384 protein-coding genes, 11 tRNA genes, 2 other RNA genes and 1 other annotated feature (2 of these 398 running past the window's edge) are annotated in these 461,373 nt (G+C 44.6%); of the genes, 250 read left to right on the forward strand and 147 right to left on the reverse strand.

Going from position 1 to position 461,373, the window contains the following annotated elements:
* The 20 genes from alaS to luxS all read left to right on the forward strand — a co-directional run.
* A protein-coding gene (gene alaS / locus L4D05_RS00405; protein WP_428750312.1) for an alanine--tRNA ligase crosses the window boundary here: on the forward strand, nucleotides 1-117 show its final stretch. Its footprint begins 2,469 nt before the window's first position; only the last 117 of its 2,586 coding nucleotides appear in the window; its start codon lies beyond the left edge, outside the window; the stop codon is at nucleotides 115-117.
* A 257-nt stretch (nucleotides 118-374) separates the two neighbouring features.
* Nucleotides 375-1,562, forward strand: a complete 1,188-nt coding sequence (locus tag L4D05_RS00410) for an aspartate kinase (protein ID WP_428750313.1) — start codon at nucleotides 375-377, stop codon at nucleotides 1,560-1,562.
* 92 nt (nucleotides 1,563-1,654) lie between these two features.
* Entirely contained in the window at nucleotides 1,655-1,852 is a 198-nt protein-coding gene (gene csrA, locus L4D05_RS00415) for a carbon storage regulator CsrA (RefSeq protein ID WP_099611788.1), read from the forward strand.
* Between the two features lie 210 nt (nucleotides 1,853-2,062).
* Nucleotides 2,063-2,155, forward strand: a tRNA-Ser gene (locus tag L4D05_RS00420).
* Nucleotides 2,156-2,206: 51 nt separating this feature from the next.
* A tRNA-Arg gene (locus L4D05_RS00425) sits at nucleotides 2,207-2,283 on the forward strand.
* Nucleotides 2,284-2,318: 35 nt separating this feature from the next.
* Nucleotides 2,319-2,411 (forward strand) — tRNA-Ser (locus L4D05_RS00430).
* Between the two features lie 65 nt (nucleotides 2,412-2,476).
* Nucleotides 2,477-2,553: transfer RNA gene (locus L4D05_RS00435), tRNA-Arg, on the forward strand.
* 39 nt (nucleotides 2,554-2,592) lie between these two features.
* Nucleotides 2,593-2,669: transfer RNA gene (locus L4D05_RS00440), tRNA-Arg, on the forward strand.
* Between the two features lie 63 nt (nucleotides 2,670-2,732).
* A tRNA-Arg gene (locus tag L4D05_RS00445) sits at nucleotides 2,733-2,809 on the forward strand.
* 40 nt (nucleotides 2,810-2,849) lie between these two features.
* Nucleotides 2,850-2,926, forward strand: a tRNA-Arg gene (locus tag L4D05_RS00450).
* Between the two features lie 62 nt (nucleotides 2,927-2,988).
* Nucleotides 2,989-3,065 (forward strand) — tRNA-Arg (locus L4D05_RS00455).
* A gap of 38 nt (nucleotides 3,066-3,103) precedes the next feature.
* Nucleotides 3,104-3,180, forward strand: a tRNA-Arg gene (locus tag L4D05_RS00460).
* A 400-nt stretch (nucleotides 3,181-3,580) separates the two neighbouring features.
* On the forward strand, nucleotides 3,581-3,838 hold the full coding sequence (locus L4D05_RS00465; RefSeq protein WP_265676312.1) for an oxaloacetate decarboxylase subunit gamma: 258 nt from the start codon (nucleotides 3,581-3,583) through the stop codon (nucleotides 3,836-3,838).
* Between the two features lie 31 nt (nucleotides 3,839-3,869).
* The gene (gene oadA, locus L4D05_RS00470) at nucleotides 3,870-5,657 is read left to right on the forward strand and encodes a sodium-extruding oxaloacetate decarboxylase subunit alpha (RefSeq protein ID WP_428792731.1); all 1,788 of its coding nucleotides are present in this window, start codon (nucleotides 3,870-3,872) and stop codon (nucleotides 5,655-5,657) included.
* Nucleotides 5,658-5,666: 9 nt separating this feature from the next.
* Nucleotides 5,667-6,797 carry a sodium ion-translocating decarboxylase subunit beta gene (locus L4D05_RS00475; protein WP_250615855.1) on the forward strand — a complete coding sequence of 377 codons (1,131 nt, stop codon included), beginning with the start codon at nucleotides 5,667-5,669 and terminating at the stop codon, nucleotides 6,795-6,797.
* 183 nt (nucleotides 6,798-6,980) lie between these two features.
* Nucleotides 6,981-7,931: an NADP-dependent oxidoreductase gene (locus L4D05_RS00480; RefSeq protein ID WP_428792732.1), complete on the forward strand. Its 951-nt coding sequence runs from the start codon at nucleotides 6,981-6,983 to the stop codon at nucleotides 7,929-7,931.
* The gene (locus L4D05_RS00485) at nucleotides 7,925-8,380 is read left to right on the forward strand and encodes a YqaA family protein (protein ID WP_265676308.1); all 456 of its coding nucleotides are present in this window, start codon (nucleotides 7,925-7,927) and stop codon (nucleotides 8,378-8,380) included. Before L4D05_RS00480 ends, L4D05_RS00485 begins: the two co-directional genes overlap by 7 nt.
* Before the next feature lie 9 nt (nucleotides 8,381-8,389).
* A complete protein-coding gene (locus tag L4D05_RS00490; protein WP_428792733.1) occupies nucleotides 8,390-11,245 on the forward strand; it encodes a M16 family metallopeptidase in 2,856 nt (951 codons plus the stop codon).
* An 87-nt stretch (nucleotides 11,246-11,332) separates the two neighbouring features.
* Nucleotides 11,333-12,910: a glutamate--cysteine ligase gene (gshA, locus tag L4D05_RS00495; RefSeq protein ID WP_428792734.1), complete on the forward strand. Its 1,578-nt coding sequence runs from the start codon at nucleotides 11,333-11,335 to the stop codon at nucleotides 12,908-12,910.
* A 136-nt stretch (nucleotides 12,911-13,046) separates the two neighbouring features.
* Nucleotides 13,047-13,565 (forward strand): S-ribosylhomocysteine lyase, encoded by a 519-nt coding sequence (luxS, locus tag L4D05_RS00500; RefSeq protein WP_428750318.1) that lies wholly within the window; start codon nucleotides 13,047-13,049, stop codon nucleotides 13,563-13,565.
* Nucleotides 13,566-13,670: 105 nt separating this feature from the next.
* On the opposite strand, the gene ruvX is transcribed toward luxS, so the two are convergent.
* From ruvX to metK, 8 genes are all read right to left on the reverse strand, one after another.
* Nucleotides 13,671-14,096, reverse strand: a complete 426-nt coding sequence (gene ruvX / locus L4D05_RS00505; RefSeq protein WP_428750319.1) for a Holliday junction resolvase RuvX — start codon at nucleotides 14,094-14,096, stop codon at nucleotides 13,671-13,673.
* Between the two features lie 2 nt (nucleotides 14,097-14,098).
* Complete coding sequence (locus tag L4D05_RS00510; protein ID WP_428750320.1) at nucleotides 14,099-14,668, reverse strand: YqgE/AlgH family protein; 570 nt, start codon at nucleotides 14,666-14,668, stop codon at nucleotides 14,099-14,101.
* A gap of 100 nt (nucleotides 14,669-14,768) precedes the next feature.
* Nucleotides 14,769-15,716, reverse strand: a complete 948-nt coding sequence (gene gshB / locus L4D05_RS00515) for a glutathione synthase (protein ID WP_250615845.1) — start codon at nucleotides 15,714-15,716, stop codon at nucleotides 14,769-14,771.
* Between the two features lie 13 nt (nucleotides 15,717-15,729).
* A complete protein-coding gene (rsmE, locus tag L4D05_RS00520) occupies nucleotides 15,730-16,461 on the reverse strand; it encodes a 16S rRNA (uracil(1498)-N(3))-methyltransferase (RefSeq protein ID WP_428750321.1) in 732 nt (243 codons plus the stop codon).
* Between the two features lie 98 nt (nucleotides 16,462-16,559).
* Nucleotides 16,560-17,270, reverse strand: a complete 711-nt coding sequence (locus L4D05_RS00525) for an endonuclease (protein ID WP_428792735.1) — start codon at nucleotides 17,268-17,270, stop codon at nucleotides 16,560-16,562.
* Between the two features lie 93 nt (nucleotides 17,271-17,363).
* Nucleotides 17,364-17,870, reverse strand: coding sequence for a SprT family zinc-dependent metalloprotease (locus tag L4D05_RS00530; RefSeq protein WP_428750323.1), 507 nt, complete (start codon nucleotides 17,868-17,870; stop codon nucleotides 17,364-17,366).
* 64 nt (nucleotides 17,871-17,934) lie between these two features.
* On the reverse strand, nucleotides 17,935-18,729 hold the full coding sequence (locus L4D05_RS00535) for a DUF2189 domain-containing protein (protein WP_428792736.1): 795 nt from the start codon (nucleotides 18,727-18,729) through the stop codon (nucleotides 17,935-17,937).
* 354 nt (nucleotides 18,730-19,083) lie between these two features.
* Nucleotides 19,084-20,238 carry a methionine adenosyltransferase gene (gene metK / locus L4D05_RS00540; RefSeq protein WP_428792737.1) on the reverse strand — a complete coding sequence of 385 codons (1,155 nt, stop codon included), beginning with the start codon at nucleotides 20,236-20,238 and terminating at the stop codon, nucleotides 19,084-19,086.
* Nucleotides 20,239-20,565: 327 nt separating this feature from the next.
* On the opposite strand from metK, the gene tkt reads away from it, so the two are divergent.
* Nucleotides 20,566-22,560: a transketolase gene (gene tkt, locus L4D05_RS00545; protein ID WP_428792738.1), complete on the forward strand. Its 1,995-nt coding sequence runs from the start codon at nucleotides 20,566-20,568 to the stop codon at nucleotides 22,558-22,560.
* Between the two features lie 52 nt (nucleotides 22,561-22,612).
* Here tkt and L4D05_RS00550 read toward each other — a convergent pair whose 3' ends face one another.
* On the reverse strand, nucleotides 22,613-22,843 hold the full coding sequence (locus L4D05_RS00550; RefSeq protein WP_428750326.1) for a hypothetical protein: 231 nt from the start codon (nucleotides 22,841-22,843) through the stop codon (nucleotides 22,613-22,615).
* Between the two features lie 282 nt (nucleotides 22,844-23,125).
* Between L4D05_RS00550 and epd the strand changes: the two genes are divergently transcribed.
* The 4 genes from epd to L4D05_RS00570 all read left to right on the forward strand — a co-directional run bounded on the left by epd (nucleotide 23,126) and on the right by L4D05_RS00570 (nucleotide 27,805).
* Nucleotides 23,126-24,151 carry an erythrose-4-phosphate dehydrogenase gene (gene epd / locus L4D05_RS00555; RefSeq protein ID WP_428750327.1) on the forward strand — a complete coding sequence of 342 codons (1,026 nt, stop codon included), beginning with the start codon at nucleotides 23,126-23,128 and terminating at the stop codon, nucleotides 24,149-24,151.
* Nucleotides 24,152-24,301: 150 nt separating this feature from the next.
* Nucleotides 24,302-25,465 carry a phosphoglycerate kinase gene (locus L4D05_RS00560; RefSeq protein WP_428750328.1) on the forward strand — a complete coding sequence of 388 codons (1,164 nt, stop codon included), beginning with the start codon at nucleotides 24,302-24,304 and terminating at the stop codon, nucleotides 25,463-25,465.
* Between the two features lie 137 nt (nucleotides 25,466-25,602).
* The gene (fbaA, locus tag L4D05_RS00565) at nucleotides 25,603-26,679 is read left to right on the forward strand and encodes a class II fructose-bisphosphate aldolase (protein WP_265673590.1); all 1,077 of its coding nucleotides are present in this window, start codon (nucleotides 25,603-25,605) and stop codon (nucleotides 26,677-26,679) included.
* Nucleotides 26,680-26,941: 262 nt separating this feature from the next.
* Nucleotides 26,942-27,805: a mechanosensitive ion channel domain-containing protein gene (locus tag L4D05_RS00570; RefSeq protein ID WP_265673591.1), complete on the forward strand. Its 864-nt coding sequence runs from the start codon at nucleotides 26,942-26,944 to the stop codon at nucleotides 27,803-27,805.
* Between the two features lie 32 nt (nucleotides 27,806-27,837).
* On the opposite strand, the gene L4D05_RS00575 is transcribed toward L4D05_RS00570, so the two are convergent.
* Both L4D05_RS00575 and L4D05_RS00580 read right to left on the reverse strand, forming a co-directional pair.
* A complete protein-coding gene (locus tag L4D05_RS00575) occupies nucleotides 27,838-28,338 on the reverse strand; it encodes a YbaK/EbsC family protein (protein ID WP_428792739.1) in 501 nt (166 codons plus the stop codon).
* Nucleotides 28,339-28,341: 3 nt separating this feature from the next.
* Nucleotides 28,342-28,962, reverse strand: a complete 621-nt coding sequence (locus L4D05_RS00580; RefSeq protein ID WP_428792740.1) for a LysE/ArgO family amino acid transporter — start codon at nucleotides 28,960-28,962, stop codon at nucleotides 28,342-28,344.
* Between the two features lie 108 nt (nucleotides 28,963-29,070).
* Here L4D05_RS00580 and L4D05_RS00585 point away from each other — a divergent pair, with 108 nt between their 5' ends.
* Nucleotides 29,071-29,967 carry a LysR family transcriptional regulator ArgP gene (locus L4D05_RS00585; protein WP_428792741.1) on the forward strand — a complete coding sequence of 299 codons (897 nt, stop codon included), beginning with the start codon at nucleotides 29,071-29,073 and terminating at the stop codon, nucleotides 29,965-29,967.
* Between the two features lie 154 nt (nucleotides 29,968-30,121).
* Complete coding sequence (locus L4D05_RS00590) at nucleotides 30,122-30,817, forward strand: oxidative stress defense protein (RefSeq protein ID WP_428792742.1); 696 nt, start codon at nucleotides 30,122-30,124, stop codon at nucleotides 30,815-30,817.
* A 74-nt stretch (nucleotides 30,818-30,891) separates the two neighbouring features.
* Here L4D05_RS00590 and serA read toward each other — a convergent pair whose 3' ends face one another.
* The 5 genes from serA to L4D05_RS00615 all read right to left on the reverse strand — a co-directional run bounded on the left by serA (nucleotide 30,892) and on the right by L4D05_RS00615 (nucleotide 34,294).
* Nucleotides 30,892-32,121, reverse strand: a complete 1,230-nt coding sequence (serA, locus tag L4D05_RS00595) for a phosphoglycerate dehydrogenase (RefSeq protein WP_428792743.1) — start codon at nucleotides 32,119-32,121, stop codon at nucleotides 30,892-30,894.
* Nucleotides 32,122-32,361: 240 nt separating this feature from the next.
* Nucleotides 32,362-33,018, reverse strand: a complete 657-nt coding sequence (gene rpiA / locus L4D05_RS00600; RefSeq protein WP_428792744.1) for a ribose-5-phosphate isomerase RpiA — start codon at nucleotides 33,016-33,018, stop codon at nucleotides 32,362-32,364.
* A 189-nt stretch (nucleotides 33,019-33,207) separates the two neighbouring features.
* Entirely contained in the window at nucleotides 33,208-33,795 is a 588-nt protein-coding gene (locus L4D05_RS00605; protein ID WP_428792745.1) for a 5-formyltetrahydrofolate cyclo-ligase, read from the reverse strand.
* A gap of 3 nt (nucleotides 33,796-33,798) precedes the next feature.
* Nucleotides 33,799-33,982: non-coding RNA, 6S RNA (gene ssrS, locus L4D05_RS00610), on the reverse strand.
* Nucleotides 33,983-34,294: a cell division protein ZapA gene (locus L4D05_RS00615; RefSeq protein WP_265673599.1), complete on the reverse strand. Its 312-nt coding sequence runs from the start codon at nucleotides 34,292-34,294 to the stop codon at nucleotides 33,983-33,985.
* Nucleotides 34,295-34,584: 290 nt separating this feature from the next.
* Here L4D05_RS00615 and L4D05_RS00620 point away from each other — a divergent pair, with 290 nt between their 5' ends.
* From L4D05_RS00620 to L4D05_RS00630, 3 genes are all read left to right on the forward strand, one after another.
* The gene (locus L4D05_RS00620) at nucleotides 34,585-35,166 is read left to right on the forward strand and encodes a YecA/YgfB family protein (RefSeq protein ID WP_428750335.1); all 582 of its coding nucleotides are present in this window, start codon (nucleotides 34,585-34,587) and stop codon (nucleotides 35,164-35,166) included.
* 83 nt (nucleotides 35,167-35,249) lie between these two features.
* Entirely contained in the window at nucleotides 35,250-36,404 is a 1,155-nt protein-coding gene (ubiH, locus tag L4D05_RS00625; RefSeq protein WP_428793112.1) for a 2-octaprenyl-6-methoxyphenyl hydroxylase, read from the forward strand.
* Between the two features lie 6 nt (nucleotides 36,405-36,410).
* A complete protein-coding gene (locus L4D05_RS00630) occupies nucleotides 36,411-37,637 on the forward strand; it encodes an FAD-dependent 2-octaprenylphenol hydroxylase (protein ID WP_428793113.1) in 1,227 nt (408 codons plus the stop codon).
* 112 nt (nucleotides 37,638-37,749) lie between these two features.
* Here L4D05_RS00630 and L4D05_RS00635 read toward each other — a convergent pair whose 3' ends face one another.
* From L4D05_RS00635 to ygfZ, 3 genes are all read right to left on the reverse strand, one after another.
* On the reverse strand, nucleotides 37,750-37,956 hold the full coding sequence (locus tag L4D05_RS00635; RefSeq protein WP_250615826.1) for a DUF1107 domain-containing protein: 207 nt from the start codon (nucleotides 37,954-37,956) through the stop codon (nucleotides 37,750-37,752).
* A gap of 683 nt (nucleotides 37,957-38,639) precedes the next feature.
* Nucleotides 38,640-39,146, reverse strand: coding sequence for an aminoacyl-tRNA deacylase (locus L4D05_RS00640; RefSeq protein WP_428792746.1), 507 nt, complete (start codon nucleotides 39,144-39,146; stop codon nucleotides 38,640-38,642).
* A 2-nt stretch (nucleotides 39,147-39,148) separates the two neighbouring features.
* Complete coding sequence (gene ygfZ, locus L4D05_RS00645; RefSeq protein WP_428792747.1) at nucleotides 39,149-40,120, reverse strand: tRNA-modifying protein YgfZ; 972 nt, start codon at nucleotides 40,118-40,120, stop codon at nucleotides 39,149-39,151.
* A gap of 179 nt (nucleotides 40,121-40,299) precedes the next feature.
* Between ygfZ and L4D05_RS00650 the strand changes: the two genes are divergently transcribed.
* Nucleotides 40,300-40,560, forward strand: a complete 261-nt coding sequence (locus tag L4D05_RS00650; RefSeq protein WP_428750338.1) for an FAD assembly factor SdhE — start codon at nucleotides 40,300-40,302, stop codon at nucleotides 40,558-40,560.
* Nucleotides 40,561-40,583: 23 nt separating this feature from the next.
* Nucleotides 40,584-40,997, forward strand: a complete 414-nt coding sequence (locus L4D05_RS00655; RefSeq protein ID WP_428750666.1) for a protein YgfX — start codon at nucleotides 40,584-40,586, stop codon at nucleotides 40,995-40,997.
* An 84-nt stretch (nucleotides 40,998-41,081) separates the two neighbouring features.
* On the opposite strand, the gene nadB is transcribed toward L4D05_RS00655, so the two are convergent.
* Entirely contained in the window at nucleotides 41,082-42,701 is a 1,620-nt protein-coding gene (gene nadB, locus L4D05_RS00660; protein WP_428792748.1) for an L-aspartate oxidase, read from the reverse strand.
* Between the two features lie 371 nt (nucleotides 42,702-43,072).
* On the opposite strand from nadB, the gene rpoE reads away from it, so the two are divergent.
* The 11 genes from rpoE (at nucleotide 43,073) to acpS (ending at nucleotide 52,248) form a co-directional block, all read left to right on the forward strand.
* On the forward strand, nucleotides 43,073-43,651 hold the full coding sequence (gene rpoE / locus L4D05_RS00665; protein ID WP_250615821.1) for an RNA polymerase sigma factor RpoE: 579 nt from the start codon (nucleotides 43,073-43,075) through the stop codon (nucleotides 43,649-43,651).
* 27 nt (nucleotides 43,652-43,678) lie between these two features.
* A complete protein-coding gene (locus L4D05_RS00670) occupies nucleotides 43,679-44,311 on the forward strand; it encodes an RseA family anti-sigma factor (RefSeq protein WP_428750340.1) in 633 nt (210 codons plus the stop codon).
* Nucleotides 44,308-45,300 (forward strand): sigma-E factor regulatory protein RseB, encoded by a 993-nt coding sequence (gene rseB, locus L4D05_RS00675; RefSeq protein WP_428750341.1) that lies wholly within the window; start codon nucleotides 44,308-44,310, stop codon nucleotides 45,298-45,300. Before L4D05_RS00670 ends, rseB begins: the two co-directional genes overlap by 4 nt.
* Entirely contained in the window at nucleotides 45,297-45,767 is a 471-nt protein-coding gene (locus tag L4D05_RS00680) for a SoxR reducing system RseC family protein (protein ID WP_428750342.1), read from the forward strand. The genes rseB and L4D05_RS00680 overlap by 4 nt, the downstream gene beginning before the upstream one ends.
* Nucleotides 45,768-45,879: 112 nt before the next feature.
* Nucleotides 45,880-47,673 (forward strand): translation elongation factor 4, encoded by a 1,794-nt coding sequence (gene lepA, locus L4D05_RS00685; RefSeq protein ID WP_265673610.1) that lies wholly within the window; start codon nucleotides 45,880-45,882, stop codon nucleotides 47,671-47,673.
* A 93-nt stretch (nucleotides 47,674-47,766) separates the two neighbouring features.
* Nucleotides 47,767-48,663, forward strand: coding sequence for a signal peptidase I (lepB, locus tag L4D05_RS00690; protein ID WP_428750343.1), 897 nt, complete (start codon nucleotides 47,767-47,769; stop codon nucleotides 48,661-48,663).
* A 10-nt stretch (nucleotides 48,664-48,673) separates the two neighbouring features.
* The gene (gene rnc / locus L4D05_RS00695; RefSeq protein ID WP_265673612.1) at nucleotides 48,674-49,351 is read left to right on the forward strand and encodes a ribonuclease III; all 678 of its coding nucleotides are present in this window, start codon (nucleotides 48,674-48,676) and stop codon (nucleotides 49,349-49,351) included.
* Nucleotides 49,344-50,318, forward strand: a complete 975-nt coding sequence (gene era, locus L4D05_RS00700) for a GTPase Era (RefSeq protein WP_428792749.1) — start codon at nucleotides 49,344-49,346, stop codon at nucleotides 50,316-50,318. The genes rnc and era overlap by 8 nt, the downstream gene beginning before the upstream one ends.
* A gap of 40 nt (nucleotides 50,319-50,358) precedes the next feature.
* Entirely contained in the window at nucleotides 50,359-51,063 is a 705-nt protein-coding gene (recO, locus tag L4D05_RS00705; protein ID WP_428750345.1) for a DNA repair protein RecO, read from the forward strand.
* Nucleotides 51,064-51,080: 17 nt separating this feature from the next.
* On the forward strand, nucleotides 51,081-51,815 hold the full coding sequence (pdxJ, locus tag L4D05_RS00710) for a pyridoxine 5'-phosphate synthase (protein ID WP_428792750.1): 735 nt from the start codon (nucleotides 51,081-51,083) through the stop codon (nucleotides 51,813-51,815).
* A gap of 52 nt (nucleotides 51,816-51,867) precedes the next feature.
* Complete coding sequence (gene acpS, locus L4D05_RS00715; RefSeq protein WP_428792751.1) at nucleotides 51,868-52,248, forward strand: holo-ACP synthase; 381 nt, start codon at nucleotides 51,868-51,870, stop codon at nucleotides 52,246-52,248.
* 188 nt (nucleotides 52,249-52,436) lie between these two features.
* Here acpS and barA read toward each other — a convergent pair whose 3' ends face one another.
* Entirely contained in the window at nucleotides 52,437-55,253 is a 2,817-nt protein-coding gene (barA, locus tag L4D05_RS00720; RefSeq protein WP_428792752.1) for a two-component sensor histidine kinase BarA, read from the reverse strand.
* Nucleotides 55,254-55,455: 202 nt separating this feature from the next.
* On the opposite strand from barA, the gene rlmD reads away from it, so the two are divergent.
* From rlmD to eno, 5 genes are all read left to right on the forward strand, one after another.
* Entirely contained in the window at nucleotides 55,456-56,772 is a 1,317-nt protein-coding gene (rlmD, locus tag L4D05_RS00725; protein ID WP_428792753.1) for a 23S rRNA (uracil(1939)-C(5))-methyltransferase RlmD, read from the forward strand.
* Nucleotides 56,773-56,854: 82 nt separating this feature from the next.
* Entirely contained in the window at nucleotides 56,855-59,077 is a 2,223-nt protein-coding gene (relA, locus tag L4D05_RS00730; protein ID WP_428792754.1) for a GTP diphosphokinase, read from the forward strand.
* Nucleotides 59,078-59,288: 211 nt separating this feature from the next.
* Nucleotides 59,289-60,095 carry a nucleoside triphosphate pyrophosphohydrolase gene (mazG, locus tag L4D05_RS00735; protein WP_428792755.1) on the forward strand — a complete coding sequence of 269 codons (807 nt, stop codon included), beginning with the start codon at nucleotides 59,289-59,291 and terminating at the stop codon, nucleotides 60,093-60,095.
* 161 nt (nucleotides 60,096-60,256) lie between these two features.
* On the forward strand, nucleotides 60,257-61,897 hold the full coding sequence (gene pyrG, locus L4D05_RS00740; RefSeq protein ID WP_265673621.1) for a CTP synthase: 1,641 nt from the start codon (nucleotides 60,257-60,259) through the stop codon (nucleotides 61,895-61,897).
* An 82-nt stretch (nucleotides 61,898-61,979) separates the two neighbouring features.
* Nucleotides 61,980-63,281 (forward strand): phosphopyruvate hydratase, encoded by a 1,302-nt coding sequence (gene eno / locus L4D05_RS00745; RefSeq protein ID WP_250615805.1) that lies wholly within the window; start codon nucleotides 61,980-61,982, stop codon nucleotides 63,279-63,281.
* 53 nt (nucleotides 63,282-63,334) lie between these two features.
* Here the strand turns inward: eno and L4D05_RS00750 are convergent, their stop codons facing one another.
* Nucleotides 63,335-63,775: a hypothetical protein gene (locus L4D05_RS00750; RefSeq protein ID WP_428750351.1), complete on the reverse strand. Its 441-nt coding sequence runs from the start codon at nucleotides 63,773-63,775 to the stop codon at nucleotides 63,335-63,337.
* A gap of 413 nt (nucleotides 63,776-64,188) precedes the next feature.
* Between L4D05_RS00750 and L4D05_RS00755 the strand changes: the two genes are divergently transcribed.
* Nucleotides 64,189-65,364, forward strand: coding sequence for an Ldh family oxidoreductase (locus tag L4D05_RS00755; protein WP_428750352.1), 1,176 nt, complete (start codon nucleotides 64,189-64,191; stop codon nucleotides 65,362-65,364).
* 89 nt (nucleotides 65,365-65,453) lie between these two features.
* On the opposite strand, the gene L4D05_RS00760 is transcribed toward L4D05_RS00755, so the two are convergent.
* Entirely contained in the window at nucleotides 65,454-66,485 is a 1,032-nt protein-coding gene (locus L4D05_RS00760; RefSeq protein WP_428750353.1) for an AraC family transcriptional regulator, read from the reverse strand.
* Nucleotides 66,486-66,612: 127 nt separating this feature from the next.
* Between L4D05_RS00760 and L4D05_RS00765 the strand changes: the two genes are divergently transcribed.
* Nucleotides 66,613-67,752, forward strand: a complete 1,140-nt coding sequence (locus L4D05_RS00765; protein ID WP_428750354.1) for an arginase family protein — start codon at nucleotides 66,613-66,615, stop codon at nucleotides 67,750-67,752.
* A gap of 506 nt (nucleotides 67,753-68,258) precedes the next feature.
* Here the strand turns inward: L4D05_RS00765 and L4D05_RS00770 are convergent.
* From L4D05_RS00770 to L4D05_RS00780, 3 genes are all read right to left on the reverse strand, one after another.
* Nucleotides 68,259-68,942: a GntR family transcriptional regulator gene (locus L4D05_RS00770; protein ID WP_428750667.1), complete on the reverse strand. Its 684-nt coding sequence runs from the start codon at nucleotides 68,940-68,942 to the stop codon at nucleotides 68,259-68,261.
* A gap of 156 nt (nucleotides 68,943-69,098) precedes the next feature.
* On the reverse strand, nucleotides 69,099-70,511 hold the full coding sequence (gene pykF / locus L4D05_RS00775; protein ID WP_428750355.1) for a pyruvate kinase PykF: 1,413 nt from the start codon (nucleotides 70,509-70,511) through the stop codon (nucleotides 69,099-69,101).
* A 486-nt stretch (nucleotides 70,512-70,997) separates the two neighbouring features.
* Entirely contained in the window at nucleotides 70,998-71,756 is a 759-nt protein-coding gene (locus tag L4D05_RS00780) for a metalloregulator ArsR/SmtB family transcription factor (protein ID WP_428792756.1), read from the reverse strand.
* 407 nt (nucleotides 71,757-72,163) lie between these two features.
* Between L4D05_RS00780 and L4D05_RS00785 the strand changes: the two genes are divergently transcribed.
* From L4D05_RS00785 to arsJ, 3 genes are all read left to right on the forward strand, one after another.
* Nucleotides 72,164-73,168: an ArsJ-associated glyceraldehyde-3-phosphate dehydrogenase gene (locus L4D05_RS00785; protein ID WP_428750357.1), complete on the forward strand. Its 1,005-nt coding sequence runs from the start codon at nucleotides 72,164-72,166 to the stop codon at nucleotides 73,166-73,168.
* A complete protein-coding gene (locus L4D05_RS00790; RefSeq protein ID WP_428792757.1) occupies nucleotides 73,168-73,665 on the forward strand; it encodes a phosphatase domain-containing putative toxin in 498 nt (165 codons plus the stop codon). The genes L4D05_RS00785 and L4D05_RS00790 overlap by 1 nt, the downstream gene beginning before the upstream one ends.
* Nucleotides 73,666-73,732: 67 nt before the next feature.
* The gene (arsJ, locus tag L4D05_RS00795) at nucleotides 73,733-74,974 is read left to right on the forward strand and encodes an organoarsenical effux MFS transporter ArsJ (protein ID WP_428750359.1); all 1,242 of its coding nucleotides are present in this window, start codon (nucleotides 73,733-73,735) and stop codon (nucleotides 74,972-74,974) included.
* A 53-nt stretch (nucleotides 74,975-75,027) separates the two neighbouring features.
* On the opposite strand, the gene L4D05_RS00800 is transcribed toward arsJ, so the two are convergent.
* Nucleotides 75,028-75,888 carry a GGDEF domain-containing protein gene (locus tag L4D05_RS00800; protein ID WP_428750360.1) on the reverse strand — a complete coding sequence of 287 codons (861 nt, stop codon included), beginning with the start codon at nucleotides 75,886-75,888 and terminating at the stop codon, nucleotides 75,028-75,030.
* A gap of 448 nt (nucleotides 75,889-76,336) precedes the next feature.
* Nucleotides 76,337-78,475: a TonB-dependent siderophore receptor gene (locus L4D05_RS00805; RefSeq protein ID WP_428792758.1), complete on the reverse strand. Its 2,139-nt coding sequence runs from the start codon at nucleotides 78,473-78,475 to the stop codon at nucleotides 76,337-76,339.
* A gap of 225 nt (nucleotides 78,476-78,700) precedes the next feature.
* Between L4D05_RS00805 and L4D05_RS00810 the strand changes: the two genes are divergently transcribed.
* The 9 genes from L4D05_RS00810 (at nucleotide 78,701) to rpoS (ending at nucleotide 85,398) form a co-directional block, all read left to right on the forward strand.
* The gene (locus L4D05_RS00810; protein WP_428792759.1) at nucleotides 78,701-79,351 is read left to right on the forward strand and encodes a PilZ domain-containing protein; all 651 of its coding nucleotides are present in this window, start codon (nucleotides 78,701-78,703) and stop codon (nucleotides 79,349-79,351) included.
* A gap of 118 nt (nucleotides 79,352-79,469) precedes the next feature.
* Complete coding sequence (gene ftsB / locus L4D05_RS00815; RefSeq protein ID WP_428750363.1) at nucleotides 79,470-79,751, forward strand: cell division protein FtsB; 282 nt, start codon at nucleotides 79,470-79,472, stop codon at nucleotides 79,749-79,751.
* Nucleotides 79,748-80,458 carry a 2-C-methyl-D-erythritol 4-phosphate cytidylyltransferase gene (ispD, locus tag L4D05_RS00820; protein WP_428750364.1) on the forward strand — a complete coding sequence of 237 codons (711 nt, stop codon included), beginning with the start codon at nucleotides 79,748-79,750 and terminating at the stop codon, nucleotides 80,456-80,458. The genes ftsB and ispD overlap by 4 nt, the downstream gene beginning before the upstream one ends.
* Nucleotides 80,455-80,934 (forward strand): 2-C-methyl-D-erythritol 2,4-cyclodiphosphate synthase, encoded by a 480-nt coding sequence (gene ispF / locus L4D05_RS00825; RefSeq protein ID WP_428792760.1) that lies wholly within the window; start codon nucleotides 80,455-80,457, stop codon nucleotides 80,932-80,934. Before ispD ends, ispF begins: the two co-directional genes overlap by 4 nt.
* Nucleotides 80,935-80,946: 12 nt before the next feature.
* Nucleotides 80,947-81,978: a tRNA pseudouridine(13) synthase TruD gene (gene truD, locus L4D05_RS00830; RefSeq protein ID WP_428792761.1), complete on the forward strand. Its 1,032-nt coding sequence runs from the start codon at nucleotides 80,947-80,949 to the stop codon at nucleotides 81,976-81,978.
* 5 nt (nucleotides 81,979-81,983) lie between these two features.
* Nucleotides 81,984-82,754 carry a 5'/3'-nucleotidase SurE gene (surE, locus tag L4D05_RS00835; protein ID WP_428792762.1) on the forward strand — a complete coding sequence of 257 codons (771 nt, stop codon included), beginning with the start codon at nucleotides 81,984-81,986 and terminating at the stop codon, nucleotides 82,752-82,754.
* Nucleotides 82,755-82,757: 3 nt separating this feature from the next.
* A complete protein-coding gene (locus L4D05_RS00840) occupies nucleotides 82,758-83,381 on the forward strand; it encodes a protein-L-isoaspartate(D-aspartate) O-methyltransferase (protein WP_428750368.1) in 624 nt (207 codons plus the stop codon).
* Nucleotides 83,382-84,317 (forward strand): murein hydrolase activator NlpD, encoded by a 936-nt coding sequence (gene nlpD / locus L4D05_RS00845; RefSeq protein WP_428792763.1) that lies wholly within the window; start codon nucleotides 83,382-83,384, stop codon nucleotides 84,315-84,317.
* Nucleotides 84,318-84,417: 100 nt separating this feature from the next.
* Nucleotides 84,418-85,398 (forward strand): RNA polymerase sigma factor RpoS, encoded by a 981-nt coding sequence (rpoS, locus tag L4D05_RS00850; RefSeq protein ID WP_428792764.1) that lies wholly within the window; start codon nucleotides 84,418-84,420, stop codon nucleotides 85,396-85,398.
* Between the two features lie 59 nt (nucleotides 85,399-85,457).
* Here the strand turns inward: rpoS and L4D05_RS00855 are convergent, their stop codons facing one another.
* The 3 genes from L4D05_RS00855 to L4D05_RS00865 form a co-directional block, all read right to left on the reverse strand.
* The gene (locus L4D05_RS00855; protein ID WP_428750371.1) at nucleotides 85,458-86,069 is read right to left on the reverse strand and encodes a TIGR04211 family SH3 domain-containing protein; all 612 of its coding nucleotides are present in this window, start codon (nucleotides 86,067-86,069) and stop codon (nucleotides 85,458-85,460) included.
* Nucleotides 86,070-86,288: 219 nt separating this feature from the next.
* Entirely contained in the window at nucleotides 86,289-87,551 is a 1,263-nt protein-coding gene (locus tag L4D05_RS00860; protein WP_428792765.1) for an inorganic phosphate transporter, read from the reverse strand.
* 119 nt (nucleotides 87,552-87,670) lie between these two features.
* The gene (locus L4D05_RS00865) at nucleotides 87,671-88,351 is read right to left on the reverse strand and encodes a TIGR00153 family protein (protein ID WP_250615784.1); all 681 of its coding nucleotides are present in this window, start codon (nucleotides 88,349-88,351) and stop codon (nucleotides 87,671-87,673) included.
* 205 nt (nucleotides 88,352-88,556) lie between these two features.
* Here L4D05_RS00865 and L4D05_RS00870 point away from each other — a divergent pair, with 205 nt between their 5' ends.
* Nucleotides 88,557-90,074 (forward strand): CYTH and CHAD domain-containing protein, encoded by a 1,518-nt coding sequence (locus tag L4D05_RS00870; RefSeq protein WP_428792766.1) that lies wholly within the window; start codon nucleotides 88,557-88,559, stop codon nucleotides 90,072-90,074.
* Between the two features lie 80 nt (nucleotides 90,075-90,154).
* Here L4D05_RS00870 and L4D05_RS00875 read toward each other — a convergent pair whose 3' ends face one another.
* Nucleotides 90,155-90,916 carry an ion transporter gene (locus tag L4D05_RS00875; RefSeq protein ID WP_428792767.1) on the reverse strand — a complete coding sequence of 254 codons (762 nt, stop codon included), beginning with the start codon at nucleotides 90,914-90,916 and terminating at the stop codon, nucleotides 90,155-90,157.
* Nucleotides 90,917-91,048: 132 nt separating this feature from the next.
* Here L4D05_RS00875 and L4D05_RS00880 point away from each other — a divergent pair, with 132 nt between their 5' ends.
* Nucleotides 91,049-92,305, forward strand: a complete 1,257-nt coding sequence (locus L4D05_RS00880) for a methyl-accepting chemotaxis protein (protein ID WP_428750373.1) — start codon at nucleotides 91,049-91,051, stop codon at nucleotides 92,303-92,305.
* Between the two features lie 112 nt (nucleotides 92,306-92,417).
* Here L4D05_RS00880 and panC read toward each other — a convergent pair whose 3' ends face one another.
* The 7 genes from panC to sfsA form a co-directional block, all read right to left on the reverse strand.
* Nucleotides 92,418-93,305, reverse strand: a complete 888-nt coding sequence (gene panC / locus L4D05_RS00885) for a pantoate--beta-alanine ligase (protein ID WP_428792768.1) — start codon at nucleotides 93,303-93,305, stop codon at nucleotides 92,418-92,420.
* Nucleotides 93,306-93,313: 8 nt separating this feature from the next.
* Nucleotides 93,314-94,108 carry a 3-methyl-2-oxobutanoate hydroxymethyltransferase gene (gene panB, locus L4D05_RS00890; protein ID WP_428792769.1) on the reverse strand — a complete coding sequence of 265 codons (795 nt, stop codon included), beginning with the start codon at nucleotides 94,106-94,108 and terminating at the stop codon, nucleotides 93,314-93,316.
* 24 nt (nucleotides 94,109-94,132) lie between these two features.
* Nucleotides 94,133-94,618 carry a 2-amino-4-hydroxy-6-hydroxymethyldihydropteridine diphosphokinase gene (gene folK, locus L4D05_RS00895; protein WP_428792770.1) on the reverse strand — a complete coding sequence of 162 codons (486 nt, stop codon included), beginning with the start codon at nucleotides 94,616-94,618 and terminating at the stop codon, nucleotides 94,133-94,135.
* Nucleotides 94,615-95,973, reverse strand: coding sequence for a polynucleotide adenylyltransferase PcnB (gene pcnB / locus L4D05_RS00900; protein ID WP_428792771.1), 1,359 nt, complete (start codon nucleotides 95,971-95,973; stop codon nucleotides 94,615-94,617). The genes folK and pcnB overlap by 4 nt, the downstream gene beginning before the upstream one ends.
* A gap of 87 nt (nucleotides 95,974-96,060) precedes the next feature.
* Entirely contained in the window at nucleotides 96,061-96,948 is an 888-nt protein-coding gene (gluQRS, locus tag L4D05_RS00905; protein WP_428792772.1) for a tRNA glutamyl-Q(34) synthetase GluQRS, read from the reverse strand.
* Between the two features lie 136 nt (nucleotides 96,949-97,084).
* Nucleotides 97,085-97,531 (reverse strand): RNA polymerase-binding protein DksA, encoded by a 447-nt coding sequence (gene dksA, locus L4D05_RS00910; protein ID WP_250615776.1) that lies wholly within the window; start codon nucleotides 97,529-97,531, stop codon nucleotides 97,085-97,087.
* Nucleotides 97,532-97,657: 126 nt separating this feature from the next.
* The gene (sfsA, locus tag L4D05_RS00915) at nucleotides 97,658-98,368 is read right to left on the reverse strand and encodes a DNA/RNA nuclease SfsA (RefSeq protein WP_428750379.1); all 711 of its coding nucleotides are present in this window, start codon (nucleotides 98,366-98,368) and stop codon (nucleotides 97,658-97,660) included.
* A gap of 56 nt (nucleotides 98,369-98,424) precedes the next feature.
* On the opposite strand from sfsA, the gene hrpB reads away from it, so the two are divergent.
* The 4 genes from hrpB to acnB all read left to right on the forward strand — a co-directional run bounded on the left by hrpB (nucleotide 98,425) and on the right by acnB (nucleotide 108,707).
* Nucleotides 98,425-100,908, forward strand: a complete 2,484-nt coding sequence (gene hrpB, locus L4D05_RS00920; protein WP_428792773.1) for an ATP-dependent helicase HrpB — start codon at nucleotides 98,425-98,427, stop codon at nucleotides 100,906-100,908.
* Nucleotides 100,905-103,292, forward strand: a complete 2,388-nt coding sequence (mrcB, locus tag L4D05_RS00925; RefSeq protein WP_428792774.1) for a penicillin-binding protein 1B — start codon at nucleotides 100,905-100,907, stop codon at nucleotides 103,290-103,292. Before hrpB ends, mrcB begins: the two co-directional genes overlap by 4 nt.
* Before the next feature lie 163 nt (nucleotides 103,293-103,455).
* Nucleotides 103,456-105,807 (forward strand): patatin-like phospholipase family protein, encoded by a 2,352-nt coding sequence (locus L4D05_RS00930; protein ID WP_428750382.1) that lies wholly within the window; start codon nucleotides 103,456-103,458, stop codon nucleotides 105,805-105,807.
* A 302-nt stretch (nucleotides 105,808-106,109) separates the two neighbouring features.
* Nucleotides 106,110-108,707, forward strand: coding sequence for a bifunctional aconitate hydratase 2/2-methylisocitrate dehydratase (acnB, locus tag L4D05_RS00935; RefSeq protein WP_428750383.1), 2,598 nt, complete (start codon nucleotides 106,110-106,112; stop codon nucleotides 108,705-108,707).
* 164 nt (nucleotides 108,708-108,871) lie between these two features.
* Here the strand turns inward: acnB and L4D05_RS00940 are convergent, their stop codons facing one another.
* The 4 genes from L4D05_RS00940 to hemL form a co-directional block, all read right to left on the reverse strand.
* Entirely contained in the window at nucleotides 108,872-112,258 is a 3,387-nt protein-coding gene (locus tag L4D05_RS00940) for a response regulator (protein WP_428750384.1), read from the reverse strand.
* Between the two features lie 294 nt (nucleotides 112,259-112,552).
* On the reverse strand, nucleotides 112,553-113,575 hold the full coding sequence (gene rsmC, locus L4D05_RS00945) for a 16S rRNA (guanine(1207)-N(2))-methyltransferase RsmC (protein WP_428792775.1): 1,023 nt from the start codon (nucleotides 113,573-113,575) through the stop codon (nucleotides 112,553-112,555).
* A 69-nt stretch (nucleotides 113,576-113,644) separates the two neighbouring features.
* The gene (locus tag L4D05_RS00950) at nucleotides 113,645-114,718 is read right to left on the reverse strand and encodes an AI-2E family transporter (RefSeq protein WP_428750668.1); all 1,074 of its coding nucleotides are present in this window, start codon (nucleotides 114,716-114,718) and stop codon (nucleotides 113,645-113,647) included.
* Nucleotides 114,719-115,181: 463 nt separating this feature from the next.
* Entirely contained in the window at nucleotides 115,182-116,474 is a 1,293-nt protein-coding gene (gene hemL, locus L4D05_RS00955; RefSeq protein ID WP_428750386.1) for a glutamate-1-semialdehyde 2,1-aminomutase, read from the reverse strand.
* Nucleotides 116,475-116,773: 299 nt separating this feature from the next.
* Between hemL and erpA the strand changes: the two genes are divergently transcribed.
* The 5 genes from erpA to ilvN all read left to right on the forward strand — a co-directional run bounded on the left by erpA (nucleotide 116,774) and on the right by ilvN (nucleotide 124,271).
* A complete protein-coding gene (erpA, locus tag L4D05_RS00960) occupies nucleotides 116,774-117,115 on the forward strand; it encodes an iron-sulfur cluster insertion protein ErpA (RefSeq protein WP_428750387.1) in 342 nt (113 codons plus the stop codon).
* A 238-nt stretch (nucleotides 117,116-117,353) separates the two neighbouring features.
* A complete protein-coding gene (locus tag L4D05_RS00965) occupies nucleotides 117,354-118,466 on the forward strand; it encodes an efflux RND transporter periplasmic adaptor subunit (protein ID WP_428750388.1) in 1,113 nt (370 codons plus the stop codon).
* Nucleotides 118,467-118,476: 10 nt separating this feature from the next.
* A complete protein-coding gene (locus L4D05_RS00970) occupies nucleotides 118,477-121,608 on the forward strand; it encodes an efflux RND transporter permease subunit (RefSeq protein ID WP_428750389.1) in 3,132 nt (1,043 codons plus the stop codon).
* A 430-nt stretch (nucleotides 121,609-122,038) separates the two neighbouring features.
* Nucleotides 122,039-123,775: an acetolactate synthase 3 large subunit gene (locus tag L4D05_RS00975; RefSeq protein ID WP_428792776.1), complete on the forward strand. Its 1,737-nt coding sequence runs from the start codon at nucleotides 122,039-122,041 to the stop codon at nucleotides 123,773-123,775.
* A gap of 1 nt (nucleotide 123,776) precedes the next feature.
* Nucleotides 123,777-124,271 (forward strand): acetolactate synthase small subunit, encoded by a 495-nt coding sequence (gene ilvN / locus L4D05_RS00980; RefSeq protein WP_428750391.1) that lies wholly within the window; start codon nucleotides 123,777-123,779, stop codon nucleotides 124,269-124,271.
* A 107-nt stretch (nucleotides 124,272-124,378) separates the two neighbouring features.
* Here ilvN and L4D05_RS00985 read toward each other — a convergent pair whose 3' ends face one another.
* Genes L4D05_RS00985 through L4D05_RS01000 form a run of 4 tightly spaced genes read right to left on the reverse strand, consistent with a single transcriptional unit; the run spans nucleotide 124,379 to nucleotide 127,979 of the window.
* On the reverse strand, nucleotides 124,379-125,086 hold the full coding sequence (locus L4D05_RS00985) for a BON domain-containing protein (protein ID WP_428792777.1): 708 nt from the start codon (nucleotides 125,084-125,086) through the stop codon (nucleotides 124,379-124,381).
* Nucleotides 125,076-125,666: a phosphoheptose isomerase gene (locus L4D05_RS00990; RefSeq protein WP_250615760.1), complete on the reverse strand. Its 591-nt coding sequence runs from the start codon at nucleotides 125,664-125,666 to the stop codon at nucleotides 125,076-125,078. The genes L4D05_RS00985 and L4D05_RS00990 overlap by 11 nt, the downstream gene beginning before the upstream one ends.
* Before the next feature lie 2 nt (nucleotides 125,667-125,668).
* Nucleotides 125,669-126,082 (reverse strand): YraN family protein, encoded by a 414-nt coding sequence (locus L4D05_RS00995; RefSeq protein ID WP_428792778.1) that lies wholly within the window; start codon nucleotides 126,080-126,082, stop codon nucleotides 125,669-125,671.
* Nucleotides 126,060-127,979: a penicillin-binding protein activator gene (locus tag L4D05_RS01000; protein WP_428792779.1), complete on the reverse strand. Its 1,920-nt coding sequence runs from the start codon at nucleotides 127,977-127,979 to the stop codon at nucleotides 126,060-126,062. Before L4D05_RS01000 ends, L4D05_RS00995 begins: the two co-directional genes overlap by 23 nt.
* 62 nt (nucleotides 127,980-128,041) lie before the next feature.
* On the opposite strand from L4D05_RS01000, the gene rsmI reads away from it, so the two are divergent.
* The 24 genes from rsmI to L4D05_RS01120 all read left to right on the forward strand — a co-directional run bounded on the left by rsmI (nucleotide 128,042) and on the right by L4D05_RS01120 (nucleotide 158,001).
* Nucleotides 128,042-128,905: a 16S rRNA (cytidine(1402)-2'-O)-methyltransferase gene (gene rsmI / locus L4D05_RS01005; RefSeq protein ID WP_428792780.1), complete on the forward strand. Its 864-nt coding sequence runs from the start codon at nucleotides 128,042-128,044 to the stop codon at nucleotides 128,903-128,905.
* 30 nt (nucleotides 128,906-128,935) lie between these two features.
* Nucleotides 128,936-129,342, forward strand: an RNA gene (rnpB, locus tag L4D05_RS01010) — RNase P RNA component class A.
* Nucleotides 129,343-129,494: 152 nt separating this feature from the next.
* Nucleotides 129,495-130,445 carry a 16S rRNA (cytosine(1402)-N(4))-methyltransferase RsmH gene (gene rsmH / locus L4D05_RS01015; protein ID WP_428750395.1) on the forward strand — a complete coding sequence of 317 codons (951 nt, stop codon included), beginning with the start codon at nucleotides 129,495-129,497 and terminating at the stop codon, nucleotides 130,443-130,445.
* An 11-nt stretch (nucleotides 130,446-130,456) separates the two neighbouring features.
* A complete protein-coding gene (gene ftsL / locus L4D05_RS01020) occupies nucleotides 130,457-130,777 on the forward strand; it encodes a cell division protein FtsL (protein ID WP_428792781.1) in 321 nt (106 codons plus the stop codon).
* A complete protein-coding gene (locus L4D05_RS01025; RefSeq protein ID WP_428792782.1) occupies nucleotides 130,774-132,504 on the forward strand; it encodes a penicillin-binding transpeptidase domain-containing protein in 1,731 nt (576 codons plus the stop codon). The genes ftsL and L4D05_RS01025 overlap by 4 nt, the downstream gene beginning before the upstream one ends.
* Before the next feature lie 15 nt (nucleotides 132,505-132,519).
* On the forward strand, nucleotides 132,520-134,004 hold the full coding sequence (murE, locus tag L4D05_RS01030; RefSeq protein ID WP_265673669.1) for a UDP-N-acetylmuramoyl-L-alanyl-D-glutamate--2,6-diaminopimelate ligase: 1,485 nt from the start codon (nucleotides 132,520-132,522) through the stop codon (nucleotides 134,002-134,004).
* Entirely contained in the window at nucleotides 134,001-135,362 is a 1,362-nt protein-coding gene (locus tag L4D05_RS01035; RefSeq protein WP_428792783.1) for a UDP-N-acetylmuramoyl-tripeptide--D-alanyl-D-alanine ligase, read from the forward strand. Before murE ends, L4D05_RS01035 begins: the two co-directional genes overlap by 4 nt.
* On the forward strand, nucleotides 135,359-136,441 hold the full coding sequence (gene mraY / locus L4D05_RS01040; protein ID WP_428792784.1) for a phospho-N-acetylmuramoyl-pentapeptide-transferase: 1,083 nt from the start codon (nucleotides 135,359-135,361) through the stop codon (nucleotides 136,439-136,441). The genes L4D05_RS01035 and mraY overlap by 4 nt, the downstream gene beginning before the upstream one ends.
* A 21-nt stretch (nucleotides 136,442-136,462) precedes the next feature.
* Nucleotides 136,463-137,797: a UDP-N-acetylmuramoyl-L-alanine--D-glutamate ligase gene (gene murD / locus L4D05_RS01045; protein WP_428792785.1), complete on the forward strand. Its 1,335-nt coding sequence runs from the start codon at nucleotides 136,463-136,465 to the stop codon at nucleotides 137,795-137,797.
* Nucleotides 137,798-137,813: 16 nt separating this feature from the next.
* Nucleotides 137,814-139,034, forward strand: coding sequence for a cell division protein FtsW (gene ftsW, locus L4D05_RS01050; RefSeq protein WP_428792786.1), 1,221 nt, complete (start codon nucleotides 137,814-137,816; stop codon nucleotides 139,032-139,034).
* The gene (murG, locus tag L4D05_RS01055) at nucleotides 139,021-140,088 is read left to right on the forward strand and encodes an undecaprenyldiphospho-muramoylpentapeptide beta-N-acetylglucosaminyltransferase (protein ID WP_428792787.1); all 1,068 of its coding nucleotides are present in this window, start codon (nucleotides 139,021-139,023) and stop codon (nucleotides 140,086-140,088) included. The genes ftsW and murG overlap by 14 nt, the downstream gene beginning before the upstream one ends.
* Before the next feature lie 13 nt (nucleotides 140,089-140,101).
* The gene (gene murC / locus L4D05_RS01060) at nucleotides 140,102-141,568 is read left to right on the forward strand and encodes a UDP-N-acetylmuramate--L-alanine ligase (protein ID WP_265673674.1); all 1,467 of its coding nucleotides are present in this window, start codon (nucleotides 140,102-140,104) and stop codon (nucleotides 141,566-141,568) included.
* Between the two features lie 274 nt (nucleotides 141,569-141,842).
* Nucleotides 141,843-142,613 (forward strand): cell division protein FtsQ/DivIB, encoded by a 771-nt coding sequence (locus tag L4D05_RS01065; protein ID WP_428750669.1) that lies wholly within the window; start codon nucleotides 141,843-141,845, stop codon nucleotides 142,611-142,613.
* 137 nt (nucleotides 142,614-142,750) lie between these two features.
* A complete protein-coding gene (gene ftsA / locus L4D05_RS01070; protein WP_265673675.1) occupies nucleotides 142,751-144,013 on the forward strand; it encodes a cell division protein FtsA in 1,263 nt (420 codons plus the stop codon).
* Between the two features lie 29 nt (nucleotides 144,014-144,042).
* Nucleotides 144,043-145,266 (forward strand): cell division protein FtsZ, encoded by a 1,224-nt coding sequence (gene ftsZ, locus L4D05_RS01075; protein WP_265673676.1) that lies wholly within the window; start codon nucleotides 144,043-144,045, stop codon nucleotides 145,264-145,266.
* Nucleotides 145,267-145,365: 99 nt separating this feature from the next.
* Nucleotides 145,366-146,283 carry a UDP-3-O-acyl-N-acetylglucosamine deacetylase gene (lpxC, locus tag L4D05_RS01080; RefSeq protein WP_250615744.1) on the forward strand — a complete coding sequence of 306 codons (918 nt, stop codon included), beginning with the start codon at nucleotides 145,366-145,368 and terminating at the stop codon, nucleotides 146,281-146,283.
* A gap of 582 nt (nucleotides 146,284-146,865) precedes the next feature.
* Nucleotides 146,866-149,598 (forward strand): preprotein translocase subunit SecA, encoded by a 2,733-nt coding sequence (secA, locus tag L4D05_RS01085; protein ID WP_428792788.1) that lies wholly within the window; start codon nucleotides 146,866-146,868, stop codon nucleotides 149,596-149,598.
* Nucleotides 149,599-149,656: 58 nt separating this feature from the next.
* On the forward strand, nucleotides 149,657-150,055 hold the full coding sequence (mutT, locus tag L4D05_RS01090; protein WP_428792789.1) for an 8-oxo-dGTP diphosphatase MutT: 399 nt from the start codon (nucleotides 149,657-149,659) through the stop codon (nucleotides 150,053-150,055).
* Between the two features lie 73 nt (nucleotides 150,056-150,128).
* Nucleotides 150,129-150,938 (forward strand): 4-hydroxy-tetrahydrodipicolinate reductase, encoded by an 810-nt coding sequence (gene dapB / locus L4D05_RS01095; protein ID WP_428792790.1) that lies wholly within the window; start codon nucleotides 150,129-150,131, stop codon nucleotides 150,936-150,938.
* Between the two features lie 549 nt (nucleotides 150,939-151,487).
* Nucleotides 151,488-152,627: a glutamine-hydrolyzing carbamoyl-phosphate synthase small subunit gene (gene carA / locus L4D05_RS01100; RefSeq protein ID WP_428792791.1), complete on the forward strand. Its 1,140-nt coding sequence runs from the start codon at nucleotides 151,488-151,490 to the stop codon at nucleotides 152,625-152,627.
* A 16-nt stretch (nucleotides 152,628-152,643) separates the two neighbouring features.
* Nucleotides 152,644-155,871: a carbamoyl-phosphate synthase large subunit gene (gene carB, locus L4D05_RS01105; protein WP_428792792.1), complete on the forward strand. Its 3,228-nt coding sequence runs from the start codon at nucleotides 152,644-152,646 to the stop codon at nucleotides 155,869-155,871.
* A 160-nt stretch (nucleotides 155,872-156,031) separates the two neighbouring features.
* Nucleotides 156,032-156,529 (forward strand): porin family protein, encoded by a 498-nt coding sequence (locus L4D05_RS01110; protein ID WP_428750403.1) that lies wholly within the window; start codon nucleotides 156,032-156,034, stop codon nucleotides 156,527-156,529.
* A 60-nt stretch (nucleotides 156,530-156,589) separates the two neighbouring features.
* Nucleotides 156,590-157,123 carry a porin family protein gene (locus L4D05_RS01115; RefSeq protein ID WP_428792793.1) on the forward strand — a complete coding sequence of 178 codons (534 nt, stop codon included), beginning with the start codon at nucleotides 156,590-156,592 and terminating at the stop codon, nucleotides 157,121-157,123.
* A gap of 98 nt (nucleotides 157,124-157,221) precedes the next feature.
* Complete coding sequence (locus L4D05_RS01120) at nucleotides 157,222-158,001, forward strand: TSUP family transporter (RefSeq protein WP_428792794.1); 780 nt, start codon at nucleotides 157,222-157,224, stop codon at nucleotides 157,999-158,001.
* On the opposite strand, the gene L4D05_RS01125 is transcribed toward L4D05_RS01120, so the two are convergent.
* The 11 genes from L4D05_RS01125 to gltB (L4D05_RS01175) form a co-directional block, all read right to left on the reverse strand.
* The gene (locus L4D05_RS01125) at nucleotides 157,931-158,797 is read right to left on the reverse strand and encodes a LysR family transcriptional regulator (RefSeq protein ID WP_265673684.1); all 867 of its coding nucleotides are present in this window, start codon (nucleotides 158,795-158,797) and stop codon (nucleotides 157,931-157,933) included. The two genes, L4D05_RS01120 and L4D05_RS01125, sit on opposite strands and share 71 nt — an antisense overlap.
* A gap of 36 nt (nucleotides 158,798-158,833) precedes the next feature.
* Nucleotides 158,834-160,312, reverse strand: a complete 1,479-nt coding sequence (gene modF / locus L4D05_RS01130) for a molybdate ABC transporter ATP-binding protein ModF (RefSeq protein ID WP_428792795.1) — start codon at nucleotides 160,310-160,312, stop codon at nucleotides 158,834-158,836.
* A 147-nt stretch (nucleotides 160,313-160,459) separates the two neighbouring features.
* Nucleotides 160,460-161,077, reverse strand: coding sequence for a TRIC cation channel family protein (locus L4D05_RS01135; RefSeq protein ID WP_428750408.1), 618 nt, complete (start codon nucleotides 161,075-161,077; stop codon nucleotides 160,460-160,462).
* Nucleotides 161,078-161,175: 98 nt separating this feature from the next.
* Nucleotides 161,176-161,970: a vitamin B12 ABC transporter substrate-binding protein BtuF gene (gene btuF / locus L4D05_RS01140; RefSeq protein ID WP_428793114.1), complete on the reverse strand. Its 795-nt coding sequence runs from the start codon at nucleotides 161,968-161,970 to the stop codon at nucleotides 161,176-161,178.
* Nucleotides 161,971-162,000: 30 nt separating this feature from the next.
* On the reverse strand, nucleotides 162,001-162,954 hold the full coding sequence (locus L4D05_RS01145; protein ID WP_428792796.1) for a cobalamin biosynthesis family protein: 954 nt from the start codon (nucleotides 162,952-162,954) through the stop codon (nucleotides 162,001-162,003).
* Nucleotides 162,955-163,049: 95 nt separating this feature from the next.
* The gene (gene mtnN / locus L4D05_RS01150; RefSeq protein ID WP_428750410.1) at nucleotides 163,050-163,745 is read right to left on the reverse strand and encodes a 5'-methylthioadenosine/S-adenosylhomocysteine nucleosidase; all 696 of its coding nucleotides are present in this window, start codon (nucleotides 163,743-163,745) and stop codon (nucleotides 163,050-163,052) included.
* 108 nt (nucleotides 163,746-163,853) lie between these two features.
* Nucleotides 163,854-164,288 carry a DUF1499 domain-containing protein gene (locus L4D05_RS01155; RefSeq protein WP_428792797.1) on the reverse strand — a complete coding sequence of 145 codons (435 nt, stop codon included), beginning with the start codon at nucleotides 164,286-164,288 and terminating at the stop codon, nucleotides 163,854-163,856.
* A 141-nt stretch (nucleotides 164,289-164,429) separates the two neighbouring features.
* Nucleotides 164,430-165,842 carry an FAD-dependent oxidoreductase gene (locus L4D05_RS01160; protein ID WP_428792798.1) on the reverse strand — a complete coding sequence of 471 codons (1,413 nt, stop codon included), beginning with the start codon at nucleotides 165,840-165,842 and terminating at the stop codon, nucleotides 164,430-164,432.
* 18 nt (nucleotides 165,843-165,860) lie between these two features.
* Nucleotides 165,861-170,324, reverse strand: a complete 4,464-nt coding sequence (gltB, locus tag L4D05_RS01165; protein WP_428792799.1) for a glutamate synthase large subunit — start codon at nucleotides 170,322-170,324, stop codon at nucleotides 165,861-165,863.
* Between the two features lie 367 nt (nucleotides 170,325-170,691).
* Nucleotides 170,692-172,161, reverse strand: coding sequence for a glutamate synthase subunit beta (locus L4D05_RS01170; RefSeq protein WP_428750414.1), 1,470 nt, complete (start codon nucleotides 172,159-172,161; stop codon nucleotides 170,692-170,694).
* Entirely contained in the window at nucleotides 172,161-176,708 is a 4,548-nt protein-coding gene (gene gltB / locus L4D05_RS01175; protein ID WP_428750415.1) for a glutamate synthase large subunit, read from the reverse strand. The genes L4D05_RS01170 and gltB (L4D05_RS01175) overlap by 1 nt, the downstream gene beginning before the upstream one ends.
* Before the next feature lie 526 nt (nucleotides 176,709-177,234).
* Here gltB (L4D05_RS01175) and mnmL point away from each other — a divergent pair.
* The 3 genes from mnmL (at nucleotide 177,235) to L4D05_RS01190 (ending at nucleotide 181,067) form a co-directional block, all read left to right on the forward strand.
* Nucleotides 177,235-178,173, forward strand: a complete 939-nt coding sequence (gene mnmL / locus L4D05_RS01180) for a tRNA modification radical SAM protein MnmL/YtqA (protein WP_428750416.1) — start codon at nucleotides 177,235-177,237, stop codon at nucleotides 178,171-178,173.
* A 69-nt stretch (nucleotides 178,174-178,242) separates the two neighbouring features.
* Nucleotides 178,243-180,597 (forward strand): aerobic respiration two-component sensor histidine kinase ArcB, encoded by a 2,355-nt coding sequence (arcB, locus tag L4D05_RS01185; RefSeq protein ID WP_428792800.1) that lies wholly within the window; start codon nucleotides 178,243-178,245, stop codon nucleotides 180,595-180,597.
* Entirely contained in the window at nucleotides 180,597-181,067 is a 471-nt protein-coding gene (locus tag L4D05_RS01190; RefSeq protein WP_428792801.1) for a hypothetical protein, read from the forward strand. Before arcB ends, L4D05_RS01190 begins: the two co-directional genes overlap by 1 nt.
* Before the next feature lie 75 nt (nucleotides 181,068-181,142).
* Here L4D05_RS01190 and arcA read toward each other — a convergent pair whose 3' ends face one another.
* Complete coding sequence (arcA, locus tag L4D05_RS01195) at nucleotides 181,143-181,859, reverse strand: two-component system response regulator ArcA (protein WP_428750419.1); 717 nt, start codon at nucleotides 181,857-181,859, stop codon at nucleotides 181,143-181,145.
* 328 nt (nucleotides 181,860-182,187) lie between these two features.
* On the opposite strand from arcA, the gene L4D05_RS01200 reads away from it, so the two are divergent.
* The gene (locus L4D05_RS01200; protein ID WP_428750420.1) at nucleotides 182,188-182,580 is read left to right on the forward strand and encodes a DUF3293 domain-containing protein; all 393 of its coding nucleotides are present in this window, start codon (nucleotides 182,188-182,190) and stop codon (nucleotides 182,578-182,580) included.
* Between the two features lie 85 nt (nucleotides 182,581-182,665).
* Nucleotides 182,666-183,148 carry a putative 4-hydroxy-4-methyl-2-oxoglutarate aldolase gene (locus L4D05_RS01205; RefSeq protein ID WP_428750421.1) on the forward strand — a complete coding sequence of 161 codons (483 nt, stop codon included), beginning with the start codon at nucleotides 182,666-182,668 and terminating at the stop codon, nucleotides 183,146-183,148.
* A 7-nt stretch (nucleotides 183,149-183,155) separates the two neighbouring features.
* Here the strand turns inward: L4D05_RS01205 and L4D05_RS01210 are convergent, their stop codons facing one another.
* Nucleotides 183,156-183,626: a ribonuclease regulator gene (locus L4D05_RS01210; protein ID WP_428792802.1), complete on the reverse strand. Its 471-nt coding sequence runs from the start codon at nucleotides 183,624-183,626 to the stop codon at nucleotides 183,156-183,158.
* A gap of 275 nt (nucleotides 183,627-183,901) precedes the next feature.
* Nucleotides 183,902-184,020: a sequence feature (Thr leader region), on the forward strand.
* A 29-nt stretch (nucleotides 184,021-184,049) separates the two neighbouring features.
* Here L4D05_RS01210 and thrA point away from each other — a divergent pair.
* The 4 genes from thrA (at nucleotide 184,050) to L4D05_RS01230 (ending at nucleotide 189,711) form a co-directional block, all read left to right on the forward strand.
* Nucleotides 184,050-186,509 (forward strand): bifunctional aspartate kinase/homoserine dehydrogenase I, encoded by a 2,460-nt coding sequence (gene thrA / locus L4D05_RS01215; protein WP_428792803.1) that lies wholly within the window; start codon nucleotides 184,050-184,052, stop codon nucleotides 186,507-186,509.
* Between the two features lies 1 nt (nucleotide 186,510).
* Nucleotides 186,511-187,473 (forward strand): homoserine kinase, encoded by a 963-nt coding sequence (thrB, locus tag L4D05_RS01220; RefSeq protein WP_428750424.1) that lies wholly within the window; start codon nucleotides 186,511-186,513, stop codon nucleotides 187,471-187,473.
* Entirely contained in the window at nucleotides 187,470-188,750 is a 1,281-nt protein-coding gene (gene thrC, locus L4D05_RS01225) for a threonine synthase (RefSeq protein ID WP_428792804.1), read from the forward strand. The genes thrB and thrC overlap by 4 nt, the downstream gene beginning before the upstream one ends.
* A gap of 175 nt (nucleotides 188,751-188,925) precedes the next feature.
* Nucleotides 188,926-189,711 carry an arylamine N-acetyltransferase family protein gene (locus tag L4D05_RS01230; RefSeq protein WP_428750426.1) on the forward strand — a complete coding sequence of 262 codons (786 nt, stop codon included), beginning with the start codon at nucleotides 188,926-188,928 and terminating at the stop codon, nucleotides 189,709-189,711.
* A 68-nt stretch (nucleotides 189,712-189,779) separates the two neighbouring features.
* Here the strand turns inward: L4D05_RS01230 and L4D05_RS01235 are convergent, their stop codons facing one another.
* Nucleotides 189,780-191,663 carry a hypothetical protein gene (locus tag L4D05_RS01235; RefSeq protein ID WP_428792805.1) on the reverse strand — a complete coding sequence of 628 codons (1,884 nt, stop codon included), beginning with the start codon at nucleotides 191,661-191,663 and terminating at the stop codon, nucleotides 189,780-189,782.
* Nucleotides 191,664-192,010: 347 nt separating this feature from the next.
* Between L4D05_RS01235 and L4D05_RS01240 the strand changes: the two genes are divergently transcribed.
* A complete protein-coding gene (locus tag L4D05_RS01240) occupies nucleotides 192,011-192,856 on the forward strand; it encodes a magnesium transporter (protein WP_250615715.1) in 846 nt (281 codons plus the stop codon).
* 94 nt (nucleotides 192,857-192,950) lie between these two features.
* On the opposite strand, the gene dacB is transcribed toward L4D05_RS01240, so the two are convergent.
* Complete coding sequence (gene dacB / locus L4D05_RS01245; protein ID WP_428792806.1) at nucleotides 192,951-194,390, reverse strand: serine-type D-Ala-D-Ala carboxypeptidase; 1,440 nt, start codon at nucleotides 194,388-194,390, stop codon at nucleotides 192,951-192,953.
* 449 nt (nucleotides 194,391-194,839) lie between these two features.
* Here dacB and greA point away from each other — a divergent pair, with 449 nt between their 5' ends.
* Nucleotides 194,840-195,313 carry a transcription elongation factor GreA gene (gene greA, locus L4D05_RS01250; protein ID WP_265673709.1) on the forward strand — a complete coding sequence of 158 codons (474 nt, stop codon included), beginning with the start codon at nucleotides 194,840-194,842 and terminating at the stop codon, nucleotides 195,311-195,313.
* Between the two features lie 184 nt (nucleotides 195,314-195,497).
* On the opposite strand, the gene yhbY is transcribed toward greA, so the two are convergent.
* The gene (gene yhbY / locus L4D05_RS01255; protein ID WP_250615712.1) at nucleotides 195,498-195,794 is read right to left on the reverse strand and encodes a ribosome assembly RNA-binding protein YhbY; all 297 of its coding nucleotides are present in this window, start codon (nucleotides 195,792-195,794) and stop codon (nucleotides 195,498-195,500) included.
* Between the two features lie 112 nt (nucleotides 195,795-195,906).
* On the opposite strand from yhbY, the gene rlmE reads away from it, so the two are divergent.
* The 17 genes from rlmE to L4D05_RS01340 all read left to right on the forward strand — a co-directional run bounded on the left by rlmE (nucleotide 195,907) and on the right by L4D05_RS01340 (nucleotide 214,131).
* A complete protein-coding gene (rlmE, locus tag L4D05_RS01260; RefSeq protein ID WP_265673710.1) occupies nucleotides 195,907-196,536 on the forward strand; it encodes a 23S rRNA (uridine(2552)-2'-O)-methyltransferase RlmE in 630 nt (209 codons plus the stop codon).
* Between the two features lie 105 nt (nucleotides 196,537-196,641).
* Nucleotides 196,642-198,612, forward strand: a complete 1,971-nt coding sequence (gene ftsH / locus L4D05_RS01265) for an ATP-dependent zinc metalloprotease FtsH (protein WP_428792807.1) — start codon at nucleotides 196,642-196,644, stop codon at nucleotides 198,610-198,612.
* Nucleotides 198,613-198,679: 67 nt separating this feature from the next.
* The gene (folP, locus tag L4D05_RS01270; protein WP_428792808.1) at nucleotides 198,680-199,510 is read left to right on the forward strand and encodes a dihydropteroate synthase; all 831 of its coding nucleotides are present in this window, start codon (nucleotides 198,680-198,682) and stop codon (nucleotides 199,508-199,510) included.
* A 20-nt stretch (nucleotides 199,511-199,530) separates the two neighbouring features.
* Nucleotides 199,531-200,868 carry a phosphoglucosamine mutase gene (glmM, locus tag L4D05_RS01275; protein ID WP_428792809.1) on the forward strand — a complete coding sequence of 446 codons (1,338 nt, stop codon included), beginning with the start codon at nucleotides 199,531-199,533 and terminating at the stop codon, nucleotides 200,866-200,868.
* 291 nt (nucleotides 200,869-201,159) lie between these two features.
* Complete coding sequence (gene secG / locus L4D05_RS01280; RefSeq protein WP_250615707.1) at nucleotides 201,160-201,498, forward strand: preprotein translocase subunit SecG; 339 nt, start codon at nucleotides 201,160-201,162, stop codon at nucleotides 201,496-201,498.
* A gap of 13 nt (nucleotides 201,499-201,511) precedes the next feature.
* A tRNA-Leu gene (locus L4D05_RS01285) sits at nucleotides 201,512-201,596 on the forward strand.
* Between the two features lie 55 nt (nucleotides 201,597-201,651).
* Nucleotides 201,652-201,728 (forward strand) — tRNA-Met (locus L4D05_RS01290).
* A 245-nt stretch (nucleotides 201,729-201,973) separates the two neighbouring features.
* The gene (gene rimP / locus L4D05_RS01295; RefSeq protein WP_428792810.1) at nucleotides 201,974-202,429 is read left to right on the forward strand and encodes a ribosome maturation factor RimP; all 456 of its coding nucleotides are present in this window, start codon (nucleotides 201,974-201,976) and stop codon (nucleotides 202,427-202,429) included.
* Nucleotides 202,430-202,462: 33 nt separating this feature from the next.
* Nucleotides 202,463-203,950 carry a transcription termination factor NusA gene (nusA, locus tag L4D05_RS01300; protein ID WP_265673714.1) on the forward strand — a complete coding sequence of 496 codons (1,488 nt, stop codon included), beginning with the start codon at nucleotides 202,463-202,465 and terminating at the stop codon, nucleotides 203,948-203,950.
* Between the two features lie 22 nt (nucleotides 203,951-203,972).
* Entirely contained in the window at nucleotides 203,973-206,690 is a 2,718-nt protein-coding gene (gene infB, locus L4D05_RS01305) for a translation initiation factor IF-2 (RefSeq protein WP_428792811.1), read from the forward strand.
* Between the two features lie 99 nt (nucleotides 206,691-206,789).
* Nucleotides 206,790-207,185, forward strand: a complete 396-nt coding sequence (rbfA, locus tag L4D05_RS01310; protein ID WP_265673716.1) for a 30S ribosome-binding factor RbfA — start codon at nucleotides 206,790-206,792, stop codon at nucleotides 207,183-207,185.
* The gene (gene truB / locus L4D05_RS01315) at nucleotides 207,185-208,132 is read left to right on the forward strand and encodes a tRNA pseudouridine(55) synthase TruB (protein ID WP_265673717.1); all 948 of its coding nucleotides are present in this window, start codon (nucleotides 207,185-207,187) and stop codon (nucleotides 208,130-208,132) included. The genes rbfA and truB overlap by 1 nt, the downstream gene beginning before the upstream one ends.
* Before the next feature lie 271 nt (nucleotides 208,133-208,403).
* A complete protein-coding gene (gene rpsO / locus L4D05_RS01320; protein WP_005598021.1) occupies nucleotides 208,404-208,673 on the forward strand; it encodes a 30S ribosomal protein S15 in 270 nt (89 codons plus the stop codon).
* A gap of 328 nt (nucleotides 208,674-209,001) precedes the next feature.
* Nucleotides 209,002-211,134, forward strand: a complete 2,133-nt coding sequence (gene pnp, locus L4D05_RS01325; protein ID WP_428792812.1) for a polyribonucleotide nucleotidyltransferase — start codon at nucleotides 209,002-209,004, stop codon at nucleotides 211,132-211,134.
* A gap of 154 nt (nucleotides 211,135-211,288) precedes the next feature.
* Nucleotides 211,289-212,227 (forward strand): lipoprotein NlpI, encoded by a 939-nt coding sequence (nlpI, locus tag L4D05_RS01330; protein WP_265673719.1) that lies wholly within the window; start codon nucleotides 211,289-211,291, stop codon nucleotides 212,225-212,227.
* A gap of 109 nt (nucleotides 212,228-212,336) precedes the next feature.
* A complete protein-coding gene (locus L4D05_RS01335; RefSeq protein ID WP_428750436.1) occupies nucleotides 212,337-212,747 on the forward strand; it encodes a MarR family winged helix-turn-helix transcriptional regulator in 411 nt (136 codons plus the stop codon).
* A gap of 46 nt (nucleotides 212,748-212,793) precedes the next feature.
* Nucleotides 212,794-214,131, forward strand: coding sequence for an MATE family efflux transporter (locus tag L4D05_RS01340; protein WP_428750437.1), 1,338 nt, complete (start codon nucleotides 212,794-212,796; stop codon nucleotides 214,129-214,131).
* A gap of 107 nt (nucleotides 214,132-214,238) precedes the next feature.
* Here the strand turns inward: L4D05_RS01340 and L4D05_RS01345 are convergent, their stop codons facing one another.
* The 3 genes from L4D05_RS01345 to L4D05_RS01355 all read right to left on the reverse strand — a co-directional run bounded on the left by L4D05_RS01345 (nucleotide 214,239) and on the right by L4D05_RS01355 (nucleotide 218,442).
* Nucleotides 214,239-215,111, reverse strand: coding sequence for a U32 family peptidase (locus L4D05_RS01345; RefSeq protein WP_428750438.1), 873 nt, complete (start codon nucleotides 215,109-215,111; stop codon nucleotides 214,239-214,241).
* 14 nt (nucleotides 215,112-215,125) lie between these two features.
* Entirely contained in the window at nucleotides 215,126-216,139 is a 1,014-nt protein-coding gene (ubiU, locus tag L4D05_RS01350; RefSeq protein WP_428750439.1) for a ubiquinone anaerobic biosynthesis protein UbiU, read from the reverse strand.
* Nucleotides 216,140-216,402: 263 nt separating this feature from the next.
* Nucleotides 216,403-218,442, reverse strand: coding sequence for a sensor domain-containing protein (locus L4D05_RS01355; RefSeq protein WP_428750440.1), 2,040 nt, complete (start codon nucleotides 218,440-218,442; stop codon nucleotides 216,403-216,405).
* A gap of 179 nt (nucleotides 218,443-218,621) precedes the next feature.
* Here L4D05_RS01355 and ubiT point away from each other — a divergent pair, with 179 nt between their 5' ends.
* The 7 genes from ubiT (at nucleotide 218,622) to L4D05_RS01390 (ending at nucleotide 223,186) form a co-directional block, all read left to right on the forward strand.
* Complete coding sequence (gene ubiT, locus L4D05_RS01360; protein ID WP_428750441.1) at nucleotides 218,622-219,149, forward strand: ubiquinone anaerobic biosynthesis accessory factor UbiT; 528 nt, start codon at nucleotides 218,622-218,624, stop codon at nucleotides 219,147-219,149.
* Entirely contained in the window at nucleotides 219,133-219,648 is a 516-nt protein-coding gene (locus tag L4D05_RS01365; protein WP_428750442.1) for a GNAT family N-acetyltransferase, read from the forward strand. The genes ubiT and L4D05_RS01365 overlap by 17 nt, the downstream gene beginning before the upstream one ends.
* A gap of 227 nt (nucleotides 219,649-219,875) precedes the next feature.
* Nucleotides 219,876-220,304 (forward strand): DNA polymerase III subunit psi, encoded by a 429-nt coding sequence (locus L4D05_RS01370; protein WP_428750443.1) that lies wholly within the window; start codon nucleotides 219,876-219,878, stop codon nucleotides 220,302-220,304.
* Complete coding sequence (rimI, locus tag L4D05_RS01375; RefSeq protein WP_428750444.1) at nucleotides 220,297-220,755, forward strand: ribosomal protein S18-alanine N-acetyltransferase; 459 nt, start codon at nucleotides 220,297-220,299, stop codon at nucleotides 220,753-220,755. The genes L4D05_RS01370 and rimI overlap by 8 nt, the downstream gene beginning before the upstream one ends.
* Before the next feature lie 204 nt (nucleotides 220,756-220,959).
* On the forward strand, nucleotides 220,960-221,760 hold the full coding sequence (locus L4D05_RS01380; RefSeq protein WP_428750445.1) for a hypothetical protein: 801 nt from the start codon (nucleotides 220,960-220,962) through the stop codon (nucleotides 221,758-221,760).
* A gap of 220 nt (nucleotides 221,761-221,980) precedes the next feature.
* The gene (locus L4D05_RS01385; RefSeq protein ID WP_428792813.1) at nucleotides 221,981-222,748 is read left to right on the forward strand and encodes an SDR family NAD(P)-dependent oxidoreductase; all 768 of its coding nucleotides are present in this window, start codon (nucleotides 221,981-221,983) and stop codon (nucleotides 222,746-222,748) included.
* Between the two features lie 15 nt (nucleotides 222,749-222,763).
* Nucleotides 222,764-223,186, forward strand: coding sequence for a YMGG-like glycine zipper-containing protein (locus L4D05_RS01390; protein WP_428792814.1), 423 nt, complete (start codon nucleotides 222,764-222,766; stop codon nucleotides 223,184-223,186).
* Nucleotides 223,187-223,325: 139 nt separating this feature from the next.
* Here L4D05_RS01390 and L4D05_RS01395 read toward each other — a convergent pair whose 3' ends face one another.
* Nucleotides 223,326-224,939: a transmembrane adenylate cyclase gene (locus L4D05_RS01395; RefSeq protein ID WP_428792815.1), complete on the reverse strand. Its 1,614-nt coding sequence runs from the start codon at nucleotides 224,937-224,939 to the stop codon at nucleotides 223,326-223,328.
* A 497-nt stretch (nucleotides 224,940-225,436) separates the two neighbouring features.
* Here L4D05_RS01395 and L4D05_RS01400 point away from each other — a divergent pair, with 497 nt between their 5' ends.
* Nucleotides 225,437-226,561, forward strand: a complete 1,125-nt coding sequence (locus L4D05_RS01400) for a BamA/TamA family outer membrane protein (protein WP_428792816.1) — start codon at nucleotides 225,437-225,439, stop codon at nucleotides 226,559-226,561.
* A 43-nt stretch (nucleotides 226,562-226,604) separates the two neighbouring features.
* Here L4D05_RS01400 and L4D05_RS01405 read toward each other — a convergent pair whose 3' ends face one another.
* Nucleotides 226,605-227,789: an MFS transporter gene (locus tag L4D05_RS01405; protein ID WP_428792817.1), complete on the reverse strand. Its 1,185-nt coding sequence runs from the start codon at nucleotides 227,787-227,789 to the stop codon at nucleotides 226,605-226,607.
* A 340-nt stretch (nucleotides 227,790-228,129) separates the two neighbouring features.
* On the opposite strand from L4D05_RS01405, the gene prfC reads away from it, so the two are divergent.
* A complete protein-coding gene (gene prfC, locus L4D05_RS01410) occupies nucleotides 228,130-229,716 on the forward strand; it encodes a peptide chain release factor 3 (RefSeq protein WP_428750451.1) in 1,587 nt (528 codons plus the stop codon).
* 101 nt (nucleotides 229,717-229,817) lie between these two features.
* Here prfC and L4D05_RS01415 read toward each other — a convergent pair whose 3' ends face one another.
* From L4D05_RS01415 to L4D05_RS01430, 4 genes are all read right to left on the reverse strand, one after another.
* Nucleotides 229,818-230,783, reverse strand: coding sequence for an ABC transporter permease (locus L4D05_RS01415; protein WP_265673735.1), 966 nt, complete (start codon nucleotides 230,781-230,783; stop codon nucleotides 229,818-229,820).
* Nucleotides 230,784-230,785: 2 nt separating this feature from the next.
* On the reverse strand, nucleotides 230,786-231,910 hold the full coding sequence (locus L4D05_RS01420) for an ABC transporter permease (RefSeq protein ID WP_428750452.1): 1,125 nt from the start codon (nucleotides 231,908-231,910) through the stop codon (nucleotides 230,786-230,788).
* Nucleotides 231,907-233,493 carry an ABC transporter ATP-binding protein gene (locus L4D05_RS01425; protein WP_428792818.1) on the reverse strand — a complete coding sequence of 529 codons (1,587 nt, stop codon included), beginning with the start codon at nucleotides 233,491-233,493 and terminating at the stop codon, nucleotides 231,907-231,909. Before L4D05_RS01425 ends, L4D05_RS01420 begins: the two co-directional genes overlap by 4 nt.
* 233 nt (nucleotides 233,494-233,726) lie before the next feature.
* Nucleotides 233,727-234,722: a BMP family lipoprotein gene (locus tag L4D05_RS01430; protein WP_428750454.1), complete on the reverse strand. Its 996-nt coding sequence runs from the start codon at nucleotides 234,720-234,722 to the stop codon at nucleotides 233,727-233,729.
* A 353-nt stretch (nucleotides 234,723-235,075) separates the two neighbouring features.
* Between L4D05_RS01430 and L4D05_RS01435 the strand changes: the two genes are divergently transcribed.
* From L4D05_RS01435 to deoD, 7 genes are all read left to right on the forward strand, one after another.
* Entirely contained in the window at nucleotides 235,076-235,198 is a 123-nt protein-coding gene (locus L4D05_RS01435; protein ID WP_428792819.1) for a DUF5363 family protein, read from the forward strand.
* Nucleotides 235,191-235,988, forward strand: a complete 798-nt coding sequence (locus L4D05_RS01440; protein ID WP_428792820.1) for a TatD family hydrolase — start codon at nucleotides 235,191-235,193, stop codon at nucleotides 235,986-235,988. The genes L4D05_RS01435 and L4D05_RS01440 overlap by 8 nt, the downstream gene beginning before the upstream one ends.
* A 205-nt stretch (nucleotides 235,989-236,193) precedes the next feature.
* Nucleotides 236,194-237,459: a NupC/NupG family nucleoside CNT transporter gene (locus L4D05_RS01445; protein WP_265673739.1), complete on the forward strand. Its 1,266-nt coding sequence runs from the start codon at nucleotides 236,194-236,196 to the stop codon at nucleotides 237,457-237,459.
* A gap of 469 nt (nucleotides 237,460-237,928) precedes the next feature.
* Complete coding sequence (gene deoC, locus L4D05_RS01450) at nucleotides 237,929-238,705, forward strand: deoxyribose-phosphate aldolase (protein ID WP_428750457.1); 777 nt, start codon at nucleotides 237,929-237,931, stop codon at nucleotides 238,703-238,705.
* An 86-nt stretch (nucleotides 238,706-238,791) separates the two neighbouring features.
* Nucleotides 238,792-240,126 (forward strand): thymidine phosphorylase, encoded by a 1,335-nt coding sequence (deoA, locus tag L4D05_RS01455; protein WP_428792821.1) that lies wholly within the window; start codon nucleotides 238,792-238,794, stop codon nucleotides 240,124-240,126.
* 15 nt (nucleotides 240,127-240,141) lie between these two features.
* Nucleotides 240,142-241,362 (forward strand): phosphopentomutase, encoded by a 1,221-nt coding sequence (locus L4D05_RS01460; RefSeq protein WP_428792822.1) that lies wholly within the window; start codon nucleotides 240,142-240,144, stop codon nucleotides 241,360-241,362.
* Nucleotides 241,363-241,522: 160 nt separating this feature from the next.
* On the forward strand, nucleotides 241,523-242,242 hold the full coding sequence (gene deoD, locus L4D05_RS01465) for a purine-nucleoside phosphorylase (RefSeq protein ID WP_265673743.1): 720 nt from the start codon (nucleotides 241,523-241,525) through the stop codon (nucleotides 242,240-242,242).
* Nucleotides 242,243-242,295: 53 nt separating this feature from the next.
* Here the strand turns inward: deoD and L4D05_RS01470 are convergent, their stop codons facing one another.
* Complete coding sequence (locus L4D05_RS01470) at nucleotides 242,296-242,898, reverse strand: YtjB family periplasmic protein (protein WP_428750460.1); 603 nt, start codon at nucleotides 242,896-242,898, stop codon at nucleotides 242,296-242,298.
* Between the two features lie 106 nt (nucleotides 242,899-243,004).
* Here L4D05_RS01470 and serB point away from each other — a divergent pair, with 106 nt between their 5' ends.
* A complete protein-coding gene (gene serB / locus L4D05_RS01475; protein ID WP_428792823.1) occupies nucleotides 243,005-243,973 on the forward strand; it encodes a phosphoserine phosphatase in 969 nt (322 codons plus the stop codon).
* A gap of 137 nt (nucleotides 243,974-244,110) precedes the next feature.
* Here serB and L4D05_RS01480 read toward each other — a convergent pair whose 3' ends face one another.
* A complete protein-coding gene (locus L4D05_RS01480) occupies nucleotides 244,111-246,456 on the reverse strand; it encodes a PilZ domain-containing protein (RefSeq protein WP_428750462.1) in 2,346 nt (781 codons plus the stop codon).
* Between the two features lie 289 nt (nucleotides 246,457-246,745).
* Here L4D05_RS01480 and radA point away from each other — a divergent pair, with 289 nt between their 5' ends.
* Nucleotides 246,746-248,125, forward strand: coding sequence for a DNA repair protein RadA (gene radA, locus L4D05_RS01485; protein WP_428750463.1), 1,380 nt, complete (start codon nucleotides 246,746-246,748; stop codon nucleotides 248,123-248,125).
* A 338-nt stretch (nucleotides 248,126-248,463) separates the two neighbouring features.
* The gene (gene fusA / locus L4D05_RS01490) at nucleotides 248,464-250,551 is read left to right on the forward strand and encodes an elongation factor G (protein ID WP_428750464.1); all 2,088 of its coding nucleotides are present in this window, start codon (nucleotides 248,464-248,466) and stop codon (nucleotides 250,549-250,551) included.
* Nucleotides 250,552-250,651: 100 nt separating this feature from the next.
* Here the strand turns inward: fusA and L4D05_RS01495 are convergent, their stop codons facing one another.
* Nucleotides 250,652-251,587 (reverse strand): LysR substrate-binding domain-containing protein, encoded by a 936-nt coding sequence (locus L4D05_RS01495; RefSeq protein ID WP_428792824.1) that lies wholly within the window; start codon nucleotides 251,585-251,587, stop codon nucleotides 250,652-250,654.
* A 94-nt stretch (nucleotides 251,588-251,681) separates the two neighbouring features.
* Here L4D05_RS01495 and L4D05_RS01500 point away from each other — a divergent pair, with 94 nt between their 5' ends.
* Entirely contained in the window at nucleotides 251,682-251,891 is a 210-nt protein-coding gene (locus L4D05_RS01500; protein WP_428750466.1) for a DUF1127 domain-containing protein, read from the forward strand.
* 50 nt (nucleotides 251,892-251,941) lie between these two features.
* Here the strand turns inward: L4D05_RS01500 and L4D05_RS01505 are convergent, their stop codons facing one another.
* The 3 genes from L4D05_RS01505 to chrA all read right to left on the reverse strand — a co-directional run bounded on the left by L4D05_RS01505 (nucleotide 251,942) and on the right by chrA (nucleotide 256,406).
* Entirely contained in the window at nucleotides 251,942-253,627 is a 1,686-nt protein-coding gene (locus L4D05_RS01505; protein ID WP_428750467.1) for an AMP-binding protein, read from the reverse strand.
* Between the two features lie 198 nt (nucleotides 253,628-253,825).
* Nucleotides 253,826-254,959 carry an HD domain-containing phosphohydrolase gene (locus L4D05_RS01510; protein ID WP_428792825.1) on the reverse strand — a complete coding sequence of 378 codons (1,134 nt, stop codon included), beginning with the start codon at nucleotides 254,957-254,959 and terminating at the stop codon, nucleotides 253,826-253,828.
* A gap of 250 nt (nucleotides 254,960-255,209) precedes the next feature.
* Nucleotides 255,210-256,406 carry a chromate efflux transporter gene (gene chrA, locus L4D05_RS01515; RefSeq protein WP_428750469.1) on the reverse strand — a complete coding sequence of 399 codons (1,197 nt, stop codon included), beginning with the start codon at nucleotides 256,404-256,406 and terminating at the stop codon, nucleotides 255,210-255,212.
* A gap of 86 nt (nucleotides 256,407-256,492) precedes the next feature.
* Here chrA and L4D05_RS01520 point away from each other — a divergent pair, with 86 nt between their 5' ends.
* Together L4D05_RS01520 and L4D05_RS01525 are read left to right on the forward strand one after the other, a co-directional pair.
* A complete protein-coding gene (locus L4D05_RS01520) occupies nucleotides 256,493-257,422 on the forward strand; it encodes a LysR family transcriptional regulator (protein ID WP_428750470.1) in 930 nt (309 codons plus the stop codon).
* Between the two features lie 181 nt (nucleotides 257,423-257,603).
* Nucleotides 257,604-260,720 (forward strand): beta-galactosidase, encoded by a 3,117-nt coding sequence (locus L4D05_RS01525; protein ID WP_428792826.1) that lies wholly within the window; start codon nucleotides 257,604-257,606, stop codon nucleotides 260,718-260,720.
* Nucleotides 260,721-260,814: 94 nt separating this feature from the next.
* Here L4D05_RS01525 and L4D05_RS01530 read toward each other — a convergent pair whose 3' ends face one another.
* Nucleotides 260,815-262,158: an MATE family efflux transporter gene (locus tag L4D05_RS01530; RefSeq protein ID WP_428792827.1), complete on the reverse strand. Its 1,344-nt coding sequence runs from the start codon at nucleotides 262,156-262,158 to the stop codon at nucleotides 260,815-260,817.
* Between the two features lie 437 nt (nucleotides 262,159-262,595).
* Here L4D05_RS01530 and mglB point away from each other — a divergent pair, with 437 nt between their 5' ends.
* From mglB to galM, 7 genes are all read left to right on the forward strand, one after another.
* Nucleotides 262,596-263,570, forward strand: a complete 975-nt coding sequence (gene mglB, locus L4D05_RS01535) for a galactose/glucose ABC transporter substrate-binding protein MglB (RefSeq protein WP_428792828.1) — start codon at nucleotides 262,596-262,598, stop codon at nucleotides 263,568-263,570.
* Between the two features lie 138 nt (nucleotides 263,571-263,708).
* On the forward strand, nucleotides 263,709-265,217 hold the full coding sequence (gene mglA / locus L4D05_RS01540) for a galactose/methyl galactoside ABC transporter ATP-binding protein MglA (protein WP_428792829.1): 1,509 nt from the start codon (nucleotides 263,709-263,711) through the stop codon (nucleotides 265,215-265,217).
* A gap of 10 nt (nucleotides 265,218-265,227) precedes the next feature.
* Nucleotides 265,228-266,235 carry a galactose/methyl galactoside ABC transporter permease MglC gene (gene mglC / locus L4D05_RS01545; RefSeq protein ID WP_265673759.1) on the forward strand — a complete coding sequence of 336 codons (1,008 nt, stop codon included), beginning with the start codon at nucleotides 265,228-265,230 and terminating at the stop codon, nucleotides 266,233-266,235.
* A gap of 306 nt (nucleotides 266,236-266,541) precedes the next feature.
* Nucleotides 266,542-267,561: a UDP-glucose 4-epimerase GalE gene (galE, locus tag L4D05_RS01550; protein ID WP_428792830.1), complete on the forward strand. Its 1,020-nt coding sequence runs from the start codon at nucleotides 266,542-266,544 to the stop codon at nucleotides 267,559-267,561.
* A gap of 53 nt (nucleotides 267,562-267,614) precedes the next feature.
* Nucleotides 267,615-268,667 carry a galactose-1-phosphate uridylyltransferase gene (gene galT / locus L4D05_RS01555; RefSeq protein WP_428792831.1) on the forward strand — a complete coding sequence of 351 codons (1,053 nt, stop codon included), beginning with the start codon at nucleotides 267,615-267,617 and terminating at the stop codon, nucleotides 268,665-268,667.
* Nucleotides 268,668-268,745: 78 nt separating this feature from the next.
* Nucleotides 268,746-269,903: a galactokinase gene (gene galK, locus L4D05_RS01560; RefSeq protein WP_428792832.1), complete on the forward strand. Its 1,158-nt coding sequence runs from the start codon at nucleotides 268,746-268,748 to the stop codon at nucleotides 269,901-269,903.
* Nucleotides 269,900-270,973 carry a galactose-1-epimerase gene (gene galM / locus L4D05_RS01565; protein ID WP_428792833.1) on the forward strand — a complete coding sequence of 358 codons (1,074 nt, stop codon included), beginning with the start codon at nucleotides 269,900-269,902 and terminating at the stop codon, nucleotides 270,971-270,973. The genes galK and galM overlap by 4 nt, the downstream gene beginning before the upstream one ends.
* Before the next feature lie 44 nt (nucleotides 270,974-271,017).
* Here galM and L4D05_RS01570 read toward each other — a convergent pair whose 3' ends face one another.
* Nucleotides 271,018-272,034, reverse strand: a complete 1,017-nt coding sequence (locus L4D05_RS01570) for a LacI family DNA-binding transcriptional regulator (protein WP_428792834.1) — start codon at nucleotides 272,032-272,034, stop codon at nucleotides 271,018-271,020.
* Between the two features lie 218 nt (nucleotides 272,035-272,252).
* On the opposite strand from L4D05_RS01570, the gene L4D05_RS01575 reads away from it, so the two are divergent.
* Together L4D05_RS01575 and L4D05_RS01580 are read left to right on the forward strand one after the other, a co-directional pair.
* Nucleotides 272,253-273,323, forward strand: coding sequence for a cellulase family glycosylhydrolase (locus L4D05_RS01575; protein ID WP_428750477.1), 1,071 nt, complete (start codon nucleotides 272,253-272,255; stop codon nucleotides 273,321-273,323).
* 69 nt (nucleotides 273,324-273,392) lie between these two features.
* Nucleotides 273,393-274,778: an MFS transporter gene (locus tag L4D05_RS01580; RefSeq protein WP_428750478.1), complete on the forward strand. Its 1,386-nt coding sequence runs from the start codon at nucleotides 273,393-273,395 to the stop codon at nucleotides 274,776-274,778.
* A gap of 78 nt (nucleotides 274,779-274,856) precedes the next feature.
* Here L4D05_RS01580 and L4D05_RS01585 read toward each other — a convergent pair whose 3' ends face one another.
* Nucleotides 274,857-275,858: a substrate-binding domain-containing protein gene (locus tag L4D05_RS01585; RefSeq protein ID WP_428792835.1), complete on the reverse strand. Its 1,002-nt coding sequence runs from the start codon at nucleotides 275,856-275,858 to the stop codon at nucleotides 274,857-274,859.
* A 332-nt stretch (nucleotides 275,859-276,190) separates the two neighbouring features.
* Here L4D05_RS01585 and L4D05_RS01590 point away from each other — a divergent pair, with 332 nt between their 5' ends.
* Nucleotides 276,191-277,375 (forward strand): NnrS family protein, encoded by a 1,185-nt coding sequence (locus L4D05_RS01590; protein ID WP_428750480.1) that lies wholly within the window; start codon nucleotides 276,191-276,193, stop codon nucleotides 277,373-277,375.
* A gap of 72 nt (nucleotides 277,376-277,447) precedes the next feature.
* Here L4D05_RS01590 and asnB read toward each other — a convergent pair whose 3' ends face one another.
* The 4 genes from asnB to nagA form a co-directional block, all read right to left on the reverse strand.
* The gene (asnB, locus tag L4D05_RS01595; protein WP_428792836.1) at nucleotides 277,448-279,112 is read right to left on the reverse strand and encodes an asparagine synthase B; all 1,665 of its coding nucleotides are present in this window, start codon (nucleotides 279,110-279,112) and stop codon (nucleotides 277,448-277,450) included.
* A 224-nt stretch (nucleotides 279,113-279,336) separates the two neighbouring features.
* Nucleotides 279,337-280,917, reverse strand: a complete 1,581-nt coding sequence (locus tag L4D05_RS01600; protein ID WP_428750482.1) for a cation:proton antiporter domain-containing protein — start codon at nucleotides 280,915-280,917, stop codon at nucleotides 279,337-279,339.
* A 103-nt stretch (nucleotides 280,918-281,020) separates the two neighbouring features.
* A complete protein-coding gene (gene nagC / locus L4D05_RS01605; protein WP_265673768.1) occupies nucleotides 281,021-282,235 on the reverse strand; it encodes a DNA-binding transcriptional regulator NagC in 1,215 nt (404 codons plus the stop codon).
* 2 nt (nucleotides 282,236-282,237) lie between these two features.
* A complete protein-coding gene (gene nagA, locus L4D05_RS01610; RefSeq protein WP_428792837.1) occupies nucleotides 282,238-283,374 on the reverse strand; it encodes an N-acetylglucosamine-6-phosphate deacetylase in 1,137 nt (378 codons plus the stop codon).
* A 478-nt stretch (nucleotides 283,375-283,852) separates the two neighbouring features.
* Between nagA and nagE the strand changes: the two genes are divergently transcribed.
* Together nagE and glnS are read left to right on the forward strand one after the other, a co-directional pair.
* A complete protein-coding gene (gene nagE / locus L4D05_RS01615; protein ID WP_265673770.1) occupies nucleotides 283,853-285,424 on the forward strand; it encodes an N-acetylglucosamine-specific PTS transporter subunit IIBC in 1,572 nt (523 codons plus the stop codon).
* Between the two features lie 250 nt (nucleotides 285,425-285,674).
* Nucleotides 285,675-287,345, forward strand: a complete 1,671-nt coding sequence (gene glnS, locus L4D05_RS01620) for a glutamine--tRNA ligase (RefSeq protein WP_428792838.1) — start codon at nucleotides 285,675-285,677, stop codon at nucleotides 287,343-287,345.
* A 108-nt stretch (nucleotides 287,346-287,453) separates the two neighbouring features.
* Here the strand turns inward: glnS and fcrX are convergent, their stop codons facing one another.
* On the reverse strand, nucleotides 287,454-287,900 hold the full coding sequence (fcrX, locus tag L4D05_RS01625) for a ferric iron uptake transcriptional regulator FcrX (protein WP_428750485.1): 447 nt from the start codon (nucleotides 287,898-287,900) through the stop codon (nucleotides 287,454-287,456).
* 208 nt (nucleotides 287,901-288,108) lie between these two features.
* Here fcrX and L4D05_RS01630 point away from each other — a divergent pair, with 208 nt between their 5' ends.
* The gene (locus L4D05_RS01630) at nucleotides 288,109-288,621 is read left to right on the forward strand and encodes a DUF4442 domain-containing protein (protein WP_428750486.1); all 513 of its coding nucleotides are present in this window, start codon (nucleotides 288,109-288,111) and stop codon (nucleotides 288,619-288,621) included.
* 35 nt (nucleotides 288,622-288,656) lie between these two features.
* On the opposite strand, the gene fldA is transcribed toward L4D05_RS01630, so the two are convergent.
* The 3 genes from fldA to L4D05_RS01645 form a co-directional block, all read right to left on the reverse strand.
* On the reverse strand, nucleotides 288,657-289,190 hold the full coding sequence (fldA, locus tag L4D05_RS01635) for a flavodoxin FldA (protein WP_428750487.1): 534 nt from the start codon (nucleotides 289,188-289,190) through the stop codon (nucleotides 288,657-288,659).
* A 50-nt stretch (nucleotides 289,191-289,240) separates the two neighbouring features.
* Nucleotides 289,241-289,462, reverse strand: coding sequence for a DUF2788 domain-containing protein (locus L4D05_RS01640; protein ID WP_250615644.1), 222 nt, complete (start codon nucleotides 289,460-289,462; stop codon nucleotides 289,241-289,243).
* Nucleotides 289,463-289,560: 98 nt separating this feature from the next.
* Nucleotides 289,561-290,316, reverse strand: a complete 756-nt coding sequence (locus tag L4D05_RS01645) for an alpha/beta fold hydrolase (protein ID WP_428792839.1) — start codon at nucleotides 290,314-290,316, stop codon at nucleotides 289,561-289,563.
* Nucleotides 290,317-290,409: 93 nt separating this feature from the next.
* On the opposite strand from L4D05_RS01645, the gene seqA reads away from it, so the two are divergent.
* The 6 genes from seqA to rlmM all read left to right on the forward strand — a co-directional run bounded on the left by seqA (nucleotide 290,410) and on the right by rlmM (nucleotide 296,123).
* Entirely contained in the window at nucleotides 290,410-290,940 is a 531-nt protein-coding gene (seqA, locus tag L4D05_RS01650) for a replication initiation negative regulator SeqA (protein WP_250615642.1), read from the forward strand.
* Nucleotides 290,941-291,032: 92 nt separating this feature from the next.
* Nucleotides 291,033-292,679, forward strand: a complete 1,647-nt coding sequence (gene pgm, locus L4D05_RS01655) for a phosphoglucomutase (alpha-D-glucose-1,6-bisphosphate-dependent) (RefSeq protein ID WP_428750489.1) — start codon at nucleotides 291,033-291,035, stop codon at nucleotides 292,677-292,679.
* A gap of 389 nt (nucleotides 292,680-293,068) precedes the next feature.
* Complete coding sequence (locus L4D05_RS01660) at nucleotides 293,069-293,977, forward strand: transcriptional regulator GcvA (RefSeq protein ID WP_265673776.1); 909 nt, start codon at nucleotides 293,069-293,071, stop codon at nucleotides 293,975-293,977.
* The gene (locus tag L4D05_RS01665; RefSeq protein ID WP_428792840.1) at nucleotides 293,970-294,596 is read left to right on the forward strand and encodes an alpha/beta family hydrolase; all 627 of its coding nucleotides are present in this window, start codon (nucleotides 293,970-293,972) and stop codon (nucleotides 294,594-294,596) included. Before L4D05_RS01660 ends, L4D05_RS01665 begins: the two co-directional genes overlap by 8 nt.
* Nucleotides 294,586-295,035: a DUF423 domain-containing protein gene (locus tag L4D05_RS01670; protein ID WP_428750491.1), complete on the forward strand. Its 450-nt coding sequence runs from the start codon at nucleotides 294,586-294,588 to the stop codon at nucleotides 295,033-295,035. The genes L4D05_RS01665 and L4D05_RS01670 overlap by 11 nt, the downstream gene beginning before the upstream one ends.
* Entirely contained in the window at nucleotides 295,032-296,123 is a 1,092-nt protein-coding gene (rlmM, locus tag L4D05_RS01675; protein WP_428750492.1) for a 23S rRNA (cytidine(2498)-2'-O)-methyltransferase RlmM, read from the forward strand. Before L4D05_RS01670 ends, rlmM begins: the two co-directional genes overlap by 4 nt.
* 62 nt (nucleotides 296,124-296,185) lie before the next feature.
* Here rlmM and xni read toward each other — a convergent pair whose 3' ends face one another.
* From xni to queF, 5 genes are all read right to left on the reverse strand, one after another.
* On the reverse strand, nucleotides 296,186-296,962 hold the full coding sequence (gene xni / locus L4D05_RS01680; RefSeq protein WP_428750493.1) for a flap endonuclease Xni: 777 nt from the start codon (nucleotides 296,960-296,962) through the stop codon (nucleotides 296,186-296,188).
* Between the two features lie 62 nt (nucleotides 296,963-297,024).
* A complete protein-coding gene (ppnN, locus tag L4D05_RS01685; RefSeq protein ID WP_428750494.1) occupies nucleotides 297,025-298,386 on the reverse strand; it encodes a nucleotide 5'-monophosphate nucleosidase PpnN in 1,362 nt (453 codons plus the stop codon).
* Nucleotides 298,387-298,601: 215 nt separating this feature from the next.
* Complete coding sequence (locus L4D05_RS01690; protein WP_428792841.1) at nucleotides 298,602-300,173, reverse strand: GGDEF domain-containing protein; 1,572 nt, start codon at nucleotides 300,171-300,173, stop codon at nucleotides 298,602-298,604.
* A gap of 103 nt (nucleotides 300,174-300,276) precedes the next feature.
* Nucleotides 300,277-302,550 carry a tetratricopeptide repeat protein gene (locus L4D05_RS01695; protein ID WP_428750496.1) on the reverse strand — a complete coding sequence of 758 codons (2,274 nt, stop codon included), beginning with the start codon at nucleotides 302,548-302,550 and terminating at the stop codon, nucleotides 300,277-300,279.
* 25 nt (nucleotides 302,551-302,575) lie between these two features.
* Nucleotides 302,576-303,421 carry an NADPH-dependent 7-cyano-7-deazaguanine reductase QueF gene (queF, locus tag L4D05_RS01700; RefSeq protein WP_428792842.1) on the reverse strand — a complete coding sequence of 282 codons (846 nt, stop codon included), beginning with the start codon at nucleotides 303,419-303,421 and terminating at the stop codon, nucleotides 302,576-302,578.
* Nucleotides 303,422-303,531: 110 nt separating this feature from the next.
* On the opposite strand from queF, the gene syd reads away from it, so the two are divergent.
* Together syd and L4D05_RS01710 are read left to right on the forward strand one after the other, a co-directional pair.
* Nucleotides 303,532-304,077 (forward strand): SecY-interacting protein, encoded by a 546-nt coding sequence (syd, locus tag L4D05_RS01705; protein WP_428750498.1) that lies wholly within the window; start codon nucleotides 303,532-303,534, stop codon nucleotides 304,075-304,077.
* A gap of 35 nt (nucleotides 304,078-304,112) precedes the next feature.
* Complete coding sequence (locus L4D05_RS01710; protein ID WP_428792843.1) at nucleotides 304,113-304,889, forward strand: Zn-ribbon-containing protein; 777 nt, start codon at nucleotides 304,113-304,115, stop codon at nucleotides 304,887-304,889.
* A 136-nt stretch (nucleotides 304,890-305,025) separates the two neighbouring features.
* On the opposite strand, the gene L4D05_RS01715 is transcribed toward L4D05_RS01710, so the two are convergent.
* Genes L4D05_RS01715 through metN form a run of 3 tightly spaced genes read right to left on the reverse strand, consistent with a single transcriptional unit; the run spans nucleotide 305,026 to nucleotide 307,573 of the window.
* Complete coding sequence (locus L4D05_RS01715; protein ID WP_428792844.1) at nucleotides 305,026-305,838, reverse strand: MetQ/NlpA family lipoprotein; 813 nt, start codon at nucleotides 305,836-305,838, stop codon at nucleotides 305,026-305,028.
* A gap of 33 nt (nucleotides 305,839-305,871) precedes the next feature.
* Nucleotides 305,872-306,549 carry a methionine ABC transporter permease gene (locus L4D05_RS01720; RefSeq protein ID WP_265673786.1) on the reverse strand — a complete coding sequence of 226 codons (678 nt, stop codon included), beginning with the start codon at nucleotides 306,547-306,549 and terminating at the stop codon, nucleotides 305,872-305,874.
* The gene (gene metN, locus L4D05_RS01725; RefSeq protein WP_428750500.1) at nucleotides 306,539-307,573 is read right to left on the reverse strand and encodes a methionine ABC transporter ATP-binding protein MetN; all 1,035 of its coding nucleotides are present in this window, start codon (nucleotides 307,571-307,573) and stop codon (nucleotides 306,539-306,541) included. Before metN ends, L4D05_RS01720 begins: the two co-directional genes overlap by 11 nt.
* Nucleotides 307,574-307,772: 199 nt before the next feature.
* On the opposite strand from metN, the gene gmhB reads away from it, so the two are divergent.
* From gmhB to treC, 5 genes are all read left to right on the forward strand, one after another.
* Nucleotides 307,773-308,324 carry a D-glycero-beta-D-manno-heptose 1,7-bisphosphate 7-phosphatase gene (gene gmhB / locus L4D05_RS01730; RefSeq protein WP_265673788.1) on the forward strand — a complete coding sequence of 184 codons (552 nt, stop codon included), beginning with the start codon at nucleotides 307,773-307,775 and terminating at the stop codon, nucleotides 308,322-308,324.
* Between the two features lie 146 nt (nucleotides 308,325-308,470).
* Nucleotides 308,471-308,845 (forward strand): MliC family protein, encoded by a 375-nt coding sequence (locus L4D05_RS01735; RefSeq protein ID WP_428750501.1) that lies wholly within the window; start codon nucleotides 308,471-308,473, stop codon nucleotides 308,843-308,845.
* A gap of 20 nt (nucleotides 308,846-308,865) precedes the next feature.
* Nucleotides 308,866-309,810 (forward strand): trehalose operon repressor TreR, encoded by a 945-nt coding sequence (gene treR / locus L4D05_RS01740; protein ID WP_428750502.1) that lies wholly within the window; start codon nucleotides 308,866-308,868, stop codon nucleotides 309,808-309,810.
* A 236-nt stretch (nucleotides 309,811-310,046) separates the two neighbouring features.
* Nucleotides 310,047-311,471, forward strand: coding sequence for a PTS trehalose transporter subunit IIBC (gene treB / locus L4D05_RS01745; protein WP_428750503.1), 1,425 nt, complete (start codon nucleotides 310,047-310,049; stop codon nucleotides 311,469-311,471).
* A 60-nt stretch (nucleotides 311,472-311,531) separates the two neighbouring features.
* Nucleotides 311,532-313,217, forward strand: coding sequence for an alpha,alpha-phosphotrehalase (gene treC, locus L4D05_RS01750; RefSeq protein WP_428792845.1), 1,686 nt, complete (start codon nucleotides 311,532-311,534; stop codon nucleotides 313,215-313,217).
* A 94-nt stretch (nucleotides 313,218-313,311) separates the two neighbouring features.
* On the opposite strand, the gene L4D05_RS01755 is transcribed toward treC, so the two are convergent.
* Nucleotides 313,312-313,911 (reverse strand): YitT family protein, encoded by a 600-nt coding sequence (locus L4D05_RS01755; protein WP_428750505.1) that lies wholly within the window; start codon nucleotides 313,909-313,911, stop codon nucleotides 313,312-313,314.
* 348 nt (nucleotides 313,912-314,259) lie between these two features.
* Between L4D05_RS01755 and glyA the strand changes: the two genes are divergently transcribed.
* A complete protein-coding gene (gene glyA, locus L4D05_RS01760) occupies nucleotides 314,260-315,510 on the forward strand; it encodes a serine hydroxymethyltransferase (RefSeq protein ID WP_265673794.1) in 1,251 nt (416 codons plus the stop codon).
* A gap of 94 nt (nucleotides 315,511-315,604) precedes the next feature.
* On the opposite strand, the gene L4D05_RS01765 is transcribed toward glyA, so the two are convergent.
* From L4D05_RS01765 to leuS, 13 genes are all read right to left on the reverse strand, one after another.
* Complete coding sequence (locus L4D05_RS01765) at nucleotides 315,605-315,934, reverse strand: hypothetical protein (protein ID WP_102468849.1); 330 nt, start codon at nucleotides 315,932-315,934, stop codon at nucleotides 315,605-315,607.
* 156 nt (nucleotides 315,935-316,090) lie between these two features.
* Nucleotides 316,091-317,056, reverse strand: coding sequence for a lipoyl synthase (gene lipA / locus L4D05_RS01770; RefSeq protein WP_250615621.1), 966 nt, complete (start codon nucleotides 317,054-317,056; stop codon nucleotides 316,091-316,093).
* Nucleotides 317,057-317,060: 4 nt separating this feature from the next.
* The gene (gene lipB, locus L4D05_RS01775) at nucleotides 317,061-317,702 is read right to left on the reverse strand and encodes a lipoyl(octanoyl) transferase LipB (protein WP_428792846.1); all 642 of its coding nucleotides are present in this window, start codon (nucleotides 317,700-317,702) and stop codon (nucleotides 317,061-317,063) included.
* A 175-nt stretch (nucleotides 317,703-317,877) separates the two neighbouring features.
* On the reverse strand, nucleotides 317,878-318,156 hold the full coding sequence (gene ybeD / locus L4D05_RS01780) for a DUF493 family protein YbeD (protein ID WP_237483776.1): 279 nt from the start codon (nucleotides 318,154-318,156) through the stop codon (nucleotides 317,878-317,880).
* Between the two features lie 171 nt (nucleotides 318,157-318,327).
* Entirely contained in the window at nucleotides 318,328-319,506 is a 1,179-nt protein-coding gene (locus L4D05_RS01785; protein ID WP_428750507.1) for a serine hydrolase, read from the reverse strand.
* A 103-nt stretch (nucleotides 319,507-319,609) separates the two neighbouring features.
* Entirely contained in the window at nucleotides 319,610-320,404 is a 795-nt protein-coding gene (locus L4D05_RS01790; RefSeq protein WP_428750508.1) for a septal ring lytic transglycosylase RlpA family protein, read from the reverse strand.
* Nucleotides 320,405-321,526, reverse strand: a complete 1,122-nt coding sequence (gene rodA / locus L4D05_RS01795) for a rod shape-determining protein RodA (RefSeq protein ID WP_265673799.1) — start codon at nucleotides 321,524-321,526, stop codon at nucleotides 320,405-320,407. It lies immediately after the preceding gene.
* On the reverse strand, nucleotides 321,526-323,412 hold the full coding sequence (gene mrdA / locus L4D05_RS01800) for a penicillin-binding protein 2 (RefSeq protein WP_428792847.1): 1,887 nt from the start codon (nucleotides 323,410-323,412) through the stop codon (nucleotides 321,526-321,528). The genes rodA and mrdA overlap by 1 nt, the downstream gene beginning before the upstream one ends.
* 11 nt (nucleotides 323,413-323,423) lie before the next feature.
* The gene (rlmH, locus tag L4D05_RS01805) at nucleotides 323,424-323,894 is read right to left on the reverse strand and encodes a 23S rRNA (pseudouridine(1915)-N(3))-methyltransferase RlmH (protein WP_102468828.1); all 471 of its coding nucleotides are present in this window, start codon (nucleotides 323,892-323,894) and stop codon (nucleotides 323,424-323,426) included.
* 4 nt (nucleotides 323,895-323,898) lie between these two features.
* Nucleotides 323,899-324,216, reverse strand: coding sequence for a ribosome silencing factor (rsfS, locus tag L4D05_RS01810; RefSeq protein WP_265673801.1), 318 nt, complete (start codon nucleotides 324,214-324,216; stop codon nucleotides 323,899-323,901).
* A gap of 76 nt (nucleotides 324,217-324,292) precedes the next feature.
* Complete coding sequence (gene holA / locus L4D05_RS01815; protein WP_428792848.1) at nucleotides 324,293-325,312, reverse strand: DNA polymerase III subunit delta; 1,020 nt, start codon at nucleotides 325,310-325,312, stop codon at nucleotides 324,293-324,295.
* 101 nt (nucleotides 325,313-325,413) lie between these two features.
* Nucleotides 325,414-325,986 (reverse strand): LPS-assembly lipoprotein LptE, encoded by a 573-nt coding sequence (locus L4D05_RS01820; RefSeq protein ID WP_428792849.1) that lies wholly within the window; start codon nucleotides 325,984-325,986, stop codon nucleotides 325,414-325,416.
* 150 nt (nucleotides 325,987-326,136) lie between these two features.
* Nucleotides 326,137-328,713 carry a leucine--tRNA ligase gene (gene leuS, locus L4D05_RS01825; protein ID WP_428792850.1) on the reverse strand — a complete coding sequence of 859 codons (2,577 nt, stop codon included), beginning with the start codon at nucleotides 328,711-328,713 and terminating at the stop codon, nucleotides 326,137-326,139.
* Between the two features lie 255 nt (nucleotides 328,714-328,968).
* Between leuS and L4D05_RS01830 the strand changes: the two genes are divergently transcribed.
* Nucleotides 328,969-329,439 (forward strand): zinc ribbon-containing protein, encoded by a 471-nt coding sequence (locus tag L4D05_RS01830; RefSeq protein ID WP_428792851.1) that lies wholly within the window; start codon nucleotides 328,969-328,971, stop codon nucleotides 329,437-329,439.
* Nucleotides 329,440-329,506: 67 nt separating this feature from the next.
* Here the strand turns inward: L4D05_RS01830 and cysZ are convergent, their stop codons facing one another.
* Nucleotides 329,507-330,244, reverse strand: a complete 738-nt coding sequence (gene cysZ / locus L4D05_RS01835) for a sulfate transporter CysZ (RefSeq protein WP_265673806.1) — start codon at nucleotides 330,242-330,244, stop codon at nucleotides 329,507-329,509.
* A gap of 184 nt (nucleotides 330,245-330,428) precedes the next feature.
* Here cysZ and zipA point away from each other — a divergent pair, with 184 nt between their 5' ends.
* The 3 genes from zipA (at nucleotide 330,429) to L4D05_RS01850 (ending at nucleotide 335,083) form a co-directional block, all read left to right on the forward strand.
* A complete protein-coding gene (zipA, locus tag L4D05_RS01840) occupies nucleotides 330,429-331,460 on the forward strand; it encodes a cell division protein ZipA (protein ID WP_428792852.1) in 1,032 nt (343 codons plus the stop codon).
* A 73-nt stretch (nucleotides 331,461-331,533) separates the two neighbouring features.
* A complete protein-coding gene (ligA, locus tag L4D05_RS01845) occupies nucleotides 331,534-333,537 on the forward strand; it encodes an NAD-dependent DNA ligase LigA (RefSeq protein ID WP_428792853.1) in 2,004 nt (667 codons plus the stop codon).
* A gap of 484 nt (nucleotides 333,538-334,021) precedes the next feature.
* The gene (locus tag L4D05_RS01850; RefSeq protein WP_428792854.1) at nucleotides 334,022-335,083 is read left to right on the forward strand and encodes a porin; all 1,062 of its coding nucleotides are present in this window, start codon (nucleotides 334,022-334,024) and stop codon (nucleotides 335,081-335,083) included.
* A 144-nt stretch (nucleotides 335,084-335,227) separates the two neighbouring features.
* Here L4D05_RS01850 and L4D05_RS01855 read toward each other — a convergent pair whose 3' ends face one another.
* Nucleotides 335,228-335,875, reverse strand: a complete 648-nt coding sequence (locus L4D05_RS01855; protein WP_428792855.1) for a YccT family protein — start codon at nucleotides 335,873-335,875, stop codon at nucleotides 335,228-335,230.
* Nucleotides 335,876-336,054: 179 nt separating this feature from the next.
* On the opposite strand from L4D05_RS01855, the gene cueR reads away from it, so the two are divergent.
* Complete coding sequence (gene cueR, locus L4D05_RS01860) at nucleotides 336,055-336,447, forward strand: Cu(I)-responsive transcriptional regulator (protein ID WP_428792856.1); 393 nt, start codon at nucleotides 336,055-336,057, stop codon at nucleotides 336,445-336,447.
* A gap of 34 nt (nucleotides 336,448-336,481) precedes the next feature.
* On the opposite strand, the gene L4D05_RS01865 is transcribed toward cueR, so the two are convergent.
* The gene (locus L4D05_RS01865; RefSeq protein ID WP_265677420.1) at nucleotides 336,482-336,691 is read right to left on the reverse strand and encodes a hypothetical protein; all 210 of its coding nucleotides are present in this window, start codon (nucleotides 336,689-336,691) and stop codon (nucleotides 336,482-336,484) included.
* A 408-nt stretch (nucleotides 336,692-337,099) separates the two neighbouring features.
* Nucleotides 337,100-337,978 (reverse strand): TraB/GumN family protein, encoded by an 879-nt coding sequence (locus L4D05_RS01870; RefSeq protein WP_428792857.1) that lies wholly within the window; start codon nucleotides 337,976-337,978, stop codon nucleotides 337,100-337,102.
* A 540-nt stretch (nucleotides 337,979-338,518) separates the two neighbouring features.
* Here L4D05_RS01870 and L4D05_RS01875 point away from each other — a divergent pair.
* The 3 genes from L4D05_RS01875 to L4D05_RS01885 all read left to right on the forward strand — a co-directional run bounded on the left by L4D05_RS01875 (nucleotide 338,519) and on the right by L4D05_RS01885 (nucleotide 340,829).
* Nucleotides 338,519-339,211: an oligogalacturonate-specific porin KdgM family protein gene (locus L4D05_RS01875; protein ID WP_428750520.1), complete on the forward strand. Its 693-nt coding sequence runs from the start codon at nucleotides 338,519-338,521 to the stop codon at nucleotides 339,209-339,211.
* A gap of 373 nt (nucleotides 339,212-339,584) precedes the next feature.
* Nucleotides 339,585-340,331: an oligogalacturonate-specific porin KdgM family protein gene (locus L4D05_RS01880; RefSeq protein ID WP_428792858.1), complete on the forward strand. Its 747-nt coding sequence runs from the start codon at nucleotides 339,585-339,587 to the stop codon at nucleotides 340,329-340,331.
* Nucleotides 340,332-340,466: 135 nt separating this feature from the next.
* Nucleotides 340,467-340,829 carry a DUF2799 domain-containing protein gene (locus tag L4D05_RS01885; RefSeq protein WP_428792859.1) on the forward strand — a complete coding sequence of 121 codons (363 nt, stop codon included), beginning with the start codon at nucleotides 340,467-340,469 and terminating at the stop codon, nucleotides 340,827-340,829.
* An 84-nt stretch (nucleotides 340,830-340,913) separates the two neighbouring features.
* Here L4D05_RS01885 and L4D05_RS01890 read toward each other — a convergent pair whose 3' ends face one another.
* Nucleotides 340,914-341,360 (reverse strand): DUF411 domain-containing protein, encoded by a 447-nt coding sequence (locus tag L4D05_RS01890; protein WP_428792860.1) that lies wholly within the window; start codon nucleotides 341,358-341,360, stop codon nucleotides 340,914-340,916.
* A gap of 67 nt (nucleotides 341,361-341,427) precedes the next feature.
* The gene (locus tag L4D05_RS01895) at nucleotides 341,428-344,145 is read right to left on the reverse strand and encodes a heavy metal translocating P-type ATPase (RefSeq protein WP_428793115.1); all 2,718 of its coding nucleotides are present in this window, start codon (nucleotides 344,143-344,145) and stop codon (nucleotides 341,428-341,430) included.
* Between the two features lie 164 nt (nucleotides 344,146-344,309).
* Here L4D05_RS01895 and gltX point away from each other — a divergent pair, with 164 nt between their 5' ends.
* The gene (gene gltX / locus L4D05_RS01900; RefSeq protein WP_428792861.1) at nucleotides 344,310-345,737 is read left to right on the forward strand and encodes a glutamate--tRNA ligase; all 1,428 of its coding nucleotides are present in this window, start codon (nucleotides 344,310-344,312) and stop codon (nucleotides 345,735-345,737) included.
* Nucleotides 345,738-345,866: 129 nt separating this feature from the next.
* Here gltX and dxs read toward each other — a convergent pair whose 3' ends face one another.
* From dxs to xseB, 3 genes are read right to left on the reverse strand one after another with little or no spacing between them, the layout of a single operon-like run.
* A complete protein-coding gene (dxs, locus tag L4D05_RS01905) occupies nucleotides 345,867-347,732 on the reverse strand; it encodes a 1-deoxy-D-xylulose-5-phosphate synthase (protein WP_428750524.1) in 1,866 nt (621 codons plus the stop codon).
* Nucleotides 347,733-347,754: 22 nt separating this feature from the next.
* Entirely contained in the window at nucleotides 347,755-348,639 is an 885-nt protein-coding gene (gene ispA / locus L4D05_RS01910; RefSeq protein WP_428792862.1) for a (2E,6E)-farnesyl diphosphate synthase, read from the reverse strand.
* Between the two features lie 20 nt (nucleotides 348,640-348,659).
* Entirely contained in the window at nucleotides 348,660-348,902 is a 243-nt protein-coding gene (xseB, locus tag L4D05_RS01915) for an exodeoxyribonuclease VII small subunit (RefSeq protein WP_250615595.1), read from the reverse strand.
* A 325-nt stretch (nucleotides 348,903-349,227) separates the two neighbouring features.
* Between xseB and pomA the strand changes: the two genes are divergently transcribed.
* The 3 genes from pomA (at nucleotide 349,228) to thiI (ending at nucleotide 352,693) form a co-directional block, all read left to right on the forward strand.
* Nucleotides 349,228-349,992 (forward strand): flagellar motor protein PomA, encoded by a 765-nt coding sequence (pomA, locus tag L4D05_RS01920; RefSeq protein ID WP_265677411.1) that lies wholly within the window; start codon nucleotides 349,228-349,230, stop codon nucleotides 349,990-349,992.
* A 42-nt stretch (nucleotides 349,993-350,034) separates the two neighbouring features.
* Nucleotides 350,035-350,973 carry a flagellar motor protein MotB gene (locus tag L4D05_RS01925; protein WP_428750526.1) on the forward strand — a complete coding sequence of 313 codons (939 nt, stop codon included), beginning with the start codon at nucleotides 350,035-350,037 and terminating at the stop codon, nucleotides 350,971-350,973.
* A gap of 271 nt (nucleotides 350,974-351,244) precedes the next feature.
* Entirely contained in the window at nucleotides 351,245-352,693 is a 1,449-nt protein-coding gene (thiI, locus tag L4D05_RS01930; RefSeq protein ID WP_428750527.1) for a tRNA uracil 4-sulfurtransferase ThiI, read from the forward strand.
* Between the two features lie 147 nt (nucleotides 352,694-352,840).
* Here the strand turns inward: thiI and L4D05_RS01935 are convergent, their stop codons facing one another.
* On the reverse strand, nucleotides 352,841-353,611 hold the full coding sequence (locus L4D05_RS01935) for a DUF1853 family protein (RefSeq protein ID WP_428792863.1): 771 nt from the start codon (nucleotides 353,609-353,611) through the stop codon (nucleotides 352,841-352,843).
* Nucleotides 353,612-353,690: 79 nt separating this feature from the next.
* Between L4D05_RS01935 and L4D05_RS01940 the strand changes: the two genes are divergently transcribed.
* On the forward strand, nucleotides 353,691-354,449 hold the full coding sequence (locus L4D05_RS01940; RefSeq protein WP_428792864.1) for a Nif3-like dinuclear metal center hexameric protein: 759 nt from the start codon (nucleotides 353,691-353,693) through the stop codon (nucleotides 354,447-354,449).
* A gap of 171 nt (nucleotides 354,450-354,620) precedes the next feature.
* Here the strand turns inward: L4D05_RS01940 and L4D05_RS01945 are convergent, their stop codons facing one another.
* Nucleotides 354,621-355,910 (reverse strand): citrate synthase, encoded by a 1,290-nt coding sequence (locus L4D05_RS01945; RefSeq protein ID WP_428792865.1) that lies wholly within the window; start codon nucleotides 355,908-355,910, stop codon nucleotides 354,621-354,623.
* A 394-nt stretch (nucleotides 355,911-356,304) separates the two neighbouring features.
* Here L4D05_RS01945 and sdhC point away from each other — a divergent pair, with 394 nt between their 5' ends.
* The 8 genes from sdhC (at nucleotide 356,305) to sucD (ending at nucleotide 365,948) form a co-directional block, all read left to right on the forward strand.
* Entirely contained in the window at nucleotides 356,305-356,697 is a 393-nt protein-coding gene (gene sdhC, locus L4D05_RS01950; RefSeq protein WP_428750531.1) for a succinate dehydrogenase cytochrome b556 subunit, read from the forward strand.
* Nucleotides 356,691-357,038 (forward strand): succinate dehydrogenase, hydrophobic membrane anchor protein, encoded by a 348-nt coding sequence (sdhD, locus tag L4D05_RS01955; protein WP_428750532.1) that lies wholly within the window; start codon nucleotides 356,691-356,693, stop codon nucleotides 357,036-357,038. Before sdhC ends, sdhD begins: the two co-directional genes overlap by 7 nt.
* The gene (gene sdhA, locus L4D05_RS01960; RefSeq protein WP_428750533.1) at nucleotides 357,039-358,805 is read left to right on the forward strand and encodes a succinate dehydrogenase flavoprotein subunit; all 1,767 of its coding nucleotides are present in this window, start codon (nucleotides 357,039-357,041) and stop codon (nucleotides 358,803-358,805) included. It abuts the gene before it with no gap.
* Nucleotides 358,806-358,820: 15 nt separating this feature from the next.
* A complete protein-coding gene (locus tag L4D05_RS01965; RefSeq protein WP_265677403.1) occupies nucleotides 358,821-359,531 on the forward strand; it encodes a succinate dehydrogenase iron-sulfur subunit in 711 nt (236 codons plus the stop codon).
* 127 nt (nucleotides 359,532-359,658) lie between these two features.
* A complete protein-coding gene (gene sucA, locus L4D05_RS01970; protein WP_428792866.1) occupies nucleotides 359,659-362,478 on the forward strand; it encodes a 2-oxoglutarate dehydrogenase E1 component in 2,820 nt (939 codons plus the stop codon).
* 21 nt (nucleotides 362,479-362,499) lie between these two features.
* A complete protein-coding gene (gene odhB / locus L4D05_RS01975; RefSeq protein WP_428792867.1) occupies nucleotides 362,500-363,705 on the forward strand; it encodes a 2-oxoglutarate dehydrogenase complex dihydrolipoyllysine-residue succinyltransferase in 1,206 nt (401 codons plus the stop codon).
* 204 nt (nucleotides 363,706-363,909) lie between these two features.
* The gene (gene sucC / locus L4D05_RS01980) at nucleotides 363,910-365,076 is read left to right on the forward strand and encodes an ADP-forming succinate--CoA ligase subunit beta (protein WP_428792868.1); all 1,167 of its coding nucleotides are present in this window, start codon (nucleotides 363,910-363,912) and stop codon (nucleotides 365,074-365,076) included.
* A complete protein-coding gene (gene sucD / locus L4D05_RS01985) occupies nucleotides 365,076-365,948 on the forward strand; it encodes a succinate--CoA ligase subunit alpha (RefSeq protein ID WP_428750536.1) in 873 nt (290 codons plus the stop codon). The genes sucC and sucD overlap by 1 nt, the downstream gene beginning before the upstream one ends.
* 159 nt (nucleotides 365,949-366,107) lie before the next feature.
* Here the strand turns inward: sucD and znuB are convergent, their stop codons facing one another.
* Nucleotides 366,108-366,893 (reverse strand): zinc ABC transporter permease subunit ZnuB, encoded by a 786-nt coding sequence (znuB, locus tag L4D05_RS01990; RefSeq protein ID WP_428750538.1) that lies wholly within the window; start codon nucleotides 366,891-366,893, stop codon nucleotides 366,108-366,110.
* The gene (gene znuC / locus L4D05_RS01995; RefSeq protein WP_428750539.1) at nucleotides 366,886-367,674 is read right to left on the reverse strand and encodes a zinc ABC transporter ATP-binding protein ZnuC; all 789 of its coding nucleotides are present in this window, start codon (nucleotides 367,672-367,674) and stop codon (nucleotides 366,886-366,888) included. Before znuC ends, znuB begins: the two co-directional genes overlap by 8 nt.
* Nucleotides 367,675-367,756: 82 nt before the next feature.
* On the opposite strand from znuC, the gene L4D05_RS02000 reads away from it, so the two are divergent.
* Both L4D05_RS02000 and L4D05_RS02005 read left to right on the forward strand, forming a co-directional pair.
* Nucleotides 367,757-368,635, forward strand: coding sequence for a zinc ABC transporter substrate-binding protein (locus L4D05_RS02000; RefSeq protein ID WP_428792869.1), 879 nt, complete (start codon nucleotides 367,757-367,759; stop codon nucleotides 368,633-368,635).
* Nucleotides 368,636-368,764: 129 nt separating this feature from the next.
* Nucleotides 368,765-372,301 (forward strand): helix-turn-helix domain-containing protein, encoded by a 3,537-nt coding sequence (locus tag L4D05_RS02005; RefSeq protein WP_428792870.1) that lies wholly within the window; start codon nucleotides 368,765-368,767, stop codon nucleotides 372,299-372,301.
* A gap of 53 nt (nucleotides 372,302-372,354) precedes the next feature.
* Here L4D05_RS02005 and L4D05_RS02010 read toward each other — a convergent pair whose 3' ends face one another.
* Genes L4D05_RS02010 through L4D05_RS02020 form a run of 3 tightly spaced genes read right to left on the reverse strand, consistent with a single transcriptional unit; the run spans nucleotide 372,355 to nucleotide 374,766 of the window.
* The gene (locus tag L4D05_RS02010) at nucleotides 372,355-373,344 is read right to left on the reverse strand and encodes a 5-oxoprolinase subunit C family protein (protein ID WP_428792871.1); all 990 of its coding nucleotides are present in this window, start codon (nucleotides 373,342-373,344) and stop codon (nucleotides 372,355-372,357) included.
* Nucleotides 373,329-374,027 carry a 5-oxoprolinase subunit PxpB gene (gene pxpB / locus L4D05_RS02015; protein ID WP_428750543.1) on the reverse strand — a complete coding sequence of 233 codons (699 nt, stop codon included), beginning with the start codon at nucleotides 374,025-374,027 and terminating at the stop codon, nucleotides 373,329-373,331. The genes L4D05_RS02010 and pxpB overlap by 16 nt, the downstream gene beginning before the upstream one ends.
* Nucleotides 374,017-374,766: a 5-oxoprolinase subunit PxpA gene (locus tag L4D05_RS02020; RefSeq protein ID WP_428792872.1), complete on the reverse strand. Its 750-nt coding sequence runs from the start codon at nucleotides 374,764-374,766 to the stop codon at nucleotides 374,017-374,019. The genes pxpB and L4D05_RS02020 overlap by 11 nt, the downstream gene beginning before the upstream one ends.
* Before the next feature lie 636 nt (nucleotides 374,767-375,402).
* On the opposite strand from L4D05_RS02020, the gene L4D05_RS02025 reads away from it, so the two are divergent.
* The 3 genes from L4D05_RS02025 to L4D05_RS02035 are packed head-to-tail and all read left to right on the forward strand — an operon-like array spanning nucleotide 375,403 to nucleotide 378,127.
* On the forward strand, nucleotides 375,403-375,633 hold the full coding sequence (locus L4D05_RS02025) for a FeoA family protein (RefSeq protein ID WP_250615574.1): 231 nt from the start codon (nucleotides 375,403-375,405) through the stop codon (nucleotides 375,631-375,633).
* Nucleotides 375,630-377,900 carry a Fe(2+) transporter permease subunit FeoB gene (gene feoB / locus L4D05_RS02030; protein WP_428792873.1) on the forward strand — a complete coding sequence of 757 codons (2,271 nt, stop codon included), beginning with the start codon at nucleotides 375,630-375,632 and terminating at the stop codon, nucleotides 377,898-377,900. Before L4D05_RS02025 ends, feoB begins: the two co-directional genes overlap by 4 nt.
* The gene (locus L4D05_RS02035) at nucleotides 377,897-378,127 is read left to right on the forward strand and encodes a FeoC-like transcriptional regulator (RefSeq protein WP_428792874.1); all 231 of its coding nucleotides are present in this window, start codon (nucleotides 377,897-377,899) and stop codon (nucleotides 378,125-378,127) included. The genes feoB and L4D05_RS02035 overlap by 4 nt, the downstream gene beginning before the upstream one ends.
* Before the next feature lie 81 nt (nucleotides 378,128-378,208).
* On the opposite strand, the gene L4D05_RS02040 is transcribed toward L4D05_RS02035, so the two are convergent.
* Both L4D05_RS02040 and argS read right to left on the reverse strand, forming a co-directional pair.
* Nucleotides 378,209-378,634, reverse strand: coding sequence for an HIT domain-containing protein (locus L4D05_RS02040; protein ID WP_428792875.1), 426 nt, complete (start codon nucleotides 378,632-378,634; stop codon nucleotides 378,209-378,211).
* A gap of 80 nt (nucleotides 378,635-378,714) precedes the next feature.
* Complete coding sequence (gene argS / locus L4D05_RS02045; RefSeq protein ID WP_428750674.1) at nucleotides 378,715-380,448, reverse strand: arginine--tRNA ligase; 1,734 nt, start codon at nucleotides 380,446-380,448, stop codon at nucleotides 378,715-378,717.
* A 163-nt stretch (nucleotides 380,449-380,611) separates the two neighbouring features.
* Here argS and L4D05_RS02050 point away from each other — a divergent pair, with 163 nt between their 5' ends.
* Both L4D05_RS02050 and L4D05_RS02055 read left to right on the forward strand, forming a co-directional pair.
* Nucleotides 380,612-381,211 (forward strand): VOC family protein, encoded by a 600-nt coding sequence (locus L4D05_RS02050; RefSeq protein WP_428792876.1) that lies wholly within the window; start codon nucleotides 380,612-380,614, stop codon nucleotides 381,209-381,211.
* Nucleotides 381,212-381,781: 570 nt separating this feature from the next.
* Entirely contained in the window at nucleotides 381,782-382,909 is a 1,128-nt protein-coding gene (locus L4D05_RS02055) for a right-handed parallel beta-helix repeat-containing protein (protein ID WP_428792877.1), read from the forward strand.
* 155 nt (nucleotides 382,910-383,064) lie between these two features.
* On the opposite strand, the gene L4D05_RS02060 is transcribed toward L4D05_RS02055, so the two are convergent.
* On the reverse strand, nucleotides 383,065-383,325 hold the full coding sequence (locus L4D05_RS02060) for a hypothetical protein (protein ID WP_428792878.1): 261 nt from the start codon (nucleotides 383,323-383,325) through the stop codon (nucleotides 383,065-383,067).
* A gap of 633 nt (nucleotides 383,326-383,958) precedes the next feature.
* Nucleotides 383,959-384,792, reverse strand: a complete 834-nt coding sequence (gene purU / locus L4D05_RS02065; protein ID WP_428792879.1) for a formyltetrahydrofolate deformylase — start codon at nucleotides 384,790-384,792, stop codon at nucleotides 383,959-383,961.
* Nucleotides 384,793-385,073: 281 nt separating this feature from the next.
* Here purU and L4D05_RS02070 point away from each other — a divergent pair, with 281 nt between their 5' ends.
* The 8 genes from L4D05_RS02070 to rnd all read left to right on the forward strand — a co-directional run bounded on the left by L4D05_RS02070 (nucleotide 385,074) and on the right by rnd (nucleotide 393,125).
* Entirely contained in the window at nucleotides 385,074-385,274 is a 201-nt protein-coding gene (locus L4D05_RS02070; RefSeq protein ID WP_265675847.1) for a hypothetical protein, read from the forward strand.
* A 135-nt stretch (nucleotides 385,275-385,409) separates the two neighbouring features.
* The gene (yoaA, locus tag L4D05_RS02075) at nucleotides 385,410-387,368 is read left to right on the forward strand and encodes a DNA repair helicase YoaA (RefSeq protein WP_428792880.1); all 1,959 of its coding nucleotides are present in this window, start codon (nucleotides 385,410-385,412) and stop codon (nucleotides 387,366-387,368) included.
* Complete coding sequence (tsaB, locus tag L4D05_RS02080; RefSeq protein ID WP_265675844.1) at nucleotides 387,369-388,070, forward strand: tRNA (adenosine(37)-N6)-threonylcarbamoyltransferase complex dimerization subunit type 1 TsaB; 702 nt, start codon at nucleotides 387,369-387,371, stop codon at nucleotides 388,068-388,070.
* A gap of 188 nt (nucleotides 388,071-388,258) precedes the next feature.
* Nucleotides 388,259-388,576, forward strand: a complete 318-nt coding sequence (locus L4D05_RS02085; RefSeq protein ID WP_265675842.1) for a chromosome partitioning protein ParA — start codon at nucleotides 388,259-388,261, stop codon at nucleotides 388,574-388,576.
* Between the two features lie 30 nt (nucleotides 388,577-388,606).
* A complete protein-coding gene (locus L4D05_RS02090) occupies nucleotides 388,607-389,155 on the forward strand; it encodes a Slp family lipoprotein (RefSeq protein WP_265675841.1) in 549 nt (182 codons plus the stop codon).
* Nucleotides 389,156-389,157: 2 nt separating this feature from the next.
* Nucleotides 389,158-390,036: an alpha/beta fold hydrolase gene (locus tag L4D05_RS02095; RefSeq protein ID WP_428792881.1), complete on the forward strand. Its 879-nt coding sequence runs from the start codon at nucleotides 389,158-389,160 to the stop codon at nucleotides 390,034-390,036.
* A 194-nt stretch (nucleotides 390,037-390,230) separates the two neighbouring features.
* Nucleotides 390,231-391,931, forward strand: a complete 1,701-nt coding sequence (gene fadD / locus L4D05_RS02100) for a long-chain-fatty-acid--CoA ligase FadD (protein ID WP_428792882.1) — start codon at nucleotides 390,231-390,233, stop codon at nucleotides 391,929-391,931.
* A 75-nt stretch (nucleotides 391,932-392,006) separates the two neighbouring features.
* Nucleotides 392,007-393,125: a ribonuclease D gene (rnd, locus tag L4D05_RS02105; protein ID WP_428792883.1), complete on the forward strand. Its 1,119-nt coding sequence runs from the start codon at nucleotides 392,007-392,009 to the stop codon at nucleotides 393,123-393,125.
* A gap of 134 nt (nucleotides 393,126-393,259) precedes the next feature.
* Here rnd and dapD read toward each other — a convergent pair whose 3' ends face one another.
* From dapD to L4D05_RS02120, 3 genes are all read right to left on the reverse strand, one after another.
* Nucleotides 393,260-394,291 carry a 2,3,4,5-tetrahydropyridine-2,6-dicarboxylate N-succinyltransferase gene (gene dapD / locus L4D05_RS02110; RefSeq protein WP_428750560.1) on the reverse strand — a complete coding sequence of 344 codons (1,032 nt, stop codon included), beginning with the start codon at nucleotides 394,289-394,291 and terminating at the stop codon, nucleotides 393,260-393,262.
* Nucleotides 394,292-394,684: 393 nt separating this feature from the next.
* Entirely contained in the window at nucleotides 394,685-394,975 is a 291-nt protein-coding gene (locus tag L4D05_RS02115; protein WP_428750561.1) for a YebG family protein, read from the reverse strand.
* A 143-nt stretch (nucleotides 394,976-395,118) separates the two neighbouring features.
* Nucleotides 395,119-396,012, reverse strand: a complete 894-nt coding sequence (locus L4D05_RS02120; RefSeq protein WP_428792884.1) for a LysR substrate-binding domain-containing protein — start codon at nucleotides 396,010-396,012, stop codon at nucleotides 395,119-395,121.
* Nucleotides 396,013-396,113: 101 nt separating this feature from the next.
* Between L4D05_RS02120 and L4D05_RS02125 the strand changes: the two genes are divergently transcribed.
* The 6 genes from L4D05_RS02125 (at nucleotide 396,114) to L4D05_RS02150 (ending at nucleotide 417,457) form a co-directional block, all read left to right on the forward strand.
* On the forward strand, nucleotides 396,114-397,106 hold the full coding sequence (locus L4D05_RS02125) for a TDT family transporter (protein WP_428750563.1): 993 nt from the start codon (nucleotides 396,114-396,116) through the stop codon (nucleotides 397,104-397,106).
* A 90-nt stretch (nucleotides 397,107-397,196) separates the two neighbouring features.
* Nucleotides 397,197-400,703: an exodeoxyribonuclease V subunit gamma gene (gene recC / locus L4D05_RS02130; protein WP_428792885.1), complete on the forward strand. Its 3,507-nt coding sequence runs from the start codon at nucleotides 397,197-397,199 to the stop codon at nucleotides 400,701-400,703.
* Between the two features lie 227 nt (nucleotides 400,704-400,930).
* A complete protein-coding gene (recB, locus tag L4D05_RS02135) occupies nucleotides 400,931-404,554 on the forward strand; it encodes an exodeoxyribonuclease V subunit beta (RefSeq protein ID WP_428792886.1) in 3,624 nt (1,207 codons plus the stop codon).
* Nucleotides 404,554-406,809, forward strand: coding sequence for an exodeoxyribonuclease V subunit alpha (recD, locus tag L4D05_RS02140; RefSeq protein WP_428792887.1), 2,256 nt, complete (start codon nucleotides 404,554-404,556; stop codon nucleotides 406,807-406,809). Before recB ends, recD begins: the two co-directional genes overlap by 1 nt.
* A 604-nt stretch (nucleotides 406,810-407,413) precedes the next feature.
* Complete coding sequence (locus tag L4D05_RS02145) at nucleotides 407,414-416,191, forward strand: LamG-like jellyroll fold domain-containing protein (protein WP_428792888.1); 8,778 nt, start codon at nucleotides 407,414-407,416, stop codon at nucleotides 416,189-416,191.
* 12 nt (nucleotides 416,192-416,203) lie between these two features.
* Nucleotides 416,204-417,457, forward strand: a complete 1,254-nt coding sequence (locus L4D05_RS02150) for a DUF1501 domain-containing protein (protein ID WP_428792889.1) — start codon at nucleotides 416,204-416,206, stop codon at nucleotides 417,455-417,457.
* A gap of 120 nt (nucleotides 417,458-417,577) precedes the next feature.
* Here the strand turns inward: L4D05_RS02150 and L4D05_RS02155 are convergent, their stop codons facing one another.
* The 3 genes from L4D05_RS02155 to L4D05_RS02165 form a co-directional block, all read right to left on the reverse strand.
* Complete coding sequence (locus L4D05_RS02155) at nucleotides 417,578-419,878, reverse strand: putative bifunctional diguanylate cyclase/phosphodiesterase (RefSeq protein WP_428792890.1); 2,301 nt, start codon at nucleotides 419,876-419,878, stop codon at nucleotides 417,578-417,580.
* 1 nt (nucleotide 419,879) lies between these two features.
* Nucleotides 419,880-420,761: a transporter substrate-binding domain-containing protein gene (locus L4D05_RS02160; protein WP_428792891.1), complete on the reverse strand. Its 882-nt coding sequence runs from the start codon at nucleotides 420,759-420,761 to the stop codon at nucleotides 419,880-419,882.
* Nucleotides 420,762-421,219: 458 nt separating this feature from the next.
* Nucleotides 421,220-422,107 (reverse strand): LysR family transcriptional regulator, encoded by an 888-nt coding sequence (locus L4D05_RS02165; RefSeq protein ID WP_428792892.1) that lies wholly within the window; start codon nucleotides 422,105-422,107, stop codon nucleotides 421,220-421,222.
* Nucleotides 422,108-422,874: 767 nt separating this feature from the next.
* Between L4D05_RS02165 and L4D05_RS02170 the strand changes: the two genes are divergently transcribed.
* The 14 genes from L4D05_RS02170 to L4D05_RS02235 all read left to right on the forward strand — a co-directional run bounded on the left by L4D05_RS02170 (nucleotide 422,875) and on the right by L4D05_RS02235 (nucleotide 434,348).
* Nucleotides 422,875-423,084 carry a Flp family type IVb pilin gene (locus L4D05_RS02170; protein WP_428792893.1) on the forward strand — a complete coding sequence of 70 codons (210 nt, stop codon included), beginning with the start codon at nucleotides 422,875-422,877 and terminating at the stop codon, nucleotides 423,082-423,084.
* Nucleotides 423,085-423,135: 51 nt separating this feature from the next.
* The gene (locus L4D05_RS02175) at nucleotides 423,136-423,555 is read left to right on the forward strand and encodes an A24 family peptidase (protein ID WP_428792894.1); all 420 of its coding nucleotides are present in this window, start codon (nucleotides 423,136-423,138) and stop codon (nucleotides 423,553-423,555) included.
* Between the two features lie 8 nt (nucleotides 423,556-423,563).
* Nucleotides 423,564-424,367 (forward strand): Flp pilus assembly protein CpaB, encoded by an 804-nt coding sequence (gene cpaB / locus L4D05_RS02180; protein WP_428792895.1) that lies wholly within the window; start codon nucleotides 423,564-423,566, stop codon nucleotides 424,365-424,367.
* Between the two features lie 78 nt (nucleotides 424,368-424,445).
* Entirely contained in the window at nucleotides 424,446-425,741 is a 1,296-nt protein-coding gene (locus L4D05_RS02185) for a type II and III secretion system protein family protein (protein ID WP_428793116.1), read from the forward strand.
* Between the two features lie 17 nt (nucleotides 425,742-425,758).
* Nucleotides 425,759-426,172 carry a hypothetical protein gene (locus L4D05_RS02190; RefSeq protein ID WP_428792896.1) on the forward strand — a complete coding sequence of 138 codons (414 nt, stop codon included), beginning with the start codon at nucleotides 425,759-425,761 and terminating at the stop codon, nucleotides 426,170-426,172.
* A gap of 12 nt (nucleotides 426,173-426,184) precedes the next feature.
* Complete coding sequence (locus L4D05_RS02195) at nucleotides 426,185-427,423, forward strand: nucleotide-binding protein (RefSeq protein WP_428792897.1); 1,239 nt, start codon at nucleotides 426,185-426,187, stop codon at nucleotides 427,421-427,423.
* On the forward strand, nucleotides 427,420-428,688 hold the full coding sequence (locus L4D05_RS02200; RefSeq protein WP_428792898.1) for a TadA family conjugal transfer-associated ATPase: 1,269 nt from the start codon (nucleotides 427,420-427,422) through the stop codon (nucleotides 428,686-428,688). The genes L4D05_RS02195 and L4D05_RS02200 overlap by 4 nt, the downstream gene beginning before the upstream one ends.
* A 2-nt stretch (nucleotides 428,689-428,690) precedes the next feature.
* A complete protein-coding gene (locus tag L4D05_RS02205) occupies nucleotides 428,691-429,599 on the forward strand; it encodes a type II secretion system F family protein (protein WP_428792899.1) in 909 nt (302 codons plus the stop codon).
* Nucleotides 429,596-430,453 carry a type II secretion system F family protein gene (locus L4D05_RS02210; RefSeq protein WP_428792900.1) on the forward strand — a complete coding sequence of 286 codons (858 nt, stop codon included), beginning with the start codon at nucleotides 429,596-429,598 and terminating at the stop codon, nucleotides 430,451-430,453. Before L4D05_RS02205 ends, L4D05_RS02210 begins: the two co-directional genes overlap by 4 nt.
* A gap of 3 nt (nucleotides 430,454-430,456) precedes the next feature.
* Complete coding sequence (locus L4D05_RS02215; protein WP_428792901.1) at nucleotides 430,457-431,164, forward strand: tetratricopeptide repeat protein; 708 nt, start codon at nucleotides 430,457-430,459, stop codon at nucleotides 431,162-431,164.
* A gap of 3 nt (nucleotides 431,165-431,167) precedes the next feature.
* On the forward strand, nucleotides 431,168-431,623 hold the full coding sequence (locus tag L4D05_RS02220) for a TadE/TadG family type IV pilus assembly protein (protein ID WP_428792902.1): 456 nt from the start codon (nucleotides 431,168-431,170) through the stop codon (nucleotides 431,621-431,623).
* The gene (tadF, locus tag L4D05_RS02225) at nucleotides 431,617-432,177 is read left to right on the forward strand and encodes a tight adherence pilus pseudopilin TadF (protein ID WP_428792903.1); all 561 of its coding nucleotides are present in this window, start codon (nucleotides 431,617-431,619) and stop codon (nucleotides 432,175-432,177) included. The genes L4D05_RS02220 and tadF overlap by 7 nt, the downstream gene beginning before the upstream one ends.
* Before the next feature lies 1 nt (nucleotide 432,178).
* Complete coding sequence (locus tag L4D05_RS02230; protein WP_428792904.1) at nucleotides 432,179-433,705, forward strand: vWA domain-containing protein; 1,527 nt, start codon at nucleotides 432,179-432,181, stop codon at nucleotides 433,703-433,705.
* Nucleotides 433,706-433,712: 7 nt separating this feature from the next.
* The gene (locus tag L4D05_RS02235; protein ID WP_428792905.1) at nucleotides 433,713-434,348 is read left to right on the forward strand and encodes an OmpA family protein; all 636 of its coding nucleotides are present in this window, start codon (nucleotides 433,713-433,715) and stop codon (nucleotides 434,346-434,348) included.
* Nucleotides 434,349-434,447: 99 nt separating this feature from the next.
* Here the strand turns inward: L4D05_RS02235 and L4D05_RS02240 are convergent, their stop codons facing one another.
* Together L4D05_RS02240 and argA are read right to left on the reverse strand one after the other, a co-directional pair.
* Entirely contained in the window at nucleotides 434,448-434,627 is a 180-nt protein-coding gene (locus L4D05_RS02240) for a hypothetical protein (protein ID WP_428792906.1), read from the reverse strand.
* 175 nt (nucleotides 434,628-434,802) lie between these two features.
* Nucleotides 434,803-436,140 carry an amino-acid N-acetyltransferase gene (gene argA, locus L4D05_RS02245; protein ID WP_428792907.1) on the reverse strand — a complete coding sequence of 446 codons (1,338 nt, stop codon included), beginning with the start codon at nucleotides 436,138-436,140 and terminating at the stop codon, nucleotides 434,803-434,805.
* 210 nt (nucleotides 436,141-436,350) lie between these two features.
* Between argA and L4D05_RS02250 the strand changes: the two genes are divergently transcribed.
* From L4D05_RS02250 to L4D05_RS02265, 4 genes are all read left to right on the forward strand, one after another.
* Nucleotides 436,351-436,776, forward strand: a complete 426-nt coding sequence (locus L4D05_RS02250) for a DUF2850 domain-containing protein (protein ID WP_428792908.1) — start codon at nucleotides 436,351-436,353, stop codon at nucleotides 436,774-436,776.
* A gap of 70 nt (nucleotides 436,777-436,846) precedes the next feature.
* Nucleotides 436,847-437,962 carry a murein transglycosylase A gene (gene mltA / locus L4D05_RS02255; RefSeq protein ID WP_428792909.1) on the forward strand — a complete coding sequence of 372 codons (1,116 nt, stop codon included), beginning with the start codon at nucleotides 436,847-436,849 and terminating at the stop codon, nucleotides 437,960-437,962.
* A 92-nt stretch (nucleotides 437,963-438,054) separates the two neighbouring features.
* Nucleotides 438,055-438,864: a tRNA cyclic N6-threonylcarbamoyladenosine(37) synthase TcdA gene (tcdA, locus tag L4D05_RS02260; RefSeq protein ID WP_428750570.1), complete on the forward strand. Its 810-nt coding sequence runs from the start codon at nucleotides 438,055-438,057 to the stop codon at nucleotides 438,862-438,864.
* A gap of 13 nt (nucleotides 438,865-438,877) precedes the next feature.
* Entirely contained in the window at nucleotides 438,878-439,303 is a 426-nt protein-coding gene (locus tag L4D05_RS02265; RefSeq protein ID WP_428792910.1) for a SufE family protein, read from the forward strand.
* A gap of 144 nt (nucleotides 439,304-439,447) precedes the next feature.
* On the opposite strand, the gene csdA is transcribed toward L4D05_RS02265, so the two are convergent.
* The 4 genes from csdA to L4D05_RS02285 all read right to left on the reverse strand — a co-directional run bounded on the left by csdA (nucleotide 439,448) and on the right by L4D05_RS02285 (nucleotide 443,042).
* Complete coding sequence (gene csdA, locus L4D05_RS02270) at nucleotides 439,448-440,647, reverse strand: cysteine desulfurase CsdA (protein WP_428792911.1); 1,200 nt, start codon at nucleotides 440,645-440,647, stop codon at nucleotides 439,448-439,450.
* Entirely contained in the window at nucleotides 440,644-441,246 is a 603-nt protein-coding gene (locus tag L4D05_RS02275; RefSeq protein WP_428792912.1) for a DJ-1 family glyoxalase III, read from the reverse strand. Before L4D05_RS02275 ends, csdA begins: the two co-directional genes overlap by 4 nt.
* Nucleotides 441,239-442,132, reverse strand: a complete 894-nt coding sequence (panE, locus tag L4D05_RS02280) for a 2-dehydropantoate 2-reductase (RefSeq protein WP_428792913.1) — start codon at nucleotides 442,130-442,132, stop codon at nucleotides 441,239-441,241. The genes L4D05_RS02275 and panE overlap by 8 nt, the downstream gene beginning before the upstream one ends.
* A gap of 124 nt (nucleotides 442,133-442,256) precedes the next feature.
* Nucleotides 442,257-443,042, reverse strand: coding sequence for an outer membrane protein OmpK (locus L4D05_RS02285; protein ID WP_428792914.1), 786 nt, complete (start codon nucleotides 443,040-443,042; stop codon nucleotides 442,257-442,259).
* Between the two features lie 312 nt (nucleotides 443,043-443,354).
* On the opposite strand from L4D05_RS02285, the gene L4D05_RS02290 reads away from it, so the two are divergent.
* From L4D05_RS02290 to L4D05_RS02300, 3 genes are all read left to right on the forward strand, one after another.
* Nucleotides 443,355-443,954 (forward strand): LON peptidase substrate-binding domain-containing protein, encoded by a 600-nt coding sequence (locus L4D05_RS02290; RefSeq protein ID WP_428750576.1) that lies wholly within the window; start codon nucleotides 443,355-443,357, stop codon nucleotides 443,952-443,954.
* A gap of 119 nt (nucleotides 443,955-444,073) precedes the next feature.
* Nucleotides 444,074-444,652, forward strand: a complete 579-nt coding sequence (locus L4D05_RS02295; RefSeq protein WP_428750577.1) for a sigma-70 family RNA polymerase sigma factor — start codon at nucleotides 444,074-444,076, stop codon at nucleotides 444,650-444,652.
* Between the two features lies 1 nt (nucleotide 444,653).
* The gene (locus L4D05_RS02300) at nucleotides 444,654-445,346 is read left to right on the forward strand and encodes a ChrR family anti-sigma-E factor (protein WP_428750578.1); all 693 of its coding nucleotides are present in this window, start codon (nucleotides 444,654-444,656) and stop codon (nucleotides 445,344-445,346) included.
* 125 nt (nucleotides 445,347-445,471) lie between these two features.
* Here L4D05_RS02300 and L4D05_RS02305 read toward each other — a convergent pair whose 3' ends face one another.
* The 4 genes from L4D05_RS02305 to L4D05_RS02320 form a co-directional block, all read right to left on the reverse strand.
* On the reverse strand, nucleotides 445,472-446,818 hold the full coding sequence (locus tag L4D05_RS02305) for an AmpG family muropeptide MFS transporter (RefSeq protein ID WP_428750675.1): 1,347 nt from the start codon (nucleotides 446,816-446,818) through the stop codon (nucleotides 445,472-445,474).
* A 69-nt stretch (nucleotides 446,819-446,887) separates the two neighbouring features.
* Nucleotides 446,888-447,433, reverse strand: coding sequence for a peptidylprolyl isomerase (locus L4D05_RS02310; protein WP_428792915.1), 546 nt, complete (start codon nucleotides 447,431-447,433; stop codon nucleotides 446,888-446,890).
* On the reverse strand, nucleotides 447,433-448,002 hold the full coding sequence (locus L4D05_RS02315) for a YajG family lipoprotein (protein WP_428792916.1): 570 nt from the start codon (nucleotides 448,000-448,002) through the stop codon (nucleotides 447,433-447,435). Before L4D05_RS02315 ends, L4D05_RS02310 begins: the two co-directional genes overlap by 1 nt.
* A gap of 134 nt (nucleotides 448,003-448,136) precedes the next feature.
* Nucleotides 448,137-449,267, reverse strand: coding sequence for a methyltransferase (locus tag L4D05_RS02320; RefSeq protein WP_428792917.1), 1,131 nt, complete (start codon nucleotides 449,265-449,267; stop codon nucleotides 448,137-448,139).
* Nucleotides 449,268-449,416: 149 nt separating this feature from the next.
* Here L4D05_RS02320 and bolA point away from each other — a divergent pair, with 149 nt between their 5' ends.
* The 13 genes from bolA to L4D05_RS02385 all read left to right on the forward strand — a co-directional run.
* The gene (bolA, locus tag L4D05_RS02325) at nucleotides 449,417-449,725 is read left to right on the forward strand and encodes a transcriptional regulator BolA (RefSeq protein WP_428750581.1); all 309 of its coding nucleotides are present in this window, start codon (nucleotides 449,417-449,419) and stop codon (nucleotides 449,723-449,725) included.
* Nucleotides 449,726-450,226: 501 nt separating this feature from the next.
* The gene (locus L4D05_RS02330; RefSeq protein WP_428750582.1) at nucleotides 450,227-451,567 is read left to right on the forward strand and encodes a Na(+)-translocating NADH-quinone reductase subunit A; all 1,341 of its coding nucleotides are present in this window, start codon (nucleotides 450,227-450,229) and stop codon (nucleotides 451,565-451,567) included.
* A 3-nt stretch (nucleotides 451,568-451,570) separates the two neighbouring features.
* The gene (locus L4D05_RS02335) at nucleotides 451,571-452,812 is read left to right on the forward strand and encodes an NADH:ubiquinone reductase (Na(+)-transporting) subunit B (protein WP_428750583.1); all 1,242 of its coding nucleotides are present in this window, start codon (nucleotides 451,571-451,573) and stop codon (nucleotides 452,810-452,812) included.
* Nucleotides 452,802-453,581 (forward strand): Na(+)-translocating NADH-quinone reductase subunit C, encoded by a 780-nt coding sequence (locus tag L4D05_RS02340; RefSeq protein WP_428750584.1) that lies wholly within the window; start codon nucleotides 452,802-452,804, stop codon nucleotides 453,579-453,581. Before L4D05_RS02335 ends, L4D05_RS02340 begins: the two co-directional genes overlap by 11 nt.
* The gene (locus L4D05_RS02345) at nucleotides 453,581-454,213 is read left to right on the forward strand and encodes an NADH:ubiquinone reductase (Na(+)-transporting) subunit D (RefSeq protein ID WP_244358056.1); all 633 of its coding nucleotides are present in this window, start codon (nucleotides 453,581-453,583) and stop codon (nucleotides 454,211-454,213) included. The genes L4D05_RS02340 and L4D05_RS02345 overlap by 1 nt, the downstream gene beginning before the upstream one ends.
* Before the next feature lie 7 nt (nucleotides 454,214-454,220).
* Nucleotides 454,221-454,817 carry an NADH:ubiquinone reductase (Na(+)-transporting) subunit E gene (gene nqrE / locus L4D05_RS02350; protein ID WP_265675809.1) on the forward strand — a complete coding sequence of 199 codons (597 nt, stop codon included), beginning with the start codon at nucleotides 454,221-454,223 and terminating at the stop codon, nucleotides 454,815-454,817.
* A gap of 35 nt (nucleotides 454,818-454,852) precedes the next feature.
* The gene (gene nqrF, locus L4D05_RS02355) at nucleotides 454,853-456,079 is read left to right on the forward strand and encodes an NADH:ubiquinone reductase (Na(+)-transporting) subunit F (protein WP_265675808.1); all 1,227 of its coding nucleotides are present in this window, start codon (nucleotides 454,853-454,855) and stop codon (nucleotides 456,077-456,079) included.
* A gap of 165 nt (nucleotides 456,080-456,244) precedes the next feature.
* The gene (locus tag L4D05_RS02360) at nucleotides 456,245-457,243 is read left to right on the forward strand and encodes an FAD:protein FMN transferase (RefSeq protein WP_390902940.1); all 999 of its coding nucleotides are present in this window, start codon (nucleotides 456,245-456,247) and stop codon (nucleotides 457,241-457,243) included.
* A gap of 12 nt (nucleotides 457,244-457,255) precedes the next feature.
* Entirely contained in the window at nucleotides 457,256-457,489 is a 234-nt protein-coding gene (gene nqrM / locus L4D05_RS02365; RefSeq protein WP_265675807.1) for a (Na+)-NQR maturation NqrM, read from the forward strand.
* A gap of 114 nt (nucleotides 457,490-457,603) precedes the next feature.
* On the forward strand, nucleotides 457,604-458,674 hold the full coding sequence (gene dinB, locus L4D05_RS02370) for a DNA polymerase IV (RefSeq protein WP_428792918.1): 1,071 nt from the start codon (nucleotides 457,604-457,606) through the stop codon (nucleotides 458,672-458,674).
* A 1-nt stretch (nucleotide 458,675) separates the two neighbouring features.
* Nucleotides 458,676-459,152 carry a transcription elongation factor gene (locus tag L4D05_RS02375; protein WP_428792919.1) on the forward strand — a complete coding sequence of 159 codons (477 nt, stop codon included), beginning with the start codon at nucleotides 458,676-458,678 and terminating at the stop codon, nucleotides 459,150-459,152.
* Nucleotides 459,153-459,200: 48 nt separating this feature from the next.
* On the forward strand, nucleotides 459,201-459,950 hold the full coding sequence (locus L4D05_RS02380; RefSeq protein ID WP_428793117.1) for a YggN family protein: 750 nt from the start codon (nucleotides 459,201-459,203) through the stop codon (nucleotides 459,948-459,950).
* Between the two features lie 282 nt (nucleotides 459,951-460,232).
* Nucleotides 460,233-461,373, forward strand: partial view of a sodium-dependent transporter gene (locus L4D05_RS02385; RefSeq protein ID WP_428793118.1) — the 5' portion only. It continues 212 nt past the right edge of the window; 1,141 of the gene's 1,353 nt are visible here — the first part of the coding sequence; the start codon lies at nucleotides 460,233-460,235; its stop codon lies off the right edge, out of view.

Here is a 461,373-nt window from a genome sequence, read left to right on the forward strand (position 1 = left end):
CAGATTGGTGGTAAAGGCGGTGGCCGTCCAGATATGGCCCAAGCTGGAGGCACAGATGTTGAGGCATTGCCAGAAGCGCTTCTGTCGGTACGCGTTTGGTTAGAAGAACGCTTGTAACGATTTAAGCTCGTAATACAATGCCCAATCAATAGCTATTGATTGGGCATTGTTGCTTTAAGGTGTCTTTGATAAGCGCAGTCAATGGCAATACAAACCAATGCGTTATATTTTATGGTTCTATTACCACGCAACAGTTTATCTGTGCTTCGAATGTTTAAACCGTCGCTAGCGTCAATGACAGGTTAAGCAGACAATTGGTATAGGGCTCCTGTGGGTAAGAGACACATTACAGCTGTCTGGGATGGTGAAAACTGGTGAAAAAACCGCTAATCGTACAAAAATTTGGTGGGACTTCGGTCGGCTCTATTGAGCGTATTCAAAGTGTTGCAGAGCAAGTGATTCAAGCTAAACTTGCGGGAAATCGACTTGTGGTTGTGGTCTCTGCGATGTCAGGTGAGACAAATCGCTTAGTCGAGTTAGCAAAACAAATTGATAGTGTACCGAATGCTCGTGAGCTCGATGTCCTGCTGTCTACGGGGGAGCAGGTGTCAATGGCATTGTTAGCCATGGCCTTGAGTAAATTAGGTCACCACTCTGTCTCATTGACAGGGCATCAAGCTCAGATCCAGACAAATAATCTGCATAACCACGCCACGATTAGCGAAATAAACCCGCAAGCAATACAGAGTTACCTAGATGACGATCTCATTGTTATTGTTGCTGGTTTTCAAGGGGTTAATGCCCTTGGCGATATTACCACTTTGGGAAGGGGAGGGTCGGACACAACCGCAGTGACACTAGCGGGTGCGCTGTTGGCTGATGAGTGCCAAATCTACACTGATGTAGCCGGCATTTATACCGCTGACCCACGTATAGTAGTGAATGCGAAGTGTTTAGAGAGTATCGACTTTACCACGATGGAGGTAATGTCGAAAAGAGGGGCAAAGGTATTGCACCTGCCTTGCGTGATGTATGCTGGGGAGAATGATGTTCCTCTACGTGTTCTCTCCAGTTTTGAGTCCGGAGCCGGCACGTTGGTTAAGGGGCGAGTCCCTGCGTCAGGTATTTCAGGTGTCGCATTGCAAAAGCACTTGTTAGCAATATCGATACCCTTGCAGCAAAAGCAGCGTATTGACCAGCAAATCAAGTTATGTGGTATAGAGATTGAATGTCAGATTACCGATGACGCTGATTACATCCTAATTGCTCAGCCTGATGCGATACATCGAGTTATGGCCATGTTATCCGAGGCTGTGACAGAAAAAAGTCCAGTGGGGCTAGTGACCGTTGTGGGGGATATCTCGCCATCCTTTACCTCACAATCTCAACAACTTCTCAACTTGGCGGAAATATCTGTTCTACACTTTTGTGAAGATAAACACTCATTTACTTTCGTTATAGCCTCTGAGGCTATCGACAAAGCGGCTAACGTACTGCATGATAACTACATTATTTCCAATGACACCGTTTCAAGAGAAGAGAAATTGGCCTATTTGGGGTAAATAGTTGTTAGAAGATAGTTTACGAAAATATAACTTATGTTGGATAATGTGTTTCGTAGCAAGATAATTAGAGATTACTCAAGGAGCAAAGAATGCTGATTTTGACTCGCCGTGTTGGTGAAACATTAATGATTGGTGACGAAGTCACTGTTACTGTATTGGGTGTAAAGGGTAACCAGGTTCGCATTGGTGTTAATGCTCCTAAAGAAGTATCAGTGCACCGTGAAGAAATTTACATGCGCATTCAAGCAGAAAAGGGAAATGGTAATGTTGCACCTAGCAACTACTAATTTCTTTTAAAGAGGGCTAGCATTTTGCTGGCCTTTTTATTATCTACAATTTGCTATTATGTCTTAGACTTAGTGCGAATTTTAAACAGTGAAAATGTGCTTATGTGGCACTTTGATTAATTTGCCAACGGTTAAGCTGTTTTTTGCAATTTTTGCCAAGAAAGTGTTTGACTTATTTTTGGTAAATCGTAATATGTGCCTCCGCAAGACGGTGAGGTGGCCGAGAGGCTGAAGGCGCTCCCCTGCTAAGGGAGTATACGGTTTATAGCCGTATCGAGGGTTCGAATCCCTCCCTCACCGCCATTCTTGCACTACTTAATTTTGTGAAGGAATTCATAAAGCGAAGTAAATGATGCGCTCTTAGCTCAGCTGGATAGAGTACCTGGCTACGAACCAGGCGGTCGGAGGTTCGAATCCTCCAGAGCGCGCCACTTCCTCTTGCAAAGGAAGATTAGCAATACAAGACGGTGAGGTGGCCGAGAGGCTGAAGGCGCTCCCCTGCTAAGGGAGTATACGGTTTATAGCCGTATCGAGGGTTCGAATCCCTCCCTCACCGCCATTATTGACCTTGAGTCAATTTTTTTGTTCTCAAGACAATCTAATGTGATATGCTTCACATTCTGCGCGCTCTTAGCTCAGCTGGATAGAGTACCTGGCTACGAACCAGGCGGTCGGAGGTTCGAATCCTCCAGAGCGCGCCACAATTTGAAAATGTTTGATAGTAATATCGAGCATACTGCGCGTCCTTAGCTCAGCTGGATAGAGTACCTGGCTACGAACCAGGCGGTCGGAGGTTCGAATCCTCCAGGACGCGCCACTTTTTAGGGTCTTAGACCCTGATGCAGTTTTCTTGAAAAAGAATACGACATCAAAACCTTGTGCGCTCTTAGCTCAGCTGGATAGAGTACCTGGCTACGAACCAGGCGGTCGGAGGTTCGAATCCTCCAGAGCGCGCCACAATTTGGAAAATGTTTGATAGCAATATTAAACATCCCGTGCGTCCTTAGCTCAGCTGGATAGAGTACCTGGCTACGAACCAGGCGGTCGGAGGTTCGAATCCTCCAGGACGCGCCACCTTTTAGGGTCTTAGATCCTGATATGGTTTTCTTGAAAAGAATACGATATTAAAACTTTGTGCGCTCTTAGCTCAGCTGGATAGAGTACCTGGCTACGAACCAGGCGGTCGGAGGTTCGAATCCTCCAGAGCGCGCCACAATTTGAAAATGTTTGATAGTAATATTAAACGTCTGTGCGTCCTTAGCTCAGCTGGATAGAGTACCTGGCTACGAACCAGGCGGTCGGAGGTTCGAATCCTCCAGGACGCGCCACTTATTTAAAACCCTGCCTTTGGCGGGGTTTTTTATTAACAAAATTTTATCATATCGCTAACCTTATTATTACAAATGACTGTTTTTTAAAAGAAAGTTACTTGTAATTTTAAGCGTGTCTCAGTTTTAAACCCTTACTTTGTTATGTTGTTCACTCAGTATGAAGTTCTGTGTAACGTGTCTTACACGATAAATTGTCGCCTTCATCATAGTTTTTCGTTTGAATAACGTTTTAATGGCAACTCTAGATTAAACAAAATTGACAAACTTTCACCAATCGAGATAATCCTAGTCCTCTTGCAATGGAAGCAATGTAAGAACGTATGCATATCTAACCTTAGGCAATGATGCCTAGTACTTGGTTGAATGACTTGTCAGGATGACAAAGAAAGGACGCAAAATGACTAATATTGGAAGCCTGCTAGGCGATGCGGCTACCCTAATGCTAACGGGCATGTCCGTTGTATTCGTATTTCTAACTATTCTTGTTTATCTCGTTCGGTTAATGTCGAAATTGGTGCCAGAAGAAGCGCCAGAGCCGATCGCTGCCCCAAAACAAACTAAACCATCACTATCCCCGTCGAATACTGTTAGCCCAAGTGTTGTCGCTGCTATTTCTGCAGCCGTACACCAATACCGCACTTCGGCCGCAAAATAGATTGAGTTAAGATTAAAAGGAGTTAATGAGCATGTCTAAACCACTAGCTATCACGGACGTGGTACTTCGTGACGCCCATCAGTCGCTGTTTGCTACCCGTATGCGAATTGAAGATATGTTACCTATTGCCGCCGAGCTGGATAAAGTCGGCTACTGGTCGTTGGAAACATGGGGCGGTGCCACTTTTGATTCATGTATTCGTTTCTTGGGTGAAGATCCTTGGGAGCGCTTACGTGAACTAAAGAAGGCAATGCCAAATACGCCCATGCAAATGCTTCTGCGTGGTCAGAATTTATTGGGTTACCGCCATTATGCTGATGACGTAGTGGAAAAGTTTGTTGAACGTGCTCATGCAAATGGCATGGATGTTTTCCGTATCTTTGATGCGATGAACGATGTTCGCAACTTTGAAAAAGCAGTGAAGGCAACCGTTGACGTGGGTGCCCATGCACAAGGAACATTGTCTTACACCACAAGCCCAGTACACAACACGAATACTTGGGTTGATCTAGCGAAACGCCTTGAAGATCTTGGCTGTCACTCTCTTTGTATAAAAGACATGGCAGGTCTTTTAAAACCTTATGAAGCAGAAGATCTTATTACTAGAATTAAAGAGTCTTGTGATGTGCCACTCGCGTTGCATTGCCATGCTACAACGGGTTTATCTGCTGCAACGGCAGTAAAAGCGGTTGAGGCCGGTATTGATATCTTAGATACCGCTATTTCATCAATGAGTCAGACTTATGGTCATACACCAACTGAAACCGTGGTGGCGATGTTACAAGGGACTGAGCGTGATACTAACCTCAAACTAGAACAAATTGAGCCTATCGCGGCTTACTTTAGAGAAGTTCGTAAAAAATACGCAAAATGGGAAGGACAACTGAAAGGTGTCGATTCGCGTATTTTGATTGCTCAGGTTCCGGGTGGCATGTTGACTAACATGGAAGGTCAACTTAAAGAGCAGGGCGCCGCTGATCGTCTTGATGAAGTACTTGAAGAGATCCCTCGCGTACGCGAAGACTTAGGGCATATTCCATTGGTCACGCCAACATCGCAAATTGTCGGTACTCAAGCGGTCATTAATGTGCTGACTGGTGAGCGTTATAAGAGTATCACTAAAGAGACTGCTGGTGTCCTCAAAGGTGAGTACGGAACTGCGCCAGCACCAGTGAACGCCGAGCTACAAGCGAAAGTACTCGATGGTGCAGAGCCTATTACTTGTCGTCCTGCGGATCGATTAGAAGCGGAAATGCATACATTAACCGATGAGCTGCTCGTTAAAGCTAAATCCGAGGGGATTTCCTTAGCAGAGGATACGGTTGATGATGTATTGACGTATGCTTTATTCCCACAAGTAGGGTTAAAGTTCTTAAAAAATCGTCACAACCCCGATGCATTTGAACCAGCACCGACGTTAGAAACAGCGAAACCAGTTGCTCAAGCAGCGTCTCCGGCACCGAGCAGTGGTGGGATTGAGTCTTATAGCGTGAAGGTTGATGGACAAGTTTATGATGTTGAAGTCGGTCCTAAAGGTGAACTCACATCAGTAACGCCTTCAGCGGCCGCCGCTCCTGTACAAGCAGCCCCAGTTGCGGCTACGAACGTAGAAGCGGTGGGTGCACCGTTGGCAGGTAATATCTTTAAGGTTAACGTCGCGTCCGGTGCTCAGGTGGAAGAGGGCGACGTACTACTGATTTTAGAAGCCATGAAAATGGAAACAGAAGTCCGAGCAGCACAAAGTGGTGTGGTGCACGATATACATGTCAAAGAGGGCGATGCGGTTACCGTTGGCGCACCTCTCGTTAGTTTGGCGTAAGGGAGTACCATGGACGGATTGATGACCTTATGGTCAGAAACAGGGATCGCTAACTTTGAGTTTGGCCAGATCTGTATGATGTTAGTCGGTGGTTTATTGCTGTTTTTAGCGATAAAGAAGGGCTTTGAACCACTGTTACTATTGCCGATCGGCTTTGGCGCAGTACTCGCTAACATCCCTAATGCTGGATTTACCGATCCTGGCGGTTTATTGTACTACGTGTATTACATCGGTATTGAAACTGGCGTTTTTCCATTGCTAATCTTTATGGGCGTTGGCGCTATGACCGATTTCGGGGCATTAATTGCCAACCCGAAAACGTTATGGCTAGGCGCTGCGGCTCAGTTTGGTATTTTTGCAACGCTATTTGGCGCAATTTTACTTAACTACGTGCCTGGTATGGAGTTTTCTATGCCAGATGCGGCGTCGATTGCCATTATTGGTGGTGCCGACGGGCCGACGGCTATTTTCTTAGCCAGCCGTTTGTCCCCAGATTTATTGGGAGCCATCGCGGTTGCTGCGTATAGTTACATGGCATTGGTACCGATAATTCAGCCGCCTATCATGAAAGCACTGACGACTCCGGAAGAGCGCAAGATAAAAATGGCTCAGCTGCGTCATGTTAGTAAAGGTGAGAAGATCCTCTTTCCTCTAGCTGTCTTGTTGATGACTATCTTGTTCTTACCTTCAGCAACGCCATTGGTCGGAATGTTTTGTCTTGGTAACTTGATGCGTGAGGCTGGTGTCGTTGATCGTCTATCCAAAACCGCGCAAAACGAACTTATCAATATCGTAACTATCTTTTTAGGGTTAGGTGTTGGTTCAAAGTTACAGGCGGATCAGTTCTTAAACTTTGAAACCTTAGGCATTTTAGCCTTAGGGGCCGTGGCATTTAGTATTGGTACTGCCGGAGGCGTGCTTATGGCTAAGCTTCTTAATAAGTACTCTAAAGAGGACATTAACCCACTCATTGGCGCAGCAGGAGTTTCTGCGGTACCGATGGCAGCGCGAGTTGTGAATAAAGTTGGTTTAGAGGCCAACCCACAAAACTTCTTGTTGATGCATGCGATGGGACCAAATGTTGCTGGTGTATTAGGCTCAGCCGTTGCGGCAGGCATACTACTGGCGCTGGTTGGCTAATCAGGTTGCTAGATAGTAAAAGGGGGGAGCTAAGCTTCCCCTTTTTGTTGCCTGTCGTATTTCAGATACGATATCTGGCGCTTATTTTGTTACATAGCGGCAGTGAATGGTTGATTTAATGACCTAGTAGTCTGGGTACTAAATGGCTAATATGTTGTCACTGCACGAAAAAAGGATAGTGACATGCAATGCAAACAAATTGTAATCCCTGAATTTGGCGCTCCAGAGGTGCTCCAAACGCGTGAGATTGACATGCCAACACCCCGCAAGGGGGAAGTGCTAGTCAGAGTCGCTTTTTCTAGCATTAATCCAATTGATGTCAAAACACGGGCGGGTCTTGGTTGGGCAGCCAGTGAGAATAAAGATAACTTGCCTTGGGTGCCTGGATATGACATTTCGGGGAAAATCGAGCAGTGCGGCGACAATGTATCCCGTTTCTCTGTTGGTGATGAAGTGGCAGGCTTTATTGGGTTTCCAGTTCGAGGTGGGGGGTATAGCCAATACGTTTGCGTCCCAGAGAGCGAGCTATCCTCAGTCCCTAGCACAGTGACCTTAGAAGCGGCGGCGGCATTGCCTTTAGCTGGTCAAACTGCCGCTCAAGCGATTAATAAAGCGCAAGTTAAAGAAGGCGAGCGTGTACTTATTTTAGCAGGAGCGGGTGGTGTGGGGCATATTGCGGTGCAAATTGCGATTGCGACAAAAGCGGAAGTGTATACCACATGCAGTGAAGCTAATTTAGACTATCTGGCGACGCTTGGTGCACACGCGATTAACTATCAATTTGCACCTGCCTCGGAACGGTTATCTGATATCGATGTCCTGATTGATCTTGTTGGCGGAGATGTTGCACTTGATGCATTGAAGTGTTTAAAAGACCATGCACGAGTGATCACCATTCCTACAGTGACGGCTGAACTCGTCTGTGAGAAAGCGACGCTGCTAGGTTTTAGTGCCAGCGGCATGTTGGTGTCGCCAGACCCTAAACAGATGGAGACATTGCTATATATGGTCGGAGTCGGTTTACTGAAAACAGAAATACAGCACATTTTCCCATGGCATGATGTTATTAACGCTCATAAGCAAGTTGAAACCAGCCGCACTCGTGGGAAAGTCTTATTGGATATGCAATGTTAGAGTCGTTTTCTCAATATCTTGCGCAGTCTTGGTTTGCCGACTCTGCGCTAGCGGTTTTATTTATCTCCGGTTTTTTAAGTGCGACGTTGCTACCCGGTGGGTCGGAAGCTGGATTAGTTGCAACGTTAAGTCTGGGTCAGTACAGTACTTTGACCGTTATTTTGGTGGCGACGATTGGTAACACTCTAGGTGGGCTGACGAATTATTGGATTGGTCTTTGGTTACCAAATCGAACTCAAAACGAAAAGCATGGTCATAAAGCCATAGCATGGATACAAAAATACGGTTACTGGACGCTGTTGTTCAGTTGGCTACCTGTCATTGGTGACCCCCTGTGTTTAGCCGCAGGGTGGTTAAGAATGAAATTTCTTCCTTGTGTTGTACTTATCGCAATTGGTAAGGCGCTTCGCTACGCTGCATTGGCAGCGATCTTCTTTGGTCTCTTCTAAGGAGCATATATGAAAAAGATCTGGCTCGGCATGATGTCGTTAGTCTTTATTTACGGTTGTAGTAGTGATACCACAACATCAACGACAGCTGATTTGCCTGATGGTGTTCGCCTTATTGAAGAAGCGAAGCCAGATCCGAGTAAAACGATGATTCCGTACTCGAAGTACCAGCTAGATAATGGATTGACTGTCATTCTTGCCCCAGATAATTCCGATCCGTTAGTGCATGTCGATGTCACTTATCATGTTGGTTCTGCGCGCGAAGAAGTGGGTAAGTCAGGCTTTGCACATTTTTTTGAGCATATGATGTTTCAAGGCTCGGAACACGTTGGTGATCAGCAGCATTTTAAGATTATCACCGAAGCCGGAGGTACGCTTAATGGTACGACGACACGCGATCGTACAAATTACTTTGAAACCGTACCGGCTAACCAATTAGAAAAAATTCTATGGCTTGAAGCCGATCGTATGGGTTTTTTACTGGGCGCGGTTTCTCAGCACAAATTTGAGATCCAGCGAGATACAGTAAAAAATGAACGCGCACAAAATTACGATAATCGCCCTTACGGCTTAGTTTGGGAAAAAATGGGTGAAGCCATGTATCCAGAAGGGCACCCATATTCGTGGCAGCCAATTGGTTATGTGGAAGATTTAGATCGTGTTGACGTGAATGATTTGAAAGCGTTCTTTTTACGTTGGTATGGCCCGAATAATGCGGTATTAACGATTGGTGGCGATATCGATACCGCGCAGACACTGCAGTGGATTAATAAGTACTACGGATCCATTCCTAAAGGTCCAAGTGTTGATAAGGCGCCGAAACAGCCAGCGATTGTTCCCAATGATCGTTATGTCACGTTGGAAGACCGAATTCGTCAACCTATGGTTGTCATAGGCTGGCCGACCAATAGCTATAGAGGGGCTGACAATCAAGCCACACTCGAAGCAATGGCTGATGCTATTGGTGGCGGGACGAATGGATTACTGTATCAAAAGTTGATTAAGACTCAGAAAGCGCTCGATGCAGGTGCTTTTACCGAATGTAATGAGTTGTCATGCAATTTCTTTGTGTATGCAATGGGCGCTTCAACAGATAAAGATGGTTTAAAAGCACTTTATCAAGAATTGTTGAGCACGCTGGATGAGTTTGAAAAAGAAGGCATTAGTCAGGCTCGTTTAGATCAGATCACGGGATTGTCTGAATCAGGCTCAGTCTTTGCGTTGCAAAGTGTTAAAGGTAAAGTCACGCAGCTTGCGTCTAACCAAACCTTCTTTAATCAACCAGACAGATTAGAACAGCAGCTCACTCAGATCCGTGCTGTCACACCTGAAGATGTTAAAGCGGCTTACAATCAATTCATCAACAACAAACCGAAAGTGACATTAAGTGTCGTGCCGAGTGGGCAGTCGGATATGGCAGTACAACAGGCTAACTTTGAAACCCCTCAACGGACATTGCCGAGTTATGCAAAAGTGACCGAAGATCAATTAACGTTCCGCCGTCCGGTTGATGATTTTGATCGCAGCGCGATGCCAGAAGTGGCGCAGGCTGTAAAAGCGACCATGCCAGATTTGTATCAAATACACTTTGATAACGGTAGTGAGCTACTTGGTACAGTGAGCTCAGAAACACCAACGGTAGAAATACATTTTCAGTTACCAGCGGGAGAGCGTTACGTCGAGAGAGGCAAAGAAGGCCTTGCTGGCATGACAGCCTCCATGATGGAAGAGGGCACAACAACATTAAGTGTGGAAGAACTGCAAGCGAAGCTTGACCAGCTTGGTAGCCAAATTAGTATTAGCGCTGGCTCCTACACGACACAAGTCACCGTGTCGTCATTAGAGAAGAACCTGACTCAAACATTGGCGTTAGTTCAAGACGTGTTGTTTAATCCTGCGATGAAGCAAAGTGATTTTGACCGTTTGAAAGCGCAAATGTTAGAAGGGTTGGTGTATCAGCATCAGAAACCAAGTTGGATGGCATCGCAAGCAACACGTGATGTGCTGTTTGGTGATACGGTCTTTGGGCGTTCTTCTGACGGATCAGAGTCGTCGATTGCCTCCATTACACTCGATGAAGTTAAAGCCTTCTATCGTTCGCACTACACGCCGCAAAGTGCGCAAATTGTGGTGGTTGGTGATGTAAGCCGTAAACAGATAGAGCAAAATCTTGGCTTTTGGAAAAACTGGCAGGGTGCAGCTGCCCCTCTTTTGGCGCCAGAAGCGGTGAAGCCGTTAGCTGGTCAGCATATTTATTTGGTGGATAAACCCGCCGCGCCACAGAGCATTGTCCGATTGGTACGGCAAGGAATGCGCTTTGATGCCACGGGGGAATTATACTTGAGCCGCCTAGCTAACTTTAACTTAGCGGGTAACTTTAATAGTCGTATTAATCAGAATTTACGTGAAGATAAAGGCTACACTTATGGTGCGAGTGGTTACTTTGCGAGTAACCGCGAAGTGGGCGCGATCGTCTTTAGTGCGCAAGTGCGTGCCGACTCAACCATTCCTTCCATTGAAGAGTTGCTTAAAGAGTTAGCAAACTACAGCGAACATGGCATGACAGAAGAAGAACTGAATTTCATGCGATTAGCCGTAGGTCAGCAAGATGCACTGACCTATGAAACACCAAGTCAAAAAGCCAGCTTACTGTCGAGTATTTTGACCTATAGTTTAGACAGAGATTACCTCAAGCAGCGTAATGAGATCGTTGAAACCGTTAAGAAATCAGAGTTGGATACCTTAGCGGCAAAATGGTTTGACCCAAGCCAGTATCAAATTATTGTTGTGGGTGATGCCAAGACATTAAAACCACAATTAGAGAAACTGAATATTCCAATTGAAATGCTTGAAATCTCTCAATAGAGTGACCATATAGGGGGGATAGGAGTGGCATTGATAATGTTTCACCTAGCCCTCAATTGGAACAACAACATATAAGCGAATCGCATTTTGACTAATTTTGCTACGCGACTGGAGCAGGTTGCTAAAGATCAGACTGTCTTTAAAGAGTTTGGTCGCGGTGTAGAAAGAGAGACGTTACGTTATACCGAAGATGGCCAGTTGGCTATGACGCCTCACCCTACAGCGCTAGGTTCTGCGCTGACGAATGAATATATTACAACGGACTTTTCTGAATCATTACTCGAGTTTATTACGCCAGTCTCCCACGACGTGGATACTCTCGTTAATCAATTGTCAGATATTCATCACTTCACTCAAGCGAAGTTAGACAACGAAAAGCTATGGCCGCTTTCGATGCCTTGCTACGTCGGCAAAGAAGATGATATTGCCCTTGCTCAGTACGGCAGTTCGAATGCAGGGCGAATGAAAACCTTGTACCGACAAGGTTTAAAGCACCGTTATGGCAGTTTGATGCAGGTTATCTCAGGTGTGCACTTTAACTTTTCGTTCCCAGAGTCTTTTTGGGATGCACTATATGGCGAACAAGATGAGACATCTCGTCAAGCATCTAAATCGGAAGGGTATTTTGGCTTAATTCGCAACTACTACCGTTTTGGGTGGTTAATTCCTTATTTCTTTGGCGCGTCGCCAGCCTTGTGTAGTTCGTTTGTACAAGGAAAAGAGAGTGCGTTACCGTTTGAGAAAATTGGCGGGACGCTTTATCTCCCTGAAGCGACGTCATTACGCCTGAGTGATTTGGGCTATACCAACAATGCGCAAAGCTCGCTAAAAATCGGTTTTAACAGCCTAAATCAATATTTAGAAGGGTTGAATGAAGCGATTCATACCCCATCGGATGACTTTGCCAAAATTGGTGTCAAAGTTGACGGTGAATACCGTCAATTAAATGATTACGTTCTGCAAATTGAAAATGAGCTCTATGCACCCATTCGACCAAAGCGAGTAGCGAAAAACGGGGAAAAACCGTCTGAAGCGCTATCGAGAGCCGGTGTTGAATACATTGAAGTCCGTTCGTTGGATGTGAATCCATTTAGTCCTATTGGTATTACAAAAGAGCAGATTCGTTTCCTCGATCTATTTATCACGTGGTGTGCGCTGAAAGATTCAGAGCCGATGGATGATTGTGAGCTGGAATGCTGGCGTCAGAACTGGAACAAAGTCATTCTTGAAGGGCGTAAAAAAGGCTTGGAGCTTAAAATTGGTTGTGAAGGTGAAAAACTCTCTAGCCAGCTTTGGGTTAAGCGCGTCTTTGAAGATCTTCGCAGTATAGCTATTGTCATGGATGAAGCGCACGGTAGTGATGATTATGTCGCGGTGTGCAACTTGTTAGAACAATGGAATGATGATCCTCAGCAAACTATTTCCGGTCAGTTATTGGCGATGACGAAAGAATTAGGTGGTTTAGGAAAAGTGGGCTGTGAACTGGGTAAAAAATACCGAAATAGCAACACAGAACAACGTTATCGCACTTATAGTGAGGCGATGATGGAAGAAGAAGTGACTCGCTCATTTGCGGCGCAAAAAGACATTGAAGCAGCAGATACGCAAGGCTTTGATGAGTTTTTGGCCGATTACTTTGCTCACCTTCAAACAAAAATTGACTAGTACGGCACTAAGTCAATTTGTACGTAAGCCGAGCCTGATAATACTCGGCTTGCACCGTGTGTGCTGTGCTTTTACAATAATCACACACTAATGAATTCAGAGCTTCACCTCTTGAAGCCTTAACGGAGAAATAACGATGCCTTTATTGGATAGCTTTACCGTCGATCACACTAAAATGCACGCTCCTGCTGTGCGCGTGGCAAAAACGATGCAAACCCCAAAAGGGGATACGATCACTGTGTTCGATCTTCGCTTTACTGTTCCTAATAAAGATATCTTGTCTGAAACAGGGATTCATACACTTGAGCATTTGTATGCGGGCTTTATGCGTGCGCATCTAAATGGTGACCAAGTTGAAATTATCGACATTTCTCCAATGGGATGCCGTACTGGTTTTTACATGAGTTTGATTGGCACGCCTTCTGAGTCCGATGTTGCACAAGCATGGTTAGACTCAATGCAAGACGTACTAAAAGTAGAAAGCCAAAATAAGATCCCTGAGTTGAATGAGTACCAATGTGGTACGGCCGCGATGCACTCTCTAGAAGAGGCTAAATCGATTGCTACGACGATCATTGCAGCAGGTATTCAAGTAAATAAAAACGATGAATTGGCATTGCCTGACTCGATGCTTCAAGAGCTAAAAGTGGACTAATTGGTCGATGAAAGTAAAAAAGGATGGCTTTAGCCATCCTTTTTTGTATCTATTGTTTGTCTTGCTTTAAAGTGAACGAGGATATGTCAGCGACTTGACGCGAGCCTAGCCCCATTGCGCCTCAAACCAGCTTTCTAGAATTACGACTGCCGATTGACAATCGACATTGCCTTTCGATAGAGCTTTATAACCGCCCATACTAAACAGATCAGCTCTCGCTTCTGTCGTTGATAAGCGCTCATCTTGAAGCTCTACGGGCAGACCAAAACGACCGTGCAATCGATTAGCAAATTTTTTCGCTCTTGGGGTAATGCTCTCGAGATCTTTGCCATGAAGATCGGTCGGTAATCCAACAACGATTAAATCGGGTTGCCACTCTTTAATCGTTTTCTCAATGTCATCCCAGTTGGGAATTCCATCTTTGGCTTTAAATGCCTTTAAAGGATTTGCGGTCCCTGTAACTTCTTGCCCTATGGCACTTCCGATACTTTTGGTACCAAAATCAAAGGCGAGTATGGTTCTTGTTGTCATGACTATGCGTGCCCAACTTGAGTGGAGAGGTGTGCAATATCAATACCGAGCATTTGGACCGCGCTGTGCCAGCGATCTTTGACGGGCGTATCAAAGATCACGCTGGTGTCCGCTTCAATCGTTAGCCAAGAGTTATCCGCCAATTCCGTTTCCAATTGACCCGCCTCCCACCCAGCGTAGCCTAAGGCAACCAAATAGTTTTCTGGTTGAGCGTCAGTGCCGAGTACCGCGAGGATATCTTTAGATGTAGTAACGGAAATTTTTTCGGTAATTTGAATGCTGGATTGATATTTATCTTTAGGTTTATGCAGGATAAAGCCTCGGTCTTCAGAGACTGGGCCCCCATTTAAAACCGGTTCATCTAGGCTTTTACTATGTTGTGTTTGGGAGGCGATAGGTAGCTCATTTTGTACTTGTAAAAGCATGTTGGCCACGGTGACATCAATCGGGGTATTGATGATAATCCCCATCGCACCATCGTCATTGTGCTCGCACACATAGATAACCGTGCGTTGAAAATAAGGGTCTTTCATCCCGGGCATTGCTACAAGAAAATGATTGGCTAAGTTCATTTTCGCCTCCTAACGTGACATGGTTTGGGACCAGTGGTGCTCACCATTAGTAATAACCGCCGGCTTATACTAGGGTATTCACCATCGGTATAAACCCCAGTTATTTACCTAATCGGCGTTCAATGGCATCCATCAGTTTACCGGTAATAGAAACATCAAATGCCGCTTCAATCTCGCGAATACAGGTTGGGCTCGTCACATTGATTTCTGTCAGCTTATCGCCAATGACATCAAGACCTACAAATATTAACCCTTTCTCCTTCAAAGTGGGAGCAACCGCTAGGGCAATTTGTTTATCTGTCTCACTTAGTGGACGAGCTTCGCCAGTTCCACCTGCTGCAAGGTTGCCACGTGTCTCCCCTTTTGCCGGGATGCGAGCAAGACAATATGGCATTGGCTCACCGTCAACCACAAGAATACGTTTATCACCGTTACTGATATCTGGAACAAAAGTCTGCGCCATTGCGTAGTTTTGCCCGTGATTGGTGAGTGTTTCAATAATCACAGACACGTTTGGATCATCTTGCTTGACGCGGAAAATGGAAGCGCCGCCCATACCGTCTAACGGCTTTAGGATTACATCACCATGAGTATCACGGAAAGCTTTAATTTTTTCCGCTTTACGGGTCACGATAGTGGTTGGGGTGAGTTCAGGGAACCACGCCGTAAAGAGCTTTTCATTACAGTCGCGCAAGCTTTGCGGCTTGTTAACGATTAATGTGCCTTTCTCTTCTGCTCGTTCAAGAATATAGGTCGCATAGATAAACTCAGTATCAAAAGGAGGATCTTTACGCATTAGCACCGCGTCAAGATCGGCAAGTTCAATCGTCTGCTCTGAGGTAAACTCATACCAGCTTGCCGGATCTTCTTTAAGTGTTACGGTTTTTGTATCCGCAACCGCAACGCCTTGGTCAAGGTGCAGGTCTTGCATTTCCATATAATGGATTTCATAGCCACGACGCTGCGCTTCGAGCATCATGGCAAAGCTAGAGTCTTTCTTGATATTAATGGACGAGATAGGGTCCATTACAATTCCGAGTTTAATCATGCGTATTCTCCAGTTAGCCTAAATCGCCAAAGCGTACTTGAAGGGCAGTGATCGCTGTTAGGGCAGCGGTTTCTGTTCTCAGTACGCGGGGGCCAAGCAGGGTTTCTTCAAATTGGTATTGTTCCGTCATCTCGATCTCTTGAGGTGACAAGCCACCTTCAGGGCCTATCAACAGTCTGACCTTGTTAATTGGTTCAGGTAGTGTGTTAATCGAGTATTTTGCTCTAGGGTGTAAATTGAGTTTTAGCGCTTCAGAGGGCTCTGCACACCATTGTTCTAATGACATGATTGGGCGTATGGTTGGCACCGTATTGCGGCCGCACTGCTCACAGGCGCTAATGGCGATCTTTTGCCATTGCTGCATCTTTTTTTCAAAGCGCTTGGGATCCAGTTTTACACCGCAACGCTCTGAAATAAGCGGAGTGATGGTATTGACGCCTAATTCAACGGACTTTTGAATGGTAAATTCCATTTTGTCGCCGCGAGAGACCACTTGCCCTAAATGCAGATCGAGCGGAGACTCAATGCTGTTAGCAACTTTGTTGGTTAAGGCGACGGTGACCGATTTTTTTGTGACTTCATCTATGGTAGCAGGGAATTCATGCCCACTGCCATCAAAGAGTAATACGTCTTGGCCTTCTTTCATTCGTAATACACGGCCAATGTGATTGGACGCATCCTCACTCAGTGCGAGTCGACCCAAGTCTACGATGGTTTCAGGGTGATAAATACGAGGTATGCGCATAGTAGCTTCCAACGAACAAAAAGGTATTGAGGTATAACATGGATGCAAGCCCCAGAAATTACAAGGGCTTGCTGGCTAAAATAGTCAACGAGTCGGTGCTATGAGCGATCACGGCAGGCTGCTACAACAAAAGGGTTGTTGTTGCCTTGTCGAGAGGCAATACGTTTGTCGCGCTCACACTCCCATGCATCAGCGGGATAAGAGCGATTCCACGCATTCATAAGCTGTGTTTGCTGCTTTGACAACGTAAAGCCATACTCTTGGCTCATATAAAGATAGGTGCGAGCAATCGACCCTTTCGCGCGATCTGGTGGCATCACTTTACGTTGTTTGAAATTGACCTGCATTTCGCATCGACCGTAGCTCACACCATCAATGCCATTCCACTGACTAAAATTGTAATTGGAGCGATCGCCATTCACTTCGCCAATAGCTGGCGTCAGGTTATGAAGATCCGCTTCCATTAACCGGAATGTTTTGTCATTTTTGGTGCAATTCTTTCGACCGCCCTCCTGCCAACATTGACGCTGGTGGCCAAATTGCCACGCTGGGACAACATGTTCCCATTCAATACGACTGGCGCGTTTTAGCTGCTTACGAACTTGATAGCCACAAGAGGCAAGATCAGGCGTGCCTTTTTTTCCTTGCCACTGAATATCACAACCGCAGTAAAAGCTAATAGGGTGATCGGCGTAGATTTTAACCGCTTGCCTTTTGGCTGAGCTAAAGCTACTCGGTGGTGCTGATTGTACGGTTAAGGGCAGAAAAAGTAGGCCTAATACAAGGGCTGAAGTCACGCGAATGGTCATTTATAAGTCTGATAAAAGTGCTAGGTAACCTAGTGTAGATCGCACTTTAGCCTATGACTACTACCTTATTTGATATTAGCGACTTAGTGGATACTAGCTAAGCTGCTTACCCGAGAATTGAAGAGCACCGCGACATTTTTGACATAAGTAGCGTGCTTGTTGCCGTTGTACTTTGTTGTGTCGGCGAATCGTCAACGGGTAGGTTGAGCACTGGCATTGATATTCAAATGTTTTGCCCTGTACTGATGTGACATCCATGGCATGTGTGGTTTTAGGCGAAACATTAAATACGTGGTGCATTATGGATTGCCAGTGAGCGCCGTGAGCAGGAACGCGACCATAGAACTTAAAGGCGAGCAAGTGGGCGATCTCGTGTGGGATCACCTCTTCTATAAAAGTGTCGCTGTTTTCTGTAAAGAGGATTGGGTTAAGTCTAATTTCCCATGACTGCAGATAGGCCTTGCCCGCCGCTTTACCTCTCAACTTAAAACTGAGTGTCGGTATAGGCAGAGCCTGTTGGAAATGCTGCTCGGCAATGGCCATACACTCAGCCAAACGCTTTGATGCTCGATAGTGTAAGTCAGTTGTCAATGGAGCCATTGTTAAACCTAATAACGCCCTATAGAAGGGCGTTATTGTAGGTTAGCGAGTGAGTAAAGCAAGACTACGTATGGTGTCTTTTCTTAATGACTTCATGATAGGCATGCCAAGTACCGTAACCTAATATTGGCATGGTGACGATCATTCCTAGCCCAAAGGTGGCAAAGCCGATCAGTATTCCGCCGCAAATAATGAATGCCCAGACAATCATGGCTGGGATATTTGATTTGACCGCATTAAAACTGGTGAAAACCGCCGTCATCACATCGACTCGACGCTCCATCATTAGTGGAATGGAGAAAGCCGATAAACTGAATATGATGCTCGCGATGACAAAACCAATTATGGAGCCCGTAATGAGAAATGGAGCAAACTCTGTCAACGGCGCACCTTGAACGGATGGGTAGAGTGCATGTAAAAGCGCCGCTATTCTCATCCAAAATATCATAGCAACAGCCAGCAATACGGCAAATGCCCATTGTGAGGTGGAGTTGCGTCCAATGGCTTTCATAGAATGAAATAAGCTGGCCTTACGACCTTTCTCTCTCTCCCATGCAGCGTCATAAAGCCCTAAAGCAAGGAAGGGGCCTATGAGCATATACACGACAAGGCTTGGCATGATAACCAAATGGGTGCCTTGCCATTGTACTAATTGAACAATCGCGACAGCTGCTGCGGTAAAGCACAGTCCATAAAAGGCGCTGATGACGGGCATTCTAACTAAGTCATGCAGTCCTAGTGCTAGCCAGTGAAATGGCGCAGAAATACTGACTTGATTACAAGGTATGGTTTTAGCGTAATCTTTATCTTTGACTTCGTGTTTCTTGTGGAAGTCTTCTGTCTGAGCGGTTCGAGGCATATGTCCTCCCTGATTTGACAATCTGGCCTTCGTCTCTGATTTAAGGGACATTAACGAGCCGTATGATCATTTGATCACGGTATTGGCACAGCGTGTTCCCAGAATGGAGTTAAGGATACGTGTCGATGAGTTAGCGTAATTCTCATTCTGCATCATTACTCTTAAGGTTAACTATTGACCTAGTCGGGAGAAAACACAATTTTTGTAGGGTAGAAAAGATGGGCTATAAAGAGGTGATTTAACACTTGTGCAACAAAGTGATTGAAATAACTAGCAATAGTAAAAAAAAGCCCTCAAATATTTTTTGAGGGCTTGCGTGCTTGAGTCTATAGCGATACGTGCTAACGGACGGCGTTATTTAATGCCAGCAAAATCACGTAGGATTGCCGCTTTATCTGTCGCTTCCCAAGGGAATTCTTCACGGCCGAAGTGACCGTATGCAGCAGTCTGCTTGTAGATAGGCTGAAGCAGGTTCAGCATTTCTTGAAGACCGTATGGACGCAGGTCGAAGTTTTGACGAACCGCTTCAATGATGATGTCGTGTGCGACTTTCTCAGTACCAAATGTTTCAACCATGATTGAAGTTGGATCAGCAACACCGATAGCGTACGACAATTGAATTTCACAACGATCCGCCATGCCAGCAGCAACAATATTTTTTGCTACATAACGTGCTGCGTATGCGGCACTGCGGTCAACTTTTGATGGATCTTTACCAGAGAATGCCCCGCCACCGTGGCGAGCTGCGCCGCCGTAAGTATCAACGATGATTTTACGACCCGTAAGACCACAGTCACCCATAGGGCCGCCGATAACAAAACGACCAGTTGGGTTGATGAAGAAGTTGGTGTCTTTATTGATCCATTCAGCAGGAAGCACTGGCTTGATGATCTCTTCCATTACGGCTTCACGAAGGTCTGGTGTTGTGACTGAATCGCAGTGCTGAGTTGAAAGTACAACCGCATCGATACCAACAATCTTACCTTGGTCGTATTGGAAGGTAACTTGAGATTTCGCATCTGGACGAAGGAAATCAAGTTTACCGCTCTTACGAACTTCAGCTTGCTTTTTCACAAGTAAGTGAGAGTAAGTAATCGGCGCTGGCATTAGGATTGGCGTTTCGTTGGTTGCGTAACCAAACATGATACCTTGGTCACCCGCGCCTTGATCTTTAGGATCGGCTTTATCAACGCCTTGGTTGATATCTGGAGATTGTTTACCAATGGTGTTTAGTACCGCACAAGAATCGGCATCAAAGCCCATATCTGAGTGAACGTAGCCAATTTCGCGTACCGTTTCACGAGTGATCTCTTCGATGTCTACCCACGCTGAGGTCGTGACTTCACCACCAACCATTACCATGCCTGTTTTTACATACGTTTCACAAGCAACACGCGCTTTCGGGTCTTGTTCTAGAATCGCGTCAAGTACAGCATCAGAAATTTGGTCAGCAATTTTATCAGGATGTCCTTCTGAAACAGATTCAGAAGTGAACAGGTGCTTAGCCATGAGAGCTCCAATTACAGTTAAATAAGGCCAGCAATATTGTGCTCGCCTATAAAAAATACAATGATATTTTGTAGGTGTATCTACATCTAGACGTCTATTCTAGTCATCGATGTTTGAGAATCAAGCGATTTTTACTTTTATGTTATAGCCAAACGTTTGCGCATTTTGGAGGTATCACAATGGAACGGGTAAAAAAAACCCAGTAAAAATGCTCAAAATGACGGTAAAACGTTTGCAGAGGTTGGGGGGCTTTGCGACAATGCTCGCCGCTGACTTTATTCAGCAAGGAATCAACTTGAAATTCGCTTAATGCACTCAGGAGCAGACATGTCGTCTCGTAAAGAATTAGCTAATGCAATCCGTGCCCTTAGCATGGATGGTGTTCAACAAGCCAACTCTGGTCACCCAGGCGCCCCTATGGGTATGGCTGATATCGCCGAAGTACTTTGGCGCTCTCACCTAAATCACAATCCACAAAACCCTGAATGGGCTGATCGTGATCGTTTTATTTTGTCAAACGGCCACGGTTCTATGTTGATTTATTCTCTGCTTCACTTAAGCGGTTACGAGTTATCAATTGATGATCTGAAAAACTTCCGTCAGTTACACTCTAAAACCCCAGGTCACCCAGAATATGGTTATGCGCCGGGTGTTGAGACGACGACGGGCCCACTAGGTCAAGGCATCACCAACGCGGTTGGTATGGCGATGGCAGAAAAATCGTTGGCGGCGCAGTTCAACAAAGAAGGTCACGACATCGTAGATCACTTCACGTATGCCTTTATGGGTGATGGCTGCCTGATGGAAGGTATCTCACATGAAGCATGCTCACTAGCGGGTACGCTAGGTCTTGGTAAGCTGATTGCTTTCTGGGATGACAATGGCATCTCGATTGATGGCGAAGTAGAAGGCTGGTTCTCTGACGATACGCCTAAGCGTTTTGAAGCTTACGGTTGGCATGTTATCCCTGCGGTTGACGGTCACGACTCTGACGCCATTAATGCTGCTATCATCGCTGCTAAAGCTGATCCTCGTCCAACGCTAATCTGTACAAAAACCGTTATCGGTTTTGGTTCACCAAACAAAGCAGGCACGCACGATTGTCACGGCGCACCATTAGGTGCTGATGAAATCGCAGCAACGAAGGCGGCACTGGGTTGGGAACATGGTCCGTTTGAAATTCCAGCGGATATCGCCGCACAATGGAATGCACAAGAAGCGGGCGCGGCAAAAGAAGCAGCGTGGAATGCCAAGTTTGACGCTTACGCAGCAGCTTACCCAGAGCTTGCGGCTGAGTTTACCCGTCGTACAAACGGTGAACTGCCTGCTGAGTGGGAAGAAAAAGCTAACGCAATCATTGCTGAGCTACAAGCTAACCCAGCAAACATCGCATCGCGTAAAGCATCACAAAATGCCCTAGAAGCATTTGGTCAAATGCTTCCAGAATTCATGGGCGGCTCTGCTGACCTTGCGCCTTCTAACCTAACCATGTGGTCTGGCTCTAAGTCGCTAACGGCAGAAGACTTCTCTGGCAACTACATCCACTACGGTGTGCGTGAATTCGGCATGACGGCTATCATGAACGGCATCGCTCTACACGGTGGTTTCGTACCATACGGCGCGACATTCCTAATGTTCATGGAATACGCTCGTAACGCAATGCGCATGGCTGCTTTGATGAAAGTTCAAAACATCCAAGTGTACACGCATGACTCTATTGGTCTTGGTGAAGATGGTCCGACTCACCAACCGGTTGAGCAAATTGCTTCTCTACGTTTAACTCCAAACATGAGCACATGGCGCCCATGTGACCAAGTTGAATCTGCTGTTGCTTGGAAACTGGCGATTGAGCGTAAAGATGGCCCAACATCGCTTATCTTCTCTCGTCAGAACCTTGCGCAGCAAGATCGTGACGCTGAGCAAGTAGCAAACATCGCCAAGGGTGGTTACATCCTGAAAGATTGTGCAGGCAAACCGGAATTAATTCTAATTGCTACTGGCTCTGAAGTTGAGCTAGCGGTTGAAGCGGCTGCGCAATTGACTGCTGAAGGTAAAGCGGTACGTGTGGTTTCAATGCCAGCAACTGACGCGTTTGATAAGCAAGATGCGCAGTACCGTGAATCTGTACTTCCATCTGACGTGACAGCTCGTATTGCAGTTGAAGCCGGTATTGCTGATTTCTGGTACAAGTATGTTGGCTTTGGTGGCAAGATCATCGGTATGACAACATTTGGTGAGTCTGCACCTGCAGGTGAGCTATTCAAAATGTTTGGCTTTACAACGGAAAACGTTGTGAATACTGCAAAAGAGCTTTTAGCGTAAGCTTGTTGTTTCTTGAAATGAAAAACCGAGCTAAGGCTCGGTTTTTTTATGTCTATTCAAATTCATTACCCTTGTTATCCAACTTACGTTGTCCACAAGTTTGGCACGCTATATAGCGATCCATATCGTAGTAATGCCCGCCGTTAATAAAGCTATGCAGCAATAGCTTAAACCGTCCCAGGAAAGTAGGCTGTTGGTCATAGCTGCTAGGTTTTCTTATCAAGACCTCTTTATGAATAGTTTCTTTATTGCATGACTGGCAATGATGTTTGCCTGTAAACATGAGCACACCTCCTGTGCAGTGAAAACGAGGTCGTTCAAATGGCACGAAGAAAATGCGTCATATCGATAGTAGCAGCTCTCACTTGGTTGTCTGAGGGGCATTTATTGGAGTGCTTCGCAACGATTTATGTTTTTTCCCGTGATTATTGCAAAAAGCATGAATGTGAACGCTATGTCATGAAGCTAATGTTGTGAAACCAAGTTGCGTAAACGATGTCGCGTAATCGATGTCGATCGGTTAATATGCACACCCTCTATAACGTGAATTTAAGGATGTCATGCGATGCTAAAGGTAGCAATTAACGGCTTTGGTCGCATTGGACGAAATGTCCTTCGAGCAATCTATGAAAGCGGCAAGAATGATAAAATAAAAATCGTCGCAGTGAATGAACTCGCTCAACCAGAAGCAATGGCTCATTTGCTTCAATATGACACCAGTCATGGTCGATTCGCTAAGACGATTTCTCATGATCAAGAGCATTTGTATGTTAATCATTCCAACGGCGAATTTGACAGCATTAGAATTCTTCACCTCGCGGATATTAATTTATTGCCGTGGCGTAATTTAGATGTCGATATTGTTTTAGATTGTACGGGTGTTTTTGGTAGTCGAGCCGATGGCTTAGAGCATATTGCTGCGGGTGCGAAAAAGGTACTATTTTCACACCCTGGCGATCATGATATCGATAACACCATCATCTATGGTGTGAATCACGACTCCCTTAAAAAGGAGCACACCATCGTATCTAGCGGTTCATGTACGACGAATTGTATTGTGCCTATTATACAAGTGCTTGATGAGGCCTTTGGTATCGACTCGGGTACTATTACGACAATCCACTCTTCGATGAACGATCAGCAAGTGATCGATGCTTATCACCCGGACTTACGTCGTACCCGAGCTGCGAGTCAATCCATCATTCCTGTCGATACCAAACTTCATAAAGGTATTGAGAGAATATTTCCGAAATTTTCTAACAAATTTGAAGCAATTTCTGTACGAGTACCAACAGTTAATGTCACCGCTATGGATTTAAGTGTAACTATAAATACAAATGTGAAAGTTAATGACGTAAATCAAGTCATTATTAACGCATCTCGGTGTACATTAGACGGCATTGTTGACTATACTGAAGCGCCGCTAGTCTCAATCGACTTTAATCATGATCCACACAGCGCAATTGTTGATGGTACGCAAACGCGAGTCAGCGATGGACGTTTAGTCAAAATGCTAGTGTGGTGTGACAATGAGTGGGGCTTCGCCAACCGGATGCTTGATACGGCTTTAGCTATGCAAGCGTCCCAATAGTTTAAGATGCTACTTGAGCAAAATATTAATTTTGAGGGTTGAAATTAATATTGATGGGCTCAATATAAGTAAGCAGTTGATGAATTCATAAACTTGGCATGATGCCGAGTTTTCAAAAACTTTATTTATTTTTAGTTGAGAGGACTAAACATGTCTGTAATCAAGATGACTGACCTGGATCTAGCAGGTAAACGCGTATTTATCCGTGCTGACCTAAACGTTCCTGTAAAAGAAGGCAAAGTAACTTCAGATGCTCGTATCCTAGCATCGCTACCAACCATCAAGCTTTGCCTAGAAGCAGGTGCTAAAGTTATGGTGACTTCTCACCTAGGTCGTCCTACTGAAGGCGAATACGCTGAAGAGTTCTCTCTACAACCTGTTGTTAACTACCTAAACGACGCACTTGATTGCGACGTTAAACTAGCAAAAGATTACCTAAATGGCCTAGAGCTAAACGCAGGTGAGCTAGTCGTTCTTGAAAACGTTCGCTTCAACAAAGGCGAGAAGAAAAACGAAGAAGCATTGTCTAAGCAGTATGCTGCACTTTGTGACATCTTCGTAATGGATGCATTTGGTACGGCTCACCGTGCTCAAGCGTCTACACACGGTGTTGGCATGAACGCGCCAATCGCGTGTGCTGGTCCTCTTCTTGCTGCTGAGCTTGAAGCTCTAGGCAAAGCAATGGACAACCCAGCTCGTCCTCTTGTTGCTATTGTTGGTGGCTCTAAAGTATCGACTAAGCTTACTGTTCTTGAGTCTCTTTCTAAAATCGCTGACCAACTGGTTGTTGGTGGTGGTATTGCAAATACGTTCATTGCAGCTGAAGGCCACAACGTAGGTAAGTCTCTTTATGAAGCAGACCTAGTTGAAACCGCGCAGAAGCTAATGAAAGAGTGTGCAATTCCTGTTGCCACTGACGTAGCGTGTGCAAAAGCATTTGATGAAAACGCAGAAGCTGAAATCAAAAACGTGGCTGACGTTCAAGACGACGACATGATCTTTGACCTTGGTCCTGATTCAACTGCGGCGCTTGCAGAAATCATCGGCAACGCTAAAACTATTCTTTGGAATGGCCCAGTAGGCGTATTTGAATTCAAAAACTTTGAAGCAGGTACGGCTGGTATCTCTAAAGCAATCGCAGAATCTGCAGGTTTCTCTGTAGCTGGCGGTGGCGATACTTTAGCGGCTATCGACAAGTTTGGCATTAAAGCTGACGTGTCTTATATTTCAACTGGTGGCGGTGCGTTCCTTGAGTTTGTTGAAGGAAAAGTACTACCAGCAGTAGCGATGCTTGAAGAGCGCGCTAAAGCTTAATTATTTTTTGATAAAGCGAGCTTATAGCTCGCTTTTATCTATGCTGCAATGCGTGGTTAACTTTGATACAATGCCGCCCATTGTGAGCAAACGATTGCCCTTTTTTATTTAAAACGACAGAAAATAGGACTTATTCCATGTCTAAGATCTTCGACTTCGTAAAACCTGGTGTTATCTCTGGCGATGACGTACAGAAAGTATTTGAAGTAGCAAAAGAGAACAAATTTGCACTTCCTGCAGTAAACGTGGTTAACACTGACTCTATCAATGGTGTTCTTGAAGCAGCAGCTAAAGTAAAAGCTCCAGTTGTTGTTCAGTTCTCTAACGGTGGCGCTGGCTTCTTTGCTGGTAAAGGCGTTAAGCTTGAAGGTCAAGGCGCACAAATCCTAGGTGCAGTTGCTGGTGCGAAATACGTACACGCTGTAGCTGAGTCTTACGGTGTTCCAGTTATTCTTCATACTGACCACGCTGCTAAGAAACTACTACCATGGATCGACGGCCTTCTAGACGCGGGTGAAGAGTTCTTCGCTCAAACTGGTAAGCCACTATTCTCTTCTCACATGATTGACCTTTCTGAAGAGTCTCTAGAAGAGAACATCGAAATCTCTGGTCAATACCTAGCTCGCATGGCGAAAATGGGCATGACTCTAGAGATTGAACTAGGTTGTACTGGTGGTGAAGAAGACGGCGTTGATAACTCTCACATGGACGCATCTGAGCTTTACACTTCTCCAGAAGATGTAGCGTACGCATACGAGAAACTAACGGCTATCAGCCCACGTTTCACTATCGCGGCTTCTTTCGGTAACGTACACGGTGTTTACCAAGCAGGTAACGTGGTACTGACTCCAACTATCCTACGTGATTCTCAAGCATACTGTGCAGAGAAGTTCGGTATCGCACCTAACGCTCTAAACTTCGTATTCCACGGTGGTTCTGGTTCTTCTGAAGCAGAAATCCAAGAGTCTATCGGCTACGGTGTTATCAAAATGAACATCGATACTGATACACAGTGGGCGACTTGGGACGGTATCCGTACTTACTCTGCTGAAAACTTTGATTTCCTACAAGGTCAAATCGGCAACCCAACTGGCGAAGCTGCACCAAACAAGAAGTTCTACGATCCACGCGTATGGCTACGTGCAGGTCAAGCTTCTATGGTAACTCGTCTAGAGAAAGCGTTCGCTGACCTTAACGCTATCGACGTACTATAAGTTTAAATCTTATAAGATTTAACTGATAGACCGTTTAAAAAGCCGCTCTTTTGAGCGGCTTTTTTTGTGTCTTATGAAAATAAAGTTAAAGCGGTGAAAAAAACTGGCACAAAGTCACCTGATTGCGTAACCTTTTGTTAAGTAATGTATCTTGAATATTCATGTATTCAATGTTGTATGAAGCGGAAGTGGTTTGGCTAACTAAGCAGTGGTAACTAGTGGGTCGAGCGGAATGTTGAAATTTTAATATGAGGTAAAATGTATGGCTGGTGAGTCTATGGATATCGAGACCCCGCTGGTGGATGGTCTGTCAAAAGCTGAACAATGGCTAACAAATAACTCTGACTTATTTGTTCAATATGGTGTCAACATCATTTCAGCGCTCTTGATTCTATTTATCGGTAACTTGTTTGTTAAAGCGGTGGCAAACAGTGTTTCTAAGGTTTTGCACAAGAAGAAGATGGACAAAGCTGTCGTCGAGTTCATGAATGGCATTGTGCGCTATACCTTGTTCGTTATTGTATTGATTGCTGCCTTAAGCCGAGTCGGTGTACAAACCGCCTCTGTTGTCGCGGTAATTGGTGCGGCAGGTTTGGCTATTGGTTTAGCACTGCAAGGTTCACTGTCTAACTTTGCCGCAGGTGTACTGATAGTTGCTTTCCGTCCGTTTAAATCTGGTGACTATGTTGAGATTGGTGGCGTAGCCGGTTCTGTGGATGCGATTCAAATCTTCCAAACTATTTTAACGACACCAGATAACAAAATGGTCGTTGTTCCTAACGCTTCAGTGATTGGTTCACCAATTACTAACTACTCTCGTCATGCAACCCGTCGTATTGATCATGTGATTGGCGTATCTTACGGTGCTGACTTGAAGAAAACGCAAGAAGTAATTCGTAAAACATTGGAAGCGGACGAGCGCATTCTTAAAGAGCCAGGTATCACCGTTGGTGTCGTTGCTCTAGCGGATTCATCAGTGAATTTTGTGGTTCGTCCTTGGGTACGTACTGAGCAGTATTGGGATGTGTACTTTGACTCGCTACAAGCGATCAAGGAAGCATTAGATGCAGAAGGTATCGAAATTCCATTTCCTCAAATGGACGTACATCTGAATAAAGCTGACTAAGATTTTTGAGTTTGCTATGAAAAGGTGAAGCGTTAAGCTTCACCTTTTTTTGTTTCGATAACCTGGTTGGGAAGCGTAGTTAGCAGCAAGCGCAGATCGGCACCTGATACCGCAAACGTCCAGTCAGGTAATCCAGGTGTATATAAAATCTGTTCGAGCGCGAATAAGCGACTATCGACGACAAGCGTGATGTCTTTAGGTAACCCAAACGGGCATACTGCGCCGGGTAGACAACCTATTTCCTCTATCATTTCGTCGTTACTGCAGATTGAAGTGCGCTTACCTAGTAATTGCTTGAGCTGCGTTTTGTCTAAGCGGCTATCTTTGTCAGTCAAGAATAGCGCAAAGCCACCGCCTTTCTTTTTTAAGAACAAACTCTTGCTATGAATACCTGTCCAACCAAGTTGCTGAGCGACCCGTTCATCGGTAGCAAAGTCTAAAATAGGTTCATGTTGCCATTGTTGATACGAGATCGATAGGTGATGTAGGAGCTCCCTATTTATTTGATATATTTCTTGGATTCGATTTGTCATAAGTTACGCCATGAGCCCTTTTGTCAGCATTGCAGCAATAGTAAACATCATCGTAGCCACTGCTAGGTCGATGCCCTTTTTTACTTTTGGTTTTGATAGCGTAGGGCCAAGTTTTGCTGCGCCTATAGACAGCGAATAAAACCAAACGAATGAAGCCAGAACGGTACCAATAGCAAATGCAATTCTGTCACTTCCTTCAAATTGACCACCAATAGAGCCTAAAATTACCACGGTATCAAGATAGAGATGGGGGTTTAATACCGTAACGGCAAGCGCACCGAGAATAACGGTTCTCTTGCCTCTCGCCAATACTTCTCCGTTAGACTCACTGCTTGCGGGTTGTTTAAATGCACTACGTAATGACAGCATGCCGTAACCCACTAAGAATAGGATCCCCCCAAGGGTCACCATGGTAAGTAGCATTTCATTTTGAGATAAAATCGCTCCTCCGCCAAAGATACCCAGAGAAATAAAGGTGGTATCTAAGAGGCTACAGACCGTGGCGGTTGTCAGGTGATGATTACGTTTAATCCCTTGATTTAATACATAGGCATTTTGAGCGCCGATTGGAATAATCATGGTTGCACCTAACCCAAAACCTTGAAGAAGTACCCAAAAATTCACTTTTATTTCCTAGTTGAACAATTAAAGAGAGCGTGAGAATACGGATTTTACTATCATTAGTTAAATTAATAATATTTATGCTTTATAAGAAAGCCTAATGGAGAGAGGATGCGCGGTCTTGACTACAAATGGATAGAAGCATTAGATGCGATTGTTGAACAAAGGAGTTTTGAAAAGGCGGCAGAGCACCTTTACATTTCTCAGTCTGCCGTGTCTCAGCGAGTTAAGCAACTCGAAAAATGGCTCGCACAGCCTGTTTTAGTGCGAGAGCAGCCACCACGCCCTACCGCCGTAGGTAAAAAGTTACTCGGACTTTATCGTCGTGTGTGTTTATTAGAGCAAGAGTTGGTGCCAGAGCTGACATCGGAGTTTAGTGATAAACCCTTATCAGTTTCATTGGCAACCAACGCCGATAGCTTAGCGACGTGGTTATTACCTAGTCTATTTCCTTTAATTGAGTCTAAACGTATTGAGCTGGATCTTATTGTTGATGATGAGGGACGGACAATTGAAAAACTTAAGAATGGTGAAGTAGTAGGAGCCATTAGCGTAGAGTCGCAGTCGATTCCGGGTTGCGTAGCGGATTATTTAGGCCGAGTTGACTACCTTTGTGTGGCCAGCCCAAGTTTTATTAAACGTTACTTTAATCACGGTGTTAATCGCGAGACGTTGATAAAAGCGCCAGCTGTGGCCTTTGATCAGCATGATAAAATGCATCAGCATTTTGTGAATAAACACTTTAGCATTATGCCCGGTAGTATCCTTAAACATACAGTACGTAGCTCAGAAGCATTTGTTAAGTTAGCAGTCGCTGGTGTAGCGTATTGTTTGATTCCGAGACTGCAGATAGAGGATGAGTTAGCCTGTGGGGCTTTAGTTGAACTGACACCTAATATTGAGTTATCACATCGTATCTACTGGCATCATTGGCAGCTGGAAAGTGGTGTGCTTGGTGAATTATCGGATGCCATTACTCATTACGCCCATGCGTATTTACCACAGTAAGTGGTAGCGGGCGCTGTGTTTTTTAACCGCCAACAAACCATACGCTTGTCTATAGCGTCATAGTTTTGTCAGGCTTATCATTTGATGGAACTCATACGTTATTATTTTGCCTAACTTTGAGTAATCGATCTTTGCTTAGATGAGGAAACAGATAATGAAATCAACATTGACGCTTTGTGCTCTAGCCGCCAGTTTTGTTGCGCTGCCAAGTGTTGCGAGCCAGGTAGACTTTCCCCATATTGTGACAACTGGGTATGGGCAAATAGAGGCGACGCCTGATATGGCGGAGTTTTCCGTTAGAGTGGTTCAGTCACAACTCAATGCCGATCAAGCGAAAGAGGGAGTGGATTCGGTCGTTGATACCTTTTTGGCGAAACTGGCGAGTGCGGGTGTGAGCAAAGAGGATATTAAAAGCTCAAATTTGTACCTTACCCCCCAATATCAATATCCTGATAAAGGTCAGCCTGAGTTAGTTGGATATCGAGCATCGAGAACGGTGACCGTTCAGGTCATGGATATAGAAAGGCTTAATGATTATTTAGATTCGGCATTGGCATCTGGGATTAACCAAGTTGACAATATTCGTTTAAAAGTGAAAGACGAAAGTCAGTATCAAGCGAAAGCACGGACCGCTGCTATCCAAGATGCACAGAAAAAAGCCCAGTCATTAGCGCAAGGGTTTGAACAGAAGCTTGGGAAAGTGTGGCAAATTACCTATAAACAGCCGCAAAACCAGCCTGTGGTGATGAGAAGCATGATGATGGACAGTCAGCCAGAATCTAACAGCTATCAAGATTCGGTGATCACTATCCGTGATCGAGTCGACGTAGTGTACAAACTATCAAACTAAAAAAATGCCCTTGCAAAAGCAAGGGCATTTTTATTGGAAGGTGATACGTTGAAGGTAATACCTATAGCAGAGAATTAATGTAAAATTCGCGCGCGCAGTGTACCTTCAATGAGCTTCAGTTGCTCTAATGCTTCTTCTGAGCGTGCAGTTTCCACATCAATAACTACATAACCAATATCCGAGGCTGTTTGTAGGTATTGGCCTGCAATGTTAATGCCTTCCTTCGCAAAGATGGTATTGATTTGCGTAAGAATACCAGGGCGGTTTTGGTGAATATGCAGCAGTCGAGAGCATTCACGGTGTTCTGGCAGTGATACTTCAGGGAAGTTAACGCTAGACAGCGTTGAGCCATTGTCAGAGTACTTAGCCAGTTTTCCAGCCACTTCCACACCAATATTTTCTTGAGCTTCTTGTGTCGAGCCCCCTACGTGAGGCGTTAGAATCACGTTGTCGAACTTCATCAATGGTGATTCGAATGGGTCAGCATTGGTTTTTGGTTCTTCAGGGAATACATCGATAGCAGCACCGGAAAGGTGACCCGCTTCGAGCGTCGCGCAAAGCGCTGGGATATCCACAACCGTGCCACGAGCCGCGTTGATAAAAATAGAGCCTGGCTTCATGCGAGCAAATTCAGCTTCGCCCATCATGTTTTTCGTTTCAGGTGTTTCTGGGACATGCAATGAAATCACGTCACACTTGTTTAATAGCTCTGTCATATTATGGATTTGTGTGGCATTACCCAGAGACAGTTTGTTTTCAATATCATAGAAATAGACACGCATACCAAGGTTTTCGGCAATAATACCGAGTTGCGTGCCAATATGACCATAGCCAATGATACCAAGACGTTTACCACGCGCTTCGTTCGAGTTATCGGCACTCTTCTTCCATATACCACGGTGAGCTAGCGCGTTTTTCTCAGGAATGCCACGAAGAAGTAAAAGGATTTGACCCAGTACTAGCTCTGCCACACTTCGTGTATTTGAGAATGGTGCGTTAAAAACAGGAACGCCACGCTTAGCAGCAGCGCTTAGATCGACTTGGTTAGTACCAATACAGAAACAGCCAATCGCGACTAATTTTTCTGCGGCATTAATGACTTCTTCAGAAAGGTTTGTACGTGAACGAATGCCGATGAAGTGCGCGTCTTTAACCGCTTCAATCAGCTCTTCTTCAGGTAGTGAACCTTTGTGATAAGTGATGTTTGTGTATCCAGCAGCTTGCAATACTTCGACTGAAGATGGGTGTAACCCTTCAAGCAGGAGGATTTTAATTTTATCTTTATTCAGTGAAACTTTGGCCATTTAACTCGTCCTTAAAATGGAAATGGGGCAATCGCGGCGCACAGTTGACAGCGAGAATTTCAAGGAGGAGCTTCTTACTGCTGAGGCAAACGTTTTCCTTGTGCGTCTTCTAGGCAATAAAGTAACAAAAAATTTTCGACTTGGGTAAGAAAATTACGGAATAAGGAATAATTTTCTTATAGTTAAGGAGAGAAAACGGCACTAGGGCGTGCCGTTTGTAATCAAATGACGTAAAAAGAACTAGTCTTCGATTTTTGCGCCTTCTGGCGTACCAGTAATCACAACATCTGCGCCACGGTGAGCAAATAGGCCTACTGTCACTACGCCAGCAAGCGCGTTAATTTTGTCTTCCATTGCTTTTGGATCGGTGATCTTCATGCCGTATACATCAAGAATCACGTTACCATTATCTGTGACGACGCCTTCGCGGTATGCAGGGTCACCACCTAATTTAACGAGCTCTCGGGCTACGTATGAGCGAGCCATCGGAATCACTTCAACTGGAAGTGGGAATTCGCCCAGTACATCAACGGCTTTAGTGCCATCAACAATACAAATGAATTTTTTCGAGATTGCAGCAACAATTTTTTCACGAGTCAGTGCCGCGCCACCGCCTTTGATCATGTCTCGAGATGGGTTTATTTCATCCGCACCGTCGACATAAACATCAAGCATAGACACATCATTGCATTCAAAAACTTCAATGCCTAATGCTTCAAGTTTTTCTGTTGATGCGATAGAACTAGAGACTGCGCCTTTGATGTCATCTTTGATTGAGCCTAACGCATCAATAAAGTGATTAACGGTAGAGCCGGTACCAACACCAACAATACTGCCTTCTTCTACGTACTTGAGAGCGGCCCAGCCAGCTGCTTTTTTCATCTCGTCTTGAGTCATGGTTGAAATCCCAGTTAGAAAGTTAGGGTGAAAACGCCGGCGAAGTATATATCAAAATGAACGAAATTGGCGCTTAAAACCGAGTGTTAAGCCAAAATTAGTGACATTTAGCAATCGGTTGCTCCAGTGGCCTTGGTTATACCCTAGCGATAAGGCGTGGTGGTTTTAATTTTTATCGCGAGTGAAGGGCTACCAACGCCAGGTTTGTTCAGGCGTAATGATAGTGGCAAGGGGAACATCCCAAGATTCGCTAGGCAGCGCTGAAACTTGTTGGAAATTGTGGGCAAGCCCGATGGCATTAGGACCTTGACCGGAAAACCGCCATGGTGCTAGAGTTCGATCATAATAGCCACCACCCATACCAAGTCGTTGCCCTTGTTTATCAAACGCGACAAGCGGAGTAAAGATAATATCCAATTGTCTAACTGGGCATATCATGCGTTGATCAAGCTGTGGTTCCAAAATTCGATATTGATTAGCCACTAAGGGAGTATCGGCATGGTAACGTAAAAAAAGTAGCTGGCCTTTGGAGAAGGGGTGAATTACGGGTAAGTAGGTATTGATGCCTTGTCGCCATAGATCGTCAATGAGAGGTTGCGTATCAAGCTCACCATCAGTGGCTAAATAGAGTGCAACGTGCTTAGCTCGTGTGAGTTCAGGTAAGGACTGGCATTGCTTGACTAGTTGAAAAGCGTAGTCAGTTTGCTGACTCGCTGTTATTGCCCGACGAAGGTGTCGGATGTCAGTGCGAATACGTTGTCTAGTATTGACAGACATAAGGAATACCCCAAAGTGCCGTTGAAGATTGTGGCCCTTGAACCTGCTGGTTCAAGGCGGATCAGCAAAGGTAACCGTAGGCTTCTCGGTACGAGCCGAGCTTGCTCAATAGTGCCCAAATACTAACCCTTAAGGATTGCTTATCGGCTCAGGGACTTAAATCCTCTGACGCACACTCCAGGGTAAATTAGTTTCGCTGTCCTTGCCTTACATTATTAATAGCATCATCAAGTGATGCGGCGAGCTGTTCCATTCGCTCGGTAAGTTGAGAGGTATTTTGTTGCACCTCATCACTTTTTGTATTCAGCTCATAAGACATATTCAAAGCGGCGATAGTGAGCAATTTTAGCTCGTTCGTTACTTTTGTCCGTTGAGTCATTTCTTGCAATCGGTCATCAAGATCTTTTGCCGCTTGGATCAAGGTTTCTTCTTGACCTGCAGGGCAATTTACCCGAGTCAATTTACCTAAGATTTCCACTTCGACTGCTTGATTTTCCATAATGACAAGAACTCTTTTTGTTATCACCAACAAAGGTAATCTGAGGAGGAAACTATAGGTAAACGGCCATTAAGATTCAAGCTTTTCTAGTGACTCAATGCCAAATGCGTGTTTAATCACACACGAAATCGACAATTCGCACAAAAGCTATCCAGAAACGAGGCAAATGCCGTTTTCGCTTGCGATGGGAAGTGATAGCATGACCAACCAATACCAAAGCGCTTCCAGTCAACGATTCGTTCAAACCATCGTCTGCTGGAAAGTCAGAAAAGAATAGAATGAGAGCCACTATGACAGATACCACACTACCAAATTATATTACCGTTGCGACTGAATTACAGCAGGCTAGCCTTGCTGTTAGCCCTGCAGAACTGCATGGCCTATTAGTTGGGATGTTGAGTGGTGGTCTGGGACTCAACGATGATAGCTGGCAGCCACTATTGTTTGATTATACGAATGACGGAATGGGCTGGCCACAGTCTGCTATTGCGACGGCGAAAACCTTACTAACGCATTCAATTAGCGAATTAACAGACAATGAGAGCTTTGAAGTTTCTTTATTCATCCCCGATGATGCGGTGGATGCGACATTAGTAGAAAAAGCCGATGGCTTGAGCGAATGGGTGAACCACTTTATTTCTGGGTTGGGTTTAATCAGCACTAAGTTAGCGCAGGCATCAGAGCAGAGTAAAGAAGCACTTGGTGATCTGGAAGAAATTGCCAAGCTGGGTGTTGATGAAGATGATGACCTAGAAGAGCAAGCCCAACTGTTTGAGCAAGTGATCGAACATGTTAAAGCATGCGTATTAATCATACATGCTGAGTTTGGTATTAAACCGACCAAGCAGGCTGATACTCCAACGATTCACTAATCAATCATCACTAATCAATCGCTAACACTTAAAGAGAACACTTCGTGTCGAGACTGTATGATATTGTGATTGCTGGTGGCGCTATGGCAGGGGCTACCTTAGCTATGGCGCTAAACCAAGGAAGCAATCAGTCGTTAAAAATAGCTGTCGTAGAACCCTATCAGCCTGATCATAAAGCTCATCCTGGTTTTGATGCGCGCTCGATTGCGCTTTCCTATGGCACGGTGGCTATTTTAAAGCAATTCCATTTGTGGTCGCTTATTGAAGATCATGCTACGCCGATCACCCACATTCATGTTTCCGATCGTGGTCATGCAGGAATGACGGACTTCTATGCCGATAAAGAAGGGTTAGAAGCGATGGGATACGTGGTCGAGTTGGCGGAAGTCGGGCGTCGATTTAGTCAGCATTTATCACAGCAGCATCATATTGAATTATTTTGCCCTTACTCGGTGCAACACATTGAGCGTAGGACGGATTCGGCAACCGTGACTCTATCGTCAAATGACGGAGAGAGCGTACAACTAGAAACGAAGCTAATTGTAGCTGCGGATGGCGCGGAGTCAGTGAGTTGCCAGTCAGTTGGCTTAACGCAGCAAAGCTTCGATTTTAACCAAACTGCGATTATCGCCAATGTTGTGACCAGTGAACTTCACCAAGGTCGTGCATTCGAACGTTTTACCGCAAACGGACCATTAGCATTATTGCCAATGAGCCAAGGGCGGAGTTCGTTGGTTTGGTGTTTACCCCCTGCGGAGGCTCAGCGTATTTTGAACTTGCCTCAAGCTGAGTTTTTAGGTGAATTACAGCAAGCTTTTGGTTGGCGTTTAGGGCAATTTACCAAAGTTGGCAGCATTGCGAGTTACCCGCTGCTACTTCGTCATCGAGAGCGTATTACCACCCATCGCTTTGCCGCCGTGGGCAATGCAGCGCAAACGTTGCATCCAATTGCGGGTCAAGGTTTTAATCTAGGGATTCGCGATATTGCGACTCTGGTGGATTTGCTGCTTGGGAATACGAAAGATGTCGGGGATTACGCTAATCTTATTAGATTCCAAACGCAACGCGAGCAAGATCGAACAACTACGATTGCGATGACATCGACTCTTGTACAAATTTTTTCCAATGATTTATTCGCATTTCGAGTGGGACGAAACGTGGGGTTGGGAGTATTGGATACTTTCCCGCTGTTGAAATCTCCGCTTTTTAATCGTGCGCTCGGCGTGGTGAACAGGTAGTACAACATTATGCAAAGTTATGATTTAGCCATTATTGGTGGTGGAATGGTCGGTCTAGCGTTAGCGCGATCTCTGAAGGAGACCGATCTTCGTATTGCCGTGATAGAAGGAAATATGCCTTCTAAATCCATCCCAGACGAGCCGGATATTCGTGTTTCTGCGTTAAGCCGAGCCAGTGAGACCATCTTAAAAAATTTAGGGGCTTGGGATGCGATAGAAAGACATCGTTGCGCCGCTTATCAGGCAATGGAAGTGTGGGAGCAAGACAGTTTTGCTCGTATTGAATTTTCAGCTAGCCAGTTTTCTCAGCCTAACCTTGGTCACATTGTAGAAAATCACATTATTCAAACGGCATTGTTAGCTCAAGTTGAGCAACAGAGCAACGTCACCTTCTTTATGCCAAACCGTTGCCAGTCTATGGCGGTTGGTGAGAGTGAGGTTTGGATGACGCTCGACAACGGCATGGCACTAACAAGTAAATTAGTCGTGGGTGCCGATGGGGCGAACTCTTGGGTAAGAGAGCAGCAAGGAATACCATTGACGCATTGGGACTATGGACATAGCGCTTTAGTTGCCAATATCAAAGTCGATGATTATCACGACGGTGTGGCGCGTCAAGTCTTCACCCCGCAAGGTCCTTTAGCGTTTCTGCCTCTCGATGACCGCAAACTGTGTTCCGTGGTGTGGTCGACGGATCCAGTCAGAGCGGAGAGGTTGGCAAAAATGTCGGAGATTGAATTTAACAAAGCCATTACGGCGGAATTTGATGGCCGACTTGGGCTTTGTCACTTAACCTCTGAACGTCGAGTGTTTCCTTTAAAAATGCGCTATGCACGAGATTTTGTGACTGAGCGAGTGGCTTTGATTGGAGACGCAGCTCATACGATTCATCCGCTGGCTGGTCAAGGCGTCAATCTCGGTCTTTTAGATGCAGCAAGCTTATCCGAAGAGCTTATTAAGCTATGGAAAGCAGGGAAAGACATTGGACGTAAGCGTCATCTAAGAGAGTTTGAACGTTGGCGAAAAGCAGAGGCTGCTAAAATGATTGCGGCGATGCAGGGCTTCAAAGACCTATTTGATGGTGATAACCCAGCTAAAAAAATGGTTCGCAGTCTAGGAATGAGGCTGGTGGGGCAATTACCTGGAGCAAAACAAGAAATCATGAGCCGCGCGTTGGGAATGAAAGGGCGTTTGCCTGAATTAGCTAAGTCACCCGTTCAACAAAGCAGCTAATTGTGAGTGATGCTGTTAGAATTTTAAAGAGGGCATAAAGCCCTCTTTTTTGTCTCTGTCGTGTGCAAAAACTGATTTAAAGCCTACCTTTTCACTAAGTCATTTTTGATAATCAAGCGTAGGCGCATCTTAGCCTTTTAATCTCTTGATTGACTTCTTTTACTGCGGTGAAGTGACGTTTTTCAGCTTGCGCAGGAATGATGAGTTTACCGTTATCAAACTCAAAACCACCCAATCCATGGATATAAATTCGCCCTTTAAATAGTCGACTTATGTGTTTAGCAATCATACTTGGTGTATAGCGCTTAAACAGTCTCATTTACTCTTCCTTATCGTTTACCTAGCACGAAGGATTATAGATAAAACCCTTCATGTAATGTGTGATTAACCAGTGTTTACGAGGATTTAACTCAGTAAATTCATCGTTTTGTGCTGCGTTTATCAATTTCATTACGAGTGACAAAGTATCTCGTGATACGTAGCGCAAAAAAATTATTTAGACAGTAGATTCCGTTAAAATCAGAGAGTAGCTCACGTTGAAAAACGAGGGCTATTTAAGCTTCCTAATGTGACAGTACTATGAATCTAAATGCATTATTTTCGGAACTTTATATTGGTGTATTTTGCTACTAAATATGAGTCTTATTTATATAGACCAGAGAAACCTCAAAAAGTTTTCAGTTGGACATACGGTGTTACAAACCAGCAGGAAGATGGGGGGAGAACCGTTATCATGAGTAAAAAAAAAGCCCGCTCAGCGGGCCAAATGTCACAGATGCATTACACAAAAGGGAGTTACTGCTTACGCAGAGCGTCACTCTAGTGTGGACAGCAACGTAGCGGAGTTGCTCGTTGATGTCAGGAACTACCATACCCTAAAAAATCGCATGTGACTATTTATGCTTATATATTGAGTAATATTTCATTTTGTTTGTGGTGGTAATTTGATCTGCATCTCATTGAGTAGTTGCAGAGTGACAGTGGTTTGCATTAATTAACGAGCTAAGTTAGGTAAGAGGCGGTCGTAAAGTTTGTAGGTTTGTGTTGTCGGCAGATATCTCCCCATAGAGGTAAACAACATTGAGCTAAATCGTTTAAGGATAATAAAAGTCCTGCGCTCTTGTCGCCGCTGCTTATCGTCACCATACGATGTTGTTTTAAGCGAGTATCAAAAAGAATAGGCATTGAAGTGCGCAGCATGAGCGGGGTCACCGTTCCGATAGTAGCACCTGTAATGGACTCTACGTCTTCACTAGATGCACAAGTCATACGACGAGTCGCAAGGGTATGACGAACCTTTTTAGGGTCAATAGATTCATTCCCTGGGCAGCAAGCTAAAGCGTATTGCCCTCCCATATCCCGTAATACAATAGCTTTGACCATTATCTCGGTTTTGATACCGCGTAGGTGAGCTGCTTCTTGAATCGAAGCAGCTTCTTTACCTTGCATCAGCAGTTGAAAGGGGATGTTACGTTGCTGCAAGTAGCGGGTAATTGGCGTTGAAAGCATGACTACTCGTCATCAATTGAGTAAGGGAGTGCGATGGGAATGAGTCGATCTTCAAGCGACGACGTTATTCGAAACTCGGTATCCGCATCCAAATTGTTGGGTAAGATTGCGGAAACAACAGTCGTACCATCAGAAAACTGATAGTAAGCAAGCGTATCACCCGCTTTTCTCCAGTTCTCCCCAACAGAGCGCTCAACGACAAGGTTGTCAGATCCTGACAGTTTTGTTGAAAGGACACCAGACAGTGTCATTAACATGCGCTTGTTGATACCGCGATACTTTGCTCTAGCGACAGTTTCTTGCCCCGTATAGCATCCCTTTTTAAAGCTGATACCACCGATGGCCTGCAAATTAAAGGCTTGCGGAATATGTTGGTTCTGCAACTCAGGGGTTAAAGTCGGTAATCCTTGCTCAATATCGAGTCGAGTCCAAAGTGATTCATCACTCCAAGTGAGGGCGTCATCATTAAGATGCTCTTGTAGCCAAGCATTAGGCGCAACAATCATCCAACGATCATCACTGATTTTGATAGCGGTTGCCGATTCTGTTGTTCGTACGTCACCCTTTGTCGGGAAGAGAGAAGTCACAAAGGCATGACTTTGCGCACCAATAATACCCGCAATGCTATTGTCACTTATCGTGATGTCTACCTTTGAAAAGACCGCATATTTGCTAAGTTCTGCCTGCTCTTTTGCAATCACTGAGCGTGGTTGAATCATGGTATAGCCATTGTGCGTATGACAAAGGCGAAAAATACTCCACACTTTTCCTTTGGCATCGCAATGTGCCCCAAGTGTGGATTCCTCTTCTGCAAGGGTGACAACATCGCACGTCACTTGTCCTTGTAAGTAGGCTTTTTTATCCGCTCCGACCATGTCGATCGCTCCCCAAGATGGGAGTAACGCTAAAACTAATTCAGGCAGTGCCTTAGAAGGAGTATCGTTGAATGACTGAGTGTTAGGTTGCCAATCCATAATTAGAGGTCTCTTTAGATATCATAATGAATATGTTAATGCGCTGAGCTGGATTTGTCAGCTGAATGTTGTTGCACGATTTGTTGTGATAGAAGTAGAGTTTGTGTGATGTCAGCAGTGGTTAGTGCGAAACAGGCTTGTTACACTCAGCTCAAATTAAGTAGTAGATGGAGAATGCAATGTACTCTAATGAACAAAAAGCACGGATAAAATGGGCTTGCCGACGAGGTATGCTAGAGCTTGATGTTGTGGTTATGCCGTTCTTTGAGGAGTGCTTTGATACCTTAACGGGGCAAGAGCAAAATGACTTCGTATCTTTGTTGGAGTGTCAAGATCCGGATCTATTTACCTGGATCATGGGGCATGGGCGCAGTGAGAATTTAGGTCACGCGTCAATGGTGGACAAAATTGTTGCGCATAACCTGAGTAAAGTTCGATAATTCAGTCTGTTATTCAAAAGAATATTACCACTCATCCTAATGAATTAGGTAAGCGTAGTCTTGAGCACGCTTACCTACATGCTTCTTTTTCTTTTCATGCCTATGTGGCTAACCTTATCTGTCATGCCCTGCTATTGGCTGCTTTGATACTGACATCGTTACCCCTTGCCGTTATGGTTTATATTGTTGGGTCGTGTTTTAGATCTTGCTATCTTTATCCACCAATCAACGGTGTACTTATGATGAAAGAGAAGCAATGGCACTACAATGGCACGCCATTGTGTTCTCCCTCATTCACTCTCGTTTTCAGCGAATGGTGCATTGCGGTTCGTGAACAAAGCGGTAAGCGGCATATTTTGTGGCGAGATAGTAGCAACGAGTCCGCTTATCGTCATTTATTGGTCGTAATAAAAAAGCAGTCCATTCCCAGAAAGTGAATAGACTGCTTTTTGATGAGGTAGTGTGTATTCTCAAGAGCGGTTTATTCGTACATACATCGCCCGATTTTTGCTGTGGTAGTACTAGCTAGTTGAATCATCACTTGGTGTTAGTATGGTCGGTTTGCTGACTTCCAGCATATCAGGGTAGTCTAGCGTGTAGTGAAGGCCTCGACTCTCTTTACGTTGCATTGCACAGCGAACCATTAACTCTGCTACTTGTAATAGGTTTCTCAACTCAAGTAAGTTATTGGAAACCTTAAAATTACTGTAGTAGTCATGCGTTTCTTGTTGCAGTAATTGAATTCGACGCAATGCTCGTTCTAAGCGTTTATCGGTGCGAACAATACCCATGTAATCCCACATAAATAGGCGAAGCTCATGCCAGTTATGTTGGATGATGACTTCTTCGTCAGAGCAACTTACTTGGCTCTCATCCCACTGTGGAAGCGCTCCTGGTAATGACACGCTGTCTAGTTTGGTCAAGATATCTTGCGCGGCAGACCAAGCATAGACCACACACTCTAATAGAGAGTTAGAGGCCATTCTATTGGCCCCGTGAAGACCAGTATAACTAACCTCACCAATGGCATAGAGTTGCTCTATATCGGTACGGCCCGCTTGGTTCACCATCACTCCGCCGCACGTGTAATGTGCTGCTGGAACAATAGGGATAGGCTCTTTGGTCATGTCAATGCCCAAATCCTGCAAGCGCATATGAATGGTTGGAAAGTGCTTAATAATAAAGTCTTCAGGCTTATGACTGATGTCTAAGTACATGCAGTCAGCACCGAGACGTTTCATTTCAAAGTCGATAGCACGAGCCACCACATCGCGTGGGGCTAGTTCTTCTCGTTCGTCGAAGTCAGGCATAAAGCGCGTGCCATCTGGACGCTTCAGGTAAGCGCCTTCGCCACGCAGAGCTTCGGTGAGCAGGAAGTTACGCGCTTCTGGGTGGAACAGGCAAGTGGGGTGGAATTGGTTAAACTCTAGGTTAGCGACTCGACATCCAGCGCGCCAAGCCATCGCGATACCGTCACCTGATGATACGTCAGGGTTGGATGTATATTGATACACTTTTGACGCCCCACCTGTTGCCAGCACGACAAATTTTGCACGCACGGTTTCTACATGTTCTTCATTGCGGTTCCAGATATACGCCCCAACGACATTGTTATCCGCATGGTCATTGCTTTCGTCCACGATGAGGTCGAGCGCATTGTAGCGCTCAAAGATCTCAATGTTAGGATGGCTGTGCACGTTATCTTGCAAAGTGGTTTGCATTGCCATACCTGTAGCGTCGGCTGCGTGCAAAATCCGGCGGTGGCTGTGCCCACCTTCACGAGTAAGGTGGTAGCGAGGTTGTTCATCTTTATCGGTTTCGACTTGGTCAAAGGGAACGCCGCCGTCGATCAACCATTGAACGCATTCTTTGGCATTCTCTGCAATAAACTGAACGGTTTCTTCTTCGCACAGCCCAGCACCAGCAATATTGGTATCATTAACATGTGATTCGATGCTATCAGATTCATCAAAAACGGCCGCGATGCCACCTTGGGCATAATAAGTGGCCCCTTCACTACGAGGGCCTTTACTTAAAACGATAACCTTAGCGCGCTCCGCGACTCTTAGTGCGAGTGATAGACCTGCTGCGCCACTTCCTATGACTAAAACATCACAAAGATGCTCTCGGTTTGTGTTCATAATTCTATTAAAATCCTAACCTACAGTAGCGTAACGATACCCTACTTAGATAAAAAGTGCGCGATAGGGAGCTGTGTAAAACAGCTGGCGAGGGGCACTTTCAACAAGGATTACTTGGCGATAACACGCTGAAAAATCGATTGTGTTAATGAGCTAAGTAATCCATTCTTGTAAATTGACAACATTGTAGTCGACGCCAAATTACATTGTGAATGATTCATCACAAAAAAACGCAGAAAGTTTTGAACTTTCTCTTTTTCATAGAGTCACAATAGTGCTCATGTTAGCGGTGGTGTCAAGACTACAATATGCATTATTAATACTCATATCTGAGAAGGTAAGGGTAAGAACGAATAGGAGTGAACGCTCGAATGAACGAGCAGCCAACCGATCAGGTGCTGATTGAGCGCGTTCAAAGTGGAGATAAACAAGCATTTAACCTGTTAGTTTTGCGTTATCAAAACAAGGTTTGCAATCTCATATCACGATACGTGAGCAACTCTGGTGATGTCGCAGATATTGCCCAAGAAGCATTTATTAAGGCGTATAGAGCGATCCCAACGTTTCGAGGTGAAAGTGCCTTTTATACGTGGTTGTATCGCATCGCAGTAAATACAGCCAAAAACCATATCGTTGCGCAGAGCAGAAGACCGCCAGCGACAGATGTGGATGCAGAAGATGCAGAATTTTATGAATCTGGTAATGCGTTGAAAGAAATTTCGAACCCTGAGAACTTAACGTTGTCGAATGAATTGAAGCGAACGGTATTTGCTGCAATTGAAGCGTTACCAGAAGACCTTAAGACTGCGATGACCCTACGAGAACTCGATGGGTTAAGTTATGAAGAAATCGCAGAAGTAATGGATTGTCCAGTGGGAACGGTACGTTCGCGTATCTTCCGTGCTCGTGAAGCAGTAGAGAAGAAGATTAAGCCTCTTCTTCAACGCTAAAACCAGTATCAACTTATGGTGAATATAATGGCTGATAAACAAAAGCTTTCAGCATTCATGGATGGAGACCAGATCGATGAGGCGCTTATTGAAGCGTTTGAAAATGATTTGGAAAGCAAAGAAGCATGGCAGAACTACCATTTAATTGGTGACGTCATGCGAGGCGATGAGCCGAAAAGTTTAGATTGGAATATTGCTGAAAGTGTCGCGATAGCGCTAGAAGCCGAGCCGACGTATTCGCAGGCTCCGTCTTCAGTGACTGCTGATCAGGTTGGTGTTGCGACGCCGATTGAATCGCAACCCACTCCAGCGCAAGCTAAGCGTCAACTGCCGGCATGGCTTAGTCAGTTTGGTCAAGTGGCCGTGGCAGCTTGTGTGTCTATGGCGGTGATACTGGGTGTACAGCAGTATTCGGGTCAAGATGCCGCTCAGCCAGAAGCGGACCAGCTTCCTGTATTGCAGACCATTCCTTTTGCAGGCAGCGCTGAGCCAGTAAGCTTAACACGAGACTCCGTTGCTAAAACCAGCAGCGATACGGCTAATGTTCAAGAGCAGCGCCGTCGAGTCAACGCATTGCTGCAAGACTATGAGCTACAATTAAGATTAAATAGTGATCATCAGAGCTCGTTGAGTGTTGAAACAGAATCGGTAATTGAATGAAAAAATTTCTGACCAGTTCTTTACTGCTGTTCAGTTTATTTGGTGCTAAAGCCTTTGCAGAAGAAGCTTCTGCGGAGGCTTTGTTGCATCAAATGAGTGACGCAAGTCAGCAGTTGAATTATGAACTGTCTTATATCCTGATTAAGAAGAATAGCATCGAACCGCTGCTCTATCGCCATGCCACCTTTGAAACTCAGCAATTTGCACATTTGGTGTACTTGAGTGGGCCCGTGCGAGAGGTTATCCGCCGCGGTAGTGAGGTGAGCTATATCGAACCGGGCGTTGATCCTTTTACCATTGAATCAGGGAAAATGGTGGCGCCATTAATGCCGTTACTTAACGGTAATATTACCCAATTGAGTGAGTTCTACGATTACGTGCGAGTGGGACGAGCTCGCGAAGCGGGCGCGGCAACGCAAGTATTTCGTATCGTCCCTAAAGATGGGCTGAGATATTCCTATGTATTGTGGGTTGATGAGGCGAGTAAGTTGCCTCTTCGAGCGGACTTATTGGATCGAGATGGTGAAATTCTCGAGCAATTTCGAGTGATTTCATATTCTGTGAATGACCGTATCGCAGAAATGTTGAGTGCGTTAGAAAAGGTTCAACTACCGGCCGTGCTTTCTTTGCCAAAAGGTAATATCGAAGCAACATACTGGCAAGTCGGTTGGGTACCCGCTGGATTTAAGCCGAAAGATCTCAATCGCTATCGTATGTTTTCAACAGAAAATATTGTTGAAAGCCAAATGTTTACCGATGGGCTGTTTAGCTTCTCGGTCTATGTTTCTGAACGCGATAATCACTCGCTGAAAGGTGATCTTATTCGTCAAGGTCGCCGAACGGTGCATAGTGTCGTGAGTGGCGATAGACAAATATCGGTAGTGGGGGATATTCCGCCAGCAACAGCGCAAAGAATCGCGCAGTCAGTGAAGCTAAATCCTGTTAAACAAACACTACCCCCTACTCTTGATGCGAATACAACGCCATGATGACGGCGCTTGCTACGGTGACCTCTGTTGAAAAGCAGGGGCATCAACTACAGATACAATTAAGCTGCGAGCAGCAGACCAGTTGCAGTTCGTGCGCCTCAAAAAGCAGTTGTGGAACGGGTATCGTAAGTAAAGCTGTAGGCAGTAAAGCGCTCATTTGGAATTTACTGACTGACGAAAAAGTGCAATCAGGGGATGTAGTGGAAATAGGCTTTCCAGAGAAAAGTCTGCTTCAATCTGCGGCACTGGTGTACTTACTTCCGTTGTTTTTTTTGTTTATGGGCGCAGGTCTAGGGCAACTTTGGCTCGCTCCTTTATTCGAGGCTGGCGAAGGTGTTGTGATTCTTTCCGCGGCTGGGTTCTCATTTATTGGTTTTCTTCTTGCCCGTAAATTCATTCACTCCGTCGAGCAAACGTCGAGTCAAGAGGTTGTCTTGATCCGCATACTCGGGCAGTCCATTGTCTAAATAAGGTGCGAACCGTACAGAAATTGGGTAGAATCTGCCAACTAAATTGAAACGCTGTGACCAAACAGGCGTTTTATACTTCCCATTTTTAGAGTTAAGCCACATCAAATCTATGAAGCACATTCGTAACTTTTCGATTATCGCCCACATTGACCACGGTAAGTCCACGTTGTCAGACCGTCTCATTCAAGTTTGTGGCGGCTTAAGTGACCGTGAAATGGCAGCTCAAGTTCTAGATTCTATGGACCTTGAGCGCGAGCGCGGTATTACCATCAAAGCTCAGAGTGTTACTCTTGACTATACAGCGAACGATGGGGAAACCTATCAGCTCAACTTCATCGACACCCCAGGACACGTAGACTTCTCTTATGAAGTATCTCGTTCCCTTGCTGCGTGTGAAGGCGCGCTATTGGTTGTCGATGCTGGTCAAGGTGTAGAAGCTCAGACACTGGCTAACTGCTATACTGCGATTGAGATGGATCTTGAGGTAGTGCCAATCCTGAACAAGATCGACTTGCCTGCAGCAGAACCAGAGCGTGTTGCTGAAGAAATCGAAGAGATTGTTGGTATTGATGCATTAGAAGCCGTGCGCTGTTCCGCGAAAACAGGTTTAGGTGTGGATGCCGTTCTAGAAGAGATCGTTGCATCAATTCCCGCGCCAGAAGGCGACCCTGAGGCACCATTGCAAGCTTTGATCATCGACTCTTGGTTTGATAACTACCTAGGTGTTGTTTCTTTGGTTCGTATTAAAAACGGTAAACTGAAGAAAAATGACAAGATTAAAGTCATGAGCACTGGTCAAGTTTGGGGTGTAGACCGTTTAGGTATCTTCACACCAAAACAGATCGATACGACAGAGCTGAACACTGGCGAAGTAGGCTGGGTGGTTTGTGGTATTAAAGACATTCTTGGTGCTCCTGTTGGTGATACGCTAACAACGGCAAAACACGGCAGCGAAACGGCGCTACCTGGTTTCCAAAAAGTGAAGCCTCAGGTGTATGCGGGTCTTTTCCCTGTATCATCTGATGATTATGAGAATTTCCGTGATGCACTAGGCAAGCTTAGCCTAAATGACGCATCGCTATTTTATGAGCCAGAAAGCTCAGCAGCATTAGGCTTTGGTTTCCGTTGTGGCTTCTTGGGTATGCTTCACATGGAGATCATCCAAGAGCGACTTGAGCGTGAATATGATCTTGACCTAATTACGACAGCACCAACTGTGGTCTACGAAGTAGAAAAAACCGATGGTAAGACGTTGTATGTAGATAGTCCAGCTAAGCTGCCAGCGACCAACGATATTGAAGAAATGCGTGAACCAATCGCACGTTGTAATATTTTGGTTCCTTCAGACTACCTAGGTAACGTGATTACTTTGTGTGTCGAAAAGCGTGGCATGCAGGTTGATATGGTGTATCACGGTAACCAAGTCGCCGTGACTTACGATATTCCTATGGCTGAAGTTGTTCTCGACTTCTTCGACCGTTTGAAGTCAACATCTCGTGGTTATGCGTCACTGGATTATAACTTCCAACGCTTTGAAGCATCGAACATGGTTCGTGTGGACGTATTACTCAACGGTGATACGGTTGATGCATTGGCGATCATTACTCACAAAGATCAAGCGCAAAGCCGTGGCCGTCTGCTTGTTGAGAAGATGAAAGAGTTTATTCCTCGCCAAATGTTTGATATTGCGATTCAAGCGGCAATTGGTAACCACATTATCGCTCGCTCTACCGTGAAACAACTGCGCAAAAACGTAATTGCGAAGTGTTACGGTGGTGACGTGAGTCGTAAGAAGAAACTGTTGAAGAAACAGAAAGAAGGTAAGAAACGTATGAAGCAGATCGGTAACGTTGAACTGCCTCAAGAAGCGTTCCTTGCGATTCTGCATGTAGGCAAAGATTAAGCTCATTGCTAAGTGCAAGAACAAGTAAAGTGGAAGCTCTGAAAAGGGCTTTCACTTTCGTTATTTTTGAAGATACGAAATTAAGGGAATTTAATGGCTAATACGTTCTCACTAATCCTAGTCATCGTGACACTGGTGACAGGTGTAGTTTGGGTTTTAGATAAACTCGTACTGAGAAAGAAACGACAGCAAAAACTGGCAGATATCCAAGCACAAGCCAACCAAATTGATGATGAGGTTGCTCAAAAAGCGACGGCACCATCGTGGTTTGTTGAGAACAGTGTGTCGATTTTTCCGGTTATTGCGTTTGTATTAGTCTTACGCTCCTTTATTTATGAACCCTTTCAAATTCCATCGGGTTCGATGATGCCAACCTTATTGGTCGGTGATTTTATCTTGGTGGAAAAATACGCCTATGGATTGAAAGATCCGGTTTGGCGTACACAATTAGTCGACGTGGGTAAGCCTGAACGCGGCGATTCAATTGTATTCAAATATCCGCCTCAGCCCAATATTGACTATATTAAACGTGTAGTGGGTTTACCGGGTGATATGGTGCGCTACAGCGCAAGCAAGGACATCTGTATTCAGACTAAGGGTACATCAGAATGCAAACCCGTTAAGTTATCTAATGTAGTTGATAGCCCGTTTGTACAAAACGGTATTCCATTGATTCAAATGGATGAAAAACTAGGGGATGTTGAACACCAAGTATTGGTTAACCCATTGCGTCGTGACCGTGTTGATCAGTATCAGCCACGTAACGGCATTAATGAATGGGTAGTACCAGAAGGACATTACTTTGTGATGGGTGACAACCGCGATAATAGTGCTGATAGCCGTTATTGGGGTTTTGTACCAGAAGCCAACTTAGTGGGTAAAGCTGTAGCAATATGGATTAGTTTTGAATTTGAACGTAGTGCAGACAGCTTTTTGCCTGCATGGATCCCAACTGGTGTGAGATTGAATCGCATCGGTGGAATTAACTGAACGAGAGAGCATGAATTCTCCTATTGAACGATTAGAAAAAAAGCTCGCCTATCAATTTAATGATAGTGAGCGCTTGGCATTGGCACTGACACATCGTAGTGCCAATGGAACGCACAATGAACGACTCGAGTTTTTGGGCGATTCAATTTTAAGTTTTGTCGTCGCTGACGATCTTTATCATCGCTTCCCTAAAATTAATGAAGGGGACATGAGCCGCATGCGTGCCACGTTAGTAAGGGGTCACACTCTTGCAGAACTTGGGCGCGAATTCGGTTTGGGAGATTACTTAAAATTAGGTCCAGGTGAGTTGAAGAGCGGTGGTTTTAGACGTGATTCAATTCTTGCTGATGCAGTTGAGGCCATTATTGGTGCCATTTACTTAGACAGCGATGTTGAAAAAGTACGTGAGGTAGTATTGGGTTGGTATAAAAGCCGCCTTGATGCGATTGAACCCGGCGTATCGCAGAAAGACCCAAAAACTCGTCTCCAGGAGTTCTTGCAAGGGCGCAGAAAACCTCTGCCCGTCTATACTGTGACTAATATAAAAGGTGAAGCTCATAACCAAGAGTTTACGGTTTCATGTGAAGTGATGGGCTTGGATAAGCCTGTTGTTGGTCTAGGTACTAGCCGCCGCAAGGCAGAACAAGCGGCTGCCGAGATGGCATTAGAGAAAGTGACCAATGTCTGATAAAGAATTTGATATCGATGCGTACTTTTCTTCTCCAGCAGAAGAAGTAACGAATCCAGAAAACCAGCACTGTGGTTTCATCGCCATTGTTGGTCGTCCAAACGTAGGTAAATCGACACTATTGAACCATATCCTGGGGCAAAAAATATCGATCACCTCTCGTAAGCCTCAAACGACTCGCCACCGTATTATGGGTGTTGAGACAGAAGGAGATTATCAAGCGATTTACGTGGATACTCCAGGGCTTCATATCGAAGAGAAGCGCGCGATTAACCGCTTGATGAACCGCGCGGCTAACAGCTCTTTGAGTGATGTGAACCTAGTGTTGTTCCTTGTTGATGGTACGCAATGGACTGCTGACGATGAAATGGTACTAAATAAGCTGAAGAAATCAGACTTCCCTGTCGTTCTGTGCATTAACAAAGTAGATAATGTAAAAGATCGCAACGACGTCATGATGCACATGCAAGAACTCTCCAAGAAAATGGAGTTTGTGGATGTGGTGCCAATTTCTGCCAAGCAAGGTAAAAACACCGATGTGCTGCGTAAGCATGTTCGTAGTTATTTGCCAAAAGCGGTACACCATTTTCCAGAAGAGTACGTGACAGACCGCTCACAACGCTTTATGGCGTCTGAGATTATCCGTGAAAAATTGATGCGCTTTACTGGTGAAGAGCTGCCTTACTCTGTGACTGTGGAAGTTGAAAGGTTTGACTACAATCCAGAAACCGATGGTTTTCACATCAACGCGCTTATTCTTGTTGAACGTACTGGTCAAAAGAAAATGGTGATTGGTAAAGGCGGAGATAAGATCAAAACGATTGGTCGTGAAGCTCGCCTTGATATGGAAGAGCTGTTTGGCCGTAAAGTGTACTTAGAGACTTGGGTCAAAGTGAAGTCGGGTTGGGCTGATGATGAGCGTGCACTGCGTTCATTAGGTTACATCGACGACTTAGAAAACAAATAATAAACGCGCGACTTTCGGCAATTTGACAAGATGTGATGATATGGAAGGGTTACAACGCTGTTTCGTTTTACATCGCAGACCATACAGTGAATCAAGTTTAATCCTTGATGTCTTCAGTGAAGAGTATGGCCGCGTGTCATTATTGTCGAAGGGAGCTCGCAGTAAGCGCTCTAATCTCAAAGGAGCGCTTCAACCTTTCACCCCTCTGCTACTCAAATGGTCGGGGGGTGGGTCCTTAAAAACCTTACGCCAAGCAGAACCTATTAGCTTAGGTTTGCCTCTTACTGGTATTAGCCTTTATTCGGCAATGTATGTAAATGAGCTTATTGCTCGTGTTCTCGCCAGTGAAATCCCTTTTCCCGCTTTATTTCATGATTATCTTCAAGCTTTAACAGAACTTGCTCAATATAGTAATCCCGAGCCGGCATTGCGACGTTTTGAACTCGCTTTACTTTCGGCAATGGGATATGGCGTCGACTTTCTACATTGCGCGGGTACAGGCGAGCCTATCGATCCAACCATGACTTATCGTTATCGTGAACAAAAAGGTTTTATCGCCAGTGTGCGTCGAGACAACCTCACTTTTATGGGAGAGGAGTTGATTGCGATAAGTGAACGACGTTTTACTAATAAAACCCAATTACAAGCGGCAAAACGCTTTACACGTATGGCATTAAAGCCGTATCTTGGCTCAAAACCGTTAAAAAGCAGAGAGTTGTTTCGTATTAAACCAAAACAGCTCTGATGATGGAGTATTAATACATGAGTTCTATTCTTTTAGGCATTAACATTGACCACATCGCGACACTACGTAATGCACGTGGCACTAAATATCCAGATCCGGTGCACGCGGCAGAAATAGCTGAGCGTGCTGGTGCGGATGGCATTACGGTTCATTTACGTGAAGATCGCCGTCATATCCTTGACCGCGATGTCCGTATTCTGAGCGAAACGCTACAAACCCGTATGAACCTAGAGATGGCGGTGACGGATGAAATGGTTGAGATTGCTCTAAAAACTAAGCCTGAGTTCGTTTGTCTTGTGCCGGAAAAGCGTGAAGAACTGACGACTGAAGGTGGTTTGGACGTTAAAGGCCAGCTAGAGAAAATTAAAGGGGCGACGGCAAAATTGACGGCGGCGGGTATTAAGGTGTCGTTGTTTATTGATGCGGATAGAGAGCAAATCGATGCGTCAAAAGCAGCCGGTGCTCCTTTTATTGAGCTTCACACGGGTCATTACGCTGATGCGGAAACGGAAGAAGATCAACAAGATGAATTAAAGAAGATTGCCGCTGGTGCGAGCTATGCTTCTGACTTAGGTATTACCGTTAACGCTGGCCATGGTTTGACTTACCACAATGTCGCTCCAATCGCGGCACTACCAGAAATTTATGAGCTGAACATTGGTCACGCTATTATCGGTCGAGCGGTATTTGACGGTCTTCATAAAGCGGTAGCCGATATGAAAGCGATAATGGAAGCGGCGCGACGCGGTTAATCCGTCGAGCGTTGGTACTATGAGTTCACAAGATAGTTAGGTGTAATGTCGTATGGCAATTTTGGGTTTAGGCACGGACATCGCAGAGATAGAGAGAATTGAAAAGGCACTGACTCGCTCTGGTGAGGCATTCGCAAAGCGAATCTTAACTCCAGAGGAGTGGGTGACTTTTAGTTCGCTGAAACAAAAAGGCCGCTTTCTTGCTAAGCGTTTTGCAGCCAAAGAAGCCGCGTCAAAAGCGCTTGGTACAGGCATTGCTCATGGTGTTAGCTTTCAAGACTTTACCATTGCCAACGATGAAAATGGTAAACCGTTACTGATGTTAACGAACAAAGCCGCGGAAATCGCCGCCGCAATGGGCGCGACGTCAATCCACTTGACGATTTCGGATGAGCGGCACTATGCCGTTGCTACCGTGATAATAGAGCAGTAGTCATTTCGCTGGTTAGCATTTGTTGGTGGATGATTGCCCAAAGCAAATTGCCCAAAGCAAGCTGATTGAAAATAAAAAGGCGCGAGGCAGTGAATACTGCCTCGCGCCTTTTCTATTTTATTATTCGGCCAATTATAGCAATACGAATTTTATTTTGTATTCGCAACCGAGCCTCAGTTGATTCAGTGCTAGCTTTTATTGAGGTAGAGCTTTGAGGTTTCCAGTACTTTTTCCATCTCATCTTGCAGTTCAAACAATTCAGGTTCAATCGATTCAATAGCGCCGCCCGAGCGTAGAGTTTTTTCTATGGTCGCACAGATTGATTTAAGTCTTGGAACGCCACTGTATGAGCAACTGCCATGAAGCTTGTGAATTAAATGAATCACCTCTTCTTTGTCTGAAAATGCTTCGTCAAGAATTTGCTCAGCGAGACGTTGTACTTCTGGTATGAATTCAATCAACATTTGCAGCATATCGACGGCGAGGTCGTCCTTATTTGCCGCTTGCTTCAGGGCTTCTGGCCAGTCGATGACGACATCTTTTGCTGTGTTGACTGGTGTTACTACCGCGTTATCTATCGCAGGTGATGGCTGGTGCGCTGTCTGTGACTCAGGGGTAACGAAGTCAAGGATGGCATCATGTTCGAGTGTACGTGGTGGGATCCATTTATTAAGAATTTGCTGAAGTGCCATTTCATCAATGGGCTTGGTGAGATAGTCGTCCATACCTTCAGAAATTAATCGATCGCGCTCTCCACTCATTGCGTGGGCGGTGACGGCGACAACGGGCGTTGCACTGTTTAGGCTCGTCTCTTTAATAAGCTTACAGGCCGTGACGCCGTCCATATGCGGCATTTGAATGTCCATCAGAACAATATCAAAATGTTGCGCTTGAGCTTTCTCTACCGATTGTTGGCCACTAGAACAAGAGACGACGGTTTCCACGCGTTCAGATAGCAGCGCGGTAATCAATTTGAGGTTGGCTGGGTTGTCATCCACCGCCATGACATTGAGAGGGCGTTTTTCCGTCGACTCATAGAAGACAGGCAGCACCGGATTGACGGGCTGTTTATCTACTAACGCTTGCATCAGACGCTTACGGGCAAGCGGCTTCGTTAAACACTGCACTTCATGGGTTTGCATTAGGTAATCTGACAGCGCCAATTGAGTGCTAGCGGTACCGATAATGATGTTAGAGGTAGAGCTCTTGCAGTGCTTAATCCAACTCTCAATGGTGGTGAGTGGAATTTCTTCATTGGTAGGTAAGCACAAAATAATGTAGTCGAAGGCTTCAAGTCGTTCAGGTAGTGTCGAACGATAGGTGACCATCACCCCTTGGTTGGTGAGATTTTGTTGCAATACCGAGGCTGCTTGCATGTTAGGTTCCACCAACAGCAAACGCTTATTATGAATAATCATTGGGTCTACAGGATCAATCATTGGGATTTCTGTAGAATGTAATCTGATGGTAAACCAGAAGGTAGAGCCTTGGTGTAAGCGGCTGGTGAGGCTGATTTCGCCACCCATCTGACCAACTAATTTCTGTGTAATGACCAATCCTAGTCCCGTTCCGCCATAGCGGCGAGAAATGCTAGCATCAGCCTGACTGAAGGCTTGGAAGAGCTGTGCTTGTTGCCTTTCGGAAATACCAATCCCTGTATCTCGCACCATAAATTGCAGTTCTACACGATCTTCTTTTTGCGATTTTAACTCGACACTGATATCAATGTTGCCGCGCTCAGTAAACTTAATGGAGTTACCAACTAAGTTGGTGAGAATTTGCTGAATACGCATAGGGTCGCCGACCAGTCCATTTGGCACCTTAGCATCGACTTTAAGCGTCAGTTCTAGACCTTTCTCATGCGCACTGGTGGCTTGTAGCGCCACCACTTCTTCTAGGCTATCTTGGAATTCAAATGGAATGTTCTCGAGTGCCAGTTTACCCGCTTCTAGTTTAGAGAAGTCCAAAATGTCGTTGATGATATTAAGAAGGTTATTGGCTGATTTTTCAATGGTTTGCAGGTAGTCGGTTTGGCTGTTAGACAGCTGGGTTTTTAGCATCTGTCGGGTGAAACCAATCACGCCATTGAGTGGCGTTCTTAGCTCATGGGACATGTTGGCAAGAAACTCTGATTTCACCCGTGCGGCTTCTTGTGCTCGTTTTTTAGCAATATCAAGCTCGACGTTTTGGATCTCTAGTTGTTCTAATGTTTCGCGAAGATCCGATGTGGCTTGGTCGATACTGTGCTGCATTTCAACATGGTATTCGGACAGTGACACGGCCATGGCATTGATACCATTCTTTAGTGAGTCGAGTTCACCATGCATTTTTCCTTCAATTCGTACATCTAAGTGACCGCGACGAATTCGGTCGACCATGTTTTTCATATGAGAAATTGGGCGCGTGACATCGTGCATGAGTCGATAGGCGAAAATACCAGACAGAATTAGTCCTAAAATAAGCACTAAAATGGCTGAGAAGACCTCTTGATATTGTTGTAGCCGCAGTGAAGATAAATCGAGTTCAATCGCGATGTAGCCTAATGTTTTACTGGTGGAAGTCAGCTGTCGCGTATCTGAGATTAATTGACTTTCTGCCAATATAGGCGCCCGTAAAATGAGTGTGTTGTCATGAAACTCAGAAGAGCTTAGGTAGGGGATAGGCTTATTTTTTGGCAGCATTAACGAATTGAAATTAGGATGAAAGTTCGAGGTAACGAACAGTTCGTGATTGGCATCAAAGACGGCAATACTGCGAACAAACTTAGAATTCTTTCGATGAGCGTAGCTAATGAGACGCCGAACGGACTCGCGACTTTGCGCCATGACACCCTGTTCACTGGCGATGGCTAAGGGTTCAATAATGCTTGCTCCGGCATTGAGTACTTGAGACTCAAGGTCGTGATAGCGGTTATAAGAAAAAAAAGCACTCAATAAAAGCCCAATAATGAGCGTGGGTGCTAGGGTTAGAGTTATAACGCGAGCGCGAAGGCCGTATCTTGTCATTTTAATTCGAAGTCATAATTTGCTGGGAGTGATTACATCTACTGAGTGGATATGGGACAATACCCAGTACTGCATCCCCTAGGATGTCGTAAGCTTAATCAAAGCAGCGCTGTTCGACAATCATTCAACCAAAGAATAGTGAAACTCTAACAAATTTTTGTAGTGCAGAGCGTTTCTGCACGGCTAAATACTGGAAATAGGCATGGCACGTTTTTTTAAACCGACAAAGCAAACCGCATTCTCAAAGAAGCACCAAGAAATGGTGATCGCACGTTTAGATCACCACGGCGCAGGTATCGCCTATCAAAATAAAAAACCGGTGTTTATTGAGGGAGCACTTCCAGATGAAACGGTTTTAGTGCAGCTCACGGAAACGAAAAGTAAGTATTCTAAAGCAAACTTGATTAAGGTGATTAAGCCCAGCGCACAGCGAGTTAAGCCACTATGCCCACATTATGAAGCGTGTGGTGGGTGTACTCAACAGCACCTCTCTTTGGACGACCAACGTCAATATAAGCAGCAAGCGCTGTCGCAATTAATGAGCAAGTTTGCTGGGCAACAGTTGTCACTGTCTGATTCTGTTATTGGGGCGGGAACGGGGTACCGTAGAAGAGCTCGTTTGAGCCTTTACGCTGATAAAGTGAAAGGGCATTTGCAAATGGGTTTTCGCCGCAAGCAAAGCAAACAACTTGTCGAAATTGATGGCTGTCCGGTTCTCGATAGTCAGCTTAATGCTTTGATCCCTGAGTTCAGAGCATTGTTAACGAGCTTCCAGCATCCTCATACTCTCGGTCATCTTGAGTTAGTGATGGCAGACAATGGTCCTGTTGCAGTGTTACGCCATATGCAGCCGTTGACCGAGGGAGATGAGCAGCGTCTACTGCAGCTGGCAAAAACACACGATTTGACCTTATACCTCATGCCAGAAAGTGGTGTACTAAATCGAGTCCATGGTGATGTGGCGCAATATCGTGAGACTGGCGTAACGCTCCCTTTTCTACCAACTCACTTTATTCAGGTTAATCAAAATATTAACCAAGAAATGGTCGCGCAGGCCCTGAGTTGGTTGGCACCGACAAAGCAGGAACGAGTACTGGATCTGTTCTGTGGGCTTGGTAACTTTACGCTTCCACTGGCAAAATTATCCCAGCAAGTCGTTGGTGTGGAAGGTATCCAAGATATGGTTGATTGGGCAACGAACAATGCTGCGTTAAATAAACTCGATAACGTTGAATTCTATCAAGCCAACTTGGAAGAGGCGTTGACGAACTCGCCATGGGCTGAACAAAAATTCGACGCGATTTTATTAGATCCTGCCCGTGCAGGGGCGACTGGCGTGATAGATCAAGTTTCTGGACTTGGAGCAACGCGAGTGCTTTATGTTTCTTGCAATCCTGCTACCCTTGCCAGAGATAGTCAGAGCCTTATTGCACAAGGCTACACGCTTAAGAAACTCGGTATGATGGACATGTTTCCACAAACTAGTCATCTAGAGTCGATGGCATTGTTTGAAAAATGACAATTTTTGAATGATCTCTAACGCAGATCATGGGCTAACTGGGATAGGTTAGTTAACTAATAAAACTAGGAAGAACAAAGTAATGGTTGCGGTAAGAAGCGCGCATTTGAACCCTGAAGAACAGTTTGAGTTAGCGAGTTGGATTGCTTCACTAAAGCAAGATAAAAATATCGCTACGCGTCTGAAAGAAGTTTATACCCAATGCGAAACTCTCGTAGAAGGCAATGAACAAGGGTCCTTGTTGTTGTGGCGTGGTAGAGAGATGATTGAAATTCTCATCACCCTTTCGATGGACAAAGCCACTCTCATTACAGCTTTGCTGTATCCGATAGTCTCTAACGGGTTATTTGATAGGGAATTACTCGAAGAAACCTACGGAAAAGAAATCCTTAAAATGATTGATGGCGTTGAAGAAATGGCCGCCATTGGTCAACTTAATGTGACTTTAGAGGGTTCCGCTGCCTCGGGTCAGGTTGATAATGTCAGACGTATGTTGTTAGCCATGGTTGACGATTTCCGCTGTGTTGTCATCAAGCTGGCGGAGCGTATCTGTAACTTACGCGAAGTGAAAGATGAGCCGGATGAAGTAAGAATCGCCGCAGCTAAAGAGTGTGCCAATATTTATGCGCCGTTAGCTAACCGTCTCGGCATTGGTCAATTGAAATGGGAAATTGAAGACTACGCATTTCGATACCAGCACTCCATTACCTATAAAAAAATCGCTAAGCAACTAGCTGAGCGACGCATTGTCCGTGAGCAATACATTAAAGACTTCGTCGATGACTTGACTGATGAAATGCACCGCTCGCAAATTCTCGCTGAAGTCAGCGGTCGGCCGAAGCACATTTATAGTATTTGGCGAAAAATGCAGAAAAAGAGCTTGGACTTTGATGAGCTTTTTGACGTACGTGCGGTCCGTATCATTGCTGAGCGCTTACAAGATTGCTATGCGGCGTTAGGGGTAGTGCACACCAAGTACAAACACCTACCAAGTGAGTTTGATGACTACGTCGCTAATCCAAAACCCAATGGTTACCAGTCTATCCATACCGTTGTGTTGGGGCCAGAAGGTAAAACCATTGAAATTCAGATCCGCACCAAGGAAATGCACGAGGATTCTGAGCTAGGCGTTGCTGCTCACTGGAAATACAAAGAAGGCAGCAGCACAGCTCGAAGTGGTTACGATGAAAAAATCACTTGGTTGCGTAAGCTACTGGATTGGCAAGAAGAAATGTCCGATTCTGGTGAAATGCTGGATGAGGTTCGAAGTCAGGTTTTTGATGACCGAGTGTATGCCTTTACACCACGTGGTGATGTGGTCGACCTGCCTATGGGTGCCACGCCACTGGACTTTGCCTACCATATCCACTCAATGGTGGGTCATCGCTGTATTGGCGCGAAAGTAGCAGGACGCATTGTTCCGTTTACCCATCAATTATCGATGGGCGATCAAGTGGAAATTATCACCCAAAAAGAGCCTAACCCTTCTCGAGATTGGTTAAACCCGACATTGGGCTTTGTTCATTCTGGTCGCGCACGAGCGAAAATTAATGCTTGGTTCCGTAAGGAAAGTCGAGAGAAAAACCTAGAAGCTGGACGAGATATCCTTGAAGTTGAATTAGCAAAAATTGGGGCGACATTGAAAGATGCCGACCTGTATGCGTTAAAACGTTTTAATGTGAATACGCCAGATGAGCTGTACGCAGGTATTGGTAGTGGGGACCTGAGGATTCATCAGGTTATCAATCACATCAATGCGTTGGTCAACAAGCCGACGGCGGAAGAAGAAGATCAAAAAGCCCTAGAGAAACTCAAAGAGTCGGAAACGAAAGCCAGTCAACAGAGCCGCCCTCATAAAGATGCGGTTGTGGTTGAAGGGGTCGATAATCTCATGACTCATCTCGCGCGTTGCTGCCAGCCTATCCCTGGCGATATTATTAAAGGTTATATCACCCAAGGTCGAGGCATCTCTGTGCACCGAAGTGACTGTGAGCAACTTGAAGAGTTGAGTCATCATGCGCCAGAGCGAATCATAGATACGGTTTGGGGCAGTGGTTTTGTTGGCTCCTACATTTTAACTATCCGTGTTGAGGCGTTGGAGCGAAGCGGATTATTGAAAGATGTCACGACATTGCTCACCAATGAGAAAGTGAAAGTCATCAGTATGAAAAGTCGCAATGACTACAAGCGTCAGTTAACCATTATGGATTTTGACCTTGAACTGAATAACATTGAAGTCTTGTCTCGCGTGACCAATCGCATTGAACAGATAAAAGATGTGATGAAAGTGAAGCGCTTAGGGTGATTTGTTTAATAGGGGGCTCGTTTAAATCAATGACTCTCTGTCACCCTATGTAGGAAATGACAACATTGTTGAAAAAGAAAGGGTTGGTTTTCCAACCCTTTTTATTCGCCTATCACTTGCTTTGTCATAGGTGGGTACTGTCATTAACTGATGTCGAAACAACCTATTTTGAATTGAATATTCTAGTAAATACATTGTTCAGGAACTTAATATGACTCAACCCGTCGAGCAACTTCTCAGCATCATGGCGCAGCTTAGAGACGAAAAAAAAGGCTGCCCGTGGGACAAAAAACAAACCTTTGACACCATAGTGCCTCATACCATTGAAGAAACATATGAGGTTGTAGATGCGATCCATAATCAAGACTGGCCTAACTTGAAAGAAGAGCTGGGGGACCTGTTGTTCCAAGTAATCTTCTATAGTCAGATGGCAAAAGAACAAGATCTGTTTGATTTTGATGATGTGGTGAAAGGGCTTAATGACAAGTTAACAAGGCGTCATCCCCATGTGTTTAGTGATACCGAATTTGCAGATGAAGCTGCCATTGATGCCAATTGGGAAGCTGAAAAACAGAAGGAAAAGGCAGAAGTAGGCAAAACAGAACAAAGTATTCTAGACTCAATACCACAGTCGCTACCTGCCCTTTCAAAGGCCAATAAAATACAAAAGCGCGTCGCTAAATTTGGTTTTGATTGGGGCGCTTTGGCGCCTGTCGTCGACAAAGTTCACGAAGAAATAGATGAAGTCGTGCATGAAGCGATTCAGCTTAACGTGGATGAAGATAAGCTTGAAGAAGAGATAGGCGATTTATTATTTTCTGTTGTGAATCTTTCTCGGCACCTAAAGTCCGATCCCGAAGTTGCGTTAAGAAAAGCGAACAATAAATTTTCGAGGCGTTTTAAGGGGGTTGAAGCGCGTGTTTCAGAACGCGGTAAATTGCTTACAGACTTTACCCTACAAGAGCTTGACGGCTTTTGGAATGATGTTAAAAAACAAGAAAAATCGACCGAACTGTGATGCACTTCCCATTCGAGTTAGTTTCTAGAATTGATTTGAAGCAAAAAATAAAAATTTTGAATGTGATAAGTTTCACGTTGTGGCGATAAAGGGCTTCTGGTATATTTTCATCCCGTCCAGAAGTAATCCATTTCCCTCATTCAACCAATTTCAGGTTAAACATGACGACAAATTACATTTTTGTTACTGGCGGGGTCGTATCCTCTCTAGGTAAAGGTATTGCAGCAGCATCGCTGGCAGCAATTTTAGAAGCTCGTGGTCTTAAAGTGACTATGATGAAGCTTGACCCTTACATCAACGTTGATCCAGGCACAATGAGCCCGACTCAACATGGTGAAGTGTTTGTCACGGAAGATGGCGCGGAAACGGATCTTGACCTTGGTCACTATGAGCGTTTCATTCGTACCAAGATGACCAAGCGTAACAACTTTACTGCTGGCCGTGTTTACTCTGATGTTCTTGCTAAAGAACGTCGTGGTGATTACCTAGGTGCAACGATTCAAGTTATTCCACACATTACTAACGAAATCAAAGATCGCGTGATCGCTGGTTCTCAAGGTCACGATGTCGCTATCGTTGAAGTTGGTGGTACTGTTGGTGATATCGAATCTTTGCCATTTATGGAAGCGATTCGTCAGTTAGCCGTCGAGCTTGGTCGTGAGCGTGCAATGTTTATGCACCTAACTCTGGTTCCTTACCTAGCGGCAGCAGGTGAAGTGAAAACGAAACCAACTCAGCACTCTGTAAAAGAGCTTCTGTCGATTGGTATTCAGCCAGATATCCTTGTTTGTCGTAGCGACCGTATTATCCCAGCGAACGAGCGTAAGAAAATTGCTCTTTTCTGTAATGTTCAGGAAAAAGCCGTTATCTCAATGAAGGATGTAGATTCTATTTACAAGATCCCTCAGCTTATCCGCGCACAAGGCCTTGATGACCTTGTCTGTGCACGCTTTGGTATTGAAGCACCAGAAGCTGACTTGTCTGAATGGGAACAAGTTATCTACGAAGAAGCCAACCCAACGGCAGAAGTTGTGATTGGTATGGTAGGTAAGTATATTGAACTACCAGATGCTTATAAGTCAGTGAACGAAGCACTGAAGCACGCAGGTCTTAAGAATCGCCTGAGTGTGAAAATTAAGTACGTTGATTCACAAGATGTTGAGTCTAAAGGTGAAGAAGCACTAGCAGGTTTAGACGCAATTCTTGTACCTGGTGGCTTTGGTGACCGTGGTGTGGAAGGTAAGATCCGCGCGGCACAATTCGCTCGTGAAAACAAAGTACCTTACTTGGGTATCTGTTTAGGTATGCAAGTCGCACTGATCGAATACGCGCGCAACGTAGCGGGTATGGAAGGTGCACATTCAACAGAATTTAACAAAGAAACAAAATACCCTGTGGTAGGCTTGATCACAGAGTGGGTAGACGGCGAAGGTAAAGTTGAAGAACGTACTGAAACGTCGGATCTAGGCGGCACGATGCGTCTTGGTTCTCAGCTATGTCACCTTGAAAAAGGCACAAAAGCGTTTGAGCTTTATGGCAATGCGAAAATCCATGAGCGTCACCGTCACCGTTACGAAGTGAACAACCTCCTTCGTCCACAGATCGAAAAAGCAGGACTTAAAGTTTCTGGTTTGTCAGCAGACAAGAAACTGGTTGAAGTGATCGAGAACCCAGCTCACCCATGGTTTGTAGCTGCGCAGTTCCACCCAGAATTCACTTCGACACCTCGTGACGGCCACCCATTGTTTAGCGGCTTTGTGAAAGCGGCGGGTGAGTTCCAACGCGGATCAGAAGATAAATAGTAAAAGGATACGGGCGGCTGCGAAGGTTATGCGGCTGCCTTTAAATTGACATTAAATTTTTATTTATTGAGAGGAAACATCAATGTCTAAGATCGTTAAAGTTCTAGGTCGTGAAATCATCGACTCACGTGGTAACCCAACTGTAGAAGCTGAAGTTCACCTAGAAGGCGGTTTCGTTGGTATGGCAGCAGCTCCATCTGGTGCTTCTACTGGTTCTCGCGAAGCTCTTGAGCTACGTGACGGTGACAAATCACGTTTCCTAGGTAAAGGTGTTCTTAAAGCAATTGAAGCTGTTAACGGCCCAATCGCTGAAGCACTAGTTGGTCAAGACGCGAAAGCACAAGCTGACGTTGACCAAGTAATGATCGACCTAGATGGTACGGAAAACAAATCTAAGTTCGGCGCGAACGCTATCCTAGCGGTTTCTCTAGCGAACGCTAAAGCAGCAGCTGCTGCTAAAGGCATGCCTTTGTTCGAGCACATCGCTGAGCTAAACGGCACTCCTGGTCAATTCTCTATGCCTCTACCAATGATGAACATCATCAACGGTGGTGAGCACGCTGATAACAACGTTGACATCCAAGAGTTCATGATCCAACCAGTTGGCGCAAAAACTCTTAAAGAAGCGCTACGTATCGGTGCTGAAGTATTCCACAACCTAGCGAAAGTACTTAAAGCTAAAGGCCTAAGCACTGCAGTGGGTGATGAAGGTGGTTTCGCTCCTAACCTTGAGTCTAACGCTGCTGCTCTAGCTGCTATCCAAGAAGCTGTTGAAGCTGCTGGTTACGTACTAGGTAAAGACGTTACTCTTGCTATGGACTGTGCAGCTTCTGAGTTCTTCGACAAAGAAACTGGCAAGTACAACATGAAAGGCGAAGGCAAAATCTTCACTTCTGAAGAGTTTAACTTCTACCTACAAGACCTTGCTAACCAATACCCAATCGTATCTATCGAAGACGGTCTTGACGAATCAGATTGGGCTGGCTTCAAGCACCAAACTGAACTTCTAGGCGACAAGCTTCAACTAGTTGGTGACGATCTATTCGTTACAAACACTAAGATTCTAGCTCGTGGTATCGAAGAAGGCATCACTAACTCTATCCTAATCAAGTTCAACCAAATCGGTTCACTTACAGAGACTCTAGCTGCAATCAAGATGGCTAAAGACGCTGGCTTCACAGCAGTTATCTCTCACCGTTCTGGCGAAACTGAAGATGCAACTATCGCTGATCTAGCGGTAGGTACAGCTGCAGGTCAAATCAAAACTGGTTCTATGAGCCGTTCTGACCGTGTTGCTAAGTACAACCAACTTCTTCGCATCGAAGAAGCTCTAGGTGAGCGTGCACCTTTCAACGGTCTAAAAGAAGTTAAAGGTCAAGCGTAATCGCTTAATCGTTAACGGATTTTAATGAAGCCGCTCCTAAGGAGCGGCTTTTTTTATATGCTTTTGTGCCTGATTGCATTACTAATGATATTCACAGCCCCTTCAGTGCTGATAAAGTCTTGCTTTATCGAGTTCTCCTGACGAAAACATATCGTAAAACCATTCTCATTCTTCAGCTCATTTTCTATTTCAACCGGTAGCTCACAGCGAATCATTTGGTCGTTTCCGCGAATACATGCATATTTTGTGTACGGTGTGAGCGCGACCGTGCTGCCATTCGCTAGGGCAATAGAAATTTCACTATTGCATGTTTCGATGGCCTTACTGAATTCAATGATGAAATATAGTACGTGGTCATTCGCGGTTTTATATAAGTTGACAGTATTGACGAACTCAAGATTACAGTGAGCCTCTGCAACAAAGCCATAATGGTAGTTGTTTAGAACCCAATACCCGGCTTTCAGCGTTCGACGATCGTAATGCAAATTTGTCATAAATTTCTCCCTGGTTAATGACATAAATTCAATAGTTAAGTTAGGTAACACTTTTCAAATCTGACAATATTCAATAAATGTGAGTAAGTGAAAAAACAACTCAAAAGGAAGTTACTGTCATGAGTAATTGACAGGCTTCTGTGAAGATTTGAATTTTCAGTGAAATAGGTTTGTGTATAAGTTTAAATTATTGATTGTATTGGGTTTTGTTTGGTGTCTTAATGCTTTTTAATTATGAGTGATGCTATATTTTTAATCGGAATGTCACAAGAGAAATGAGGCAAGTAATAAAAGAAACATACATAGTGCTAGAAGAGGTGGCTCCAGTATGTTACTTCTTTGATTACTTATATCGAATAGACTAAAGCCAGTTTCATAGAAAACGAATTTCCACTAAATTAGAGGACATCACCATGGCTAACGTAGCAAGCCCTACCACTACATTTGACAACGAATATTTCTCATTCATTGTTTCTGAATCATGGAAACACATCGGCTCAACTCAAGAGCACGCTGATATTCTAGCGCACAACCTACTTGTTGGTGGCCTACAAGGTAAGCTGCACCAAGGTCTTGGTGTTATCGAAGCGGTAACGATTCCATATGAAGCGGGTATTCTAGATCCTTCTACAACGCCAGTCATTGAGTCTGAAGGTGATACTTGGGCGGTTTACGATGGTAAAAAGTCTTCTGGTCACTACGCATGTACATTGATGGCTCAAACCGCTATCGAGAAAGCACGTAAGCACGGTATCTCAATCGTATTTGGTTACGACCACTGTGACGGCGGTAACTTCTCAAACTACACACAGATGGCAATGAAAGAAGGCATGTTTGCTATGTCTTCAAACAACTCAGTTCCTCTAAACGCTCCGTTTGGTGGTATGGATCCAACTATGTCTTGTCCTCCATTTGATGCGGCGTGTGTAGGTGGCGATGAGCTTCCTCTAGTCACGTCTATCATGATCGGTGAAGGTTACGACTCTCACATCTGTGACGCGATCGTCAACGACCGTGACCTGCACGTAGCAGCACTTGTTGACCAAGATACAGGTGAGCTAACAGCTGACGCTCGTAAATGGGGCTCTTTAATTGAAGGTTACGGCCGTGTTGCTGACTGTAAAGCACCTTGGACGTTCCTAACGCCTCGCCTTTACTCTATCAACATCTGGAATGAAGTAATGACAGCGATCATCAACCCGAAAGGTACGATCGCACCTGAGCTTCCAGCGATTCCAAGTGACTTCTTCACAATGGAAAATGCACCGTGTCCAGTAGGCGGTTCTTACATCCTAGTGATTGACCCAAGCCACTTCGGTCCTATCGAAGAAGTTAAGCGTAAGAGTGATGCATTTGTGAAAGCACAAAAAGCAAACCGTCCACGTAAAGGCTTCAACGAAGTATACATCCCAGATGAGTGGGGTCTAAAAGCAATGGCTGAGTCAACAGACACTCACCAAGTTATGGATTCACACTGGGATGGTTTCAAATCTTTCCTAGAGCGCTCTGGTACAACTATCGATGCGCTAAATGCGAAATGGGAAGAGAAAGTAGGCGCTGAGCGCGCTGCGGAAACCATTCGCAAGTAATTCAAAATCATACGCACTTGATTTTAGCCCAGTCTTTGACTGGGCTTTTTTGTGTTGAACATCCGACTCACTATCGCTGGAGTGAAGTGTTATTCATGACGTGATTGAATGCGGTATTGATGGGGGCTCATACCATAATAGTTTTGAAACGCTCTAAAAAACGGCGGGGAGGAATGGTAGCTGAGTAGTTCTGCTATTTCTGTCGTACTTAACGGGGTGTTAAGTAAGTAGTCGCGTGCCACTTGCATCCGTGTATCAAGGACTAAGTGCTTATAAGTGGTCTCTTCCGCTATCAGTTTTCGTCTGAGCGTACGACTGGTGGTGTTCATCTCAATAGCCATTGCTTCCATTGAGGGTAGCCCATACTTCAGTTGGGTCAGTAACTTCACTCTTATCTGGTAACTGATAGGGTGCGTGGCAGTGTCATCAATGAGAGTTTGGCTTTGTAGAGTAGCAACGTGCGCGATAAGAGCAGGGTTCATCGAAATGGCCGAACGTATCCACTCGACGGGGAAGCGCAGCTGGTTTTTTTTGGCATTAAAGCTCAGGTTGGTGGTAAAGATAGTTTTGTACAAAGGTAAGTAATGGGGAGCCGGGTAGGCGAAGTCAACATGAACGCGTTTTCGGTCAAATTCTTGCCCCAAAAATCGTTCGATACCGAGATAATAATGACAAATGGCATCTTCAATCGTGTAGTGTTGAGCCGATCTTCCATGTGAGCGGTCATCGGCAGTAATGTAAGCATATTCGCTGTCATAGCCAATGTGTATGTCGACATAATCTTTGGTGATATATGAAAATTGTAACCCCGTATCAAGAAGTTGTTTGAGGTTTTGGCAGCTAATCATCGCATATCCCCAGGCGCCCATATCCTGAAGCTTCAGCCGTTTGGCAATGCGTAACCCTAGTCCATCAATATGCAGTTGTTCAACGGTAATCGCCATTAACGTATGGACCTGACTGGCTTGGATTGGTTGATATTGCCCTTGAGTGATACGGATGATGCCGGCTTTACGCAAAAAGTTTGCAATATCTATGGCTACAGTAGACTCACTTCGGACAATATTTTCCCAGTATCCCAAAATAGCGTCAAAGAAGTGTTGTTGATTTAATGAGGTCAAGTGAGTTGTCCGAAAATGTAATACACATGTCCTAAAGTGTAATAAGCAATCGCGACGGTAGCAATTATAATTTTCCCATAGCTTGCAGTGAAGTCATTCACTAAATTAATCATTAGAGGTATCGCCCATGTTTAAGCCAAAACGTGTTGAAATTTCAAAAGAAAACTTAGAGCTCTACAAAGATATTTATTGGAACAAGTCTGACGCAGATTTTTACATTAACGAAGATATCGCCCCAATGCAGCAGCGTATGGCTGAGCAGGGTGTAGAAGCGTTCAGTTTACTCGGTAAAGAGCACGTTGGAGCATTTGGTGCGCCTTATGTAAACAATTTTGAAAACGCAGACATCGTGATGTACGGTCTGACGATGGACAAGTGTTCTCCGAATGCTGGTGGTCATAAATTTGGTCCAGGAGCAATTCGTGATGCGTCTAAAACGGGTATGGGTCTTATTCACCAAGATGGCACAATGCCGTTTGAACTGTGTAATATTATCGATTACGGAAACTGGGATGGCTTAGGTCAGTTCAACCTAGATGAAGAAATGCGCAATGCACAGAAAGTCGTGGATGACATGGTTATTAACCATGGTTGTACACCATTTTTCTTCGGTGGTGACCATACCGTGGCTTACCCTGGCCCTGCTGCACTAGCAAAAGTTCACGGTCCAGTATCTTTGATTCACATTGATGGCCACTTTGATCTGTTAACTCGTGCTGATTTTGATTACGAGTCTTATTCAGGTAACTGGTACTGCCGTTTAGCATCTGAAGGTGCTATTGACCCAACAACCAGCGTAAGCATGGGTATGCGTGGTCGCTGGTGTGCTTCTCAACAAGGTAAAGCGAAAGCGATTGGTGGCAATTTCTTCCTTGCGGATGAAATGTACGATCTTGGTATCGACCACATTGTTGAGCAAATTCTTGAGAAACAAGGCGATGGTCGTCCTGTTTACCTGACATTCGATCTTGATGGTTTGGATCTTCTGGATCACAGCGCAAACTCAAGCCCAGATCCATTCGGTGTATCAGCACGTATGTACTACGATATCTTCCGTAAGTTACGTGCAACAAAGCGTATTAACTTAGTAGGTGCTGATATTGCTGAATTCGCTCCACAGAAGAACTCTGATGAGAAAGATGCGCTGCTAACCGCTGCATTTGGTTGGGAGCTGCTTACATGGTTGGCTGAGTGCCGTTATATCCGTGAAGGTAAGAAAAATCCGACAGAATGGCCAATGAGCTTCGGCCGTAATATCGAGTTTTAATCGAGTCGGTTAAATCGGTCGTATACATGATCATTTAGAAAGCCAGCTGCTATTGCAGTTGGCTTTCTTGTATTTGAGAATCAAGAAAAATACCGTGGAGAGAGAAATACTCTTATTCAGAAAGAGTGGAAAATTCGTGCTACTACATTAGACTTTAGTCTAATGTAGGTTAAAACTTGACCTGTTTGATATTGTGAGTACACTACCGTTTCTTTGAGTAATATCACATTTTTTTAGTTACATTTTGCCCATGAAAATGAATGATAAATGGCTTGGTGTTTTGGCTGGTCATGGTTGTTTTTTTATAAGTTGATAGGGAAATCAGCATGTTGGGCGTGCGAGGTCGATTATGTACAATCACTTTCTTGTTAGATTAACCATTGGGACACTTGTGGTTCTCGGTATTAAGTTGAGCGCATTATACTTTTTGCCAATGGTGTTGTTGTTAAACACGCACCACAAAGAGTTCTTTGGATGGTAAAAAAACCGGGGTTGTCCCGGTTTTTTTATGCCATTTCAATCGCGTCGATTTGAGGCTCGATCTCTTTTATCATGTCATTGATGAATACTGACAGTTGCAGCTTTGCTGCTTCGAGATCTTTATCAAGCGTCAGTTTCATGATTTTTTCATGCTCATCAATACGGAAGATCTCATCAAATCCTTTTGGATAGCGACTTAATGATACCTGACGATAGCGCTTGATCTGACGAATAATGTCGTGCAAAAACTCCTGCATGTTTTTCGAAAAACAGCCACTAAATAGTGCGAGATAGAATGCTTCTTGGCGCTCTTCCCACTCTTTCCAGTTAAAGTTATCACCCTGAAATTTAAAGCGAGAGAGTTTATGGAACTCGGTGAGAATATTGAGCTCCCAGTTTTCGTTACCTTGCTGGATTGATTTTTCCAACAATACAGACGCGACCACATTTAAGCTTTCATGTAGATCATAAAGCTCTGTCTTGGATATAGGCGCCACCCAGCAGCCTTTTTGTGGCTCTAGTTTGACGTATTTTATCCAAGATAATTGAATCAATGCTTCTCGAATAGGAGACGCACCGACGTTATATTTTTCTTTAAGCTCAGCGACAACCAACTTTTGGTTCGGCTTGAGCTCTCCCGATAGAATATCCTGACAAATATCTTTTGCGACTTTGTCCGTCAACGTTGGGCTCGACACAATACACCTCATCATCCAATGGAATAATAGACTAAAACAAACAGGCAGTATGGCGTGTTGTAAGTCGGCGAGGATAGTACAGTGTGTGGAAATGTTGGGCAAGAAAAATTATAAAAAAAAGAGGGCGTGAGCCCTCTTTTTATAGATGTTGCTTATGTAACGTAGGAATTAAAGTACGTGTACAGACGCTGTATTTGTTGTGCCTGAAGCAACTAGTGCACCAGAAACCATAACAACGATATCGCCTTTCTTACCAAAACCAGAGCTTAGAGCGTACTCTTTACCGTTTTTGTAGAATGCGTCAGTGCTTTCAATTGAATCAACAAGAACTGGGCGAACACCTTTTGTTAGTACAAGTTGTGCTGCTGTTTTTGGATTCGTTGTAAGTGCTACGATACTCGCTGTAGGGAAGTATTTACGTACAGAGCGTGCAGACTTACCGCCATCAGTTGCAACGATGATCAGTGGAGCTGCTAGTTTTTCAGCTGTGTCTACTGCACCTTTACATACTGCTTCAGTAATACGTAGGCGTGGGCTGTCTAGACGTGAACCTAGTTCAGCTTTAAGTGCGCTGTCGGTACGGTTAGCGATTTGAGCCATGATAGTCACAGCTTCAACAGGGTATTTACCTTTCGCTGTTTCGCCAGATAGCATAACGGCATCAGTACCGTCCATGATTGCGTTCGCTACGTCGCCCGCTTCTGCACGAGTAGGACGTGGGTTTTGAATCATAGAGTCAAGCATTTGAGTCGCAGTGATAACCACTTTGCGTGCACGGTTACATTTCTCAATCATCATCTTCTGAGCGAAGATAACTTCTTCTGCTGGGATTTCAACACCTAGATCGCCACGAGCAACCATGATGCCGTCAGAAGCTTCAAGAATTGCATCGAAGTTATCAACACCTTCTTGGTTCTCAATTTTTGAGATGATGTGGATGTTTTCGCCGCCGTTTGCGTTTAGCAGTTCACGAATTTCTTTTACGTCTTCTTCTTTACGGATGAAAGAAGCTGCAACGAAATCAACGCCTTGCTCACAACCAAACTTAAGGTCAGCTTTGTCTTTTTCAGACAGCGCTGGAAGTTTAACTGAAACGCCTGGAAGGTTAACACCTTTGTTTTCGCCAAGTGCACCGTTGTTAAGAACTTTACACTTAACTTCAGTTTCAGTTGTCGCGATAACTTCCATTTCGATTAGGCCGTCATCGACTAGGATAGTGTTACCAGCAGAAAGATCTTTTGCAAAACCAAGGTAAGTAACAGCAACTACGTCTTTGTTACCAACAACAGAAGCGTCAGTAGTAAACGTGAACTCTTGACCAGCAACTAGGTCGACATCGTTGCCGTCTTCTAGTTTGATTGTACGAATTTCTGGACCTTTAGTATCAAGCAAGATTGCAAGCTGCTTACCAACTTTTGCCATTACTTCACGGTAGTTAGTGATACGAGCTGCGTGCTCTTCGAAGTTACCGTGAGAGAAGTTCAGGCGCATTACGTTCATGCCTGCATTGACAAGTTCAGTTAGCTTTTCTACAGATTCAGTTTTTGGGCCAATCGTACATACGATTTTGGTCTTTTTCATGGAAGTTACTCTCCGGTAAGTAATATTTACAATTTGAAGTTAGTCGTTGTCCACCGAGAAGGCTAGAAATGCCCACTAATAATTCATGTGAGCTATCAAAATTTCATCTAGCTTGTCGTCTTCTTGGTATGAAAGTCTTTCAATACGTTTAGTCATTTTATGACCAGTTAAGGCGCTTTCTTGCCTCGAATTCTGTGATGCAAACCACTATATGTCAGCGATATTGCAAAAAAATAAACAATAATTTCGTAATTTATTTTCTTTTCGGTGCGGATTCTACCACCTAATTGATCAAAGTTCACGGTACATAACTTGTTTTAGAGCAAGCTTTCGGCGCTTAATATTTAATTTTTAGATCGAAATAAATAATTTGGATGAATCATCAATATGTTGTAACTTTTTTTCAGAATGTACTTTCCAGTTACACGATTTCTTTCCTTCATTACTCAGTTGTTTTGGGTGAAACATGACCAGATTAGACCGCCTCTAATGAGGGGTATCATGTCGATGTGGTCGATTGGTCGATTGATTCAGTAGTTGGTGTGCAGCAAGTAACTGAGGAACCATACTAGAAAGTGAGGCCTTGAGAATCGCTTGCGTCCAGTCAGGCAATTTCTCTGAAACTGAATAATAGACCCACTGACCTTTTCGTCGATCGACGACCATGCCACATTGTCTTAGTACCCCAAGCGCGCGCGAAATTTTTGGCTGGGATTCTTGCAATGCTTCACACAATTCACCCACGCTCAGCTCTATTTCAGAAAAAATCATTAGTGCGATCATTAATCGAGTTTGATCCGATAAGCACTTGTGGACGATAAGTGGATCAAACCCTTGTTCGCTGGTTTCGCTATGAACGAGCATAAACCATTTTATGCGTTGTTGGAGATCGGTCAAAGAGGCGCTGAATAAGGGTTCTGAATACGACGTGGGGGTAGGTAAGTCCCAAAATATACTTTCGTTACTGTTGTTAAATACCCCACATTCAGCCTGAGCGGAGGAGCATAGTGTGATGACATAGTCAAAATGTCGGTCGTCAAACTCTTGCAGCGGTTTAGCGCGAAGAGCCTGAGTGTTGTACCCTGCGTTTTCTAACGTCTCAATGGTTCTCTTATCGACATGAGAAGGGTGACTGCCCGCACTGAATGCTTGATATTGTTGGTAATAGTGATGATTAACAATGGCCTCAGCCAGTTGTGATCTTGCTGAATTTCCTCGGCACACAAACAGAATGGTTTTTTTCATATTTTCCTCAACGTATGGGCTTGAGTAAGCAAGGTCACGGGAATATTGGATCAACAATGCGTGCATATTATGAAAGTTTTATGACGTGATGAGAAGATCCTTGACTATTTATATGTGAAATTTAGTATATACGCATATCCATATATACAAGCGATAAAAGACTGGTGTTCATCGTGATGAATATGTGGAATAAGCACTAGGTGGTAGGAAAGATAAGTCAGAGACGCATTTTACGATCTTTGAGAAAAGAGGCTCGTGCCACAGCTATACCGATGCCGTATGAGTGCGGAACAAAATTTACACGATAATGGCCAACAGCGGGCAAAACACTTATCGATTAAACTTTAACGAAGTGGTGTTACTTTTGAGTGACATGGAAACTTCATATTGCAATGAGAGAACAATCTATGGCTATCAAAGTAGGAATTAATGGTTTTGGGCGAATAGGCCGTTTAGCGCTACGTGCAGCGTTTGATTGGCCTGAGCTTGAGTTTGTCATGATCAATGATGTGGCGGGTGATGCAATAACGCTTGGCCACCTTCTTGAATTTGATTCTATTCAAGGGCGTTGGCATCATCAAGTTCAAGTCGAGGGAACAACCCTTATTATTAATGACCAAAAGGTAGTCACGACACAGCAACGTGATATCAATGCGGTTGATTGGTCTGGCTGTGATGTGGTTATTGAAGCCACAGGCGTGCATCGCCACACGGATTTTTTGAATCAGTATTTAGCTCAAGGCGTGAAACGAGTGGTGGTTTCCGCTCCAGTTAAAGAAGACGGTATTGCCAATATTGTTGTGGGTGTGAACGACCATATTTTTGATCCTGCTGTGCATCGTATCGTCACTGCGGCGTCATGTACGACAAACTGTTTAGCGCCAGTGGTAAAAGTGATTCATGAAAAACTGGGTATTGAGCAAGCGGCGTTCACGACAATTCATGATTTGACCAATACCCAAACCATTTTAGATGCGCCTCATAAAGATCTTCGTCGTGCTCGTGCTTGTGGTATGAGTTTGATCCCGACGACGACCGGCAGCGCGACGGCGATCGTTGAAATATTCCCAGAATTGAAAGACAAAATTAATGGCCACGCGGTTAGAGTGCCATTAGCCAATGCGTCACTAACCGATATCATTTTTGATGTGAAACGTGATACGACGGCTGACGAAGTGAATGCTTTATTAAAAGAAGCTTCAGAAGGTGAGCTTGCTGGCATTCTTGGTTTTGAAGCACGTCCGCTAGTCTCTATTGATTATAAAGGTGACCAACGTTCAACCATTGTTGATGCGTTATCCACCATGGTAGTAGGGACGCGTATGGTTAAGATTTATGCGTGGTATGACAATGAAATGGGTTATGCCACTCGTACTGCGGAATTAGCACGTACTGTTGGATTAGCGGGGTAATGACGATGCATCCTACATGGGAATTAAGCGTCAATGAGGCTGCACTCGTTTTTACACCTTGCCCTGGTACTAAAGGGGTGTCTTTACAAGAATCGTTAGCACAGCTAAAAACGCAAGGTGTCACTATTATTGTGACGGCGCTAGACAACAGTGAGATGTCAGAAAAAGGGGTCTCTGAACTGGGAAGTGCAGCGCAAGTGCTTGGAATGCAATGGTTCCAAACGCCAATAGAAGATGATAAAGCACCAGGTGAGGCGTTTGCTGCTCAATGGTCAGCAATTTCACCGACACTCCATCAAGCCATAAAATCGGGTGAAAAAATTGCGATGCACTGCATGGGCGGTTCGGGAAGAACCGGGCTTTTAGCCGCAAATTTGTTACTTGAATTAGGCTGGGATTTAGCAACGATCCGTAAAGAGGTGCAAGCACTTCGTCCTGGTGCGTTTACCAAGTCACCACAAATTGATTATGTCGAGAAGTTGGCAGCAACATTCTAATTTGTGAACGCCCTCTGTTGAGGGCTTTTTTTATGTTCTTTGTATCTGTCTACATTAGGCCAAAACCATGTTGTCTAATCTAAGTAAAAGTGTACGCCAGTACATGCTAGTCACGTTTAATTACTGGAATTTTACCATTACAGATGGTGCGCTACGGATGTTAGTCGTACTGTATTTTCATGATCTAGGCTATAGCACCCTTGCCATTGCTTCTTTGTTCCTTTTTTATGAGTTTTTTGGCGTAGTGACAAATTTAGTGGGAGGGTGGCTTGGCGCTCGGCTTGGGCTCAATCGTACTATGAATATTGGTCTTGGTATGCAGATTGTTGCTTTGTTGATGTTAGCCGTACCAAGTGCAGCCTTAACTATCCCTTGGGTGATGGCCGCGCAAGCATTGTCGGGAATCGCGAAAGATCTCAATAAAATGAGTGCGAAAAGTGCGATTAAAACGCTGGTTCCTGATGAACAACAAGGCGCATTGTATAAATGGATTGCGATTCTTACTGGATCCAAAAATGCGCTAAAAGGGGCGGGGTTCTTTATTGGCGGAGTGCTGTTATCGGTGTTGGGGTTCCAGTATGCGGTCATGGCCATGGCTGGCGTGTTGGCTTTGGTATTCACTGGCAGTGTGACGCATTTGGACAACGATCTCGGTAAAGCGAAGTCTAAGCCGAAGTTTAAGCAGATTTTTTCTAAATCTGAGAGCATTAATATCTTATCTGCGGCTCGGTTGTTTTTGTTTGGCGCAAGGGATGTTTGGTTCGTGGTAGCACTACCGATTTATTTAGGTTCGGTGTTTGGTTGGAATCATAGTTGGGTTGGGGGCTTTCTTGCTTTATGGGTGATAGCGTACGGTTTTGTACAAGGGTTTGCTCCTAAGATTACCGGTAAAGCGAAGATTAAAGGTACCGCTGACGGACAGGTTCCGGATGGTGCAGCTGCGTTTTGGTGGGTACTCGCTTTAGCTATCGTCACCGGATTGGTTGCATTGGGCGTGCAAAATGAATGGCACCCTCAGTTTGTTATTGTTGCCGGATTGCTACTCTTTGGCGCTGTTTTTGCCGTGAACTCTTCCTTACATAGTTACTTAATTGTGAGCTATGCAAAAGGGGACGGCGTATCGCTGGATGTGGGTTTTTATTACATGGCTAATGCGATGGGGAGGCTCATTGGAACGATTCTCTCTGGGTGGATCTATCAGGTATCGGGCTTGGCGGCGTGTCTTTGGGTTTCGTTTGCTTTTTTACTCGTCACAACTGTTATTTCTCTACGCCTGCCGGGAGTAAAAAAGGCGCACCACAGTCATTGATTTAGCAAGATGACAGGAGATAGCAATGCTGGCTTCATTGCTATCTCCCACCCTTATGATTCCACAAAACTATCGTCACTGATTAGGTGAGCTTTACGTTTGTGTTTATTGCTATACATATTTCTATCGGCCCGTTTGAGTGTTGTACGCAAGTTGTGATGGAAAGAGGAAATACCAACGCTATAAGCTAAATCTTGATATTGGCTGAATCGCTGTTTAAAGGTGTTTTCTAGCTTGGTTAACGCTAATTGTAATAACGCATCATCGCTAGATGAGGTGAGAACGATAAATTCATCGCCTCCGTATCGTATGAGCTTATCGGTGCTAGCAAATGATTGTCGTAAGCAGCGGGCAAATTTAGTTAGTACTCGATCTCCCTCACTATGCCCCATCTCATCGTTGACTTGCTTAAAGTTGTCTAAGTCTACGGCGACACATATCCCTTCTTGCCATTGAATAGAGTTTAAGTAGGCAAGGTTGTGCAATTTTGTTAGTGGATCGGTGTGGGCTTTTTTTTCGAAGAATTTAGCTTCTTGATGTAATTCAGTGACGTCGAAGCTAGTGGTGTAAATATACAGTTCATCTTCAATCAGAACTTTAAATTTGAGTACGTTGTAGTACAACGTCTCTGTAGGGGTTTTAAATGGAATGATTTTAGGGGCGCATTCACCAAATTCTAAATACTCCATACTCGCATCGTGGCACTTTTTAAGCATATGGGCGACATCATCAGGCACGAGTTGAGCGAATTCGATCGCATTCATTCCCAGTGGATTGACCTGAGTATACTGACGAAGCCAATGTGTGAACTTATCATTTAGATAAAGGTAGTTGTGTTTGGCGTCGCGAATGGAAAGAAAGCCGGGGAAGTGCTGGAACAGCCCGATCGCTTGGTGGTATGTTAAGTCTGTCACTGCCAATATCCTACTCAGATAAACTCGTTACTCAATCTTAAAGTGACGGTTATAGTTATCGTTTTGCAGGGTTTCTAACATGCTACTTGCATAAGAACCGTGATGCACATCACCTTGTTCTTGCTAATTTAGTATTTATGTACAAATTCTCACCAGTGAGACAGTTTAAAAGTAAAAATGGTGCTGGTGAGCAGGTTGTGTTGAAACTTTAATAGGCTGTTTTATTTGATGTTATTACGATCTTAGTTCTAGGTGATGCGAGTTCATATGACATAAGTATTAGCAAATAATGGCTATATGGCCGTTTACCGTTTACCGTTTACCGTTTACCGTTTTAGGCTCTAACACTCATGTTGGTTGTCGCGATGAGATTTAAAAAGAGCGCCGAAGCGCTCTTTGGGGGTATTGTTCTGGTGCTAGGTTGCTAGGTTGCTAGGTTGCTAGGTTGCTAGAACGTTGCATTGACGGAAAGTTTGAATTTTCGCTCATCACCATAATGAACATCGGTAATCACACCGTTTGAAGAGCTGCCGCCAGCGCCAGCTAGGTACTCTTTATCGAATAGGTTTTCGATGTTAAAGCGAAAGTCCCAGCGAATATCGCCGCTCTTAATTTGGTGGGAAGCACCAGCATCTACGCGAGCATAACCATCCATTTTCACGGTGTTTTCGTGGTCAGCCCAACGATCGCCTTGATAAAATAAACCAAGGTTGAAAGCCGTGTTATCCGTCATCGAATAGCGAGTCCACGCAGAGCCAGACCATTCAGGAACATTGACGGGGCGGTTGCCTTGATAATCGTCGTGTTTTGAATATTCGGCGTCAAGGTACATGGCAGAAGTCATGACAAACCATTTATCGAAAATTTGACCTTGTGCTGCGGCTTCAGCACCACGATGGTGCTGAACGCCACCTTGTGTTGTCACTGAGCTGCCATTGATGGTTTCACTGATACTGATATTCTTTTTCTCAATATCGAACAAGGCACCAGTGACAAGAAGTCGGTTATCCATGAGCTCCCATTTTGTCCCTACCTCATATTGACGGCTGGTTTCTGGCACTCGCTCAGTAATGGAGTCATCGCCGTTAACCACATTGTTTTGTGGTTCAAAGCTTTCCGAATAGTTCGCGTAAATACTACCATTGTAGGCTGGGTGGAAGATAACCCCCGCTTTAGGCGAGAAAGATTGGCTATCATGAGCCCCTTTCACATCGATACTACCATCACTGTTTTGCTGATCTTTATAGAAAAGATCATAACGACCACCCAGCAACACTTGCCACTGATCGTTTAGTGTCACGAGATCTTGCGCGTAGAAACCGTAAAACTGATTGTCAGAGCGGTACGCGGTGGTGTCTTTTCGGTAATCATTGCCCGGATCCTTTGGATAGGGTTGGCCAGGAATTACGGGAGTAGTACCTGAACTTTCTTTGTACTGTTCATAGTTATACAATTTTCCGTTCATGCCAAACAGGGTTCTATGATTCACACCTAGAGCGTCAAAATCGCCATTTAGGTCTAAGTGAAAAGTCTGAAGTTTCCAGTCGTCATGACGGTCGAATGGTTTAATTTCGTAGCTGCCATCAACGATAGTATTGCTTGTTGGTCTTGGCGATGAATCTTTTCTGTGTCGTGTTAGAGTTTGGTGATTGTAGCTTGCTTTCGCAGTCCAACTTGAATTGATATAAACCGTTAAATCGGTACCAATATTTTCAATGTTGTTGTCGGTGAATGCCCAAGGCATATCACGAATGAGTTCGCGACCACCTATCGTATTGCCGTCACCATCTAGCCATGCGCCAGAATCAATATTGGCTTTATCTTGCGTTCTTTCATAGTGAACCGAGACTAAGCCCCAGTCCGCTAAGTCTGCCTCAATGACACCGTAGCCAAGGAAGCGATCACGCTCTCGGTTATCGCCATTAGAATATTGACGTGATTCAACGGTGTCCTGTTTGACTAATACCGTGCGGCCACGAATCGTGCCTGACTCATTGAGTGGGCCCGACGCATCTACGTGTATACGTGTACTGCCTAAGTGATCTATATCCGTACCGACGTTCAACATAGGTTCATAAGTTGGTTTTTTCGACACCATATTGATTAGGCCGCCCGGTGTGGTCTGACCGTATAGTAGGCTGGATGGCCCTTTGAGGATCTCTACGCGTTCAAGTGTCTCAATGGGTAACATGTAGTGCGAAAACTGAGCTTGACCATTTCTCAAGTAGCTCGAGCCTGAATCGAGTTGAAATCCACGTAAACTGAATACTTCACGGTTCCATTTTTTAGTACCAGCACTGACACTGGCATCATTTTGGAGTGCTTCACCTAGGGTTGTGGCAAGCTGTTCATCTAAGACGATTTCCGGAATGACGGTAACGGATTGAGGCGTCTCTAGCATCGTGGCGTCGGTACGCATCGCGCCGCTGGCACTGTCTACTTTATAATCATCAAAGCTCTGAGCATGAATGGTCATGGTTTCATCTGTGCTCGAGGCGGAATTTGCTGGTGGTTCAGCAGCGTAAATTGGGGAAGTACTAAGTGCGAGTACCACTGCACTACAAAGGGTTGTTGGTGCTAATTTCATTCTAGGCTTTCCTTGCTTGTCGTAATCAAAGCAATTTTTTTAGTTAATTATTTATTCTGTTATGCCACTATTCGTACTGGCGATCGAATACTAATGATATTTATTATCATTTTCAATTATTAATTTTGTAAGCATTTGTATTTTTTGAGATGAGAGGTAAGTGATTGCAAAGACAAGGTAATTACGATGTAATTCAATTGTTGCTGTTGTCGATGAGGACTATTTATGGGGCAGGCATTAACTAAGCCGCAAGATTATTATCGGTATTTGAAGCCTGGAATGAGGTTGAGTCTGTCTATCAATGACAGTGATCAAGTCAAAGGCATTCCCTCAACGCTCATCGGATATAAGATGGAACGGTTTATATTGCTTGATGTATCTGGTATTGACGACCATCTGTTGGAGAAATTGGTCGATAAAGAGTTGGTGGTTCGAGGATTAACGGACAGCAGCTTTGGCCATGTGATTGCGTTTAAATCCCAGTGGCTGGCTTTTTCAGACGAGGTTTGTAAACAGTTGTACTTATCAATCCCTGAGCGAGTAGTTTCTAAACCCATACGTGAACATTCACGCTATAAACTGGAATTGCCATGTAGTATCTCGTTTGGCCAGGCAAGCCTTGATGGTAAAGTGATTGACTTCTCTGTCTCGGGCTGTGGCATTTATACTGAACAACCACATGATTTTTGCAAGGGTCTTGAAGTCAAAGTTGAGACGGCATTAAATCGTTTTTTACCGAGTAGTATTGCGTTTGAGGTAGTCAGTATTAAGAAGCAGGGGCAAGGTTCGTTGATTGGTATTCAGTTTAATCAGCAGATACTCATGTCGAATGCGTTAAAGAATGCCCTTGCTGAAATGGCAATGCAGGTGACCTAGTTGTGTCAGTATTCATTAAAATTGACTGGAAGCGGTGAACAAGCTCCGTCTTCGCTTATTTCAAAGTGTAAACTGTGGTATATAAAGGGTTAATTTTTTCGATGGAACGTTCCAGTTTATGCGCATCTTTACTCTCGTACTGCTCGTGGTTTTTTCATGGCTACAATATGTATTGTGGTTCGGGAAAAATGGCGTTATTGATTTTAATGAGGTTGAGAGTGACATCAAAGTTCAGCAACAGGTCAACAGCAATTTGCAGACTCGTAATGACGAGATGTTTGCTGAAATAGACGATCTTCGCCAAGGACTTGATGCTATTGAAGAGCGAGCTCGGCATGAGCTGGGGTTGATCCAAGATGGAGAAACCTTCTATCGCATCATAGGTGAGGAAAACCAGTGATTGCAACACTCCCCCCAATTATTGCTATTGTCCCTGCTGCCGGTGTAGGTAGCAGAATGCAGGCTGATAAACCGAAACAATACCTCCCAATATTTGGTAAAACGATTTTAGAGCACACGGTGATTAAGCTATTGGCTCACCCACAGGTGAGCAAGGTGATCGTTGCCGTTAGTGAAAACGATCCTTATTACCCTAAACTTGACATAGCAAGCCACCCTGCGGTGCTGCGTGTTAGTGGCGGTAAGGAGCGTGCGGATTCTGTATTATCCGCGGTGAATTGGGTGCAAGCGAGCGAACCAGAGGCTTGGTGCTTAGTTCATGACGCCGCCAGACCTTGCGTCTCTTTGGATGATATTACTACACTCATTCAACAGGTGGTGCCAAATACTGTAGGGGGAATCCTCGCAACCCCTGTGAAAGATACGATGAAAAGAGCCAATACTGAAAGCGAGATTGATCACACGGTTGATCGCAATGGATTGTGGCATGCGCTCACGCCGCAGCTGTTTAGTGTGAAGGTCTTACATGCGGCATTGAGTGACGCGCTGAAAAATGGCGCCATGATCACGGACGAAGCTTCTGCCATTGAGCGCTTAGGGCAGAGCCCTATACTGGTGGAAGGGCGCAGCGACAATATAAAAGTCACTCGCCCAGAAGATTTAGCGTTAGCAGAGTTTTATTTATTAAGAGAGGAAGAGCATAGATGAGAATCGGCCACGGTTTTGATGTACATAAGTTTGGTGGTGATGGGCCTGTTATTATCGGTGGTGTCTCTATTCCTTACGAGCAAGGGCTTCTTGCTCACTCTGATGGTGATGTGGCATTGCATGCGCTTTGCGATGCGTTACTCGGCGCGATCGCCGCTGGTGATATAGGACGCCACTTTCCTGATACGGATGCAGAATGGAAAGGGGCAGACAGTCGAGCATTGTTGCGCGATGTGTATGCAAAAGTTCGTGCTAAGGGGTATGAACTTGTCAATGCAGACGTGACCATCATGGCGCAAGCCCCTAAAATGGCACCTTATATCGAACAAATGTGTCAGGTGATCGCAATCGATCTTGAGACTGATATTGAAAACGTCAATGTAAAAGCAACAACGACGGAGCGACTTGGTTTTACAGGACGTAAAGAAGGCATCGCCACAGAAGCTGTGGTATTAATCACAAAATCCTTGTCCTAGTAGGCATTAGTAATGACAAATATTATCGATGGTTTGGCGTATCAATACGGCAAACCAACCAGTACCGCAAAATTTAAAGCACGCAATGAAGATTTTATCGTTAAAGAAGTGCTTGGTTATGAGCTTGCCGGAGAAGGTGAGCATTTTATGGTGCGCATTCGCAAAAGTGGTGAGAATACCAGTTTTGTTGCTAATGAACTTGCTAAACTGTTTGGCGTTAAGTCTAAAGACATTGGTTGGGCCGGGCTTAAGGACCGCCATGCAGTCACGGAGCAGTGGCTAAGTATTCATCTGCCTAAGAAAACTGTGCCAGATTTTAGCGGTTTTTTGGCAACCTACCCAAGCATTGAAATTATTGACACAACGTGGCACAACAAAAAATTGCGTCCAGGTGACTTAGTGGGTAATGACTTTGAGATTCGACTGACTGAGGTTACAGACCTTGAGTCAGCATTGGCTAGAGTGGAAGCTATCAAGACCTCCGGTGTGCCTAACTACTTTGGTCAGCAACGCTTTGGTCACGAAGGTAACAATGTCGTAGAAGCAAGACGCTGGGGACGTGACAATGTACGTACTCGAAATCAAAACAAGCGAAGCTTGTATTTGTCTGCGGCACGCTCTTGGATCTTTAACCAGATTATTTCTGATCGTATTGATCAACAATGCTTAGACCGAGTACTACTTGGTGATATTGTGACGGTTGAAGGCCAGAACGTTGTTGTGAGCGAAAGTAACTATGATGAATTGGTGGCGAATAAGGCAGTGATTACCGCTGCGTTAGCTGGCGATAACGCTTTGCCTACTCAAGATGAGGCCCTCGTGCTTGAGCAGCGTCACCTTGATAATGAACCGGATCTAATGTTGTTGATTAGAGGCAACAGAATGCGCCATGATCGTCGTGACATTAGCTTAGTTCCTCAGCAGCTAGACGTCACAGTAGAGGAAGGAGCTGTGCAACTGCGTTTCTTCTTAGACTCTGGCAGCTTTGCAACCTCAATTCTGCGAGAGATCGCAGTGTTAGAAGAAGTAGAAAGACAATTCTGATTTAAATGAATAAGACTAAAGTAAGTAAACCAAAAATACTTCTCAGCAATGATGATGGCGTTCATGCTCAAGGGATACGCACGCTGGCGAATGCGCTTCAAGACATTGCCAACGTCGTGATTGTCGCCCCTGATCGGAATCGTTCTGGCGCTTCAAATTCACTCACATTGGAGCAACCGCTACGAGTCAATGAAATTGAACCCAATGTTTTTTCCGTTCAGGGTACGCCAACGGACTGTGTGCATTTTGCGCTGAACGAATTGATGAGTGATGAGATGCCAGACTTGGTGTTATCTGGTATTAATCACGGCGCAAACCTAGGTGATGACGTCCTTTATTCAGGAACGGTTGCTGCGGCAATGGAAGGGCACTTCCTTGGTGTTCAGTCAATGGCGTTTAGTCTTGTGGGGCGAGATAACTTTGAAGCGGCCGCACGCGTGGCAAAACAATTTGTCGAGCGCCATTTAGCCCAAGCGGTTCCGACGAATCGCCTATTAAATATCAATGTTCCTGACCGGTCTATGATTGAACTGGATGAGATGCAAGTGACTCGGCTTGGTGCTAGGCACCATGCTGAAAGTATGATTAAGCAAAAAGATCCAAGAGGACATGATATCTATTGGCTTGGTCCTCCCGGTAAGGAGCAAGATGCAGGAGAAGGTACGGATTTTTACGCCATTGAGCATGGCAAGATATCCATTACTCCTTTGCAGGTTGACTTAACCGCTCATGATTCGATTTGTGCGATGAAAAAATGGATAGCAGGGAGAGATTAATCAATGAATCCGCAAGCGGCGAGATTAGTTGAATTCTTACAGGGACACGGTATTGAAGATAAGCGCGTATTACACGCTATTCTTCAAGTGCCACGCGAACAGTTTGTATCCCAGGCGATGATTCATCAAGCATACGACAATAACGCACTGCCAATCGGTAGTGGGCAGACGATCTCCCAACCATATATTGTCGCGAAAATGACAGAATTACTGGCCTTAACGAGAGAGACTAAAGTGCTTGAAATTGGCACAGGCTCAGGCTATCAGACCGCAGTATTGGCACAGTTGGTTGAACACGTTTGCTCCGTTGAGCGAATTAAAGCACTGCAATGGGAAGCGAAGCGGCGTCTAAAGCGTTTAGATATTTATAACGTCTCCACCAAGCACGGTGATGGCTGGCAGGGTTGGCAAGCAAAGGGACCTTTCGATGCCATTATCGTAACCGCGGCGGCAGCGTCAGTGCCTGATGCTTTGTTGTTACAGCTCACCGACGGGGGGCGACTTGTGATACCGGTTGGGGAGAATGAGCAGCAACTATTAAAAATTACCCGTAAAGGTGATAGTTTTATAACGGAAGTAATTGAATTGGTGAGGTTTGTTCCTTTGATAGCAGGTGAGCTTGCGTAAATGCGAACGATGTTGAGACGAGCAGTTTGGGTTGTATCCCTAACGAGTGTGCTTGCAGGGTGCACGGGCTACTCACGTGCGCCTGTCTCAGATTTGGGAGGAAAGTACGAAAGTGTCTCTAGAGGAAGTTACCGAGGTAGTTTCTACGAGGTACAAAAAGGGGATACCTTGTACTTTATCTCCTACGTCACCAATAAAGATGTTAAAGAGCTGATTCGGTTAAATAATTTACAGGCTCCTTATACGATTCATCCTGGCGATCGCCTTAATTTGTGGCGGAGTGTGTACTCACCACCTTCTTATGCTGGTTCAGGTGCGGGTGAAGCCGCAGCGGCGACCACAGCGGCCTCTACTGTATCCCCTAAACCCCAACCCGCAGCGAAAAAGCCGGCGAGTTCAACAAGTAAGAGTGCCCAAAAAACAGCCAATAAGAAGGTTGAACAATCTAAAGCAAAAGAGTATGGTGATTCTAAAGGTAAACAAAATGTTAATAACACAAAACCCAATACGGCAAAGCAAAAAACGGCAGCGAGTAAACCTAAGACCACCGCACCAGCCGCTACTGCCAAGGTATCAAGTTGGGTTTGGCCGACAAAAGGTCGTGTGATAAAGAACTTTTCTGTAGGGGACCAAGGAAATAAAGGTATCGACATTGCTGGTCAACGAGGACAAGCAATTGTTGCCACTGCAGGAGGAACCGTGGTGTATTCGGGCAACGCACTTAGAGGGTACGGTAACCTAGTTATCGTCAAACATAATGATAGTTACCTCAGTGCTTATGCCCATAACGATCGGTTATTGGTATCGGAAGGACAAAGCGTTAAATCTGGACAAAAAATCGCAACCATGGGCAGTTCAGGTTCTAACAGTGTCAGATTACACTTTGAAATCCGCTATCAAGGCAAATCGGTGAACCCAAAACGCTATTTGCCGTAACAACGTTCCAATGCTACTTGCATATTAATTGACATGATCAGGATAGGTTAGCGACATAGTTAGGTAGTCATGTTTTGCTAGCTCGCCAGGGGGAGGCGCTATGGGTATCAGCAATGCAGTAACCAAAAATGAAGAATTCAACGTTGAAAACGAATTAGAAGTGGTGGGTAACACTCGCGCTAATAATGACAAAAAAGTTAAAAAGGAAGAAAAAGAACAGTTTGACGCCTCAGCCAAAAGCCTTGATGCAACGCAATTGTACTTAGGTGAAATTGGCTTCTCTCCACTGTTAACCGCTGAAGAAGAAGTTCTGTATGCGAGACGTGCACTTAAAGGTGATGAAGCGGCTCGTAAGCGTATGATTGAAAGTAACCTTCGACTCGTTGTTAAAATTTCCCGTCGCTATAGTAATCGTGGGCTTGCACTATTAGACCTTATCGAAGAGGGGAACTTAGGACTTATTCGTGCAGTAGAAAAATTCGACCCAGAACGTGGTTTCCGTTTCTCAACTTATGCGACGTGGTGGATTCGACAAACGATAGAGCGTGCTTTGATGAACCAAACACGTACCATTCGATTGCCAATCCATGTTGTCAAAGAGCTCAACATCTATCTGCGTACCGCACGTGAGTTGTCTCAAAAGCTTGACCATGAACCCACCGCGGAAGAAATTGCTCATCAGCTCGATAAGCCAGTGAGTGATGTGTCTAAAATGCTTCGTCTTAACGAGCGGATTAGCTCTGTAGATACGCCTATTGGCGGTGATGGAGAGAAGGCGTTATTAGATATTATTCCAGACTCTATGCATTCAGATCCTGAAGTGTCCACGCAAGATGATGATATTAAAGCGTCGCTTATCCACTGGCTTGACGAGCTTAATCCGAAACAAAAAGAAGTATTAGCACGACGTTTTGGATTGTTAGGCTATGAGCCATCAACGTTAGAAGAAGTGGGTAGGGAGATTTGCCTGACTCGTGAGCGAGTTCGCCAGATTCAGGTGGAAGGTCTACGTCGTTTAAGAGATATTTTGATTAAGCAAGGTCTCAATATGGAGTCACTATTCAATTTCAATGATGACTAAATGAAGATATAGAGAAATAAAAAAAACCGCCGAAAGGCGGTTTTTTTATTCTTAGAATACTATTTCCAGCCATTTGGACTCTTGCGACGGCGTGGAATGATATGCGGCAGAATTAAGCCGAGTAACAGTCCGATACCAGCTACACCACCGCCGTACATGAAGTACTTAAGTAGTAGGTCTTCTTTTTGTGTATCGAGCTTAGCTCTTAACTCACGAATTTCTGTTTGAGACGTGGTTAACTGATGATTAATATCTGAGTAGTTTTGCTCTAGCTCAGCAATCTGCTTGTTACGCGCATCTAAAGAACTGGCTAAGCCTTGTTGTTCGCTATCTGCGGTTTCACGAGCATTTGCAAGTTGACTCTTTACTTCAGTCAGTTCTTTTTCAAGACGAGGTAAACGTACCGCCATGCTTTCTTGTGCGGTGACAAACTTAGTTTCAACCCAGCCTTTACGTCCGCGTGCATCTAGCACCTGAGAAAAGCCTGAGCTGCGATTTGTCGACAGTAGTTTCACCTTGTCGCCGGCATTGATGCTGCCGACGATGCGATATTCGTTGCTCGGTCCAGAGTGGATATAAGTAAATAGTTTGTCGGCAATATAGCGTTCCTGAGCGAATGCGGCAGGTACTACAAACATTGATACTAAGATCATGCTGATCAGTTTTTTCACGATAAGTCCCTTCAGTCTTTCAATGGGGATTAATGATAGTGTGCGTCGATCATTGTCTTACGCAGACACACTCAAATTGTAAACTTTTAAGAATGGGCAAATAGTATGAATTTTCTGTACGTGGTGCAACTAAGAAGGGAGGCTTAGCCTCCCTTTATTTGCATTTGAGTCAAATATGACGTGAGGTTCACATCTCCCTGACTTTATGGTTTGTGTGCGTTAACCAGCAAATGATGCTTGGATTGCGTAGAAGAACACAACAGCAAGTAGTGCACCAGCAGGTAGCGTAACAATCCAAGATGCGACGATGTTACGAACAACACCCAGGTTAAGGGCGCCGATACCTCGAGCAAAACCAACACCTAATACCGCACCAACCAAAGTTTGTGTGGTTGAGATTGGCAAGCCAGTACCTGATGCTAGAACAACAGTACAAGCTGTTGCTAACTGCGCTGCAAAGCCTCGGCTTGGCGTTAATTCAGTAATACCAGTACCAACAGTAGCCATTACCTTATGACCCATGGTCGCAAGACCCACAACGATACCAAAACCACCGAGTGGAAGAATCCACCATGCGATAGAGCTCTTTGTGGTAATTTCGCCCATATGCTCAACGGTAGAAACAACCGCAGACAAAGGACCAATGGCATTCGCTACGTCGTTAGAGCCGTGTGCAAATGCCATTGCACAAGCTGTGATAACCATTAATACGCTGAAGATACCTTCCACGCCGCTAAAGCCATGGTCTTCTTCACGGTTAGCAAACTTACGTTGGATATACAGGTAGCCTGACACCATTACAGCAGACGAAACGATCGCCGCCCAGAGCCATGCTTCACCGTTAGAAAGATGCAAACCAACGTGCTTTAGGCCTTTTTTAATCGTTACTAGTGCGATGACCATTGTGGTAATGAACATATAGACCGGAACAAAGCGTTTAGCGTTCAATAGCGGTTTTTCTGTATCAAAAATCAGTCGTTGTGCACTAACAAAAATCAAGTAGGAAAAGAAACCGGAAATAACAGGTGTTACCACCCAGCTACCAACGATACCTTTTACTGAGCCCCAGTCCACTGCTTCTGTACCGACAGAAATACAGGCGAAACCAATGATCGCACCGATAATTGAGTGCGTTGTCGATACCGGCCAACCCATATATGACGCGAGTAATAGCCATGTACCTGCAGCAAGTAGCGCAGACATCATGCCATAGACTAAAACGTCAGGTTGATGGACAAACAATGAAGTATCGATAACACCTTTACGGATAGTATCTGTTACTTCACCGCCCGCAAGATACGCACCGGCAAATTCGAAGATCATCGCAATGATGATTGCTTGCTTAACTGTTAAAGCTTTAGAGCCAACAGAAGTACCCATTGCATTGGCAACATCATTTGCACCAATACCGATAGCCATTAGGAAACCGAATAAAGCCGCAACAATAATTAGGATAGTGCCGTAGTTTGCAAGAATATCCATTGTAATACCTAGTTTTGTTTCATAACAAGCGGAGCAGTTTTAAGACGCGGGCAACACTTAAGCATTGTATACAGCGCCTAATATCAATTTCGCTCTTTGTTATTTAGTTAACGTATGATTTAAGACCGCGAAAGCATGAGTTCAAGTCGAGCACCAACGCGCTGAGCCTGATCTGCAATGCCACCGATCCATTCAAGAATCTTATAAAGGAACATGATATCAATTGGGTTGTGATCATGCTCAATCGCCATGAGTTGTTGGCGAAGTTGAATCTGCATCGCGTCGGTATCATCTTCGATGATGTCGAGCTGATGAATCATTTCGGCTACAAGTGTTACCTCACGACCTTTAAACCCTGTTTCTAGTAGCTCATCTAACTCATTAATCACTTTTTGAGCTTGATTTGCGGCATCGAGACAACGTTTTACGTAGGCGATGAAGTTATCTTGCATCGGGGTAGGGATGACAAGTTGTCGACCGTAAACACGGCCTGCAATGTCTTTTGCTAGGTTGGCAAGTTTGTCTTGCTGTGTCAGTAGTTCAAGCATATCGCTACGATCTACAGGCAAGAACAAGCCGCGAGGAAGCTTTAAGCGAATCTCACGCTTTAATACGTCCGCCTCTTTCTCTAGGTGAGAAATTTGCGCACGGATCTCGGCTGCTTTCTCCCAATCGCCTTGAAAACTGGTTTCAAAGAAATTGACAAGATGTGAGCAACATTCTGTTACGCACACAACGTGGCGTTGCAAAGGTTTAATAGGGGACTTTGCAAATAACCCCATAATTGTATTCACTGGCATGGTTGTCTAACCTAAAAAATATAACCTGAAATAAACATACACCATATCATGGTGAAATGTTAAGCGATGGCTATAAAGGCGCGCATGTTAACCCATTAAAAGTCTGATTTAAACTGTTTTAGATCATGAATTGGGTGATATTTGTCACTTGCCGATTTTGGGAATTGACCATATCCTGTTGTCAGTGTCCTTGAAAGGTATAACTATGGAAACCGAGATAGAACTGAAGTTTTTTGTTTCACCTGATTTTTCAGAAACTTTACGAAATAAAATCTCAGAAACAAAAGTACTTCAGCACAGTTGTCGTGAGTTAGGAAACACTTACTTCGATACTCCAGACAACTGGCTGCGCCAACACGATATAGGCCTACGAATTCGCCGATTTGATGATGTCTTTGTACAAACGGTGAAGACATCAGGTCGAGTTGTAGCGGGGCTGCATCAACGTCCGGAATTTAACGCCGAACACACTTCTAATGAACCTGAATTGACTTTACATCCGCTCGACATTTACCCACAAGGTAAAAATGTTGAAACATTGCAGTCAGAACTCATCGCCATCTTTTCAACAGACTTTACCCGTGAGCAGTGGCTGATTGGCATGCCTGACGGTAGTCAAGTCGAAGTGGCGTTTGATCAGGGGCTCGTGTCTTCCGGTGAGCGTAGTTATCCTATTTGTGAAGTAGAACTTGAGCTTAAATCGGGGCAAACCGATGCGTTATTTACGCTGGCTCGTTCATTTTGTGAGTCTGGTGGCATTCGTCTTGGTAATTTAAGTAAAGCGGCTCGTGGCTATCGTTTAGCGCAAGGCTACGAAGGTGACGAAGTGAAACCTCTGGCGCTGGTTGATACTGTTGAATCGGATACGGTTGAAACCTGCTTCATTAATTCCTTAGAACATGCTTTAGAGCATTGGCATTACCACGAACAGATTTATACCGAGCACGAATCGATAGAAGCGCTGCATGAGATTAGCCATTCGATTAGCTTGATTCGCCAAATTCTGACGGTCTATGGTGGCATTGTTCCACGCCGTGCGAGTGCAATAGTGCGTCAAGAGCTGAAGTGGCTTGAAGAAGAGTTAACATGGCTCAAGCGTTATGATCACTTAGAAGGGTTACTGGAAGATAAAGGGCATGTATTAAGAAAGCTTGATGCACGTAAATTCTTAGTATCAGAACTTAAAGACACGCAAGCGGAGCTTCCAGATCGAGAAGAAACGCTGAAACTGATTCATTCAGCTCGTTATGCAGGCCTATTACTTGATCTTAGTCGCTGGATTTTATCAAGGGGTTGGCAACCGTTCCTAGATGAAAAAGCTCGTGAAAAAATGCAACAACCGATTAAGTCTTTTGCTGTGAATCAGCTTTCTCGAACTTGGGCTGAATTAGTTGAAGCCTTTCCCGTAGAAAAAATGCTGACGCGTCAAGATTACCTCGAACAGCAATATCGATTAATGCGTAATCTATACTCCGGTGTAGGCTTTGCCATCCTATTCGACGTAGAAGAGCGTAATAGCTTCAGGCTGCCGTGGGCAGATTTACTACAAGGCATTGATGACCTGTTGATGTTAGAGCTCTTAGAGGCGCTGATTGAGCGCCTAGAAGGGGATGAAAAAGAGCAGCTTGGTCGTTGGCTCAGTCGTCAGGAAAGCTCAATCTTACATGCGATGGAGCAAACCAGACAGATTAGTATGGAAGTTGAACCTTACTGGCAGCCATAATTACACATGACACATCAAGGTGTGTCATTAACAGCGATAACCCTGGTATCAGAAAGAGAGGCCCTTAGCGGCCTCTCTTTTTATTTATCCCGACGTTCTAGTTTATGTTCTATTTGATTGATGCGATGCATAATCACCTCTTGCTGGTTGAGTATTTTCTGCAATTGGACTTCGGTGTGCTTGGAGCGGCGTTCTTCTGAGGAGCTTGGAGAAGAAAGCAAAGAGGTGATTAGGCCAGATGTCATACCAAATAGTCCCACGCCACAAATAATGATGCCAGCGGCGAGAACCTTTCCAAAAGCGGTGACCGGATAATGATCACCGTAGCCAACGGTCGAGACAGTGACAAACGCCCACCAAACAGCATCGCCGATATGGGTGATATTAGCGCGCGGATCCGAGCTTTCCGCCAAAAGCATCATCCCTGCTCCTGCGGTAATTAATACAATCAGTACCAGTAGAATCGACACGAGTGTTGTTTCATGTCGGTTGCGTGCGAGTTGTTTAAGAATCGCCTCACCAGAACGGATGACTAAGATAACGCGGAAGATATGAAATAGTCGAGCGAAACGCAGTGGTTCGATGAGCGGGATACTAGCGATAAAATCAATCCAGTGCGTTTTCATATATTGCATACGATCTGTGGAGCGGATCAGATCCACAGTAAGTTGCAGTATAAATAAACTACAGATAATAAAGTCTAGGCCGATAAGAATGGTACGACCGCTTGCACTAATGGGTGCAAAAAGGAGGGCGGATATCACAATTAATGCCATAAATGACAAGAAAAGTGACAATAGACTCAATGGCTTAGTTTCAGTTTTGATATCATCATCTTTCATACGAGGCTCGAATTAAATAGTTTTATTGCATGCGTGACTTGGCTCGAAGAGAAACACGTTTGTGATTGAGTCATGTTGGCGTCAATGTTAGAGGGATACTCTAACTATATAATAAATAATGGAGAACGAATAATGACAACACTGGCATTTAAGCCCTGGGAGCGACTCATCACCGATGTTCGACTCGTACCGAAGATGTTGATGTTAATGGTATTTAGCACCTTGCTTCTAATTGGAAAGCAACTTTGGGATGCAAGTACGTTTTACGATTCTCTTTTGGCTGCGACACAGAATGTGGCGATAGCGCAAGAGCACTATGAAGCGTATTTAGTGCAGGTGGTTTGGCAAACGGTCGCTATGATCGTGGTGTTCGTCACGTTATTACTTTTCGCCGCTAAAACAATGTTAAAACAGACTCAATATCTAAACCTTGCTATCAAGCGTATGGCAGATAAAGATCTGACTGTGCCAATTAATATGGATTGCAAAGATGAATATGGCGACGTCGCTAGAGAATTAGAGCGTACCCGAATTCAATTGCAAGATGTAATCAAAACTCAAGTCGCGACGTCTCAGGAATTATCATCATTGACCGAAATTATGACCTTGAGTATGTCTGAAACGAAAGAGTCGGCTCAAGAAGAGTTTCAGGAAATTGACCAACTGGCGACAGCCATGAGTGAAATGACCTCAACAGTACAAACGGTTGCAGATCATGCGCAGAATGCGTCGCAATTAACAGAGCAGGCGTCAGGACAGGCGGAAACTGGCCAGCGCTTTGTGCAAGGTACAGTAACTAAAATGAATGAGTTATCTAATGATATCTCAGCTTCTGCTGCTGCGGTGAATCAAGTAGAGGAGCGAGTCGAGTCTATTGGTAGCGTTGTCGGTACGATTCAAGGTATCTCTGAGCAGACGAACCTATTGGCGTTAAATGCAGCGATTGAAGCGGCGCGTGCCGGTGAGGCAGGGCGTGGTTTTGCTGTGGTTGCTGACGAAGTACGCAATTTAGCACAGCGCACTCAGCAAGCGACGGTCGAAATCCAAGAGATGATTTCTCATCTTCAGTCGAGTGCGAATTCTGCGGTTGAACTAATGGAAAAAAGTGTCGTTGAAGCAGCCGATGGCGTGGAGCTGGTTACCAATGCTGGAAGTGAACTGGACGGCATTGTGAATCAAGTGAATCAGATTAATGATATGAACTTCCAAATCGCGACGGCAGCAGGACAACAAAGTAGTGTTGCGGAAGAGATGAATCAAAACCTCACCAACGTAAGAGAGCTAGTTGAAGCATCGGTTGTTGTGGTTACTGAATTGCTAGAAACGTCAGAGATGATGGAGAGTAATGCCGCTGAGTTAGACGGTAAGATTAAGTCATTCAAAGTTTAGCAATGGCGATTAGTGCGAGTCGCTCGTACGAAGCATCAATAAAAAAACGCTCACAATATGTGAGCGTTTTTTTATTTTATTTTATTTTATTTTAAGCACTAAGCACTAAGCACTAAGCCGCTGGATCAGCATCGGATTCATTGCTGTTTTGGGCTAAGTCCAGCACCTGGTTATCAATTAATCGAGCTTGACCTAGGTAAGCTGACATCAAAATCACCGCTTGAGTGGATTCTTCACTAATGACTTGCAGGCTTTGTGCATCACGGATGAATATCTCATCTGGTTGTAAGTCTGCGGCGCGCAATTGGTCGTTCGCGTCTTCGATAATAGAAGCGTAATCATCTCTTCCACCACGGATCGCACTGCTGATCCAACGCATCGTTTTCGCAAGAACTGGCGCACGTTGGCGTTCATCCATGGTTAGATAGCCGTTACGAGAACTCATGGCAAGACCATCCATCTCACGGACGGTAGGTACGCCGATGATTTCAATATTCATCGCAAGATCATTGACCATCTGGCGAATGAGCGCGAGTTGCTGATAATCTTTTTCACCGAAGCAGGCCACATCAGGTTGAACGATGTTGAACAGCTTTGCCACGATAGTGGATACACCACGGAAGTGACCTGGGCGAGACGCCCCTTCTAGCATCGAAGAGATGCCAGGGACTTCGACAAAGGTCTGCTTATCTAAACCGTGTGGATACATGATCTCAGGCGTCGGCGTGAACACTATGTCCACTCCTTCAGCACTCAGCTTACTCAAATCCTCTTCTAGAGTACGAGGGTAATTGTTGAGATCATCTGCGCGCTCAAACTGCATCGGATTGACAAAAATACTTGCCACCACGATATCGGCTTGCTCACGCGCTTTGCGCACTAACGTCAAGTGACCTTCATGAAGGTTACCCATGGTTGGAACAAATGCAATTCGACGCTGCTCACGTTTAAATTGCGCGACTTGTTCTCTTAACTCTGCGATATCAGCAAAAGTATGCATGATTCCCCCTAGGCAATCGTATGAGCGTCATCAGGGAAAGTGGCACTTTCCACGTCAGCAATATATTTAGCAATGGCGAGACGCATGTCACCGGTTTCGGCTAGGAAGTCTTTTGAGAACTTTGGCATATAGTTAGCAGAAATACCGAACATGTCGTGCATCACAAGAATTTGTCCATCGGTAACATTACCAGCACCGATACCAATAACAGGGACATCTAACGCCTCTGTAATACGTTTAGCCAAGTCTTGTGGCACACATTCTAGCAAGACGATTTGTGCGCCCGCTTCTTGCAACGCTAACGCGTCACGTACCATTTGGTCAGCATTCTTTTGGTCGCGACCTTGTACTTTATAACCACCAAAAATATTGACACTTTGTGGTGTTAGACCTAAGTGTGCACAGACGGGTACAGCTCGTTCAGTCAACATTCTTACTGTGTCGATTAACCATTCGCCGCCCTCTATCTTTACCATGTTAGCGCCTGCTTGCATCAATTGAGCGGCGTTCTGACAGGCTTGCTCAGGTGTGGCGTAGCTCATAAATGGCATATCAGCCATCAGTAAGCAATTCGGGCTACCAGCACGAACACAGCGAGTGTGGTAAGCGATATCTTCAACCGTTACCGGTAAAGTATCGGTCTTGCCTTGTAATACCATGCCTAAAGAATCGCCAACGAGCAATACTGGCATGTTTTGGCTTTCAAATAGCCCTGCAAAGCTAGCATCGTATGCAGTTGATGTAGCAAACTTTCGACCTTCTTGCTTCCACTTGATTAGGTCGTTGATGGTGATTTTTTTCATTTTTTATCCTTATTTGGGCGTTGGCTATGATTGCCAAACGCTCAGCCCATTACGATCGACTTGCTTAAGCAAACTCGTGAGCTCAGTCCCATCAGGGAGTTGTAAATTAGGTGTGATTTCAGCAAGCGGATAGAGCACAAACTCTCTCTCTTTCATTCCATAGTGAGGAATGGTTAAACGCTCGGAATCGATCACCTCATTGCCGTAAAGAATAAGATCAAGGTCGAGTGTTCTCGGCCCCCATCGCTCATCTTTACGGACTCGCCCTTGCTCCAATTCAATTGCTTGGGTGCAATCAAGTAGTTCAAGCGGCGTTAACTCGGTTTGTATTTTAACGACAGCATTGATGTAGTCAGGTTGATTTGCCGGCCCCATAGGTGTGCTACTGTAGAGTGACGAGCATTGAATGACCGAACTCTTGGGCAGTGACTTTAGCGCTTCCATCGCATCCAAAGCTTGTGCTACGGGATCGGACAGATTGCTGCCGATCGCAATATAACAAGTGATCATTGGCTGCTCTTTGGCTTTTTGCTCTTAGGGCTGCGGCGACGTCGATTACCTGACTTGGTTGACGTTCCACCTAAATCATTCACCATCGCTTGGCGCATATTGCGGCCTGCGGTTTGGAATGTATTCCACCAACTGGCCAGTTCCGCAACTTCACCACCTTCGATCTCCCCGCGCATTTCCAGGAAGTCATAACCAGCGCGGAATTTATTCAATTCCATTAGGCGGTATGCACGTTTACCTGTGCGGCGTGGTAGACGAAGCTGTAACTGCCATATTTCACGAATAGTAGCCGTGTGGCGTCTTGGAATCGCGGTTGATTTAACCTGCTCATCCAAAATGATATTGCTGGCTTCCATTACCGCGTCATAGTCAGACAGGTTTTGGCTCGCCATAAGCTTGACGGCATGTTCCATCATTGGATACCAAAGCATGGCGGCAAACATGAATGCTGGATTGACTCGCTTGCCTTCTTCGATGCGCTGATCGGTAGCGTCGAGTACCAGATCTAACATCTGCTCAGTGTTCGATGCATAGTCCGGTGTTAGGTGCGGAGCAATAATCGGGAACAGCTGTTGGAATAGGTTGTATTCGCGCATCAAGTGATACGTTTCTAGACCACAGCCTGCTTGCAGCAGCTTGAGCGACTCTTCATAAAGTCGTGCTGATGGAATATCACGTAACAGTGGCGCCAATTCTTCAATTGGCGCTGCCGTATCTTCTTCGATATCAAAATCGAGTTTCGCGGCAAAGCGGGTGGCACGAAGCATACGCACCGGATCTTCACGGTAACGGACTTCAGGTTCCCCAATAAGGCGAATGATGCGGTCTTCAAGATCTTCAATGCCACCGGCATAATCGTGAATCGAATAGTCACCGATATTGTAGTACATCGCGTTGATTGAGAAATCACGACGCTCTGCATCTTCGTCAATACTGCCGTAGACATTGTCGCGCAGTAACATACCATCTTTACTTTGTTGAGAAACGTTCTTCTCTTGTTCCTGATGGTGGCCACGGAACGTCGCGACTTCAATGATATCTCGGCCAAACATGATGTGGGCGAGTCTGAAGCGGCGGCCAATTAAACGGCAGTTACGGAATAGGGTTTTAATCTGCTCTGGTGTCGCATTGGTGGCGATATCAAAGTCTTTTGGTTGTTCGCCAAGCAAGAGATCACGCACACCACCGCCCACAAGATAGGCTTCATAGCCAGCATTGTGTAGTCGATAGAGTACTTTTAGCGCATTATCACTGATTTTCTGACGCGAGACAGTGTGCTCTTCGCGAGAATAGACATGCAGTGCAATGTCACCATAAACCTCGTGAACATTTTTGGAATTTTCAGTTTTATTCATAATCTTAACGCAGTTTAGGTGAGAAAAAATGACGGCTCATCCGTCACGTTTCGTTCCTGTCGCTTGAATTTTGCCGCTTATGATAGCCTAGAGTGCATCATTTGAGAATGGCGGTTTAATCTTGAGCGCATCGGATAGCTGTTGCAAGTGCCAATTTTCCACTCCCCATTTTAGGAGTTCTGCTGGTGTAGCGCCTGCCATATGGTCATCTAAAGAGAAACCAAGAAAGCGCATCGCATTCATTAAAGTTGGCACGGGATTGGTTAAATCTATACCGGCAGCATGATTCTGTTTGGACAGTTTATTGCCGCTATCGTCAATAGCAAGGGGTAAGTGTAGGTAACTCACCGGCATCACACCGAGCGTTTTGTAGAGACTAATTTGTCGCCCTGTAGGCTCTATTAAATCTGCGCCTCGGACCACTTCGGTTATCCCTTGATAGATATCATCGAGTACTACCGCTAAGTTATAGGCAAACAGCCCATCTCTACGTTTAATGATAAAGTCTTCGTGTACTAAACCTGCAGGAATAGCGAGCGAGCCGTAGCGTTGGTCATCAAATGTACTAATTGGATGGGTCACTTTCAAGCGAACCGCCTGGTTGCCTGATGCCATTAAGCCTTTGTGGCGACATGTGCCTTGATAAAAGCCGTGTGTTTCTTTGATTTGTCGACGAGTGCATTCACAAAAGTAGGCATCGTCTGATGACAACCATTGATCAACTTGCTGCTGGTAGGCTGCAAGACGTGAGCTTTGGTACAGCACGTCGCCATCCCAAACTAATTGATACGCTTCTAACGTCTTTAGAATAAGAGAGGCAGCGCCAGCAACTTCACGTGGTGGGTCAATATCTTCGATACGGACGAGCCATTGGCCTGATTGAGCTTTGGCTTGAAAGTAACTGCCCAGTGCGGCAACTAGGGAGCCAAAGTGCAATGGTCCCGATGGAGAGGGCGCGAATCGACCTATATACATAACCGACCTATATACATAGTTTATTATAAAAGACAGAGTTGATTATTAAGACAGTGTAGAGCGTTATTGCTGCATTGATATGATCATCTTGAATGATCAAAAAAGGGAGCGTTTGCTCCCTTTTTATCGCTATATATTAGCCTTGCATTTGTCGCTCTTTGATTTCTGCAAGTGTCTTACAGTCGATACATAAATCGGCAGTAGGACGGGCTTCTAAGCGGCGAATACCGATTTCAACGCCACAAGATTCGCAGAAGCCAAAGTCGTCTTCTTCAATCTTGTTAAGTGTTTTCTCGATTTTCTTAATCAAGCGACGCTCACGGTCACGGTTACGCAACTCTAAGCTGAACTCTTCCTCTTGAGATGCACGGTCAACCGGATCAGGGAAATTAGCAGCTTCGTCTTGCATGTGGTGCACAGTACGATCAACTTCTTCCCTAAGTTGGTTGCGCCAAGCGCCTAAGATTTTTCTAAAATGATCCATTTGAGCTGGTGACATGTACTCTTCACCGGCTTTTTCCTGGTAAGGATCAACCCCTGCAATGGCTAGGATGCCTAGCGCTTTTTTCTTTGATTCTGGCATACAGCATCTCCTACTTAAACCTAGTCAACTGTGCGAACAGTTAATTTTAAGGCGGGTATCTATAGCAAAAAGAAATGCTTGTGGCAAACGATGTTTGTTAAAGTTCTTATCATTGTGAACGTGTCATCACTTTTGTTCGTAATTGACCCGAGATAAGAGCGTCATATCATTATCTGAAAATGATGCTTTATAACAAAGTACTTCAACCCCAGCTTCCCTTGCTTGCTCAAGTAATTGTGAATATTTCGCATCTATATGGTGTGCGGCAAAGACTTTTTCAATGCCTGAATGCAAAATAGCGAATAATAATACGGCTCTGCTTCCAGATTGAGCCATTTCCGTGAGCTCTCTGAGATGTTTTTGACCTCTTGTCGTTTGAGCATCTGGAAAATACCCTTGTCCTGATTCTTCTAGCAGTGTGACACTCTTTACTTCAATGTAGCAATCGACCCGCTCACTGTCTTGCAACAAAATATCGATCCTGCTGTTTTCTTGACCGTATTTCACTTCAGTGCGCAGCGTTTGGTAACCTTTTAGCTCTTCAATCACATTATTATTAATGGCTTCTACCACAAGAGTGTTAGCTCGAGCTGTGTTAACACAAATCATGTCACCACTATCAGTTTGGGTTAACTCCCAACTATTTGGGTATTTTCTTTTCGGATTATCTGACGTGGAGTACCAAACGGTCGAACCAGGGACGGCACAGCCAGTCATCGCGCCCGTGTTCGCGCAGTGAATGGTGACCTCGTCTCCGGATGCGGTGGTGATATCTGCGAGGAAGCGTTTATATCGTTTAATGAGCTTTCCTGACTCTAAAGGAGGATCGAAGTGCATTTCATGGCCATTTTTTATTAGAATGAGAGTTCACATTACAGCACAAGGCTTTTCCGTTGTCACAACTCCCTATTGAAGACGTGTTATCTGAGTTATTTGAGGCGATTGAAAACTCAAACCAAGTGATTTTGAAGGCGCCAACAGGGGCGGGGAAATCAACGTACTTTCCGTTGCAGCTTCTTCGTCATCAGCCGATCGATGGCAAAATTATCATGTTAGAGCCGCGTCGCATCGCCGCCAGAAATATTGCTATGTATTTAGCACAACAATTGTCAGAGCCAGTTGGGGAGTCTGTGGGCTATCGGGTGCGTGGTGAAAGTAAAGTCAGTAAAGGCACACAGCTTGAAATTGTCACAGAAGGCGTACTGACTCGAATGCTCCAAGACGATCCCGAGCTTAACGGGATTGGCGCAATCATATTTGATGAATTTCATGAAAGAAGCTTGCATGCTGATACCGCGCTAGCTTTTACTTTAGAGGTACAAGAAGCGCTGCGAGATGATCTCAAGCTCATACTGATGTCAGCGACATTGGATAGCGATGATCTTAAGCGTGTTTTACCCCAAGCACGTTATGTCGAGTCTCAAGGCCGATCCTTTCCCGTTGAGGTTGCCTATCGGCCATTAGGGGTAAATGACAACTTGCCTCAAGCCATGTGTCAACAGATCCTATCAGCGATGTCTAATCACTCAGGGTCGCTGCTGGCTTTTTTACCAGGCGTAGGGGCAATAAAACGGACTGAGGAGTTGTTAACACAATCACAAAGTTTGACGCAATTACAAAGTGACTATGACATTTGTCCGCTTTATGGCCAGTTAGACTTTAAAACCCAGCAACGGGCGATACAGCCAGCAGCGTCAGGTCAGCGAAAAATAGTGCTTGCGACCAATATTGCTGAGACCTCATTAACCATCGAGGGCATTCGAATTGTATTAGATTCTGGGCTAGAGAATCAGGCTGCCTTCGATTTAAAAACTGGCGTAACCAAGCTAGCACAAGGGCGCATTGCACAATCTTCTGCAATTCAACGCAGTGGGCGAGCAGGACGTCTTGAGCCCGGGATTTGTATTCGCTTGTATAGTGAAGGCCAATTTAATCAGCAGCCACAGCAAAGCACGCCTGAGATATTACGCAGTGACTTAGCCGCTTTGATGTTGGAGCTGCTCAAATGGGGATGCCAAGATGTAACCACGTTAGGGTGGCTAGATACACCGAAAGCGACGCATATTGAGCAGGCTAAGGCGCTATTAAGGCAACTGCAGTTGCTTGATGCTTCATCGCAATTGACGTCGTTGGGGCAGCGCGCTCATACACTTGGCGTTGAGCCTCGACTCGCCAGCTTGCTACTACAAGCCCAGCCATTAGGCGCTGGCGAGTTAACCACCGCTATTGCGTTGTGCTGTTTAATTGAAGAGCCAGAAAGAGGGCATATTGACTTAAGGTATGCGTTACATCGCTGGCAGACGGGGCAGCATACTCGTAGTGCTGCTCTAATGCTTCGAGCTAAGTCGATAGCTCAGAAGCTCAAGTATCGGTTTATCTTGAAAGAGAGTGATGAGTCGTTGCTCGGGGTGCTTGCAGCCTTAGGTTACCCAGATAGAATTGCGGCGAAACGCTCAGGAAATTCGGGTCAGTTCTTATTAGCTAACGGTCACGGCGTGCAAATTGATGATCATGACAAGCTTGCAGATGAAGAATATCTTGTTGTTGTGGATGTACTGAATACCGGGCGAGGTGCTAGTCAGATCTTTAAAGCACTCAGCGTAGATATTCCCAGCATTGAACACTTAGCGCCTCAATTAATTGAAAACAAACAGCGTCTGGAATGGGATGATAAGCGAGGGGGATTGACTGCCAGTGAAGTGAAACAGCTTGGCGCGATCATCTTGAAGCAAAAAATCATCCCTATCCCAGACGATGCTGATGTCAGTGGGGCATTATTAGCGACCGTTCGTCGTCACGGCATATCAGTACTCAGCTGGACACCATCTGTGAATGAATTCGTCACTCGGGTAGAGTGTGCACGAGATTGGCTTGATGTACCTCAATGGCCGAAAATGTCACAGGAGGCATTATTGTCCCACTTAGAGCAGTGGTTGCTGCCTTTTATGCATGGCATTTCATCCATGAAGGGGCTAAAAGCGCTCAATCTTATGCCTGCACTCGAGGCGTACCTAGGATGGGAGGCGTTAAAAGTGTTGAATGATGCTTTGCCGACGCATCTTGTGGTGCCAACAGGCGCAAAGAAAAAAATTCGCTATCAGATCCGGCAAGCGCCTATGTTGTCGGTCAAGCTTCAAGAAATGTTTGGTGAACGAGCTTCACCATTGATAGCACATGGTCGCCAAGCGATAGTGCTGGAGCTACTCTCTCCAGCACAAAGACCGTTACAAATTACACAAGACCTTGCCGCATTTTGGCAAGGCGCATACAAAGACGTTCAAAAAGAGATGAAAGGACGTTATCCCAAACACCCATGGCCGGATGATCCCATAAATCATCAGGCAACGCACAAAACCAAAAGACAGTTGAACTCATGATAGAAGTTAGAAAGTTGGCGGCGACAGGTAAAAAACCAACAACAAAGAAAACCACCAAAACCGCAGCAAAACCGAGAGCAAAAAGTGCGCCTAAGAAGCGTAAGCCTGCCAAAAAGAAAGGGCGCTCAACGCTTGGAAAACGACTGTTCTCTATTGGCTGGAAACTGGCATTAGTTGGCGGGGTGGCACTTGCTGCGGTCGGCTTTTATCTTGATCAGGTGGTGAAAGAGCGTTTTGAAGGGCAGTTGTTTGATTTGCCTACCGTTGTTTATGCGCGTGTGCTTAATTTGTCGACAGGCGATGCGATCGAGATTCAGCAGCTACGTAATGAACTTGATGTGCTTGGCTATCGTAAGGTGAACCAGCCTCGCAACCCAGGAGAGTACTCCTCATCATCAACGAAGATTGAGTTGATTCGCCGTCCATTTGAGTTTGCTGACGGCCCTGAACCTGATCGTCACGTCATGTTGTACTTTGAAGGTAATGAATTAGTTCGAATTCAATCGTTAGAGAAAAAAGGTAACCTTGGCTTTCTCCGGATTGAACCAAAAATGCTAGGAATGCTTGAGAAGAATGCTGATGAGCAGCGGTTATTCTTACGTCGTGACCAGTTTCCGGAAATCATGATAGATGCGTTGCTCGCCACGGAAGATAGAGACTTCTATCAGCACGATGGTGTGTCACCTACCGCAATCGCTCGTGCATTTTTTGCCAATATACGTGCGGGAAGAACAGTACAAGGGGGAAGCACCCTGACGCAACAACTGGCGAAAAACCTTTTCCTGACCAGTGAGCGCACACTGTGGCGTAAGCTACGTGAAGTGTATATCGCATTAATACTGGATTATCGATATAGCAAGGACCAGATCTTAGAGGCCTACCTCAATGAAGTGTATTTAGGGCAAAGCCGAGGGGAGGCGATTCATGGTTTCGGTCTTGCTGCTCGTTTGTATTTTGGTCAGCCGCTACAAGAGTTGCGTATTGATCAATTAGCTCTGCTTGTCGGCATGGTGAAAGGTCCATCTTATTACAACCCCATTCGTCACCCTGAGCGCTCAAAACAGCGTCGGGACTTGGTGTTGCGCTTGATGATGGATCAAAACCTGTTAACCGGGCGTGAGTTTGAAATGGCGGCGAGCCGCGATCTCGACTTACAAAAAAATCCGCAGATTGCCAGTCGTCAGCCCGCTTACTTTCAGCAGTTAAAGCGAGAGCTAAACCAAAAGCTTGGCAATAAAATTAATGCTGAGGGTGGGGTGCGTATTTATACCTCTCTTGACCCGGTTTCACAGGACCAACTTGAGAAAGCGATCGCGAAACGGCTGCCACAGCTAGAGAAAACGTCTGGCAAAGGGTTAGAGGCGGCAGCGATAGCGGTTGATCGTAATAGCGGTGAAATTCGTGCCATGGTTGGTGGAAAACGCACTGGCTACAGTGGTTTTAACCGAGCGCTGAACGCGAGTCGTCCTATTGGTTCTCTTGTGAAACCTGCCGTGTATTTAACGGCGTTAGAGCAGCCAGACAGGTTTGATTTAGCAACAACACTTGATGATGCGCCACTGACCTTGAAGGGAAGTAAAGGCAATGTGTGGCAGCCTAGAAACTACGATCGAAAGTTTCGCGGTGATGTGCCATTGTATGAAGCGCTCGCGAAGTCTCTGAACGTTCCTACCGTTCGTTTAGGTATGTCGCTGGGTATTAAAAACGTATCAAGTACCCTAGTGCGCCTAGGGGTCGATGCCAGCGAGATAAGACCAGTACCGTCGATGTTTTTAGGCGCGATATCATTAACGCCTTATCAGGTGGCGCAGATGTATCAAACGTTATCAAACTCCGGTCGACAAGCTAATTTGTCAGCGCTACGTTCCGTGGTGAGCGTGGATGGGGACGTGTTGTATCAGTCTTTGCCTAAAGCGACACAAAAAGTGCCACAACAAGCTGCTTGGCTGACTACCTATGCGATGAAAAAAGGCGTGCTTGAGGGGACGGGGCGATACTTAAATAGCCTGTTTCCTCACGCAGCATTGGCGGGGAAAACCGGCACTAGTAATGATACGCGAGATAGCTGGTTTGTAGGGGTAGACGGCCGAGAAGTGACCACCATATGGGTAGGTAGAGATGATAACAAATCGACCAAGTTAACCGGTTCAAGTGGCGCTCTTCGCGTGTATTCCGATTACTTAGCCGCTCGCGTGCCGGAGCAGCTTATTTTGCCGTGGCCAAAAAATATCACGATGATTGGTTTCAATAAAACCACCAATGGTTCACTACAGCTCGATTGCGGCAATGCATTTGAGTTACCCGTCTGGGATGAATCGGGGAAATTGAAGGCATCGTGTGACAACCAACCCAAACAGTGGATAAAGAACCTGTTTGATTGGTAATTGTCACTAAAGTAAAAAGGTAAGTGTTACAACATTTAATTGTAGAACGAGCCAAGCTGCCGCTTATCGAAACAATGGATACGTTTGAGATAAGCGGTTAGGCTATAGCTATGATGCAAAATACTGATATATTAGAATAATCAAATTGAGAGCGCTTTTAGGGATGAATGTGAAACGCCTAACGGGATGGTTTATAGCGTCAGTTTTTACATGGGGTAGTGCAACGTTATGCGCGCAAGAAAGCGAAACTGCAACCTCAGTTAAACAAACGGCTCAAGAGAATACTGCAAATAGTGATAAGGCAAGGCCAAAAATTGGTCTTGTGTTAGCGGGTGGTGGTGCAAAAGGCGCGGCGCATATCGGTGTGCTTAAAGCGCTCGAAGAAATGAATATCCCAGTCGATATCGTGACAGGTACCAGTATGGGTGCTTATGTCGGCGGTCTGTATGCCACGGGTATGAGTGCTGATGAGATTGAAAGTTTCATCCATACGGTTGATTGGAATAACGGCTATGTGGATCGCGTAAATCGCAGTCAGCGCCGAATTCGAGATAAAGAAGCAGAAGACCGTTATCAAATTCGTACGGACATTGGCTTGCATTTTGGTTCTATTGAGGCGCCAAAAGGTGTGGTGCAAGGGCAGAATATGTTACGTATTTTGCGCAAAACAACCGGCAACCTTCCTAAATTTCAATCTTTCGATGACTTAGCTATCCCTTATCGCTCCGTCGCTACAGATATCCTTAAACTTGAGCCCGTGGTGATTGATAAAGGGTATTTAGTCGACGCCATGATGGCTAGCATGTCGGTACCGGGCGCGTTGCCTCCTTATGAATTAGGCGATCTTTTGTTGGTCGATGGTGGCGTGACCAACAATATGCCGGTTGAGCTTGCTAAAGAAATGGGTGCTGATCTTATTATCGCCGTGGATATCAGTAGTGATTATAAGACCCGTGATGACTTTAGTAGCTTTTTGAGTGTTGGTGAGCAGTTGTCGAACTATTTGGTTCGTCGTAGTACGGAAGAACAGATGCAGTCGCTTGGTGAAAACGATGTTTACATGCATCCGGAAGTGGGGAAAATCGCTACTACTGACTTCTCGAGTATGCCGAGAGCATATGAATTAGGGTATGAAGCCGCTTATCAAATTGCAGATGAACTACAGCATTTATCCGTTTCTTCTTCCCAGTTCCAGCAGTACATTGAAAACAAGCAAAATGCTCGTCGTCACCTTCGTTATGGCGATCAAACGCAGGTTGATAAAGTTGTCATCAATAACCAGACGCATTATAGCGACAGTTTGTTGAGCAATAATTTGTCACTAAAATCAGGTCAGATCCTCGAAACGGATGACATAGAAGAAAAAATAGAAAACCTCTACGCTTTAGACCGATTTGAACTCATCACTTACGAGTACCAAGAGCTAGGTGAAGACACGGCACTGGTGGTGGACGTGAAAGAAAAGTCATGGGGTCCAAACTACATGGATTTCCGCTTTTATCTTGAAGAGGATTTTAATGCTAATAGCTTCTATGCCATTGGTGTAAGTACAAACTTTACTGATCTCAATGATCGCGGCGCCGAATTGCGAGTCAATGCTGATTTTGGCACCGATAAGCGAATAGAGGCGGAGCTGTATTCGCCATTTGTCACCAACCAAGATTTTTTCTTCTTAGCGGGTCTTAAGTACGGCAACGAAAAACGAAATGTACTGTGCACGCCTAATGCGGATCGCACAGGTTGTCTTGATCCAGCCTTAGAAGGCAGTGCCGATTTTGTTCCCGTGACGTATCGTGAATGGCTAGGAGAGCTAGCGGTAGGCTATGCCCCTACTTTGTGGCAAGAATTTAAGCTCGGTGGTCGTTTTGTTCAGGGGGAGTCTTATGTGTCACCTTTACCTTCATCAGGAACGTTTGATTTTGATCGTCAAGGGATGTTTGTAAATTATAAGCTGGACACCCTCGATGATTTCAGTTTGCCGACGAAAGGTTGGTATATCAACTTAGAGTACTTACTGTCTAAAGATAGCGGTCAACAGAATATTAATGAAGCGCCGTCGGACTTTTCTGATACCGCCTATGAAATTACGGCGGAAACTAAGTATGCGCACACTTTTGGGCGTAATACCTTTGTTGGTTCGTTTGATTATGCGGTCATTGAAACAGAAAACGCTACATTACCCGTCAACCCAAGAGAGCTGGGTGGCTTTTTGAATTTATCAGGTATCCCAAGAAATAGCTTAATTGGCGAAAATAAACTGTATGGCAGCCTAGTGTATCGCTATCGGTGGTTTGACAACGATTTTGGCATGTTTAAATCCCCCGTGTATCTAGGGGCATCCGCTGAGTACGGTGGGGTTTGGGATGGTGATCAAGGGATATCGAGTGCGCCACTGTTTATGGCCGGATCCATTTTTGCCGGTATCGATTCGCCTGTTGGGCCAATAATGTTCTCCTATGGTCAGGTTGAAACAGGATTACGGTCGTTTTATTTAATCATTGGTGCTGCATATTAATTCAGCCCACAATTGTTCACAGGTGCGTGCCTGTGAACAGAATTTGCGAGTGAAATAAGTAAAGTTTTCTACATAGATGCGAGTGAAAATCATGGATTTTGCTCGAAGTTGCTATGTTGGTCAAAATGATAAGATTTTAATTTATCGTTAAATTTGCTATTCTTCGCCCCACAGTTTGGCCTCTCTAATGCTGATCATTAAAGGATTTGATGACGAAAAATGGCGAGGGAGAGCCAAGTTTCCAAGGATGTCCACTCCTAATTCTAATTATTAAGGAGGGACCGCAATGAGAGGAAAAAGTCGTGCTTGAAGCCTACCGTAAACACGTCGAAGAGCGTGCTGCCGAAGGAGTTGTTCCTAGACCCCTAGACGCTGAACAAGTTGCTGGACTTGTTGAGCTATTAAAAAATCCCCCTCAAGGTGAAGAAGAAGCCATCCTTGATCTTCTTGAGAACCGTATTCCACCGGGCGTAGATGAGGCCGCTTACGTTAAAGCAGGTTTCCTTACGGCTATCACAAAAGGTGAAGTTGAATCACCACTCGTCAGTCGTGAAAAAGCAGCCCAATTGCTTGGTACAATGCAAGGTGGGTATAACATAGAGTCACTTGTTTCTTTACTTGATGATGAGGCGCTTGCCCCTATCGCTGTTAAAGCACTTTCTCATACGCTTTTGATGTTTGATGCATTTTATGACGTTGAAGAAAAAGCCAAAGCGGGCAACGAGCACGCTAAGCAAGTTATGACGTCGTGGGCGGAAGCTGAATGGTTCCAGTCTAAGCCAAAGCTCCAAGAAAAAATCACACTGACGGTGTTCAAAGTTACCGGTGAAACGAATACCGATGACCTATCGCCAGCGCCAGATGCTTGGTCTCGCCCGGACATCCCTGTTCACGCGCTAGCAATGCTAAAAAATGCTCGTGAAGGCATAGAACCGGATCAACAAGGTTCTATTGGTCCAATTAAACAAATTGAAGCGCTCCAACAAAAAGGCCATCAATTGGTTTACGTTGGTGACGTTGTTGGTACGGGATCTTCACGTAAATCAGCAACAAACTCTGTGCTTTGGTTCATGGGCGATGATATCCCTAATGTTCCGAATAAACGCGCAGGTGGTTATGTTCTAGGTGGTAAAATTGCCCCAATCTTCTTCAATACCATGGAAGATGCAGGCGCACTACCGATTGAAGTGGACGTGACTAAACTGAACATGGGTGATGTGATTGATATTTACCCGTTTGAAGGTAAAGTTTGCGCCCATGAGAGCGGTGAGACACTGGCTGAGTTTTCATTGAAGACCGATGTACTGATTGATGAAGTACAAGCCGGTGGTCGTATTCCTCTAATCATTGGTCGTGGCTTGACGGATCGTGCTCGTGAAGCGCTAGGTATGGCGCCTTCTGAAGTCTTCCGTCGTCCGGTTGAAGTTGAAGATACAGGTACTGGCTTTACACTTGCGCAAAAAATGGTGGGTAAAGCTTGTGGTGTAGAAGGTATTCGTCCAGGTACTTACTGCGAACCTAAGATGACAACGGTTGGGTCACAAGATACCACAGGACCAATGACGCGTGATGAGCTCAAAGATCTCGCTTGTCTTGGCTTTTCTGCGGATTTAGTGATGCAGTCTTTCTGTCACACTTCGGCTTATCCAAAACCGGTTGATGTGAATACGCACCATACACTGCCAGATTTCATTATGAACCGTGCTGGTGTATCGCTACGTCCGGGGGATGGTGTTATCCACTCTTGGTTGAACCGTATGTTGTTGCCAGATACTGTTGGTACTGGTGGTGACTCTCATACTCGTTTCCCTCTTGGTATTTCTTTCCCTGCTGGTTCTGGTTTGGTGGCGTTTGCTGCTGCAACTGGCGTGATGCCGTTGGATATGCCTGAGTCTATCTTGGTTCGTTTTAAAGGTGAGATGCAGCCTGGTATTACACTGCGTGATCTTGTGCATGCGATTCCTTACTACGGCATTCAGCAAGGTCTACTTACTGTTGAAAAAGCGGGTAAGATCAATGAGTTCTCTGGTCGTATTCTAGAGATTGAAGGTGTTGAGCACCTATCAGTAGAGCAAGCTTTTGAATTGTCTGATGCGTCAGCAGAGCGAAGCGCCGCAGGTTGTACGGTGAAGCTATCTCAAGAGTCGATTGAAGAGTACCTTAATTCAAATATCACCATGCTTAAGTGGATGATTTCTGAAGGTTACGGTGATCGTCGTACGATTGAACGTCGAATTGTGGCAATGGAAGAGTGGCTAGCAAACCCTGATCTTATGCAGGCGGATAGCGATGCACAATATGCTCACGTTATCGAAATTGACTTGGCCGATATCGACCAGCCAATTCTTTGTGCGCCAAATGACCCAGATGATGCTCGTTTGCTGGCTGATGTTCAAGGTACCGAAATCAATGAGGTCTTTATTGGTTCATGTATGACGAATATTGGTCACTTCCGTGCTGCGGGTAAGCTTCTTGATAAGTTTACTGGTCAGTTGGATACTCGTTTGTGGATTGCACCACCAACTAAGATGGATAAAGACCAGCTAACAGAAGAGGGTTACTACGGTATCTTTGGTCGTGCGGGCGTGCGTATCGAAACACCAGGATGTTCTCTGTGTATGGGTAACCAAGCGCGAGTGGCTGACGCTTCTACAGTGATGTCAACATCGACACGTAACTTCCCGAACCGTTTGGGTACAGGTGCGAACGTTTATTTGTCTTCTGCTGAGCTCGCTTCTGTTGGTGCTATTCTAGGTCGCATTCCAAACAAGGAAGAGTACTTAGAGTACATGCAGCAAATTGATGCCACTGCGGCAGACACCTACCGTTATTTGAACTTCCATCTAATGGGGCAGTATACAGAAAAAGCTGATACAGTTATTTTCCAAGAGCCTGCATAAGCGGTTATAAATTGGGAGAGCCTGCTCTCCCAACCTAGTGGCGATAGCGACTCTGGAATAGAACGACACTAATAATAAAGCCAGTCTTCAATGTTAAATTGAAGACTGGCTTTTTTGTAGGGCAAGCTAACATGCTGAATTAAGACAATGAACGCATGAGTTAATTAACTGGTTAACAACTTCTGCAGCCTGTCTCTACAGGCGATGATGTGGTCGCGCTCAGGGCCTTGTTTGTGGCAGTGCTCCAAAATGTATTCCATTGAACTCAATACAGTTCGCCAGCGAGGGGTTTTAGGCAGCGTTTCTACCCGTAAGTATTTGTCTAACGTTCGAGTTTGTAGCGTGCTTCGATCTAGGTAAACCCGCCAGAGGCCACTTTGTTCTGCAAAGGCAAACTTCGATTGTCCGGTGACATCTTCCCAGTAAGTCAATGAATTTGTCATCGCTTCTACCAGTATTTCACGCATTAATTCAGGGCGAGATTTTTGCTCGTCGCTGGCTTTATCGGCCAGTCGAGTAAACTCTCCTCCTAGCTCTTTTAATTCTTGTAGCTTGGCTTTATCCCCTTCAATGGCGTAGCTAGAAAGTGCATCAATGGCGGTTTCAAGGTTTCTAACGCGCGATACGTTAGTATTTTTACCTTGTTCAAAGATATAGACACTGCGCAGTCCAGAGCCTTCTGGTAGCGTTAAAATGTCGGCATTGATACGCTGTCTTACATCTTCTATAAAGATATCAATGTCACCGCAATAATGCTCTTGAGATAGGTTAACGAACTTAGGCGCAATGAGGTCATCCAAGCTTGAACGCTTTAGCTGTTCAACATTTCGTTTGAATAACGCTGCCGCCGCTTGATTGGCAAATTGGATTTTAAGATCATTACGTACGCACAAAATAGCTTCTGGGGCAGTGTCGAGCTGCTCAATGAGTCGCCCTTGTGTTTCCAGTAGGCTGGCTTCGACGAGAGCACGTTGCTTTAGCTCATATTTAAGACTTTGGTTTTCTGCCCGCCTTACCTCTGCCTTGCTCGCTTGCAGGTGGGCTGCAATTCTTGCCGCCAGTTCTTGTTTGCTAAATGGTTTGGATAAATAGTCATTAGCGCCAACTTCAAAACCACGAACACGGTCTTCTGATTGATTTAGCGCGGTGAGCATAATGACGGGCAGAGCAGCGTGATCGTATTGTTCACGTAGCGTTTCACAGACTTCAAATCCACTCATTCCTGGCATCATGATATCAAGTAGTAGTAGGTCTGGTTTGTCTTTTTCAATGGTCGCCATGGCTTCTATGCCATCCTTAGCGAGTGTGACTTGATAGCCTTCAAGTCGTAAAAAGCTCTCTAGAATACGCAGGTTAACTGGCTCATCATCAGCGATAAGGATTCTAGGCCCATCAGGGTTGTCAGGAAGGGTTTCTTCGTCATCGATTGCTAACTCGCTTTGTTCCGTCACTTGGTAGTGATTAGATTGCGGCACGTAAGACATGGCTTCCACTTCTTCTTGGTTAGCCAATGGCAGGGTGAAGCTGAATGTGGTTCCTACATGCGGTTGGCTACTGACGTAGAGTGAGCCACCCATTAACTCAATGAGTTGTCGGCTGATAGAGAGCCCTAGTCCTGCTCCTTGGCGATAGTGCCCTGAATCGTGTCCTGCCTGTACTAATGGTTCGAAAATATGCTCTAGCTGCTGTGCAGGGATGCCATGTCCAGTATCGACAACTTGAACGCGGATATGATCATCCATCGCAGTTGCTGATAATACGATTTTTCCTTCATTGGTGTATTTTATGGCGTTGCCGACCAAGTTATACAGTACTTGCTCTAACCGCTGCGGGTCAGCGGATACGTAAGGAATAGGTTCTAACACTTGGTTAATAATGCGAATCTTTTTATTACCCAACAGGTGCTGGGATAAGTCGAGAACAAGTTGTGTCGCACTGGTTAGGCTCACGGCGGAACGCTCTATTGCAAGGCTGCCATAGCGCATCTTGTGATAATCGAGAAGGTCATCTACAAGGCTTGCCAGCCTTTGACCGCTGTTAACAATAATATCCAGTTGATAGCGATGATTGGCGCCAATCGGGCCATTAGCACCAGATATCATGGCTTCAGCAATACCAATCATGCCATGTAGCGGTGTCCTTAGTTCATGGGAGGTAGTGGCAAGAAATTCATCTTTTAATTTGTTGGCAAGTTGTAGTTCTTCATTCTGTTTTTTAATCACAATGAGGTTTTGTTCTAGCTCTTGGTTTTGGTTCTTAATTAACTCGATTTTATCCTTGATAGAGCGGCGCATACGCTCAAAGCTTAGTGCCAGCCGACCTATCTCATCTTTGCGGTTAGCACTAATGATTGATGGCTCGAGATCACCTCCAGATGCTCGCTCGGCAGCCCATGTTAGCTTAAGAAGTGGCGAGGTAATGAAATTGGAGAGGTAGTGCGAAGCGATCACCACTAATATAATCGCGCTAAGCATAGCAATGACAAATAGCTTTTCCAGTTGACGGATACTGGCAAACGCCACGGACTCAGGCGTTTCTGCAACGAGCGCCCATGTGGTGTCTGCAAATTGAACGGGTGCGAAAGCCGCTAAGTATTGGTTGTCGAGAGTATTGCTGTAGCTTCCGACTTGAGTTTCACCTGATAGCGCTTTTTGGATGACTTGTTCGCTTTGTGTGATGCTTTTTGCGGATAACCCCATCATTTTAGCTTTGCCATCATTTCCGACCAAAAGAAGGTTGATGTCGGTGGTGCTGCCGCTATTGATGAGCTTAGTGATCCCTTTAATTGGTAAACGAAATAGTGCGTAACTGTGTAAATACCCTTGCTGAATAATCGGGGCGCCTAGCCAAGCGTATTGCTGCTCTCCTTGGGAGGCAAAGTCAGAAATGATAACCGGCGTGTATTCTTCGTTGTCCTTACGTTTTTGCGTTACTTCTTGGTCTAAAGTCGCGAAGGTAGAGCCTAATATCGATTGAGAAAAGCGGCCTGTATTGAGGTTGGTACCATAGTAATCGTGTTTGAACACCGAGTAGGTAACATTACCCGTTAAATCGACCAAGACGATATCGTCAAAGTCAGAACGCTTAAGGTGCTCCACAAATGCTCGGTGGTAGCGTTTGTGGAGCAGTCGGTAACGTTCACTGCCAACATAGCTGCTTGAGTCGGGCATGATTGAGGTTTTTACTTGATCGCCAGAGCCTGTAATGTAGCGCTCTTGTGCATGTTGTTGAGCTTGCTCTATGTCATCGCCTAAACGTTGGAATGCGTTGACTATGCCGTAAAATCGCCCACCACTGGCATAGGCAAGCTCTGAGCGCACAAAGCCCATGACTTCGGACTTCTGCGCATCAAAGTAATCGAGAACCTGCTGTTTTTTTGTATCGCGAACCGAAACAAGGTGCGTAGTGCTTTGATCGCGAAGATCTTGGCTGTGAGCATTAAGAAAAAACAGAGCAATGACAGTAAGTGGAGTGATGCTGAGCACCAAAAAGGCCATCATCAAAGTGCTCTGTAATCGTTTAAATTTCTGTTTTCTATGCAGCTTGAACATATGTAAGTCTTAGGCCGTTAAGGGGTATCTAGTGAGTAAGTGAAGATGTGCGTTTTGCTATAAAACGTCTGACCTTACTAATCTAAATACTTTTTTTACTTTAGCAAGTAAGTTGGATACAAAGCGTGTGAGGTCACTCATAATTAATGATTGCGTGAAAGCAGATTGAAGCTTGTTATGTCAGCAATAATAAAAGTGGCGGTTAAACAGGGCGTTATGAGAGGCTTGTAGAGTAGAATGGCAATACGGATGCTAATGATGAGTATTGCCGATATTCTTGTTTAGATACGCGAGTTATTTTGTTGCATGGTAGATAGTAAATTTACGATTTTTATCGAGAGTGTGGCAATGGCCAAATTGACGCTCGATGATAGGCGCGTATTTAAGGAAACTGTTCGCTACAATGAGGATATTTCCTGCGGCTTTAAGATGCGTCGGTGCATCATTTAGCAGCTCCTCAGTTGCAGAGTAACTGGTGTCTAGACCAGCATGGAATGGCGGGTTGCTCACGATGAACTGAAAATCTGACGACAGATCAGAATAGACATCAGAAGCTAAGACATCGCCTTTTAAGCCATTAGCGACTAGGGTCTGCTTACTAGACTCGATAGCAAAGGCATTAATATCACACATTTGCAGCGAAATATCCGGGTAGCGCAGGGCCATAAAAGCACCCAGGACACCAGCGCCACAACCAAAATCGAGGACTTTTCCATGCAGTGGGGGGAGGTTATTGAGTAGCAACTGGCTACCTAAATCAAACTCACCATGGCTAAAGACACCAGGTAGGCTTTTTACCACTAATTGCTGGCCGTCCAGCTCGACAGGGTAGGATTTAAACCATGATTGCAAATCAAACGATGCGGGTGCTGTTTGGCATTGCCCCCAATAAAATGAGCAACGACGTGCCGAGTCGTATTTTTTAATCACGCCGTAAGGCGCAAACATTTTTTCTACGCTTTTTACGCCTGAACGATTTTCACCGACCACGACGATTTCAGTATCTTGACCTAGCTTTGCTAACGACATGTCTAATAGCATCTGCGCTTCTGCTTTAGCTTTTGGCCAATACATTAAGATCATATCTGCGTCGATCGTGTCTGGTAAATTAGCACCAAAGTGACAGCAAAGTTGTTCCGAGCGATGCAACTGTCGGTAAGTACAGTAATTGCTAGTAAATACCGTGACTTTGTCGCAATGCTTACTCAAATCAATCGGGAATTGGTCTTCTATTTCACCGATGACCAGCACACGTTTTCCTGCGAAGTACTCAAGCTGTCTTTCGGCAATCTGGCTGGGAGCGATGTAATGCGACATGAACGTCATCTCTTGGAAACTGAAAAAGGGAGGGGATTCTCTCATAAACCCCCAGACTAAAAAAGCATTCTAGCTGTTATCTTGGCTATCTAAAAAGTCCTTAAACTCTTCTTCATACATATTGAAAAGTACGATAGTGATAGCAAAAATGATCGGGCCATAAATCAGGCCGATAAGACCAAATAAATGAATACCACCAAGCAGGGAGAAGAAAATCATCAACGTATTCATACCGGCACTACCTTGCATTAGCAGGGGTCTTAATACGTTATCAATAGAGCCCACCACCGCGATACTCCATATGGCGAGGAATATTCCCCATTGCGTTTCGCCAGTAATTAGTAAGTAAGCCGTTGCTGGAATCCAAATCAATGCGGTTCCAACCACAGGAATAAATGAGGCAAAACCCATCATTGTTCCCCAGAATAGTCCAGGGAATCCGGCTACCCACATACCAAATCCGCCAGCGGCACCCTGCGCAATTGCCGTTAAAAACGAGCCCATTACTGCCGACTTCGACACTTTTTCAATCTCGTTCAACAAGCGATCTTCTTGACTGCGAGAGAAGGGCAGAATGTGGCGAATGGCAGCAATGATTTTATCGTGATCGCGCAGTAGGAAGAACAACACAAATAGCATTAAGAAGAAATTCATGAGGAAGCTGGTGGCATCACCAAGAATTTTTGCGCTGATTGCCACTAGATTTGAACCAAGTGAGGTCGCAAATTCAGCGGCTTTTTTTGCGATGTCTTGTGGGTCAATTTTATCAAAGGGTAGGTAGTCATTAATGAAAGAGAGTCCTTTAACGACCCAAGGGTGAGCAAAGACTTCTTGAATGCCACCACCGGTCACCCAGTGATACATGTTTTGTGAAAAGACTGATCCTTGCTGAACGATGGCGCTAAAAACCAGCAGCAATGGCATGACAATAATAAAGGTCAGAATGACGCATGATAACAAGGCAACAATGTTTTTATGTTTTGGCAGCTTGTTCTCTAGCCACTCATGGATAGGGAACATCAATAGTGACAAAATAAATGCCATGACGATCGAGTTAATATAAGGCTCGACGAGCAAGTAACAGGCAAAGCCAGTTAAAAGCAGGGCGATGATGAGCACCCAGTGACTTGCTGTTACGTTCATTTTCGTTTTCACGAGTGATCCTTTTTGACTATATCGGCTGCGAAATCTGCATGCGATCAGGTGATGAGCGAGAGTTGTTTTTTCTGCGTCGCGGCGTTGCTTTACTCGTAGGCAACGGGCCATCGCTAGTACTGTTCTTTCAACTTATTACTGGTAAGCGTATTGTCGGTAAACTAAGTAATCAAATACGGCGACCAATTGAGCATATAATGGACGTAAAATATGGAGTGATCAATTTTAATTAGTATTTAGTACTGTGATTAGTGGGGGTTTTATGGGGTGCTGCAATAGCAAAGAAACGTGTCAGTCAAAGGTTAAAATTAAGCGAAAAATTCCTTGGTTCTGGCTCATGATATCAGCCATCGTGTTGTTGGCTGCCTTTCACTGGCAGGCGTAAAAAAGGGCTGATATTTCAGCCCTTAATGTCATGTTTATTTTCTACTGTACTCAGTAATTCAGAAAATTACGCTTCTTTAGCCAGCATAGCAAAACAGCGGTCAGCGGCTTCTAATGTCGCTTCGATCTCTTTTGAACCATGAGCAAGAGATAGGAAGCTAGCTTCAAATGCTGATGGTGCAAGGTACACACCATGATCGAGCATTAGATGGAAGAAACGCTTAAAGCGCTCAACATCGCATTTAGCGACATCTTCGTAGCAAGTAACACGTTCTTGATCAGTAAAGAAGAAACCAAACATACCGCCAACTTGATTGACAACCATTGGAATGCCATGTTCGTCTGCCAAGGCTTTAAAGCCATCCGCAAGTTGTTTAGTTTTGTGTGCAAGGCGCTTTTCGTTGCCTTCTTCAGACAGTAGTGTAAGGCAGGCATAACCTGCTGCCATTGCGATAGGGTTACCTGAAAGTGTACCCGCTTGATAAACAGGACCCGTAGGGGCAACATATTGCATGACTTCTTTACGACCACCAAACGCACCAACTGGCATGCCGCCACCGATGATTTTACCTAGCGTCGTTAAATCTGGCTTGATGTTGTAATACGCTTGAGCGCCACCTTGCGCGACGCGGAAACCTGTCATGACTTCGTCGAAAATAAGCAGTGCGCCTTCTTCATCACAAATTTGGCGAAGTCCTTCGTGGAAGCCTTCAACCGGTGGGATGCAGTTCATGTTACCGGCAACAGGCTCAACAATAATGCAGGAAATTTCGCCCTTGTTCGCAGCAAAAAGTGCTCTAACAGATTCAAGATCGTTAAAACGAGCCGTTAGCGTGTATTTTGCAAAATCAGCAGGCACGCCCGGCGAGCTAGGTTGACCAAGCGTTAGGGCACCAGAGCCAGCTTTAACAAGCAAGCTATCGGCATGGCCGTGGTAGCAGCCTTCAAATTTCATGATTTTGTCGCGGCCGGTGTAGCCACGAGCAAGACGAATAGCGCTCATGGTCGCTTCTGTACCAGAGCTCACCATACGCAGCTGCTCCATAGAAGGAACCAGTTTACGCACTAGCTCAGCCATGTTGATTTCCATTTCGGTTGGTGCACCAAAACTTAGGCCTCGTTGTGCGGCATCAATAACGGCTTCGCGGATAACGGCATGGTTGTGACCTAAGATCATCGGTCCCCAAGAACCTACGTAGTCAATGTACGCTTTACCATCAGCATCAAAAATCAAAGGGCCATCGGCACGCTCAACAAAGATAGGTGAGCCACCTACACCGTTGAAGGCTCGAACGGGCGAGTTTACACCACCAGGGATAGTCTCTTGCGCTTTTTGATACAGCTCTGCTGATTTGGTCATGGAGAATTCCTCTTTGCTTATTCGGACCAAGTGAGCAGCATTGTACATACCCTCACAAAATCTAGTAGTGTTTTGAGCACATTTTCGGAAATTGTCCCCTGATATCGAGGTAATGTTAAATTGCACCTGCCTAATACTTGAACGAAGCAGTCAGGTATTAGATAATCCCCAGCAATACAATTAATACTATTTGTTTATTCATCGCTTTTGATGAGTTATTAATCATCTTCGTAGGGGATGCGAGATCGCTGCCAGTCAGTGATACGTTAAATTGCGAATGAGTAGCGAGAGAGGTTCCTATGAGTGATGTAGCTATTCCTTTAAATTTTTCTGATGCCGCCGCAACGCGTGTTCAGACATTAATTTCAGAAGAAGAAAACCCAGCTTTGAAATTGCGTGTCTATATTACCGGTGGTGGCTGTAGCGGATTTCAGTATGGCTTTACCTTTGACGAAAGTGTCAACGATGGGGATACCACGATTGAAAAATGTGGTGTGACTTTAGTGGTAGACCCAATGAGCCTACAATATTTAATTGGCGGTACGGTTGACTATACCGAAGGGCTGGAAGGGGCAAGATTCTTTATCGATAACCCCAATGCCACGACAACATGTGGCTGTGGCGCTTCATTTAGCGTTTAAGTTAATAAGTAAGAAAGAGGCGAATGAGAAGTTCGCCTCTTTTTTTTGCTACCCAGATAACAAAAATCAATAAAGTATCGTAGTGTTACTGCTCTACTCTTATCCTTTTCTATGTAAAGGGTGTGCTGAAACCATGGGTCTAAGGATGTTATTCATGGTTTGAGTACTTTTATGAGTTAATTCTCGTATGAGAAAAGCTAAGTGAACACAATTGCCTGAATATTATAAGGATATAATTATGCCAACTATGCAGCCTGGCAGCTTCTTTTCAAAACGTCCCTGGCTTATTTCGCTATTATTCATCATTGGGCTGGCTGTTTGGTTAGGCCTTGGTGCTTTACGCGCAGAAGAAAATACTCAGCCGACTTCGCCAGAGGTTGCACCACTTGCAAGGGTGGTCTTTCAATCTTTTGTTGCCGAGAATATTGATAAAAAAATTGATTTATATGGCCGAACTGCTGCGGATAGAACCGCTAAGCTTGGGGCTGAAATTGCCGGAAAAATCATTGGCTTGAACGTTAAAAAGGGAGAGCAAGTTAAGGCCGGTCAAGCTATTGCTCAAATTGACAAAGGTGATCTTCCTATTCAGTTAGAGCGCGCTCAAGCGATGCTGAATGTTCGTCAGCAAGAGTTTAATGCTTCTAAATCGTTAAAGAGCCGAGGGTTACAAGGTGAGGTCGCTTATTCAACCGCCGCCGCAAATCTTACAGAAGCTAAAGCGATGGTGAGTGCAGCCAAACTAGCGTTGCGAAATACCCTCGTTAAGGCCCCATTTACTGGTATCGTTGACCAAATTGATATTGAGTTGGGGGACTTTGTGTCAATTGGCGATCCGGTTGCGATGATGATCGATTTAAACGTGTTGGTCATTGAAGCTGATGTGAGTGAGCGCCATATTCAAAACTTGTCTGTAAATCAGCCAGCGATGGTGCGTTTTATTGATGGCAAGCAAGTGACCGGTAAACTCCGTTATATCTCCAGAGTGTCTTCACCGACTACCAATACCTTTCCTATAGAAATAGAAGTACCCAATCCAAACCAGAAAATTTCGGCAGGAGTCAGCGCTGAAGTCGAGTTGGCGCTTGAGAAAAATATTGCGATAAAAATAACACCGACCATGTTGGCGTTGGATGAGCGCGGCAATCTAGGAGTCAAAACACTTCAGAGCAAAAAGGTGGTGTTTGTACCCATTCAACTTGTTAAAGCAGAACAAGATGGAGTATGGCTTACAGGACTTGGCGACCGAGTCGATATTATTGTCTTAGGGCAAGGGTTTGTTCGCGATGGTGACGCGGTAGAAGCGATTAGCGTTGAGCAAGCAAATAAAATAGCTGATCAAGCTAAGCTGTAGGAGAAGGCGCATGAATGCTTTGATTGATGCGGCGTTGTCTCGCTCTCGAACAATGATCAGTTTACTGGTTTTAATTTTAATTGCCGGAGTGGTGACCTATAACACCATTCCTAAAGAGTCGAGCCCAGATATCACGATTCCTATCATCTATGTATCGGTAGGGCACCAAGGGATCTCCCCTGACGATAGTGAACGTTTGTTAGTCCGCCCGTTGGAAAAAGAATTACGTTCAATTGAAGGCGTAAAAGAAATGACGGCAACGGCGTCTGAGGGACATGCGTCGGTAACGCTTGAATTTAATGTTGGTGTTGATCTAACACAAGCCATGGCGGATGTGCGTGACGCTGTTGATTTGGCCAAACCAAAGTTGCCAGATGATAGTGATGAGCCAACCGTTAATGAAGTGACTTTTGCCTCTCAGCAGCCTGTATTGTCGGTGGTTCTTTATGGAACCGTACCGGAACGCACGATTGTTCAAATAGCTCGGCAACTGCGCGACAAACTGGAGAGCTACCGACAGGTCTTGGAAGTGGATATTGCGGGTGATCGCGATGACATCGTCGAGATAGTCGTTGACCCACTATTGATGGAAAGTTATGGCTTAGATCAAGGTGATATTTACAACCTTATTGCACTTAATAACCGTGTGGTTGCAGCAGGGTTTGTTGATACGGGCTATGGACGCTTTTCTGTTAAAGTCCCCTCAGTGTTCGAAACCCTAAAAGATGTGTTAGAGCTGCCTGTTAAGGTCGATGGCAAGCAGGTAATTACCTTCGGGGATGTGGCGACCGTTCGTCGTGCATTTCGAGACCCAGACAGTTTTGCGCGCCTCGATGGACAGTCTGCTGTTGTTCTTGATGTGAAAAAACGCGCCGGCGAAAATATTATCGAGACGGTTGCTTTGGTAAAAGAGGTAATGCATCAAGCGTCGCTGCTTCCAGAGTGGCCAAACAACTTACAGGTAAAATACACCAAAGACGAATCGAAAGACGTTAAGATCATGCTTAATGATCTACAAAATAATGTGTTGTCGGCAATTATTCTTGTCGTGATCGTGATTATTGCCATTCTCGGTGTTCGAACTGCGATGCTGGTCGGGGTGTCGATCCCTGGCTCGTTTTTGACTGGGCTATTGGTACTATCAGTATTTGGCTTGACCGTAAATATCATCGTCTTATTCTCGCTTATTATGGCCGTTGGTATGCTGGTTGACGGAGCGATAGTGGTCACCGAGTTTGCCGATCGTCGAATGCAAGAAGGCACGCCGAGAAAGCAAGCTTACGCCGACGCAGCTAAGCGCATGGCATGGCCGATCACCGCCTCAACGGCGACCACACTCGCCGCTTTCGCGCCCTTATTGTTCTGGCCAGATACCACTGGCGAGTTCATGAAGTTCTTACCACTGACCTTGATTGCGACCTTAACCGCCTCATTAGTTATGGCGCTGCTGTTTGTACCGGTTCTTGGCGGGTTATTTGGTAAGCCTCAATACGTGTCTAGTGCACAGCAAGCTAAGATGGTGGCACTGCATGAGGGAGATTTTGATAAGGCAACGGGCATCACTAAGCTTTATTACCACACGTTAGCCATTGCGATTGTGCACCCATTTAAAATATTACTGCTAGCGATTTTGATTGCGATTGGTGTCGGTGCCGCTTACAACAAAGCGGGTTTAGGGGCTGAGTTTTTCCCTGAGGTGGACCCGCCGTATTTTAACGTCAAAGTACGCTCTCATGGTGATTTATCGATTAATGAAAAAGATGAAGTCATGAGGGTCGTTGAGAAGGTGATGCTCAATCATGATGAATTCGAAAGTGTCTACACGAAAACCGGCGGTAAAAGTGAGATTGGTAATATCCAAATTACGCCTGTTGATTGGCAAGACCGCCGCCGAGTTAATGTCATTATCGAAGAGTTAAAGCAAACGACGAATCAGTTTGCTGGGGTAGAAATTGAGTACAAATTCCCTGATGCGGGGCCACCGGTCGAGCATGACTTAGTGATTGAACTGTCAGCCCGCTTCCCAGAGCGTCTTGATGAGGCGGCGAAAGTGATTCGACGTTGGGCCGACAGTAACGAGAAGCTCACCAATATTAGTGACTCATCCAGTAAACCTGGTATTGATTGGCAGATAGATATTCGTAGAGATGACGCTGCTCGATTTGGTGCTGATGCTAGTTTAGTCGGAAACACGGTGCAGTTTGTAACAAATGGACTAAAAATTGGCGACTACCTTCCAGATGACTCGTCAGAAGAAGTGGATATTTTAGTTCGCTTCCCAAGTGATAAGCGCGATATTGGTCGTTTTGATGAACTACGTGTGAAGACTCCAGCAGGTTTGGTGCCGATTACCAATTTTGCGGAAATCACACCTCAGCATAAGCAAGATACCATTGAGCGATTAGATGGTATTCGTATCATTAACGTTAAAGCAGACATGGCAGAGGGCTACAATCTCGCAATTGAGCTACCTGAGTTCCAGCAATCATTAGATGCACTTGAGCTTCCGCCTGGTATTGATGTGCGAATACGAGGTCAAAATGAAGAGCAAAAGAACTCATCAGAGTTTTTACAAAGTGCGTTTTTAGTGGCGCTTGCTGTTATGGCGTTGATTTTAATTACGCAATTTAACAGCTTCTATCAGGCATTTTTAATTTTGAGTGCGGTGATATTTTCTACGGTGGGTGTGTTTGCAGGACTGCTGATCTTCCAACGCCCCTTTGGCATTATTATGTCGGGCATTGGGGTGATCGCTTTAGCTGGTATTGTAGTGAACAATAATATCGTCTTAATTGACACCTATAATCAGTTGCTAAAGCGCGGGTTAGATAAACGAGAAGCGATATTAAGAACGGGAGTTCAGCGTTTGAGACCTGTACTGCTGACGACTGTCACGACGATATTGGGATTAATGCCGATGGTATTAGAAATGAACATCGATCTTATTAATCAAAAAATCGAATTTGGGGCGCCTAGCACCCAATGGTGGTCGCAGTTAGCAACGGCTATTGCGGGCGGCCTGGCCTTTGCCACGGTATTAACATTAGTGCTTACTCCTTGTTTACTGATGTTAGGAAGAAGCACATACGACACGAAAGTGAAGAAAAGGCGACACTGGCTCTTTTGGCGAAAAAGCGCATAAACAGTTACTCTCAATCATTTTTCATTTAAGGCTCCGAAAAGGAGCCTTTTTTATTGCCATGAAACGATGAATGCGGTGGCTTTCATCGTTAGTGTTAATAGGTTTTTGCACCTAAAGAGGATGAGTGAAAGTTTTTTATCCTGAACTTAGAGGTTAGTTGAGATTATATGCCGGGTTAGCTGCCTAATTCGTCACAATTTGTTGTAAATGATAGGGAATGAAGACGAGTCTCTTTTTTGCGATCAAAACAAGGTTAGACCTTGTGATAAGAAAGCGTTACAGTTGTTGCGTAAACGATGTGCTTGTTATGACTGGCACAACGACATAGCCGAAAAGTGAGTGATTTCGATTAGGCTACGAATAAGCCCTAACTATGTAAGACCAGCTCTTCAAACTACCTGTTTGTCGAGATAACTGGTAAGGAGAAAATATGCAAAACCCAACCCCAGACATGTTATCTGGCGCTGAAATGATCGTTCAGTCCTTGATCGATGAAGGCGTACAGCAAATCTTTGGCTACCCAGGTGGCTCTGTACTTGATATCTATGATGCCCTTCATCAAAAACAAGAAGATATTCAACACGTATTAGTTCGACACGAACAAGCGGCGACGCATATGGCCGATGGTTATGCTCGAGCAACAGGTAAGCCTGGAGTCGTGTTGGTCTGTTCTGGTCCAGGTGCGACCAATACCATCACCGGCATTGCTACCGCTTATATGGACTCGATTCCAATGGTTGTACTGTCTGGTAACGTACCTAATAACCTTATCGGTAATGATGCATTCCAAGAGTGTGACATGGTGGGGGTATCCCGCCCGGTCGTCAAACACAGCTTTTTGCTTAAACGCGCAGAAGACATTGCCGATACCATAAAGAAAGCCTTTTACATTGCGTCAACAGGGCGTCCTGGTCCTGTGGTGGTTGATATTCCTAAAGACGTAATGAACCCTCAGATTAAATTCCCTTATGAATACCCAGAGACGGTTGCATTGCGTTCATATAATCCAACGACATCGGGTCATAAAGGGCAAATTAAGAAAGCGCTTAAAGCGATCTTAGAAGCGAAAAAGCCAGTACTTTATATTGGTGGTGGCGCGGTGATGGCGGAAGCGGAACAGCATATTGCTAAGTTTGCTGAGACTTTAAACTTACCAGTAGTGAGCACGTTAATGGGACTGGGCGCGTTTCCTGGTACGCATAAAAACGCGTTAGGCATGCTGGGTATGCACGGTACGTATGAAGCGAATATGGCGATGCACGATGCCGACCTTATTTTTGGTGTCGGTGTTCGTTTTGATGATCGTACCACCAACAATTTAGAGAAGTACTGCCCGAACGCAAAAGTCGTACACATTGATATTGACCCATCTTCTATATCGAAAAATGTTCGAGCGGATCTGCCTATCGTAGGCTCTGCCGATGTGGTACTCGACTCCATGCTTAAATTGTTGATTGAACAAGGTGGCACCAATGACGCACAAGCAATTGATGCTTGGTGGACGGACATTGCAAGCTGGCGAGATCGTCAATGCCTAAGCTATGATAAATCAGATGAAAAAATCAAACCCCAACAGGTTATTGAGGTGCTTCATAAACTGACAGGTGGCGATGCTTATGTAGCATCGGATGTTGGTCAGCACCAAATGTTTGCTGCACTTTACTACCCATTTAATAAGCCAAGAAGATGGATTAATTCGGGTGGTCTAGGCACGATGGGCTTTGGCTTCCCTGCTGCGATGGGGGTGAAGTTTGCTTTCCCTGATGAAGAAGTGGTTTGCGTCACTGGCGATGGCAGTATTCAGATGAATATTCAAGAGCTTTCGACAGCAATGCAATACGACATTCCTGTTAAAATTATTAACTTGAACAACCGCTTTTTAGGTATGGTAAAACAGTGGCAAGATATGATTTATCAAGGCCGTCACTCTAACTCTTATATGAGTTCGGTACCTGATTTTGCCGCGATTGCTGAGGCGTATGGGCATGTTGGTATTCGGATTTCTCACCCAAATGAACTTGAAGAAGGTCTTAAGAAAGCGCTTTCGATGAAAGATCGTCTGGTTTTTGTTGATATTAATGTTGATGAAACAGAGCACGTCTATCCAATGCAAATCAAAGGCGAAGGCATGGACAAAATGTGGTTGAGCAAGACGGAGAGAACTTAATATGAAGCACATTATTTCACTACTAATGGAAAACCAACCGGGTTCATTATCACGCGTGGTTGGCTTGTTCTCTCAACGTGGTTACAACATCGAATCTTTGAACGTATCGCCGACTGAGGATGAAACTCTGTCCCGTCTTAATATCACGACGGCGTCGAGCGAAATGCAATTGGAGCAAATTCAAAAGCAGCTACATAAATTGATCGATGTCCTGAAAGTTCAAGAAGTCACTGCCGTTGAGCATATTGAGCGCGAGCTGATGATGGTAAAAGTAAAAGCTAGTGGCTTTGCTCGGGCAGAAGTTAAACGTACTGCGGATATTTTCCGCGGCCAAATCGTAGATGTCACTGCATCACAATATACGGTGCAATTGGCGGGAACCAGTGAAAAGCTTGATGCTTTCATTACGGCGTTATCTGAAGTTACGGATGTAGTGGAAGTGGCGCGAAGTGGTATTGTTGGTATTGCTCGTGGTGAGCGAGCACTTAAGGCCTAACGACCACAGAGCATAAATACAGTCCAATAAAAAACCAGCCTGTTGATGACAGGCTGGTTTTTTTTGTTTCTGGTAAAGCAAGCAAGGTCGCCGTCTGTGATTGACTTTTAACCTTCCACTTCTACAAAAGGTGCTGGCTCTTCAATAATCGGTCGCATCGGCTCTTCCTCTGTAGTAACAGGCGCTGAGTTGACACTCTGTTGCGTACTCTGAGTTTTTTCCGGTTCTGCTTCGGCTTCAGTATTGAGTTTTTCTTGCGTTTCACTGAATTGGAAGGCACGGATAACTTGAGAGACGCCTGATATCTTACGTGCTATTTCAGTGGCGATATCGGCATGTTCTTTAGAGACATAGCCGAGTAAAAACACTTCTTTGTTTTCAGTGATGACTTTTATTTTTACACCATTTAGGCGGTCGTCAGTCAATAATGCTGACTTCACTTTTGTCGTTAACCAGCTGTCATTACTCATTTGGGTAAAGCCAAGCGGGCTATTAATTCGCACTTGATTGTAAACTCGCTTTACACCATTAAGCGCGGACACGCGTGCATAGAGTGTGTCTCGTAACTCTTCGGTCTGAGCTTGTCCCATTAATACGACAGTGCCGCGCTGTGAACTCGCGACTACGCGAACTTTGCCAACAAATGGTGCTTTATTGGTTATCCCCGCAACTTCTGACTCTAATGCGCTGTCGCTCCATAGCTCTTTAGCTGAGCGAGTATCGGTAACTTCAAACAACCCAGCGCAACCTGAGAGCGCCAAGCTCATCACTAGTAAGGCGACGGTTTTGTAGATATTCATAGCGTTACTCTTCATGAGCAGGGAATAGAACCTGATCGATAAGATCGCACAGGCAGTGAAGAGTGACCATGTGGACTTCATGGATTCGAGAGGTACGGTGAGAGGGAATACGGATCTCAACGTCATTCTCGCCCAGCAGTCCTGCCATTTCGCCACCGTCTTTGCCGGTGAAAGCGATAATCGTCATGTCTCGGGTTACTGCAGCTTCCATCGCTTTCAGGACGTTTTTGCTGTTACCACTGGTAGAAATGGCAAGCAAAATATCGTCGGTTTGCCCGAAAGCACGCACTTGCTTGGCGTAGATATCTTCAAAATTATAGTCGTTGGCGACGGCGGTCATCGTGGTGTTGTCTGTGGTTAGTGCCATGGCGGGAAGACTTGGTCGCTCGGTCTCAAAGCGGTTAAGTAAACACGAAACAAATTGCTGGGCATTAACGGCAGAGCCACCGTTTCCACAACAAAGAATTTTATTGCCATTAAGCAGGGTCGCAACCATCGCTTGTGCAGCGTGGGTGATGACATCAGGCAGCGCTTCTGCTGCCGCAATTTGAATTTGAATGCTTTCAGTAAAGCTTTCTTTAATGCTATCGCGCATGGTTATCCTTGAGTAATCGCGTTTTTTATCCAGTCAATGTCTTCGCCGTTGTTATGAATGGCGACGACATCAAATCGAAATTCAGTATCGTAAGGTGACAAACCGTTTTTCATCAGCCAAACCATGGCTGCTTTTTGTAGTTTTTTTGCTTTGGATGCAGTGACCATCTCTTGGGCATGACCATATTGACGGCTTTTTCGGTATTTTACCTCAACAAAGACCAAGCATGTAGCATCTTGCATGATGAGATCGAGTTCGCCACATTTAACCGTGTAGTTTTTTGTCAGCGTATTTAGGCCGTGTCGACCCAAATACGCTTGCGCTAGGTCTTCATAATGTTGACCTAGCTGTCGTTTATTTTTTGGAGCGTCTTGCTCGATACTCGCTCGGGTTTTATTCCACAGTTGCCGTATCATTTGGTTCCAATTCACTACTTTCGTCGCTGCTATTGACGGCAGTAGTGTTATCGGTAGCACTGTCGGCAGCATTAGTGGTTTGTGATTTAGCTTGACCATGGACGCCCCATGCAATTTGTCGTTGAACCACACAGTTGCTATCTATCGAAAGGGTTCCTGTTTGACCATTAACAGAATAACCTTCTACGGCTTTAAGCTGCGGCAGCTCTTTGGTTAGGGCATACGCATCCATTCCCAATGCTTGTAAGCGTTTCTCGGCATTTGAGCTCTTTGGCCAAAACTTGGTCATTTGGGCGTCAAGTTGCTCGTCTTCTTCAATTAGCATCGGAATGTCGCTATATACAACGCCAGTGAGATCTTCATATTGGCGCTTGCTTGAATTGCTGTGAGAGTCTGCAAACAATTTCGGTTGGCTTGCATCTGGATTAATCGCGACTTCGATAAATGGTTTGATCAGCGTAAGATCGGCGCCGTTAGCAACAATATAAACCGAGTCAATATCGCGGCGGCTTCTTGGTTGGTTCTCTAATTTAAGACCCGTTAGCGTTTCCATTTGCGCAATACGCTGTTGGCTATCTTGTAGCCCAAAGACATTGTTAATCGTTTTTTGTAACTGAGCGCGATTGCTGTATTGAGCGACTGCAATCTTATTGGTGCTTAGTTTTCCCCACTCTTCTTCAAAGGCTTTAACGACGCGATTACCAAGACTGCTTTTAGGCGTAAGGATCAGTGGGTAGGCATAGTTTTCTTGTGCGAGATGTTTTGCCGCCTGTGAGACTTCTTGCTCAGGAGATAAGGTCAAGTAGCACATCGACTGACTTGGTTCGATAGTGGTGGGGATATTCAGTGCAAGAGCCGGAATTGGAGTCTCTGTTGCCAACTGAGCTTGCTGTAATTTTTCAACATTTTCTTTGATAAGCGGGCCGACAATGAAGTCGACATCATTAGCAATGAGTCGCGCTTTGATATCCGCTGGCGTGGTTTCGTTAGTATCGATGACAGTGAAGGTTGCATCAGGATCGCGTTGCTCATCGTCCATCGTCGCCATCATGAAACCATCACGAACCAATTGTGCTTGTTTAGCATACTTACCCGTTAACGGCAGCAATAGCGCCGTACTATGGGGGGTAGAAATCTCAAGGCTCAAAATATCATAGATACTTTGTGGCGTATAAAGCGCTGCTGGGTGGTTGCCATTCTCCGCTAACCACTTTCCAAGCGTATTTTGTAGCTGAGGCAAGCTACTGCCCAGCGCTTTCATGTAACTGGCGAGCTGCACCCAACCATCAAGAATTTCTTCTTCTGGTTTTATGTCGAGTTGCGACAGCTGATCGGCTGAATATTGATTAAGGTTGTGCCAAATGTTGTCGTTAATGATTTGCTGCTGTTCACGTGGAGCGAAACCTGACATGGCAATATACTCACGGCTTGACTCTACGTAGTCACCCATGAGCGCTAAGCTTTGGCCGCGCAAGTTGTGATACTGCATCCATTGCTGCTGCAGCAAAGGCCACTCTGCTGGCAGGTTAAGCTGTAGGTAAGCGTCTTGAGCTTTACCTTGCGCAAGATTAAGTTCAGCGCGCGCCAATTGCCATTCGGCTTGTTGAATGGTGCTCAAGTTTTGTTTGGCTAAACGGTTAGATAAGCGCTGCGCTTGTTCGTAGTTGCCTTCTTGGATTGAAGCTTTAAAGGCAAGGATGAGCCACTCATTGGCAAAGCTGCCTTGATCACTATCGGCACGCATTAAATACGTTTCAGAAGAGGCGGTAGGTGCCATTGTGATATCAACACTGGTTGGCGCACTGGGTTGCGTTGAACACGCGGCAATGGACAGTGCCAGTGCGATGGGTGTCAGCAGGCGCGTTACACTATTTTTTTTACGGTTCATCATTGCCATGAGCTCTTTAATCACTATTCGTGTAAAATCATTATATTAATCGTTGAAGTGATGGTAAACAAATGACAAGCAACAAAACCATTCATATTGAGCAACCAACGCTCTTTATTGTGCCAACTCCCATTGGGAACCTTGGTGATATTACACATAGGGCACTAGAGGTGTTGCATAGTGTGGATATTATTGCCGCTGAAGACACCAGACATACTGGTAAACTTCTTTCTCACTTCAATATACAAACTAGAACATTTGCGCTCCATGATCACAACGAGCAGCAAAAAGCACAAGTTTTAGTTGAAAAATTGTTAGCTGGCGAGTCTATCGCATTGGTATCTGATGCGGGTACGCCATTAATCAGCGATCCAGGATACCATCTTGTTTCGCAATGTCGTCAAGCTGGCGTTAAGGTTGTGCCATTACCGGGTGCGTGCGCAGTGATTACCGCGTTAAGTGCATCGGGCTTGCCTTCTGACCGCTTTAGTTTTGAAGGTTTTTTGCCTGCAAAAAGTAAAGGACGGAAAGATAAGTTTTTAGAAATTGCCAAAGCTGAGCGTACCTGTATTTTCTATGAATCACCACATCGTATTACTGAATCTTTGGCAAATATGCTTGAAGTATTGGGGCCAGATCGTGAAGTGGTGCTGGCTCGTGAGCTAACAAAAACCTTTGAAACTATCCAAGGCTTGCCGCTGGGTGAACTGATTGAGTGGATTGCAGAAGACGATAACCGTAAACGTGGTGAGATGGTATTGCTTATACATGGCCATCGTGAAGCAGCGGTTGAAGGCTTACCTGATGAGGCGCTAAGAGCGTTAGGTATTTTAGTTAAAGAGCTGCCATTAAAGAAAGCCGCAGCGATGACGGCTGAGATTTATAACCTGAAAAAGAACGCACTTTACAAATGGGGACTAGAAAACCTTGAGTAATTGCTCGCGCTCCTATACAATCCGCGGCCTGAAGTTGACCAGATAGTCGCTGCTTCGTTGACGTCCCCTTGAGCTTGTCTTGGGGGAGACTGACGGAGGGGAGGAAAGTCCGGGCTCCACAGAGCAGGGTGCCAGGTAACGCCTGGGGGGCGCAAGCCCACGACAAGTGCAGCAGAGAGAAGACCGCCGATGGCTCTATTTCTTCGGAAAGAGCACAGGTAAGGCTGAAAGGGTGCGGTAAGAGCGCACCGGACGACTGGTAACAGTTCGTTGCAGGGTAAACTCCACCCGGAGCAAGACCAAATAGGCTTTCACATTGCGCGGCTCGCGTAAGGAAGCGGGTAGGTTGCTTGAGCCAGTGAGCGATTGCTGGCCTAGACGAATGGCTATCACCGCTTAGGCGGATACAGAACCCGGCTTATAGGTCAACTTCACCTTTTAAGAAAAACCCATTACAAATTGATTTTGTGATGGGTTTTTTGCTTTTTTATCACCTATCTTTACGTTAGGCTGAACTTAACCAGATGACGTTACTTCGTGAAATCAGTACACTTGTCATCTTTGCCCTAAGCAACTCTTGAGATCACCCATGAGCGAATCCTTTCAACACGTTTCAGTTTTACTGCATGAATCCATCGACGGCCTAGCCATTAAGCCTGACGGTATCTATATAGATGGCACGTTTGGTCGTGGTGGTCATAGTCGTCAAATTCTTTCACAATTAGGTGAAAATGGTCGCCTTTATAGTATCGACCGTGATCCCCAAGCAATTGAGGAAGCCGGTAAAATTGATGACCCTCGCTTTACCATCATCCATGGTCCATTTTCTGGGATGGCGGAATACGCAGAGCGTTATGATTTAGTTGGTAAAATTGATGGTGTATTGCTCGATCTTGGCGTGTCTTCGCCACAGCTTGATGATGCGGAACGTGGTTTTAGCTTCATGAAAGATGGGCCTCTAGATATGCGAATGGACCCAACGTCGGGTATGCCGGTATCTCAATGGTTAGCCGAAGCGGACTTGGATGATATTACTTGGGTTATTCGTGAGTTTGGCGAAGACAAACATGCTCGCCGCATCGCAAAAGCAATTGTGGCTCATCGTGAAGATGAAGAAAAAGAGCCGCTTACGCGCACTAGCCAGCTTGCTAAGTTAATTTCTGAAGCGGCCCCAAAAAGTTTTAAAGAGAAAAAACACCCTGCGACACGTAGTTTTCAAGCGTTTCGTATTTACATCAACAGCGAACTTGATGAAATCGATACCGCACTAAAAGGCGCAGCGAGTATTTTAGCACCGGAAGGACGTTTATCGGTGATCAGTTTTCACTCGTTAGAAGACCGTATGGTGAAGCACTTTATTCGTAAAGAGAGCCGAGGCCCACAAGTGCCTCATGGAATTCCGATGACAGAAGCTCAAATCCGTGCGTTAGGTAGCGCTAACCTCAAAGCGGTGGGTAAAGCGCTAAAACCGACCGATCAAGAAGTGGAAGTGAATACTCGCTCAAGAAGCTCAGTGCTTCGTGTTGCCGAAAAACTGTAACGGACAAGTGGATGTCTAACGAGCCTAAGCATAATCTTGCGAAAGTTATCTTTTTCGACCTCATTACTGTGGGTCGATTGCCTCTTATTGTACTTATGCTTATTTTTGCGACGGCGATGGGAGTGGTGTTTGCCACTCACCATACCCGACAAGCCGTGAACGAAAAAGACATGGCTTTGCAAGAGCGGGAAAGATTAGATAATGAGTGGCGAAACTTGTTGTTAGAAGAGAATGCCCTCTCTGAACATAGCCGTGTTCAAGCTATGGCTAAGCAAGAGCTTGATATGAAGCGTCCAGATGCAAGCAAGGAAGTAGTGGTTTCTCTCAAATGAAAGGAAAAAAAACTAGCAACCCCACCAAGAAAAAACCAACAGCTCAACCTCAATCACCAACAATGATACCGTGGCGCTTTCGTACGGTTTTAGGGGCGGTCATTGTTATTTTTATCGCTCTGTTGGCACGAATTGGTTATATCCAGGTGATTGAGCCTGATAACTTGATTAGGCAAGGGGATCTCCGTTCTGTCCGAGTCAAAGCCTTGCCATCAGCGCGTGGCATTATTTCCGATCGTAACGGTGAGCCACTTGCGGTCAGCGTGCCTGTTCAAGCGGTTTGGGCCGACCCTGCGACTATTTTTAAAGATGGTGGTTTTCAAGAAATTGATCGCTGGCATGCCCTTGCTGATGTTTTAGGGTTGGAGCGCCAAGGATTAATCACCAAGATTAACAAGAATAAATCACGCCGCTTTATCTATCTTCAGCGCCAAGTCAGCCCGGCGATGGCTAAGTATATAAAAGAGCTAAAACTATCCGGGATAGGCCTAAAAGCAGAATCTCGCCGTTATTATCCGGCAGGGGAGGTGAGTTCGCACTTAGTGGGCGTGACGGGTATTGATGGTCATGGACTTGAAGGGGTCGAGCGTAGTTACGATAAATGGTTAACGGGTGAAGCAGGTAAGCGAATTATTCGTAAAGATCGCTATGGACGGGTCGTTGAAAATATCTCCCTTGAAGAGCGTGAAGAAGGCAAACCATTAGAGTTAACGATTGACCAACGCCTACAGGCGATAGCTTATCGCGCTATTAAGCAAGCGGTCGCAGACTACCGTGCCACATCGGGTAGCGCGGTGATGATTGATGTTGAAACTGGTGCGGTACTTGCCATGGTGAATGCGCCCTCTTATAACCCTAACAACCGAATGTCTCGCCAGTCATTTACCATGCGAAATCGTGTGATTACCGATTCGATGGAACCGGGGTCTACGGTGAAACCGTTTGTTGTGCTAGCAGCATTAGAAGCGGGCACCGCAGATGACAAAACGGTGATTGATACTGGCAACGGTATTATGCAAATTGGCGGTAGCCGAGTTAGGGATACATCTAAAGTAGGGAAAGCGGATCTTGCTAAAATACTACAAAAGTCGAGCAACATTGGTGTAGCGAAGTTGGCATTAGATATGCCATTAGAAGCGCTACTGGGAATGTATAGCTCGATTGGTTTTGGGCAAGTATCTGGACTTAATCTTATTGGTGAGGCGTCGGGGATTTTTCCAAATCGCCGTCGTTGGTCTAAATTTGAAATTGCGACACTAGCGTTTGGTTACGGTATCTCAATTACGCCGTTGCAGTTGGCACATGCGTACGCGACGTTAGGCAATGCTGGTCTGTACCAGCCAGTGCATATCATTGAAAATAATCAACAAGATCTCTCCAAACAGGTCATGGAGCATGATAATGCTTTGCAAGTACTGCACTACCTTGAAGGGGTCACTAAGCCCGGTGGAACCGCCACCCGAGCGGCGGTTCCTGGGTATCGTGTTGCGGCTAAAACCGGGACATCGCGTAAGGCGAGTGCGGGCGGATACAGCGATGAATATGTCGCGTTAACCGCAGGGGTTGCCCCGGTCAGTCGGCCTAGAGTGTCATTGGTGGTTGTGATTAATGAACCGCAGGGTGATCAATACTACGGCGGCTCTGTCGCTGGACCTGTATTCTCAGAAATTATGAAAGGGGCGCTGCAGATTTTAAATGTTGCGCCTGATGAAAATCAGTTTCAATAAAAGTGAGCTATTTCTATGTTGACGTCTTTGACATTGACAGCGTTGCTTGAGCCTTGGCTCAAAGTCGACAATAAAACCCTGGATGCGATCAAAGTGGCTAACCTTGAGTTGGATAGCCGCGCCATTACCCAAGGTGACACCTTCGTTGCCATTATTGGTCATGAAGTGGACGGTCGCCAGTTTATCGAGAAGGCCATTGCGGCGGGTGCCAGTAGTGTGATTGCTCAAGCCGATGAAGAAAGCCAGCATGGGCGAGTATCCGTAACAGGCTCAGTGCCGATTGTTTATCTTTATGGCTTAGACGGCTTTCTATCAACACTCGCAGCGCGTCTCTATCGTTACCAGCAAAATGTGATTGGGATTACTGGCACCAACGGCAAAACTACCATCACTCAGCTTATCGCTCAATGGATCGAATTACTTGGTCAGCGTGCGGCAGTCATGGGGACGACAGGTAATGGTTTTTTACAGCAGCTTGAAGTGGCAAAGAACACCACTGGAAATGCCATTGAAGTGCAAAAAACATTGGCCTCTCTAGATGGGCAAGGTGCGTCATATACAGCGATGGAAGTCTCTTCCCATGGGTTAATTCAAGGGCGCGTCGCCGCTGTACCTTTTAAGTTGGGCATTTTCACCAACCTTAGCCGCGACCACTTGGACTATCACGGCACGATGGCTAGCTATGAAGCGGCGAAACAACAACTGTTTACTCAACATCACTGTGAACACGCGGTAATTAATGTTGATGATGAAGTGGGGGTGCGCTGGCTTGAAGCTCGCCCTGATGCGATAGCGGTTTCCGTTAATGGTCATCAAATAGGTCAACATGCGCTGTGGGCAAGTCAGGTCAAATACAGTGAAAACGGTATTGAAATCGACTTTGATGGTTGCTTTGGTCAAGGTCAACTCAAGGCTCCCCTTATTGGCCAGTTTAATGCGTGTAATGTCATGCTGGCATTGGCAGCTTTGCTTCGGTTAGGTTTTGATAAGCAGCAGTTAATTGAATGTGCGCAAAACTTACAACCTGTTTTGGGGCGGATGGAGCTATTTCACGCCGTATCGAAGCCGAAAGTTGTGGTTGATTACGCGCACACGCCAGATGCATTAGAAAAAGCGCTGCAAGCACTACGCGTTCACTGTGAAGGAAAACTTTGGGTGATTGTTGGGTGTGGTGGTGATCGTGATAAAGGTAAACGACCTCTCATGGCAAGCATTGCCGAGCAGCTCGCCGACCATGTCATTATCAGTGATGATAACCCTCGTAGTGAAGATCCAGCCGCCATTGTTGCTGATATGCTAGCGGGTGTGCAAAGTCCTGACTCCATCATGGTGCAGCATAGCCGATTTGATGCGGCTAAGCTTGCCGTCTCTAATGCTGGGATTGCCGATATTATTTTACTAGCGGGTAAAGGGCATGAGGATTATCAGGTTATAGGCCAAGAGTCTCGACACTACTCTGATCGTGAGTCGGCCGCGACTCTATTAGGGGTAGCGTTATGATCACACTTGCTTTATCTACGCTGGCGCAAGTTGTCGATGGGCGACTGATTGGTGAAGATACACAAATTGAACACGTCACGACCGACACACGAGCGATCGAAACTGGCGCGCTGTTTATTGCCTTAGTTGGTGAACGTTTTGATGCGCATGATTTTGTTGGTCAGGCCAAAGACAACGGAGCAACTGCCGTTATTGTCGAGCGAGTGCTCGACGTGGATATTGCGCAAATTATCGTTGAAGATTCATTGAAGGCTCTGGGTCAACTCGGTGAATATGTGCATCAAGGTTGTCACACTAAAACCGTGGCGATTACTGGTAGTTGCGGAAAAACAACCGTTAAAGAGATGGTGGCGAGCATTTTAAGCCAGCAGGGTCAGGTGTTATATACTGCTGGCAATTTTAACAATGATATTGGCGTGCCTTTGACGTTGTTAAGAAGCACCAAAGATGATGATTTCGCAGTGATTGAAATGGGCGCAAATCATATTGGTGAAATAGCCTACACCACTCAACTTACCCATCCTGATATCGCGATAGTGAATAATGTCGCAGAAGCCCACCTTGAAGGTTTTGGCTCTCTAGATGGTGTAAAACAAGCCAAAGGTGAAATTTATCAAGGCTTGCAAGCAGGGGGCATTGCTTTAGTTAACCTTGATAGCCAAGGTGGGACAATGTGGCAAGATGTTCTGCGTGATAAATGCGTGGTCACTTTTGCTCAGCAAAACTCTGACGCAGACTATTTTGCTTCTGACATAGCAATGTCATCGAAGGGTAGCTCCTCCTTTACACTGCATACTCCAATCGGGCAAGTGGCGATTCAGCTTGGTTTAGTGGGCGCGCATAACGTGAGTAATGCGATTGCGGCGGCGGCACTTGCTGTGCAATGTGGTGGAACATTAGCGCATATTCAACTTGGATTGAAAACGTTAGACAAAGTGAAAGGACGTGTTGAGGTAGAGACACTGACAGATACGATCACCTTGATTGACGATAGCTACAACGCCAGTGTGCCTGCGATGAAAGCCGCGGTGGACCTCCTCTCCCAATTTGATGGGGAGCGCTGGTTGATTTTGGGCAACATGGCGGAATTGGGGCATGAAAGCCTTGCACTTCACAAAGAAGTCGGACAACATGCTGCACCTTTCGCTTTCGAGCATGTTTTAACCTATGGTGAAGATGCGAAAGCGATCAGTGACCTTTGCGGTGGTAAGCATTTTCAAAGTCACGACGCTATGCTTGATTATATTGAGCAACACCTATTATTACTAAATCAGACCTCTCACACCTTATTGGTGAAAGGGGCGAACAGTGCCGGTATGTTTAAAGTAGCCAATGCACTGAAGGAGAACTTTACATGATTATTTGGCTTGCAGAGCTGCTTCAGCCATACTTTTCTTTTTTTCGTCTTTTTGAATACCTGTCATTTAGAGCGATTGTCAGTGTATTGACGGCGCTCGGTATATCCTTATGGATGGGACCAAAAATGATCGCTAAATTGCAGATGCTGCAAATTGGTCAAGTGGTTCGTAACGAAGGTCCAGAATCCCACTTTAGCAAACGCGGCACTCCGACAATGGGTGGCGTAATGATCTTGTTTGCTATCACCATTACTATCTTGCTTTGGTCTGATTTGAGTAACCCTTATGTATGGGCTGTTCTCTTTGTTCTGCTTGGCTATGGAGTCGTCGGCTTTGTCGATGATTACCGTAAAGTCGTTCGAAAAAACACCGATGGTTTGATTGCTCGCTGGAAGTATTTTTGGCAATCAATGATTGCTTTAGTGGTGGCATTTGCTTTGTATGCTCACGGACAAGATACCGCCGCGACTCAGCTGGTGGTCCCTTTCTTTAAAGATGTGATGCCGCAAATGGGACTGTTTTATATTGTATTCACTTACTTTGTTATTGTCGGTACCAGCAATGCGGTGAACTTGACCGACGGCTTAGATGGTTTGGCGATTATGCCAACGGTATTGGTTGCAGCCGGCTTCGCAGTGATTGCATGGGCAACGGGTAACGTGAACTTTGCCAATTATTTGCATATCCCTCATATCCCTTATACGTCCGAACTAGTGGTGGTTTGTACCGCGATCGTTGGTGCAGGGCTTGGCTTTTTGTGGTTTAACACTTACCCAGCACAAGTATTTATGGGCGATGTGGGTTCACTGGCACTGGGCGGCGCGCTTGGTGTAATAGCGGTATTGGTTCGCCAAGAGTTCGTATTGGTGATCATGGGTGGTGTTTTTGTTATGGAAACCTTGTCGGTGATTTTGCAGGTAGGTTCTTACAAGCTACGTGGGCAGCGTATTTTCCGCATGGCGCCTATCCATCACCACTATGAGCTAAAAGGATGGCCAGAACCTCGCGTTATCGTACGTTTTTGGATTATCTCTATCGTTCTTGTTTTAATTGGCTTAGCCACGCTAAAAGTACGTTAAGTCAGGTTAGGGAAAGTAAGCATGGAACGTTGGCAAAACATTCACAATGTTGTTGTTGTAGGGCTCGGTATTACCGGGCTCTCAGTCGTTAATTACCTTCAAAAACTGCCACATACGCTTCGTATTCGCGTCATGGATTCTCGAACCCAAGCACCGGGTGCTGGTGAGTTACCTGATGGCGTGGAGTTGCATTGTGGAAGCTTTAATCAGCAGTGGTTAAATGAGGCTGATCTTGTGGTTTGCAATCCTGGTATTGCTTTAGCTACGCCCGAAATTGATGCGGCAAGACAGCTTGGTGTTCCCGTTGTGGGTGATATTGAACTATTTGCTTGGGCAAATACGAAACCAGTCATCGCCATTACCGGCTCTAACGGTAAAAGTACTGTGACTGATCTGACGGGCGCGCTAGCTAAAGCAACGGGATTATCGGTTGGTGTCGGCGGCAACATTGGCGTGCCAGCTTTAGACTTGCTTGCTATCGATGCGGATCTTTATGTATTGGAGTTATCGAGCTTTCAGTTGGAAACAACATCGAGTTTAAAGGTGACTGTCGCGGCATTTTTGAACCTGTCAGAAGACCACATGGACCGATATCAAGGGATGAGCGATTACGCGCAAGCGAAACGTCGTATTTTCATGAACGCTGAATATGCCCTTGTTAATCGAGCGGAGCCGGAAACGTATCCTAATGAGTCGGCTAATACTTGCCAGATTGAGACGTTTGGTTTTGATAATCAGGCTTTTGGTATGTCGGAGGCACAAGGCACGACATGGTTAATGGATCATGGTGAGCCGATAGCCGACACAACACGCTTAAGTCTTGTGGGTAAACATAACTGGTCTAATGCGCTGGTGGCTTGTGCGTTACTTAAGCTTGCGGGCATTGATTATCATCGTGCCATCGATACATTGACGCGCTACTCTGGTCTGAGCCATCGCTGTCAAGCGGTAGTAAAGAAACAAGGCGTCACGTGGGTCAACGACTCCAAGGCGACGAATGTGGCAAGTACGCTAGCAGCATTATCGGGATTAACATTAGAGGGTAAACTATATCTTCTTGTTGGCGGCGAGGGTAAAGGCGCAGATTTCAGTGCCTTGGCTGAACCCTTATCTCAATTAAATGTCATGCTCTGCTGTTTTGGTCGTGATAAAGCCTGTTTTACCGAGCTTCACTCAAGCGCTCAACAGTTTGCCTCGCTTGATGACGCGATTGCTCATATTACGCCAATGCTTACCAAGGGTGATATGGTGATGCTTTCTCCAGCATGTGCAAGCTTTGATCAGTTTGCCAACTTTATGGCTCGTGGTGATCATTTTTCAGCACTGGCTTTGCAATACGCACCACAAGTTAGTTAATACGGACAGGTCGAGTATGTTTCATCAAGTTAAACAACGCACTTCAGATTGGTTATCTATGCCAGCACCGAAGGCGCTTTATGACCGACAGCTTGTCTGGTTAGCACTTGGTTTAATGATGATCGGCCTAGTGATGGTGACATCAGCGTCCTTTCCAATCAGTTCTCGCTTAACTGATCAGCCTTTCCACTTCATGTTTAGACATGCCATTTTTTTATGCTTAGCCATTGGTGTGTCATCGGTAGTGCTACAAGTACCGGTCAAAAAGTGGTTTCAATACAGCTCTTATCTTTTAGCTATCTCCGTTTTTTTGCTCGTGGTGGTATTGGTAGCGGGCAAATCGGTGAATGGGGCTTCTCGCTGGATCCCGCTGGGGCTGTTTAACTTGCAGCCAGCAGAAGTGGCAAAATTGTCGCTGTTTATTTTTATGTCAGGCTACTTGGTTCGTAAACAAGATGAGGTTCGACAGTCGTTCTTCGGGGGATTCATTAAGCCCATTCTGGTATTCATGACATTGGCAGTGCTCTTATTGGGGCAACCTGACTTAGGCTCTGTTGTCGTGATGCTAGTGACACTGTTCGGGATGCTGTTTGTTGCCGGAGCAAAACTCTCTCACTTTATTGCGCTTTTTGTTGCTGGAGTAACGGCGGTCATAGGGCTTATTTTAGCTGAACCCTATCGTGTACGACGAGTGACGTCGTTCTTGGACCCTTGGGAAGACCCGTTTGGGAGTGGTTATCAACTGACTCAATCACTGATGGCATTTGGTCGTGGTAACTTGATGGGGCAAGGACTCGGTAACTCGGTGCAAAAATTGGAGTATTTACCAGAAGCGCATACCGATTTTGTTTTTGCCGTTTTGGCTGAAGAACTAGGCTATATCGGCGTAGTATTAGTCTTGATGTTAGTTTTTGGTCTGGTAATTAAAGCGCTATTTATTGGTAAAAGAGCCTTTGAAAAACAAGAACTTTTTGGCGGTTATCTCTCTTTTGCTATTGGTATCTGGTTTGCATTTCAAACCCTTGTTAATGTGGGGGCTGCCGCTGGTATGGTGCCGACGAAAGGCTTAACACTACCGCTGATTAGTTACGGTGGTTCTAGTTTGATTATTATGTCAGTGGCGGTGTCAATTTTACTGAGAATTGACCACGAATGTCGTCTATTGCCGGATAGTGTTGAAGTTAAGAAACCGAAAAAAGCGCCAGAAGAAAAAGTAGTGAATAATGAAGAAAAATAAACGATTAATGGTGATGGCTGGTGGTACTGGCGGTCACGTTTTTCCTGGTCTCGCTGTTGCGACAAGACTTCAGGAGCAAGGATGGGATATTCGCTGGCTTGGTACGGCGGACCGAATGGAAGCCGAGCTTGTACCGAAACATGGTATTGAAATCGATTTTATTAAGGTTAAAGGGCTACGTGGTCAGGGGATTGCGAAGCTTATCAAAGCGCCGTTCCAAATCTTTAGTGCGATTTTGCAAGCCAGAGCTCACCTTAAGAACTGGCATCCAGATGCGGTACTTGGCATGGGTGGATATGTCAGTGGTCCGGGGGGAATTGCCGCTTGGAGCCTAGGAATCCCGGTCGTATTACATGAACAAAATGGCGTAGCAGGCTTAACGAATAGCTGGTTATCAAAGATAGCTAAAAAAGTATTTCAAGCTTTTCCAGGTGCATTTCCCAATGCAGAAGTGGTCGGTAATCCGGTAAGACAAGATTTATTGAATATTGAACGGCCAGAAACACGCCTTGCTCAGAGAGAAGGGGATATTCGCATTCTTGTGATGGGTGGCAGCCAAGGTGCTCAGATTCTGAATAAGACGCTTCCTCCTGTATTGCAAGCGTTGGGGGGCGGTTACGAGGTCTACCATCAAGCGGGCAAAGGAAATCAAGAGTCGGTAAGTCGTGAGTATCAACAATGTGGTGTATCGAGTGCTACCGTTAGTGATTTTATTGATGACGTATCCGCCGCGTACCAATGGGCAGATCTAGTGGTATGCCGGTCAGGTGCCTTAACGGTGTCGGAGCTGGCCGCGGTTGGTGTTGGCGCTATTTTTGTACCATTTATGCATAAAGATAGACAACAAGCGCTTAATGGCGATCATCTTGTGAATAGTGGTGCAGCGTATATGATTGAGCAACCCGATTTAACGGTGGACGCTCTCGCAGAACAAATTCGCGTTTTAGATCGAGCGCAGTTAGAGAGTTTGGCGATAAATGCTCGAAAAGCCGCTAAACTTGACGCAGATACGCGTGTAGCCAACGAAATTATAGAATTAACAAATTTAGATTAATGAGACGTTTTTAATGACACAGCAGCACAAACAAGATTTAGCACAAATTCGTGCTTTAGTACCGGAAATGCGACGAGTGAAAACCATTCACTTCGTTGGTATCGGTGGCGCAGGAATGAGTGGGATTGCCGAGGTATTGCTCAACGAGGGGTATCAAATTACCGGCTCTGACCTTGGAAGTAATGCCGTGACCGAGCGCTTGCTCGAAAAAGGCGCTACGATCTATCTTGGCCATCAAGCAAGCAATATCGATCAGGCGAGTGTTGTTGTTGTATCAACGGCTATTAATGCCGATAACCCTGAGTTGATGGCGGCAAAAGAGTTGCGTATACCGGTAGTGCAGCGCGCTGAAATGTTGGCCGAGCTTATGCGTTTCCGCCATGGTATTGCAGTAGCAGGGACGCATGGTAAAACGACAACCACGGCCTTAGTGACACAGATCTATTCTGAAGCAGGTATGGATCCGACGTTTGTGAATGGTGGTTTAGTGAAAAGCGCTGGTACCAATGCACGCCTTGGATCAAGCCGTATTTTGATTGCGGAAGCCGATGAGAGTGATGCGTCTTTCCTTCACCTTCAGCCAATGGTCAGTATTGTCACTAATATTGAAGCTGACCACATGGATACCTACGGTGGAGATTTTGATACGTTGAAACAGACGTTTATCGATTTTCTGCACAACTTACCATTTTATGGTCAAGCGGTGGTATGTGTCGACGATCCCGTCGTGCGAGAGCTCATTCCTCGTATTAGCCGCCAAGTGATTACTTACGGTTTTTCTGATGATGCCGACGTTCGTATTGAAAATTACCGTCAGGAAGGGCAGCAAGGTAAGTTTACTGTTGTCAGAAAAGACCGAGATAACCTAGATATTACGCTCAATATACCTGGTGAACATAATGCTCTGAACGCATCCGCGGCGATTGCGGTTGCAACGGAAGATAATATTTCTGACGAGGCGATAGTCAAAGCTATGTTGGGTACTGAAGGGACGGGTCGTCGCTTTGAGCACTTGGGGGAATTTGATACCGGTAATGGCAATGTCATGTTAGTGGATGACTATGGGCATCACCCTACAGAAGTTGACGTGACCATTAAAGCGGCACGCAATGGCTGGAGTGATAAGCGCCTTGTCATGGTATTTCAACCCCACCGTTACAGCCGGACTCGTGACTTGTATGAAGACTTTGCCAATGTACTGGAGCAGGTCGATGTATTAGTGATGTTGGATGTATATTCTGCGGGCGAAGCGCCAATTGTTGGTGCCGATGGGCGAGCCCTGTGTCGGACTATACGTACGCGAGGGAAGCTAGATCCTGTTTTTGTTCCAGAAATTAACAGTTTACCCTCAGTTTTATCTAATCTCTTGCAAGATGGAGACTTAGTGCTGACGCAAGGTGCAGGTGATATCGGTAAAGTAGCTAAACAATTACAAGCGATGGAGCTAAGCATCAAAACGATGCAAAATAGCGATTGCTAGTTATTGTGTATTCTATCAAATAAAAGTACGCTGTACGGCTTGGTTTTAACTTATAAAGTTGCCCAAGCCGATTTTTTACGGATTTCCTACTCAAATCATCAGATTTATGTGGTTCAGTGTTTGATAGTTTGATATTCGTTAGTATAATCCTAAGGTTATAGACAATAGAATAGACGCTTACTCCGCAATCTTAAAAGGTGAAGGGAATAATTAGGGACCAATAGGTTTGACAGAAGCTTCTGCGAGCAGCGCAACATACAAAAAACCAGCCACTTTGCTAAAGCAACCCGTCACGTTGTTGAAGCAAAATCGTTTAGGCTTGGCATTTTTGTTTATTGTCATTATTGCTATCGGCTCTATGCTCTACGCCACAATAAGTTGGATGTGGGACGATCAACGACTTCCTTTGTCTAAAATTGTATTACAAGGTGAACTGACTCACGTGTCGGCAAAAGACGTGCAAGATGCGTTTGCTCACCTTGATCATATAGGTACATTCATGTCTCAGGACATTAATGTATTGCAAGCCAGTGTTGAGAATATCGAGTGGGTATCTCAAGCTTCCGTAAGAAAGCAGTGGCCAGATACGGTTAAAGTATTTTTAACGGAATATCAAGCCAGTGCTATTTGGAATGGTATTGAAATGCTGGATGCTTCCGGTGTGATCTTTAATGGCGATGTTTCGCAAATTGAAGAAGAAAAAGTGAAACTGTATGGGCCGGCAGGAACACAGCTCAAAGTGTTGAACGCTTATAGAGAAAGTAATAAAAAATTGTCGCCATTAGGGCTATCGATTTCATCTTTAGTATTAAATGAGCGCCGTGCTTGGCAGGTAATTTTAGATAATGGAATTCGAGTCGAGCTAGGTAAAGATGCACTGAACGACCGTTTACAACGATTTATTTTCTTATATCAACGACTCGGTGAGAAGGTTTCTCAAGTGAGTTATATTGATTTGCGATACGATACAGGTGCGGCTGTGGGTTGGTTTCCTGATGCTGAAGTGATGGAAAGCAATGGTAGCACCAAGAATATAGCAAGTTAACGACTGACATTATGTATCGATATTTTGAGTGTTGATACATAAATTCAGTCTTGCGATTAAGTCTCTTCATCCGTGAAATTATTGATCTGGTGGCGAAACTTAAATGGTAATTGAAACTTTACAATAAGAGAGTACAGATGACTAAGACCATGGATGACAATTTAATTGTCGGTCTTGATATAGGCACTGCTACCGTGTCGGCCTTGGTAGGAGAGATTTTACCAGACGGTCAGGTGAATATTATTGGTGCTGGATCCAGTCCATCTAGAGGGATGGATAAGGGTGGCGTCAACGATCTTGAGTCCGTCGTTAAGTCAGTCCAGCGTGCGATTGATCAAGCCGAATTAATGGCTGAATGTAAGATCACCAATGTCTTTATCTCTCTGTCAGGTCGTCATATTGCCAGCCGTATCGAAAAAGGTATGGGAACCATTTCTGAAGAAGAAGTGTCACAAGATGATATGGACCGAGCGATTCATACCGCTAAATCTATAAAAATTGGTGATGAACAACGTATTCTGCATGTAATTCCGCAAGAATTTACCATAGACTATCAAGAAGGCATAAAAAACCCTCTCGGTTTATCCGGTGTTCGAATGGAGGTCAGTGTCCATTTGATTTCTTGCCATAACGATATGGCACGGAATATCATTAAGGCAGTAGAGCGTTGTGACTTAAAAGTCGAGCAGCTTGTCTTTTCTGGTTTGGCATCAAGTAATGCTGTCATCACTGAAGATGAGCGTGAGCTTGGCGTTTGTGTGGTTGATATCGGTGCTGGCACGATGGATGTGTCTATCTGGACTGGCGGAGCGTTACGACACACAGAAGTGTTTTCATACGCAGGTAACGCTGTGACTAGTGATATCGCGTTTGCGTTCGGCACACCATTAAGTGATGCTGAAGAGATTAAAGTGAAACACGGCTGTGCATTAAGTGAGTTGGTCAGTAAAGACGATACAGTTAATGTCCCAAGTGTTGGTGGACGTCCTTCTCGTAGTTTACAGCGTCAAACGCTGGCGGAAGTGATTGAACCACGCTATACAGAGTTAATGGGGTTGGTAAATCAGACCATTGATAATGTACAGGTTAAATTAAGAGAGAGTGGTGTTAAACATCATCTCGCTGCCGGAGTCGTCTTAACAGGTGGCGCCGCGCAAATTGAAGGGGTTGTTGAATGCGCAGAACGTGTTTTTCGCAACCAGGTCCGTGTTGGCAAACCTCTCGAGGTTAGTGGCCTTACGGACTACGTTAAAGAGCCGTATCATTCGACGGCTGTAGGATTACTTCATTACGCAAGAGATAGTCAGATTAATGACGACAATGATTATAACGAACCAAAACGTCAATCGGTGTCGACACTATTCGGAAAATTGCGTAATTGGATACAAAAAGAGTTTTAACCTGAGTTGCAGGGAAACGGAGATAACAAATGTTTGAACCGATGATGGAAATGTCTGACGAAGCGGTAATCAAGGTAGTTGGAGTTGGCGGTGGCGGTGGTAACGCTGTTGAACACATGGTGCGCGAATCAATCGAAGGGGTTGATTTCATCAGTGTAAATACAGACGCACAAGCGCTTCGCAAAACGAGTATTAACCACGTCATTCAAATTGGTGGTGATATCACAAAAGGCTTGGGTGCGGGTGCAAACCCACAAGTTGGACGTGATGCAGCTCTAGAAGATAAAGAAAGAATTAAAGAAAGCATTACTGGCGCCGATATGGTGTTTATCGCAGCAGGTATGGGCGGTGGCACGGGTACTGGTGCGGCGCCTGTGATTGCTGAAGTGGCGAAAGAACTGGGCATCTTAACCGTTGCCGTAGTAACGAAACCATTTAGCTTTGAAGGTAAAAAACGGTTGGCGTTTGCTGAGCAAGGAATTGAAGAGCTTTCTAAGCATGTTGATTCTTTGATTACAATCCCGAACGAAAAGCTTCTCAAAGTGCTAGGTCGCGGTGTGACTTTACTTGAAGCCTTTGCAAGTGCGAACGACGTACTTAAAAATGCGGTTCAAGGTATTGCTGAGTTGATTACTCGCCCTGGTATGATTAACGTCGATTTCGCCGATGTCCGTACCGTGATGTCTGAAATGGGACATGCAATGATGGGTAGTGGTGTCGCTAAAGGTGAAGACCGAGCGGAAGAGGCGGCTGAAATGGCCATTTCTAGCCCACTTCTTGAAGACATCGATCTTGCTGGTGCTCGTGGTGTTCTTGTGAACATTACTGCTGGTCTAGACATGCGCTTGGACGAGTTTGAAACGGTTGGTAACACGGTTAAGGCATTTGCTTCTGATAATGCAACGGTTGTTATTGGTACGTCTCTTGACCCAGATATGAGCGATGAAATTCGAGTAACGGTTGTTGCTACAGGTATTGGCAATGAACGTAAACCTGATATTACTTTAGTTGCTGGTGGTAAAGCCCCCGTTGCAACTGCTCAGCCACAGTCGGCACCACAAACTCAAGCTGCGAAAGTAGAAGAGAAAGTGGCACCAAATGTGCATGTAAATACTCAGAAGCCAGAGGTTAAACAGCAACCTGCACCATCGGCAAGCGCGCCGGCGAGTTCAGCAAACAACGCTGTACCAAAACCTGAAAAGGAAAATGGCTACTTAGATATTCCAGCATTTTTGCGTCGTCAAGCGGACTAACAAATCCGCTTGAATTTGACATAGCTCAAAATTCTGGTAGGATTCTCGGTTGCTTACATTATCAACAGTGATATGTAACGTAGATTAAGAGGTTTGCAGATGATCAAACAACGTACGCTGAAAGAAATAGTGACTACAGTGGGGGTGGGACTCCACTCTGGCCGTAAAGTAACACTAACTCTACGACCAGCTGCGGCCAACACCGGTGTTATTTACCGTCGTACCGACGTAAATCCTCCCGTGGATTTCCCTGCAGACCCGTTGTCAGTGCGTGATACCATGCTTTGTACCGCACTGGTTAATGATGAAGGTATTCGTATCTCTACCGTTGAGCACCTTAGTGCTGCGTTAGCGGGTATGGGTATCGATAACATTATTGTTGAAGTTGATGCGCCTGAGATTCCAATTATGGATGGCAGTGCAAGTCCGTTTGTTTACCTGCTTCAACAAGCTGGTATCGAAGTGCAGAGTGCACCGAAGCGTTTCATCCGCATTAAAAAGCCAGTGCGCTTTGAGGATGAAGACAAATGGGCAGAACTTCGCCCATACAACGGCTTCCGTATGGACTTTGAAATTGAGTTTAATCACCCTGCTATTGATTCAGATGAGCAGCGACTGAAGTTTGATTTCTCATCTCAAGGTTTTGTGAAAGAAATTTCACGCGCTCGTACTTTTGGCTTTATGCGTGATATTGAGTACCTTCAATCTCAAAATCTATGTCTAGGCGGTAGCTTTAACTGCGCCATCGTACTTGATGAGTACCGCATCTTGAATGAAGAAGGTCTTCGTTTTGAGAATGAATTTGTGACTCATAAAGTACTGGATGCAATTGGTGACTTGTACATGGCAGGGCATGCTATTGTTGGTGAGTTCTCTGCTTATAAGTCAGGCCACGGTCTTAATAACCAATTATTGAGAGCAGTGCTAGCGGATCAAGAAGCCTGGGAATGGGCAACATTCGAAGAAGAAGTTGGCTCTCCTGTTGCCTTTGCTGACCCTGCGATGGTTCTAGCATAAAAAGAATTTGAATGAAGAATCAGGCCTAGTGCCTGATTTTTTTGTTTAGGCTTTCCCACTTTCCCACTTTTGTATTTCTCGCTACAAATGACATGACCAAGTTTCCTGCCTGTCCTTTAATAACACTTTAATAGCTCTTCAATAACAACGGCAAGTCCTTGCCCCTTGTAAGTTATTTTTGCTGTAAAACGCTAGTTGAAATCGTCGTGCTATGGGTTTTGTGCGTGACTCCGCTGGGCTAGGGGCAGTATTGCTGCATGTTTAGATTGCATTTTTAACCGAGACTAGCGGTATCCTCATCACGCTATTTCGGCGACAATTTTGTTTTTTAAACACTCAAATTGCAAAAACTTCCAAATACATCAAACAAATTGAGGTTAGTTTGCCTAGTTACTTGGTTGTTAGGACAAAAATTCCTTACACTATGGCCATTAATTGGTAAGTCCGCCTTGAAATTTTTAAGTTTGAACTCAATATCAGCTTATATAGATTTTATCTCTGTTAGGTCAATAGACCCTAGTCGAGACGGAAGGCAATTTTAATAGGTCAGTATGATCTAATGGTAGAGAGAAAAAATTCACAATGATTACTAAGCTACTGACGAAGGTCATTGGTAGTCGCAATGATAGAACGTTGCGTCGACTAAAAAAAATTGTTAAACAGATTAACGACTTTGAACCTCAATTTGAGTCACTATCGGATGAAGATTTAAAAGCGAAAACGATAGAGTTCCGTGAGAGACTGGATAAAGGTGAAGACCTAGATCGTATCTTGCCAGAAGCATTCGCAACAGTACGTGAAGCATCGAAACGTGTATTCGGCATGCGTCACTTTGATGTGCAGCTCATTGGTGGCATGGTACTGAACTCTGGTCAAATCGCTGAAATGAGAACAGGTGAAGGTAAAACGCTGACCGCAACACTTCCAGCTTACCTAAACGCTCTACCAGGCAAAGGTGTTCATATCGTTACCGTCAACGATTACCTAGCAAAACGTGATGCTGAAACAAACCGAGCTTTGTTTGAATTCCTTGGCATGACTGTTGGTGTCAATGTGCCTAATATGCATCCGCAAGAGAAAAAAGAAGCCTATCAAGCGGACATTTTGTACGGAACAAATAACGAATTTGGTTTCGATTACCTGCGTGACAATATGGCGTTCCGCGAAGAAGATCGTGTACAGCGCGCTCGTTTCTTTGCTGTTGTCGATGAAGTGGATTCGATCTTGATTGATGAAGCGCGTACGCCGCTTATCATTTCAGGTCCAGCAGAAGATAGCTCAGAGCTTTATACTCGCATCAACACGTTAATCCCACACCTTCAGGTGCAAGAGCAGGAAGACTCAGAAGAGTACCGCGGCGACGGTCACTATACCGTTGACGAGAAATCAAAACAGGTACATTTAACTGAGACTGGTCAGGAGTTCGTTGAAGAACTGCTGATTAAAAATGGCATGATGGAAGAAGGGGATACCCTGTATTCTCCAACTAACATTAGCTTACTGCATCACGTGAATGCCGCGTTGCGTGCTCATGTGTTGTTTGAAGTTAACGTTGATTACATCGTTACCGAAGAAGGTGAGGTCGTCATTGTTGATGAGCACACTGGCCGTACTATGCCGGGTCGTCGTTGGTCTGAAGGTCTACACCAAGCTGTGGAAGCGAAAGAAGGCGTTAAGATTCAAAATGAAAACCAAACGCTGGCTTCGATTACTTTCCAAAACTTCTTCCGTCTGTATGAAAAACTGTCAGGCATGACCGGTACCGCTGATACTGAAGCGTTTGAATTCCAGTCTATCTATGGATTGGAAACTGTCGTTATCCCAACCAATAAACCAATGGTTCGTGATGACATGCCAGATGTGGTTTATCGTACTGAAGCAGAAAAATTCAACGCTATCATTGAAGATATCAAAGTACGTGCTGCAAATGGTCAACCGATTCTTGTGGGTACTGTATCGATTGAAAAGTCGGAATTGCTTTCTAATGCTTTGAAAGAAGCAAAAGTAAAACACAATGTACTAAACGCAAAATTCCATGAAAAAGAAGCTGAGATTGTTGCTGAAGCGGGTACGCCAGGTGCGGTAACTATCGCAACCAACATGGCGGGTCGTGGTACGGATATCGTGCTAGGCGGCAGCTGGCAGGCACAAGTTGAAGCGTTAGGTAATGCAACGCAAGAACAAATTGATGCGATTAAAGCAGAGTGGCGAGTAGTACACGATAAAGTGCTAGAGTCAGGTGGTTTGCACATTATTGGTACTGAACGTCATGAATCACGTCGTATCGATAACCAACTACGTGGTCGTTCTGGTCGTCAGGGGGATGCGGGTTCTTCGCGTTTCTATCTATCGATGGAAGATCAGCTCCTTCGTATCTTTACTTCAGACCGCATGGCGGGCTTGATTCAAAGTGGTATGGATGAAGGTGAGGCTATTGAAAGTAAGATGCTGTCTCGCTCGATTGAAAAAGCGCAACGTAAAGTTGAAGGGCGTAACTTCGATATTCGTAAGCAATTACTTGAATTCGATGATGTTGCCAACGATCAGCGTAAAGTTGTTTATGAGCTTCGTGATGAGCTTATGACGGCGGAAGATATTCGCGAAATGCTAGAGCATAACCGTGCAGACGTATTTACCTCGGTCATTGACGAGTATATTGCACCGCAATCTCTGGAAGATATGTGGGATGTGAAAGGTCTTCAAGAGCGCTTGAAAAACGACTTCGACTTAGATCTTCCTCTTACTACATGGCTAGAAGAAGATGACAAGCTGTATGAAGAAGCACTTCGAGAGAAGATTCTAGAGACCGCCGTTACGGTTTATAACCAAAAAGAAGAAACGGTTGGAGCTTCTGTACTGCGCAATTTCGAAAAGTCAGTCATGTTGCAAACGCTCGATACATTGTGGAAAGAGCACTTGGCTGCAATGGATCATCTACGTCAAGGTATTCACCTACGTGGTTACGCACAGAAGAACCCGAAACAAGAGTATAAGCGTGAATCATTTGAACTGTTTGAACAGTTACTTGAGTCACTTAAGTTGGATGTAATTACCATCTTGTCTAAAGTTCGAGTTCAGCAGCAAGAAGAAGTTGAGCGCATGGAAGCTCAGCGTCAAGCTCAAGCAGAAGAAGCGGCGCGCCGTGCTAAGCCTCAACATGCAAGTGCTGAAAACCAACTCGCTGACCACAGTGACGAAGAACAAAACGATGCTCACCAGCCAGTTGTTCGTGAAGAGCGTAAAGTTGGCCGTAATGAACCTTGTCCTTGTGGATCGGGTAAGAAGTACAAGCAGTGTCATGGTCAGATTAATTAAATAATGATGTAATTAAAAAGAGCCGCTTTCGCGGCTCTTTTTTTAAGGAAAATTTACAATGAAACGGGTACATATTGTCGCTGCTATTATATTTAACGCTGACAAATCACAAATCTACATTACTAAGCGTCCCGACAAAGCACATCAAGGTGGGCTGTGGGAATTTCCCGGCGGTAAAGTTGAAATTGATGAGAAGGCAGAAGATGCGCTAAAGCGTGAGCTTTATGAAGAGATTGATATTGAAGTGACAGAGCTTGCGTTATTTGAGCACCTGCTTCATGACTATACCGATAAATCTCTAGCGTTCGATTTTTTTGAAGTGACCGCATTTAATCGCCAGCCTTATGGGAAGGAAGGACAGCAAGGAGCTTGGGTTAGCATCGCAGCCCTTGCCGATCACGCTTTCCCTGAAGCTAACGTACCAATATTGAATAAAGTCATCGAAAAATACCGCTAAGCAGGATTAGCCTATAGCGAGTAGAAATACTTTGCGTTACATTGGTAGCAAATAATCAACGGAGAATGACGCAATGGTTAGAATTGCGATTGCAGGAGCAGCGGGCCGTATGGGTCGCAACTTAGTAAAAGCAACGTTTCATAATGAAGAGGCGACAGTGGGTGCTGGTTCAGAGCGACCTGAATCATCACTGGTTGGTGTTGATGTTGGTGAGCTGTGTGGTGAAGGGCGCTTTGATGTCGCGCTCGTCGATGACTTAGTCAAGTCTATCGATCAGTTTGATGTCATTATCGACTTTACGGCACCGAAAAGTACCCTGACAAATCTAGCGTTGTGCCAGCAGCATGGCAAAAAAATGATTATCGGTACCACAGGGTTCTCTGATGAAGAGAAACTGCAAATTGATGAGGCTGCGAAAGTGGTCCCTTTAGTGATGGCACCAAATTATAGTGTGGGTGTAAACCTCGTTTTCAAATTGCTTGAAAAGGCAGCGAAGGTGATGGGCGACTATTGTGATATCGAGATTGTAGAAGCTCACCACCGCCATAAAGTCGACGCCCCTTCTGGAACGGCTATTGGCATGGGTGAAGCGATTGCTGGCGCGATGGGCAACGAGTTAAATGACGTTGCTGTTTATGCTCGTGAAGGGATTACTGGTGAGCGTAGTCGAGATGAAATTGGCTTTGCCACGATTCGAGCGGGTGACATCATTGGCGAGCATACCGCAATGTTTGCTGATATCGGTGAGCGAGTTGAGATCACGCATAAGGCGACAGACAGGATGACCTTTGCTAACGGTGCTGTGAGAGCAGCAGTTTGGTTAGATGATAAACCTGCGGGACTTTACACTATGACCGAAGTATTGGGATTAGACCAAATTTAAATGGAAAAGCACTTCAGAATGAAGTGCTTTTTTTTCGTTAAAATAGGCGATATAAGAGAGCACCATACTACATACTTATGCTCAGATGCTGGGCTGGCGTTATGTAGGGTTATTTTGAATTAGAAAAATGTGTGATGAGTAAAAGTTGCTCATTATTTGGTGTTTTTAGTGCTATTAATGGCGGCTTGATTTGTATTTTCTGGCTTTTGGGTTGTTTTTGTAAGTTAACCCTACTTGGTTAACGTTTGCTTTCCCATATGTGAAATTATGATAACTCAGATAAGAGAATGTGCTCTGTAAAATAAATGCAATTCGCTAACTGATTGAATTTCGATCTTAAAATGTGTTTTTTTGAGGCTTTAGAGTGAAAACGTGCTCAGAGGCAATAAAAGTTAGCTTATTTTTTATCTTGTTGTTGACACTCGTCACAGTGCTAATTAGAATACCGCCAATTTGTCTGTACTACCTCATGCTGCTTTTACGCCGTGTGTTGGGTGTCAGCATTGATATTTTATTTATATTTTCTGCATCTTTATTCTGGAGGTTATCTTGAGTAAACCAGCACTGTTAGTCCTAGAAGATGGGACTGTGTTCCACGGTATTTCCATTGGAGCAGACGGGTTGTCCGTTGGTGAAGTTGTTTTTAATACCTCGATGACGGGGTACCAAGAAATCCTCACTGATCCTTCCTATTCTCAGCAAATCGTTACTCTTACTTACCCTCACATTGGCAATACCGGAACCAATTCCGAAGATGAAGAATCTTCTTCAATCCACGCTCAAGGCCTTGTGATTCGCGATCTTCCTCTTATCGCTTCTAACTTCCGTAATGAACAATCTCTTTCTGATTATCTAAAATCGCAAAATATTGTGGGTATCGCAGATATCGATACACGTAAGCTGACACGTATTTTACGTGAGAAAGGTGCTCAAAACGGTTGTGTTGTTGCGGGTCACAATATTGATGAAGCGTTAGCGCTGGCTAAAGCAAAAGAATTCCCAGGCCTAAAAGGTATGGATCTTGCGAAAGAAGTTACGACAAAAGAAGCGTATCAGTGGAAACAAGGTTCGTGGACGCTCACGGGTGGACTTCCTGAGGCGAAAGCAGACAGTGAATTGCCATTCCACGTTGTTGCTTATGACTTCGGTGCAAAAAGAAACATCCTGCGCATGCTGGTTGACCGCGGCTGCCGCTTAACCGTTGTCCCTGCGCAAACGTCTGCAGAAGAGGTGCTTGCACTTAACCCTGACGGCGTGTTCCTTTCAAATGGCCCTGGTGATCCGGAACCATGTACTTACGCTATCGAAGCGACAAAAGTGTTCTTAGAGAAAGGCTTACCAATCTTTGGTATCTGTTTAGGTCACCAAATCCTAGCTTTAGCATCTGGTGCTAAGACAGTGAAGATGAAGTTTGGTCACCATGGTGCTAACCACCCAGTAAAAGATTTAGAGCGTGATGTTGTGATGATTACGTCACAAAACCATGGCTTTGCTGCTGATGAAGCGACACTTCCTGAGAATCTACGAGCGACGCATAAGTCACTGTTTGACGGTTCTCTACAAGGTATCCACCGCACTGATAAGCCAGCATTTAGCTTCCAGGGACACCCTGAAGCAAGCCCAGGTCCTGAAGACGCAGCGCCGTTATTCGACCACTTCATTGAACTAATTAAACAGCACAACGCTTAATCCGGAGTAGTAGAGAATGCCAAAACGTACTGACATTAAAAGTATTCTAATTTTAGGTGCTGGCCCGATCGTTATCGGCCAAGCATGTGAGTTTGATTACTCTGGTGCGCAAGCTTGTAAAGCGCTTCGTGAAGAAGGTTACCGAGTTATTCTTGTTAACTCGAATCCAGCAACAATCATGACTGACCCAGATATGGCCGATGCAACCTACATCGAACCTATCCAGTGGGAAGTAGTTCGCAACATCATTGCGAAAGAAAAGCCAGATGCGGTTCTCCCTACAATGGGTGGTCAAACAGCACTTAACTGTGCTTTAGACCTAGAGAAGCACGGCGTTCTTGCTGAGTTCGGCGTAGAAATGATTGGTGCAACGGCTGACGCGATTGATAAAGCAGAAGACCGTTCACGCTTTGATAAAGCAATGAAGTCGATTGGCCTTGAGTGTCCGACAGCAGATACAGCGAAAACGATGGAAGAAGCTTACAAAGTTTTAGACATGGTTGGCTTCCCTTGTATCATTCGTCCATCATTCACTATGGGTGGTACGGGCGGCGGTATCGCGTATAACAAAGAAGAATTTGAAGAAATCTGTCGTCGTGGCTTGGACCTATCTCCAACTAACGAGCTTCTTATCGATGAATCACTTATCGGTTGGAAAGAATACGAGATGGAAGTGGTTCGTGACAAAAACGACAACTGCATCATCGTATGTGCGATTGAAAACTTCGACCCAATGGGTATTCACACTGGTGACTCAATCACAGTGGCTCCAGCTCAAACGCTGACAGACAAAGAATACCAACTCATGCGTAACGCATCTCTTGCAGTACTGCGTGAGATCGGTGTTGAAACTGGTGGTTCAAACGTACAGTTTGGTATCAACCCGAAAGATGGCCGTATGGTTATCATCGAGATGAACCCACGTGTATCTCGCTCTTCTGCTCTGGCATCTAAAGCAACGGGTTTCCCAATCGCTAAGATTGCCGCGAAACTGGCGGTAGGCTTCACGCTAGACGAACTCATGAATGACATCACTGGCGGCGCAACGCCAGCATCATTTGAACCAACAATCGACTACGTAGTGACTAAGATTCCTCGTTTTAACTTCGAGAAATTTGCCGGTGCTAACGATCGTCTAACGACACAAATGAAGTCTGTTGGTGAAGTTATGGCTATTGGCCGTAACCAACAAGAATCGCTACAAAAAGCACTGCGTGGCCTAGAGGTAGGCGCGACAGGTTTTGATGAAATGGTTGACCTAGATGCGCCTGACGCACTAACAACGATTCGTCATGAGCTTAAAGAAGCAGGCGCAGATCGTATTTGGTACATTGCAGATGCATTCCGTGCTGGTATGTCGGTAGATGGCGTATTCAACCTAACGCAAATTGACCGTTGGTTCCTAGTTCAAATCGAAGACATTGTTAAGCTAGAGCAAGAAGTTAAAGCTGCTGGTTTTGCTGGCCTTAATAAAGACGTACTTAACAAGCTTAAACGTAAAGGCTTTGCTGATGCTCGCCTATCTAAGATTTTAGGTGTAGCAGAAAGCGAAATCCGTCGTCTACGTGACCAATACGATATCCACCCAGTATACAAGCGCGTAGATACGTGTGCGGCTGAGTTCTCTTCAGATACCGCTTACATGTACTCATCTTATGATGACGAGTGTGAAGCGAACCCAACAGATAAAGACAAGATCATGATCTTGGGTGGCGGTCCAAACCGTATCGGTCAAGGTATTGAATTTGACTACTGTTGTGTACACGCATCACTAGCACTACGTGAAGATGGCTACGAAACTATCATGGTTAACTGTAACCCTGAGACAGTTTCGACGGATTACGATACGTCAGACCGCCTTTACTTCGAACCCGTCACTTTGGAAGATGTACTAGCAATCGCTCGTGTTGAGAAACCAAAAGGCGTTATCGTTCAGTACGGTGGTCAAACACCACTTAAACTGGCTCGTGCTCTTGAAGCGGCTGGCGTACCAATCATTGGTACTAGCCCTGACGCAATCGACCGTGCAGAAGACCGTGAGCGTTTCCAAGTGGCTGTAGACCGTCTAGGTCTGCTTCAGCCAGAGAACGCGACAGTGACTACCATGGAGCAAGCGGTAGAGAAATCTCGCGAAATCGGCTTCCCATTGGTTGTACGTCCTTCTTACGTACTTGGTGGTCGTGCGATGGAAATCGTATACGACGAGCAAGACTTACGTCGTTACTTCAACGAAGCTGTTAGCGTATCAAACGAATCGCCAGTACTACTAGATAGCTTCTTAGACGATGCTGTTGAAGTTGACGTAGATGCGATTTGTGATGGTGAGCGTGTGGTTATCGGCGGTATCATGGAGCACATCGAGCAAGCGGGTGTTCACTCAGGTGACTCAGCATGTTCTCTTCCTGCATACACGCTAAGCCAAGAAATCCAAGACGTCATGCGTGAGCAAGTTGAAAAGCTAGCATTTGAGCTGGGTGTTCGTGGTCTGATGAACACGCAATTCGCTGTTAAGAACAATGAAGTGTACCTCATCGAGGTTAACCCTCGTGCGGCACGTACGGTTCCATTCGTATCTAAAGCGACTGGCGCGCCAATCGCTAAGATTGCCGCACGTGTTATGGCTGGTCAATCTCTAGAGTCTCAAGGCTTTACTAAAGAGATCATTCCACCATACTACTCAGTGAAAGAAGTGGTGCTTCCATTCAACAAGTTCCCTGGTGTTGACCCACTATTAGGCCCAGAAATGCGCTCTACTGGTGAAGTTATGGGTGTTGGTGCAACATTTGCTGAAGCTTACTCAAAAGCTGAATTAGGTTGTGGTCACATTTACCCTGAGGGTGGTCGTGCACTGCTTTCTGTTCGTGAAGGTGATAAGGAGCGCGTCGTTGACCTTGCTTCTAAGCTAACGAAACTAGGTTACCAGTTGGATGCGACTCACGGTACGGCAGTGATTCTGGGCGAAGCGGGTATCAACCCACGTCTAGTGAACAAAGTGCATGAAGGTCGTCCTCACATTCTTGACCGTATCAAGAACAATGAGTACACCTACATTGTGAACACGGCTGCTGGTCGTCAAGCGATTGAAGATTCTAAAGTTCTTCGTCGTGGTGCTTTGGCTGAGAAAGTGAACTACACCACCACGCTAAATGCAGCGTTTGCAACGTGTATGGCTCACACCGCTGATGCAAAAACATCAGTGACGTCAGTTCAAGAACTGCACGCACAAGTTAACGCGGCAAAATAAAAACTAATAGGTTGGCTTTGCGCCTGCCTTTTAGACAGTCTTATCGCCCGCTCATTCGAGCGGGCTTTTTTGTGTAGGACCCTCTATACAGAGAGTGTTTTTCAATCAATTCTTCTTGGCGCTATATTCCTATTCTCAATAAAAATATAGGAAAATAGCAGTGAAAATTAAATGCGCTATGGGCGTTCTCTTGACGGCCACAACACTATCACTTCCGGCCATCGCCGATGATGGTTTTTACCTCGGTAGCATGTTTAGTACGGTGCAAGTTGCAAGTGACGCGGTCAAATTACCAGGCTTTAATGTCAGCAATTTTGGACTTCAGGCAGGGTATTCGTTTACTGAACACTTTGCTTTAGAGGGAAGGTATCTTTATGCCCTTAACCGTACAGGGTCATTACCTCAACACCAGTCCCAAGTTTACGCCAAAGCAAGCTATCCACTAAACGACACTTTTTCTATTTATGCTTTAGCTGGTATCAACATTACCAATCAAGACTCGGCTAGCAGTAAAACCAAGAGTTATTTTTCAGGTGGAGCCGGTGTGTCATATACCTTCACTGATAAGATCAAAGGATCGTTGGAATATGTATCTTTGGCGCAAAACAAAATCTATAAAGGTAATGCGGTCAATGTTGGTCTTAGTTACTACTTTTAACTTTTTGAATTTTTTGAGGCTTTAATAATGATGAATGTTAAATGGACTAAAGTAGTGTTCATGCTGTCTTTTTTGGTCAGCTCCTATTCCTTTTCTGGACCTTATATCGGGGTAAACTTAGGCTCTACTAAATATGAAATGAACCATGCATACAAAGTAGATAACATGGATAAAACCTACGGCACATCAGGTTCCTATTCTGCTGTGGGAATAAAGCTAGGCTACGAGTTTAATCCCTATCTTTCTTTCGAGGGGCGTTATACCAACAACAATTCGCTTAATACATACCATGTTCCTAAGCATCAGTTTGGGCTGTTAGCTAAGATATCGCTGCCCGTCAGTGAAAGGGTTGCGCTTTATGGTTTAGCTGGTACCAGTGTGTTCGATGCTCCAATTTATAACAGTTCGAGACCGTCTAATGGGACCGATGTCTTTCCCCATACTCATAAGGTACAGACGACCCTAGCATTAGGTGGCGGAGTAGAGTTTCGCCATTCTGAGAACGTTGCCTTTAATATGGAATACGTAAATTATGCCCATAAAGACGCATATAAGTTTGGCGGCGTAAATATCGGGTTGAACTATTACTTTTAACCAACTCCAAATAGGAATAGGTCAATATCCATCGTTTCGCTAGTGTTGATGTTTTTAGCAAGTAAAATGACGGAATGTTTTCGCTTTGACTCAGAATCATGGAAGTTACTATAGAAATTCTCGGACTGTTATTTCTCGTTGCAGGGATAGCTGGTTTTATTGACGCGATGGCTGGAGGAGGAGGGTTACTTACGCTCCCCGCCCTGCTTGCTGTAGGGGTGCCCCCAACCCAAGCGCTAGCGACCAATAAACTGCAAAGCTCATTTGGGAGCTTTTCTGCAACGTGGTATTTCGTTCGAAACGGCATTGTTGATATTAAAGAAATGCGCTTAGCGATTGCGTGTACTTTTATTGGCTCAGCGGTGGGGGCTGAGCTGGTTCAACATATTGATGCTGGTATATTGACGAGTCTTATTCCAGTCTTACTACTGGGTATTTCCTTATACTTTTTGCTGGCGCCTCAAGCTGGAGAGGGTGGGGGGAAGCCAAAGCTATCTGAGACCATGTTTGCTTTTTCTGTTGGAACTGGCGTGGGATTTTACGATGGTTTCTTTGGCCCTGGTACCGGTTCTATTTTTACGATTTGTTTTGTCGCCATTGCCCAACTTTCTATTGTGCATGCCACGGCGCGAACCAAGGTTCTGAACTTTACCTCAAATATAGCCGCATTATTGTTCTTTGTTTTGGCGGGCCTCCCTGTGTGGGAAATCGGTTTAGTGATGGCGATAGGAGGCTTTATTGGCGCTCGTATGGGAGCCAAAATGGTGGTCACAAAGGGCAAGAAGTTCATCCGCCCGTTGGTGGTCATCATGTCAATGGTGATGGCGATAAAACTACTCTTGGAACAGCATCCTCAATGGTTTCAATCACTGTTTTAGCTCGATTATTCTTTAATGCCGTTGGTCGGTAAATCAGGTGTATTGGCCGAGTAAGAGCGGATAAAAAGGCAAAGTCAAAACATAGCGCCTCATCAATATGTAATGTCTTAATAATGGACATCGGTACGAGAGCCGGTCCCGCCCCTTTGATCGCAAGCTGGGCAGCGGCCGTGTACGAATCCATTTGCATGCAAGGAACAATTTGGGATTGCTGCAGTAAGGCGGCTTGGTATGTGTTAGCTGGGTTATTGAGATCGTTGGTGATTAGAGTTTTTGGCGCACAGTTTAAAGGTTGATGACTAACAATTTTAAACGGTTCATCAAATAAGTGAGTCGCGTGTAGTCCTAATTTTGCACTGAGGTGCCCCGCACAGAAGCCAATCATGGCATCACCCGAACGGACATGCTCAACAATTCTTGGAGTGTGATTAGTCGTGATGGTGAGGTATGGGTCTTGAGCCAGTAATGGGCTAATAAACTCGCTAAGGTAGCCAGCAACGAGCGTTTCAGAGCAGTCAATACGAATCAGGGTTTGATCGCTATGTTGCTGCTCTTCTGATATCAATCCTTTCAGTTCATTAACGCTGGTGCCAATGCGCTCAATGAGATCTAACGCATCTGGTGTGAGCTTTATCTGCCTGCCGTCAGGCTCGATGAGCTTTTTTCCTAGACGCTTTTCTAAGTTAGCAATGCGCTTACTCACCGCCGACTGACCGATGTAAAGGCGACTGCCTGTACGGCTCATGGTTTTTTCTTGCGACAAGACTAAGAGTGTTTCAATACCTTCAAGTAGCATGGCTAATAACCGGTGAAAAATTGGAATAGATTAAGCTTACTCTACCATGGTTTTAGCTTGGATTTTATTGGTTGTGATTTTGACGTGGTAACCTGTATCTCCAGTATTAGGAATAAAATCAACAAAGTTCTGGATACTGTCTAGCGTATCTTCGGTGTAATGCGAGACGTATAACAGTTGGCTAAGGTTTTCTTTGGCAATCATGTTGAGCGCGTTCATCACCAATTTTCGACCTAGGTAATCGAGTCCTTGATAGGGCTCATCCAGAATGAGAATGGTGGGTTGTTTTATAATCGCACGGGCAATTAACAGCAGCCGTTGTTGGCTGTATTCAAGCGCCCTAAATGAGCTGTGAGCAAGGTGTGCCATGTGCAGTAAAGTCAGCCATTCTTTTGCGGTATCAATTTGCTTTTTCGTTGGTTTATCGTAGAGCCCAATCGAGTCAAAAAATCCTGAGAGCAACACATCAAGCGCATTGCAACTGACTCGATATTGCAGATGTAGTGAGGATGACACCATCCCAGTATGCTGTTTGATGTCCCACACTGTTTCGCCACTACCACGTTTCATGCCATAAATTTGAATATCGTTGCTGTAACACTGCGGATGGTCGCCAAAAATCAAACCCAGTAAGGTGCTTTTCCCACAACCATTAGGACCTCGGACTTGCCAGTGTTCTCCATGATTGATCTGCCAATTAACATTGGAGAATATCTTTTGGTCAACGTATTCGACACAACCGTTGGTAATTTGAATGAGCGGGTCACTAAATGCAGATGCATGTTGGTGTTTACGGATTAATTCCATCCACTGTTCACTCTGAATCGCGGATTGAGACAGTAATTGGGCGATAACAGGATGGCTGGTCCATTGTTGGTAGCTGAGTTCTTCTTTTAACGTACCGTTTTCAAATAGAGCAATGTGATTCACCCATGTTGGAATTTCATCTTCTCGTGAGGTAATGAGAATGAGTTGTACATGAGCGGAGAGATCGTAAAGGTAGTCGGCGAGTATTTTTCTGTGGGCATGATCGAGACCAACAAAAGGCTCATCCAGAATCAGTACCTGTGGTGAAGAAGAAAGAGCACGAGCTAACATCACGCGGCGAGTCTCACCAGTTGAAAGCTGTTTGAAGCCGCGGTCCTTTAAGTGCAGTAAGTCTAACTCCTGTAGTAGCTGTTCTATGATCACAGGGTTGTCGCAATGTTCAGAAATAAGCTGCATCACACTACGGCCATGATCGATTCTGTCTAAGAAGTCAGTGTCATCGTTGGCATGTTCTAATTCGAGCAGTCGTTGTTGTTCGGCAAGTGACACCTGAGCAATGTGGCAGTGGTTGGTATCGACATTACCCGTATCAGGCTCGATTTCTTGACAGAGTAGATCTCCAATCACGGACCCAACATTACCTTGGGTCTCGAAGACACCCCAGTGCTCTTTATGCTGAAGTTGCCAAAAAGGAATACATAGCTTTTGAGATTGATTGAATTGAACTTGATTGAACGTGATCGCCATGAGATCTCCTTATCTCGAATAAATCCATCATCCCGCATTACTTGAATAAAAAACGGTCAGGTATTCAACATACTAGAGCAATAAGGAAAATTGAAGAGTGAATGTCAGAGAATGGCGCAACTCTGACATTCATGTTGTGAAATATCGTTATTTATCGAGTGCAAACGTAGGTAGGGAGAGCTGCCAGCGAATAGCACCAAGCCGAATAATTAGCGTAGTGACCACACAGCTTAGAAAAGCACTTTCCGGCGTCGCGCCGAACATTAATGTCGTGGTGTAAAAAGCCCCACCGATAATACAGGCGGTCGCGTAAACTTCTCGGCGTAAAATCATCGGGATTTCTCGTGCGAGGACATCTCGAATAATGCCGCCGCCACAGCCTGTTATCACGCCCATAATAATAGCGACCAAGGCGGAATCTTGATAATTAAGCGCTTTTTCTACACCGATGCCAACAAAGACAGCTAGTCCGATAGCATCGGAGACAGGTAGTACCCACCATGGCAATCTACGGGGGTGTCTGATTAACATCATGGTGAGTAAACAGGTAACGATGATGACCCATAAATAGGTGGTGTCGGTGATCCAGAATACTGGCGTCGCGCCTAGCGCCATATCTCTTATGGTGCCACCACCAATCGCGGTGACACTGCCTAATACCATAACGCCAAAGGGATCCATCCTTAGTCTTCCTGCGAGAATCACCCCTGATATCGCAAATACCATTGTGCCGAATAAATCGACTAAATAGAGCATGGAGTCCACGTTATATACTCATTGAAAAATGTCTTATTAAAAGTGCGGCAATTTTACGGTAATTATAGACGCTTCGCACCTGATCTTGTCATGGTGCGAGTGAATTCTCACTGAGACTGCCTAACCGTATCGAAATGTTGGCAAACTTGTTCTATTGCCAACAAAGTACGTGGTGTTGGTCGGTTTAACCAATCAGACGTTAGTGTCCACATATGCTTCTTCTCAACGGCAGGGAGTTCGGCAGACCACTTCTGCCACATGCCGCCATTTTTAATAGCATGCTCTGAAGTGAAAATAGCGTCCGGTTGGCGAACAATAATTTGCTCAGGGCTGACCTGAGGGTAGGGTGCTTTGCTGTTGGCAAAAATGTTTTCACCACCACAAAAGCGAAAGACCTCACTTGGCCAGCTACCTTGTGCCAACGTGATAATGGGTTTTTCACTCAGTTGATAAAAATAACGAACGGGTTTATCCGTCTGTGAGGTTGATTTTAGCGAGTCTAATCGTTGTCGAAAATCGGCTGCGGCTCTTTGACCGATAGTAGGGTCATTAGCATAAGCACTGAGAGCCTCGATATTATCGGCGATATCCTCAAGCTTGTTGGTTTTTGAATAGACAAGGTTAAAACCTAGCTGACGGAGTTTATCTAACTCTCGAGCCGGATTACCTGCAGGCCAAACAAGTATGAGATCAGGTTGTAATGCGACGATGCGTTCTAGCTTAATGCCTTGATAGTTAGCAACTCGCTCGAGTTTTTTGGCCGCGTCCGGATAGTCACTGTATTCACTGGCTGCGATGAGTTGGTCACCTAGGCCTGCTGCATAAGCCAATTCCGTGGCGTGAGGGGCAAGGCTAATCACTCGCTCTGCAACCGCCAGTGCTGGTGAGGAAAGACAGGCCATAATCGTGACCGTCAGAATTCGTTTCATTGACTAAAACCCTTTATGAATAATAAACATGATGGCGCTTTGCAGCATTAACCAAATATAGATACGCCAGGCAATATCTTTTTGTAACACTGCGAGGTGATACGCCGATGGGACTATTTTTCCGCCAATTCGGGCGCGTTGATATTTCGTCGCGTCGTACATTGCTGGCCCACCGAGTGAAAGCCCAAACTTGTTTGCGTACCCACATAACAGCCAATTGGTGGTGGGGTTGTGCCAACTCCGGCTTTGCGTTATAGCCGATGTAATACTTTGGCGTGATGTGCCTATCATGATAAGCAGTGCGAATAGTTTTTGTGGTACGGAATCAAGCAAGGAAAAGGCGGCAAGAGCAGGCTTACCAAAATGTTGATAGTGAGGTTGAGCAGGGCTCCAACTGCGGGCTAATTCCATAGCTAGGCGATAAATGAGCGCGCCGATTCCACCGAATAAGCCATACCAAAACAGTACGCCAATGACGCGTCGAGAGTAGCCTAGTATGAGTGTTTCTGCCGAAGCTTTGCCTAGCCCAATCAGAGATAAAGGCGCAGTGTCTCTATTCACACACGTTTGTAAAGAGGTGCGCACATAGGCTTTATCTTCATTGGATAAGCCGCGGATGAGCTGCTGAGTTAACGTTTCATTGCCACGCCAGTCTAACGCCAACAGTAATAGCGCCAATTGATAAAATTGCGCCTGCCAAGCCAGTGATTGCATGGCGAGTAATACCGCAAACGCAGGCATCACGAACAGTACCCAAGTCAGTAATCCGGAAAGAGTTTGCTGGGAGGTTGTGTTAGTAGGTTGATTGACCTTGTTAGCAATCGCTATCGCCAAGCGTCGCCAGTAGTAAATTGGGTGAGCACTTTGGGGAATGGGGAGTAACAGATGAAAAATAAGTGCACCCCACATCACGAGAAGCGCACCATTGGCATAGAAACTCTCTAGAAAAGAGCTCATTAACGAATCCTTGTTATTCTAATTAACTCGTCCTTGCAGTTTGGTTCTTGTTATCAAATCTTTGTTGACAGCAGAACCCAAGATTAAGCTTGAGCTTATTTGAGCAAGCTGACCATTTTCACAACCATCTCAGATGAGCTTTGTGCTGCTAATGGTAGAAATTCTTCAAAACTCATTGGTGATTCTTTGTCGGCAACATCAGAGATAGCACGAACAACCACGAACGGAGTATTGAATTGATGACAAGTTTGAGCAATAGCTGATGCTTCCATCTCAACCGCAATAACGCCAGGGAAGTTAGCACGGATCGCTGCTTGGCGCTCTGGGCGACAAACAAACTCATCACCAGTGCAAATAAGGCCACGTACCGCGTGCTTGTCTTGCATTTGAGCAAGCGCTTGTTCAGCGATATCCATTAATTTTTTATCAGCAGTAAATGCAGCAGGTTGACCAGCCATTTGACCGATTTCGTAGCCAAATGCTGTGACGTCAGCATCGTGGTGACGAACTTCGGTAGAGATAACCACATCACCTAAGTTGAGAGTTGATTCAAAGCCACCCGCTGAGCCTGTGTTGATAACGACATCAGGTTGGTAGTCACTTAGAAGAACCGTGGTGCCGACAGCTGCTGCCACTTTACCAATGCCGGATTGAAGTAACACAACATCTGCGCCATTGAGTTGACCAGTAAAAAAAGTACAGCCGCCTTTTTTCACTTCGACTAAATTTTCTAGAGCAGATTTAAGGATGGACACTTCTTGTTCCATTGCGCCAATTACGCCGATTTTCATAGAGATTCTCTCAAGTTGGTAAAGGTGTTCGGCGTGCAGTATAGCAATAGTCTTGGTTGACCCCAACTATCTTCTCTCACCCTAGCTCTCTTCTCTGATCTCTTACAATTAAGGCTTTATGATGAGGCCTGTTTCGATGAGTTTTGCTCTAAATGCTTCGACTCGCTTTCTATTCACCTTGAAATCATAATAGCCAATACGGGCTTCTGAGCGTACCAGTAGTTTTCCATCTTCGATCTTCAGTTCCATATCATCCACATAGCGAAAGACTTTAGATTTGTACTCTATGCGTAAGTAGTTGCCTTCTTTCGCGGCAACGCTTGAACGAGGAAAGCTTAAAGCAACGGTTTCTATCTGGTTGATGTTTGCGCCGTCTGTGAGTTCAAATGGTGCAATATTAAAGTCTTCGCGATTATCTTGAGTGGATACACAGCGGGGGCTATCGCCACACGGTAAGTGAGTTCGGTCGGTCATAGTTGTCGTTCCTGCACCGCATGCGGTGAGTAATAAAAGAGAAAAGGTGCCAATGGTGATTTTGTTCATGAACCCTCCTTGCAATGCGCTGGAATGAGAGGTGAGGTTATGGTTTATGAGTACTTAAGCTTATCGATATGAGTACCGCCGCGTTTATCACTCCCTTTGAACTAACAAAGGGAGTGATTGGAGTGAGTATCCACACAATTTTTAGATGTCTAAGAAGTCTAGTATACCTTCAGCGCCTTTACGTCCTTCATCAATAGCGGTGACGACTAAATCAGAACCTCTCACGGCATCACCGCCGGCAAAGATTTTTTTGTTGGTCGTCTGATACATAAACTCTTGCGTCGCTGGTGCTTTAATTCGCCCCCATTGATCCAGCTCGACACCAAACGGTTCTAACCATGTCATTTGATGAGGCTGAAAGCCAAACGCCATAATAACAGCGTCGGCGGCTAACACATGTTCGCTGCCTTCAACTGGCTCTGGTCGACGTCTTCCTGCCTCATCCGGTTCACCAAGCGCTGTTTTAACCACTTTGACGCCGCAGGTATTGCCGTTGCTGTCGAGTTCAATGCCAAGAGGTTGCAAGTTGAACATAAAATTAACGCCTTCTTCTTTGGCGTTTTTTACTTCACGTCGAGAGCCTGGCATATTCACTTCATCACGGCGGTAGGCACACACCACGTTATTGGCACCTTGGCGAATAGAGGTTCGCACACAGTCCATCGCAGTATCGCCACCACCTAATACCACCACATTTTTTCCCGCCATGTCTAAAAATGGTTGAGTATCGGCAAGTTCCATGACCTTGTAAGTGTTGGATATCAGAAAGGGCAGCGCGTCATAGACGCCGGGGGCATCCTCATTCTCTAACCCTGCTCGCATGTTTTTATACGTACCAACGCCCAAAAAGACGGCATCATAGTCGTTGACCAAATCTGACATTTTGACGTCTTTACCCACTTCAGTATTGAGTTGGAATTCGACTCCCATATCGCTAAAAATTTGTCGGCGGTTGGTCATGACGTCTTTCTCTAACTTGAAGGATGGGATCCCAAAGGTCAGTAGCCCGCCAATTTCAGGGTAGCGGTCAAAAACAACGGGCTTGACGCCATTACGAACTAATACATCTGCAGCGGCTAGACCTGCCGGTCCTGCGCCAATGATCGCCACCTTTTTATCTGTCCATTCAACGTGAGAAATGTCTGGTTTCCAACCCATTTCAAACGCCTTGTCGGTTATGTATTTTTCGACATTACCAATGGTGACCGCGCCAAAGTCATCATTTAGCGTGCAGGCCCCTTCGCAAAGCCTATCTTGTGGGCACACTCTACCGCACACTTCAGGTAGGCTGTTGGTTTGATGAGAGAGCTCTACCGCTTCAATAATGCGCCCCTCATTGGCGAGTTTTAACCACTGTGGGATATAATTGTGGACTGGGCATTTCCATTCACAATAGGGGTTGCCACAGTCTAGACAGCGGTCAGCTTGTGCAGTGGCTTGCTGCTTGGTAAAGGGTTCGTAGATTTCGACAAATTCAATTTTACGAATCTTTATCGGTTTTTTGGCCGGGTCTACACGATTGACGTCGATAAATTGATAGACGTTCTGGCTCATAATTTTCGCTCCTTGCAATTATTGGGCTTGAACGCGCAGTTCGGCAGCGCTTCGGCTTTGATGACCTAAAAGCGTACGTAAATCAGCAGCTTTTGGCTTAACTAAGTAGAATTTCGGAATCCATTCATCAAAATTCGCTAGGATATTTTCAGCGTGTACCGATCCGGTTTCTTCAAGGTGTTCTGCAATTAAACCTCTTAAATGCTCTTGGTGAATGTAAAGGTCAGATAGAGCAAGGGCTTCAACGGACTCTTCGTTGACGCGACCATTGAAGTCTTCATTGGCGTCAAGGACATAAGCAAATCCTCCTGTCATACCCGCGCCAAAGTTAACGCCTGTTGCACCTAAGATAGCGACAATTCCTCCCGTCATGTATTCACAGGCATTATCGCCAGCGCCTTCAATCACCGTGATGGTGCCAGAGTTACGAACACCAAAGCGCTCTCCCGCTGTGCCTGCCGCAAACAGTTTTCCGCCAGTGGCGCCATAAAGGCAGGTGTTACCAATGATAGTGGCTTCGTTACAGATAAAGGTGGTGCCGACATGAGGCTTAATGACAATCTTTCCGCCCGCCATACCTTTGCCTACATAATCATTAGCATCACCAGTTAGAGTGATATCCACCCCGCCTGCATTCCAAACGCCGAGAGACTGGCCCGCTGTTCCGTCAAGGTGTAACTGAATGGGAGAGCTTGCCATGCCTTGATTGCCATAGCGCTTGGCTATTTCACCCGATAAGCGTGCTCCGAGGGAGCGATCAGTGTTTCGTACGTTGTAATACAAGCTGGTGGATTGTTTCTCTTCCACTGCTGTGCGCGCATCTTCCACAATTTGACTGTTGAGTTCGGCCTTATCAAATGGGTTGTTGGGTTGGGTCCAGTACAAAGGGAAATTCTGTGCTGATATCGGGGTTTCCAAGATTGGCGATAAATCCAGTTTACTTTGTTTTGCTGTTAACCCTTCAACCGCTTGTAATAGATCCGTACGCCCAATGAGGTCGGTTAGCTTTTCTACACCCAACTGGGCAAGGAGCAAGCGTACCTCGTCGGCTAAGCCGATAAAGTAGTTGACCACCATCTCTGGCAGCCCTTTAAAGTACTCTTTTCGCAAGGTTTCGTCTTGAGTTGCCACCCCTGTGGCGCAGTTATTTAAGTGGCAAATTCTTAAGAACTTACAGCCCATTGCGACCATTGGAGCCGTACCAAAGCCAAAGCTTTCTGCGCCTAAAATAGCCGCCTTAACCACATCAAGACCTGTCTTTAATCCGCCATCAACTTGTAGACGAATCTTATGACGCAAACTATTAGCGACTAAGGCTTGTTGAGTTTCCGCAAGCCCTAACTCCCAAGGACAACCTGCATATTTAACGGACGTTAGAGGGCTCGCAGCTGTGCCACCATCATAGCCTGAAATAGTAATTAGATCGGCGTAGGCTTTGGCAACGCCTGTCGCGATAGTACCCACTCCTGGCTCGGACACCAGCTTCACCGAGACTAAGGCATTCGGGTTAACTTGCTTGAGATCGAAAATCAGTTGGGCAAGATCTTCTATGGAGTAAATATCATGATGAGGAGGGGGAGAAATTAACGTCACGCCTTGAACGGAGTAGCGCAGCTTCGCGATCTCAGCGGTGACTTTGTGGCCTGGTAGTTGCCCGCCTTCTCCCGGTTTTGCTCCTTGCGCGACTTTGATTTGTAGAACGTCGGCATTACTCAAATAGTGCGGAGTCACGCCAAATCGACCTGAAGCAATTTGCTTGATTCGTGAATTTCGGTTGGTGCCAAATCGTCTTGGATCCTCACCACCTTCACCAGAGTTTGAATAACCACCGAGCTGATTCATGGCCATCGCGAGTGCTTCATGGGCTTCAGGGCTTAGCGCACCAATAGACATGGCAGCAGAATCAAAGCGTTTGAATAAGTCGCTGGCAGGCTCAACTTGCGATAAGGAAAGCGGAGACGCAGACGTTTTCAAGGTCATGAGATCGCGTAACATGGCGACGGGGCGAGTATTCACTTGTGTCGCAAAAGACTGATAATCTTGGGTATCACCGGTTTTCACTGCTTGTTGTAGGGTGCCAACCACGTCAGGGTTATAGGCATGATACTCCCCGCCATGAACATATTTTAATAAACCACCGTGCTCAGTTGGCTTACGTTTTGTCCAAGCTTTGCGTGATAAGTTGAAAATATCTTGCTGAAAATCCTCAAAGCTCGCACCTTGAATTCGAGCCGTCACGCCTTTGAAGCAAAGCTCAACGACGTCGTCATGGAGTCCGACTGCTTCGAACAGTTGTGAGCATCGATATGAGGCAATCGTTGAAATCCCCATTTTCGACATGATCTTATACAGGCCTTTATTAATGCCGTTTTGATAGTTTTGCATGGCAACGCGATAGCTTTTATCGAGTACGCCATCTTCTACCATTTTACCAAGTGTTTCATAGGCGAGATAAGGGTAGACGGCTGTTGCCCCAAAACCGAGTAAGACAGCAAATTGATGAGGGTCTCGTGCGGTTGCCGTTTCAACTAGTATGTTGGTATCACAACGCACGTTAGCGTCAATCAGGCGGGTTTGAACTGCCCCTACCGCCATTGCAGCAGGAATAGGTAAGTGACCTTGTTTCAGAGCGCGATCGGAAAGTACCAATAGTACCGTCCCAGCCTTAACCACTTTTTCAGCTTGCTCACATAAATCGATAATAGCTTGCTTAAGATCTTTCTGTTGTGGGTCAAAGTTGATATCAAGTATGGTGTGGCGATAGTGATCTTCACTAAGGTTTAGCAGTTGCTGCATGTCTGAATAAAGCAGAACTGGTGAGTTAAATGCCACACGGTAGGCGTGTCCGTCGGTCTCGCAAAAGACATTCATTTCTTGTCCTACGCTAGTCGCCAGTGACATGACGTGTTTTTCACGTAGTGGATCGATTGGTGGGTTGGTGACTTGAGCGAATTTTTGCCTGAAATAGTCAGTAATAAGGCGCTCTTTAGAAGACAGCACAGCCATAGGGGTATCATCACCCATGGAGCCTACTGCTTCTTGACCCATATCGCCTAATACACGTAGTACTTGGTCAGTTTCTTCATTGCTCATAGCAAACTGTTTTTGATAACTACTTAATTGCGTAGCATCGAAACTGCGTTTGCCTACATCATCGTCTGATAATTCCGAAAAAGGGATTAATTTATGGACATTGTTTTCCATCCACTCTCGATAAGGGTGGCGGCTTTTTAGATCGTTATCAATTTCTTTTGAGTGCCATAATTTGCCATCTTGAGTATCGATAACCAATAGTTCTCCGGGCCCAACTCGCCCTTTTTCTGCAACTTCGTCTGGGGCGTAATCCCAAATTCCTACTTCAGAAGCAAGAGTTATAAGGTTGTCTTTCGTGATGACATATCGGGCAGGTCTTAACCCATTTCGGTCAAGGTTGCAGGCGGCGTAGCGCCCATCAGAAAGTACAATACCAGCCGGGCCGTCCCATGGTTCCATGTGCTTGGAGTTAAAGTCGTAAAAAGCGCGCAGATCCGGATCCATATCAGGATGGTTTTGCCATGCAGGTGGTACGAGCATTCGCATCGCTCGGAATATATCCATCCCTCCCGATAAAAACAGATCAAGCATGTTATCTAGGCTTGAAGAGTCTGAACCCGTTTCATTAACAAATGGAGCGGCGGTTTGTAAATCGGGCAATAACGGAGAGGCAAATTTGTAAGCGCGCGCTTTTGCCCACTGCCGATTGCCTTCAATAGTGTTGATTTCACCATTATGAGCGAGGTAACGAAAGGGTTGTGCCAGTGGCCAGCGAGGTTGAGTATTGGTAGAAAATCGCTGATGGAATAAACAGATCGCTGATTCCATTCTAAGATCGGCAAGATCAAGGTAGAAGCGCGGAAGATCCGCAGGCATACAGAGACCTTTGTAGACGATAACTTGTGTGGATAGGCTACAAACATAGAATTCTGGGTCGTCAGTGATCGCTTTCTCAATACGTCTTCTGGCAATGTAAAGGCGACGCTCAACATCTTGCTCACGCCAGCCTGCTGGTGCTGAGATAAAACATTGTACTATGTTAGGTAGTGACTCTGCCGCGATTGGGCCTAATACGTCGGGGTTGACTGGAACCTTGCGCCAGCCTGAAATGGTTAGGGTTTCTTGCGCGAGTTCTTTGGTGATAGTGTCTTTGGTAGCCTGCGCTTTGACAGGATCATTGGATAGAAACAGCATGCCGACAGCGTATTGTTTACTCAGATTCCATTGATTTTCTTGTGCGAGAAGACGAAAGTAAGTGTCTGGCTTTTGCAGTAGTAGACCGCAACCATCGCCTGTTTTTCCATCCGCAGCGATACCACCACGGTGTGTCATGCGATCGAGCGCAGAGATGGCGGTACGAACTAATTTGTGGCTGGGCTGACCTTGCATATGTGCGATAAGGCCAAATCCGCAGTTGTCCTTCTCAAGACTTGGATCATAAAGAGCCATTGCCTTTCTCCCTTTGAGCGTGCTGTCTTCCTGACAGTAAATTGATGCTTTTTAATGATTTTTCTTTTTATAAGAATCAAAAATCCATGAGTTATATTTTTAACAAATAGTGCGAATTTTATTTGCACCAACTTCACAACGTATAGCTTATGGTTGTAAACGTCAAGTATTCAGCATGTCATCATGTAGAACTGAGAAAAACCATGCATTTACCTGAATCGTCAGGTGGTGTTGCAGCGAATATTGAAACATGGCAGGAAAAATGACGGGGAATGCATAGGAAAAAGCGACAAAAAAGGCCAGCAAGTGCTGGCCAAATTAGGAAGGAATGTGCTGGCTGCTTATTGATGCAGCCATGCATTTATTGCTAAGCGGAAAGCATCAATGAATTGGCTTTCGCTTCAAGGTTGGTGTTACCCATTAGGAACTCATCGATGGAGCGTGCACACTCACGTCCTTCGTTGATACAACGTACCACCAAAGATTGGCCAGTACGCATGTCCCCAGCGGCAAATACGCCTTGTTGGTTTGTTTGGAAGTCTTGTGTTGCGACGTTGCCACGCTCATCAAGTTTCACGTCCAATTGTGCCAGTACACCCGTTGGTTCTGGGTGAAGGAAGCCCATTGCAAGGAAAGCTAAATCACATGGAATAACACGCTCGCTGCCTGCGACTTCATCAAAGCCAGGACGTTCGCCTGGTTTTGCATCTTGCCATACGATGTCGGCAATACGTAAACCCGTGACTTCTCCTTTATCATTACCAATAAATTCTTTGGTTAAGATATTCCAATGACGCTCACAGCCTTCTTCATGAGAGGTGGTGGTTTTCATGATCATTGGGTATTGAGGCCAAGGCATATTTGCAGGACGCTTCTCTGGTGGAATCGGCATGATTTCTACCTGAGTGATGCTGCTGGCTTTGTGGCGGTTAGAAGTACCAACACAGTCCGAGCCTGTGTCACCACCACCGATAACGACAACGTGCTTATCTTTTGCGTGAATTTCTTTGGTTTTCAGATCCATATCGTTAGCACGACGGTTGTTCTGACCTAAGAACTCCATGGCAAAATGTACGCCTTGTAGCTCGCGGCCTGGGATAGGTAAATCGCGAGGTACCGTTGAGCCACCTGTTAGCAGAACAACATCGAAATCTTGGCGCAGCTGTTGTGCATTGATGTCGACACCGATATGCGCATTGACTTCAAATTTCACGCCAGCATCGGCCATTAAGTTGATCTTACGATCAATGATGTCCATGCCCAGTTTGAAGTCAGGGATACCAAAGCGAAGTAAACCACCGACTTTTTCATCACGCTCAAAAACCGTCACAGAGTGACCTGCGCTATTAAGCTGTTCGGCTGCAGCAAGTCCTGCAGGGCCTGAGCCAATGATCGCGACCGTTTTTCCACTGCGAATGCGCGGTTTTTTCGGCTTGGCGTAGCCTTCGCGATACGCTGTTTCAACGATGGTTTTTTCGATATTACAAATGGTAATAGGGTCTTGGTTGATCCCCAGTACACAAGCACTTTCGCAAGGAGCAGGGCAGACACGGCCAGTAAACTCCGGGAAGTTATTGGTCGAGCTTAGAATGTTCCATGCCTCTTCCCAGCTGTCACGAAAAACCGCGTCATTGAACTCCGGGATGATGTTACCGATTGGGCAACCGTTATGACAAAACGGCACACCACAATCCATACAACGAGATGCTTGAGTATTGATTTTTGAACCAAACTCTTCATTGAGAACGAATTCTTTGTTGTTCTCAATACGAACTGACGGATCAAGCTTGTTAGGGAGCTCGCGACCGTGTTCTAAAAATCCAGTAGGCTTACCCATTATACTGCCTCCACTTCTTCCGATTGTGCTTGTTGTGCTTCAGCTTTGCGCTTTTGAAGAACCGCCTTGTAATCACGCGGCATGACCTTAACCAAAGAGGTTAGGCTGGTTTCAAAGTTAGCAAGGAAAGACTGAGCAACTTCACTTCCTGTGAATTCAACGTGCTTAGTTAGCATATCAAGAAGAAGATCTTTATCTTCCTGCTCGATTGGATCTAGGTCGACCAATTCAGGGTTTAGCTTGGTTTCAAAATCACCAGCGTTATCCCAAACATAAGCCACACCACCACTCATACCCGCAGCAAAGTTGCGACCTGTTGAGCCAAGAATAATCGCTACGCCACCAGTCATGTATTCACAACCGTGGTCACCGACACCTTCAACAACGACCTTCGCACCTGAGTTACGAACACAGAAACGTTCGCCTGCCATACCGCGAATGAAAGATTCGCCTGAGGTGGCACCGTAGAAACAGACGTTACCAACCACGATGTTATCTTCAGCAATAATCGAAGATTTAGCATCTGGGTACAGCACTAGCGTACCGCCAGATAGACCTTTACCCCAGTAATCGTTCGCGTCGCCTTCTACTTCGAATTTAACGCCTTTTGCAAGGAACGCACCGAAAGATTGGCCAGCACTACCGTGGAACTTGACGTTCATTGGTTGTGGTAAACCTTGGTCTTTGTAAACCTTCGAGATTTCGTTCGACAGCATGGTACCCGCAGAGCGGTCAGTGTTGATGATAGGGAAGGTCGCATTAACGGCTTCGCCTTTTTCAAGCGCTGGGATAGCGGCTTGAATCAACTTGCGGTCTAGAACATCTTCTAGGTTATGGTTTTGTTGTGTCTGGTTGTAGATACCGTCTTCTGCACGAGCCTGTTCAATATGCAGAACTGGTGTGAGATCCAGGTTCTTGTATTTCCAGTGACCGATGTCATCACGAACTTTAAGTTTGTGCGACTGACCTACCATTTCGTTAATAGAACGGTAACCTAGTTCAGCCATGACTTCACGTAGACCTTCCGCCATGTACTGGAAGAAAGTCACGACGTCTTCTACGCGGCCGTCGAAACGCTCACGCAGTGTTTTGTTCTGTGTTGCGATACCAACAGGACAAGTATTCTTGTGACACTTACGCATCATGATACAGCCTTCAACAACCAGTGCTGCTGTTGCTACGCCCCATTCTTCAGCGCCAAGTAGCGTTGCTACCGCAAGGTCACGTGGTGTTTTCATCTGACCATCAGACTGAACAACGATACGGTTACGTAGGCCGTTTTTCAGTAGTGTTTGGTGAGTTTCTGCTAGACCAAGCTCCCACGGCAGACCTGTGTGACGAATCGAAGACATCGGAGATGCACCAGTACCGCCATCAAAACCTGCGATGAGTACCACGTCAGCTTTTGCTTTCGCTACACCTGATGCAATCGTACCGACGCCTGCTTCCGAAACGAGCTTCACGTTTACGCGACCATTACGGTTGGCGTTTTTCAGATCGTAGATTAGCTGAGCCAAATCTTCGATTGAGTAGATATCGTGGTGTGGCGGTGGCGAAATAAGACCGACGCCCGGAGTTGAGTGACGTGTTGCACCAATCCAATCATCGACCTTATCACCAGGTAGTTGACCACCTTCACCAGGTTTCGCGCCTTGAGCCATCTTAATTTGTAGCTCATCAGCGTTAGATAGGTAGTAAGACGTGACACCAAAGCGACCAGAAGCCACTTGTTTGATAGCCGAGCGTTCCCAGTCACCGTTTTCTTTACGTTCGAAACGTGCTGGATCTTCACCACCTTCACCCGAGTTTGATTTCGCGCCAATGCGGTTCATGGCAACAGCCAGTGTCGAGTGAGCCTCATGCGAGATGGAACCAAAGCTCATTGCGCCAGTGGCAAAACGCTTCAGGATGTTTTCGATCGGTTCAACTTCTTCCAGAGGAATAGAGCCTGCTGGATTTTTAATGAAATCTAGTTGACTACGTAGCGTTGCTGCGTTGTCGCCTTGGTCATCAACGGCTTTAGCGTACTTCTTGAACTGACCGTAATCTTTGTTACGCGTCGACTCTTGAAGTAGAGAAATGGTTTCTGGATTGAAGAGGTGCTTCTCACCACGTTGTTTCCACTGGTAAACACCGCCAACATCAAGGATTTGAGCTGGGATTTCACGAGCTGGGTAACCAACGCGGTGACGAACTAGAACTTCACGTGCGATATCGTCAATCGTTAGACCTTGGATACGAGATACAGTACCAGTGAAGTATTTCTCAACCACTGATTTGCTGATACCAAGTGCTTCAAAGATTTGTGCACCGTGGTAAGACTGCAGCGTAGAGATGCCCATCTTAGAGAAAATTTTCAGTAGACCGCCATTGACCCCTTTACGGTAGTTGTCGAACAACTCGCGAGGGTGAAGGCTTGGGTCTAGCTTTTTAGTGCGCTGCAACTCAACGATGGTTTCAATAACCAAGTATGGGTTGACGGCATTCGCACCGTAGCCAATTAATGTCGCAAAGTGGTGCGTTTCACGAGCATCACCCGTTTCAACCACGATGTCACACTTAGCACGTAAGCCTTTACGGATTAGGTGGTGGTGAACAGCACCAACAGCCAGCATAGCTGGAATAGCGGCGTGGTTAGAGTTCACCGCACGGTCTGTCAGTAGAATAATGGAGTAACCATCAATCACAGCGTCTTCGGCATACTGACAAATACGTTTCAGTGCACGTTCTAACTTACCTGGCTCTTCGTTTGCTTGGAATACGATATCCAACGTCTTCGCTTGCAGGTGCTCATTATCAATAGCACGCAGTTTTTCGAGCTCGGAGTTAGAAAGAACCGGTGACTCAAGCTCTACTTTTTGACAGTGTTCAGGGGTTTCAGCAAGGAGGTTCTGATCTTTACCTAGGTAAGTGTTCAGAGACATGACCATGCGTTCACGAATCGGGTCGATTGGCGGGTTTGTTACCTGGGCAAAAAGTTGCTTGAAGTAGTTTGAAAGGTGCTGCGATTGATGAGAAAGAATCGCTAGCGGCCAGTCAGCACCCATGGCAGAAAGTGGCTCGTAGCCTGTTTTCGCCAGAGGGAGAATGATTTCGTTCACTTCTTCAGAGCTGACACCAAACGATTGTTGTTTGTGTAGCAGTTTTTCTGGAGAAGGTTGGCTAAATTCGTTGCTCGCATCGGGTAGCTTTTTCAAGCTCAGTAGGTTTTCTTCAACCCACTTTTCGTAAGGCTGTGCTTTAGCGATACCATCTTTTACTTCTTCATCCGAAATGATGCGGCCTTGCTCAAGATCAGCAACGAAGATACGACCAGGTTGTAGACGACCACGGTACTCTACGTTTTCTGGTGCGATTTCAACAACGCCAGATTCAGATGCCATGACTAGGAAGTCATCTTTAGTCACTGTGTAGCGAGATGGGCGCAGACCGTTACGGTCTAGTGTCGCACCTACTTGAACGCCATCAGTGAAACACACAGAAGCCGGACCATCCCATGGTTCCATGACGTTGGCATGATATTGATAAAATGCGCGACGTGTTGGGTCCATGTTTTTGTTTTCTTGCCATGCTTCAGGAATCATCATCATTAATGCATGTGGCAAAGTGCGACCAGACAGAACCAGCAGCTCTAGCGCCATATCAAAGTTTGATGAATCTGAGCTACCTTCCTGACAGATAGGCAACAGCATGTCGATTTCAGCTTGTGTAAACAGATCCGATTCAAGGATCGCTTCACGTGCTTTCATCCAGTTTAGGTTGCCTCGTACCGTATTGATTTCACCATTGTGGGCGATGTAACGGAAAGGCTGTGCTAAACGCCAGCGTGGGAAAGTATTGGTAGAGAAGCGAGAGTGCACGAGTGCAAGCGCAGTTACCATGGTTGGGTTTTGTAGATCTAAGAAGTACTGAGGGACTTGCTCGGTGGTCAGTTGACCTTTATAGACTAATGTCTTGTATGACATTGAGTTGATGTAAAAGTCATCACCGATGTTAGAAATACTTTCTAAACATACGCGTACCGTGTAGTTACGCAGTACATATAGCTTACGCTCTAATTCTTCAGGTGTGCAACCTGGACCGCCTGATACAAATACATGCTCAAATTGCGGTTCTGTGCTTAGAGGGTCTGCACCAATCATGGAGTTATCTGTTGGCAATACGCGGTAGCCAATGACCTCAAGGTCAAGGCGTTGAGCATTACGCTCTAAGATATCGCGACATTGTGCGCGTTTGTGCTCGTCCTTAGGGAATAGAACAACACCAACACCGTACTTTTCAAAAGAAGGCAACTTGATACCAAGTTTTACCGCCTCTTCTAAAAGAAATTCATGGGGCTTTTGCAGTAAGATGCCGGCGCCGTCGCCACTGCATGGATCGCAGCCTTGACCGCCACGGTGTTCCATACGCGCAAGCATATCTAGGGCTTGCGTTACTACATCATGCGATTTACGGTTTTTAAGGTGAGCAACAAAACCGATACCACAAGCGTCATGCTCCAGTTCTGGAGTATACAGACCTTGTGTATTCTGCTCTCTATCTACCATAGATACTTCCTTCCAGTTAAATCCAGGCACAACAAAAGTGTGTGGTTGTGCCTTGTCCTTTGTAATTTTGATTCTTGACTGCCAGAGGGGGCAGTGTCGATTCCATTCTGCATCTCGCAGGAAAAGTATTGCGAGAAAAACAATCCGTGGTGATATTCCGCAACGTCTACTCACTTTCTAGTGAATTATTTTGGTGGGAAAGGAATATCGCCTTTATTCTACTAATCTGAGCTGTAATCCTAACAGCAGAATTAGAAGAATTGTGTAAGTATCCTACAATTTTGTTCTCGGTAATTCCAACTAAAGTTTCTTCTGTAACCCATTTTTTTTATTTGAAATTGAATACAATTGGTAACAGAACGCTAACATTCGGCGCTTTTTTCTTGTTTTTGTGCATATTTATTGATTTTGATTAAGTTGAAAGTAGGCGGGTATTGCTACTGTGCCTGGTTTTATTTTGCAGGGATGTAATTTAGTTTCAAAAATTAGAGTGATAGTCATTCTTATTTAATCGAGTTTGTTTGATATGCAGTTACACGAATTAGTTAATACCATTGGTCAAGATCTTCAGCGTCGCTATGGCGAAAAAGTCCATAAGCTGACGTTACATGGTGGATTTAGCTGCCCAAATAGAGACGGTACCATTGGGCGTGGTGGGTGCACTTTTTGTAATGTTGCCTCGTTTGCCAATGAAAATACCAGAATACAATCTATCCATGAGCAATTGACCGATCGAGCTGGCGAAGTCAAACGAGCAAAAAAATATCTCGCTTACTTCCAAGCCTATACAAATACCTACGCCGAAGTTCAAGTCCTTAAAAGTATGTATGAAGAGGCATTAAAATATGCCGACATCGTAGGGCTATGCGTGGGTACTCGTCCAGATTGTGTCCCTGATGCCGTGCTAGATTTATTAGCCGATTATGTGAAGCAAGGCTATGAAATATGGTTAGAACTGGGTCTGCAAACAGCAAACAATCAGACGCTAAAGCGTATTAATCGTGGTCATGACTTTGAGGTGTATGATGCTATTACCAAGCGCGCACGTGCGTTAGGTATTAAGGTTTGTACTCATCTTATTGTTGGGCTGCCGAAAGAAAGTAAGCAAGATAACCTCGATACGTTGGATAAAGTATTGCTAACGGGGACGGATGGGATAAAACTGCACGGTTTGCATATTGTTGAAGGCAGTACCATGGCTAAGGCATGGCATGCTGGTAGGTTAGAAGCGCCAACATTAGACTTTTATCTCGATGTCGCTGGTGAAATGATTCGCCGCACGCCATCAGACATTGTTTTCCACCGTGTGGCATCTTCTGCGCGAAGACCGACACTGCTAGCGCCGTTATGGTGTGAAAATCGCTGGTTAGCGATGACGGAATTAGGTAGAAAGCTGTGTCTTGAGGGGCCACAAGGTTCACTTCTTAATAATCCTTTCGTTTATCACAAACCTATACTCAAATAATCGAGCATTCGTGCATGGCAACTAGGCGAAGTGATACACTTGGCTAAGTAACCATGCACGGAGTGCTGAATGAAACCCATCAAAAACCTCGCTCAATATTATGTCGATCTCTTAGTGAGACTTGGCATTGTTCGTTTCTCTATCTTACTCGCTCTTGCGCTCGTGGCTCTAGCCGTGGTTGTGCAGGTTGGTATTACCTTAGTATTAAATGGTCGAGTGGATGATATCGATATCGTTCGCTCGGTATTCTTTGGTCTCATCATCACCCCTTGGGCGGTCTATTTCTTGTCAGTGGTCGTCGATCAGTTGGAAGAGTCGCGACAACGATTAGCTAAAATGGTCTCCAAACTTAAGGATATGCGTTCTCGTGACCAAGAGATGAACGTCAAGCTGCAGCAAAACATCAGTAAGCTGAACCTAGAAATTGAAGAACGGGAAAAAGCTGAAGATGCACGCAAAGAGGCAATGAAGGACCTTGAAAATGAGGTATATCAGCGTGAGCGAACTCAGCTAGAACTTGCTGAACGAACGGCACTGTTACGGTCGTTTATTGATGCTTCTCCGGATTTGATCTATTACCGAAACGCAGAAGGCGTCTTCTCTGGCTGTAATAAAGCAATGGAAGACCTAACCGGTAAAAAAGAAAAAGAGTTGGTGGGGTTAACACCGTGGGATGTGTACTCGGAAGAAATTGCTGAGCAAGTGGTTGAAACCGACCATAAAGTCATGAGTAACAACCAAGCACTGACGTATGAACAATGGTTAGAGTACCCCGACGGTAAGAAATGTTACTACGAGCTGCGTAAAGTCCCCTTCTATAGTAAAGATGGACGCCATCTCGGCCTCGTTGGTTTTGGACGCGACATCACCGAACGAAAACGCCATCAAGAGTCACTAGAAAAAGCCAGTCGAGACAAAACGACGTTTATATCTACAATTAGCCATGAATTAAGAACACCGCTTAATGGTATTGTGGGTTTGAGTCGCATGCTACTTGAGAGTCCACTCGATAAAGAACAGCGTAGTCACATGCAAACGATCAATGTGAGTGCAATAACGCTGGGTCATATCTTTAATGACATTATCGACATGGATAAATTTGACCGACGTAAACTGGAACTCTATCCAGAGCCACTTAAATTTGATGACTTCATTGTAGAAATAGAAAGTATTTCGGCCTTGATGGCAGAGCAGAAAGGCTTGCGCTTTGATTTGGAGCGATTAACGGATCTTCCTGAAGGGATCTGCGTGGACGCGACGCGATTAAGGCAGGTGATATGGAATCTTGTCAGTAATGCGATGAAATTCACTAAGCAGGGTGGCGTGGTGATGACGGTCAGCGCTGATGTCATGGATGGCATTGCTCACATCGTTATTGAGGTAGAAGATACCGGTGTTGGCATTCCACAAACAGAGGTCGATAAGATTTTTGCCATGTATTATCAGGTGAAATCAAAAACGGACAACTTGCATGCCGTGGGCACTGGTATAGGCTTAGCGGTGTCTCAGCAGTTAATTCATATGATGGATGGAGAGATTACGGTTGATAGTGAAGAAGGGTTCGGTAGCACCTTTACTATCTCGATCAATGTGCCTTGTGCTGACGAAGGACAATTGGTTGTCGAGCCAGTACGTTCCCCACAGGGGTTACGAATATTCATGCTTGAGGATATTGAATTAAATATTACCGTGGCACGCAGTCTACTGGAGAGCTTAGGGCATACCGTGACGGTGGCAATGACAGGTAAAGAAGCGATAAGTGTCTTTCAGCCACAAGACTACGATTTAGCATTATTGGATATTCAGTTACCCGATATGACGGGTTTTGACGTCGCCCAATATTATCGAAACCATTACGAACAACTGCCTCCGCTTGTTGCATTGACGGCGAATGTGGTTAAGAACAAGCAAGATTACCTTGAGCAAGGAATGGATGACGCGCTCAGCAAGCCACTAAATGTGAAGGCTCTGACCGAAGTGATCAATGACTTCTCATCTTCGATGGAACCCAAATCAGTCATGATACCTAATGAAAAGGATGAAGAGTTGATGAATGCTAATCGTGATTTATACGAACGCTTACTTGATATTGGGATGCTAGACTCGTACGTTGATATTGTGGGAACGAAGCCAGTACTCGATAGTATCACCATGTTTGAGGATATGATGCCGGGTTATATGGAGATCCTTCAATCCAATATGACGGCACGGGATCAGCCGGGAATTACTTCTGAAGCGCATAAAATTAAAGGCGCTGCAGGGTCTATAGGATTGAAGCGAATTCAATCTGTGGCACAACAAGCACAGTCGCCAGACTTACCCGCGTGGTGGGAAAATATAGAAGACTGGATTGAAGAAATAGAGAACGAGTATCGTAACGATATCCAAGTGTTAAAATCTTGGTTAGAAAGTAAGGGTTCATAATGAAAAGAATGATCACAGCGATGGCGTTGGCCATTGCGCTTGGTGGGTGCGTATCATCATCGACTAGCAACCCAGAGGTATGGGCAGCGAGTGATACCGCTATGGTTGAGCAGCAATCAATTTCATTGGCATCAAATTTATGGATCGATATGATGCCAAAGGTGGGCGAGACGCTGCCATTAATGAAAGAACAAACGATCCATGGGGCGCTTAATCTTAGCGGAAAGGAGCAGTTACCGGCGGATATGGACGTATTGAAAGTGGTCTTGAAGCAAGGTGACGAGGTGTGGGAGCTAAGTGCAGATGACTTTGAGCTACGCAGCCATAGTGAGCAGCAGTGGGAAGTGGCCTTTAAGTGGCAATTAGAGTTTAATAACTCACAGCCGATGGATGTTGCGCTATTACTAGTGAATCAAGGTAAAGAGACGTGGTTGCTCAATAAGCAGGTTTCGGTTGATACCGTCTACTAAGCGAGCTGAAGCAATAAAAATTATACGCAATAAATAGGGACGCTGATGCGTCCCTTTTTTACAATCATGTAGTGATTATTCTTCTAGGTCGCCGCAGAAGCGGTAGCCTTCACCGTGAATAGTCGCAATGATCTCTGGCGTACCAGAGACAGACTCAAAGTGCTTACGGATACGACGAATGGTCACATCAACAGTACGATCGTGAGGCTTAAGTTCACGGCCTGTCATTTTCTTCAAAAGGTCGGCACGAGTTTGAATCTTGCCTGGATTTTCACAGAAGTGAAGCAGGGCACGGAACTCAGAGCGTGGTAGCTTGTAACCTTCACCGCTAGGGCTAACGAGTGAACGGCTGTTGATATCAAGTATCCAACCATTGAACTCGTATTTCTCAACACTACGTTTCTCTTCTTGAGACACATTGCTGCTCATAGAGCGAGTGAGAAGGTTGCGTGCACGAATAGTCAGTTCACGTGGGTTAAATGGCTTAGTGATGTAATCATCTGCGCCGATCTCTAAACCAAGAATCTTATCTACTTCATTGTCGCGTCCAGTCAAGAACATAAGGGCAACATTTGCCTGCTCTCTAAGTTCACGAGCGAGAAGTAGACCGTTCTTACCTGGAAGGTTGATATCCATGATAACAAGGTTTACTGAGTTGTCAGACAAGACCTGATGCATTTCTTGACCATCGCTGGCCTCAAATACAGCATATCCTTCTGCTTCAAAAATGCTCTTAAGAGTGTTACGTGTTACTTGCTCATCTTCAACAATAAGAATTTGCGGGCTTTGCATTGGCTGTACCTAAATTAAACTTGTGATAAATCGGGCTGTAGTAGAATAAATTCTAGGCAATAAGTTAACATATAGGTAATGTTTCTTGGATGTTCTGCTTACAATCAGAGAAACAGTTACGATATGCGTCGCCATCCATGAAGCTGCCAGCTAACGAGAAATCCCTTAAATCTCTTATTATTCCGCTAGTCATTGAGGCGAATTCTAATATGTTAACAGCATGCTAACAATGGTCAAATGTTAATTCCTTGCAGTTTGTTGATTTAAATCAATAGCTGACTTGTAACAAATATTAATAGTAATAGGTAAATCGGGTGCGGTAATCAATATGTGTGTTAATGCGCAGTTATGGGCTTCTTATGCAAATGCTTGCTTTAGATTTGAACGAGCATGGTTAGTTAATCAGTATGCGATAATCACAGCATGGAACCCGAGAAGCGTTCGTTTGTCTAATGAGTGTAATTACATTAAAAACAATGAGTTGTCATTTGATTTTGGCCATAAGTCAAGATTGAAAGTAATGGTTGGTGATGCAACTTTTGATTGGTATGAAGAAAGTTATGCTGTTGAAATGACGCTTGCTGAAGCGTGTGACTTAGGACAAAAATATCATCAAAATGCCATTTATTTTGTCGACAATGGTGTACTGTTTTTGGTTCAGTGTGATGGCAAGCGCCAACCCCAAAATTTAGGTTTATTGAGTGAGCGTGTGGCTGATTAGCTACAAACTGCTGGATAAATGAAAAGGATTTTTAATTTAATGCTCTCTAAAGGTAAGCCTATTGAGTAGAATTCATGGAGGAAAGATGAGAGATATCACACCTGATATTTGCGACCAACACGAAGATAAAGTGATGCTGCTGAACGTACCGCTGCAAAACTTTGGTCAAAGAGCGGCTTTTTGGGGAGAGATAGTGACTATTCGTTGCTATCACGATAACTCAAAAGTACGTGAAATACTGGCGACCAATGGCGCAGGAAAGGTCCTTTTCGTCGACGGAAATGGTTCTTGCCAAAAAGCATTACTTGGTGACCAGCTTGCAATCATGGCAATAGAGAATGGTTGGGAGGGCGTTATTGTCAACGGCGCCATTCGAGATGTTGCTGCGATGTCTGAGATGGATTTAGGCGTTAAGGCGTTAGGGTCGTGCCCGTTTAAGACTGAAAAGCGTGGTGCTGGGGAAGTGAATGTCACACTTACGATGAATAACCAGATAGTTCAGCCGGGGCATTACATCTACTCAGATTGGAATGGTATCTTAATTGCCAAGGAAGCACTGTCGTTTTAATTACGCGCTAAAAGCGAAAGCCTAGGCCGACTTCTACGCCTTGTTGAACTTTCTCAAAGTCAAAGGTGGCGTGTACGTCTAGGTTTTCCGTTAATCGCATTCGGCTTGATATCTCAGCCGCCATCCCTGCTTGCTTCACGTTATTTTCTTCATACTGGTAGCCGCGTAGCATACTTTTTACCGAAATTCGTTCCGAAACTTGATAGCTCATACCACTGAGGAATCCTCTATCGCTTGATTCTAGAGAATTATTAAGGCGAGCCCCGATATAGACATCAACAGAGTCGAAGGCTGAGTAGGCGTATCCACTGTCGACATTCCATTGATCTAAGTTATTGCCAGATGACTTACTGCCAGACAGCAGGAAAAAGTTATGGGGAGAGGCGTCATGTTGAGAGGGCAATGAAGGTAGATCAGCCGATCGTGCGGTGTTTAATGACAATAACACGAACAAAGCAGACACAATTATTGCTTTCATAGCACCACTCCTTGTTCATTATTATTGTTTTTTATTTGTCCACTAATTAAAGCACAATATCTAAGCAAAAAGTTGTAAATCTATATAGCATTTAACGATTTGCTCATAACCTAATGACATATATCTGCAATAAATGTCTTTTTTTAGTGATTGACCCTAATAACGCCCTTGATTTAAGAAAAGTACAGATTTTGATTGACTAGCCTACGGAAAGTGCGGTAAACGTATGGGTAAGCACATAAGAAAGTTTGTAGATAAACCTATGTATAGAAGCCAGCTAGTAGTAATGACCACCACGATTATTATTACCGACATGACCAATGTTGGAGCAGGCTGGTAGACGGAAGAAATTCAAAAACAAGGCCTGTATCACCAAGATACGGGCCTTTTTTTTACCTGTTTTGAGTATTTCGGGAGGAAAGGATGCGAGTACTAAAATTTGGCGGCTCATCGTTAGCCGATGCTGACCGCTTTTTACGAGCGGCAGATATCATTGCCAACAACGCCCAGCAAGAAAATTTAGCTGTGGTGCTATCAGCACCAGGAAAAACAACCAACAAACTAGTCGCGGTCATTGAGGCGGCACTTAAGAATAGTGAAGTCGAACTCCAGATTTCGGAGCTGGAGGCGTCATTTAAAGCGTTGTTTGCCAACATCCAATCGGTTCTTCCCAATATTCAAAGTACAGACTTTGACAATCAGGTGAAAACTTCCCTGTTTCAATTACATCAATTTGTACACGGCATCCGTTTACTTGGTACCTGCCCTGATCATGTGAATGCTCGCATCATCTCGAAAGGTGAGCGTATCTCTATTCAATTGATGAAGGCGGTACTTGAAGCCAAAGGCCAAGCTGCGGCATTAATTGACCCGGTAAAGTATCTTTACGCGAATGGCGACTATCTTGAAGCGATGGTTGATGTAGGTGTGTCTACTCAAAACTTTCAAGCTAGCCCATTAGAGGAAGGCGTTGTTCATATCATGCCAGGCTTTACGGCAGGCAATGCAAAAGGTGAGTTGGTCACATTAGGTCGTAATGGCTCAGATTACTCTGCTGCAGTACTCGCCGCCTGTTTGCGAGCGGACTGCTGCGAAATTTGGACAGACGTAGATGGTGTTTACAACTGCGACCCGCGTTTAGTTGATGATGCTCGTTTGCTTAAATCACTTAGTTATCAAGAAGCAATGGAGCTATCGTATTTCGGCGCTTCAGTACTTCACCCTAAAACGATCGCTCCTATTGCTCAATTCCATATCCCATGCCTTATCAAAAACTCATTTAACCCTCAGGGTGCGGGTACTTTGATAGGCCAAGATACCGGTGAGGATAACTTACCAATTAAAGGGATTACTACGTTATCTAACTTAATTATGGTTAACGTATCCGGTCCTGGTATGAAGGGCATGGTGGGTATGGCGAGCCGTGTCTTTGGTGCCATGTCTTCTGCCGGGGTCTCCATTGTTTTAATCACTCAGTCGTCTTCGGAATACAGCATCAGTTTTTGTATTGAAGAAGAAGACCGAGTGAAAGCGTCGCTAATCCTAGAAGAAACCTTTGATCTAGAACTGAAAAATGGCTTACTTGAGCCAGTAGAGTTTATGGATGATGTGGCGATTGTGACGCTAGTGGGTGATGGAATGAGAACATCACGCGGCGTGGCATCGCAGTTTTTCTCATCGCTGGCTGAAGTGAATGTCAATATTGTTGCGATTGCTCAAGGATCGTCAGAGCGTGCGATTTCTGCCGTGATCCCAGAAGATAAAATTTCAGAAGCGATCAAAGCTTGTCATGAAAATCTATTCAATTCTAAACACTTTTTGGATGTATTTGTGGTTGGTGTCGGTGGTGTTGGTGGCGAGCTGGTTGATCAAATTCAACGTCAGCAAGTTAAGTTGGCGGAAAAAGGCATTATCATTCGTGTTTGTGGTCTAGCGAATAGTAAAGGTGTGCTACTCGACGGTAAGGGATTACCACTTGAACAATGGCGAGACCGTATGAATGATGTTACGGAACGCTTTAGCGTGGCTGGATTAGCTGCATTAGTTCAACGTAATCACATCATTAACCCGGTATTGGTTGACTGTACATCAAGTGAAACGATCGCTAATCAGTACGCAGAGTTTTTAGCCGCCGGCTTCCACGTAGTTACCCCGAACAAAAAGGCTAATACCTCAAGCATGGCTTATTATCATCAGCTTCGTGATGTGGCGCGTAGCTCTCGCCGTAAACTGATGTATGAAACAACGGTAGGCGCAGGTCTTCCGGTTATTGAAAACCTACAGAACTTAATTTCTGCTGGTGACGAATTAGAAAAATTCAACGGTATTCTATCGGGTTCATTGTCATTTATTTTTGGCAAGTTGGATGAAGGACTGACCCTAAGTCAGGCAACGAATGTTGCGAAAGATAAAGGGTTTACTGAACCAGATCCACGTGATGACTTATCAGGAATGGATGTTGCTCGTAAATTGTTAATTTTGGCTCGAGAAGCTGGCATGGCACTGGAGCTTGAAGATGTGGAAGTGGATCAAGCATTGCCACCGGGCTTTGATGATTCCGGTTCAATTGAAGACTTTATGGCTCGCTTACCTGAAGCCGACGCGTACTTCTCTAAACTTGTTGCTGACGCAGCCGCAGAAGGTAAAGTGCTGCGTTATGTTGGTGAAATTGCCGATGGCAAGTGCCGAGTTCGCATCGCGTCTGTTGATGAAAATGACCCTATGTTTAAGATCAAAGATGGTGAAAATGCGCTGGCTTTCTACAGCCGTTATTATCAACCAATCCCTCTTGTACTACGTGGCTATGGCGCAGGTACGGAAGTGACCGCTGCTGGTGTCTTCTCTGATGTGATGCGTACACTTGGATGGAAATTAGGAGTATAAAATGAGTCAGAATGTCGTGGTTTATGCTCCTGCGTCTATCGGTAATGTAAGCGTTGGTTTTGATGTGTTAGGGGCTGCAGTATCGCCAATTGATGGCACCTTGCTGGGTGATTGCGTTGAAATTAAAGCCAGTGATGTGGCCTTCGAGCTTACAACGAAAGGGCGCTTTGTTGACAAGCTGCCATCCAATCCACAAGAAAACATAGTTTATGATTGCTGGAAAGTGTTTGCGAGAGAGTTGGATAAAAAAGGTATCCCGCTTCAGCCGATTCACATGACGCTTGAAAAGAACATGCCAATTGGTTCGGGGTTAGGTTCGAGTGCTTGCTCTATTGTGGCAGCATTAGACGCGCTTAATCAATATCATGGTAATCCACTGGATGAAATGGCGCTGTTGGCCTTGATGGGCGAAATGGAAGGACAAATTTCTGGTGGCATCCATTATGACAATGTGGCACCTTGCTATCTAGGTGGCGTGCAACTGATGCTTGAAGAGCTTGGTATTATTAGCCAAGAAGTCCCTTGCTTTGATGATTGGTATTGGGTCATGGCGTACCCAGGGATTAAAGTCTCGACGGCAGAAGCGCGAGAGATTTTACCTTCTCAATATCGCAGACAAGATATCATCGCACACGGTCGTCATCTTGCTGGCTTCATTCATGCGTGCCATTCTGGCCAGCCTGAATTAGCCGCGAAGATGATCAAAGATGTGATTGCTGAACCATATCGTGCCAAATTGCTACCAGGCTTTAGTCAAGCAAGAGAGTATGCAAAGGCGGCTGGTGCGTTAGCAACGGGCATCTCTGGCAGTGGACCAACGCTGTTTAGTATCTGTAAAGAAAAAGACGTGGCAGAGCGCGTTGCTCGATGGTTAGAAGAAAATTACGTACAGAATAACGAAGGATTCGTGCATGTTTGTCGTTTGGACAAGCAAGGCTCGAAAGTAACAGGAAGTGAGCAATGAAGCTTTACAATATCAAAGAAAATGATGAACAAGTCTCTTTTGGTCAGGCCGTCCGTCAAGGGCTAGGCCGTAACCAAGGGCTATTCTTTCCCTCTGAACTACCAAAGTTTGAGGATGTCGATGCGCTATTAGCGGAAGATTTTGTATCTCGCAGCGCAAAAATTCTCTCGGCACTGATTGGTGATGAGCTTCCAAAAGAGAAAGTGACGGAAATGGTGGATGCCGCGTTCCAATTCTCTGCGCCAATCAAAGAAGTGAAAGAGGGCGTGTATGCGTTAGAGCTTTTTCACGGCCCGACGCTAGCGTTTAAAGATTTTGGTGGCCGCTTCATGGCTAACTCCCTTGCTGCGGTATCGGATGGTGGAAAAATCACGATCTTAACGGCAACGTCTGGTGATACTGGCGCAGCTGTTGCTCATGCGTTTTATGGTATGGAAGACATTAATGTCGTCATTTTGTATCCAAAAGGGAAAATCAGCCCACTGCAAGAGAAGCTATTTTGCACGCTAGGTAAAAACATCCACACCGTGGCGATTGATGGCGATTTTGATGCCTGTCAGGCGTTAGTGAAACAAGCTTTTGATGATGCGGAGTTGCGAAAAGAAATTGGTCTTAACTCGGCAAACTCAATCAACATTAGTCGATTAATGGCGCAGATTTGTTACTACTTTGAAGCTGCGTCACAGCTAAGCAAAGCACAGCGTGAAAACCTGGTTATCTCAGTGCCAAGTGGTAACTTCGGTAATTTAACCGCAGGGTTGCTTGCTAAAGCACTTGGGTTGCCGATTAAACGCTTCATTGCGGCAACAAATGCGAATGATACCGTACCCCGTTACCTAGAAACGGGGCAGTGGGATCCTAAACCGACCGTTGCGACAACGTCTAATGCAATGGATGTGAGTCAGCCGAATAACTGGCCACGTATTGAAGAGCTATGTCAGCTGAAAGGCTGGGGGCTTGATACGCTAGGCAAAGGGGCGGTTACTGATGAGCAAAGTGCACAGTCGGTACGCGAACTCAATTCACTAGGTTATCTATGTGAGCCACATGGTGCGATCGCGTATCGCGTCTTAGATGAGCAACTGCAAGAGGGTGAGACCGGCCTATTCTTGTGTACCGCGCATCCGGCGAAATTTAAAGAAGTTGTCGATGATATTCTAGATACAGATATCGAGCTTCCAGCACCGCTTGCAAAACACGCTGCGATGGAATTGTTATCAGAAGATCTGAATAATGATTTTGAAGCGCTAAAAGTGGTGCTACGACGCGTTCAATAGGGCGTTTAGCCTATCTGAATTTAGAACGGTGAACGTAAACGCTTGAGTATGAATCACTCTTACCGCTAAGTGAGTTAGCAAGGGAGAGTGATTTCATATTTGAGCGTTTTTTTGTATCCGCGTAGTATAAATCACCAATGAGCTATTCGCATTTTACTGGTTAGGGAAGCCAACAATGATGACGTCAATCCAACTTAATCAATATCTCTCTAAGCTAGGTGTTGCTTGTCCCATCACTGTCGATCTAGACGGTTTGCGTAAGCTGCACAAGTGTCAACATCGTAGGATACCGTTTGAGAACTTTGATGTTGCCGCTGGACGTGCGATTCGTTTGGGTCTAGATAACCTTTTCGAGAAGTTAGTTTTAAGTGAAAGGGGCGGCTATTGCTTTGAAGTGAACGGTTTATTGCTCCATGCATTACAAGCGGTTGGTTTTGATGGTCGGGCATTGCTCGCACGTGTTCACCTTTCTGGTGAGCCGTCGGGTAGAACGCATCAGGTTTCTTTAATCACATTGAACGACCAACGCTGGATTGTTGATGCTGGCTTTGGCTCTCAGACGCCCAGGAAGCCTTTGTTGCTTGAAGTAGGGCAAGAGCAGCATATTGATTATCAAACGTTTCGGTTTATTGAAGAAGAGCGCTATGGCTTTATGTTACAAGTTAAGCGTGATAATGAGTGGTTCGATTTATATAGCCTTGATCTTTCCTTTGTGTGTCAGGGGGACATCGAATGTGGCAATCACTATACGTCAACCAGTCAACACTCGGTATTTACATCGGCTACAATAGTGGCGCTTCCTATCGAAAATGGAATGATTACTTTGCTCGATAACATACTAAAAATCACCCAAGGTGATAGCGTGATGAGTATTGATGCCCCCTTCGATGATCGCTACGCTGAACAAGTGAAAAAGCACTTTAACATTGACATGGAAGCTCATTCTCTCAAAGTGCAGTAGCAGACCAGGAACTTACCAGGATTATGGCCTAGTTGATGACCGATTAGTGTAACAACTAGGCCGAAATTTTATGGTATTTTGTTTGCTATAAATCCTGCGGTGGTGGCTGGTTGCCAAGTCTGTCCGTTATCAGAGCTGACAAGCAACACGGGATCGTGTTGATAAGCTTGACTATATCGGTTTGAGTTACCTGCCAGCTCTTCATTGGGCCAACGTTGATAATGTACTTGATAGGTGTTGATACAATCCTTGCTTGATGTGGCCAGCGCGCACTCTTCAGCGTTGCTATATGAACGTCGCGCTTGTGTGTTGAACCAAGTGCTTTCTTTGAAGTTTTGAATCTCATAGGTATAGAGCAAAAATAGATTGCCGCGCTTATCTTGATGCAGCTTCTGGGTGTAGTTTGAATACTGCTGCCAGTTTGGCATGACTACAACACCTTGGTCTTGCCATTGGTACTCTCCAGAACCCTCTAGCGTGCCTTTAACCCACTCTAAACGATAGCCTTGCGGTGCCAACGTATTTGGTGCAGTGTTTCTCATCGCTAAGTAGACATCATCGTTGCTTGTTAAGACTGCATGGATATAGGTATAACGCCCGTATGGTTGCCCTACATAATTCACAGTATCGGAAAGAGGTTTATCTTCTGGGTATTGACCAAATGCTTCATTAGGCCCAGCGGAAAATTTATCATTTGCCTCGACTGTATTCCCCCATAGGTTATGATCGCTGTTCCAATCAGTATTGGTGACAGGTTGAAGAGAGTAGCGATGCCAAATCTGATGGTTGTGTGCCCCAGAAATGTAGTGTAGACGCTTGTGGCTATCGATAAGGATTATCGGTTGATTATGTGAGTCAGGCGTTGCTTGTGACGTTGAGCCACTCCAACCCATAAACATCACATCTGCCGCTTCACTACCTAATTGGTAGCGCACATAGTATTGCCCCGTATTGTATGACTCTCGGTTATTTACATCGCTTTCAAAGCTAATCGCAGCGATATGAAGCGTATTGCCTTCCCATACAATCGGATGACTACCTCGATATAAACCAAGTGATAGCGGTAGCGTTAGGGTTTCTTGCTGCCACTCTAGCTCATCATTCCCTTGCTCGACCAGGCGTAAGATGGTGTAGGTGCTATTTTTGGAGCGGACAAATAAAGGGGCGTCCTGTCCGTTGCCAACCATTTCGGTTTGAGCAATCCAGTTTTGTGGATAGCCGAGCCACGTTTGTGTTGACGCTTGATAGCGGATCACCCCATGGTCGAGTTTAAAAAAGACATCGCCATTGTCTCGGAAATAAACCTGTTCAATATAGCGGTAGCGATAGCCGTCAAGCCCATCGGCATTTTGCCTAAAGCCAAATTCTTGCTCTAACCCTCTTAGAGAAATAGAAACCCACTCACCATTCGCCGTCAGTCGTACTAAGTAAGAATCACAATCAGTACACTCGGTGCCGCTAGGATATAGCGATGAATACACACGATCATCATAGGTGAGTGCGTGCAGCGGCTTCCCCGTTTTCTCTAAGGTAACAGGGTCTTGATGATGACCCGGTTGATCGTTACCACGGTTAAATTGATTCATATTATTGACAATCATCCAAGGGAGATTGTTGGCATCGAAGTAGGGGCGACCCGGAATAAATCGTGGGTTATAGCCGTAAAGTTCTCGTTCTCGGTCAAAAATGTTTTGATAGTTCAGCGCATGTTCTGCGGTTGTATCGGTTTCTATTGTAGGGAAATTAGCGTTACCTTCATTACAGCTGTGATCATAGCGAGAGCGTTGCCATGCGCGATTGAGGTGTTGGAATTCGGTTTGCCAGTTCACTTTACAATCGGTAACTGGTGGCTTAGGGGGCAGTGACGGAGATGAACTTTTTGAGTTACACCCAGCGAGTAGCAACACGCTAAACAATGAAATGGCAAGCAAACGTGGGGAAATAATACGCATGATAAATCGCTAAATAGTTAAGAAAGGTAAAAATTAGTTTCAACAGAGAAAATGGGCTTTACTCAGTGAGTGTTTTTGGTATTCTAGCGCCGCTATCGAGTCGATAGCTTTTTCGGAGATACCTATGAACAATACCGACCATCCTCCTAGTATCAAAGGAGAAAAGTAACACTTTTTCGGTATTTTGCGATCTTCGTTCCTGCCGTCAAGGTGGGAGGCTATTTATCTATATTCCTTTCTTATTTTTCTCCTTGTCTACTATTTTGCAAATGAATGTCAACCGAGTTTGGTTGGCGGATATTTGTGACAATTGATGGTCGTTACCAACGCTAATCGGGAGATTCGCCATGACGGTAATGAGCAACACTTATATTGAAAACACGCCTCGTTTCTCAGAAGAAGAGATCAGTGCGGCAACCAAAGCTTTCTTGCAGTACGACGACGATCAGCAACTCAATTTATTGACAGTAATGCCAATTGATGAGGCTGTAGGCGTGTTGCAACACTGCGCGTTTGGACAAGTCCAGCACCTGATTCAACAGCTAGATTTGCAGGGGCATGATAAACGGGCACGACATTTTGCCCACCAACTTGGCTTTATTCACTCCGAAGCAGAAACCACACAAGGGTATTTGACGACGGGAGTGTTAGAGCACGTTAAACAGCGTATTGGCTGGATTATTACCCTTGCTTTAATGGGGATTGTCTCGGGGCTTATTATCGCTCAGTATGAAGACATTCTCAGTCAGTTAGTGTTATTGGCGGTGTACATGCCGGTGATTGCTGCAGCAGGAGGAAATACTGGGACACAAGCTGCAACCTTGGTGATACGCGCGTTAGCAACAGGTGAGCTGAGAAAGCGGCAATGGTTGGATGTGCTGTGGAAAGAGAGTCGCGTCGCCATTTGTCTAGCGTCTGCAGTGGCTTTAGTTATGGTGGCAAGAATTCTACTATTTAGCCATCCTGATGCCGGAAATGGCTTTGATTTAAATACCATAGCACTATCAATCGCCGTCGCGCTCTTTATACAGGTGACGATTTCTACCACCCTTGGTGGTGTGCTGCCGATTATTGCTCGAGTATTTCGTTTAGACCCTGCGGTATTAGTAAGCCCGGTCTTAGCATCAATTGTAGATATATCGGGTATGTGGATCTATTTCACGGTTGTGAACTACTTCCTAGGCTTATCGTAAGGGGTGAGTTAGCCCATTCAATATGCTTAACTCACAACCTAGTTAACACTTTCCGCTCAGTAACACTTACCGTTCAGTAACACTCAAAGCACAGCTACGGCTGTGCTTTGTTGTTAGAGCGCTCTAAAGCGCTGCTGTAATCGATGATTTGTCGATACAAGGTTTGCTCGAAATTGGTCAAGGGAGATATCACAGGTTTAGCCGCTTGTGATTTATCGAGATGGTAGTCGGTGACAAATTGCACGAAAATGGTTTCGACTTTACCTTTTGAGTTCAGCCCATAGCCCATCATGTTGTAGGTCCCAAATAATGAACCACTTTTCGCGGATAGCGCCCCTTTAATTGGGGGCTTTCTCATACTTTGGCGGTACTTCAAGGTGCCATTATTGCCCGATATCGGTAACAGAGTAATCAGATCGAGAGTGGCGTCGTGACGATAGATATAATGGAGCACGTCGGCCATTTGCGTGGCAGTCACGCGATTATTACGTGAAAGTCCTGAGCCATCTTCTAATACCGCACTATCGATATCAATATTGGCTTGTTGCTTTAAAATGGCTTTAACCGCAGTGGTACCGTTGCTGAAAGACCCTGGTTGCTTGAAGTGTGTTGCTCCAATAGTTTTCAGGATATTGTCAGCGTAGAGGTTATTGGAATCACGCAGCATTGTGGCGAGCAGTTCAGGTAAAGGCGCTGAATGGTGAGTAACCCGTTCAGTGAGCTTAGTGTTTTCTGGCGCACCAATGTTGATGCCGCCAGAGATGGTCACACCAAGCTTATCCATTTCATCTCGAATCACCGCTTGAGTAAATTTTGCTGGAGAGGACATGGCAAAATTTAGTGGTAGAGGGGATTGACGCTGTACCACACAGCCATCAAGTGAATAACGATTATCTGCTGTGGTTCTTAGCTCAAGGTCGCAATGTTGTTCTTGTTGCTGTTGCTTAGTCACACTGCGGGCGGTCGATATCGCGACTATGGGCTGATGTGGCGGAATGTGGATACGCGTTGTGCCATCATTATTGGTGTACAGCGCACCTTGGACACAATTTCCGTCTAGTGTAATTGCCGATGCAGGGGCGCTGTAGCAGACGCCTAATATATCCCAAGGCCAGCCAACCGCTCGGTTGTAGCCAGCAAATGTGCGGTTATCGAGCCATACTGTATCAACCTGATTTCCAGTAAATGTTTTTACTTTGCGTAGCATGGCGCGAAGATCTTTTCTTGAAAATGACGGATCTCCAGAGTAGCGAATGATGACATCATTTCCTGCTGTAGATACGGTTGTTTTGAAATGGAAATCATCGCCAAGAGAGAGCTTTGCCGCAAGAGCTGTAACAACCTTTAGTGTACTAGCCGGAGGAAAGTAGTCTTGTGTGTTTTGGCTGACTAAAGGCGAAGAAGTCTGCTCAATGGAGTCTAGATAAATACTGGCTCGGCTCCCTGCTGGTAATAGTGTACTTACATCAGAGGCATGGATGAACGGTGAAATAATGGACAAAGTAAGTGCGACTAGCGTGTGCTTGATGGTCATAACCGTAGAGTCAGTCTTAGTGTATGTTGTTGTAGGCTAGCAACCAATATTGCGGAGATAAAGCGCTATTTGGGAAACTTTGGGTTAAATTTACTTGGATGGTCGAGTTGTTGTATGTCGAACAAAAAAACTGTGCACGATCCTGAGCTTTTCTGTTGGTGTTGAACTTGCAGCAATAGAGATTTCTGCGTTATATTGATTGGCTGTTATGTGCCTAGTCAGGCACGTTGACGTGATCTCATTGTTATGAAGCCAGTAAATTGAAGTTATGAAGCCAGTAGATTGAAGCTCCATGTTGATACAACATAGTATCAAGCTATGAATTTCGATGATTTGTATCCTTAGATTGATTACACTAGGCTTAATCCAGTTATTTTTAAATTGTACTCAAGCTTTGTTTGAGTAGGGTTTTTTTGTCCAAAGTAAAATTTGGAAAAGAGGTTGTTAAAATGGAAAAGGTTCCAATGACCGCTCGCGGTGAGCTTAAATTACGTGAAGAACTAGAGCGACTACTTAAACTTCGTCCTCTTATTTCTCAAGCAATTGCGGAAGCTCGTGAGCTTGGTGATTTAAAAGAAAATGCTGAATACCACGCCGCGCGTGAAGAGCAAGGCATCTGCGAAGCTCAGATTCGTGACATCGAATACAAGCTTTCTGTCGCACAAGTTATTGATGTGACGAAAATGGATAACAATGGAAAAATCATTTTTGGTACTACCGTTACCTTGATTGATGTTGATACTGACGAAGAAAAGACCTATCAGATCGTTGGTGATGATGAAGCGGATATCAAAGCGGGTCGTATTTCAGTCAGCTCTCCAATTGCACGTGGTTTGATTGGTAAGATGGAAGGTGATGAAGTGACGATCACAACACCGGGTGGTCAAAAAGATTTTGATATCGACAAAGTTGCATACATCTAAATCTTCACTTATATAATAAAAAGTCGCGTAGCGCGGCTTTTTTTGTACTTCGTGTCGTCGGTATGTACGACTTGTGCATACTATTAGCGAGTAATAACGTTTAGCACAGTCAAAAAAGGCCGCATTACGCGACCTTTTTAAGTTGAAACGAGATGTTTCAACAATGTGACGAATAGAACGCTCGCTATTTACGAGGTAATTCGATTTTCTTTTGCTCTGATTGGCGATAAAGAACAAGTGTTTTACCGATAACTTGTACTTTTTCTGCTTTTGTCTCACGGATAATCGCATCAACAATCAATAGCTTAGTTTCACGGTCTTCCGAAGCCACTTTAACTTTAATCAGTTCGTGGTGGTCAAGAGCGATTTCGATTTCCGCTAGAACAGCCTCTGTTAGTCCATTTGCGCCTAGAAGCACAACGGGTTTCAGTGCGTGTGCTAGGCCTTTTAGGTGCTGTTTTTGTTTCGTGCTTAAGTTCATAACGCGGCCAAATTTATTTAGTGTTAGGGTTGAAAAGTCGTATTTTAACGCCATCTAATGACGAAGACTATACTTTATTCTAAGGGTTTGCCCTTGTTACGTTGGATTTTGAATGAGTAAGCAAAAACACTCGGCCAGTTCAGGCCGTTGGTTGAAGGAGCATTTTGATGATAAATATGCGAATGAAGCCAGAAGAAAAGGGTATCGATCTCGTGCTATCTTTAAAATTGAAGAGATTCAAAACAAAGATAAGTTACTGAAACCTGGAATGACTGTGGTCGATTTGGGTGCAGCACCTGGAGGTTGGTCACAGTATGCCGCTAAAGTTGTCGGTGACGAAGGACAGGTCATTGCTTGTGACTTATTACCGATGGATTCAATTGCTGGAGTCAGTTTTTTACAGGGTGACTTTAGAGATGAAGCGGTACTTGATGCACTGCTAGAAAAAATACAACCAGATATGGTCGATGTTGTGATGTCAGATATGGCACCAAACATGGCTGGAAATTTATCTGTTGATCAACCTAGAGCAATGTATCTTGTTGAACTAGCATTAGATATGTGTAGACAAGCCTTAGCTCCTGGAGGCAGCTTTGTCGTCAAAGTTTTTCAGGGCGAAGGGTTTGATCAGTACGTAAAAGAAGTGCGCGAAATGTTCAAAGTGGTGAAGATTCGCAAACCGGACTCATCTAGAGCTCGCTCTCGTGAGGTATTTATTGTAGCTAATGGATACAAAGGCTGAACATTAGTTTACAAAGAGAAAATTAACATTGTAGCTACAGCTGAAAAACTGTAGTACCCTACCTTTAATTACAATTAGTTATCGAGGACTGACACCTTGAGTGACATGGCAAAGAATTTAATTTTGTGGTTAGTCATCGCCGTTGTGTTGATGTCGGTATTCCAAAGCTTTGGACCTGGCGAAAGCAATGGTCGAGCGGTAGATTACACCACGTTCGTACAGGAAGTTGGCAATGGCCAGATTCAAGAAGCGCAGTTTAAAGACAGCGAGATAACCTTTACTCGCCGTGGCGGTAGTCGTTTTGTGACTTACATGCCGGTTTATGATCAAAAACTTCTTGATGACCTTATCAACCAAAACGTAAAAGTTTCAGGTACACCGCCAGAAGAACAGAGCCTGCTAGGCACTATCTTTATTTCGTGGTTCCCAATGATTCTTCTTATTGGTGTTTGGATTTTCTTCATGCGTCAAATGCAAGGCGGCGGTGGCAAAGGCGCAATGTCCTTTGGTAAATCCAAAGCTCGTATGATGAGTGAAGAGCAGATCAAAACTCTGTTTTCTGACGTTGCAGGTTGTGACGAAGCAAAAGAAGACGTGAAAGAGCTGGTGGATTACTTACGTGATCCAAGCCGATTCCAAAAACTCGGTGGTAAAATCCCAACGGGTATTCTTTTAGTCGGTCCTCCTGGTACGGGTAAAACCTTACTTGCAAAAGCCATTGCGGGTGAAGCAAAAGTACCGTTTTTCACGATTTCAGGTTCTGACTTTGTTGAAATGTTTGTCGGTGTCGGCGCATCTCGTGTACGTGACATGTTCGAACAAGCAAAGAAAGCCGCACCGTGTATCATCTTTATCGATGAAATCGATGCAGTTGGTCGCCAACGTGGCGCAGGTGTGGGTGGTGGTCATGATGAACGTGAGCAAACACTAAACCAAATGCTTGTTGAGATGGATGGTTTTGAAGGTAATGAAGGCATCATTGTTATTGCCGCGACTAACCGTCCAGATGTACTAGACCCAGCATTACTTCGTCCTGGTCGTTTTGACCGTCAGGTTGTGGTTGGCCTTCCAGATGTACGTGGTCGTGAACAGATCCTTAAAGTGCATATGCGTAAAGTGCCATTGGCATCCGATGTTGAACCATCATTGATTGCTCGTGGTACACCTGGCTTCTCTGGTGCTGATCTTGCTAACCTTGTGAACGAAGCTGCTCTATTTGCCGCTCGTGGCAATAAGCGTAATGTCTCTATGGTCGAGTTTGAACTGGCGAAAGACAAAATCATGATGGGTGCTGAGCGCCGCTCTATGGTGATGTCGGAAGAGACGAAAGCGTCAACAGCGTATCACGAAGCGGGTCACGCAATTGTTGGACGTTTAGTGCCAGAGCACGATCCTGTATACAAAGTGTCTATCATTCCACGTGGTCGCGCACTGGGTGTGACCATGTACTTGCCAGAACAAGATCGTGTTAGCATGTCTCGTCAGCATCTAGAGTCTATGATTTCTAGTTTATATGGTGGTCGACTAGCGGAAGAGCTTATTTACGGTAAAGACAATGTTTCTACTGGTGCATCAAACGATATCGAACGTGCAACAGATATCGCTCGTAAGATGGTGACGCAGTGGGGCTTCTCTGAAAAACTTGGTCCACTTCTTTATGCGGAAGAAGAAGGTGAAGTTTTCCTAGGTCGCGGCATGAGTCAAGCAAAGCATGTTTCTGACGAAACGACTCGATTAATCGATGAAGAAATTCGCGTATTAATTGACCGCAACTATGACAGAGCGAAACAAATCCTTGAAGACAACATGGATTTGATGCACGCAATGAAAGATGCGCTCATGAAATATGAAACCATCGATGCGGGTCAAATTGATGACTTGATGGAACGCAAAGAGACCATTCGTGAACCAGCTGGTTGGGGTGACCAAGCCAACGCTCAAGACACTTCAAAACCAGAAGCTAAGAGCGAGCCTGCGAAAGCAGAGGCAACGCCGGAGCCTGAAGTAGCAGAAACTAAAGCTGAAGATGTTGAAGATAACAGTTCAACTACATCCTCAAAAAAAGATTCTGAGTAGTCTTTAATTATTAAGCCCCGAGGATCTCTCGGGGCTTTTTTCGTTTATACAGCCATGATTTATTGCCATGTTATTAAATGCTAATAATAAAACCCTTTATTTAGATCGCCCGCAAATTATGGGCATCCTCAACGTGACACCTGACTCTTTCTCCGATGGTGGCCAGTTCAACTCTATTGATAATGCGCTTGAGCAAGCGGCTGCAATGATCCGAGCCGGTGTGACTATTATTGATGTGGGTGGTGAATCCACACGACCGGGCGCGCCCGACGTTGCGCTAAGTGAAGAGTTGTCACGTGTTATTCCTGTTATCCAGGCTATTCGTCAACATCATGATGTTTGGATTTCAATTGATACTAGTAAAGCTGAAGTAATGAAACAGGCGGTTGAAGCAGGGGCTGATATCATCAATGATGTTCGGGCGCTGCAAGAGCCCGGTGCTCTTGAAGTGGCAGCCGCGGCTAATGTCCCTATTTGTTTGATGCATATGCAAGGTCAACCGAGGACAATGCAGCAGGCACCGACGTATCATGATCTGCTTAAGGACATTCAAGACTTTTTGGACGAAAGAATTAGAGCTTGTGAAAGCGTGGGTATCGCAAGAGAGCAGCTTATTCTTGATCCAGGCTTTGGTTTTGGTAAGACCCTGGAACACAATTATCACTTGCTGGCCCATCTTGATAAATTTCACCAGTTCGGTTTGCCCGTGTTGGCGGGGATGTCGAGAAAGTCGATGATATTTAAATTACTCGATAAAAAACCTGCCGACTGTATGGTCGGAAGTGTCACTTGTGCAATACTCGCAGCACAAAAAGGCGCGCAGATTATTCGAGTTCACGATACAAAAGAAACCATCGAAGCAATGGCTATTGTTGAGATGATGCAGAACAATATATAAAAATAGAAAAAGGAAATTACATGTCACAACGACGTTATTTCGGTACTGATGGTGTGCGCGGTAAGGTAGGACAATATCCGATCACACCTGATTTTGTACTAAAGCTTGGCTGGGCTGCTGGACGTGTTCTTGCAAAGCAAGGCACAAAAAAAGTCATTATTGGTAAAGACACCCGTATTTCTGGTTATATGCTGGAATCAGCATTAGAGGCTGGTTTATCGGCTGCGGGGCTAAAAGCCATTTTTACCGGACCATTGCCGACTCCTGCCGTGGCGTATTTGACGCAAACGTTCCGTGCAGAGGCGGGGATTGTTATCTCTGCCTCTCACAACCCGTACTATGATAATGGCATTAAATTCTTTTCTTCCGAAGGAACAAAGCTTCCTGATGCAATTGAGCTTGCGATTGAAGCTGAACTCGACAAAGACATTGAATGTGTCGAATCTGCGCAATTAGGTAAAGCAAGTCGCTTGAATGATGCGGCAGGCCGTTATATTGAGTTTTGTAAAAGTACTTTTCCGCACGACTTAGATTTATCGGGCGTGAAAATTGTTATCGACTGTGCACACGGTGCCACATACAAAATTGCACCAGCAGTCTTTAGTGAACTAGGTGCAGACTTGATTGTTATGGGCGCAGAACCCGATGGTACCAATATTAACGACAAAGTGGGTGCCACTGATGTCGCCGCGTTGCAAGCTCGTGTATTGGAAGAGCAGGCAGTACTTGGTCTTGCTTTTGATGGTGATGGTGACCGTATCATTATGGTTGATCACTTAGGCAATAAGGTTGATGGTGACCAAATTGCGTACATCATTGCTCGTGATGCGCTGCGCCGAGGAGAGCTTAAAGGTGGCGTTGTAGGGACGCTCATGACCAATCTTGGTATGGAAAACGGTTTAAAGCAGCTGGGTATTCCATTTGTCCGTGCAGCTGTAGGTGACCGCTATGTCATGGAACAACTGCTAGAAAAAGGCTGGAGAATTGGCGCAGAAAATTCAGGTCATGTTATTTTGCTAGATAAAGTCACCACAGGTGACGCGATTGTTGCTGGCTTACAAGTGTTGGCATCGGTGGTTGGCTCGAAAATGTCACTTAATGAACTCGCAAGCGGCATGACACTTTATCCGCAAGTGCTTATCAACGTTAGATTTAGTGGCGACGCAAACCCACTTGAAGCAGAAGCGGTTAAACAAGCTGTGTTGAAGGTAGAAAGTGAATTAGCGGATAAAGGCCGAGTCCTGTTACGTAAATCAGGTACGGAGCCATTGCTTAGAGTCATGGTGGAAGGTGAAGATGATGCCCTAGTGAATCAATCAGCACAATATATTGCAGATGCCGTTAAAGCGAGTTGCTAATCACAAGCGATGGCTGTGATAGTTAAGGGGAACAACATTGATTTATTGGTCACCCTAGACATTCATCATCGTGAGTTTTTGTCGAAATGAGCCTAATTGCCCCTTTTTTGAGCGTTTAGGCTCTAAAGCTACGGTTTTTCTTATTTTTATCTTGTCAGTCAGTGCGGCATTCGTTAGTATTGCCACCGCCTTCTCTTAGGAGGTCATAGCCAGGTTTTCTAAATATGGTGAATACTTCACTATTACGAAGAAAGCAGCGCTGGCTCAACAATTAGGAACATAGGTGGACATATGATTCAAGTTCTACTTGTGATTTACCTGTTGGCTGCGCTTGGTGTTATTGGCCTAGTGTTGATTCAACAAGGTAAAGGCGCAGACATGGGAGCCTCATTCGGTGCTGGCGCGTCAAACACAGTGTTTGGTGCTAGCGGCTCAGGAAATTTTCTAACCCGAATGACTGCAATTTTTGCAATTGTATTCTTTGTTATTAGCTTAGTGTTGGGTAACATGTATACCCACAAAGGCGAGTCTCAATGGGTTGACCCTTCACAAGGTCAAGTTATTGAACAGCAAGCTGATAATACTGTGAGTGAAATTCCTGCTAAATCAAGCGACGAAATTCCTCAATAAGCGAACAGCTTAAGCCGAGATGGTGAAATTGGTAGACACGCTAGCATGAGGTGCTAGTGCCTTATGGTGTGAGGGTTCGAGTCCCTCTCTCGGCACCATTATTTATAAACTTGTAATACAGTTTGTTGAGCGTATAATGCACAGCAAGTCGGACGCGGGGTGGAGCAGTTTGGTAGCTCGTCGGGCTCATAACCCGAAGGTCGTCGGTTCAAATCCGGCCCCCGCAACCAATACTTTCTAAGTGTTGATGGATTGCAAGTTTAGCAGTGTGAAAAAATCACTGCACATTAAGGAAATAAATGAATAACTTTTTAAGTTTGCCATTTATTGCGTATCCTTAATGCATCAGGGTCCAGCAACAAAAAACCCCGACTTTTTCGGGGTTTTTTGTTATCTGAGCTTTTTAAAGTTCAGGTATGTGTGCTTGGGATTTAAATTGGGCTTTAAGCCCTTTTTTTGTTTCTGGAGTGGTTAAATGACTGGTTTAGAAAGACAACTTACAGAATTACTTGAAGCTCCGGTTGAAGCTTTGGGTTACGAATTGGTTGGTTTAGAGTTCATCCGTGCTGGTGAGCATTCAACGCTTCGTATGTATATCGACCATGAAAATGGTATCACCGTTGATGATTGCGCAGAAGTGAGTCGTCAAACAAGTGCAGTGATGGATGTCGAAGATCCAATTACGGTGGCTTACAACCTAGAGGTGTCTTCACCTGGTCTTGAACGTCCACTGTTTAAAGCAGCACACTACGTACAATTCATTGGTCACGAGGTCAACATCGTTCTCAAAATGGCTGTGGGTAACCGTCGTAAGTGGAAAGGCATTATCCAATCTGTTGATGGCGAAAACATCACAATCCTTGCTGATGGTAACGAAGAAGAAATGGTGCTTAGCAACATTTCTAAAGCTAACCTGATTCCTAAATTTTAGGTCCCTAAAAAAGAAAGCTTAGAGGCTAGATAAATGAGTAAAGAAATTTTAGCGGTAGTTGAGGCGGTTTCTAACGAGAAAGCGGTACCTCGTGAACGTATTTTCGAAGCGTTAGAAACAGCGCTAGCAACATCAACGAAGAAGAAGCACGAACTAGAAATTGAAGTTCGCGTTGAAATTGATCGTAAAACAGGTGAGTTTGTGACTTACCGCCGTTGGATGGCTGTTGCTGAAGTAGAAACGCCAACAACAGAAATCTCAATTGAAGCAGCACAATTTGAAGACGAATCTGTTCAAATTGGCGACTACGTTGAAGATGAAATTGAATCGGTGACGTTTGACCGTATTACGACTCAAACAGCGAAGCAAGTTATCGTACAGAAAGTTCGTGAAGCTGAACGCGCTCAAATCGTTGAACAATTCATTGATAACGAAGGTGACCTAGTTACCGGTGTTGTTAAGAAAGTGACTCGTGAAACGATCATTCTTGACCTAGGTAACAACGCGGAAGCGGTTATCCTACGAGATGACCAATTGCCACGTGAAAACTTCCGTCCAGGTGACCGAGTTCGTGGTTTACTTTACGCTGTTCGCCCTGAAGCGCGTGGTTTCCAACTATTCATTACTCGCTCTAAGCCTGAAATGCTAGCTGAACTATTCCGTGTTGAAGTGCCAGAAATCGCGGAAGAGCTAATTGAATTGAAAGCAGCAGCTCGTGATCCAGGTTCTCGTGCTAAGATCGCTGTGAAAACTAACGACCGTCGTATCGACCCTGTTGGTGCGTGTGTTGGTATGCGTGGTGCACGTGTACAAGCTGTTTCTGGTGAGCTTGGTGGTGAACGTATTGATATCGTGCTTTGGGATGATAACCCGGCACAATTTGTTATTAATGCGATGGCACCGGCAGATGTTGCTTCAATCATTGTTGATGAAGACGCACACGCAATGGATATCGCGGTAGAAGCGGATAACCTAGCGCAAGCGATTGGTCGTAACGGTCAAAACGTTCGTCTTGCTTCTCAACTGACTGGTTGGGAGCTGAATGTAATGACAGTCGCTGACCTGCAGAAGAAACACCAAGAAGAAGCGTCTGCTTCAATTGAAAACTTCATGAAGTATCTTGATATTGAAGAAGATTTCGCGCAGATGTTAGTAGAAGAAGGTTTCTCGACTCTAGAAGAAGTGGCGTACGTGCCAGTGAACGAGCTTCTAGACATCGATGGCCTAAACGAAGAAATCATTGAAGAACTTCGTGGTCGTGCTAAAGACGCACTAACGACAATGGCTCTTGCACAAGAAGAATCATTTGAAGGCGTTGAGCCAGCTGAAGACTTACTAGCATTAGAAGGTCTTGAGCGTGAAATGGCATTTAAACTGGCTGCTAAAGGTGTAGCAACTCTTGAAGATCTTGCAGACCAAGGTGTCGACGAGCTTGAGGGTATCGAAGGATTAACAGAAGAACGTGCTGGTGAACTTATCATGGCTGCACGTAACATTTGTTGGTTCGGCGACGAAGAATAATAATCAGCAAGGAGGTAGTTGCATGACAAAACTTACGGTTAAAGCACTTAGCGAAGAAATTGGTACGCCAGTTGAACGCCTAATTGAACAACTTGCTGATGCTGGTCTTAAAAAATCAGAAAGTGATCAGGTTAATGATGATGAGAAGCAAACACTTCTTACACACCTGAAAAAAGAACATGGTGATACATCTGGTGAATCTGAACCAACGCGACTAACGCTACAACGTAAAACACGTAGTACGTTATCTGTTGCCTCTGGTGGTGGTAAGAGCAAAGATGTACAAATTGAAGTACGTAAAAAGCGTACTTATGTAAAGCGCAGCGCTATTGACGAGCAAGAGAAACGTGAAGCTGAGGAAGCAGCAACACGTGAGGCGGAAGAGCGTGCACAACGTGAAGCCGAAGAGCTAGCCAAACGTGACGCTGTAGAGAAAGCACAGCGCGAAGCTGAAGAGAAAGCAAAGCGAGAAGCTGAAGAAAAACGTGCAGCAGAGGAAACTGCTAAACGTAAAGCTGATGAAAAACGCAATGCAGATTCAACAGATCAAAAGCGCGACGAAGCGGAAAAGGCCAAGAAACAAATGAACGCAAAGAATGCTGAAGCGAAAAAAGAAGCTGACGAGTTGAAGCGCCGTCAAGAACAAGAGGCACAACGTAAGGCTGAAGCGGAAGCCGCTCGCCTCGCAGAAGAAGCGAAGAAGTTGGCTGAAGAGAATGCTGAGCGCTGGTCTGAGCAAGAGAAGAAGTCGAAAGAAAGCGAGAAAGGTGACTATCACGTAACGACTTCAACTTACGCTCGTGAAGCAGAAGATGCTCAAGACCGTAGCGAAGAGAAAACGCCTCGTCGTCGTAAAAAGAAATCAACGCAAGATCGTGATGATTCTCGCGGTGGCCGTGGTGGTCGTAACCAACGTGGTCGTAAAGGTAAGTTGGCGAAACCTAGCTCAATGCAGCATGGTTTTGACAAGTCTGCACAAGTTGCTAAGCAAGATGTTGTTATCGGCGAAACGATTGTTGTTTCTGAGCTGGCACAAAAAATGTCAGTAAAAGGCACTGAAGTCATCAAAGTAATGATGAAAATGGGTGCAATGGCGACAATCAACCAAGTTATTGACCAAGAAACAGCAGCGCTTGTTGCTGAAGAAATGGGTCACAAAGTGGTTCTTCGTAAAGAAAACGAACTTGAAGAAGCGGTACTATCTGACCGTGATGCAACGTCTGAAGCCGTATCTCGTGCTCCAGTTGTTACTATCATGGGTCACGTTGACCACGGTAAGACATCTACACTTGACTACATTCGTCGTACGCACGTAGCGTCAGGTGAGGCGGGTGGTATTACTCAGCACATCGGTGCATACCACGTAGAAACTGAAAACGGTATGATTACCTTCCTTGATACTCCTGGACACGCCGCATTTACTGCTATGCGTGCTCGTGGTGCTCAAGCGACGGATATCGTTGTTCTAGTTGTTGCTGCAGATGATGGCGTAATGCCACAGACTGTTGAAGCTATCCAACACGCGAAAGCGGCTGGCGTACCTTTGATTATCGCGGTAAACAAAATTGATAAAGAGGGTGCAAACCCAGATAACGTTAAGAATGAGCTTGCTCAATACGACGTTATTCCTGAAGAGTGGGGCGGTGAGAACATCTTCGTTCATATCTCTGCAAAACAGGGTACAAACATCGACGGTCTTCTAGAAGCAATTCTACTTCAATCTGAAGTTCTAGAGCTAACAGCGGTTGCTGATGGTATGGCTTCTGGTGTTGTGGTTGAATCTTTCCTTGATAAAGGTCGTGGTCCAGTTGCAACTGTACTTGTTCAGTCTGGTACACTTCGCAAAGGCGATATCGTTCTTTGTGGTCAAGAATACGGTCGTGTACGTGCGATGCGTGATGAGATTGGTAAAGAAGTCTTTGAAGCGGGTCCATCTATTCCAGTTGAGATTTTAGGTCTTTCTGGCGTGCCGTCATCTGGTGATGAAGCAACGGTTGTTCGTGATGAGCGTAAAGCTCGTGAAGTAGCGAACTACCGTCAAGGTAAATTCCGTGACGTGAAACTTGCTCGTCAACAGAAAGCGAAACTAGAAAACATGTTCTCTAACATGACTGCTGGTGACGTTGCTGAGCTAAATGTAGTACTTAAAGCAGACGTACAAGGTTCTGTTGAAGCTATCGCAGACTCACTATTGAAACTTTCTACTGACGAAGTGAAAGTGAACATCGTAGGTTCTGGTGTTGGTGGTATTACTGAAACTGACGCATCACTTGCTGCTGCTTCAAATGCGATCATCCTAGGCTTTAACGTACGTGCTGATGCTTCTGCTCGCCGTGCGATTGAAAATGAAAACCTAGATCTTCGTTACTACTCAATCATTTACCAACTGATTGACGAAGTGAAACAGGCAATGGGCGGTATGCTTGCTCCTGAATTCAAGCAAGAAATCATTGGTCTTGCTGAAGTACGTGACGTATTTAAGTCTCCTAAACTTGGCGCTATTGCAGGTTGTATGGTTACTGAAGGTACAATTAAGCGTAATAACCCAATCCGCGTTCTTCGCGATAACGTTGTAATCTACGAAGGTGAGCTAGAATCTCTACGCCGCTTCAAAGACGACGTTCAAGAAGTTAAGAACGGCTACGAGTGTGGTATCGGCGTTAAGAACTACAACGATGTTCGCGTAGGCGACCAAATCGAAGTATTCGAAATCGTTGAGATTAAACGTACTCTAGATTAATTGACAAAATAGCTGCTGACTTTTTTAATTAGTAGTAATGGTTGTTAAATACACCATGGGGGGCGCAAGCCCCCCATTTTTCCTATAGTGAGAAAAGAAATGTCAAAAGAATTTAGCCGCACGCAACGCGTGTCGCAGCAATTGCAAAAAGAACTGGCGCTTATTCTACAGCGCGAAGTTCGTGACTCTCGCATTGGCATGGTGACGATTTCTGATGTGGAAGTATCACGTGACCTAGCATATGCCAAAGTTTTCGTTACTTTCCTTTGTGTTGGTGAGCAAACACCAGAGTCGTGTCTAGCGGCTCTAAAAGAGCATGAAGTACCAGTACGTATGGCGCTTGGTAAGCGTATTCGTCACCGTCTAACGCCTGAGGTTCGCTTTACTTACGACAACACATTGGTTGAAGGTATGCGCATGTCTAACCTCGTGAGTGAAGTGTTGAGTGATGACAAGCGTAAACAAAAAGAAGCAGGTCGCGAGGACGAAGAGTAATGGCTCGTCGTCGTAAAGGTCGTCCAGTTCATGGGGTTATCTTGCTGGATAAACCAACCGGGATTTCGTCAAACGATGCTTTGCAAAAAGTTAAGCGACTCTACTTCGCTCAAAAAGCCGGTCATACGGGCGCTCTTGATCCGTTAGCGACAGGCATGCTGCCAATTTGTTTAGGTGAAGCAACGAAGTTTTCTCAGTTCTTACTGGATTCGGATAAACGTTATGTTGTGAAAGCTAAGCTTGGTGAGCGTACTAATACGTCCGATTCTGACGGTGAAGTCGTTGAAACTCGTGAAGTGAATGTAACGCAAGAGCAACTTGAACGATGTGTCGCTAGTTTTAAAGGCGAAACCGATCAGGTTCCTTCTATGTTCTCAGCATTGAAGTATCAAGGTCGCCCGCTCTATGAGTATGCCCGTGAAGGTGTTGAGGTTCCGCGTGAGTCTCGCAAAATCACGGTGTATTCCATCGAACTATTGCGTTTTGAAGGCGATGAGATTGAAATGGAAGTCCATTGTTCAAAAGGGACTTACATTCGAACCATTACCGATGATCTTGGCGAAATGCTAGGTTGTGGTGCGCACGTGACTTACTTGCGTCGCACAGGGGTTGCAAAGTACCCATACGAGAAGATGGTGACGCTGGAGCAGCTCAACGAGCTATTAGTACAAGCTGAGCGCGAAGAGATTGCTCCTAGAGAACTTCTTGATCCACTGCTTATGCCAATGGATACGGCGGTTGAAGACTTACCGGAAGTGAACATGAATGCGGAACTGACCGATCTTGTTCAGCACGGTATGCCAGTGCAAGTCTCTGGAGCACCATCTGAAGGCACAGTGCGTATGACGAGTGGTGACGAGAAGTTGTTCATTGGTGTCGCAACCATTGACAGTAATGGCAAAGTTGCACCAAAGCGTTTGGTCGTGTTTTCTGAAGAAACAGAATAACGGCTTGCTATAAGCGCTAGATAGTCTATTTGATCTAACTTACTGTAAACGTTAAGTAAGATTTGGCTAGATTATGCAGACGTAAAATTAAAGGGTGAGTGGGATTGAACCTACTCGCCTTTATTATTTTAATCTACGTTAGCGAGAGTATTTTAACTGACGTTAGCTATTGCACCCTTCGATAAACTTCCCTATAATTCGCGCTTCGCGTAGCGGCTGAATCAGAGATTGGCTGCTACAACTATAAACCTACTCTTATTAGGAGAGCATTATGTCTCTGAATGCAGAAACTAAAGCAGCAATCGTTGCAGAATACGCACAATCTGAAGGCGACACTGGTTCACCAGAAGTACAAGTAGCACTACTTACTGCTTCTATCAACCACCTTCAAGGTCACTTTAAAGCTCACAAAGGCGATCACCATAGCCGTCGTGGTCTACTACGTATGGTTTCTAGCCGTCGTAAGCTTCTAGACTACCTTAAAGGTAAAAATCTAGCTCGCTACCAAGATCTAATCAAACGTCTAGGTCTACGTCGCTAATAAGCGTCTGCATAGAACAGTTTGTATAAAAGGGGCTATATGCCCCTTTTTTGATGCCTAAATTTCGCTGTTATTAGCACAATCCGCATTAAGTAGTTTATACTACGTCCCGTTGGAGCCGACTGACAGGTTCTAATGCTCCACTCATTGCATTGCAGTCCAATTAGTCGACCATTAGGTCGCGACTATTCCAAGTTAGCTTAGGCGTTATCCTCTAGGTGAAACATGCTAGAAGAGAAACCCTTAGGCGATTTGCACTAGTCGCGATATGTGATGCCTTGAGCCAATAAACACTCAATCTAGTTGGTTCTAGATAAAAGGAAATACAATGTTCGAAAAACCAGTTGTTAAGTCGTTTCAATACGGCAACCACACTGTAACGCTAGAAACAGGCGTTATCGCTCGTCAAGCAACTGCTGCTGTAATGGCAACAATGGATGACACATCAGTATTCGTATCAGTTGTCGCTAAAAAAGAAGCGGTAGCGGGTCAAGACTTCTTCCCACTTACAGTTAACTACCAAGAGCGTACTTACGCTGCAGGTAAAATCCCAGGTGGTTTCTTTAAGCGTGAAGGCCGTCCTTCTGAAGCGGAAACGCTAACGGCTCGTCTTATCGACCGTCCAATCCGTCCACTATTCCCAAGTGCGTTTAAAAACGAAGTTCAGGTTATCGCAACGGTTGTTTCTATCAACCCAGACGTAAACCCTGACATGATCACAATGATTGGTACTTCTGCAGCACTTGCTATTGCTGGCGTTCCTTTCAATGGCCCTATCGGTGCGGCACGTGTTGGCCACATTGATGGTGAGCTTGTACTTAACCCTTCAAATGCTGAGCTTGAAAACTCTAAACTGGACCTAGTTGTGTCTGGTACAGAAGGCGCAGTACTAATGGTTGAATCTGAAGCAGATAACCTATCTGAAGAAGAAATGCTTTCTGCTGTAGTTTACGGTCACGATCAACAACAAGTTGTTATCAAAGCGATCAACGAATTTGCTGCTGAAGTTGCGACGCCTTCTTGGGATTGGACTGCACCTGAAGTAAACACTGAGCTAAAAGCAAAAGTGGCTGAGCTTGCTGAAACTCGTCTTTCAGATGCTTACCAAATCACAGAAAAAATGGCGCGTTACGAGCAAGTAGGCGCAATTAAGAATGACGTAGTTGCAACGCTTCTTGCTGAAAACGAAGAACTTGATGAGCGCGAAATTCGCGGCATGCTAGGTTCTCTAGAGAAAAACGTTGTACGTAGCCGCATTATTGCAGGTAACCCACGTATTGATGGTCGTGAAAAAGACATGGTTCGTGCACTTGATGTACGTACTGGTGTACTTCCACGTACTCACGGTTCTTCTCTATTCACTCGTGGTGAGACTCAAGCACTTGTTACTGCAACGCTTGGTACACAGCGTGATGCACAAATCATCGATAGCCTAATGGGTGAGAAGAAAGACAACTTCCTTCTACACTACAACTTCCCTCCATACTGTGTAGGTGAGACTGGCTTTGTTGGTTCTCCTAAGCGTCGTGAAATTGGTCACGGTAAACTGGCGAAGCGTGGTATTGCAGCAGTGATGCCTTCAGTAGAAGAATTCCCATACACAGTACGTGTTGTATCGGAAATCACAGAATCTAACGGTTCTTCTTCAATGGCTTCTGTATGTGGTACTTCTCTAGCACTTATGGATGCTGGTGTACCAATTAAAGCGTCTGTTGCGGGTATCGCAATGGGTCTAGTGAAAGAAGGCGACGACTTTGTTGTTCTTTCTGACATTCTTGGCGACGAAGATCACCTAGGCGACATGGACTTTAAAGTAGCAGGTACTAACGATGGTATCACTGCACTTCAAATGGACATCAAGATCGAAGGTATCACTAAAGAAATCATGCAAATTGCACTTAACCAAGCGCAAGGTGCACGTAAGCACATCCTAACAGTTATGGATGAAGCGATTTCTGGTGCTCGTGAAGATATCTCTGAGTTTGCTCCTCGTATTCACACGATGAAAATCAGCTCTGAGAAGATCAAAGACGTTATCGGTAAAGGTGGCGCTGTTATCCGTGCTCTTACGGAAGAAACTGGCACTACAATCGAAATCGAAGACGACGGTACTATCAAGATTGCAGCAACTGAAGGTGCTGCTGCGAAAGAAGCGATTCGTCGTATCGAAGAAATTACTGCTGAAGTAGAAGTGGGTCGTATCTACGCTGGTAAAGTTGCACGTCTTGCTGACTTCGGTGCATTCGTGACAATCCTTCCTGGTAAAGATGGTCTAGTACACATCTCTCAAATCGCTAACGAGCGTGTTGAGAAAGTGACGGACTACCTAAAAGAAGGTCAAGAAGTTCAAGTTAAAGTACTTGAAATCGACCGCCAAGGCCGTGTACGTCTAAGCATGAAGGAAGCGCTAGAAACTCCAGCTGCTCCTGAAGCTGGCAATGCGGCGCCTAGCGCAGAATAATTTGCGTAATTCGCACATTATGTGAGAAAGCGTGTTATAAAGAGGGGTCAGTGACCCCTCTTTTTTATGCGCGAAGGAAAATACCTGCTAAGACTTAATGATCAATGATTTAAATTGATTGTCTTATTGCATCAGGTTCAAGGAGATATTTATAGTGAAGTGGTTTCGAATTTTAGGATTAGGTTTAGTTGTTGCCGTGACAGGTTGTGCCTCTAATTCATCGAAAGATGACTTACAGTGGTTAAACCCGCCAATGGCCGTTCCTTTACAAGCCAATGTTCAGTATGAAGTGCAAGTGGCCCGATTAACTCAGCTCCTACAGCGCAGTGATCTCGAGAATGATGTACGTGCAAAAATGCACTTTGAGCGAGGTTCATACTACAACAGCTTGGGTTTACGCGATCTTGCTCAGCTCGATTTTAATCAATCCCTGCAGTTAAACCCAGCACAGTCAGTGGTGTTTAACCAAGTTGGTCAGTACTTTACTCAAATTGGTGATTTCGACTCCGCCTATGAAGCATTTGATTCAAGCTTAGAGTTAGATGCGGCAAACTCTTACGCATTACGTAACCGTTCTATTGCATTATATTATGGAGACCGTTTTCCTTTAGCGATTGAAGGAATGACGTCATATTATAATGAAGCGCCATCTGATCCTTATCGTGCGCTTTGGCTGTATATCATTTCCCGTGAAGTAGGGCCGATGGATGCGGGAATTGCCTTAGAAAAGCGCTATCAGAGTGCCAATAACGAGTGGGGTTGGATCCTTGTTGCATTGATGCTAGATAAAGTGACGGAGGAGCAAGCCTTTAAAGCCGTACTAGCAAGCAGCAGAGATAACAATGTACTTGCTGAACGATTGACTGAAGTGTATTTCTATTTAGCCAAGCGTCATCAAATCGATGGAGATTACCCAGCAGCAGTATCTTTGTATAAATTGGCGATAGCTCAAAATGTTTATGATTACGCGGAACACAAGTATGCGTTTTTGGAGTTAACGAAAATATTTGAGATTGCTAGAGCGCAACAGGTTGAAAAAGAAAAACAAAAGCTGGCTGAAGAGGCGAAACTTCAGTCTGACAGTGCCGAGTAGTTTTCTTTTTATACTAAAAACCAGCCTATATGGCTGGTTTTTTTGTATCTTGAGATTTTATTTCAATTCATTTAAACTAGTTAGCCTGGCTAATTAATGGGTCGTATGAATGTCTATTGAAGCAAGTATAGAGAAACTAGAGCGGTTAACATCACGAGTATGGCGAACCAATAGTAAAGAAGATCCATTAGGTCATCTAAGTTTCAATGAATATGACTACCTGAAAGCAATCCAGAGTTCGGCTGAACCCATTCGTTTAACTGACTTAGCCAATGAACTTGATGTGTCTAAGCCTTCTGCCACCAATATGGTGAAACGCTTGGAACGGAAAGGCTTAGTTGAACGGATTGCGTGCTTGGAAGATGCTCGCTCGAAGCGAGTACGGCTGACGGAGAAGTCGCGAGTACCACTAAGTAGTGAAGCTCATATTTATGCCATAGTCGCGACTAAGCTAAGGACGAAGTTAGATGATTCAGAGTCGGATCAACTAAATCAATTATTAAGCAAAGCGCTATCTTAAAATTTGTCTATTTAGTTAGCTTGAATAACTAAAGTGAGAGTGAAAAATGCAACAATCTATTTATCGCCAGTTTTGGCGTTATGCTATCCCAACGATTGCAGCCATGCTGGTCAATGGCCTTTATCAGGTAGTCGATGGTATTTTTATCGGGCAGTACATGGGCAGCGAGGGATTAGCTGGAATTAATGTTGTGTGGCCAGTGATCAGTGTGATCTTAGGTATTGGCATGATGATTGGTGTTGGTGCGGGGGCGCTGTCATCAATAAAACAAGGTGAAGGAAATATCGAGTCGGCTAAGAAAACATTGGCGACGGGCTTGATGTTACTGCTTGGTTTAGGACCTGTGGTTGCAGTGGTACTTTGGAATTTCTCTGATTACGCGCTGCAAATTCAAGGTGCGCAGGGACGTATGTTGGAGCTTGGCATCCAGTATTTGGATGTACTAATCATTGGTAGTGTCTTTTCGTTGGGATCGATTGCGGTTCCTTTCTTACTACGTAATGACGACAGTCCAAACATTGCCACGTTGCTCATGATTCTCGGTGCCGTGATTAATATTGCTCTAGACTATTTGTTCATTGCGGTTCTAGCGTGGGAGCTCACTGGCGCTGCTTTAGCCACTGCGATTGCTCAGGCAGTAGTGACTATTCTAGGCGTGGCTTACTTTTTCTCTAGCCGTGCCAATATGCGTTTAACGCTGAAAGACTTTAAGTTTCAATATAGCGTTGTTCCACCAATGCTCTCCATTGGTCTCGCCAGCTTTTTTATGTTCGCATATAGCTCATTTATGATAGCGATACATAATAAGTTATTTGCTGATTATGGCTCGGTAGTTCTGATAGGAGCGTATGCAATTCTTGGCTATATCATTACCTTTTACTACTTAATTGTGGAAGGTATAGCAAACGCGATGCAACCATTACTTAGCTACAATTTTGGCGCTGGTCGTAAAGACAATATGCGTAAATTATTTAAAGTGGCGATGATAAGTGCTGTCGCAGGTGGGGTGGCGTTTGTCACGCTGCTGAATCTGTATCCTCTTGAAGTCGTCTCTATTTTTAACTCCGGGGATACAGAGTTAGTCGACAACACGGTTCTAGGGATTCGATTGCATTTGTTTTCTATGTTTCTAGATGGCTTCTTAGTTGTCGCTGCCGCGTATTATCAGGCTATCAACAAGAGTAAAAAAGCGCTATTTGTCACCTTAGGTAACATGTTAGTACAACTGCCGTTTCTTTATGTGCTGCCTAAGATTTGGGGTGTGACGGGTATATGGATTGCTTATCCAATTTCTAATGTGGCGCTGGCTATCGTCGTTGTGTATATGATGTGGCAGGATGTAAAGCTGTTGCGTGAAGACCATGCAACCCCAGTAATGGCGTAACGTTAGGTATAAACACACATAAAAGTGAGCTATATGTTCTGCCTAGGTAGGCATCAAGCTTAAGGTAATATGATGCGCTTGTGATTAGGACAAGCGCATCATGCGGTTTATTGGACGTTAAGTCCTGCAATCTGGTGCCAGTAGCCATTACATTGACGATCTAAGTGGCTTGCTGGATTACTGCCATTCTCATTAGCTCGGAAGCGTTCAACTTCTGAAAACGTATCCAAGCCAATGGGACTAAGACGAACTACGTCGACCAACCCCTTCATAGACTGAAGGTCGTTGATAAGGTTGTACTCGTAGCCCGATTGCGTTTGAATGCCGTTAAGGTTAAAGACAGATTGACCTTCTTGGCTCTCTACTTGTAGCCCCGTCGGGTATTTTATACAGCAGGTTTCGCAATCATCTTTGGCGCGATTCTCAGCTCTCGCCGTAAAACAGCGTGCTGAATAAGCCAAAGGAATATAACCATGGCTAAATACTTCGACTTCAAATTGATTACGAATACCAATGTCATCGGCCTGATTTAAGGTATTCACCAACCATTCGCGAGACAATTCAACCGGCATGCACCAGCGTGTCATACCTTGCTCTACAAAAAGCTTGAGGGTACGAGCGTTGTAGGTATTCACCGCCGGGCCGACAACAAACGGCACTTTATTTTGGCTGGCAAGCTGAATAGCCGATACATCATTAGCTTCAATCGCAAAGTCACCGTTGTCGATGTACTTCTTCATGATGTTGACTTCACTGGGTGCTTCCAACAGTGCCATGGTGGATATCACGACTTGCTTACCCGATTGAGACAGTGACTTAGCCATATCAAGCCAGTGTGCAGCCTTCATTTCTCGGCGTTTTGAACAGACGGTTTCCCCAAGATAAATGATATCGGCTGAACTGGATTTTGCTTGTTCATAAAAGCTTTCTACATCTTGTTTTGGCCAGAAATAGAGTAGTGGCCCGAGTGCATATTTCATCAATTAACCTCTGATTATTGCCACTTGCGATGGTACGCGCCGAGAGTGGTTTGTGTCCCTTCTGAGACATTGGCTAGGGCTTGATCCCAAGCTTGTTTGACTTGGTACTGCTGTGGATCGCGTTGATAAAGATCGATGGCTTCGCGCCACGTTCTAGTGACTTGTTCCACATAAGCAGGACTACGTTGTCGGCCTTCAATTTTCACTGAAGACACATTGGCAGCAAAGAGATCGGGAAGCATCGATAATGTGTTTAAGCTGGTCGGCTCTTCAAGTGCATGATAACGCTTTCTCTCACCATCGATATTGGCCTCAAATCGACCCTTACATAAGGTTGGGTAGCCAGCGTTTTCGCCTGCGGCATAGCGATCAATGAGTATATCGTTTAAACGAGACTCTAAGCCCGTCTCGGTTTCTTGCCAACGAACATATTTTGCTGGAGAGCATGCCCCAACCGTATTTGGCGATTCACCCGTTAAGTATGAAGATAAGTAGCATCGGCCTTCAGCCATGATGCATAAACTGCCAAATGCGAACACTTCAAGCTCTACATCTGAAGTGATGTTTCTCGACAGCTGTTTAACTTGGTGGATAGATAGCACGCGTGGCAATACCACTCGTTTAACATTGAAGTTTTGGTGATAAAAGTCGACAGCCGCCGTATTGGTTGCTGACGCTTGAACTGATAGGTGCAGCTCTAAATCAGGGTACTTGGTAGCGGCGTAATCGAGCACCGCAATATCCGCAACGATCAGGGCATCGACGCCAAGTTCAGCCGCTTGATCGACGGCATTAGTCCAACGCTCAAACCCATCAGGGTGGGCAAACGTGTTTAATGCGATGTGGATTTTTTTATTGCGATCATGAACATATTGCACCGCGCGTTCTAGTTTTTTTCCGGTGAAGTTTAATCCTGCAAAGTGGCGAGCGTTCGTGTCATCTTTAAATCCAATGTACACCGCGTCTGCGCCGCAATCTATTGCCGTTTTAAGCGCAGGTAGGTTACCTGCTGGGCATAAGAGTTCCATAAGCTCAATACCAGTTTATCCTATATAGGCGGGCATTTTATGAAGAAAGATGAACGGCCAATTTGATGTGAGGCAGGTTTACATTAATAAACATGCAATTAACACCAAAGAGGTAAACTCACAGGGCAAATAACAATAGATTGAGCACAATGGGGTGAGGCTTGGTGATTAAAGCCGCGAAATAAGGTGAGCAATGCATTCGCCACAGCATTTGAGTTTGACAGTACTAGTGCTCACCGACTTGGCACTAGTACAATGATGGTTTAATTACGATGACGTCGATTTTGAGCAAACAGGGCTTCGACTTCATGTTTAGGTTGCGGTCGGTGGAAGTGGAACCCTTGGATAGAGTGGCAATTAAGATTAGAGAGCAACGTCGCTTGATGGCGAGTTTCTACCCCTTCCGCCACAACGGATAGGTTTAATGACTTACCGAGGTTAATGATGTTCTCAATCACGGTAAGTTGCTTGGGCAGCGTATCAATATCCATAATGAACGCTCGGTCTATTTTGAGTTCATCAATAGGGAAGTGGGCAAGATAAGAAAGCGAGGAGTAGCCCGTGCCAAAGTCATCAATTGACAAGGCAAACCCTAAACGCTTGATTGCATCAAGCATCTGCAAGGTATGTTCACTGTTGCTCATTACGGCGCTTTCTGTCAGCTCAAAGGTAATGCAGCTTGGATCGAGCCCTGTGGTATGCAGCAGCCTTTCCATGTAGTCAATGAGCTTAGGATTGCCAAATTGCTCTGGCGATAAGTTAATCGCAACTCGACCCGGCAAGATTCCCTGTAGCTTCCAGCGTTTTACTGTATTGAAAACATCGCGCATGACCACGCGACCAAGATGCTCAATAAGACCCGCTTGTTCGGCTACCGGGATAAAAGAGGCGGGGCTAATATAGCCTTCGACAGGATGCTTCCAACGAACCAACGCCTCGGCACCATTGATACTAAAATCACGGGCATTAACTTTTGGTTGATACCAGACCTCTAACCCGTTTTGCGCTAAAGCTTTTTGCAGCTCGATCTCTAGCCAAAGTCGCATGCGTGCTTCTTTGTTCATTTGATCGTTGAATTTAATCAATCTATTTCGACCGCGAGCTTTCGCTTCATACATGGCGGTATCGGCATTTTGCAGCAAGATTCGCGGGTCATGCCCATCATTGGGGTATGTGACGCTGCCAATGGAACAGGCTAGCCGTTTACTAAAGTGGTGTAAGTCAAAAGGTTGGTTAATGAGTTCAATGATTTTTTCTGCGAGCATATCCGCGGCACTACTGCCTTCGGGCTCTGGTAAAATTATGCCAAATTCATCGCCGCCAAGGTGAGCCAGAACGGTTTTTTGAGGAAGGTGGCGCTTTAGCCTTGTCGATACCTCTTGAATCACTCGGTCACCAATATGATGCCCCAATGAGTCGTTAATGTTCTTAAAGTTGTCCAGATCAAGATAGAGCATGATCAATGGCGTTTTCTTTTCGATAAAGTGATCGAGGCAGCGAGTAAAACCAAGTCGATTGTAGAGCTTGGTCAGCGCATCAATATTGACATCTTCATGGCTATCTTTCGAAACGGGTTTTGGCTTTTCATCCATGTCTTGGATGAGGATCAGATGCGCACAGTTACCAAAGAGATTCGCGTCATCCACATGCAATACCAAACGGCGTTGCGTACCACAGTAATCGCTCGTTCTGAAATGAAGTGGCTTACTATCAATCGTCGAATTTAGATTTAAACTGACGGGTGCTTTGCTGTGTTCGTCGACCAGGAGTCGACTAAGGGGTTCGCTTAATAAATCGGTTGGAGAAGAATAGCCAAACAAGCGCGCCGCTGCAGGGTTAGCTGATAAGATGCAATCATCTTCAACTAGCAACAGTCCATCGGGGATCAGTCGCGATAGCTTGAGAAATTTGCTTTCAGATTCTTCTAGTGAGCGTGTGAGTATCTGTTTTTCTGAGGTATCAATGGCGTGGAATACGATATTTTCGATGACACCATCGACAGAAATAGGTGAAACGCTAAAATGCAGACTCGACTCTACATCAGATTCATCGAGGGTAACCTCTGCTTCGATGGACTCACCAGATAATGCACGATCGTAATAAGGCTTAAGTTGGCAATAAAACCGCTCCCCTAGAATTTGTTGATCGTTCATGCCGACCAGATCACTATGGGTCAGTCCTGCAACATCACAATACCGATCATTGACCATACAGTATTGGTGTTCGTCATCCAAAATAGCAAAAAAGAAAGGGCTATTGGACGTGAGCTTGGCGAAGTATTCCTTTAACGATTTGGATGACATCAATGTACTACCAGTTCTCCGAAGAGCTTATATATCAGTAACCCCCACACTATAACCGTGATTAATCAGTTAGAAAAGGGGAGAGTCCAAAGCTAGAAATATTTGACACATAACAGGATTTTTTTTGTTCGAATATCGTATTATGAGGCAATTGAAGCATAAATTAACGGAAAAACCGCGTGTTAGACAAGATTCGAAGTCAACTAGTTAAAAACGCAGCACAAATTTTGCGATCTCCAGTCCATTTTTTGCCAACGAAGTTTCAAAATATGGCATTGTCTGAAGCACTAAAAACCGTTTTTAAAGAATCACTTGAAGATGGTGACTTTGAATTTCTTGAAGGAAAGTGGTTAAAAGTTCATATTCGTGATCTAAACCTCAGTTGGTATATTTCCTACGAGAATGAAAAGTTGCTTGTTGCAGAGCAACCTCAGGCTGAGGATGTGAGTTTTAGTGGCAACCTAAATGATTTAGTTCTTATCGCAGGCAGAAAAGAAGACCCGGATACATTATTTTTCCAACGTCGACTCAGTATCGAAGGGGATACGGAGTTAGGGCTTGAAGTGAAAAATTTGATGGATAGCGTCGATCTTGATGCGTTACCTAAAGCGATGCTAAGCGCATTGAACCATCTGGCCGATTTTGTTTACAAAGGCACACAATCACCAGCCAACCGTAGTGAGGTGTCCCATGCTTATTCGAACTGAAGCACCATCTGATATTTTGACTATTGATCGGTTGCTAAAATCTGTCTTTGAAAGTGAAGCAGAAGCTAACTTAGTGATGTCTCTAAGAGAGAACAGTAAGTTAACGCTTTCATTAGTGGCGTGTACCGATGAGGGTGAAGTAGTCGGCCATGTCTTGTTTACGCCAGTCACGGTAGATGGTGAAGACTATGCTTGGCAAGGGTTAGCACCATTAGCAGTGAGTGAGGGTTATCAAGGTCAAGGAATTGCAAGAGCGCTGCTAAAAGAAGCTTTTGAAACGTTGCCTGAACTAGGCTACCCCGCCTGTGTGGTACTCGGCGATCCAGATTTCTATGGGAAATTTGGTTTTCAATCAGCAGCGGTATACGATTTAGAATGCCAGTGGGAAGTACCAGAAGGCGCATTTCAAGCCCGTTCATTGACAGAAGCGTCGCTTAAGGATCTTTTCCCAGCTGGTAAAGGTCTGGTGGAATACTGCTCAGAGTTTAACGAGTTATAATTTGCCGCTGGTTAAGATTACTATCTTTATGTTGGATTGAGTTAATCTAGATTAGATCTGACGAGTGTTGCCATTAAGTGAAATACGCGAGTCATCACAGTTAGGTGAGTCGCGTATTTACGTTTGGTGATTGTTAGCAGCTTTGCTAAACTTCGTTCCTTCCTTTTGCATCGCCCGATGACAGACTAAGTTGTGTATACGGTGGCGTCAGATAATGGTATGACATCATGCTAAGAGATAACGTAAAGCTGCAATTGATGGGTATCCAAAGTTGGGCACTTGCTCACCCGGAACGGCTCACGATTTTACCCGAGCAAAAGCTGAGCTTGCCAGAAGGTTGTGAGTTGCTGTTTATTTCTCCCATTCAGCCTAAAAATGAAACGGCGCTGTTTTACCAGAAAATCCTTAAAGCAATGAAGCTTGAGGTAGTGAACACGCAGCATATATATCCTGAACAACTGATCTATTTAGACACGTCATCGTTGCCTAAGTGGTTATGGTTTTCCGGTGCAGAGCACGAAAAAGAATGTTATCAGCAATTGCTAGCACAACGTTCAATTCAATGTAATCAATTGGTCTCTCCTTTACTATCGAGTATTGATGGCAATGACGCAGAGAGACGAGCCCTTTGGAATCAGATCCGTTCTTATGCGTAATTTAGAATTTGCTCCGCTTGCTCAAGAGCATGTAGCGGCGGTACTCGCTATTGAGTTACAAGCGCACTCTCATCCATGGAAAGTGTCCATGATTGAAGAAATAAACGGGCGAGGCGCGCAAAATAGCGTCATGCTGGTTGATGGACAAGTCGTCGGCTACTTTTATGCCCAAAATATTGTCGGTGAAGTATCGTTACTGAATATCGCTATCGGTCCAAATCACCAACGTAAAGGCTATGGCCGCGCGTTATTAGGGCATTTTCTCGACCAATGCCAGAGTTGCGAAGCGGAAAGTGCATGGCTTGAAGTCAGAGAAAGCAATCTATCAGCGATAAAACTGTATTTAGATGAAGGCTTTAATGAAGTCGATCGTCGCAAGGATTATTACCCAACAGAAGCGGGCCGTGAAGATGGTATCATCATGAGCTATTACTTCATGTTTGGTATGTAATTAGTTTGTAAGCCGAGCAGGGGCGTTACTGTGCTCGGTGTTTATTTTATCCCTCCCTTATGACGCTGTGCCAACCATGTTAATCCTAGATTGATAGAGTGCCATATTGCCGAAGGTTCCAATAGGTTACATTACCCTGAGTTACTTCGATTTTTCTACTTAGTCTTCATACTCCCCATTAGTTATTGACAATAATGGGAACAAATGATGAAGCGATTTTCAATTCTCTCTCTGAGTGTATTAAGTACCCTTACCTTCTCGGCCCATGCCCAAGAAGAGCAAAGCAACGATCCTGCTGATGTGACTCGCCCGCAAACCTATTTGAAAGTAGATTCTGGTGCCAAGGGCAAAGATGGTTTAACTCGCCTGCAGCTAAATATGGCTGGATCTTATACTGAAGAGATCGGTTTTCTTGCGCAGTTAGAGGGTGATTTTCAAACCAACGTTGACGCTGATAAAAAGAATGGCAAGTCTTCGGACTTCGGTATGTCTCGTGTCCGTGCTCGTTATTTCCAAGTCCATGCGACGGGTTTTGAGTTGTTACCTGAGATTGGTTTCTCGCTAGACTATATCGATTATGCTAGCAACTGGGTAGCGAAAGATGCTGGTGTCAACAATACCGTTGCCGTGGGTGCCGTTGCTAAAGTCATCACCCCATTTGAATCTTGGGTTTCTTATCCTAACGTAGCGGTTATGCGTAACTCGTACGACAACGGCAAGTCTGGCGACGGCTGGCAAGCTAACTGGTTTAACTCTTTTTATCTGACAGATAAAGGGTCGTACATTACGGTTAACCCTCAGTACGCTAATTACCAAAACTCCTTTGGTCAAAATGAACAGTCACTGGAAATGATGATGGAAGGCGGTGTCCCGTTGTCATCAGATGGCAGTGTTTGGGGTAACTTGACCTATTCTGAACATTTCTTTAAAGCGGGTGGCGAATCTCGCATGAAGCACTTAGATGGTAACCGTGAAGTTCGCATCGGTGCGACGTGGTTCTTTTAAGCGCGCTAAATAATGACTTAATGATGAGTACTCCGTAACGGCCCCGTTGCTGGATGTTCTCTCGTCTAAATAGGGCATGGAAGCCTTATATTCCCTTCTGTATCGCTTCTCCGATTTTATTCTGTGTTACTGGATCGATCCAAGTTTGTAACTGCGATTTAGCATTTTACTTAGGTACTATTTAATTTGACTGACTACACGCTCACGAGAGGAAGTATCTATGGCAATGCCATTTCACTTGGAAGATAGAATAATTGTCATCATCGGTGGTACATCAGGCATTGGTGAGGCGACAGCAAAACGATTGCATGCCGCGGGAGCGCGTTTGGTCATTGCTGGATTGGATGCGGTAGCGTCTAAAGTTGAAGGTCTAGAGGCGTTATATATCGATGTTGATGTCACTGATGAGCTTTCTCTTAGTGAATTAATGGCGATTACCTTTGAGCGCTTTGGGCGCATTGATGTGTTGGTAAACTGTGCTGGTTCTACTAATGGCTATAGCACGATCATGGAATCTAAAAAGACCGAATACGACGCGAATTATTCAGTGAATGCTTTAGGTACCGCACTAGCCATTAAACATGCCGTGCCCTATATGCCTTTGCATTCCAGCATTATTAACGTTGCCTCAGTAGCGGGGACATCGGGTGTTCCCTACTTAGGCGCACTTGCAGGCTCTAAGTGGGCTGTTTTGGGGATCACCAAAACGGCGGCATTGGAATTAGGCAGCAAACAAATACGTGTCAATGCGGTGTGCCCAACTTCCGTGGATACGCCAAGAGCGCACGCAGCAGGCGGTGAGCCTCAGTTGCGAATGGAGCAACGAGCCGTGCCGCTTGGTCGTATAGGTCAGCCAGAAGAGGTGGCAGCTGTTGTCCACTTTCTTGCGTCACAAGATAGTAGTTTTGTTAATGGTCAAGCTGTAGGTGTAGATGGTGGGTTTAGTGCTGGAATGAGTATTGAAGCCTATAACCAGCTCGCCCAATAATAGGAATAAGATGTAATGAAAGAAAAATTGAATATTATCATGCTGTGTGCAGTATTACTCTCGCTGCTTAGCGCGCCAAGTTTTGCGTATTACTGCGATCAAACTGCCGAGGGTGCGATAGTAGGTGCCGTTGATGGTGCAATAACAGGCGCGGTTGTCGGCGGCATTGTTGATGGCTCTCAAGGGGCGAAGGCTGGTGCTATTATTGGTGGCGGTGCGGGCGCGGTGGGTGGCGCTGTTGATGGCGCTTACTATGAAGGCGCTTGTGAAGTGGCGACAGACGTTATTGTTGAAGATGAAATAATAGCGGAAGAGTATATTGCCGAAGAGTACATAGAAGAAGAGATCATTGAAGAAGAAATCATCGAGGAAGAATACCTAGAAGAAGAGTATTTGGATGACGAGTATGATGACTACGATGATGCACTTTACGATTAAATAGCGGTCACCTCTCTGTGAGCGCGCTAAATGTAAGCTCTCAATATGAGTGAGTTGATCCCATGTATAAAAAAGAGAGCGTCTGCTCTCTTTTTTATTTGGCTGCTGTGCTGTTAGTACATAGTGTAAACCGATGATGCTACAGTCGAGCTAGCGACGTTAATAGCTTATTTTTAATCTCAGGGCTGGCTATAAAGGCGCCTAAATAACGAGCTTCGTTATCTTCAAAGTCGGGGCGAAGTTGTAGCATTTCTTTATAGCTGGCCTGAGCCTGCTTAAATTCACCTTTTTGTACGTGAATAATCGCTTTAAGCATAGGTACCCAAAACAGGCGCCTAAGTGAAAGCTTGCTCACGGACTTTTCCGCATCATCATAGTTATCTTGCATGATCTGATGAATAACCGTTGCAATTGAAAACCATGGTGGTCTAAACGGGTTGAGCGCCTTTGAATCGGCAATGAGTCTAAGTCCACGTTCAAACTCACCCGCCATACATAACGCCCACCCACATAAGCCAATTTGGTAAGCGGCATTCGGGTTAATGGCTAAGACTTTATCGACAGTTTCGATGATTCCGTTGATATCTTCTTTAACTTGATGTGCCATCAGCATAGCGATCTGTGATTCTTGGTTTGTTGGTTCGAGCTCTACAGCGCGCTTGGCGTAGCTAAGTCCAGTCTCCACGGCGTTCTCTACTTTCCCCATACCTAGCATCTCGGCATCGAAATAGAGGACAGCAAGCATAGCGTGCAGCAAGGCGATATAAGGCTCGCGTTCTACGGCGCTCAGCAAGGCTTGCGTGGCCTGCTGATGGGTGTCTTCCGATAGCGTCATTAAGTAGTGACGGTAACGAAGTGTTGCTTCGTAAGTAGAGAGGTGTTCGATTTTTTTCTGATTGCAACTTTGATAAATTTCACGGTGAATAATACCAAAGCTTGAGGCTAGCTCTGCCACGACTTCAGCAATGATTTCATCCTGAACGGCAAATAAGTCGTCAGTAGTGAGATCGCAAGTGTACTTTTCTGCCCACACTTGCTCGCCGCTATCGGTGCGGTAGAGCTTAGCATAGATGCGAATTTTGTTACCGAGTGTTTGCATTGTCCCTGATGTAATAAAAGAGACCCCCAGTTCTTCGCCTAAGCCTTTTACATCGGCAGAGGTTCTGGGATCAATACTGGTGTCGCCAAGAGCATGCATCGATACGACTTTTAACATATCAAAGCGGGCAAGTTCAGTTGCAAGCTCTTCGCCAAAACCCTCTGCGAAAAAACGTTTTTCGGCGTCGTCTGATAGCGATAGGAAAGGCAATACGGTAATCGTTGGGCTAAGTGTACGTTGATTATCTCTGGCCATTTGAGCCAATGTCGCCGTTTGTCTTACGGCCTGAGGTGTTTGCGGCGTAAATACTGGGCTATAGCGACCTTTGGGGATAGCAAGGAAAAGTGGATCGTTTACCCCTTCGGTAAGGTAATAAGTCTCTAGCGTGCGTCGTACGCGACCAGCCTGAATACGAACAATCGGGTCGGCCTGATGGTCAAACTCCGCATCACGGTCAAAAACTTCAGTGGCAATAGTAAATTGCTTTAGACGATCGCCATTGCCAGCCAAGGTTTGCTCCACGACAAAAGTCAGTAGTTCTTTCATTTTTGGGCTTTGATCAAACGCCTTGCTGGAAAGAATTCGATTTAGCTGTTCTTTCACTCGGGTTTGATTTTCTTCAATGCGAATATCTAGTGGAGCTTGTTCTGACACAGTATCGACTCTCTTCTTTTATGAGCTGCCTATTTTGCCACTATAAGACAGCTAAAAATAGTAATGAGTTCACTGTTTTGCTAGGTAAAGCACGCTTTAATGTAACGAAAATTCTAATGGGTTGAGAGGTAGATCGCTTAAGCAAATCTATGGTTAATGGTAGCAGCTATTTGAAAAGCTGCTCTAAATGACGATCGCTAAGCGTAAACAAACTCGCTGAAAGTCAGATTAATGTTCTATTGTGGAGTGAATACTGGTACGTACAAATCGAATAGTCCTGTATGTTCGGTCGTATGGAGAATGATGAGTGTTTGCAAATAATCACTAATGCGTTGCCAAAGTTAACATTATTAGGTCACAATTGATCATTAAGGCGTAAGTAAGGGGCTTGAGAAGTGAGCCTACTTACTTAGGCGTATGCCTATATTGTTATAGCAGTCGCGGAATTCACCTGCTTTCTTTTTTGGGTGATGAGCAGCATTCACACGGAGGTGTCTGTGAAAAGACGAGCATTAACGGCGATCAGCTGTGCTTTCATGAGTTCTTCATTATTGGCCTTTGATCAGTTTATTGATTCTAAGGACGGCATGTTTGATGCGAGTGCTTGGGTACTAGATAACGCGGTGGGATTTATGCCTGTCCCGATTATCATCACCGACCCAGCAGTTGGCACTGGGGGAGGCGCCGCATTAATGTTCTTCCATGAATCGGAAGAGCGCGAACGACAAAGAAAAGAAAACCCAGATGAAGTCGTAGGTTTGCCACCGAGTGTGACGGCGGTCGCTGCGGCTGGTACCTCGAATGGCTCATGGTTAACTGGGGCATTTCACTTTGGGTCTTGGCAAGAAGATACTTGGCGATACCAAGGTGGGCTATTCTATGGATCCTTTAACTTAAAATACTATGTGCTGGACGCCCCTTTGGATTTCAATATTGATGGCTTGTATTTTATGCAAGATATCGACTATCGAATCGCGGGGAGTGATTGGTTTATTGGTGCAAAATATTCCCTCCTTTCTTCCAAGAGTACGTTCGATTTAGGCAATGATCTGATTCAACTGCCACCGATAAATTTTGACCTCAAAGATGCTGCGGTTGAACTTAAGGTGACCTACGATAGTCGAGATTCTATCTTTACTCCTAATGATGGCCTCAAAGCGAAACTCAGTACTGACTTTCACGATCAAGCATTTGGTGGTGATGTGTCGTATCGTAAATCCAGACTGCAGGCCAACTATTTTGCGCCGATCCTAAATGATGTCGTGATTGGCTTGCGTGGTGATTATCAAACGGTCACTGATGACGCCCCTTATTACGCAAGACCGTTTATTAATATGCGAGGTATCCCAGCAATGCGCTATCAAGGTGATGATATGGCGCTAATGGAACTCGAAGCACGTTATGACATTACACCAAGATGGTCGTTAATTGGCTTTACAGGGACAGGAAAAGCCATCGATGATGGGCAAGACTTTTCAGACGCTGATTATCAATCTGTTGTGGGCGGTGGCTTTCGTTACTTAGTCGCTCGACAGCTCAATATGCGAGCAGGTGTGGATGTAGCAAAAGGGCCGGAGGAGTGGGCTTATTATATTACCGTTGGCCATGCTTGGCAGTTGTAGCTATCGAGTTAATGGGTTGGACTGAGCCCAACCCATTCTAGTGTCACTTACGTTTAAATATCAGCGTGCCAAAAGCCAACACAAGCGTAGCGATAATACTTGCGGCGCAATAATCCACCACCGCAACAAAACCATTAGAATCAATCAACTGACCAGCGATATAGGTACCGACACCAAATCCGATAGCCATAGCAAACATCAAAATGCCTTGCGTTAGTGCAGGGGTGCTTGGACTGAGTTCATCAGCAATGGCTGGGATCGCCATATCAAACCAAGATATGGCCTGCATCAATAATACAATAAGTAAAATAGGGACCAGGCTAGAAATGCCGCTACCTACTGCAAGCCACAAACCGATAGAGGTAATGGCATAGCAGCACAGTGAAATCATCCAGATAAGATAAGGGCTACTTTTCTCCGCTAATCTACCCGCAGGTTCCAGTAATAAAATGGTGATGATCGCCGAGCCAGCTAACCCAAAAGCTGAATGCCCAAGATCCACATTGAACACCTCTTTAATTATGATAGGGCCAGATTCCATAAGGTTGCTGGCGGTGAACATTGATACAAAGACGGTAGCGAGAAAAAAAACAAAGGCAATAGCGGTTCGGCTGCTTTTATTTTTAGAGCGGCTATCTTTGGAGGTTTGTTCACTTTGTGTTTCTGTATCGACCGCGATCTTTGGTGGTGGTGCAATAAACACGGAAACAATCGACACACAGACCAAGGCCATCATTAATAGTAATTGTTGCTCACTTGTCCACCCAAATAAACTTACGGTACCGAGCAATGCACCTGCAATGACAACACCAAAAAATTGAAATTGGTACAGGCGACTTAATCCACGAGTTTGCAGATCTGCTGGTAGAGAGTTCAGCACAAACGTTGGATTGAGCACGAGTTGGGACACAGTACCGATACCAATAGTCAGTCCTACAAGCAAATAAATAACAGCATTATCTTGTGCGTAGTAAAGCAAAATTAGCGATAGTAGGTGCGAAAATAGCGCCGCTTTTTGCATTTGGCGGTGAATATTATATTTATCCGCAACCCAGCCAATAAGTGGAGCTGAGATCCCAAAGAGGCCGAGCAGTGACATGACGCTGCCCATTAAGGCGCCACTGCCTGTGCGTTCAATAATGAGTGGTGTTAAAAGTAGTGCAATGCCGACCCACTGAACGACCCCGTTAGACATCTGAGCGATGTACCAAGGTTTAAAGGCTTTCATAAGTCATTTCCTCAAATGATAAAGTAGTGATAGCAAAACCATTTGAACAAAAGTGCCTTGATTATCACGACTGCAATTGGCGCTTAATCGTCAATATTAGTGAGGAAATTAATATTGAGTGAAGTGTATAACTGGCTGTTACTTTACTTTGTTGGGTATGTTACAGCGTATTTTTCAGCGAGATTTATTTACAAATAGAGGCTTTGAGAAAGTATTCATTGAGAAACCCTGCCAGATCGGTGAAAATAGCGCCCATTATTTTTTCGACGCCTTCGAATAGCCGTGAACTGTCAGCAGGGTTTGCGATGGGCTGTTCTACAAACCTAGAAGATCGAGATTCATGTCAAATCAATTTCAGCAAGAAGTTTCTAAACGCAGAACTTTTGCGATCATTTCTCACCCGGATGCGGGTAAAACCACGATTACCGAAAAAGTACTTTTATTCGGAAACGCAATTCAAAAAGCGGGTACCGTAAAAGGTCGCGGCTCTAACCAGCACGCTAAGTCTGACTGGATGGAGATGGAAAAAGAACGTGGCATCTCGGTAACGACATCGGTGATGCAGTTTCCATATAACGACTGCCTTGTTAACCTTCTAGATACGCCGGGACACGAAGACTTCTCGGAAGATACCTACCGTACATTAACCGCTGTCGATTCTTGCTTGATGGTGATTGACGCGGCAAAAGGTGTCGAAGACCGTACGCGTAAATTGATGGAAGTAACGCGTTTACGTGACACGCCTATCGTCACATTTATGAACAAACTTGACCGTGACGTTCGTGATCCGATGGAAGTCTTGGATGAAGTGGAAAGCGAGCTGGGTATGGCTTGTGCTCCAATCTCATGGCCAATTGGTTGCGGTAAAGAGTTTAAGGGTGTGTATCACATTCACCGTGACGAAACCATCTTATACGAATCTGGCCATGGTCATGAGATTCAAGAAGTTCGTATCATTAAGGGGCTTGATAACCCTGAACTTGACGTTGCAGTTGGTGAAGATCTAGCGGAAAGCGTGCGTGAAGAACTAGAGCTTGTTATTGGTGCGTGTCCTGAGTTTGATTTAGACCTATTCCTTGCCGGTGAATTAACGCCAGTTTACTTTGGTACAGCATTGGGCAACTTTGGTGTTGACCATATGCTAGACGGCCTAACTGAGTGGGCTCCAGGGCCGCAAACTCGTCAAGCTAATGAGCGTGATGTTGAAGCAACGGAAGAGAAGTTTTCTGGCTTCGTATTTAAGATCCAAGCCAACATGGATCCGAAGCACCGCGACCGTATCGCCTTCATGCGTATTGTGTCTGGTACTTATAACCAAGGCATGAAGATGAACCATGTTCGTACTGGCAAAAATGTGAGTATTTCGGATGCGGTAACCTTTATGGCGGGCGACCGTTCTCGCGCAGAGAAAGCGTACGCTGGCGATATCATTGGCTTGCATAACCACGGTACGATTCAAATTGGAGATACCTTTACACAAGGTGAGAACTTGAAGTTTTCTGGTATTCCAAACTTTGCACCGGAATTATTTCGTCGTATTCGCCTACGTGATCCTCTGAAGCAAAAGCAGTTGCTAAAAGGCTTAGTCCAGCTTTCTGAAGAAGGCGCTGTACAAGTATTCCGTCCATTGCAAAATAATGATCTGATCGTTGGTGCGGTGGGTGTGTTGCAGTTTGATGTCGTCGTGGCACGCTTGAAAGCTGAGTACAATGTTGAAGCTATCTATGAGAGTGTCAACGTTGCAACAGCGCGTTGGGTTGAGTGTGGTGATGCGAAGAAACTGGAAGAGTTTAAGCGTAAGAGTCAGCAAAACTTAGCACTTGATGGTGGAGATAACCTAAGTTATGTTGCCCCAACGATGGTTAACTTGAACTTAGCGCAAGAGCGTTTCCCTGACGTGACGTTCCGTGCAACACGCGAACACTAAAGATTCTGTTGATACAAAAAACCGCTCATTGAGCGGTTTTTTTATGCCTGTTTTTTTATGCCTATAGGATAGCGCGCTCTTACTCGCGCGCGTTTGTCATCTTATTCACGTTCTTTTGTATAAGGCACGCCAATCGCTTTTGGTGCGACGGCCTTGCCAATAAACCCTGCTAACAGGAATACTGTGAGTATGTAAGGTATTGCTTCGATGGCTTGAACCGGAATAGGGAAGTCACCGATTTTGACGCCCTGCATGCGAATGGCTAATGCATCTAAGAAACCAAATAACAAACAAGCGCCCATTGCCGTAAACGGACGCCATTTACCAAAGATGAGCGCCGCTAGTGCCATATAGCCTTTTCCGGCACTCATGTTAGGAATGAACTGAGCCGTTTGAGCAACGGAGAGATACACTCCTCCAATCCCCACTAGTACCCCACAAATGGCGACGGCAGCGTAACGAGTACGTACTACGGAAATACCCGCGGTATCGACAGCTGAGGGGGATTCACCGACCGCGCGTAGACGAAGTCCAAAGCGCGTCCTAAACAGTAGGTACCAACAAGCTGGAACGATAAAGACCACCATGTAGACTAAGATCGAATGCCCACTAATCAGTTCCGAATAAAGGTGACCCAATACAGGAATATCCGCGACGGCATCGGCACCTGGAAAGGTAATGGGGGCAAAACGAGCATCACCAGATAATGCTGGTGTTTGACCGCCTTGCTGGAACCAGTGACGCCCCAAGGTAATAGTTAACCCTGCTGCGAGAATATTGATCGCCATGCCACTGACCACTTGATCGCCGCGATGGGTAATACACGCAAAGCCGTGAAGAAGGGCTAACAAAACCGATACGCCGATCCCAGCGAATAAACCAAGCCACGCAGATCCGGTAACATGGGCTGTTGCTGCTCCCGCAAACGCAGCTGCCAGTAATTTACCTTCTAAAGCAATATTCACTATCCCAGAACGTTCACAGAACATTCCAGCCAATGATGCAAGGATCAGCGGTGTCGCCACGCGTAATGTGGCGTCTAGCATGAGAATAATCGTTTCAAACATAATTAAGCGACTCCCTTCTCAGCGTTAAGGTTAGGTTTAGAAAAGAGTCTGAGGTAGGTTCTTTCCAGCGAGGGTCTAAACATGTGTTCCAGCGCCCCAGAGAATAAGATCACTAAGCCCTGCAGTACCACAACGATGTTACGGTCTACGCCATATTCAAAACTCAATTCGGCTCCGCCTTGGTAGAGAAAACCGAACAGCAAGCTCGCCAGCAAAACACCAATTGGGTGATTACGCCCCATCAGCGCCACGGCAATTCCGGTAAATCCGAATCCTTCAACAAAGTTAAGCTTTATTTGATGAAGCTCACCTTGTAATACGTTAAGACCAAAGAAACCCGCGAGCATGCCGGAGATTAACATAGTGATAATAATGGTTTTGCTGTATTTGATTCCAGCATAGCCTGCTGCTGAAGGGTTAGCGCCGACCGAGCGAACTTCATAGCCCCAGCGAGAGTGCCACATAAATAGCCAGACGAAGGCGCAGCAAACTAAGGCAAATATAAAGCTTAAGTTCATCGGGCTCGGCGCCATATCAATCCCAAATACCGCCAAGATTTCATGCATTTTAGGTAGCCAGCTGCTCACCGCGAACACTCGGCTTTCGGTTGCCATGGTATTGTCTGGTTTGAGCACTTCTACTAACAGATACGCCATGAATGAGGCGGCGATAAAGTTAAACATGATGGTGGTGATAACAATGTGTGAGCCGCGTTTCGCTTGTAAGTAGGCAGGAATAAACGCCCAAGCGGCACCAAACAGCCCGCCCGCTAAAATGGCCACAGGGAAGGTAATATACCAAGGCGCGTATTCACCCAACGTTAAGCACACCAGCCCCACACCGAGCCCACCAATATAGGCCTGTCCTTCACCACCAATATTAAAAAGCCCAGCGTGGAAGGCAACGGCGACCGCGAGACCGGTGAAAATAAAGCCCGTCGCGTAGTACATGGTGTAGCCAAATCCTTCCGCATAACCAAAGGCGCCCGTCCACATGACTTTAGCGGCATCAATTGGGCTGATATCGATATAGATAAATAACAGCGCAGACACGAGAAAGGCGACCATGACATTGATGGCTGGCAATAGTGCCATGGTTACCCAAGCGGGTACTTTTGCTTGGCTCATGCCACATCTCCTTGTGTTTCCTGGCCAGAGGTCATTGCTTTTTTCTGTAAGTGTTCCGGCATAATATTGGCCATCATTAACCCTAGTGTTTGCTCGTCTGCTTCATTAATGGCGACCTCCCCCACAATAGCACCATCAAAGACCACTAGAATGCGATCGGCAAGGCTGAGAATCTCGTCCAGTTCAACTGAGACTAAAAGCACGGCCTTGTCCTCATCTCGAGCCGCGATAATCTGTTGGTGGATGTATTCAATCGCGCCGATATCGACGCCACGAGTTGGTTGCCCTACGAGCAGGACATCGGGGTTTTGCTCCATTTCACGAGCAATCACGAGTTTTTGCTGGTTTCCTCCAGAAAAGTTAGCTGTTTTTAATGTGGTATCGTTTGGACGAACATCCCACTTATCCATACTGGCTTGGCAATGAGCTTTGATCGCTTGCTTGTCTTGTAACAACCCCTTGTTGTATTGGGGCAGATGGTGATAGCCGAGAATGTAGGCTTCCTGGGCATTAAATTTATTGATGAGCCCTTGTTTATGACGATCTTCAGGAATATGTCCGACGCCAATCGCTCGGACTTGTTGAGGGTTGAGTGGGTTCAGCTTATCAATGGTGCTGTTGTTAATGTGTATGGACCCCGAATGAGGTTGTAAAATACCAGATAAGAGGGCGAGAATTTCAGATTGACCATTCCCAGACACTCCAGCAATACCGACAACTTCACCTTGCCTAACGCCAAAGCTGACGCGTTTCACCCGCTCAACACCAGCGTCATCAAAATACTGCAGGTTGTCGACAGTAATCAGCTGTTTTTTTGGGGTTGAGGTGTGTTTGTCTACTTTTAGGCGAACTTTACGACCCACCATAAATTCAGCTAATTGTTCTTTATTGGTGTCCGCAGTGACCACATGTTCAACCATTGTCCCTTGACGCATCACTGAAATATTGTCTGTGATTGCGAGGACTTCACGCAGTTTGTGCGTGATGATCATGATGGTTGTACCTTGTGCTCTTAATTTGTCTAGAATGCGAAATAGATGATCCGCTTCCTGCGGCGTTAATACCCCTGTGGGTTCATCAAGAATGAGTATTTTGGCTCCACGATAAAGGGCTTTTAGAATTTCGACTCGTTGCTGTAGACCTACTGGCAATTCGCCAACGATAGCATCAATTGGGACATCAAGACCGTAGTCTTTCGCCAGTGCTTTGAGCTTTTTATGTGCTTTTCCTAGGCTTTCTTCTAGCTTCCAGCCATCCTCAGCGCCAAGTACAATATTTTCGAGTACTGAGAAGGTTTCTACCAACATAAAGTGTTGATGCACCATACCAATCCCTGAGCGGATCGCTTCTTGTGAGTTGGCTGGCTTATATGGCTGGCCATTAACCCACATCGAGCCTTCATCGGCATGATAAAAGCCGTAGATAATGCTCATTAAAGTCGATTTACCAGCGCCGTTTTCACCGATAATGCCGTGAATAGTGCCTTTGGGAACGCGAAGGTCAATGTCACGATTGGCATGAACGGCGCCAAAACGTTTATTGATGTCTTTGAGTTCGATGGCAATAGATTGTCCTTGTGTCACGAGATACTGCCTTATATTTAATTAGCGACGTCAATGGTGCCCGCTAATGATTCCCTGCTAATTACCTAAATATCGTTTTAATTTTTATAGGTCGTTTTATTTTTTATAATCGTTATTGAAGATGGTTATGTCATGGGGTGTAGGGTGTGTGATACGCCACTGTGTTTGAAGCAGTGGCGTAAAATTGTCGCTAGGCTGAAAGCTTAGCCGTGCATGCTAGTGGTTTGTGGAGCTTAGTAATTACAAGTATTGTCTGACATGTAATCGTGGACTTTGATATCGCCAGCGATGATTTGCGCTTGTAGCTCATCAAGATAGGTTTTCATTTCCGGTGTGATGAGATCCTTGTTGTTATCATCGTAAGCCCATTCAACAGCGCCTTCTTTAAGGCCAAGTACTTTGATCCCTGCTTCCCATGATCCTTTCTCTGCTTCATCCCATGAGTTGTAGGCCGCGACACCGACCTTTTTCACCATAGACGTCAGCATTGTACCTGGCTGTAAATGGTTTTGGTTTGAGTCCACACCAATAGCGAATTTACCGCCATCTTTTGCCGCTTGATAAACACCCATACCCGTACCGCCAGCTGCGGCGTAGATGACATCAACACCTTTAGAGAATTGAGATTTAGCCAGCTCTGAGCCTTTAGCAGGGTCAGCAAACGCAGCAGGTGTTGAACCTGTCATATTTTGGAAAGTTTCGATTTTAGGGTTTGCGTATTGTGCGCCTTGACGATAACCACACTCAAACTTACGAATCAGTGGAATGTCCATTCCGCCTACAAAACCAACTTTTGCAGTTTTAGATGCCTTAGCCGCCAATGCACCCACAAGGAAAGAACCCTCATGCTCTTTAAATACGATAGACTGAACATTAGGCTTATCAACCACCATATCGATGATAGTAAACTGAATATCAGGGAACTCTGTTGCCACTTTCTCAACAGCAGAAGCCATATTGAAGCCTACAGCAACGATTGGTGTGAAACCGCGGCTGGCAAGGCGGCGTAGACCTTGCTCGCGCTGTGCTTCATTTTGGGGTTCGAACTCACGTACTTTGACGCCTTTGTCGGCATTGAAAGGCTTAACACCGTTTTGAAAAACGGCTTCATTAAATGATTTGTCGAACTTGCCTGCTGTATCATAAACAACGGCTGGTTTTGCTGCGAATACGCTGAAAGACGAGACCGCCACTGCAAGTGCGGAGAGTTTTAGAATAGTTTTTTTCACGTTCAGTTCCCTTGTGGTGTCAGATAATGGGGGTACCATTGATGAATCAATAGACCCGGCTAACGCTGTGGTTAGAGGCTGGAAATTAAACGTTTGTAAATAACGCAGCCTCATGCTTTGTTTAATTTACAAACAGTGCGAAACATTTTATCGTTTGCTTGGTTGAAAAAAAACCGCTTCTATCACAGCAATGAGTGTTGAATCACAACTTAGTGATAAAACTCTAACTATTGGCTATCCTTTGCGTAACAAGGGGTTTGGTAGAATAGTTTGCAATCGATTACATTTGCTCATTGGTATGTTGATAGCTATTTTACTGTGTGTCTATGCCAATAATAGAGAGAGTATTATGCATGCTTAAATGGTTACGTGTTTGGTTAAAAAAGTACGATAACTGGTGCCAGTCTATGGGGCTGACGCCGGAGAACAAACGTAGCTGTACACCGTATAAACAAGATCCCGCTAACGATGATTGATACTCACTGTCATTTAGACCTCATCGCGGCTAAAACCGATCTTTCTGCCGTACTGAAGGGGGCAAGAGTCGCAGGAGTAGAGCGCATAATAGTTCCAGGTATCAATGAAGAAAACTGGACTGAAATAGCGCAGCTAGCACTGCAACATTCCGATATTTATTATGCCCTTGGCTTTCATCCTTCATTTTTATCAGGCGTGTCCGCTGCCAGTATTGAACGATTAAAACAGGCGCTCGCCCAAGCGCAAGGTTTGTCTAATAAATGCATCGCGATTGGCGAGTGCGGGTTAGATTTCTATCACTTAGGCAAAGACGGTGACGCTGAACTTGTGAAGCAGCAGCAAAAGCAGATCTTACGTGAGCATATTTTACTGGCGAATAAAGCCAAGCTACCGGTTATTTTGCATTGCCGAAAAGCGCATCAAGACATGATGGCTTTACTTAGAAAAACTGCTCCCATATATGGGGGGGTGATTCATGGTTTTAATGGCAGTTACCAGCAAGCGATGGAATATATAAAATTGGGTATTTATATAGGGGTCGGTGGCGTCATTTCTTATGAACGCGCAAAGAAGACTCGTGACACCATCTCTAAGCTACCACTTGAATACTTATTAATCGAAACCGACGCACCCGATATGCCATTAAGTGGTTATCAGGGGGCTATCAATAAACCGGAAATGCTAAAGTTGACCCTATCAACTCTTATCATGCTGCGAAGTGAAACTGCGAAAACGGTTACGTCACAAGTCCTAAATAATAGCAAATTGCTGTTTTTTATTTGTGACTAAAGTTACTTGTAATTGTTAAATTAAGTTTTGTTACAGAGTGAGCTTGTGATCTATGTCGCAAAATTGCATGTACGTCTTATGTGTTGAGGACGAAAGTGTGAAGGGGGTACTACTTTCTTTTTTGAGGGTTTGTATAATCGCCCCCGCTTTTGAGCTTCAATTTTTATTACACGCCAAATAATTAAATATAAGGAAGTCATAAACCATGAGCCTGTTTATGAGCCTGGTTGGAATGGTAGTACTGATCGGTATCGCAGTATTATTATCAGATAACCGCAAAGCTATTAATATCAGAACGGTGGGTGGCGCTTTTGCTATCCAATTTTTACTCGGTGCATTCGTTCTTTACGTCCCATGGGGACAAGAAGTACTTCGCGGTGTATCAGACGCTATCTCTAACGTCATCAATTACGGTAATGATGGTTCTTCATTCCTGTTTGGTGGTCTTGTATCAGGCAAGATGTTTGAGGTCTTCGGTGGCGGTGGCTTCATCTTCGCATTCCGTGTACTACCAACACTTATCTTCTTCTCTGCGTTAGTTTCTGTATTGTATTACCTAGGTATTATGCAATGGGTAATCAAGATTCTTGGTGGTGGCTTACAAAAAGCACTAGGCACATCTCGTGCGGAATCTATGTCTGCAGCAGCAAACATTTTCGTTGGTCAAACTGAAGCCCCTCTTGTTGTTCGTCCTTTTGTACCAAAGATGACTCAATCAGAACTATTCGCAGTAATGTGTGGCGGTCTAGCGTCTATCGCTGGTGGTGTTCTTGCGGGTTACGCTTCTATGGGCGTGCCAATTGAGTACTTGGTAGCAGCGTCATTCATGGCAGCACCTGGTGGTCTATTGTTTGCTAAAATCATGAAACCTGAAACTGACGAGCCAATCGATCAGCTTCATGACATGGAAGCAGAAGGCGATGACAAACCAGCTAACGTTATTGATGCAGCAGCAGGCGGCGCTTCAGCGGGTCTTCAGCTAGCGCTTAACGTTGGTGCAATGCTTATCGCATTCATCGGCCTTATCGCGCTTGTGAATGGTATGCTTGGTGGCGTTGGTGGTTGGTTCGGTATGCCTGAACTTCGCCTTGAATTGCTACTTGGTTGGGTTTTTGCTCCTCTTGCATTCCTTATTGGTGTGCCATGGGAAGAAGCGGTTGTTGCTGGTGAGTTCATCGGTATGAAAACTGTTGCTAACGAATTTGTAGCGTTTGCAAACTTTGCCCCTTACCTAACTGAAGCTGCGCCGGTTGTTCTTTCTGACAAGACAAAAGCAATCATCTCATTTGCACTTTGTGGTTTCGCGAACCTTTCTTCTATCGCGATTCTACTGGGTGGTCTAGGCAGCTTGGCGCCTAAGCGTCGCGGTGATATCGCTCGCATGGGTGTGAAAGCCGTTATCGCTGGTACGCTATCTAACTTGATGGCAGCAACGATTGCTGGCTTCTGTCTTAGCCTTGCGGCAATGTAACTGTTAGCCGTAGGTTATTAGTATATAGACGTCATAATAAATCGCCCCGTAGCAAGAGATTGCTGCGGGGCTTTTTTGGTTTTGGGACCCTTAAAACCCTTGGTGAATCGTTATTGGACAAACGATTCAAATATTGAATGGAAGTTTTTTGAGAAGCAAACCGTTTGCGTTTTAATCAGCTCTACCGTTTTGAGTAAGAGTCCTATACTGTAGAGGCTACTTAGTAATTCCTTCGTATTTTCACGAAGCTTATTTAGCCAGAGCCAGTTCTCACCAGATAGGAATCAGGTGATTATTACGAGCAGGTACTGTGCGGTGACAAGGATAGCAATTGGTGTTGGTTGTCTTGCTGTTTAAGCATAATAGCAATGCATAACAACTGAGCCGAGTCTTCAAGGAACCAAGTCCGTTCATTTATTGCTGACGTGTTTGTCAGATAATTAATTGAATATTTTGACCGGAGATAGAAATGAGCGATTTAAAATCAGCAGCTCTACGTGCACTTAAACTTATGGATCTAACCACGTTAAATGACGACGACACTAACGAAAAAGTGATTGCGCTTTGTCACGATGCGAAAACGTCAGTAGGTAATACTGCTGCGATCTGTATTTACCCTCGCTTTATTCCTATTGCTAAGAAAACGCTACGAGAGCAAGGTACTGCAGACGTACGCATTGCGACCGTGACTAACTTCCCACATGGTAATGATGATATTGACATCGCTGTAGCGGAAACTAAAGCGGCGGTCGCATACGGTGCAGACGAAGTAGATGTCGTTTTCCCTTACCGCGCACTGATGGCAGGCAACGAAGAAGTCGGCTTCGAGTTAGTTAAGCAGTGTAAAGAAGCGTGTGGCGACATCCTTCTTAAAGTGATCATCGAAACCGGTGAACTGAAAGAAGAAGCACTTATCAAGAAGGCATCAGAAATCTGCATCAAAGCTGGTGCTGACTTCATTAAAACCTCAACGGGTAAAGTGCCAGTTAACGCAACGCCAGAATATGCGCGCATGATGCTAGAAGTGATTCGCGATATGGGCGTAGCAAAAACGGTTGGCTTTAAGCCTGCTGGTGGCGTTCGTACCGCAGAAGATGCAGCCGCATACCTTGCTATGGCCGATGATATCCTAGGCGCGGATTGGGCAGATAACATGCACTACCGTTTTGGTGCATCAAGCCTGCTAACCAACCTCCTTAATACATTAGAAGTAACAGACGAAACTGCAGATCCTACTGCGTACTAATCTAACGCTTTTAGGTGGTGACACACTTCTTGTCACCACCATTCCCTCTATACTCTACAACCCAAGCTAAGACTGGGGAGGTACTAATGTATTTACCACAAGAAATTATTCGTAAAAAACGCGATGGCCAAGTACTGAGCGCGGAAGAAATTAACTTCTTCATTCAAGGTGTCGCGAATGACACCGTATCAGAAGGCCAAATTGCGGCTTTTGCCATGACGATTTTTTTTAATGAAATGACTATGCCAGAACGTATTGCGCTGACTTGTGCAATGCGTGACTCTGGCATGGTTATCGATTGGGGCCATATGAATTTTGGTGGTCCGATTGTTGATAAACACTCGACTGGCGGGGTCGGAGATGTCACCTCTTTAATGCTTGGTCCTATGATTGCGGCTTGCGGTGGTTTCGTTCCGATGATCTCTGGACGCGGTTTGGGCCATACAGGGGGGACACTTGATAAACTTGAGTCTATTCCTGGCTATGATATTACACCGACAAACGAAGTTTTCGGTCAAGTAACTAAGGAAGCGGGTGTCGCGATTATCGGCCAAACGGGCGATTTAGCACCTGCTGATAAGCGTGTATATGCCACGCGCGATATCACTGCAACCGTTGACAATATCTCTTTGATTACCGCGTCTATTTTATCTAAGAAATTGGCAGCTGGTCTTGAGTCACTGGTTATGGATGTCAAAGTAGGTTCTGGGGCGTTTATGCCCACTTATGAGGCATCTGAAGAGTTAGCGAATTCAATCGTTGCGGTTGCAAACGGCGCAGGTACAAAGACAACTGCTATTCTTACTGATATGAACCAAGTGCTGGCATCGTCAGCAGGCAATGCCGTAGAAGTACGTGAAGCGGTACAGTTTTTAACGGGCGAATACCGTAATCCACGATTGTACGAAGTGACGATGGCACTTTGTAGTGAAATGCTAGTGTTGGCTAAGCTTGCTGATGATAACGAGCAAGCGGATGCAATGCTAAACGAGGTCTTAAACAACGGTAAAGCAGCCCAATGCTTCGGCACTATGGTTGCTGGGCTAGGTGGCCCGATAGATTTTGTAGAAAACTATGATAATTACCTAGATAAGGCCGAGATTATTAAGCCTGTCTATGCCGATATTGAAGGTACAGTGTCGGCTATGGATACTCGTGCTATTGGTATGGCTGTTGTTGGAATGGGCGGTGGTCGTCGTGTCGCGACAGATACGATTGACTACGCAGTCGGCTTTGACCAATTTATTAGACTTGGCGAGAGCGCGAATCAAGATAAACCGTTAGCTGTAATCCATGCGCGTAGTGAAGCGCAATGGCAAGACGCGGCAAACGCACTGAAAGCAGCGGTGACGGTGAGTGATCAACCCTATACAGAAACCCCATGTGTATACCGCCATATTCGTGCGGAAGACTTGGCATAGGGTGGGAGAGAGATTATGAAAAGAGCATTTATTTTAGTATTAGATTCATTTGGTATTGGTGCTGCGGGCGACGCTGAAAAATTTGGTGACGTTGGCTCTGATACCATGGGGCACATCGCTGAACATTGTGCGAAAGGTCTTGCTGATAATGACCAGCGTAGCGGTGAATTAACACTGCCAAACCTTTCAAAGCTAGGCTTAGCCATGGCGCATAAAGAGTCAACAGGTGCGCTCGCTCAGGGTATGCATGATGACGTAGAAATCATTGGTGCTTATGGACACGCTGCAGAGCTTTCATCTGGTAAAGACACGCCGTCGGGTCACTGGGAAATTGCCGGTGTGCCGGTATTGTTTGAGTGGGGCTATTTCACTGATAAAGAGAATGCATTCCCGAAAGAGCTGACTGATCGCATTCTTAAGCGTGCAGGTCTGGATAGTTTCTTAGGTAACTGCCACGCATCAGGAACTCAAGTTCTTGATGATCTTGGTGAAGAGCACATGAAAACGGGACAGCCTATCTTTTACACATCGGCTGACTCGGTATTCCAAATCGCTTGTCATGAAGAAACATTTGGACTAGACCGCTTACTAGAGCTTTGCCAGATCGCTCGTGAAGAACTAGAAGATTACAACATTGGCCGTGTTATCGCTCGTCCATTTATTGGTCCTGGTAAAGGTCAGTTTGAGCGTACAGGTAACCGCCGAGATCTATCGGTCGAACCACCAGCGCCAACGGTACTGACTAAGTTAGTGGAAGAGAAACAGGGTCAGGTCGTGTCTATTGGTAAGATTGCCGATATTTACGCCAACTGTGGCATCACCAAAAAAGTTAAAGCGACGGGCATCCCTGCGTTGTTTGAAGCAACCAAAGAGCAAATTAAAGAAGCTGGCGATAACACGATTGTTTTCACTAACTTTGTCGATTTTGACTCAGCGTATGGTCACCGTCGTGACGTAGCCGGTTATGCGGCGGCGTTAGAGTATTTTGATTCTCGTATCCATGAAGTGATTGAGCTAATGGAAGAAGACGATGTATTGATTCTTACTGCAGACCACGGTTGTGATCCTACATGGCCAGGTACTGATCACACGCGTGAGCACATCCCTGTCATTGTTTATGGACACAATATACCAGCGGGCTCTTTAGGGCTTCGTGACAGCTTTGCTGATATTGGTCAGAGTCTTGCTAGCTACTTTGGTACGTCTCCAATGGATTACGGAAAGAGCTTTTTGTAGAACAGCTTTTAGGGGCTAGGATTTAGTTCCTAGTTCCTAGAATATAAACGTCGAAGCGTTTTAATTATTTAATAAATTTAACGGTTTTAGGTTGTAAATTAACCGAGATTCCTCAAACCCTTGAGGGTTAGAACCGTTCTTGACCAAAAAGGAAAACATAATGGCCACTCCTCACATTAATGCGGAAATGGGTGATTTTGCTGACGTTGTATTAATGCCGGGTGACCCTCTCCGCGCAAAGTACATCGCAGACACGTTTTTGGATGACGCGGTACAGGTGTGTGACGTACGCAGTATGTACGGTTACACAGGTACTTACAAAGGTCGCCGCATCTCTGTAATGGGACATGGTATGGGTATCCCATCATGCTCTATTTATGTAACAGAACTGATTAAAGACTTCGGTGTTAAGAAGATTATTCGTGTAGGCAGTTGTGGTGCAGTAAACGAAGACATTAAAGTTCGTGATGTCGTGATTGGCATGGGCGCATGTACGGATTCGAAAGTGAACCGCATTCGTTTTAAAAACCATGATTTTGCGGCGATTGCGGACTACAAAATGGTGAGAAACGCAGAAGAAGCGGCCAAAGCACGTGGCATCAACGTGAAAGTAGGCAACTTATTTTCAGCTGAACTGTTTTATACCCCGGATCCAGACATGTTTGATGTAATGGATAAGTACGGCATTGTTGGTGTTGAAATGGAAGCCGCAGGTATTTACGGCGTTGCTGCAGAATACGGAGCTAAAGCGTTGGCGATCTGTACGGTTTCTGATCATATTAAAACCGGTGAACAAACTACATCAGATGAACGTGCGACAACGTTCAATGAAATGATGGAGATTGCGCTAGACTCAGTGCTACTGGGCGACGAAGAGTAATCGGTACTTGTTATAAAAAACCTCGCATTGGCGAGGTTTTTTATGGTGTTTATTTAAGGCTGTTTTAACAGTAAGTTTTCACCCTTATTCTTGCTGGGGCGGCGCAGAATGACAAGGAGTAACACGCCGGAAATAAAGCTCATGAGTATCATCATGTACATGTAACGATCACTTTTTCGGTAGTGGTGATCCGAGATCGCGGTGACTTTTCCGGTCTCAAACGTAATACGTACGAAGCCGATAATACTATTGTCGTTTATGATTGGTTCTATCAGTTGCTGGCGCCCGATACTGGCCGTCGCGAGTGGTGTATCGAGCCCAAGTACTTCTCGTGCTGATTTTGCATCGGTACTGGCAGCTACTTTTACCCCTTCTGCATTATACACGGTCGCATCAAGTACCAATCTTTCGGTTGCTAATTGATTGGTTAACGCACCTAGGCGTTCTTGGTCTTGGTCGATAAGCATTTGTCGAGCAGACAACGAAGCCTGGGAAATTAATATTTTACTTAGTACTTCTAGCTGATTGCTTTGAATTCTTTCGTTACCTTTGCTGATAACAAAGCTATTAGTGGCGATAAAAAATACCATCGCACCAATGAGTCCCAGAGCGACAATGCGTAAAAAATTGCGAAATGAAAACAGTGAACCGTCCATAATCTTACAAAAGGTCTAAGAAATTACTGATTGGTTTATATTGAGACTTGCACAAGTAAATTGCAATAGGGTACCGTCGTAGTAATTTTCTTATGAAGGATAAGACATGGACGCTGTAAAGCCTTTGGTGATTTCAAAGCGCATTCCCTTAAAGGAGCGCTTTCCGGAAACTCTACTTTCACATCAACTAGAAAAGAGCAAAGCCTCTTGGATAGTGTACGCTCCGTACCTCTCTGTCAGCATGTTTAATGACATGGATTTTTATGTGGGGCAGTCGAGCCGCATTCTTGAAGCTTGGCAAGTTGGACCGTATGAAGTGGCGTTAATGGCCGGAACGTTAACGTCTGAGCATCAGGAAATATTGGCGGAATTACAAGTGGATTGTTCGGCATTGTGTGATGTGCCTGATCTTAACAAGCCGGGAGTGATCGTACTCGATATGGATTCTACTGCGATTCAAATTGAGTGCATTGATGAGATTGCAAAGTTAGCCGGCGTTGGCGAGCAAGTGGCGCAAGTGACGGAACGAGCAATGCAAGGCGAGCTAGATTTTGAGCAAAGCTTACGTCAGCGCGTAGGGACATTGAAAGGGGCTGATGAGTCGATACTTAGCGCCGTTCGTGCTGAATTACCCATGATGCCAGAGCTAAGAGAGATGATTAAAACGCTGCAGTCTCGAGGCTGGAAAACGGCGATTGCATCCGGTGGATTTACCTACTTCTCAGACTACTTGAAACAAGAACTATCTCTTGATTATGCTCAATCCAACACGCTGGAAATCGTTGATGGCAAACTGACTGGCGCCGTGATTGGCGAAGTGGTTGATGCTGAAAAGAAAGCCGATATCTTACAGTCGCTAGCTGAAGAATACGATATTGAACCGCACAATACGATTGCTGTTGGTGATGGCGCTAATGACTTAGTGATGATGCATGCCGCTGGTTTGGGTATTGCTTACCATGCAAAACCTAAAGTCGAAGAAAAAGCGCAAGTGGCGATTAAGTTTGCCGGACTTGGCGGCGTGGTATGCATATTATCAGGGTTACTGGCGAAGCAAAAAAGAGTGAATTGGTAATACCCACTCGCTCATTTGGTTTATGAGTTAAGCCGTGCGGCGTACACAGTGTGTGTACATTCAAACCAAAAGGGGGATTGCTAGTCGGCAATCCCCCTTTTTTAGTAACAGAGAAGTCTAGAGTTAAATTCGGTTGATCAGCAATTTAGCTCCAAACGAATAAGCACTTCTTCAGTAATATCAATGACCTCACAGTAGCCACAGATTGCCGTCATTTCATTTTCCAAATTTCTAGCATGACTTAGGCTAAGCGTTAATAGTTCGTTGATGTCCTTTTTCATTAGAGTTGTCAGGGCATCAAAAACCGGGCCTGAAGATACTCTGAGTATGTACAATTCACCCATTGTTAAGGCGTCTTTAATAAACCTTATCCGTTTTTGTGTTGAATCAAAGTCTTCACGAAGCCGTGTATGTACTGATTGAATTCGGTCCCCGAGTTTAAGCACGCCAATATACAATTCATGATAGACGATTTTAGAACCTGGTCGGCGTTTCATCGGTTCGGCAATCATGCTATTACTGCGATTTTTAAAGATGGGCTCTAGCGCCAGTTTTTGCTGATGACCTATGCGTTCAAAAAACTGCAGATAACCCGGAAGTGGGAAATTAACACCCACGACTCGGCTCTTAACCGAAGTGCCTCGTTTGTCGATGTAGATTGGCGTACTGACCATTTTCCCAAGTAGTACGTTATGCAACGATTCAAGCAGCTCAGGGCTTGGCAAGATTTCGGTTTTGATAAGCAGTTTGTCACGATTATTTTCAATCATGCCATTGAAAAATGCGATGATTTTGATGGTTTTTCCTGACTCTGCAATGGCAAGAAACGCCGTTTTCTTATCCTCAGACATGCGCACAACGTGGTAGGGAACATGGTTAAGAGGTAGGGTTTTGTTGTAGAGTTGCAATTCTTGAAATGCGACGGAGACCTTCATTCCGGTGCTAAGAGCCGCAGGGCTACGCAGCTGAATACTGGCACCACGTTTTGAAATGTCGAGAGTAACCCCTTCAATGCTTTCATTATTTTCATTAACAATGGTGACGGGTGTGCGAAATTCGTATCGTGGCTCTTTTCGTCTAGACTCAGCGTCAAAATAGAGCCCACGCGGTTGACCAATGACTTTTCTTGGGTGTCTAAAACGGTTTAAGCCGCTAGCTGGAATGCGAGGTTTTTCGGTAAATAAATAATCACTTGCCGATGTTTGGTCGCTAATTTCCTGCAAAATCGCGAAATGAGTCAGTTTTTCTGGCTTAGCCACTAACTCACTGTAGTGTTTCGAAATGGCAACGACATCGTTTTCTGATAATTCAAAGACCGAGAGACGAAACGCTTTCCAGCTTGCTCGTCTGGCACCGACATGCCAAAAAAGTTGCCGTTCTTCTCTACTGGCTTCAGGCATCATCATTGAGTAAAACAATTTCATACCATTGTGATCATGGGTAAAGGTATAGAGAACGTTACTGCAGCCTTTAATCCCCGTTTTGATCAGAAGTTCCATCCGCTCAGGTGAAAACAGTGAGCCAAGCGCTTGTTGGTGGCGCTCATCGTGCCAATAATTCCATATATCTTTATTATTTTCGGTAAGTAGAGAGACTTTAAGTTCGTTACCGCTAAAGAATAGCGGTAGATTACAAGCATGTTTTAGGTAAGTGTGCTCGTAGCCTCGCGTGCGGGCACGAGTAATTCGGTCTTGATTATCATGACGAATTTTTTTGGACTCTGTATTTAACGTTTTTTCTACGATTTGCTCAACAGCATTAGTGCGGGTCAACCTTAAGGTACGTAGGTACTTCACTGGAGAGACGCCGTGAATGCCATCAACACCAAGAACTCGATATTCAATTGGCAATTCGATGTCTTTGACGTTACTCCCCTTGGCTAATTCCTCAAAGCGAACGTTGATGATTTGCCCGAGGTCATAATCAAAGGTGCCCGGCACTTTAAATTTAGCGCCAGAGTTTGATAAGTCGACGCTTAAGCCGTGCACCTGTTCGCCATTTTCGAGCTCAATAGAGACTTGGGATTCAAGTCTAAGGCGGTTTTCTTTGCGCTTTAGATCGTACCCTAAATTAATCGCTTCTGCCGCGTAAGGGCTGTCAGGGTCGGTAAGCTCACCTTCGTGCTTTAATTTTTGCTCGTTTCCAATGGTACTAATGGTTTGCTTATTAACGAGAGCTTCCCACACTCCTTCAGTGTAACCACCAAACTTACGAGTCAGTTTGTGGTACATATCAAATGCTCTGTCATCGAGCCAATGTGTGAGCCCATCAAATTGGTATTCATGGCAATGTGAAGAGACGCGCCCTCGAAGATCAATACGTTTATGACAAGGCGCCATTAGTCTATTGAGCTCCATTTTAACGAGCAGTTTCGCCGATGGCGTCTCACCTTCAGTGATTTGTTTGAGAACAAAGTCAAAATCTTCGGCGTGATAAGCCGGTATTAGTCGTTCTGCGAGAGAAAGTATTTCTGATTGCTGCATGAGTTTTGTTAAAGTGTCCCTGTTTGATGGCGATGCCATCATCGATATAACAGCGCAATAAAGTTTTATCGGCTAGTGTACCGCAATCCTTAGCGATATCTGCTGATGATTTTACAGCATTTTAATTGAATATTTTTCGTGGATTATCTCGTCTTGGCAATAATTATTGCTTGTCGGAACGAAAATAATAACCGGAAGCACAAAAAAGCAACGTCCTTGCAGGGCGGTAAGTGCAAGCGATTGCATTGTTATTATTATTATTTTATGTCAATGAGGTAGTGAATAAAGTATGGCAAAAGCGAAAAGAGCTTACGTGTGTAATGATTGCGGCGCAGACTTTCCTCGTTGGCAAGGGCAATGTAATGCATGTGGAGCGTGGAATACAATTTCTGAAGTTCGCCTTGCTGCATCGCCTCAAGTGGCACGTAACGAGCGCCTAGCTGGTTACGCTGGTGGAGCAACGGAAGCCAGTGTTCAGACCTTGTCTGAAATTGATTTGCAAGAAGTCCCACGATTTTCGAGTAGTTTTAAAGAGCTCGACCGCGTGCTTGGCGGTGGTGTTGTGCCAGGTGCGGCCATTCTTATTGGTGGTAACCCTGGGGCGGGTAAGTCGACGTTACTATTACAAGCAATGTGTCGCCTATCATCGCAAATGCCAACGCTGTACGTTACGGGGGAAGAATCGCTACAACAAGTGGCCATGCGTGCATCCAGACTTGGGCTGCCAAAAGATCATTTGAAGATGCTTTCGGAAACCAATGTCGACCGTATTTGCCAAGTTGCAGAAAAAGAGCAGCCGAAGTTGATGGTGATTGACTCTATTCAAGTCATGCACGTATCAGATGTTCAGTCTTCACCGGGTAGCGTGGCACAGGTTCGTGAATCAGCTACCGCGTTAACGCGTTATGCCAAGCAAAATAATGTCGCGATCTTTATGGTAGGTCACGTTACCAAAGACGGTATTTTAGCCGGTCCTAAGGTTCTTGAGCATATTATTGATTGTTCAGTTTTACTGGATGGCGGAACGGATAGTCGCTTTAGGACTTTACGTAGTCATAAAAACCGTTTTGGCGCAGTGAATGAGCTGGGCGTGTTTGCCATGACAGAGCAAGGGCTAAAAGAAGTCAGTAATCCATCGGCGATTTTCTTATCACGTGGAGAGGAAGAAACGTCCGGCAGCTCCGTCATGGTGGTATGGGAAGGTACGCGACCGTTACTGGTTGAAATTCAAGCCTTGGTGGATTACAGCCAGCTTGCTAATCCAAGACGAGTTTCCGTTGGTTTGGATCAAAATAGACTCTCGTTATTGCTGGCGGTATTACATAAACACGGCGGCTTACAAATGGCAGACCAAGATGTCTTTGTTAATGTTGTGGGTGGCGTTAAAGTCACGGAAACCAGTGCTGATTTAGCTCTAGTCATGGCGCTGTTGTCCAGTTTTAAAGATCGACCGCTGCCAAAAGACGTGGTGGTGTTTGGTGAGGTTGGACTCGCGGGAGAAATCCGTCCGGTTCCAAGTGGGCAAGAACGTTTGATGGAAGCGTTTAAGCACGGTTTTAAGCGTGCGATTGTTCCAGCAGCCAATATGCCAAAAGGTGGTATAGAAGGGATGCAAATTCATGGTGTTAAAAAGTTGTCAGAAGCTCTATCGGCCTTTGATGAACTTTAGCTTCGTACGAAATAAACGACGAGTGGTGCGTTAAATGCACTTTTAATAGTGGCTTTTCTGAAATTTTAGGTAGAATAGCGCCCACAAAGTCTGTGATTTTTAGAAACGACATCGAAAAATCACAAAGAGCAGCTAAAATTAACTGCGAACTTACGTAAGGTACTCTGTAGTAATGGGCTTACTGGGGCAGGCTTTCATCTTAATTTAGATGGAGTTGCGTCATAGTCGATGCTTAAGGGTATAACTTTTTTTTAATGCAAGTGCACGCAATGGTATCCGTCTTGACAGATTGTGATATACTCTGCGCGCATTTTATATCCTATTAACAGAGTAAAACGATGACTGATTTATCAAAATACAGAAATATTGGTATTTTCGCGCACGTTGATGCGGGTAAAACCACTACAACTGAGCGTATTCTTAAACTGACTGGCCAAATCCATAAGACTGGTGAAGTTCATGATGGTGAATCAACTACCGACTTCATGGAACAGGAAGCTGAGCGCGGAATTACTATCCAGTCAGCGGCAGTTAGCTGTTTTTGGAACGATCACCGTTTGAACGTTATCGATACTCCTGGACACGTTGACTTTACAGTTGAAGTATATCGTTCACTTAAAGTACTTGATGGCGGTATCGGTGTATTCTGTGGTTCTGGTGGTGTTGAGCCTCAATCAGAAACTAACTGGCGTTACGCGAACGAATCAGAAGTATCTCGTCTGATCTTCGTTAACAAACTAGACCGTATGGGCGCTGACTTCTTTAACGTTGTTGACCAAGTTAAAAACGTTCTAGGTGCTAACCCACTAGTTATGGTTCTACCTATCGGCCGCGAAGATGACTTCGTTGGTGTTGTAGACCTTCTAAGCCGTAAAGCATACGTTTGGGATGACACAGGTCTTCCAGAAAACTACGAAATCCTAGATGTTCCTGCGGACATGGTTGATGACGTTGAAACGTACCGTGAAGAGTTGATCGAGACTGCTGTAGAGCAAGACGACGACCTAATGGAAGCGTACATGGAAGGTGAAGAGCCTTCAATCGAAGACATCAAGCGTTGTATCCGTAAAGGTACTCGTGACCTAGCGTTCTTCCCAACATTCTGTGGTTCTGCATTTAAGAACAAGGGTGTTCAGATCGTTCTTGATGCTGTAGTTGATTACCTACCTGCTCCAACAGAAGTAGATCCTCAACCACTAACAGACAAAGAAACTGGCGAACCAACTGGTGAAGTTGCGACAGTATCTGCTGATGAGCCACTACGTGCGCTAGCGTTCAAAATCATGGACGACCGTTTCGGTGCTCTAACGTTTATCCGTATTTACTCAGGTAAACTGAACAAGGGTGACACTATCCTTAACTCTGCAACTGGTAAAACAGAGCGTATCGGCCGTATGGTTGAGATGCAAGCAGATGAGCGTAACGAACTTACTTCAGCTCAAGCGGGTGACATCATCGCTGTAGTTGGTATGAAGAACGTTCAAACTGGTCACACTCTATGTGATGTTAAGCACGAGTGTACGCTTGAGCCAATGATCTTCCCAACACCAGTAATCTCAATCGCTGTAACTCCAAAAGACAAAGGCGGTTCTGAGAAAATGGGTATCGCGATCGGTAAAATGGTTGCAGAAGATCCATCTTTCCAAGTTGAAACTGACGAAGAAACTGGCGAAACCATCCTTAAAGGTATGGGTGAGCTTCACCTAGACATTAAAGTTGATATCCTTAAGCGTACTTACGGTGTTGACCTAACTGTTGGTGCTCCTCAAGTTGCTTACCGTGAAACTATCACTCAAGCAATTGAAGATAGCTACACGCACAAGAAACAGTCTGGTGGTTCTGGTCAATTCGGTAAGATCGATTACCGTATCAAGCCTGGCGAAGCTGGTTCTGGTTTCTCGTTCAAATCAACAGTTGTTGGTGGTAACGTACCTAAAGAATTCTGGCCTGCAGTTGAAAAAGGCTTTGCTGGAATGATGGACAACGGTGTTCTTGCTGGCTTCCCAACGCTAGACGTTGAAGTTGAGCTATTCGACGGTGGCTTCCACGCAGTTGACTCATCTGCAATCGCATTTGAAATCGCAGCGAAAGGTGCATTCCGTCAGTCTATGCCTAAAGCAGGTGCACAACTTCTTGAGCCTATCATGAACGTTGACGTGTTCACTCCAGACGATCACGTAGGTGACGTTATCGGTGACCTTAACCGTCGTCGTGGTATGATCAAAGACCAACAAGCTGGCGCTACTGGTGTTCGTATTAAAGCTGACGTACCTCTTTCTGAGATGTTCGGCTACATCGGTCACCTACGTACAATCACTTCTGGTCGTGGCCAATTCTCTATGGAATTCGCTCACTACGCACCGTGCCCAATGAACGTTGCTGAAGAAGTTATTGCTAAAGTTAAAGAAGAGAAAGCAAACAAGTAATTGTTTGATTAATCTTTAAAAAACCCGCCTTTTGGCGGGTTTTTTGTTTTACATAATGATATTTAAATCATGCTAGTGCAGGCTACTGGCAATATCGAGATTATTTGAGAGAAAAGTTAGTATCAAGTATCTTTAAATTTTTGATTGGTCGGTTGTGAAAATTGTCTACTTCGCTTTGCAGCCAGCGACAGAAAGAAGTGATTTTCTCCCTTTGAAAATAACCAGCAGGCGCACAAACATAATAACGATACCTTGGCCTAAGCCCAACTTGGCCAATTCGTATTAATTTTCCTTCTTCGATATAACGCGCCGCTAAGCTGTGCTTAACCAATGCTACCCCTTGAACTGCCAGAGCACCCTCCACAACAAAGTGAGAACCGTTATATTGAATGGTTGGCCTACTTGCCTGACAGTCAACATTTTTGAGCCAAGTGCTCCAGTCCATGTCTGGCCATGTATCTTCAATAAGATCAGCTCGAGAAAGATCATTGATGTCGTAAATGCCATGCTTTTCTTGATAAAGGGGATGACAAACAGGATAAATAATTTCATCCATTAAAAAGCGTGATTCTATATTGTCATAATTCCCCTCACCGTAACGAATACAGATATCAACCAAACTGTCTTGAAACAGCACCAGTTTGTTCGTGGGCTCGACCAAGATAGAAAGGGCTTCATACTGCTCTCGAAAGTTTTGTATTCTCGGTATTAGCCAATGCTGAGCAAAAGAGGGAGGGGTAGATATAGAAAGTCGATTCGGCTCGGGATCTTGATTAATTAATCTCACTCCTTGTTGCAGATGTTTGAAGCCTTGTTTGGCTTCATCAAATAGCAGTTTACCTTCACGAGTTAGTTGTATCTTTCGGTGAGAGCGGTGAAAGAGTTGCGTGCCAACGGATTCTTCTAATTGGCGGATTTGTTGGCTAATTGCCGCTGCGGTGACAAACAGTGACTCTGAGGCTCTTTTAAAACTGCCTAGTTCTGCAGCGATATAAAAATAGTAGAGACCTTGCAGTGGGGGTAATCGTTCATTCACATTAGTTTTCCTTAACTCAATGTCAAATTCAATCATTTGTCAGACGAGGTGTGATGCTTGAAAATTATCTCAACACTAAAGGGAGGTCAAGGCTATGAATGCACTAACGATGAAAATAAGGGCTGTGAGTCTATTTTGTTTAATAAATTTAGTTAAGAAAAACTACTCCATTACCAAGGGTTGGTATCAAAACCATCGCACCAGAAAACACTTGTCAGAGCTTCCTATGTATTTATGGGATGATATAGGCGTGACTCAAGAGCAAGTTGTAACGGAGGCTAGAAAGGAATTTAAGGAAAAATAAAAGAGCTGCTAACAGCTCTTTTAAGACAGGAAGTGGGTAGAATCGTACGGTTACTCTTCCCAAACGACCAGCTTGTCTTTCGGCCAGTTATGACCAGTTTCATGGTATTTTTGTTCGAGTAGATGACGTTTTATTTTTAGTGTCGGCGTTAAGATACCATTCTCGATGCTCCATGGGTCTTTGATCATCAGAACGCCTTTTATCTGTTCGTGCGATTCGAGTTCTTTGTTCATCCGCTTGACTACACGCTCAGCAGTACGCGCATAGCGTTTCTTGTCGAAGTTCGGGAAGTCATGTGGCACCACCAATAAAATGGGACCAGGGAGGCCTAAACCAATCAGGCACATCATCTCCACGCGGCTATATTCGAACAGTTTTTTCTCAATAGGAACGGGGGCGACAAACTTACCTTTCGCCGTTTTGAAGTTGTCTTTTTTACGTCCTTGGATGCTTAGGTAGCCGTCACTATCAATAGCACCCACATCACCAGTATGTAGCCATCCGTCATTATCAAAACACTCTTGAGTTGCAATGTCGTTTTTATAATAGCCCGTGAATAGTCCCTTGCTTCGAACCATAATTTCATCATCGGCAGCGATTTTCAGCTCTATTCCCGGACCTGCGTTGCCAACTGTTCCGATCTTATCCGCCTTAAACGGGTGGTTGATCGTACTGTAGGCAAAGGTTTCAGTCATGCCCCATGCTTCGGTAATGTTAAGTCCGACTTTGTGATACCACTCCAATAGAGCAGGAGAAACCGGTGCAGAGCCACATCCTAGAACTCTGGCTTGATCCAGTCCTAGCCCGTCAATTAGCTTTTTCTTAATTAGCGAGTTTACAAACGGTATTTTCAGTAAGAAATTTAACTTCTTCTGCGGTAGTTTATCTTGGATACGCTGTTGGAATAGGGTCCATAAGCGAGGAACGGAAATAAACAACGTAGGCCGCTGCATTTTGACATCTTCAATGAAGGTATCGAGCGATTCTGGGAATGCCGTCATTACGCCGCCTTGGATAGAGGATCCAAAAATATACACACGTTCAGTGATGTGTGCTAATGGCAGGTAAGAAAACAAGCGGTCATTCGCCTCTATGCCAATATGGTCAATGAGCATTTGCACCGACCAGCTAAAAGCGCCAAAAGTGAGCATTGCGCCTTTTGGTAACCCTGAAGTCCCTGAGGTATAGACGAGAGACATTAGCTTATCGTCATGATGGACGGGGCGCTCAGTACTTGGCTCGTGCTTAGCGATAAGGTCGGTAAACGTGTGCTGGCACGCAGGCGCACTGTCGTAAGGTAGAGCGATACTAACAACATCAGGTAATTGAGCGATAACCTGAGCCGTAGCGGCGTCGTCGTCTAGTTTACCAGCAATCAATGCTTTGCTTTCACTGTGCGTGATACAGTATTCAATCGTATCTGCCCCGGCAGTCGGAAAAACAGGGACGCTTACATAGTCTCCAAGCATGAGTGCAAGATCGCAGATAAACCACTCAGCACAGTTCTTAGAGATGAGTGCCACTTTGTCGCCCGGCTGAATGCCGAGTGCACGAAGCGACGAGACAAGTCGTAGTGCTTTATCCGCCACTTCCGCGTAGGTAAATTCAACAAATTCACGATTAATGATTTGCTTAAGGTAGACCTCATTCGGTCGTTCTTGTGCCCATTTTAGGATCATTTCATTGGGCGGTGGTAGTGTACAGCTGGAGTGTGCGCTTTCGTTAGGCAGTATCATTCTTGAACTCCGTTTTCGTGTAGAACGATAATTTATAGTTATTTTATTGTTAAGTTAATGTTAACAAATACAATGTTAGCCTCATGGTGCGACTACTGCAAGTGCCGAGTTGTGATAATTCGTGTCCCTGAGCACAGAATTGGAGTAAATACTCAGTTTTTATGTGAGCTCACCCGATAAAGAGTGAGCGGTTTCGTCTTAGCTAGCAAAGTGAGCATTGGTCAGCATAATGTTTTTAACTTTGTTCTGATGACAGCGCAACGGGTGAACACAATTACCATCGAGCTGTCCTTGTGCCACCATTTTTTCCAGCTCTAGCAGTGCGTGAGTCAATGACCACGATTCACTGTAATGGCGATGGCTCGTTAACGCATCGAAAATATTGGCGACAGTCACAATGCGCGCAGCAATCGGGATCTGTGCGTGTTTAAGACCAAACGGATAACCGGTCCCATTTAAGTATTCATGGTGGTAACGAATGATATCGCCGAGTAAATGTGTGCAAGCATATTGTCGTTCACTCACTTGGCGCGCGAGTTGATTGATCAAGTTGACGCCTTGCTGAACTCTACCCGCGATTAAGGTGGCGTTATCCCAATCTTGCAACCAAAGTGAGCACTGTTTGGAGCTTAAGGTGGAATACTTGCCAATGTCGTGTAAACAGGCAAATCGAACGATATGATCGATGGTTTCATCGTCAAGTTGATAGAGAGGAGCGATATGATCCGCGATGATGTGTGCATATTGCCCAACGCGATAGGCATGCTCAATATTGTCACGCTCTCCAACGAGCGATGTAGTGCGAACCGAGTGCGCCATTTCTTCAGCTGCTTGGATTAAGGTACTTTGCTCATTGACTAAAGCTGTGACTTCTTTTGTTCGTCGGGTGAGTTCATCAACCGTTACATTATCAAAAAATTGTGGTTTGTTGACGTCGAAGAACAGCAAGCCAGTAAATTGATTTTGCTCCAAGATGGGCAGTGTGAGTGATGCTGCATAGCCTTGTTCAAGTAGCCACGTAGAATGAGGTGAATCCGCGGTAATGTTAGAGGCAATATCATTGACCACCCGACTTTTTTGCTGACAAACCAACCTGCCCAATGAGGTTGATGGTGAAATGGGGGCGCGATAACGAACTAATGGTGAGCCTTCTATCGTGCTATGAACGAACGTTCTCAATTCAGAATGAGCGGGATCAAAGAGCGCGATGGATATTCTAGAGAGCTCTGGTATCTCTTGGCGCAATGCTTGATGGGTAGTTTTTAGCTCCTGACCGATAGAGTAGCTACGCTGATGGGAGCGCCTATCATTGTCCAAATATTCCTTTCTCATACTAGCCTCCTATGCGTGAGCAACGTTAATGGCTGTTTCGCTAGCGTCGGTGTCTGGGATGGACTTTGGGTATATCAACGCTAATGTATTTTCGCGAGCGAAGTAAAGTGAACCAGTTAAGTCGAAGGGATAGATTTGGAGAGAGTGTGGAAAGGGATGAACGATCGGCAAACCTAACCCCTTAAAAGAGTGTAAGGCTTGCCGACAAGCGTGACGAGTGAAATTGATTAAAACTGCATCAATTCTTGATTTATATTAAGTTTTGGACAAAAGGGCTGATGAGCCCAGCAGCAGCGAAAAAAGCCACCATCCATACGATAGGCAGTTTGAACTGCTTTAGAAGTAACCCTCCCGTCAGTACCCAAGCTAAATCAATAGGTTCGAGGACAGCACTGATAAATACCGGTTGATACAGCGCGGCAATCAGTAAGCCGACAACTGCGGCATTGACGCCGTTGAGCGCACCTGAAATGGCAGGGACTTTTGCTAATTGCTGCCAGTGCTTTAATACGCCAATTAATAGTAGAAAACCCGGTATAAATACGCCTAGAGTTGCGATAATCGCACCCCATATCGGTGCATTCGGCAATAAGGCATAGCCGATGTAGGTGGCAAAGGTAAACATAGGACCTGGAACGGCTTGCGCTGCCGCATAACCAGTAAGAAATACGTCTTGAGTGATTTTGTCACCGACAATATTTTGCAGCAATGGTAAGACGACATGCCCACCACCAAAGACTAAGCTGCCTGCTTGGAAGAAATCAGAAAACAACTGTAATGAAGGTGACAACCAAGTAATCAGCGGTAGACCTAGCAATAAGGCGAAAAAGAGCCCTATTGGGAAGTAAGACAGTTTTATCGATGATTGCGTTGGACGTAATTCCGGATTTGCTAAGTAGCGCACGCCAATTAACGCTGCAGCCAGCAAAATTACAATTTGTGTAATAACACTTTGGAATAGCAGTAGTGCAACGGCTGTTGAAATACATAGTGCGACAGTGAGCTTTTGTTGGCAGAAGTTTTTATACATTCCCCAAGCCGCATCGGCGACCACGACTACTGCGAGCAGTTTTAGACCGTGTACTAGGCTTTGAAAGTAATTCGACTCAGTTAATTGACTGCTCAGTAAAGCCAGCGCGATCATCAAAATAATCGAAGGCAGGGTGAAGCCGAGAAATGCCATGATCCCTCCACCTAATCCTGCCCGTTGGTAACCCACGGCAAAGCCAACTTGGCTAGAGCCAGGACCGGGAAGAAATTGACTAAGCGCAACCATTTGCGCGTACTCTTCATCCGACAACCATTGCATTTTTTCAACGAAAGTTTGTCTGAAGTAACCAATATGAGCCGCTGGGCCGCCAAAACTGACCCAGCCTAGGGCAAAAAAGAGTTTGAAAATGGAGAATAGTGACTCATTGGGCGCTGAATCTTTTGATAGTACTGTCACTTCGGAACCTTTAGATGGGAGTTTCATTAGCACAAATGGTACTGCCAGTATTATAATGACTCAAATTAATAAATTTGGTTTGCACTATGAGTGAAATAGGATTGGGGGAGGTGGACTGGAGACGAATTGATCTCAATCTTTTGGTCGTGTTTTATCACCTTTATCAAACACAGAGCGTGTCTGAAGCGGCAGCGCAAAGTTATGTCAGCCAGTCAGCGATGAGCCATAGTTTAGCGAAATTACGGGTGCTATGTGATGACCCGTTATTTCAGAGGAAGGGGCATCAAATGCTTCCAACCGAGCGCGCCAATGAACTGTTTCCGGTTATCGAGCAGATATTGAATTTGTTTGAATTTAAAGTGATGCCTAAGCGTGACTTTCAACCGTCCGAGTACGATGGGGTTTGTAAAGTAGGACTCACCGATTACGCTGAATTTATTTTTGCTCCGATTATTTATGATGCCGTTATGTCTCAAGCCCCGAAAGCGAAACTTCGCTTTATTAATGTGAATCGAGATAACTACACAAAGGTCTGCGAGCAAGAACGTCTCGATATTATGATTGGCAGTATTCCCGAGCTCGAAGACTCATTTTCCTCGCAAAAATTGTATACCGAAAAGCATGTTTGTATTTATGATGCTTCGGTTTGTCAGGTGAAGACATTAGATATCGCCACGTTTGTTTCTAAGCCTCATTGCCTTGTTAGCCCCACAGGTGACTTCCACTCTCCAGTGGATAAACATCTTGATGCGGTCGGTGAATCTCGCAGGGTCAACGCCGTATCACGAAACTTCCTGACTATCGGTCGATTAGTTCACGGAAGAGAAATGTTTGCCATCGTGCCAAAGAAAATGGCGGAGATAAGCCTGATGCAAAGTGCGTTAACCGCCGTTGCGCCTCCGGTGCCCGTGGCTGATTTTGATATCTCGCTAATATGGAAAACTCACTCGCATATGAATCATAAAGTGTCGTGGCTTAAGGATTCATTATACGAAGCGATTATTGCTGCACTGTAGTGATCGCCGATTCAACGCTCGTTGTCCTCACGAGGTAAAGCGATAAAGTGATCACTTCCACAAGGTTATGAATTTGTTGCCAGCTTTGTCTTAAATCCAACCTCTAGTACTTTTTTTGTCAGAAAACGGTGGTAACGTCCAGGTGTAAACGTTACCAACTACCGTATGGCGAGAATGTACTATGAGATCTTTTTCTGAAATTTTGTTAGCTCGTGAGTGGGAAAACCAGCACGTTACCCACCACAATGTACTTAACGCTCACGCGCCTTTGCATGCTTTTCATAGTGAGCACGCCGCGTTGCAAAGCCATTCATCCACCAATGAAAGAAGCCTAAATGGTGAATGGCAATTTAAGTGCTTCGCGAAGCCAGAGTTAGTAGAGGAAGAGGTGATTAGTACTGCGTTTGACGATGCCAGTTGGGCGAGTATTCCTGTTCCGAGTAACTGGCAACTTCAAGGCTTCGATAAGCCCATTTACACCAATGTGAAATACCCGTTTGCAGATACGCCTCCGAAGGTGCCAAGCGATAACCCAACAGGGGTGTATCGCCTGGTATTTGATATGGCGAACCTGGATCCCAAACAGCGACATACACTCACATTTGATGGCGTCAATTCGGCGTTTCACTTATGGCTTAATGGTCGTTGGATTGGGTATTCACAAGACAGCCGTCTCGCCGCTGAATTTGATATTACTGATGCGTTAGTAGCGGGTGATAACCAGCTTGTTGTGATGGTGTTGCGCTGGTCTGATGGGTCTTATCTCGAAGATCAAGATATGTGGTGGTTGAGTGGTATCTTTCGGAATGTGACATTACGGACTAAGCCACGTATCGCTATTGCAGATGTGGCGATTAATACCGAGTTGGACGCATGCTATCGAGACGCGTTGTTAACGGTGTCAACTCACATCAGTGTCACGCCAGAAGAGCGAACAATGTGCAGCTCTTATTCAGTAGAGGCTGAGTTATTCGATAGGCAGGGTGTGAGTGTTTTTGGTAAAAAGGTGTCTAAATTTGCACAACGCCTTATCGACGAAAAAGGGGCGTGGCAAGAGTTAGCAGAGCATAGTATCAACATTGACAGCCCTCTAAAGTGGAGTGCTGAAGCGCCGAATTTGTATCGTTTAGTCGTGGTTCTAAAAGACGAAGAAGGGAAGTTTGTCGACTGCGAAGCTTACAATGTGGGTTTTCGTTGTGTGGAGATCTCTTCAGGTCAGCTTAAAGTGAATGGTCAAGCGCTACTCATACGCGGAGTGAACCGACATGAGCATCACCCAGAATTGGGTCATACCATGACTCGAGACGCGATGATTGAAGACATTAAATTGCTCAAACAGAATAATTTTAACGCGGTGCGTACTGCTCACTACCCAAATGATCCTCTTTGGTATGAGCTCTGCGATGAATTTGGCCTGTATTTAGTGGACGAAGCGAATATCGAAACCCACGGTCAATTCCCCATGTGCCGTTTGTCAGACGATGTGACTTGGATGAATGCCTACCTGCGTCGTATGACTCGCCTTGTTGAGCGTGATAAGAACCACCCCTCTGTCATCATCTGGTCGTTAGGAAATGAATCGGGTATTGGCAATAACCATCACGCGATGTATCAATGGACCAAGCAGCGTGATCCTTCTCGTCCAGTGCAATATGAAGGCGGGGGATCGGATACGGCGGCAACGGATATCATTGCTCCGATGTATGCACGAGTTGACCATGACCAACGCCTTGCGGCCGATCCTAATGTCACGCCTAAAATTGGCATTAAAAAGTGGCTAGCGATGCCAGGTGAAGATCGCCCATTGATACTATGTGAGTATGCACATGCGATGGGAAATAGCCTAGGCAGTTTTGATAAGTATTGGGATGCGTTTCGAGAATACCCAAGATTGCAAGGTGGCTTTATTTGGGATTGGGTTGATCAAGGGTTGAGCAAAGTGGATGAAAACGGGGCGCTTTATTGGGCTTATGGTGGCGATTTTGGCGATCAGGTTAATGATCGTCAGTTCTGCATTAATGGCTTAGTGTTCCCAGATAGGAGCGCGCATCCAGCGCTTTATGAAGCAAAAAAAGCTCAACAATTTCATTGTATAACGTTAATTTCAACACACCCTGTTAGCGTTAAAGTAAAAAGTGAGTACTTATTTACAGCCACGGAAGATGAAGCGCTGCATTGGAATATTACCGAAGATGGTCATGTGATCGCTCAAGGTTCGCAAGTATTACACGTGTCGCCACAAGGTGAGGCGCTATTGTCGTTGATGGACGCATTGCCTGCAGCGCAAATTGGGCGAGATTATCACTTGAATATCGATATCGTTAAAACGTGTTCGACCCCATGGTCGGAAGCGAATCACGTTCTATCGTCACAGCAAATTGAATTACCGAGTGCGTTTGGTTTGAAGCTGAGGCGTGTTAATGGTTCAGGCGTCCCGATGGCAACAGTGAGTGGCAATCGGGTGATGCTACACGCTAATGAACAAATCATCGTGTTTGATTCTGCATCCGGAGAATTAGTCTCTTGGAGCGTAGATGATGTGGAACAGTTGGCTCAGCCATTAAAAGATAACTTCTATCGGGCGCCGTTGGACAATGATATTGGTACGAGCGAAGCCAATCGGGTTGATCCTAACTCATGGGTTGCTCGTTGGGATGCAGTTGGTCTGCCTTCATTAGAGGTCGAATGTATTGGCTTTGAGCATTTTGCTCGTCAGCACCATTACCAAATTGAATCTCGTCGAGCTTATCGTTTTAATCGGCATTGTATTCTTGAGACGCTTTGGTGCTACAAAATCTATCAAAATGGCGAGGTTCATATTGATGTTCAGGTTGAAGCCGCACCGGGGCTTCCATCGTTACCTAGGGTGGGTATGGAGCTGGCGCTAAATCCATTTTGTGAGGACGTCTCTTGGTATGGAAGAGGGCCCTTTGAAAACTATCCAGACAGGAAGTTCGCCGCGCATATGGGGCGATACCACGCTTCCATTGACGACATGCATACTCCTTATATATTTCCAACGGATAGCGGGCTAAGAACAGATGTTAAACATAGCCAGATAGGCACACTCCAGATTACGGGTGAGCATCACTTGTCGGTCAGCCGATACAGTACCTCTGCGTTAAGCGCTGCTAAACACACGCACGAGCTGCGTGACAGTGGCGTTGTTTTTGTCCGCTTGGATGGCTTTCATATGGGAGTGGGCGGTGATGATTCATGGACACCAAGCGTCCATGAGGAATTTAAGTTACTGCAACGTCAGTATCAATATCAGTTGCAGCTGAGTATGCAGGGTTAATTCAAATGAGATAGGTTTAGAACGATCTAAAGCAGCCTGCGGGCTAGTTTACGTGCCTCCAATAACCGGAGGCACTTAACGTTTCACTCGGTAATTAGGACAGCTGAAAACGTACCCAGACTTTAGAGCGCCAGCGGCGAATCATGACAATGCCTCTTAGCCACTCATCCATTCCCATTGCTATCCAAGCGCCAATTACCCCATATCCCCAGTGGATGCCCAGCAGGTAACTAAAGACCACAGCAACGCCCCACATGCTTAAAATACCCATTTGAACCGGGAACTTAATATCGCCAGAACCCTTTAGTGCGGCAATAAAAATAAGGTTAGAGACACGACCAGACTCGACAAAAATTGAGCCGGCAATTAAGAGTGCCACGAGTGCCACGATCTCACTTTCTTGGGTAAAGAGATCAATCAGAGGGTAGCGGAATATAAACAAAACCAAAATGATGCCGGTCGAAACAGCCAGTCCAACGAGGTAGTACTTTTGGATTCGGCCGAGAATATCATCAGCCCATCCCTTGCCGATAAAGTAACTGGTTTGTATCTGTCCTGCCTGACCTAAAGCTAGGGCAAACGCAAACGAGACTCGTGTGATGTTTTGGGCATAAGTGTAGGCTGCCAATGAAGACGTACCCATTTGCACCACAAAATAGACAATAGTCATTTGTGCAAGGTTATAGGATAAAATCTCACCGGCATTCATCGCACCGATTTTGATGATTTTTTTGAATAAGGCGCTAGGGATTGTGCGCCATTGGGAAAAAGGGAGGTCGATATTTTTTGAACGTACGACTTGGCACATCAACAGCGTACCAATGACCTGGCTGACAACCGTCGCGGTTGCAACGCCACTAACACCATAGACGGGGAGCCCAAAGGGTTGGTATAGCGCCAAATAGTTACCGGCGATATTGATAACACCTGCAATGAGATTGATCACCATTGGTGAGCGAGAATAGCCGTGACTGCGGAGTATGGTGGTGAGCACAATGCCAATAGTGACGTTAAACGTCATGGAGCCACTAATAATAAGGTAGTCATAGCCGAAAGCCGCCACATCATCAGCTAAGCCAAATAATGTGATGAACTGCTCTGCCCCGAAAAACAACGCAAGACTTAAAAAAGTACCCACACCACAGGCAAGAATAATGCTTGCTACTGCCACTTGCGCGGAATCTGAAAATCGTGAAGCACCATTGTATTGTGCGATGAGTATGCCAGTACCGCTGCTCACCATCATAGAAATAACAATCAGGAAAAAGGTGATTTGTGTGATTACCCCAACGGCTGATACAGCTGCGTCTGAGTAGCCGCTGAGCATGAATACGTCGGTAGTATTGAGCGCTGTGCGTAAAAGCACCTCAATAAAAATAGGCCAAGTGAGAGCGACAATATTCATTCTTTTGCTGAGTGTTGAAGCGTTTTTGGGCATGAAGTTAAGGCCTAATCAGAGTGACCCAGAATGGGGGGACGCAAGTGTACTCGCTAATTAACCAAACGCAATACTTTGCAAGCTAATTATATAAAGTGGCTGAATAAAAATGTAATCGTTACCACTTATGGGTCGAAAAACCTCAGAAATAAAATCATAGAAAACCACCAAAAAAGGAGATCTTTGTCCCGATGTTACACTGTGAAACATTGAGAGACGTTGTTTTTCCCTTGTTTGTTAACCAATTCAAACAAATTCGCTTACTTTTGACAACCTTTGTTACGATTGTAATTTTTTTTAACTTCCTCACATTAATTGTTCATTTTGTCACTATACTTCGGGTTAAACGTTTTCATGTTGAGCCGGTTGTAAGCTGAACCCGAACGTTTTACCCCCTACAAAACTCAATTATAATATTAACAAATAGGACTTGTTCAATGAGAAAGTTAACACTCTTGGCTGCGCTTTGTGCTGGTATGGGCTTTGGAACTCAAGCGGTTGCAAGCACCACTGTTGGTTTTACTATCTATAAATATGACGACAACTTTATGTCGGTTGTTCGTCAAGCGATCGTAAAAGAAGCAGACAAAGACAGCGATACTCGCGTATTGATGAATGACTCTCAAAACAGTCAATCAATGCAGAATGACCAAGTAGATGTCATGCTTGCTCGTGGTGTAAAAGCGTTAGCAATTAACCTTGTAGACCCTGCTGCTGCACCAAGCATTATTAAGAAAGCAAAAATGGATGACGTGCCAATTGTTTTCTATAACAAAGAACCAAGCCGTAAAGCACTTGATAGCTATGACAAAGCGTATTACGTAGGTACTGACTCTAAAGAGTCTGGCATTATCCAAGGCGACTTGATTGCTCAGCAATGGAAAGCAAACTCTGCTTGGGATAAGAATGGCGACGGTGTCATCCAATACGTGATGCTAAAAGGTGAACCAGGTCACCCAGATGCAGAAGCTCGTACATCTTACTCAGTGAAAACCATCAATGATAACGGCATCAAAACCGATGAACTGCACATGGATACTGGCATGTGGGATACCGCGATGGCAAAAGATAAGATGGACGCATGGTTATCTGGTCCTAATGGCAGCAAAATTGAAGTAGTTATCGCTAACAATGATGGCATGGCAATGGGCGCAGTTGAAGCTCTGAAAGGTGCTGGTGTTGCGGTTCCTGTTTTTGGTGTTGATGCCTTGAGTGAAGCACTTGCGCTAGTGAAATCCGGTGCAATGGCAGGGACGGTACTTAACGATGCCGACTCGCAAGCAAAGGCGACGTTTGAACTTGCTCGTAACCTTGCCAACGGAAAAACGGCAACAGAAGGCACTCAATGGGAAATGACGAACAAAGTAGTACGCGTTCCTTACGTTGGTGTTGATAAGTCAACGTTAGAGTAGTACTTACCAAATTAGGGAGAACGGCGTTCTCCCTAATTTAATATTGAATATATCAGGTAGTATGAACGAGTAATACTTATTATTTGTTCAGGGTACGTTACGCCTTGTGGTTAATTGTAATAATAAGAAAGTGATGCCATGGTTAATCAAGAACATGAATTTTTGTTAGAAATGACAGGAATTAGTAAAGAGTTTCCAGGGGTTAAGGCATTAGATAAAGTTAATTTAAAAGTGCGACCAAATTCCATTCATGCACTCATGGGAGAGAATGGAGCGGGTAAGTCGACATTATTAAAATGCCTATTCGGAATTTATGAAAAAAATGAAGGTGATATTGTTTTTCTAGGAAGCAATATTAACTTTCAATCCTCAAAAGAAGCATTGGAATCTGGTGTTTCAATGGTTCACCAAGAGCTGAATCAGGTACTTCAATGTACGGTAATGGATAATATCTGGTTGGGAAGATACCCTAAGAAGGGGTTGTTTGTTGACCACGATAAAATGTATCGAGATACCAAAGAGATCTTTGAAGAACTTGATATCAACATCGACCCTAGAGTCAAAGTAAAAACACTCTCAGTTTCTCAAATGCAAATGCTAGAAATAGCTAAGGCATTTTCCTATGATGCAAAAATAGTCATCATGGATGAGCCGACGTCGTCACTGACAGAAAAAGAAGTTAATCATCTATTTACCATTATCAAAAAGCTCAAAGCCAAGGGCTGCGGTGTGGTTTACATCTCGCATAAAATGGAAGAAATCTTTGCGATTTGTGATGAAATTACCATCCTTCGTGATGGTCAGTGGGTCACCACTCGACCACTGGAAGGGTTGGATATGGACGCGATCATCTCGATGATGGTAGGGCGAGAATTGACGCAGCGTTTCCCTGAAAAAAGTAATGTCCCCAAAGAAACGGTTTTAGAAGTGAAGGGGCTGACGGCACTTAATCAACCTTCGATTCAAGATATTTCATTTGATTTAAAAGCTGGCGAGATCCTCGGTGTCGCAGGTCTGGTAGGGTCACGTAGAACCGATATAGTTGAAACAATATTTGGCGTTCGTGAGCGAAGCGAAGGGCAGATCTTGCTTCATGGCAAAGAGATGACCAACCGTGATGCGCATGAAGCAATCAGTAATGGTTTTGCATTAGTCACGGAAGAGCGTCGCTCTACCGGGATATATGGCAATCTGGATATCACATTCAACTCATTAGTTGCCAATGTCGACAGTTATAAAACCAAGTCGGGCTTGTTAAGTAACAAGAAAATGAAAAGTGATACCCAGTGGGTAATTGACTCGATGAGTGTGAAAACACCGTCTCATGAAACCGCCATTGGTTCTTTGTCTGGTGGCAATCAACAGAAAGTGATCATTGGGCGCTGGCTGTTAACTCAACCAGAAATATTAATGCTAGATGAACCAACACGAGGTATTGATGTTGGTGCGAAGTTTGAAATCTATCAATTGATACTTGAACTCGCTAAGAAAAACAAAGGCATTATTATCATTTCTTCGGAAATGCCAGAGTTGTTAGGTATTACTGACCGCATTCTTGTCATGAGTAATGGTCGAGCGGCTGGTGTCGTTGATACCAAGGAAACCACACAAAGTGAAATATTAGAGCTGGCCTCTCGTTACCTCTAGGGAAATTATTATGGACGCTGTTAAATCATTTGCAATGAAGCACTTAAAAGAAGGTGCTATCTATGCGGTTCTATTTATATTATTGGCAATTATTGTTATTCAAGAACCGTCTTTTTTAAGCTTAAGAAACTTTAGTAACATCCTGACTCAGTCTTCTGTACGTGTCATTATTGCTTTGGGTGTAGCTGGTTTGATTGTTACCCAAGGTACCGACTTGTCTGCAGGTCGTCAGGTCGGTTTAGCTGCGGTTGTTTCTGCGACATTGCTACAGTCGGTAGACAATGTGAATAAAGTATTCCCGGATTTAGGTGATATACCTATTTTCGCCGTTATTATCGTCGTTTGTGCGCTTGGTGCCATCATTGGTCTTGTGAACGGTATTATTGTCGCTTACTTAAAAGTGACGCCGTTTATCGCCACTTTAGGCACGATGATCATCGTATATGGTGTGAACTCTTTGTACTATGACTCGGTTGGGGCTTCGCCAATCGCGGGTTTTGATGAACGTTTTTCTGAGTTTACGCAAGGGTTTATTCGCATGGGAGACTTCAGGCTCTCCTATATCACCTTCTATGCCATTATTGCTATTGTATTCATGTGGGTACTTTGGAATAAAACGGTGTTTGGCAAAAATATTTTTGCTGTTGGTGGTAACCCAGAAGCGGCAAAAGTTTCTGGTGTAAATGTCCCAGTAACGCTGTTGAAAGTCTATGCATTGTCAGGGGTGTTTTATGGCTTTGCTGGTATGCTTGAGGCTGGACGAATTGGTAGTGCGACCAACAACCTAGGTTTCCTATATGAACTCGATGCCATTGCTGCTTGTGTGGTAGGTGGTGTGTCATTTGCTGGTGGTGTCGGTAGTATTGCGGGCGTGGTTACCGGTGTGCTGATCTTTACTGTGATTAACTATGGTATGACCTACATCGGCGTCAGCCCATACTGGCAGTACATTATCAAGGGATCGATCATTATCTTTGCTGTCGCGCTCGATTCAATGAAATACGCCAATAAAAAATAGTCACAAAGGGCACTCCATTGAGTGCCCTTTTTTTGCCCTCTTCATGATTATCAAGATGATGAAGGTGAATTTATGTAATCGTTTAACATTATTATCCTTCCTTATGTTGCTGTTTTTAAATCTATTTGTTCACGGATAAATAATCGGTTCGGACTTTTTATTGAAAAGTGTGTAAACGTTTACACTTTTTGCGTTTGATCACAGAATGATCTTGCTGACTGTTGCTACAATTTCCTTAGTTTGAAGAATGAGCGCGTATTCGCGGAATAATTCGCTCGTAATTAGAGTGAAACGTAGGAGTGTAATGTGAAAGTACTAGTGACGGGTGGAATGGGCTACATCGGCAGCCATACCTGCGTTCAGATGTTGGAGAGTGGTATTGAACCTATCATCATCGATAACTTGTGCAATGCCAATCAAGCCGTGTTAGCACGTATTGAGGCGCTTACTGGTCAAGCAGCAACGTTTTATCAAGGTGATATTCGCGATGAAGCGTTGCTCGATCGCATTTTTGAAGAAAATGAGATTCAGTCGGTGATTCACTTTGCAGGATTAAAAGCGGTAGGTGAATCTGTTGCTAAACCTATTGAGTACTACGATAACAATGTGAACGGCACATTGGTACTTGCTCGTGCAATGAGAAAAGCGGGCGTTAAGAGCATTATCTTCAGCTCTTCTGCGACTGTGTATGGTGATCCTGACGTAGTGCCAATCACTGAAACTTCTCCTGTTGGTAATACAACCAATCCATACGGTACGAGTAAGTTTATGGTCGAACGCTGCCTTAGCGATGTATTCACTTCTGACGAGGCGTGGAGCATTACCTTGTTGCGTTACTTTAACCCAGTAGGCGCGCATCCATCTGGCACAATGGGAGAGGATCCAAAGGGGATTCCCAATAATCTGATGCCGTTTATCGCCCAAGTTGCGGTTGGTCGCCGTGACAAGCTTGCTGTATTTGGCAGTGACTACCCAACACCAGATGGCACGGGCGTTCGCGATTATATTCATGTGATGGACTTGGCAGATGGGCATATTGCAGCGCTTAAAGCGGTGGGCCTGAAGTCTGGTTTACATATTTACAATTTAGGTACTGGTAAAGGCAGCAGTGTTCTAGAAATGGTGGATGCATTTGCAACAGCAAGCGGTAAGCCAATTCCTTACGATTTACAGCCACGCCGCCCAGGCGATATTGCAGAGTGCTGGGCAAGCACGGCGAAAGCAGAGGCGGATTTAAACTGGAAAGCGACACGTACATTACAAGACATGACCACGGACTCGTGGCATTGGCAGTCCAGTAACCCCAACGGTTACGACAGCGAATAAGGCTGCCTCGTTATCCCAAGAGATTTTTAGAATTTAACTATTGAGTAAGTAATATGTCGAGTATTGAATTTAATCCAGTCGATCATCCTCATCGCCGTTATAACCCGCTAACGGGACAGTGGATTCTGGTATCCCCACATCGCGCAAAGCGTCCTTGGAGTGGCCAAAGTGAGGAGGTCTCTCATGTGCAACTGCCAACTTATGACAAGAAGTGTTTTCTGTGTCCTACCAATGATCGCATCTCCGGAGATGTGAACCCAGACTACCAAGGTACTTATGTATTTGGTAACGACTTCGCGGCTTTGATGCCAGATTCCCCTGATGCTCCTGAATCAGATAATCCATTGTTTAAAACTCAAGGTGTACGTGGTCTTAGCCGCGTTATCTGCTTCTCGCCTGACCATAGTAAAACATTGCCAGAGCTCACCCCCCAAGAACTGCGCTGCGTTGTTGATACATGGAATGAGCAAATTGAAGAATTGGGTAAAGAGTACCTTTGGGTTCAAGCTTTTGAAAACAAAGGTGAAGCAATGGGCTGCTCACAGCCGCACCCTCATGGCCAAATTTGGGCTAACAGCTTTCTGCCTAATGAAATTGAACGAAAAGATCGTCTAATGCGTGAGTATAACCAGCAGCAAGGTTCAAACCTTCTGGTGGATTATGTGACCACAGAAATGAAAGATGGCGCCCGTACGGTCGTAGAAACAGAGCACTGGCTTGCTGTGGTCCCTTACTGGGCGGCATGGCCATTCGAAACCATGCTGCTTCCTAAGACGCATATTCGCCGCATGAGCGAATTAAGTGAAGCGCAAAAAGACGACTTAGCGGTTGCCATTAAAAAGCTGACGTCTCGCTACGACAACTTATTTGAGTGCTCTTTCCCCTATTCAATGGGGTGGCACTACGCACCATTCTTTAATGAAGGTGAGAGCACTGAGCATTGGCAACTGCATGCCATTTTCTATCCACCACTATTGCGCTCTGCAACGATACGCAAATTTATGGTGGGCTATGAAATGTTGGCCGAATCACAACGTGATTTAACCGCCGAGCAAGCAGCAGAGCGTCTAAGAGCATTGAGCGACGTTCATTACAAACAACAATAATTTAAAAATTTGATGTGGCTGCGTACCGTGAAAGTAACACGGTACGCAAAGAAACATCAGGTATTGAGAGACGAAAACATGAAAGATCTAATCCAAAACGTCGCGAATTCTTTTGAAAATGTGCTTGGCTATCAGCCGACACATTTTATCCAAGCTCCGGGCCGTGTAAACCTGATTGGTGAGCATACCGACTACAATGATGGTTTTGTCCTACCCTGTGCCATTAACTATCAAACCGTGGTTGCTGCGGCAAAGCGTGACGATAATCTAATTCGCGTTGTCTCTGTTGATTACCAAGACGCGACCGATGAGTTTGATATCACCCAAGAGATCACTTTTCAACAAGATAAGATGTGGACGAACTACATTCGCGGTGTGGTGAAGTGCTTGATGGCTCGCGGTTATCAATTTGGTGGCGCGGATATATCGGTGTCTGGCAATGTACCGCAAGGTGCGGGACTGAGCTCTTCTGCTGCACTAGAAGTGGTTATCGGTCAGACATTTAAAACGCTTTATAACCTAGAGATCACGCAAGCTGAAGTCGCGCTTAACGGTCAGCAAGCGGAGAACGAGTTTGTGGGTTGTAATTGCGGCATCATGGATCAGCTTATTTCTGCTGAAGGTAAAGAGAATCACGCTCTGTTGATTGACTGCCGCAGTCTTGAAACGCAAGCGGTATCGATGCCAGAAGATATGGCCGTTGTGATTATTAATTCCAACAAAAAGCGTGGCTTAGTCGACAGTGAGTACAACACTCGTCGTGAACAATGTGAAGAAGCCGCTCGCATTTTTGGTGTGAAAGCATTGCGTGATGTCACCATTGAACAGTTCAATGAGCGTGTATCTGAGTTGGATGAAATGGTCGCTAAACGTGCGCGTCACGTTATTACTGAAAATGACCGTACTGTTGAAGCAGCAAAAGCACTCAGTGCTGGTGATATGAAGCGTATGGGTGAGCTAATGGCAGAATCACACATTTCGATGCGTGATGATTTTGAAATCACCGTGAAAGAAATCGACATCATTGTTGATATTGTGAAAGGCGTGATTGGTGACCAAGGTGGTGTGCGAATGACTGGCGGTGGCTTTGGCGGCTGTATTGTTTCGTTAATCCCGCCAACACTCGTTGATAAGGTAACGACAGCGATAGCAGAGCAGTATGAAGCAGCAACAGGTTTGAAAGAGTCGATTTATGTTTGCCAAGCAAAAGATGGCGCAGGAGTTGTCTCACAATGATCACCACAAGCGAGTATTTTAGTACGATTGAAGACGCTATGACCCAATCGGCGTCGTTTGATGGATTACCTGCAAAGGTGCTGCACCTTAAAAATGCATCTGGTATGACGGCATCTTTTATGGATATCGGAGCAACATGGCTAAGTTGCTCTCTCCCTTTGCCGACAGGACAACGAGAAGTGTTGTTACGTTCGCCAAATATGGTGGAACATATGAAGCAAGGGGCTTATTTTGGTTCAGTGGTGGGGAGATACGCCAATCGAATTGATAAAGGGCAATTCGAGATAGGTGGCAAGTCGTATCAAGTCACTTGTAATAATGGCGAAAACGCTTTGCATGGGGGTGTAGAGGGTTTTGATAAGCGTCGTTGGAGTATCGACTCGCACACTGAATCAACTCTTGTCATGTCGTTACAATCGGAAGATGGTGATCAAGGCTTCCCTGGGACGGCTAAGGTTCAAGTTGAATACCAGCTAACTGATGATAATGCGCTGAAGATGACTTATCAGGCATCTTGTGACAAGACAACGCCGATGAACTTGACTAACCATGCCTATTTTAACCTAGCTGGTGAATCAAGCGCGGCGAAGAGCACGGATCATAAGCTGCAAATGTTTGCTGATTCCTATCTACCTACTAGAGAGGATTTAATCCCTCTTGGTGAGCTAAAATCGGTAGAGGGAACCAGCTTTGACTTCACAGTGCTGAAGCAAGTGGGTCGAGATTTTCTGTCGGAGCAGGACCAAATCACAGCAGGTGGTTACGATCATGCGTTTGTGTTTGACGCCAAGCTCACTGATGGCTGCACTATGGTCGCGACGTTGGAGTCCCCGGAGCAGGATGTAGTGATGGAAGTCCTTACCACCAAACCTGCAGTACAGTTTTACTCGGGGAACTTCCTTGATAGTACTCCTGGTTCAACTCGCACTTACGAAAAGCTTGATGGGCTAGCGTTAGAAACACAATTCTACCCTGACGGCCCTAATCACCCTAAATGGGGGAACGGCGCAGGCTTGCTTGAGGCAGGGGATAGTTACCATCATCACACAACCTACCGCTTCAAATTTTAGTCGCAGTGGTTAGGCAATAAAAAAGTGAGCATATGCTCACTTTTTTATGCTTTGAGGGAGGATGCTCGAACAATTAACTCACCTTCAACTTTTCGTATCTGTGACAGCAAGGGTCGCTCTTGGATTTGAGCAAGCACGTTATCTATCGCTAACTTACCCATATCGGCATAGGGCAGTTCAATGGAAGAAAGTGCTGGAAAGCTTTCAGAAGCGATTTGTTGGTTATCATAACCAATCACAGCGATATCTGATGGGATCTTCAATTGACGTTCAGCAATCGCTTGGTAACACCCCATCGCCATATAATCACTGCTGCAAAATATTGCTTCGGGTGGCGTTGCCATATCAAGCAAATGAATGGTTTGCTCATACGCTTCTTTGAGAGACCAGTTTGCCTCTAATACGTAATCGTCGTTTGGAATAATATCCGCATCAATTAGAGCCTGTCGATAGCCATCAATACGCTGTGTAGAGGCGTACATCCAATTCTCTCCGGTTAACATTGCAATTCGTCGATAGCCTTGATCAGTTAAATGCTTGATGGCTTTATAGGCCCCGATCATATCCGCGGGCAAGATAGATGGCGTGGCTTGTTGTTCACTCATTGTGCAGTTGAGCAAAACCGTCGGCAGCTGTGTTTGAACACGTTGGGCGGAGAGTTCACGAGTCATACTTGAAGCATAAATGAGACCAGCATAATCGCCATTATTGATCTCGGTTTCAATTTTGTTGGCAAGTATCTCATCGTGATTGTAGCTGAAGGTAATCAGCAAGTAGTCGTTGTTCCATGCTTCTTCTCGCGCGGTATTAACGGCGTCGATGAAAGGATCGTAACTGGTGAGTCCATTGACGACCATGGCGATTTTTCTCGATCTTCCTAACGCATGAGCCACTTTTTTGCTTTGATAGCCTAAAGCTTTCGCAGTATCAAGAACCTTACGTTGGGTGGCTTCGGAAATCTTTACGGTTTGAGAGCCATTGAGAACTAATGACACCGTAGGTTGTGACACGCCTGCTGCCGCGGCGATGTCACTCATGGTGATTTTCTTACTTTTAGTCATTCTATCTCTGCCAAAAATTTTATTAGCTATATATTAGCGAATTGCCCATCCAAATGCACCTTTGATAGATCACGATCACAGAATGCCTTAACGATCCTTTATGAGATGTGACGGACTACACGTATTTATCTCACCTCTCTTTTATTAAAACTATTAATAAATATATTAGCTAATATTATTAGTAAATTGATTAATCCTATTAATTCAAGGTGAGTAAGATGCAAAGATGGTCTGAAGAAAAGGCGTGGCAATGGCAACAAACACATGGTTGGCTACGTGGCTTTAACTATTTACCGCGCACGGCTGTCAATTGGACAGAAATGTGGCAAGCGGAGACGTTTGCGCCTGAGGTGATGGAGCAGGAGCTTGAGTGGGCGGCGAGTGTGGGCTATAACACGCTACGAACCAACTTGCCGTTTATTGTATGGCAAGTAGACCGTGAAGGTTTGCACCAGAGAATTGAACGCTTCCTTGATATTTGTGAACGAAACAAAATCAAAGTCATGATGACGCCGATGGATGACTGTGGTTTCTCAGGTGATCATCCTTATCTTGGCGAACAAAAATCCCCAGTGCCGGAGCTTCACAATAGCCAAGCCGCAGCAAGCCCTGGTCGCAATGTCGTTATGGATAAATCGCAGTGGGGTGAGGTTGAAGCGTATATTCGCGATATTATTTCAACTTACAACACTGATGAACGTATCGTTATTTGGGATCTGTATAACGAACCGACCAACCGAATGATTTTTACCACCACGGGCGAGCTTGCCTTTGATGAAGAAATGGAACGTTATAGCCATGAGTTAATGGAAAAAGCGTTTCAATGGGCACGTGAAGAACAGCCCGTTCAACCATTGACGGTTGGCGCTTGGCACGCTCCTAGTATTCTGGACTTGTCTTTACCTCTTTATGAGCACCCAACAGACCGCAAAGCGATGGAGCTGTCTGACATCATCACTTTCCACGCCTACTTACCTCTTGAGCACTTCAAAAAAGCTGTCGATATCGTCAAACAACATAACCGACCAATGATGTGTACCGAATGGTTAGCTCGCCATGCTGAATCGCATTTACTAGAGCAGTTACCCGTATTCCAAGCAGAACAAATCGGCTGCTATCAATGGGGCTTGGTGAAAGGTAAAACGCAAACACATTTACCATGGCCGGAAATCAAACGTAGTGACGAAAACTACGCTAAGCGCTGGTTCCATGACTTGCTAAACGATGACGGTACACCTTACGACACAGAGGAAGTACAACTAATTCAATCGCTCGCTGCACTGGACTGAGCGAGCGTTCGGCCAGTGGCAAAAAGAAGCGACTGGCTTTACTATAATAATACTGAATGAGAATACCTTATGACTACCCTACAAAATAAACTCTCGAATAAGGAATTGATGTCCTATTTTGGATATGGCGTGGGCCAATGCTTTAGCTTTGGTCTCGTTGGTTCCTTTATCCTCTATTTTTACACTGATATATTGGGTATCTCTCCCATCGCTGCCAGTAGCATATTTCTGATTGCGCGTGTCTGGGATGCGGTTAATGACCCCATCATAGCGGGCTATATGGATACCTTAGAGTCTCGCTTTGGTAAATTCCGACCATACATGTTGTTTACCCCAGTGCTTATTGTGCTAGTGACTATTGCGTCTTTCTATAGCATTGATGCCGATACTTCGACCAAAGTTATGTACGCAGGTATCACTTATATTCTTTGGGGGACGCTATACACCATCTCAGATGTGCCTTTTTGGTCTATGTCGTCAGTGATGACCGATGAGCCACAAGAGCGTGCTAAAGCTGCGACATGTGCCATGCTAGGTGTTAATGCAGGTATTGGTGCAACACTGGTGCTATTTCCTAAATTAAGCGCTTATTTTGCTGATGGCCGCGCAGACCAAGGTTACTTACCTGCGGTTATTGTCCTGATGGTGGCGGGTTTGCTGTTCATGTGGAATGGTTTTTATAACACCAAGGAACGCATTTCGACGGCGAGTGAAAAGGTAACACTTAAACAGACTTTCCAAGCGGTGCGTAAGAATAAGCCTTTATTCTTTATTCTTGCTGCATTCTTTATGAATGTGTTCTTTAACTTAGTTAATGGCCTGTATATTTTCTTCTTCACTTACAACATGGGTGATGCAGGGCTGGTCTCGTTAATCGGTACGATTACTTTAGTTAGTGCGATAGCCTGTTTGGCGACGCCAGTATTGACCAAGCGCTTTAAGAAACGCGACATTTTTATCACTCTATGTGTTTTGGAAATTATTGCTCGTGTTGGCTTCTATATGACCGGATACGATAACCCGACGGTTGTAATGTCATGGTTAGCTGTAGTCACAGCTATCTTCATGATGACGAACCCTTTGATTTCAGCAATGATCGCTGACACAGTAGAATATTCGTACTATCACAGTGGTAAGCGTACGGCGGCGATTACTTTCTCTGGGCAAACGTTTACTGGCAAATTATCTGTAGCGGTTGCTGGTGGATTAACCGGTCTTATCTTAGCCTCGATAGGGTATGTACCTAACGCAGAGCAAACTGAGACAGCACTTGATGGTATGTTCTTCTGTATTGCGTTATTACCTGCGCTGGGTGCACTGATTCGAATCTTTATTATGTCGAAGTACACGTTCACGGAAGATCAGCATGCTATTCTTCGTGAAAAATTACAGCGTGGCGAGTTTGCTGAAGGGGTGAATGTAGAATCCGTCAAAACACCACAAGCGACGAACTAATAGGACGACAAGAATAAAAAACGCGGTATCTACCGTGTTTTTTATTCCATAACCGGTGTGTACCATAATTGGTGTGTATTAGTTATTGCGACTCACAGAGGCTCGTTGTACTAGTGTCGGTGAATAGACCATCGGTTCCGTTTCTACAGGTTCACTTTTTGAGAGGGCTAACGCAATTTGCGCTGCTTTTTCTGCCATCATTTGTATTGGGTAACGAATTGTGGTCAGCTTTGGATGTAGGTACTTAGCAATGAGTCCATCATCAAAACCGATGATAGACATTTGATTTGGCAATGCGTATTGGTTTTCTTCAAGTACAGAAAGAGAGCCAGCAGCCATATTATCATTGTAGGCAACGACAGCCGTGATCGGTAAGGATTTGGTCAGCAAGTTGGTCATGGCTTTCTCGCCGCCATCGCTGTCTGGCGAACCATATTCGATATAGCTTGCCGACAAGGTAATGTTATTCGCTTTAAGTGCGTCACGGTAGCCTTCAAGGCGTTGGTCAACATCTTCAATGTTATGTGATGATGCGACACAGGCGATATTGGTGTGTCCATTACGAATCAGGTGCTCCGTGGCGATGTAAGCCCCTTTATAGTTATCCAAAGAGATACAGCGTCCCGGTAGTTGTGGGATATCACGATTGATATAAACGAGCCCTTTGACTTCTTCAGCGTATTGGATTAATTCTTCATCAGAGAGGGATTTAGAGTGAATAACGAGTGCATCGCAACGGCTATTAATTAATAATTCAATGGCTTTTCGCTCTTCTTCAGCATCGTGATAACCATTGCCAACCAGAATATGCTTACCGTGTTGATGCGCGACTTTATCGACAGCTTTCACTAAGGTACCGAAAAAAGGATCGGATACATCACTCACGAGGACACCGACAGTATTCGTGCTTTGACTGACTAACGCTCGTGCATTGGCATTCGGCCGATAGCCGAGTTTTTTCATCGCTGTTGTCACAGATGCGATGGAAGCGGCGCTTGCTTTGGGTGATTTGTTGATCACGCGAGAAACGGTTGCTACGGAGACACCTGCTTCTTTTGCGACATCTTTTATCGTTGCCATCTGAAACCTCTTATAATCTATAAACTAATTAGACGCTTGTTGTGTAAATATCGCAAACAATGTTTCACAAAAATAAAGGGTTTGTGATGCACAACACTAACAGCAACGGGAATTAGGCAGAGGTGTAAACGTTTTACAAATGTCGGATACTTCTTATTATCCATTGTTTTGTGTCTAATGGATTCGAATGGGTTTATTTGACTCCTTTGTTGTAGTGTCTAAATGACATTTTTTGTGGCTGATGTTTTTTTAATTCACTGTTATATAAGAAGTAATGATGTTGGAATGAAATGTGCATTATGGTAATTAGATTGATTATTAAGTGAAGTACGATGATAAATATTACAGACAAAAAAGTGGAAGAGAAGATCCCAGCATGGTTGCGTCTTGGTTTTCGTCCGTTCTTTTTAATGGGAAGTGTGTATGCCATCTTTGCTGTCGTGGCTTGGGTCATCATGTTCCAAAAAGGCCAGCCCGATGTACTGCATGTCCCGGCATTATGGTGGCATGCACATGAAATGATTTTTGGCTTTGCTATGGCGATTGTCGTGGGCTTTGTTTTGACTGCAGTGCAAACTTGGACGGGTGTGAATGGAACCAAACACTATCGCTTACTTGTTTTGGTCGCACTATGGCTGGCACCCAGGGTTTTGTTTTGGACGCCGACACCACTTTGGTTGATATCTATTATTGAGTCGTTGTTTATATTGTTAGCGGCTTATGAGATTGGTATACGAGTGTATGCCGCAAAAGGTTGGAAGAATCTATTTTTTGTTCCGTTATTTCTTCTTGCTATTGTTGCTAACTTTGCCAGTTTCGCCACGATTAAAGGGATGCCTCCTTTTAGTAGTAGTGCAGTATGGCAGGCTATGCTTTGGTGGTTTACGATTTTGTTATCAATAATGGGCGGACGCGTGATTCCTTTTTTTGCGGCGAAGCGTTTTCAATATGATAAACCGCAGCCCAAAGTCTGGATTGAGTGGGGGGCGACACTGCCATTAATTGGTTTGTTTATTTTGAGCTTCTTCCCATTATCTTTTGCAACCCTTAGTCAGCCGTTAATGCTGGTTGCTGGTGTTTTTCAGTTGGTGAAGTGGTTACGTTGGAAACCTTGGCTAACGTTATCTGAGCCTTTAGTGTGGTCGTTAATGCTCGCCTATCTTTGTATCCCTTTGAGTTTGCTCTATCGAGGTCTTTTGACGGATGCGTTTGCTGCGCATGCGATGTTGCATTTATTCGCAGTTGGGGCGTTAGGCGGTTTGATTTTGGCAATGATAAGTCGGGTGACAATGGGGCATACAGGACGTGCTATCTATCAAGGTCCCAATATGACGCTGCCTTTTTTGGCGGTTGTGATTGCCGCAGTGTTACGCAGTGTTGGCGTTGCTATCTGGCCACAGCATATGTTCACGATGATTGATATTAGTGCCGGTCTATGGGCCTATGCATTCTCAATGTATGTGTATCATTTTGGGAAAATGCTGGTCACGCCACGTGTAGATGGTCACCCTGGGTAATGTGATTCGCCACAAAAAAACCAGCCAGAGGCTGGTTTTTTATTAGGTGAGTTATGTTTGGTCGTCTAATGCTTAGTAAGCATCATTGTGAACAGCTTGGACCGCACGGCCTGATGGGTCGACACAGTTTTGGAATGACTCATCCCATTCAATCGCTTTTGCTGAAGAACACGCGACCGATGGACCACCAGGGACACATTGCGCCGCTGATTCTAGAGGGAATAGCTCTTCAAAGATTTCACGGTATGCGTAACCTTCTTTTGTCGTTGGCGTGTTATATGGGAATCTAAAGGCTGCCGTTTCCATTTGTGTGTCGGTGATTTTTTCTTCTGCTACTGCTTTTAGAGTATCAATCCAGTCGTAACCTACGCCGTCAGAGAATTGTTCTTTTTGACGCCATGCGATGGATTCTGGCAGATAATGCTCGAAACATTCACGTAAAATGTGTTTCTCCATTTTACCGTTGCCACACATCTTATCTTCTGGGTTTAAGCGCATTGCTACGTCAATAAACTCTTTGTCTAAGAATGGTACACGACCTTCCACGCCCCATGCTGCAAGTGATTTATTTGCACGAGCACAGTCAAACATATTGAGTGCTAGTAACTTACGTACGGTTTCTTCATGGAATTCTTTGGCGTTAGGTGCTTTGTGGAAGTACAGGTAACCTCCGAAAATTTCGTCAGCCCCTTCACCAGAAAGTACCATTTTGATGCCCATTGCTTTGATCTTACGAGCAAGTAGGTACATTGGCGTTGATGCGCGAATTGTCGTTACGTCATAGGTTTCAATGTGATAAATCACGTCACGAATGGCGTCCAAACCTTCTTGGATGGTATACGTCATCTCGTGGTGAACGGTACCAATTTGGTCTGCCACTTCACGAGCCGCGATAAGATCTGGAGCACCTTCTAAGCCAACAGCAAACGAGTGTAATTGTGGCCACCATGCTTCTGATTGACCATCATCTTCAATTCGCATCGCAGCAAAACGTTTAGCAACCGCTGAAGTGATCGATGAATCAAGACCACCAGAGAGTAGTACACCGTAAGGTACATCAGTCATAAGTTGGCGTTTAACCGCCGCTTCTAATGCTTCGGTTAGGTCTGCTTTGCTGGTGGAGTTGCCTTGTACGGCAGCGTACTCATTCCAGTCTCGCAAGTAATAACGTTGAGGCTCAGCGTCCTGTGAACGGTAAAAGCTACCAGGAGGGAACTCACTGATGGTTTTACAAACTGGAACCAGGGCTTTCATTTCCGATGCAACATAGTAGTTACCATGTTCGTCATACCCTTGATACAGAGGGATAATACCAATGTGGTCACGTCCCACAAGGTACTGGTCTTTTTCTTCATCATAAAGAACAAATGCGAAAATACCGTTAAGTTCTTCAAGTAGATCGGCGCCGAATTCTTGATAAAGAGCTAGAATAACTTCGCAATCAGAATCAGTTTGAAAATCGTACTTGTCTTCATAACGTGCACGAATTTCTTTGTGGTTATAGATTTCACCGTTAACGGCAAGGATGTGTTTTTTATCTTGGCTGTAAAGTGGTTGAGCGCCACTATTTAGACCAACAATAGCTAGACGCTCATGGGCAAGGATGGCTTTATCTGATGAATAAATGCCGGACCAATCAGGGCCTCGGTGGCGAAGCTTTTTAGACATTTCTAACGCAACTGGGCGTAGGGCGGCTGCATCACTCTTGATGTCTAAAATGCCAAATATTGAACACATAGCTATTCCTTTTTAATTAAATCTAAATCTCTTGAATCCAATTTGCCATCTGCTCAAAAAAAAGCAACCGCAGCGAACGAAAAAGATAATAAACAGCACCCATTGTTGAATAAAATTTAATGATTATTGTAATTAAGTGAATGGCATCTATGTGGCGTGTGAGGTGTGACCGTTTTTTGGGCATTCTCTTAAACAGAAAGGTCTGTTTAAGAGAATGCTATTGGTTATTTCAATGAAGGGTTGAGTTGTTCACAGACGTGACGAGCAAAACCGCTGCCCGCTTCGCTGTAAATGTTAAACGCAGCGTTAACTCCCTTCGCTTTTAATTCTTCTAGTTGATCAGGATAGGCGGCGATCGCAGCAACCTGACCATTAAAGTTCGTTTGTTGCAAAAGAGATAGCGCGGTTTGGTTACCTAAATGGTGAGGCATGGCCAATAAAACCAGCTTAACGTGCGCGGTATCGAGAATGCGCTCCCAAAAGTCCGGGTCGGTAGCATCACCAGCAATGACATTACGTCCCTGTTTTTGGTGTTGTAGTGCAGCGTCTTCACGGACTTCAACGCCTAAACTTACTTTGCCGTAGCGATCATACAGTTCGTCATAAGCTCCGGTACCAATTCTTCCCATCCCAAGGATCAATACTTGTGCTTCTCCCGGGTTAATAAATTGGTCACGTAGATTTATTTTTTCAGCGGCCTGTTCTTTTAACCATTTAGCTGAACGCAAATAGAGTAGGTGCCCCATTCGATTGAGTGGCGCTGAAATCACGAAGGACAAAGATACCGCAATGGCCAATGCGACCAGTATATCACCAGAGATCCAGCCTAGTTTAAAGGCAAGTCCTCCAACAATAAGACCGAATTCACTAAAGTTAAAGAGTGTGAGTGTGGTTAATAAGCTGGTACGGACGCGGAATTTGAATGCGTTGATGACAACAAAATACAGTACGCCTTTGAGTGGCAGTAAAAATAAGAGCAGTACACCGAGTATAAAGCCTTCAATGGTGGGCTGATCGGAGAGGCCAATATTGAGGAAGAAACAGACGAGGAACAGTTCTTTAAGGTTAAATAATGATTTTGAAAGCTCGGACGCTTTAGGGTGTGCCGCGAGTAGCATACCCAAAATCAGCGCGCCTAGATCCGGTTTCATGCCAACAATTTCGAACAGTCCTGCTCCCATCACTAAGGCAAAAAAGATACCACTCAATACTAGCATTTCGCCATGGCCCGCTTTATTGAGTAGTTTGAACATGATAGGCCTTGCCAATGGGAGGGCGAACAGAGCGATGGCGTACCATTCTGGTATTTTTCCGGTCGATGCAGTTAAGAATATAACGGCGAACACGTCTTGCATGACCAGAATACCGATCGCGAGCGTACCATAGGTGGCGTTTAGTTCACCTTTTTCTTGTAAGGTTTTGACCGCAAAAACGGTGCTGGAGAAAGAGAGTGCAAAACCAAGCAGTATCAGTTGTTCGATTTCAAGCGTCGCAAGGCTAGATACGCCGAGCACTTTTAATCCGACCAGCAATAACGCAAATAAGAAGGTCGAAAGTAGGTTATGTATGGTTGCTCCTGCCCATATTTCTTTAGAGAGTAGGGTCTTTACATCGAGCTTTAAACCGATGGTAAAGAGCAATAGCGTGACGCCAAGATCGGCCAACGTGATGATGGTATCTGAAGTCTGAAAGCCAAAGCTATGGAGTGCAAATCCAGCGAGCAAAAAGCCTACCATAGGAGGCAGTTGACACTTTAATGCAAGAAAGCCTGCTAAGAAGGCGACGGTAACGAGTATTAGTTCCATAAGTACGACGAATTTCTGCCTATAAAAAAGACCACACCGAAGTGTGGTCATCCATTTTATCAAAGTATATCAAACTATTATTTGATAGGTTCGATACAAGGTCTCAATCTTCTAACAATTTTTGTAACAGAACCCCATTGAGCATAGCGCGTTTGATCATGGCAAATGCGCCCATGGTTGGCTGTTTGTCTATTTCCGACGCGACAATAGGTAGGCCTGTGTGGAAAGTGGTGAGAGATTGATTCTCGACATTACGCTGGATCGCAGGGAAGACAATATCTTTCGCCATGGTAATATCGCCAGCAATAATGATTTTCTGTGGATTGAATAAATTCACAGTCATGGCGATGGCTTTACCTAATTGGTTGCCCACGCGCACTAAGCTTTGCTTGGATAGTTCGTCACCATTAAGCGCATGCGTACACACATCTTCTATGGTGATGTCTTCTTTTTGCGCCAACGTTGATTCATACCCTTGGTCGATGAGTTTTTTGACACGTTGAACGATTGCAGGGTTAGCAGCCACGGTTTCTAAGCAACCAAAGTTGCCACATTGACACTGTTCGCCAAGTGGATCAATTTGGATATGGCCAATCTCGCCCACGTTTCGATTGAATCCTAGGAATACTTGTCCATTGACGATGATACCTGCACCCGTTCCTCTGTGTACGCTGACCAGAATCGAGTCCTGACAGTCTCGGCTAGAGCCAAAATAATGCTCGGCTAACGCCATGCCTCTCACATCATTACCGACGAAGCATTCGACATTAAACTGTGAACGAATGAGATCAGCCAGTTCGAGTTTATCGATGTCGGTGTTGGGCATGTATTCAACAACGCCAGTAGTTGGGTTAACAAGCCCCGGCAGAGTAATACCAATTGCTATTAATTGGTCGATGCGATGTTCATGGTCACTGAGAAAGGCGTGCAAGTTCGTTAATAAGCCGTTAGCCAGTTCAGTTTGATCGGCGTAGTGTAACTCTTTTTGGACAAAAGCAAGTTCATTACCACCGAGGTTATACAGGGAAAGTTGGACGTAATCACGGCCAAGACGAACGGCGATAGAGTGGAAGGGGGCAACTTCGGTGGTGAGTGAAATTGCTCGTCGTCCACCGGTTGAAGCTTGCTGGGCGACCTCCTTAATGAGGCCGCGCTCTAAAAGCTGGCGGGTGATTTTGGTAACGCTGGCGGGAGCCAGTTGGCTCACATCGGCAACTTGAATGCGCGAGATAGGCCCTTGTCGGTCTATTAAGCGGTAAACCGCTGCGCTATTAAGTTGTTTTACTAAATCTACGTTACCTATTTGTCCGCCATTCATGCTTAATTGTGCTCGTATTGTCCGTTAACAACTGTGCCTTGGACATTGAAATCTCTATCGAAGATGGCTAAGTTTGCAACCATGCCTTTTTTGATGCGACCAAGTTTGTTGTCTAGTCCCATCGCTTTAGCAGGGTAGAGCGTTGCCATTCGTAGCGTCTCATCCAAAGCAATACCAGCGTGTTCAACTGTGTTTTGAACCGCTTCAATCATGGTTAATGCGCTGCCACCTAACGTGCCATTCTCATCTACGCACTTTCCATCCTTGTAATATACTTTCTTACCGACAAAAATAAAGTAATCCATCTCAGCACCAGCTGGAGCTGTGGCATCGGTCACTAATACGAGCTTTTCACCCTTCACTTTATGTGCAATTCGAATATTTGCGTAGTCCACGTGGAAGCCATCCGCAATGATTCCTGCATAAACGTCCGGTGTGTCGTAGATAGCACCTACAACGCCAGGCTCACGACCGGTCATCGGCGTCATAGCGTTGAATAAATGAGTCGCAAAGGTAATGCCCGACTCAAACCCTTTACGCGCTTCAGCATAAGTGGCATTTGTGTGGCCGATGGAAACCACAATGCCAGCGTCACGTAGTTTTTCGATATGTTCTGGCGCGTTTTGTTCCGGAGCAAGCGTGACTTTTGCGACGAGGTCGCTATTTTCGCAAATTAAGTCGATCATTGAGTCATCGGATTGACGAATAAAGTCAACGCTGTGAATGCCTTTTTTCTCAACGTTTAGGTATGGACCTTCTAAATGAAGTCCTAGGGAATGGTTTTGGTACTGCTCTTGGTAAGTGCGAGCCGCTTCTAATGCTTGACGCATATCTTCATCAGAAGAAGTAATAAGCGTTGGTAAGAAACTGGTACAGCCGGATTTAAGGTTAGCACGATGCATCGTATGGATTGTTTCAGCGGTAATTTCATCATTGAGCATAACACCGCCACAACCGTTCAGTTGTAAGTCGATAAAACCTGGGCTGGTATTTGCGCCGTTAAGGTCGATACGCTCCATAGACGCAGACAGTTCTGAGATGGGTAAGACTGCTTCAATCTGTTCACCGTTGATAACAACAGCATGATTATTGAGAACATCACTACCTGTGAAGACCTTACAATTGGTTAATGCATACATCGTTAGCGAATCCTTGTGTTTTTAATTCGGTTTACCTCTTTGCTTGTGCCAAACAAAGCCCCCACCTTGCGGTTTGAGTCACTTAGTTTGTGTCACTTAGCAAAGAGTCATATTTAATACTTAGCAAGCTGTAAATTAATAAATGACTAATTTTAACTAAATGATTACATGAGAGTTATTGTTATTTTATTGTGCGAATCTACCTGGCGATTTTGATGTTCGTCGCAAATTTACCGGGTATGAGACAACTCTCTTCAGCGAAATCCTAACGAGATCTCGCCATTTTTTCGTATGATAAAATAAGTTTTATGATCTCGCTAGCAAAAAGCCTCCATTTTGGTAAAAACTGGTGATTATGATCACAAATGGGGACGTTTTAATTTGCGGAGCAAAATTAATTTCATAAACTGAATAGGACTAAATTGAACGGCTAAAATAAGTCGTCCAAAATTCTAAATTCCTATAGGGGGAACACACGGTGAATATACTAGGATATGCACAGAAGCTCGGGAAGGCGTTAATGCTTCCGATTGCGACGCTTCCAATCGCAGCACTTCTACTTCGTTTGGGTCAGCCAGACCTTTTAGACATTCCGTTTATGGCACAAGCGGGTGGCGCAATTTTTGGTGAGCTACCTTTACTATTCGGTCTAGGTATCGCGATCGGTCTTTCTAAAGATGGCAACGGCGCAGCAGGTCTTGCGGGTGCAGTGGCTTACTTTGTTTTGACAGCGACAGCAACGACAATTAACGCAGACGTTAACATGTCTTTCTTCGGCGGTATCTTTGCAGGTATCATCGCAGGTCACTCTTACAACGCATTTAGCACAACGCGTTTGCCTGAATGGTTAGCATTCTTCTCTGGTAAGCGTCTTGTACCAATTATGGCGGGTCTTTTCGCTCTAGTTGCTGGTGCGCTTTCTGGTGTTATCTGGCCTGGTATCCAATCTGGTCTAGATGCACTAGCACACGCTGTATCAACGTCTGGCGCTGTTGGCCAATTCGTTTACGGTACACTTAACCGTGCACTTATCCCTGTTGGTCTTCACCATGTTCTTAACTCGTACTTCTGGTTCGGTATGGGTACATGTCAAGAAGTTCTAGTTGCTGGCGCACAAGCTGCTGGTCAAGCACTTCCTGCTATCCAACAACTTTGTGTTGACCCTGCTCTTGCTAAGACTCTAGTTGCTGGTCAAACTCACACATTTGAATTTGCTAACTCAGTAACACCTGAAATCACAGCAACTGTGAAAGAAGTGACTGAAACAGTTAAATCTGGTGACCTTCACCGTTTCTTCGGCGGCGATAAAGGCGCTGGCGTATTCATGAACGGCTTCTTCCCTGTAATGATGTTCGGTCTGCCTGGTGCTGCACTTGCAATGTACCTAGCGGCACCTGCTGAAAAACGCAGCCAAGTTGGTGGCGCACTATTCTCAGTAGCATTCTGTTCATTCCTAACTGGTATCACAGAGCCTCTAGAGTTCATGTTCGTGTTCCTTGCTCCTGCTCTATACGCAATGCACGCAGTGTTCACAGGTCTGTCTCTAGTAGTTGCTAACATGTTCGGTACACTACACGGCTTTGGTTTCTCTGCAGGTCTTATTGACTTCGTATTGAACTGGGGTCTAGCGACTAAACCATTCGTACTACTACTAATCGGTCTAGGTTTTGGTGCTCTATACTTCTTCACTTTCAGCTTCGCAATCCGCGCATTCAACTTGAAGTCGCCAGGTCGTGAAGATGACGATGAAGCAACACCTGCAGCAGCTGGTGATGCACCTAAAGGCGACCTAGCTCGTCAATACCTAAAAGCTCTTGGTGGTCACGATAACCTAACGTCTATCGATGCATGTATCACTCGTCTACGTCTTACTCTAAAAGACCGCTCAGTAGCTGACGAAGTTGTACTTAAGAAGCTTGGCGCGAAAGGTGTTGTTAAACTAGGTGAAAATAACCTACAAGTTATCCTTGGTCCTCTAGCGGAAATCGTTGCTGGTGAAATGAAAGCAATCGGTGCTGGTGAAGACCTATCTGATGTTAAACTTCCTTAGGTTAAAACCTAACTAAGTTGTTTAGGTCTTAAAAAGCTTAAGTCTTAGGAACATCGGTCTTAAAAACATAAGTTAAAAAACCTCTCTTCGGAGAGGTTTTTTTTTGTTTGGTGTCTTAGATTAGTATTGAGCAAAGGGATAAGTGAAAATAATCCTTATAAAGTGCGAGTTATTGTTGTGGTTTTCCGAAGAATTGTGGATCATTGGAGCCTATACAATCTGACAATACTAAACCATAGAGGTGTTATAGATGAGTGAAGCTGAGGCTCGTCCATCGAACTTTATCCGCCAAATCATTGATAAAGATTTAGCCGATGGCAAACATACTAGCGTGCATACTCGTTTTCCGCCGGAACCGAATGGTTACCTGCACATCGGTCACGCGAAATCTATTTGTTTGAACTTCGGTATTGCTCAGGACTATCAAGGCCAATGTAACTTACGTTTTGATGATACGAACCCTGAAAAAGAAGACGTTGAATACGTTGAATCGATCAAAAATGATGTGAGCTGGTTGGGCTTTGATTGGTCTGGTGAAATTTGCTATTCATCGAACTACTTCGATAAGTTGTATGACTATGCCGTTGAACTAATTAACAAAGGCTTAGCTTATGTTGATGAGTTAAGTCCAGAGCAAATCCGTGAATACCGTGGTTCATTAACGGCGCCAGGTAAAGCAAGCCCATATCGCGATCGCAGCGCTGAAGATAACCTTGCGCTATTTGAAAAGATGCGCGCGGGTGACTTTGCTGAAGGTAAAGCGTGTTTGCGTGCCAAAATTGACATGGGTTCATCATTTATGGTGATGCGTGATCCAGTTTTATACCGTGTACGTTTTGCCGAGCATCACCAAACGGGTAATAAGTGGTGCATCTATCCGATGTATGACTTTACACACTGTATCTCAGATGCGCTTGAGGGTATCACTCACTCATTGTGTACACTGGAATTCCAAGACAACCGTCGTTTGTATGACTGGGTTCTAGAGAACATCACGATTGACTGCCAGCCTCACCAGTATGAGTTTAGCCGCCTGAATCTTGAGTATACGGTGATGTCTAAGCGAAAACTTAGTCAGCTCGTGTCTGAAAACTTAGTGAATGGTTGGGATGACCCACGTATGCCGACGATTTCGGGTCTTCGTCGTCGTGGCTTTACTCCTGCGTCTATCCGTGAGTTTTGTAAGCGCATTGGTGTCACTAAGCAAGAGAACATGATTGAGTTTGGTTCATTGGAATCTTGTATTCGTGATGACTTGAATGAAAACGCACCTCGTGCCATGTCTGTGTTAGAGCCAGTAAAAGTGGTTATTGAGAACTTTGCGGCTGACGCGGCAGAAACACTGAATATTGCGAATCATCCAAATAAGCCAGAAATGGGTAGCCGTGAAGTTCCATTTACTCGCGAGTTATGGATTGAGCGTGATGACTTCCGTGAAGAAGCAAACAAGAAGTACAAGCGTTTAGTGCTTGGAAAAGAAGTTCGTTTGCGTGGCGCTTATGTAATTAAGGCCGAACGCATTGAGAAGGATGCCGAAGGTAACATTACGACTATTTTCTGTAGTTACGATGATGAGACATTAGGTAAAAATCCAGCGGATGGTCGCAAAGTTAAAGGCGTTATTCATTGGGTATCGGCTGATAAAGGCTTACCTGCTCAGATTCGTCTTTACGATCGTTTATTCACCGTTGCAAATCCAGCTGCGGAAGATAACTTTGCTGCGACAATTAACCCAGAATCATTGGTTGTGCTAAACGGCTTTGTTGAGCCGAGTTTAGCAGCTGCGACTGCTGAGCAGGGTTACCAGTTTGAGCGTACAGGATATTTCTGTATCGATAGCAAGGACTCACAGTCAGACGCTCTCGTGTTTAACCGCACTGTAGGGCTGCGTGATACTTGGGCTAAAATCGAAACAAACTAACACCGCTGTTCAAACGAATCCTAGAGAACCTAGTGTTAGGTTCTCTAGGCATAAAAAAACCAGCTCATGAGCTGGTTTTTTGTTTTAAAGCGATTTGTTGAATTAGTGCTAGCTTGGTTTGTGAGCTTTAGGGTCTTCTTTACAAGCACCACCAACACATTTACCGTATAGATATAAGCTATGGTTGGTCAATTCAATATTGTATCTTGCCGCAATTTCCTTTTGGCGAGTTTCGATCATTTCATCAGAAAATTCAATAACTTCGCCACAATCTAGACAAACTAGGTGGTCATGATGATGTTGAGTTGATAATTCAAAAACTGATTTACCACCCTCAAAGTGGTGACGAGTCACGATGCCTGCATCGTCGAATTGGTTAAGGACACGATAAACGGTGGCCAGTCCAATTTCTTCACCCAAATCGATGAGTTTTTTGTACAAATCCTCAGCACTAATATGCTGATATTCAGGCTTTTGTAATACTTCTAGAATCTTTAGTCTAGGCAGTGTGACTTTAAGGCCGGCATCTTTAAGTGCTTTGTTATTGTCTGACATATACTTTCCTGTGATGATCTGCAGCAATAAACAGATGTCAATAATCTGTTCATTATAGGGTACTAAGGCTTAACAATAAACCACGAAGTTCAAGGGGTTACTAACTATTAACATAGAACTCGAACTCTGTCACTTTACATACACATCTGACCAGTTACAATTTGTTTACATGTGAAACTAAATTGCAGATGGATATGGGTTACCGAGTATGGATAAACGATTGGCCAAGATCTACAAACCTAACAACGTTAAGTTTGCTTTGAATATATGGCCGCCTTTTTGGGGGGCAGGGATCCGAATTGTAGACATTAGTGAGGACTTTCGAACGGTCAAGGTGCGTCTAAAATTGCGATGGTGGAACAAAAATGCTAACCGCTCTCAGTTTGGTGGTAGCATTTTTTCAATGACCGATCCGATTTACTCTTTGATGTTAATGGGGATTTTACGTGAGCAGTATTACGTATGGGACAAAGAAGCGAGTATAAACTTTGTTAAACCTGGTTTTTCATGCTTGGAAGCGGAGTTTGTGGTGACGCAGGGTATGTTAGACGAAATTGCTGAAAAGACGGCTTGCGGTGAAAAATGCTTCCCGGAGTTTATTACGCATATCAAAGATGATAGTGGTGATGTGGTGGCAACGATTCAAAGAAAACTATATATCCGAAAAAAACCAAAATACCGGTCATCGGCGAGTGCTGACGAAGAGATGAGCGCGACGTAAATAAAAAAGCCTCCTTACTAGGAGGCCTTTTTAGCTTAATCTTCTAGCTCTGCAAGACACATCTCTTCATAGAGCTGTTTTGTCCACGTTGATACGCGTGCGTCAGTCAGTTCTGGTTGACGATCTTCATCAATGCAAAGACCAACAAACTGAGAGTCGTCGCCTTCAACAAGGGCTTTTGAAGCTTCAAACTCATAGCCATCAGTTGAAGTGTGACCGATAATAGTGCCACCTTTCGCTTCAACGATGTCGCGTACTGTACCCATAGCATCACAGAAGTATTCAGCGTAATCTTCTTGGTCGCCGCAGCCAAAAATTGCCACAAGCTTCGTTGAAAAATCAATGCCTTCAAGCTCAGGGAAGAAGTCATCCCAATCTGCTTGAGCTTCGCCATAATACCAAGTCGGGATACCAAGAAGAAGTAAGTCGAAGTTATCGATATCTTCTTTGCTGCTCTTCGCGATATCTTGAACGTGAACGAGCTGTTTACCCAATTGTTTTTGGATCATCTTTGCAATAGCTTCTGTATTACCAGTATCACTACCAAAGAATAGACCTACACTTGCCATAGATTCAGTACCTTTTCATTGTCTATTTTTGACTAAAGAAGTGGGGATAGTTAACTAATCCCTGAGCCTTCCCAGCTTAACTGGATTATGCCTTTGGCAATGAATCCAGCACAACCTAGAAAGAGCACCAGCCATACAATACGGCGACCAAACGTTGGGACGTTGCCTTGCTTGAGAACGTCTTTTATTGCCATGCCGATTAGAAAGAAAATCGACGCAAACAATAGATCTAATCCGATAGATTCCAACTTGTCTATGTAGTCGTAAAGCATGCTATTCCTTTATGCCAATATGCTTGCGCGAAACTATACCACTGTTAAAAGCTAAAGTTAATCCACGCTGGTCAACAAGCATTAGTTTGATGTCTAAATTAGATGAATTTGCGTATTGCTCGAAGCACTTCCGTCGGCTTTTCGGCATGTAACCAGTGCCCCGTTTTTGCAATCACATGCGCTTTTGGGTGAGAAAACTGCTGTTGAATTAAAGGTTGATGCTCCGCGGTTAGATAGTCGGAGTCTCCGCCTTTAATAAAGAGAATAGGAACGTCAGTTTTACTGATAGCCTGCCAGTCTAGGATGTTTAAGTAGTTGGCTTTAAGTGATTGAACGTTAAAACGCCATGTTAAATAATCATCAACTTTATAGAGTGATTTACCTAAAAATTGCCGCACGCCCTCTATTTCAACATGTTGTGCTAGCTGTTCCATCGCCTCGCTGCGAGTCGTCGGTTTCGTTGATAGCACCGCTTCAAGTCCCGCTAAAACATTATCATGGCGTCGGGTGTGATATTTTACTGGTGACATGTCTAGCACAATCAGCTTGGCTAGCGGATAATGCTCACAAAGCGCCATGGCGACTTTTCCGCCCATAGAGTGACCAATGATTATGGGGGATGTAATGTTGAGAGAATCAAGGAGGATGCTGACATCTTTTGCCATCACAGGGTAGCTGTGTTCACTGCTGTGAAAGGACTTACCATGATTTCTTAGGTCGATGCTGATGACGTCAAAGTCTTGTTTTAAGTCGCGAGCAAGTACCCCTAAGTTGTTGAGGTCGCCAAACAGGCCATGAATCAATACGACGGGCTGGCCACTCCCTTCTCTTTTATAGTTTAATAGTGATGACATTTTTCTGTTATTCGTGATGCGTTTATCGTAGAGGTTCACGGCGGAACTCGTTATAATCACCCAGAGTTTAAACATAGAGATTGTGAAAAGCGAATGAAAACAATTGAGGTTGATGAGGATCTATACCGTTACATTGCCAGTCAAACCCACCATATCGGAGAGAGTGCTTCTGATATCTTGAGACGACTGCTCAATGTTGATGCGTCTAAAACGGAACAGAAACCGGCCGCCGCTAAAACTATCGTTGTCAGCAAAGAAGCGCCAAAAGTAGAACAGGTTGATTTTGTTAAAGAAATGCGCACTTTGCTTATCTCTGACGAATTTGCAGGGTTAAAGAAAGCGATCGATAGATTTATGTTGGTGTTATCAACCCTTCATCGCTTAAACCCAGAGGGCTTTTCTGAAGCGACACAGGTGAAAGGTCGTAAGCGCGTCTATTTCGCGGATAATGAAAATACGTTATTAGAAAGTGGCACCACAACAAAACCTAAAGCCATTCCTAATACACCGCTGTGGGTCATCACCAATACCAATACTAGCCGTAAGCGGCAAATGGTCGAGCAGGTGATGACCGTCATGGGATTACCTGCAGATATCGTCGAGAAAGTGACGACTTCGATTTAGAGTTTCGATTCAAACCTCATAGCGACCGGCAACTGGCGGACATTATGAGGTTTTTTTTATTTTTAAGGCTTAATATTATAAGGACGTCTGTTATGGCTATCCATCCTCGAGCGGGCCAGAAGGCTCAGCAAGAAGATTTGTGCAACATTCCCGCATTAGTATCGAACTACTTCCTCATTCAACCAGAACCACAGAACTTAGCACATCGTGTTCAGTTTGGTACGTCTGGTCACCGTGGTAGTGCCGATAAAGCGACATTTAACGAAAATCATATTTTAGCGATCTCCCAAGCTGTTGCCGAAGTACGTGCACAGCATGGAACAACGGGGCCGTTATTTATTGGTAAAGACACGCATGCGCTATCTGAGCCAGCTTTTGCTAATGTGGTTGAAGTATTGGTTGCTAATGGTGTGCACGTTGTTATTCAAGAAGAAGGCGGCTACACACCGACTCCTGGCGTTTCCCATGCCATTCTGACTCATAACCTTGTCAATGAAGATAAGGCTGATGGCATTGTTATCACACCTTCGCATAACCCGCCGCAAGATGGTGGCATTAAGTACAACCCAACCCATGGTGGTCCTGCTGAGGCTGAATTGACTCAGGCGATTGAAGATCGCGCCAATGAGATCATTGCTGCAGAGCTACAAGATGTAAAACGTCTTCCTATTGCGGTAGCATTGAAATCTGAACTTGTTGAGTCGCGTGATTTGGTTCAACCGTACATCGATGATCTTGTGAATGTTATTGATATTGAAGCGATTCAAAAAGCAAACCTTAAAATCGGTGTCGATCCACTAGGTGGCTCTGGTATCGAATATTGGCGCCAGATTGCTAAAACCTTCAACCTTGATCTTACTTTGGTGAGTGAAGCGATTGATCCATCTTTCCAATTTATGTCACTTGATAAAGATGGTGTCGTTCGTATGGACTGCTCATCGCCGTACGCGATGGCGGGGCTATTAGCACTGAAAGATGACTACGACCTTGCGTTTGGTAATGACCCTGATTACGACCGCCATGGCATAGTGACACCAAAAGGTTTAATGAATCCGAACCATTACCTTGCGGTTTGTATTGACTACCTATACCGCCACCGTACGCAATGGCGCGCGGATGTAGCTGTGGGCAAAACCTTAGTTTCAAGTGCCTTAATTGATCGCGTTGTTGCTGATCTGGGCCGCACACTGTGTGAAGTGCCTGTTGGCTTCAAATGGTTTGTGGATGGTTTGTATAACGGTGAGTTTGGCTTTGGCGGCGAAGAGAGCGCTGGCGCTTCATTCCTGCGTAAAGATGGTACGCCATGGTCAACGGATAAAGACGGCATCATTTTGTGTCTGCTTGCGGCTGAGATTACTGCCGTGACGGGTAAAAACCCACAAGAGTATTATGAAGCGCTTGCTGCTAAGCATGGTGAGTCACAATATAACCGTATTCAAGCTGTTGCTAATACTGAGCAGAAAAATATCTTGAAGAAACTGTCTCCGGATATGGTTTCGGCTGAGACGTTAGCGGGTGATGCGATAACTGCACGTCTAACGCACGCTCCGGGTAATGGTGCGGCAATTGGCGGCCTTAAAGTAACCACCGAAAATGGTTGGTTTGCGGCTCGTCCATCTGGAACAGAAGATATCTACAAAATCTACTGTGAAAGCTTTAAGGGCGAAGCGCACCTTAAGCTTATTGAAGCAGAAGCTCAAGAGATTGTTAACCAAGTTTTTGCTAACGCAGGACTGTAATTAACGATTAGCTCAGCTATTTATAGATTTGCAAAAAACGGTCACATAATGTGACCGTTTTTTTATGCACATTATGAGGCACTAAATTTTAGGCAAAAAAAAACACCGCCATAAAGGCGGTGTACGAAAATTTGACAGACAGGTCAAAATACAGGAAGTACACACTTCGAATAGGGGATAACTAATCAAAGCATGGTGGTAGAATCTACCGAACTCGAAAATCGAGATTGCAAACACAACATCGCAATCACGAGTCAATTGATTCTAGAGAGAACCAAGCCGTTCAGACTCGCGTTTGCGGGATGAAATATAGAATTTCTCTGGCTGTTCGGCAATGGACAAATTATAATGTTTCAGATAAAAAAAACTAATGCATTTGAGAGTGCTCTATGTCTAGACGTTTACCCCCACTAAACTCACTGAAAGTTTTTGAAGCTGCTGCGCGTCATTTAAGCTTTACTCGTGCTGCTGAAGAGCTTTTCGTTACTCAAGCTGCGGTGAGTCATCAAATAAAAGCGCTTGAGGAATTTCTAGGTTTAAAGTTATTCCGACGCCGAAACCGTTCGTTGCTGCTAACGGAAGAAGGGCAAAGTTATTTTCTCGATATTAAAGATATCTTCACAGCGTTGTCAGAGGCGACTGACAAAGTCCTTGAGCGCAGCGAAAAAGGCGCACTGACCATTAGTCTACCGCCTAGTTTTGCTATTCAATGGCTGGTGCCACGCCTTGCTGATTTTAATGAGCAAGAGCCGGATATTGATGTGCGCATTAAGGCGGTTGATATGGATGAAGGCTCATTAACCGATGATGTGGATGTGGCAATTTACTACGGTAGAGGTAATTGGTCGGGTCTACGTGCGGATAAATTATATCAAGAGTTTTTAGTTCCGCTGTGCTCCCCTGCATTACTGTTGGGGACAAAACCACTTGATACCTTAGCTGATCTATCGAAACATACCTTGTTGCATGACACATCGCGTAAAGATTGGAAACAATTTACTAAGCAAAATGAATTAGATGGTGTCAATGTGAACCATGGTCCAATTTTTAGCCATTCGACAATGGTGCTACAAGCGGCGGCTCATGGGCAAGGTATCGCGTTAGGTAATAACGTATTGGCACAACCAGAGTTAGATGCCGGGCGTTTAATTGCACCGTTTGATGAAGTCCTTGTTAGCAAAAACGCCTTCTATGTTGTTTGTCATGAAAAACAGGCGGATATGGGGCGTATCGCGACTTTTAGAGATTGGATGTTAGCTAAGGCGCAAAAAGAACAGGAAGTATTGTTTGATGGATAATCTAATTTTTGATGGCCCAGAAGGTGCGCCGATATTTTTGTTTGCTCATGGTGCGGGGGCGGGGATGGATCATGAGTTCATGCATGATATTGCTAGCCGTCTAGCTGCCAAAGAGATCAGAGTAGTACGCTTTAACTTCCCGTACATGATTAAGCGAGCCGAAGACGGTAAGAAGCGACCACCGGATCGCGCGCCTAAGTTATTAGCAGCGATGACCGAAGTGATAGAGTATATCGCCGGTGATAGTCAGATTGTGATTGGTGGTAAATCTATGGGCGGACGAATGGCATCGCTGCTATCTGAACATGATAACGTGAGAGCCGTCGCTTGTCTGGGATTCCCGTTTCATCCGCCAGGCAAACCGGAAAAATATAAAGGCGAGCAGCTGGCGAGCATCGCTAAACCTTGTCTAATCTTGCAAGGTGAGCGTGATACGTTTGGTAAACGAGAAGAGTTTGACGCGTTTGAGTTCTCGAACGAAGTCTCAGTAACCTTTATCCCCGATGGTGATCATAGCTTAAAACCAAGAAAGTCCTCTGGCTTTACTGAAACTCAAAACCGCCAAATGGCCGTTGATCGATTAGCACTATTTGTTAAAGGTATCACGGATGTCTGCTAACCCGATGACACCATACTACCGCCAATCTAGCCGGTTATTTATTGTGACAGCGGCATTATTCGGCTTAATTAGTGTGGCTTTGGGCGCCTTTGCTGCGCATGGGTTAAAGGCTTTACTGCCACCTTATTTACTGGATGTTTTTCAAACGGGTGTGACGTATCAGTTTCTCCATACACTGGCATTGCTGTTTTGTGCGTTGCTTATGGTAAATACCCGACACGCTAATTCACAAAAGGCGTTTCATCGTGCCGCGATTTGCTTTATCATCGGCATCCTTTTCTTCAGTGGTAGTCTTTACGCACTAGCGCTGACTGGAGTGAAGTGGTTTGGGCCTATCACTCCTTTAGGTGGTGTGATGTTCATGTTGGGGTGGGGTTTTCTCGCCTTAGGTGGATATCGGATGACTGACGAAACGACCAAAGATGGAGTCAATCAGTGAAACAGTTAATGCTATATTGCCGCTCTGGATTCGAAAAAGAGTGTGCTGGTGAAATTCAAGACAAAGCAACACAGCTTGAAGTCTTTGGTTTTCCAAGAGTAAAAAATAACTCAGGATATGTGTTATTTGAATGCTACCAAGAAGGTGATGCAGCAAAACTAGTCCGTGACCTTGACTTTAAATCGCTGATCTTTGCTCGTCAGATTTTTGCCATTGCAAGTGAATTAGAATCACTACCATCGGATGACCGTATCTCACCAATCTTAGAGTCGTTAAGTCAGGTAGATGGCCTGCCGATGTGTGGCGATCTTCGTATCGAAACTCCAGACACGAATGAAGCTAAAGAGCTGCTCAAGTTCTGCCGTAAATTCACGGTTCCAGTGCGTCAAGCTATGCGCGGTAAAGGGTTGTTATACAACAAAGACAACGCTAAGAAACCCGTGATGCATATTTGCTTTACTGAACCTGGTCACTGTTACATTGGTTACTCGTTGCCAGTGAATAACTCAGCGTTCTTTATGGGGATCCCTAGACTCAAGTTCCCAGCCGATGCACCAAGCCGTTCAACGTTGAAATTGGAAGAAGCTTTCCATGTATTTATCCCAAAAGAAGAGTGGGATACACGCCTTGCTTCTGGCATGTGGGGCGTAGATTTAGGTGCGTGCCCGGGTGGTTGGACTTATCAGTTAGTGCGTCGTTCTATGTTTGTGCATGCGATTGATAATGGCATGATGGCGGATAGCCTAATGGACACAGGGCAAGTGAAGCACCACCAAGCGGATGGTTTTAAGTTTGAGCCGCCTCGTAAGAATGTGACGTGGTTGGTGTGCGATATGATTGAAAAGCCTTCACGTGTTGCGCAACTTATGGGGGAGTGGTTAATCAAAGGCTGGGCGAAAGAAACCATCTTTAACCTCAAGCTGCCAATGAAAGGTCGCTACGATGAAGTGCTTCAGGACATTGAGAACCTGAAAATATTTCTAATAGAAAACAAGGTGAAGTTTACGCTTCAAGCGAAGCATTTGTACCATGACCGCGAAGAAATTACGGTGCATATTCAAGTGCTGTCGAATATCTCACCGCATTAATACTTTTTAGATTCTTGGCTCCTGGACAATTGGTTCTTAGGAGCCAAGCATTTTCTCTTTCTTTAGCCTTTTTCCTCTTCAAAGCGAATATCTTGCAAATTAAATCCAAGCTCTATATCCGTTTTTAATGACGAGATCTGTTTGCACTTACGTGCAATGTCGATGTGCTCATCCAGTTTTTTACGATATTTCTTTGGCAACTCTTCACCTGCAAACGCGGCTTCAATGCTGTCATATTGCGTTAGGATCTCCTTAGCGGCTTTAGGACCTACGCCAGGAATACCGGACACCTGTGAAGAACTCACGCCTGTTAATCCCCAATAGTCGGCAAGCTGCGCTGGTTTGACGCCAAATTCAGCCTCGATAAAAGGTGCATCAAGCCAACGGTGCTGGAAATAGTCACGGATCTGTAGGGTGGGTGATAACAGCTGACAGTAACCTTTGTCTGTTGAAATTATCGTTACCTTTTCGCCGTGACTTGCAACCTTAACGGCTAGTGTTGCCACCAAGTCGTCTGCCTCATCTCCTTCGGAGAGTAGCGAATCAATCCCCAGCTGCCACCACGCGTCTTGAACCTTTTCTAGCCCTAAATAGAGCGGCTCAGGCATGGGTTTGCGGTTTTGTTTATATTCAGGAAGGATCTCTGCTCGCCAACCGCGATCTTGGTCGTGGTGGTCAAAAACCGCAATAATATGAGTAGGCTCAGACTCTTTAATGATTCGCTTTAGAGTGCGGGTCGTAGTGAGAATGGTACGATCAATATCTTCTGGGTCAGGTTGTACGGCATGCACTCGTCGGAGAAGATTAAGTGCATCAATAATAACAAGATGAATAGACATAAAAAAAGACCACAGAATAACGTGGTCTTATTGTAATGAATCTCACGAGCAGTTTCAGGCTTTTATTCGCGGTTGGCTATCTTATAACATGGGATATATTCTGAGCCGGGTAGTTTCATACGTTGCTGCTGAACAAAATCGCCAAGTAATTTGTCCATTTTTGTCATGAGTGCTTTATCGCCATCAATCAAGAATGGACCGTGCTTTTCTATTTCTAGAATACCTTCCGCCTTAACATTACCAGCAACAATCCCAGAGAATGCCTGCCTAAGCGCCGCTGCGAGGTTTTCTGGTCGTTGGTTAAGGTGTAAGTCTAATCCCGCCATATTCTCATGTGTTGGGTCAAACGGGAGTTGGAATTCAGGCTCAATATGTAACGACCAATTGTAACTGTACGCATCGCCATTTTTCTTCCGGTGCTCACGGACATCAGGCATGGCATTTTTCATGACTCTGGCCGCTTTAGCAGGATCGTCAATAATAATCTGGTAGTGCTTTTGCGCTTCTTCACCCAGCGTGTCTCGCACAAACTCATCAATAGAGCGGAAATAGGCTTCACTTTCTTTTGGTCCAGTAAGCACAATAGGTAGAGGCTGCTCTGCATTATCTGGGTGCATCATAATGCCCAGAATATAAAGCAGCTCTTCTGCTGTTCCTGGGCCTCCAGGGAAAATGATGATGCCGTGTGCCATGCGCACGAAGGCTTCCAAACGCTTTTCTATATCTGGCATGATCACCAGTTCGTTAACGATAGGATTCGGTGGCTCAGCGGCGATGATAGAAGGTTCGGTTAACCCTAGGTAGCGCTTTTCGGTATAGCGCTGCTTCGCGTGGCCAATGGCTGCGCCTTTCATTGGTCCTTCCATCGCACCGGGTCCACATCCAGTACAAATATTAAGCTCTCGCAGGCCTAATTCATTGCCGACTTCTCTGGTGTATTGATATTCGGTTGGGTTTATTGAGTGACCACCCCAACAAACAATGAGGTTGGGTTCAATTCCCGGTGTGAGAGCTCGGGCGTTGCGTAAAATACCAAAGACCAAGTTAGTAATGTGTGCAGAGTTGGTGAGATTAAGGCGCTGGCTATCGGCAAGGTGCATATTGACGTAGACAATGTCACGTAACACCGCAAATAGATGTTCTTGAATTCCTTTAATAATCTGCCCATCAACAAATGCGTGCTCAGGAGGGTTAGACAGTTCAAGCTTGATGCCTCGCTCACGTCGCATGACATTGACATCAAAGGAGAGGTGTTTATCTAGTAGCTCTTTCGAGTTGTCAGTGTGGCTACCAGAATTAAGCACCGCAAGCGTACAATTTCGATAGAGCTGATAGAGGTCACTAGCGGCGGTTTTTTTAAGGCGCTCAACTTCAAGTTGAGAAAGAAGGTCCATGCTGCCAGCAGGACTGATATGCGTGATCATAGGCATTTCCTTTGTCTAGAACCAAAAGCGATTGCCAACCGAGGCGAAGAGACAGTACATGAAAATGTGCGGTACTGAACGTAGGGGAGGGCAATGCATTAGCCATAATTAGTATTGTTATAAACCACAACTCGTTAATACTTAACGACATAGGTTAGTTATTAGACTAGCAAATATAAGGTAACTTTCTATCACTATTTATTAATGACAGTGGATTACGCTTTCCATGCAAACTGGTTTGGACCCAGTTTTTTGGTTTGTATCAAGATCTGGTTTAAGCGCTCCAGCGCTTCGTTAGGGGTGTCATTTTGATTGAATTCAGTGCTGGCAGCCGACAAGGTGATGGTGATGAGTTGATCTCGGAATTTAAATGGTAAGTTGCTGATTTTAGATTGAATTTCTTGTACAACTTTTTGGCAGTGAACATCGTTTTGTTCCGGCATAATGAGGATGAACTCCTCTCCTGAAAAACGAGCAACCGTATCGGTATCGGCGACCGTATTCGCGATGGTTCGGGCTATGATTTTTAGCGCTTTATCGCCAGCACTGTAACCAAAGTTATGGTTAATACTTTTGAACTTATCAATATCAAGGATGACCAATCGCAGTGAGTGTTGGTTTTTTAGCCATCGTCGATACTCTAACTCGAGCTTATCTAACAACGCTGTCCGGTTGTATACTTTGGTTAACGGATCGGTAAGCAATCGCTTCGATTGATCTTCTAGTCGACGTCGATAATCTTGCGTCACGTCAAATAGGTTTTCTAGCTGATTATTGTTGTATTGCATTCGGTCAAGTAGGGCTTGTTCTCTCATCTCTGCATGTTGCAGACGTTCAGTGAGAGAAGCCAGTTGAGCAAGTACTGGCTCCATTGTGCGTTTGACTGTTTCGAGATCCTGACTTTGGCTAATGTTCGATTGGCTAGTCGTGACTAGTGAGCCAAGTTCTTGGTGAATTTGTTGTCTTTGTTCAAAGTAAACTTGGTTTTGGTCTAAGTTTTGAGTGCCATTTTTTAGTGAGTTAGACAAGGATACGTTGACTTGCTCTAAAAATTGCTCAGAGGTCTTTCTTTCATAATTTGTGGCGTCAATAACCAGACGTAGCACGTTTAAAGTCAGCTCAAGAAGTGCGTCACCAGAGATCTCCATTAACAGTTTGGCACGGATTTCGAGTAGCTGTTCACCTGATTCACCCTCAAAATCGAGTTCAGTAATGAGGTTTTGTAGCTCTTCATTCAAGCCTAAAAGGAGATGATGGTTGTTTGGCTTTGCGTCTGGCTCTTTAAGGGTGAGTGCGCTATTGGAGGTGATAATTTTTATTGCTCTGTCATAGATATTGAGGAGCTTGATAGCATTATCGGTTTTTTTGAAGCTGTGATTATCACTGTAGGTGAGTACGGCACGCAAATCACGTTTGATTTGTGCAGGTAAGCCAGAAACGCGTTGAAGCGTTTCGCCACTGCGACGAAGCTGTTCGTCTAACGAGGTATCTTGTTTATCGACGGCTGCTGACTTTTGCGCGATTAGGCGTTCTAGAATCGCAAAACGAGGGATCAGACTACTGATGTCGGCATTATGTTCGAGTTCGTGACGAAGTTCGATCAGTTTTTCATCAATACGAGGATGAGAGCCGATATGGGCACGGCTGAGTGTTGAGATAAAGCGCTTAAGTACAGTCTGTTCTCGTCGACTTTTAAGCGATGCATCTCTTTGAGCAAGACGTAGTTGTTCCAACTGTACTTTTAACAGATGGAGTTGCTCTAATGTATCACTTTCAGATGGGCCCATAAATTCTATAAAAACTAATCAGTTGTATTGTTATTGATGCATCAAATGATAATAACAAAAAACATCACAACGTCACCTAGTCTTCGGTTCAAGTGCTGTTTTTTTACCCTTCAGTGAGCGTTTTTTTGAAGCCGTCCTCATTCTGGGAAGATGAATGTACTTTTATTAACCCTTGCTTAATCGCAGTCTTACAGGCTTTCCTTATGTCATCAGTTGCAAGGCTAGCTGCCGGCGCGTTATCAATAGCTTTGAGATACACCCAATGACTCTTACTTTCTTGCATGCTGATATCTCTGGCCATATGCGTTGAAACCAGCAAAATATCCAAGAGTTCTTTGTCATTGATCGCGGTGTAAGCTCGCGGTAGGAACGGGTAGTTCGCCATCCCAACGCGGACGATGCGATTGATTTTTCGGTTGGGTTCGAACTCGCTAACCCAACTTTGTATTTCATCGAACAGGCTCTCGGCAGTACGCGGTTTGATACTGGGCTCGATGTAAAGCAAGTTTGCATCTGAAAAGTGATAGATACGCGCAGGATGGTCAATTTTACTTCGAACAAATTCGCCAAAAGCGCGCTCTAGTTCTAATCCCGCTTTATAACCATTTTGTAAGTACATGTTGCGCAGGAACGGTATATCAATCATCACAAACCGTAAGCGATCACTTAGTGGCTCATTAATAAGCTCACCGACTTGCCATTGTTCAAAGTTTCGCTGAGTACGTTGCAATGAGCTTGGTAAGTTAGCATTAAGCAAACGCAGGTTAGGCAGTCCGGAGCGAGCATGGGTAAATAGGGTGTCATTGAGTTCTAATAATTCGACTTTCATTCGTCGATTAACGAAAAACATTCGTACACCAACGAGAAATATGACAGCAACAGTACAAAAAAGTCCAAACGCGACTTTTTGAAACTTCTGCTGTGCAATCAGAGCGTCTTTTAATTCAAGCTTTTGAGTTTCGTAGTGAAGCCCTTGCTCTACAAACTGCTTTTGTTGACGAAACGCATCTTCACTAATTTGATTTAATTGGTCTTGCTGATATATACGTAGTGAATTGGCGTGCTTAATGTTTTCCAGCGCGAGTTGATAATTACCTTTTTGTTCATGACCAAGGGCAAGTAGTTGATAGGACTGCTGCTCAATAGACGTTTGTTTCAGTGTTTGACTCAGCATTAACGCTTCATTAGCGTGCTTTAAGACTTTGTCACTTTCTTTTTGATGGTAGGCTAGACCGGCGTAGAGCAGAGCGGCGCGTGCTTTAAGTGCAGGGTAGTCTGACAGGGACAATAAGCTTTGTGCTCGAGTTAAATACTGCTCTGCCAATGGGTAGTTATAGAGCTGCAAATAGGTCGATGCGAGGCTAATGCGAATATCGATGACTTTCTCGATATTCCGGTCAAAACTTCGGTGATCGACAACATTAAAGTAGTGCACTAATGCAAGGTTGTACTTTCCTTGCAAGAAGTAGATGTCGCCCATGAGCTTTAATACATCGACGAGAACGGGTGAGTCGGGGTAGCTGTCATAAAAGTCTGCGGCTTGGGATAGGTGTTCCAGCGCTTTGTCGAGGACTTGTCTTTGCATAAATAGCTGCGCGAGCAACTGGTTAATGTTCGCCAGTTGATCCCCAGAATTTAACTCTATTGCTGCCCAGTATGCGAGCAACAGTTCAGATAGCGCTTCATTGTAACGGCGATAGCGTAAAAAGTGTGTTCCATAAGCGGTGTGGTAATCAATCGATAGCTTCGACACGGAATCACTTGGAATATATACGCCAGCCTTTTGATACATGTGATTGGCGAGTTCAAATTCATTTTCTGCCGAGGCAATTTCACCTTGCAGCTTTTTAATTCGGTAACTGGTGCGGTTGGCGATACTTTGGCCCTTTCGGATGCCTTCAAGCTCACTTTCTATGCTTTTTAACGAGTCTAGAGCCTTGGCTCCCTCGCCATCTTTTAGCCATGTTAATCGGGTTTTTAGAATCCGAATGTCCAACTCCAGAAACAGTAAACGGTACTGTTTCGTCATCGCCTCTGCTTCATCTAAGCGTTTTAGCGCACTTTTAATATGACCTAAATTGAATTGCGCTTGCGCTAAAATAGTGAGGGCATTGACCGAACTCAGCGGGGTACGAACACGTTGGTCAGTATCGTCTCTAGATAAATTTGACGGGCGATCATCCGTCTGTTCAATGAATTTTCGGCTGTTAAGGTAGTCACTGGCGATATCACTGGCTTTTTGTGGTTCAATCTCGACCAGTTTATCTGCTTCAACAAGTAGTGGTGAAGTAAAGTTAACAGCGTGAAGTGGCATGGAATACACCCCCGCAAAAAGCGAAGCGAATAATCCTAATACAGGCCAGAATTTAGAATTCATGAGTGCATCCATTCCTAATGATAATTTATTGTCGAGCCATACGAGCATTATGCTCAGGTGATGATTGGCTACTAGAGCGGTAAGGGTTGATGTCTAATCCGCCACGTCGTGTGTAGCGAGCGTAAACGGTGAGTGAGCTCGGACGGCAATAGGACATAATATCGGTATAGATGCGTTCCACGCATTGCTCGTGGAATTCATTGTGTTCACGAAACGAGACTAAATAGCGCAGTAGTGCTTCACGATCAATTTTAGGACCATGATATTGAATTTCTACGCTGCCCCAATCTGGTTGATTGGTGATGAGGCAGTTAGACTTGAGTAGATGGCTATGCAGCGCTTCTTCTACTATCACGTCGCTTGTTGCGTGTTGCAGTAGGTTAGCATCGAACTCATAGCTATTAATTTCAATATCTTGTTCATCAATGCAATCCCCAGCCATACCGACAATAACCGACTGCTCATAGTCTTTCACTGGAATCAGTTTAAGGGTGACTTCTTCTCCTGCACAGTTCGACAGATCGCTTTGAATTAAATGTTGAACCTCATCCCAGCTAGCAAAGCGAGTTTGGTTATAACTATTGAGATAGAGTTTAAAAGACTTAGACTCAATGAGGTTAGCACTGGTGGCAGGAATGTAGGCCTCACCAATAGCGACTTGTGGTAACCCTTTGCTATTTAACCATGAAATTTCGTAAAGCGTCCAAATATCACAGCCTTTAAATGGCAATTCATTGCCCAGCTCAAGATCATCACGATTGAGACTTCTTGGCACCGGTTGCAATAAAGACGGGTCGTATTGATTAGCATAATCGGTTTTTTGGCCAAGAGTGAGGCCAGAAAGCTCTTTAGCGTTGGAATATTTGCTCATAATTGTGTGATATTTCGATTAGAATAATGCGAATTTTACGAGATCCCGGAATAGCTGTCATCTTTTGTGAGCGGAAATCCGTGTTCAGTACGATGATAAGTGGAGACGATATGAATCAAAGTGTACAACAGGCGTTAGAAGCTTTTGCTAAGCGTTATGAAGAATCATGGCAGAAAAAGCACCAAACGCTCCCAGCGAATGAAGAGTTATATGATCTGATTTCTCCATGTATTGAAAGTAAAGATGACCAACAGGTATTTTGGCGTGCGAGCCTACGTGAAACACCGGAGCAGCTAGAGAGTATTGAGCGTGGTATAGAGTTATTGATTCATGATGACGTCAAAGCGTTCTACGGTCATCAGTACAGCGCGGACATGGACGCCACTTGGCAAGGTAATACCTTAACGCTGTTGCAAGTGTGGAGTGATGAAGATTATGTTCGCTTACAAGAAAATATATTGGGGCACTTGGTGACTCAAAAGCGGTTAAAACTAAAACCGACGGTTTTTATTGCCGCAACCGATGCAGATATGGATGTTATTTCGATATGTAACATTAGCGGACAAGTCATCTTAGAGCGCTTGGGCACTGATCGTCGTGATGTCATTGCTGATGACTTAGCTTCATTTCTTAATGGGTTGGAGCCTAATGTCTAATAAAAACCCATATTCAAAGGAGCTTAGCGCTTAATATGTACGTTGTAGAGCTTCAATTTGAGTGTTTTGACAACACTACGATCACCGCGGTAGAAAAAGGCATTAATGGCTTAATGGACGCGCTTCGCTTTAATGGCCAAGTACTTGGACGAGAGTTTCCTATCGTTATGGGGGATGGCGAGTTTTATGTTCGTGTTGTCTGCCCTGAACAAGACAGCTTACATCCTAAAAATCATTCAGATTTTGTTAAAGTTTGCTTTAAGCGATTGTCGGATGCGTTTTTGCTGGCACCCAAAATGCGCTTACTTGGGCAAGATTTAAACTCGGAAGAGTCAGCGGAGGTCACGCCTCCGAGCTGGCAAGTACTGTATACCACGTATGTACATACGTGTTCGCCGTTGAGAAGTGGTGACACCTTATTACCCATTCCTCTTTACCGTAACCCACCAACGCTAAACGGTGACCATAAGTCCGTGATTAAGTGGCAGACGGAATGGCAAGCGTGTGACGAAGTGCAAATGGGCGGAGGCTGCAGAGCTGAGCATGCCACACTTAGAGAGTTGAGCGATGTTAGCAGTGATCTATTTAGACGCGGCTGGGATCTTCGTGGCCGTATTGAGTTCATGACTCATATCCCGACGTACTATTACCTTTATAAAGTTGGAGGTCAGAGTCTCGCGGAAGAGAAGGAGCGTAAGTGTCCTAAGTGTGAGGGTGAATGGTTGCTTGATGAGCCACTGCACGACATTTTCCATTTTAAGTGTGATGATTGCCGACTCGTCTCTAATATTTCTTGGGATCACCTAAAGTAGGGTGCAGACTGGCCAGTATTTTTGACCGATAATAAAAAAGGTTGAAGCGTTTAGCTTCAACCTTTTTTAATGTTTATGAGCTATGAATACCCAAATCATTGAGGGATTCTCTATGAACTAGAAAATCTACTCCAGCTTATTCCCAGCCTTTAACTACGCCACCTTGGAAGATGTCAGACGCTGCGTTGTAAACATCTTCTGTTTGGTAAGCTTTAACAAAGTTTTGAACATTTTCAGCGTTCACATTGTCTTCACGAGCCACAATCAGGTTCACATAAGGTGATTCACTGTTTTCAACAAACACACCGTCTTTTTCTGGTGTTAGGTTGATAGAGCTTGCGTAAGTGGTGTTAATGATTGATAGCGCTACATCGTCAAGAGAGCGTGGTAGCTGCGCCGCGTCCAGTTCAACAATCGTAATGTTTTTTGGGTTTTCTACAATGTCACGCACCGTTGCTGCAAGATCAGCCCCTTCACGTAATGTAATAAGACCTTGCTGCTCTAGCAGTAGTAGTGAACGACCAAGGTTAGTTGGATCGTTTGGTACGGCAATGCGTGCGCCTTCCGCTATCTCGTCAACAGAAGTGACTTGCTTAGAGTAGCCTGCGATAGGGTAAACAAACGAGTTGCCTGCAATAGTAAGTTTGTAGCCACGGTCAGTAACTTGTTGATCAAGATATGGCTTATGCTGAAATGCGTTAAGATCAATTGAGCCATCATCCAGTGCAGCATTTGGCGTTACATAATCAGTGAACGTAACAAGCTCAACATCTAAGTTGTATTTTTCTTTCGCGACTTTCGCTGCGACTTCTGCAACTTGAGCTTCTGCGCCAGCCATTACGCCAACTTTGATGCTGTTAGTATCCGCTTCTTTTTCACCACAACCTGATAGCACAAGTGCTGATGCTGCCGCTGCGATAGCAAGCAAACCTTTAACATTGAATTTCATGACTTTCTCCTTGTTATAAACTTTTTAACTGCTTTATCTGTGATCGACGCGACGAACAATGTGATCGCCAATCGATTGAATAATTTGAACTAATACAATAAGCATAACCACAGTAACGGCCATAATCACGACATCGTATCGATGGAACCCATAGCGAATAGCGACATCACCTAAGCCACCGCCGCCCACGGTTCCTGCCATAGCAGAGTAGCTGACTAACGTGACTAGCGTGATCGTGACTGAATTCACAATGGTTGGTAATGCTTCTGGAAGCAATACTTTCGAAATAATTTGATATGGCGTCGCGCCCATCGACTGGGCTGCTTCAACCAAGCCGCTTGGGACTTCTAGTAACGCGCCCTCAATAAGGCGAGCCACAAATGGAATGGCACCAATCGTTAGTGGTACGATCGCTGCGGTAGTACCAATGAACGTGCCGATTAGCAGTTTGGTGAGCGGGATAATCGCGACCATAAGGACGAGGAAAGGCACAGAACGACCCATGTTAACAATCGCACCCAGGATATTATTGAGGCGAGTATTTTCAAGTAATCCCCCTTTTTTAGTGGTGTGTAAAATAACACCAAGAGGAATACCTACAGCAAAACCAACGACACCAGCAACCGCCACCATGTAGAGGGTTTCCCATGTTGCGCCTAGTAGCAGTTCACCATTAAGGGACAGCCAATCTGAAACAGAATTAAAGGACATAACCGAGTACCTCTACTTTTACGTTGTGGTTGCGCAAGTATTCTATTGCCGCATTGTCATCAAGTTCGGTGCCAAAGAGCTCAGCAACCATCATGCCGAATTTTACGCCACCGGCGTAATCGAGATCAGAGCTAAGAATGCTGATATCGATATTGTATTTGCGAGCGATTTGCGAAATAAGTGGAGCATCGACCGTTGCACCAGTGAATTCAAGGCGAACCAATGGATAGCTGCCTTCGACTCGGCTGGTTTGCAATCGACGTTGGTAATCTTCAGGAATGGACAAGTCCAATGTAGAGCGAATGAACTGGTGCGCAAGTTCAGTTTTTGGGTGAGCAAAGATGTCACCAACCGACCCTTTTTCTACCAATCGACCATCACCGATAATCGCCACTTGATGACAAATACTTTTTACCACGTCCATTTCATGAGTGATCAATAAAATGGTGATTTTAAGTTTACGATTAATGGTTTTAAGTAGCTCTAAAATAGATTGGGTGGTTGCAGGATCTAACGCGCTGGTCGCTTCGTCACACAATAATACTTTAGGGTCGGAGGCAAGTGCGCGAGCGATAGCAACACGTTGCTTTTGTCCACCACTTAAATTGGCTGGGTACGTATCACGTTTATCGCCAAGGCCAACCAGTACCAATAACTCAGATACTTTCGCTTCGATTGCCGCTTGGCTTTTACCAGCCAGTTCAAGAGGCAGTGCAACATTTCCAAAAACAGTGCGAGATGAGAGCAAGTTGAAATGCTGGAAGATCATGCCAATATTACGGCGAGCTTGGCTGAGCTCTGATTTAGAGAGCAGAGTAAGATCAACGCCATCAACAATCACTGCGCCAGACGTCGGTGCTTCAAGCATATTGACGCAGCGAATAAGGGTACTTTTCCCTGCGCCAGATGCGCCGATCACGCCAAAGATTGTGCCTTCTGGAATATGAAGGTCTATATCAGCAAGTGCATTGATGGCTTTAGTGCCTTGATAAAACACTTTGTTTACCTGATTAATTTCGATCATCTAATCAACCTGAACTCTATGAGTAGCATAAAAGTTTGAACTACATCCCAATTACTAGAAGATGCTATGGGTTTTGCTTATTTGTGTCAATGGATATTTTTACGTCTAGACGTCTAAACGTCATTTTCATAGTGATGAAGCGATCAAAGCATGTAATAATTCAGTCTATTAACACCTATATATAAGAAGAGAGTGACCTGTGGCTAAACCCGCCGTATTTTTGGATCGTGATGGCGTGATAAACGTTGATCATGGTTATGTCAGTGATGAGCATGATTTTGAGTACATCGATGGTGTATTTGAAGCGGCCAAAAAATTAAAACAGCTTGGCTATATGCTGGTGGTGGTGACCAACCAGTCCGGCGTCGCTCGTGGTATGTTTTCAGAAGACCGCTTCATGTCATTGACACAATGGATGGACTGGAATTTTAGCGACAATGGTGTGGAGTTAGATGGGATTTACTACTGTCCTCATCATCCCGAGCATGGTATTGGCGAATATAAGCAAGACTGTGAATGTCGTAAGCCAAAACCAGGCATGTTTATTTCAGCACGCGATTTTCTTGATATTGATATGGCGAACTCTGTCATGGTGGGTGATAAAGCTGAAGATTTGATGGCAGCCGAAGCGGCTGGAGTGACAACTAAAATTTTGGTCAGAACTGGCAAGCCAGTGACTGAGCGTGGTGAAAGTATTGCTTCAGTGGTGTTAGATAGTATTCGTGATGTTCCGGCTTATCTTGCCAAATAAACTGCTCGTACGACTAGGCTGCATGAATCATAGCCTTTAAGTGGATGCGACAAGAACGGAAAACGGGCTACGGAACTGAATGACTGACTAAGGTTATGATGGCGGTAAAGCTATGATGGCGATAAAGCAAAGGAGTGCAGATAAATATGAACGTCTATAAATGGCAGTATTTGCTGATAGGCAGCCTACTTAGTGTTGTTGCTGGTTGTAGTCAATATGCAGCGGAGGCCGAGCAAAGTGCAAATTCACTGTATCAGAACGACGCAAGCAGTGAGCTTTCTTCGACTTTGTATCAATGTGAATCGGTTGAATTTGTGGTCACGGCTTTAGATGATGAGCAAGTGCTAGTGCTTATTGATGGCACAGAAAATCACTTACATCGTGTGCCTTCTGCATCTGGTGTGAAATATACACTAGATGGCCAATTAGAAAGTGATGCTGAAGTGGCGCTGTTTACCAAAGGTCAGCAAGCAATGCTTACGATATCAGGTCAAACGTATAACGGCTGTATGGCGAAATAACGTCAAAGATTGAAGGTAATATGAGCAAGAAACTCACTATTTTGGACATTGCTAAACTCTCTGGTGTTGGGAAATCGACGGTTTCTAGGGTGCTCACCAAGGATCCTAAAGTGAAGCCTGATACGAGGCTGAAAGTCGAGGCGATTATTGCCGAGCATGGTTATGTACCGTCTAAATCTGCCCAGTCAATGCGAAGCGGTGGCAACCCCAAGGTTATTGGCGTCATTATTTCTCGTTTGGACTCCCCGTCAGAAAACAAAGCGGTGAGTGGCATGCTCAACGTGCTGTATGCGGCGGGCTACGATGTCGTGATCATGGAAAGTCAGTTCGATCCACAAAAAACCAATGAGCACCTGACCGTGTTACGTAAGCGTAATGTCGATGGTGTCATTGTTTTTGGATTCACTTCTCTGGATGTAGAAGAGGTGAGCCGTTGGCAATCGAAAGCGGTCGTGATCGCGATGGACACTGATAAAGTATCGTCGATTAATTATGACAACCAAGGGCTCATTCGATCTGTACTCAGTAAGTTGGCGACAGATGGTTTAACGAATTTGGCTTTTATTGGCGTCGATCCTACAGATAAAACCACAGGGTTAGCACGTTTAACGGCTTATCAGGAGTGGTGTGAAGAGCAGGGTATTGCGCTTTGCTACCAGACCGGGGCGCTTCACCATGACAGTGCTTACCATTTAGTAGATAAAGTTATTAGTACTCAGTTGCAAGCGCTGGTTTGTGCCAGTGACACGTTAGCACTTGGCGCGGTGAAACGCTTGCAGGAACTAGGGCGTGAAGATGTTGTGGTAACTGGTATTGGTGGCAATGAGCTTCTCTCATTTCTTTTCCCCAAAGTTTATAGTATTGACCCGGGTTACCAACAAGCTGGCAGTAAAGCGGCTCACTTGTTGATCAGTCAGCTAGAACAGGGAGAATCAATTCAGCACCTCACTCAAGAAGCTGTTTGACGTCAGCGACTTCCTCTCGTTGATTTTTCTCATTATTAACAACAAACGCTGTAAATTTAACCAAAGAGTGTGATCATGCTCAATTAATGGGAATGTTCCCATTCTGTAAGGTGCTTTCTGGTGGCACACTGTCCCTACTCTTTATTGGGAATGTTCCCATCATTGAGGTGAAGATACTATAATTCATTAGAGGTGAGCGGAGATTCATCTCAATTATCAGAAAAGGTCTGCATACGATGAGCCATATAGCCAAACAAGATGTTGCTGCCATCATTGACGGTGTCGGGGGGCAAGAGAATATTGCCAGTGTCAGTCACTGTCTAACTCGTCTTCGTTTTGTATTAAACGATACGGACAAAGCCGATAAGCGTGCCTTAGAAGCGCTTAAATTAGTAAAAGGGTGCTTTACTAATGCTGGTCAATTTCAGGTCGTGATAGGTACTGAAGTCGATGAGGTTTATAAACTCCTTATTGCCATGACGGGTAAAAGTGAGTCTTCAAAAGATGAAGCTAAAGTCGCTGCACGAAGTAACATGAACATTGTAGAGCGCGGTATTTCTCACCTTGCTGAGATTTTTGTTCCGCTTTTACCTGCGATAATCACCGGTGGTTTAATTCTGGGTTTTCGTAATGTTATTGGCGATATTCGAATGTTTGATGGTCAAACGTTAACGGAAATTAGCCAGTTTTGGGCCACGGTACACTCTTTCTTATGGTTAATTGGTGAAGCCATATTCTTTTTCTTACCCGTTGGTGTTTGTTGGTCTACCGTTAAAAAATTAGGTGGTACGCCGATTTTGGGGATTACCTTAGGGGTAACCTTGGTGTCACCACAACTGATGAATGCTTACCTTATTGGTAAACAGGTACCTGAAGTCTGGGACTTTGGACTATTTGTTATCGAGAAAGTTGGGTATCAAGCGCAAGTGATCCCAGCGATGTTAGCGGGCGTGGCGTTAGCGTTCATTGAGACGCATTTAAAGCGTATCGTACCGAGTTACCTCTACTTGGTCGTCGTACCTTTTGTATCCATTATCTTGTCAGTTGTGCTCGCCCACGCTTTGATCGGTCCTTTTGGTCGAGTACTTGGCGATGGCGTAGCCTTTGCAGCTCAAGCGGCGATGACTGGGGATTTTGCGGTACTGGGTGCCATTGTCTTTGGCTTTTTCTATGCCCCTTTGGTTATCACAGGGATTCACCACACCACCAATGCTGTTGACCTTCAGTTGATGCAAGAGTTGGGTGGTACCCCAATCTGGCCATTGATTGCGTTGTCGAATATCGCACAAGCGTCGGCTGTTGTTGGCATCATCATTATTAGTAAGCGAGAAGGTGAGAGAGATATTTCAGTTCCAGCCGCTATTTCAGCTTATTTAGGGGTCACCGAGCCTGCTATGTATGGTATCAACTTGAAGTACAAGTTCCCAATGCTTAGCGCCATGATTGGCAGTGCTGCGGCTGCGGCGATTTGTGGCAGCGCTGGTGTGATGGCAAATGGGATCGGTGTGGGTGGCTTACCGGGTATCTTATCCATCCAGCCTCAATATTGGACCATTTATCTCGTGGCTATGCTGGTGGCTATCGTGATTCCTATCATGCTTACGTTATTTATGTATAAGAGAGCCCAGTCTAAAGGCGAGCTTGAACTCGCAAAGGCATAACATTTCAAGGCTCGTATCTGCGAGCCTATTTTTCCTTTTTAAAGTGTAAGTGAGACGGTGATGGGTTTACAGGCTCAGCAACAATGGTGGAAAACCGCCACAATCTATCAAATTTATCCGAAAAGTTTTTGTGATAGTGGTAGCAAAGGTATCGGAGATATTAAGGGGATCACCTCTAAACTCGATTATTTGCAGAACTTGGGGGTCGACGCCATCTGGCTGACGCCGATTTATGCGTCACCAATGGTCGATAATGGTTATGATATTTCTGACTATTACGCGATCAATCCTGACTTCGGTAGCATGGCAGACTTTGATGAACTGCTGGCACAAGCGCATCAACGCGGTATCCGTTTAGTAATGGATATTGTGGTTAATCATACCTCTACCGAGCATCAATGGTTTCAATCTGCTTTAGGAGACAAAAACAGCCCGTATCGAGACTACTACATTTGGAAACCAAACCAAGATGGTTCGCTACCTAATAACTGGCAGTCTAAGTTTGGTGGTTCTGCTTGGAAGCTTGATGAGAAAACCGATGAGTACTTTCTTCACTTGTTTGCGCAAGAACAAGCGGATTTAAACTGGGAGAACCCGGCAGTACGGGAAGAAGTAAAACAAGTTATTGAGTTCTGGGCGAAAAAAGGCGTGGATGGTTTTCGCCTCGATGTCATTAATCTTATTTCTAAGCAACAAACCTTTTTGGACGATGATGAGGGTGATGGGCGACGCTTTTATACCGATGGCCCACGAGTACATGAGTATCTGCAGGAAATTAGTGAAGCGGTATTCCAAAAATATGGCTCTGTGACGGTGGGTGAAATGTCTTCGACAACCCTAGAGCATTGTCAGCAATACAGCGCGCAAGATGGCAAAGAGCTGTCAATGGTGTTTAACTTTCACCACCTTAAAGTCGATTATCCGAATGGAGAAAAGTGGAGTCTTGCTCCTTTCGATTTCATCGAATTAAAGCGAATCTTTAATCACTGGCAAACGGGGCTCAATGGTTGTGGTTGGGGAGCGCTATTTTGGTGTAACCATGACCAACCTCGGGTGGTAAGCCGTCTTGGTGATGACACGCTCTATCGGAATGAGTCGGCAAAAATGCTCGCAGCTTCGATTCATCTGATGCAGGGAACCCCTTATATTTATCAAGGTGAAGAAATCGGTATGACTAACCCAGGTTTTAGCGAGTTATCGCAGTATAGAGATGTGGAAACCCTAACGATGTATCGCGTGATGCAACAAGCTGGGCAGTACAGTCACGATGAAATCATGTCCATCTTGCAACAAAAATCACGAGACAACTCTCGTACGCCGATGCAGTGGGATGAGAGCGCTCAAGCTGGTTTTACCACCGGTGAGTCTTGGATTGGTGTATCAGACAACTACGCAGAGATTAACGCGGCAGCCGCTATAGCAGATGAACAGTCAATTTTTTATTTTTATAAGGATTTGATTGCGCTGCGTAAACAGCTCAAAGTCATCACTGATGGTAGTTATGTCGATCTGTATCCAAAGCATGCACAAGTTCATGGTTACGTGAGAGAGAACCAAGACAGTCGCTTACTTTGTTTGCACAATTATTATGCCCAAGAGACAACCATCACGCTGCCGGAACAATATGTTTCTCAAAGCGGCAAGGTGGTAGTGGGGAATTATTCGCACTCAGAGGCGCTTATTGTGCTCGAAGCAGAGATAACCTTAAAACCGTATCAGACAGTGGCGATTTTATTGAAAAAGTAGCCATGAAACTGTTATGCCATGGGCCATTTTGGCGAAATTCGCGAGATGTCATCAGATAAAAAACGCCCCTTCAAATGGAGGGGCGTTTTCATTTTTACCCGTAGGTGACCACATACCGGGTCGGTTTGTGATTCATCGCTAAGACAATGTTGAGTACCACAGCACCGATAATAGAAACCAAAATAATTGGTGGCGCTACGAAAAAACAAGAGGCCAACAAAATAGTACAGTCGATGGCAAGTTGAGTTTTACCAACAGAGATGCCAAAACGCTCTTGAATGAACAAACACAGTACATTAAAGCCACCAAGACTGGAGCGATGACGGAATAAGATCAACATGCCCAGCCCCATGAGTAACCCACCTGCGATGGCACAGTAGACGGTATTCACATGGTCGACAGACACGACATGATGCATGTTATCGGCAAAAATGGACACGAGCGCACCGGAAATAGCACTGCTCATCGCAAAGCGTTTCCCAAAGCGTCGCCAGGCTAATAAGTAGAATGGCGTATTGGCGGCAAAATAGAGCATACCGAATGAAACCGGTAGAAACTGGCTAAGTAATAACGCAAGACCTGTGGTCCCGCCAGTCAGCAATTGAGCCGATTGCAGGAAGAATATACCTTGGGCCACTACGAAAGTGCCGGTTAAAATGGCTATCCAGTCTTCTTTGCGTGAGTGTTTTTCCATCAAGTTAAAAATCTTCCTATAGTAATTGGCGGCAATAGTATTAAAAAGATGATCTTTTCGATAGCTAGGAGGAGAAATTTACGGTAAACCTATGTAATTCAATTTTTACACACTGTAAAAGGATTTATTGACACTTTAGGTTGTAGATGGGGTTATTTTCTTGCCGTACATGATGCAATCTAACGTTCACTATGAAGAAACTGCATGAAAAAGATCCATTTTTTCCTTTATGACCTAGATCAAATTATGTATTATGCGATTCATCAAACGTGGTGACGAAAACGTTTGCTTTTGGTCATTGTGTGGTTTTTTTGAAACTTTCAGTACAATCTGAGTCAGGAGATACAGATGCTAAAGCGTGATATGAACATCGCTGATTACGATGCGGAACTATTTGCAGCCATTCAAGAAGAAACTCTTCGCCAAGAAGAGCACATTGAGCTTATTGCTTCGGAAAACTACACCAGCCCTCGCGTGATGGAAGCGCAAGGTACTCAATTAACCAATAAGTACGCAGAAGGCTATCCTGGTAAGCGTTACTACGGTGGTTGTGAGTATGTAGATAAAGCGGAAACATTGGCAATCAACCGTGCATGTGAGCTTTTCGGCTGTGAATATGCAAACGTTCAGCCACACTCTGGCTCTCAAGCGAACAGTGCCGTTTATATGGCGCTTCTGAATCCAGGAGATACTGTTTTAGGTATGAGCCTAGCGCACGGTGGTCACTTGACTCACGGTTCTCCAGTGAACTTCTCTGGTAAACACTACAATGTCATTCCTTACGGTATTGATGAAGCGGGTCAAATCAACTACGACGAAATGGAACAGTTGGCTGTTGAGCACAAACCAAAAATGATCATCGGTGGCTTCTCTGCTTACTCTCAAATCGTTGATTGGGCACGTATGCGTGAAATTGCAGACAAAGTTGGCGCGTACTTCTTTGTTGATATGGCACACGTTGCTGGCCTTATCGCCGCTGGTGTTTACCCAACACCGGTACCACATGCTCACGTTGTTACAACAACAACGCATAAAACGCTTGCAGGCCCACGTGGTGGTTTGATTCTTTCAAACGCTGGCGAAGACATGTACAAGAAACTGAACTCAGCAGTTTTCCCTGGTGGTCAGGGTGGTCCTCTGATGCATGTTATCGCGGGTAAAGCGGTAGCGTTTAAAGAAGCAATGGAGCCTGAATTTAAAGCCTACCAACAACGTGTTGTTGATAATGCTAAAGCGATGGTCGCACAATTCCAAGAGCGTGGTTACAAGATTGTATCTAACTCAACAGAGAACCATTTATTCCTTGTTGACCTGATTGATAAAGATATCACAGGTAAAGAAGCCGATGCGGCTTTGGGTTCTGCTAACATTACCGTTAACAAAAACTCAGTACCGAATGACCCACGTAGCCCATTTGTAACCTCTGGTATCCGTATTGGTACGCCAGCGATTACACGTCGTGGTTTCTCTGAAGCTGATGCGAAAGAGTTGGCGAATTGGATGTCAGATGTGCTTGACAATCTTGGCGACGAAGCGGTGATTGCTGCGACAAAAGCGAAGGTTCTGGACATTTGTAAGCGTCTGCCAGTTTACGCGTAAGTGAGCTAAAAGAGCTCTGCTATAACAGGCATTGAAAAAAAACGAGCTTATTAGCTCGTTTTTTTGTGCGTGATGGTTAGCGATTAATGTAAATTTACTTATTAATATTAAGTAACGTGCCAGATTTACACTTGAAGGAGTAGTACTTACGGCTTTCGTTAAATTGCCCTAAGCCTTCACCGTTACAGTAATCAATGTTGATATCTCGCATAATTTCCAGCGTTTTTTCACTGTTCATTGAGAACTTCGCGCCATCTTTACATACTACTCGAACACGACCATCATCGCTGACTGAGTAAAGGTTCACTTCGGTATTACATAACTCGAATGAAGCCTCTAAGTAATTGTCTTGTTGTGAGTTTTGAGCACAACCCGCAATGAGTGTTGCGGCTATGATGGGTAAACCTATTTTAAGCAATTTCATGCGTACATCCTTGAATGGCTGATGTTTTTCTATAAGCCTACCTAAAAATGAAGAAAATGCGAGTACGAGATTGTCATGGTGGTCATTTTTCTTAAAAAAAACACGGATAGTGCAACGCACATCCGTGTTTTTTATGTGGGATACTTTTTACGGCGGTTATTTAATTTCTACGCCTTTTGCTTGTAGATCCGCGTGGTAAGAAGAGCGCACAAAAGGACCACAGGCTGCATGGGTAAAGCCAAGCTCTAGCGCAATTTCTTTAAGCTCATCAAACTCTGACGGTGGCACATAACGCTCAACCGGCAAGTGGTGACGGCTTGGTGCAAGATATTGACCAAGTGTGAGCATAGTGACACCATGGGCACGTAAGTCTTTAAGTACTTGAACAATTTCTTCTTTTGTTTCACCGAGTCCCATCATCACACCAGATTTCGTTGGGACATCTGGGTGCATGGCTTTAAATTTCTCTAGCAGCTGTAGCGACCATTTATAGTTCGCACCAGGTCGCGCTTTACGGTAAAGGCGAGGGGCGGTTTCTAAGTTGTGGTTGAAGACATCGGGTGGGTTGTCTTTTAATGCTTCTAAGGCAACGTCCATACGACCACGGAAATCCGGTACTAAAGTTTCAATACGAATTTCAGGATTCAGTGTTCGGATTTCACGAGTACAGTTAGCAAAGTGTTCAGCACCACCATCACGTAAATCGTCACGGTCAACGGAAGTCACGACCACATATTTGAGTTTCATGTCTTTAATGGTCTGCGCCAATTTTTGCGGCTCATTAGATTCAGGCGCATTGGGGCGACCATGGGCAACATCACAAAATGGGCAGCGGCGAGTACAAATAGCACCAAGGATCATAAAGGTCGCAGTACCATGGTTAAAACACTCGGCGAGGTTTGGACAAGACGCCTCTTCACAGACTGAGTGAAGATTATTTTTACGCATTGCCTTTTTTATGTCTTGAATTCTTTGGCTGTCGGAAGGCAGCTTTATTTTCATCCATTCTGGCTTACGTAGGACTTCTCTTTGTTCCTCCGGCATGTTTTTTACCGGAATCAGTGCCATTTTATCTGCGTCGCGATATTTGACGCCTTTTTCCATTTGTATAGGTTTGCTCATCGTCTTATGCTTCTTCGCTGAATTCTACTTGCTCGTAATCAAGTAATTGTATTAATTCGTTGACCAGCTGTTCTTCGACGCTGGCAACGCTATCAGGACCACCAAGTTGGCTAATTTGGATCATTTCCATACCGGCATAGCCGCAAGGATTAATTCTTAAGAAAGGAGAGAGATCCATATCGACGTTTAAGGCCAATCCGTGAAACGAACAGCCTCTACGAATGCGAAGCCCTAAAGAGCAGATCTTCTTTCCATCGACGTAAACACCAGGAGCATCCGGTCGTGCCGCCGCTTCGATATTATAGGTGTTTAGTGTGTTGATGACGAGATTCTCTATGTGAGTGACGAGATCTCTGACACCTAATTTTTTTCGACGAAGGTTGATAAGAAAGTAAGCGACCAGTTGACCTGGGCCATGATAAGTCACTTGTCCGCCACGGTCACTTTTGACGACTGGGATATCCCCCGTGTTGAGCAAGTGTTCTTCTTTGCCTGCTTGCCCTTGAGTAAAGACAGGGTTGTGCTCTACCAACCAGATTTCGTCACGAGTGTCGTCGTTTCGCTCGTCGGTGAAAGCATGCATTGCTTTCCAGACCGGTTCGTAGTCTTTGCGCCCAAGCTTTCTTACTATTAGCTGATTCTTCACTCGTACCCTCGTCGTCACTTAATAAAGTGTTTGCATTATAAACCTGTTCATTGACTTGAACTACAGCTAAATAGCGAAAATTTAACCAGTTTGTTATGTGGTTTAGTTAAGGTTTTGAAAAATAAAAAGAAAGCAGCCGAAGCTGCTTTCAAAAAAAATTGAATTATTCAAATTTTTACAGAACCATACGAACGATGTCAATTTCACCAAGTTCTTTGTATAGCGTTTCTACCTGCTCAATAGACGTCGCAGTGATGTTAATTGAAACAGCATGGTAGTTGCCCTTAGCGCTAGGCTTAATCGTTGGGCTGTAGTCTCCAGGTGCATGACGCTGGATCACTTCCAACACTTTTTCAGGAAGTTCAGGCTTAGCATAACCCATCACTTTATATGTAAACGAGCAAGGGAACTCTAGTAGGTCTTTGAGTTTTGCATCTGAATTGATGGTTAACATAATGGCGACTCCAAAAAAATCAAATTTGTTGTAACGGTGCGAATAGTAATGTCAAAGGCGACGAAACTCAAGACGAGTTCGTAGCACATAAGCAAGTTGATGACGCTTGAAGTAAAAAGCAACAAAGCCGCATTATGCGGCTTTGTTTTCTATCATCATTTTACGTTGTGGTTAGAAGAAGCTCTTAACCAGTAAAACGATATAGTCCCATAAGCGGCTAAACAAGCTGCCTTCTTGTACATTTTCAAGTGCAAGCAATGGGTACTCGGCAACATCTTCACCATCTAACTGATAGTATAGCTTACCCACAACATCGCCCTTAGATATGGGTGCTTCGAGTTGTTTTTCAAGCACGAAACTTGCTTTTAAATTTTTCGCTTGTCCACGAGGTAGTGTCACGAATGTGTCTTCTGCCACACCAAGAGCAACGGTATCTTTATCACCCATCCATACTTTCTCTTCAACGAAGGTTTCGTTAGCGGTATGAGGGTTAACGGTTTCGAAGAATCGGAAGCCATAGCTTAGTAACTTTTTGCTTTCAGATTTACGAGCGTTGGCATTTTTTGTGCCCATCACTACGGCAACAAGGCGCATTTTACCTTCGGTTGCTGAACTGACTAGGCTGTAACCAGCTTTGCTTGTATGACCGGTTTTAATACCATCAACATTCATGCTTTTATCCCACAATAGACCATTACGGTTGTATTGTGTGATGCCGTTGTAGGTAAACTTCTTCTCGGAGTAAACACGATATTCATCTGGAACGTCTTTGATAAGCGCACGCCCTAGCAGTGCCATGTCGTATGGCGTTGAATATAGGTTTGGATTATCGAGACCATGAACGTTTGCAAAATGCGTATCGTTCATGCCAATTGAGCTCGCCCAAGCATTCATTAAATCAACGAACGCATCTTCTGAACCTGCAATGTGCTCTGCCATTGCCACACAAGCATCGTTACCAGATTGAATAATGATGCCTTTGTTTAGCTCTTCAACTGTGACTTTAGTGCCTACTTCGATGAACATCTTAGAAGAGTCAGGGAAATTTTTTGCCCAAGCGTTTTTACTGATGGTCACTTCATCGCTTGGCGCAATTTTGCCGCTCTTTAGCTCTTGGCCGATAACGTAGCTTGTCATCATTTTGGTTAAGCTGGCAGGATGAAGTTGGGTATTCATCTCTTTCTCAGCGAGGACTTTACCTGAGTTATAGTCCATAAGTACGAAGCCTTTCGCGGCAATTTGCGGCGCGTTAGGCATCACGACAGGCGTAGCTACGGCATAACTAGCCGTTAATGTTGCTGCAAGAGCAATAGATGTAATGAATTTCATAGAAGACTTGTTTTTATTCATGTTGAACACAGTATTTGTGAGTTATCCGTATAGTAACAGATTGGTCGCTGCGCACTAAAGAGCTTACACACTAAGTAACAACGGTGATTTATGTCAATGATGTTTAAAGTTTTTTGACGAAAGCTGAGGTATAACCGAGCTTTTGTACTTGCTCTAACGCATCATGAGTATCTTTATAGTCGCTAAAAGGACCAAGCATTAAGCGATAATTATTCTTTATCGGTGATAGGAACGTCTCAACCGATAGGGTATTACTTAATTCATTCGACAATTTTGTGATTCTGTCTTTATGTGGTGACGCCACCACTTGTATGCCATATTTTGGGTGCTTATCTAGTTGATGCTGTCCGGTTGGTTTCTCAACGGTAATCACTTCAATTTTGACATTGGCTGTCCCCGTTTTGATGACATCGAGCTTTTTAGCCGCGGCATAGCTGAGGTCAATAATTCGACCTTCATGAAATGGACCTCGGTCATTAACACGTACGACAGTTTCTTTGCCATTATCGGTATTTGTGACTTTCACATAACTCGGGATTGGTAGAGTTTTGTGCGCGGCAGACATAGAATACATGTCATACACTTCACCATTTGAGGTCAAATGTCCATGGAATTTTTTGCCATACCATGATGCTTGGCCTTTTTCAGTAAAGCCTTGCGCATCTTTTACGATGGTATAACGCTGACCGCGTAATTTATAGTCTTTGTTACCACCCATGCTATAAGGTTCATATTTTGGTTGAGCACCTTCAATATGGTCAACTGAAATGGGGGTGGTTGGAGCCACATCATTATCAATATCGTAGCGGCTGTCTGATGAAGAGCAGCCCGCAATGACGATTATACTCAAGCAGGTAAGCAACCAGCGAGAGTGAGATGAGGTAAAAAACAGAGTCATTTATGTCGCCTTTGAAAACGCTTTGCGGTGAGTATGGATGGACATTAATATGCCAAAGCCAGCCATCAAGGTCACCATGGAAGTACCACCATAGCTAATTAGCGGTAGAGGAACACCAACAACAGGTAATATACCGCTTACCATACCAATATTTACGAAAACGTAAACAAAAAAGCTTAGAACAATACTGCCTGCCATCATGCGGCCAAACGCAGTCTGTGCCGAGCTTGCTAGGTAGAGGCCACGACCAATGATGAATAAGTACAATGACAGAAGAAGTAATATACCAATCATACCCCATTCTTCAGCGATGACTGCAAAGATAAAGTCAGTATGACGTTCTGGTAAGAATTCTAGCTGTGATTGCGTGCCGTGTAACCAACCTTTTCCCCCTAAACCACCAGAACCAATAGCAATTTTGCTTTGTATGATGTGGTAACCAGCGCCAAGTGGGTCAGACTCTGGATCAAAGAGTGTACGAACCCTTACTTTTTGGTACTCCCTCATAAGGAAGAACCAAAGAACGGGGATAAAGGCCCCGACAGCAATGGCTGCTCCGGTAATGATTTTCCAGCTGATTCCTGCTAAGAAAATAACGAAAATACCCGATGCCGCGATAAGGATTGAGGTTCCAAGATCCGGCTGCTTTGCAATTAGAATGGTTGGCACCATCACCATCACAAGGGAAATGATAAGTGTTTGAAAACTAATGGGTAGTGTGCGCTTGCCAATATATCTTGCCACCATAAGAGGTACAGCAAGTTTAAGCAGTTCGGAAGGCTGAAAACGGACAAAACCGAGGTTTAGCCATCGCTGTGCTCCTTTTGAAGACTCGCCGAAAAACAGCACGCCCAGCAAGAGAATCACGCCAGTAAAAAACATGAGTGGTGCAAGGGTTTCGTACGTGCGAGGTGAGAGTTGGGCTAAGCCAATCATAACGACCAATGACAACACCATACGCATTGCTTGTCTATCCATCATCGCGAGGCTTTGCCCGCTTGCACTGTACATCACAACTAACCCAAAGCCCATTAATGCAAGAATACCGAGCAATAAGGGCAGGTCGATGTGAAAGCGTTCAAGTAGGAAGCGGTTTCGTCCTGTTGATGGATCGAATTTCATTATTCTTCTTCACCTTCTTGATTGTTAACTAGTGCGAGGTCAAATACTTGCCTTACTACAGGGGCGCCATTTGTAGAACCGCCACCGGCGTTCTCGAGCACAATGGTGACCACAACTTTTGGATCTTTGAACGGAGCAAAGCCTGTAAACAGTGCATGATCTTTCAAATGCTCTGCGATTTCATCGGCGTTATATTTTTCATCCTCACCTAAGCTAAATACTTGAGCGGTGCCGGATTTGCCCCCGGACTGGTACGGCATATTTTTAAATGAACGACGTGCAGTACCTTTAACACCGTGATTTACTCGGCGCATGCCTTCCAACGCAAGACCCCAATACCGCTCTTGCACTCCTGTGATTGGCGGGCGGCTATCAATTTCAGTGAGCGTTTGGTTATCAAAGTTATCGCCATTGTTAATCGTGGCACGAAGTAAGTGGGGCGATAGAACTTCACCATGGTTTACAAGCACAGATGTCGCCTTGGCAATTTGCATTGGTGTTGCGGTCCAGTAACCCTGACCAATACCGACAGGGATGGTGTCGCCCTGATACCAAGGGGTGCGGTGCCTTGCCATTTTCCATTCACGAGTTGGCATATTAGCCTTACTTTCTTCATGAATATCGATACCGGTGTAGTCGCCAAAACCGAACATCATCATCCACGATGAAAGACGGTTAATTCCCATGTCATAAGCGATTTGGTAAAAGAAGGTATCCACCGACTCTTCAATGGCTTTGACAATGGTGACTTTACCGTGTCCCCAGCGTAACCAGTCACGATAAGGGCGCGTTTTTGAATTTGGTATGCGCCAGTAACCCGGATCGTTTCGGGTTGTCGTAGGCGTTATCACCCCTTCTTGTAGAGCGGCGACGGCGATAAAGGGTTTAATCGTGGAGGCCGGAGGGTAGATACCCAGCGTTGCTCGGTTTACCAGCGGTCTATTTTTGTCGTTTAGTAATGCTCGATAAGCTTTACTTGATATCCCGTTTACAAACGCGTTAGGGTCATAGCTCGGGCTAGAAACCATCGCTAATACGCCGTTGTCGGTAGGATCGAGCACGATGGCTGAACCGCGACGCCCATCAAGTAGCTTGTGTACTTTGAGTTGTAGATTGATATCAAGGTTTAAGACAATATCCTTGCCCGGCGTAGGTGGAACAAACTTAAGTGTACGTAGTACTCGACCACGGCTATTGACTTCAACTTCTTGGTAGCCGGCGGTGCCGTGCAGTAAATCTTCGTAATAGCGCTCAATTCCAAGCTTACCAATGTCACGAGTCGCTTGATAGTTTGCTACTTTTTCTTCGCGAGCCAGACGTTGAATGTCGCGGTCATTGATGCGAGACACGTAGCCAATGACATGAGTCAGCACGTCACCATATGGGTAGTAGCGCTTCAGAGTTGCCGCAATTTCAACGCCAGGGAATTTGTGTTGATGGACAGAAAAAGTGGCCACTTGTTGTTCATTGAGCTGGGTCAACAGTGGAATAGACTTAAAGCGTCGCGTGCGTTTACGCTCACGTTGAAAGGCTTCGATTCGGTCATCGGGTATGTCGAGATATTCGCGCAAGTCTAAGATGGTTTGATCCATATCTTTGACTTTTTCGGGAATGATTTCTAAGTTGAATACCGGACGGTTTTCCGCCAGTAGTACGCCATTTCGGTCGTAAACTAGCCCCCGATTTGGTGCAATCGGAACGACTTTGATGCGGTTGTCGTTTGAGCGAGTTTTGTAATCTTGATATTGATTGATCTGAATATTGTATAGATTGGCGACCAAAAGCATCATCATTACAATAATGAAGATGAAAGATACTAAAGCGCGACTTTTAAACAGTCGCGCTTCTGCCTGATGGTCTCTTATCTGGCTACGTTTAAGTCTCATAGGGGGTGAAACTACTCTCGATGGTAAGGGTGATTAGTGGTAATTGACCAAGCTCGATATAAGCTTTCTGCCATCACTATTCGTACCAATGGATGCGGCAGTGTTAATGCCGATAAAGACCAACTTTGGTCGGCAGCCGCTTTACATGCTGGTGCTAAGCCCTCAGGACCACCGATCAAAATAGAGACATCACGGGCATCGAGCTTCCAACTCTCAAGTTGTTCAGCAAGCTGGGGGGTATCCCACTTCTTACCCGGAATATCCAAAGTTACGACTCTATTGCCTTTAGGAACAGCCGCCAACATAGCTTCGCCTTCTTTCTGTAAGATGCGTGCAATGTCGGCATTTTTCCCGCGTTTTCCTGCTGGAATCTCAATGAGCTCTAAAGGCATATCATGAGGGAAACGTCGGCGATACTCTTGAAAGCCTTCTTCTACCCATTTAGGCATTTTGGTCCCAACGGCGATGAGTTGTAGTTTCAAGCGATTAGCCCCAGAGTTTTTCTAGTTGATAAAGCTCTCGGTGTTGCTCTTGCATGACATGTAGCATGGTAGAGCCCATATCGAGAACGACCCATTCACCTTCTTGTTCACCGTCGACACCAAGTGGCTCTAGGCCCATTTTTTTTACTTCAGTTGCGACGTGGTCTGCAATAGAAACAACGTGTCTTTTCGATGTACCAGTGCACACGATCATGAAGTCAGTGACATTTGATTTACCGATTACATCAATGGTAACGATATCGACGGCTTTCATGTCATCTGCTTTATCAGCTAGAAATAGTTTCAATTCTTCGTGTTGCAAGGGGTTTTCCTCTTTTGGTGGAATAGAACAAGGCAATAACACTCAGCGGTTATTGATCTTTGGATTATAACAGGTTTTAGTGAGGTAAAGACATTGGTGTGTCAGTAACGCTCAAGTTCATGGATAACTGATGGATTAATGGCCAAGGGCTGATGTCATACTGTGTTTTTGCTTGGACTTCTATCTGTGCTAACAACTGAATAGATTGTTTGAGCCTAGCTGGAGGCAAACGGGTCAGCGCTGCGTTATAAAGGGGTTTCTTATTTTGCCATACGCGAAACTTATCAAATACTTGTGTCATGGAAAGCTGAGTCAGTGCTTGTTGCATTTTAACCAGTTGAAACAACTCTTTTTGAACGGTTCTTAGCAAAATAATGGCTTCAATGCCTTCAGATTCAAGTTGGGCTAAGATCCTTTGGGCCCGTTTCGCTTTTCCTTCCAGCATGGCATCAACCCAATGAAAGACGGTAAAGTGATTGTGGCGGCTGAGCGCGTCCTGGACTCGAAGGAGCGTTAACTGACCATCTGGGTATAAAAGTGTCAGCTTTTCGAGACTTTGAGATAGCGCAAATAGGTTGCCTTCATGCCATTGGCATAGTAGCTGGACCGCTTCATGATCGGGAGTGAGATTGATCGCTCGGCATCGCTGTGTAACCCATTGTGGCAACCGTTTGATATCGGGAGTCGTACAGCTTACATGGCAGCCATTTAGCGCCTTAAACCACGCGGCAGATTCTTGAGCACGGGTTAATTTACTGCCTGATATTAGCAGGACAATATCTTCATGAAGTTGGCTCGCTATTTCTGTTAGTTGTTTCGCAATAGCAGCGTTAACACCAGCTTCCGGAAGCTCTAACTCAATAATTTGCTTTGATGAGAATAGGCTCATGGACTGAGTACAATCAAAAACGTCATTCCAATCAATGGAAGCATCGACGACGAATCTGTGGTGTTCTTCGAAGCCTAATGTTTTGGCTCGTGTGATGATGTGGGCGCGACTTTCTTGAATAAATAGTGGTTCATTACCAAATAACAGGTAGCAAGCAAACCAGCGCTGAGTGAGCGACTCGGTGAGGCGATCGGCAAAAACTTTCACATTAATTCCTTGTACTAAGGCTTAACTTTGGCGCGAGAAACACACGCCTCTCGCGGTACAACGTAAATTCGCAAAGTAAAACGTCAACTCTCTAAGACAAACTAGGAGTTGGGCGTTGCTACTGGCTCTGCTGTCGTTTCTGCTTCTTTTTGCTTGCGTTCAAATTCTTCAATTTCTGTTTTCAAACGAGCCATCTGACGCATCATTTGTTGCGCGGCAAGTTCACGCATTTCGTTTTCTAGCAATTTACGTTCTGCTGATTTTGCTAGGGCTGATAAAGGGTTATCAAGATAGCTGCGCGTCATAGTCGCAGTGAAGTCTTTTGAGCCGAGATTGGGTACGGTGACGCGATACTTCACTTCATAGGTGATCTCTTTTTCCGCCGCTCGGGTATTTTGGTATAACGAGAGGGTGCGATCTTTAGTGGTTTCTCCTGTGATATGCAGGTTGGTCACATCCATACGAGGTGTCACAAGTTCAATATTACTAAGACGAAGCTGCTCTTTGATCTGGCGAGTAATCATGCTGTACTGATCAAAACTGGTGACGGAAATTTCTTTGATATCATCCGGTACCGTGTACTCACCACGAAGGTGGAAGCCACAAGCGCTAAGGAGCGAGGTGAGCAGGAACACGGAAAAGAGTTTTAGTAGGTTGTGTTTTAACAGGCGCATAATACCGCTTACTCGTTAGACAATGGTTTATGTAAACGCCCTAATAAGGAAGCTTAAATAAAACGATGATGGGTTAATGATGTTGTTGAATGCTCATGAGTGATGAAAGTCGCAGGCATAACACCTGCAACTTTATATCAAGGACGCTGCTTAGTTTGCTACGATGTTCAATAGCTTACCAGGAACAAAGATAACCTTGCGAATTGTCAGTCCATCTAAGAACTTTTTCGCATTCTCATCGTTGAGCCCTAGCTCACGAACTTGTTCTTCTGTCGCGTCAGCGGCAACGGTTAGTTTCGCACGTAGTTTGCCGTTGATCATGACAACGATCGTTTTTTCGTCTTCAACCAACGCCTTTTCGTCAAACGTTGGCCATGTTGCCGAGTCTACGTTTGATTCACCAAGAGCAATCCACATTTCGTAAGAGATATGCGGTGTCATTGGGTAAAGCATGCGAACCACGGCTTTTAGTGCTTCATCAAGAATTGCACGGTCTTGCGCTGACTCTTGAGGTGCTTTTGCGAGCTTATTCATCAATTCCATGATGGCCGCGATTGCCGTGTTAAACGTTTGGCGACGAGCGATATCGTCGGTTACTTTTGCGATCGTCTTGTGGACGTCACGACGAAGTGCTTTCTGGTCACCAGAAAGTGCAGAAGTATCAACCGCCTCAGCAACACCTTTAGAAGAGTGAGCGTGAACCAGTTTCCAAACACGCTTAAGGAAGCGGTTTGCCCCTTCAACGCCAGATTCTTGCCACTCAAGTGTCATATCTGCAGGTGATGCAAACATCATGAATAGACGTACAGTGTCAGCGCCGTACTTATCGACCATCTCTTGCGGGTCGATACCGTTGTTTTTCGACTTAGACATCTTGATCATGCCTGAGTGTTCAACTTCGCGACCTTGGTTATCGACAGCTTTTTCGATACGGCCTTTACCATCACGCTCGATAGTCACGTCAGTTGGAGCGATCCATTCTTTCGTGCCTTTTTCGTTAGTGTGGAAGAATGCGTCAGCAAGAACCATGCCTTGACATAGAAGTTGCTTGAATGGCTCATCAGAGGTGACGTACCCTGCATCGCGTAGCAATTTGTGGAAGAAACGAGAGTAAAGCAGGTGCATACACGCGTGTTCAATACCACCGATGTATTGGTCAACCGGCAGCCAGTAGTTCGCTTTTTCAGGGTCTAGAATGTCATCGGCTTGTGGTGAGCAGTAACGCGCGTAGTACCAAGATGATTCCATGAAGGTATCGAACGTGTCAGTCTCACGTAGAGCTGGCTCGCCATTAAACGTGGTTTCAGCCCAAGACTTGTCAGCCTTGATTGGGCTAGTCACGCCATCCATAACCACGTCTTCAGGAAGAATGACGGGTAGTTGGTCTGCAGGTACTGGGTGAACTTCACCATCTTCCGTCGTGACCATTGGGATTGGTGCGCCCCAGTAACGTTGACGAGAGACACCCCAGTCGCGTAGGCGGAAGTTTACTGTCTTCTTACCTTTACCTTCTGCTTCAAGTTTTGCAGCAATGGCATCGAAGGCTTCTTGGAATGCAAGGCCGTCGAATTCGCCTGAATCAAACAAAACACCTTTCTCAGTGTAAGCCGCTTCAGATACGTCTAGCTCAGAACCATCTTCTGGTTTGATGACTGGAATGATGTCGATGCCGTATTTCGTTGCGAATTCGTAGTCACGTTGATCGTGAGCAGGAACCGCCATTACCGCACCAGTGCCGTAATCCATAAGAACGAAGTTTGCTACGTATACAGGAACAACGCGACCGTTAAGGGGGTGGATAGCTGTTAGGCCAGTCTCCATACCTTTCTTTTCCATTGTTGCGAGTTCTGCTTCAGCAACTTTAGTGTTACGACACTCTTCAACGAAAGCCGCAAGCTCAGAGTTGTTCTTTGCTGCTTTCTCGGCAAGTGGGTGACCAGCTGCGATACCAACATAAGAAACACCCATTAGTGTGTCTGGACGTGTGGTATACACTTCTAGCGGCGCTTCTTCACCGTTAACAGCGAAAGATAGCTCAACCCCTTCTGAGCGACCGATCCAGTTGCGCTGCATGGTCTTAACCATTTCAGGCCAACCTTCAAGGTTGTCTAGATCGTCTAGCAGCTCTTGCGCGTACTCAGTGATCTTAATGAACCACTGAGGGATTTTCTTTTGTTCTACTGGCGTGTCACAACGCCAGCAGCAACCGTCTTCTACTTGCTCGTTAGCCAGTACAGTTTGGTCGTTTGGACACCAGTTAACAGAAGAGGTTTTTTTGTAGACCAAGCCTTTTTCGTAAAGTTTAGTGAAAAACTCTTGTTCCCAACGGTAGTACTCAGGCGTACACGTTGCGAACTCACGACTCCAATCGTAACCAAAGCCTAAAAGCTTAAGTTGGTTTTTCATGTACTCGATGTTTTCGTAAGTCCAGGGTGCTGGAGCGGTATTGTTTTTTACAGCTGCGTTTTCTGCTGGTAGACCAAATGCATCCCAACCAATTGGTTGCATGACATTTTTACCTTGCAGGCGCTGGAAGCGTGAAACCACATCACCGATGGTATAGTTACGAACATGACCCATGTGCAGTCGACCACTTGGGTACGGGAACATAGATAGGCAGTAGAATTTTTCTTTATTTGCGTCTTCACTTACAACAAAGGTTTTATTGTTGTCCCAGTGCTCTTGAACGTTACGTTCAATCTCTTGCGGGTTGTATTGTTCTTGCATCGATGATTTCCGGTTATCTTGGAATTTGTGAGTTCTGTTAAAACAGAGACTACTAGATCATCATAGAATACCTAAAGCAGGCGCGGTCAACAATAGTCAATGTACCTTGAGTACTGGAAGTTGTTGTGTTGTTGATGGCGCGTACGAACGGGATCGCCAGTTAGGTCTTATGCGATAACAAGCTATGCTTATAGGATAGCTCCGTTTGTTGCCTTGCGGCAACTCCAGTGATTTTGGTCAAAGATAGGGGGATCTATGCCTAAACGTAAAGCCAGCTATGAAGAGATGTTTGAAGATGTAGTGGAGAACCTTAAGCACAGCCCTGAAGAAGTTCAGCATGTGCTGGAAAAGTCAGGTTCAGTGATTGAAGCGGCTAATGACATGACAAAAGATGAAATGGCGTTGATCTCAGCTTATATCAATTCTGATTTAAAAGAATTTGCTGACAACTACGAAGAAAGTAAAAGTGGGCCATTTTATTTGATGGTAGCCAACTCAATTTGGCAAGGGCTGCTAGATATCACTGACAAAACGAAAGTTGAGTGGCTAGAGTTATTTCAAGATCTTGAGCATCAAGGTGTGTATAGCGCAGGAGAGATGATCGGTTTCGGCGTGCTGGTATGTGAAGAGTGCGGCCATAAAGCGGAATATAATCACCCTACAACCATTTCAAACTGCAGTAAGTGCGGCCACAAAACGTTTAATAGGCAGCCGCTTAAGCCTTAATCTCGTTAATTCATCAGTCCCTTCTTGGTGTGAAGGGGCTGATGAGTGAACTGTTGGAGTCGCGGGGTTATTTATGTTGCTCTTTAAACTCTTGTACCCACATTGCTGTTGCGCCGCAAACAGCAATAGGCATGACAAATAAGTTTAAAATCGGGATTGAAGTAAACAAAGCAACGATCGCACCAAAGCTGTAGCTTTTGCCTTGCTTTCTTTTTAACGACAAGCGCATGTCGTTGAATGGGACTTTATGATTATCAAATGGGTAATCACAATATTGGATCGCTAACATCCAAGCGGTAAAAATAAACCAAAGGAATGGCGCGATAGTTTGCCCAAGAGCGGGTATTAATAACAGCAGGAAAAGCCCAATCGCTTTTGGTAGTACGTAAAGCAATTTACGCCATTCTCTTGCCATAATACGTGGCACATCCTTGACGACGCTGAGTATGCCATCATCAGACACTTTTTGTTGTGTCAGTGATTCTTCAACTTTTTCGGCAAGTAGGCCATTAAATGGCGCAGCAATAAAGTTGGCCAGCGTACTAAAAAAATACGAAAAGGTGGCTAAGATGGTTAGCGTCAGCAGCGGCCACAAGACGTAACTCAGCCATGACAAAAACTCTGGTAAAGCGCCCATCCAACTCTCTATCCAAATATTTAAGTTAGAAAAGAGGTAATACATCGCGGAGCCAACCAATAAAATATTGGCGAGTAAGGGCATAATCACGTAGCGACGAATGCCAGGCGTGAAAGCAAGCTGAAAACCTTGGTGGAAATAACCAAATCCGGTATTGGCTTTGTTCAAAGTTGAGCTCCTTTATAGTGATTTAGCAGGGCTTTAGGGCGACTATAGCAAAAAAGGTCAGAGGAAATCACAAACTTCTTATACTAAGGTGTTCTAATAATAGGTAGAGTTTTGGTAAAGTAGGTCAGTTGGAAGTGTTTAAGCACTTCAATAAGGACTATTTTTATAACATTGAGAGCAAACAATGCAGGAATTGCGATTCGTACTCATTATTGTCGGTGCCTTAGCCATAGCGGCGCTGTTGTTTCATGGCTTATGGTCAAGCAAGAAAGAAGGCCAGAAAAAATTTGCTGATCGACCTTTGGGAAATATCGATGAGAAATCGGATGACGATGATCATTATGTAGCACCAGAAGATGATTTTGAGATCGTGCGTAAGGTTAGAAACGAACCTGACTTTGGTTTGAGCCAACAAGCACCAGCATTTGATCCTCTTGAGGATGCTCTTGATGATGCTCTTGAGAATGTAGCTGTGTCGGATAAACCGATTCACGATGAAAAAAATCTGGAAAATGCCCGTTCAACAACGGCTAATTATGAAGCTGACGATATGCCGTCATTCAGTGCGAGAGAAAGTACTGAAGATTTGGAGTCGCGAGAACTAAAGGAGCCAACGGTCGACTTTGATGCTATCGATGTCGATACGCCAAAGGCTGAGCGTTTTGATAAGGCTGCGCCATCACAAGCGTTTTCTGACATTGATGATGGTAAGCCCGTCTCTAACACTCAGGACACGGTAGTCACGTCAAGCACAGCTAAAGAACCTGAGGTCAGTGAGCCAGAAGAGCCGGAAATGCAAGTGTTGGTGATGAATGTGCACTGTTCGGGTAATGAACCGTTTGTGGGCAGTAAACTATTCGATAGCATGCGTCAAAACGGCTTGATTTACGGTGATATGGATATATTCCATCGACATGCGGATCTATCTGGAACGGGGAAAGTTCTCTTCAGCGTCGCGAATATGATGCAGCCAGGTACACTTCAGCATGATGACCCAGAGACGTTTACCACCAAGGGCATTTCATTCTTTATGACGCTGCCATGTTTTGGTGAAGCTGAGCAAAACTTTAAGCTCATGCTTAGAACCGCACAACAGATCGCGGATGATGTCAGTGGTAATGTGTTGGATGACCAACGTAATTTACTCACCCCAACTCGCATTGATGCCTATAAAAAGCAGATTCAGGAATTTAACCGTGTAAAAGCGGGCGCGTAACATAACCAATTATTAGTAAAAAAGGGCTCCTACTAATAGGGGCCTTTTTTATCATTACGATCAGGATAAAAGCATGTCTCAGCAACGATTAAATGAACTTAAAGATCAACTTCACCATTACGCTGTGAAGTATTACGTGGAGGATACACCAGTCGTCCCCGATGCCGAGTATGATCGTTTAATGCAAGAATTATTGGCGATTGAAGCGGACAACCCTGACTGGGTATCGGTGGATTCTCCAAGTCAACGCGTGGGTGGTACACCACTGGATGGTTTCACTCAAGTCAAACATGAAATCGCCATGCTATCGCTCGATAATGCTTTTTCCGACGAAGACTTAGATGCATTCAATAAGAGGCTAAGCGAACGTGTTAACCGCACCAGTGTGGGAAGCTACTGTTGTGAAGTTAAATTAGACGGATTAGCGGTGAGCTTGATGTACGAAAATGGCGTTCTCACTCAGGCTGCGACGCGTGGTGATGGTGCGACAGGTGAAAACATCACTGAAAATGTCCGCACTATTAGTGCGATTCCATTGAAACTACAAGGCGGTGATATTCCTGCGCGTCTTGAAGTCCGTGGTGAGGTGTTTATGCCTAAAGCGGGCTTTGACAAAATGAATGAGCTTGCCGCTAAAAAAGGCGAAAAAGTCTTTGTTAATCCACGTAATGCAGCGGCGGGTAGCTTGCGTCAGCTAGATTCTAGAGTGACGGCGACAAGACCGTTGAGTTTTTATGCCTATAGCCTAGGTGTGGTAGAAGGCGCTGAATTACCACCGAGTCACTACGATAGGCTCACGAAGCTTAAGTCTTGGGGGGTTCCTATGGGCCCAGAAACCATGCGAGTCAGTAGTATAGAGGCGGTGAAGGAGTATCATAAATCGATTTCAGATAAGCGCGATGCATTAGCGTACGAAATTGATGGCGTAGTGATTAAAGTCGATGATATCGCCCTGCAAGAGCAGCTAGGGTTCGTTGCTCGTGCTCCGCGTTGGGCGATTGCTTATAAATTTCCAGCTCAAGAAGAAATTACCACATTAAACAGCGTTGAGTTCCAGGTAGGGCGAACCGGTGCGATCACGCCTGTAGCAAAATTAGAGCCTATATTTGTTGGCGGCGTAACGGTGAGCAATGCCACGCTACATAATGCCGATGAAATTGCTCGTCTTGGCGTCAAAATAGGCGACAGCGTGATTGTAAGAAGAGCCGGTGATGTTATTCCGCAGATCGTTGCCTTTGTGCCAGAGCGAAGACCAGAAGATGCACAGGATATTTGTTTTCCGCAAGCCTGTCCGGTATGTGCATCGGGTATTGAGCGAATAGAGGGTGAAGCGGTGGCTCGTTGTACTGGTGGATTAGTTTGCCAAGCACAGCGTAAAGAGGCGCTCAAGCACTTTGTTTCAAGGAAAGCACTTGATGTTGATGGACTTGGAGACAAGGTAATAGAGCAGCTTGTTGATAAAGAGATGGTAGAAACACCGGCAGATCTCTTTAAATTATCCGCTGGCGTATTAACGGTTCTCGAGCGCATGGGTCCTAAATCGGCGCAGAATGTCGTTAATGCGCTTAAGGTATCAAAAGAAACGACGCTCGCGCGTTTTCTTTATTCTTTAGGTATTCGCGAAGTTGGTGAGGCCACGGCGGCCAATCTCGCCATGCACTTTGAGACACTGGAGGCGATCATGGGGGCATCTCATGACGCGTTGCTCGAAGTGCAGGATGTTGGTGAAATTGTGGCTAAGCATATTAGGTACTTCTTTGCCGCAGAATTAAATCGTAAGGTCATTGATTCTTTGATTGATGTTGGCGTTCATTGGCCTGCTATTGAGCAGCTTAGTGATGATGTCCCACAACCATTAGCGGGTAAGGTGGTTGTGTTAACGGGTTCACTGTCACAACTTAATCGCGGCGATGCAAAAGCAGCGCTGCAAGCATTAGGGGCAAAAGTGACCGGCAGTGTGTCTAAGAAAACCGATATATTATTTGCGGGTGATAATGCAGGCTCTAAATTAGCGAAAGCTCAAGAGTTAGGTGTGGAAATAAAAACCGAACAAGATTTAATAGATTTAATTCCGTAATAGTTATTCAGTGATATCAAAGGAGCCTCTTATGAGGCTCCTTTTTTTTGCGAGTAACTTCACATCGAATTTATATAAATAAATATATAAATAATTGTGTGATCAACTCGTTATTTATTTACTGAAGGAGGTTTAATAAAAAACCACTGCGAGGCACATCACGTTGCTGTTGAGTTTGTGTTGTTTAACTTGTTGATTTGAAACGATTGAAAGCGTTTTTGTTTTTTTTATGTAGAAAATAAGATCTTCATCAATAAGTGAGGGTAAAGTTTGCGGTGCCTCCTATTTTTTTTATGGAAAGTGAACTGTTAATTGATATTTTTTGTTGCGAAGTTAGTCTTAAGGACATGGATACACACGGTGTAGACAGGAAATTAATCAGTACTACTGGTTATTAAAATTAAAAAGGAAATATTTCCCTTCGGCGGCCAACTTAAGGCGAAATATTAAAAAACAGCTATATCCATTTTTAGGAGTTTATTCCATGGAAAAAATGTTTAAACGCACTCTCATCGGTGCAGCAGTGGCGTCACTAACTTTAGCTGGTTCTGTTCAAGCAAGACCTGCAACAGAAACCATTGATTTATACGGTCAAATTGCAATCTCTGTTGCACAGAACGCACAAACCGGTGAGCAAGCTAAATCAACGGTTCCGGCAGATAAGAAAGACAAAGTTGTCGTGATGGACAATGAGTCTCGCGTTGGTGTACGTGGTAGCGCTCAATTTGAACGTGGTCCAAAACTGATTTGGCAATTGGAAGGTGGTAACGTCGGTGATGACGGTAAAGAGAGTGGCTTTGGTGTTCGTGATACCTACGGCGGCTTTGAGTTTGAAGATGCAGGTCGTGTGCGTTTCGGTCGTATGTTAACACCTATGTTTGAAGTACTTGATGGTTATACCGGTCAAAGTTCAGGCGCAGGTTTTAACGTCGGTAACACCGGTCGTATTAACTACGATCGTCAGTCTAACTTTGGTCGCTATGACTCCGCTGTGTATGGTGGCTTCAGCTTTGCTGTTGGTGGTGGTCGTGGTAATGAAGATAAAGCAGGCTCTAACGTATATTCTGGTAGCGCACAATTCCAAAAAGGCGTGTTCACTGGTAAAGTCGCATACGAAAAAGTTTATGATGTAGAGAATGATGCTTTCGTCGGTAAGAATGGCGATGGTGAAGCATTAATTGCCGGTTTAAACTTAGATTTTGATTCATTCGGCGGTCACTTAGCTTACATTACTGGTAAAGCAACAAGTAATGAAGGTACTGGTGCAGGTGATAGAGAATTGAAACAAAGCGCCTATAAAGTAGGTGCTTACTATACTGGTATCGAACATTGGACATTCAACCTTAACTATGCGATGTCGACAGATTTAGAAAGAAACGGTGTATCTGAGAAAAATAGTGATCAAGCAATCACTGGTCAGGCGATGTACGCTCTAGATCCTCTAGCGGTTGTTTATGTGCGTGTAGTTCACCAGACTGACTCTACAGAGCAGTACGGTGATTACACTGATACTGGCTGGCGTGTCGGTATGGAATACTACTTCTAAGCTAAATCTCAAACTGCTTTTTTTGGCCAGCATGATTGCTGGCCTTTTTTGGTTTTGGACTCTTCTACGTTTTGAGTGCTCATGTAAGGCAATAAAAAACACGACATTAAGTCGTGTTTTCTGGTTTAATCAGTGCAGGATACGTTAGTTAAGATTTTTAACCGCCCAAGATAGAAACTCTTCTTTATCTGCCTTTGATAGAGTTTCGAATTGCGTTTTAAACGCGTTTAAACTGCCGCCCGTAATCTCCTCTGAGATGGCAGTTTCTGCTTCTGAAGGTATGGATGCGACCGCGCCAAAATTACGTAAGCTAGCAGGCTCATTGGATTTATTGAAGCGTTCCACTTCAGCCACTGTGTCAGAGTAGAATTTTAACCCTGCATTGATTTTCCCTTTCTTTAAGCTGGAAACTTCTTTACCGTCTTGTAATACCGAGAAGGTCGGATTGTCATTAAACGTTGACCCTTGTGCTAGCGATCTGAGTTTTGGTACATCAATATTAAGCGCGACATCTGTTGCATCAAACGTGGCAACGAGTGGCACTGAGGTGTACTTTGTTCCTTTATTACCGCCATCAGAAACGACTTTCGTAATTCGAAAAACCAGTTGGTTCACGCCATTGTTGAGCGTAACGGAATCTTTATGGTCAAATCCTAGGCTAGAAAAACCAACATCTTTTTCATTTACAGTGAGAAGTTGGACATCAATGGGAATATCAATGGTTACTGACGCGTATGCCATTGTTGGCGCAAGTATAAGGCCAGCAAGTAGTGTTTTTACTCGTTTCATCATCACTCCTTGAGATACTTTGCCGACGTGGCAAAATAATAAACATGTAACGGTTATAGTAGTTATTTTGCATCTCGAAGAATAGTATTTACCTGCAAGCTAGTTTGCTCGTACATCTTTTTGCGAGTAAGGTAACATTTGTTCTAAAGGTGTCATCATTGAGGAATATTAGTGAGGTGTCGATGAATATTAGTGATGTCGCAGGCGCGACCGGATTAACGGCAAAATCCATTCGTCTTTATGAAGAACGAAAATTGATCTCAGAACCGAGCCGAGCCGAGAACGGCTATCGTCAATATAACCAACGTCACATTGATGAACTTACCGTGATTGCGAGGGCAAGAGCGGTTGGTTTTTCACTGGATGAATGTCGGGAGTTGGTAGAGCTTGCATTTAGTTGCCAACGGATGAGTGAAAGCGTAAAAAACACCACGATAAAAAAGCGTGAAGAAATTCAGCAAAAAATCAAAGCGCTTCAACAAATGGAACAGCAATTGACTCAGTGGATAGATAAATGTCCAGGTGATGCTCAGTCTAAGTGCCCCATTATTGATGGCCTAAAAGGCGAAGAGTAGAACGACACTTAGGTTCTACTCTTCTTGATTGGCGCTAATAAATCTTTTTACCACCTAACTTATCACAAGCGCGAATCGGAATGACTTTTGTCGTACCGTCTTCAAGTTTACAGTCGACGTACTGACCAGAAGCGGTTTGATTGGAAGCTCCTCCATAAGGTGCATTGGAACCTCCGGTAGTCGCGAAAACAGCCGTTGAAAGTGAAACAGAAGTAATAGCGATAAAAGTAAGTAGCTTATTCATAATAGTCCCTTAATTAAAGTTGTGATGCATCTCACACTATTGAGATAGGTTGATTATGAGCAAGCTTTCAGATAATTCAAAAAATATTATGGCATTTAAAAAATTTTTAATTCTAAACAAGTTGAACTTCATGAACGACTTCATCTCGTAAAGGACTGAAATTTAGAATATTTACGAATTGGAAAAGAGGTGCTTACTTAAATGTTGAATCAGAAAACAGCGCGTTATGACTTACTTTGTTTCTAACACAATCTTAGCTTCATTCTATTAAAGCTGAATAATTACAGCGATATAAGAAAAGCAATTTATCGCCTCGTAAAGATAAACCGCCTTTTTGCTGGAATTGCTCGGTAATTGAGTGAATTAACAATAAAAGCACCTCAAGTGTGTCTCATAATTGAGACGTGCTCATGGCACTTTTATCTGACAACGGACTTGTTGAGACCGGGTTAGTTGCTCGATGACATAGCCAGATTGCGACAATAGTTGGATAAGACTCTGTTTGCCGACAAGGTGCAAAGCGCCAACTGCCACAGTAAAAGTGCCTTTTGCAAGATCTGGGTCGGTTGTTATTGTCTTAACCCAGTTTTGGTTTCGATTGACAATAAAATCTTGTTCAAAGCTTTGATCGGTCGAGGCAGAATCAAGCAGCATATTCAGGTTACCACTATCACCAGCCTTCCAAGACTCGATCAAACAGTACACATTGTTTTCTCCATCTTGCCACTCTGCCAATGTTTGCTTCAACATTGCTACGCCATTATCGTCTTGGTTAGCGAGTAAATTGATTTGAAACTGCAGTGTTTCTAAGCCTATGACTGGAATGTCATTCGTCTCGGCTAGCTTGATTACGGCATTATCAACACCAAATTGAGAATGAAAACCAAGGGATTGAAATTGATAGTTTTGCAAAGTTAGGGCGACTTGCCACGGAGCGAGCGTTTTTATTGTCGCCCAGTCTAATTTTGTCGTATCGACGATACGCTTAAGCTGGAGGTTCTCTTTCGCATCGAGTAAGAATTCTACGTTGTTGAGCTTAGCCTGAGTTGGCATGGTCACCGATTCGGACAAATCGGCTTCAATGATAAGACCATTGCTGTGCCGCAAATTTTGGGTGAGAGCGTCAGGCAAAGGGTACATAGATGAATCACCTAAGTGGACTGTACCGACTAAATAAAGAGTTTGCATACCATATGATGCTCTCCATACTAATGGCTCTGCTTTAAGTGGCGCGACTGCAGTTAACAAAAGAAGCAACCACCATTTACTCTTCTCAAGATTCAGCACAATGATTTCCTTTGTTTATGATCGACGGTTCATTAATGATGACCATATTGTCTTTGATCCTAAGCATAGCGGCAAGGGCTTGAATATTTTTAAGGCCGCTTTTCATACTCGACTCACGGCAACTGTTGCCAAAAAAGAGAAGAAAACTTGATTAGAGGTGATTATTAAGAGTTCATTTTTTCTGGTGATAAATCTAAAATCGTCGATCCTTGTCACATTTATAGGCATGGTCAATACGAGTAAAGCGTCGGTCAGTGATGCGTTAAGACAGATTTGGCGGTTTTTCTATGAGTTTTTTGTGAGAGTTGTCATATGACAACGTATTGCATCTATAAATTTTAATTTATAACTTCCAGGTAAGTTGTTGTATTTGTTTGGTTTATGTTTTTTTATTTGCTATTGGTGTGCGTGTGATCACTAAATTTAGCTATTTATTTGTTTGCGCGAATTAAATGTCGTTAAATTGTTGTCAAGCCAAACAGGCAATGAATCAAGACCGCAACATAAGCGGTCACCCAAACAACTAAATAGGTAATGATAATGAAAAAAGTTCTCGCTCTAACCGCACTAGCAGTAGCTTCTACCAGCGCATTCGCAGGTTCTTCTTATGTAACAGGTAACGTTCAGTTTCATGATTCGTACCTACAAGGTTCAAAAGCAACCTCTACTCTAGAAGCTGGTCACACGTTTGATTCAAACACAACGCTTTTAGTTGAGTTTGATGCGATTCCACTAGGTAAAGTTGAAGACACGGCAAAGCCTCTTCCGTTTACTACTCTTGGTGCTGAACAAGTATTCAACATCACTGATAACTTGTGGGTTGCTGCGGGCTACCATCATCTTATTCAAGCGGGTGAAACATTTCAATATCGTCCACTTGTGAAAATTGGTTATAACTTCGATAACGGTCTTTCATTAAGCAACCGTACTCGTCACCATATCCAAGCGGATGATTACCGTGGTGGTGTGAAAACCAACGATGAAACTCGTTTGGATAACAAGATTGCTTATGCATTTGCGGACCAAGATTTAGCGCTAAGCTACAACAATATCTATGTATTTAAGCAAGGCGATGCTGATAACTCAATGGATCACGAGCTTCGTGCAACTTGGACTCGCGCTGGCGTTCAGCCTTATGTTGAGTTCCGTAGCCAAGCCCATGGACCAAAAGACGCTCAAGGCGATAGCATTGTTAACAACGCCTTGGTATTCGGTGCTTCTTACGGCTTCTAAGCCGACGTAAAATATTGTTCATATTTCCATAATACAAAGGTCCCGGCGGGGACCTTTTTTTGTGTCTGGTGCTTTGCTCTCATGGAGGATTATCTTTGTTGTTAAGGTTTTGGAACATTTTATTGGAACTTTACCTAAAGGCATTTGGGGTAAATAGTAGGCATTAATGTAAGAGGTCGGTGGATTCTCAGCGTAGGGCTAAACTTCTTCTGACTTACCGATTAGCGAACTGTCACAACACTATGATTTTATGAATATAATAGTTTTTTATATTGCTTGGTATTTGTCGTTATTTTGACATTGTTGCCATTTGCCCATTCATCATCAACCGCGCATTATCCTAGCCAAATTTCAGCACCTAAGGATTAATGTTGTGCGCACCTTAATTATCTATCTAACGCTCATTCTCTCTTTTTCTACTCTGGCTTCTTCCTCTTACATCGAGGGAAATGTCCAATTTAATAGCACCTATTTGTATGATTCAAAAGTGACCGCCAAAATGGAAGCAGGGCATACGTTTGACAGTGATACTACCTTACGCTTTAAGGTTGAAGATATTCCTCTAGGCGCCACTCCACATAGCGACCACCACCATAACCATCATGATGTTTATTATGGACATTCGGCAAGAGCACCATTAACCACGTTGGGCATCGAGCAAAAATTTGCGCTATCGCGTCAATTTTGGTTAGGAGCGGGTTATGAACACTTAATGCAGCTTGGTGAAACCATGCAGTTTCGACCTTTGTTTAAGATTGGTTATGATTTTGATGAAGGGGTTTCATTAAGTCACCGAACTCGAGTGGAAGTTTACGCTAAGCATGACAAATGGGGCTATAAGCCTGATATGGACTATCGCTTTGATAATAAAATCGCTTACCAGTTCAAAACGCATCCTGTCAAAGTTCATTACAACAATGTGTATCATATGGGCGGCGCGTATCACCCTTGGTATCCTTACACGGATAACACCATGGATCATGAGTTTCGTTTAACGCTAACCAAATATGCTTTTCAGCCCTACTTTGAATACAAAAGCCAAGGCAGTTTCCGCCACCCTTATTATCGCTCTGGTGTCGCGAACAGCGCTTTCTTGATTGGTGGGAAGTATTTGTTTTAAGGTGTTTGTACAATGCAGTGAATAGCACCAGATGTTACTTTGAACTCCCTCGCAGTACGGTTTTATTTTTCTCGTGACTCATCGACATTTGAATGAGTCACGTAACAATGATTATAAGGTACGAAATGGAGAGTCATGGTGCTACACATTATATTACGTTCTGTCGCTATTTTGGGCTTTGTCACGCTATTTGTTGGCTGCAGTCAAACCGTTTATCCTCTATCGAATAACGCAGAGGAGTGGGTCAGTTTTGGGTACGAGCAGGCGAAGAAAGGGAACTTGAAGCAAGCAAAGTCTGATCTGAAAGAATATGGGGAGCCTCAATATATTCATTACTCCGAAGGCTACGAACAAGGCCGTAATGAATATTGTCAGCAAGATGCATTTAGACTTGGTCGTTCCCGTCAGCCCTATAAAGGTATTTGTGATGAGCTTGATTGGCGATTTCGACTTGACTTCAATGACGGACGCGCCAACCGAAGCTTTGGGCAATTTTAGCGACAGCGATGCAGTAAAGGCGGATGTCGAACTGCTATGTTCAACATCCGGCTACTATGAACTTTTTATCGATACAATGACGGGCTATTCATACGAACGATAGCTAAACACTTGACCCTTTTCATTATACGCTAGCACCTGATACGCATCTTTTTTATCGCCATATTCCATACCTGGAGAGCCTAAAGGCATGCCTGGAACGGCAAGCCCTTTAGCATTTATTGGTGGATTTTCTAAGAATGAGCGAATATCTTCCGCTGGAATATGACCTTCGAAAACGTACTCTCCAATAACAGCGGTATGACAAGAGGCAAGCTCTGGTGTTATACCAAGCTTCTGTTTAATAGGGTTCATGTCTTTATGGTTTTCAACGGCGACGTCAAATCCCGCCTCTTCCATATGAGTGACCCATTCTGTGCAGCACCCACAGTATGGGGATTTATAGGTGAGGACGTTGGTTGCCAACGCAGAACCTGTCACCAACGCCATGGAAAGTGTCAGTGTTTTTATTACGCGTGATGAGTTCGACATTGCTAATTCCTTATTTATTATCATGATGGTTGGTGTTTTTATGTTATTTGCAACTTGCATAAGACGATTAGTGTTTACTGGTAAAGTTTCTCAATCTGTTGGCGTTAGTTACTACTGTTATGGACGACAGTGCCATTGCTGCCCCTGCAAAAATTGGGCTGAGTAAAAAACCAAATAGTGGGTAGAGCACACCTGCCGCAATAGGAATACCCAGTGTGTTATAAATGAAGGCGCCAAATAAATTTTGCTTGATATTCTTAACTGTCGCGCGTGATAGCTCAATGGCGTAGTTAATTGAATTGGGGTTGCTATTCAGCAGCGTCATTGCTGCACTTTCAATGGCTACATCACTGCCAGACCCCATCGCAATGCCGACATCAGCCAGTGCTAAAGCTGGCGCATCGTTAATGCCATCTCCCACCATTGCTACCTTGCCATATTGGCGTTGAAGTGTTTTTATGTGCTCTGCCTTTTGTTCAGGCAATACTTCAGAAATGGTCTGATCAACCCCAATATGTTTTGCGACCGTATTGGCAACGTGGTGGTTGTCGCCTGTTAGCATGACCGTATGAATACCATTGGCTTGTAACGCTGAAATCGCGAACTTCGCTTCGGCTTTGACCTCATCAGCAATGGCGATAACAGCTTGAATATGACCATCGATAACAACAATCACGGGGGTTGAGGCAAGGTGCTGGCTTTGTTGTAATGCCTGTTGAATCATCTCCGTCTCTAAGCCAACACTTTGGATGTGATTGAGTGATGCGATCAATACAGAGCGCCCTTGAATTACACCAGAAACGCCTTTTCCCTGTAGGTTTTCAAATTGTTCGACATCAAGATCAGCGTGAGCACTGTGGTCATTCTCCCAGTATTGCACGACGGACTTCGCTAATGGGTGCTCAGAACGTTGTTCTAGTGGCAACACCAGTTGCGCGAGTTCTGGTTCAGAAATATCGAATAAAAACACCTCTTGTACGGTAGGCTGGCCAACGGTGAGTGTGCCTGTTTTATCAAATACTACCGCGTTAACATGGCTTAGTTTTTGTAAGGCGTCGGCGTCTTTAATGAGAATGCCAGCTTGCGCGGCTTTACCAATGCCAACCGTTATTGACAGGGGAGTGGCAAGTCCAAGAGCACATGGACAGGCTATAATTAGCACGGTTGTCGTGACAACAAGCATATAACTGATTTTAGGTTCAGGGCCTACCATGAACCATATGAAGGCAGAGGCGATCGCGATCGCGACAACAATTGGCACAAATACGGCAGAAATGGAGTCTGCGAGTTTTGCGATGGCTGGTTTACTGCTTTGTGCCTCTCGCACCATGGTGATGATTCTAGACAGTTTTGTGTCCTTTCCTACACCGGAGGCGGTAACAAGCAAACTGCCGTCTCGGTTAAGGGTTCCCGCTGCAACCATATCCCCTTGCTGTTTTGATATGGCGACGGGTTCTCCCGTGAGCATGGATTCATCGACATAACTGTGCCCTTGAGTGACGTGCGCATCGACAGGAATTTTTTCACCGGGCTTGATGCGTAATGTCATGCCAAGCTGTATGTCTGAAATAGGCAGCGAGGTTTCTTTACCATCCATTAGCACTGTGGCGAACTTTGGTTGTAGTGTCATAAGGGCTTGTAGTGATTGATTGGTTCTGGACTTTGCTTTGGCCTCAATGAAATGACCAAGTGAAATCAAACCAATGATCATTGCACTGGCTTCAAAATAGACATGGCGTGATTGCAGTGGAAACCAGTCGGGTTTAATCACCACTAACATCGAATATAACCACGCAGAACCGGTACCAAGAGCAACCAAAGTGTCCATTGTCGCGCGTTTGTGCTTTAGCGCACCCAAGGCGTTTGCAAAAAAGTCACGCCCAGCACTGGCAAGTAACCATAAGCACACTAACCCGATGGCTCCCCAAACCGCTTGGTCTAGAGGGTTTCTGATCATCATATTGCCACCGAGAACACCCCAAAGCATTAATGGCGCACCAAGTGATAGGGCGACAATAGTGTTTTTCTTTTGCTGGTGTTGATGATCAAGTAGGCGCTGTTGCTGTAGCGCTTGACTGGCTGAGAGGTCGTGAACGATCTCTGCTTGGTAACCTGCATTGGTCACGGCGGTGATCAGTTGCGCTTCTACGTTGTCCGTGTTCGTGCTTAGTGAAACGATGGCACTTTGTTCTGCTAGGTTGACTCGAGCCTGCGTCACCGCGCTAACTTGTAAAATAGATTGCTCAACGGATGCGACGCAACTTGCACAGGTCATGCCTTGAATGAGTAATTGAATGTTGCTATCTGCTTTTTTACTAGTCGCAGTAGCAGAAGGTGTACTGATAGGGGCTAGGTGTTCAGGCTCAATAACCTTTGATGCGCGATTACTATTGTCAGGGCTTATCACGTTGGCTTGATAGCCAAGCTCTGCTATCCAACGTTGTAGTGTATCTTGGCAGTAAATAGAGCGAACGGTTAGACGATGTTTATCAAGCTGTAGGATAGAAACACCGGCATAAGCGCCTAGGTGCTGTTGTAGTTTATTCACACATTTTTGGCAGTTTAACCCTTGGAGTGCAAATTGATACTCAGCCCCAGCGTCATAGCCGAGACTAGTGATGACAGGGTAGATAGTTTCTAGCGATGCGGAGCAAGAAAACGTTATGTGTGTCGTACTAATAGCGTGAATATTAAGATCGCTAAAGGTGTGCTCTAGCGCGGTTTTGAGTTTATTCACACAGCGTGAACAAGACAGACCGGATAAATTTAACTCATAGTCATTCATCATAAACCTCAAAAAACCGTAGTGTGAGGTTACAACATAAACCTTGACGTTAGGGTAAGGTCAAGCTATTCATTGTAGATTTAGCACAAGGTGATAAAATGGCGTCCAAAATTTGCAACGTACGATGACGAGCATCGTGCGCAGTTGACAACAAGGTACTTTCAATGACGGTTAAAACACGTTTTGCTCCAAGCCCAACAGGCTATCTTCACGTCGGTGGTGCACGTACTGCACTCTATTCTTGGTTATTTGCGAAAAGCCAAGGCGGTGAGTTCGTTTTACGTATTGAAGATACGGATTTAGAGCGTAACTCTCAGGAAGCCGTTGATGCGATTCTTGAAGGCATGACATGGATGGGGCTGGAGTGGGATGAGGGTCCTTACTTCCAATCTAAGCGTTTTGATCGTTACAACGAGATGGTTGATCGTTTACTTGCTGAAGACAAAGCTTACAAGTGCTACGCACCAAAAGAGCTCTTAGAAGAGATTCGTGCAGAGCAAGAAGCAAACAAAGAAATGCCTCGTTATGATGCTAACCACCCAAAAATTGTTGCAGCAAATGCTGCGGCAGCAGAAGGTGATGCGTGCGTGATTCGCTTCCGCAACCCGAAAGAAGGTAGCGTGGTATTTGATGATCAAATCCGTGGTCGTATTGAAATCTCGAATAGCCAAATGGATGACCTGATCATTCGTCGTACTGACGGTGCGCCAACGTACAACTTTGTTGTGGTTGTTGATGACTGGGATATGGGTATCACACACGTGGTACGTGGTGAAGATCATATCAATAACACGCCACGTCAAATTAATATCTATGAAGCACTTGGTGCACCAGTGCCGACTTTTGCTCACTGTGCAATGATTCTTGGTGATGATGGCGCTAAGCTGTCTAAGCGTCATGGTGCGGTTTCGGTAATGCAATACCGTGATGAAGGTTACTTGCCAAATGCACTAAACAACTACCTTGTTCGTTTAGGTTGGTCTCATGGCGACCAAGAGATTTTCTCAACAGAAGAAATGATTAACTTGTTCTCATTAGATGCTATTTCAAAGTCAGCTTCAGCGTTCAACACTGATAAATTGTTGTGGCTTAACAACCACTACATCAAGACTTCAGCTCCTGAGTACGTGGCAAAGTACCTGCAATGGCACCTAGATGAGCAAAAGCTAAACATCGAAAATGGTCCGGCGATTACCGATGTGATTACCCTTGTGGGTGAGCGTTGTAACACGCTAGTTGAGCTTGCGCAGCAAGTTCGCTACTTCTACGAAGATTTCTCTGAATTTGAAGCTGGTGCAGCGAAGAAACATCTACGCGGCGTAGCAAAAGGCCCTCTAGAAGCGGCGCTTGCGAAAGTGGAAGCGTTGCAAGAGTGGACAACAGCAAATATCAAAGACCAAGTGATTGCAGCAGTATGTGACGAGCTTGAAATTGGTATGGGTAAAATCGGTATGCCACTTCGTGTTGCAGTAACAGGTGGCGGTCAATCTCCATCGGTTGATGCGGTAATGGAACTCGTGGGTAAAGAGCGCGTTATTGCTCGTATTACCATGGCGCTAGCTTTCATTGCAGAGCGTGAAGCAAACGCATAAGGCATGATGAATGTTAAAAACCGCTGTTAGAACGGCGGTTTTTTTGTACGTTACATTAGGTAAAAAATGAAAAAGGCGACCGTTGGTCGCCTTTTGTTTATCTAATTTATGACGGTTTAGGTCCATCTATTATTTGGCGAGATAATCACGAATAGACTGCTCAATTCCCGTTGCATCCAAGCCTAATTCCGCGTGCAGTTCCTCTTGCGAACCTTGCGCGATGAACTGGTCTGGCAGACCTAAGTTTAGTACTGGTTTAAGTATCTTTTCACTCATCATAAACTCGATAACGCCCGCACCTGCGCCGCCAGCAATCGCGTTCTCTTCAAGCGTCACGATCACATCGTGCGATGCACAAAGTTCTTTGATCAACGTTTCATCAAGAGGTTTTACAAAACGCATGTCGGCAACGGTAGCATCAAGCGCCTCAGCGGCTTGTAGCGCGTCTTCTAGGAAGGTACCAAAAGAAAGAATCGCTACATTCTTCCCTTCTCGCACGATACGTCCTTTACCGATCTCTAGCGCAGTAAACGCTTGTTCTGGCGTAGTACCATTACCGCTGCCACGAGGGTAGCGAACAGCACTTGGACCGTTATGAGTATGACCCGTGTATAACATTTGGCGACATTCATTTTCATCGCTCGGTGCCATAATAAGCATATTTGGAATGCATCGCATGAAGCTAAGATCAAACGCCCCTTGGTGTGTTTGACCATCAGCACCCACTAAACCTGCGCGGTCAATCGCAAACATTATCGGTAGATTCATAATAGCAACATCATGAATAAGCTGATCGTAGCCACGTTGTAAGAATGTCGAGTAGATCGCCACAATAGGGTGGTTGCCAGCGATAGCCATACCTGTAGCCAATGTCACGGCATGCTGCTCTGCAATGGCAACATCGAAATACTGATCTGGGTACTCTTTAGAAAAGCGCACCATACCAGAGCCTTCTCTCATCGCAGGAGTGATAGCCATGAGCTTAGGATCTTGTGCGGCCATATCACAAAGGAAGTCACCAAATATTTTAGAATAAGTGGGTTTGCTTGAGCTGCTTTTTGGCAGACTTGAATGAGATGGATCAAATTTAGGTACACCGTGATAACCAATAGGATCTTTCTCTGCAGGTTCATAACCTTTTCCTTTCTTGGTCATGATGTGCAGAAATTGAGGGCCTTTAAGTTCACGCATATTTTTGAGCGTTTTGATCAACTCATTGACATCGTGGCCATCAACAGGGCCGATGTAATTAAAACCAAATTCTTCAAACAAGGTGCCCGGAACAATCATGCCTTTTAGGTGCTCTTCGGTACGACGGACCAGCTCTTTAATTGGAGGCAAGCCTGAAAGCGCCTTCTTGCCGCCTTCGCGAATCGAGGTATAAAGGCTACCGGATAGTACTTGTGCTAAATGGTTATTTAGAGCACCGACGTTCTCGGAGATCGACATTTCGTTATCGTTAAGGATAACCAACATATCTGGGTGGACATCACCGGCATGGTTGAGAGCTTCGAAAGCCATACCTGCCGTGATCGCGCCATCGCCGATCACGCTGACGACCTTACGGTCTTGCTGCTCTTTTTGCGCGCTAATTGCAATACCAAGCGCGGCACTGATTGACGTAGATGAGTGCCCGACAGACAGGACATCGTATTCACTTTCTTCACGCCAAGGAAATGGGTGCAGCCCGTCTTTTTGACGAATCGTCGACATTTTGTCACGACGACCCGTTAATATTTTGTGTGGGTAGGCTTGGTGGCCTACGTCCCAAATGAGTTGATCAAAGGGGGTGTTGTAGACGTAGTGTAAGGCGACAGTAAGTTCAACCGTTCCCAGACCGGAGGCAAGGTGGCCACTGGACTGGCTAACTGAATTTAACAAATACGTCCGCAGTTCTTCGCACAGCTTAGGCAGCGATTCCTTTGGCATCAAACGCAGATCTTCTGGCGTATTTGCTAATGTCAGTGTCGGATATTTGGAAATATCAAGTGTCATAGTAATTTAGCGCTTAGTATTGTTAATTGTTGCGCTCGATGACATATCGGGCGAAATCTTCAAGTAATTGCGTATTGTAGGGGATTGCATCTAAAGCACAAAGCGCTTCTTCGAAAAGAGTCTTGGCTTTTTGTTGTGCACCTTCTAACCCGAGTAGGGCAGGATATGTGCTTTTGTTTAATTCTTGATCCGAACCTTGCGGTTTACCCAGAGTTTCTGTGTCACCAATGACATCAAGGATATCGTCATGCACTTGAAACGCGAGGCCTATAGATTCGGCATATTTCTCAAGTTGAGGTAGGACGGCTACGCCTTTGTCACCCGCGGCTAAGGCGCCTAACTGAACGGCACACTTTATTAGTGCTCCAGTTTTATGGCGATGAATCTGCTCGAGTTCGTTGATACCAACGAAGCGGTTTTCCGCCTCCAGATCCAGTGATTGGCCCACACACATACCCGATGCGCCAGACGCAAACGCAAGCAGCTTTATCATTTCTATACGTTGGCTTTCTGAGGCTGGAGCAATCGGACCTTCTGAAAGGACAGTAAATGCCAATGTTTGTAGCGCATCACCCGCCAAAATCGCTGTTGCTTCGTCAAACTCAATATGGCAAGTGGCTTGGCCACGTCGCAACTCGTCATCGTCCATGGCGGGTAAGTCATCATGAATCAGCGAATAAGCATGGATACACTCAACAGCCGCAGCAGGCGTGTCGAGTTCTTCTAGCGTGCAACCAAGCATTTGCCCTGTAGCATAAACTAAAAAGGGTCTAGCACGTTTACCGCCGAGTAGTAGCGCGTAGCGCATGGCTTCGGTTAAACGTTGCTTTTGGAATGGATTGGTATCCAACCATGCATCTAATTGTTGGTTGTTTCTTGTCTGATAAGACTGCAAAGCCTCAATCATGTCGGTACTCACTTCTGACGTTACTCTGGCTGTTGGGAGAAATCTTGCAGCTCAGCGTTATCGTCCTTGCTAAGAAGAATACTCACTTTTTGTTCTGCATCGGTAAGCTTATGTTGACCTGCTCGTGCGAGGGCAATGCCGCGCTCAAATTTCTTGAGGGCATCGTCTAGTGCGAGGTCGCCATTTTCAAGTTGCTCGACAAGCTGGTCGAGTTCGTCGACCGTCGCTTCAAATGACATGTTTTCTGGTTTTTTCGTAGCCATAACGTACTTGTTTTATCCGAAATGATCGAACGTTACATGAGCCTCGCCAGATGGTCAAATTAATGCTGCCAAAAATGTAGGCAAGATAGGGTAGTGACAGGGTTTCGGGCAAAATAATGCACGATTTATCGGCAGTTAAATGACTTATTACAACGGATACTTAGCGCGTTTTACGGTACTTATGTTCAAAACTGTGATTTTATGGTCATAAATAACTTAAAGATATCAAGGCTTGGTCGATAACCTCATTATAAAGCGATAGACTCAAGCGCATTTATGATTGCGATAGAATCATGTGCGACGTCAAATGAAAACGGAGTATTGAGTGGATTTAGCGACGCTTGTTGGCCTCATCGGTGGGGTGGCATCCATTATTGTAGCCATGGTGCTTGGCGGAAGCATCATGATTTATTACGACACAACGTCTGTGTTTATTGTGATCGGCGGCTCAACCTTTGTTGTGTTGATGAAGTTCACATTGAGCCAGTTTTTCAGCGCGGCAAAAATTGCTGGCAAGGCGTTCATGTTCAAGACTGATGAACCTGAAGACCTTATTGCTAAAATCGTTGAAATGGCAGATGCGGCGCGTAAAGGTGGCTTCCTAGCATTAGAAGAGATGGATATTCAAAATAGCTTCATGCAGAAGGGGATCGACTTGTTGGTGGATGGCCATGATGCAGAAGTGGTAAGAAATGCGATGCAAAAAGACATTGCGCTGACTGATGAGCGACATGTTAAAGGGGCCAGTGTTTTCAAAGCATTCGGTGATGTTGCACCTGCGATGGGCATGATTGGTACCTTAATCGGCTTAGTGGCGATGCTCTCTAACATGGATGATCCTAAATCTATCGGCCCTGCGATGGCGGTGGCGTTGCTGACGACGCTCTATGGGGCAATATTATCCAATATGCTCTTTTTCCCAATTGCCGATAAACTGACGTTGCGCAGAGAGCAAGAAAAACTTAACCGTCGTTTAATCATGGACGGTGTGCTTGCTATTCAAGATGGACAGAACCCACGTGTTATCGATGGCTACTTGAAGAACTATCTTAATGAAAGCAAACGCGCTTTTGATTTGGATGGTGAGTAGCATGCCAATCCTAGACGTTGAGCAAGGTGGGGAGGCGTTCTAATGGAAGACGATAAAAAGTGTGACTGTCCGCCTCCTGGTCTCCCTCAATGGATGGGTACCTTTGCCGACTTGATGTCGCTATTAATGTGTTTCTTCGTTCTGTTACTTTCATTTTCAGAAATGGATGTGTTGAAGTTCAAGCAAATTGCTGGCTCGATGAAGTTTGCCTTTGGTGTGCAAAATAGACTGGAAGTGAAGGATATCCCTAAAGGAACCAGTATTATTGCGCAAGAATTTCGGCCGGGTCGACCGGAGCCGACACCTATCGATGTCATTATGCAGCAGACGATAGACATTACTCAGCAGACATTGGAATTTCAAGAGGGCGACTCTGATCGCGCGGGTGGTAATCAACGTGATGATGGGAAAATTACCGGTGGTCAAACAGCAGATCGTACCCAGAAAAATCAAATAGGCACCGCATCATCAGAAAGCGAAGATGCGGCGTCTGAAGAGCTGGAAAAACTGGAAGAAGCGATAAAGATGGCGCTTCAGCAAGAAATTAAACAAGGGGCGGTCGAGGTAGAGAACCTAGGGCAGCAACTGGTTATTCGAATTGAAGAAAAAGGCGCTTTCCCAGAAGGCTCGGCTTTTTTACAGCCAAAGTTTAGGCCGTTAGTGCGTCAGGTGGCGGATCTTGCTAAAGATATCCCAGGCCTAGTACGTGTATCTGGTCATACCGACAATACACCGTTAGATTCTGAACTTTATCGCTCAAATTGGGATTTATCTTCTCAAAGAGCAGTTTCAGTTGCGCAGGAAATGGAGAAGGTAAAAGGCTTCTCTCATCAAAGGCTAAGAGTGATAGGTGTTGCCGATACGGAGCCTCGAGAGCCGAATGATACGGAAAGGCAGCGCGCTAGAAATCGTCGTGTAGAAATCAGTATTATGCAAGGTGAGCCGCTCTTTACTGAGGAAGTCTCTGCGGATGGTGAGTAGAATGGTTGCTACCACGTTAAGGTGGTAACAGTGTTAAGGTGATAACCATACGCCAGTGCTTTTCGCGCTGGCGTTTTTACATTGAAATTGCTGGTTCAATAGACAGAAACTGGAATCCAATAGTCAGTTAGGTATATACTTGCGCCCCTGACAAATTCTGACATTGAAACGATGCTATTTAGCATGGAAACGTAACTCAGAATTATACTAAAGTTGTTATATTGCCCTTACTGTCGGTTTAGACAGCATTCCAACGAGATGTGATTAGACTATGAGATTTATCGTAAAGCCCCATCCAGAGATTTTTGTTAAAAGTGACTCAGTGCGTAAGCGCTTTACCAAAATCCTTGAGTCCAATTTGCGTATTATTATTCAACGTCGTACTGAATCTGTAGCGGTGTTTAACCGTCGCGATCACATTGAAGTGAGTGCAAACTCGGCGCAATACTACAATGAAGTTTTAGAAATATTGACGCATACATCGGGCATTCACCATGTGTTGGAAGTTCAACAATCGGACTTCACAGATCTGCACAACATCTACGAGCAAGTGCTTGAGTTGAATGGCGGTCTGATTGCAGGTAAAACTTTCTGCGTACGTGCTAAGCGACGTGGTAAGCATGAGTTTACTTCAATTGAACTCGAGCGTTATGTTGGTGGCGGTCTAAACCAAGCGGTAGAAAGCGCGCGCGTTAAATTGAGCAAGCCTGACGTTACGGTCAATGTCGAAATTGCCAATGAAAAACTCAACCAAGTCATTGCTCGTCATAAAGGGCTGGGTGGCTTTCCGCTAGGTACACAAGAAGATTTATTGAGTTTGATCTCTGGCGGTTTTGATTCAGGTGTATCGAGCTACCTGCATATCAAGCGCGGCTCTAAAACGCATTACTGCTTTTTCAATCTTGGTGGGCCAGCTCACGAGATTGGCGTGAAGCAAGTGGCGCACTTTTTGTGGAATAAGTATGGCTCTTCGGCAAAAGTAAAGTTCATTTCTGTCGATTTTGAACCCGTTGTGGCTGAAATTCTAGAGAAAGTCGACGACGGTCAAATGGGCGTCGTGCTTAAGCGTATGTTTATGCGTGCCGGTGGTATGGTTGCTGAAAAGTTTGGTATCCAGGCCCTCGTTACTGGTGAGGCATTAGGTCAAGTATCAAGTCAAACTCTGACTAACTTACGTCACATTGATAATGTGACGGATACATTAATTCTTCGTCCTCTTATCAACTGGGACAAAGAAGATATTATTGATGTTGCCCGTGAAATTGGTACGGAAGATTTTGCTAAAACGATGCCAGAATACTGTGGGGTGATCTCTAAAAAGCCAACAGTTAAAGCCGTGAAAGCAAAGCTAGAAGCTGAAGAAGAGAAGTTCGATTTCTCCATTCTTGAGCAAGTGGTATCTGATGCGAGAGTAATGGATATCCGCGACATAGAAAAAGAAAGCCAACAGCAAGCACCAGAAGTTGAACAGGTTCAAGCGGTAGAAGAGCATGCGATTGTTTTAGATATTCGTAGTGCAGATGAGGAAGAAGAGAGCCCTCTAGAAATCGAAGGTGTGGAAGTGAAACACTTACCATTCTTTAAGTTAGGGACTCAGTTCGGCGATCTCGACCAAACGAAAACGTACTTACTGTATTGTGACCGTGGTGTAATGAGCCGACTACAAGCGCTGTACTTGCAAGAGCAAGGCTTTGCTAATGTTAAGGTTTATCGCCCATAGAAATAGGCGGTGCAGCCATATTTAATTGTAGGTAACATAGCTTGCAGGAAAATATGAATAAAAAGGCGCATTGTGCGCCTTTTTTTGCGCGTGCCATTTAGCGGTTGAGTATACGAATATAGCCGTTTGATTGGCTAATCCAACTCATTACATTGAGTTTTCCGGCCAGTCATTGGGCACAATAAACCAAAATTGCCCAGATTCGGATTGGCAATGAACAAAATGCTCAGGCCAGCATGTTAAGGCGGTAGGCTTAGCGCCCGTAAATCCAGTTGCCCACAAATTTTTCGGAAGGGCATACATCGGCTCGGTTAATTTAGAGATGTCTTTTTGATAGCACCAGAAGCCAGCGATATTATTTTTGTCTAGGTCAAATCCAAGGCATTGCTTGGGTATCTGCTCGATATTAAATGGATTGATGTAGAGCCTTCCTTGCATCAATAGGTGCTTGCTAGTCGGTGCTAGATCAGGAAATTGCGTTTTAAAAGCATCAGTCTCCGTCATCATTAATTGGTGATCTAACATTCTTGATAACTTCATATCTAAGCGATCTTTTGCATTGGGGCCATACCAACGGTTGTCTTTTAGCAGATAGAACTTGATGGCGACTTCCCAGTGTTCCAAAGTAGACTGTCGTTTATTGCCAATTAAGAAGTCGATAGCGCCTAATGTCTTTTTATCCTGCTGTAATTGTATCTCTTCTGCAATGACGTCGTAATCTGGGTGCTGTTCAAAGTGACGACGACAGAGCTCTTGATAAAGAAAGCCCAAACGTGGATTGCCGTGATAGGGTGCGGTGTCCATGGGTGTGAGGTCTGCCTTTGGTGGCAACTGTGTTTCCAAACGAGGATCACCGTTAGTTAAGCTCGATGCTTGGCTTATCCATGTTGTAAATTCGGCTAAATAGTCTTTCATCATGAGTTTTATACTTTCCTTTCGACAGCATTAGATTAAATTGCTATAACCATCTGGATCAAGCCACAAAGCAGGAATTTGCATGAACCATCTACAACTTGAAGCAATATTGAATGACAAGCTGTCACCGCAACTCATTAAAGACTACTGCCCTAACGGGTTGCAGATTGAAGGTGCGGTAGAGATAACAAAAATAGTCACCGGTGTGACGGCCTCTCAAGCGTTAATCGATCATGCTATTTTGGTGAATGCGGATGCCATTCTTGTTCATCATGGTTATTTTTGGAAAGGTGAGCCAGAAGCGATTCGTGGCATGAAGGGCAAACGAATTCGTAGCTTGATTAAACACGATATTAATCTTTTTGGTTATCATCTACCGTTAGATGTCCATCCAGAACTCGGTAACAACGCCCAGTTGGCTCAATTGCTTGATATTGACGTTGAGGCAGGGTTGGAAGGGCATGCGCAGTCAGTTGCTATGTGTGGCCGTTTTAAGACACCATTGTCCGGACAAGAATTGGCGCAGCGTATTAACAAGGTATTGCATCGAGAGCCCCTACATATTGCACCAGAAAATGAAAACAAACGTATAGAAACCGTAGGTTGGTGTACGGGTGGCGGTCAAGATTATATTGAAATGGCTGCCGCGCAGGGACTGGATGCGTTTATCTCGGGCGAAGTATCAGAGCGTACCACGTATACGGCACGTGAGATGGGAATACACTATTTTGCTGCAGGGCATCATGCTACTGAAAGATACGGTGTTAAAGCGTTAGGGGAGTGGCTAGCGGCTGAACATGGTTTGGATGTCGAATTTGTCGATATCGATAATCCAGTATAACTATTAGCACCTGAAGCGTTAGCACGTTAAATACTCGCGCCTAAGAAGTGGATTAGCCATAAATCAGTTAAGCATAAATTGGTTAGGCATAAAAAAGAGCAGCCCTGGCGCTGCTCTTTTTTGTTTACATTTTCACAGATAGTGCCTAATTAAGCGCTATTTGATACTCAGTTACTCACGTTCATGTAGAGGTCGGAAGTCACGCATTTCTTCACCAGTGTAAAGTTGACGTGGACGACCAATTCGGTTTGCAGGATCACTGTGCATTTCGTTCCAGTGTGCAATCCAACCTACAGTACGAGACATCGCAAAGATAACGGTAAACATAGAAACAGGAATACCGATTGCTTTTAGAATGATACCTGAATAGAAGTCTACGTTCGGGTAAAGTTTCTTCGAAACGAAGTATTCATCAGACAGTGCAATACGTTCTAATTCCATTGCAACATCAAGCAGTGGATCTTGAATGTTAAGCTCTTTAAGCACTTCATGACACGCTTCACGCATAACCGTTGCACGTGGGTCGTAGTTCTTATAAACACGATGACCAAAGCCCATTAAGCGGAATGGGTCATCTTTATCTTTGGCTTTATCAACGTACTCAGGGATGTTGTCGACTGAACCGATCTCTTCCAGCATACGTAAACATGCCTCGTTAGCACCACCGTGAGCAGGGCCCCAAAGCGAAGCAATACCAGCGGCAATACACGCGAATGGGTTAGCGCCAGATGAACCAGCAAGACGCACTGTTGATGTTGATGCGTTTTGTTCGTGGTCTGCGTGCAACGTGAAAATCTTATCCATAGCACGAGCAACGATAGGGTTAACTTCATACTCTTCGCATGGGTTAGCAAACATCATATGTAGGAAGTTTTCCGCGTAAGTCAGATCGTTACGTGGATAGATGAATGGCTGACCGATTGAGTATTTGTAACACATCGCCGCAAGTGTAGGCATCTTCGAAATGAGTCGATATGCAGCAATTTCACGGTGGTTGTCGTTATTGACATCTAAAGAGTCATGATAGAAGGCTGCAAGTGCGCCAACTACACCACACATTACGGCCATCGGGTGAGCGTCGCGACGGAAGCCGTGGAAGAAGCTCGCAATTTGTTCGTGAACCATAGTGTGACGGGTGACCGTCTGTTTGAAGCTCTCATATGCTTCTCGAGTTGGGGCTTCGCCCATGAGAAGGATGTAACATACTTCTAGGTAATCTGCATTGTTAGCCAATTGATCGATTGGGAATCCACGGTGCAAAAGCACACCTTTGTCACCATCGATATAAGTGATTTGAGATTCACAGGATGCAGTGGCAAGAAAACCTGGGTCAAAAGTAAAATAACCATTCGCTCCAAGCTTACGAACATCGACTACTTGTGGTCCTATAGAACCATCCATAATCGGCAGCTCGATCGGCGCTGTACCTTCAATATGAAGGGTCGCTTTCTTATCCGCCATAACAATCTCCTTTGTTTATTATTTAATCCGTCCAGGATGTTTATGTGCCAATTTTTTACTTTGCTTCGACTTCAAAGTCAATTTATATACGGTTTTGTGTGCACTTGTTATGATTTTTTAAGGAAAAATGGTTAAAAATCTGTGCTGTGTAGCATATTTTGTTACAGCAATTGTATTAGAATGTTGCGAGCCGTATAGTTGCGGTGAAAATTTTGGCTGAGTCCTTATAAAATCGAGGGTACAAACCGAAGTGAGGTCGGTGCTAACTCTGGATGTTTAACATTATCATTACAATTATCTCGGTTGTAACACGGAATAATTGTTAAGTTTGTGTTAATTTTTGAGGCTTCCAAGCCAAAATTTATCTATAACAATAAATGCTCAATGGAGCTGAGTGAGCAAGCCCATGAAAGAAAGAAAGCCCAGACCTGTTAATTTAGATTTACAGACAATAAAAATGCCAATCACCGCAATTGCGTCCATCCTGCACCGTGTGTCGGGTGTGATTACCTTTGTGTCGATTGGGATCCTCCTATGGTTACTATCCATGTCACTTTCCTCCCCTATCGGATTCGCTGAAGCTGCAGACATCGTCGACGGTTTCTTCGTGACGTTTATTCTTTGGGGAATATTGACGGCATTGGCTTACCACATTGTTGGTGGTATTCGTCATTTGCTTATGGATCTTGGTTATTTTGAAGAGCTCGATACGGGCGCAAAAAGTGCCAAGGTTTCCTTCATCTTGACAGGTATCCTGTCTCTGTTGGCGGGAGTATTAGTATGGTAGGTAGTGTTTCTTCAGTTGGTCGTAATGGTGTTCACGATTTCTTATTGATTCGTGCAACGGCGATCATTATGACGCTTTATACGATTTATATCGTAAGCTTTTGTGCCTTTTCTGGCGATATCTCTTATGTGTCATGGACGCAATTTTTTGGTGGGACCTTTACTAAAGTCTTCACTATGCTTGCCCTGACATCAGTACTGATTCACGCGTGGATCGGTTTATGGCAAGTTCTTACAGACTATATCAAATGCACCAAGTTACGTGGTGGACTGCAGCTGGCAATTGTTGCAGTGCTTCTCGGTTATTTTTTCTCTGGTTTCTTTATTCTGTGGGGTGCGTAAGTGACTATTCCAGTTAGAGAGTTTGACGCTGTTGTAATCGGCGCTGGTGGTGCGGGTATGCGCGCTGCTCTACAAATTTCAGAGCAAGGCTTAAGCTGTGCTCTTTTATCAAAAGTTTTCCCAACTCGTTCACATACGGTGTCTGCTCAAGGTGGTATTACCGTTGCGTTAGGTAATGCGCATGAGGATCACTGGGAACAGCATATGTACGATACGGTAAAAGGTTCCGACTATATCGGTGACCAAGATGCTATTGAATACATGTGTAAAAATGGACCTGAATCAGTCATCGAACTTGAAAAAATGGGATTGCCATTTTCTCGCTTTGATAACGGCTCTATTTACCAACGTCCGTTTGGTGGCCAATCCAAAAACTTTGGTGGTGAGCAAGCGGCACGTACCGCAGCGGCCGCTGACCGTACAGGTCACGCATTGCTTCATACGCTTTACCAGCAAAATATCAAACACAAGACTACTATTTTCTCTGAATGGTATGCCCTTGATCTTGTGAAAAATGAAGACGGCGCCATTATGGGTTGTACTGCACTTTGCATGGAAACGGGCGAAGTGTGCTATTTCAAATCCAAGGCAACGATTTTAGCAACGGGTGGCGCGGGTCGTATTTATGCATCGACAACGAATGCGCATATTAATACCGGTGATGGTGTTGGCATGGCAATTCGAGCTGGTGTCCCAATGCAAGATATCGAAATGTGGCAATTCCACCCAACCGGTATTGCGGGCGCAGGGGTACTTGTGACGGAAGGGTGTCGTGGTGAAGGCGGCTACCTTCTAAACAAAGATGGCGAACGATTCATGGAACGCTATGCACCAAACGCGAAGGACTTAGCGGGTCGTGATGTGGTTGCACGTTCAATGATGATTGAGATTCGTGAAGGCCGCGGCTGTGATGGTCCTTGGGGACCACATATCAAGCTGAAACTTGATCACTTAGGTAAAGATACGCTTGAGTCGCGTCTACCAGGTGTTTGTGAGTTGTCTCGTACGTTTGCTCACGTTGATCCAGTTAAGGAACCAATCCCAGTCATTCCAACTTGTCACTACATGATGGGTGGTGTGCCAACTCAAGTTTCTGGTCAGGCAATTAAGCAAGATGCCAACGGCTCGGATGTGGAGATTCAAGGTCTCTTTGCTTGTGGCGAAATTGCATCGGTATCAGTACATGGTGCGAACCGCTTAGGGGGTAACTCGTTACTTGATTTGGTGGTATTTGGTCGAGCAACTGGCCTACACCTTGGCGAAACGTTGAAAAAACAAGCGGATGCGAAGCCAGCGACAGAAGCGGACATTGAACGCTCGCTAGAACGTTATAACCGTTGGGAAAACAGTACTGGTGGTGAAGACCCAGCTCAAATTCGCAAAGACTTGCAACAATGTATGCAAAACAACTTCTCGGTATTCCGTGAAGGTGATGCGATGGCTAAAGGGCTTGAAGAGCTAAAAGTGATTCGTGAACGTTTGAATAACGCTTACCTGTCTGATAAGTCGACAGAATTCAACACGCAGCGTATTGAGTGTTTAGAGCTTGAAAACCTAATGGAAACGGCATTTGCAACGGCTGTGGCGGCGAATTACCGCACAGAGAGTCGTGGTGCTCATGCTCGATTCGACTTCCCAGAGCGAGATGATGAGCAATGGCTATGCCACTCCATCTACAATCCGGAGACAGAAGCGATGTCGAAGCGTGGTGTAAACATGGAACCAGTACATCGTGAAGCTTTTCCACCAAAAGCACGTACGTACTAAGAGGAGGACAAAATTATGCAACTGAATTTCTCTTTGTATCGTTACAATCCAGATGTTGATCAGAAGCCTTACATGAAAGATTACACCCTAGAGGTGGATGAAGGCTCGGATATGATGCTGCTAGATGCTTTGATTCTGCTAAAAGAGCAAGATCCAAGTATTTCATTTAGACGTTCTTGCCGTGAGGGGGTATGTGGCTCTGATGGCTTAAACATGAACGGAAAAAATGGTCTCGCGTGTATCACACCGTTATCCGCTTTGCAGGGTGACAAGATAGTTATTCGTCCTTTACCTGGATTACCTGTGGTACGAGACTTGATTGTCGACATGACTCAGTTTTATGATAACTACTCGAAAGTTAAGCCGTTTCTTGTTTCTGATGGCAATTTGCCTCCTTCAAGAGAGAACTTACAATCTCCTGAAGAACGCGCACATCTTGATGGGCTTTATGAGTGTATCATGTGTGCATGTTGTACGACGTCGTGTCCTTCTTTCTGGTGGAACCCAGATAAGTTTATTGGACCGGCTGGCCTATTGGCGGCTTATCGTTGGCTAATTGATAGCCGTGATACGGCGACAGAGGAACGATTATCTGAATTGGATGACGCATTTAGCGTATTTCGTTGTCACGGCATCATGAACTGTGTCAGTGTATGTCCTAAGGGATTAAATCCAACAAAAGCGATCGGACACATTAAATCGATGTTAGTGAACCGTTCGATTTAAGTAAGTCCGGCGTTGTTTTAGTCTATAAAAATTGTCGATTCGAGTAGAGGACTCTCTCTATGAGAATCGACTTTCGATAGCTCGGCTTAGACCGCAGCAACTATGAAAACTACTGGTAAGGGAAAATATGCACAACGGCGTGATGAAGGCATGGCTCGAGTCTTCACACTTGGCTGGCGCCAATGCAACCTACGTAGAGGACCTCTACGAACTGTATCTAAGTGATCCCGAACAGGTAAGTGAGGAGTGGAGACGTGTTTTTGATGGGTTGCCTATGCAGCCTGACGATGTGGTTGAACAACCGCATTCACGTGTCCGTGATTACTTCCGACGACTCGCTAAAGAAACAAAGCATTCAAGTGCCCAAGTAAGTGATCCAGAAGTCGATGCTAAGCAAGTAAAAGTACTACAGCTTATCAACGCATACCGCTTTCGCGGTCATCAAGCAGCAGATCTTGACCCCTTAGGGTTGTGGAAACGTCCCCCCGTTGCAGAACTTGAACCTGCATTCCACTCTTTAACGGATGATGATTTAGACGAAACCTTTAACGTAGGTTCTTTTGCCATTGGCCAAGAGAGCATGACGTTGAGAGACCTGCATAAAGCCCTTCAAAAAACCTATTGTGGTTCTGTTGGCGCTGAATACATGCACATGACGAACACAGAGCAAAAGCGTTGGATTCAGCAGCGACTTGAGTCTGTGGTCGGTCAACCCTCCTTTGATGAAGACCAAAAAAATACTTTTTTAGAAGAATTGACTGCAGCAGAAGGTCTTGAACGCTATTTAGGCGCGAAATTTCCAGGTGCAAAACGTTTTTCTTTAGAAGGTGGTGATGCCTTAGTACCAATGACGAAAGAGCTCATTCGTCATGCGGGTGCATCCGGTCTACGCGAAGTGGTTATTGGGATGGCGCACCGTGGTCGACTCAATATGCTGGTCAACGTCTTAGGTAAAAAGCCACAAGACTTGTTTGATGAATTTGCGGGTAAGAAGCACGACGATACTTGGGGTACTGGTGACGTTAAATATCACCAAGGTTTCTCAGCCGATTTTGCGACACCTGGTGGGGATGTGCATTTAGCATTAGCATTCAACCCTTCTCACCTAGAGATCGTTAATCCGGTGGTTATTGGCTCTGTGCGAGCGCGTCAAGATCGCCTTGGTGATAAAGACGGCAGTATGGTGCTTCCTATTACCATTCACGGTGACTCTGCTATTGCAGGGCAAGGTGTAGTAGCAGAAACATTCAACATGTCGCAAGCTCGTGGTTTCCGAGTTGGTGGTACGGTTCGAATCGTGGTGAATAACCAAGTCGGTTTTACTACGTCAAACCCACATGACATGCGTTCTACCATGTACTGTACTGACATCGCCAAGATGGTTCAGGCTCCAATCTTCCACGTGAACTCTGATGATCCAGAAGCGGTCGCTTTCGTTACTCGTATCGCACTTGATTTTAGAAATACGTTCCATAAAGACGTGATTATCGATCTCGTTTGTTATCGTCGCCATGGTCACAACGAAGCGGATGAGCCGAATGCAACTCAACCGTTGATGTATCAGAAAATCAAAAAGCACCCAACCCCACGTAAACTATACGCTGATGTGTTGATTGAGCGTAATGAGAGCGATATCGAAACCGCGACTCAAATGGTGAACGAATACCGTGATGCGTTAGATCGCGGTGAAGTGGTGGTGAAAGAGTGGCGTCCAATGGCACTCCATTCTGTTGACTGGTCTCCTTATCTCGGACACGAGTGGGATATGGAGTGGGACAGCGCAGTTAAAAAAGAGCGCGTTGTTGAACTAGGCGAACGCTTAGGGCAGTTCCCAGAAAGTCATAAACTACAGAGTCGAGTCAATAAACTTTACAACGATCGCGCCGCCATGATGCATGGCGAGAAGATGGTTGATTGGGGTATGGCTGAAACACTGGCTTACGCGACGATCCTTGATGATGGTAAGCGTATTCGTATCTCAGGCCAGGATGCTGGACGAGGTACTTTCTTCCATAGACATTCAGTTCTTCATAACCAAGATGACGCAAGTACTTACATACCGTTAGCGAATATTCACGATAAGCAGGGCCCATTCCAAGTGTTTGACTCGGTGTTATCGGAAGAAGCGGTATTGGCGTTTGAATACGGTTACGCAACCGCAGAGCCTAGTGGTTTAACCATTTGGGAAGCACAGTTTGGTGATTTTGCTAACGGTGCTCAAGTGGTGATTGACCAATTCATTTCGTCTGGTGAGCAAAAGTGGGGGCGTTTATGTGGTTTGACCATGTTGCTACCTCATGGCTATGAAGGTCAAGGGCCGGAGCACTCATCCGCAAGGCTAGAGCGTTACTTGCAACTTTGCGCTGAGCAAAACATGCAAGTCATTATCCCGTCAACGCCGGCACAGGTTTATCACATGATACGCCGTCAGGTTGTACGACCAATGCGTCGCCCGTTGATTGTGATGTCACCAAAATCACTGCTTCGTCACCCTCTGTGTACATCGAGTCTTGATGACTTAGCTTCAGGTACATTTGAGCCAGCGATTGGTGAGGTTGATGACCTTAATCCAGAGAACGTAAAACGTGTAATTTTCTGCTCTGGTAAAGTGTACTTTGATCTTCTAGAGCAGCGTCGTAACAATGAGCAAGAAGATGTTGCGATTGTGCGTATTGAACAGCTTTATCCATTCCCATTGGATGATGTTCGAGCGAAAATTTCGAAGTATACCAATGTACAAGACGTGGTGTGGTGTCAAGAAGAGCCGCAAAACCAAGGCGCTTGGTATTCAAGCCAACACAATTTCCGTGCAGCAATCCCTGTAGGTGTTGATTTGAAATATGCAGGGCGTCCAGCTTCTGCTTCACCTGCAGTTGGTTATATGTCAGTACACTTGAAACAACAGAAAGCGTTGATTGAAGACGCGTTGACCTTGATTAAGAACTAGAAGTAAAAGGAAGAAACAGATATGACAATTGAAATTCTGGTTCCAGACTTACCTGAATCTGTCGCTGACGCAACCGTCGCGACTTGGCATAAGAAACCAGGCGAAGCAGTGGCTCGAGATGAAGTCATTGTAGACATTGAAACGGATAAAGTAGTCCTTGAAGTCCCTGCGCCAGAAGCAGGTGTACTGGAAGAAATTATTCAAGAAGAAGGGGCGACCGTTTTATCTAAAGAGCTGATTGCACGTCTGAAGCCGGGTGCGGTTGCGGGCGAGCCGACAACAGATACGACGGATTCAACTCAAGCTTCTCCTGACAAGCGCCACAAAGCGGCATTGACAGAAGAGTCAAACGACGCGTTAAGCCCAGCGGTTCGCCGTTTACTGGGTGAACACAGCTTGAAAGCAGAAGATGTGAAGGGTTCTGGCGTTGGCGGCAGAATCACTCGTGAAGACATTGAGGCACACCTTGCTGCTGCGAAGAACGCACCAAAAGCGGAAGAGCCAGCTGCGGTTGCTCCTATTTCGGCGCGCAGCCAAAAACGCGTGCCAATGACTCGTCTTCGCAAGCGTGTTGCAGAGCGTCTGCTTGAAGCCAAAAACAGCACAGCAATGTTAACGACATTCAATGAAGTTAACATGAAGCCAATTATGGACTTGCGTAAGCAATATAAAGACCAGTTTGAGGAGCGTCATGGTACGCGCCTAGGCTTTATGTCTTTTTATGTGAAAGCAGTGACAGAAGCGTTGAAGCGTTTCCCTGAAGTGAATGCATCCATTGATGGTGAAGAAATTGTTTATCACAATTACTTCGACATTAGCATGGCGGTATCAACCCCTCGTGGTTTGGTGACGCCAGTCCTTAAAGATTGTGACACCTTGGGTTTTGCTGATATTGAAAAAGGCATCAAAGAGCTCGCAATCAAAGGCCGCGATGGCAAGTTAACGGTCGAAGAGCTGACAGGTGGTAACTTTACTATTACTAACGGCGGTGTTTTCGGTTCATTGATGTCAACGCCAATCATCAACCCACCGCAAGCGGCTATTCTTGGGATGCATAAAATCCAAGACAGACCAATGGCGGTTGATGGGAAAGTGGAAATTTTACCAATGATGTACCTAGCGCTGTCTTACGATCACCGTCTTATTGATGGTCGTGAATCGGTTGGTTTCTTGGTAACAATTAAAGAACTATTAGAAGACCCAGCACGTTTATTGCTCGATGTATAACGTATTGAACAATATATAACAACGTGTTGTTTATTGGGGTGTGTACTCACCCTAAGTGAAAGGAGCTAGGCAGGCTCAGCGTCTAGCTCTTATTTAGCCCTTTAACGGGTGATTCGTAGAAGTACCTCCTACAGACGTATGGCCCACTTATCGGCTTTATGGAAATAATAAATCCCTTTAGGGATAAACAAATGGAATAACGAAATGAATTTGCATGAATACCAAGCCAAACAGCTGTTTGCAGAATTCGGTTTGCCTGTACCAGAAGGCTTTGCATGTGATACCGCCCAAGAAGCGTTTGAAGCAGCCGGTCGTATTAGTACAGAGAAAAAAGTAGTTAAGTGTCAGGTTCACGCTGGTGGTCGCGGTAAAGCGGGCGGTGTTGAACTGCATGATACTAAAGAAGGCGTTAAAGAGTTTGCTCAGAAATGGCTAGGAAAAAACCTGGTTACTTTCCAAACTGATGCAAATGGTCAGCCTGTCACCAAAATTTTGGTTGAAGAAGCATCAAACATTGCCAATGAATTGTATTTAGGTGCAGTGGTTGACCGTGCAACGCGTCGTATCGTGTTCATGGCATCAACCGAAGGTGGTGTAGACATTGAAAAGATTGCTGAAGAAACACCTGAATTAATCCACCAAGCAGCGATTGACCCGCTTGTTGGTCCTCAAGCCTATCAAGGCCGTGAGCTTGCCTTTAAGCTAGGTCTCGTCGGCGACCAAATTAAACAGTTCGTTAAGATTTTCTTAGGTCTTGGCAACATGTTTGCTCAGTACGATTTAGCTCTGCTAGAAATTAACCCACTTGTGATCACGGCGGAAGGTAACCTTCTTTGTCTTGATGGCAAGATCAACATTGATTCAAACGCGATGTACCGTCAGCCTAAGCTTCGCGAGATGCACGATCCATCTCAAGAAGATGAGCGTGAAGCACATGCAGCGCAGTGGGAACTTAACTATGTCGCGCTCGATGGTAGCATTGGTTGCATGGTAAACGGTGCTGGCCTAGCAATGGGTACGATGGATATCGTAAACCTACACGGCGGTCAACCTGCAAACTTCCTTGATGTAGGGGGCGGTGCGACAAAAGAGCGTGTAACAGAAGCGTTCAAGATCATCCTGTCAGACACAAATGTAAAAGCGGTTCTTGTTAATATCTTTGGTGGTATTGTTCGCTGTGACCTGATTGCTGACGGCATCATTGGCGCAGTGGAAGAAGTGGGCGTTAAGGTCCCTGTTGTCGTTCGTCTTGAAGGTAACAACGCACCTCTAGGTTCGCAAAAATTAGCGGAAAGTGGTCTAAATATCATAGCTGCGACTTCTCTAACTGAAGCTGCGGAAAAAGTTGTTGCTGCAGCGGAGGGCAAATAATGTCTGTACTAATTAATAAAGATACCAAAGTTATTTGTCAGGGTTTTACTGGTGGTCAAGGTACGTTCCACTCAGAACAAGCGATTGATTACGGAACACAAATGGTTGGCGGTGTATCGCCAGGTAAAGGTGGTCAAACTCACCTTGGTCTACCGGTATTTAACACGGTTCGTGAAGCGGTAGAAACGACAGGTGCAACCGCATCAGTTATCTATGTACCAGCACCATTTTGTAAAGATGCGATCCTAGAAGCGATTGATGCGGGCATCAAGCTTATCGTCACTATCACGGAAGGTATTCCAACGCTTGATCTTTTAGACGTAAAAGTTCGTTTAGATGAAGCGGGTGTTGTGATGATCGGCCCTAACTGTCCTGGTGTCATCACACCGGATGAGTGCAAGATTGGCATTATGCCAGGTCATATTCATAAGAAAGGCAAAGTTGGCATCGTGTCTCGCTCAGGCACTCTAACTTATGAAGCGGTTAAGCAAACAACAGATGAAGGCTTTGGTCAGTCTACGTGTGTAGGTATTGGCGGAGACCCAATTCCGGGTTCAAACTTCATCGATATCTTGAAGTTGTTCCAAGAAGACCCAGAAACCGAAGCGATCGTTATGATCGGTGAAATCGGTGGTACAGCGGAAGAAGAAGCGGCAGCCTTTATCAAGGCAAACGTGACAAAACCTGTTGTGTCATACATTGCAGGTGTTACTGCGCCTCCAGGTAAGCGTATGGGTCATGCTGGTGCGATTATTTCTGGTGGTAAAGGGACAGCAGAAGATAAATTTGCTGCGCTTGAAGAAGCTGGCGTTAAGACAGTGAAAAGCTTGGCTGACATTGGCTCAGCACTTCGTGAAGTGACCGGTTGGTAATAACCAAGTCGGATTAAGACGACAAGCCCTTAAATGTACGTTTGAATCAATGGTACGTTTGAATAGGTTTGCAAAAGGGCCCCGGTAGGGGCCCTTTTTATTACCGCTGGTTTATTTAGCTATGTGACCATGATGCGTCATCGCGTTGATGGAGAGTTATTAATCACGTGAAGGCATTAGTTGAGCTAATAAGAAAAAAGCGGCGGCGCTGATCACCACCGACGGGCCAGCAGGTGTGTCGTAGAACCAAGAAAGGCTCAAGCCACAAAGTACTGCGACCATACCGATGGCTGACGCGGTAAACGCCATTGTTTCGGGAGTTCGAGTGAATTTACGAGCGGTGGCAGCGGGTATAATCAGTAGTGACGTCATGATCAGTGCTCCAACAAATTTCATACCGATAGCAATGACAAGTCCAACCATGATCATAATCAATAGACGCATCAAATCTACATTGATGCCTTCGACTGCAGCAAGATCTTCACTGACTGTTGTAGAGAGCAAAGAGCGCCAGAAAATAAATAACAACGCGCCAATGACTAATACGCCCGCATAAATATAGGCAAGATCAGTCGGAGAAACGGCGAGTAAATCACCAAACAGGTAACTCATAAGATCGACGCGAATATTGTCTAGAAAACTTACGGCAACGAGCCCGAGAGACAGCGCACTGTGCGCTAAAATACCTAATAAAGTATCGGTAGCGACAAGCTGCTGCTTTTGCAGCGTAACCAATATGACGGCTAGCGCCATACAACAAATGATCAGTGCTAAATACAGGTTAATGTCAAACAAGAAACCAAGCGCTAGCCCCATTAGAGAAGCGTGAGCGAGTGTATCACCGAAGTAGGCCATCTTTCGCCAAACCACAAAAGAACCAAGTGGACCCGCGATTAAAGCGATACCAAGCCCGGCGAAAATAGAAGGAAGTAAAAATTCAATCATGGTGAGTGTGTCCATGTTTATGATGTGCGCACTGCGATGCATCGCCCGTCACCGCTTCACCGGACAAATCGTGATGGTGGTGGGTATGTTGATGTTGATAAAATGCCAAAGTTTCCTTCGTGGCCGTACCAAAAAGAGCGATATAAGAAGGATGTTGAGTGATGGTTTGTGGGCTACCTTGGCAACAAATATGGTGATGAAGACAAATGACATCATCGGTTTTAGCCATTACAAGGTGGAGATCATGAGAGACCATGAAAACCGCACAACCGAATCGATGGCGAATATTATCAATTAAATCATATAAATCAATTTGCCCCTGTACATCAACCCCTTGGGCTGGTTCATCCAAAACTAACAAATCAGGACGTTGGAGTAGGGCTCTGGCAAGTAACACTCGTTGGTTTTCGCCACCCGATAACTGATGCATATTATTTTTGATGAGGTGTTCGGCACCAACCAACTTGAGGGCGTCTAGTTGCTCTTGAGCGCTGTATTTTCCAGCCAGCGCTAAGAATCGTCCGACATTAAGTGGCAAGGTTTCATTGAGATGTAATTTTTGAGGCACATAGCCGATTCTTAGCTTCTTAGCGCTTTCAATGCGGCCAAGGTAGCGCTTCTGTAGTCCAAGTAATACCTTCACTAAGGTAGACTTACCTGCACCATTAGGGCCAATTAGGGTGAGGATTTGGCCTTTATTTATCGTCAGCGTGATGTTATCGAGCACACGACGTTTACCGAACTCGACAGATACCCCATCGAGTCGAATTAATTCGGACATGAATAGAACTCATTTGCAAATGCTAAGTGTTATAATGTAACATTTAAAACTCTCTTAAGCCAGTCTACCACTTGAGGCCACTATGTTGCGTTATCTTTCCTTTGCTGCTTTAGCAATACTTGTTCCAATGAAGTCCCAGGCAATTGAGGTGCTAAATAGCATCAAGCCGTTTGAAATGATCGCCCACGAGCTCATTTTAGACGGGCAAACTACGTCTTCGTTATTAAACGCCAATGCTTCTCCTCATGATTATGCGATGCGACCTTCAGATGTTAAGCGATTGCACAGTAGTGATGTCGTCGTTTGGTTTGGTCCCGACTTAGAGAGTTTCTTAGACAAATCGCTCGACGGAAAATCGAACGTAGTGACCGTTGTGGATATTGAAGGGCTGTCACTGCGTGAGTTTGGCGATGACGATCATGGTCATGAGGGACACCATCATGGCAGCTATGATCCTCATGTTTGGTTAGGCCCTAAACAAGCGCTAAAAGTTGCTCAAGCGATTAGCGCCAAGTTGATAGAGTTGGACCCAGAAAATAGTACTGAATATGAGAATAAATTGGCTAAATTTGAGGCAAACCTTAGTAAGGCTGAAAGCGATATAAAACAAGATCTCGCGCCGATTCAAACAGAAGGCTACTATGTTTTTCATGATGCCTATGGGTATTTTGAATCCTATTTCTCTCTTAACAATCTAGGTCACTTTACGGTTAGCCCTGAGCGAAAACCAGGGGCGAAGACACTGATTAACATCAAAACAACGCTTAAGAAAAAACAGATAAAGTGTGTGTTTGCTGAGCCGCAATACACGCCAGCTGTGATTGAATCAGTCACTCGTGGCACGGGTACAAACATCGGCCGACTTGACCCTCTCGGCACGGATATTGTTGTCGAGGATGGTAGCTACTTTACATTCCTTCATACGCTGTCAGATAGTTTCTCTGATTGCTTATCTCAGTAGGCTCATAGCGTATAAGTAATGATGTGAATAGGGGGGAGTGGGGTGTGATCACCTAAGCAATTAGCGTGGTAATCAACGGTGAGCGCTTTAATAAATGTTTTAAATCGATTAAATTAGCGATAATTATCGATGCAAATTAACCGAGCTCTTGTGATTCACACTTTCTATTATCCGTTTTGGTTACATTCAGCCTCCCGTCATAGTGAGGCTGAGTGCGGTTATACGAAGAAAATATTGCCGCAATTTAGGATAAAAACGAGGCTGTGGATTCAGTGTGTATGCTGGTTCCTTTTACTATCGTGTACTAAGGGAGCTGCCGTTGAGTTCCCTCCTATTTTTTACCCACTTCAACTGCAGTCGCAAGGGCAATACTTACCGGCAAAACAGTTATATATCGGGGTAGATGGTGGACTTTGGTCTTTTGATGTCCATGATAAAATTCGTTTTTTTGATGGTCGCCGTTTTGTCACTCTCAACAATCCGCCATTTGTTGCCTCAAATGCGGTCTTTGCTCAAGGTCGGTTCTGGTATCACCGCGATAATCACGTCCTGACTCAAGTTCCTCAAGACGAAGAGCAAGTTATTTACGACGTTCAATTGACGAATACCATTTGCCACTTAGGTGAGTCTAATGGCAATTTGTGGTTTGTGGACGAGTCGCAGTTCTACATGTATTCAATGAGCAGTGAACGGGTGACAATGCTGCCTCTTTCTTTATTTGAAAGTTATCACAGCGGATTGTCTATTGATGTTGCTGATGCCCTTTTTATCGATGAAAGTTGGTATTTAGCGACCTCGATTGGTGTGTTTCGTTGGAATAATGGCTCATTAACGCGACTTAAACTGTCAGCAAACCTCTCTGCATCAACGCTCTACTATTCCCCAGAAAACAAACAGCTTGTCGTTGGTTTTACGACGGGTGTCGAAATCTATGATGTCGATACATCTCAATCTACTTCTCAGTATTACCCGTTAGCTCAGTCTCATGTTCTCACTCTGGAAGAATCCGAAGGGTATTATTGGGTAGGAACGGAGCACGGGCTATATCTGATTGATAAGACGCAAGGAGGCGCCAGTAGAGTAGAGGTCAACTTGAATGATGAGTATGGCTTGCTTGGCGAGAAAATATACTCACTAGTCAGTGATGGAATGAGTGGAATGTGGATAGCGACCAATGGCGGGGTGCGCTACTTTTCTGAGTACAGTGCCCTATTTCGGCGTTCTTCCGTTAATTACCAAGATGATCTAAGGCGTATTGATACTAAGCTCGATATGTTTAATAACCCGTTAGGTGGGTACTGGGTTGTTACAAATAATGGCTTATATTCCGTTAATAACCAAGGTATCTCAACGCTGGTGTTTTGGGGCAAAGTTTCCTCTGTAGCGCAGCGAGATAAAATGCTTTGGTTGGCAACAGAGCGCGGGCTGTTATCGCTTGATTTGGGACGTTATCGCGTAACACCTATGCGGGAAGAGTACCCGTCGTTACCCGTTGATATTGAGCATCTAGCGTTTGAATCTGAAGGCAGTGATAGTGGTACTTTATGGATGAGCAGCGGTTTACGGCTATTTGCTCTTGATGTTGTTAGTAATGAGCTGAAAGATTACGGTACGGATTGGGTGCTAAATAAGCACTTACCCGCAAAGATAACCACATTGAAAGCGTTGGAGAAGCAACGTTTAGCTGTGGGTACGGATCATGGGCTATATATCGTTGAAAGTGGTAAGAGCAACTATGTCAGTGATAGTGAAGCGTTTGGTCGTGTGATTGAAATGACATCAATGCAAGAGACCCTTTGGGCTGTTAGCAGTTATGGAGTCTTTACTTATCAGCCTGAAAGTCGAGCGTTAACCCAAGTTGAATTGCAGCGTGCCAATATTCGTCCGCTGTGTGTGACTCAGAGTAGCGACGCATTATGGCTCATCACCTCTATGGGGGTGAGTGCATACTTACCGACAGGAGAAATTAAGCGGCACTTATCTGAACCCTATGGATTGATTAATAATGAATTTGTTGATGGCAGTTGTGCTTACAATCGAGAAACTGATGCGATTGCGGTTGGTTCTCGCTACGGCATTGTCGAGTTTATATCAAGCGAATTACTGCAGACTGCGCTACCAAGCCAAACGGTTCTAATTACCGAGGTTACAGTCGATAACCAATCGGTATCTATTGGCTCTGAACCGGTGAGAAACCTCCATATTCCTTATGGCAAGTCGATTGGTATGAGGTTTGGTGTGTGGCCATTTGCATCGGGTAAGGCGATAGAGTATCGCTTTGATGGCGATGATACCTGGTCAGAGATTCAAGGATTAGAGCTTAATTTTGATAAACCGACAGAGGGAAAACATCAACTTTATATTCGTGTTGTCGGTGATGAGAGTGGTTTTAGCCAAAAGTCATTTGGGCTGGTGGTATTAACGCCATGGTATAAGTCGGCAAGTTTTTACGCTTTTGCTTTCTTTGGCGCGCTGTCCGTGATTATTTGGGTTGTGCTATGGCGCTCACGACGTGTGACGGCTATTAACAAAATGTTGAAGACACAAGTTTCTCTTAAAACAGAGCAGCTACAGCACCAAAGTCGCGTTCTTGTCAGGAATAACCAACAGCTGAGAAAAGTATTCCATGTTAGGCAGCAGGTAATGCGTGATTTAGTCCAAAGTGCCGTCGATGCATCAAAGCATACGTATCTAGATAACGTAAAGCAAAATACTGGACTCAATGAGCGATTACGAAATCTAGACGCCATCTTTGATGAAGAAGGCCAGCGCCCAGCTGTGTGCTCTGTAAGCAATATTATTAATTTTACCGTCAAAGCTTGGCTGCAAGAGTTTGAGCACCATGGTGTTCGCATTGAACTATTGGTGCTTTCTGAGACGAGTTATGTTTTCTTGGATGATTGTAACTTAGATATTATTTTTAACTCTGTTTTATCAAATGCTTTGAAGCGTTTAGTGAGAGGGCAGGTTCTTAGTATTACCGTCGATGTTGATAGAACGAAGCTGAGTGTCACGTTTGAAGACTCAGGCTTACCTTTGCCTAGTGTCAATTGTTCACCACAAGAGTTTGATAATGTAGAAACGGAAAAAGTGCTCGACTTTAGTCCAAGTAGTTTACCTTTACACATTCATAACTCAGGGGGGGAATTACGACCTATAGAGCGAGGCGCCGTTAATCGTATGGTGATACGCTGGAACCTCTATAGTGCTAATTTAATTGATACTAATAAAGATAACTTAGAGATTGAGCCGCCAGTTTCGAAGCCGACCGATTTCGACGCTCATACATTAGAATCCGTTGCGGAAAACAGTCCAGATAAAGCGAAGCATGATGATTGGAAAGCCAATGTCACACAATTGGTGTCTGATCAATTTAATAATCCTGAATTTAGCACCTCAAGCGCGGCAAAGGTGTTGTATATTTCTGAGCGCAGCTTGCAGAGACGTTTTAAGTCGCTATTCGGCGTCACTTTTTCCGATTACTTAAGTGAAATTCGCATGGAAAAAGCGTGTGAGATGTTATTGCAAGGTGAAAAGGTGGCAGATGTGGCTTTCTCATGTGGATTTAATGACCCTTCATATTTCTCACAACGATTTAAGCTTTACTTTGGGATCTCACCTTCGAAATTTGCCTCTTTGGAGAGTGATGAGAGTGAAAGCGCTTAAATATGTGCTTAAAAATAGTCACTTTCTGGGCTCAGTATTGCTTTAATGAGTACTTATAAAGAAAAGTAGTGATAGAAAGCGCGTTGTTTGACTCTTTCTACCTCTATATTTGTCAACTCAAATTGGATTTGTGCCCCAGGGCGTAATTGACCTAATTTGGCTAGATCTCGAAAGGCGATCACTCCTGCTTTACGATAGCCGCCGAGGGTTTGTCTATCTTGTAGCAAAATAATGGGCGAGCCGCCGTGTGTAATTTGAACCGACCCACATGCAATGCCTTCTGAGATGATATCAGTTTGATTAAGCCCCGTGTGTTGAGTTGTTGGTGCTTCTGAGGAAGACAGACGAATTCCCATCCGATCACTTTGCGTAGAGACGGTAAACCAGCGGTTAAGTAACGCTTTAGTCATCGTTGGATCAAAGCTAGAAAATTGATAGCTCGGAATGAGCCGAATGCGTTGCTGCATGGGATACCTAGAAATGGCAGACCTTGGTATCGAAGCTAATTCGGTAGGCGCCTCTTTATTAGCATTGTACTGAGGTTTTGACTCATTGATGGTGAGGATATCCCCTCGGCGTAATGGCTCGCCATTTTTTATCCCCCCTATACGGTTTCTAACAACTGTTGACGCACTGCCAAGGCTAGAAGCCAGTTGGAATTCTCCTCTCACTGATAAGTAGGTTCGTGCGCCAGTCCTAGGGGTGTTTAGTTGTAAGGTTTCACCAGACTTGAGCGTAAAAGGCCGCCAGTTTGATATGGCTTGTTTTGATGAAGCCGCAGACTTTGGGGAAGTGATGCTGGCATAACAATCTGCGCCACTGAGCATTATGGTGATGGGCTCAAGAGCTTGGAATTGCGCATGACCAAATAAAACCTCAATACTTGCATTTGAGGTGGGATTTTGTAGCACTTTTTGCGCCCAGCAATGTGCCTGTAAATCAGCAACGCCACCTTGGCTAAGTCCATATTGAGCAACCCCAAAGCGACCTAAATCTTGAATTAAGCTCAAGTGACCTGGGCTGATGATCACCAGTCTAGGCATGTTGTTCCCCCCATTTCAAGAAACTCACGTTGGCTGATCGGGGTAAATTGAACCTTATCACCAACTTTTAATCGCGACGTCTGGGGAGAGGCTGCGTCGTAGAGTTGCAATGGACAATTACCAATAATGTTCCATCCTCCTGGCGTCGTTTGTGGATACACTGCTGTTTGTCGATCGGCGATACCGACGCTGCCTTGCGGAACCCTTTTTCTTGGTTCAGTTAATCTAGGCATACGTATCTCTTCCGGAACGTCAGCCAGAAAGGCAAAGCCAGGTGCAAACCCAATGGCACACACGCTGTAAAGCACGGAGTGGTGAAGCTCAATTATTTGTTCTTTGGACAGGTTTAGTTGCGCTGTCATGGTTGTAAGATCCGGTCCGGTACTTAAATCGTAGTAGGTCGGCAGGGGGATAGTATTTTGTGATGTATCAGCGCAGGGAGGACTGGGTTTCATGGTTAAGATAAAGCGTTGTAATGTTACCCAATCCAGCTTTAGTGGGTGAAACTCAATAAGGAGAGAAGCATAAGATGGTGTGCAATTGAGTATTGCGTCTGGAAAAGCGTCGGTGAGCTGCTGGGCATAATTTGCAATATAGCGGGGAAGGGTAAGGTCGATGCTTTTGCCAAAATATACCATAAGGCTAGATTCTGAGACAGAATAGACCTCTAGCTTAATCTCCATTGGTTTGTCCTCCGCCGTTGATAATTGTTCGGATAGCGGCTGCGACTTCGATAGAAGCGTCATTATCGCCATGAACGCAAAGCGAGTCTGCGACAATGGTTCGCTTATTTCCTGATGCAGTAATGAGTGTTTGTGTTTGTAACAGACGGCGGGCTTGGCCCAAAATTTGTTCGCTGGAGCGGAATACTGCGTTAGCTTGGCTTCGAGGTGTTAATTCACCATTGTCTAAATACAAGCGGTCAGCAAAAGCTTCAAAGAGTATTGAGATACCCATGTTACTGGCAAGTTGGCGGTTTTGCTCTGTGTGACTGTTGGCGAGTAGCATGACTGGCAGGTTGAGCACTTTAGCTGCGGCAAAGATAGCCTGCATGATAGACGCTGAATGCATCATATCGTGATACATCGCACCATGGGGTTTAATATAGTCAACGTTGCAGCGATGAAGCCGGCAAATCCCTTCTAAAGCACCAACTTGGTATAGAATCGATGTGGTTAAGGCATCGGTAGACATCGTGATGCTTCGTCGGCCAAAGCCCACTTTATCCTCGTAGCCAGGGTGAGCACCAATAGATACATTGTGGTGTTTACACAGTTGTACTGTCTGAGACATGATTTCAGGATCGGAGGCATGGAAACCGCAGGCGATATTTGCCTTATCTAATAGAGGAATGAGCCGTTCATCTTTACCTAAAGACCAACAGCCGTAGCTTTCACCTACATCACCATTTAGTGCCATCATCGTATCTAATTCCCTGAAATACTTACCTTCCATTATGATCAATTTGAGATTGATTGACAAATGTACAGTATTTGAGGCTAACGTTATAAGGGCGAAGTCACGCTTATTATAGTGAGAGTAGTTGCATAGGTGGGGATGGTATTTTACTAGCGCAGATCTTGTAGCGGGTAAACGCGACGCAAAAAAAATCGCGGCATAGCCGGGGGACCATACCGCGGGTGCCAATGACACCTTCGCTTGCTGCCGGAGTGATGTGGGTCACCACATCACCTCTGGAATTTAATATACAGGAGCGTTTTGCTCTGTTGGAATTCACTATAGCGATTCCCACTTAATGTACTTATAAAAAAAACGGCAACCTACCATAACAATCGCGACAAGTTCATTGTTAAGTTGTTACTTGTTTGATTTAAAAGGATTTTTTGCTTTATTTTGTTGTTTTTACCTGGCTGTTTTTTAAACGGCTTACAATGGTTTTACGTTAATTTGACGAAATTAACGTGTTTTTTTTGACGTTACGTTCGGTTACAAATAGCGCAAAGTTGATCTAACGCAAAGCGAAACCTAAGGTTGCACCATTAAAATTAGTGCTAATGTTAATATTTCTCATTACCAATCATAGTTTGGGTGAATTAAATGAAGCTGGCTGAATTACAAGTAGGAAGCAGTGGTGTTATCACTGCTTTATCTGGGCTCTCAACTGACGTCCGTAAAAAATTAATGGTAATGGGGATTTTACCGAATACTGAAATCAAAGTGATCCGTCGTGCACCGATGGGAGACCCACTTCAGGTTGAAGTTAGAGGTGTCTCACTGGCAATTCGCAATGCAATTGCACAATCTATCGAAGTGGAGTCGGCGAAATGAATTACACCATCCTAACCGTTGGTAACCCTAATAGCGGGAAAACGACTCTATTTAACGGACTAACTGGTGCTAAGCAACAAGTTGGTAACTGGGCTGGTGTAACGGTAGAAAAGAAAACGGGTCAATATCGTCATGCTGGAGATGACTTTCAATTAACCGACCTTCCGGGTATTTACGCGCTAGACAGTGGTAATGATGGCAACAGTATTGATGAATCCATTGCCTCACGTGCGGTTTTAACACATCCAGCGGATCTCATTATTAACGTAGTTGATGCGACCAGTCTTGAGCGCAGTTTGTATATGACGCTTCAACTGCGTGAACTTGGCCGTCCAATGATTGTTGTGCTTAACAAAATGGATGCCTTGAAGCGAGAAAGAGTGAAGCTAGATATAAAAGCTTTAGAAAAAACACTCGGCTGTCCTGTCGTGACCTTGTCAGCAACGGATAAAGACCAAGTTCGAACCTTAAAAGAGCAACTGCATAAAATTGTGGTGCAAGGCTTAACGCTTGATAAGCTGATGCTTAACTATGGCAATGAAATGGAACATGCCATTGCTAAGTTAACTCCAATGTTTGCTGACGAAGCAGTAGATGCAAGGGCGTTAGCGATTCGCTCACTTGAAAATGACGTCATGGTGCTTAACGCATTAACCAGTGACCAAAAATCGACAGTCGAACTTGCTCGAGTTCAAACTGGCATTGATATTGATTTACAAGTTGCAGATGTGAAGTACACCTTTTTACATGAACAGTGTAAAAAGCTGCGTCGCAGCGAAGGTAAGTTGAGTCGGAGTTTTACTGAAAAAGTTGATGAGATCATATTGAACAAGTGGGTAGGCATTCCCTTCTTCTTTGTGGTCATGTACTTGATGTTCATGTTCTCAATTAATATCGGTAGTGCTTTTATCGATTTCTTCGATATAGGTGTGGGCGCATTACTTGTGGACGGCGGCCACTATCTGCTTGATGACCATTTGCCAGTTTGGTTAGTTACCCTGATTGCTGACGGTGTCGGTGGTGGTATTCAGACGGTAGCAACGTTTGTTCCCGTAATTGCTGCGCTGTATTTGTTTCTTGCTGTGTTGGAAAGTTCTGGTTACATGGCTCGTGCAGCGTTTGTACTCGATAAAGTCATGCAAAAAATTGGCCTTCCGGGTAAGGCGTTTGTTCCCCTTGTCCTTGGCTTTGGTTGTAACGTCCCTTCTATTATGGCGACGCGCACACTAGACCAAGAGAGAGAGCGTAAGCTGGCTGCATCGATGGCACCGTTCATGTCTTGTGGTGCAAGATTACCTGTTTATGCGCTTTTTGCTGCAGCGTTTTTCCCAGAGAGTGGTCAAAATATTGTTTTTGCACTTTATCTATTAGGTATAGTCGCCGCTGTTTTTACCGGCTTAGTATTGAAGTACACCATCTATCCAGGCGCCAGTGATAGCCTTGTGATGGAAATGCCAGACTATGAATTACCGACGATTCAAAACGTAATGATCAAAACGTGGCAGAAGCTAAAACGTTTTGTGCTGGGTGCCGGTAAGACTATTGTTGTTGTTGTCACGATTCTTAGCTTCTTTAACTCGGTTGGTATGGATGGCTCATTTGGTAATGAGGACAGTGAGAATTCAGTGTTGTCGAAAGCCGCGCAAGTTGTGACTCCTGTCTTTGCTCCGATGGGCGTTCAGCAAGATAACTGGCCTGCAACGGTGGGTATTATTACCGGTATTTTTGCTAAAGAGGCCGTAGTGGGCACGCTAAATAGCTTATACACGTCGGGTAATGATGAAGGTGAAGAGTTCAACTTAATGGCGAGTTTGCAAGACGCGGTTGCTTCTATTCCTGATAACTTATCTGGTTTAAGTTATTCCGATCCATTAGGTGTTGATGTTGGAGATTTATCTGATGCGACGGCTGTTGCTGAAGAGCAGGAAGTAGACACATCTATTTTTGGGAACCTAAAAGGGTACTTTGTCACCGCAAACGCTGCTTTTGCTTACCTTATATTTATCTTACTTTACACACCATGCGTTGCAGCTATGGGGGCTTACGTACGTGAATTTGGCCAGAAATATGCTCGATTCATTGGTGTATGGACGATGGGTCTTGCATACGGCAGTGCAACTTTGTATTACCAAGTGACTCACTTTAGCGCGCACCCTACGACAAGTTCAGCATGGATTGTGGGTATATTGCTATTTGGTCTTTTAGTATTCAAACTGTTGAAGTCTGAGGGTAAAAAACAAAAAGCACTAGAGGTTCAAGTGGTATGATTTTAGCTGACTTGAAAGCACATATAGAGTGTCATCCAGGTGTGACCCGTCAAGCGCTTGCTGAGGCGTTTGCGCTAAGCGAAGATGGTATTGAGGCCATGCTTGCAGTCTGGATTCGCAAAGGAAAGCTTTCAAGGACAGAAGATTGTGATAAAGCTGGGCAGTTGATTAGGGTGAGGTATCACATGAATCAACCGAATAGTTTATCCATTCAAGTGACGATGTAAAAAAGGCCCCGCGGGGCCTTTTTTGTGGTTATAGGATCCACTTACTTGTCGAGCGACCGACTTGCCAGTAACGACGGTCTATTAGTAATGGAATTCAGCCGACTTCGCCAGCTCCATACGTAGAGTATTCGCAAGTTCACTTTGTTTTGTATCGTTACGGTATTCGCCTTTGGTGTTCCCCCACAGCGGTCCTGGCCAGGCAATGTCATTGCTAAAACGCGCTATATGATGGATATGAAGTTGTGGCACCATGTTGCCGAGCGCACCTAAGTTGAGCTTATCAGGTGTAAACAGTGACTCTAATGCGAGGTTCACGCATTGAGATTCAGCGAGAAATTGATGCTGCTGCTCCATGGGTAAGTGATGAAGCTCGCGAAGGTTAGCTTGTTTTGGAACAAGGATAACCCATGGTACCGAATTGTCTTTGTGAAGCAATGCCACACAAAGAGGAAAGTCGCCGAGGTAAGTGGTGTCGAGCGCTAATTGGGGGTGCAGTGAAAACGACATAGAAGGTCTCCCAAAATTGAGTTCAAAAAAAGGCGAATTGCTTTCGCAAGTCGCCTTCTCATTTCACTTAGACGTGAACATTACATTCTTTCTAATGTTTCAATACCAAGCAGGTCTAAGCCCTGTTTGATAGTTCTTGCTGTTAGCGCTGCTAGTTTCAAACGACTCTGTTTAGTCGCTTCATCAGATGCGCCTAAGATAGGGCAAGCTTCATAGAAGCTAGAGAATTGACCAGCCAATTCAAACAGGTAGCTACACATGATGTGAGGCTGACCTTCTTTAGCGACCAATTGAACCGCTTCTTCAAACTGCATAAGTTTAGCAACCAGCGCTTTCTCTTTCTCATCAGTAATGATGACTTGGCCTTGCAGGTCATCCATTGAAACACCTGCTTTAGCAAATACGGATGCTACACGTGTATAAGCGTACTGCATGTAAGGAGCCGTGTTGCCTTCAAATGCCAACATGTTGTCCCAATCAAATACGTAGTCGGTAGTACGGTGCTTAGAAAGGTCAGCGTACTTAACGGCTGCCATTGCCACTGTATTCGCAATGTTCGCTTTTTCAGTTGATTCAAGATCTGGGTTTTTAGACTCAATCAATGCGCCAGCACGTTCAATGGCTTCATCAAGCAAGTCAGCCAAACGAACCGTACCGCCAGCACGAGTTTTGAAAGGGCGACCGTCTTTACCTAGCATCATGCCAAATGCATGGTGTTCAAGGGTGGTGCTTTCTGGAACATAGCCCGCTTTACGAACGATAGTCCATGCTTGTTGTAGATGTTGATGCTGACGAGAGTCGATGAAATAAAGTACACGATCGGCATTCAATTGCTCGTAACGGTATTTGGCACAAGCAATATCGGTTGTGGTGTATAGGAAGCCACCATCACGTTTTTGGATGATGACACCCATCGCTTCACCGTCTTTGTTTTTGTACTCATCTAGGAATACAACTTGAGCACCATCATCTTCAACGGCAAGGCCTTGAGCTTGCAGGTCTTTTACAATTGCAGGCAGCATGTCGTTGTACATACTCTCACCCATCACATCATCACGAGTGAGTGATACGTTAAGGCGATCGTAGTTGTGCTGGTTTTGAACCATCGTCACATCGACAAGTTTTTTCCACATTTGAGCGCAGTACTCATCGCCGCCTTGAAGTTTAACAACGTAGCCACGAGCACGAGCAGCAAACTCTTCGTCTTCATCGTAGAGTTTTTTAGATTCGCGATAGAAGGCTTCAAGATCAGACAGTTCCATAGAAACTTCGCCTGATTCTTTTTGCACACGTTCAAGGTTAGCGATAAGCATGCCAAATTGTGTGCCCCAGTCGCCAATGTGGTTTGCACGGATCACTTTGTGACCTAGGAACTCAAGAGTACGTACAACAGCGTCACCAATGATGGTTGAGCGCAAATGGCCGACGTGCATTTCTTTTGCTACGTTTGGAGCTGAGTAGTCAGCAACGATAGTTTGTTGCTCTTGTGAAGCAACCCCCAATCGTGCGTCAGCAAGTGCTGCTTCTGCTTGTTTAGCTAGAAACTCTTCGCTAAGGAAAATATTGATAAAACCAGGGCCTGCAATTTCAGTTTTGCTTGCAATACCTTCTAGGTCTAAAACGTCTAGGACTTTTTGAGCGAATTCTCGTGGATTACTGCCCAACTTCTTAGCAACGCCCATGACACCATTGGCTTGGTAGTCACCAAACTGTGCTTTCGCAGATTGGCGAACGGCTGCAGGGCTGCCTGCTGGTGCGCCAGCGGCTTCAAGAGCCTGAGATACTTTGTCGTTGATCAGTGCTTGGATATTCACACGCATTTCCTTCAATTCTTGGAATTGGTTTTCATCTAGTAATTTGGCGCACATAATAGCAACTTTAACGCCCTTCACCTAGGGGCAAGTATTGGATTTTTTCTTAATCTTCGGGATTACTGGTAGTATTTAGCCTCGAAAGTACAAAAAGAGTGATCATATAGTGCGACAAACCCTGATGCAAAAAGGCTTAATGCCGTCTCAGATGTTGAATGAAATCGACGGATTTATGGATAAAATTCTCGATTTATGCAAGCAATTATCTTTAGATCTTTCTCGTCATCAAGCTGACCATATTGCTATGAGAATTAATGACGCTGACGTCGCTAAAGCAGCACATCAAGAATGGCTGCAATATGGCCGTGTTATCTCTGAGGCGACCATCAATGGTAGACCGATTATTGTCATGCAATTTGAGCAACCAATCGTGACAAAAGTAGGTGAAATAGAGTGCTTAGAGTTGCCATACCCAGCACAGAACAAGTCTCACCCTGTTGAGCATTGGGAACACATTGAATTTGTCGTGCCGTCACAAGCCATTACTGCTGAAGATTTCCTTCAAGATCTTATTGCGCAGTTTCCGGGCTTTGCTGATAAGATCGCAAACCTCAAAACCAGCGGTATTAGTATGAAACTCTCTAGCCCTCACGGAGAAGGTGAGCGACTCGCCAACCCAACAGTGGCGTTTAAATATGACGGTGTGTGTATCAAATTACATCCTCATAGTTTGAGAAACATTGTCGCTTCGGAGCAGTCAATATAGGGCGAAGGTAATGTCGTCCTAAGTAAACCGCCTGTAATGGGTATCTCGTGCTTTCTTTCAGGCTCGGCAAGAGATAGCCATTGCATATAAACCAGTGATTGCTTTACTAACCAGAAGAGCAGCATTATATGTTGCTTCTACTTTAAATTTCGTCCACTTCGTGACTTTCAAATGCTTTCGTCTATCCTTAATCGGAATAATGTGAAATGTATCAATAAAAATCTGCAGCGTGACAGGTATACTATTTTATAAATAGTAACTGAGTGCAAATCATAATAATTAAAAGTAATAAGTTAAAGTTCTTACTCTGTACATGAGTAGGGCGATTTATTCGCCAAATTTTATCTATGCCTGTAATTCAATATTTTCATTATATAGCCATATTATAGTTATGATGATGAGTCATCGTGTTGGAAATGTAGCAAAATCGAAACCAACCGTTCGATGAGTATGCTTGGTTTAAGTGACTCTTGCTCCAAAAGAAGCAGTGCTGGTAATTTGTAGATTCAATATTTTTTCGAATAGTAAAACTCAATAATAATGTAAAAGTTAACCGGAAGGTATAAACGTATGAAACCTAAAACACTCTTACTTTACACATCGCTTATTATACTAGCTCATCCATTGCACGCTGAAGTACTCAATGTGTGTGGCACGGTTGGTGGGTTTGAACACCCGATTATTCATGATGCTAACTCCCAAAATACGGTCTCAGTACATGATATCAATGGTCTACAACAGGCTTTAGATAATGGGGAAACAAATATCTATATTCCAGGTGATGCAGTAATAAAACTACCTTATATAAAAGATGGCTTAGATATCCCTGACAACGTGGTCATTTACAGCGATAGAGGTGTAAATGGTAGCAAGGGAGCGTTGCTGAAAGTTGATTATATAGATGAGAAACAGCATTACTTTCCTATCATCACAACGGGTAATAACGTAAAGTTAACAGGTATGAGGATTCAAGGGCCAGTGTCAAATATAGATACAAATGTTTTGACAATAGGCGTTCAAAATAAGGTTGATACGGTTGGGCTAGTTGTAGAAAATAATGAGATTTATGGTTGGGGAGGAGGTGCTGTTTCTGTCAAGAAAGGGCAAAACGTTTTAGTTAGAAACAATTATATACATCACAATAGAAAGAAAAGCCGTGGCTATGGTGTTGTTGTTCAAAATGGAAATTCTTCAGCCTCAATATTCTGTAATGTCTTCGATAGTAATCGACATAGTATCGCAGGCTCTGGTCAGGAGGGTGAGTCTTACACCGCCTCGTATAACGTTATTTTAGAAGAAGGTAACGGCCATTCATTCGATATGCATGAATCTAGCGTCAGCCCAGGTGTAGGAGGACAATCTATAAGGGTTATCAACAACTGGTTTGCATTCGGTGGGACCAAGTGGGGTCACTATCCATCGATTATCATCAGAGGTGTCCCCTTGGATGGAGCTGCAGAAATCATAAGTAATAGTTTTCGTTCTCCTTTCGAATATATAGATGCCGGCGGACGAGTAAAAAGAGCGATTGAAGGAGTTGTGGGGGCCATAGAAACAGATTTAGAATTAAAGGAAAAAAATGACTATTCAGTCCCAATGGTATTTAGGAAAAATGTAGATAGTTGCTATTTGGACATACTAGAACCGAGTCAGTCTATACCTGTTGCATGCCAGGCTATTAGTAGTTATTTAAATTAGCCATAAGCGTACTATTACTCAGTTCTATTACTCAGTTTCGGATATGAGGCCTTAACACTATTGTGATAGAGCCTCTAAATATAATATATAGCTGGTGTGTTTTAAACTAGAGTTGGCTTAAAAACACCGAAAAATCGTTGTATTTGAGTTGTATGTTAATGATTTTCATCCCAATTGCTTGCTGATATATCTATAACCTTGCTGATGTGCAGGATGAATATTTCAAAGCTACAAGCATTTTTTAGTATAAAAACACTGTTGCCTATAATCTTGCACCAGTCATGATTAACTTCTAAAACAGCGAGTTTAATATCTGATCCGACTAAGTATGCAAACTCCTCTTTTAAATGTGTAAGCGTTTTTGTTCTGTTTTCTGCGGATGTCTTTAACAGTTCTAGTGACTGAATAGTGTTCATTACTGCTCCTAGCTATAGAAAATCAGGCACCAAAGTGTTCTATATGCATCTGGTGCCCTGTTTAATTATCCATTTTTATTTCATTCGTACTTATATGGTCTCATTTAACGGAATATAACTTGTCTTTATTGCTTTGCAGCGGAGCGAGAAATAATTATGTAGCCAGTTAATGTTTTTTTGTTTTTCAGGGCCACTGGGATCTTATAATAAAATGTAACGATAGGTAGTTAACTGGTATGACTAGATTATATTAGTTTAGTATGATGATGTGTAATTGAGTGTAAGGGTTTCGTTGATAGCTGCTTTGTTGTTGAACAATTTATCAAGCTAAGGAGTGACTTACTAATGAATGCTGTAATTGATATTTCTGTAAGTAGTTGGAAGTGTTTATTTTTATCAACGGTTAGTATTTAAGTCGCCTGTTTAAAACGTAAGGTAATGTAAGGTGTTTTAATCTTAAGCTTACATTTTCTTATGGCGTGAATTGCGAGCAGGGTAGATAGCTACCCCAAGTAACGTTATAGGTGGTTTGAGCACAGCACTCACTATTCTAAAAACGGAAACAAGGTAGTGGAACAAAGGAGCCAGAGTGACTAAGCCATGAGCTGATAGTCTCATTGGCTCCTTAGCGAGTTAGAGAATCACGGTTTTATTACCATAAACAAACACATGATCATTGATGACTTTATTGAGCGCTTTGGATAGTACGTTCTTTTCAACGTCGCGACCTGCTTGAGCCATGTCGGCCGCGCTGAAGTTATGATCCACAGGAATGACGTCTTGTTTAATGATTGGACCTTCATCAAGATCATTAGTAACAAAGTGCGCGGTCGCGCCGATGATCTTTACACCGCGGTCATAGGCTTGCTGATACGGTTTTGCGCCAATGAAAGCAGGTAGGAAACTATGGTGAATGTTAATGATTTTGTGATGGTATTTTTCAACAAAAGCAGGTGTGAGTACACGCATGTATTTGGCGAGTACTAGGTAGTCAGCATCATATTGGGCAATGACGGTTAGCATTTTTGCTTCGTGCTCTTCACGGCTCAACCCATCATGAGACACGTAATGGTAAGGAATATCAAATTTTTCCGTGAGGCTCTGAAGTGTATCGTAATTTCCGACCACGGCAGCAATGTCGACATTCAAGCTGCCATCATAATTTTTCATTAAAATATCACCGAGGCAATGCGCTTCTTTAGTGACTAAAATAACGACTTTCTTACGAGATGAATCGACTAATGAACGCTTAGTGCCCGCTGGCAGTGCTTGGTCTAAGTCGGCCAGTAAGGTCTGATTATTAAAATAGCCTTCCAGTTCGGTACGCATAAAAAAATGACCACTGGTATTGTCTACAAACTCATTGTTATGAATGATGTTCAGTTGGTGTTTGTAACAGATATTGGTGATTTTTGAGATGAGTCCCGGCGCATCATTACAATGCGTCAGCAGGGTTTTCTTTTCCATGATTTACGGCTTCCGTGAAATAGTAAAAATTTGGTACCAATTGAAGTAGCATCGATCTCAATAACGTTGAAAATACAATCTATTGAAGTGAATCGTAATTTACGATCAAGAGGGTTTTAGTTTGGTGCGTTTATTGACGTAACACGCAATCTATCCACCAGTTTTAATCTATTCTGGCTAAGGTTTCAACAAAATCGAAAGGTATCTTCCAAATCGTGTCGAAAGGCTGTGAACTTTTTTCGATTTTATTACGGCCTTTGTTTTGTTTAGAAGGAAATGCTATGGATAGAGAACTATTAGCACGAAAACTTTACGATCAACGAGTATCAAAACTGATAGGTGATAAACACGTTGATAGTCAGCGCCTGGACTTATTATGGGAAGAAAAGGTTTCCCCACAGCACGCCGTAGAACACTTGAAATCATCGGAAGAAGAGCACAGCCCCCCAACGTGGTTGTCTCGCTACCTTAATCGTCATTAGCTTCAAACCCTGTTACACATTGGGAGGTTATGCCATTTGGGGAGGCAGTTTACGCTCCACATCTCCTTACGTACTACAAGCATGACACCTTGTTCAGGTATACTAACGCCATTCTTAGCTAATTGACTCGGTGTCATGGTATCTAAAGCAATCAATAAGGCTTTCGCGTCAGGCGGAGCTTTAGGACAAGTTATCCCCGGTTTTCAACCTCGTCAGCCGCAACTGGATATGGCTAACGCGGTAGAAAACGCGATTCAGCAAGAAGCGCAGTTGGTTGTAGAAGCGGGCACGGGTACCGGTAAAACCTTCGCCTATCTTGTTCCGGCATTACTGAGTGGTAAAAAAACCATTATCAGTACTGGGTCTAAAAACCTGCAAGAGCAATTGTTTCACCGCGATCTCCCCTTGATGGTGGATGCACTTGGCTTTCATGGCAAAGTGTCACTGCTAAAAGGGCGCTCTAATTATTTGTGCTTAGATCGCTTGAGTCGTCAGATGGTTGAGAGCCATACCACAGAAACTCATACCGAATTGCTATCGCAGCTAGTCAAAGTGCGTGGTTGGGCATCGGAAACCAAATCAGGTGACTTGGGTGAATGCGATGCCATTGCCGAAGACAGTCCCGTGATTCCCACTATCACTTCTACCAATGATAATTGTTTAGGTAAGGACTGCCTTAGCTATCAAGATTGTTTTGTTCTAAAAGCAAGAAAACGCGCCTTGGACTCCGACGTTGTCGTGGTAAATCATCACCTTTTCCTGGCTGATCTTGCCATTAAAGAAACGGGCTTCGGAGAGTTGATTCCAGAGGCGGAAGTGTTTGTCTTTGATGAAGCGCACCAAATTCCAGACATTGCCAGCCAGTATTTCGGTCAGTCTTTATCGAGCCGCCAAATTCAAGATCTTGCGAAAGATATAGAGATCGGTTACCGCACTGAAGCGCGTGATATGAAGCAGTTACAAAAAGCGGGAGATAGACTGTCTCAAGCGGCGATGGATTTACGTATTGTGCTTGGGGATACGGGGTTTCGAGGTAACTGGCGTGATGCGATTAAGTCTCCGTCTATTTTGCGAGAGGTCGAAAGGCTGCGTGACTCTGTCGTGCTGTGTATTGATGTGCTGAAACTGGCATTAGGTCGCAGCCAGTTATTGGATACCGCTTTTGAGCGCGCTAATTTAATTAAAGGACGCATTGAACGCGTATGCGATGTGTCCATTACGGGTTACTCCTATTGGTACGACACGACGCCAAGGCAGTTTAGTTTACACATTACCCCACTTAGTGTGGCTGATAAATTTCATGAGCAGATTGAAGCGAAAGGTGGGGCGTGGATTTTCACTTCAGCAACGCTGGCAGTGTCTGAGGACTTTCAACACTTTACTTCACGCTTAGGTCTGACCCCAACACAGCAATTTTCGCTGCCTAGTCCTTTTGATTATTCAACACAGGCAAGATTGTGTGTGCCCCGATATTTACCTGAGCCCAATAGTAAAGGACTCGCTGAGAAGCTGGTCGCTATGCTGGCACCCGTCATAGAAAAAAACCAAGGTCGCTGTTTTTTCCTATGCACTTCGCACAGCATGATGAGAGAGTTAGGCGAGCGCTTTCGCGAAACGCTCACCTTGCCAGTTTTGCTGCAAGGTGAAACCAGCAAGCAAAAAACCTTGGCTGAGTTTATGGAACTGGGGAATGCTTTGCTTGTGGCGACAGGGGCGTTTTGGGAAGGAATAGATGTTAGAGGTGACGCGCTTAGCTGTGTTATTATCGATAAATTACCGTTTACCGCACCTGATGATCCGCTGCTTAAAGCGCGAATTGAAGACTGTAAGCTTCAAGGGGGTGACCCTTTTAATCATGTGCAATTACCGGATGCGGTTATTACGTTGAAGCAAGGTGTCGGTCGATTGATTCGCGATCAAAAGGACTGTGGTGCTCTGATTATTTGCGATAACCGTTTGGTGACGCGTGACTATGGCGCTACTTTTCTCGCCAGCTTGCCGCCTATACCGCGGACTCGAGACCTCGGAAAAATAGAGACATTTTTGCTACAATCCCAGCAAAGTGCACCAAAAAAAGAACGCATTGAGAAATAGATGACTAACAAAATTCTAGCAATTGATACCGCCACTGAAAACTGCTCTGTCGCACTTTTAGTCGGAGATAAAACTTACGTTCGCAGTGAACTTGCGCCACGTGATCATACTAAGAAAGTCTTACCTATGGTTGATGAGCTGCTAAATGAGGCGGGACTGACTTTACAAGATCTTGATGCATTAGCGTTTGCACGAGGTCCAGGTAGCTTTACTGGCGTGCGCATTTGTATTGGTGTGGCTCAGGGGCTTGGCTTTGGTGCTGATTTACCGATGATTGGTATTTCGACGTTAAAAGCCATGGCGCAAGGCGCTTACCGTAAAAATGAAACCACCCACGTTGCGACCGCGATTGATGCCCGTATGAGCGAAGTCTATTGGGGACGTTTCGAGCGTCTTGAAAACGGCGATTGGACGGAAGTTGAACCAGAACAAGTAGTTGCACCGGACACGGTAGTGGCGAATACACCTCAAGATAACATAACATGGGCAACGGCAGGAACCGGTTGGGATGCGTATGCTGAATCATTGTCGTCGCTTGCGATTGATACTCAATCATCCGGTGTACTCTATCCAGAAGCGGAAGATATTGCTTTCTTAGCGCAATATGAGTTAGCAAAAGGCAATGTCGTTGCTGCGGAAGAGGCTAGTCCTGTTTATCTACGAGATAATGTGACTTGGAAAAAGCTGCCGGGAAGAGAATAAATTACCCAGCTACTTTTAGCTCGGTATTTTAAGATGCTGAGCTCGTAGGATAAGTTGAAGGGGTAGGATCATCGCCCCTTTATCAACACAAAGCTGTGTCTATATAAGATCGTATAACACCACGTACACGTTAACGTCGCGGTCATTGCAGTAAGGCATTTAATACAACCACGCATTAGGTGAGGCATATGGTTTCGATTCAAGGTTTACCTACCGTCCACTCTCAGCAGCGGACGAATAAAGCAAAGCGTAAGCAATCGGTATCGAATACCCCCACGTCTCAACCCACCCCTCAGATTGGTCAGTCTACACAAGTCACGAAAGTTGCTCAGGCAGTGGCTCATTCAGTAAACACTATTTCTGATGCAGACGTGCACCGTACTCACGTTCACTATGATTTACCTGAAGGAAGGTCTAAACAAGCGCTGGAAGCGTATATGAATGTGATGAACCGTGCTAAACGCGAGGAACTTGAACAGCTGTTTGGTGTCGATATGTACGTGTGATAATGAGAATGATTAATGTGTGGAGCAAGAATGAATAAATCTTTGAAATTATGGGGGGCATTGTGCCTGTCTTTCATGCTCACCGCTTGTGGTAGCTTACCGGACTCACTGGCCACAACGAACGAAAATGTTATTGCGCAATATCAACCGGTTGTAGATGCGCAAGATGGCAGTGAAGTTCGTCTTGGCGGGGTCATAGATACCGTCACGAACCTTGCGACTCAGACCCGAATTGAAATTGTTAACCTTCCTATCGATAAATATGGCAAGCCGGATATAGACCAAGAGCCTAATGGCCGCTTTATCGCGTACGTGGACGGGTTTATTGACCCAGTAACGTACACAAGAGGTCGACTGATCACTGTCGGCGGAAGTAAAGCGGGCGATGAACGGGGAAAAGTTGGCGAATTTGAAGCCGACTTTCCAGTGATAAAGGCATACGGACAGTATTTATGGCGAGTGGAAGAGCGTCTAATTATCAACCGTCAGGCGAGCGCTTTTCATTCTTGCTGGGGCTACTACTGTGACGACTTCTATTATGGGCCAACGCAAGGTCGCGTTATTAAAGAGGTGAAGTAATCTTGCGAGCTTTTAAAGAGTGTTTACTGCAAGTTAACGATAGAAACATCGCTTACTTGGAGTATCAAGGCGCTGTATTTCAAACAGAGGAAACGACCGTTAAGACGGTCGTTTTTGTTCATGGCTGGATGGATAATGCCGCGAGCTTTCACAAATTGCTGACTATCATTGAGCAGCAGCGATTGAGTTGGCGTGTTTTGGTCTTGGATCTACCGGGTCATGGGCATTCAACTCATAAAAATAGTGACCATTTTTATAGCTTTCATGACTATATTGACGATTTACATCAGGTTTTGGTTAATCTTCAAGCGGTCAATGCATTCTTGGTTGGACATTCGCTTGGTGCATTGATTGCAAGTTGCTATAGTGCCGCCTTTCCTGAAAATGTCGCAGGATTAGTTCAAATTGAAGCGCATTTCCCAATGGCAGAAGACCCCGTTCAAGCGGTCAGTCGGTTGAGAAAAGGCATCGAAAGTCGCGAGCGCTGGAGAAACAAAAAACGGCGAGCACTGCCGTCCTTTGATGACGCGGTGACTATGCGGATGCGAGCAACGAAATTAGATGTCGACTCGGTTCGTCCTATTGTGGAGAGAGACCTTCAAAGCGTTGATGGGCAGTGGTATTGGCGCCATGATAGCAAGCTCAAATGTGAGTCTGTGTATCGTATGTCGCGACTACACGCTGAAGCGGTGATGTCCGCCATTTCCATTCCTCATATGGTTATATTAGGTCGCTCTGGATACGGTTTTCTTCAAGACAAACTCGCCTTAGAAAAACTTAACAATGTGCAAGTAGAGTGGGTAGACGGTGATCATCATTGCCATTTAGAATCGCCAGATAGAGTATTTGAACTAATTTCTGAACTAGTTAACAAAAATTAAACAAGTGTTTGAGTGTTTCGTGCGTGAAAGGGTTGCCTGTGCTGTAATAGTAAGCAATACCAATGAGTAACGGATTCTCAGGTTGTGAGTTGAATGTAACAAGTTGTTAAATGGCGAAGATTTAAACAGCTAAGTTTTTAAAGGCTCACATTTTGAAGATTAAACGCAAGACTTAATACGCTAGGAGTGTAATTGTGGATAAACCTTGGCTTTCTCGATACCCAAATGACGTGCCAGAGAATATCAATCCGGATCAGTATCCTTCTTTAGTAGAGATGTTCGAACAGTCGGTGCATAAATTTGCCGATCAGCCCGCTTTTGTTAACATGGGCTCGGTCATGACATTTCGTAAGTTGGAAGAGCGCAGCCGTGCGTTTTCTGCCTATTTGCAAAACGAGCTAAAGCTAAAAAAAGGTGACCGCGTTGCCATTATGATGCCTAACCTGCTGCAATACCCTGTTGCGTTGTTTGGTATTTTAAGAGCTGGCCTCATCGCGGTTAATGTGAATCCACTTTATACGCCGCGAGAGTTAGAACACCAGCTCAACGATGCAAACGCCAAAGCGATAGTAATCGTGTCTAACTTTGCCAATACGTTAGAGCAGGTTGTTGATAAAACGCCAATCAAACATGTGGTCTTAACTAGCCTTGGACAAATGTTGCCACGAGCGAAAGGCACAGTGGTTGATTTCGTCGTGAAGTACGTAAAAGGCATGGTGCCAAAATACAATCTTCCGGGTGCGATTTCATTTCGACAAGCCTTACATAAAGGACGTCGCCAGCAATACGTGAAACCGTTTATGTCGGGTGACGACATCGCATTTTTGCAATACACCGGCGGTACGACGGGTGTGGCGAAAGGCGCAATTCTCACGCATCGCAATATGATAGCGAATGTACTGCAAGCGAAAGGCATGTACGGACCAGTATTGCAAGAAGGGCGTGAGCTGGTAGTAACAGCGCTGCCGCTGTATCACGTTTTTGCTTTGACGGTAAACTGCTTGCTGTTTGTTGAAATGGGTGGTCAAAACCTACTCATTACTAACCCTCGTGATATTCCTAGCTTCATCAAAGAGCTACAAAAGTACCCATTTACGGCGATCACTGGCGTTAATACACTCTTTAATGCGCTTATTCATAATGAAGACTTCCATGAGCTAGATTTTAGAGGGCTACGTCTGTCTGTGGGTGGCGGCATGGCGGTGCAACGCGCCGTTGCCGAACAATGGAAAAAGACGACAGGCTGTTTACTGCTTGAAGGGTATGGCCTGACGGAGTGTTCGCCGTTAGTTGCTGCTTACCCTTACGATTTAGAAGAGTATAACGGCTCGATTGGCTTACCCGTTCCGGGCACAGAAGTGCGCATTGTTGATGAAGAGGGTCAACCTGTATCCGATGACTCTACGGGAGAACTGCAAGTTCGTGGTCCGCAAGTAATGCAAGGCTACTGGCAGCGAGTGGAAGCGACCAAAGAGGTGATCAATCAAGAAGGGTGGTTATCAACGGGTGACATCGTCAAATTTGACGAGGATGGCTTCTTGCATATTGTCGATCGTAAAAAAGACATGATTTTGGTATCGGGCTTCAACGTGTATCCTAATGAAATTGAAGATGTGATTGCGTTGCACGATAAGGTACTTGAAGTGGCGGCTATCGGTGAGGCAAATGAAGCATCGGGAGAGTTGGTGAAAGTGTATATTGTGAAAAGCGATAACAGTTTAACCAAGGAAGAAGTTATTGCGCACTGTCGTACCCATTTAACTGGCTATAAAGTGCCAAAACGTGTCGAATTTAGAGATGACTTACCCAAGACCAATGTGGGTAAGATTTTACGCCGAGTACTCCGCGAAGAGAACGACGCGAAACTGACACCAACATCAGAAAAAACGGTTTAGCGTTAACCTTTTGTTACTATCGATGTTAAAATGCCAGCTCTCAATGCTGGCATTGTTTTTTTTAAGAGAGTCGTCGTGGAATATCAGATAATTACAGAATTTGCCGAGTTAGAATCGGTATGCACAAAAGCTCGTGAATCCGACGTGGTTATGTTGGATACGGAGTTTGTTCGTATCCGAACCTACTACCCAAAACTGGGTTTAATTCAGCTCTATGATGGTCATCAGCTTTCCCTGATTGATCCGCTGACGATAAGCGACTTCTCGCCATTTATCGCATTATTGCAAGATGCGTCAGTCTTGAAGGTCTTGCATGCTTGTGGTGAAGATTTAGAAGTGTTTGCCAATAGCTTCGGTTGTATGCCATTTCCAATGGTAGATACGCAGATTATGGCGGCCTTCCTTGGCTATGGGTTGTCGACAGGCTTTGCCGCGTTAGTGGATGAATATATTGATGTCCAGTTGGATAAGAGTGAATCTCGAGCCGATTGGGTTGCTCGACCACTGACCCAAAAGCAACTTGACTACGCTGCGGCTGATGTATTCTATTTATGGCCTTTATATCAACAATTAAGCGACAAAGTAGAAGAGAAAGGCTGGTGGGATGCAGCGCTACAAGAGTCTGAGTTGATGACACAAAAGCGCGGTAAAATCCCTAATGCTGAGTATGCTTATTTGGATATTAAAGGCGCATGGCAACTTAGCCCTAAACAGTTAGCCGCGCTTAAGCCACTCGCAACATGGCGGCTTAAAGAAGCGATTCGTCGTGACTTAGCACTTAATTTTGTGGTCAAAGAGCAAGATCTTTGGACCATCGCGCGCTTTGGATTGACTCAACCTAAAGCCATGGAAGAAGAAGGGCTAGATCCTCGCTCTATCCGTCGACATGCCGACAAAATTGCGTCTATCGTGAAATCTGCCAAGCAGTTATCAGCGGACGAGTACCCTGACAAAATTGAACGTTTAATGGATTACCCCGGCTATAAGCAGATCTTTAAACTGTTAAAAGATGAAGTAAAAGTGGCCTCTCAGCAGACTGGGTTGGCAACTGAGTTTTTAGCATCGAAAAAGCAGTTGAATCAGTTCTTATCGTGGATTTGGAACAAAGACCGCGATCCAGCGCAGCTGCCTGACGTGATGCAGGGGTGGAGAATGGACGTGTTAGGTCGACATTTAGAAAAGCGAATGAACTAAACGAATGCTTTTAAGCCGCTTTAGATAGAAAAAACCGAGTGAATCATCACTCGGTTTTTTTATGCGCATCCCGCAATGTGCTAGCTATTCACTCGTTCAGAGTTGGAGGCAATTGGGGAGTACCACTCAGAGTGCTAGTTATTGCTGTGCAGTTCACTGTTAAGCTCTACTGCACTTTTATTAGTGAGGCACTCAATTTGACCTGTCACTGAGTTGCGACGGAACAGTAAGTCAGACTTACCTGCTAGGTCACGCGCTTTGGCAATCTCAACTTCTTGACCAGTAGAATCCAGCATACGAACCTTAGAACCTGCTGTGACATACAGACCAGACTCAACCGTACAGCGATCGCCTAGTGGGAAACCAAGCCCAGCATTTGCGCCAAGCAGTGAGTTTTCACCGATAGAGACAACCACCGTACCGCCGCCAGATAGTGTGCCCATAATAGAAGCGCCACCACCAATATCAGAACCGTTTCCAACCACAACACCTGCAGAGATACGGCCTTCAACCATGCTCACACCTGTCGTACCGGCATTGAAGTTGATGAAACCTTCATGCATAACGGTGGTCCCTTCACCCACATGTGCGCCCAAGCGAACACGTGAAGTATCAGCAATACGAATGCCTGTTGGTACCACGTAATCGACCATTTTAGGGAATTTATCAACACAGTCGACGGTTAGGGCTTGTCCCGCAAGGCGTGCTTCAATTTGACGGTCTGCCAGCTCTGGAAGATCGATTGGACCTTGGTTTGTCCAAGCGATGTTATGCAGTAGGCCAAAGATGCCATCAAGTACTGTACCGTGTGGTTGTACTAGGCGGTTTGAAATTAGTTGTAGTTTCAAAAAGCCTTCTGCAACAGACTGCGGCTTTTCGTCGCTTGCAAGCACTACAAGTACAAGTGGTTGTTGTGACTGTGATGCTTTTTCAGCGAACGCGGCACTTTGAGCGTCGTCATTATTAGCAAACGCCGTCGCCAGTTGTGCGCTTTGCTCTGGGCTGATCTCGATAGCTTGGTTGCCTTGAGTGTAACCAGACACTTCTGCAATCGCGGCGATTGTCGCATCACTTGGATTGAGTCGCGGATGTGGAAAAAATGCTTCGATGATTTTTCCATCGCGGTTTTTAGTGGCGGTACCGAAGGCGAGTGAAAATGCTGCCATGACTATCGTTCTCCATTTTGAATTGTCCATAAACCAGTGCTAGTGCAGCAAGGGCTTAGATTCTGTTGATGGTTTTATCTTAAGTTGTTGGTTTTATCTTAAAGAGTGGTAACGGCAGATGAAAGAGCAAATAGGGCAAAAGTCTGTAAAAAGATATTGGTTGTCTTTATAGAGACACTTTTCGCCAAAAAGAAATCATTTCAACCGCTAACAATGTTGCTTAGTCATGATGTTAATGAGTACCAAGGGTTGTGCGGTAGAATAAGGCTGTGGCATTAGATACGGATTTAGATAATGAGGCAATGGTGAGCAGGGTGGGAAGGTATTTATTGGTGAGCAGATAAATGGACAAATAATCGGCTCAAAGTACGCGACTCTAAGCCGATTGATATATTACGCAGCGTCGTCTTGAGCTTCAACAGGCTCAACCGCTTTTGGTTTCTTCGGCGTTGGCTTACGCTTAGCACCCAGTGCGTAAAGCACTTCTTCTTTATGTTGTGCTAAGAATAAGGAAAGCTCTTCCTGTTTCTCTTCGTTTTCAATGAGCTTGCTTTCACCAAGCAGTGTAAACAGTTCATCAGCAGTATCTAACATTTTGTCATAAGCGTCAGCTTCAGCTTTAGAGGTAAAAGTCATCTTTTCTTCTCCGTTGCGTTCCACCACGTACTTGACGATTACAGCCATGGTTAATCCTCTAACAAGTTAAATTTTTTATCGACAATACTGGCTGTTTATACATAGGTTTAAAATGCTTGTCCAGTCAGCGCAGCAAAACTGAGAGCTGATTGCCTATTTACTACTCGTAGGGTCGTTATATTGATATAGACCTAGCTACGCTGCCATTGTTGGCAAAAAGAAATGAAAGAGCGCAATAATGGACTTTGGTATTTTTCTTTGTGGAAGAGTAGCCAAAATCGTCGCTTCATATCGAGTGAAACCGGTATTTCACGGATGCGACCATCACGGATAGCTGTATGGGCGGCAAGCCTAGAGATGCATGCCAGCCCTAATCCAGAAGAGACACAGTTTAAAATGGCTTCCGTTGTATTGAGCTCAAACGCTTCGTGCCATACCTCGATACGAGGGGCGACGGCCCGTAAGAAAAATTCGCGTGTGCCGGATCCGGGCTCTCTTAGGATCCATTCGCTATTTTCTAGTAATGAAAGATCAATCACCTCGCTCCCCGTGAGTGGATGGTCAACACTGGCGACAATGCACATCTCATCTTCGCTAAAAGGGGTACTTTCTAATTCTGGATGCAGTGTTTTACCTTCGATCAACCCAATATCAAGTTCATAATCAATCAGTTTTTCACAGATAAGCGCACTGTTTGAGATAAACAGTTGTTGCGCTTTGTGCTGGCAACTTTGGCGGTATTCACTGAGTAAATACGGCGCAACTTGGTTGCCTATAGTGTCACTTGCCCCGATGCGTAGCTGACCACGAAAACTTTGTTCGTCAGAAAATAAGGACTCGATGTCTTTGGCTCGGCTCAATAGTTCGTCGGCAAGTGGCAGCAGCTTTTGTCCCTCTTGGTTAATTACAAGACGGTTGTTAACGCGATCAAAAAGGGCATGACCTATTTGTTTTTCTAACTCGCTTAAAGACATACTTACGGCAGCCTTGGAGAGAAACAGCGTGTCAGAAGCCGAGGTTAGGGTTTGATGTTGAGTAACAGCAACAAACACTTTGAGTTGTTTTAGTGAAATATGAGCATTCATGTTTTGTTTTTCTGAACGTATGTTGAGGATATTTAGATATACCTAAACGTAAACTAGAATTATCATAAGTGCAACTTATAGACAGTAGACAAGGCATGATTATGATTGCGACAGCAAAACGAGCTCATCATAAAATGAAAAGCGCACCAACCCCGATGGCGGGTTTGGCGTTAGGGATTGCGAGCCTTGGATGGTGTTGGGAAAATGCGGGTGATTTTCATCACGTCGCGCAGTGGTCAAGCGCAGCGGTTGCAAGCGTATTATTGGTGATACTGGCCTATAAATTTTTGTTCCATAGTCACTTATTGGTGCAGGATCTTGCTCACCCAGTTGTGGGAAGTGTTGTACCGACATTTGCTATGGCCACCATGGTGGTATCGAACTCTATCGGGCAGTTTTTCCCTGTGCTCGGTGACAGTATTTGGCTAGCCGCAGTAGCACTGCATGTCGTGTTCCTAGCCAGTTTTACTTATCATCGCAGTCGTGATTTTGAATTGCACCATATGGTGCCAAGTTGGTTTGTGCCACCTATTGGTATTGTGGTTGCAGATGTGGCGTTTTCTGGCACGGCGTCACTAGCACCCGTTGCGAATGCGGCCTTGTATTTTGGTATTGCTGTTTATGCAGTGATGTTACCTTGCATGGTATATCGCTTAATTTTTGCGACGGAAATACCTGACGCGGCGAAACCAACCTTGGCTATTTTGGCAGCGCCAGCAAGCCTCTCTTTAGCGGGCTATTTAACGGTGGTTGCAGAACCTTCACCGGTGCTGGTGGCGATGTTATTTGGTATAGCAGTATTGATGACAATAGTGATTTATTTAGCGTTCATTAAACTGCTGCGTCTCCCATTTAGCCCAGGCTACGCGGCATTTACTTTCCCGTTGGTGATTAGTGCAACGGCGCTGTTTAAATTGGCGGCGTGGATGATAAACGTTCATGTGCCACAAAGTGCGGTGGATCAGGTGCTCACACTAGCAAATATAGAGCTAATCATTGCCACGGCCGTGGTGAGCTATGTGGCGATTCGTTATCTGTTTGCTTATTGTCCGATAAAAATGGCTTGGTCATCAAATAATACAGTATCTCGATAGGCAGACTTTGTTTATCCATGGGTAATTATGCGTTATCGCGTTGTAATGTGATAATCTTGAGACAGGATTATTTGCTAAAGGCGCGGTAACGTGTTCACCGTTTATCACTCAAATCAAATCGATGTACTTAAATCCCTATTAGTACAGCTCATTAAGATCGATCCACTCGATAACCCCTTCGAAAAAGAACAAATTCTGGTACAAAGCCCAGGCATGTCACAATGGTTGAAAATTGCTATGGCACAAGAATTTGGCATTGCGGCGAACACCGATTTTCCTCTTCCTGCGACCTTCATATGGGAGCGCTTTACCCAAGTGCTTGATGATGTCCCGTCAAGAAGTGCCTTCAACAAAGAGGCGATGACATGGAAAATCATGCATCTGTTGCCAAGCCACCTTCACGATGAAGATTTTGCGCCTCTTGCACAATATCTTGAAGGTGATGACGACGCGTCTAAGCGCTATCAGTTAGCAGAGAAAATTGCCGATATTTATGACGGCTATTTGGTGTATCGACCAGAGTGGATTGCGGCTTGGGAAGCCGGACTCACCGTCGCTGAGTTGGAAGATGAGCAACCTTGGCAGGCAAAACTTTGGCAGTCTTTATATGATCATACGGTAGCATTAGGTCAGTCGCCTTATCATCGAGCAAATTTGTATGAGCACTTTATTGATGCGCTCGCTCAGAGTCATGGTGATACGAAAGTAGACTCCCGGTTAGCGGGTTTACCAAAGCGTTTGTTTGTGTTTGGTATTTCATCGCTGCCCCCTCGTTATTTGGATGCACTTAAGGCGCTGGGGCAGCATATTGATGTCCACATGATGTTTACCAATCCTTGTCGTTTTTACTGGGGCGATGTGCGGGACCGTAAGTATCTTGCACGCTTGGCCGCAAATAAGCGCAAACATTTGCAAACGGTAGATGACGTCGCAGATGTATCGGATTGTGAGCAAACCTTGCTGTTGAAAGGGAGTATTGATGACAATCTTGATGATGAGCTTCACGTCACTGATATTGGCAACAGTTTATTGGCTTCGATGGGAAAGCTGGGGCGAGATAATTTGTATTTGCTCTCGCAACTTGAATCTAATGAGATAGACGCGTTTGTCGAGGTCGACCGAGACTCGTTACTGCATCACATTCAAGCCGATATTTTGAGTCTTGAAGAGCATCAAGATGATGCAGTTATTCTACATTCAGACCATAAGCCCGAAGTGAGCGCTAGCGATCGTTCACTCACCTTGCACGTCTGTCATAGCGCGATGCGTGAAGTTGAAGCGTTGTACGACAATCTTCTGTCGATGTTTGATAACGATCAGCAATTAAAGCCAAGAGACATTATAGTCATGGTGGCAGACATCAATGCTTATAGCCCTGCGATTCAAGCTGTGTTTGGTAATGCCGCCGGTGAGCGTTATATTCCTTTCTCCATCTCTGACCGCACGGCGGATAAAGAAAGCCCGCTACTTAATGCCTTTAATCAGCTTCTTGCCCTTCCCGAATTACGTTGTACCTCCAGTGAGTTACTTGAGCTTCTTGATGTCCCTGCCATATTGGCTCGCTTTGATTTGGACGAGCAAGAGTATGCGATGATCAAACTTTGGGTGGATGAAGCCCAAGTGCGCTGGGGAGTGGACGAGCATACTGCCAGCGAATTTGAACTGCCTGAGTTTGGACAAAATTCTTGGATGTTTGGCATTTCAAGAATGCTAGCCGGTTACGCGATTGGTGAAGAATCTGGGCTGTTGACCATTGATGACACGGTGATCGCGCCGTATGAGCAAACGCAAGGCATGCGCGCCGAAACAGCAGGCAAGCTAGCACAGTTTATTGATACCGTTGCGAATTACCGTCAGCGCCTTAATACGGCGGTGAGCATTGAGCAATGGCGCAGTGTTATTAATCAGCTCGTTGACGACTTTTTTAAAGTCGAACTCGAAGGCGAAGTGGTCATAAAGTCGATACGAGACACAATTTCTGGTCTTCAGGAGCAGTTACAAGACGCCTGTTTTGACGAAAAACTCTCACCAAAGATCGTGCGTCAGTACTTTACGAATAAATTATCTGGTTCACGCGTTAGTCAGCGATTTTTAGCCGGACAAGTCAACTTTTGCACCTTAATGCCTATGCGTTCTATTCCGTTTAAAGTGGTGTGCTTGCTTGGTATGAATGATGGTGTATATCCACGAAGTGTCCCGCCAGAGAGCTTCGATTTAATGACCGGACGAACGCGCGCTGGTGACCGATCGCGAAGAGATGACGACCGATATCTATTTTTGGAAGCGTTACTGTCTGCGCAGCAATCGCTGTACATCAGTTACGTAGGACGGTCGATTCAAGACAATACCGAACGTGTGCCTTCGGTATTGGTGTCGGAGTTGATGGAGTATTGTCAGCAAAACTATCGACTACCTGATGATGAAGCCTTGAGTGTTGATGACTCAGGTCACCGCCTCATCGAGAAGTTAACTCAAGAATACCCAATGGTGCCATTTAGTCCCTCACATTTTGATGCCAGTAGTGCAAAACAAAGTTATGCCGCTGAATGGTTACCAACGGCGCAACAGAGCGCCCAAGAGCAAGCGGTGGGGGCGGTTGCGAGTCATTTTGTTTTACCGCCGATACTTCGAACGAGCGATGAGGTGATTGAACTGGATCTTGCCGAGTTCCATCGTTTCTGGCGTTTGCCTGTGCAATATCTTTTCAATCGTCGCTTACAAGTGTCGTTTGATCAGCAGCATTTTATGGTGGAAGAAGATGAACCTTTCTCACTTAACGGACTCGAGAGTTTTGGCCTGCGTAATGAGCTCTTACATGCGCTGGTGAAAAATGGCGGTCAGCTGTCTGATGCGAAGACACAGGCTTTTCAGCAACAGCAAAAAGCGCAAGGATTCTTGCCGGTTCGTCACTTTGGTGATTTGGAATTAGCCGGAAACATGGGGCAAACTCAAGAACTGGCGCAAGCCGTGGTCGCACTCACGAGCTCAGCGGTAGAAGATGCAGAAGTTAATCTGCTCATCGATTTGGGTAAGCACCGGATTCACCTGCAAGGTTGGATAACCGGGCAGTTCTCGTCTGGATTGGTTCGCTATCGTAGTGGCAGACTAAGAGCTAGCGATTATTTGAGCGCTTGGATTGACCATCTACTCCTAGCCGCTATTGGCAAAGGGAAGGTGACCCATATGCTCGCTTATGACAAAAAAGAAGGGGTCGTGCATCGCGTGTTGCCAGCATTAGATTCTGATGCGGCGATGAGCTATCTAAAAGAGCTGCTGTCGCTTTATGTACAAGGTCTTGACCAACCATTGGCGTATTTCCCTGAAACGGCGATGGCCGGCATTGAAGCCAATTATAGTCGCGGTGCTTGGAAGCCAGATGATGAAAAAATGCTCAGTAAAATGGAAGCTAAGTTTGTTGGCGGCTACATGGTCACGGGAGAGGGTGGCAATGCCTATATTTCTCGGGTTTGGCCGCAATGGGAAGAGTCGATGGCGCAAGAGAGTAAGCGGATTGCCGCGCAAGTACTACAAGCACCAAGAACCTTAAGCCAAACGGTCGAAGATTATTACTTACAGGCTCAACCTAAGAGTTCCTGAAAGAAGTGATGTTAATGAAAGGAGTGGTGACCGCCAGCATTATTAGACTATATGTAGGGTTGCTGGTCGGCCACAGGGTCAGAGGGACCGTAATTCGTTAAGTAAATAGTAATGATTATCTCGCAATGGTTCCGTGAATAGGGTCTCAGGTATTGATAGTCACATTCGATAGCTTGTTGTTTTTATTAAAATTTAAGTGCTAGGTCACAAAGTTGAGTTTATACGCCATGTCAGACAAGAATATTCAGACGCCAATTGCGCTCAATACCATGAGCTTTCCCTTGCACGGGGCAAGGCTTATCGAAGCCTCCGCGGGTACAGGAAAGACCTTCACTATTGCTGGTCTTTATTTGCGCCTGTTACTCGGGCATGGGGATGAAAGCTCTCGTCATCAGCAGCCGTTGACGGTTGACCAAATACTGGTGGTGACCTTTACTGAAGCCGCCACAGCAGAATTACGCGACCGGATACGCGCCAGAATTCACCAAGCAAGAATCGCCTTTGCACGTGGCAGTAGTGATGATCCTGTGATTGCGCCATTATTGACGGATATTGACGATCATCGTTTTGCGGTCGCTACCTTGCTGCAAGCCGAAAGGCAGATGGATGAAGCAGCGGTGTATACCATTCATGGCTTTTGTCAGCGAATGCTAACGCAAAACGCCTTTGAGTCGGGCGCGCGCTTTAATAATGAATTCATTACTGATGAAAGTCGCCTCAAAGCACAAGTTGTAGCGGATTTTTGGCGCAGTCAGTTTTATCCTTTGGGATTAGATCTAGCTAATGAAGTTCGCAAATTATGGTCGACGCCTAGCGCACTGCTTAGTGATATTTCACGCTATATGACCGGACCGGATGTATCATTTACCCGTCATGCAAGCGCCGCGGATCTTAACGCGTTGCATCAACAAAACCTAGATGCAATCCAAGCGCTTAAATCACAATGGCTGGCCGTCGCGGATGATATTGTGCCGTGCATTAGTGCATCGGATGTCAACAAGCGTAGTTACACCAAAAAATCATTGCCAACGTGGGTGGCGGCCATAACTGAATGGTCTAAATCAGAGACTAAAGATTATTATTTGCCGGACTCTTTAGAGAAGTTCTCGCAAACGGTGTTGAATGAAAAAACCCCAAAGGGCGAGCCTCCGGTTCATGAGGTTTTCCAAGCAATAGAAACACTCCTTGCCTCACCACCAGAGTTAAAGACCCCCTTGCTTGCACTGGCTATCAAGAGTTGCCGACAGCGCCTCATTGACGCAAAAGAGAGTAAACAATGGTTGTCGTTTGATGATTTGTTGACGCACCTGTCCGCCGCATTGGAGTTTGAATCCGGTGATGGACTGGCGGAAAAAATACGCCAGCAGTTTCCCGTGGCGATGATTGATGAATTCCAAGATACCGACCCGCTTCAGTATCATATTTTTAGCCGGGTCTATTTGCAGCATCCTCAATGTGGCTGGTTTATGATTGGCGACCCTAAACAGGCGATTTACGGTTTCCGTGGTGCGGATATTTTTACGTATATCAAAGCAAGAAACCAAGTTACCGATCATTACACGTTAGGCACCAACTGGCGCTCAAGCGAAAGTATGGTTCAGGGGGTTAATAGCCTATTTGAGCAGGCGGTTTCTCCATTTGTTTATGATGATGATATTCCGTTTTTTACAGTCCAAGCTAACCCGAAGGCACATTTGCGTCACTGGTGCCTTGATGGTGAAAGGCAAACAGCGGTCGAGTTCTGGTTACAAGAAGCAGAAAAACCGTTACCTAAAGGCGAGTATGTTACGGCGATGGCAGCATCGACTGCGCAACATATCAAGACGGTGCTCACTGGGGCGCAACGTCACAAGTCCATTTTAGTCAACGGCGAAAAACAGACACCGATAGAAGCAGGCAATATCGCCGTGTTAGTTAGAACGGGCAGCGAAGGTCAGTTAATCAAGCAAGCGCTAGCGGAGCGTGGCATTGCCAGTGTTTACCTCTCTAACCGTGATAGTGTGTTTGCCAGTGGTGTTGCCCTGGATATGTTGCGGTTGCTGCAAGCCGTATGGTCTTTAGGGGATGAACGAGCACTAAAAGCGGCGTTAGCCAGTGAGCTTTTTGCTTTGTCCGCTACCTACTTAGATGACCTGAACAATGAAGAAACTGTGTGGGAAAAAGTGACGGCCGAGTTTCAAGAGTATCGTCACTTATGGCAAACCCGTGGTGTACTTCCTATGTTGCGCGCCGTGTTATTTAAACGTGAGATTGCCAGCCGGTTGCTGACTCAAGCTGGGGGCGAACGTTTATTGACCGACTACCTTCACCTTGGCGAGTTATTGCAAAATGAAAGGCAAGATTTAGAAAGTGACAGTGCGTTGCTGCGCTGGTTAGGGCAGTCTATTGAAGACGCCGCGCAAGGGTTAGGTGGTAGCGATGAGCATATTCAACGTTTAGAGTCAGAAAGAAATTTGGTACAAATTATCACCATCCATAAATCAAAAGGCTTGGAGTATGATTTAGTCTATCTGCCTTTTGTCACCAGCTATAGAGAAGCGTCAGAAGCGAAATATTACGATGATGCTTTGCAATCACCTGTGATTGATCTTGCTCAGTCAAAGTCGGCACTCGCTCAAGCGGATAAAGAGCGCCTAGCAGAGGATCTACGTCTTATCTACGTGGCATTGACGCGCGCGGTTTATGGGTGTTTTATCGGTATTGCTCCGCTTCGAAATGGCCGTTCAACGAAAGAGCCGACAGGGGTGCATCACAGCGCCATTGGTTACTTAGTTCAGCAAGCCAAAGAGCTGGGAGTAAATGAACTGGGATCGTCATTGGCGCAGTTAGCCGCGCAACAAACGGCGATTAGAGTGATGTCTCCGCCGGAAGTTGATGATGAGCTATATAAACCCAGCGAAGTGATGTTACCGGATCTTCGTGTGAAAACCTTAGAGACAGAAATCGACCGTCACTGGCGAATGACCAGTTACTCCAATTTGGTTAAACAAGGCCACCAAGACTCAGACCGAGAAGTATTTATCGAAGCCGCGGGTATTGATATCGATTCCTCGCAAGAGGCGGAGACACTATCGTTGTTAGAACCAGAAAAAAGTATTTACCATTTTCCGAAAGGGGCGCGCCCGGGTACTTTTCTTCATACTGTATTTGAAGAAGTGACGTTTACCGAGCCTGCGGGATCCGAAGTGAATCGCGATGTGATTGCTCTGTTATTAGAAAAAGAGCAATACGATCCTCAGTGGCTGCCTATTATTCATGATCTTGTCGATCGTGTGCTCGACACTCCGCTTGATGGTTCTTCGTTACGATTGCGAGAAAAAGGGGCGTCACAGAAGTTGGTTGAAATGGAGTTCTTATTACCAATAGAGGTGCTTGATGCAATGTCACTCAACCGAGTGATTCAGCGTCATGATGATTTGTCGGCGCAGGCGAAAGATCTTGGGTTCTATACCGTAAGTGGTATGTTGAAAGGCTTTATTGACCTCGTGTTTGAACATGATGGCAAGTACTATGTGCTTGACTGGAAGTCCAATTATCTTGGTGACAGTCCCGAGCATTACCAACAGGCGCAGCTTAAACATGCGATGATCGATCATCGTTATGATCTGCAATACCAATTGTATGCGTTGGCGCTGCATCGTTTTCTCAAAACCCGGATTAAAGACTACGACTATGAGGCGCACTTCGGCGGCGTTTATTATCTATTTTTGCGTGGTATTGAACCTGGGTCGACGTCTGGAATTTTTAACAGTAAACCTGCGCAGGCATTGATAGAAGAGCTTGATGCGCTGATATCTGGCGAGACCATTCATCATGATCGTTTTAATGAGCAACAAGGGAAGACTCGATAATGTCACAGCTGTTTCAATCTTTACCTGAAGTCGTGGCATTTCTCGCGGAGAAAAAGGTATTACGACCACTCGATTTACAGTTTGCTAAGTTTGTCTCGTCTTTAGAGTCTGAGCATCGAGCTGAAGTGATGTGGCTTGCCGCACTGACAAGTGCCAATCTAGGGCAAGGGCATATTTGCGTGAATCTTGCCCCTATCACATCTGATATCAATACACCTGAGATGAACGCGTCACCAGAGAGCTCAACACTATCTTTGGCATCAGGGTCATTACCTTTGGCATCAGGGTCATTGCCAAGTGCCAGTTTGCTTGGCATCTATGGCGAGGTCGCGCAGCAAATTGATGGTTTAATTAACCAGGTTGATTGGTTGCGAGTATTGAATGATGCAAAGAGTATCACGACGTCGTTAGGTATGCTTCAAAGTGGCACACCACCAACCCCCCTTGTTTGGCAACATGATCGCTTATATTTGCATCGCTATTATCGATACGAACAAACCATTGCCGATCGGATGAATGCGATGGCAAGTGCCATTATTATCGAAAGTCCAGCGCTACTGGCTAATTTGCTTGATCAGCTGTTTGCTCGTGAATATCACTACTTATTTTCTTCGTTACAGCAATTGCCGAGTGAAAAAAATACCCAAGTGGTTCGGCAGCAGTTGGTATGTGATTTTCTGGATGTCGTGACCCCAGAGAGCATCAATTGGGGGGATGTCGACCAGAAATTAATGCACGCTAAGCAATGTAGCGATCTTAGTAAATTGGATAACCTAATCCCGTTATCTTGCTGTCTTAATTGGCAAAAGGTGGCAGCAGCTGTTGCGTTGACTCGCCGATTTTCAGTCATCTCAGGTGGACCAGGTACTGGTAAAACGACTACGGTAACGAAATTACTCGCGGCGCTTGTTCATCAGGCAGGTCTCAGTCAACAAAGCCCCATCATTAAGCTGGTGGCTCCGACAGGAAAGGCAGCGGCAAGGTTAACGGAATCGATAGGTAAAGCCTTAAGTGGCTTGGCGATAGAGCCAGAAATACTCGCTAAAATTCCAACGGAGTCGAGTACGATTCACCGTTTATTGGGGGCAATCCCTAATCGCGTTGAGTTCCGCCACCATCGTGAAAATCCACTTCACTTAGACGTACTGGTGCTGGATGAAGCTTCTATGGTGGATTTGCCTATGATGCACCGTTTGCTTGATGCGTTACCTGCGTACGCTCGGCTTATTCTACTCGGTGATAAAGACCAATTGGCATCGGTTGAGGCGGGGGCAGTGTTGTCGGATATTTGTGAGTTTGCCAGTCAGGGCTATAGCCAAGGGCAAAATGAGACCATCAAGCAGTTAACGCAATTTGATTGCCGCTATCGTAGTGAGGCTCGCCATTCTCCTAGTCAAGGAAACTTGCAACGAAGTGCCGTGGCGGATGGTTTATGCGTGCTGCAAAAAAGTTATCGTTTTGATGCTCGATCAGGAATAGGGCAGCTGGCTAAAACGATCAATGCCAGTGACACTCGGGGCTTTGGGCAAGTGTGGGATAAAGGGTTTACTGATATCGCATGGCACCATTTAACAGCCGATGCTTATCAGAATCTGCTACAAAGTATGGTGAAAGCTTACCAACCTTATTTACAGGTTGTTGCTACACGACCCGATGGAGCAGAGCGCCAGACCGCAGATACGTTAGCCATTTGGCAGCGAACGACGGCAAAATCAGCGCTGGCGAGCTTTTCTAGCCATCGATTATTGTGTGCTGTTCGTGAAGGAGACTTTGGTGTAGTGGGGCTTAATCAGCGAATCGAGCAACGACTAAAGCAGCGCGGTATCATTGGCAACAGTGATGCCCAGTGGTATGCGGGGCGCCCTGTTATGGTGACGCGCAATGATCATAATTTAGGGCTGTACAATGGCGATATTGGCTTGTGTATGATGGATTACACAGGCGAAGTAGAGAAGCTAAAAGTGTTTTTTGAACTTCCTGATGGGTCAATTAAATCGGTGCTGCCTAGCCGTGTTCCGGATCATGAAACGGCTTATGCCATGACGATTCATAAATCACAAGGTAGTGAATTCACGCATACCTTTATGATATTACCTGCTGAGTTTTCGCCTCTGTTAACTAAGGAGCTGATTTATACTGGCATTACTAGAGCAAAGAAAACGCTGACGTTGATTGCTGAACCGCAAGTCGTTCTTAAAGCAATTCGTTGTCAAACAATACGGCATAGTGGGTTGTCTGAACGACTATCGACATAAGGGGGGCGGTTCGTTGTCTTGTATCGGGAAGTACTCGGCAACGCCTTACTCACTATGTATGGATAAAATGATTTGAGTAGGTAATTTTTGCAATTCGGTATTGAGCCTTATAATTATGTATCATTATCTTACTATATTTATCAACACTAAAGACACAGTGCACATGACGCCCTTCTAGTAGTTTACTTTCCGCCATGTCTAAAAAACTCTGAATTGAATTGCAAATAACCGTATGCATGACAATTAAACCCTCTCAATGTTTAATTATGAAATAATATATTAATGTTCTGGTGAGGTAATAAACTGATTTCGAATTCTTTGCTCGGATCGAATACTAACATACTATTATATGTATTTTTATCAACGTATTAATGCACCTATAAATGTTGCTAATGGTACTTTTATATTATCTTAAATTATAAAGTTAGACATTTTATTGACGCATAGAAATGTCATTTTATTGGCGTAATTATCAGTGTTTGTTTTAATAGCTATAAGCTAATCCCTGTATTTAGGTTTTTTTTGACGGTAATTGGTTTTGACTGATAATATTTGATTGTTATTTATGAGTCGGAATTCTACTCACCAATATAGGGAATGTGAAATGACAAATAGGAAAGCAATTCTGGGGTGGGTAGTATTTTTATTTACTATTATCAGCACGCTAACATCCGTGGCTTATTCGAATGCAAATAGTGATGAGCGAGTCACACAACCATTGGTGCTAGATAACCAACAGAGTTTTTATGTTAGTGATGTAGATACTTCATTAGATAGCGTTTTTATTTTTGAATTGGAAAATACAGCGCAATCCCTAGCGTCCTACGCTGAAGTTTATGCTAATCAAGAGCGTATCGCTTCGCTTAAGGTTTCTGGTTCGGTACGTGACTACGCAATAAAATTGGCGACTGACATTCAACAACTTGAGCTAAGAGTGATAGATGGGCGTATCAGATTATCGAGTGCATCGACTCAGCTAATAGCCCAACCGCAAAGCGTTACCACTAATATTGAAAAAATAGAACAAGGGTCCATGACATTGTCGGAGGAGTGGCAGACGCTATTTCCGGCTTTGCAATATATTGAGCCCGTTCTATTGACCTCAGCATACCAAGTGATAGGTGGTTCATTCGATACCGCTACGATGCGAGACTCTGGCGTAATCGAGCGCCGTCAAGATGCGGCGGGTAACTGGCAACTTCGTGTGCGTCCTTGGCCTGGGATGCCCAATTTTCACGCCAATATCGATTACCTCATTATCGAGGCTCAAGAGTATCAATCCGAGACCTTGCAGCTCTTGGCCGCACGATTTAATAAATCCTCACATGATTTCTGGCAGCAGTGGTCATTTTCAGACGCCAGTCAATTGGGCATGAACTGGCACCATATTCCTAGTGTGGTGGCGCAGCCACAAACTCAGAGTGATGAGCGCAGCTTATTTACTCGTATCAAACAGTTAGACTTTTCCGGTTTCTGGAGTGCACTGTTTTATCCCGGTGCGAATGGTAAAGCAGAAAGCACCGAGGAAACMTTAGGCGTTCTTGCCATCTCCGTTAATGACGGAGCAACGTTGTTGGTTGATGGTGAGATTGCCGAACTATCAGTTGATACGTTTTCGCTACAAGAGAACTGGAAACGAATGGGAGACTGGGAGTATCGATTAACAGAAGATACCACTCACGATACCGAGCAAAACCACACCACAGAGACGGTGAACCTTATCCAAGTGGGSGACGTACAACTCGTTCAAACCGTATCAAGTAATGGCCCCGACAATTACAGTATTGAGCGTCGTTTGCAYAGCTCRCTRGATTATGATCATGATGGAATTCGTGATGAGCATGACGATGACAAAGATAACGACGGTATTATCGATGCAGAAGATGCCTACCCTTATGATGAGCACCGCTCAGAGGTCGCGGTGGTTCAAGTACCTTCTTTGATTAATGCTGTAGATTATATTGACGCGCTAGACAGTGATGGTGGTGAGTCTCGCTATCGTGGCGCAGATGGCGTTGACATTGAGAATGATGCAACAGCAGGTCTACACATTAGTCGGATGAGCAAAGGAGAATGGTTGCGTTATGCCATTAATGTGGCTCAAGCGGGTTATTATGACGTGACGTTTTCACTCGGCAGTAAAGGGGCGTCAACACTCGAACTGGAAGTGGAAGGACAGCGCAGCACCACACTGGATTTTCAAACGGGAGCGGCAAGAGACTTCCAACCTTTTACTATCCCTACCGTCTACCTACCGGCTGGCAAGCAAACGCTCACCGTGACCGCGACAGAAGGCAGTTTTCGTTTCGCCAATATGACGTTTAACGCGCGCTCCCCTGAGTTAGCGCCGCTATTGCATCTATCGTTTGAGGATGTCGATAATTTGACCTTCGATAGCTCTTCTCACGCGCGTGAGGATGTGAAGCAGTTAGGAGAATATGACCAAGCGATTATGCGTACGGGGCGTGGCCTGCAATTTGTTGGCGATCAAACTCAAAAGTTAGTACTTAAAAATGGCCCAGCGTTGGGGGATTTTTCTGTTAGCGTACAAACCAGCGATCTGGATATTACCCGAGGCAAGATCAGCATTGCAGCCATCAATGAATCACAACGTGGTTTCTTATTGCTTGAAAAAACTGCGAAGGGTGAACTGAGAATACGCAGTTTAGTTTACGGAGAAGATGGCGTTGAATTAAAACGCCATCTCTGGTCAATCAAAAAGGGTGAGTCAGCGGAAGGTTTTGTTACCCTGACGTTTGCCAGTGTCAGTCGTGATGAATACTCAAGTATTGGGGACGTATCGATTTACCTCGATGGGGAGTTAATTGTCCATGAGGTTAACGTTCGCCTTCCTTATTTTGATACGTCACAAATGGTGTTGGGCGATGGCAGTGGCTCATTAACGAAGTTTTATAGTTTAGGCCAAGGTCAGTTAGACGAATGGCGAGTGGACAGTCATGCGTTAAGCGCCTCGCAAGTGGCCGCGATTTATGCTGCGAGTGCCGCGCCGGATTCTGATGATGATGGGCACATTGATTTGATCGATGCTTTTCCTAACGATCCGCATGAGTGGTTAGACAGCGACAAGGATGGAATCGGTAATAACGCTGATACGGATGATGATAATGATGGTACACCAGATACGATAGATGCGTTTCCGTTTGACCCTGMAGAAGATACCGATACCGACGGTGATGGGATAGGTAACAACGCGGATCTGGATGATGATGGCGATGGTGTGTTGGATAAAAACGATGCCTATCCAAMGGATCCCAATCACTCTAAGAGTGTGACGTTATCGGTCAGTATTGAAGAAAACGGCCACGACTTAATGGCACAAATTCTCTTTAGCCATGGCTCTGAAAGCTACCCGCTTAGTGTGCCATTTGGTGAGCTGAAAAACATTACGTTACCAGCACAAAAGTACAGCGTGTATGCTCAGCCAATTCGAGGTCTACAAGCCTTTAGGACGCCGAAAGTGGTGGATTTAAGCGATGCAGAAGCGGTGCCGAATGCGCTGTCATTAAGGTATCGCTTAACTCCAGATACGTCGTTTGTCAATCAGCGCGCCTTGCCTGGTTTGAGTATTGATGTACTGAAAACAGGACTGGGTAATGTTCGTCAATTGGCGTTAGGTAACGGTGTTCTTTACGCCGCCACGCGAACAGAAGATAAAGTGTATGGTATGCCCTTTGATATCAACACGTTGCATGTGGGAGAGCCCGTAGTGATTGCTGATGGGTTGAATATGCCCAGCGGCTTAGCGTATCGAGATGGCACCTTGTATATTGCTGATGTCGATGGTCTATATCGTATCAATCATATTGATGCGAATTTCACCACCTTCCCTGATATGGAGCAATTGCTGACATTACCGGGTAGTGAGCTTGATACTAGCGATAGATCGCAAGCAGGGCAAATCCATCATCAATGGAAGTTTATTCGTTTCGGTCCAAATCCAGATGAGAACAGCCTTTATATTCCCGTTGGTCAGCCGTGTAATGCCTGCAGCATCGAAGACGAGCGCTTTGGCACCATTTTAAAATACGACCTAGACACGGGTGATTACACCATTGCCGCGAAAGGCATTCGTAACACTGTCGGTTTTGATTTCCACCCAGAGACACAAAACCTTTGGTTTAGTGACAATAGCCGTCAAGCAACCGGGTTAGGTCCTGAATTTCAAGGTGTTGTCGATGAGCTTAACCACGTGACGAAAGAAGGGCAGCACTTTGGTGCGCCTTACGTTTATGGTTATGAGCAGCTCGGGGTATCTCAAGATGAAGAAGATAATGGTGAAGGGCTCAATATTCCATTGTCAGATATTCGCGTTGAGAACTACCAAGCACCAGCGCTGAGCATCGCAGGTCATTCCGCTCCATTAGGGATTGAATTTAACAACTTATTACCCGCGAGTTTTGGTGCTCAGCAACTCTGGATAGCCGAACATGGCAGTGGCACGTTAGATCATGAAGGCATCAATGTTCAGCTTGTAGGGATGAACGCGCGAGGCGAGATTGACTATCAAATTGATGCGATCCCATTTATGAAGACATTTGGTGGAAGTTACATCTGCTTTGATGGCTCTTGTAATGGTCGCCCAGTGGCGTTCTTGACATTGCCCGATGGCAGTATGCTGATGTCTGATGATGCGATGGACAGTCTAGTACACATCAAGCCAAGTGAAGGCGTACTACCGGACACAACAGTGACCATTACCCCACCTGTTGCCCCGAGTGATGATTTAGTTAATGAGCGCGTTGGTGTTCGGTTAACGGATCCGTTGGGCTACGTGAGAAATATGACACTGCGTTTTGGTGGTCAGCCATTGGTGATTCATGGTGCGATAGACGGAGAGTATACGTTAGAAGTACTGGACTTGAGCGATTGGCTTGCCGAATTAGATGCTCCGCAAAGCCAGTCACTTAGTCGCGACAACAAAGCCATAGCGTGGGGAATTAACTACGATGAAGTCACGGCAGATTCAGGGAGTGTGACCCTAACGACACCACGCTCTCCTGGTTTTGATGTGGTGAATGAGCAGCAATCGGTAACAATTACCGGAGAGAATTATCAATCTAGCCATCAAATGGCCTGGAACAGCACGTTAGTGCTGGATGAATTAGCATTAGGTGACTATGAATTAGTGGTGTCGCAGGTGGGGGCTTATTCACCAGTACCTTCGAGCCAGAAATTAAGTGTAAGCGGCCGAACACCAGAGGTAACCGCAACATGGGCCATGAGTGGGGACAGTACGACAGGGAAGGCTCTTTTTGAAGAGAATTGCATGGGCTGTCACGCTGAAGGGAGTATCTATCCACCCGATTTACTCACCGAAAGCAAAAAGGAAGAGTGGTCAGACCGCTCGTTAGCACAACTGGAAACGAAAGTGAATAGCATGTTCGCTACGGCGTGCGATAGCTTATGTCGCCAGAAAGTCGCCAACTATTTGTGGTACGACGTATGGGGCAATAAAACAGAAGCACCGATCAAGCCTGGAAAAATTTCGCTTAGATTAAATTCATCGACAACGGAATCCATTTCGGTGCGCATTCTGGGCGACAATGTCCATCATGAGGTCGTTGTGTCTTCACAAGACGTTCAGCCCGTTATTGATTTGCCATTGCAGTACTATCGACTGGAGGTCATTACGAGTGAGGGGCATCGAAGCATTCCTGCTGGTTTCCAAACCACGTTAACCGCCGACAATCCAACGTCAGAGGTTACGTTTACGTTGGACGCTGATGTTGATAGTGATAATGATGGGATTGTCGACTCAAGAGATTGGGATGACGATAACGATGGTATTCCAGATTCCATGGATGAGGCACCGTTAGACTCAAACGTATTGCACAGCCAACTCATTGTCGATTATAGCTTTGACCAAAGTAGTCAAATCATTAATGACGATTCCACTGGTGATGCTAATTACTGGCGCTACAAAAATAGAGTCCCGGGTCCGGACCTGTTTGCAAATAACTACTTTGAAGCTGTGCCTGGCGCCGTCGGTGAGGCCGCATTTAGTCCAAGAAGACGAGCATTAGAAACCAGTAGCCTTCCTTTGAATACGCCAGAGTTCCTCGAAAGCTTTAGTTTGTCATATTGGATGAACTTTACAGGATATGAAGAAGGAAACTACGTCGGCTTAAACCGTTGTACTTGGTTATGTGTGAATGTTAATGAAGATTATTCATTGTCCATATATAGACTTGATATCGAACTGTTTAAATCAGCCAGCCAACCACAATTGAAAGGCTGGGCCCACATTGCAGTCACCTATGATGGTGGAGACTTTGTCCTTTACGTGAATGGTAAATCGCTCGCCGCTGGACACGATGTTGTCGACCGTTGGAGGTTAGATGGAAGGTTACATATTGTTTCTCCATTGAAAGGAATTGACGAGTTCAAGATATTTAATATGGCTTTGACTCAAGCTGAGGTGTTCGCACTTGCTAGAGATAATGACGGGGATGGAGTAAAAGATAGTGACGACTTATCTGCCAATGATAGTGCTATAGGTCTTGACACCGATAATGACGGAATACCGGATAGTATTGACAGGGATGACGATAATGATGGGTATTTTGATGAAAACGACTGGAGTCCAAAAGATAGCAGTGAATGGTTAGATACCGATGGGGATGGTATCGGTGATAATGCGGATAACGATGATGATAATGATGGTGTGCTAGATGTTTATGATGGCTATCCAAAAGATCCATTGTTGAGTATGAAACCACCCGTGATCGATATTGATCCCGCGCAAGCAACGTTTAAAGATGTGAATAAGCGTCTTATTCAAGTAGCGTGTGTGAAATGTCATGTACCCGGAGGTGCTGCTGAGCTTAGTAATTTAAAATTTGATTCAGGGAGTGATGACCTAACGGTTCAAAATAATGCGGATCGACTCATGAATTATGTTCGTGATTTTGATCCTGAGATTGAAACGATACTAGCGAAACCCGCGGGTAAAGTGAATCATGGTGGGTCTACGGTCTTTGCTGAATCGAGTAATGAATGGCAGGTACTAAGGGCGGTTCTATACAAAGCATTTAATAAAGTTATTGAAGAGCAACCTGAAGATTCGGATTTATTTACGCTCGAAACGAGAGATAAAACCTTTAGGAAAGCGTCTTTGTTGCTACAAGGGGAAATCCCAACACAGAAAACGATGCTAAGTGCTAGAAGTTGGAGTGAGGAAAAGCTAAAGGAAGAGCTAGCTCTCCTCACACGTAATACTTCGAGTTTTAAAGCGTTCATTTTAACATCCGCAAACGATAGATTGCATACTAAGTCACTACTTCGCATGAATGATTATCGTAGACAAGATTATGCTAATAACTTCTATTATTGGCGTTATCCTCACTCCTTGAGTGTCTTTGAAAATCTGGGTGAAAATGGCACTTATAATGATGGCATCACTTTTTCTAAAGAGGTTGCGAATGCCCCTTTAGAGCTCGTGTGGAAAGTCGTATCCAAAGAGAAACCATATAGTGAAGTGTTAACTGCAGACTACACTATGGCTTCAACTTCGACCGCAAAGCACTTTGCTGGTCAAGAAGTAGAACAAGGTAAATATATCGCGATGAAGGATAAGAATTATCACGTATCAAAGGATGGCAGTTTACCGTCCTATGCGGGTAATTCTCGTGACAGGGTTTGGACGGATGAAATGTTGAAGATCAGCCGTCCTCACTCTGGCATTTTATCGATGTACGGTTACTTATGGACCTATGCCAACACGGACAGTAATTTTCATCGGACGCGTGCGAACAACACGATGAAGATATTCCTTAACTATGACATTGAAACTAACCTAGCACGGACCGTATCGACCGATGATGTCACGGCTGATGAAAACCCTACGATGGATAATCCAGCGTGCGCGAACTGCCATATAACCATGGACCCTATTGCTGCGGGATTCCAAGACTATGGTCATGAAGGGCAATATAAAGTTATCGGTGGGAAGAACTCATTAGTGGCTAGTTATCGTGAGGATTACATCTTCGATTCTAATGAAACTTGGTACCGAGATATTCGTCCTGCAGGTTACTATGGAACGGACACCCCTCAAGGTGAAGTTCCGATTAAATGGTTAGCCGAGAGATTAGTTCAGGACCGACGGTTTGCTACAGGAACGGTTAATTTTTGGTGGCCGGCACTGTTTAGCCGTGAGCTTAGAATTGCTCCGGATGTGGAATCGCCAGACTATGAAAATGAGTTGGCAATCTATGAATATGAGCAAGTGTTAGTCGAGGAATTGGCAGATAAGTTCTTAGCTTCAAATATGAATATTAAGACGTTACTGGTGGATATGTTGATGTCTGACTATTTCCGAGCTGAGTTTAAAGCGGATGCCTCCGTTTCTGGACTTGAAAGCTACCGCATGTTGACGCCGGAAGAACTCGTCAATAAGTTCGAAAGTATTACCGGTTATTCATACAATGAGTATGGAGATTGGACGACCACTGAGCACCTATTTGAACAGCTAAGTCAGCAAGTTAATCTAGGGGGAATAGATTCTGACTCTGTCAGGGCCAGACAAAGAGAAATATCGCCAATCGGTTATGGATTACTCAAAGCACAAGCGATATCGGCATCATGCTCCATTATCGTCAATGAGTTTAAAGCTGACCGGAAAAAGTTGTTTTCTGGAATATCATCGTCGGATGTACCAGGAATCTACCTCGATAAACGTGTGACAATTGATGCGTTAGCGGGAACTAACAATAAGACGTTCTCGTCTCTTTCTGGCGAGGGGATGAATATCATCACACTGAGGTTTGCTGAGGGTGGGTTTATCGCTCGCTACCTTACTGTTCGTGATGAGGATGGGCATTCTATTGTAGAAGGAACTTTGCAAAGCTTGGTTGAAACAGGTGTCATTGAACACAATTTTACCGCCCATAGTGATGGAGAGTCTATTTCAACATGGGGGAGTAATTATTCACGATATATCAGAATAAATCTCGATATACCAGAAACAGGTAATTACTCTATTTCACTAGAAAATAGGCCAAAATATGATGGTGATGTAGTCATTGACGTGACCTGGAGGCAGCAGGATACGCGATACGCTGTCGGTGAAGAAAAGAATAAGGTGCTCAGCAAAATATCAGAGTTGATTAATGTAATGTGGGGAGAAAATACTTCGATAGATAGTATTGAAGTACAGAAAGCATATGAACTGTATGCATCTACGTTGGATAATAGAGCCGCATTGGCCGATGGGCATGACTTATCTAGAGATGGACGATGTATATACGACTTTACTAAAAATGAAGTAGATTATGATCTTTCAGACCCAAACAATTCGTTAAACACATGGCAAGTATTGTTAACGTATCTTTTAATGGACTTTAGATTTGGTCATGAATAGTTGGTGATTGAGATGAAAAGAAGAAACTTCCTAAAAATGTTGGGGATAAGCACAATAACAACCACTATTCCTCGATTAACATTTGGTCAGAGTAATGATCTAGACCAATACTTTATTTACATCAACGCAAATGGGGGCTGGGATGTGACGTACTTCTGTGACCCCAAAGTTAATGAAGTGGGTAAGCCTGTAATAACAAATTGGTCAAAAGAGGCATCCCCAGGTAAAACTGGGGAAATAAGCTATGCTCCTGTTGCCAATAACAAATATTTTTTCGAAAAGCATCGTGATAAAACCTTGGTGATAAATGGCGTAAATATGAACACTGTGAATCACACGTCAGGGGCGATATATTCGACATCTGGAAAAATTGCTCGAACGCACCCGACATTATCAGCTCTGAACTCTAGCAATGCGAGCTCAGAGTTAGCGATTCCATTTATGACGTCGTTGGCGTATAAAAATACTAAAGGTCTTGTATCGGGATTTAATTTATCAGGTAGCTCTGATGATCAAATATCTCGGGCGGCTTACCCTTATCACCAAGGGGGAAATTTAACACGGCAAGTGTACATGGATAGTGAGGAGGCGCTGCTTGAAAGCGCCCACTCATCGGCGATTGACCGATTGTTAGAGCGTAGTTCCTTACTCGAAGGAGATAGCGAAAGAGTCCGCCAATACAATAAAACAAAACAACAGAGTCAGTCGTTGCATAATTTGGCTGAGTACCATAAGACGCTAATCGAAAATGCACCAGATGGAATTAACGAAACGTTTGTTTTTATGATGGCTGGACTGTGCTCAGGCTATACATCAAGTGCCGATATCGGTAGCGGTGGATTTGACAGCCATGCAGATAATGATGCAAGGCAAATAGACAGTCTAGAGGCGTTAACAAGGCAAATTGATTATGTATGGGATGTCGCTGAAGCTGGGGGGATTGCCGATCGTCTTACGGTTTTAGTCGGGTCCGACTTTTCCAGAACACCAAGTTACAATAAGGGGGCAGGTAAAGATCATTGGCCTGTCGGTAGTTTCTTAGTGATGAATCAAAACGCTGGGTTCGGCAATAAAGTGATAGGGTCGACGACAAGTGGCCATTACGCGCATAAAATAGACATGAGTACGTTGGAAGTAGATGAGAGCAATGGTGAGTACCTTACACCAGAGCATGTTCATTACTTAGTGCGAGAACACTTGGGGTTAAATCAGACGGAACAAGGTATTAAGTATGCTCTTGGGGTGGTTAACCCTATTAATATTTAAAGGCTATTCCTATGATTTAGGCCACTACCAATAGGTAGTGGCCTTTTTATATGTGCCCATTTTATAAGTTATTAGCGATGAGAGAGTGGGCTTCGTTCTTCAAGCTCCTCTAGATCTAAATTAGGCAGATATGGTTTTTGGGTGTAATGATGTTGCAAGTAATTCATAGAAATCATGCTTATTCATGGCTTTTCCAATTGCGTCTCCTTGGAAAGAGTCGCATTTTATACTCTTGATAAAACACAGTTGCTCTGGTGTATCTATTCCTTGAATTGTGATTTTTAGCCCTAAAATGTTAGATATATCGATGAGTGCTTTGATCAAAAGTTGTTCGGATTGATCTTTTGTTTCATTAGCCGTATATGACGATTTTAGTTTTAATGTCGTGAATGGGTAGTTCTTCAAAAAGCTCAATGACGAGTAGCCTGATCCAAAATTATCTAATAATAAGTTAACGCCTCTTTCAGAGAGGTCGTCAAACAAAGTAGCAATATTAGGTATGGAGTAAAAAGGGATAGTTTCTGATACCTCTAACGTTACCATGTTATTTTTTAACCCTGAATCAACTAGCGCGTGAGAGAGGTAATCGAGTAGCATATCGGGTTTTTTTAGCGGTAAGCAGGAAGTGTTGATGTGTAGCTTTATTGATGAACATGATTGCCACGTCTTTGCTGCATTACAGGACTCGGTGAACACAAAGTTACTTATTTGGTGGATAAGACCACATTTTTCAGCAATAGGGAGGAATACCTCTGGTTCCACCGCGCCTAAAATCGCGTCCTCCCAAATAATATGGGCTTCGGCTGCGCAGATGGTGTTAGATTCTTGATTGACAATAGGTTGGTAATAGACGTCTAACGATTCGTTTTTAACCGCAAGTCTTAGTCGGTTCTCAATGTGAAAATTTTGGTTGACTTCAATGCTTACAGAATCGCGATAGTAATCAATACTATTCCTTCCATCCTTTTTTGCATTGTACATGGCCATATCAGATTTACTCAATAACTGCTGGGCACTGCTGCCATCGTCGGGATAAAGGGCAACACCTATACTTGCCGTTACTGAGATAGTTTCATTATCAATGGTGATTTGTTGTCCAAAAAGTGCCAGCAAATCTTCGGCAATAGTCGCCACTGCTTGCTTAGATTCGATGTCTGACGCGATCAAAACAAATTCGTCTCCCCCGAACCGCGCTAAGAAGTGGTTGTCTTTTTTTGCTGCGCATAATTGGCAGGCCATAGACTGAAGAATTTGATCCCCAAATAGGTGGCCACGAGTGTCATTAATGGATTTGAAATTATCTAAATCGATGAAAATGACCGCCAATTTCGACTCGTTTTGGCTAGCAAGGTCTAATCGCTCTTCTAGTTCATTATTCACATAAAATCGATTAGGTAGATTAGTGAGTGAATCATGCGTTGCCTGATACTCAAGCTGCATCTCCGATTCAACTCGTCGAGACACTTCTTTAATGAGGTCTTCATTTTTTTTGTTCAATAGACGTTCTTGTTTTTGGCTTTCTCTCACTCTAGTCTCGAGGATGGTGCTGATATTGCTCGCAAACAGGATATAGAAAATACCCATAATGATAGGGATAGAGATGATCGAAAACCCTGAAATAAACCAATAGGAGGTGAATATTTCGCTTTTATTGATTGGTTCACTCCAAGCGCTTAAGTTGAATGGGGTATCGGTTATGCTATGAGTTAAATACGAACTTTTAGCGGTGTATTTGAAATCAGAGTAAGTATCAACTAAATGGATGATACCGGTTGCGTGGGTTAGTTCGTAGCGGGTTTTACTTGTGTAATCGATTCGGTTTGTTAAAGCGTCTTTTAGTGTTTCTTGATTAATAAACACGACAATACGGCCAAATGGTTTCTCTGCGAAGTAAACATTTTTAATTAGTGCAATTTCAGTTACGCCCTCCACAACGATAGCTTTTAAAATGGTTGAAGTAGAATCATCGAGAGCTTGCATGATGGGCTGTTCATCGAATGGGATTTCCGTGGTGTCAGCGATAAATGTACCATCAAAACTAATAAAGCTGAGGCGAGAATAAACAAGTTTATTATTGATTCTTTGTTTTTGTTGTTCATCTAATAGGAATTGATTTAGACGAAAAATCGTCGCGCTGAGTCCATACCTTAAGGACATGCCTGAGGCTGTGTTAGAGACTAGAGTGGTGACCTCTTCACTTGTCGCGAGATTTTCTATGTCATATTTAGCGTATCGAAATAGGTTTTCTAGCAGCAGTGAGCTACTTGAAAGCTCCATATCAAGCTCTCGTTGCTGTGAGTTATTGAGTTCACTTTGGATAAAAAACAGAATCCCAATAACGGATGTCAAGTATGTGGTAAGTAGCATTAGCGCTAATGTAAGCAATCGCTTACCAGACATAGTAGTGGTAATTAGTTTCATGCTAGGGGCTGCTATAACTTGTGAAGTAATCGCCATAGTAGATATGTACCGAAGGATAGTAATGGTTAACAAGCTTTAGTAACTCGCCATTGCTTTTAATGTGGGAAAGATAACGGTTAAATGCTTGCCTTAAGCGATGAGAGTTCTTGTTAAAGCCGAAGGCCATTTTTTGCGTGTCAGATATTGGACCTAACACTTTTATTTGACCAGGCCATTTTTCTAATGCGATTAGGGCGTCGGCTACATCAATCAATGTCGTGTCGGATTCTTCATTCAATAATGCGGGAATCATTTGATTCAACGTTAGGTGAGATTCAGCAATTTTGACCTTAGCCCCAACCGATTCAAGATTATATAGGGCTGGGTCCAAGCATGAATTCTCTAGAGTGAGTACAGACTGATTATTGAGAAGTGCCTTTACTGAGTTAATGTCAGTACTAATATTTTGTGTGGGGGTAATTGGATTGAGTGCAGAGTCAGTACGGCTAACCACCCACACAGCACTTGGGAAGTAGTCGTTAGAGTACTCAATAACGGCTTGGCGATGGGATAGTATGGTGAATCCATTGCCAATAATGTCACCTTTTGGGGCGGAAGTTTTTGTACCATTTAGTTGGGGAATAACGTTGTCCCAGCGAGCAGGAATATAGCGATACTCAACACCTAAATGCTGAGCGAAGCCTTTTAGTATGTCGACATCTAAACCTGAAACGATGAGTTGTCCATTGATAGTGATGTGTTTTACGAAATTGGCGTATTGGACGCCAATGTGTCTAAGTTCACCACGTTGTAAAACGTTGGTAAGATCATTAGCAGTAGCAATTGAACTTACTGTAAATAGCATTAATAGACGAGAAAACCGAATAGTATATGACACTAACATTCGCTTAGCCTCCTAGCTAAGTTGTGTATAGGACGAAAGGGTTGCGCAAACCATTTGGTTGACGTCCGACTTCAGAGTAGAGCCTATCATCCTTCTATTCATATAGGTGCTACTTGGGCTTAGTACGAACCGTTGTTTTATACCAAACCAATAGTTGTTGTTTGGTTTTATATGCGGGTGATTGGATGCTTCTATCGAAACAAAGGACTCATCGGATACCGTAGAAAGCATGCCCAGTGCAGCAAGGATAGAACTAGATTTTAAAAATTGTCGTTTTGAGTATCTATTTACGGTTATATTCTTCATTGTAAGCTCCTTGTTACAATGGATATAAAACGACAATATCAGTGAGATGTAAATAATAAAAAGTAAATCTTATATATCTGAAGGTTAAGATAAGATTACTTTATGTATGGTAAGGGTAAATAGGAGTTCCTCTATTTACCCTTGGCTTGAAGTTATAGTCTGTCGATATTCGATATTTTGTGTTGTAACCAACTTAAGGACGGAGATTTGTCCAACGTCTTTTTTAACAATGTTGAGGTTCGGCAATAAGATTTATTAAGCTTGTCAAAAGCAAGTGGTATTTTTGTCAAGTGTTGGGAATCGATGTCATTGGAAACAATAAAGTCTGGTAAGCAAGCTAACCCTACACCATTTTTACACAAAGAAAGTGCAGTAAGAGTATCTTGAACTTCCCAAACTTGGAACGCATCACACACATCTCGATTAATTATGCTATTTATACCGTCAACAGCCAATATTCTCATATTACAGAATTCTTCATAAGTAAGCATGTTCGATAAGTTTTGGTCGTAATAACGAGGAGAGGCAACCCAGCTAAAGTTGACATAATAACCCGATACACAGTTTAGCTTTGTTCGGTCAGAAGCTTCAAATAGCCCAATAGCCATATCTAATTCTTCGCTTTCCATCTGTTGGTGCAATATTCGACTTGACTGCTGCACCAATTTTACACGAATTGTTGGGAACAGCTTCGAGAAGTCATTGAGTATATCGATAACTTCGGGAGTGCAAACCAACGGGTCAATGCCAACAGAAAAATTGGTTGGATTTACGCTGAAAATATTTCGTGATTGCTCAACAAAGCTATTGTACTGGGACACCATCATCCTGGCCCCTTTTAGTAAACACTTTCCTTTTTCAGTTAAGACTGGATATCGTCGACTCCGGTCAAATAATGAGTATCCTAAGTCAGCTTCTAGGTTTTGTATAGATAGGCTAATAGCAGCCTGAGTTTTATTGAGCTTTCTTCCCGCAGCACTAAACGAGCCATTTTCAGCTGCTGCAATAAATGAATGAATATTATCAATTTGAATTTTCATTGGCTAACTTCACTTGTTTATAGAATATAATTGTAATTATTTTGGTTTTTGTATGTTGCAACTTGCTCTTATACCACTTACTTATGCTACCTATGTCACACTCCGTAGTGAAACCTGCTAATTAACGTGTATTCATAAGCTACATAATGCAATAACAAATATAATAATCAACTGAAAGTATTTCTTGTATTTACTATAAAACTAACTTGCACTCTAGTGGTGTCGTGATAGTTGCTAACTTAACCGCATGTTTATAAAGGAGTTGTTGTAGGTTTTTGATGTTAACTATAATTTACACTTGTGTATGTCAATATAATGGCGCTCGTGTTGTTGTAGTTAACGAACCTATATTTTTTTAATATGTTAGTTTTTTATACTGCCTATGGTCAGCTACTTGGTGTGTATGGCTGCATTTATTGTGCTTCAAGTTGATTATATGTTTTTTTTATAATTAATGTTTATTTGTGAGCGATAGTGACAATAACAGTAATTATAAAACAACCTTATATATGCTGCGTGTATTGGTTGGGGTGGTGCTATTCACCTAGTAATATATAGAGGTACAAGTTGATTTTGTTACGCTCAAAAAGATGATTTTCTTTGGCCTAGTTGTGTTTTTTACTGAGGAATAAATGAGATTAATGGATTTGCTTTGATGTATTTAAACTATAAGTAAGTTTGTTGGGTTGTATTTTTACATCTTGTCAGCTTAGTGTCAAAGTTATGTCACCTTCAAGATGAGGAAGGGATTTATACAGGAGTTAGTAATGTTATTTAAGTTGTGTACCAATCTAAAAGAATTGAAAAATAATGAGCAAGGCGTAACGGCCGTTGAATATGGTCTTATTGCTGTAGCGATGGCTGCAATGTTAACTGTAGCGTTTGCCAATACGGACGGTTCGCTTGTTTATGAGCTACAAGCGGCATTTGAAGCGATAGGCAGTTCGCTAGACACGTTTACTGGTAACGTAAACTAATTTTATTAGGTCCACTTTCTAGTCACGGTTAGTCTGTGGGCCCTATCTACTATGTTCGTATATTGTCTATTATGTGTTTTAGCTTGCGTTGTTAGCTTTAAGGATATAACTACGCGACTAATTTCTAACAAGCTCTGCGTTTTAGTATTACTAGTCAATGGGCTGTTTTTAATCATTTATAGCCAACAATGGCAAGGGATTATCATTGCAGCACTTGTTTTACTCATTGGAAGCTATGTATTACGGCTATCTCTGATAGGAGGGGGGGACGTAAAGCTAATCGCGTCATTTTGTATTTCATTGAATGGATTGGATTTCATTAAGGCTATTTATCTATCAATCCTTATTGGTGGGGCTCTTTCATTATACTATCTTGGAAAAAGAATAATTTGTAAGTGTGATAATGGAGTTCCTTATGGTGTGGCAATCAGTATCGGTTTCTGCATTATAATTGCAACATATTTAAAGTGAAGAACTACATGGGAAGTAATAAGTTAGTTACTTTTTTGATGATTATATCGCTGTGCACAGCGATCATCGGAATCGTGAGTCAAAAAGAAGAGTCGCCTATTGAAGTGGCAGCGAAAAGCACAGAGTTTGTAGAATTTGTTGAATGGATTTCAAAAAACGAAATGGCGAGAGGCCACACGATTAACAAAGACCTTTTAATTAAAAGAGTGACTGTCGTTGAAAAGGCAGAGCCGTATTTTGAGAATGAATTGGATATCCCTGTGGGCAGCGTGCTGAGAAGAGAGGTTTCATCTGGTGAAGTGATTGGGGAGGAGGATATTATTTCTCCGGAAGACCCGCGTTATTTGAAGTATGTGCAGAGAGAAGGGTATGTGTTCTATCCATTGAATGTATCAAATGAAAATTTAATTAAAGGTTATGTGTCGACAGGAGATTTTGTAGATGTTCTCGCGATCAGTTCGACGAAATCAAACACATCTGATGACCGATATCGTTATCAATCGGATGAGTTTAATCAATTAAGAGCCACAACGCTGTTACACAACGTTCGAATCGTGTCGTTGAACGAAGAGCTTGAGAAATTGAAAAGCGAAAATACGAAATCAAACTCAGTCATGCAGGTAGTGCTGGAAGTGTCAGAACAAGACGTCACACGAATAATGCTCGCCAAACGTACACTGCATATTGAACTAATGCCAGCGAGTGAACAAGTGCACTACCCACCTTCTAGTATGGAATCGGTGATAGCGAACTATGAGGATGTAACCGAGTTAAGAGGAAGCCATAGCTTGCAAACCATGGGGGGGCTGTAAATGAGAACAACGATATTTTATTACATAGCATTATGTATTAGCTGCCTGTTTGTTGTGAGCGGTGCAACAGCACGAGACATGGCTTTGAATGATGCGATTACACTGGAACTCAAAAGAGATATTGAAACTGTATTTGTTAGCGATCCAGACATTATCGATTTTAAAGTCATCAATAAACGGAAATTAGTTATTTTTTCCAATGAGATTGGCAGTGCAAAGTTAATCGTTTTTGGTAACGAGAACGTCACGTTACTTCAAGAATATATTAACGTTGATTTGGATTTAAGACGGTTGCGTCGCGAGTTAAAACTTTACTTTCCAAAGCTTGATATTTCAGTGGAATCTATAGGGGAGAAAATTGCGGTTCGAGGTTTCGCCGATAGCCAAAATCAAACCGAAGAAATCTACAAAATGGTAGCAACTTTTGCAGGAAAAAAACGGATTCCTCGTTATGTGAAAGTCGACAAAATTAAGATCAAGCGACCATCAGGCGACGATAGTGAAGAGCCTAATTGGGTCGCAGCCAGCCGAAATTATATGTGGGAGGACCTAATTGAAGCCATGACAGTTCGTTCTACAAAGCAGGTTAATGTAAAAGTATCGTTGGCTCAGGTTACTCAAGAGTTTAATGAAACGATTGGTGTTGATTGGTCGACAGTAGGACAAACAGCGGGATCGTTCAATTTCTTGCAATTTAAAGCGGATGATTTAACGACGCTTATTAGCGCGATTGGCAATGACAATTTAGCAGAAATATTAGCTGAACCAAACCTTACAGTTCTATCTGGCGAGTCAGCTCAATTCTTGGTGGGTGGAGAAGTACCAGTTGTCGTTACCAATAATAACTCAACGAATATTACATTTAAAAATTTCGGTGTGGGAATGGAGCTGTCGGCATTGGTTCTTGATGATGACAATATCAAGCTACAAATTGCACCTGAAGTAAGTGCAGTAGAACGGTATGTGCAAGCGGCGGGTATAGAAGTCCCTCAATTTTCTACACGACGTGCTTTTACCACAATTCAGTTAGGAGATGGAGAAAGCTTTATGCTTGGGGGGTTGATGAGCAGTGAAGAAATTGAAGAGATGTCAAAGTTACCGATCCTGGGTGATATCCCTTATCTTGGTGCAGCGTTTCGAAAAGCGGGGACGACGAGAAAGAAAACAGAATTGGTTATTATTGCAACTGTAAACTTAGTGGAAAGCCAAGAAGAGTCCAGTTTCTCATACCCTAAAATAGAATCGACCTCAATATATAGTCGACTATTTGCTCTGAAGCCCGATGAAAGTGATGATATTTCTGAAATAGAAAGAAGACAGAAATATAAACAGATTAGTTATGAGTTGATGGCGAAGGGAGGCTTTATTCAATGAGGATTATGGCGTTCATTATGGCATTCAGTTGGTTGCTCGTTGGCTGTAAATCGACACCATGGGATGGTCAAGGTGTTGAGACCGTAGAGTTAGTCGTTTTACATAAATTTGAGTTTAAGAGTTTAGATAAACAACAAGAAGATATACTCATTAAAAAACTATCCGTGATAGACCTCAATGAGAATGTTCTATCTATAAATGTAAACTCAACAAATAGCTTAAGCAAACAGAAGATCGAAGCGGTCATCTATAACGTACTTGGTAATAAGCGAGAGATTATAGAAAGCACCAGCAATAATGATAGAAATACCATTACTATTGAGTCGGTAAGTCGAGATCATAAACGATGCCAACCGATGAAAATAACACGTAATGACAAATATTTGGATTGCTATACAGAGTCGAATCGCTTGACACAGAAAGTGAATTAGTAGGTGACGAAATTGTTTGAACAAAAGACAGATAAACTAAATAACCTATCTTTCCCTGGGTTAGAGTCTCTCGCTCCTACCTGTACTTTTTATGGTAAGACTAAAGAGTGTAAAAATTTAATTGAAGAGGTGTTTAGCTTTGAGGGGTGGTCGATTCCTAATATCGTGTCATCGGCGAAAGAACTAAAACAGTCAAACGCTTCTACCTTATCGGATCTTGTCATCATTGAAATGGAAGATGGAGAGGGAATACTCGCTGAGTCGGCTGATTTGTCGAGTTCACTTTCAACAAAACAAAGTGTTATTGTTATTGGTAAGGAAGACTCGATTAATACAATGCGAGGGCTAAAGAAACTTGGCTTCTATTATGTTCTTTGGCCTATTAATAAAGTTGAAATGATCGACTTCATCAAGCATGTTACAAGTAATCATGTGAGCTCTGCTGGCGTGAATCAATTTAGGCGAGCAAAACGAATTGCAATGATTGGCAGTAAAGGTGGTGTAGGAAACTCACTAGTATGTTGTGAACTAGCCAATGTAATTGCAAATTACGGAGCGGAGACAATACTTGTTGATCACTCATATGAAGAATCTAACTTAGATATAATTTTAAACACAAGTTTTAATAACAGGCTTGACGTGGATACGTTAAAGCAGCAACTTGCCGACTTAGACGAGGAAGGTGCATCAGGATTTTTATCTCAAGTAAAAGATAACCTAAATATTTTTTCTGTGACCGGTGGAGATAAAGCAGAGAATACGTTTGGCTATGTTCAATCAGCATTAGACTTATTGGGTAAAAAAGCAAACTTTATAATTGAAGACTATTCTTCTTCAATCAATTTCTTTCCTGATATAGATAATGTTCTGTATAGAAATGACATTGTGGTTATTGTAGCAGAACCATCTATTTCATCGGTGAGAGTTGCAAAAAAGTTCATTAAGGAAATTCAGTCTAGAGTTGAGTCGGGACTGCAGGAAAAGCGTTTGATCGTCTTCTTAAATGCACACCGTCCTCCTGACTCATTTAATCTTTCTATTAGTGAAGTAGAGGATTTTTTAGAAACCCCACTTGGTGGCGTACTGGAATACAATAAAAACTTTTCTAAATTGCTGATTCAAGGAAAAAGAGTATCGGAAGTATTACCAAAGCGAAATAACCCATTTGTTACATTGGCTGACACAATTATTGGCAAAAAACACACCATCAAAACGTCACTAATTCGCAGAATTATGAGGACAGTATCATGATGACCAATAAAGAGTTATATGTTTGGGTTAGAGGTAATATTTTTGAAGCACTTGATGTCGCTAAGCTTTCACTACTTGATAAGTCAGATTTGAAGAGCCAAGTCCAGAATGCTATCGATGTATTAGTGAGTAAACATTATCGTCCATTGTCAGGCGCAACAAAAACCATGTTAGTGAATAACCTTATGGATGAAATCACGGGGTTAGGACCAATTCAGCCGCTGTTGGAAGATGACACGGTTACAGACATCATGGTTAATGGCGCAAGCCAGGTCTATTTTGAACGATTTGGTAAAATCAGTTCGTCGGAAATTACCTTTGTCGATGAAGCGCAAGTGTTTGATATTGCGCAACGAATTGCTTCTAGCGTTGGTAGACGAGTCGATGAATCGCATCCGATGGTTGATGCACGGTTGGAAGATGGAAGCCGTGTAAACATTGTGACTAAGCCACTCGCGATTGATGGAACAACCATATCGATACGAAAATTTCGTAAGCAGCATATCGACTTTGAAGAACTCGTTCGTCTTGGCACAATGAATTCACCCATGGCCACGGTACTTAGAATTGCCGCTCATAGTCGTCTCAATATATTGATATCTGGGGGCACAGGATCCGGTAAGACAACGTTGTTGAACGCATTATCCAACTCAATTTCAGAAGCCGAGAGGATTGTTACAATTGAAGATGCAGCAGAGCTAAAGCTTCAACAGCCTCATGTGGTCAGGTTAGAGACAAGGAAAGCGAGTATAGAGAAAGAAGGGGAGATTACACAAAGAGAGTTGGTGATTAACTCATTACGTATGAGGCCAGACCGAATTATCTTAGGTGAGTGCCGCGGTAGTGAAGCATTTGAAATGCTACAAGCAATGAATACTGGTCACGATGGTTCGATGTCCACCTTACATGCTAACAACCCAAGAGATGCCATATCTAGAGTGGAGTCTATGGTTATGATGGCGAATCTCAACCAACCGCTACATGCCATAAGACGGACGATCGTGAGTGCAGTAAATCTAATTGTACAAGTATCTAGAATGAGGGATGGCACTCGAAAGGTGACTCATATTAGCGAAGTTGTGGGTTTAGAGGGTGACAGTGTTGTCCTTGAAGATTTATATACTTTTGAGTTAAACCAAACTCAGGATATGGAGAAAGTGGCGGGCAAGTTCGTCACTGAAGGGCTGATGCAGCGCTCAGTCCTAAATCAGAAGGCGAACTATTTTGGTTTGCAAACTGAACTGGCCTTTGCGTTTAGGACATAATTATGCTCTATATTATCTCAATTGTTATTATGCTGTTTGCCTGTTGGATACATATAAAATCTAACAGAGAAGCAAAAGTGGAAATGTTGTTAAGAAATTTTTCTGAGCAGGAAAAGGTAGCGAGTGCAATAGATGAAAAAAAACTTGATCTTAACAGCAGTATAGTTGCACGGTTTAAAGATTATAATAAATTGGTTATTCGTTCATTAGGTTCTAGAGCGGGAACGAAGTTTATAATAGCTCTATTACTAATGATGATTGCTAATTACGCATTTTTCATTGTCGTACTTAAGATTGAGTTAATATTCATTCCGATAATGTCCACGTTACTATCAATGTTCATGATTATATCGTATTTAGTCAAAAGGAATAAAATAAAGTTTTCAGAAGACTTTCCTGATGCATTAAATATAATGATGAGTGCGTTGACTGCAGGTGAAAGTATCATGCATGCAATGGCTTATGTAGGGAAGACGTTAGATAATAATATCGGGAGTCTCTTTACTGAAATGAGCGACCGATTAAAGGTAGGGGAGTCTTCGGATAAAGTGTTCGCAAGGGCACTTAAAGAGTATAGCTATCCTGAATTCCATTTCTTCATTATCACGCTGAGAGCCAATATGTCACGAGGCGGACAGTTGAAATCCGTTATGGCAAGATTGATTCGAGTTCTCGTTGACGCGAGAACAATAGAGAGGAAGTCTAACGCTTTGACATCTGAAGCTAGATTTTCAGCCAAGATTGTCGCCTTATTACCAATGGCATTCTTGGTTATACTTTATTATGTCAGTCCGGAAAATCTAGAGTTTATATTTTATGACCCAGAAGGGAAGACGGTGTTGTATTATGTACTAATTAGTGAGTTGATTGGGTTTTCAATTATTCATTATTTAATAAGGTCAGTGAGATGACAATTAGTTTATTAATGAGTGTTTTTTCAATTGTAGTTCTTGTTTTTCTGTGTGGTTCTATATTTATACAGGAAGCTAAGCGAAAGAAATTGATTCGACTTACTTTAGGTGTCAATAATAAAAAGTCCGTTGTACAGTGGGTTAAAGATGAATTTTTATCGCAGAGTGGAGAGAAAGAAAAAGAACTGGAGTCCACATTTGTTGAAGCCGGGTTTTATAATTTAAGGTACGTAAAATATTACTATGTTTTAAAAGTTACAGCACTTGTATTAGCACTGTGTTTGATGTTTTTATTTATAGACGTGACCTGGACGAATTTTATCGTGTCTGTTACTTGTATGGTGGTCGCAGTTATTGTCATTCCTGACTTATATTTAAAGTTGAGAAAGAAGCGCTTGTCGATGAAAGTATCACGCAAATTGCCATATATGATTGATATGATGTCAGTATGTATGCAAACAGGTATGACAATAGAGGCCTCTTTAAAATACCTTGGTGAGGAATTGAATCTTTTTGACAAGGATCTTAGCTTTCATTTAAAAAAAACGACAGATGAGGCAAGGTTATGGGGGCTTGAACGGGCGCTTACCAATCTTGTTGAAAGGTTGCCAGTGCCAGAAGTTAGAAGCTTCAGCTTGGCATTAATTCAAAATTTGCAATATGGGACCTCAATTTCTCCTATCTTAGAAGACTTATCTGAAGATATGCGAAAACAACACCTTTTAAATTTAGAAGAAAAAATAGGAAAGCTATCTGCAAAAATGAGTGTGCCACTTATTTTGTTTATACTTTTCCCAATCGTAATTATTATATTGGCACCGCCAGTAATGAAGTTAACGATAGACCTTGGGTGATCTATGAAACGAGTATTAATAACATTCGCGATTTTGATATTGTCTGGATGTGTAACTTCAACAAGTAGGGAGCAAAATGATACTACGACCCAGTTGGAGCAAAACTATAAAATAGCAAATAACCACTTGGCTCTTATAGATTTATATAAGGAACAGCTTACGCTTGATGTTAATAATGCCAGTATACTGTATAAACTTGCGAATAGTTACTACACGATTGGGGATAATTATTCCGCTAAGTTTTATCTGTCTAAGATTGAAGGAGAAAGAACCACGCAATCTGATGTGCTACTTCTTTCGGCTCAAATTGATGTTAAAGAGACGAGGTACAATGAAGCACTAGATAAATTGGAGTCTATTTCCGCTTCGGGACAGCAGAATAAGCAGGTATATATGCTTTATGGGATCATTTACTCACACTTAGAAGAGTATAGGCTGGCGGTGGAGCATTTTAACGAATCTAGACTGTACGGTGGAAATGATGAAGAGGTGAAAAATAACATTTCTGTCGTCTATATTTCCCAAGGTAATTATAGTAAGGCAACTGATATGCTAGTTGATTTGCTTAAGTTTAATCCTGACAATGAAAAAGCAAAGTTCAATCTTGCGATTGTGAAAATAAAAGAGCGAAAGTTTGGTGATGCGGCGAGAATACTTGGAGATGACTTTAGTGAGAACGACATCAGTATAATATTTAACTATTCGGAGTAGACAATGATGAAGATACATAAGCATCGTGGCGTATTTGTGGTTGAATTTGGTATTGGCTGTTTTATTCTATTTTTCTCTATGTTGATGCTGTTCGAGTTATCTAGATATATCATGCTTAACACCTACGTAGACATTGCTGTGGCTGAAGCGTCGAGAGATATGCGCACCTATGAACAAACAGATATGAGAGAAAGCTATCAGGAGCGTATCGCTAGGCTCATCAACGAAAATTATTGGTCCATGCCATTCGATGAAGATGATTTAACCGTTACTCAGGTAGGGTATGCAGATTATCGAAGTCTAATTGATAGTAATGGTATTGTTAATGAATGTAATGGATGCATATTTAAAGAAGTGACTATTGAATATGCATACGACCCTATTTTTGTTATTGGTGATTATTTTGGTCGTCGTATCTCTCGAACGGTAATTGTAACGATGGAGCATGTAGGATGGTAAGTCAATTCTCACCCCAAAAGTTAAATAGAAATAAAGGCTCATTCACTATAGAGCTTGCTTTTGTTTTAATAGCAATTCTTATTGTGGTGCTTTTTACTGCGAGTTTGGCCAACATAATTTTTAAGCAATCATTGTTAGATAGGACTAGCTATTCACTCGTTAATATCATTAACGATCGTACTCGTTTTTACAATGTAAATGGTTCAACTCGTTACGACATTAATACTGCGGACGCAGAAGATATTTATAAGTTGGCCCATCGTCTGATATTTTCACACTCTGGGGCAACTAATTCTAGTGATCTTCACTTAAGTCTTGAGTCATTGAATGATGGTAAGCATCAATCAGTATCCATTGGTAGTGGTGACGGATGTTCTGGTGTCCCTGCTCTTATTTATCAATCACACCTAATACCTATTGACAACGATGGTAATAAGCATCCGATCTATAAGGTGTCACTGTGTTATTCCACGCAAGTTTGGTTTTCAGGCTTTGGCAGTTGGTCAAACAAATTTTCGTGGCTCACTTCCGAGTCGGTGATCGTGGGGAGGTAAGATGAATACGATTAAATTTCAAGGTGGCGCAGCAACGATTATTTTGGCTTTTACCTTGGTAGGCTTGCTTGGTGCAAGTTTACTTGCACTTGAAGGTACGCGCTATTTGCAAACGAAGACTCGGCTTGGCGACGCAGCAGAAGCCGCTGTCCTTGGATTAGCAACCGCGAGAACAGAGAATACACTACAAGAAAGGCAGCTCGCTTCTGATTATCTTTCTTCATATTTGAAGGATGAGATACGCGTTAACGATCTTGAAATTGTAACGACTTCTTCTAGTGTGACGTTTAGTACTCTTGGACAAAGTGCGCCTGTGCTTACTTATAAAGTGAGAGCCAAGACCTTGCATAATTCTTGGTGGAGTGACGATGAACTGCTCACATTCGATGCACGTCAGTTAGTTGCAAATAGCGCAGTCGCAGAAACAGCGCTAACCAAAACATCAGAGACTATTGACAGCATTCCTGCTGATATTGTTCTTGTTACCGATATGTCTAATTCGATGAACTTCGGTGCGCCTCAGCGCCGAGTCACGGTATTAAAAGAGACATTGCATAGCATTGTTGACGAAATGCTATCTACTGATAATCAGTCCCTGAATCGAATTGGGCTAGTACCATTTAATATGCGAGTTTATGAGAGCCATTCAGGCTCCTATGGTTGCACAAGCAATTTAAGGTATAAATCGACGCTAGAGTTAGGTTTAAGCCCTAATGACTATGCCGACTATGAGGACGTTGATTGGAACTATTGGATGGGGCAATCCAAATATCTATTTTCTCAGTGTCTCATTGGGCGACGCGATTGCTCCAATAATATTGATCTCCAAAGGCAAGCAAGGACATTTGATTACGTATTGGGGCGATCAAAACAACCTACCTATAAAGATAGCTACCCCGATCCTCACGAGGTCGTTGATGTAACTAAGACCATCAATTCGATGTTCCAATACCCAGCGGATAGCTTGCTCTTCGATTCACTAAAAATGAGAAAAGGCAGTGGCTCAATTTACTATCCCGATATTTGCCGTTCAGCACATGCAAGGGATAAGTTTGGTAACTTAGGAGGGGTATTTAGAACTGTTCCTTTGACTAATAATCAAGCCAGCCTGACTGAGGAAATATCTAAGATGACCGCGATTGGTGGGACAGCGATGTATCAAGGATTGATCTCTGGAGCAAGACTGCTGGCCAATGCCCCAAGTACCGGCGCCCAACGAGCAAAGATAATGTTAATGATTAGTGATGGGCGAGATGAACCTTACAATACGATTATTCATTTAATTGAAAGCGGGATGTGCGAGGTTATCCGAGAAAAAATTCCCAATATTTACATGGGACTTATTGGTGTCCAATTCCGGTTGGTACAAGACCAATATGATGCCCTTAAGAAGTGTCTAGGAGAAGAAAATATTGTCACTAACGTTGGTCAAGACCAGGTTCTGGATCAAGTTAGGAAGATGATTTCAAAAGGCATCATAACAAGCGAAACAAGCTCAGGCGCAAAATTACACTATAGGTTTAAGTAGGTGAAAAATGAGGTTAACAAAGACGTTCGGTTATATTGGTGTGCTGTCGGTGACATTCTATGCCTCTTCATCCATAGCGAATGAGAAAGTGGTTTGTCATTCTGAGAGCGATGGAATATGGCATACCACAGCAATTAAACAGGTTGTGGTACAGAAGACAAAGTACAACCACCAGTTGGTCTCTAGAGCAGAGTTCACGAACGAAGAGGTAGAAGAATTGATAGCGTCGCTATCTGAAGACGGGGCGATAAGTCGCTTGTGTATTCAGCGTTATCAATTAAGTGAAGCACTGAAGATTGAACCAGTACAAGACAATCAGCTGTTAGGTTCAGTGTTCTTTGATTTTGATAGCGAAACCTTGTCGTCTGCTGAAAAGATAAGACTTAAAGAATTAGCGTCAACGTTGATTCGTTCAGATAGGTATGTATTGCTTGAAGGTAATACTGATAGTGTCGGCACGGATCATTACAACTTGTCGTTGGGCTTGAAACGCACTGAAACGGTCTCAAAACTATTGGCTAGTAGTGGGGTAACCAATAGCGTAAAACAGGTGAGTAAAGGGGAAAGTGAGCCAATTGCTGACAATACAGCAGTGGAATCTCGCGCGCTTAATCGTAGAGTGGATGTCTATGCCATTGATTAGGCTATGTTGATTTTTCACCACTGTAATCTACAACGTTATGGTGGCAGTTTAAGCCACCATAACGTCAATAAAAACCAGCTTACCGCTCTGTGCTAATTTCTATTGAAACACTTCGGAAAAAGTGATTTTGTTGATTTTATATTGTTCTTGGTATATCCCGATTAGTGACTGAATTTTGTCAGTCGCCGGAAATACGCAGTGAACATTTAAGCCTTCGAGTAGATGGTTTTCAGCCATATCCCAAAAGCTTTGGACAGAATTACAAATAACAGTACGCATAGATATTGCTCTCAATGGCAGTAGTGGCACACGTAGCTATCCCTGCACTCCCACCAAGTGGGACTTACATCACAAAAAAATCTGCAATTTGATCGAATTTTAGCCATTTATAAGAGCGTTGTAAAATAATTTATGCAATTAATTAATAGCAATCGGTTTTATATATTGTGTGGTTTTATATAGGCATGGACAAGATTTTCGATTTACGTTGAAAATTATAGAAATCTTGCTTGGACATAGGCAGAGATTCCACGCCAATTTCATGAAAACCTTGCTCGCGAAACCAGTGTAAGCTGTGTGTGGTGAGGACGAAAATCTGCTCAATGCCTTTCGACTTAGACTGTTGTTTCATATGGTTTAACAGTAATAACCCACGGTTACCATCACGGTAGTCCGGGTGAATGGCGACGCACGCCATTTCCGCCATTTTATCTTCACTATACGGATAGAGAGCGGCGCAGCCGATAATGAGGCCATCCTTTTCAATAATGGTAAATTGATGGATTTCCTGCTCAAGTTGCTCTCTCGAACGTCGAACTAGCACGCCTTCTTCTTCTAACGGTCGTATAAGGTCAAAGATGCCACCAATGTCATCGATTTCAGCCTGTCGAACTTGTTCTGCGCTGGCTTTAACGATTTGGGTACCGATACCATCAAGCGAAAAGAGTTCCTGAATGAGTGCACCGTCGATCTTATAGCTGATGAGGTGGCAACGTGGAACGCCTGCGTGACACGCGGCTTTCGATGCGCGTAAAAAGCGTAGGGTGCCACTGCTACTTTCCGGGTTACGAGCTTCGTTTACCTCGAGTTCTGTAATGATACGGTTGACTTCAGACGGGAATAATTCCGCTAATGCGTTACCATTGCTATCGAGTACTCCCTGCTCAGAGCAAAAGCCAATTAATTTATCGGCATTTAATTTTATTGCGACCTTGGTCGCCACTTCTTCTGAGAGTAAGTTGAACGTTTCACCGGTTACCGAACCGGCAACAGGGCCGAGTAACACAATGGAACCTTGGTCGAGAACGCGATTAATACCGTCGACATCAATACGGCGAACTTTACCACTGTGACAAAAATCGATGCCGTCATCGACACCAAGCGGTTGAGCGATCACAAAATTGCCACTCACAACATTGAGCTGCGTTCCAGCCATGGGCGTATTGTTTAGGCTCATGGACAAGCGTGCAGTAATATCGAGCTGCAGGCGACCCGTTGCTTGCATGACGTAGCCTAGGCCGCGTTCATCGGTAACGCGTGTACCTTTGTGATAGGGAGAGTGACACTCGTTTCGTTCGAGTAGCTCATTGATTTGCGGGCGAGCGCCGTGCACGAGAATGAGTTTGACGCCAAGACTATGCAGCAATGCGATATCGCTGATGATATTGTTGAAGTTTTTGTCGGAAAAAGCCTCGCCACCGAGCGTAATGACCATGGTCTTGTTGCGATGGGCATTAACGTATGGAGTGGACTGCCTAAATCCTTTTACTAAGGCGGTGCTACGGATTTTCACGATGGTAACCTTCTACTGACAGCCTAAGCTTGTCTGTTATTTATGTGGAAATAATGACTTTTTATTCACCCGTGTGCAAGCGGAATTTTAAGAGTAGCGAAATCAGTTAAGTAAAAAGCACGTTTGGATAGAGTTGTCGTAGCAGTTATTGGAGCAGAGGTAGATAATGCAAGGCAGTTGGATTGATCATAGAGGCTTAGGTTTATTTCGATGAAAACGTCTCAAGCGGTGAGTGCTGCGTCACCTAAAAAAAGCAGTAAGTTGTTTGAACGAGTTCTGATTTTATTGGCGATTATCGGTACTGTTGCAGTGATGAGTCTCTATCAGGATCTGGCTCAGCGCTATCAGAGCCATAGTAATCCTAAATCGTCGGTATATGGGATGTGGGTAGAGAAAGATGCCGCTTCTTACGTGAAAGATTGGTTCGAACTTGGTCAAAATGGTGTGACGATCAACCACAGAGTCGTGGCGACAAGTTTTGATTTAAAAGGGGATCTGATAACCTTTTATTCTGGTGATATTCGCTATCAGTACCAAGTGCTCAATAAAAATAAAACCCAATTGCAGCAATTATCGCCAGCGCATTACCATCCCGTGTTTGAATTGTCAGGAAAACACAAAAAAAGCCTCCGATAACCCTACGTTTTATTGCGATTTTTTAAAGAGTTTGCCATCCTGAATGCAACATCAATAAGGGATAACAATCTTGATAAAACGTATTTTACCACTGGCTTCAGTTTTACTGGTTTTTGGGTGTGCTCAACAAACGGATCGCGCACAGCAGTATCATGACCAAGAGTTCCCATCATTTTTGAACAAGACAGAAGTGATTGAGTCCAATCAACCAAGAAACTTCAATAGTTTTGAAAAACAGGCGGCCGAGGTCACCAAAAACTCACCATCTATGGCAAAAACGTATCAACCATTGTATGAACAGTTGCAAGAATGGGCGATAAAGAGTGGTGATCCCAAACAGCTAGGTGAATATGGTGTTCAGGCTGCGCAACTGGGTGGCGGTGATAAAAAAGGCAACGTTTTGTTTACCGGTTATTTCTCACCAGTTATGGAGCTTCGTCATCATCCTGATGAGAAGTTTAAATATCCGGTTTATGGTCTACCAGATTGCCAACAAGAGTGCCCAACGCGAGCGGAAATCTACGGCGGCGCTTTGAATGGTCAGGGTCTAGAGCTTGGTTATGCGGATAATCTGATTGACCCCTTTATTATGGAAGTACAAGGCAGTGGCTTTGTCCATTTTGGTGATGACGACACCTTAGAGTACTTCGCCTATGCTGGGAAAAACAACCGTGCTTATGTCAGTATTGGTCGCGTTCTGATAGAGCGTGACGAAGTGCCAAAAGAAAAAATGTCACTCAAAGCGATTAAAGATTGGGTAATGAAGCAGGACGAAAAACCCGTTCAAGCCTTGCTAGAAGAAAATACCTCTTATGTCTTTTTTGCCCCACAAAAGGCGGCGCCAGTGACGGGTACCGCCGGCATCCCACTTCAGGCGATGGCTGCAGTGGCTGGTGATCGAAGTACCTTCCCTATGGGGACACCAATTCTAGCGGAAGTGCCACTGCTTAACGCTGATGGTACGTGGAGCGGAGCACATGAACTGCGACTACTGATTGTATTGGATACCGGTGGTGCAGTGAAAGGAAATCACTTTGACTTGTATCATGGGCTAGGTGATTTCGCGGGCACTCAAGCGGGGCACTATAAGCACTTCGGTCGGGTTTGGAAGCTAGGTTTAGAGAACTCACCTTCGCAAGATCCTTGGGCGCTGTCGCCAGAAAAAAGAGCCGAAAAAAAGAAATAATTATTTGAAAAAGAGCAGCAGTTGACCTTTATAGAAAGAGTGCGTATAAATCGCACTCTTTCTTTTTTACTCATCATTAGCTAGGTAGTGTTATGCGAGAACTAAACCAACCAGCCTCCGACAATTATAATCAACGATTCGGTGGTACACGACGTCTCTATGGGCAAAGTGAGGTCGAAATACTTCGCGCTGCGCATGTATGTGTTGTGGGTATTGGTGGTGTAGGCTCGTGGGCAGTTGAAGCACTGGCGCGCACAGGAGTGGGTGAGTTAACACTTATCGATATGGATGACGTCTGTGTGACCAACATTAACCGTCAAATTCATGCCATGACGGGAACGGTTGGTCAGAGCAAAATTGAAGTGATGGCTGAGCGTGTAAAGCTGATTAATCCTGAGTGTAAAATCAACCTCATCGATGATTTTATCGAGCCAGAAAATGTCGCGGAATACATCAGCAAAGATTTCGATTATGTTCTCGATGCGATTGATAGTATGAAACCTAAAGCGGCATTATTGGCGTATTGTCGAAGTAATAAGATTAAGATCATTACGACTGGTGGTGCGGGCGGTCAGATCGATCCGACCCAAATCCAAATCGCCGATTTAACCAAAACGATTCAAGATCCCTTGGCGAAGAAGCTTAAAGACACATTGCGCCGTCATCATAATTTCCCTAAAAACCCAGCTAGGAAGTTTGGTATTGATTGCGTGTTCTCTACTGAACAATTGAAATACCCTCAAGCAGATGGCTCGGTTTGTGGCGTTAAATCAACAGCGGAGGGCCCGAAACGAATGGATTGTGCGAGTGGGTTTGGCGCTGCAACGGTTGTGACTGCGAGCTTTGGTTTTGTGGCAGTATCTAGAATTGTTGACAGATTGATTCAGAAATATCGAGCGTAGAGGGAGACAGACCATGACGGATAACCAACCTTTTGGCATTGAAATCACCGCAAGTGATATTGCTACTACGATGGCTGAACTTCACGGGTGGGAGGCGCGCTATCGTCAGGTAGTAAAGTGGGGGAAATTGCTGCCGACACTGGATGCAGACGCTAAGAAGGATCAGGTGCTGGTTTCCGGTTGTGAAAGCTCAGTCTGGTTGCACATGAGTGAAGAGGGTGGGGTTTGGCACATTGATGCGGACTCAGACGCACGTATCGTACGTGGACTAATCGCAATTGTATTAGCGGCTTATCATAATAAAACCTCTCAGCAAATTTTGGCTTTTGATATCGACGCGTACTTCGAACAGTTGAATTTAGTCAATCATCTCAGCCCGTCTCGAGGTAATGGTTTGAAAGCCATCGTCGAGACGATTAAAGTGACAGTAAACCAGTAAACCAGTAAACCAGTAAACCAGTAAACCGTATAAGTGAGGTATATTGGTTTCGCGTAAATGCGCTCTCATATTCAAAAAAACGCCATTCCAACTTCTGTTGAATGGCGTTTTTTTGTCTGGCGTATTTAAGTATTGGCAATACTATCAAAGGATATCGACACTTTTCTCCAGTGCTTCGATGAAACGGTCGACCTCTTGTAGCGTGTTGTAAATCGCAAAAGAGGCTCTAACCGTTCCTTTAACACCGAGTGCATCCATTAGAGGATGTGCGCAATGGTGCCCTGAGCGTACAGCAATGTGTTGCTGATCTAACAAGGTGGCGATGTCTTGGTGGTGGACGCCTTGCATGATGAAGGTAATGACGCTGGAACCCGGTTGATAACCGATCACCGTAATATCATCCATAGCATTAAGCGCATCGAAGGCTCTTTGTTGAAGAGCGGCGACATGCTGCTCTAGCACAGACAAGTTATACTGCTCACGCCATTGGATAGCGCAGGCAAGGGCCAATGCGCCTGCGACATTAGGCGTTCCTGCTTCAAATTTCCCCGGTAATGCAGAGAAGGTCGTTTGTGTAAAACTGACGTGCTCGACCATTTTTCCGCCGCCGTGCCATGGGGGCATAGATTCAAGCAGCGCTTGCTTGCCATACAGCACGCCAATCCCAGCTGGCGCATATAGCTTATGCCCAGAAAAAACGTAGAAATCGGCATCGAGTGCTTGGACATCGGTATGCTCATGCACAATGCCTTGCGCACCATCAATGACGACGACAGCGCGACTCTTTTCACGCGTTGCAGCAATGATTGCCTCAATAGGAAGGCGACTGCCGGTGACGTTAGTGACTTGAGCAATGGCAACAATTTTTGTACGTTCGTTGATTAACTCAGCGGCTTGCTTAGCATCAATTTGACAGTCCAGTGTCATCGGAATCTTGACGATTGATGCGCCTGTTTGTTCAGCCACAATTTGCCAAGGAACGATGTTGGCATGATGTTCTATTTCAGAGATTAGGATCTCATCACCAGGTTGAAGAGAGCTGCGTGCATAGGTCTGAGCAATGAGATTGAGTGCTTCTGTTGCTCCTCTCGTCCAAATGATCTCTTTGCTTGAAGAGGCATTGATAAAGCGTGCAACGGTGTTGCGAGCACTTTCAAAACGACTTGTTGCTTGAGCGGTGAGTGAGTGGCTACCACGATGCACGTTAGCATTTTGATTTTTGTAGTAGTCAGTTAGGCAATCGATGACCACTTGTGGTTTTTGAGTGGTCGCAGCGCTGTCTAGGTAGACGATATCTTGAGTTAACGCCGGAAACTGCTCACGGATCGCTTGGAGAATACTCATGTTCTTTTCCCCATTTCGTGATAATGTAAGGTGGGGTTTGTGACCATAGGTTCTGCCACTTGCCAGGCTTTTTCTTTGCCACATAGGGCAATAATGAGTTCGATAGAAAACTCAAGTGCTGTACCGGGTCCTTGACTGGTCATCAGGTTGTGATTGACATCGAACGTGACGCGTTTAGGTCGCCAGCACGAATCTGCGATATGTGATTGAAAGCTAGGGTGGCATGTCATGAGTGCATCCGGATATAGGTCGTGGTGAATAAGCACTAATGCTGGCGCGGCGCAGATCGCACCGAGCAATTTGCCTTCGTATTTATGCTGGCGCACCATTTCTACCAATACAACACTGTCTCTGAATACCTCAGCACCGCCAATACCGCCCGGTAGAGCAATGACATCAAACTCATCATCAGCCACATCTACTAACTTGCAGTCGGCGGTTAAGGTGATGCCTCGTGAGCCTTTCATCGTTAGGCTACCATCAAAAGCGGCGCTGGCTGTTGTCACTTGAAAGCCTGCTCTGATCATGGTGTCTATGATGGTTATGGCTTCCATTTCTTCAGTGCCAGGCGCAATAGGCACTAGTATTCGTTTAGTCATGTTTGCTCCAACTGGCTTCAATGGATTTTATTTGTTTAAAAAGCGCATTATTTACCGGGATATTAAGTTGATATTTTTCCGCAATGCTAACGACATAGCCCGTGATAAATTCAATTTCACTGGTGCGTTGTTGGTTGATATCTTGCTGCATGGAGGAGTAGTTCTGCGCAGTCTTAGTGATGACGCTGAAGACAGTTTCTTTGAGAGAAGCGTTATCTAACGTCACATCCACTTTTTCGGCACACGAGTGCGCTTCATCGATAATTTGCTCAATTTGATGGCGGTAGCGCTGCTCGGCCAGTTGCCCATTATTGCAATTTTCGAGCGCGGTTAGCGGGTTTATTGCACAGTTTATGATAAGTTTCGTCCAAAGTGCATGCTGGATGGATGGGTGCCACTTTACAGGCGAGATAGCATGATTCAGTACGTCAGATAAAAACTGGCATTGCTGTCCTTTATTATTCCAAGCGCCAATATGGGTTTCCCCTAGACCGGTGTGGTTAACATGCACCGCGCTACGTCTGAGTGCGCCGTGTGTACTAGTGCCGAGGAGTACCGGGAAGTTTGTCAGTTCTTTAGCCAGTTTGTCGACGCAGCCCATACCATTATGTAAAAACAATATCATGGTATCGGGGTGCAGTAGCGGGAGTAACGGTGATAACGCCGCTTCAACTTGCCAGGCTTTGAGTGTCACGATTAACAGGTCAGCACGCTTGAGGGCATCGAGGTTTTGATTCGCAAACTGCAACGTTGGCAAGTGATCTAATTGGATGTCGACGGTGTTATTTGAGCTTCTACCCCAAACAGAGACGTCGTGTCTGGCTTGTTTTAATTTGTACGCATACAAAGAGCCGATGGCACCGGGGCCTAGAATAGTTATGTTCACAGCAAGTAATGAGTTACGAGTAATAGGCGAAGAATAGCAAAATTATCACCAATACTCGAAAGTAACAGGCATAAAAAATGGCGCGAATGCGCCATTTTTTCGAACTTCTTCTATTGAATAGAGATTAGAAGTTATATTGCATACGGTAGATGATTGCATCACCGTAGTGCTGTTGGTTAGCACCTGACGAACCGTAAACGCCTAGCTTGTTACGGAAGTAACGGTACTGGATCGCAGCGGTAATGTTTTCAGTTGCGTGCCAGTTGAATAGTAGTGCACCGTTTAGGCCGTTTTTACCGCCTTGGTTTTGAGCGTATTCATCGTTACGGTCGAATTCGATTTCGTTCCAGTTTACGAATGAGAAATTTTGACCAAATGCGTTGAAGCCGTAACGTGCCGTCCAACCAGCCATGTAGCCGTTGTTGCCGTTAACGTTTTGGTTAGGTGAAAAGCTGTCCCAAGATGTGATGTCATGAACACCCACCCATGGTTTGAAGAACCAGTTATCACCTTGCAGCGCAGTGTAGCCAAGACCCAATACGCGGTTAGTTTCGCTTTGGTTAGGGTTATCATGGTGATATACCTGACCGTATAGAGATACACCAGAGTCGCCTAGGTAAACGTGCGCAGAACCTTTAATAGAGTTCTTTTGCTCAGATGAGCTCTTTTCAACACTTTCACGATCGTAGAAACCGTATAGCTCACCCCAAGTAAAGCCTGCACCACCTTCGATACCTAGCACGAATTGGTTACGACCACGACCATCGTTGCCATCTTCAATTGAGTTAGGACCGTGGTCCCAGCTTTGGTGATCAAGATAAACACCACCGAAACCGTATAGATATTCTGCTGAAGCTGGAACTGATGCCACTGCTGCAACAACGCCAAGAGCTAAAAGTGATTTACGCATAATGAGATCTACTCTTTTTAAAGTTGTACTGAAAAATTGGTCGCTTTCCGTGCGAACTCATCCGATGGGGGTGCATGATAGCGATTTGTATCGCAAAGTAAATGTGCAACGTCGCAAACGGTTGCTAAATATTGAGAGTGCTATCACATTTATTGAAGGTTTAAGGGAACTTTTATGAATTGCATACAAATCAACCAATGCTGCGCATCTTTTTGTTAACAATGACGTTAAAATTGCTAACAATATTCTATGCGTTGATCGAATCTCCTGATAGCAGCGTAAAAACGTTGTGCATATCGATAAGGAGCCTGAATGTCTCAAATTATGTTATTTCCGCTAGGGTCGATTGTTCTACCTGAAGGGAAAATGAAATTACGAATCTTCGAACCACGCTATAAGCGGATGGTAGCTCAGTGTTTGAAAGAGAGTTCTGGCTTTGGAATGTGTTTGATTGATGAGGATGGGGGGCGCCCACCGGGCAATGTGACGCAGACAGGGACATTCGTTAGTATCGTTGACTTTGAAGTATTGGAAGGTGACATACTGGGTATCACTGTTTCAGGCATTAAACGTTTTTTAATTAACAGTGTTGTTAGCGAGTATGACGGCCTGCGACTAGCTAATGTCAATTGGCTACCGTCATGGCAACCCCAAACATTAAGCCGACAACAAGAATATATTGGTGAACGACTGCAAGAAGTTTACAAAGCTTTTCCTGTGCTGGAATCGCTTTATTTGCATTGTTTTTATGACGACGCAACTTGGGTTAGCCAGAGATGGTTAGAAGTCTTGCCCGTATCTTGCCAAGAATTTGAGCAGTTAGTGGCTCAGCCTGACTGTGAGGCTATGCTGAGTTTTATAGAGCAAGCCATAATGAAGCATGGCCTAATTGAATCTAAGCCAAATAGTTAATAGCTTAGTGTGCCAATATCAGTGGTAAAAATGTTCGCATGACTTTTGTTGTGATCCATTGTTTAAACCGTGCGTACACTGTACTAATGACGTAATGCAACTAACCTAGGATTTTGTCTATGATTGCAGACGACTCAGAAACACTTAGCAAGCAAGAGTGGAACGAGTGTATGGCTAAGATTAAGTCGCGAGATAAGCAAGCCTACGCCATGCTTTTTCACTATTACTCCCCAAGATTGAAGCAATTTGCTTTTCGTTATATCGGCAATGATCAGATTGCGATTGAAATCGTGCAAGAAGCGATGGCGGCGGTTTGGCAGAAAGCGCACTTATTCGACGCTCAGAAAAGTGCGGTATCAACGTGGATATACACAATAACTCGGAACCTGTGCTTCGATATGCTGCGTAAGCAGAAAGGGAAGGAATTGCATGTGCGGGCTGATGACATATGGCCAACAGATTATTGCCCGCCGGACTTTGTCGATCATTACTCGCCTGAGACTGATAGGTTAAAAGAGCAGATTATTCATTTTCTTGATAGCTTGCCCAAATCACAAAGGGACGTTGTTAGGGCGGTATATTTGCAGGATTTACCCCATCAAGAAGTAGCAGATATGTACGACATCCCCCTTGGCACCGTGAAGTCTCGCTTGAGACTAGCCGTGGAAAAATTACGACTCTCCATGGAGGAGCATTGATATGGCTTACCATCCAGATGATACTTTACTTTCTCTCTACGCCAATGGAGAGATAGACACGGCAAGAGGTGTTGCTATTGCTGTGCATCTTGAATCGTGTAGTCGATGTAGCGAACGCGTGACTGAATTGGAAGCGATTGCCGCAAACGCATTGACAGAGTCACCGCTAGATAGCACTGAACGTAATACCAAATCTGAGATCGAAACCCAGCGTGTGTTTGAAAATATGCTCGAGGATATTATGTCTTTAGATGTGGATTTTTCCTCACCAAAACCTCGCCCTGCTGCTGAAGTAAAAGTTAATGATAAAACATTTTTAGTCCCAGCTTCCTTAAGGCCGATTGTAGAGCGGATGGGAGAGTGGCGAAGTTACGGCGGTAAAGTCTTTACCTCAAACGCCGATCTGGGTGAAGATTACCGAGTGAGCCTTTTATACATTACTGAAGGTGTACAAGTTCCTCAGCATACGCATAAAGGGATAGAGTCCACTTTAGTGCTCCATGGCGCATTTAGTGATGAGCAGGGTTATTATCAGCAAGGTGACTACGTAGAAGAAAACGAAGATACGAAACATTCTCCCCAAACGATGGAAGGACAAGACTGTTTGTGCTTGTCTATTTTGACTCAGCCATTGGTATTTACTCAGGGCGTTGCAAGGCTATTTAACCGCTTTGGTAAGGGAATGTATCCTTAGAGTAGTAAGGTTGCTGCTGCTCAGCTTCTAACGATTTGCTAGGGCGTTAGATGTTGCAAAAAATACTCCCCCTATGCGGCAAGTATAGGGGGAGTATTTTATATCAGTCAGTATATGTTCGAAAACTACTTTGGCGCGCAGTCCCTTTCTTTTGCTTTAGTCAGTAAGTCATTAAAATAGTGCCTTAGCGAATAGAGCATAATTAGGCTTGGTATGACCATCAGTGAGGTGATAATAAAGAACAGGCTCCAATCATTGAGCATATCGACCAGTTCGCCACTGAACGAAGCCAATGTTGTTCGTCCAAAATTCCCTAGCGATGCTAAGAGGGCGTATTGTGTGGCGGAGAAAGCTTGCCCGGTCAAAATAGTCAAGAACGAGACAAACGCCACGGTGGAGAACGCAGTTGTAAAGTTATCGACGATGATCGTCGCTAAGAAAAGATGCTCGTTAGGCCCTACTTGAGCGATCCAAGCAAACATAAGGTTACTCGCACTCATGGCAATTCCGCCAATCATAAGACCTTTGACGATTCCAAATCGTACATTAAACATGCTGCCTAGCAGTGTGAAAGCAATGGTGGCTCCCCATCCAATGAGCTTAGAATAATAACCAATTTGTTCATTGCTAAAGCCAATTTCTTTGTAAAACGGGATGGACATTCTGCCCAAAAAGGCTTCACCAATTTTGAATAGGAATACAAATAGCAGCAGGGTTGCCGCCACTCTTACGCCGTTGCTGCGGAAGAAATCAAGAAAGGGCTCGATGACGGTGACACTAAGCCAAGCGAGAACTTTGTTGTCTACCACCTTCTGATGGCGCTGCTCCGCTTGCGCTTGCAGTGCGTCCCGATCCGTTTTTGGTTCACCTACCAATAGGGTGAACATCATGAGGACACCGACAATAATAGCCATGCCATAATACACGCCATTCCAGCCCATACTATCGGCATTAACGAAAGCCAAATAGCCAGGGAGAGAGTACCCTGTCCACCAACCTATTACGGCCATCGCAGAAGCTTGAGGCAGTTTATTGGATTGAGATTTTGGGAACGTATCGATTCTAAAGGCGTCGACGGCTATGTCTTGAGTAGACGAAGCAATGGCTATACCTAACGCCAATAGCGACGTGAGCATTAGGTTTTCCGCTGGATTCACACCCGCAATCAATAATGTACAAATTAACATTAAAGATTGGCATAAAAAGATCCAGCTGCGTCGTTGTCCAAGCGTACGGTATAATATAGGGAGTCGAACGCGGTCGACAAGAGGAGCCCATAAAAAGTTAATGGCGTACACAGCAAAGACCGAGCCAAAGTAACCGATTGCGGTACGAGTGAGTCCGGCATCTTTCAGCCAGCCTGACATATTGGAACCAATTAATACCCATGGGAAACCACTAGAACAGCCGAGCATAAACACCCAGAGTAGACGTTTATCCCAATAGCTTCTGATTGTATCTTGCCATGTCATTTTCTGTTCCACAGAGGTGCTCCTCACCTAAAAAGAAAAAGAGAGAGCGAACTCTCTCTGTTGATTGGTTTATGGAAGGCGTTCAATTTTAGTAATGACAATGGGGTCCATTGGTACATCACGCATGCCACGCACCGTGCGAGTTGGTTTTTGCGACATTTTTTTCACCACATCAAACCCTTCGGTTACCTTACCAAATACCGCATAGCCGGGGTTTGATACGCTGTAATTGAGAAAATCATTGTCGGCGTAGTTGATAAAAAACTGACGCGTCGCGGAGTCTGGGTCTTGAGTACGTGCCATAGCGATAGTTGCTATGTCATTATCAAGACCGTTTGCCGCTTCATTTTGAATCGCTTTATTGACAGGTAGTCGATTAAATTTCTCATCAAAGCCGCCACCTTGAGCCATAAAACCAGGAATAACGCGATGAAATTGACTATTTACGTAACTGCCATCATCAACGTAGCGTAGGAAATTGGCGACACTCACTGGCGCTTTTTCTTCATTTAGCTCAACGGTGAAAGAGCCGATATTGGTGTCAACCTGTACGGTTGGTGCTGCAAAAACGGTGGCAGACATTAAAGCCAGTGTTGAAATTAGAGTTCTCATCATTAGAAACGTTCCTTCATGTAATCAACCAGTTCAGCGTCGTTCGAAATTTCCTTAAGGACAAGGTTAACAGTATCGTTGAGGACGGTTTCAATATCATCGTTTGATGCGCTCATTAGCCCAGAACGCGTGGCCTTGCCCGTATACGTTTTGACTAATTTACCTTTGCTGTTTTCAACCGTTAGCTCTACAACAACGTTGGCAGCCATATCATTTTCCATAACGGTGTGTTTGACGGAGACGAGGGCTTCTTGAATCTCTACTTTTATGGTATTTGGACTATTTACAGTGACTTTATAGCCTTGAGAGGAAAATTGCTGAACCAATGCGTTCTCAATGCCAATACGAACATTTTGTCGTGTGTGAATAGGCGTGATATTGGCGCGTCCATTATCCATTAACGCGACATATTGCGCAGTACGCACATCTTGGCTAGAAAGTGACATGGTTTTGCCTTCGACAATTTTTGCCGCGCTAGTGGCGGCTTGTGGAGCAAAATTGATTTGTTCTTGTTTTGGGCTTGCACAACCAGCTAATAAGACGATGGTTGCGGCTAAAACGAGCTTTTTCATTCTTAATTCCTTTTTACACTCATCAATACGATGAGTCAGCACTTGTCAGCGCAATACTGGGGTGCGTGCACTGACGAAATTCTATCTGATAACGTATAGTGTCGTTAGCGTATTCACTAACTATGACGATAACTTTACTTAGTCGCCTGTAAAATAACAAATTTAGCATTAGTCGCGACAAGTTTGACCTGCCGCTTACCAAACAATTTCTCTAGTTTTTTATCGTAGCCTAGGTGGCGGTTTCCGATAACTAATAACTCGCCACCAGTCCGAAGAACATGCTTTGCGTCACAGAACATTTGCCATGCGATATGATCAGTGATGGCTTGTTGCTGGTGAAACGGAGGATTACAGACAACGAGATCTTGCGACTCTGCGCTGAAACCGTCTAGGCAGTTATTGGCAACGAATCGAGCTTTCTCAATCGATAAGCGATTTAGCGATACATTGTTTTTTGCTGACTCAACCGCCATGTAGCTCTCATCAACAGAGGTAATAGTGGCTTCTGGATTGAGTAGTCTGAGCTTGACCGACAGGACGCCATTACCACAGCCTAAATCAACAATATCTCGGTACTTTGTGTGGCTTGGAAGGTGCGGTAAGAAAAAGCGAGCGCCAAGGTCGAGACTTTCCCCTGAGTACACGTTGGGCAAGTTTGATAGCGTCATAGACTCTTCTTCTACCTGCCAAGTGGTATACGGATCGACATGAGGTGGGTTTGGCTGATCACCAACACTAAAGACTAAGCGGTGCTTTTTCCATGCCAAAGAGGTGGTCGTATGACCAAGGTGCCTCTCGAATAATTTCAGCGTTGAACTGTGGATTTCCTTGGCTCTATTTACCGCTATGACCTGACAGGTATCACCATACAAAGCGCGAATTTGACTTAATTGCCAAGTCAGGTAGCGGTTATTACGCGGTATTTGCATAATGATTAGATTGACGTTTTTCGGCCAGTTATCAACGGAGGCGATAACATTTATCTCGGCACAGTGATTATGAGCAAGATTGGCATGTATGCCTTGCTGGGAAATGAAAGAGTCACTAACGGTCGTCACGATGTGGTGGGAAGACAACCAACAACTCAATGCGCCGAAATTGTCATTCAGCACTAAAATATGCTGGTCACGATTGAGGTTTTGTTCTTCAATATGGGTAATCAAATATTCATCGCCTGCATCCCATGCCTGAAGCTTTTCGTTATTAAGCTTTGGATAGCGATACAGTTCGAGTGTGCGGCCGAGCAGGGAAAGTTCAGTTTTCATAATGATGAGATTTAGTGATTATCGCTGTATTTTGACAAAAACTCGCGCCAATAGCCAAAGAGAATACGGTTTAAGGGGAGATTATTGATTAAGTAAAGGATATACTTTACCGACAATGTCATAATAATAACCCTGCTTAAGGAAGTCAGATGATTCAACAAACCATCGAGCAGAAACTTAATCTAGCGTTTGCCCCTACGTTTCTAGATGTCATTAATGAAAGCTACATGCATAACGTCCCGCCAGGTTCAGAGAGTCACTTTAAGGTTGTCGTTGTTAGTGATGCATTTTTAGGCGATCGATTGATCGCTCGCCATCGTAAAATAAATACCGCTCTAGCTGAGGAGCTAGCCGGTATGATCCATGCCCTTGCTATTCACACTTATACCCCTCAAGAGTGGAATGACAAAAACCAGCAATCTCCAAATAGTCCAGATTGCGCTGGTGGTGGCAAATAGTTACATTTTTGTACAGTTAAGCCTGTCGATTTAGCGATGAATAACATTTTTTATAGCTGGTATTAGTCCTGTTAATGGAAGCTGGCGTCTCGCTCGAAACACTAGCCCTTAAGGGGTATTTTCTTAACAGTGTTTCAACATGTTTTTGAATGAAGGTGGTTTAAGTTCAATTGTTTCATTTTGTGAATGAATTAACTGCTTAATTTTAATAGACTTAATAACGCTTTGTGCGATACGTCAAAGTTATCAATATTGATAAGCGCTGCAATAGCAAAACTTTCGAAATAATAAGGTTATTGCAGGGATTCATCATGGCATCCACTTTGCAAAAGATGTTAAACTACCGCACCAGACAAATCTCGCTGTGATTTCACAGTGAGATTGTTAATGTGATGTTGCTGTCTTGGTGTTTAAAACGCTGAGGCGAGACACCTCAATGTCGTGTCTAAATGTTACGCAATAAAAAGAATCTTTTTCCCGATAAAAGTAGTGCAAGTGCGTATGATTACAATAAAAAAGGGTTTGGACCTTCCTATTGCAGGAACTCCATCCCAGGTGATTAATGATGGTAAGTCCATCACTAAAGTCGCCTTGCTTGGCGAAGAGTACGTGGGTATGCGTCCAACAATGCATGCTCGTGTAGGCGATGAAGTAAAGAAAGGTCAGGTTGTTTTTGAAGACAAAAAGAACCCTGGCGTTATGTTTACTTCACCAGCAAGCGGTAAAGTTATCGAAGTGAACCGTGGTGAAAAACGCGTACTTCAATCTGTAGTGATTGAAGTAAGTGGCAACGACCAAGTGACATTCGAAAGTTACACAGCAGACCAACTAGCAGGGCTTGATCGCGCGACGATCACAAACCAGCTTGTTGCTTCTGGTATGTGGACAGCTTTACGTACTCGACCGTTTAGCAAGGTACCCGCGATTGATTCAACAACTCAGGCGATTTTCGTCACAGCAATGGATACTAATCCGTTAGCGGCTGAACCTGAATTGATCATCAATGAACAGAAAGAGGCATTCGTAGCTGGCCTTGACCTTCTCTCTAAATTGACAGATGGCAAGGTATACGTGTGTAAGAAAGGCACCAGTCTTCCTCGTTCAACTCAGCCTAATGTAGAAGAGCACGTTTTCGACGGTCTGCACCCAGCAGGTCTCGTGGGCACTCACATGCATTACCTTTACCCAGTTAATGCGGAAACGGTAGCATGGAGCATTAATTATCAAGACGTTATTGCGTTTGGTAAGCTGTTCACTACAGGTGAAATCTTCACCGACCGTGTTATCTCTCTTGCAGGTCCTGTAGTAAACAATCCTCGTTTAATTCGTACTCAGCTAGGTGCTAGTCTAGAAGAGGTTACGGATAACGAATTGATGCCGGGTGAAGTTAGAGTTATCTCTGGTTCTGTACTGTCAGGTACACATGCTAAAGGTCCTCATGCTTACCTAGGTCGCTATCACCAACAAGTTTCTGTTTTACGCGAAGGTCGTGAGAAGGAATTGTTTGGTTGGGCTGTACCGGGTAAAAACAAGTTCTCTATTACTCGTTCATTCTTAAGCCATGTGTTTAAAGGTCAGTTGTTTAACATGACAACGACAACGAATGGTAGTGACCGTGCAATGGTACCTATCGGCAACTACGAAAAAGTACTGCCTTTAGATATGGAACCAACGTTACTTCTTCGCGATTTATGTGCTGGCGATATCGACAGTGCACAACGCCTTGGTGCTCTAGAGCTAGATGAAGAAGATTTGGCGCTATGTACCTTTGTTTGTCCAGGTAAGTACGAATATGGTCAACTCCTACGTGAGTGCCTAGACAAAATTGAGAAGGAAGGGTAATTCATGCTTAAGAAATTCCTTGAGGATATCGAGCATCACTTTGAGCCAGGTGGCAAACACGAGAAGTGGTTTGCTCTGTATGAAGCAGCGGCGACGTTGTTCTACACACCAGGCTTGGTGACACAGCGTAGCTCGCACGTTCGTGATAGCGTCGACTTGAAGCGTATCATGATCATGGTTTGGTTTGCGGTATTCCCAGCAGTATTCTGGGGTATGTACAACTCAGGCAACCAAGCTATCATGGCGCTTAACCACATGTATGCTGGCGCAGAACTTGCGAACATCATCGATGGCAACTGGCATTACTGGCTAACTCAAGCTATTGGCGGCACTTTAGGGGCCGACGCAGGTTGGGGCAGTAAGATGCTACTTGGTGCCACATACTTCCTACCAATCTACGCAACCGTGTTTATTGTTGGTGGTTTCTGGGAAGTGTTGTTCTGTATGGTACGTAAACATGAGGTTAACGAAGGTTTCTTCGTGACATCAATCTTGTTTGCTTTGATTGTCCCACCAACTCTTCCGCTTTGGCAGGCAGCCCTAGGTATTACCTTTGGTGTTGTTGTCGCAAAAGAAATCTTTGGTGGTACTGGTCGTAACTTCCTTAACCCTGCATTGGCAGGTCGTGCATTCCTATTCTTTGCTTACCCTGCTCAAATCTCGGGTGACGTAGTATGGGTCGCGGCTGATGGCTTCTCAGGTGCTACTGCACTGAGCCAATGGGCACAAGGCGGCGAAGGCGCACTACTGAACAACATTACTGGTCAAACAATCACTTGGATGGACGCTTTCATCGGTAACATTCCAGGGTCAATTGGTGAAGTGTCGACACTTGCACTGATGATTGGTGCAGCAATGATTGTTTACATGGGCATTGCGTCATGGCGCATTATCGCCGGTGTAATGATCGGTATGATAGCCGTTGCAACCTTGTTCAATGTTGTAGGCTCTGACACCAACGCTATGTTTGCAATGCCTTGGCATTGGCACCTTGTCTTGGGTGGCTTCGCATTCGGTATGTTCTTCATGGCCACGGATCCAGTATCTGCATCATTTACCGACAAAGGTAAATGGGGGTACGGTATTTTGATTGGCGCGATGTGTGTCATGATTCGTGTGGTTAACCCAGCGTATCCAGAAGGTATGATGTTAGCGATCTTATTCGCCAACTTGTTTGCCCCTCTGTTTGACCACGTGGTTATTGAGAAAAACATCAAACGGAGACTAGCGCGCTATGGCAAGTAATAACGATAGCATTAAAAAAACGCTGTTTGTTGTTATCGCATTGAGCTTAGTGTGCTCAATCGTTGTATCAACAGCGGCTGTTGGCCTACGTGATAAGCAGCAAGCTAATGCGGTTTTAGATAAACAAAGCAAGATTGTTGATGTTGCTGGTATTCAAGCGGAGGGGACAGTCCCTGAGCTGTTTGCTGAGTACATTGAACCTCGTTTGGTTGATTTTGATACCGGTGAATTTGTTGACAAAGTTGGCAATGATGACGCTGCAACTTACGACCAACGTAAAGCGTCAAAAGTACCATCAGAATCTATCCGTTTAACGGCAGAACAAGATAAAGCGAAGATCATTCGTCGTGCTAACGTGGGTACTATCTATCTTGTTAAGCAAGACGGTAAGGTAACGAGCTTTATTCTACCTGTTCATGGTAATGGTCTATGGTCAATGATGTACGCGTTTGTAGCGGTACAAACTGACGGTAACACAGTGAACGGTATTACTTACTACGAGCAAGGTGAGACTCCTGGACTGGGTGGCGAAGTTGAAAACCCAACTTGGCGTGATCAGTTTGTTGGTAAGAAGCTATTTGATGAAAACCATAAGCCAGCTATCAAAGTGGTGAAAGGTGGTGCTCCTGCTGGTTCAGAGCATGGCGTAGATGGCCTATCTGGTGCCACGTTGACAAGTAACGGCGTTCAAAACACATTTGACTTTTGGTTAGGTGATATGGGCTTTGGTCCTTTCCTAACGAAGGTTCGTGACGGAGGTCTGAACTAATGTCTGATGCTAAAGAAATGAAAAAGAGCCTGTTTGCACCGGTGTTGGATAACAACCCGATTGCACTTCAAGTTCTAGGTGTGTGTTCTGCACTCGCCGTAACGACGAAATTAGAGACAGCATTTGTAATGACACTGGCGGTAATTTTCGTTACTGCATTGTCTAACTTGTTCGTTTCGCTTATTCGTAACCATATGCCAAACAGTGTGCGTATCATCGTACAAATGGCGATCATCGCCTCTTTGGTAATCGTTGTTGACCAAATCTTGAAAGCGTATCTTTACGATATCTCTAAGCAGCTTTCAGTATTTGTAAGCTTGATCATTACGAACTGTATCGTAATGGGTCGTGCGGAAGCGTTTGCAATGAAATCAGCGCCACTGCCGTCATTCATCGATGGTATTGGTAATGGTCTTGGCTATGGTTTTGTACTGATGACAGTTGCATTTTTCCGTGAACTACTAGGTTCTGGCAAACTGTTTGGTGTTGAAGTACTTCCACTGGTATCTAACGGTGGCTGGTATCAACCAAATGGTCTGATGCTTCTAGCACCATCAGCATTCTTCTTAATTGGTTTTATGATTTGGGCTATCCGTATCCTTAAACCAGAACAAGTAGAAGCGAAGGAGTAAGGTCGAAATGGAACATTATATTAGTCTACTTGTTAAATCGATCTTCATCGAAAACATGGCGTTATCATTCTTCTTGGGAATGTGTACTTTCTTAGCCGTGTCTAAGAAAGTGAAAACGTCGTTTGGTCTTGGTGTTGCGGTTGTTGTGGTATTGACCATTGCTGTGCCAGTGAACAACCTTGTTTATACCTACGTGTTGAAAGAGAACGCTTTAGTTGCAGGTGTTGACCTTAGCTTTTTGAACTTCATTACGTTTATCGGTGTAATCGCAGCGCTCGTTCAAATCCTAGAAATGATCCTCGATCGATTCTTCCCACCGTTGTATAACGCTCTGGGTATTTTCCTACCATTGATCACAGTTAACTGTGCGATTTTTGGTGGTGTATCGTTCATGGTTCAACGTGATTATAACTTTGCCGAGTCTGTGGTTTATGGCTTTGGTTCAGGTATTGGTTGGATGCTAGCTATCGTTGCGTTAGCGGGTATTCGTGAGAAAATGAAGTATTCAGACGTACCTCCGGGTTTGCGTGGTCTTGGTATCACGTTTATTACGGTTGGTCTGATGGCTCTTGGCTTCATGTCGTTCTCTGGTGTTCAACTGTAGGTCGGGTAAACGACACAAATTTTAAGGAATAGTCAATGCAAGTTATTATCCTTGGTGTAGTGATGTTTACCTTGATCGTATTGGCTTTGGTATTAGTAATCTTATTTGCTAAATCAAAGTTGGTACCAACAGGTGACGTAACTATCTCCGTTAACGGTGATCCAGAGAAGAGCTTCACAACTTCTCCAGGTGACAAATTACTCGGCGCGATGGCGGGTAAAGGCATCTTTGTTTCCTCTGCTTGTGGTGGCGGTGGCTCATGTGGTCAGTGTCGCGTAAAAGTAAAATCAGGCGGTGGCGATATTCTGCCAACTGAGCTTGACCACATTTCTAAAGGCGAAGCCCGTGAAGGTGAGCGTTTAGCATGTCAAGTTGCCGTGAAAACGGATATGGACATTGAGCTTCCAGAAGAAATCTTTGGTGTTAAAAAGTGGGAATGTACCGTTATCTCAAACGATAACGAAGCAACCTTCATCAAAGAATTGGCGCTGGCAATCCCTGAAGGGGAAGAAGTACCATTCCGTGCTGGTGGTTATATTCAGATTGAAGCTGAACCTCACCACATTAAATATGCGGATTATGATATTCCTGAGGAATATCGTGAAGATTGGGACAAGTTTAACTTATTCCGTTACGAGTCTATCGTAAAAGAGCATTCGATTCGTGCTTACTCAATGGCTTCATACCCAGAAGAGAAAGGCATCATCAAGCTTAACGTACGTATCGCGACTCCACCGCCAAATAACCCAGACGTAGCACCTGGTGTGATGTCGTCTTATATTTGGTCACTTAAAGCTGGTGATAAATGTACAATTTCAGGTCCATTTGGTGAGTTCTTCGCTAAAGAAACGGACAATGAAATGGTCTTCATCGGTGGTGGTGCAGGTATGGCGCCAATGCGTTCACATATATTTGACCAACTGTTACGTCTTCAGTCGAAGCGTAAGATGTCTTACTGGTATGGTGCACGTTCTAAGCGTGAAATGTTCTACGTAGATGATTTTGACGGCCTAGCGGCAGAGAATGAAAACTTCGTATGGCATTGTGCTCTGTCTGATCCAATGCCAGAAGATAACTGGGATGGTTACACCGGCTTTATCCATAACGTATTGTATGAAAACTACCTGAAGGACCATGAAGCGCCTGAAGATTGTGAGTACTATATGTGTGGTCCACCAATGATGAACGCTGCTGTTATCGGCATGCTGAAAGATCTTGGTGTTGAAGATGAAAACATCCTACTTGATGACTTCGGTGGTTAAGTTTAGGTAATGTATGATCATGGCTGGCTCATGTGAGTCAGCCATTTTATTTTTAGAATGTAAGAATATTCGTGGTTATCCGTTCTTATAAAAGACTGATAAGCAGAATGTTTTTAAATTCGGTAGGTGAGTAAAAGTATGTTTCATCTAGCTAAACGCTTGAGAATGATTATCGTAAGCCTTATGGCTTTAATAGTTTTGTCCGCTTGTGGCGGCAGTCGTGAACAAATTCATTTGAGTGGCCCTACAATGGGAACGCTCTATAATGTGAAGTACATAGTGAAAGAGAACACGCCGAAGCCGGAAAATATCCAGGCAGAGATCAATGACCTGCTAGAGGAAGTCAACGATCAAATGTCGACTTACCGACAAGATTCAGAGCTGAGCCGGTTTAACCGTTATTACGGGACAGAACCTTTTCCTGTCTCTAAGCAGACAGCGATTGTGGTGAATGAAGCCATTCGACTCAATGAGCTAACATTAGGTGCTTTAGACGTCACGGTAGGGCCGTTAGTTAACTTATGGGGCTTTGGCCCAGAGGCAAGGCCGGAAATTGTACCGACAGATGAAGAGCTTGCTCAGCGTAAAGCACAAACGGGTATCGCTCATCTATCGGCCACGGATGAAACGCTGCGCAAAGACCTAAGAAGTCTGTATGTTGATCTTTCAACAATAGCCAAAGGTTGGGGTGTTGATGTGGTCGCTGAGTACCTCGAGAGCGTTGGCATTGATGACTATATGGTTGAAGTTGGTGGTGAAATGCGTTTGAAAGGCGTGAATCGTGAAAGCGTGAAATGGCGTATCGCGATTGAAAAACCGTCAACTGACGAACGTAATATCCAAGAAATCATTGAGCCAGGTGACATGGCTATTGCGACGTCTGGTGATTATCGCAATTATTTTGAGAAAGACGGTGTGCGTTATTCTCACATTATCGATCCTGCAACGGGTAAGCCTATTCATAATAAAGTAGTGTCAGTGACTATTTTAGATAAGTCATCAATGACAGCGGATGGCCTTGCGACAGGATTAATGGTGCTAGGTGAAGACAAAGCACTAAAAATTGCGGACGAAAACCAGATCCCTGCTTTCATTGTGGTGAAGACCGACGATGGATATAAAGAAATTGCATCAGAGGCCTTTAAGCCTTACCTTAATCAGTAAGAGGTGGACAAAATGAGTACGTTTTTAGTTACATTTGGTGTGTTTCTTGCGGTTATTGCTGCAATGTCTGTTGGCTACATTTTTCAAAAGAAAGTCGTGAAAGGTAGTTGTGGTGGTTTAGGTGCTGTAGGCATTGATAAAGTTTGTAATTGCCCAGAGCCTTGTGATGCACGTAAAAAGCGCGAAGCAAAAGCGAAAGTTCGAGCTGAAAAGCTGGCCGCTTGGGAAAAAGATCGCATCGCCTAAAAAGATGAATTCAATCACATTAAAAAGCCAGGGCCTCGCTCTGGCTTTTTTGCGTGTTAGCGGTGTAAAAATTGCGTATACTTAAGCTGTATGTATAACCAGTATGGTGCGTTTGTGTCTGATCCGATCCGTAAGTTTATTCATGTTGATATGGACTGTTTTTTCGCCGCGGTAGAGATGAGGGACAACCCTTACTATCAAGGTAAACCACTAGCTGTCGGCGGGAACGAGCGGCAAAGAGGGGTGATCAGCACCTGTAACTATGAGGCGAGAAAATTTGGTATCCGTTCAGCGATGCCCTCTGCGCAAGCCGTTAAGTTATGTCCTCATTTACTTCTTGTTCCGGGGAGAATGGAGGTCTACAAGCAAGCTTCGCAGCATATTCGTACCATTTTTTCGCGTTACACTTCTCTGATAGAGCCGTTATCTCTGGATGAAGCATACTTAGATGTCACGGATTGTCAGTTGCACCAAAACTCTGCCACGTTGATAGCACAAAGTATTAGACATGATATTGAACAAGAACTGAATTTAACCGCATCGGCTGGCGTGGCACCGCTTAAGTTTTTAGCCAAAATTGCGTCCGATCTCAATAAGCCTAATGGGCAATTTGTCATATCACCCGACGAGGTCCAGGGAATTATTGATGGTTTAGACTTAGGCAAAATTCCTGGTGTAGGAAAAGTGAGTCTAGATAAATTAAATCGGGCGGGCCTGTATACTTGTTTAGATGTGAGAAACAGTGACTACCGAGAGTTGATCGTGCGCTTTGGCCGCTTGGGAGCATCGCTATGGAAGAAAAGTCATGGTATTGATGAGCGGGAAGTGGTGGTGGAAAGGGAGCGCAAGTCTATAGGGGTAGAGCGCACCTTCAGCCAAAACATTACTAGCTTTGAGCAATGTTGGCAGGTCATAGAGGAGAAACTCTACCCGGAACTTGAAGCAAGACTTAATCGAGCAAAGCCCGCGAGAAATGTGATTAAGCAAGGTGTTAAAGTGAAGTTTGCAGACTTTAAGCAAACAACGATCGAGCACGTTCACAATCAGCTCGATTTACCTTATTTCAAGGCGCTATTGGGGGAAATTTTGGAACGACAGCAAGGACGAGAAATAAGATTATTGGGATTGAGCGTTATCTTAGAGCCCCTAGAAAGTGCGCGTCAATTGTCCATGTTTGAGGAATGAAATGAATAAATCCGCCATTGTCCAACAGGTCATTGTTGAGTTGGAACAAAAAATAACTACGCTTCTGTCTGCAATGGAGCAAACAGTGGATGCTGCCACCAATGAGGAAACCATACCTGACAATAAATATGACACACTTGCACTCGAAGCGGCATATCTTGCTCATGGGCAAGCAATGCGCTTAGAAGCAATAAAAAAAGATATTGCGACGCTAAGGCATTTGGTTATTCGTACATTCGATCACGACACTCCAGTTGGTTTATCCGCTATGGTTGAGTTGGAAGACGACCAAGAAGTCCTAAGTCGTTATCTACTGTTACCTTGCGGTGGTGGCGTTTCAATAGTTGCCGAAGGGGTAAGAGTTGTGACTCCAGAGTCGCCATTAGGACGCGCGTTAGTTGGAAGACTGTTAGATGATGAGATAGCCTTACAAGTTGGAGAGCGTGTGACCCATCATGCTATTGTGAATATTGTTTGAGCGTGTGAAGTGATTAGGAATGGGAAGGAATTGGCAATGAAGAGTAAATTGAAGCACTTGTTGTTTGGGGTGGGCTTGTCGTTACTATCGACAGCGTCTTTGGCTTATGAGCAGTGTAAGCTTGATATCAAGAATGAAGTGCACCTTGACGGCAAACAAGTCGAAATCGTCAAGGCTGAAGGCTCGAAGGTACTGATTGACGACAATAATGAGTTGTTTATCAATGGTGAGAAAGTGGCGCTCGATAGGCTTCAACAAGAAGCACTAGCAAGCTATCGGGAAAATATGAACAAGTATGTTCCTCAAGCTAAAGCGCTGGCTGAGAACGGGTTAGCGCTAACGAATGACCTTATTGATGATGTTTCTGCAAGCTTCGATAATTCGGAAGCTTTTGATAGCGTCAAGACCGCGTTGTCCGAGTTTTTTAAAGATATCGAATCTCGCTACCACCAAGACGGCAGCTTTGTTTTGAAGTCTGAGGCGTTTAGTTCGTTTACTAACAATTGGCAGCAGGATTATGAGAAAGCGAAAGAAGTGTTCAACAAAGAGTTTTTTAGTAGCGCGTTCACTGCGTTGCAAGAGAAAATGCAGCAAGAAGGTGGGTTAAACCTGACTGCACTTTCAGAGCAAATGGATGAGCTTAAAACACGACTCGCTGAGACAATGAACAACCAATCCGAAGTGATCAAGGAACAAGCTGAAGATTACTGCGACTCTCTTAACGATGTGGCGACGGAAGAGCAAGAGCTACAGAAAAAAATTCCTCAGTTGAAAGACTATCAAGTCTTCACTATTTAACGGTCTATAAAGCAGATTCGTGTTCTACATCCAAGCTGGCAGCGCTCGCTTGGATGGCTTTTCATTGGGAGGTTCTCGCCACCACGTTCAGATTATGTTAGCTACGTTATTTGGATTTAATTACCTAGAATAGAAGATGTACAAATTAGTTTACCAACCTAATAGTTTATTACACTGCTTAATATTGCTTTACTAGACCAATTGAATTATCGTACCAGCCAACTAGTACGCAATGACTAATCAATAGTGAATAATACAACATCTTCGTCGGTAACGTCTTCGATTGCCGCAACACCCCGTGAGCATTTTGGTTCAAAACTCGGTTTCATTCTTGCGGCAGCAGGGGCTGCTGTTGGTCTAGGCAACATTTGGGGATTTCCAACGCAAGTTGCCAGTAATGGCGGAGGTGCGTTCCTTCTCGTTTATCTTGTGATGATTCTTGTCGTGGCTTTTCCAATGCTCGTTGTTGAAATGGCGATAGGACGTCACGGCCAAGCAAACCCTGTAGACAGCATGCGCTCGCTTTCTTCTAATCCTATTGCCAAAAAGCTAGGGGCATGTGTAGGCTGGGTTGGTCTTGCGGTTCCTTGTGCTGTATTAGCGTTTTACTCCATTGTAGGCGGCTGGTTAATCTGCTTTTTGATTGGCGCGGTCTTAGAAATTGTTGGTTACGCCTCACTTGCTGATTGGTTTAAAGGGTTCAGTGTTGGACGTAATGTTTTTGGCACGATTGCATTTTACTTGCTGACTATCTTAATTGTACAAGGCGGTGTGAAACAGGGCATTGAAAAATGGTCCACTCGACTTATGCCATCCTTGTTTATTTTATTTGCTCTATTGTTTGTCTACATCATGATGCAACAAGGTGCGATGGAAGGGCTTAAACACTATTTGGTTCCGAATTTTGAAAAAGTTTGGGATAGAAAGTTGATTCTGGCTGCAATGGGGCAGGGCTTCTTTTCTTTGACTATTGGTGGTTGTTCCATGCTGATTTACGGCTCTTACCTTTCTAAGAAAGAAGATCTGCCAAAAATGGCAATGAATGTGACCTTAGTGGATACATCAGTGGCTTTTATTGCTGGATTAGTCGTGATGCCTGCGATGTTTGTTGCTATGCAAAAAGGGGTACAAATATACGCGGAAGATGGCTCACTTATCAGCTCTGATACCTTGGTGTTTACAGTATTACCGTTAATGTTTGAGTCCTTAGGGTTATTGGGCTTGGTATTCTCTGTCGTTTTCTTTTTACTGCTGACTATCGCAGCTTTAACATCGTCCATCTCTATGCTTGAATGTCCGGTTGCCTTGGTAGATGAGCGATTAAACACGGGTAGGAAGAAAACCAGCTGGGTGCTGGGAGCATTGATCGCTGCGTTCAGTATTTTTATTGTATTCAATTTCGGCGAATTATTTGGTTTAGTGG

It is taken from the genome of Vibrio nomapromontoriensis (genome assembly GCF_050337205.1).
Taxonomy (GTDB): Bacteria; Pseudomonadota; Gammaproteobacteria; order Enterobacterales; family Vibrionaceae; genus Vibrio; species Vibrio nomapromontoriensis.

Excerpts from the sequence above, each read along its gene's own strand:
- csrA (WP_099611788.1), top strand. The coding sequence starts at position 1,655 with ATGCTGATTTTGACTCGCCGTGTTGGTGAAACATTAATGATTGGTGAC.
- L4D05_RS00465 (WP_265676312.1), top strand. The coding sequence starts at position 3,581 with ATGACTAATATTGGAAGCCTGCTAGGCGATGCGGCTACCCTAATGCTA.
- oadA (WP_428792731.1), top strand. The coding sequence starts at position 3,870 with ATGTCTAAACCACTAGCTATCACGGACGTGGTACTTCGTGACGCCCAT.
- L4D05_RS00475 (WP_250615855.1), top strand. The coding sequence starts at position 5,667 with ATGGACGGATTGATGACCTTATGGTCAGAAACAGGGATCGCTAACTTT.
- L4D05_RS00480 (WP_428792732.1), top strand. The coding sequence starts at position 6,981 with ATGCAATGCAAACAAATTGTAATCCCTGAATTTGGCGCTCCAGAGGTG.
- L4D05_RS00485 (WP_265676308.1), top strand. The coding sequence starts at position 7,925 with ATGTTAGAGTCGTTTTCTCAATATCTTGCGCAGTCTTGGTTTGCCGAC.
- L4D05_RS00490 (WP_428792733.1), top strand. The coding sequence starts at position 8,390 with ATGAAAAAGATCTGGCTCGGCATGATGTCGTTAGTCTTTATTTACGGT.
- luxS (WP_428750318.1), top strand. The coding sequence starts at position 13,047 with ATGCCTTTATTGGATAGCTTTACCGTCGATCACACTAAAATGCACGCT.
- ruvX (WP_428750319.1), bottom strand. The coding sequence starts at position 14,096 with ATGACAACAAGAACCATACTCGCCTTTGATTTTGGTACCAAAAGTATC.
- L4D05_RS00510 (WP_428750320.1), bottom strand. The coding sequence starts at position 14,668 with ATGAACTTAGCCAATCATTTTCTTGTAGCAATGCCCGGGATGAAAGAC.
- gshB (WP_250615845.1), bottom strand. The coding sequence starts at position 15,716 with ATGATTAAACTCGGAATTGTAATGGACCCTATCTCGTCCATTAATATC.
- rsmE (WP_428750321.1), bottom strand. The coding sequence starts at position 16,461 with ATGCGCATACCTCGTATTTATCACCCTGAAACCATCGTAGACTTGGGT.
- L4D05_RS00525 (WP_428792735.1), bottom strand. The coding sequence starts at position 17,270 with ATGACCATTCGCGTGACTTCAGCCCTTGTATTAGGCCTACTTTTTCTG.
- L4D05_RS00530 (WP_428750323.1), bottom strand. The coding sequence starts at position 17,870 with ATGGCTCCATTGACAACTGACTTACACTATCGAGCATCAAAGCGTTTG.
- L4D05_RS00535 (WP_428792736.1), bottom strand. The coding sequence starts at position 18,729 with ATGCCTCGAACCGCTCAGACAGAAGACTTCCACAAGAAACACGAAGTC.
- metK (WP_428792737.1), bottom strand. The coding sequence starts at position 20,238 with ATGGCTAAGCACCTGTTCACTTCTGAATCTGTTTCAGAAGGACATCCT.
- tkt (WP_428792738.1), top strand. The coding sequence starts at position 20,566 with ATGTCGTCTCGTAAAGAATTAGCTAATGCAATCCGTGCCCTTAGCATG.
- L4D05_RS00550 (WP_428750326.1), bottom strand. The coding sequence starts at position 22,843 with ATGTTTACAGGCAAACATCATTGCCAGTCATGCAATAAAGAAACTATT.
- epd (WP_428750327.1), top strand. The coding sequence starts at position 23,126 with ATGCTAAAGGTAGCAATTAACGGCTTTGGTCGCATTGGACGAAATGTC.
- L4D05_RS00560 (WP_428750328.1), top strand. The coding sequence starts at position 24,302 with ATGTCTGTAATCAAGATGACTGACCTGGATCTAGCAGGTAAACGCGTA.
- fbaA (WP_265673590.1), top strand. The coding sequence starts at position 25,603 with ATGTCTAAGATCTTCGACTTCGTAAAACCTGGTGTTATCTCTGGCGAT.
- L4D05_RS00570 (WP_265673591.1), top strand. The coding sequence starts at position 26,942 with ATGGCTGGTGAGTCTATGGATATCGAGACCCCGCTGGTGGATGGTCTG.
- L4D05_RS00575 (WP_428792739.1), bottom strand. The coding sequence starts at position 28,338 with ATGACAAATCGAATCCAAGAAATATATCAAATAAATAGGGAGCTCCTA.
- L4D05_RS00585 (WP_428792741.1), top strand. The coding sequence starts at position 29,071 with ATGCGCGGTCTTGACTACAAATGGATAGAAGCATTAGATGCGATTGTT.
- L4D05_RS00590 (WP_428792742.1), top strand. The coding sequence starts at position 30,122 with ATGAAATCAACATTGACGCTTTGTGCTCTAGCCGCCAGTTTTGTTGCG.
- serA (WP_428792743.1), bottom strand. The coding sequence starts at position 32,121 with ATGGCCAAAGTTTCACTGAATAAAGATAAAATTAAAATCCTCCTGCTT.
- rpiA (WP_428792744.1), bottom strand. The coding sequence starts at position 33,018 with ATGACTCAAGACGAGATGAAAAAAGCAGCTGGCTGGGCCGCTCTCAAG.
- L4D05_RS00605 (WP_428792745.1), bottom strand. The coding sequence starts at position 33,795 with ATGTCTGTCAATACTAGACAACGTATTCGCACTGACATCCGACACCTT.
- L4D05_RS00615 (WP_265673599.1), bottom strand. The coding sequence starts at position 34,294 with ATGGAAAATCAAGCAGTCGAAGTGGAAATCTTAGGTAAATTGACTCGG.
- L4D05_RS00620 (WP_428750335.1), top strand. The coding sequence starts at position 34,585 with ATGACAGATACCACACTACCAAATTATATTACCGTTGCGACTGAATTA.
- ubiH (WP_428793112.1), top strand. The coding sequence starts at position 35,250 with ATGGCAGGGGCTACCTTAGCTATGGCGCTAAACCAAGGAAGCAATCAG.
- L4D05_RS00635 (WP_250615826.1), bottom strand. The coding sequence starts at position 37,956 with ATGAGACTGTTTAAGCGCTATACACCAAGTATGATTGCTAAACACATA.
- L4D05_RS00640 (WP_428792746.1), bottom strand. The coding sequence starts at position 39,146 with ATGCTTTCAACGCCAATTACCCGCTACTTGCAGCAACGTAACATCCCC.
- ygfZ (WP_428792747.1), bottom strand. The coding sequence starts at position 40,120 with ATGGATTGGCAACCTAACACTCAGTCATTCAACGATACTCCTTCTAAG.
- L4D05_RS00650 (WP_428750338.1), top strand. The coding sequence starts at position 40,300 with ATGTACTCTAATGAACAAAAAGCACGGATAAAATGGGCTTGCCGACGA.
- nadB (WP_428792748.1), bottom strand. The coding sequence starts at position 42,701 with ATGAACACAAACCGAGAGCATCTTTGTGATGTTTTAGTCATAGGAAGT.
- rpoE (WP_250615821.1), top strand. The coding sequence starts at position 43,073 with ATGAACGAGCAGCCAACCGATCAGGTGCTGATTGAGCGCGTTCAAAGT.
- L4D05_RS00670 (WP_428750340.1), top strand. The coding sequence starts at position 43,679 with ATGGCTGATAAACAAAAGCTTTCAGCATTCATGGATGGAGACCAGATC.
- rseB (WP_428750341.1), top strand. The coding sequence starts at position 44,308 with ATGAAAAAATTTCTGACCAGTTCTTTACTGCTGTTCAGTTTATTTGGT.
- L4D05_RS00680 (WP_428750342.1), top strand. The coding sequence starts at position 45,297 with ATGATGACGGCGCTTGCTACGGTGACCTCTGTTGAAAAGCAGGGGCAT.
- lepA (WP_265673610.1), top strand. The coding sequence starts at position 45,880 with ATGAAGCACATTCGTAACTTTTCGATTATCGCCCACATTGACCACGGT.
- lepB (WP_428750343.1), top strand. The coding sequence starts at position 47,767 with ATGGCTAATACGTTCTCACTAATCCTAGTCATCGTGACACTGGTGACA.
- rnc (WP_265673612.1), top strand. The coding sequence starts at position 48,674 with ATGAATTCTCCTATTGAACGATTAGAAAAAAAGCTCGCCTATCAATTT.
- era (WP_428792749.1), top strand. The coding sequence starts at position 49,344 with ATGTCTGATAAAGAATTTGATATCGATGCGTACTTTTCTTCTCCAGCA.
- recO (WP_428750345.1), top strand. The coding sequence starts at position 50,359 with ATGGAAGGGTTACAACGCTGTTTCGTTTTACATCGCAGACCATACAGT.
- pdxJ (WP_428792750.1), top strand. The coding sequence starts at position 51,081 with ATGAGTTCTATTCTTTTAGGCATTAACATTGACCACATCGCGACACTA.
- acpS (WP_428792751.1), top strand. The coding sequence starts at position 51,868 with ATGGCAATTTTGGGTTTAGGCACGGACATCGCAGAGATAGAGAGAATT.
- barA (WP_428792752.1), bottom strand. The coding sequence starts at position 55,253 with ATGACAAGATACGGCCTTCGCGCTCGCGTTATAACTCTAACCCTAGCA.
- rlmD (WP_428792753.1), top strand. The coding sequence starts at position 55,456 with ATGGCACGTTTTTTTAAACCGACAAAGCAAACCGCATTCTCAAAGAAG.
- relA (WP_428792754.1), top strand. The coding sequence starts at position 56,855 with ATGGTTGCGGTAAGAAGCGCGCATTTGAACCCTGAAGAACAGTTTGAG.
- mazG (WP_428792755.1), top strand. The coding sequence starts at position 59,289 with ATGACTCAACCCGTCGAGCAACTTCTCAGCATCATGGCGCAGCTTAGA.
- pyrG (WP_265673621.1), top strand. The coding sequence starts at position 60,257 with ATGACGACAAATTACATTTTTGTTACTGGCGGGGTCGTATCCTCTCTA.
- eno (WP_250615805.1), top strand. The coding sequence starts at position 61,980 with ATGTCTAAGATCGTTAAAGTTCTAGGTCGTGAAATCATCGACTCACGT.
- L4D05_RS00750 (WP_428750351.1), bottom strand. The coding sequence starts at position 63,775 with ATGACAAATTTGCATTACGATCGTCGAACGCTGAAAGCCGGGTATTGG.
- L4D05_RS00755 (WP_428750352.1), top strand. The coding sequence starts at position 64,189 with ATGGCTAACGTAGCAAGCCCTACCACTACATTTGACAACGAATATTTC.
- L4D05_RS00765 (WP_428750354.1), top strand. The coding sequence starts at position 66,613 with ATGTTTAAGCCAAAACGTGTTGAAATTTCAAAAGAAAACTTAGAGCTC.
- L4D05_RS00770 (WP_428750667.1), bottom strand. The coding sequence starts at position 68,942 with ATGAGGTGTATTGTGTCGAGCCCAACGTTGACGGACAAAGTCGCAAAA.
- pykF (WP_428750355.1), bottom strand. The coding sequence starts at position 70,511 with ATGAAAAAGACCAAAATCGTATGTACGATTGGCCCAAAAACTGAATCT.
- L4D05_RS00780 (WP_428792756.1), bottom strand. The coding sequence starts at position 71,756 with ATGAAAAAAACCATTCTGTTTGTGTGCCGAGGAAATTCAGCAAGATCA.
- L4D05_RS00785 (WP_428750357.1), top strand. The coding sequence starts at position 72,164 with ATGGCTATCAAAGTAGGAATTAATGGTTTTGGGCGAATAGGCCGTTTA.
- L4D05_RS00790 (WP_428792757.1), top strand. The coding sequence starts at position 73,168 with ATGACGATGCATCCTACATGGGAATTAAGCGTCAATGAGGCTGCACTC.
- arsJ (WP_428750359.1), top strand. The coding sequence starts at position 73,733 with ATGTTGTCTAATCTAAGTAAAAGTGTACGCCAGTACATGCTAGTCACG.
- L4D05_RS00805 (WP_428792758.1), bottom strand. The coding sequence starts at position 78,475 with ATGAAATTAGCACCAACAACCCTTTGTAGTGCAGTGGTACTCGCACTT.
- L4D05_RS00810 (WP_428792759.1), top strand. The coding sequence starts at position 78,701 with ATGGGGCAGGCATTAACTAAGCCGCAAGATTATTATCGGTATTTGAAG.
- ftsB (WP_428750363.1), top strand. The coding sequence starts at position 79,470 with ATGCGCATCTTTACTCTCGTACTGCTCGTGGTTTTTTCATGGCTACAA.
- ispF (WP_428792760.1), top strand. The coding sequence starts at position 80,455 with ATGAGAATCGGCCACGGTTTTGATGTACATAAGTTTGGTGGTGATGGG.
- truD (WP_428792761.1), top strand. The coding sequence starts at position 80,947 with ATGACAAATATTATCGATGGTTTGGCGTATCAATACGGCAAACCAACC.
- surE (WP_428792762.1), top strand. The coding sequence starts at position 81,984 with ATGAATAAGACTAAAGTAAGTAAACCAAAAATACTTCTCAGCAATGAT.
- L4D05_RS00840 (WP_428750368.1), top strand. The coding sequence starts at position 82,758 with ATGAATCCGCAAGCGGCGAGATTAGTTGAATTCTTACAGGGACACGGT.
- nlpD (WP_428792763.1), top strand. The coding sequence starts at position 83,382 with ATGCGAACGATGTTGAGACGAGCAGTTTGGGTTGTATCCCTAACGAGT.
- rpoS (WP_428792764.1), top strand. The coding sequence starts at position 84,418 with ATGGGTATCAGCAATGCAGTAACCAAAAATGAAGAATTCAACGTTGAA.
- L4D05_RS00860 (WP_428792765.1), bottom strand. The coding sequence starts at position 87,551 with ATGGATATTCTTGCAAACTACGGCACTATCCTAATTATTGTTGCGGCT.
- L4D05_RS00865 (WP_250615784.1), bottom strand. The coding sequence starts at position 88,351 with ATGCCAGTGAATACAATTATGGGGTTATTTGCAAAGTCCCCTATTAAA.
- L4D05_RS00870 (WP_428792766.1), top strand. The coding sequence starts at position 88,557 with ATGGAAACCGAGATAGAACTGAAGTTTTTTGTTTCACCTGATTTTTCA.
- L4D05_RS00875 (WP_428792767.1), bottom strand. The coding sequence starts at position 90,916 with ATGAAAGATGATGATATCAAAACTGAAACTAAGCCATTGAGTCTATTG.
- L4D05_RS00880 (WP_428750373.1), top strand. The coding sequence starts at position 91,049 with ATGACAACACTGGCATTTAAGCCCTGGGAGCGACTCATCACCGATGTT.
- panC (WP_428792768.1), bottom strand. The coding sequence starts at position 93,305 with ATGCATACTTTTGCTGATATCGCAGAGTTAAGAGAACAAGTCGCGCAA.
- panB (WP_428792769.1), bottom strand. The coding sequence starts at position 94,108 with ATGAAAAAAATCACCATCAACGACCTAATCAAGTGGAAGCAAGAAGGT.
- folK (WP_428792770.1), bottom strand. The coding sequence starts at position 94,618 with ATGATCACTTGTTATATTGCGATCGGCAGCAATCTGTCCGATCCCGTA.
- pcnB (WP_428792771.1), bottom strand. The coding sequence starts at position 95,973 with ATGAATAAAACTGAAAATTCCAAAAATGTTCACGAGGTTTATGGTGAC.
- gluQRS (WP_428792772.1), bottom strand. The coding sequence starts at position 96,948 with ATGTATATAGGTCGATTCGCGCCCTCTCCATCGGGACCATTGCACTTT.
- dksA (WP_250615776.1), bottom strand. The coding sequence starts at position 97,531 with ATGCCAGAATCAAAGAAAAAAGCGCTAGGCATCCTAGCCATTGCAGGG.
- sfsA (WP_428750379.1), bottom strand. The coding sequence starts at position 98,368 with ATGCACTTCGATCCTCCTTTAGAGTCAGGAAAGCTCATTAAACGATAT.
- mrcB (WP_428792774.1), top strand. The coding sequence starts at position 100,905 with ATGATAGAAGTTAGAAAGTTGGCGGCGACAGGTAAAAAACCAACAACA.
- L4D05_RS00930 (WP_428750382.1), top strand. The coding sequence starts at position 103,456 with ATGAATGTGAAACGCCTAACGGGATGGTTTATAGCGTCAGTTTTTACA.
- L4D05_RS00940 (WP_428750384.1), bottom strand. The coding sequence starts at position 112,258 with ATGTTCAAGCTGCATAGAAAACAGAAATTTAAACGATTACAGAGCACT.
- rsmC (WP_428792775.1), bottom strand. The coding sequence starts at position 113,575 with ATGTCGCATTACATCGCTCCCAGCCAGATTGCCGAAAGACAGCTTGAG.
- L4D05_RS00950 (WP_428750668.1), bottom strand. The coding sequence starts at position 114,718 with ATGAACGTAACAGCAAGTCACTGGGTGCTCATCATCGCCCTGCTTTTA.
- hemL (WP_428750386.1), bottom strand. The coding sequence starts at position 116,474 with ATGACCAAATCAGCAGAGCTGTATCAAAAAGCGCAAGAGACTATCCCT.
- erpA (WP_428750387.1), top strand. The coding sequence starts at position 116,774 with ATGAGTGATGTAGCTATTCCTTTAAATTTTTCTGATGCCGCCGCAACG.
- L4D05_RS00965 (WP_428750388.1), top strand. The coding sequence starts at position 117,354 with ATGCCAACTATGCAGCCTGGCAGCTTCTTTTCAAAACGTCCCTGGCTT.
- L4D05_RS00970 (WP_428750389.1), top strand. The coding sequence starts at position 118,477 with ATGAATGCTTTGATTGATGCGGCGTTGTCTCGCTCTCGAACAATGATC.
- L4D05_RS00975 (WP_428792776.1), top strand. The coding sequence starts at position 122,039 with ATGCAAAACCCAACCCCAGACATGTTATCTGGCGCTGAAATGATCGTT.
- ilvN (WP_428750391.1), top strand. The coding sequence starts at position 123,777 with ATGAAGCACATTATTTCACTACTAATGGAAAACCAACCGGGTTCATTA.
- L4D05_RS00985 (WP_428792777.1), bottom strand. The coding sequence starts at position 125,086 with ATGAAGAGTAACGCTATGAATATCTACAAAACCGTCGCCTTACTAGTG.
- L4D05_RS00990 (WP_250615760.1), bottom strand. The coding sequence starts at position 125,666 with ATGCGCGATAGCATTAAAGAAAGCTTTACTGAAAGCATTCAAATTCAA.
- L4D05_RS00995 (WP_428792778.1), bottom strand. The coding sequence starts at position 126,082 with ATGATACGGCAACTGTGGAATAAAACCCGAGCGAGTATCGAGCAAGAC.
- L4D05_RS01000 (WP_428792779.1), bottom strand. The coding sequence starts at position 127,979 with ATGGCAATGATGAACCGTAAAAAAAATAGTGTAACGCGCCTGCTGACA.
- rsmI (WP_428792780.1), top strand. The coding sequence starts at position 128,042 with ATGACAAGCAACAAAACCATTCATATTGAGCAACCAACGCTCTTTATT.
- rsmH (WP_428750395.1), top strand. The coding sequence starts at position 129,495 with ATGAGCGAATCCTTTCAACACGTTTCAGTTTTACTGCATGAATCCATC.
- ftsL (WP_428792781.1), top strand. The coding sequence starts at position 130,457 with ATGTCTAACGAGCCTAAGCATAATCTTGCGAAAGTTATCTTTTTCGAC.
- L4D05_RS01025 (WP_428792782.1), top strand. The coding sequence starts at position 130,774 with ATGAAAGGAAAAAAAACTAGCAACCCCACCAAGAAAAAACCAACAGCT.
- murE (WP_265673669.1), top strand. The coding sequence starts at position 132,520 with ATGTTGACGTCTTTGACATTGACAGCGTTGCTTGAGCCTTGGCTCAAA.
- L4D05_RS01035 (WP_428792783.1), top strand. The coding sequence starts at position 134,001 with ATGATCACACTTGCTTTATCTACGCTGGCGCAAGTTGTCGATGGGCGA.
- mraY (WP_428792784.1), top strand. The coding sequence starts at position 135,359 with ATGATTATTTGGCTTGCAGAGCTGCTTCAGCCATACTTTTCTTTTTTT.
- murD (WP_428792785.1), top strand. The coding sequence starts at position 136,463 with ATGGAACGTTGGCAAAACATTCACAATGTTGTTGTTGTAGGGCTCGGT.
- ftsW (WP_428792786.1), top strand. The coding sequence starts at position 137,814 with ATGTTTCATCAAGTTAAACAACGCACTTCAGATTGGTTATCTATGCCA.
- murG (WP_428792787.1), top strand. The coding sequence starts at position 139,021 with ATGAAGAAAAATAAACGATTAATGGTGATGGCTGGTGGTACTGGCGGT.
- murC (WP_265673674.1), top strand. The coding sequence starts at position 140,102 with ATGACACAGCAGCACAAACAAGATTTAGCACAAATTCGTGCTTTAGTA.
- ftsA (WP_265673675.1), top strand. The coding sequence starts at position 142,751 with ATGACTAAGACCATGGATGACAATTTAATTGTCGGTCTTGATATAGGC.
- ftsZ (WP_265673676.1), top strand. The coding sequence starts at position 144,043 with ATGTTTGAACCGATGATGGAAATGTCTGACGAAGCGGTAATCAAGGTA.
- lpxC (WP_250615744.1), top strand. The coding sequence starts at position 145,366 with ATGATCAAACAACGTACGCTGAAAGAAATAGTGACTACAGTGGGGGTG.
- secA (WP_428792788.1), top strand. The coding sequence starts at position 146,866 with ATGATTACTAAGCTACTGACGAAGGTCATTGGTAGTCGCAATGATAGA.
- mutT (WP_428792789.1), top strand. The coding sequence starts at position 149,657 with ATGAAACGGGTACATATTGTCGCTGCTATTATATTTAACGCTGACAAA.
- dapB (WP_428792790.1), top strand. The coding sequence starts at position 150,129 with ATGGTTAGAATTGCGATTGCAGGAGCAGCGGGCCGTATGGGTCGCAAC.
- carB (WP_428792792.1), top strand. The coding sequence starts at position 152,644 with ATGCCAAAACGTACTGACATTAAAAGTATTCTAATTTTAGGTGCTGGC.
- L4D05_RS01115 (WP_428792793.1), top strand. The coding sequence starts at position 156,590 with ATGCTGTCTTTTTTGGTCAGCTCCTATTCCTTTTCTGGACCTTATATC.
- L4D05_RS01120 (WP_428792794.1), top strand. The coding sequence starts at position 157,222 with ATGGAAGTTACTATAGAAATTCTCGGACTGTTATTTCTCGTTGCAGGG.
- L4D05_RS01125 (WP_265673684.1), bottom strand. The coding sequence starts at position 158,797 with ATGCTACTTGAAGGTATTGAAACACTCTTAGTCTTGTCGCAAGAAAAA.
- modF (WP_428792795.1), bottom strand. The coding sequence starts at position 160,312 with ATGGCGATCACGTTCAATCAAGTTCAATTCAATCAATCTCAAAAGCTA.
- btuF (WP_428793114.1), bottom strand. The coding sequence starts at position 161,970 with ATGGCCTGTCTTTCCTCACCAGCACTGGCGGTTGCAGAGCGAGTGATT.
- L4D05_RS01145 (WP_428792796.1), bottom strand. The coding sequence starts at position 162,954 with ATGAGCTCTTTTCTAGAGAGTTTCTATGCCAATGGTGCGCTTCTCGTG.
- mtnN (WP_428750410.1), bottom strand. The coding sequence starts at position 163,745 with ATGAAAATCGGCGTAATTGGCGCAATGGAACAAGAAGTGTCCATCCTT.
- L4D05_RS01155 (WP_428792797.1), bottom strand. The coding sequence starts at position 164,288 with ATGAACAAAATCACCATTGGCACCTTTTCTCTTTTATTACTCACCGCA.
- L4D05_RS01160 (WP_428792798.1), bottom strand. The coding sequence starts at position 165,842 with ATGAGCCAGAACGTCTATCAATTTATCGACGTCAATCGTGTAGACCCG.
- gltB (WP_428792799.1), bottom strand. The coding sequence starts at position 170,324 with ATGGCTCTTTATGATCCAAGTCTTGAGAAGGACAACTGCGGATTTGGC.
- L4D05_RS01170 (WP_428750414.1), bottom strand. The coding sequence starts at position 172,161 with ATGGGTAAGCCTACTGGATTTTTAGAACACGGTCGCGAGCTCCCTAAC.
- gltB (WP_428750415.1), bottom strand. The coding sequence starts at position 176,708 with ATGGTAGATAGAGAGCAGAATACACAAGGTCTGTATACTCCAGAACTG.
- mnmL (WP_428750416.1), top strand. The coding sequence starts at position 177,235 with ATGCAGTTACACGAATTAGTTAATACCATTGGTCAAGATCTTCAGCGT.
- arcB (WP_428792800.1), top strand. The coding sequence starts at position 178,243 with ATGAAACCCATCAAAAACCTCGCTCAATATTATGTCGATCTCTTAGTG.
- L4D05_RS01190 (WP_428792801.1), top strand. The coding sequence starts at position 180,597 with ATGAAAAGAATGATCACAGCGATGGCGTTGGCCATTGCGCTTGGTGGG.
- arcA (WP_428750419.1), bottom strand. The coding sequence starts at position 181,859 with ATGCAAAGCCCGCAAATTCTTATTGTTGAAGATGAGCAAGTAACACGT.
- L4D05_RS01200 (WP_428750420.1), top strand. The coding sequence starts at position 182,188 with ATGTGTGTTAATGCGCAGTTATGGGCTTCTTATGCAAATGCTTGCTTT.
- L4D05_RS01205 (WP_428750421.1), top strand. The coding sequence starts at position 182,666 with ATGAGAGATATCACACCTGATATTTGCGACCAACACGAAGATAAAGTG.
- L4D05_RS01210 (WP_428792802.1), bottom strand. The coding sequence starts at position 183,626 with ATGAAAGCAATAATTGTGTCTGCTTTGTTCGTGTTATTGTCATTAAAC.
- thrA (WP_428792803.1), top strand. The coding sequence starts at position 184,050 with ATGCGAGTACTAAAATTTGGCGGCTCATCGTTAGCCGATGCTGACCGC.
- thrB (WP_428750424.1), top strand. The coding sequence starts at position 186,511 with ATGAGTCAGAATGTCGTGGTTTATGCTCCTGCGTCTATCGGTAATGTA.
- thrC (WP_428792804.1), top strand. The coding sequence starts at position 187,470 with ATGAAGCTTTACAATATCAAAGAAAATGATGAACAAGTCTCTTTTGGT.
- L4D05_RS01230 (WP_428750426.1), top strand. The coding sequence starts at position 188,926 with ATGATGACGTCAATCCAACTTAATCAATATCTCTCTAAGCTAGGTGTT.
- L4D05_RS01235 (WP_428792805.1), bottom strand. The coding sequence starts at position 191,663 with ATGCGTATTATTTCCCCACGTTTGCTTGCCATTTCATTGTTTAGCGTG.
- L4D05_RS01240 (WP_250615715.1), top strand. The coding sequence starts at position 192,011 with ATGACGGTAATGAGCAACACTTATATTGAAAACACGCCTCGTTTCTCA.
- dacB (WP_428792806.1), bottom strand. The coding sequence starts at position 194,390 with ATGACCATCAAGCACACGCTAGTCGCACTTACTTTGTCCATTATTTCA.
- greA (WP_265673709.1), top strand. The coding sequence starts at position 194,840 with ATGGAAAAGGTTCCAATGACCGCTCGCGGTGAGCTTAAATTACGTGAA.
- yhbY (WP_250615712.1), bottom strand. The coding sequence starts at position 195,794 with ATGAACTTAAGCACGAAACAAAAACAGCACCTAAAAGGCCTAGCACAC.
- rlmE (WP_265673710.1), top strand. The coding sequence starts at position 195,907 with ATGAGTAAGCAAAAACACTCGGCCAGTTCAGGCCGTTGGTTGAAGGAG.
- ftsH (WP_428792807.1), top strand. The coding sequence starts at position 196,642 with ATGGCAAAGAATTTAATTTTGTGGTTAGTCATCGCCGTTGTGTTGATG.
- folP (WP_428792808.1), top strand. The coding sequence starts at position 198,680 with ATGTTATTAAATGCTAATAATAAAACCCTTTATTTAGATCGCCCGCAA.
- glmM (WP_428792809.1), top strand. The coding sequence starts at position 199,531 with ATGTCACAACGACGTTATTTCGGTACTGATGGTGTGCGCGGTAAGGTA.
- secG (WP_250615707.1), top strand. The coding sequence starts at position 201,160 with ATGATTCAAGTTCTACTTGTGATTTACCTGTTGGCTGCGCTTGGTGTT.
- rimP (WP_428792810.1), top strand. The coding sequence starts at position 201,974 with ATGACTGGTTTAGAAAGACAACTTACAGAATTACTTGAAGCTCCGGTT.
- nusA (WP_265673714.1), top strand. The coding sequence starts at position 202,463 with ATGAGTAAAGAAATTTTAGCGGTAGTTGAGGCGGTTTCTAACGAGAAA.
- infB (WP_428792811.1), top strand. The coding sequence starts at position 203,973 with ATGACAAAACTTACGGTTAAAGCACTTAGCGAAGAAATTGGTACGCCA.
- rbfA (WP_265673716.1), top strand. The coding sequence starts at position 206,790 with ATGTCAAAAGAATTTAGCCGCACGCAACGCGTGTCGCAGCAATTGCAA.
- truB (WP_265673717.1), top strand. The coding sequence starts at position 207,185 with ATGGCTCGTCGTCGTAAAGGTCGTCCAGTTCATGGGGTTATCTTGCTG.
- rpsO (WP_005598021.1), top strand. The coding sequence starts at position 208,404 with ATGTCTCTGAATGCAGAAACTAAAGCAGCAATCGTTGCAGAATACGCA.
- pnp (WP_428792812.1), top strand. The coding sequence starts at position 209,002 with ATGTTCGAAAAACCAGTTGTTAAGTCGTTTCAATACGGCAACCACACT.
- L4D05_RS01335 (WP_428750436.1), top strand. The coding sequence starts at position 212,337 with ATGTCTATTGAAGCAAGTATAGAGAAACTAGAGCGGTTAACATCACGA.
- L4D05_RS01340 (WP_428750437.1), top strand. The coding sequence starts at position 212,794 with ATGCAACAATCTATTTATCGCCAGTTTTGGCGTTATGCTATCCCAACG.
- L4D05_RS01345 (WP_428750438.1), bottom strand. The coding sequence starts at position 215,111 with ATGAAATATGCACTCGGGCCACTACTCTATTTCTGGCCAAAACAAGAT.
- ubiU (WP_428750439.1), bottom strand. The coding sequence starts at position 216,139 with ATGGAACTCTTATGCCCAGCAGGTAACCTACCTGCGCTTAAAACGGCA.
- L4D05_RS01355 (WP_428750440.1), bottom strand. The coding sequence starts at position 218,442 with ATGTCATCCAAATCGTTAAAGGAATACTTCGCCAAGCTCACGTCCAAT.
- L4D05_RS01365 (WP_428750442.1), top strand. The coding sequence starts at position 219,133 with ATGCTTATTCGAACTGAAGCACCATCTGATATTTTGACTATTGATCGG.
- L4D05_RS01370 (WP_428750443.1), top strand. The coding sequence starts at position 219,876 with ATGCTAAGAGATAACGTAAAGCTGCAATTGATGGGTATCCAAAGTTGG.
- rimI (WP_428750444.1), top strand. The coding sequence starts at position 220,297 with ATGCGTAATTTAGAATTTGCTCCGCTTGCTCAAGAGCATGTAGCGGCG.
- L4D05_RS01380 (WP_428750445.1), top strand. The coding sequence starts at position 220,960 with ATGATGAAGCGATTTTCAATTCTCTCTCTGAGTGTATTAAGTACCCTT.
- L4D05_RS01385 (WP_428792813.1), top strand. The coding sequence starts at position 221,981 with ATGGCAATGCCATTTCACTTGGAAGATAGAATAATTGTCATCATCGGT.
- L4D05_RS01390 (WP_428792814.1), top strand. The coding sequence starts at position 222,764 with ATGAAAGAAAAATTGAATATTATCATGCTGTGTGCAGTATTACTCTCG.
- L4D05_RS01405 (WP_428792817.1), bottom strand. The coding sequence starts at position 227,789 with ATGAAAGCCTTTAAACCTTGGTACATCGCTCAGATGTCTAACGGGGTC.
- prfC (WP_428750451.1), top strand. The coding sequence starts at position 228,130 with ATGTCAAATCAATTTCAGCAAGAAGTTTCTAAACGCAGAACTTTTGCG.
- L4D05_RS01415 (WP_265673735.1), bottom strand. The coding sequence starts at position 230,783 with ATGTTTGAAACGATTATTCTCATGCTAGACGCCACATTACGCGTGGCG.
- L4D05_RS01420 (WP_428750452.1), bottom strand. The coding sequence starts at position 231,910 with ATGAGCCAAGCAAAAGTACCCGCTTGGGTAACCATGGCACTATTGCCA.
- L4D05_RS01435 (WP_428792819.1), top strand. The coding sequence starts at position 235,076 with ATGCTTAAATGGTTACGTGTTTGGTTAAAAAAGTACGATAACTGGTGC.
- L4D05_RS01440 (WP_428792820.1), top strand. The coding sequence starts at position 235,191 with ATGATTGATACTCACTGTCATTTAGACCTCATCGCGGCTAAAACCGAT.
- L4D05_RS01445 (WP_265673739.1), top strand. The coding sequence starts at position 236,194 with ATGAGCCTGTTTATGAGCCTGGTTGGAATGGTAGTACTGATCGGTATC.
- deoC (WP_428750457.1), top strand. The coding sequence starts at position 237,929 with ATGAGCGATTTAAAATCAGCAGCTCTACGTGCACTTAAACTTATGGAT.
- deoA (WP_428792821.1), top strand. The coding sequence starts at position 238,792 with ATGTATTTACCACAAGAAATTATTCGTAAAAAACGCGATGGCCAAGTA.
- L4D05_RS01460 (WP_428792822.1), top strand. The coding sequence starts at position 240,142 with ATGAAAAGAGCATTTATTTTAGTATTAGATTCATTTGGTATTGGTGCT.
- deoD (WP_265673743.1), top strand. The coding sequence starts at position 241,523 with ATGGCCACTCCTCACATTAATGCGGAAATGGGTGATTTTGCTGACGTT.
- L4D05_RS01470 (WP_428750460.1), bottom strand. The coding sequence starts at position 242,898 with ATGGACGGTTCACTGTTTTCATTTCGCAATTTTTTACGCATTGTCGCT.
- serB (WP_428792823.1), top strand. The coding sequence starts at position 243,005 with ATGGACGCTGTAAAGCCTTTGGTGATTTCAAAGCGCATTCCCTTAAAG.
- L4D05_RS01480 (WP_428750462.1), bottom strand. The coding sequence starts at position 246,456 with ATGCAGCAATCAGAAATACTTTCTCTCGCAGAACGACTAATACCGGCT.
- radA (WP_428750463.1), top strand. The coding sequence starts at position 246,746 with ATGGCAAAAGCGAAAAGAGCTTACGTGTGTAATGATTGCGGCGCAGAC.
- fusA (WP_428750464.1), top strand. The coding sequence starts at position 248,464 with ATGACTGATTTATCAAAATACAGAAATATTGGTATTTTCGCGCACGTT.
- L4D05_RS01500 (WP_428750466.1), top strand. The coding sequence starts at position 251,682 with ATGAATGCACTAACGATGAAAATAAGGGCTGTGAGTCTATTTTGTTTA.
- L4D05_RS01505 (WP_428750467.1), bottom strand. The coding sequence starts at position 253,627 with ATGATACTGCCTAACGAAAGCGCACACTCCAGCTGTACACTACCACCG.
- L4D05_RS01510 (WP_428792825.1), bottom strand. The coding sequence starts at position 254,959 with ATGAGAAAGGAATATTTGGACAATGATAGGCGCTCCCATCAGCGTAGC.
- L4D05_RS01520 (WP_428750470.1), top strand. The coding sequence starts at position 256,493 with ATGAGTGAAATAGGATTGGGGGAGGTGGACTGGAGACGAATTGATCTC.
- L4D05_RS01525 (WP_428792826.1), top strand. The coding sequence starts at position 257,604 with ATGAGATCTTTTTCTGAAATTTTGTTAGCTCGTGAGTGGGAAAACCAG.
- L4D05_RS01530 (WP_428792827.1), bottom strand. The coding sequence starts at position 262,158 with ATGCCCAAAAACGCTTCAACACTCAGCAAAAGAATGAATATTGTCGCT.
- mglB (WP_428792828.1), top strand. The coding sequence starts at position 262,596 with ATGAGAAAGTTAACACTCTTGGCTGCGCTTTGTGCTGGTATGGGCTTT.
- mglA (WP_428792829.1), top strand. The coding sequence starts at position 263,709 with ATGGTTAATCAAGAACATGAATTTTTGTTAGAAATGACAGGAATTAGT.
- mglC (WP_265673759.1), top strand. The coding sequence starts at position 265,228 with ATGGACGCTGTTAAATCATTTGCAATGAAGCACTTAAAAGAAGGTGCT.
- galT (WP_428792831.1), top strand. The coding sequence starts at position 267,615 with ATGTCGAGTATTGAATTTAATCCAGTCGATCATCCTCATCGCCGTTAT.
- galK (WP_428792832.1), top strand. The coding sequence starts at position 268,746 with ATGAAAGATCTAATCCAAAACGTCGCGAATTCTTTTGAAAATGTGCTT.
- galM (WP_428792833.1), top strand. The coding sequence starts at position 269,900 with ATGATCACCACAAGCGAGTATTTTAGTACGATTGAAGACGCTATGACC.
- L4D05_RS01570 (WP_428792834.1), bottom strand. The coding sequence starts at position 272,034 with ATGACTAAAAGTAAGAAAATCACCATGAGTGACATCGCCGCGGCAGCA.
- L4D05_RS01575 (WP_428750477.1), top strand. The coding sequence starts at position 272,253 with ATGCAAAGATGGTCTGAAGAAAAGGCGTGGCAATGGCAACAAACACAT.
- L4D05_RS01580 (WP_428750478.1), top strand. The coding sequence starts at position 273,393 with ATGACTACCCTACAAAATAAACTCTCGAATAAGGAATTGATGTCCTAT.
- L4D05_RS01585 (WP_428792835.1), bottom strand. The coding sequence starts at position 275,858 with ATGGCAACGATAAAAGATGTCGCAAAAGAAGCAGGTGTCTCCGTAGCA.
- L4D05_RS01590 (WP_428750480.1), top strand. The coding sequence starts at position 276,191 with ATGATAAATATTACAGACAAAAAAGTGGAAGAGAAGATCCCAGCATGG.
- asnB (WP_428792836.1), bottom strand. The coding sequence starts at position 279,112 with ATGTGTTCAATATTTGGCATTTTAGACATCAAGAGTGATGCAGCCGCC.
- L4D05_RS01600 (WP_428750482.1), bottom strand. The coding sequence starts at position 280,917 with ATGGAACTAATACTCGTTACCGTCGCCTTCTTAGCAGGCTTTCTTGCA.
- nagC (WP_265673768.1), bottom strand. The coding sequence starts at position 282,235 with ATGAATGGCGGACAAATAGGTAACGTAGATTTAGTAAAACAACTTAAT.
- nagA (WP_428792837.1), bottom strand. The coding sequence starts at position 283,374 with ATGTATGCATTAACCAATTGTAAGGTCTTCACAGGTAGTGATGTTCTC.
- glnS (WP_428792838.1), top strand. The coding sequence starts at position 285,675 with ATGAGTGAAGCTGAGGCTCGTCCATCGAACTTTATCCGCCAAATCATT.
- fcrX (WP_428750485.1), bottom strand. The coding sequence starts at position 287,900 with ATGTCAGACAATAACAAAGCACTTAAAGATGCCGGCCTTAAAGTCACA.
- L4D05_RS01630 (WP_428750486.1), top strand. The coding sequence starts at position 288,109 with ATGGATAAACGATTGGCCAAGATCTACAAACCTAACAACGTTAAGTTT.
- fldA (WP_428750487.1), bottom strand. The coding sequence starts at position 289,190 with ATGGCAAGTGTAGGTCTATTCTTTGGTAGTGATACTGGTAATACAGAA.
- L4D05_RS01640 (WP_250615644.1), bottom strand. The coding sequence starts at position 289,462 with ATGCTTTACGACTACATAGACAAGTTGGAATCTATCGGATTAGATCTA.
- L4D05_RS01645 (WP_428792839.1), bottom strand. The coding sequence starts at position 290,316 with ATGTCATCACTATTAAACTATAAAAGAGAAGGGAGTGGCCAGCCCGTC.
- seqA (WP_250615642.1), top strand. The coding sequence starts at position 290,410 with ATGAAAACAATTGAGGTTGATGAGGATCTATACCGTTACATTGCCAGT.
- pgm (WP_428750489.1), top strand. The coding sequence starts at position 291,033 with ATGGCTATCCATCCTCGAGCGGGCCAGAAGGCTCAGCAAGAAGATTTG.
- L4D05_RS01660 (WP_265673776.1), top strand. The coding sequence starts at position 293,069 with ATGTCTAGACGTTTACCCCCACTAAACTCACTGAAAGTTTTTGAAGCT.
- L4D05_RS01665 (WP_428792840.1), top strand. The coding sequence starts at position 293,970 with ATGGATAATCTAATTTTTGATGGCCCAGAAGGTGCGCCGATATTTTTG.
- L4D05_RS01670 (WP_428750491.1), top strand. The coding sequence starts at position 294,586 with ATGTCTGCTAACCCGATGACACCATACTACCGCCAATCTAGCCGGTTA.
- xni (WP_428750493.1), bottom strand. The coding sequence starts at position 296,962 with ATGTCTATTCATCTTGTTATTATTGATGCACTTAATCTTCTCCGACGA.
- ppnN (WP_428750494.1), bottom strand. The coding sequence starts at position 298,386 with ATGATCACGCATATCAGTCCTGCTGGCAGCATGGACCTTCTTTCTCAA.
- L4D05_RS01690 (WP_428792841.1), bottom strand. The coding sequence starts at position 300,173 with ATGGGCCCATCTGAAAGTGATACATTAGAGCAACTCCATCTGTTAAAA.
- L4D05_RS01695 (WP_428750496.1), bottom strand. The coding sequence starts at position 302,550 with ATGAATTCTAAATTCTGGCCTGTATTAGGATTATTCGCTTCGCTTTTT.
- queF (WP_428792842.1), bottom strand. The coding sequence starts at position 303,421 with ATGAGCAAATATTCCAACGCTAAAGAGCTTTCTGGCCTCACTCTTGGC.
- syd (WP_428750498.1), top strand. The coding sequence starts at position 303,532 with ATGAATCAAAGTGTACAACAGGCGTTAGAAGCTTTTGCTAAGCGTTAT.
- L4D05_RS01710 (WP_428792843.1), top strand. The coding sequence starts at position 304,113 with ATGTACGTTGTAGAGCTTCAATTTGAGTGTTTTGACAACACTACGATC.
- L4D05_RS01715 (WP_428792844.1), bottom strand. The coding sequence starts at position 305,838 with ATGAAATTCAATGTTAAAGGTTTGCTTGCTATCGCAGCGGCAGCATCA.
- L4D05_RS01720 (WP_265673786.1), bottom strand. The coding sequence starts at position 306,549 with ATGTCCTTTAATTCTGTTTCAGATTGGCTGTCCCTTAATGGTGAACTG.
- metN (WP_428750500.1), bottom strand. The coding sequence starts at position 307,573 with ATGATCGAAATTAATCAGGTAAACAAAGTGTTTTATCAAGGCACTAAA.
- L4D05_RS01735 (WP_428750501.1), top strand. The coding sequence starts at position 308,471 with ATGAACGTCTATAAATGGCAGTATTTGCTGATAGGCAGCCTACTTAGT.
- treR (WP_428750502.1), top strand. The coding sequence starts at position 308,866 with ATGAGCAAGAAACTCACTATTTTGGACATTGCTAAACTCTCTGGTGTT.
- treB (WP_428750503.1), top strand. The coding sequence starts at position 310,047 with ATGAGCCATATAGCCAAACAAGATGTTGCTGCCATCATTGACGGTGTC.
- treC (WP_428792845.1), top strand. The coding sequence starts at position 311,532 with ATGGGTTTACAGGCTCAGCAACAATGGTGGAAAACCGCCACAATCTAT.
- L4D05_RS01755 (WP_428750505.1), bottom strand. The coding sequence starts at position 313,911 with ATGGAAAAACACTCACGCAAAGAAGACTGGATAGCCATTTTAACCGGC.
- glyA (WP_265673794.1), top strand. The coding sequence starts at position 314,260 with ATGCTAAAGCGTGATATGAACATCGCTGATTACGATGCGGAACTATTT.
- L4D05_RS01765 (WP_102468849.1), bottom strand. The coding sequence starts at position 315,934 with ATGAAATTGCTTAAAATAGGTTTACCCATCATAGCCGCAACACTCATT.
- lipA (WP_250615621.1), bottom strand. The coding sequence starts at position 317,056 with ATGAGCAAACCTATACAAATGGAAAAAGGCGTCAAATATCGCGACGCA.
- ybeD (WP_237483776.1), bottom strand. The coding sequence starts at position 318,156 with ATGTTAACCATCAATTCAGATGCAAAACTCAAAGACCTACTAGAGTTC.
- L4D05_RS01785 (WP_428750507.1), bottom strand. The coding sequence starts at position 319,506 with ATGAATAAAAACAAGTCTTCTATGAAATTCATTACATCTATTGCTCTT.
- L4D05_RS01790 (WP_428750508.1), bottom strand. The coding sequence starts at position 320,404 with ATGACTCTGTTTTTTACCTCATCTCACTCTCGCTGGTTGCTTACCTGC.
- rodA (WP_265673799.1), bottom strand. The coding sequence starts at position 321,526 with ATGAAATTCGATCCATCAACAGGACGAAACCGCTTCCTACTTGAACGC.
- mrdA (WP_428792847.1), bottom strand. The coding sequence starts at position 323,412 with ATGAGACTTAAACGTAGCCAGATAAGAGACCATCAGGCAGAAGCGCGA.
- L4D05_RS01820 (WP_428792849.1), bottom strand. The coding sequence starts at position 325,986 with ATGCGCCTGTTAAAACACAACCTACTAAAACTCTTTTCCGTGTTCCTG.
- leuS (WP_428792850.1), bottom strand. The coding sequence starts at position 328,713 with ATGCAAGAACAATACAACCCGCAAGAGATTGAACGTAACGTTCAAGAG.
- L4D05_RS01830 (WP_428792851.1), top strand. The coding sequence starts at position 328,969 with ATGCCTAAACGTAAAGCCAGCTATGAAGAGATGTTTGAAGATGTAGTG.
- zipA (WP_428792852.1), top strand. The coding sequence starts at position 330,429 with ATGCAGGAATTGCGATTCGTACTCATTATTGTCGGTGCCTTAGCCATA.
- ligA (WP_428792853.1), top strand. The coding sequence starts at position 331,534 with ATGTCTCAGCAACGATTAAATGAACTTAAAGATCAACTTCACCATTAC.
- L4D05_RS01850 (WP_428792854.1), top strand. The coding sequence starts at position 334,022 with ATGGAAAAAATGTTTAAACGCACTCTCATCGGTGCAGCAGTGGCGTCA.
- L4D05_RS01855 (WP_428792855.1), bottom strand. The coding sequence starts at position 335,875 with ATGATGAAACGAGTAAAAACACTACTTGCTGGCCTTATACTTGCGCCA.
- cueR (WP_428792856.1), top strand. The coding sequence starts at position 336,055 with ATGAATATTAGTGATGTCGCAGGCGCGACCGGATTAACGGCAAAATCC.
- L4D05_RS01865 (WP_265677420.1), bottom strand. The coding sequence starts at position 336,691 with ATGAATAAGCTACTTACTTTTATCGCTATTACTTCTGTTTCACTTTCA.
- L4D05_RS01875 (WP_428750520.1), top strand. The coding sequence starts at position 338,519 with ATGAAAAAAGTTCTCGCTCTAACCGCACTAGCAGTAGCTTCTACCAGC.
- L4D05_RS01885 (WP_428792859.1), top strand. The coding sequence starts at position 340,467 with ATGGTGCTACACATTATATTACGTTCTGTCGCTATTTTGGGCTTTGTC.
- L4D05_RS01890 (WP_428792860.1), bottom strand. The coding sequence starts at position 341,360 with ATGTCGAACTCATCACGCGTAATAAAAACACTGACACTTTCCATGGCG.
- L4D05_RS01895 (WP_428793115.1), bottom strand. The coding sequence starts at position 344,145 with ATGAATGACTATGAGTTAAATTTATCCGGTCTGTCTTGTTCACGCTGT.
- gltX (WP_428792861.1), top strand. The coding sequence starts at position 344,310 with ATGACGGTTAAAACACGTTTTGCTCCAAGCCCAACAGGCTATCTTCAC.
- dxs (WP_428750524.1), bottom strand. The coding sequence starts at position 347,732 with ATGACACTTGATATTTCCAAATATCCGACACTGACATTAGCAAATACG.
- ispA (WP_428792862.1), bottom strand. The coding sequence starts at position 348,639 with ATGATTGAGGCTTTGCAGTCTTATCAGACAAGAAACAACCAACAATTA.
- xseB (WP_250615595.1), bottom strand. The coding sequence starts at position 348,902 with ATGGCTACGAAAAAACCAGAAAACATGTCATTTGAAGCGACGGTCGAC.
- L4D05_RS01925 (WP_428750526.1), top strand. The coding sequence starts at position 350,035 with ATGGAAGACGATAAAAAGTGTGACTGTCCGCCTCCTGGTCTCCCTCAA.
- thiI (WP_428750527.1), top strand. The coding sequence starts at position 351,245 with ATGAGATTTATCGTAAAGCCCCATCCAGAGATTTTTGTTAAAAGTGAC.
- L4D05_RS01935 (WP_428792863.1), bottom strand. The coding sequence starts at position 353,611 with ATGATGAAAGACTATTTAGCCGAATTTACAACATGGATAAGCCAAGCA.
- L4D05_RS01940 (WP_428792864.1), top strand. The coding sequence starts at position 353,691 with ATGAACCATCTACAACTTGAAGCAATATTGAATGACAAGCTGTCACCG.
- L4D05_RS01945 (WP_428792865.1), bottom strand. The coding sequence starts at position 355,910 with ATGGCGGATAAGAAAGCGACCCTTCATATTGAAGGTACAGCGCCGATC.
- sdhD (WP_428750532.1), top strand. The coding sequence starts at position 356,691 with ATGGTAGGTAGTGTTTCTTCAGTTGGTCGTAATGGTGTTCACGATTTC.
- L4D05_RS01965 (WP_265677403.1), top strand. The coding sequence starts at position 358,821 with ATGCAACTGAATTTCTCTTTGTATCGTTACAATCCAGATGTTGATCAG.
- sucA (WP_428792866.1), top strand. The coding sequence starts at position 359,659 with ATGCACAACGGCGTGATGAAGGCATGGCTCGAGTCTTCACACTTGGCT.
- odhB (WP_428792867.1), top strand. The coding sequence starts at position 362,500 with ATGACAATTGAAATTCTGGTTCCAGACTTACCTGAATCTGTCGCTGAC.
- sucC (WP_428792868.1), top strand. The coding sequence starts at position 363,910 with ATGAATTTGCATGAATACCAAGCCAAACAGCTGTTTGCAGAATTCGGT.
- sucD (WP_428750536.1), top strand. The coding sequence starts at position 365,076 with ATGTCTGTACTAATTAATAAAGATACCAAAGTTATTTGTCAGGGTTTT.
- znuB (WP_428750538.1), bottom strand. The coding sequence starts at position 366,893 with ATGATTGAATTTTTACTTCCTTCTATTTTCGCCGGGCTTGGTATCGCT.
- znuC (WP_428750539.1), bottom strand. The coding sequence starts at position 367,674 with ATGTCCGAATTAATTCGACTCGATGGGGTATCTGTCGAGTTCGGTAAA.
- L4D05_RS02000 (WP_428792869.1), top strand. The coding sequence starts at position 367,757 with ATGTTGCGTTATCTTTCCTTTGCTGCTTTAGCAATACTTGTTCCAATG.
- L4D05_RS02005 (WP_428792870.1), top strand. The coding sequence starts at position 368,765 with ATGCAAATTAACCGAGCTCTTGTGATTCACACTTTCTATTATCCGTTT.
- L4D05_RS02010 (WP_428792871.1), bottom strand. The coding sequence starts at position 373,344 with ATGCCTAGACTGGTGATCATCAGCCCAGGTCACTTGAGCTTAATTCAA.
- pxpB (WP_428750543.1), bottom strand. The coding sequence starts at position 374,027 with ATGGAGATTAAGCTAGAGGTCTATTCTGTCTCAGAATCTAGCCTTATG.
- L4D05_RS02020 (WP_428792872.1), bottom strand. The coding sequence starts at position 374,766 with ATGATGGCACTAAATGGTGATGTAGGTGAAAGCTACGGCTGTTGGTCT.
- L4D05_RS02025 (WP_250615574.1), top strand. The coding sequence starts at position 375,403 with ATGAAGCTGGCTGAATTACAAGTAGGAAGCAGTGGTGTTATCACTGCT.
- feoB (WP_428792873.1), top strand. The coding sequence starts at position 375,630 with ATGAATTACACCATCCTAACCGTTGGTAACCCTAATAGCGGGAAAACG.
- L4D05_RS02035 (WP_428792874.1), top strand. The coding sequence starts at position 377,897 with ATGATTTTAGCTGACTTGAAAGCACATATAGAGTGTCATCCAGGTGTG.
- L4D05_RS02040 (WP_428792875.1), bottom strand. The coding sequence starts at position 378,634 with ATGTCGTTTTCACTGCACCCCCAATTAGCGCTCGACACCACTTACCTC.
- L4D05_RS02055 (WP_428792877.1), top strand. The coding sequence starts at position 381,782 with ATGAAACCTAAAACACTCTTACTTTACACATCGCTTATTATACTAGCT.
- L4D05_RS02060 (WP_428792878.1), bottom strand. The coding sequence starts at position 383,325 with ATGAACACTATTCAGTCACTAGAACTGTTAAAGACATCCGCAGAAAAC.
- purU (WP_428792879.1), bottom strand. The coding sequence starts at position 384,792 with ATGGAAAAGAAAACCCTGCTGACGCATTGTAATGATGCGCCGGGACTC.
- L4D05_RS02070 (WP_265675847.1), top strand. The coding sequence starts at position 385,074 with ATGGATAGAGAACTATTAGCACGAAAACTTTACGATCAACGAGTATCA.
- yoaA (WP_428792880.1), top strand. The coding sequence starts at position 385,410 with ATGGTATCTAAAGCAATCAATAAGGCTTTCGCGTCAGGCGGAGCTTTA.
- tsaB (WP_265675844.1), top strand. The coding sequence starts at position 387,369 with ATGACTAACAAAATTCTAGCAATTGATACCGCCACTGAAAACTGCTCT.
- L4D05_RS02085 (WP_265675842.1), top strand. The coding sequence starts at position 388,259 with ATGGTTTCGATTCAAGGTTTACCTACCGTCCACTCTCAGCAGCGGACG.
- L4D05_RS02090 (WP_265675841.1), top strand. The coding sequence starts at position 388,607 with ATGAATAAATCTTTGAAATTATGGGGGGCATTGTGCCTGTCTTTCATG.
- dapD (WP_428750560.1), bottom strand. The coding sequence starts at position 394,291 with ATGGCAGCATTTTCACTCGCCTTCGGTACCGCCACTAAAAACCGCGAT.
- L4D05_RS02115 (WP_428750561.1), bottom strand. The coding sequence starts at position 394,975 with ATGGCTGTAATCGTCAAGTACGTGGTGGAACGCAACGGAGAAGAAAAG.
- L4D05_RS02120 (WP_428792884.1), bottom strand. The coding sequence starts at position 396,012 with ATGAATGCTCATATTTCACTAAAACAACTCAAAGTGTTTGTTGCTGTT.
- L4D05_RS02125 (WP_428750563.1), top strand. The coding sequence starts at position 396,114 with ATGATTGCGACAGCAAAACGAGCTCATCATAAAATGAAAAGCGCACCA.
- recB (WP_428792886.1), top strand. The coding sequence starts at position 400,931 with ATGTCAGACAAGAATATTCAGACGCCAATTGCGCTCAATACCATGAGC.
- recD (WP_428792887.1), top strand. The coding sequence starts at position 404,554 with ATGTCACAGCTGTTTCAATCTTTACCTGAAGTCGTGGCATTTCTCGCG.
- L4D05_RS02150 (WP_428792889.1), top strand. The coding sequence starts at position 416,204 with ATGAAAAGAAGAAACTTCCTAAAAATGTTGGGGATAAGCACAATAACA.
- L4D05_RS02155 (WP_428792890.1), bottom strand. The coding sequence starts at position 419,878 with ATGAAACTAATTACCACTACTATGTCTGGTAAGCGATTGCTTACATTA.
- L4D05_RS02160 (WP_428792891.1), bottom strand. The coding sequence starts at position 420,761 with ATGTTAGTGTCATATACTATTCGGTTTTCTCGTCTATTAATGCTATTT.
- L4D05_RS02165 (WP_428792892.1), bottom strand. The coding sequence starts at position 422,107 with ATGAAAATTCAAATTGATAATATTCATTCATTTATTGCAGCAGCTGAA.
- L4D05_RS02170 (WP_428792893.1), top strand. The coding sequence starts at position 422,875 with ATGTTATTTAAGTTGTGTACCAATCTAAAAGAATTGAAAAATAATGAG.
- L4D05_RS02175 (WP_428792894.1), top strand. The coding sequence starts at position 423,136 with ATGTTCGTATATTGTCTATTATGTGTTTTAGCTTGCGTTGTTAGCTTT.
- cpaB (WP_428792895.1), top strand. The coding sequence starts at position 423,564 with ATGGGAAGTAATAAGTTAGTTACTTTTTTGATGATTATATCGCTGTGC.
- L4D05_RS02185 (WP_428793116.1), top strand. The coding sequence starts at position 424,446 with ATGGCTTTGAATGATGCGATTACACTGGAACTCAAAAGAGATATTGAA.
- L4D05_RS02190 (WP_428792896.1), top strand. The coding sequence starts at position 425,759 with ATGGCATTCAGTTGGTTGCTCGTTGGCTGTAAATCGACACCATGGGAT.
- L4D05_RS02200 (WP_428792898.1), top strand. The coding sequence starts at position 427,420 with ATGATGACCAATAAAGAGTTATATGTTTGGGTTAGAGGTAATATTTTT.
- L4D05_RS02205 (WP_428792899.1), top strand. The coding sequence starts at position 428,691 with ATGCTCTATATTATCTCAATTGTTATTATGCTGTTTGCCTGTTGGATA.
- L4D05_RS02210 (WP_428792900.1), top strand. The coding sequence starts at position 429,596 with ATGACAATTAGTTTATTAATGAGTGTTTTTTCAATTGTAGTTCTTGTT.
- L4D05_RS02215 (WP_428792901.1), top strand. The coding sequence starts at position 430,457 with ATGAAACGAGTATTAATAACATTCGCGATTTTGATATTGTCTGGATGT.
- L4D05_RS02220 (WP_428792902.1), top strand. The coding sequence starts at position 431,168 with ATGATGAAGATACATAAGCATCGTGGCGTATTTGTGGTTGAATTTGGT.
- tadF (WP_428792903.1), top strand. The coding sequence starts at position 431,617 with ATGGTAAGTCAATTCTCACCCCAAAAGTTAAATAGAAATAAAGGCTCA.
- L4D05_RS02230 (WP_428792904.1), top strand. The coding sequence starts at position 432,179 with ATGAATACGATTAAATTTCAAGGTGGCGCAGCAACGATTATTTTGGCT.
- L4D05_RS02235 (WP_428792905.1), top strand. The coding sequence starts at position 433,713 with ATGAGGTTAACAAAGACGTTCGGTTATATTGGTGTGCTGTCGGTGACA.
- L4D05_RS02240 (WP_428792906.1), bottom strand. The coding sequence starts at position 434,627 with ATGCGTACTGTTATTTGTAATTCTGTCCAAAGCTTTTGGGATATGGCT.
- L4D05_RS02250 (WP_428792908.1), top strand. The coding sequence starts at position 436,351 with ATGAAAACGTCTCAAGCGGTGAGTGCTGCGTCACCTAAAAAAAGCAGT.
- tcdA (WP_428750570.1), top strand. The coding sequence starts at position 438,055 with ATGCGAGAACTAAACCAACCAGCCTCCGACAATTATAATCAACGATTC.
- L4D05_RS02265 (WP_428792910.1), top strand. The coding sequence starts at position 438,878 with ATGACGGATAACCAACCTTTTGGCATTGAAATCACCGCAAGTGATATT.
- csdA (WP_428792911.1), bottom strand. The coding sequence starts at position 440,647 with ATGAGTATTCTCCAAGCGATCCGTGAGCAGTTTCCGGCGTTAACTCAA.
- L4D05_RS02275 (WP_428792912.1), bottom strand. The coding sequence starts at position 441,246 with ATGACTAAACGAATACTAGTGCCTATTGCGCCTGGCACTGAAGAAATG.
- L4D05_RS02285 (WP_428792914.1), bottom strand. The coding sequence starts at position 443,042 with ATGCGTAAATCACTTTTAGCTCTTGGCGTTGTTGCAGCAGTGGCATCA.
- L4D05_RS02290 (WP_428750576.1), top strand. The coding sequence starts at position 443,355 with ATGTCTCAAATTATGTTATTTCCGCTAGGGTCGATTGTTCTACCTGAA.
- L4D05_RS02295 (WP_428750577.1), top strand. The coding sequence starts at position 444,074 with ATGATTGCAGACGACTCAGAAACACTTAGCAAGCAAGAGTGGAACGAG.
- L4D05_RS02300 (WP_428750578.1), top strand. The coding sequence starts at position 444,654 with ATGGCTTACCATCCAGATGATACTTTACTTTCTCTCTACGCCAATGGA.
- L4D05_RS02305 (WP_428750675.1), bottom strand. The coding sequence starts at position 446,818 with ATGACATGGCAAGATACAATCAGAAGCTATTGGGATAAACGTCTACTC.
- L4D05_RS02310 (WP_428792915.1), bottom strand. The coding sequence starts at position 447,433 with ATGATGAGAACTCTAATTTCAACACTGGCTTTAATGTCTGCCACCGTT.
- L4D05_RS02315 (WP_428792916.1), bottom strand. The coding sequence starts at position 448,002 with ATGAAAAAGCTCGTTTTAGCCGCAACCATCGTCTTATTAGCTGGTTGT.
- L4D05_RS02320 (WP_428792917.1), bottom strand. The coding sequence starts at position 449,267 with ATGAAAACTGAACTTTCCCTGCTCGGCCGCACACTCGAACTGTATCGC.
- bolA (WP_428750581.1), top strand. The coding sequence starts at position 449,417 with ATGATTCAACAAACCATCGAGCAGAAACTTAATCTAGCGTTTGCCCCT.
- L4D05_RS02330 (WP_428750582.1), top strand. The coding sequence starts at position 450,227 with ATGATTACAATAAAAAAGGGTTTGGACCTTCCTATTGCAGGAACTCCA.
- L4D05_RS02335 (WP_428750583.1), top strand. The coding sequence starts at position 451,571 with ATGCTTAAGAAATTCCTTGAGGATATCGAGCATCACTTTGAGCCAGGT.
- L4D05_RS02340 (WP_428750584.1), top strand. The coding sequence starts at position 452,802 with ATGGCAAGTAATAACGATAGCATTAAAAAAACGCTGTTTGTTGTTATC.
- L4D05_RS02345 (WP_244358056.1), top strand. The coding sequence starts at position 453,581 with ATGTCTGATGCTAAAGAAATGAAAAAGAGCCTGTTTGCACCGGTGTTG.
- nqrE (WP_265675809.1), top strand. The coding sequence starts at position 454,221 with ATGGAACATTATATTAGTCTACTTGTTAAATCGATCTTCATCGAAAAC.
- nqrF (WP_265675808.1), top strand. The coding sequence starts at position 454,853 with ATGCAAGTTATTATCCTTGGTGTAGTGATGTTTACCTTGATCGTATTG.
- L4D05_RS02360 (WP_390902940.1), top strand. The coding sequence starts at position 456,245 with ATGATTATCGTAAGCCTTATGGCTTTAATAGTTTTGTCCGCTTGTGGC.
- nqrM (WP_265675807.1), top strand. The coding sequence starts at position 457,256 with ATGAGTACGTTTTTAGTTACATTTGGTGTGTTTCTTGCGGTTATTGCT.
- L4D05_RS02375 (WP_428792919.1), top strand. The coding sequence starts at position 458,676 with ATGAATAAATCCGCCATTGTCCAACAGGTCATTGTTGAGTTGGAACAA.